427 protein-coding genes, 4 tRNA genes, 3 rRNA genes, 5 pseudogenes and 1 other annotated feature (2 of these 440 only partly in view) are annotated in these 461,373 nt (G+C 65.8%); of the genes and pseudogenes, 178 read left to right on the top strand and 261 right to left on the bottom strand.

Translation table 11 applies throughout. From position 1 onward, the window contains the following. From ACQY5K_RS19165 to ACQY5K_RS19135, 7 genes are all read left to right on the top strand, one after another. Positions 1-168: the 3' portion of a hypothetical protein gene (locus ACQY5K_RS19165; protein WP_428118745.1), read on the top strand. The gene continues 684 nt to the left of window position 1, outside the view; only the last 168 of its 852 coding nucleotides appear in the window; its start codon lies off the left edge, out of view; it ends in the stop codon at positions 166-168. A gap of 2 nt (positions 169-170) precedes the next feature. Continuing rightward, entirely contained in the window at positions 171-1,031 is an 861-nt protein-coding gene (locus tag ACQY5K_RS19160; protein WP_428118742.1) for a hypothetical protein, read from the top strand. Between the two features lie 253 nt (positions 1,032-1,284). Next, a complete protein-coding gene (locus tag ACQY5K_RS19155) occupies positions 1,285-2,775 on the top strand; it encodes a hypothetical protein (protein WP_428118739.1) in 1,491 nt (496 codons plus the stop codon). 78 nt (positions 2,776-2,853) lie between these two features. Beyond that, on the top strand, positions 2,854-3,987 hold the full coding sequence (locus ACQY5K_RS19150) for an AAA family ATPase (RefSeq protein WP_428118737.1): 1,134 nt from the start codon (positions 2,854-2,856) through the stop codon (positions 3,985-3,987). Between the two features lie 321 nt (positions 3,988-4,308). Further along, positions 4,309-5,286, top strand: a complete 978-nt coding sequence (locus tag ACQY5K_RS19145) for a VWA-like domain-containing protein (protein WP_428118734.1) — start codon at positions 4,309-4,311, stop codon at positions 5,284-5,286. Positions 5,287-5,873: 587 nt separating this feature from the next. Next, the gene (locus ACQY5K_RS19140) at positions 5,874-6,119 is read left to right on the top strand and encodes a hypothetical protein (RefSeq protein WP_428118731.1); all 246 of its coding nucleotides are present in this window, start codon (positions 5,874-5,876) and stop codon (positions 6,117-6,119) included. Positions 6,120-6,227: 108 nt separating this feature from the next. Then, entirely contained in the window at positions 6,228-7,421 is a 1,194-nt protein-coding gene (locus ACQY5K_RS19135; RefSeq protein WP_428118728.1) for an ISL3 family transposase, read from the top strand. Between the two features lie 151 nt (positions 7,422-7,572). On the opposite strand, the gene ACQY5K_RS19130 is transcribed toward ACQY5K_RS19135, so the two are convergent. Continuing rightward, complete coding sequence (locus tag ACQY5K_RS19130; RefSeq protein WP_428118725.1) at positions 7,573-10,512, bottom strand: RNA 2'-phosphotransferase; 2,940 nt, start codon at positions 10,510-10,512, stop codon at positions 7,573-7,575. Between the two features lie 201 nt (positions 10,513-10,713). Here ACQY5K_RS19130 and ACQY5K_RS19125 point away from each other — a divergent pair, with 201 nt between their 5' ends. Beyond that, positions 10,714-11,688 (top strand): IS30 family transposase, encoded by a 975-nt coding sequence (locus ACQY5K_RS19125; protein WP_428118722.1) that lies wholly within the window; start codon positions 10,714-10,716, stop codon positions 11,686-11,688. Then, positions 11,673-11,846: a hypothetical protein gene (locus tag ACQY5K_RS19120; protein WP_428118719.1), complete on the top strand. Its 174-nt coding sequence runs from the start codon at positions 11,673-11,675 to the stop codon at positions 11,844-11,846. The genes ACQY5K_RS19125 and ACQY5K_RS19120 overlap by 16 nt, the downstream gene beginning before the upstream one ends. A gap of 754 nt (positions 11,847-12,600) precedes the next feature. On the opposite strand, the gene ACQY5K_RS19115 is transcribed toward ACQY5K_RS19120, so the two are convergent. Both ACQY5K_RS19115 and ACQY5K_RS19110 read right to left on the bottom strand, forming a co-directional pair. Beyond that, positions 12,601-13,326 carry a hypothetical protein gene (locus ACQY5K_RS19115; protein ID WP_428118716.1) on the bottom strand — a complete coding sequence of 242 codons (726 nt, stop codon included), beginning with the start codon at positions 13,324-13,326 and terminating at the stop codon, positions 12,601-12,603. Between the two features lie 463 nt (positions 13,327-13,789). Continuing rightward, a complete protein-coding gene (locus ACQY5K_RS19110; protein WP_428118713.1) occupies positions 13,790-14,956 on the bottom strand; it encodes a protein kinase domain-containing protein in 1,167 nt (388 codons plus the stop codon). On the opposite strand from ACQY5K_RS19110, the gene ACQY5K_RS19105 reads away from it, so the two are divergent. The 3 genes from ACQY5K_RS19105 (at position 14,843) to ACQY5K_RS19095 (ending at position 18,246) form a co-directional block, all read left to right on the top strand. Then, on the top strand, positions 14,843-15,475 hold the full coding sequence (locus tag ACQY5K_RS19105; protein WP_428118710.1) for an IS30 family transposase: 633 nt from the start codon (positions 14,843-14,845) through the stop codon (positions 15,473-15,475). The two genes, ACQY5K_RS19110 and ACQY5K_RS19105, sit on opposite strands and share 114 nt — an antisense overlap. Positions 15,476-15,927: 452 nt before the next feature. Then, on the top strand, positions 15,928-16,806 hold the full coding sequence (locus ACQY5K_RS19100) for an IS5 family transposase (protein ID WP_428118707.1): 879 nt from the start codon (positions 15,928-15,930) through the stop codon (positions 16,804-16,806). A gap of 129 nt (positions 16,807-16,935) precedes the next feature. Beyond that, positions 16,936-18,246: an IS1380 family transposase gene (locus ACQY5K_RS19095; RefSeq protein WP_428118704.1), complete on the top strand. Its 1,311-nt coding sequence runs from the start codon at positions 16,936-16,938 to the stop codon at positions 18,244-18,246. A 373-nt stretch (positions 18,247-18,619) separates the two neighbouring features. Here ACQY5K_RS19095 and ACQY5K_RS19090 read toward each other — a convergent pair whose 3' ends face one another. From ACQY5K_RS19090 to ACQY5K_RS19080, 3 genes are all read right to left on the bottom strand, one after another. Further along, complete coding sequence (locus tag ACQY5K_RS19090; protein WP_428114710.1) at positions 18,620-19,573, bottom strand: transposase; 954 nt, start codon at positions 19,571-19,573, stop codon at positions 18,620-18,622. Positions 19,574-19,677: 104 nt separating this feature from the next. Next, the gene (locus tag ACQY5K_RS19085; protein WP_428114711.1) at positions 19,678-20,001 is read right to left on the bottom strand and encodes a hypothetical protein; all 324 of its coding nucleotides are present in this window, start codon (positions 19,999-20,001) and stop codon (positions 19,678-19,680) included. 74 nt (positions 20,002-20,075) lie between these two features. Further along, a complete protein-coding gene (locus tag ACQY5K_RS19080; RefSeq protein WP_428118702.1) occupies positions 20,076-20,840 on the bottom strand; it encodes an IS5 family transposase in 765 nt (254 codons plus the stop codon). Positions 20,841-21,736: 896 nt separating this feature from the next. On the opposite strand from ACQY5K_RS19080, the gene ACQY5K_RS19075 reads away from it, so the two are divergent. After that, complete coding sequence (locus tag ACQY5K_RS19075) at positions 21,737-22,420, top strand: hypothetical protein (RefSeq protein ID WP_428118699.1); 684 nt, start codon at positions 21,737-21,739, stop codon at positions 22,418-22,420. Between the two features lie 302 nt (positions 22,421-22,722). Beyond that, positions 22,723-24,672: a BbrUII/HgiDII family restriction enzyme gene (locus ACQY5K_RS19070; protein ID WP_428118696.1), complete on the top strand. Its 1,950-nt coding sequence runs from the start codon at positions 22,723-22,725 to the stop codon at positions 24,670-24,672. A gap of 74 nt (positions 24,673-24,746) precedes the next feature. Here the strand turns inward: ACQY5K_RS19070 and ACQY5K_RS19065 are convergent, their stop codons facing one another. Further along, on the bottom strand, positions 24,747-25,808 hold the full coding sequence (locus tag ACQY5K_RS19065) for a DNA cytosine methyltransferase (RefSeq protein ID WP_428118694.1): 1,062 nt from the start codon (positions 25,806-25,808) through the stop codon (positions 24,747-24,749). An 854-nt stretch (positions 25,809-26,662) separates the two neighbouring features. Between ACQY5K_RS19065 and ACQY5K_RS19060 the strand changes: the two genes are divergently transcribed. Continuing rightward, positions 26,663-26,935 carry a hypothetical protein gene (locus tag ACQY5K_RS19060; protein ID WP_428118691.1) on the top strand — a complete coding sequence of 91 codons (273 nt, stop codon included), beginning with the start codon at positions 26,663-26,665 and terminating at the stop codon, positions 26,933-26,935. A 47-nt stretch (positions 26,936-26,982) separates the two neighbouring features. On the opposite strand, the gene ACQY5K_RS19055 is transcribed toward ACQY5K_RS19060, so the two are convergent. Next, positions 26,983-27,522, bottom strand: coding sequence for a hypothetical protein (locus ACQY5K_RS19055; protein ID WP_428118689.1), 540 nt, complete (start codon positions 27,520-27,522; stop codon positions 26,983-26,985). Here ACQY5K_RS19055 and ACQY5K_RS19050 point away from each other — a divergent pair. After that, positions 27,512-27,757 carry a hypothetical protein gene (locus ACQY5K_RS19050; protein ID WP_428118686.1) on the top strand — a complete coding sequence of 82 codons (246 nt, stop codon included), beginning with the start codon at positions 27,512-27,514 and terminating at the stop codon, positions 27,755-27,757. The genes ACQY5K_RS19055 and ACQY5K_RS19050 overlap by 11 nt on opposite strands. Positions 27,758-27,907: 150 nt before the next feature. Here ACQY5K_RS19050 and ACQY5K_RS19045 read toward each other — a convergent pair whose 3' ends face one another. After that, on the bottom strand, positions 27,908-28,861 hold the full coding sequence (locus ACQY5K_RS19045) for a transposase (RefSeq protein WP_428114710.1): 954 nt from the start codon (positions 28,859-28,861) through the stop codon (positions 27,908-27,910). 104 nt (positions 28,862-28,965) lie between these two features. Beyond that, on the bottom strand, positions 28,966-29,289 hold the full coding sequence (locus ACQY5K_RS19040; protein WP_428114711.1) for a hypothetical protein: 324 nt from the start codon (positions 29,287-29,289) through the stop codon (positions 28,966-28,968). Between the two features lie 99 nt (positions 29,290-29,388). Between ACQY5K_RS19040 and ACQY5K_RS19035 the strand changes: the two genes are divergently transcribed. From ACQY5K_RS19035 to ACQY5K_RS19020, 4 genes are read left to right on the top strand one after another with little or no spacing between them, the layout of a single operon-like run. Then, positions 29,389-31,224: a hypothetical protein gene (locus ACQY5K_RS19035; protein WP_428118684.1), complete on the top strand. Its 1,836-nt coding sequence runs from the start codon at positions 29,389-29,391 to the stop codon at positions 31,222-31,224. Then, complete coding sequence (locus ACQY5K_RS19030) at positions 31,221-32,237, top strand: hypothetical protein (protein ID WP_428118681.1); 1,017 nt, start codon at positions 31,221-31,223, stop codon at positions 32,235-32,237. The genes ACQY5K_RS19035 and ACQY5K_RS19030 overlap by 4 nt, the downstream gene beginning before the upstream one ends. Before the next feature lie 11 nt (positions 32,238-32,248). Beyond that, positions 32,249-33,019 (top strand): hypothetical protein, encoded by a 771-nt coding sequence (locus ACQY5K_RS19025; RefSeq protein WP_428118678.1) that lies wholly within the window; start codon positions 32,249-32,251, stop codon positions 33,017-33,019. Between the two features lie 39 nt (positions 33,020-33,058). Further along, positions 33,059-34,483 (top strand): DNA cytosine methyltransferase, encoded by a 1,425-nt coding sequence (locus ACQY5K_RS19020; protein ID WP_428118675.1) that lies wholly within the window; start codon positions 33,059-33,061, stop codon positions 34,481-34,483. A 73-nt stretch (positions 34,484-34,556) separates the two neighbouring features. Here ACQY5K_RS19020 and ACQY5K_RS19015 read toward each other — a convergent pair whose 3' ends face one another. The 3 genes from ACQY5K_RS19015 to ACQY5K_RS19005 all read right to left on the bottom strand — a co-directional run bounded on the left by ACQY5K_RS19015 (position 34,557) and on the right by ACQY5K_RS19005 (position 37,932). Next, entirely contained in the window at positions 34,557-35,042 is a 486-nt protein-coding gene (locus ACQY5K_RS19015) for an integrase core domain-containing protein (RefSeq protein WP_428118672.1), read from the bottom strand. Between the two features lie 312 nt (positions 35,043-35,354). Further along, entirely contained in the window at positions 35,355-36,419 is a 1,065-nt protein-coding gene (locus tag ACQY5K_RS19010) for an IS110 family transposase (protein WP_428118669.1), read from the bottom strand. A 203-nt stretch (positions 36,420-36,622) separates the two neighbouring features. Then, positions 36,623-37,932, bottom strand: a protein-coding gene (locus ACQY5K_RS19005) for an IS3 family transposase (RefSeq protein ID WP_428118666.1) whose coding sequence is annotated in 2 segments (ribosomal slippage) — positions 36,623-37,653 and positions 37,653-37,932 — 1,311 coding nt in all. Because the reading frame shifts where the segments join, the coding sequence is not laid out codon by codon here. Continuing rightward, positions 37,526-37,654 (bottom strand) — a sequence feature (AL1L pseudoknot). (Overlaps the previous gene by 129 nt.) Positions 37,933-37,989: 57 nt before the next feature. Here ACQY5K_RS19005 and ACQY5K_RS19000 point away from each other — a divergent pair. Together ACQY5K_RS19000 and ACQY5K_RS18995 are read left to right on the top strand one after the other, a co-directional pair. Then, entirely contained in the window at positions 37,990-38,649 is a 660-nt protein-coding gene (locus ACQY5K_RS19000; RefSeq protein ID WP_428118663.1) for a transposase, read from the top strand. Between the two features lie 22 nt (positions 38,650-38,671). Beyond that, a pseudogene (locus ACQY5K_RS18995) lies at positions 38,672-39,598 on the top strand (IS1380 family transposase); the annotation flags it as partial. A 182-nt stretch (positions 39,599-39,780) separates the two neighbouring features. Here ACQY5K_RS18995 and ACQY5K_RS18990 read toward each other — a convergent pair. The 5 genes from ACQY5K_RS18990 to ACQY5K_RS18970 all read right to left on the bottom strand — a co-directional run bounded on the left by ACQY5K_RS18990 (position 39,781) and on the right by ACQY5K_RS18970 (position 45,119). Continuing rightward, positions 39,781-41,277 carry a hypothetical protein gene (locus ACQY5K_RS18990; protein ID WP_428118661.1) on the bottom strand — a complete coding sequence of 499 codons (1,497 nt, stop codon included), beginning with the start codon at positions 41,275-41,277 and terminating at the stop codon, positions 39,781-39,783. Further along, a complete protein-coding gene (locus ACQY5K_RS18985; protein ID WP_428118658.1) occupies positions 41,258-42,262 on the bottom strand; it encodes a hypothetical protein in 1,005 nt (334 codons plus the stop codon). The genes ACQY5K_RS18990 and ACQY5K_RS18985 overlap by 20 nt, the downstream gene beginning before the upstream one ends. After that, complete coding sequence (locus ACQY5K_RS18980) at positions 42,184-42,786, bottom strand: hypothetical protein (protein ID WP_428118656.1); 603 nt, start codon at positions 42,784-42,786, stop codon at positions 42,184-42,186. Before ACQY5K_RS18980 ends, ACQY5K_RS18985 begins: the two co-directional genes overlap by 79 nt. Continuing rightward, positions 42,725-43,579 (bottom strand): hypothetical protein, encoded by an 855-nt coding sequence (locus ACQY5K_RS18975; RefSeq protein ID WP_428118653.1) that lies wholly within the window; start codon positions 43,577-43,579, stop codon positions 42,725-42,727. Before ACQY5K_RS18975 ends, ACQY5K_RS18980 begins: the two co-directional genes overlap by 62 nt. Positions 43,580-43,799: 220 nt before the next feature. Next, positions 43,800-45,119, bottom strand: coding sequence for an IS1380 family transposase (locus ACQY5K_RS18970; RefSeq protein ID WP_428122783.1), 1,320 nt, complete (start codon positions 45,117-45,119; stop codon positions 43,800-43,802). Positions 45,120-45,263: 144 nt separating this feature from the next. Between ACQY5K_RS18970 and ACQY5K_RS18965 the strand changes: the two genes are divergently transcribed. Continuing rightward, a complete protein-coding gene (locus tag ACQY5K_RS18965) occupies positions 45,264-46,574 on the top strand; it encodes an IS1380 family transposase (protein WP_428114714.1) in 1,311 nt (436 codons plus the stop codon). Between the two features lie 506 nt (positions 46,575-47,080). Here the strand turns inward: ACQY5K_RS18965 and ACQY5K_RS18960 are convergent. From ACQY5K_RS18960 to ACQY5K_RS18945, 4 genes are all read right to left on the bottom strand, one after another. Beyond that, complete coding sequence (locus ACQY5K_RS18960; RefSeq protein ID WP_428118651.1) at positions 47,081-47,716, bottom strand: hypothetical protein; 636 nt, start codon at positions 47,714-47,716, stop codon at positions 47,081-47,083. 293 nt (positions 47,717-48,009) lie between these two features. Beyond that, positions 48,010-48,984, bottom strand: a complete 975-nt coding sequence (locus ACQY5K_RS18955; protein WP_428118649.1) for a hypothetical protein — start codon at positions 48,982-48,984, stop codon at positions 48,010-48,012. 116 nt (positions 48,985-49,100) lie between these two features. Next, positions 49,101-50,168, bottom strand: coding sequence for a hypothetical protein (locus tag ACQY5K_RS18950; protein WP_428118646.1), 1,068 nt, complete (start codon positions 50,166-50,168; stop codon positions 49,101-49,103). Positions 50,169-50,211: 43 nt separating this feature from the next. Further along, positions 50,212-55,743 (bottom strand): hypothetical protein, encoded by a 5,532-nt coding sequence (locus ACQY5K_RS18945; RefSeq protein WP_428118643.1) that lies wholly within the window; start codon positions 55,741-55,743, stop codon positions 50,212-50,214. Positions 55,744-56,141: 398 nt separating this feature from the next. On the opposite strand from ACQY5K_RS18945, the gene ACQY5K_RS18940 reads away from it, so the two are divergent. The 6 genes from ACQY5K_RS18940 to ACQY5K_RS18915 are packed head-to-tail and all read left to right on the top strand — an operon-like array spanning position 56,142 to position 61,442. Beyond that, a complete protein-coding gene (locus ACQY5K_RS18940; RefSeq protein ID WP_428118641.1) occupies positions 56,142-57,128 on the top strand; it encodes an SAF domain-containing protein in 987 nt (328 codons plus the stop codon). After that, positions 57,113-57,988: a hypothetical protein gene (locus ACQY5K_RS18935; protein ID WP_428118638.1), complete on the top strand. Its 876-nt coding sequence runs from the start codon at positions 57,113-57,115 to the stop codon at positions 57,986-57,988. Before ACQY5K_RS18940 ends, ACQY5K_RS18935 begins: the two co-directional genes overlap by 16 nt. Beyond that, the gene (locus ACQY5K_RS18930; RefSeq protein WP_428118635.1) at positions 57,985-59,262 is read left to right on the top strand and encodes a CpaF family protein; all 1,278 of its coding nucleotides are present in this window, start codon (positions 57,985-57,987) and stop codon (positions 59,260-59,262) included. The genes ACQY5K_RS18935 and ACQY5K_RS18930 overlap by 4 nt, the downstream gene beginning before the upstream one ends. 6 nt (positions 59,263-59,268) lie before the next feature. Continuing rightward, positions 59,269-60,024, top strand: a complete 756-nt coding sequence (locus ACQY5K_RS18925) for a type II secretion system F family protein (RefSeq protein WP_428118632.1) — start codon at positions 59,269-59,271, stop codon at positions 60,022-60,024. Then, complete coding sequence (locus tag ACQY5K_RS18920; RefSeq protein ID WP_428118629.1) at positions 60,021-60,845, top strand: type II secretion system F family protein; 825 nt, start codon at positions 60,021-60,023, stop codon at positions 60,843-60,845. The genes ACQY5K_RS18925 and ACQY5K_RS18920 overlap by 4 nt, the downstream gene beginning before the upstream one ends. Positions 60,846-60,848: 3 nt before the next feature. Next, positions 60,849-61,442, top strand: a complete 594-nt coding sequence (locus ACQY5K_RS18915; protein ID WP_428118626.1) for a hypothetical protein — start codon at positions 60,849-60,851, stop codon at positions 61,440-61,442. Between the two features lie 7 nt (positions 61,443-61,449). On the opposite strand, the gene ACQY5K_RS18910 is transcribed toward ACQY5K_RS18915, so the two are convergent. After that, on the bottom strand, positions 61,450-61,968 hold the full coding sequence (locus tag ACQY5K_RS18910; RefSeq protein WP_428118623.1) for a hypothetical protein: 519 nt from the start codon (positions 61,966-61,968) through the stop codon (positions 61,450-61,452). A 75-nt stretch (positions 61,969-62,043) separates the two neighbouring features. On the opposite strand from ACQY5K_RS18910, the gene ACQY5K_RS18905 reads away from it, so the two are divergent. The 4 genes from ACQY5K_RS18905 (at position 62,044) to ACQY5K_RS18890 (ending at position 64,594) form a co-directional block, all read left to right on the top strand. Beyond that, positions 62,044-62,793 (top strand): hypothetical protein, encoded by a 750-nt coding sequence (locus tag ACQY5K_RS18905; RefSeq protein ID WP_428118620.1) that lies wholly within the window; start codon positions 62,044-62,046, stop codon positions 62,791-62,793. Positions 62,794-62,800: 7 nt separating this feature from the next. Next, a complete protein-coding gene (locus tag ACQY5K_RS18900; protein ID WP_428118617.1) occupies positions 62,801-63,469 on the top strand; it encodes a hypothetical protein in 669 nt (222 codons plus the stop codon). Further along, entirely contained in the window at positions 63,466-63,951 is a 486-nt protein-coding gene (locus ACQY5K_RS18895; protein WP_428118614.1) for a prepilin peptidase, read from the top strand. The genes ACQY5K_RS18900 and ACQY5K_RS18895 overlap by 4 nt, the downstream gene beginning before the upstream one ends. 115 nt (positions 63,952-64,066) lie before the next feature. Next, positions 64,067-64,594 carry a hypothetical protein gene (locus tag ACQY5K_RS18890; RefSeq protein ID WP_428118611.1) on the top strand — a complete coding sequence of 176 codons (528 nt, stop codon included), beginning with the start codon at positions 64,067-64,069 and terminating at the stop codon, positions 64,592-64,594. Positions 64,595-64,601: 7 nt separating this feature from the next. On the opposite strand, the gene ACQY5K_RS18885 is transcribed toward ACQY5K_RS18890, so the two are convergent. Next, positions 64,602-65,087, bottom strand: coding sequence for a hypothetical protein (locus tag ACQY5K_RS18885; protein ID WP_428118609.1), 486 nt, complete (start codon positions 65,085-65,087; stop codon positions 64,602-64,604). Between the two features lie 159 nt (positions 65,088-65,246). On the opposite strand from ACQY5K_RS18885, the gene ACQY5K_RS18880 reads away from it, so the two are divergent. From ACQY5K_RS18880 to ACQY5K_RS18850, 7 genes and pseudogenes are all read left to right on the top strand, one after another. After that, positions 65,247-65,963 (top strand): hypothetical protein, encoded by a 717-nt coding sequence (locus tag ACQY5K_RS18880; RefSeq protein WP_428118606.1) that lies wholly within the window; start codon positions 65,247-65,249, stop codon positions 65,961-65,963. Between the two features lie 5 nt (positions 65,964-65,968). Further along, positions 65,969-66,892: a nucleoside hydrolase gene (locus ACQY5K_RS18875; protein ID WP_428118604.1), complete on the top strand. Its 924-nt coding sequence runs from the start codon at positions 65,969-65,971 to the stop codon at positions 66,890-66,892. Positions 66,893-67,061: 169 nt separating this feature from the next. Continuing rightward, a pseudogene (gene selD, locus ACQY5K_RS18870) lies at positions 67,062-68,093 on the top strand (selenide, water dikinase SelD); the annotation flags it as partial. Positions 68,094-68,102: 9 nt separating this feature from the next. Then, entirely contained in the window at positions 68,103-68,774 is a 672-nt protein-coding gene (locus tag ACQY5K_RS18865; protein ID WP_428118601.1) for a hypothetical protein, read from the top strand. Between the two features lie 60 nt (positions 68,775-68,834). Then, on the top strand, positions 68,835-69,812 hold the full coding sequence (locus ACQY5K_RS18860; RefSeq protein WP_428118598.1) for an isopenicillin N synthase family dioxygenase: 978 nt from the start codon (positions 68,835-68,837) through the stop codon (positions 69,810-69,812). Between the two features lie 220 nt (positions 69,813-70,032). Further along, positions 70,033-70,332, top strand: coding sequence for a hypothetical protein (locus ACQY5K_RS18855; RefSeq protein ID WP_420624165.1), 300 nt, complete (start codon positions 70,033-70,035; stop codon positions 70,330-70,332). After that, entirely contained in the window at positions 70,322-70,489 is a 168-nt protein-coding gene (locus tag ACQY5K_RS18850; protein ID WP_420624166.1) for a hypothetical protein, read from the top strand. Before ACQY5K_RS18855 ends, ACQY5K_RS18850 begins: the two co-directional genes overlap by 11 nt. A gap of 43 nt (positions 70,490-70,532) precedes the next feature. Here the strand turns inward: ACQY5K_RS18850 and ACQY5K_RS18845 are convergent, their stop codons facing one another. Both ACQY5K_RS18845 and ACQY5K_RS18840 read right to left on the bottom strand, forming a co-directional pair. Next, on the bottom strand, positions 70,533-71,945 hold the full coding sequence (locus ACQY5K_RS18845) for a mycothione reductase (RefSeq protein ID WP_428118594.1): 1,413 nt from the start codon (positions 71,943-71,945) through the stop codon (positions 70,533-70,535). Then, positions 71,945-73,237 carry a serine hydrolase domain-containing protein gene (locus tag ACQY5K_RS18840; RefSeq protein WP_428118591.1) on the bottom strand — a complete coding sequence of 431 codons (1,293 nt, stop codon included), beginning with the start codon at positions 73,235-73,237 and terminating at the stop codon, positions 71,945-71,947. Before ACQY5K_RS18840 ends, ACQY5K_RS18845 begins: the two co-directional genes overlap by 1 nt. Before the next feature lie 285 nt (positions 73,238-73,522). Between ACQY5K_RS18840 and ACQY5K_RS18835 the strand changes: the two genes are divergently transcribed. The 6 genes from ACQY5K_RS18835 (at position 73,523) to ACQY5K_RS18810 (ending at position 79,562) form a co-directional block, all read left to right on the top strand. Then, a complete protein-coding gene (locus tag ACQY5K_RS18835) occupies positions 73,523-73,930 on the top strand; it encodes a hypothetical protein (RefSeq protein WP_428118588.1) in 408 nt (135 codons plus the stop codon). A 52-nt stretch (positions 73,931-73,982) separates the two neighbouring features. After that, positions 73,983-74,699: a histidine phosphatase family protein gene (locus ACQY5K_RS18830; protein ID WP_428122781.1), complete on the top strand. Its 717-nt coding sequence runs from the start codon at positions 73,983-73,985 to the stop codon at positions 74,697-74,699. Positions 74,700-74,777: 78 nt separating this feature from the next. Next, positions 74,778-75,824 carry a peptidase M29 gene (locus ACQY5K_RS18825; RefSeq protein WP_428118585.1) on the top strand — a complete coding sequence of 349 codons (1,047 nt, stop codon included), beginning with the start codon at positions 74,778-74,780 and terminating at the stop codon, positions 75,822-75,824. A gap of 37 nt (positions 75,825-75,861) precedes the next feature. Beyond that, positions 75,862-77,436, top strand: coding sequence for a class I adenylate-forming enzyme family protein (locus ACQY5K_RS18820; RefSeq protein ID WP_428118582.1), 1,575 nt, complete (start codon positions 75,862-75,864; stop codon positions 77,434-77,436). Positions 77,437-77,552: 116 nt separating this feature from the next. After that, positions 77,553-78,434, top strand: coding sequence for an NAD(P)-dependent oxidoreductase (locus ACQY5K_RS18815; RefSeq protein WP_428122778.1), 882 nt, complete (start codon positions 77,553-77,555; stop codon positions 78,432-78,434). A gap of 69 nt (positions 78,435-78,503) precedes the next feature. After that, positions 78,504-79,562 (top strand): pyridoxal-phosphate-dependent aminotransferase family protein, encoded by a 1,059-nt coding sequence (locus tag ACQY5K_RS18810; RefSeq protein WP_428122775.1) that lies wholly within the window; start codon positions 78,504-78,506, stop codon positions 79,560-79,562. A 63-nt stretch (positions 79,563-79,625) separates the two neighbouring features. On the opposite strand, the gene ACQY5K_RS18805 is transcribed toward ACQY5K_RS18810, so the two are convergent. The 3 genes from ACQY5K_RS18805 to ACQY5K_RS18795 form a co-directional block, all read right to left on the bottom strand. Further along, entirely contained in the window at positions 79,626-80,804 is a 1,179-nt protein-coding gene (locus tag ACQY5K_RS18805; RefSeq protein WP_419920397.1) for an aromatic ring-hydroxylating oxygenase subunit alpha, read from the bottom strand. A 15-nt stretch (positions 80,805-80,819) separates the two neighbouring features. Then, positions 80,820-81,116 carry a DUF1330 domain-containing protein gene (locus tag ACQY5K_RS18800; protein ID WP_419920398.1) on the bottom strand — a complete coding sequence of 99 codons (297 nt, stop codon included), beginning with the start codon at positions 81,114-81,116 and terminating at the stop codon, positions 80,820-80,822. 81 nt (positions 81,117-81,197) lie between these two features. Next, positions 81,198-82,058, bottom strand: a complete 861-nt coding sequence (locus ACQY5K_RS18795; RefSeq protein WP_428118578.1) for an enoyl-CoA hydratase/isomerase family protein — start codon at positions 82,056-82,058, stop codon at positions 81,198-81,200. A gap of 148 nt (positions 82,059-82,206) precedes the next feature. On the opposite strand from ACQY5K_RS18795, the gene ACQY5K_RS18790 reads away from it, so the two are divergent. From ACQY5K_RS18790 to msrB, 3 genes are all read left to right on the top strand, one after another. After that, positions 82,207-82,581, top strand: a complete 375-nt coding sequence (locus ACQY5K_RS18790) for a hypothetical protein (RefSeq protein ID WP_419920400.1) — start codon at positions 82,207-82,209, stop codon at positions 82,579-82,581. A gap of 28 nt (positions 82,582-82,609) precedes the next feature. Next, a complete protein-coding gene (locus tag ACQY5K_RS18785; protein WP_428118575.1) occupies positions 82,610-83,665 on the top strand; it encodes an LLM class flavin-dependent oxidoreductase in 1,056 nt (351 codons plus the stop codon). A gap of 99 nt (positions 83,666-83,764) precedes the next feature. Next, positions 83,765-84,202 carry a peptide-methionine (R)-S-oxide reductase MsrB gene (gene msrB / locus ACQY5K_RS18780; RefSeq protein WP_428118572.1) on the top strand — a complete coding sequence of 146 codons (438 nt, stop codon included), beginning with the start codon at positions 83,765-83,767 and terminating at the stop codon, positions 84,200-84,202. Between the two features lie 15 nt (positions 84,203-84,217). Here the strand turns inward: msrB and ACQY5K_RS18775 are convergent, their stop codons facing one another. From ACQY5K_RS18775 to ACQY5K_RS18745, 7 genes are all read right to left on the bottom strand, one after another. Next, positions 84,218-84,814: a MerR family transcriptional regulator gene (locus ACQY5K_RS18775; RefSeq protein WP_428118570.1), complete on the bottom strand. Its 597-nt coding sequence runs from the start codon at positions 84,812-84,814 to the stop codon at positions 84,218-84,220. Between the two features lie 216 nt (positions 84,815-85,030). Beyond that, complete coding sequence (locus tag ACQY5K_RS18770; RefSeq protein WP_428118567.1) at positions 85,031-85,654, bottom strand: CapA family protein; 624 nt, start codon at positions 85,652-85,654, stop codon at positions 85,031-85,033. 138 nt (positions 85,655-85,792) lie between these two features. Next, the gene (locus ACQY5K_RS18765) at positions 85,793-86,341 is read right to left on the bottom strand and encodes a bifunctional nuclease family protein (protein ID WP_428118565.1); all 549 of its coding nucleotides are present in this window, start codon (positions 86,339-86,341) and stop codon (positions 85,793-85,795) included. Between the two features lie 52 nt (positions 86,342-86,393). Then, a complete protein-coding gene (locus tag ACQY5K_RS18760) occupies positions 86,394-87,305 on the bottom strand; it encodes a MerR family transcriptional regulator (RefSeq protein WP_428118562.1) in 912 nt (303 codons plus the stop codon). Between the two features lie 125 nt (positions 87,306-87,430). Beyond that, on the bottom strand, positions 87,431-87,883 hold the full coding sequence (locus ACQY5K_RS18755) for an FHA domain-containing protein (RefSeq protein WP_428118560.1): 453 nt from the start codon (positions 87,881-87,883) through the stop codon (positions 87,431-87,433). A gap of 10 nt (positions 87,884-87,893) precedes the next feature. Further along, positions 87,894-88,295 carry a glycine cleavage system protein GcvH gene (gcvH, locus tag ACQY5K_RS18750; protein WP_419920408.1) on the bottom strand — a complete coding sequence of 134 codons (402 nt, stop codon included), beginning with the start codon at positions 88,293-88,295 and terminating at the stop codon, positions 87,894-87,896. Positions 88,296-88,410: 115 nt separating this feature from the next. Further along, positions 88,411-89,025 carry a CDP-alcohol phosphatidyltransferase family protein gene (locus ACQY5K_RS18745; protein ID WP_428118557.1) on the bottom strand — a complete coding sequence of 205 codons (615 nt, stop codon included), beginning with the start codon at positions 89,023-89,025 and terminating at the stop codon, positions 88,411-88,413. Between the two features lie 157 nt (positions 89,026-89,182). On the opposite strand from ACQY5K_RS18745, the gene ACQY5K_RS18740 reads away from it, so the two are divergent. Further along, positions 89,183-90,061 carry an IS5 family transposase gene (locus ACQY5K_RS18740; RefSeq protein ID WP_428118554.1) on the top strand — a complete coding sequence of 293 codons (879 nt, stop codon included), beginning with the start codon at positions 89,183-89,185 and terminating at the stop codon, positions 90,059-90,061. A 192-nt stretch (positions 90,062-90,253) separates the two neighbouring features. Here the strand turns inward: ACQY5K_RS18740 and ACQY5K_RS18735 are convergent, their stop codons facing one another. After that, positions 90,254-91,564, bottom strand: a complete 1,311-nt coding sequence (locus ACQY5K_RS18735; RefSeq protein ID WP_428118551.1) for an IS1380 family transposase — start codon at positions 91,562-91,564, stop codon at positions 90,254-90,256. A gap of 134 nt (positions 91,565-91,698) precedes the next feature. Between ACQY5K_RS18735 and ACQY5K_RS18730 the strand changes: the two genes are divergently transcribed. Further along, positions 91,699-92,103: an HIT family protein gene (locus ACQY5K_RS18730; protein ID WP_428118548.1), complete on the top strand. Its 405-nt coding sequence runs from the start codon at positions 91,699-91,701 to the stop codon at positions 92,101-92,103. A gap of 20 nt (positions 92,104-92,123) precedes the next feature. On the opposite strand, the gene ACQY5K_RS18725 is transcribed toward ACQY5K_RS18730, so the two are convergent. From ACQY5K_RS18725 to leuS, 3 genes are read right to left on the bottom strand one after another with little or no spacing between them, the layout of a single operon-like run. Beyond that, positions 92,124-92,837: an SOS response-associated peptidase gene (locus ACQY5K_RS18725; RefSeq protein ID WP_419920411.1), complete on the bottom strand. Its 714-nt coding sequence runs from the start codon at positions 92,835-92,837 to the stop codon at positions 92,124-92,126. Positions 92,838-92,875: 38 nt separating this feature from the next. After that, positions 92,876-94,558, bottom strand: a complete 1,683-nt coding sequence (locus tag ACQY5K_RS18720; protein WP_428118546.1) for a thiamine pyrophosphate-binding protein — start codon at positions 94,556-94,558, stop codon at positions 92,876-92,878. 44 nt (positions 94,559-94,602) lie between these two features. Then, on the bottom strand, positions 94,603-97,386 hold the full coding sequence (gene leuS / locus ACQY5K_RS18715; RefSeq protein WP_428122772.1) for a leucine--tRNA ligase: 2,784 nt from the start codon (positions 97,384-97,386) through the stop codon (positions 94,603-94,605). A 186-nt stretch (positions 97,387-97,572) separates the two neighbouring features. Between leuS and ACQY5K_RS18710 the strand changes: the two genes are divergently transcribed. Continuing rightward, a complete protein-coding gene (locus tag ACQY5K_RS18710; RefSeq protein ID WP_428118543.1) occupies positions 97,573-99,123 on the top strand; it encodes a methylmalonyl-CoA mutase family protein in 1,551 nt (516 codons plus the stop codon). Between the two features lie 11 nt (positions 99,124-99,134). Beyond that, positions 99,135-101,396 (top strand): methylmalonyl-CoA mutase, encoded by a 2,262-nt coding sequence (scpA, locus tag ACQY5K_RS18705; protein ID WP_428118540.1) that lies wholly within the window; start codon positions 99,135-99,137, stop codon positions 101,394-101,396. A gap of 37 nt (positions 101,397-101,433) precedes the next feature. Here scpA and ACQY5K_RS18700 read toward each other — a convergent pair whose 3' ends face one another. Next, the gene (locus ACQY5K_RS18700; protein WP_428118538.1) at positions 101,434-101,988 is read right to left on the bottom strand and encodes a hypothetical protein; all 555 of its coding nucleotides are present in this window, start codon (positions 101,986-101,988) and stop codon (positions 101,434-101,436) included. 93 nt (positions 101,989-102,081) lie between these two features. Here ACQY5K_RS18700 and meaB point away from each other — a divergent pair, with 93 nt between their 5' ends. Beyond that, positions 102,082-103,080, top strand: coding sequence for a methylmalonyl Co-A mutase-associated GTPase MeaB (meaB, locus tag ACQY5K_RS18695; protein WP_428118535.1), 999 nt, complete (start codon positions 102,082-102,084; stop codon positions 103,078-103,080). Here meaB and ACQY5K_RS18690 read toward each other — a convergent pair. Together ACQY5K_RS18690 and ACQY5K_RS18685 are read right to left on the bottom strand one after the other, a co-directional pair. Next, on the bottom strand, positions 103,077-104,102 hold the full coding sequence (locus tag ACQY5K_RS18690; protein ID WP_428122770.1) for a ribonucleotide-diphosphate reductase subunit beta: 1,026 nt from the start codon (positions 104,100-104,102) through the stop codon (positions 103,077-103,079). The two genes, meaB and ACQY5K_RS18690, sit on opposite strands and share 4 nt — an antisense overlap. A gap of 82 nt (positions 104,103-104,184) precedes the next feature. Then, entirely contained in the window at positions 104,185-106,623 is a 2,439-nt protein-coding gene (locus tag ACQY5K_RS18685; RefSeq protein WP_428118532.1) for a ribonucleoside-diphosphate reductase subunit alpha, read from the bottom strand. 285 nt (positions 106,624-106,908) lie between these two features. Between ACQY5K_RS18685 and ACQY5K_RS18680 the strand changes: the two genes are divergently transcribed. Further along, positions 106,909-108,150: an NAD(P)/FAD-dependent oxidoreductase gene (locus ACQY5K_RS18680; RefSeq protein WP_428118529.1), complete on the top strand. Its 1,242-nt coding sequence runs from the start codon at positions 106,909-106,911 to the stop codon at positions 108,148-108,150. Positions 108,151-108,213: 63 nt separating this feature from the next. Here ACQY5K_RS18680 and ACQY5K_RS18675 read toward each other — a convergent pair whose 3' ends face one another. The 5 genes from ACQY5K_RS18675 to ACQY5K_RS18655 all read right to left on the bottom strand — a co-directional run bounded on the left by ACQY5K_RS18675 (position 108,214) and on the right by ACQY5K_RS18655 (position 112,020). After that, complete coding sequence (locus ACQY5K_RS18675) at positions 108,214-108,597, bottom strand: DUF427 domain-containing protein (protein WP_428118526.1); 384 nt, start codon at positions 108,595-108,597, stop codon at positions 108,214-108,216. Positions 108,598-108,702: 105 nt separating this feature from the next. Next, positions 108,703-108,780 (bottom strand) — tRNA-Pro (locus ACQY5K_RS18670). Positions 108,781-108,872: 92 nt separating this feature from the next. Beyond that, complete coding sequence (locus ACQY5K_RS18665) at positions 108,873-109,091, bottom strand: DUF2970 domain-containing protein (protein ID WP_419920420.1); 219 nt, start codon at positions 109,089-109,091, stop codon at positions 108,873-108,875. Further along, positions 109,088-110,515 (bottom strand): ribosome biogenesis GTPase Der, encoded by a 1,428-nt coding sequence (gene der / locus ACQY5K_RS18660; RefSeq protein WP_428118523.1) that lies wholly within the window; start codon positions 110,513-110,515, stop codon positions 109,088-109,090. The genes ACQY5K_RS18665 and der overlap by 4 nt, the downstream gene beginning before the upstream one ends. Further along, complete coding sequence (locus ACQY5K_RS18655) at positions 110,512-112,020, bottom strand: DUF512 domain-containing protein (protein ID WP_428118520.1); 1,509 nt, start codon at positions 112,018-112,020, stop codon at positions 110,512-110,514. Before ACQY5K_RS18655 ends, der begins: the two co-directional genes overlap by 4 nt. Before the next feature lie 104 nt (positions 112,021-112,124). On the opposite strand from ACQY5K_RS18655, the gene ispH reads away from it, so the two are divergent. Beyond that, entirely contained in the window at positions 112,125-113,168 is a 1,044-nt protein-coding gene (gene ispH, locus ACQY5K_RS18650; protein WP_428118517.1) for a 4-hydroxy-3-methylbut-2-enyl diphosphate reductase, read from the top strand. 46 nt (positions 113,169-113,214) lie between these two features. Here ispH and ACQY5K_RS18645 read toward each other — a convergent pair whose 3' ends face one another. The 4 genes from ACQY5K_RS18645 to ACQY5K_RS18630 form a co-directional block, all read right to left on the bottom strand. Further along, positions 113,215-113,910 (bottom strand): lysophospholipid acyltransferase family protein, encoded by a 696-nt coding sequence (locus ACQY5K_RS18645; protein ID WP_428118514.1) that lies wholly within the window; start codon positions 113,908-113,910, stop codon positions 113,215-113,217. Beyond that, positions 113,907-116,018 carry a 3-phosphoshikimate 1-carboxyvinyltransferase gene (aroA, locus tag ACQY5K_RS18640; protein ID WP_428118511.1) on the bottom strand — a complete coding sequence of 704 codons (2,112 nt, stop codon included), beginning with the start codon at positions 116,016-116,018 and terminating at the stop codon, positions 113,907-113,909. Before aroA ends, ACQY5K_RS18645 begins: the two co-directional genes overlap by 4 nt. Next, the gene (locus tag ACQY5K_RS18635) at positions 116,015-117,121 is read right to left on the bottom strand and encodes a prephenate dehydrogenase/arogenate dehydrogenase family protein (RefSeq protein ID WP_428118508.1); all 1,107 of its coding nucleotides are present in this window, start codon (positions 117,119-117,121) and stop codon (positions 116,015-116,017) included. Before ACQY5K_RS18635 ends, aroA begins: the two co-directional genes overlap by 4 nt. 63 nt (positions 117,122-117,184) lie before the next feature. Next, a complete protein-coding gene (locus ACQY5K_RS18630) occupies positions 117,185-120,736 on the bottom strand; it encodes an indolepyruvate ferredoxin oxidoreductase family protein (RefSeq protein WP_428118505.1) in 3,552 nt (1,183 codons plus the stop codon). 202 nt (positions 120,737-120,938) lie between these two features. On the opposite strand from ACQY5K_RS18630, the gene ACQY5K_RS18625 reads away from it, so the two are divergent. Further along, positions 120,939-123,761 carry a TrlF family AAA-like ATPase gene (locus tag ACQY5K_RS18625; RefSeq protein ID WP_428118502.1) on the top strand — a complete coding sequence of 941 codons (2,823 nt, stop codon included), beginning with the start codon at positions 120,939-120,941 and terminating at the stop codon, positions 123,759-123,761. Next, the gene (locus tag ACQY5K_RS18620; protein ID WP_428118499.1) at positions 123,754-125,046 is read left to right on the top strand and encodes an ATP-binding protein; all 1,293 of its coding nucleotides are present in this window, start codon (positions 123,754-123,756) and stop codon (positions 125,044-125,046) included. Before ACQY5K_RS18625 ends, ACQY5K_RS18620 begins: the two co-directional genes overlap by 8 nt. A 44-nt stretch (positions 125,047-125,090) precedes the next feature. On the opposite strand, the gene ACQY5K_RS18615 is transcribed toward ACQY5K_RS18620, so the two are convergent. The 3 genes from ACQY5K_RS18615 to ACQY5K_RS18605 are packed head-to-tail and all read right to left on the bottom strand — an operon-like array spanning position 125,091 to position 127,427. Beyond that, complete coding sequence (locus tag ACQY5K_RS18615) at positions 125,091-125,831, bottom strand: pseudouridine synthase (RefSeq protein WP_428118496.1); 741 nt, start codon at positions 125,829-125,831, stop codon at positions 125,091-125,093. A 13-nt stretch (positions 125,832-125,844) separates the two neighbouring features. Further along, positions 125,845-126,618, bottom strand: coding sequence for an SMC-Scp complex subunit ScpB (gene scpB, locus ACQY5K_RS18610; RefSeq protein ID WP_428118493.1), 774 nt, complete (start codon positions 126,616-126,618; stop codon positions 125,845-125,847). After that, a complete protein-coding gene (locus ACQY5K_RS18605) occupies positions 126,615-127,427 on the bottom strand; it encodes a segregation and condensation protein A (protein ID WP_428118490.1) in 813 nt (270 codons plus the stop codon). The genes scpB and ACQY5K_RS18605 overlap by 4 nt, the downstream gene beginning before the upstream one ends. A gap of 150 nt (positions 127,428-127,577) precedes the next feature. On the opposite strand from ACQY5K_RS18605, the gene trpS reads away from it, so the two are divergent. From trpS to ACQY5K_RS18590, 3 genes are all read left to right on the top strand, one after another. Next, positions 127,578-128,621, top strand: coding sequence for a tryptophan--tRNA ligase (trpS, locus tag ACQY5K_RS18600; RefSeq protein ID WP_428118487.1), 1,044 nt, complete (start codon positions 127,578-127,580; stop codon positions 128,619-128,621). A gap of 324 nt (positions 128,622-128,945) precedes the next feature. Then, positions 128,946-129,923: a hypothetical protein gene (locus tag ACQY5K_RS18595; RefSeq protein WP_428118484.1), complete on the top strand. Its 978-nt coding sequence runs from the start codon at positions 128,946-128,948 to the stop codon at positions 129,921-129,923. Between the two features lie 264 nt (positions 129,924-130,187). Beyond that, the gene (locus ACQY5K_RS18590) at positions 130,188-130,466 is read left to right on the top strand and encodes an HNH endonuclease signature motif containing protein (protein WP_428118482.1); all 279 of its coding nucleotides are present in this window, start codon (positions 130,188-130,190) and stop codon (positions 130,464-130,466) included. A gap of 75 nt (positions 130,467-130,541) precedes the next feature. On the opposite strand, the gene ACQY5K_RS18585 is transcribed toward ACQY5K_RS18590, so the two are convergent. The 3 genes from ACQY5K_RS18585 to ACQY5K_RS18575 form a co-directional block, all read right to left on the bottom strand. Further along, complete coding sequence (locus ACQY5K_RS18585) at positions 130,542-130,787, bottom strand: PIN domain-containing protein (protein WP_428122767.1); 246 nt, start codon at positions 130,785-130,787, stop codon at positions 130,542-130,544. Positions 130,788-130,872: 85 nt separating this feature from the next. Then, positions 130,873-131,799, bottom strand: coding sequence for a tyrosine recombinase (locus tag ACQY5K_RS18580; RefSeq protein ID WP_428118479.1), 927 nt, complete (start codon positions 131,797-131,799; stop codon positions 130,873-130,875). A 2-nt stretch (positions 131,800-131,801) separates the two neighbouring features. Continuing rightward, positions 131,802-133,454, bottom strand: a complete 1,653-nt coding sequence (locus ACQY5K_RS18575; RefSeq protein ID WP_428118477.1) for a CTP synthase — start codon at positions 133,452-133,454, stop codon at positions 131,802-131,804. A 104-nt stretch (positions 133,455-133,558) separates the two neighbouring features. Between ACQY5K_RS18575 and ACQY5K_RS18570 the strand changes: the two genes are divergently transcribed. Next, positions 133,559-135,013, top strand: a complete 1,455-nt coding sequence (locus ACQY5K_RS18570; RefSeq protein WP_428118474.1) for an amidohydrolase family protein — start codon at positions 133,559-133,561, stop codon at positions 135,011-135,013. A gap of 23 nt (positions 135,014-135,036) precedes the next feature. Here the strand turns inward: ACQY5K_RS18570 and ACQY5K_RS18565 are convergent, their stop codons facing one another. From ACQY5K_RS18565 to argC, 27 genes are all read right to left on the bottom strand, one after another. Continuing rightward, a complete protein-coding gene (locus ACQY5K_RS18565; RefSeq protein ID WP_428118472.1) occupies positions 135,037-136,194 on the bottom strand; it encodes a hypothetical protein in 1,158 nt (385 codons plus the stop codon). Next, the gene (locus ACQY5K_RS18560) at positions 136,184-137,047 is read right to left on the bottom strand and encodes a glycosyltransferase (protein WP_428118469.1); all 864 of its coding nucleotides are present in this window, start codon (positions 137,045-137,047) and stop codon (positions 136,184-136,186) included. Before ACQY5K_RS18560 ends, ACQY5K_RS18565 begins: the two co-directional genes overlap by 11 nt. Then, positions 137,044-138,096: a copper transporter gene (locus ACQY5K_RS18555; RefSeq protein ID WP_428118466.1), complete on the bottom strand. Its 1,053-nt coding sequence runs from the start codon at positions 138,094-138,096 to the stop codon at positions 137,044-137,046. Before ACQY5K_RS18555 ends, ACQY5K_RS18560 begins: the two co-directional genes overlap by 4 nt. Before the next feature lies 1 nt (position 138,097). Then, a complete protein-coding gene (steA, locus tag ACQY5K_RS18550; protein ID WP_428118463.1) occupies positions 138,098-139,189 on the bottom strand; it encodes a putative cytokinetic ring protein SteA in 1,092 nt (363 codons plus the stop codon). Positions 139,190-139,260: 71 nt separating this feature from the next. Beyond that, positions 139,261-140,988: a DNA repair protein RecN gene (gene recN, locus ACQY5K_RS18545; protein WP_428118460.1), complete on the bottom strand. Its 1,728-nt coding sequence runs from the start codon at positions 140,986-140,988 to the stop codon at positions 139,261-139,263. A gap of 67 nt (positions 140,989-141,055) precedes the next feature. Next, on the bottom strand, positions 141,056-141,973 hold the full coding sequence (locus ACQY5K_RS18540; RefSeq protein WP_428118458.1) for an NAD(+)/NADH kinase: 918 nt from the start codon (positions 141,971-141,973) through the stop codon (positions 141,056-141,058). After that, positions 141,970-142,809, bottom strand: coding sequence for a TlyA family RNA methyltransferase (locus ACQY5K_RS18535; RefSeq protein ID WP_428118455.1), 840 nt, complete (start codon positions 142,807-142,809; stop codon positions 141,970-141,972). The genes ACQY5K_RS18540 and ACQY5K_RS18535 overlap by 4 nt, the downstream gene beginning before the upstream one ends. A 100-nt stretch (positions 142,810-142,909) precedes the next feature. Continuing rightward, a complete protein-coding gene (locus ACQY5K_RS18530; protein ID WP_428118452.1) occupies positions 142,910-143,929 on the bottom strand; it encodes a 2-oxoacid:ferredoxin oxidoreductase subunit beta in 1,020 nt (339 codons plus the stop codon). A 69-nt stretch (positions 143,930-143,998) separates the two neighbouring features. Beyond that, a complete protein-coding gene (locus tag ACQY5K_RS18525; RefSeq protein ID WP_428118449.1) occupies positions 143,999-145,879 on the bottom strand; it encodes a 2-oxoacid:acceptor oxidoreductase subunit alpha in 1,881 nt (626 codons plus the stop codon). Positions 145,880-145,995: 116 nt separating this feature from the next. Beyond that, complete coding sequence (locus ACQY5K_RS18520) at positions 145,996-147,072, bottom strand: class I fructose-bisphosphate aldolase (protein WP_428118446.1); 1,077 nt, start codon at positions 147,070-147,072, stop codon at positions 145,996-145,998. A gap of 178 nt (positions 147,073-147,250) precedes the next feature. Continuing rightward, positions 147,251-148,126: a tetratricopeptide repeat protein gene (locus ACQY5K_RS18515; RefSeq protein WP_428118443.1), complete on the bottom strand. Its 876-nt coding sequence runs from the start codon at positions 148,124-148,126 to the stop codon at positions 147,251-147,253. A gap of 530 nt (positions 148,127-148,656) precedes the next feature. Next, a 5S ribosomal RNA gene (gene rrf / locus ACQY5K_RS18510) occupies positions 148,657-148,773 on the bottom strand. A 114-nt stretch (positions 148,774-148,887) separates the two neighbouring features. Further along, positions 148,888-151,971: ribosomal RNA gene (locus ACQY5K_RS18505) — 23S ribosomal RNA — on the bottom strand. A gap of 339 nt (positions 151,972-152,310) precedes the next feature. Continuing rightward, positions 152,311-153,830 (bottom strand): 16S ribosomal RNA (locus tag ACQY5K_RS18500). The 16S, 23S and 5S rRNA genes sit together here, the layout of an rRNA operon. Before the next feature lie 520 nt (positions 153,831-154,350). Beyond that, the gene (tyrS, locus tag ACQY5K_RS18495) at positions 154,351-155,622 is read right to left on the bottom strand and encodes a tyrosine--tRNA ligase (RefSeq protein WP_428118442.1); all 1,272 of its coding nucleotides are present in this window, start codon (positions 155,620-155,622) and stop codon (positions 154,351-154,353) included. Between the two features lie 67 nt (positions 155,623-155,689). After that, on the bottom strand, positions 155,690-156,460 hold the full coding sequence (locus ACQY5K_RS18490; RefSeq protein ID WP_428118440.1) for an ABC transporter permease: 771 nt from the start codon (positions 156,458-156,460) through the stop codon (positions 155,690-155,692). Then, positions 156,457-157,479, bottom strand: a complete 1,023-nt coding sequence (locus ACQY5K_RS18485; RefSeq protein ID WP_428118437.1) for an ABC transporter ATP-binding protein — start codon at positions 157,477-157,479, stop codon at positions 156,457-156,459. Before ACQY5K_RS18485 ends, ACQY5K_RS18490 begins: the two co-directional genes overlap by 4 nt. Next, a complete protein-coding gene (locus tag ACQY5K_RS18480; protein WP_428118434.1) occupies positions 157,479-157,817 on the bottom strand; it encodes a hypothetical protein in 339 nt (112 codons plus the stop codon). The genes ACQY5K_RS18485 and ACQY5K_RS18480 overlap by 1 nt, the downstream gene beginning before the upstream one ends. Positions 157,818-157,868: 51 nt before the next feature. Beyond that, positions 157,869-158,117: a hypothetical protein gene (locus ACQY5K_RS18475; RefSeq protein ID WP_419920451.1), complete on the bottom strand. Its 249-nt coding sequence runs from the start codon at positions 158,115-158,117 to the stop codon at positions 157,869-157,871. A 99-nt stretch (positions 158,118-158,216) separates the two neighbouring features. Beyond that, positions 158,217-158,897 carry an NUDIX hydrolase gene (locus ACQY5K_RS18470; RefSeq protein ID WP_428118431.1) on the bottom strand — a complete coding sequence of 227 codons (681 nt, stop codon included), beginning with the start codon at positions 158,895-158,897 and terminating at the stop codon, positions 158,217-158,219. Continuing rightward, the gene (locus tag ACQY5K_RS18465; protein ID WP_428118428.1) at positions 158,894-159,499 is read right to left on the bottom strand and encodes a DNA-3-methyladenine glycosylase; all 606 of its coding nucleotides are present in this window, start codon (positions 159,497-159,499) and stop codon (positions 158,894-158,896) included. Before ACQY5K_RS18465 ends, ACQY5K_RS18470 begins: the two co-directional genes overlap by 4 nt. After that, positions 159,499-160,911, bottom strand: coding sequence for an argininosuccinate lyase (gene argH, locus ACQY5K_RS18460; RefSeq protein WP_428118425.1), 1,413 nt, complete (start codon positions 160,909-160,911; stop codon positions 159,499-159,501). Before argH ends, ACQY5K_RS18465 begins: the two co-directional genes overlap by 1 nt. Before the next feature lie 192 nt (positions 160,912-161,103). Then, positions 161,104-161,565 carry an arginine repressor gene (argR, locus tag ACQY5K_RS18455; RefSeq protein WP_428118423.1) on the bottom strand — a complete coding sequence of 154 codons (462 nt, stop codon included), beginning with the start codon at positions 161,563-161,565 and terminating at the stop codon, positions 161,104-161,106. Continuing rightward, entirely contained in the window at positions 161,562-162,506 is a 945-nt protein-coding gene (argF, locus tag ACQY5K_RS18450; protein WP_428118420.1) for an ornithine carbamoyltransferase, read from the bottom strand. The genes argR and argF overlap by 4 nt, the downstream gene beginning before the upstream one ends. After that, positions 162,506-163,765, bottom strand: a complete 1,260-nt coding sequence (locus ACQY5K_RS18445; protein WP_428118418.1) for an aspartate aminotransferase family protein — start codon at positions 163,763-163,765, stop codon at positions 162,506-162,508. The genes argF and ACQY5K_RS18445 overlap by 1 nt, the downstream gene beginning before the upstream one ends. Further along, entirely contained in the window at positions 163,758-164,624 is an 867-nt protein-coding gene (gene argB / locus ACQY5K_RS18440; RefSeq protein ID WP_428122765.1) for an acetylglutamate kinase, read from the bottom strand. Before argB ends, ACQY5K_RS18445 begins: the two co-directional genes overlap by 8 nt. A 110-nt stretch (positions 164,625-164,734) precedes the next feature. Further along, on the bottom strand, positions 164,735-165,820 hold the full coding sequence (argC, locus tag ACQY5K_RS18435; protein WP_428118415.1) for an N-acetyl-gamma-glutamyl-phosphate reductase: 1,086 nt from the start codon (positions 165,818-165,820) through the stop codon (positions 164,735-164,737). A gap of 393 nt (positions 165,821-166,213) precedes the next feature. On the opposite strand from argC, the gene gltB reads away from it, so the two are divergent. The 4 genes from gltB (at position 166,214) to ACQY5K_RS18415 (ending at position 174,867) form a co-directional block, all read left to right on the top strand. Next, the gene (gene gltB / locus ACQY5K_RS18430; RefSeq protein ID WP_428118411.1) at positions 166,214-170,824 is read left to right on the top strand and encodes a glutamate synthase large subunit; all 4,611 of its coding nucleotides are present in this window, start codon (positions 166,214-166,216) and stop codon (positions 170,822-170,824) included. A gap of 59 nt (positions 170,825-170,883) precedes the next feature. Beyond that, complete coding sequence (locus tag ACQY5K_RS18425) at positions 170,884-172,341, top strand: glutamate synthase subunit beta (protein WP_428118408.1); 1,458 nt, start codon at positions 170,884-170,886, stop codon at positions 172,339-172,341. Between the two features lie 440 nt (positions 172,342-172,781). Then, positions 172,782-173,246, top strand: a complete 465-nt coding sequence (locus ACQY5K_RS18420; RefSeq protein WP_428118405.1) for a hypothetical protein — start codon at positions 172,782-172,784, stop codon at positions 173,244-173,246. Between the two features lie 346 nt (positions 173,247-173,592). Beyond that, entirely contained in the window at positions 173,593-174,867 is a 1,275-nt protein-coding gene (locus ACQY5K_RS18415; protein ID WP_428118403.1) for a M20 family metallo-hydrolase, read from the top strand. Positions 174,868-174,912: 45 nt separating this feature from the next. Here the strand turns inward: ACQY5K_RS18415 and ACQY5K_RS18410 are convergent, their stop codons facing one another. From ACQY5K_RS18410 to ACQY5K_RS18400, 3 genes are read right to left on the bottom strand one after another with little or no spacing between them, the layout of a single operon-like run. Next, the gene (locus ACQY5K_RS18410) at positions 174,913-175,560 is read right to left on the bottom strand and encodes a hypothetical protein (RefSeq protein ID WP_428118400.1); all 648 of its coding nucleotides are present in this window, start codon (positions 175,558-175,560) and stop codon (positions 174,913-174,915) included. Positions 175,561-175,566: 6 nt separating this feature from the next. Continuing rightward, positions 175,567-176,058 carry an organomercurial lyase gene (gene merB, locus ACQY5K_RS18405; protein ID WP_428118397.1) on the bottom strand — a complete coding sequence of 164 codons (492 nt, stop codon included), beginning with the start codon at positions 176,056-176,058 and terminating at the stop codon, positions 175,567-175,569. Continuing rightward, positions 176,048-177,205, bottom strand: coding sequence for an ISL3 family transposase (locus ACQY5K_RS18400; protein WP_428118394.1), 1,158 nt, complete (start codon positions 177,203-177,205; stop codon positions 176,048-176,050). The genes merB and ACQY5K_RS18400 overlap by 11 nt, the downstream gene beginning before the upstream one ends. Positions 177,206-177,314: 109 nt before the next feature. On the opposite strand from ACQY5K_RS18400, the pseudogene ACQY5K_RS18395 reads away from it, so the two are divergent. Then, a pseudogene (locus ACQY5K_RS18395) lies at positions 177,315-177,521 on the top strand (transposase); the annotation flags it as partial. 346 nt (positions 177,522-177,867) lie between these two features. Continuing rightward, positions 177,868-178,518 carry an IS110 family transposase gene (locus tag ACQY5K_RS18390; RefSeq protein ID WP_428118391.1) on the top strand — a complete coding sequence of 217 codons (651 nt, stop codon included), beginning with the start codon at positions 177,868-177,870 and terminating at the stop codon, positions 178,516-178,518. On the opposite strand, the gene ACQY5K_RS18385 is transcribed toward ACQY5K_RS18390, so the two are convergent. From ACQY5K_RS18385 to ACQY5K_RS18375, 3 genes are all read right to left on the bottom strand, one after another. Further along, on the bottom strand, positions 178,490-178,963 hold the full coding sequence (locus ACQY5K_RS18385) for a hypothetical protein (RefSeq protein ID WP_428118388.1): 474 nt from the start codon (positions 178,961-178,963) through the stop codon (positions 178,490-178,492). The two genes, ACQY5K_RS18390 and ACQY5K_RS18385, sit on opposite strands and share 29 nt — an antisense overlap. 242 nt (positions 178,964-179,205) lie before the next feature. After that, positions 179,206-179,279 (bottom strand) — tRNA-Val (locus ACQY5K_RS18380). Between the two features lie 44 nt (positions 179,280-179,323). Beyond that, positions 179,324-179,394 (bottom strand) — tRNA-Cys (locus tag ACQY5K_RS18375). A gap of 155 nt (positions 179,395-179,549) precedes the next feature. Here ACQY5K_RS18375 and ACQY5K_RS18370 point away from each other — a divergent pair. The 10 genes from ACQY5K_RS18370 (at position 179,550) to ACQY5K_RS18325 (ending at position 186,943) form a co-directional block, all read left to right on the top strand. Continuing rightward, positions 179,550-180,719: a DEAD/DEAH box helicase gene (locus ACQY5K_RS18370; RefSeq protein ID WP_428118385.1), complete on the top strand. Its 1,170-nt coding sequence runs from the start codon at positions 179,550-179,552 to the stop codon at positions 180,717-180,719. A 167-nt stretch (positions 180,720-180,886) separates the two neighbouring features. After that, complete coding sequence (gene metX / locus ACQY5K_RS18365) at positions 180,887-182,131, top strand: homoserine O-acetyltransferase MetX (RefSeq protein ID WP_428118382.1); 1,245 nt, start codon at positions 180,887-180,889, stop codon at positions 182,129-182,131. Then, positions 182,128-182,370 (top strand): hypothetical protein, encoded by a 243-nt coding sequence (locus ACQY5K_RS18360; protein ID WP_428118380.1) that lies wholly within the window; start codon positions 182,128-182,130, stop codon positions 182,368-182,370. Before metX ends, ACQY5K_RS18360 begins: the two co-directional genes overlap by 4 nt. After that, entirely contained in the window at positions 182,367-182,591 is a 225-nt protein-coding gene (locus ACQY5K_RS18355) for a hypothetical protein (protein WP_428118377.1), read from the top strand. The genes ACQY5K_RS18360 and ACQY5K_RS18355 overlap by 4 nt, the downstream gene beginning before the upstream one ends. A gap of 211 nt (positions 182,592-182,802) precedes the next feature. Next, positions 182,803-182,876, top strand: a tRNA-Gly gene (locus tag ACQY5K_RS18350). A 127-nt stretch (positions 182,877-183,003) separates the two neighbouring features. After that, positions 183,004-183,963, top strand: coding sequence for an SDR family oxidoreductase (locus ACQY5K_RS18345; RefSeq protein ID WP_419920895.1), 960 nt, complete (start codon positions 183,004-183,006; stop codon positions 183,961-183,963). 64 nt (positions 183,964-184,027) lie between these two features. After that, positions 184,028-185,035 (top strand): diaminopimelate epimerase, encoded by a 1,008-nt coding sequence (dapF, locus tag ACQY5K_RS18340; RefSeq protein ID WP_428118375.1) that lies wholly within the window; start codon positions 184,028-184,030, stop codon positions 185,033-185,035. Beyond that, the gene (hflX, locus tag ACQY5K_RS18335; protein WP_428118372.1) at positions 185,035-186,408 is read left to right on the top strand and encodes a GTPase HflX; all 1,374 of its coding nucleotides are present in this window, start codon (positions 185,035-185,037) and stop codon (positions 186,406-186,408) included. The genes dapF and hflX overlap by 1 nt, the downstream gene beginning before the upstream one ends. 23 nt (positions 186,409-186,431) lie before the next feature. Beyond that, positions 186,432-186,683 (top strand): type II toxin-antitoxin system Phd/YefM family antitoxin, encoded by a 252-nt coding sequence (locus ACQY5K_RS18330; protein WP_419920594.1) that lies wholly within the window; start codon positions 186,432-186,434, stop codon positions 186,681-186,683. Then, on the top strand, positions 186,680-186,943 hold the full coding sequence (locus ACQY5K_RS18325) for a type II toxin-antitoxin system RelE family toxin (RefSeq protein ID WP_428118369.1): 264 nt from the start codon (positions 186,680-186,682) through the stop codon (positions 186,941-186,943). The genes ACQY5K_RS18330 and ACQY5K_RS18325 overlap by 4 nt, the downstream gene beginning before the upstream one ends. Here the strand turns inward: ACQY5K_RS18325 and ACQY5K_RS18320 are convergent. Then, on the bottom strand, positions 186,931-187,452 hold the full coding sequence (locus tag ACQY5K_RS18320; RefSeq protein WP_428118366.1) for a DUF4328 domain-containing protein: 522 nt from the start codon (positions 187,450-187,452) through the stop codon (positions 186,931-186,933). The genes ACQY5K_RS18325 and ACQY5K_RS18320 overlap by 13 nt on opposite strands. A 34-nt stretch (positions 187,453-187,486) precedes the next feature. Between ACQY5K_RS18320 and ACQY5K_RS18315 the strand changes: the two genes are divergently transcribed. Beyond that, the gene (locus tag ACQY5K_RS18315) at positions 187,487-188,656 is read left to right on the top strand and encodes an aminotransferase class I/II-fold pyridoxal phosphate-dependent enzyme (RefSeq protein ID WP_428118363.1); all 1,170 of its coding nucleotides are present in this window, start codon (positions 187,487-187,489) and stop codon (positions 188,654-188,656) included. A 39-nt stretch (positions 188,657-188,695) separates the two neighbouring features. Here the strand turns inward: ACQY5K_RS18315 and miaA are convergent, their stop codons facing one another. The 5 genes from miaA to recA form a co-directional block, all read right to left on the bottom strand. Continuing rightward, the gene (miaA, locus tag ACQY5K_RS18310) at positions 188,696-189,649 is read right to left on the bottom strand and encodes a tRNA (adenosine(37)-N6)-dimethylallyltransferase MiaA (RefSeq protein ID WP_428118360.1); all 954 of its coding nucleotides are present in this window, start codon (positions 189,647-189,649) and stop codon (positions 188,696-188,698) included. Between the two features lie 10 nt (positions 189,650-189,659). Beyond that, positions 189,660-191,132, bottom strand: a complete 1,473-nt coding sequence (locus ACQY5K_RS18305) for a MiaB/RimO family radical SAM methylthiotransferase (RefSeq protein WP_428118357.1) — start codon at positions 191,130-191,132, stop codon at positions 189,660-189,662. A 51-nt stretch (positions 191,133-191,183) separates the two neighbouring features. After that, complete coding sequence (locus tag ACQY5K_RS18300; RefSeq protein ID WP_428118354.1) at positions 191,184-192,956, bottom strand: flavin-containing monooxygenase; 1,773 nt, start codon at positions 192,954-192,956, stop codon at positions 191,184-191,186. A 145-nt stretch (positions 192,957-193,101) separates the two neighbouring features. Next, positions 193,102-195,336 (bottom strand): cell wall-binding repeat-containing protein, encoded by a 2,235-nt coding sequence (locus ACQY5K_RS18295; protein WP_428118351.1) that lies wholly within the window; start codon positions 195,334-195,336, stop codon positions 193,102-193,104. Positions 195,337-195,470: 134 nt separating this feature from the next. Then, positions 195,471-196,559, bottom strand: a complete 1,089-nt coding sequence (gene recA, locus ACQY5K_RS18290) for a recombinase RecA (protein ID WP_428118349.1) — start codon at positions 196,557-196,559, stop codon at positions 195,471-195,473. A gap of 312 nt (positions 196,560-196,871) precedes the next feature. Here recA and ACQY5K_RS18285 point away from each other — a divergent pair, with 312 nt between their 5' ends. The 3 genes from ACQY5K_RS18285 (at position 196,872) to ACQY5K_RS18275 (ending at position 200,678) form a co-directional block, all read left to right on the top strand. Further along, positions 196,872-197,738 carry an enoyl-CoA hydratase/isomerase family protein gene (locus tag ACQY5K_RS18285; RefSeq protein ID WP_428118346.1) on the top strand — a complete coding sequence of 289 codons (867 nt, stop codon included), beginning with the start codon at positions 196,872-196,874 and terminating at the stop codon, positions 197,736-197,738. Between the two features lie 190 nt (positions 197,739-197,928). After that, positions 197,929-199,422: an MFS transporter gene (locus ACQY5K_RS18280; RefSeq protein ID WP_428118343.1), complete on the top strand. Its 1,494-nt coding sequence runs from the start codon at positions 197,929-197,931 to the stop codon at positions 199,420-199,422. Between the two features lie 11 nt (positions 199,423-199,433). Next, positions 199,434-200,678 carry a CaiB/BaiF CoA transferase family protein gene (locus tag ACQY5K_RS18275; protein ID WP_428118341.1) on the top strand — a complete coding sequence of 415 codons (1,245 nt, stop codon included), beginning with the start codon at positions 199,434-199,436 and terminating at the stop codon, positions 200,676-200,678. 66 nt (positions 200,679-200,744) lie between these two features. Here the strand turns inward: ACQY5K_RS18275 and ACQY5K_RS18270 are convergent, their stop codons facing one another. The 4 genes from ACQY5K_RS18270 to pgsA all read right to left on the bottom strand — a co-directional run bounded on the left by ACQY5K_RS18270 (position 200,745) and on the right by pgsA (position 204,777). Next, positions 200,745-201,596: a TIGR03619 family F420-dependent LLM class oxidoreductase gene (locus ACQY5K_RS18270; RefSeq protein ID WP_428118338.1), complete on the bottom strand. Its 852-nt coding sequence runs from the start codon at positions 201,594-201,596 to the stop codon at positions 200,745-200,747. Positions 201,597-201,653: 57 nt separating this feature from the next. Further along, positions 201,654-202,556, bottom strand: coding sequence for a TIGR03560 family F420-dependent LLM class oxidoreductase (locus tag ACQY5K_RS18265; RefSeq protein ID WP_428118335.1), 903 nt, complete (start codon positions 202,554-202,556; stop codon positions 201,654-201,656). A gap of 75 nt (positions 202,557-202,631) precedes the next feature. Next, positions 202,632-204,104 carry a molybdopterin-binding protein gene (locus ACQY5K_RS18260; protein ID WP_428118331.1) on the bottom strand — a complete coding sequence of 491 codons (1,473 nt, stop codon included), beginning with the start codon at positions 204,102-204,104 and terminating at the stop codon, positions 202,632-202,634. 73 nt (positions 204,105-204,177) lie between these two features. After that, the gene (gene pgsA / locus ACQY5K_RS18255) at positions 204,178-204,777 is read right to left on the bottom strand and encodes a CDP-diacylglycerol--glycerol-3-phosphate 3-phosphatidyltransferase (RefSeq protein ID WP_428118328.1); all 600 of its coding nucleotides are present in this window, start codon (positions 204,775-204,777) and stop codon (positions 204,178-204,180) included. A gap of 102 nt (positions 204,778-204,879) precedes the next feature. On the opposite strand from pgsA, the gene ACQY5K_RS18250 reads away from it, so the two are divergent. After that, positions 204,880-205,953 carry an aminotransferase class IV gene (locus ACQY5K_RS18250; protein ID WP_428118326.1) on the top strand — a complete coding sequence of 358 codons (1,074 nt, stop codon included), beginning with the start codon at positions 204,880-204,882 and terminating at the stop codon, positions 205,951-205,953. 85 nt (positions 205,954-206,038) lie between these two features. Continuing rightward, positions 206,039-208,585, top strand: a complete 2,547-nt coding sequence (locus ACQY5K_RS18245; protein WP_428118323.1) for a DNA polymerase — start codon at positions 206,039-206,041, stop codon at positions 208,583-208,585. 4 nt (positions 208,586-208,589) lie between these two features. Here the strand turns inward: ACQY5K_RS18245 and ACQY5K_RS18240 are convergent, their stop codons facing one another. Further along, positions 208,590-209,900 (bottom strand): MFS transporter, encoded by a 1,311-nt coding sequence (locus tag ACQY5K_RS18240; protein ID WP_428122762.1) that lies wholly within the window; start codon positions 209,898-209,900, stop codon positions 208,590-208,592. Between the two features lie 328 nt (positions 209,901-210,228). On the opposite strand from ACQY5K_RS18240, the gene ACQY5K_RS18235 reads away from it, so the two are divergent. Further along, positions 210,229-210,999: an SDR family NAD(P)-dependent oxidoreductase gene (locus ACQY5K_RS18235; protein ID WP_428118321.1), complete on the top strand. Its 771-nt coding sequence runs from the start codon at positions 210,229-210,231 to the stop codon at positions 210,997-210,999. A gap of 87 nt (positions 211,000-211,086) precedes the next feature. Here ACQY5K_RS18235 and ACQY5K_RS18230 read toward each other — a convergent pair whose 3' ends face one another. The 4 genes from ACQY5K_RS18230 to ACQY5K_RS18215 all read right to left on the bottom strand — a co-directional run bounded on the left by ACQY5K_RS18230 (position 211,087) and on the right by ACQY5K_RS18215 (position 215,406). Then, positions 211,087-211,866, bottom strand: coding sequence for an alpha/beta fold hydrolase (locus ACQY5K_RS18230; protein WP_428118319.1), 780 nt, complete (start codon positions 211,864-211,866; stop codon positions 211,087-211,089). 78 nt (positions 211,867-211,944) lie between these two features. Beyond that, on the bottom strand, positions 211,945-212,784 hold the full coding sequence (locus ACQY5K_RS18225) for an SMP-30/gluconolactonase/LRE family protein (RefSeq protein ID WP_428118316.1): 840 nt from the start codon (positions 212,782-212,784) through the stop codon (positions 211,945-211,947). A 288-nt stretch (positions 212,785-213,072) separates the two neighbouring features. Next, entirely contained in the window at positions 213,073-214,470 is a 1,398-nt protein-coding gene (locus ACQY5K_RS18220; protein ID WP_428118314.1) for a DUF222 domain-containing protein, read from the bottom strand. A 300-nt stretch (positions 214,471-214,770) separates the two neighbouring features. Further along, complete coding sequence (locus ACQY5K_RS18215; protein ID WP_428118311.1) at positions 214,771-215,406, bottom strand: NUDIX hydrolase; 636 nt, start codon at positions 215,404-215,406, stop codon at positions 214,771-214,773. A gap of 94 nt (positions 215,407-215,500) precedes the next feature. On the opposite strand from ACQY5K_RS18215, the gene ACQY5K_RS18210 reads away from it, so the two are divergent. Then, positions 215,501-216,742 carry an acyl-CoA dehydrogenase family protein gene (locus ACQY5K_RS18210; RefSeq protein WP_428118308.1) on the top strand — a complete coding sequence of 414 codons (1,242 nt, stop codon included), beginning with the start codon at positions 215,501-215,503 and terminating at the stop codon, positions 216,740-216,742. 10 nt (positions 216,743-216,752) lie between these two features. Here the strand turns inward: ACQY5K_RS18210 and ACQY5K_RS18205 are convergent, their stop codons facing one another. Further along, a complete protein-coding gene (locus ACQY5K_RS18205) occupies positions 216,753-217,940 on the bottom strand; it encodes a CaiB/BaiF CoA transferase family protein (protein WP_428118305.1) in 1,188 nt (395 codons plus the stop codon). A gap of 102 nt (positions 217,941-218,042) precedes the next feature. On the opposite strand from ACQY5K_RS18205, the gene ACQY5K_RS18200 reads away from it, so the two are divergent. The 3 genes from ACQY5K_RS18200 (at position 218,043) to ACQY5K_RS18190 (ending at position 220,336) form a co-directional block, all read left to right on the top strand. After that, positions 218,043-218,726 carry a nitroreductase family protein gene (locus ACQY5K_RS18200; protein ID WP_428118302.1) on the top strand — a complete coding sequence of 228 codons (684 nt, stop codon included), beginning with the start codon at positions 218,043-218,045 and terminating at the stop codon, positions 218,724-218,726. A 134-nt stretch (positions 218,727-218,860) separates the two neighbouring features. Then, entirely contained in the window at positions 218,861-220,084 is a 1,224-nt protein-coding gene (locus ACQY5K_RS18195) for an aminotransferase class III-fold pyridoxal phosphate-dependent enzyme (protein WP_428118300.1), read from the top strand. A 57-nt stretch (positions 220,085-220,141) separates the two neighbouring features. After that, positions 220,142-220,336, top strand: coding sequence for a hypothetical protein (locus ACQY5K_RS18190; RefSeq protein ID WP_428118298.1), 195 nt, complete (start codon positions 220,142-220,144; stop codon positions 220,334-220,336). A gap of 12 nt (positions 220,337-220,348) precedes the next feature. Here the strand turns inward: ACQY5K_RS18190 and ACQY5K_RS18185 are convergent, their stop codons facing one another. After that, entirely contained in the window at positions 220,349-221,191 is an 843-nt protein-coding gene (locus ACQY5K_RS18185; RefSeq protein WP_428118295.1) for a DUF6159 family protein, read from the bottom strand. Between the two features lie 106 nt (positions 221,192-221,297). Then, positions 221,298-222,380 carry a DMT family transporter gene (locus tag ACQY5K_RS18180; protein ID WP_428118292.1) on the bottom strand — a complete coding sequence of 361 codons (1,083 nt, stop codon included), beginning with the start codon at positions 222,378-222,380 and terminating at the stop codon, positions 221,298-221,300. A 135-nt stretch (positions 222,381-222,515) separates the two neighbouring features. Between ACQY5K_RS18180 and ACQY5K_RS18175 the strand changes: the two genes are divergently transcribed. The 5 genes from ACQY5K_RS18175 to ACQY5K_RS18155 are packed head-to-tail and all read left to right on the top strand — an operon-like array spanning position 222,516 to position 225,559. Next, entirely contained in the window at positions 222,516-223,313 is a 798-nt protein-coding gene (locus ACQY5K_RS18175) for an SDR family NAD(P)-dependent oxidoreductase (RefSeq protein ID WP_428118290.1), read from the top strand. A gap of 4 nt (positions 223,314-223,317) precedes the next feature. Next, positions 223,318-224,283: a hypothetical protein gene (locus tag ACQY5K_RS18170; RefSeq protein ID WP_428118287.1), complete on the top strand. Its 966-nt coding sequence runs from the start codon at positions 223,318-223,320 to the stop codon at positions 224,281-224,283. Further along, positions 224,276-224,416: a hypothetical protein gene (locus ACQY5K_RS18165; protein ID WP_419920625.1), complete on the top strand. Its 141-nt coding sequence runs from the start codon at positions 224,276-224,278 to the stop codon at positions 224,414-224,416. The genes ACQY5K_RS18170 and ACQY5K_RS18165 overlap by 8 nt, the downstream gene beginning before the upstream one ends. A gap of 56 nt (positions 224,417-224,472) precedes the next feature. Continuing rightward, positions 224,473-224,610 (top strand): hypothetical protein, encoded by a 138-nt coding sequence (locus tag ACQY5K_RS18160; protein ID WP_428118284.1) that lies wholly within the window; start codon positions 224,473-224,475, stop codon positions 224,608-224,610. A gap of 25 nt (positions 224,611-224,635) precedes the next feature. Continuing rightward, entirely contained in the window at positions 224,636-225,559 is a 924-nt protein-coding gene (locus ACQY5K_RS18155; RefSeq protein WP_428118281.1) for an SMP-30/gluconolactonase/LRE family protein, read from the top strand. A gap of 73 nt (positions 225,560-225,632) precedes the next feature. On the opposite strand, the gene ACQY5K_RS18150 is transcribed toward ACQY5K_RS18155, so the two are convergent. Beyond that, positions 225,633-226,568, bottom strand: coding sequence for an MBL fold metallo-hydrolase (locus tag ACQY5K_RS18150; protein WP_428118279.1), 936 nt, complete (start codon positions 226,566-226,568; stop codon positions 225,633-225,635). Positions 226,569-226,681: 113 nt separating this feature from the next. Between ACQY5K_RS18150 and ACQY5K_RS18145 the strand changes: the two genes are divergently transcribed. Then, a complete protein-coding gene (locus tag ACQY5K_RS18145; RefSeq protein ID WP_428118276.1) occupies positions 226,682-227,920 on the top strand; it encodes a cytochrome P450 in 1,239 nt (412 codons plus the stop codon). Positions 227,921-228,027: 107 nt separating this feature from the next. On the opposite strand, the gene ACQY5K_RS18140 is transcribed toward ACQY5K_RS18145, so the two are convergent. The 4 genes from ACQY5K_RS18140 to ACQY5K_RS18125 form a co-directional block, all read right to left on the bottom strand. Next, positions 228,028-228,573 (bottom strand): Uma2 family endonuclease, encoded by a 546-nt coding sequence (locus tag ACQY5K_RS18140; protein ID WP_428118274.1) that lies wholly within the window; start codon positions 228,571-228,573, stop codon positions 228,028-228,030. A gap of 165 nt (positions 228,574-228,738) precedes the next feature. Continuing rightward, a complete protein-coding gene (locus ACQY5K_RS18135; RefSeq protein WP_428118272.1) occupies positions 228,739-231,132 on the bottom strand; it encodes a DNA translocase FtsK 4TM domain-containing protein in 2,394 nt (797 codons plus the stop codon). Continuing rightward, on the bottom strand, positions 231,056-231,751 hold the full coding sequence (locus tag ACQY5K_RS18130) for a hypothetical protein (protein ID WP_428118269.1): 696 nt from the start codon (positions 231,749-231,751) through the stop codon (positions 231,056-231,058). The genes ACQY5K_RS18135 and ACQY5K_RS18130 overlap by 77 nt, the downstream gene beginning before the upstream one ends. A gap of 683 nt (positions 231,752-232,434) precedes the next feature. Continuing rightward, a complete protein-coding gene (locus ACQY5K_RS18125; protein WP_428118268.1) occupies positions 232,435-233,223 on the bottom strand; it encodes a hypothetical protein in 789 nt (262 codons plus the stop codon). Positions 233,224-233,306: 83 nt separating this feature from the next. Here ACQY5K_RS18125 and ACQY5K_RS18120 point away from each other — a divergent pair, with 83 nt between their 5' ends. From ACQY5K_RS18120 to ACQY5K_RS18105, 4 genes are all read left to right on the top strand, one after another. Continuing rightward, positions 233,307-234,935 carry a long-chain fatty acid--CoA ligase gene (locus tag ACQY5K_RS18120; RefSeq protein WP_428118265.1) on the top strand — a complete coding sequence of 543 codons (1,629 nt, stop codon included), beginning with the start codon at positions 233,307-233,309 and terminating at the stop codon, positions 234,933-234,935. A gap of 7 nt (positions 234,936-234,942) precedes the next feature. Beyond that, a complete protein-coding gene (locus ACQY5K_RS18115; protein ID WP_428118262.1) occupies positions 234,943-235,638 on the top strand; it encodes a transcriptional regulator in 696 nt (231 codons plus the stop codon). Between the two features lie 269 nt (positions 235,639-235,907). Next, complete coding sequence (gene dapA / locus ACQY5K_RS18110; RefSeq protein ID WP_428118260.1) at positions 235,908-236,792, top strand: 4-hydroxy-tetrahydrodipicolinate synthase; 885 nt, start codon at positions 235,908-235,910, stop codon at positions 236,790-236,792. After that, positions 236,789-238,468, top strand: coding sequence for a ribonuclease J (locus ACQY5K_RS18105; RefSeq protein ID WP_428118257.1), 1,680 nt, complete (start codon positions 236,789-236,791; stop codon positions 238,466-238,468). Before dapA ends, ACQY5K_RS18105 begins: the two co-directional genes overlap by 4 nt. Positions 238,469-238,652: 184 nt before the next feature. Here the strand turns inward: ACQY5K_RS18105 and ACQY5K_RS18100 are convergent. The 4 genes and pseudogenes from ACQY5K_RS18100 to ACQY5K_RS18085 form a co-directional block, all read right to left on the bottom strand. Beyond that, positions 238,653-239,237, bottom strand: a pseudogene (locus ACQY5K_RS18100) (DEAD/DEAH box helicase family protein); the annotation flags it as partial. A gap of 124 nt (positions 239,238-239,361) precedes the next feature. Next, positions 239,362-239,967 carry a restriction endonuclease subunit S gene (locus ACQY5K_RS18095; RefSeq protein WP_428118254.1) on the bottom strand — a complete coding sequence of 202 codons (606 nt, stop codon included), beginning with the start codon at positions 239,965-239,967 and terminating at the stop codon, positions 239,362-239,364. A 262-nt stretch (positions 239,968-240,229) separates the two neighbouring features. Then, positions 240,230-245,896 (bottom strand): fibronectin type III domain-containing protein, encoded by a 5,667-nt coding sequence (locus tag ACQY5K_RS18090; RefSeq protein WP_428118251.1) that lies wholly within the window; start codon positions 245,894-245,896, stop codon positions 240,230-240,232. Positions 245,897-246,383: 487 nt separating this feature from the next. Next, the gene (locus ACQY5K_RS18085) at positions 246,384-246,674 is read right to left on the bottom strand and encodes a hypothetical protein (protein ID WP_428118248.1); all 291 of its coding nucleotides are present in this window, start codon (positions 246,672-246,674) and stop codon (positions 246,384-246,386) included. 482 nt (positions 246,675-247,156) lie between these two features. Here ACQY5K_RS18085 and ACQY5K_RS18080 point away from each other — a divergent pair, with 482 nt between their 5' ends. Beyond that, on the top strand, positions 247,157-247,480 hold the full coding sequence (locus ACQY5K_RS18080; RefSeq protein ID WP_428122759.1) for an addiction module antidote protein: 324 nt from the start codon (positions 247,157-247,159) through the stop codon (positions 247,478-247,480). Here the strand turns inward: ACQY5K_RS18080 and dapB are convergent. The 22 genes and pseudogenes from dapB to ACQY5K_RS17970 form a co-directional block, all read right to left on the bottom strand. Then, entirely contained in the window at positions 247,477-248,244 is a 768-nt protein-coding gene (gene dapB / locus ACQY5K_RS18075; protein ID WP_428118245.1) for a 4-hydroxy-tetrahydrodipicolinate reductase, read from the bottom strand. The genes ACQY5K_RS18080 and dapB overlap by 4 nt on opposite strands. Before the next feature lie 30 nt (positions 248,245-248,274). Beyond that, on the bottom strand, positions 248,275-250,785 hold the full coding sequence (locus ACQY5K_RS18070) for a polyribonucleotide nucleotidyltransferase (RefSeq protein ID WP_428118242.1): 2,511 nt from the start codon (positions 250,783-250,785) through the stop codon (positions 248,275-248,277). Between the two features lie 164 nt (positions 250,786-250,949). Further along, entirely contained in the window at positions 250,950-251,222 is a 273-nt protein-coding gene (gene rpsO / locus ACQY5K_RS18065) for a 30S ribosomal protein S15 (RefSeq protein ID WP_419920650.1), read from the bottom strand. 132 nt (positions 251,223-251,354) lie between these two features. Then, complete coding sequence (locus tag ACQY5K_RS18060; RefSeq protein ID WP_428118240.1) at positions 251,355-252,299, bottom strand: bifunctional riboflavin kinase/FAD synthetase; 945 nt, start codon at positions 252,297-252,299, stop codon at positions 251,355-251,357. A gap of 10 nt (positions 252,300-252,309) precedes the next feature. Further along, positions 252,310-253,173 carry a tRNA pseudouridine(55) synthase TruB gene (gene truB / locus ACQY5K_RS18055; protein ID WP_428118237.1) on the bottom strand — a complete coding sequence of 288 codons (864 nt, stop codon included), beginning with the start codon at positions 253,171-253,173 and terminating at the stop codon, positions 252,310-252,312. Next, positions 253,173-253,601, bottom strand: coding sequence for a 30S ribosome-binding factor RbfA (gene rbfA, locus ACQY5K_RS18050; protein ID WP_428118235.1), 429 nt, complete (start codon positions 253,599-253,601; stop codon positions 253,173-253,175). The genes truB and rbfA overlap by 1 nt, the downstream gene beginning before the upstream one ends. Before the next feature lie 14 nt (positions 253,602-253,615). After that, the gene (gene infB, locus ACQY5K_RS18045; protein WP_428122757.1) at positions 253,616-255,400 is read right to left on the bottom strand and encodes a translation initiation factor IF-2; all 1,785 of its coding nucleotides are present in this window, start codon (positions 255,398-255,400) and stop codon (positions 253,616-253,618) included. Between the two features lie 948 nt (positions 255,401-256,348). Beyond that, positions 256,349-256,489 (bottom strand): annotated as a pseudogene (locus ACQY5K_RS18040) (translation initiation factor IF-2 N-terminal domain-containing protein); the annotation flags it as partial. A 75-nt stretch (positions 256,490-256,564) separates the two neighbouring features. Continuing rightward, positions 256,565-257,791 carry a transcription termination factor NusA gene (nusA, locus tag ACQY5K_RS18035; RefSeq protein ID WP_428118232.1) on the bottom strand — a complete coding sequence of 409 codons (1,227 nt, stop codon included), beginning with the start codon at positions 257,789-257,791 and terminating at the stop codon, positions 256,565-256,567. Then, entirely contained in the window at positions 257,788-258,411 is a 624-nt protein-coding gene (gene rimP, locus ACQY5K_RS18030; RefSeq protein ID WP_419920655.1) for a ribosome maturation factor RimP, read from the bottom strand. Before rimP ends, nusA begins: the two co-directional genes overlap by 4 nt. Positions 258,412-258,568: 157 nt before the next feature. Then, the gene (gene ispG, locus ACQY5K_RS18025; protein WP_428118229.1) at positions 258,569-259,801 is read right to left on the bottom strand and encodes a flavodoxin-dependent (E)-4-hydroxy-3-methylbut-2-enyl-diphosphate synthase; all 1,233 of its coding nucleotides are present in this window, start codon (positions 259,799-259,801) and stop codon (positions 258,569-258,571) included. 13 nt (positions 259,802-259,814) lie between these two features. Next, positions 259,815-261,056 carry a M50 family metallopeptidase gene (locus tag ACQY5K_RS18020; protein WP_428118226.1) on the bottom strand — a complete coding sequence of 414 codons (1,242 nt, stop codon included), beginning with the start codon at positions 261,054-261,056 and terminating at the stop codon, positions 259,815-259,817. Beyond that, positions 261,053-262,207 carry a 1-deoxy-D-xylulose-5-phosphate reductoisomerase gene (dxr, locus tag ACQY5K_RS18015; protein ID WP_428118224.1) on the bottom strand — a complete coding sequence of 385 codons (1,155 nt, stop codon included), beginning with the start codon at positions 262,205-262,207 and terminating at the stop codon, positions 261,053-261,055. Before dxr ends, ACQY5K_RS18020 begins: the two co-directional genes overlap by 4 nt. A 4-nt stretch (positions 262,208-262,211) precedes the next feature. Then, positions 262,212-263,639, bottom strand: a complete 1,428-nt coding sequence (locus ACQY5K_RS18010) for a phosphatidate cytidylyltransferase (RefSeq protein WP_428118221.1) — start codon at positions 263,637-263,639, stop codon at positions 262,212-262,214. 21 nt (positions 263,640-263,660) lie between these two features. Further along, the gene (gene frr / locus ACQY5K_RS18005; protein WP_428118218.1) at positions 263,661-264,227 is read right to left on the bottom strand and encodes a ribosome recycling factor; all 567 of its coding nucleotides are present in this window, start codon (positions 264,225-264,227) and stop codon (positions 263,661-263,663) included. Continuing rightward, complete coding sequence (pyrH, locus tag ACQY5K_RS18000; protein ID WP_419920661.1) at positions 264,224-264,937, bottom strand: UMP kinase; 714 nt, start codon at positions 264,935-264,937, stop codon at positions 264,224-264,226. The genes frr and pyrH overlap by 4 nt, the downstream gene beginning before the upstream one ends. 61 nt (positions 264,938-264,998) lie before the next feature. Then, a complete protein-coding gene (tsf, locus tag ACQY5K_RS17995) occupies positions 264,999-265,805 on the bottom strand; it encodes a translation elongation factor Ts (RefSeq protein WP_428118215.1) in 807 nt (268 codons plus the stop codon). Positions 265,806-265,903: 98 nt separating this feature from the next. Then, positions 265,904-266,917, bottom strand: coding sequence for a 30S ribosomal protein S2 (gene rpsB, locus ACQY5K_RS17990; protein WP_428118212.1), 1,014 nt, complete (start codon positions 266,915-266,917; stop codon positions 265,904-265,906). Between the two features lie 165 nt (positions 266,918-267,082). Continuing rightward, on the bottom strand, positions 267,083-267,622 hold the full coding sequence (locus ACQY5K_RS17985) for a murein hydrolase activator EnvC family protein (RefSeq protein ID WP_428118209.1): 540 nt from the start codon (positions 267,620-267,622) through the stop codon (positions 267,083-267,085). Between the two features lie 77 nt (positions 267,623-267,699). After that, positions 267,700-268,602 carry a tyrosine-type recombinase/integrase gene (locus tag ACQY5K_RS17980; protein WP_428118206.1) on the bottom strand — a complete coding sequence of 301 codons (903 nt, stop codon included), beginning with the start codon at positions 268,600-268,602 and terminating at the stop codon, positions 267,700-267,702. Between the two features lie 66 nt (positions 268,603-268,668). After that, positions 268,669-269,817: a DNA-processing protein DprA gene (dprA, locus tag ACQY5K_RS17975; RefSeq protein ID WP_428118203.1), complete on the bottom strand. Its 1,149-nt coding sequence runs from the start codon at positions 269,815-269,817 to the stop codon at positions 268,669-268,671. Between the two features lie 44 nt (positions 269,818-269,861). After that, positions 269,862-271,379: a YifB family Mg chelatase-like AAA ATPase gene (locus ACQY5K_RS17970; RefSeq protein ID WP_428118200.1), complete on the bottom strand. Its 1,518-nt coding sequence runs from the start codon at positions 271,377-271,379 to the stop codon at positions 269,862-269,864. A 438-nt stretch (positions 271,380-271,817) separates the two neighbouring features. Between ACQY5K_RS17970 and ACQY5K_RS17965 the strand changes: the two genes are divergently transcribed. Then, positions 271,818-272,027 (top strand): hypothetical protein, encoded by a 210-nt coding sequence (locus tag ACQY5K_RS17965; RefSeq protein ID WP_428118197.1) that lies wholly within the window; start codon positions 271,818-271,820, stop codon positions 272,025-272,027. A 43-nt stretch (positions 272,028-272,070) separates the two neighbouring features. Here ACQY5K_RS17965 and ACQY5K_RS17960 read toward each other — a convergent pair whose 3' ends face one another. The 18 genes from ACQY5K_RS17960 to ACQY5K_RS17875 all read right to left on the bottom strand — a co-directional run bounded on the left by ACQY5K_RS17960 (position 272,071) and on the right by ACQY5K_RS17875 (position 286,349). Further along, the gene (locus ACQY5K_RS17960) at positions 272,071-272,415 is read right to left on the bottom strand and encodes a YraN family protein (protein ID WP_428118194.1); all 345 of its coding nucleotides are present in this window, start codon (positions 272,413-272,415) and stop codon (positions 272,071-272,073) included. A 39-nt stretch (positions 272,416-272,454) separates the two neighbouring features. Beyond that, positions 272,455-272,799 (bottom strand): 50S ribosomal protein L19, encoded by a 345-nt coding sequence (rplS, locus tag ACQY5K_RS17955; protein ID WP_419920670.1) that lies wholly within the window; start codon positions 272,797-272,799, stop codon positions 272,455-272,457. Positions 272,800-272,867: 68 nt separating this feature from the next. After that, positions 272,868-273,662 (bottom strand): tRNA (guanosine(37)-N1)-methyltransferase TrmD, encoded by a 795-nt coding sequence (trmD, locus tag ACQY5K_RS17950; protein ID WP_428118191.1) that lies wholly within the window; start codon positions 273,660-273,662, stop codon positions 272,868-272,870. Continuing rightward, positions 273,655-274,173 (bottom strand): ribosome maturation factor RimM, encoded by a 519-nt coding sequence (gene rimM, locus ACQY5K_RS17945; RefSeq protein ID WP_428118188.1) that lies wholly within the window; start codon positions 274,171-274,173, stop codon positions 273,655-273,657. Before rimM ends, trmD begins: the two co-directional genes overlap by 8 nt. Continuing rightward, the gene (locus ACQY5K_RS17940) at positions 274,139-274,405 is read right to left on the bottom strand and encodes a KH domain-containing protein (protein ID WP_428118185.1); all 267 of its coding nucleotides are present in this window, start codon (positions 274,403-274,405) and stop codon (positions 274,139-274,141) included. The genes rimM and ACQY5K_RS17940 overlap by 35 nt, the downstream gene beginning before the upstream one ends. A 5-nt stretch (positions 274,406-274,410) precedes the next feature. Then, on the bottom strand, positions 274,411-274,782 hold the full coding sequence (gene rpsP, locus ACQY5K_RS17935; RefSeq protein ID WP_419920674.1) for a 30S ribosomal protein S16: 372 nt from the start codon (positions 274,780-274,782) through the stop codon (positions 274,411-274,413). 174 nt (positions 274,783-274,956) lie between these two features. Continuing rightward, positions 274,957-276,462: a signal recognition particle protein gene (ffh, locus tag ACQY5K_RS17930; RefSeq protein ID WP_428118182.1), complete on the bottom strand. Its 1,506-nt coding sequence runs from the start codon at positions 276,460-276,462 to the stop codon at positions 274,957-274,959. Positions 276,463-276,505: 43 nt separating this feature from the next. Further along, a complete protein-coding gene (gene ftsY / locus ACQY5K_RS17925) occupies positions 276,506-277,654 on the bottom strand; it encodes a signal recognition particle-docking protein FtsY (RefSeq protein ID WP_428122755.1) in 1,149 nt (382 codons plus the stop codon). Between the two features lie 73 nt (positions 277,655-277,727). After that, entirely contained in the window at positions 277,728-280,838 is a 3,111-nt protein-coding gene (locus ACQY5K_RS17920) for a chromosome segregation SMC family protein (RefSeq protein ID WP_428118179.1), read from the bottom strand. A 131-nt stretch (positions 280,839-280,969) separates the two neighbouring features. After that, complete coding sequence (locus tag ACQY5K_RS17915) at positions 280,970-281,800, bottom strand: Fpg/Nei family DNA glycosylase (RefSeq protein WP_428118177.1); 831 nt, start codon at positions 281,798-281,800, stop codon at positions 280,970-280,972. Beyond that, entirely contained in the window at positions 281,793-282,527 is a 735-nt protein-coding gene (gene rnc / locus ACQY5K_RS17910) for a ribonuclease III (RefSeq protein ID WP_428118174.1), read from the bottom strand. Before rnc ends, ACQY5K_RS17915 begins: the two co-directional genes overlap by 8 nt. 1 nt (position 282,528) lies before the next feature. Next, positions 282,529-282,819: an acyl carrier protein gene (locus ACQY5K_RS17905; protein WP_419920679.1), complete on the bottom strand. Its 291-nt coding sequence runs from the start codon at positions 282,817-282,819 to the stop codon at positions 282,529-282,531. 134 nt (positions 282,820-282,953) lie between these two features. Next, entirely contained in the window at positions 282,954-283,946 is a 993-nt protein-coding gene (plsX, locus tag ACQY5K_RS17900) for a phosphate acyltransferase PlsX (RefSeq protein ID WP_419920680.1), read from the bottom strand. A 17-nt stretch (positions 283,947-283,963) separates the two neighbouring features. Next, positions 283,964-284,143 (bottom strand): 50S ribosomal protein L32, encoded by a 180-nt coding sequence (gene rpmF / locus ACQY5K_RS17895; protein ID WP_428118170.1) that lies wholly within the window; start codon positions 284,141-284,143, stop codon positions 283,964-283,966. 129 nt (positions 284,144-284,272) lie between these two features. Beyond that, entirely contained in the window at positions 284,273-284,818 is a 546-nt protein-coding gene (locus ACQY5K_RS17890) for a YceD family protein (protein ID WP_428118169.1), read from the bottom strand. Next, entirely contained in the window at positions 284,815-285,543 is a 729-nt protein-coding gene (locus tag ACQY5K_RS17885; protein WP_428118167.1) for a hypothetical protein, read from the bottom strand. The genes ACQY5K_RS17890 and ACQY5K_RS17885 overlap by 4 nt, the downstream gene beginning before the upstream one ends. Then, complete coding sequence (gene coaD, locus ACQY5K_RS17880) at positions 285,540-286,025, bottom strand: pantetheine-phosphate adenylyltransferase (protein WP_428122753.1); 486 nt, start codon at positions 286,023-286,025, stop codon at positions 285,540-285,542. The genes ACQY5K_RS17885 and coaD overlap by 4 nt, the downstream gene beginning before the upstream one ends. 114 nt (positions 286,026-286,139) lie before the next feature. After that, positions 286,140-286,349: a hypothetical protein gene (locus ACQY5K_RS17875; RefSeq protein WP_428118164.1), complete on the bottom strand. Its 210-nt coding sequence runs from the start codon at positions 286,347-286,349 to the stop codon at positions 286,140-286,142. A 34-nt stretch (positions 286,350-286,383) separates the two neighbouring features. On the opposite strand from ACQY5K_RS17875, the gene ACQY5K_RS17870 reads away from it, so the two are divergent. Continuing rightward, positions 286,384-286,941 (top strand): RsmD family RNA methyltransferase, encoded by a 558-nt coding sequence (locus tag ACQY5K_RS17870; protein WP_428118161.1) that lies wholly within the window; start codon positions 286,384-286,386, stop codon positions 286,939-286,941. On the opposite strand, the gene recG is transcribed toward ACQY5K_RS17870, so the two are convergent. Both recG and ACQY5K_RS17860 read right to left on the bottom strand, forming a co-directional pair. Then, a complete protein-coding gene (gene recG, locus ACQY5K_RS17865; RefSeq protein WP_428118158.1) occupies positions 286,938-289,073 on the bottom strand; it encodes an ATP-dependent DNA helicase RecG in 2,136 nt (711 codons plus the stop codon). The two genes, ACQY5K_RS17870 and recG, sit on opposite strands and share 4 nt — an antisense overlap. Before the next feature lie 67 nt (positions 289,074-289,140). Next, positions 289,141-290,970, bottom strand: coding sequence for a DAK2 domain-containing protein (locus ACQY5K_RS17860; RefSeq protein WP_428118156.1), 1,830 nt, complete (start codon positions 290,968-290,970; stop codon positions 289,141-289,143). A gap of 105 nt (positions 290,971-291,075) precedes the next feature. Here ACQY5K_RS17860 and ACQY5K_RS17855 point away from each other — a divergent pair, with 105 nt between their 5' ends. Further along, positions 291,076-291,321, top strand: a complete 246-nt coding sequence (locus ACQY5K_RS17855; protein WP_428118153.1) for a hypothetical protein — start codon at positions 291,076-291,078, stop codon at positions 291,319-291,321. Between the two features lie 96 nt (positions 291,322-291,417). Then, positions 291,418-293,205: a phosphoenolpyruvate carboxykinase (GTP) gene (locus ACQY5K_RS17850; protein ID WP_428118150.1), complete on the top strand. Its 1,788-nt coding sequence runs from the start codon at positions 291,418-291,420 to the stop codon at positions 293,203-293,205. A 47-nt stretch (positions 293,206-293,252) separates the two neighbouring features. Here the strand turns inward: ACQY5K_RS17850 and ACQY5K_RS17845 are convergent, their stop codons facing one another. Then, positions 293,253-293,375, bottom strand: a complete 123-nt coding sequence (locus tag ACQY5K_RS17845) for a hypothetical protein (protein ID WP_428118147.1) — start codon at positions 293,373-293,375, stop codon at positions 293,253-293,255. 411 nt (positions 293,376-293,786) lie between these two features. On the opposite strand from ACQY5K_RS17845, the gene ACQY5K_RS17840 reads away from it, so the two are divergent. Further along, positions 293,787-294,755 carry an HNH endonuclease gene (locus ACQY5K_RS17840; protein WP_428118144.1) on the top strand — a complete coding sequence of 323 codons (969 nt, stop codon included), beginning with the start codon at positions 293,787-293,789 and terminating at the stop codon, positions 294,753-294,755. Between the two features lie 13 nt (positions 294,756-294,768). Here the strand turns inward: ACQY5K_RS17840 and ACQY5K_RS17835 are convergent, their stop codons facing one another. The 5 genes from ACQY5K_RS17835 to ACQY5K_RS17815 all read right to left on the bottom strand — a co-directional run bounded on the left by ACQY5K_RS17835 (position 294,769) and on the right by ACQY5K_RS17815 (position 298,706). Continuing rightward, positions 294,769-295,725: a DNA cytosine methyltransferase gene (locus ACQY5K_RS17835; protein WP_428118142.1), complete on the bottom strand. Its 957-nt coding sequence runs from the start codon at positions 295,723-295,725 to the stop codon at positions 294,769-294,771. 229 nt (positions 295,726-295,954) lie between these two features. Continuing rightward, positions 295,955-296,326: a hypothetical protein gene (locus tag ACQY5K_RS17830; RefSeq protein ID WP_428118140.1), complete on the bottom strand. Its 372-nt coding sequence runs from the start codon at positions 296,324-296,326 to the stop codon at positions 295,955-295,957. Between the two features lie 57 nt (positions 296,327-296,383). Continuing rightward, a complete protein-coding gene (locus tag ACQY5K_RS17825; protein ID WP_428118137.1) occupies positions 296,384-296,779 on the bottom strand; it encodes a hypothetical protein in 396 nt (131 codons plus the stop codon). A gap of 1 nt (position 296,780) precedes the next feature. Then, positions 296,781-297,932 carry a CaiB/BaiF CoA transferase family protein gene (locus tag ACQY5K_RS17820; RefSeq protein WP_428118135.1) on the bottom strand — a complete coding sequence of 384 codons (1,152 nt, stop codon included), beginning with the start codon at positions 297,930-297,932 and terminating at the stop codon, positions 296,781-296,783. A gap of 60 nt (positions 297,933-297,992) precedes the next feature. Then, entirely contained in the window at positions 297,993-298,706 is a 714-nt protein-coding gene (locus ACQY5K_RS17815; protein WP_428118132.1) for a helical backbone metal receptor, read from the bottom strand. A gap of 35 nt (positions 298,707-298,741) precedes the next feature. Here ACQY5K_RS17815 and ACQY5K_RS17810 point away from each other — a divergent pair, with 35 nt between their 5' ends. Then, entirely contained in the window at positions 298,742-300,574 is a 1,833-nt protein-coding gene (locus ACQY5K_RS17810; protein WP_428118130.1) for an ATP-dependent helicase, read from the top strand. Here ACQY5K_RS17810 and ACQY5K_RS17805 read toward each other — a convergent pair. Genes ACQY5K_RS17805 through ACQY5K_RS17795 form a run of 3 tightly spaced genes read right to left on the bottom strand, consistent with a single transcriptional unit; the run spans position 300,571 to position 303,773 of the window. Then, positions 300,571-301,341: an exodeoxyribonuclease III gene (locus tag ACQY5K_RS17805; RefSeq protein WP_428118127.1), complete on the bottom strand. Its 771-nt coding sequence runs from the start codon at positions 301,339-301,341 to the stop codon at positions 300,571-300,573. The two genes, ACQY5K_RS17810 and ACQY5K_RS17805, sit on opposite strands and share 4 nt — an antisense overlap. Before the next feature lie 38 nt (positions 301,342-301,379). Beyond that, entirely contained in the window at positions 301,380-303,104 is a 1,725-nt protein-coding gene (gene ettA, locus ACQY5K_RS17800) for an energy-dependent translational throttle protein EttA (RefSeq protein ID WP_428118125.1), read from the bottom strand. Positions 303,105-303,119: 15 nt separating this feature from the next. Beyond that, positions 303,120-303,773: an HAD-IA family hydrolase gene (locus ACQY5K_RS17795; RefSeq protein WP_428118122.1), complete on the bottom strand. Its 654-nt coding sequence runs from the start codon at positions 303,771-303,773 to the stop codon at positions 303,120-303,122. A 167-nt stretch (positions 303,774-303,940) separates the two neighbouring features. Between ACQY5K_RS17795 and ACQY5K_RS17790 the strand changes: the two genes are divergently transcribed. Next, positions 303,941-304,222: a hypothetical protein gene (locus ACQY5K_RS17790; protein ID WP_428118119.1), complete on the top strand. Its 282-nt coding sequence runs from the start codon at positions 303,941-303,943 to the stop codon at positions 304,220-304,222. Positions 304,223-304,267: 45 nt separating this feature from the next. Here the strand turns inward: ACQY5K_RS17790 and ACQY5K_RS17785 are convergent, their stop codons facing one another. The 4 genes from ACQY5K_RS17785 to ACQY5K_RS17770 all read right to left on the bottom strand — a co-directional run bounded on the left by ACQY5K_RS17785 (position 304,268) and on the right by ACQY5K_RS17770 (position 309,941). After that, positions 304,268-304,990, bottom strand: coding sequence for an amino acid ABC transporter ATP-binding protein (locus tag ACQY5K_RS17785; protein WP_419920901.1), 723 nt, complete (start codon positions 304,988-304,990; stop codon positions 304,268-304,270). A 147-nt stretch (positions 304,991-305,137) separates the two neighbouring features. Continuing rightward, on the bottom strand, positions 305,138-307,108 hold the full coding sequence (locus ACQY5K_RS17780) for an ABC transporter permease subunit (RefSeq protein ID WP_428118117.1): 1,971 nt from the start codon (positions 307,106-307,108) through the stop codon (positions 305,138-305,140). A gap of 1 nt (position 307,109) precedes the next feature. Further along, positions 307,110-308,654 (bottom strand): amino acid ABC transporter permease, encoded by a 1,545-nt coding sequence (locus tag ACQY5K_RS17775; RefSeq protein WP_428118114.1) that lies wholly within the window; start codon positions 308,652-308,654, stop codon positions 307,110-307,112. A 153-nt stretch (positions 308,655-308,807) separates the two neighbouring features. Continuing rightward, positions 308,808-309,941: an amino acid ABC transporter substrate-binding protein gene (locus ACQY5K_RS17770; RefSeq protein WP_428118111.1), complete on the bottom strand. Its 1,134-nt coding sequence runs from the start codon at positions 309,939-309,941 to the stop codon at positions 308,808-308,810. 191 nt (positions 309,942-310,132) lie between these two features. Between ACQY5K_RS17770 and ACQY5K_RS17765 the strand changes: the two genes are divergently transcribed. Together ACQY5K_RS17765 and ACQY5K_RS17760 are read left to right on the top strand one after the other, a co-directional pair. Then, positions 310,133-310,942 carry a 3'(2'),5'-bisphosphate nucleotidase CysQ gene (locus tag ACQY5K_RS17765; protein ID WP_428122748.1) on the top strand — a complete coding sequence of 270 codons (810 nt, stop codon included), beginning with the start codon at positions 310,133-310,135 and terminating at the stop codon, positions 310,940-310,942. Continuing rightward, positions 310,942-311,772, top strand: a complete 831-nt coding sequence (locus ACQY5K_RS17760; RefSeq protein ID WP_428118108.1) for an enoyl-CoA hydratase-related protein — start codon at positions 310,942-310,944, stop codon at positions 311,770-311,772. The genes ACQY5K_RS17765 and ACQY5K_RS17760 overlap by 1 nt, the downstream gene beginning before the upstream one ends. A 37-nt stretch (positions 311,773-311,809) precedes the next feature. Here ACQY5K_RS17760 and ACQY5K_RS17755 read toward each other — a convergent pair whose 3' ends face one another. After that, positions 311,810-313,606 carry a PEP-utilizing enzyme gene (locus ACQY5K_RS17755; RefSeq protein WP_428118105.1) on the bottom strand — a complete coding sequence of 599 codons (1,797 nt, stop codon included), beginning with the start codon at positions 313,604-313,606 and terminating at the stop codon, positions 311,810-311,812. A 401-nt stretch (positions 313,607-314,007) separates the two neighbouring features. Here ACQY5K_RS17755 and ACQY5K_RS17750 point away from each other — a divergent pair, with 401 nt between their 5' ends. Further along, positions 314,008-315,015 (top strand): MBL fold metallo-hydrolase, encoded by a 1,008-nt coding sequence (locus tag ACQY5K_RS17750; RefSeq protein WP_428118103.1) that lies wholly within the window; start codon positions 314,008-314,010, stop codon positions 315,013-315,015. A 4-nt stretch (positions 315,016-315,019) separates the two neighbouring features. After that, on the top strand, positions 315,020-315,679 hold the full coding sequence (nucS, locus tag ACQY5K_RS17745) for an endonuclease NucS (RefSeq protein ID WP_428118100.1): 660 nt from the start codon (positions 315,020-315,022) through the stop codon (positions 315,677-315,679). A 62-nt stretch (positions 315,680-315,741) separates the two neighbouring features. Here the strand turns inward: nucS and ACQY5K_RS17740 are convergent, their stop codons facing one another. Together ACQY5K_RS17740 and ACQY5K_RS17735 are read right to left on the bottom strand one after the other, a co-directional pair. Further along, positions 315,742-316,623 carry a MaoC/PaaZ C-terminal domain-containing protein gene (locus ACQY5K_RS17740; RefSeq protein ID WP_428118097.1) on the bottom strand — a complete coding sequence of 294 codons (882 nt, stop codon included), beginning with the start codon at positions 316,621-316,623 and terminating at the stop codon, positions 315,742-315,744. Between the two features lie 78 nt (positions 316,624-316,701). Beyond that, positions 316,702-317,619, bottom strand: a complete 918-nt coding sequence (locus ACQY5K_RS17735; RefSeq protein ID WP_428118094.1) for an SDR family oxidoreductase — start codon at positions 317,617-317,619, stop codon at positions 316,702-316,704. 212 nt (positions 317,620-317,831) lie between these two features. Between ACQY5K_RS17735 and ACQY5K_RS17730 the strand changes: the two genes are divergently transcribed. From ACQY5K_RS17730 to ACQY5K_RS17685, 10 genes are all read left to right on the top strand, one after another. Next, positions 317,832-319,928 (top strand): VanW family protein, encoded by a 2,097-nt coding sequence (locus ACQY5K_RS17730; protein WP_428118092.1) that lies wholly within the window; start codon positions 317,832-317,834, stop codon positions 319,926-319,928. Between the two features lie 4 nt (positions 319,929-319,932). After that, positions 319,933-321,189 carry a geranylgeranyl reductase family protein gene (locus ACQY5K_RS17725; RefSeq protein WP_428118089.1) on the top strand — a complete coding sequence of 419 codons (1,257 nt, stop codon included), beginning with the start codon at positions 319,933-319,935 and terminating at the stop codon, positions 321,187-321,189. After that, complete coding sequence (gene coaA / locus ACQY5K_RS17720) at positions 321,143-322,141, top strand: type I pantothenate kinase (protein ID WP_428118087.1); 999 nt, start codon at positions 321,143-321,145, stop codon at positions 322,139-322,141. The genes ACQY5K_RS17725 and coaA overlap by 47 nt, the downstream gene beginning before the upstream one ends. 67 nt (positions 322,142-322,208) lie before the next feature. Then, entirely contained in the window at positions 322,209-322,706 is a 498-nt protein-coding gene (locus tag ACQY5K_RS17715) for an HIT family protein (protein ID WP_428118084.1), read from the top strand. Between the two features lie 11 nt (positions 322,707-322,717). Further along, positions 322,718-323,515, top strand: coding sequence for an enoyl-CoA hydratase/isomerase family protein (locus tag ACQY5K_RS17710; RefSeq protein WP_419920711.1), 798 nt, complete (start codon positions 322,718-322,720; stop codon positions 323,513-323,515). A 25-nt stretch (positions 323,516-323,540) separates the two neighbouring features. Next, a complete protein-coding gene (locus tag ACQY5K_RS17705) occupies positions 323,541-324,800 on the top strand; it encodes a CaiB/BaiF CoA transferase family protein (protein ID WP_428118081.1) in 1,260 nt (419 codons plus the stop codon). Between the two features lie 59 nt (positions 324,801-324,859). Then, complete coding sequence (map, locus tag ACQY5K_RS17700; protein ID WP_428118079.1) at positions 324,860-325,861, top strand: type I methionyl aminopeptidase; 1,002 nt, start codon at positions 324,860-324,862, stop codon at positions 325,859-325,861. Positions 325,862-325,959: 98 nt separating this feature from the next. Next, a complete protein-coding gene (locus tag ACQY5K_RS17695; protein ID WP_428118076.1) occupies positions 325,960-326,334 on the top strand; it encodes a LysM peptidoglycan-binding domain-containing protein in 375 nt (124 codons plus the stop codon). Positions 326,335-326,349: 15 nt separating this feature from the next. Then, positions 326,350-326,829 (top strand): LysM peptidoglycan-binding domain-containing protein, encoded by a 480-nt coding sequence (locus ACQY5K_RS17690; RefSeq protein ID WP_419920715.1) that lies wholly within the window; start codon positions 326,350-326,352, stop codon positions 326,827-326,829. Between the two features lie 16 nt (positions 326,830-326,845). Further along, on the top strand, positions 326,846-327,457 hold the full coding sequence (locus ACQY5K_RS17685) for a phosphatase PAP2 family protein (protein WP_428118073.1): 612 nt from the start codon (positions 326,846-326,848) through the stop codon (positions 327,455-327,457). A gap of 66 nt (positions 327,458-327,523) precedes the next feature. Here the strand turns inward: ACQY5K_RS17685 and ACQY5K_RS17680 are convergent, their stop codons facing one another. Further along, the gene (locus ACQY5K_RS17680) at positions 327,524-327,751 is read right to left on the bottom strand and encodes a hypothetical protein (protein ID WP_419920717.1); all 228 of its coding nucleotides are present in this window, start codon (positions 327,749-327,751) and stop codon (positions 327,524-327,526) included. Between the two features lie 205 nt (positions 327,752-327,956). On the opposite strand from ACQY5K_RS17680, the gene ACQY5K_RS17675 reads away from it, so the two are divergent. After that, a complete protein-coding gene (locus tag ACQY5K_RS17675; protein ID WP_428118070.1) occupies positions 327,957-328,961 on the top strand; it encodes an LLM class F420-dependent oxidoreductase in 1,005 nt (334 codons plus the stop codon). Positions 328,962-329,000: 39 nt separating this feature from the next. Here the strand turns inward: ACQY5K_RS17675 and msrA are convergent, their stop codons facing one another. Then, positions 329,001-329,585, bottom strand: a complete 585-nt coding sequence (msrA, locus tag ACQY5K_RS17670; protein WP_428122746.1) for a peptide-methionine (S)-S-oxide reductase MsrA — start codon at positions 329,583-329,585, stop codon at positions 329,001-329,003. A gap of 244 nt (positions 329,586-329,829) precedes the next feature. Here msrA and ACQY5K_RS17665 point away from each other — a divergent pair, with 244 nt between their 5' ends. The 9 genes from ACQY5K_RS17665 to ACQY5K_RS17625 all read left to right on the top strand — a co-directional run bounded on the left by ACQY5K_RS17665 (position 329,830) and on the right by ACQY5K_RS17625 (position 334,063). After that, entirely contained in the window at positions 329,830-330,321 is a 492-nt protein-coding gene (locus ACQY5K_RS17665; protein ID WP_428118068.1) for an FAS1-like dehydratase domain-containing protein, read from the top strand. Between the two features lie 48 nt (positions 330,322-330,369). Then, complete coding sequence (locus ACQY5K_RS17660; protein ID WP_419920720.1) at positions 330,370-330,819, top strand: MaoC/PaaZ C-terminal domain-containing protein; 450 nt, start codon at positions 330,370-330,372, stop codon at positions 330,817-330,819. 47 nt (positions 330,820-330,866) lie between these two features. Then, complete coding sequence (locus ACQY5K_RS17655) at positions 330,867-331,778, top strand: LLM class F420-dependent oxidoreductase (RefSeq protein ID WP_428118065.1); 912 nt, start codon at positions 330,867-330,869, stop codon at positions 331,776-331,778. A gap of 81 nt (positions 331,779-331,859) precedes the next feature. After that, complete coding sequence (locus tag ACQY5K_RS17650; RefSeq protein WP_428118062.1) at positions 331,860-332,648, top strand: maleylpyruvate isomerase family mycothiol-dependent enzyme; 789 nt, start codon at positions 331,860-331,862, stop codon at positions 332,646-332,648. A gap of 83 nt (positions 332,649-332,731) precedes the next feature. Continuing rightward, entirely contained in the window at positions 332,732-333,154 is a 423-nt protein-coding gene (locus ACQY5K_RS17645) for a DUF3237 domain-containing protein (protein WP_419920723.1), read from the top strand. 65 nt (positions 333,155-333,219) lie between these two features. Continuing rightward, positions 333,220-333,513, top strand: a complete 294-nt coding sequence (locus ACQY5K_RS17640; RefSeq protein ID WP_428118060.1) for a hypothetical protein — start codon at positions 333,220-333,222, stop codon at positions 333,511-333,513. A 6-nt stretch (positions 333,514-333,519) separates the two neighbouring features. Further along, positions 333,520-333,753 carry a PIN domain-containing protein gene (locus tag ACQY5K_RS17635; protein ID WP_428118057.1) on the top strand — a complete coding sequence of 78 codons (234 nt, stop codon included), beginning with the start codon at positions 333,520-333,522 and terminating at the stop codon, positions 333,751-333,753. Positions 333,754-333,771: 18 nt separating this feature from the next. Beyond that, positions 333,772-333,945: a hypothetical protein gene (locus ACQY5K_RS17630; RefSeq protein ID WP_428118055.1), complete on the top strand. Its 174-nt coding sequence runs from the start codon at positions 333,772-333,774 to the stop codon at positions 333,943-333,945. Then, entirely contained in the window at positions 333,899-334,063 is a 165-nt protein-coding gene (locus ACQY5K_RS17625) for a hypothetical protein (RefSeq protein ID WP_419920726.1), read from the top strand. The genes ACQY5K_RS17630 and ACQY5K_RS17625 overlap by 47 nt, the downstream gene beginning before the upstream one ends. Before the next feature lie 32 nt (positions 334,064-334,095). Here ACQY5K_RS17625 and ACQY5K_RS17620 read toward each other — a convergent pair whose 3' ends face one another. Together ACQY5K_RS17620 and ACQY5K_RS17615 are read right to left on the bottom strand one after the other, a co-directional pair. Beyond that, complete coding sequence (locus ACQY5K_RS17620) at positions 334,096-335,661, bottom strand: MFS transporter (RefSeq protein ID WP_428118052.1); 1,566 nt, start codon at positions 335,659-335,661, stop codon at positions 334,096-334,098. Then, positions 335,654-336,904 carry a mandelate racemase/muconate lactonizing enzyme family protein gene (locus tag ACQY5K_RS17615; RefSeq protein WP_428118049.1) on the bottom strand — a complete coding sequence of 417 codons (1,251 nt, stop codon included), beginning with the start codon at positions 336,902-336,904 and terminating at the stop codon, positions 335,654-335,656. The genes ACQY5K_RS17620 and ACQY5K_RS17615 overlap by 8 nt, the downstream gene beginning before the upstream one ends. Before the next feature lie 163 nt (positions 336,905-337,067). On the opposite strand from ACQY5K_RS17615, the gene ACQY5K_RS17610 reads away from it, so the two are divergent. From ACQY5K_RS17610 to ACQY5K_RS17600, 3 genes are read left to right on the top strand one after another with little or no spacing between them, the layout of a single operon-like run. Beyond that, positions 337,068-337,991 (top strand): TauD/TfdA dioxygenase family protein, encoded by a 924-nt coding sequence (locus ACQY5K_RS17610; protein WP_428118047.1) that lies wholly within the window; start codon positions 337,068-337,070, stop codon positions 337,989-337,991. A 59-nt stretch (positions 337,992-338,050) separates the two neighbouring features. Beyond that, positions 338,051-338,338: a DUF1330 domain-containing protein gene (locus ACQY5K_RS17605; RefSeq protein ID WP_428118044.1), complete on the top strand. Its 288-nt coding sequence runs from the start codon at positions 338,051-338,053 to the stop codon at positions 338,336-338,338. Between the two features lie 44 nt (positions 338,339-338,382). After that, entirely contained in the window at positions 338,383-338,769 is a 387-nt protein-coding gene (locus ACQY5K_RS17600; protein WP_428118041.1) for a RidA family protein, read from the top strand. 43 nt (positions 338,770-338,812) lie between these two features. On the opposite strand, the gene ACQY5K_RS17595 is transcribed toward ACQY5K_RS17600, so the two are convergent. The 6 genes from ACQY5K_RS17595 to ACQY5K_RS17570 form a co-directional block, all read right to left on the bottom strand. After that, complete coding sequence (locus ACQY5K_RS17595; RefSeq protein WP_428118038.1) at positions 338,813-339,619, bottom strand: 2-keto-4-pentenoate hydratase; 807 nt, start codon at positions 339,617-339,619, stop codon at positions 338,813-338,815. 124 nt (positions 339,620-339,743) lie between these two features. Next, the gene (locus ACQY5K_RS17590; protein ID WP_428118035.1) at positions 339,744-340,136 is read right to left on the bottom strand and encodes a PIN domain-containing protein; all 393 of its coding nucleotides are present in this window, start codon (positions 340,134-340,136) and stop codon (positions 339,744-339,746) included. Continuing rightward, positions 340,133-340,396, bottom strand: a complete 264-nt coding sequence (locus tag ACQY5K_RS17585) for an AbrB/MazE/SpoVT family DNA-binding domain-containing protein (RefSeq protein WP_428118033.1) — start codon at positions 340,394-340,396, stop codon at positions 340,133-340,135. The genes ACQY5K_RS17590 and ACQY5K_RS17585 overlap by 4 nt, the downstream gene beginning before the upstream one ends. A gap of 147 nt (positions 340,397-340,543) precedes the next feature. Next, entirely contained in the window at positions 340,544-341,185 is a 642-nt protein-coding gene (locus ACQY5K_RS17580) for a nitroreductase family protein (RefSeq protein ID WP_428118031.1), read from the bottom strand. A 152-nt stretch (positions 341,186-341,337) separates the two neighbouring features. Further along, the gene (locus ACQY5K_RS17575; RefSeq protein ID WP_428118030.1) at positions 341,338-342,498 is read right to left on the bottom strand and encodes a hypothetical protein; all 1,161 of its coding nucleotides are present in this window, start codon (positions 342,496-342,498) and stop codon (positions 341,338-341,340) included. Between the two features lie 146 nt (positions 342,499-342,644). Further along, positions 342,645-344,012, bottom strand: coding sequence for a hypothetical protein (locus ACQY5K_RS17570; RefSeq protein WP_428118028.1), 1,368 nt, complete (start codon positions 344,010-344,012; stop codon positions 342,645-342,647). Positions 344,013-344,272: 260 nt separating this feature from the next. Between ACQY5K_RS17570 and ACQY5K_RS17565 the strand changes: the two genes are divergently transcribed. Next, entirely contained in the window at positions 344,273-344,743 is a 471-nt protein-coding gene (locus ACQY5K_RS17565; protein ID WP_428122744.1) for a phosphoribosyltransferase, read from the top strand. Positions 344,744-344,826: 83 nt separating this feature from the next. Continuing rightward, positions 344,827-345,993 (top strand): MFS transporter, encoded by a 1,167-nt coding sequence (locus tag ACQY5K_RS17560; protein ID WP_428118026.1) that lies wholly within the window; start codon positions 344,827-344,829, stop codon positions 345,991-345,993. Positions 345,994-346,026: 33 nt separating this feature from the next. On the opposite strand, the gene ACQY5K_RS17555 is transcribed toward ACQY5K_RS17560, so the two are convergent. Genes ACQY5K_RS17555 through ACQY5K_RS17545 form a run of 3 tightly spaced genes read right to left on the bottom strand, consistent with a single transcriptional unit; the run spans position 346,027 to position 348,568 of the window. Continuing rightward, a complete protein-coding gene (locus ACQY5K_RS17555; protein ID WP_428118024.1) occupies positions 346,027-346,998 on the bottom strand; it encodes a cation diffusion facilitator family transporter in 972 nt (323 codons plus the stop codon). A 20-nt stretch (positions 346,999-347,018) separates the two neighbouring features. Beyond that, positions 347,019-347,552: a Fur family transcriptional regulator gene (locus ACQY5K_RS17550; RefSeq protein WP_428118022.1), complete on the bottom strand. Its 534-nt coding sequence runs from the start codon at positions 347,550-347,552 to the stop codon at positions 347,019-347,021. Beyond that, the gene (locus ACQY5K_RS17545; RefSeq protein WP_428118020.1) at positions 347,549-348,568 is read right to left on the bottom strand and encodes a metal ABC transporter ATP-binding protein; all 1,020 of its coding nucleotides are present in this window, start codon (positions 348,566-348,568) and stop codon (positions 347,549-347,551) included. The genes ACQY5K_RS17550 and ACQY5K_RS17545 overlap by 4 nt, the downstream gene beginning before the upstream one ends. A 17-nt stretch (positions 348,569-348,585) precedes the next feature. On the opposite strand from ACQY5K_RS17545, the gene ACQY5K_RS17540 reads away from it, so the two are divergent. Further along, the gene (locus tag ACQY5K_RS17540) at positions 348,586-349,554 is read left to right on the top strand and encodes a metal ABC transporter substrate-binding protein (RefSeq protein ID WP_428118018.1); all 969 of its coding nucleotides are present in this window, start codon (positions 348,586-348,588) and stop codon (positions 349,552-349,554) included. A 28-nt stretch (positions 349,555-349,582) separates the two neighbouring features. Further along, entirely contained in the window at positions 349,583-350,494 is a 912-nt protein-coding gene (locus ACQY5K_RS17535; RefSeq protein WP_428118016.1) for a metal ABC transporter permease, read from the top strand. Between the two features lie 68 nt (positions 350,495-350,562). Here the strand turns inward: ACQY5K_RS17535 and ACQY5K_RS17530 are convergent, their stop codons facing one another. From ACQY5K_RS17530 to ACQY5K_RS17505, 6 genes are all read right to left on the bottom strand, one after another. After that, positions 350,563-351,447 carry an SDR family NAD(P)-dependent oxidoreductase gene (locus ACQY5K_RS17530; RefSeq protein ID WP_428118014.1) on the bottom strand — a complete coding sequence of 295 codons (885 nt, stop codon included), beginning with the start codon at positions 351,445-351,447 and terminating at the stop codon, positions 350,563-350,565. A 28-nt stretch (positions 351,448-351,475) separates the two neighbouring features. Next, positions 351,476-352,612: a nitronate monooxygenase gene (locus tag ACQY5K_RS17525; RefSeq protein ID WP_419920745.1), complete on the bottom strand. Its 1,137-nt coding sequence runs from the start codon at positions 352,610-352,612 to the stop codon at positions 351,476-351,478. 100 nt (positions 352,613-352,712) lie between these two features. Beyond that, positions 352,713-353,243: a hypothetical protein gene (locus ACQY5K_RS17520; RefSeq protein WP_428118011.1), complete on the bottom strand. Its 531-nt coding sequence runs from the start codon at positions 353,241-353,243 to the stop codon at positions 352,713-352,715. Between the two features lie 276 nt (positions 353,244-353,519). Next, positions 353,520-353,867 carry a type II toxin-antitoxin system PemK/MazF family toxin gene (locus tag ACQY5K_RS17515; RefSeq protein WP_428118009.1) on the bottom strand — a complete coding sequence of 116 codons (348 nt, stop codon included), beginning with the start codon at positions 353,865-353,867 and terminating at the stop codon, positions 353,520-353,522. After that, positions 353,864-354,085 carry an antitoxin MazE family protein gene (locus tag ACQY5K_RS17510; protein WP_428118006.1) on the bottom strand — a complete coding sequence of 74 codons (222 nt, stop codon included), beginning with the start codon at positions 354,083-354,085 and terminating at the stop codon, positions 353,864-353,866. Before ACQY5K_RS17510 ends, ACQY5K_RS17515 begins: the two co-directional genes overlap by 4 nt. A 435-nt stretch (positions 354,086-354,520) precedes the next feature. Next, positions 354,521-354,802 carry a hypothetical protein gene (locus ACQY5K_RS17505; RefSeq protein ID WP_428118003.1) on the bottom strand — a complete coding sequence of 94 codons (282 nt, stop codon included), beginning with the start codon at positions 354,800-354,802 and terminating at the stop codon, positions 354,521-354,523. A 191-nt stretch (positions 354,803-354,993) separates the two neighbouring features. Here ACQY5K_RS17505 and ACQY5K_RS17500 point away from each other — a divergent pair, with 191 nt between their 5' ends. The 3 genes from ACQY5K_RS17500 (at position 354,994) to ACQY5K_RS17490 (ending at position 357,657) form a co-directional block, all read left to right on the top strand. Next, positions 354,994-355,911 (top strand): DapH/DapD/GlmU-related protein, encoded by a 918-nt coding sequence (locus ACQY5K_RS17500; RefSeq protein ID WP_428118001.1) that lies wholly within the window; start codon positions 354,994-354,996, stop codon positions 355,909-355,911. A gap of 135 nt (positions 355,912-356,046) precedes the next feature. After that, positions 356,047-357,225 (top strand): amidohydrolase family protein, encoded by a 1,179-nt coding sequence (locus ACQY5K_RS17495; RefSeq protein WP_428117998.1) that lies wholly within the window; start codon positions 356,047-356,049, stop codon positions 357,223-357,225. A 96-nt stretch (positions 357,226-357,321) separates the two neighbouring features. Continuing rightward, positions 357,322-357,657 (top strand): DUF7508 domain-containing protein, encoded by a 336-nt coding sequence (locus tag ACQY5K_RS17490; protein WP_428117995.1) that lies wholly within the window; start codon positions 357,322-357,324, stop codon positions 357,655-357,657. 204 nt (positions 357,658-357,861) lie between these two features. Here ACQY5K_RS17490 and ACQY5K_RS17485 read toward each other — a convergent pair whose 3' ends face one another. The 7 genes from ACQY5K_RS17485 to ACQY5K_RS17455 all read right to left on the bottom strand — a co-directional run bounded on the left by ACQY5K_RS17485 (position 357,862) and on the right by ACQY5K_RS17455 (position 366,277). Beyond that, the gene (locus ACQY5K_RS17485; RefSeq protein ID WP_419920754.1) at positions 357,862-359,052 is read right to left on the bottom strand and encodes a CaiB/BaiF CoA transferase family protein; all 1,191 of its coding nucleotides are present in this window, start codon (positions 359,050-359,052) and stop codon (positions 357,862-357,864) included. Further along, the gene (locus tag ACQY5K_RS17480) at positions 359,049-360,215 is read right to left on the bottom strand and encodes an acyl-CoA dehydrogenase family protein (protein ID WP_428117992.1); all 1,167 of its coding nucleotides are present in this window, start codon (positions 360,213-360,215) and stop codon (positions 359,049-359,051) included. The genes ACQY5K_RS17485 and ACQY5K_RS17480 overlap by 4 nt, the downstream gene beginning before the upstream one ends. 103 nt (positions 360,216-360,318) lie before the next feature. Continuing rightward, positions 360,319-362,061: an RNA-binding domain-containing protein gene (locus ACQY5K_RS17475; RefSeq protein WP_428117989.1), complete on the bottom strand. Its 1,743-nt coding sequence runs from the start codon at positions 362,059-362,061 to the stop codon at positions 360,319-360,321. A gap of 48 nt (positions 362,062-362,109) precedes the next feature. Continuing rightward, complete coding sequence (locus tag ACQY5K_RS17470) at positions 362,110-363,111, bottom strand: hypothetical protein (RefSeq protein WP_428117986.1); 1,002 nt, start codon at positions 363,109-363,111, stop codon at positions 362,110-362,112. 49 nt (positions 363,112-363,160) lie between these two features. Further along, positions 363,161-364,285, bottom strand: coding sequence for a RidA family protein (locus tag ACQY5K_RS17465; protein ID WP_428117983.1), 1,125 nt, complete (start codon positions 364,283-364,285; stop codon positions 363,161-363,163). 149 nt (positions 364,286-364,434) lie between these two features. Then, on the bottom strand, positions 364,435-365,223 hold the full coding sequence (locus ACQY5K_RS17460; RefSeq protein ID WP_428117980.1) for an enoyl-CoA hydratase/isomerase family protein: 789 nt from the start codon (positions 365,221-365,223) through the stop codon (positions 364,435-364,437). A gap of 67 nt (positions 365,224-365,290) precedes the next feature. Continuing rightward, entirely contained in the window at positions 365,291-366,277 is a 987-nt protein-coding gene (locus ACQY5K_RS17455; RefSeq protein ID WP_428117977.1) for an LLM class F420-dependent oxidoreductase, read from the bottom strand. Positions 366,278-366,379: 102 nt separating this feature from the next. On the opposite strand from ACQY5K_RS17455, the gene ACQY5K_RS17450 reads away from it, so the two are divergent. From ACQY5K_RS17450 to ACQY5K_RS17435, 4 genes are all read left to right on the top strand, one after another. Further along, positions 366,380-366,550 carry a hypothetical protein gene (locus ACQY5K_RS17450; RefSeq protein ID WP_419920761.1) on the top strand — a complete coding sequence of 57 codons (171 nt, stop codon included), beginning with the start codon at positions 366,380-366,382 and terminating at the stop codon, positions 366,548-366,550. Positions 366,551-366,625: 75 nt separating this feature from the next. Continuing rightward, on the top strand, positions 366,626-367,837 hold the full coding sequence (locus tag ACQY5K_RS17445; RefSeq protein ID WP_428117974.1) for a steroid 3-ketoacyl-CoA thiolase: 1,212 nt from the start codon (positions 366,626-366,628) through the stop codon (positions 367,835-367,837). Positions 367,838-367,866: 29 nt separating this feature from the next. After that, positions 367,867-368,607 (top strand): thermonuclease family protein, encoded by a 741-nt coding sequence (locus ACQY5K_RS17440; protein ID WP_428117972.1) that lies wholly within the window; start codon positions 367,867-367,869, stop codon positions 368,605-368,607. Between the two features lie 9 nt (positions 368,608-368,616). Then, entirely contained in the window at positions 368,617-369,462 is an 846-nt protein-coding gene (locus ACQY5K_RS17435; protein WP_428117969.1) for a polysaccharide deacetylase family protein, read from the top strand. A gap of 73 nt (positions 369,463-369,535) precedes the next feature. Here ACQY5K_RS17435 and ACQY5K_RS17430 read toward each other — a convergent pair whose 3' ends face one another. From ACQY5K_RS17430 to ACQY5K_RS17410, 5 genes are all read right to left on the bottom strand, one after another. Beyond that, positions 369,536-369,895 carry an SCP2 sterol-binding domain-containing protein gene (locus ACQY5K_RS17430; protein ID WP_428117967.1) on the bottom strand — a complete coding sequence of 120 codons (360 nt, stop codon included), beginning with the start codon at positions 369,893-369,895 and terminating at the stop codon, positions 369,536-369,538. Then, entirely contained in the window at positions 369,892-370,743 is an 852-nt protein-coding gene (locus tag ACQY5K_RS17425; RefSeq protein ID WP_428117964.1) for a PIG-L family deacetylase, read from the bottom strand. Before ACQY5K_RS17425 ends, ACQY5K_RS17430 begins: the two co-directional genes overlap by 4 nt. A 6-nt stretch (positions 370,744-370,749) precedes the next feature. After that, positions 370,750-372,000, bottom strand: a complete 1,251-nt coding sequence (locus tag ACQY5K_RS17420; protein WP_428117963.1) for a potassium channel family protein — start codon at positions 371,998-372,000, stop codon at positions 370,750-370,752. A 155-nt stretch (positions 372,001-372,155) separates the two neighbouring features. Continuing rightward, positions 372,156-373,475: a magnesium transporter gene (locus ACQY5K_RS17415; RefSeq protein WP_428117960.1), complete on the bottom strand. Its 1,320-nt coding sequence runs from the start codon at positions 373,473-373,475 to the stop codon at positions 372,156-372,158. A gap of 183 nt (positions 373,476-373,658) precedes the next feature. After that, entirely contained in the window at positions 373,659-374,348 is a 690-nt protein-coding gene (locus tag ACQY5K_RS17410; RefSeq protein ID WP_428117958.1) for a redoxin domain-containing protein, read from the bottom strand. Positions 374,349-374,407: 59 nt separating this feature from the next. Here ACQY5K_RS17410 and ACQY5K_RS17405 point away from each other — a divergent pair, with 59 nt between their 5' ends. Further along, positions 374,408-375,445, top strand: coding sequence for a hypothetical protein (locus tag ACQY5K_RS17405; protein ID WP_428117955.1), 1,038 nt, complete (start codon positions 374,408-374,410; stop codon positions 375,443-375,445). A gap of 38 nt (positions 375,446-375,483) precedes the next feature. Here ACQY5K_RS17405 and ACQY5K_RS17400 read toward each other — a convergent pair whose 3' ends face one another. From ACQY5K_RS17400 to ACQY5K_RS17390, 3 genes are all read right to left on the bottom strand, one after another. After that, positions 375,484-375,819: a hypothetical protein gene (locus ACQY5K_RS17400; protein WP_428117952.1), complete on the bottom strand. Its 336-nt coding sequence runs from the start codon at positions 375,817-375,819 to the stop codon at positions 375,484-375,486. A gap of 54 nt (positions 375,820-375,873) precedes the next feature. Further along, on the bottom strand, positions 375,874-376,209 hold the full coding sequence (locus ACQY5K_RS17395) for a type II toxin-antitoxin system RelE/ParE family toxin (RefSeq protein ID WP_428117950.1): 336 nt from the start codon (positions 376,207-376,209) through the stop codon (positions 375,874-375,876). 112 nt (positions 376,210-376,321) lie between these two features. Then, entirely contained in the window at positions 376,322-379,864 is a 3,543-nt protein-coding gene (locus ACQY5K_RS17390) for an error-prone DNA polymerase (RefSeq protein WP_428117947.1), read from the bottom strand. 88 nt (positions 379,865-379,952) lie between these two features. On the opposite strand from ACQY5K_RS17390, the gene ACQY5K_RS17385 reads away from it, so the two are divergent. The 5 genes from ACQY5K_RS17385 (at position 379,953) to ACQY5K_RS17365 (ending at position 386,048) form a co-directional block, all read left to right on the top strand. After that, a complete protein-coding gene (locus ACQY5K_RS17385) occupies positions 379,953-381,437 on the top strand; it encodes an amidase (protein ID WP_428117944.1) in 1,485 nt (494 codons plus the stop codon). Between the two features lie 14 nt (positions 381,438-381,451). Beyond that, entirely contained in the window at positions 381,452-383,044 is a 1,593-nt protein-coding gene (locus ACQY5K_RS17380; protein WP_428117942.1) for an amidase, read from the top strand. Beyond that, positions 383,041-383,550, top strand: coding sequence for a hypothetical protein (locus tag ACQY5K_RS17375; protein WP_428117939.1), 510 nt, complete (start codon positions 383,041-383,043; stop codon positions 383,548-383,550). Before ACQY5K_RS17380 ends, ACQY5K_RS17375 begins: the two co-directional genes overlap by 4 nt. 92 nt (positions 383,551-383,642) lie before the next feature. After that, entirely contained in the window at positions 383,643-384,548 is a 906-nt protein-coding gene (locus ACQY5K_RS17370; protein ID WP_428117936.1) for a fumarylacetoacetate hydrolase family protein, read from the top strand. Positions 384,549-384,716: 168 nt separating this feature from the next. Next, positions 384,717-386,048 carry a D-alanyl-D-alanine carboxypeptidase family protein gene (locus ACQY5K_RS17365; protein ID WP_428117933.1) on the top strand — a complete coding sequence of 444 codons (1,332 nt, stop codon included), beginning with the start codon at positions 384,717-384,719 and terminating at the stop codon, positions 386,046-386,048. Between the two features lie 9 nt (positions 386,049-386,057). Here the strand turns inward: ACQY5K_RS17365 and ACQY5K_RS17360 are convergent, their stop codons facing one another. From ACQY5K_RS17360 to ACQY5K_RS17345, 4 genes are all read right to left on the bottom strand, one after another. Next, on the bottom strand, positions 386,058-387,767 hold the full coding sequence (locus ACQY5K_RS17360) for a DNA polymerase Y family protein (protein ID WP_428117930.1): 1,710 nt from the start codon (positions 387,765-387,767) through the stop codon (positions 386,058-386,060). 4 nt (positions 387,768-387,771) lie between these two features. Beyond that, positions 387,772-388,584 (bottom strand): hypothetical protein, encoded by an 813-nt coding sequence (locus tag ACQY5K_RS17355; RefSeq protein WP_428117927.1) that lies wholly within the window; start codon positions 388,582-388,584, stop codon positions 387,772-387,774. Positions 388,585-388,669: 85 nt separating this feature from the next. After that, the gene (locus ACQY5K_RS17350) at positions 388,670-388,936 is read right to left on the bottom strand and encodes a cupin domain-containing protein (RefSeq protein WP_428117925.1); all 267 of its coding nucleotides are present in this window, start codon (positions 388,934-388,936) and stop codon (positions 388,670-388,672) included. Between the two features lie 93 nt (positions 388,937-389,029). Continuing rightward, positions 389,030-389,320: a hypothetical protein gene (locus ACQY5K_RS17345; protein ID WP_428117922.1), complete on the bottom strand. Its 291-nt coding sequence runs from the start codon at positions 389,318-389,320 to the stop codon at positions 389,030-389,032. Between the two features lie 160 nt (positions 389,321-389,480). On the opposite strand from ACQY5K_RS17345, the gene ACQY5K_RS17340 reads away from it, so the two are divergent. The 11 genes from ACQY5K_RS17340 to ACQY5K_RS17290 all read left to right on the top strand — a co-directional run bounded on the left by ACQY5K_RS17340 (position 389,481) and on the right by ACQY5K_RS17290 (position 397,492). Beyond that, positions 389,481-390,764, top strand: coding sequence for an acyl-CoA dehydrogenase family protein (locus ACQY5K_RS17340; RefSeq protein ID WP_428117920.1), 1,284 nt, complete (start codon positions 389,481-389,483; stop codon positions 390,762-390,764). A 76-nt stretch (positions 390,765-390,840) separates the two neighbouring features. Continuing rightward, positions 390,841-391,437 carry a hypothetical protein gene (locus ACQY5K_RS17335; protein ID WP_428117917.1) on the top strand — a complete coding sequence of 199 codons (597 nt, stop codon included), beginning with the start codon at positions 390,841-390,843 and terminating at the stop codon, positions 391,435-391,437. A 31-nt stretch (positions 391,438-391,468) separates the two neighbouring features. Next, positions 391,469-391,909, top strand: coding sequence for a hypothetical protein (locus ACQY5K_RS17330; RefSeq protein ID WP_428117915.1), 441 nt, complete (start codon positions 391,469-391,471; stop codon positions 391,907-391,909). A gap of 175 nt (positions 391,910-392,084) precedes the next feature. Next, entirely contained in the window at positions 392,085-392,681 is a 597-nt protein-coding gene (locus tag ACQY5K_RS17325) for an LLM class flavin-dependent oxidoreductase (protein ID WP_428117913.1), read from the top strand. A gap of 190 nt (positions 392,682-392,871) precedes the next feature. After that, positions 392,872-393,117, top strand: coding sequence for a ribbon-helix-helix domain-containing protein (locus ACQY5K_RS17320; RefSeq protein WP_428117910.1), 246 nt, complete (start codon positions 392,872-392,874; stop codon positions 393,115-393,117). Next, complete coding sequence (locus tag ACQY5K_RS17315; RefSeq protein WP_428117907.1) at positions 393,111-393,434, top strand: type II toxin-antitoxin system PemK/MazF family toxin; 324 nt, start codon at positions 393,111-393,113, stop codon at positions 393,432-393,434. Before ACQY5K_RS17320 ends, ACQY5K_RS17315 begins: the two co-directional genes overlap by 7 nt. 12 nt (positions 393,435-393,446) lie before the next feature. Beyond that, positions 393,447-393,590 carry a hypothetical protein gene (locus ACQY5K_RS17310; RefSeq protein ID WP_428117905.1) on the top strand — a complete coding sequence of 48 codons (144 nt, stop codon included), beginning with the start codon at positions 393,447-393,449 and terminating at the stop codon, positions 393,588-393,590. 58 nt (positions 393,591-393,648) lie between these two features. Continuing rightward, the gene (locus ACQY5K_RS17305) at positions 393,649-393,912 is read left to right on the top strand and encodes a type II toxin-antitoxin system Phd/YefM family antitoxin (RefSeq protein WP_419920786.1); all 264 of its coding nucleotides are present in this window, start codon (positions 393,649-393,651) and stop codon (positions 393,910-393,912) included. 3 nt (positions 393,913-393,915) lie between these two features. Next, entirely contained in the window at positions 393,916-394,347 is a 432-nt protein-coding gene (locus tag ACQY5K_RS17300) for a type II toxin-antitoxin system VapC family toxin (RefSeq protein WP_428117902.1), read from the top strand. An 89-nt stretch (positions 394,348-394,436) separates the two neighbouring features. Continuing rightward, positions 394,437-396,506 (top strand): RecQ family ATP-dependent DNA helicase, encoded by a 2,070-nt coding sequence (locus tag ACQY5K_RS17295; RefSeq protein WP_428117900.1) that lies wholly within the window; start codon positions 394,437-394,439, stop codon positions 396,504-396,506. Continuing rightward, positions 396,503-397,492 carry a DNA-processing protein DprA gene (locus tag ACQY5K_RS17290; RefSeq protein WP_428117897.1) on the top strand — a complete coding sequence of 330 codons (990 nt, stop codon included), beginning with the start codon at positions 396,503-396,505 and terminating at the stop codon, positions 397,490-397,492. The genes ACQY5K_RS17295 and ACQY5K_RS17290 overlap by 4 nt, the downstream gene beginning before the upstream one ends. Here the strand turns inward: ACQY5K_RS17290 and ACQY5K_RS17285 are convergent. The 7 genes from ACQY5K_RS17285 to ACQY5K_RS17255 form a co-directional block, all read right to left on the bottom strand. Next, on the bottom strand, positions 397,489-398,217 hold the full coding sequence (locus ACQY5K_RS17285; RefSeq protein ID WP_428117894.1) for a hypothetical protein: 729 nt from the start codon (positions 398,215-398,217) through the stop codon (positions 397,489-397,491). The two genes, ACQY5K_RS17290 and ACQY5K_RS17285, sit on opposite strands and share 4 nt — an antisense overlap. A gap of 36 nt (positions 398,218-398,253) precedes the next feature. Then, positions 398,254-399,207 (bottom strand): three-Cys-motif partner protein TcmP, encoded by a 954-nt coding sequence (gene tcmP / locus ACQY5K_RS17280; protein ID WP_428117891.1) that lies wholly within the window; start codon positions 399,205-399,207, stop codon positions 398,254-398,256. Between the two features lie 67 nt (positions 399,208-399,274). Continuing rightward, positions 399,275-400,036 (bottom strand): DUF5131 family protein, encoded by a 762-nt coding sequence (locus ACQY5K_RS17275; protein ID WP_428117888.1) that lies wholly within the window; start codon positions 400,034-400,036, stop codon positions 399,275-399,277. Positions 400,037-400,240: 204 nt separating this feature from the next. After that, positions 400,241-401,680 (bottom strand): type I restriction-modification system subunit M, encoded by a 1,440-nt coding sequence (locus tag ACQY5K_RS17270; protein ID WP_428117886.1) that lies wholly within the window; start codon positions 401,678-401,680, stop codon positions 400,241-400,243. Positions 401,681-402,280: 600 nt separating this feature from the next. Further along, the gene (locus ACQY5K_RS17265) at positions 402,281-402,568 is read right to left on the bottom strand and encodes a hypothetical protein (protein WP_428117883.1); all 288 of its coding nucleotides are present in this window, start codon (positions 402,566-402,568) and stop codon (positions 402,281-402,283) included. Positions 402,569-402,575: 7 nt separating this feature from the next. After that, on the bottom strand, positions 402,576-403,577 hold the full coding sequence (locus ACQY5K_RS17260; RefSeq protein WP_428117880.1) for a hypothetical protein: 1,002 nt from the start codon (positions 403,575-403,577) through the stop codon (positions 402,576-402,578). 14 nt (positions 403,578-403,591) lie between these two features. Next, positions 403,592-404,650, bottom strand: coding sequence for an AAA family ATPase (locus tag ACQY5K_RS17255; RefSeq protein ID WP_428117878.1), 1,059 nt, complete (start codon positions 404,648-404,650; stop codon positions 403,592-403,594). 334 nt (positions 404,651-404,984) lie between these two features. On the opposite strand from ACQY5K_RS17255, the gene ACQY5K_RS17250 reads away from it, so the two are divergent. Both ACQY5K_RS17250 and ACQY5K_RS17245 read left to right on the top strand, forming a co-directional pair. After that, positions 404,985-407,027, top strand: a complete 2,043-nt coding sequence (locus ACQY5K_RS17250; RefSeq protein WP_428117875.1) for an ATP-binding protein — start codon at positions 404,985-404,987, stop codon at positions 407,025-407,027. 1 nt (position 407,028) lies between these two features. Next, the gene (locus ACQY5K_RS17245; protein ID WP_428117873.1) at positions 407,029-408,390 is read left to right on the top strand and encodes a DNA cytosine methyltransferase; all 1,362 of its coding nucleotides are present in this window, start codon (positions 407,029-407,031) and stop codon (positions 408,388-408,390) included. A gap of 11 nt (positions 408,391-408,401) precedes the next feature. Here ACQY5K_RS17245 and ACQY5K_RS17240 read toward each other — a convergent pair whose 3' ends face one another. Next, positions 408,402-411,806, bottom strand: a complete 3,405-nt coding sequence (locus tag ACQY5K_RS17240; protein WP_428117871.1) for a hypothetical protein — start codon at positions 411,804-411,806, stop codon at positions 408,402-408,404. An 813-nt stretch (positions 411,807-412,619) separates the two neighbouring features. On the opposite strand from ACQY5K_RS17240, the gene ACQY5K_RS17235 reads away from it, so the two are divergent. Continuing rightward, on the top strand, positions 412,620-413,447 hold the full coding sequence (locus ACQY5K_RS17235) for a hypothetical protein (RefSeq protein WP_428117868.1): 828 nt from the start codon (positions 412,620-412,622) through the stop codon (positions 413,445-413,447). Between the two features lie 29 nt (positions 413,448-413,476). Here ACQY5K_RS17235 and ACQY5K_RS17230 read toward each other — a convergent pair whose 3' ends face one another. From ACQY5K_RS17230 to ACQY5K_RS17210, 5 genes are all read right to left on the bottom strand, one after another. Beyond that, positions 413,477-414,367, bottom strand: a complete 891-nt coding sequence (locus tag ACQY5K_RS17230; RefSeq protein ID WP_428117865.1) for a restriction endonuclease subunit S — start codon at positions 414,365-414,367, stop codon at positions 413,477-413,479. A gap of 514 nt (positions 414,368-414,881) precedes the next feature. Continuing rightward, on the bottom strand, positions 414,882-415,256 hold the full coding sequence (locus ACQY5K_RS17225) for a clan AA aspartic protease (protein WP_428117862.1): 375 nt from the start codon (positions 415,254-415,256) through the stop codon (positions 414,882-414,884). Next, positions 415,253-415,534, bottom strand: coding sequence for a hypothetical protein (locus ACQY5K_RS17220; RefSeq protein ID WP_428117860.1), 282 nt, complete (start codon positions 415,532-415,534; stop codon positions 415,253-415,255). Before ACQY5K_RS17220 ends, ACQY5K_RS17225 begins: the two co-directional genes overlap by 4 nt. Positions 415,535-415,732: 198 nt before the next feature. Beyond that, positions 415,733-416,014, bottom strand: coding sequence for a hypothetical protein (locus ACQY5K_RS17215; RefSeq protein ID WP_428117857.1), 282 nt, complete (start codon positions 416,012-416,014; stop codon positions 415,733-415,735). A gap of 190 nt (positions 416,015-416,204) precedes the next feature. Then, a complete protein-coding gene (locus tag ACQY5K_RS17210; RefSeq protein ID WP_428117854.1) occupies positions 416,205-419,030 on the bottom strand; it encodes a type I restriction-modification enzyme R subunit C-terminal domain-containing protein in 2,826 nt (941 codons plus the stop codon). 187 nt (positions 419,031-419,217) lie between these two features. Here ACQY5K_RS17210 and ACQY5K_RS17205 point away from each other — a divergent pair, with 187 nt between their 5' ends. Beyond that, entirely contained in the window at positions 419,218-419,481 is a 264-nt protein-coding gene (locus tag ACQY5K_RS17205) for a HigA family addiction module antitoxin (RefSeq protein ID WP_428117851.1), read from the top strand. Here ACQY5K_RS17205 and ACQY5K_RS17200 read toward each other — a convergent pair. Next, positions 419,455-419,844, bottom strand: a complete 390-nt coding sequence (locus ACQY5K_RS17200) for a type II toxin-antitoxin system death-on-curing family toxin (RefSeq protein ID WP_428117848.1) — start codon at positions 419,842-419,844, stop codon at positions 419,455-419,457. The genes ACQY5K_RS17205 and ACQY5K_RS17200 overlap by 27 nt on opposite strands. After that, on the bottom strand, positions 419,841-420,044 hold the full coding sequence (locus tag ACQY5K_RS17195; RefSeq protein WP_428117845.1) for a ribbon-helix-helix protein, CopG family: 204 nt from the start codon (positions 420,042-420,044) through the stop codon (positions 419,841-419,843). Before ACQY5K_RS17195 ends, ACQY5K_RS17200 begins: the two co-directional genes overlap by 4 nt. A 174-nt stretch (positions 420,045-420,218) precedes the next feature. Between ACQY5K_RS17195 and ACQY5K_RS17190 the strand changes: the two genes are divergently transcribed. The 4 genes from ACQY5K_RS17190 (at position 420,219) to ACQY5K_RS17175 (ending at position 423,168) form a co-directional block, all read left to right on the top strand. Continuing rightward, positions 420,219-421,199, top strand: coding sequence for a hypothetical protein (locus tag ACQY5K_RS17190; RefSeq protein ID WP_428117842.1), 981 nt, complete (start codon positions 420,219-420,221; stop codon positions 421,197-421,199). A 410-nt stretch (positions 421,200-421,609) separates the two neighbouring features. Continuing rightward, the gene (locus ACQY5K_RS17185; protein ID WP_428117839.1) at positions 421,610-421,930 is read left to right on the top strand and encodes a hypothetical protein; all 321 of its coding nucleotides are present in this window, start codon (positions 421,610-421,612) and stop codon (positions 421,928-421,930) included. Positions 421,931-422,500: 570 nt separating this feature from the next. Next, positions 422,501-422,737: a type II toxin-antitoxin system Phd/YefM family antitoxin gene (locus ACQY5K_RS17180; RefSeq protein WP_419920804.1), complete on the top strand. Its 237-nt coding sequence runs from the start codon at positions 422,501-422,503 to the stop codon at positions 422,735-422,737. Then, a complete protein-coding gene (locus ACQY5K_RS17175; protein ID WP_428117836.1) occupies positions 422,734-423,168 on the top strand; it encodes a type II toxin-antitoxin system VapC family toxin in 435 nt (144 codons plus the stop codon). The genes ACQY5K_RS17180 and ACQY5K_RS17175 overlap by 4 nt, the downstream gene beginning before the upstream one ends. A 216-nt stretch (positions 423,169-423,384) precedes the next feature. Here ACQY5K_RS17175 and ACQY5K_RS17170 read toward each other — a convergent pair whose 3' ends face one another. From ACQY5K_RS17170 to ACQY5K_RS17110, 13 genes are all read right to left on the bottom strand, one after another. Next, positions 423,385-423,855, bottom strand: a complete 471-nt coding sequence (locus tag ACQY5K_RS17170; protein ID WP_428117833.1) for an excisionase family DNA-binding protein — start codon at positions 423,853-423,855, stop codon at positions 423,385-423,387. Between the two features lie 215 nt (positions 423,856-424,070). After that, entirely contained in the window at positions 424,071-424,793 is a 723-nt protein-coding gene (locus tag ACQY5K_RS17165; protein WP_428117830.1) for a glucosamine-6-phosphate deaminase, read from the bottom strand. Then, positions 424,790-425,674 (bottom strand): ROK family protein, encoded by an 885-nt coding sequence (locus tag ACQY5K_RS17160; RefSeq protein ID WP_428117828.1) that lies wholly within the window; start codon positions 425,672-425,674, stop codon positions 424,790-424,792. The genes ACQY5K_RS17165 and ACQY5K_RS17160 overlap by 4 nt, the downstream gene beginning before the upstream one ends. Next, positions 425,671-426,441, bottom strand: a complete 771-nt coding sequence (locus ACQY5K_RS17155) for an ATP-binding cassette domain-containing protein (protein ID WP_428117825.1) — start codon at positions 426,439-426,441, stop codon at positions 425,671-425,673. Before ACQY5K_RS17155 ends, ACQY5K_RS17160 begins: the two co-directional genes overlap by 4 nt. Then, positions 426,438-427,643 (bottom strand): alanine racemase, encoded by a 1,206-nt coding sequence (locus ACQY5K_RS17150; RefSeq protein WP_428117822.1) that lies wholly within the window; start codon positions 427,641-427,643, stop codon positions 426,438-426,440. Before ACQY5K_RS17150 ends, ACQY5K_RS17155 begins: the two co-directional genes overlap by 4 nt. Positions 427,644-427,647: 4 nt before the next feature. Next, positions 427,648-428,652: an ABC transporter permease gene (locus ACQY5K_RS17145; RefSeq protein ID WP_428117819.1), complete on the bottom strand. Its 1,005-nt coding sequence runs from the start codon at positions 428,650-428,652 to the stop codon at positions 427,648-427,650. A 40-nt stretch (positions 428,653-428,692) separates the two neighbouring features. After that, entirely contained in the window at positions 428,693-429,946 is a 1,254-nt protein-coding gene (locus tag ACQY5K_RS17140) for a substrate-binding domain-containing protein (RefSeq protein WP_428117817.1), read from the bottom strand. A gap of 22 nt (positions 429,947-429,968) precedes the next feature. Further along, entirely contained in the window at positions 429,969-431,213 is a 1,245-nt protein-coding gene (locus tag ACQY5K_RS17135) for a M20 family metallopeptidase (protein ID WP_428117814.1), read from the bottom strand. Beyond that, positions 431,210-432,412, bottom strand: coding sequence for an ROK family transcriptional regulator (locus ACQY5K_RS17130; protein WP_419920814.1), 1,203 nt, complete (start codon positions 432,410-432,412; stop codon positions 431,210-431,212). The genes ACQY5K_RS17135 and ACQY5K_RS17130 overlap by 4 nt, the downstream gene beginning before the upstream one ends. A 95-nt stretch (positions 432,413-432,507) precedes the next feature. Then, the gene (locus ACQY5K_RS17125) at positions 432,508-433,404 is read right to left on the bottom strand and encodes a class I SAM-dependent methyltransferase (protein WP_428117811.1); all 897 of its coding nucleotides are present in this window, start codon (positions 433,402-433,404) and stop codon (positions 432,508-432,510) included. Positions 433,405-433,544: 140 nt separating this feature from the next. Next, a complete protein-coding gene (locus ACQY5K_RS17120; RefSeq protein WP_428117809.1) occupies positions 433,545-434,174 on the bottom strand; it encodes an RloB family protein in 630 nt (209 codons plus the stop codon). After that, the gene (locus tag ACQY5K_RS17115; protein ID WP_428117806.1) at positions 434,171-435,520 is read right to left on the bottom strand and encodes an AAA family ATPase; all 1,350 of its coding nucleotides are present in this window, start codon (positions 435,518-435,520) and stop codon (positions 434,171-434,173) included. Before ACQY5K_RS17115 ends, ACQY5K_RS17120 begins: the two co-directional genes overlap by 4 nt. A gap of 126 nt (positions 435,521-435,646) precedes the next feature. After that, a complete protein-coding gene (locus tag ACQY5K_RS17110; RefSeq protein ID WP_428117803.1) occupies positions 435,647-436,414 on the bottom strand; it encodes a hypothetical protein in 768 nt (255 codons plus the stop codon). 116 nt (positions 436,415-436,530) lie between these two features. On the opposite strand from ACQY5K_RS17110, the gene ACQY5K_RS17105 reads away from it, so the two are divergent. Beyond that, entirely contained in the window at positions 436,531-437,754 is a 1,224-nt protein-coding gene (locus tag ACQY5K_RS17105) for an ISL3 family transposase (RefSeq protein ID WP_428117800.1), read from the top strand. 5 nt (positions 437,755-437,759) lie between these two features. Here the strand turns inward: ACQY5K_RS17105 and ACQY5K_RS17100 are convergent, their stop codons facing one another. Further along, positions 437,760-438,638: an IS5 family transposase gene (locus ACQY5K_RS17100; RefSeq protein ID WP_428117798.1), complete on the bottom strand. Its 879-nt coding sequence runs from the start codon at positions 438,636-438,638 to the stop codon at positions 437,760-437,762. 150 nt (positions 438,639-438,788) lie between these two features. On the opposite strand from ACQY5K_RS17100, the gene ACQY5K_RS17095 reads away from it, so the two are divergent. Together ACQY5K_RS17095 and ACQY5K_RS17090 are read left to right on the top strand one after the other, a co-directional pair. Beyond that, positions 438,789-439,622: a type IV toxin-antitoxin system AbiEi family antitoxin gene (locus tag ACQY5K_RS17095; protein WP_428117795.1), complete on the top strand. Its 834-nt coding sequence runs from the start codon at positions 438,789-438,791 to the stop codon at positions 439,620-439,622. Between the two features lie 9 nt (positions 439,623-439,631). After that, positions 439,632-440,747 carry a nucleotidyl transferase AbiEii/AbiGii toxin family protein gene (locus ACQY5K_RS17090; protein ID WP_428117792.1) on the top strand — a complete coding sequence of 372 codons (1,116 nt, stop codon included), beginning with the start codon at positions 439,632-439,634 and terminating at the stop codon, positions 440,745-440,747. A 47-nt stretch (positions 440,748-440,794) separates the two neighbouring features. Here the strand turns inward: ACQY5K_RS17090 and ACQY5K_RS17085 are convergent, their stop codons facing one another. The 4 genes from ACQY5K_RS17085 to ACQY5K_RS17070 all read right to left on the bottom strand — a co-directional run bounded on the left by ACQY5K_RS17085 (position 440,795) and on the right by ACQY5K_RS17070 (position 442,415). Continuing rightward, positions 440,795-441,067, bottom strand: coding sequence for a hypothetical protein (locus ACQY5K_RS17085; protein WP_428117790.1), 273 nt, complete (start codon positions 441,065-441,067; stop codon positions 440,795-440,797). Between the two features lie 6 nt (positions 441,068-441,073). After that, positions 441,074-441,283 (bottom strand): hypothetical protein, encoded by a 210-nt coding sequence (locus tag ACQY5K_RS17080; RefSeq protein WP_428117787.1) that lies wholly within the window; start codon positions 441,281-441,283, stop codon positions 441,074-441,076. Between the two features lie 81 nt (positions 441,284-441,364). Further along, positions 441,365-441,838 carry a hypothetical protein gene (locus tag ACQY5K_RS17075; RefSeq protein ID WP_428117785.1) on the bottom strand — a complete coding sequence of 158 codons (474 nt, stop codon included), beginning with the start codon at positions 441,836-441,838 and terminating at the stop codon, positions 441,365-441,367. Positions 441,839-441,866: 28 nt separating this feature from the next. Next, a complete protein-coding gene (locus ACQY5K_RS17070; protein WP_428117782.1) occupies positions 441,867-442,415 on the bottom strand; it encodes a hypothetical protein in 549 nt (182 codons plus the stop codon). Between ACQY5K_RS17070 and ACQY5K_RS17065 the strand changes: the two genes are divergently transcribed. Next, complete coding sequence (locus ACQY5K_RS17065; RefSeq protein WP_428117779.1) at positions 442,396-442,875, top strand: hypothetical protein; 480 nt, start codon at positions 442,396-442,398, stop codon at positions 442,873-442,875. The genes ACQY5K_RS17070 and ACQY5K_RS17065 overlap by 20 nt on opposite strands. Before the next feature lie 37 nt (positions 442,876-442,912). On the opposite strand, the gene ACQY5K_RS17060 is transcribed toward ACQY5K_RS17065, so the two are convergent. Both ACQY5K_RS17060 and ACQY5K_RS17055 read right to left on the bottom strand, forming a co-directional pair. After that, on the bottom strand, positions 442,913-443,548 hold the full coding sequence (locus tag ACQY5K_RS17060; RefSeq protein WP_428117777.1) for a hypothetical protein: 636 nt from the start codon (positions 443,546-443,548) through the stop codon (positions 442,913-442,915). A gap of 29 nt (positions 443,549-443,577) precedes the next feature. After that, entirely contained in the window at positions 443,578-446,277 is a 2,700-nt protein-coding gene (locus ACQY5K_RS17055; RefSeq protein ID WP_428117774.1) for a hypothetical protein, read from the bottom strand. 242 nt (positions 446,278-446,519) lie between these two features. Here ACQY5K_RS17055 and ACQY5K_RS17050 point away from each other — a divergent pair, with 242 nt between their 5' ends. Further along, complete coding sequence (locus tag ACQY5K_RS17050; protein ID WP_428117771.1) at positions 446,520-446,945, top strand: hypothetical protein; 426 nt, start codon at positions 446,520-446,522, stop codon at positions 446,943-446,945. Between the two features lie 250 nt (positions 446,946-447,195). Continuing rightward, positions 447,196-447,738: a hypothetical protein gene (locus ACQY5K_RS17045; RefSeq protein ID WP_420443097.1), complete on the top strand. Its 543-nt coding sequence runs from the start codon at positions 447,196-447,198 to the stop codon at positions 447,736-447,738. Between the two features lie 332 nt (positions 447,739-448,070). Here ACQY5K_RS17045 and ACQY5K_RS17040 read toward each other — a convergent pair whose 3' ends face one another. From ACQY5K_RS17040 to ACQY5K_RS17025, 4 genes are all read right to left on the bottom strand, one after another. After that, on the bottom strand, positions 448,071-449,969 hold the full coding sequence (locus tag ACQY5K_RS17040) for a cell wall-binding repeat-containing protein (RefSeq protein WP_428117768.1): 1,899 nt from the start codon (positions 449,967-449,969) through the stop codon (positions 448,071-448,073). A 530-nt stretch (positions 449,970-450,499) separates the two neighbouring features. Then, positions 450,500-452,476 (bottom strand): cupredoxin domain-containing protein, encoded by a 1,977-nt coding sequence (locus ACQY5K_RS17035; protein ID WP_428117766.1) that lies wholly within the window; start codon positions 452,474-452,476, stop codon positions 450,500-450,502. Positions 452,477-452,514: 38 nt separating this feature from the next. After that, positions 452,515-454,149 carry a cupredoxin domain-containing protein gene (locus ACQY5K_RS17030; protein WP_428117763.1) on the bottom strand — a complete coding sequence of 545 codons (1,635 nt, stop codon included), beginning with the start codon at positions 454,147-454,149 and terminating at the stop codon, positions 452,515-452,517. 82 nt (positions 454,150-454,231) lie between these two features. Further along, positions 454,232-454,963 carry a hypothetical protein gene (locus ACQY5K_RS17025; RefSeq protein WP_428117761.1) on the bottom strand — a complete coding sequence of 244 codons (732 nt, stop codon included), beginning with the start codon at positions 454,961-454,963 and terminating at the stop codon, positions 454,232-454,234. A 22-nt stretch (positions 454,964-454,985) separates the two neighbouring features. On the opposite strand from ACQY5K_RS17025, the gene ACQY5K_RS17020 reads away from it, so the two are divergent. Further along, on the top strand, positions 454,986-455,210 hold the full coding sequence (locus tag ACQY5K_RS17020; RefSeq protein WP_428117758.1) for a hypothetical protein: 225 nt from the start codon (positions 454,986-454,988) through the stop codon (positions 455,208-455,210). A gap of 364 nt (positions 455,211-455,574) precedes the next feature. Next, positions 455,575-456,369 (top strand): hypothetical protein, encoded by a 795-nt coding sequence (locus ACQY5K_RS17015; protein WP_428117755.1) that lies wholly within the window; start codon positions 455,575-455,577, stop codon positions 456,367-456,369. Positions 456,370-456,377: 8 nt separating this feature from the next. Here the strand turns inward: ACQY5K_RS17015 and ACQY5K_RS17010 are convergent, their stop codons facing one another. The 8 genes from ACQY5K_RS17010 to ACQY5K_RS16975 all read right to left on the bottom strand — a co-directional run. Beyond that, complete coding sequence (locus ACQY5K_RS17010; RefSeq protein WP_428117753.1) at positions 456,378-457,274, bottom strand: DNA adenine methylase; 897 nt, start codon at positions 457,272-457,274, stop codon at positions 456,378-456,380. Between the two features lie 5 nt (positions 457,275-457,279). Beyond that, a complete protein-coding gene (locus ACQY5K_RS17005; protein ID WP_428117750.1) occupies positions 457,280-458,707 on the bottom strand; it encodes a ParB N-terminal domain-containing protein in 1,428 nt (475 codons plus the stop codon). Between the two features lie 84 nt (positions 458,708-458,791). Further along, a complete protein-coding gene (gene ssb / locus ACQY5K_RS17000) occupies positions 458,792-459,190 on the bottom strand; it encodes a single-stranded DNA-binding protein (RefSeq protein WP_428117747.1) in 399 nt (132 codons plus the stop codon). Between the two features lie 86 nt (positions 459,191-459,276). After that, positions 459,277-459,780 carry a hypothetical protein gene (locus ACQY5K_RS16995; RefSeq protein WP_428117745.1) on the bottom strand — a complete coding sequence of 168 codons (504 nt, stop codon included), beginning with the start codon at positions 459,778-459,780 and terminating at the stop codon, positions 459,277-459,279. Continuing rightward, the gene (locus ACQY5K_RS16990) at positions 459,777-460,193 is read right to left on the bottom strand and encodes a WhiB family transcriptional regulator (protein WP_428117742.1); all 417 of its coding nucleotides are present in this window, start codon (positions 460,191-460,193) and stop codon (positions 459,777-459,779) included. The genes ACQY5K_RS16995 and ACQY5K_RS16990 overlap by 4 nt, the downstream gene beginning before the upstream one ends. 191 nt (positions 460,194-460,384) lie before the next feature. Continuing rightward, positions 460,385-460,801 carry a hypothetical protein gene (locus ACQY5K_RS16985; protein WP_428117739.1) on the bottom strand — a complete coding sequence of 139 codons (417 nt, stop codon included), beginning with the start codon at positions 460,799-460,801 and terminating at the stop codon, positions 460,385-460,387. 32 nt (positions 460,802-460,833) lie between these two features. Then, positions 460,834-461,358, bottom strand: coding sequence for a hypothetical protein (locus ACQY5K_RS16980; RefSeq protein ID WP_428117737.1), 525 nt, complete (start codon positions 461,356-461,358; stop codon positions 460,834-460,836). 9 nt (positions 461,359-461,367) lie between these two features. Then, a protein-coding gene (locus ACQY5K_RS16975; protein WP_428117734.1) for a hypothetical protein crosses the window boundary here: on the bottom strand, positions 461,368-461,373 show its end. The gene runs 396 nt beyond the window's last position; the window shows 6 of its 402 coding nt (coding positions 397-402); the start codon falls outside the window, past its right edge; its stop codon occupies positions 461,368-461,370.

Below are 461,373 nucleotides of genomic sequence, written 5' to 3'. Positions count from 1 at the left end.
GCGAAGATCCGGAAACCCGGTTCGCTTGGAATCAGAGTTGACGATGATGATCCGCGTCGTCGGCCTGTCTTCCGACCGTCACAACTCATCGACGCGCGACACGATGAAGTCGGATCGATGGAAGGCGAGTACGTCAAGACGATACGCCGCACCGACCCATCGGGGTAAGCGTGTCGTTCTCCGTCGAGAGGCAGCTGTCTGATCGCGTCGATGCTGCCACGCAGACGTGGCAGCAGGGCGATGTCCTCACGTTGCCGACGACGCAACGGGCATGGATGGCGGTTCCTGATGCACCGCTGACGCTAGCGAGCGAGCAAATGGACTCAGGTGAGCTTGGCTGGGTAGTGGCGTCCGCAGAACGCTTAGTCATTGTGTCGCAGACCTGCGACATCGTCCGAAGTTGTCGTGAGCATCCTTTCATCACGCTCGCAGCCGTCATCGAGCTTGACGAACCGATCGCCAGCCAGGCGAGACGCGGGCACCGGCCCCGGCTGCTGCCGCTTCCGGACATCGGGGCGAGCTCTTTTGCCGATATGAACCTGCTGGTCGGCGCCGAAAAGTCCACCTTGCTGGGGCTGGAGCCCATTCGTGGGTTGGAGAACTCGGAGGGCCAACGTCACTTCGCACGGGCAGTGGGACGTGTGTTCGAGCGTCCGGCGTTCCCTGATGACTTGAACGAAGCACTTCGAGGTCTGCTTGAACGCATCAGGGCGAAGCACAACAGGAACAGCCCTGAAGGTCAAGCACTTGAGAGCCTCCAGGAGATCCGCGTCGTTGTCGAATCCGCGGACGAAGCGCACAAGATTCGGATAACGGTCTTGTTCTGTCCTGAGAGCCGACCTTCGGAAGAATCCAGGCCGAGACACAGCGAACTTCAGGAACAGATCGCTGCGTGGGTGACCCGTACGCGACGTACGGGAATCGTTGTCTCGGTTGACGGAATCCTCGCGCCGCTCGATGAGATGACGGCGCTCGAGTACCGCGCAAGCGACCCCCTCGACCTTGATTACCTCACCGCGCGTGGTGCATAGCGAGCGGGTAGCTCGTTGGAGGTGTGCCAGCTCTCGATTCGCCCAACGCGCACAACGACTGGGCCAGCTGTCTGATCCCTGTCCTGTGGGTGCCCAAAATGGTGTCGTTGCGGCCTCATCGGCAACGCAGACGGGGCGTGCGACACGAACAGCACGATTTCTTTGGGGAGCGCACTGACGTTGGTGGCGCCTCCCGCGTGTCGCACCTTGCTGCGGTGGCTGCGTGTGACACCCCCACGCGAGCGTCGCGCCCATGGCAAAGAAGGACAAGCGCGACGCCGTGGTGGTGTGGCCCGAGGGCGATCTGCGCCGTGGGGTGGTCCTCGACGGCACCGAGGTCACGTTGGTACGCCGCGACGGTGCGTGGGGTGTGAGCGACGAGGAGCGGCTGGCGTCGGAGGCGAGGCTGCTGGACGCTCTCGGTCAGCCGAACGAGGCGCTGGAGCGTGCGCGGGGGGTTGTTGGGGCGCTGAACGCGGATCTGGTGCGCCCCGATCAGGTCGGGGGTCTGGCTCGCCGTTTGGCGTGTTTGTGGATGATGGGGCCGCACGGCTATTCGCGGCTTGGCGCCGATGAGCGTGACGCGCTGGCGGTGGCGTGCGCACATCTGTCCAGCGACGCTGCGTTCGGGTTCTTGTCGTGGGTGCTCGCCAAGCGGCTCGAACCGGCACTGGGTCGCACGCCGTGGATGCCGCCGGGCTGGCACAGCTGGAACAGCGCGGCCCGCTGGGAGTTCGACCGAACGATCGCGCAACGGCTGGGATCGGGGTTCTTCGACGCGATGGCCGCGCATGGGGACCGTCGTTTCGGGGACCTGGCGGTCGCAACCGATCCCGACGCGGATCCCCAGCGGCTGGGCGAGCTGTCCGCCGACGGGGACGCGCAGCTGCGCGATCTGGTGGCGGTGAACCCCGCCACGCCGGTCGAAGCGCTCCAACAGCTCAGCAGCGCGCCGGTTCGGAGCTTCTCCGACGCGTTCGTGCGGCTGAGGGTGCTGCAGAACCCGTCGACGCCTGCATGGCTGGTCGCCCTAGCCGCGCTCGGTCCCGTCGATGTGCACTACCGCGAGCCGGATTGGCGCTACGGGCGCGCCGAGGTGTTCCAGCGAGTGTGGGGTGCGCTGCATCCGCGTGCTCCGATGTCGCTGTTGCGCGGTCTGGCTTCGCACAGCGACCCGACGGTGCGCGCCACGGTCGCACGCACACCGCGCACGCCGATCAGGGTGCTCGAGGCGCTCGCCCCGAGCTTGGACACCGAGGTGCGTGCGGGGGTGGCACAGAACCTGCGCGCGTCGGCGAGGCTGCTCGAGGCGCTGGCCGCAGACCGGCACCGAACGGTGCGCGCCGCAGTCGCTGCGAACCCCGCTGCGCCGCCGGGGGCGCTGAGATGGCTCGCCGGGGACGCTGTGGCAGCGGTGCGGGCAGAAGCCGCCATGAACGAGGCGACGCCGCCGGGGACGCTGCGCGTGTTGTGCGATGACGCTGACGTGCTCACGGCGGCCGCGGCCGCAGCCAATCCCAGTACCCACCGCACCGCCATGGGCCCGATCGCTGAGCGGCTCGCCCGCGCCGATGTGTGGCTGGCCCGCGCGATCGCCGCGGACCTTCCCGAGACCCCCGCTGCGGTGCTGGGGCTGCTCGCAGCCGATCCTCGTCGCGAGGTCCGCGAGGGCGCCGCGGGGAATCCACGTACACCCCCGCAGGCGCTGTGGGCGCTCGCGCGGCGCGCCAAGGCCGACCGCTGACCCTCCCATCATGACTGTCACACCCCTGTGGAAGCGTTCGCGGCTTCCCCAGCCGAACCAGGACACAAGGAGACAACGATGAGTGAAACGACTCAGCGGCTCACCCTCGAAGCAATGCAGATCCTGCTCGCCGCACGCGTGCCGGTGCTTTTGTGGGGCGACCCGGGCACCGGCAAGACCACCACGATCGAGAAGTTCGCCGAAGCGGCCGGGTGGGGAGTCGAAACGGTGGTGGCGTCGCTGTATGACCCCACCGACATCGGCGGCCTGCCGGTGCGCACCCCCCAAGGCGTCGTCCTCGAACCCCCCGCGTGGGCGCGACGCGTCGCCGGCAGGGACACCGACACGCTGGTGTTCTTCGACGAGATCAACACCGCCACCCCCGCAACACAGAACGCCCTCATGCGAGTCGTGCTGTCGGGACACGTCGGCGACCTCGACCTCGGCGCCAAAGCCCGGTTCGCAGCAGCAGCAAACCCGCCCGAGCAGAATTCCGGGGCGTGGGAGCTGTCCGCGCCGCTCGCGAACCGGTTCGCGCACCTGCGTTGGCCGCTCGGCGTCGACGAATGGGCCGCCGCCTACCTCGGCGGCTGGCCCGCACCCGAACCGCTCAAGACCCCCGACCCGGACCCGAGCCGAGTGTCGTTCCACCGGGTGATGCAGACCGCGTTCGTGCGGCGCCGCGCCGGGGTGCTGTGCGCACCGCCCGACGGGACCGGCCTCGCAGCCGACAGCGGCGCACAGGGATGGCCGTCTCCGCGCACCTGGGAACGCACCGCCACCTGCCTCGCCGCAGCCGACGCCGCCGGAGCGCAACCCGACGTGAGCACCCTGGTCGCCGAAGCGCTGCTGGGCACCGCCACCGCAGCGGAATACCTCGCGTTCCTCGCCGACCTCGACCTGCCCGACCCCGAAGCGCTGCTCGCCGATCCTGCATCGCTGGTGCTGCCCGAACGGCCCGACCAGCAGCTCGCATGCCTGCACGCCGTCGCCGCCGTGACTGAGCACAACACACCCGCCCGCTGGGCCAAAGGCTTCGAAGTGTGCATCGCCGCAGCCCAACAAGACGCACCCGACATCGCCATGACCGCAGCCCGCACGTTCGCAGCCATCCGGCCCCCACGCGCACGCCTGCCCCAAGACCACGACGTCCTCAACGACGTGTTCCTCGAACAACTCGACCCCGACCTCGACCCCGAAGCAGACCAATGACCCCACACCACAACGACAACAACAACGACGACGACGGCGACGGCCCCGACGCCGAGGCGGCAGTGCAGCAGGCCGCCCTGCGGCGCATGCGCGCCGCCCGCTACTGGATCGCGACCCACTGCCCCTACTACATGACAGCGCTGTTCCGCTGCCCGCTGCGCACCACCAACCACGTCGCCACCGTCGTCATCGACCGCCACTGGCGCATCTGGGCCAACCCGGCCAACATCAACACCCTCACCGTCAAACAGACCGCAGTCGAGCTCATGCACGTCCTCAACCACGCCCTGCGCGGCCACCACCAACGCGCCCAACACACCATTGCCGACCCATTCCTGGCGCTGGCATGGAACGCCGCCGCGGACTGCGAAATCAACGACGACCTCCTCGACGGCCTCCCCTACAAAACAGCCGAACTACCCGACCACTGGCTCACGCCGTGGAAGCTGCACATGGGCGATTCCCAAACAGCCGAGACCTACTACCGGCGCATCCTCGGCGGCGACCGCATCGACCCCGACACCGGCGCCGTCGCCTGGCTCGACCAAGGCTCGGGCGACGTCCACCGCCACAGCAACGACTGCGGATCAGCCGCCACCGGCATCACCCCCCACCGACCCCCACACCCCCAGCGACACACAAGCACGCATGCTGCGCCGACGAACAGCCCAACACGCCCTCGACCACGACCAACAAGACCCCGACACCGTCCCCGAAGTACTCCTGCGATGGGCCCACGAACAGCTCGACCCCCAAATCGACTGGCGCCGAGCTCTCGCCGCCGCTCTGCGCCGCGCCGCCCACCACCGAACCGGCGACAACGACTACACCTGGACCCGACCCCCACGACGCCCCAACCCCCACACCCCCCACGGCGAGATCCTGCGACCCGCCACCAGCCGCCCCATACCCGACCTCGCCGTCATCATGGACACCTCCGGGTCCATGGACCCCGACGACCACAACACAGCCATCGCCGAGATCGACGCCATCTGCACCCGCGTCACACCCGGACACCACATCGACTACTACGCCGTCGACACCAAAACCCGAGCCCGCCAACGCATCACCAACACCCGCCAACTCCCCCTCCACGGAGGCGGCGGCACCGACATGGCCGCCGGCATCAACACAGCCGCCCAAACCAAACCCACCGCCATCATCGTGCTCACCGACGGACACACACCCTGGCCTGACCAGCCACCACCCGGCCGACCCACCACCATCGCCGTCCTCATCGGCGACGACGCACCCACCCTCGACATCCCCCACTGGATCCAAACCATCCACATCAACTGACCCCCGCCCCAGCGACGTCGACCGCACCCCGCACAACACACAGGTCATCGGACCCGCAGAAACCTCCTTGCGAGCGTCACCTCAGATCGCGACACTCGCGTCGCATGGCCCAGCCCCGACTCGCCTCTTGCACCCGGCACCCCAAACGGCGCTCCCCGCCGCGCGGCACACCCCGGCTGTGGATCCCGCACCGAACCAAACCCTGAACCCGACCGACACCGATCCGCCCGCCGCCGGACCCCGCCGCCGACACCGATCCGCAAACGCGTCACACCACACACATAGGGTCGCGCCCGGTTGTTATCACCGCTCACGGTGCAATCGACGAGGGCGAAGACGCAATGCGCGCGCTGAGCTATCCGCTGGAGCGCCAAGGCGGCGCTCGGCTGTTCGGAGGGTGGACGCCGATAGCCGTGTGGCTCGAAGGCATCGAGATGCCCTCGGCGTGCGTTCGCGCACGTCGAAGCGTGCCGCAAGACCGATTGGCATCGTGGTTGGCACCGATCAGAGCACGATTTCACGATGAGCCGCGCCAACGATCCATGTGGCACGCATCGAATGACCCAACAGCCTCAAACACCGACCACATGAGCCGCGAGACCATCCGGCAAATGCACCTCGAACTGGAGCAGAGAGGTCGAGAGAGTCAGTTCGAGCGTGTGTCCGTCCGTTCCGAGCGCTACGAGGACTACAGAGCGGGCGACATGGACGACCTGGAACACCGCGAGCTTGAGAGGCTCGAAGTCGAGCGCCGGAACGATTTCTTGGAATGGGCATCCGACTGGGATCGCTACATCAGCGACGACGGATTCGAGGACGGAATCGACGATTAGTCGGCTCTTCGTCTTTTGTTGGGATGAGGGTGGGTTGAGGGTCCGCTTGTAGGGGTCGAGGCCCTGGGGGGATCGGTGTTGTTGGACGCCGAACCCTGGAGGGCCTCGATGAAGCGTGATGTTATGTCGGTGCGGCTGTGGCTGCCGCGGACCGAGGTGCTGGGGGTGATCGTCGACGCGCCCGGGGAGCTGGTGGTGCGGGTGGCCTCGACTGTTCGCCGACCGAGGTGTCCCGATTGGGGGACCCCGAGCGGCAAGGTCCACGACCGCCGGGACAACAAGGTGCGGGACTTGGAGGTGTCGGGGCGGCCGGCCACGCTGGTCTGGGAGCGGCGGCGGCTGGTGTGCGAGCCGTGCGCCAGCCGCTTCGTCGAGGACCATCAGGGGTTCGAGGGCCGCGTCACGGCGCGTCTGGCCCGCCGGCTGGTCAAAGACGCCCGTGCGATGACGGTCAACGCGGCAGCGAAACGCCACCAGGTGGGCTGGAAGCTGGTGAATGCGCTGGTGGTCGCATGGGCGGGGCTGGTCGGCGAGCACCGCCGCCGGCAAAGATGCCGGGTGCTGGGGGTGGACGAGACCTCGATCCGCAAGCGGCACCGCTACGTGACGGTGATCGTCAACGGCGACACCGGCGAGGTGCTCGCCATGGTGCCCCACCGCGACACCCAGGCGCTCAGCGGCTTTCTGGCCGCCCAAGGGCCCCGATGGTGCAAAGCCGTGAAGGTCGTCGTCTCCGACGGCTCGGCGGCGTACAAAGCAGCGATAGAGGCGCGGCTCGGCCACGCCCGCCATGTGCTGGACCGGTTCCACGTCGTCAGATGGTTCCAAGCCGGCCTGACCGCGGTGCGCCGCGACATCCAGCGCCGCCCCGAAGGCTCGGTGCCAGCGTTCGATCCCGAGGTGTTCCGAGCGCGGTTCTTGCTGATGCGCCGGCCCGACAAGCTCGACGCCGGCGAGCGGGCACGCCTCGACGCGTTGTTCGCCGCCCATCCGCGGCTCAAAGCAGCCTGGGACGCGCTCGGCGAGCTGCACAACCTCTATCTCGCCACCGACCGCAAGGGCGCCCTCGAGGCGCTCGAGCGGTTCGCTGACATCTACGGCACCGGCGACATCCCCGAGTTCAGCAGCATCGTCGACACGTTCCTCACTTGGCACAACCAGATCCTCGACTGGCACCACACAGGGCGGCCCAGCAACGGACGCATCGACCGAACCAACAACCTGCTCCAAGTCCTGCGACGCCGAGCCCACGGCTTCACCAACTACGCCAACTTCGAAGCCCGCGGCCTCCTCCTAACATGAACCCCGCCGAATCCAGCAGCCCCAATCCCAAAAAAACGCGAAGGGCCCGCAAAGCTCATCTACGACGTCGCCACCTGCGTGAAAGACTGGGTGCCAAACAGGCACGACAATCAAAGACATCAGATCTCAAGAAACTAGGCTTCTGCCAGATTCATTTGACCAAAACGTCGGTGAGCCAATCTGGCGGTTCCGCGATCGCCGCAAACGGATTAAGGACTTCTATCGTTTCCGAAGGTGCTTCGTCCGCCGTCCAAATCGCGTCCGCGACACTTTGCAGCGATTCGATCTCACCCGTCCTTATTGCGAGTAACGCAGGTCTCTCGTGGCGATTGGCAACTTCGAGGGCCTCGATCGGGTTGACCGTTAAGTGAACCTTCTCACGACCCATGGGCCGAAGGCCGTCAACCGAGATATCGTCGAGTGCCGTCCACGACGTTCCATGGAATAATAGTTCTGGGATCTCGACATCTAGATCTGGTAGGTCCAATACTGGAATAGAGTGACCGTACAGAGCTCGAATTCGGTTACCATCAACTTCAAATCGTGGTTCAGCCGGATGGGTAGCAGTCGCCCGCACTTCATCCGCCGAAAACCCGACCGTAGCTTCCAGCTCGGAAATATCCACAAACCCACCATCATCGATTTCCAAGCCCACTTCAAGCGCACGATGCCGAAGAATTGTAGATAGGCGTTTACTTCGTCGACGGTGGGTGGCATCCAAGTCGCCCGAACCGACATGAAGCGGTTGTCCTAAGGCCTCGACCAAGGCTTCTGCTGGCAGCACCACATCTTCGTCACTCGAACGCGTCGCGAGATGCCGAGCAAGTTGACGAGCATGTGAATGCCGCGCTTTTGAAGCACTCGCGGAGGATGCGACCCAAGTGGCTCGCAAGAGTGCAAACCAGTCATAAGCTTGTATAACGCGTCGCGACGAGATCTCGCATTCCAGGAACGAGACGTACCGCCGCACAAGGTCGCGCCGAACGGCAAAACCGCCTTCATCAACAGGCAAGAGCGCGCAGTCTTCAATGAGCTGGGCGAGGTCGTGCCCTACGGGAAGATACGACGCAGCTTCTAAGTCGAAAGCGATAAGGCGATCCATGCTGTCCACGGACCAATTGCTCGCGTGGGCGTCGCGTTTTCTGACGAGTGGCAGGTCGTCTGGCAACCCTCGGTGCATCAAGTTAACGAAGGCTTCCGCTTCCTCTAAATTGCGAAAAAGCGTGCGGCTCCACAGTTTTACTCCTTCCTTGAGTTTTCGCCACGCGGAGCGACCTCTCTCACCGAGGCCGATGGTGCGGTGGAAAATAGCTAATAGTTGTACACAATCATTCAAGTGTCCCGCAGCGGACACGCGATCTAGATCAGACAACAAAGTGCCCATTTGTCGTTCGATTACGTGGACATATTCACCGGTTTGGAGTTGCACGATAGCGAGAGACTGAGGCACCAGAAAGCGATCTGCAACGTTCGCTTGAGCAACTGCAGTATCTAGAGCGTGGAGCACTTCAGCTTCTCTAATTGCACTCGCCTTTTGCACTGTGGGTTTGAAGACGAGTGAAACCGCAAGATCTCCACGGGCATCTTCGATCGCAAAGACGCTACTTCGGCCGCCGAGGTCAGTTCGACGATATTCGGCAGCTTGGACGACTTGCGTCGCAGCGTCATGCCACGGTTCGATTTCATCATACGCGCGCGCTTCGTTGAATCCCAATTCTGACGCGAGAGTGAGCGCTCGAGCTAAATTCACCCGCGGCAGTGGCCATTCGGGGTAAGTCTCAACTAGCCGCTCAGACTCTTTGACCGCCTCGGTCATGAACTCGCTATCTCGTGAAGCCGACGCACGTAAGAGGAGTGCTTCTGCATAGCCGAATTCAAGATAGCGGTCTGCGGTCAGGTCCATAGCCTCGCGTGCGATGTGCACAGCCCACGAAGCGTCCCCGCGAGCGTACTCATCATTACGAAGAGCACTATCGCGTAAGACGCCAAAGAGTACCTGTTGTGCAACGATATTGGGCCGCTGATTTTCTGCTTTCAGATCTCGTTGCATTGCACCGAGCGTGTCGGTGACTATCCCGCGAAGCTTGTCGCGATTCGCATCCGTCATCTGAACCAGTTCAGTAAGAAATCCATACGGAAGCCGGATTTGTCTGCTATGCAAAGGGCAAGGTTCCAAGTACGACGCGAGGGCAAGATTCTCGACTAGCGCTTTTTGTACCCATTCTACGCCCGTTTGAGGCTGCGTATGGTCAGCATAGGCGCGGGCTGCATTCAGATCCTCGTTAGAGCCTATCGCATCTGTCTCTTTGCGGAATGTACTTCGTTTCAGATATAGCTCGGCGAGTTTGAGATTGGCGCGGTGTTCTAGACTGGGTTCGCAGTTCGCGAAGAACGCGTGACGCCCCACAATCGTGTTAATAGCTGCTTCAAGGTTATCATCGTCTCCCGTAGCATCAAATTGCTGTGCGTACAGCTCCGTCAAGTACAGTTGCGCTTCGGGGTCGGTATTGCCAACCGTGATCGATTTATGTTGAAACTGAAGTGCTCGAGCCAGAATCCGGGCATCAGTTCTTCTCCATCTTGAGGAAAAGGCAACCGCAACCGCGTATTTTCCCAGAGCTTCCATTTGCTCAGTTCTGCCTAGATGTCCTGTGGAAAGCGCGAACAAGAATTCTTGTTGTGCATCCAACATGTAGTTGACGGCGTTATCGATGCGGGCGTGTGCGTAGTGTTGCCGACCGCCATCATAGAGCTCGCGCGCAGTATTCAGAGAGCATCGCGCCAAGACAACGCTGTAGTCTTCATTTAGATGGCTATTGAGAAGCGGAGCTGCCTGCGCCAAACTAGACCGCATTTGTTCCAGGATTACTATCAATTCTGTAGTTGTATGCCGTGTTCGTGACTTGGGCTTGTTGATCCAATACCGAATAGCATCACGCGTTCCTGCATGCCGCAAGATTGAGTGCTGGATTTCGAGTGGCATCGAGATAGCGTCCAACTCGCCAAGCGTTCGCTGGTCTTCGAGAAGTCCAAGCTTACGTAGACGTTGCGCGAGCTTCACATTGAGCCAATCATCTCGCTCAGGGTTCATTGCTCCACTCAATCAACGGTGTGATTTCAAACGGCCCGGGATTGATTGTAGCCAATGGGCCAATTGTTGTCATCGGCGCTTGAATTCAATAGTGCTTAAAGTTGTATTCATCAAAGGTGCGCGAACTCCATCGGTGGTTGCAAGTGAACGGTCATGATGACCGTTGCCAACACGTGCAGCCGACCGATGGAGGTGTCCAGTATGGCAGCGAGGCTGAGTTTGGATGAGCGGGTGTTCGTCGAGTCGTCGTTCGGGGCGGGCCGCAGCGTCGCGGACGCAGCGCGGCGGCTGGGTCGTGACCCGTCGGCGGTGCATCGCGAGCTGGCCCGCTGCAGCGGGCGGGCGGGCTATGACGCCCGCGCGGCGCACGCGTCGGCGTGTGCGAGGGCGAGACGGGCGCGGATGCCCAAGCTGGCGGTTGATCGGGTGCTGGCCGCCGCGGTCGATGAGCGCTTGAGGCTGCGCTGGTCACCGCATGCCGCGGCGGCGGACCTGCGCGAGTCGGGCATGAGCGTGTGCGCGGAGACCATCTACCGGGCGTGCTACGCGAACGACGCGCGCAGCGGCTTGCCCGCCGGCTCCTGGGCGAAGCTGCCGCGGCGCGCCCGGCGCCGTCGGCCGCGCAGCGTCGCGCAGGCCCAAAAGCCCAGCCCGCTGGGGGAATACCGGCCGATAGCCGACCGGCCCGCCGACGTCGAGGACCGTGCAGAGCCCGGCCACTGGGACCGCGACCTCATCGTCGGCAAAGCGAACCGCACCGCTGCGGTCACGCTCGCCGAGCGCACCAGCCGCTACACGGTCACCGCAGCGCTGCCCGACGGCTACAGCGCGCCCCAAGTCGCCGCGGTGGTCACCGCGGCTCTGGGCTGCCAGCCTGGCGGGCCGGTGCGCACGCTCACCTGGGACCAAGGCCGCGAGATGGCCCGCTGGGCCGACGTCGAGGCCGCGCTCGGCATCGAGGTGTTCTTCTGCGAGGCGCGCTCGCCGTGGCAACGGCCCACCAACGAGCACACCAACGGGCTGCTGCGCCGATGGCTCCCCAAAGGCACCAGCCTCGACATCGGACAACTGCGCCTTGCGGTCATCGAGGACAAACTCAACCACATGCCACGCCGACTCCACGACTGGCAATCAGCCGCCGACATCTACACTCAACTCACTTGCAACCACCGGTAGAGCTTGCCCTGCTACAGGAGAACGTCCACCCCAAGGTCGTCAGCGGACGCCTCGGCCACTCCAGCATCGCCTTCACCATGACCGTCTACCAACACGTCATGCCCGGCATGCAAGCCGAAGCCGCCGCCACCTTCGGCGCCGCCGTGTTTGGACCGTAGTACTGTCGAGGCCTACCGCGTCCAGTAGTCTTCGCGCAGTGGGCCCGATAGCTCGGCGGAGAAGCTACTGATGTCGGCTCAGCGCGTCTTTGCGTCAGAAGCTCAGATGACCGAGCCAATGACGGAGGCGATCCCTCGGCTTCACACAGGAGGATCGATCGACGCCGTGACACTGGAGCAGCGAGGCGGGCTCAAGGTCCCCGATCTCGTCGCAGCGACTCTTTCTCCGTCGGTGATCGACGCGCTGCATCAGCGTTCCTCGCTGGTTCTAGGACAAGGTCACATCCGGGTGCTAACTGCGGTCCATTCCTCAAGGCCGATCCGGCAGGAGACCCTCGCTAGACGAAGTGGAATCCCCACCAAGACCTTGCGCGACTCGGTATTACCGGGCTTGGTCGATCTTGGACTCCTGGAGAACCGCCCGGACGGACTCGTTTGCGGCTCAGGCGCATGGACGCCAGCGGCAAGGAGGCTCACCACGGTTGAACTCAAGCTGAGGGACTGGCGACGAGCACTCCACCAGGCGTTCCGGATACAGCGGAGCGTCGACTACAGCTGGGTCGTGATGGATGCCGCGCGATCAGCGGCCGCGCGAGACAATCTGGACCGCTTCCGCGAGTTGGGTGTCGGACTTGCAACGCTCCAGGCAGGGAGCGGGGAACTTGAAGTGGTGTGCAGAGCAAGGTTGATCCGCCACAGAACCAAGTGGCTGCGGCACTACTTCGCGGAATGCTTGATCCAGGACCTGGGACCGCTAGGCCAGTCCTGCCCAGAGCGCGAGGTGTCCCCCGTCGATGTCTTGGCGGAGCGGCGCGGGAAGCCGCTCCCACATCTGGCTCGCGTCGGCTAGGCGCCCCTTGATCAATAGACGCCGCGTTCCGGCTGGGACGCCGGAGAGCGCCAGATCCTCCGCCCTCGCGGCCCGCAACTGGTGCATCCGGGCGAGGGGCTTGGTGAACACCCCGGCCATCTCCACGCAAGATTCGCAACCACAGGCCGCGTACCCGTCAACCTCTTCGAGGGACGGGCCCAGGTCGTACTCCCGTCGCGTGATCAGCTGCACATCGTGGATCCGGTCGATCTGAGGCGGTGGGTTCATCGGGGTCGGCACGCGATCGAACCATGAGGACTGCGTGGCACCGCAGGAGTAGTGAACATCACCCCAACTTCGGGCGAGCCAGCCGACCCAGCCGCTATTCGGTAGCAGGACTGTGATGCCGTTCGAGGAACATGCCTGGACGATCTCCCTTAGGCCCTCTAGGTAGAGTCGATCTGTGATCGGCGGGAGTTGAGACTGGAAGCAGCGAAGAAGCACTGCCGGCGGCGCAAGTCCAATCAACGCATTGGCCAACCGGGTGATGCCTTGCTCGGTCCGGGTGAACTCCGAACCGACACAGAAGCTCGGGATCAGTAAGCTGTAGTCCGCCGCGAGCGTGGTATAGGTCTCGCAGACTGCATCGATGTCTCGATCAGTGACCATGGACTCGATCATCGGACAGGGCGAGACCAAGACACTCGGGGTGCGCTTAGCTTGTACGAACAGGGCGGCCGCGTGGTCGATCGAACGACGCATCCACGACAGCCACTCATCTTGTGACTCGGGCCGCCGCTGAGCTGGAGGGTCGGCGGCCTCGACGCTCTCCCCTCCAGGTTCGGCAACAGAGTCAGCCGGGGAGGGCTCGCTCTCATCATCTTCGTGGAGGCCGGCGAGCCAAGGAAAGTAGCGGCGGGCGCGGGCTGTCGGTTGACGATCCAACAAGTAGCCACACGGGTCGAGGTACACGCGACCATCTGTGCAAGCGCGCGCCGTCTCGACCAAGTTCTCGTGCGTCGTAACCGGCGCAAGAACAATGCCTGGCGCGCCTTCCGGAGACTCCCCCCACTCCTGATGAAGTGACAGAAGCTCTTCCCGATAGTTCGCCGAGAGTTGTAGCCAGAGCCCTTCAGGAAGATTCACCACTCTGCTCCTTCGCTAGATCGGCGAGCGCTGAGCGCGCGGCCGGTCGCTTGTATGCTGCGTACTCGGTCATTCGCAAGAGAAGATCCCGAATGCCCCCACGGATCGAGGGAGGGATTCCCATCTCTGAACGCAAGATCTCCAGATAGTCGTCGGGCAGCGTGCCACCAGTTCCGAGGTATGGGTGAACGCCAGCAACGGCCTCCACCGCGATCAGGCCCACGGCCCACACATCGCTTCGATCGAGCGCGGGTTCCGATCTGAGCTGTTCCGGAGCTGAATATCTGACTGTCCCTCCGTACCACGGGTACTGCGTCAACGAGCTGTCCGGCCCGAGGCGGCACAGCCCCAGATCGATAATCACGGGGGTCGAAGGATCCCCGTCAACGAGGACAACATTCTCAGGCTTCATGTCTCGATGAACGACGTGTGCGTCAGCCAACGCACGCAGGCCCCGCAGGAGTCCAGCGAGTAGCTCAGCCCCACGAGCTGGCCCCAGCCCTTCCGGCGGCAGCGCGGTGCGGAGATTGGGTCCTTCAACGAGCCCACCAAGCAGGAATGGACGCTCCGCGCCGCCGCACCCAACGACCCCGGACTGATGGAGTCTCATCACGTGTGGCGAATCGACGCGCTTCAGGCCCTCAACCTCGCGGACGAATCGTCGTGGATCGTGAGGCCGGACGAGCACCTTCAAAGCGACGTCGCCGAATTCCTCGGACGTGGCTCGCCAACACTCGCCCGACCCTCCCGGCTCTCCGAGCGGCTCGATGTCGAAAAGGCTCGGGAAAGCTGAGGCGACATCGTCCGCCGATAGGACACGCTCCACGAGACCAGTAAAGCAGCTTCGACGGCTGACGGAGGCTCTGTCTCTTCCGGTGCGTCGGGAGTCTCCCGGCCAGGAGAGCCACCCCAAACCGGCTCGAACCGGTCCAAAATCCAACCCAGTGTCGGACCGTCGGCGAACTCCATCGGTGGTTGCAAGTGAACGGTCATGATGACCGTTGCCAACACATGCAGCCGACCGATGGAGGTGTCCAGTATGGCAGCGAGGCTGAGTTTGGATGAGCGGGTGTTCATCGAGTCGTCGCTCGGGGCGGGCCGCGGCGTCGCGGACGTAGCGCAGCGGCTGGGCCGTGATCCGTCGACGGTGCATCGCGAGCTGGCGCGCTGCGCCGGGCGGGCGGGCTATGACGCCCGCTCGGCGCACGCGTGGGCGTGTGCGAGGGCGCGGCGCGTTCGGGCCTCGAAGCTTGCGGACGATGCGGTGCTGGCCGCTGCGGTCAATGAGCGCTTGGGGCTGCGTTGGTCCCCGCACGCGACCGCGGCGGACCTGCGCGAGTCGGGCATGAGCGTGTGCCCGGAGACCATCTACCGGGCGTGCTACGCGAACGACGCGCGCAGCGGCTTGCCCGCCGGCTCCTGGGCGAAGCTGCCGCGGCGCGCCCGGCGCCGTCGGCCGCGCAGCGTCGCGCAGGCCCAAAAGCCCAGCCCGCTGGGGGAATACCGGCCGATAGCCGACCGGCCCGCCGACGTCGAGGACCGTATAGAGCCCGGCCACTGGGACCGCGACCTCATCGTCGGCAAAGCGAACCTCACCGCCGCGATCGTGATCTCGCCGCGCAACACAGCCAGCACGATTCTCGTCTTGTCTTCCACGGACTTGGCGGGCTGACGGCCCATCAGGGTTCTCCTTCAGGTCAGCACCAAACAACGACCTGTCTCAAAAAGCCTGACACGGGACAACGACAGCTAGGTGCCCCAAGCAAGGCCGCTGCGTCATCCTGAGACCGTCCCCGAGGCAGGCCATCTGCTCATCGCTCGACTGCTGGGCGTCGATGGCGATGTGGTTCTCGCTGGTCGGTGGCTCGAGCAAGACGAGGTGATGCTCTGGCCTCCGGTCCTGGCCACAACGCGTTCCGCGAATCGACCAAACGCGTTCCGCGGTCACTCAGAAGCAACTCGCTGACCTGCGAGAACACAGTTTCGCGCCAACCCCACGAGGGCGGGGTGTGTGCGAAATGTAGTACGGAATACGGTGCGGAATTAAGAGGCCGCGCGGATTGGCCATCCACGGGTTGGCTGGTTCCCCGGTGTATTGGTCGGGTTGTCCGAACAAGACAACCCGTGGAGGCCGGTTTCATCATGCGCGCTTTGGAGCCTGAGGTGGTGGATGTGATCTGGGCGGCGGTGGAGCCGATGCTGCCTGTGCGGCCGGTGGGCGGCCCTGGCAGGGGGCATCGGCCCCGGATACCGGACCGGCTGTGCTTTTGGGGGATCCTGGTGCGGCTGGCCACGGGCTGCTCGTGGCAGTGCGCGGAGGCGCTGCTGGGATGGCAGGTGTCGGACACGACGCTGCGGTCGCGCCGCGACGAGTGGGTCGCTGCGGGCGTGTTCGAGCGGATCGCGGCCGAAGCGATCGCCGCCTATGACCGGATCGTGGGTCTCGACCTCGATGACGTGTGCATCGACGGGTCCACCCACAAAGCTCCCTGCGGTGGGGAAGGGACCGGCAAAAGCCCCGTTGACCGGCGCAAATCAGGCTGGAAGTGGTCGATCGCGATCGACGGGGCGGGGATCGCGGTCGGGTGGGCCGCCGCGGGCGCGAACCGCAACGACATCATGCTGTTCGACCCGACCGTGGCCGAGATCGAACGGCGGGGGCTGCATCACGACACCGAGACCTTGCACCTCGACCGCGGCTACTGGGGCGCCCGCGTCGACCGGTCAGCCGCCGCGGCGGGCATCTGCGATCTGGTGCGGCCCCCCAAACGCAGACCCGGCCACGACGGCCCCGCAGAACCGGTCACAGCGCCGCTGGGGCTGCGCTGGCGCGTCGAGCGAACCAACTCATGGCTGTCCAACTACGGCCAACTGCGACGAAACACCGACCGCAAACCCGAGCACCGCCTCGCCCAACTCGCCCTCGCCGTCGCCTTGATCATCACCATCAAACTCATCGACCACCGCAACCGCTGGCAACCCCACAACCGCCCAACCCGCTAACGCTCTAAGCCTGAATCCACCGGTGTGGTGGGTGTGTGGGGGTTGCCGCGTCCGCGAAAAAGGCCTCCTGATCTGCGACGATTGTGATGTCGAAAGCCACATTCGTCTCAAAAACAGGAGGCACTTTTTGTGTCTGGATCATCGCGCAGGCTGGACCGGTTCGCAACGACGTTCGACCATGAAGGCCTGGTGGCCAACGCGGGCCTGATCCTGGCGGGAACGCTGATGGACCGTCTGGGTCTGTTGGGGCTGATCGAGCGGTGGGTACGCACCGGTTCCGCGAACCCAGGCCCGAAGATCTGCACGGTGGTCGCCGCGATGCTCGCTGGCGGCACTCACATCGATCATGTCGAGATGCTGCGCGCCGGGCGCACCGGGAGGGTGCTGGGGTTCGCCCCGATGGCGCCGTCCACGGTGGGGTCGTTCTTGCGGACGTTCACGTTCGGTCACGTCCGCCAGCTCGAAGCGGTGGCGTCGCGCACGCTCGCTCGCGCATGGCAGTTGGGAGCAGGCCCGGGCCGTGCGCCGCTGACGGTCGATGTGGACTCCACGGTCTGCGAGGTCCACGGCAAACAAAAACAAGGAGCCGCGTACGGCTACACCAGCATGCTCGGCTATCACCCGCTGCTCGCTGCACGCGCCGACACCCGCGAGGTGCTCGGCGCACGCATGCGCAAAGGCTCCGCGGGGTCGTCGCGAGGCGTGGCGCGCTTCGTCGACGAGCTCGTCGCGAACCTGCGACGCGCCGGGGCGACCGGGCCGACCACGGTGCGCGCCGACTCGGGATTCTGGTCCCGCAAACTGATCGACCGTCTCGACGCCCACGACATCAAATGGTCGATCACCGTCGCCCTCAGATCCTCTGTGCGCACAGCGATCCAAGCGATCAGCGACGACGCGTGGGCCGACATCGACTACACCAAAGACGGCCACGCCCAAGTCGCCGAGACGACCTATGCCACCGGCCGCGGCAAAGCCAAGCGCACCGTTCGTCTCGTGGTGCGCCGCACCCGCCTCGCCAACAGCGCACAGCGACGGCTGTGGCCCGACTGGCGGCACCACGCATTCAACGCCAACACCGAACACGACACCGCCGCCGCGGACGAGTTCCACCGCGGCCACGCCGTGGTCGAGCTCGCCATCCGCGACCTCAAAGAAGGCACCGGACTCGAACACGTCCCCTCAGGCCACTACGCAGCGAACTGCGCACCGCTCGCCTGCGCCGCACCCGCCCACAACATCGGCCACTGGACCGACACGCTCGCCGGCGCGCCGGCGGCCACGAACCGCTCGCGCCGCACCCGACTCGTCGCACTCGCCGCCGTGCTGGTCAACCGATCAGGCACACCCACCCTGCGATACCCCGCCCGCTGGCCCTGGGAAACACAATTCACAGCCACACTCAACGCTCTCAGGGCTCTGCCCGGACCCTCCGGCTAAACAGCACAGCCCGGAACTGACGCCCCCACACAAACCCAGCGTCGACAACCCCAAACCACACCCGCACCCCTAGCCGAACACGCCCAAACACACCAAACCACACCCCCAACAACCCGACGCGACCCCAACCCGCCACCAGCCCGCGAAACCCGCGCTCACCAACAACCAATCGGTGGATTCAGGCTAAGAGCGTTAGCGGATTGGGCGGTTGTGGGGTTGCCAGCGGTTGCGGTGGTCGATGAGTTTGATGGCGATGATCAAGGCGACGGCGAGGGCGAGTTGGGCGAGGCGGTGCTCGGGTTTGCGGTCGGTGTTTCGTCGAAGTGAGGTGTGTCTGAGTCTTCCGCGGAGATCGGCTGAGAAATGAACCAAGTCATGCTGTGTTCTCGGGGTTGTTGGTGGTGGTCCGGCGGTTGTGGTCGAGCCGTCGTGTGCGGGCTCGTTGGAGGCCTTGCCGGCGGGCCTCGCGGATCGGTTCTCCTCGTTGGTGGTGTTCGTCGTCGGGGGTGACGTAGCCGAGCGCTTCGTGCAGCCGGACTTCGTTGTAGTCGATCCGGATGCGTGCCAGCTCTGTGTCGAGCAACGCCGGGTCGGTGATCTCGTCGAGGTGGGGCCATTCGTGCTTGATGTGCCCGAAGAAACTCTCGATCCAGGCTTGGTCGGTGGGGGTGTGGGGTCGGCCGTGGTGTTGGGCGATGGCCATCATCGCCATGTAGGCGCGGGTGTCGTGGCTGGTCATGGCCGGGCCGTTGTCGGACACGGCGAGCAGGATCGGCCGGTCGGGGTCGTCGATGTCGAGATCGAGGCGGTCGTCGGTGAGCAGCTCGTCGAGATCTTGGGCTAGCAGCGCCTGGTCGAAGATGACGCGCACTTGGGTGGAGGTCTCCTCGGTCGAGACCAGGGTGGTGATCCAGTAGCGGGAGACCATGTCGACGATGGCGAACACGCAGCGCCGGGCCCGCCCGAAGTGGGTGACGTCCCAGATCCAGATCCTGTTCGGTTCCCAGACCAGCCAGTGGGGCCACGGCGTCTTGGGCCGCCGTGGTGTCGGCGGCTGTTCGGGCAGCACAAGCCCGTGGGCAGCCAGAACGCGCCGAAACGTCGAGGGGGCCACCCACACCCGGCCCACATAGGAACCGCGGTGGGCGAGCTTGCGGTGCGACCGGTCGACCGGTCCCCACTCTTCAGCGACAGCGAGGACCTCCGCGACTTCGTCGGCCAGCACCGCATGCACCGGCGCGCCGCCCGGGGCGAGGTCGCTGAGCGTGCCCAGCTCGCGTCGGCGGGCCCGCCAGCGGTGCACCCGGTCGTCGGAGACCTGCCACACACCGGTGGCCCATGTGTGCCAGAACCCGGCGGCAACGGCGTCGTCGACGGTGTTGAGGACCAGCTCTTTGGCCTCGGCGGGGACTCTCGCCGGGACCGGTCCGTTCAGTCCCAGCCGGATTTTCCCCGGACAATGGCCAACTCGATCGCTTGGACCTTGATCGCCTCGGTGAGCTGACCGATCTCTGCCCGGGCCGCTTCGAGCTCCCAGTTCCGTTCGGTGGCCGGGCGACCCGGTTTGCGGGCCAGCGCAGCCAGCGCCGCGTCCTTCACCGTCCGGCGGATGGAGATGATCGTCGACACATCGACCCCCCACTTCCGGGCGGCGTCGGCCTGGGTGATCTCTCCGCCCGCGACCTGCAAGTAGATCTCCCACTTCGTCTCCGCGGACAGCTTCTTCGGTCGACGCCGACCCTCGCTGACAGTCATCTGATGCTCCTTCACGCGTCAGCGAGAACACGATCAGACTTGGTTCATTCCTCGGTGGACCCTCCGCGGCAAAGTCAGACGCACAACAGAAGCTGGCCGTAGTTGGACAGCCATGAGTTGGTTCGCTCGACGCGCCAGCGCAGCCCCAGCGGCGCTGTGACCGGTTCTGCGGGGCCGTCGTGGCCGGGTCTGCGTTTGGGGGGCCGCACCAGATCGCAGATGCCCGCCGCGGCGGCTGACCGGTCGACGCGGGCGCCCCAGTAGCCGCGGTCGAGGTGCAAGGTCTCGGTGTCGTGATGCAGCCCCCGTCGTTCGATCTCGGCCACGGTCGGGTCGAACAGCATGATGTCGTTGCGGTTCGCGCCCGCGGCGGCCCACCCGAGCGGGATCCCCGCCCCGTCGATCGCGATCGACCACTTCCAGCCGAGTTTTCGCCTGTCCACGGGGCTTTTGCCGGTCCCTTCCCCACCGCAGGGAGCTTTGTGGGTGGACCCGTCGATGCACACGTCATCGAGGTCGAGACCCACGATCCGGTCATAGGCGGCGATCGCTTCGGCCGCGATCCGCTCGAACACGCCCGCAGCGACCCACTCGTCGCGGCGCGACCGCAGCGTCGTGTCCGACACCTGCCATCCCAGCAGCGCCTCCGCGCACTGCCACGAGCAGCCCGTGGCCAGCCGCACCAGGATCCCCCAAAAGCACAGCCGGTCCGATATCCGGGGCCGATGCCCCCTGCCAAGGTCACGAACCGGCCGCACCGGCAGCATCGGCTCCACCGCCGCCCAGATCACATCCACCACCTCAGGCTCCAAAGCGCGCATGATGAAACCGGCCTCCACGGGTTGTCTTGTTCGGACAACCCGACCAATACACCGGGGAACCAGCCAACCCGTGGATGGCCAATCCGCGCGGCCTCTAAGTCGCAAACATCAGGCCATCTAAGGGTCCGCCGCGGGTCAAGGCGCGCGAACGATCCGTGGGATTACCAAGAGTTACGCACAGTTCCCGAGCGCAGACCACGCGACTTGACTTCTGGCGGGCCCTAAGTCACAAACAAGCCTGGCGTGGCTTGTTTGCGAGTTAGCGCTTGGTGCCTCTGACCTGCGGCTTTGCTGGCCCTGCTGAGCCTCCAAATGGAGGCTCCACATTTGAAATGGGGGATACTCCACATTTGGATCGGCCCGGTCGCGCTGCCAATCTACGTATCTGGTGCGTCATTTGTGCAGGTCAGACCCATAATTTCCAGCGCCTTGCTGTGCTGAGCGGCGTCATCTCGCCGTTACGCAACGGCGTCGATGCCCTCTGTAGGCCAATTCGTGCTGAATTCCGTGCCTATGGCCGCAGGCGGCAGCAGGCGTTTGTGCTGGTCACAGCATCGCAATGTCAAATGTGGAGCTAGCGGGCGTCGATTCGAGAACATGATCGGAATCACTGTTGCTCCAACGTCGGGCACCCTGAGCTTGGCCTGTGTCTCGTTCGTGCAGCGCTCCTGAAGCTCGCAGCGTATGCCGCTGTCTGCGACGGCGATGGCCATTGCGAGGATTTCATTTTCGCTGGTCAGATTGCTGCAGGACTCACCCAGCGGAACGCCGCGGTTGGCGCGATCTCCGATTCTGGGTCTGCAGCCCGAGCCGAACGAATGGCACCGAGGTGCCCTAAAGCCAGTGCAGTCCGCGTAAACCTTGGGTCTATGGTGCCTCCTCGGGTGTCAAGCAGCTCACTATGGAGGGACCCGGTGCTGAGATACGAGACCTTCGCGGACGTGCGGCTCGGCGGCGGCGGCTTCAACTGCGGATCAGTCGCGTCGACCCGCGATCATGCTCCGCCGAAGGTGTTCTTGGACGAGCCCTATCCCGACAACATCATCAAGGTCGCAAGCTGCGCCGCGTGCAACGAATCGGCATCGTTGGATGAGCAATATGTCGCCTGTTTGATCGAGGCGACGCTGCGCGGCAGCACCGACCCAGACGATCTGCAGCGATCCAAGATCGCCAGGACACTCAGACGCGACCCGGCTCTGCGGTCGAAGCTTGCCCGAGCGAAGTTCGATGTCGACGGCTACATCGCGTTTCAGCCGGAGAGCGATCGAGTCAGCCGGGTCCTGACCAAGATGGCTCGCGGTCTGTGGTACTTCGAGCATGCAGAAGCCCCGACCGACATGGAGACGATCTGCAGGTGGTGGACGGCACCGCTGTCGCCTGCGGCAGAGGCCGAGTTCTTCCGAACCTCGTCGCTGCAAGGCTGGCCAGAAATCGGAAGTCGCGCATTCGTGCGTGCGTGCCGGGGACTCGTGGATTCCACTCACAGCAGCGGCTGGCTAGAGCTTCAAGAGGGCAGATTCTCCTACTCGACTGACGACGGACGCGTCCGTATGATCCTCAGCGACTATCTGTATGTCGATGCCTTGATGGACGCCTGACAGCCCGTGTCGCGCATCGGCGTGTGAGCTGCCAAGATCGTTCCCGCTCAGCCGGATGTCTGTCCGGACGAGTCGCCACGGGCGGCCAGGACGGAGAACGCACTGGAAACTGCAGGGCTTCTCGGGCAGCAGCACATACTCGCGGAACCCCGCGTCGCTGTTCCACGCTGCCCTGCCAGGCGTTGTTGCTGTCGCAGCCCCGTCCTCTCGCGCCAGCGAAGCCGAACGGACTGGGACGCAGCCGCGGCTCTACAGCGGTGATCTAGACCCGTCCGTCGACTCCACCGCTATGGTTCCGCGCCATGGCTACATACGAGATGACGGTTGATCTTGCCGTCCTTGAGCACCTTGGCATCAACCTCTACAGCAACATCGCCGCGGTCTTGGCTGAAGCTGTCGCGAATGCGTGGGATGCAGACGCAACGAGCGTCAGCGTTCGACTTGATCAAGACAATGACGCCATTGTGATCAGCGACAACGGCGTCGGGATGACCGTGGATGACATGAACGATCGCTACCTCCGCGTGGGTTACGCGAGGCGCGAAGATGACGAACAGACAGGAAACACGACTGCGCTAGGCAGACCCGTCATGGGTCGCAAAGGTCTCGGAAAGCTGTCGCTATTTTCAATCGCTGACACCATCAGCATTCAGTCTGCGAGAGACGGCGAACGGCACGGTTGCCTTCTTACCAGCAAGGGCATTCGCGAAGCGAGCAAAGCAAGATCACAGTACTTCCCTCAAGCACTGCCATCTGACGAAGTCGAGATTCAGGTCGGGACCAAGATCATTCTAAATGACCTCAAGAGCGAGCGCCTCGGCGTCTCGGCCGCAGCACTTCGGAAGAGGCTGAGCCGACGTTTTTCGATTCTCGGCATGGCGCATGACTTCGACATGGTCATCAATGGAAAAGCCGTCACCCCTGACGATCGCGGTGACCTGCGTGCCACCGAGTACATCTGGACGATCGGAGAGTTCAACGAAGACCTGTCGCGTCTTCCTTACTTCAAGAACCACAAACAGATTCCCACCGAATATGTCGCGGAGGACCCAGGGTGGCGTGTTGAAGGCTGGATAGGAACTGCACGGAAACCAGCCGACCTGAACGTGAAGAAAATTGGCAACCTCAACGGAGTCGTGCTGTTTGCCCGTGGGCGCCTATTTCACGAGAACATACTCGAGAGCCTTAGCGATGGCCGTCTCTACACCAAGTACATCACAGGACGAATCAACGCAGACTTCCTTGATGCCGAGGGTGATGTCGACCTCGCGACAAGCGATCGCCAGCGTGTACAAGAAGACGATGAACGGGTTATAAAACTCAAGAAGTATCTCAAGCGAATATTGAATGAGGTCGAATCCGATTGGACCGAGTGGCGTGGCGCCCAAAAACTAGAGGACATTGTCGACAAGACACCCGCAGTAAGGGAATGGTTGAACACTCTTGGTCGCGGCCCACGCAAGCAGGCTGAATCAATGATTCGGCGCGTCGGCAGAACCCACTTCGACAATGAGTCCGACCGCAACGAACTGCTGAAACACTGCATCTATGCCTTTGAGCGCATGAAACTTCGCGGCTTGACGGCGGAACTTGCGGAAGGCGTTGAAGATGCCGACACCCTTCTTCGACTCTTGTCAGATCAAGACAGCTATGAGGCAGCGCTGTACTACGACATCGTGACATCCAGACTGCAGGCCATCAAGGGCCTCATTGATGCAGTTGACAACAACTTGCGCGAGCGCGCCCTCCAAGAATATTTGTTCAACCATCTCTGGCTCTTGGACCCTGCTTGGGAGCGGGCATCCGGAAGCGAACGCATGGAGACGCAATTGCTCAAGGAGCGAGTGATTGTCTCCGATCTTTCCAAGAAGGAAAAACTGGGACGAGTTGACATCTGCTACAAGACGATCGCCGGGAAGCACATCATCGTTGAGTTAAAGCGCGCGGATCGCAAGATGAAGATTTCGGATCTCTATGATCAGGGCACAACTTATGTCGACAAGGTCACCAAGATCGCTCGGGCTCAAGGCGAATCCAATCCGCGGGTAGAGGTGGTGTTCGTACTTGGCACGGTTCTCGCAGAAGAGAGCGAAAACCCCGATCGCCTACGAAGCCTTCTGGATTCTATTGCCCCCGGTTCTCGTGTCGTGTACTACGAGACACTCATTGCACAAGCTCAAGATGCGTACAGCGAGTTCTTGGGCAAGAACCGAGAATTCGCCGTTGTCCAAGCTATTGTCGACCAAGTCTAGGCACTGCAAGACATGGTGCGAGGCTGTCTGGTTGTTTTGCAGAGACGCAGCACCGAGAGGCTGTTCGTGTCCGTCTAGTACGCAGCGGTTATCGCTTGGCCGATTGCTTCGGCGAGTGGCAGGGGTACGGCGTTTCCGATTAGCCGGCCGGCTGTTGTGATCGCTGGCATCGTGCCATCGGGCACGAACTGGTATGAAGACGGGAAGCCTTGCAGAAGGGCGCCTTCGCGCAGCGAGAGTGCCCGCTCTTGGTCCGGGTGGCCGAATCTGCCTGTCCCGTATCTGAAGAACTGGGTGGTGAGGGTCGGTGCCAGCTTTTCCCATTCCATGCGGCCGTACACGGCGTCATAGCTCGCTCCTGTACGACGCCGGTGGCAAGGTGCGCGCAGTCGCTCTGGCCAGTCGCGCCATGTCCCTCCTGGCTTCGATTCTCGGATTCGTGCCAGGTTCAACGGAGACAGATAAGGGGCGATGTGCAACGGGTCGTCCAGACAGTATTCGCCGGAGTCCAACCGAGGAAGCCCGCCTATGGCGTCTTGGACCGACCGGGGGGCATCATGCGTCGGTGCGCCGAGCGTGAGCGGTCCGTTGAGTGATGCGAGCAGCACAATTCGTCGGCGGCGCTGCGGCAGTCCGTAGTCAGCTGCGTCGACTGTCTCATGATGGACCCAGTACCCGGCATCAGTGAGCGCCTTGACGAAATCGCTGAAGACTCGGTGCCGCCGGATCGTCGGCACATTCTCCATGGTGACGACTTCCGGGCGCACCTCTGTTGCCAATCGCTCAAACTCGTACAGCAGCCTCCAACGGGCGCTGTCTCGTGTCCACTGCCCGTTGGTGTAGGTGGAGAATGGCTGGCAGGGTGCACATCCCGCCAGCACCCGTGTCGTGGCGCCGTCGAACCATTCGCAAAGCTCATCAGCGGTGAGGTCTTCGACGCTGCGCTGGTGAAAGATGACCCCAGAGTTGTTCGACTCGAAGGGGAACCTGCAAGCAGGATCGATGTCGATCCCGGCGACGACCGGTATGCCGGCCGCGATGAGACCGTGCGTCAGGCCGCCCGCCCCGCAAAAGAGGTCAACGCCGACGAGGCGCGGCTCTATGAAGCTTCGTCGGCCTGCTGACGCGGCGGGCATCGGAACGGAGGCGAGGCGGCGGTCATCGCATACTGCGTTGGTTTCATGCGAGATAGTCAGCGGTCGCTAGCTCCTCGGGATGTACAGGGCGCCTGGCGCCAAGCGTAGGAGGGGCGTGTCACTTGAGGTCGGGGTACGCGTAGCGACGACACGGGCCGTCAGCAGATCAAACCACTGGAACAGTACCGGCACGGTGCGTCTTCTCACGAGCATGCTCGGGGCCGATGATGTCCGGACGCACTGCAGCGACCTCGCTGCGACAGCGCGACGCGAACCACTCATGGCAGTTCCCCGGCTACAACCGACGGTACCCGCCGCACCAGCTTGACAATGAGCCCAGGAGTCTGGATGCCAGCGATCGCCAATCCCGTCTCGTCTGCATGACATCGGATCTTGGCGTCCCGGCATCGCAAGAGCAAGGAATTAAGGCAGGCACTGCTCGGGGCTTCGGGAAGCCAAAGCGCCTCAACGCTCCTTTTGAGCATCTTCCCGTTCCGATTGTGGGCATTCTCACACTCGGAACACAATGCGGGAGAAAGGATGGCTCAGAAATCGGATGGCGGCGACAAACAGCAGATGATCCTCTCGCGGCTGCGTCACGGATCGACACTTCAGCAGGCAGCTGCGGCGGCAAGACTCGCCCCAAGCACCCTGAACCGCTGGCGCAAACGCGACCCCACTTCGACGCGCAAGTCAAATCAGCGATGGCAAAGCCGCAGACTGCGCTGCGGCTCCCCGCATGTGACACCACGACCGACAGTGCCCGCGCAGCATTGAGCGCAACGCAGCACCATTCGGCTGCCGAATACTGGAGAACCCGCAGACGGTCCACTCAGTCGGCCTACACCGACGACATGACAAGAATCGTCGACATGTTCTCGTTGTTGGCTGACATCAGCGAGAACGGGGCAACACCACCCCATGATCCGGACCAGCTAGCCGACGAACGGGACGCTCTGGCTGACACCAAATCTGCCCAAGCCCTTGAATGCCAGCGCAGCGGTGACATAGCTCTGGCTCGCATCAACGACGACTTGGCAGTCGCCAGCCACAGAATCGCCGACGAATGGCTCAAGACCGGCAATCGGGCACGCCGAAGCGCGCAACTACGCCACACTTCTGCCTGAACCTGGACACAGCACCACCGACGCTGTGCTGCGGGTCGCGGACGCGGCTACCGACCCAGGAGTTTCGACGGAATGTCCGCCAGCTGCCCACGGCAACAGCCGACGGCATCCTGCGCGCCAGCTCCACGACGAGTCCCGCTGCCCTGATGCCAGCAGGTGCCAAGCGCCTCGTGGGGGTGCTCGCGTGGGGCTGCCCTGCGATGCCAGCAGCGCTCGGCGACACGATCCACAGCGCTCACGGCGATGCACAGCAACCGCTCACGGACTGACAAGGGGCGACTCCGAGCCGGGGTGGGCGCCTCGTTAACCAAGCAAGCCAACCAGTCCTGAGGCAGCCCTCGTTCGCTGGCGATCTCAGCAGCCAGCTCACCGGTGTTCTCGTTCCCCTCGCCCTGCGACCCGTTGATCGCGGCCTTGGTGTTGCCGCTCCGGTGAGTCACGGCGATCATCATCCCGCCCCGGCCGCAGACCGGTGCTCGGATGCCTCGTTGGTCGAAGCGGTTGGCGAGTTCGGTTAGCGCCGCGGTGAGTTCAGGACTGTTGGATGCCCGCACCCCTTCGGAGGTGCTCCGCGTCGTGTCAGCCATCGGCTGCGACACTCGCAGGCCCGCCTTCGTGCGGTTCTGGGACGGCACCGAGGAATCCGTCTACGGCAACGGCTGGGTCGACATTCAGCCGGGCCGATTCTCGTATTCGACTGATGACGGGCGCGTCCGAATGATCTTCGGCGACTACCTGTATGCGGATGTCTTGATGTACGACTGGCTATCCGCGCTGATGGCCAAGGCGATCAACGCGGATAGCCGCGTCGTTCGCGCTTGACCTAGTGTCGCGCCGGCTCTTGGAGGTGGTGTGGCATCGGACGGCCTGAAGTGGCACTGGGAGGACATCGATCCGGCTCGGACCGGGGCCAGCGGCGACTTTGAGGTGTGTCTGAGTCTTCCGCGGAGATCGGCTGAGAAATGAACCAAGTCATGCTGTGTTCTCGGGGTTGTTGGTGGTGGTCCGGCGGTTGTGGTCGAGCCGTCGTGTGCGGGCTCGTTGGAGGCCTTGCCGGCGGGCCTCGCGGATCGGTTCTCCTCGTTGGTGGTGTTCGTCGTCGGGGGTGACGTAGCCGAGCGCTTCGTGCAGCCGGACTTCGTTGTAGTCGATCCGGATGCGTGCCAGCTCTGTGTCGAGCAACGCCGGGTCGGTGATCTCGTCGAGGTGGGGCCATTCGTGCTTGATGTGCCCGAAGAAACTCTCGATCCAGGCTTGGTCGGTGGGGGTGTGGGGTCGGCCGTGGTGTTGGGCGATGGCCATCATCGCCATGTAGGCGCGGGTGTCGTGGCTGGTCATGGCCGGGCCGTTGTCGGACACGGCGAGCAGGATCGGCCGGTCGGGGTCGTCGATGTCGAGATCGAGGCGGTCGTCGGTGAGCAGCTCGTCGAGATCTTGGGCTAGCAGCGCCTGGTCGAAGATGACGCGCACTTGGGTGGAGGTCTCCTCGGTCGAGACCAGGGTGGTGATCCAGTAGCGGGAGACCATGTCGACGATGGCGAACACGCAGCGCCGGGCCCGCCCGAAGTGGGTGACGTCCCAGATCCAGATCCTGTTCGGTTCCCAGACCAGCCAGTGGGGCCACGGCGTCTTGGGCCGCCGTGGTGTCGGCGGCTGTTCGGGCAGCACAAGCCCGTGGGCAGCCAGAACGCGCCGAAACGTCGAGGGGGCCACCCACACCCGGCCCACATAGGAACCGCGGTGGGCGAGCTTGCGGTGCGACCGGTCGACCGGTCCCCACTCTTCAGCGACAGCGAGGACCTCCGCGACTTCGTCGGCCAGCACCGCATGCACCGGCGCGCCGCCCGGGGCGAGGTCGCTGAGCGTGCCCAGCTCGCGTCGGCGGGCCCGCCAGCGGTGCACCCGGTCGTCGGAGACCTGCCACACACCGGTGGCCCATGTGTGCCAGAACCCGGCGGCAACGGCGTCGTCGACGGTGTTGAGGACCAGCTCTTTGGCCTCGGCGGGGACTCTCGCCGGGACCGGTCCGTTCAGTCCCAGCCGGATTTTCCCCGGACAATGGCCAACTCGATCGCTTGGACCTTGATCGCCTCGGTGAGCTGACCGATCTCTGCCCGGGCCGCTTCGAGCTCCCAGTTCCGTTCGGTGGCCGGGCGACCCGGTTTGCGGGCCAGCGCAGCCAGCGCCGCGTCCTTCACCGTCCGGCGGATGGAGATGATCGTCGACACATCGACCCCCCACTTCCGGGCGGCGTCGGCCTGGGTGATCTCTCCGCCCGCGACCTGCAAGTAGATCTCCCACTTCGTCTCCGCGGACAGCTTCTTCGGTCGACGCCGACCCTCGCTGACAGTCATCTGATGCTCCTTCACGCGTCAGCGAGAACACGATCAGACTTGGTTCATTCCTCGGTGGACCCTCCGCGGCAAAGTCAGACGCACAACAACTTGTCCAAGATGTTCAAGAACGAGCCTGTCAAGGCACCTGGGGTGTTTTCCATTGACGCTCCGGATGCGGCGGCGGCACTGCTGGTGCGCGAAGTGATCCAAAACTCGTGGGACGCCGCTTTGGAACGCCGAGAGTTGGAGGGCGAGAGCGAGCCGTTCGAGATCCGCTTCAAGCTCCGGCGGGAATCGAATACCCGACGGCAGGAGATTGCGGAGCGGCTTGGGCTGTGGGAACTCGCCTATCGAGCCGAGCGGGTGGGAAATCGTCGCAGTCTCGGCCTCGATGACATGGACTGCCTCGTGAATTTGGACGAGGACGACGATCTCACGCTGTTGGAGATCAGCGAACGGGCTGGCGGCGGCATGCACGGGCCGTGGATCGGTGACCAGTCGAAGCTGTATCTGGCTCTGTGCAGCATCGGCATCACTCCAGATGTGGCAGGCCGCGGCGGTTCGTACGGCTACGGCAAGGCAGGGCTGATCAGAGGGTCGGCGATCCGGACGGTCGTGGCGTACACCTGCTTCGCTGAGCAGCCCGACGAGCCTGGGGTGACGCGCCGGCTGCTTGGGATGACCTATTGGGATCGCCACCTGTTCGACGGCGTGAGCTGCACCGGATCGGCGAGATTCGGGGTGCCCCGAGAGGAACTTGGCATCGTGCCGTTTGAGAACGACGAAGCCGATGCCGTCGCCGCGAGCTTGGGCCTGAGGGTGCGCGATCCCGGCGTTGATGCTGACCGCGGGAGCACCTTTTTGTTGGTTGAGCCCACGGTGACCGTCAACGATGTGGTGTCGGCTATCGAGCGATATTGGTGGCCTGCGCTTTGTGAGCAGTCGCTGAACTTCGAAGCAGTCGTCGAGGACACTGCAGGCGACGAGCATCATCCGCGTCCTCAGTCCAGCGAGGCGATCCGGCCGTTCATAGCCGCCTATGAGGTCGCGACCACCGCCCAGGACAGCCGGCGCAAGAACATCCGGCGCCGCCCGCTTCGCAAGCTCGGTGAGTTCGAATCGCCGGGAGTACTGGGATTGGTTGCCGATCTGACGAGTTGGTCGCATCCCGAGTACAGCGAGGGCGAGTCAGGCGTTGAGCACCGCAGCCTTGTGGCTCTCGTCAGGGAGCCGCGTATGGTTGTCGAATACCTTGAAGCTGGCGTATCTGCCCCCTTCGTCCGCGGCGTATTCGTGGCGGACGAGTCGGTCAATGAACCGTTGCGGCTGACCGAGCCGAAGGCGCACGACGCATGGCAGACGGTTGCGTCGAGCGATGTGCCTGCGCGGTTCGCTGATCTTGCGAAGACGCTGACACGTCGGATCAAGCAGGCCGTCGCAGGGTTCAAGAATGACCTCACACCGATTCCGAAGCCGGCCGAGGACTTGAGGATGCCGGAGTTCGACCGGATAATGCGATTGCTGATGCGCGGCGGCGGGGGAGGCGACCCGACGCCTCCCCCGGCCGATGAGCGACCGTTCTCCATTCGCCCAGGCGGCCAGTTGGCGGCCCGCGACGACGGTTTGCTGTTTCTGGAAGGCGCAGCGCGGATCGAATTCAGCCCTCACCACGAAGTCGATCCTGAGCTGGGCGACGAGATCGAGGTCAGCGTGACCTACCGATTCATGGAGGAAGACCATCCCCGCGGATTCGTCGAAATGGCCATACAGCCTCCGTCAGGATTCACGCTCGTTCCCGGCCGAACCGACCTCTACCGCGGGTTGTTGTTCCCAGGCACTCCGGCTGAGTTCGAGTATCTGAGCGAGTACTACGACCCGAACTGGACCGGCAAGCTGTTCGTCACCGCGAATCTGGTACCGCGCGACGATGCGACCGAACGGGCAGTGCCGTGAGCCGCGAATCGCGAGAGTTCCGCCCGTTCGACCTCGACGAGAGGCTGGTTCACGCGTTCGATGGCACGATGTTCTCGTTCGGCGACCAAAACTGTGTCCCCGGCGGTCGAATACTCGTTGAGGATCAGTCATTCGGATTTCGCGCCCCGAGCCTTGCATGGAGCACTGAGGACGCATTCGAGGACTTCAAGAAAGACTTGGACGGTGGCACGGTCGGGATGGGCCTTGAGGCCATCCAGGTGTCCCTGATCGTGACGGCACGATCGAGTTATCTGAAGCACACCGAGGTCGTCTTCAGGAGCGACCTGTCGGCATCGGCGTCGCTTGAGCGAGTCGTCGCGCTGGGAGCGGCACCCGACGGCAACCGCCGCGAAGTGTTCCGCGGGGGCAGTCACAATGTCGTCATCGATGCGTTCATCGCTCTCGGCGAGGATGTCGAGAAGACACCGCTCAGGCCTTCGCATCAGGGCACTTGGCTCACTCGCGCATCGTTCCGGATTGAGTGCGAGAGCAGCGCGTCGCTGTTCAAGCCGCTGCCTCTGAGCGACGCTCAGCGCGATCGACTGAGGCTGCGTCCGGGAACAGTGCATTTCGTTGAATTCGACAACTGCGAGCTGACCGAGCCGCTGAGCGAGACAGAACGCCCGATCCTGTGGGTTGACGAGCATCTGCTGACGACTCTTGACAACCACCGCAACACCCCGGCAGGCGTCCAGCTGCAAAAGCAGCTCGCTCTTGATGTGATCGGCGCCGCGATTCACGAGTACGCCCGGCAGGCCTCGGACTCCAGCCAGCCTCAAGCTGAAGAACTCGCTCACGCTGACTACGAAGGAATTCGAGACAGCCTGATCGGGCGCATCGCTCGCTTGGTCGCGGGCGGAACCAACTCGAAATCGGCGTGTGAGACAGCGCTGCACATGTGCCGGACGGAACCAGCACGCGCCTTTGCGTGGGCTGAGGACAGGATCGCTCTCCGGTCAACTGTCCGAACGATGCTGGAGGGAACGGATTGACCTACCCCTATATGTCCGATGCCGCAGCTCTGCGCATCGCCGACCAGCGCATCACCGAAGCGGCAGCGCAACCGGACCGAGCAAGGCTCCACGACCTCGAAGCCGACCTTGACGACACCGTGTCATGGCTGGGGGACGCGCCCGAACTCGATGTGGACAGGCTTCGTCATGCACAGCTCCGGATCGAGCAGATGGCCGAGGACGAGGCCGGTCAGCTCGATCTTGACCAGATCGAAGGCAAAGCAGCGTGCGTGCTGTACGAGGCCCTCGTTGAAGCTGGCACACCCACCGAGGCGCTCTCCGAGGCGGGGTTCTGGCGGTATGTGTCGCTCGTACACATGTGGAACTTCTGTGTCTTCCGGCAGCCCAGCGCGTTCAAGGCAACACCGGAGCCGAGGGAGAGCCACAAGCAGTACATCGACGGCGAGATTTCGTACCTGTGCGTGCCGTCCCGCATGTATCTGAGGGTCACCGCTCTCGGCGGCCGCGACCATGCCCAACGCGACGGTTTGGCATGGGCCGTCCGGGGCGGCACGGATTTCTGGCGCAGCCACATCCATCGCGTCAGGGTCGGCGAGCATCCAGCCATCGTGCGAGCGATGGTGAGGCGCCAATCTGCTGAGGAGACGAGGCTCTCGACTCTTCCGTTGAGGACATTCGCGAAAGAGCTCAACCGCACGCTCACGAATCTGGTCCCGTCGCTGCTCGACGACGAAGACGCCGACCGGTTCGTCCGGGAATTGTGGGAGCGGCGACTGCGCGAGGCCCCAGCCGAAGCGTGAGAGAGTGAAGACCCAGATGCCGCGATCTCGGGAAAGCCGGTGAACCCACCGCACACCGCCAACGCCGCCCCGCCGAGGGTCAACTTCCAGCCACGGATCGAATCGGACCCTCCAATGCAGCGCTTCACGCTCCGACAGGGCCGGCTCACGCATGTGCTTGAGGTCGACGGCCGCCAGATGCGCTCGCAACTTGAGCTGCCTGCCGACCTCGCGGCAGATGTCGATGGCGAAGACGCGGCGCTGCTCGACAGGTGGTGGAAAGCAATCCTCCGTGGTTCGCTGCCAATCCCCGAACGAGGTCAACCCGATGCCGGCGGCCAACCGCTGCGCATCGTGGACCTGTTCTCGGGCGTCGGCGGGTTCGTGCTGGGGGTCAAGCTCTTGGCAGCGGAAGCCGGCAAGCGACTCGTGTGCGAGCTTGCCGTGGACACCGACGAAGCCGCTCTTGCCGTGCATGCGCGAAACCACGGCACCCGCAGACGCTCGGCCGAGTCCGTCGCGTCACTGGTGGACTATCGCATCCGCGGCGACGGCGACAGCGCCGAATTCGTCTACGAACCCGAACTGATCGGGGAGCGTCTCCAGCACGCATGCGCCGATGTCGACCTGCTCATCGCCGGACCGCCCTGCCAAGGCCACTCGAATCTCAACAACCACTCGCGGCGCAACGATCGGCGCAACTACCTCTACCTCGCGGTCCCCGCATTCGCAGTGGCCTGTCGGGCACGCGCCGTCATCATTGAGAATGTCACCTCGGTCGTGCACGATGGCGCCGAGGTCGTACGAACGGCGCGTCGTCTCTTTGAAACCAACGGATACGCCACCGACGAAGGTGTGATCGCCGCAGACGCGATGGGCTGGCCGCAGACGCGCAAACGCCATTTCTTGGTCGCCCGCCGAATCGGCGATGCCGCTGAAGCAGCCTTTCCGCTGCCCATCTCAGATGTCGCAACGATGCTGGCCGCGCCATCAGCACGCACCGTGACATGGGCAATCGGATCGACGGAATCGCTGTCGACAGATCCCGCCCTGCATGTCACCGCGGAATACACGGCAGAGAACCTCGAACGCATCGAGTGGCTGTTTGACAACGACGAATATGACCTAGCGCTCCAACACAGACCCAAGAGCCATCAAGCGGGCACCACCTACGGAGCTGTGTACGGACGCATGCACGCCGACCGCCCCGCTCCCACGATCACGACTGGATTCAACACGCCCGGCCGAGGCCGCTTCATACACCCAAACGAGCCGCGCACAATGACGCCTGCCGAAGCAGCGCGACTGCAAGGCTTCCCCGACACATTCCGCTTCACCACCGACCCCAGCGCACCACCCGGCAAAGCAGCGCTCGCCAAGTGGATCGGGGACGCCGTCACGATGCCCCTCGGTTACGCCGCAGCCCTCAGTGCTATTGGGCCAGGACTCAAGCCGTGCAAAGACGGCTCTTCAGCGTCGAATTGACATCGCACCTCACCTGACCCGAGCGTCACTATGTTGCCAAACCTGTGGGTGCCCCGAACTGTGTCGTGGCTGGTCAGGCGGCATTGCGGTACTCGTTGATGAGTTCGCCACAGCGTGCTGTCTTCACGACTTGGAGGTTCCCGTCTGGCTGGTCTGCAGCGTCGGTGGCGACGGGTGGTAGCTGGTTTAGTGAGCGGTGGGGCCGGTGGGTGTTGTAGTGATCGATGTAGTCGACGACGAGCCTGTTGAGTTGCCGTTGGTTCCAGATGATGGTGCGGTCGAGGAGCTCTCGGCGCAGGGTGCCGATCCAGCGTTGGGCGAAAAGCTCGGCGAACTTGGCCGAGATGAAGTTCGGGCCGATGTCGGTGAGGACCTCGTCGACGGGCATCTGGTTGGACCAGAACCAGTCCTGGGCTCGCCGCCAGAACCCGCAGTGCGTGTCGGCTTGATCCTCATCGTGGTCCCCGACGTACACGACCCGACCGTCGTCGCCGACCACTGTGTGCAGATTGGTGCAGCCGATTCGCTTGCGGTGCTGCCGGGAACCTTTGGTGGCCACGGAGGCGCAATCTCTGCGACCGAAAACCCCTTCTGACCTGCTACGATGCAAAATCGCTTGTGGAGCTATGCGAATTATTTTGTGGAGCTATCTGGCTTGAAACCAATACGCACCGTCTGACCTGCGGAAACTAACTGGCCGACATCCCACAGAGGGATATAGGCGAGTTGCGTATCCTTGTATCGGCCAGTTATAGCCATTTTGGGCTGTTTTGGGCATTGTCCGAGTGCTCTGAGGCCAGTTGAGGTGGCTTCAGGGCTGCCGATGGTCATCGCGTCATGTGGATGCACGCTTGGGACGTTCCTATAGATGTCAAGTGCGGGTTGTGAGGGTGGAGAGGTCGGCTCGGAGGGTGCGGTAGAGCTCTCGGGCGACGAAGCGTTTGAGGCAGCGGATGGCTTCTTTTTTGGTCTTGCCTTCGGCGAGGCGGCGGTCCATGTAGCTGCGGGTTCGTTCGCAGTAGCGGAGCCGGACGATGACGATCATGTGCAGGGCTCGGTTGGCGTCGCGGTTGCCGGCGAAGTTGAGTCGGTGACGCTGGGTGCGCCCGCTCGATGCGGGGACCGGCGCGGCTGCGCACAGGTGAGCGAAGGACGCCTCAGAGCCGAACCGGTCGATGTTCTCGCCCGCGGCGACGAGCAGGGTCGCGGTGTGGTGAGTGCCGCACCCGAGGCGCGACAGAGTTGTGGGTGCTGCGGTAGCGACCAGCCGGTCGAGCCGGCGACCGAGCTCGTCGGCCTCAGCGCCGAGCTGGGCGACGCGGCGCCCGAGGCTGCGCAGTGCTGCTTTGGCGGCCTGGGCGGGATCGGCGAGACGGTTCGGATCGGGCCGCAGTCGAGCGCACACGGCGGCCTTGCCCTCGAGGGTCCGGCGGGTGTCGAGCTGCTCGCGCAACGCAGCGGGAGCGGTGACGAGCAGGTCGCCGAGCTGACACAACGCGGCGGAGCGGGCCTTGACGGCGCTGTTGCGGGTCACGCTGAGCTGGCGGATCGCCTCGACGATGCCGGTGGTGTCGGTGGCGGCTGCGGTCGCTTCGCCCGAGAGCACCTTGCGGGCAGCGGCCTCAGCGTCGATGGCGTCGTTCTTGCCGCGACGCGAACGCAGATGCGGGTGCGGCTGGTTGACCTCGATCACTCGACAGCCCTGATCGACCAGCGACCGCGTCAGAGCCGCACCAAAAGATCCGGTGGACTCGACACCGACCGTGGTGATCTGGCCGAACGACGCGAGCCATGTGTGGGTCAAGCGGTAGCCGGCGCGGGTCGCAGGGAACGATTCTGTGCCCAGTACTCGGCCGAGCGGGTCGAGCGCCGCGGCGACGTGGAAGTCGGTGTGGCAGTCAATCCCGCCGATCACCGCCTGGTGTGGATCTGGCATGCTGAAGTCCTTCATCTCGGAGCGGCTCGCGTGCCGGAACGGGACGGACATAACAGTGATGAGGCATCTGTGGCACAGGTTCCTATGAGGTCACGTCGCTCGTTCCGGACCGGCCGCAGCTGACAAGTCCAAGAAGCGGGCCGGCGACATCGACGAGTCCCAGGCAAGGCACCCACAACGCGCAGGGCCAGTTCAGTAGCAAGTCAGACGTCGACGGCCCACTCCCCGCACACATCTTCACTGTTGAGTAGAGATTCGGGTTGTTGAGTCACGGCCGGGGTGGCTGTGACGGTTTGGCGGTAGTAGGCGGTTTGGTGTTCGGCGGGTGTGGTGTAGTTGCCGCGGCCGGCGAGCAGGGCGCTGTGGCTGCGTCGGTGGTTGTACCAGTCGACGTATTCGAGGGTGGCGAACTCGACATCGCGCAGTCCTTGCCACGGTCCTCGGGGGTAGATCAGCTCCCACTTGTAGAGGCCGTTGGAGCTCTCGATCATGGCGTTGTCATACGGATCGCCCTGGCTGCGGACCGAGGCGACGATGTCGTTGTCGTCGAGCCGCTGGCTGTAGCGGATGGACAGATATTGCGATCCGCGGTCGCTGTGATGGGTGACCCCCTCGGTGCTGCGGCCGTCGCGGCGGCGCCCCGAGACGGCCGTCTCGGGGGCGTCGAGCGCCAGCTCGGTGCGCATCGACCGCGAGGCCTGCCAGCCCAGCACCCGCCGCGAATAGGCGTCGATCACGAACGACACGTACACCGGTCCGCTGCGGGTGCGCACGTAGGTGAGGTCCGCGAGCCACAGCCGGTTCGGGGCCCGCACTGTGAAGTCGCGGTTCACCAGGTCCGCTGGCCGGTCGGCGTCGGGGTCGGGGTCGGTGGTGCGCACCGTGGCGCCTCGGCGGGTCCCTTCGAGGCCCAGCTGGCGCATCAGCCGCTCCACAGTGCAGCGAGCCACCGTGATGTGCTCGACGCGGTTGAGGTGGTCCCACACCTTGGCCGCCCCGTACGCGTCGTAATTGTCCCGGTGCACACGAGCGATCTCTGCGCGCAACCAGGCGTCGCGCTGCGCCCGCGCCGACGGCGGCCGGCACCTGGCTGCGTAATAGGCGCACGGGGCGATCCCGACGCTGTGCTCGCACACCACAGCGCAGATCGGCTCGACCCCGAACCGGTGCCGATGGGCGCCGATGAACGCCGCTATCGCTTCGACTGGCGGTCGAGCTGCGCCCCGAAGAAAGCCGACGCCGCCTTCAATATCTCGTTCGCTCGGCGCAGCTCACGGTTCTCGCCTTCGAGCTCTTTGATCCGAGCACGCTCCAGTGTCGTCACGCCCGGGCGGGTCCCGCCGTCGATCTCAGCTCGGCGAACCCACAGCCGCACCGTCTCAGGCGTCGGCCCCAGCTTCTCCGCGACCGACCAGATCGCCTCCCACTGCGACCCGTACAGGCGCTCATTGTCGAGCACCATCCGCACCGCACGTCCACCCAGCTCGGCGGGATATCTCCGATTTCCTGGCATTGCTCCATCCTCTCAAGGAACAGAGCCTCCACCAAACAGTGAAGATGTGTGCGGGGAGTGGGCCGCACACTGGGTTTGCACCATGTCGCCGACCAGACCGCGAAGCTGCCCACCGAGATCCGTGACCAGCTCACCAGCGACGGCAAGATCGAGAGCAGGCTGTGCCGCCTCGCCCACATCGACCCCGACATCGACACGACGCCCGCCGGCGCGTACCGCCTCGAATGGCTACAAGCCTTCATCGATCAGGACCGCACAGCGCGTCGCGAGATCCGCCGCCTTGAGCGTCTCATCGACGGGCTGGCAGACCGCCACGGCACCACCCTGCGCGACGAAACCGGCATCGGCCCGATCGCAGCCGCCACCCTGCTGTGCGAGGTCGGCGACCCCCGCCGGTTCGACCGCGAGTCCAAGTTCGCCCGCTGGAGCGGCACCGGTGCCGTCGCGCTGTCCTCAGGCGAAGGCCAAGGCAACCCGGTCAAGCACCGGCTCGACTTCAGAGGCAACCGACGCATCAACAGCGTCCTCTACATCGCGTCGGTCACCCAGCAGCGCAGCCAGCCCGAAGCCGCCGCCTACCTCGCCCGCAAAGCCACCGAAGGCAAGACCCGGCGAGAGGCACGACGAGCCCACAAACGACAGCTCGCCAACCGGGTCATCCGCCGAATGTGGCGCGGCGAAACCGCCAGAAACCCCACCCACACACTCGCCGCTTGACAAGGGAGCGTCTGACACTCCCGTCACGATCGACATCGACTCCACAATCTGTGAGGTGCACAGCGACGCGAAGCACGGCGCCGCCTATGGTCACACCGCCACGCTGGGCTATCACCCGCTGGTCGCGGCCCGCGACGACACCGGCGAGATCGTGCACTCCCGGATGCGCAAAGGGTCCTCCCAGCGGGGCCGTGCGCGCTTCGTCTCTGAGACCGTGAACAGGGTGCGCCGATTGGCGCCCGACGCGGCCCTGACGCTGCGCGCCGATTCGGGGTTCTTCAGCTGGGACCTGATCGACACTCTCGGCAGGCTCGACACGCGCCTTTTGATCGCGGTCGCCCCGAACCCCGCCATCGACAGGGCAATCGCGGCGATCGGCGAGCCAGACTGGTCCCCGATCGGCTACACCCCCGACGGCGAGGCCCAGGTCGCCGCCACGACGCTGACCAGCGGTCGCCGCCGCGCCGACAAGCCGGCACGCACAGTGCACCTGGTGGCGCGCCGCACCCGCATCGTCGGCGCACAAGCCGATCTGTGGCCCAACTGGCGCCACCACGCCGTCGTCACCGACATCGCCGAGCGCGACCTCGACGCCAAAGCAGCCGACGCCCGATACCGCTGCCACGCACGCGTCGAACTGGCCATCAAAGACCTCAAAGCCGGCGACCTCGCGCACAGCCCCTCAGGCAGATTCGCGGCCAACGCCGCCTGGCTCGCGTTCGCCGCCCTCGCCCACAACATCGCACGCTGGACCGCCCGCATCGGCCACATCCACGAACCCCCAAAGCTCACCGTCGCAGCCACCATCGCCCGACGCCTGCTCACCATCCCCGGACGAATCGTCAACCGCAGCGGCCAAGCGACCCTGCGGCTGCCCGCCCGATGGCCCTGGGCCACCCAGTTCACCACAGCACTGCACCAGATCCGCAACCTGGCCCAGCACTGCTGAACCGCCAACACGCGCCAAGCCGCGCCGCGCACCACACCCCAAGGCCCAGCACACAACCCAGCCCCCACACGCCAACCCGGACCACGCACGCCCCGCCACACCGCCCGCCGCCACCACAACGACGCAACCCCACACCAGCCGAGCCACCCCCACCCACCAACAGCCAATCGGTGGATTCAGGCTTAGCGGGTGTGAGGGTCGGGAAGCCCGAGCCACGCGAGGTCGCTCACGTAGCCTGAACCGAACCAAATCACATGGACGTCCATGTCGTCGGGTGACCAGAACACGGGCTGCTCGACGACCTCGAACACCACGGAGCGGCCGTCCTCGTAAAGGTCACCACCTTCGGGGACCTGCAATTGCATGTAGGCGAGGTAGCTGACGAGCTCGTCGGCGGTGAACGCCTGCCCGACGCTCGCCATGCGTCCTCGCTCGTCGGGCCCGATGTGATCCGCGAAGCTGGGATGGGATGCCGGCACCCGGAACTTCGCGGTGGAGGTCATCCAGCGCTCTGCGTCGACCAGCCGCACGATGCCGGGCTCATACCCGTGATCGCGTTCGAACTGCTCGAGGTCGGGCATCCTCTCTGGAGGCAACGGCTTCTGGTTGTACCACTCGTACGAGCGCGACAGGTCCGCCTTGGGCGACATCTGCGCAGCGACCGCGAGGTCGATCTGGTCGGGGTCCTGTGGGCCGTCCCAGCCCTCGATCTCGAAGGGGGCGACCCCGCCGGGCTGGATTGACAGCGGCCACCGCCACGACTTGCCGCCAGCGCTGACCGTCACTCCGTACGCCCACAAAGCGCGCGACCAGTTCCGCACCAGCCCCCGCAGCACCCCGTCGCGCACCGCGACCGACTCGGCCAGCAGCCGCACCTCGTCGATCGGGTCGTCCGCATCGGAGTACCGGATCCCATGAACGCTGTCGCCGGGCTTGTCGATGAACTCGACTACTGCATTGTTGATGAAACCCATCGGGTATTCCCATGGCGACAGCGTGTTGCGGTACTCCTCGCGCTGGTCCTGACGCCACTGCAGTGCCTGCTCGCGGGTCTCGAAATACCCGCTGGACCCGCCCGGAGTCAGGTAGAACCAGCGGCCGCCGGGGTCCTCGCTCTTGGGCTCGCCATAACAGCCGAGCCCAGACTGACTGTTGCGGACCCAGATCAGCGCCTCATAGTCCATCGGCTCGCCCGGCTCCAAGATGGTGCCCCTGAGCCCTGCGTGGGCTTCCTCGCGCACGCACAGATCCAGCACCCGCCCCAGCGCATCGGGCTCGAAATGGGGCTTTGCACCCTGATCGCTGCCCAGCGCACCCCGAGCATCCCCGAGCCCGGGCCAGATCACGACCGCTCCCGGCTCGTCGCGCGCCCCCAAATGCAGATCCGCGTCCCCGAATGGCACCGCTGCTGCTGAGAACGTGGCCCCGACCCGACTCGGGCCCGCCGCCGGCCGCGGAGCCGACTCCTGTGTGGGCGGCTCAGGCTCGCCACCCCGATTTCCGCCGTCCGCTGCATCCGAAGCTCGGACCGTCTCCTCGGGTCCCGCAGGGTCACCCGAGCCTTCACCGACGGTCTGCCCGTCGCACCCGGCCGCCATCAGCCACAACGCGACCAGCACGCAGCCCAGACCCGCCCCGAGGGCGGCTGTGCGCGATCGTTCAGCGGAATGACGGGCCATCGCTCACCCCCAGCCTGCGAGCCAGCCCGGCGTCGTTAGCGCTCACCCACGGGCATTCCGACGGCGACTGGCCGAGTTCCGCTGATGCGCCGTCGCAGACCTGCACCTGCAATTCCTGTCCACCGTGCGTATTGCGCTCCCACGACGGCACCGCCGTGGCCAAAGTTGCCGCAAGACGCACGTTTCGGTTCTCCTGCACGCGCTTGATCAGCGTGTGCGCCGTCGAGCCCGAGCCGACCCTGAGCGACGCGAGCACCGACTTGGGGAACACCACGAACCGGAACCCGCCCTCGGTGAACGCGAAGAACGGCGCCGCCAGCGGGTTGCGGATCCGGCACCACGCCATCATGACCCGGTCCTCGTCCTCGTCGCCGTCCTCGCTCAGCGAGACGACCACTTCATCAGGACAGCGTGCTCTGGCCAGCCTGATGTCGTCTTTGTCTGTTCTGTCGAAGGCAGAGTACTTCCACGAGTCGTTGTTGTTCGCCTGCGGGTCGTACGCGTCGAGCCACCCTTCCGGCGACGTCGTGTCATAGAACCAGCAGTCAAATATCTCGCCGCTGCTGCCCCAGCGGCACCTCCAAGCATGCACTCCGCCGGCGATCTGATACTCGCCCGGATTATGGTCGGTCGTGACGTGCAAGCCGTCGACGCCGACCTCCACCTGCGGCTCAACATACAGGCGGCTGTAGGAGGCGCGATTGTCGTCGGCCTCGAGGCACGGATAGCTGGGATGCCGCATCGTGGCTGTGTTCCTGGTGCCGCTCGTGCACGCATGCCAATGGTTGAGCTCATTCTTGATTGCGACTAGCCGCTCAGCCGCATCAGCGACACCGCAGGCCGCGTCGCGGAACTGGTCAGCGACGTTGCGGCCGCCGATCACCGTGGAGGCCCGCTCGCCGTGATTCAGGTACGGATACAGCCCGGCGTCGTCGATCTGCCACATGCCCACGCCCGGGTTGTAGAACGCCGACGCAGGCCACATGCGCGGATCGATCTCCAGATCCCCGGGCTCGGAATCCTCTTCGTCGAGGCTGCCGAACTCCCCGAGCGGCTGTTGCGATAGTCGGTGCCGTGCCCGCCGCCGACGTTGTCGTTGCGGCCCTCCACGGTGCCGGCGCCTGCGTTGTGGCCCCCCAGCAGAAGCAGGTCGGTATCGAGCCGCGAGGCGATCGACGACGTCGAGCCCATATCGACGGTGACCGTGGCGGGGGCGTCGAGGGTGAACGTGTGTCGGCGCGCGTAGTACACGCGCCGTGCGATGGGGACGCGGCGCTGAGCCGATGTGCACGACGCGTCGGCGGTGATCGTCCCGCTGCGAGCCGTGACGCCCTCAGCGAGGCTGCCCAATGGGTCGTCGCACGGGTCCGAGGGGACGGCGCAGTCCACGCCGACGGCGACGGTTCTGGTCACCGTGCCTGCGGTGACCGTGACCGAATCGTCGTCCTCAACGGGAACTTCGGGTCTTGACTGCAAGCGGTAGGTACGCCACGTCAAGCTTGGGGGCACAGTCAAGAACGGTGCCGAAACTGTTCGAATCCGGCAGCACAAGTTCACCGATACGTTGATCAGTTGGCGCGATGAATTTCGTGGCCCATGTGTTCGCCCCGCAGACCAATACTTCACCGGTCGAGGCCAAGCTCAGCCACGTCACACCAGAATAGCATCCCAGATGGGCCGGATGCACCGTTACTACGAATAAGTCTCCATCATGGCGGGCTTGTACCGACCATCTGTGGCCATCAAGTCGTCTCGGCTGACGTATCACATGAGTCGTGCTGGATCCGCCTGACTCAAGCGACAACACATCGCCGCTCAACGCCGCCGCCACATTGGAGGGACGCAAATGCACCTCTGCAACAAGTGCTTCCGATGGCTTGTCTATTCGTCGCGCGGTCTCACCCCATGGCACCAAATATGAAACCTTACCCAAGCTGCCTGCCTCGCCAATCTCTATGCCATCAGGTCCGCTCGAGACCAATGCAATGCGACCCGGGCATACGGGACTAAATCCGCGCAGCGGTACTTCCGTACCAACTGCATCAGCCTGACGTAAGTCCCAATAGCGCAGACGCCAAACTGCTTGACGGCCGTTGGGATAAGCGCTGGTATCAATGGCATCAACCCACAGCTGAACCAGACCCACGAAGGGCCACTGTGGTGCGGCACCATTCTCGAAACGGCGCCACGCGTCATCATCGCGCTCGAGTGTCAGCCACGGCTGCGTCGTCGACGTGACCTCGGCCGACTGGTGTCGAGACCCGGGCACTTCGATGCTGACGGCTTCACGATCCGTTTCCACCGTCTCTAACCCTGATTATTCACGAGAATGCTGCTGATCGTATTTTCGGTGTGCTTTTCGTCTGGTTTGGTGGTGTGGGGCTGTTGGGGCGCCGACGGGAGCGTCGCGGCGGAGCCGGTGGCCTCGGTGTTGGTGCTCAGGCGGTGTCGGGTGGGTGTGGGTGCGTGGCGGGGCTGTCCCGCCGGGGGCAGGCGTCGCGCGGGACCGGTTGGCTGGGGGGTCAGCGGGGGTGGGCGATGGCGAGGAGCGCTTTGGCGCCGGGGTGCTGTTCGGGCAGGCGCAAAAGGACGCGCCGTGCGCTGTGGCACATCAGGGCGGGCAGGTGCCATAGCTGCCAGCGGAGCCGTTTGGGGGCTGCGCGGCGCAGCGCTCCGGTGAGGCAGGCGTTCTGGAACCAGCCGACGAGCGCGAGGCCGATGATGCACATGGCGGCCCAGGCGCTGTTCGCGTGCCAGTCGGTGAACGGCATGCGCGTCAGGCCGCTGTCTTTGAGCCGGCACACGGCGTTCTCGATGTCGGCGTGTGAGCGCATCAGCTTGTCCAGTTGCACGGCGCTGCGGGGCTGGTCGGTGAGGAATCCCCAGTAGCGGAAGTTCTCGCTGGGGAACAGGCTGCGCTGCGCGCCGGGGTGGCGCGGCTCGCGGCGCACCACCAGCCGGGTGCGCTCGGGCCAGCCCGACAGGTCCGCGAGGTCGGTGAGGTCCGCGACCTGAGCACCGCGCCGCTTGCGCTGGCCGGGCCGCTTCGGAACGTTGTGCCAGCGGTCCGGGTCGCCCAGGCCGCAGCGGATCGCTGCTTCGACGCCCGGAGCCGACCGCGCTGACACCGCATAGCCGATGTTGCGGTCCCGCAGCTTTGCGGCGAGTCTGGGCGAGCAGCCCGCGGCGTCGATGCGCACCACAAGCGGACGCCCCACGAGACTTTCGCCGTCGCCTTCGCGGTGACCCACGGCGTCGGGCTCGGGCAGCGTCGCCACAGCGGCGTCGATCACCTCGAGGTGATCGGCGATGTCGTTCGCGGCGGCGTTGCCGGGCCGCTGCTTGATCCACAGAGGCTCCCCGTCCGCAGTGGAGCACACCATCGGATGGAACCCGAACCCGCCCTTGTAATGCGGCGCAGCTCCCGCCTTGTTCTCCGAATGGACCTCCACCAGCGTCGAGTCGATGTCGACCACCAGCGGCCCGCTGCGGTCATGATCGGCCCACAACGGCTCGCGCACCGCTGCGGCCGCGCCCAAAAGCGCCGCGGCGCCGCCTTCGCCCAGGCCCGTGACGGTGCGGTACAGCGTCGAGTCCGACGCGACGTCGCCGAACAGCTCCCGCTGAGCACGCAGATGCTCGATGTCGGTGCACGCCTCACCGCCGCCGGCCAGCATCAACAGCCCATGGACCAGCACCCGGCCCCGGTCATGAACCGGGGCCCGCTCGCCGCGTGGGGGCACCGCGGCCGACAGCGCCTCGGTCAGCCCGACACGGTCCGCGAACCCGCCCAAAGCGAACAGCCCGACGCCCCACACCACACGGTCCCCGCCGCCTGCCAGACGCGCGTTTGTGACACTGCTAAGCCTGAATCCACCGATTCGGTGGGTGTGTGTGGGTTGCCGCGTCCGCGAAAAAGGCCTCCTGATCTGCGACGATTGTGATGTTCGTTGTCACATTCGTCTCAAAAACAGGAGGCACTTTTTGTGTCTGGATCATCGCGCAGTCTGGACCGGTTCGCAACGACGTTCGATCATGAGGGCCTGGTGGCCAACGCGGGCCTGATCCTGGCGGGAACGCTGATGGCCCGTCTGGGCCTGTTGGGGCTGATCGAGCGGTGGGTGCGCACCGGTTCCGCGAACCCGGGTCCCAAGATCTGCACCGTGGTCGCCGCGATGCTCGCTGGCGGCACCCACATCGATCACGTCGAGATGCTGCGCGCCGGACGCACCGGGCGGGTGCTGGGGTTCGCCCCGATGGCGCCCTCGACGGTGGGGTCGTTTTTGCGGACGTTCACGTTCGGTCACGTCCGCCAGCTCGAAGCGGTGGCGTCGCGCACGCTGGCTCGCGCCTGGGCGCTGGGCGCAGGCCCCGGCAAGGCGCCGCTGGTGGTCGATCTGGACTCCACGATCTGCGAGGTCCACGGCAAGCAGAAACAGGGCGCCGCGTACGGCTACACCAGCGTGCTCGGCTATCACCCGCTGCTCGCTGCACGCGCCGACACCCGCGAGGTGCTCGGCGCACGCATGCGCAAAGGCTCCGCGGGGTCCTCGCGAGGCGTGGTGCGCTTCGCCGACGAGCTCGTCGCCAGCCTGCGGCGGGCCGGGGCGAGCGGGCCGGTCACGGTGCGCGGGGACTCGGGGTTCTGGTCATGGAAGCTGATCGACCGTCTCGACGCCCACGACATCAAATGGTCGATCACCGTCGCCCTCAGATCCTCTGTGCGCACAGCGATCCAAGCGATCCGCGACGACGCGTGGGCCGACATCGCTTACACCAAAGACGGCCGCGCCCAGGTCGCCGAGACCCAATACACCACCGGCCGCGGCAAAGCCAAGCGCACCGTTCGTCTCGTGGTGCGCCGCACCCGCCTCGCCGAGGGCGCACAGCAACGACTGTGGCCCGACTGGCGGCACCACGCATTCATCACCAACACCGACCACGACACCGCCGCCGCGGATGAGTTCCACCGCGGCCACGCCGTGGTCGAGCTCGCCATCCGCGACCTCAAAGAAGGCTCCGGCCTCGAACACGTCCCCTCAGGCCACTACGGCGCGAACTGCGCATGGCTCGCCTGCGCAGCGCTCGCCCACAACATCGGCCACTGGAGCGCCACGCTCGCCGGCGCGCCGGCGGCCACCAACCGCTCCCGCCGCACCCGACTCGTCGCACTCGCCGCCGTGCTGGTGAACCGATCAGGCACACCCACCCTGCGATACCCCGCCCGCTGGCCCTGGGAAACACAATTCACAGCCACGCTCAACGCTCTCAGGGCTCTGCCCGGACCCTCCGGCTAAACAGCACAGCCCGGAACTGACGCCCCCACACAAACCCAGCGTCGACAACCCCGAACCACACCCGCACCCCTAGCAGAACACGCCCAAACACACCAAACCACACCCCCAACAACACCGCACCACCCCAACCCGCCACCAGCCCAGAAACCCCACGCTCACCAACAGCCAATCGGTGGATTCAGGCTAAGTTTCACCTCGGAGATGCCCCCCTGAACTGCCAGATGCGTTCTTCGCGGACATGCATCGTTGCAGGTCAGAGGGGCTTTTCCGCGGACCCCGACAGCCCAGTCCGCCCGGCTCGTGAATAATCAGGGCTAACGGTCTGGCGATCGTCGGCGAAGAGGTGCCTGGTACAACAGCGCTGCGCGTTGTCCAAGGCGGTGTGGCTGTCATTTGCGGCGGGTCCGCGTCATCAACTGCGCAGCTGCCAGTGACACACCCGAATAGCGCCACTAGTACTACAGCAGGAAGCGACCAAGGCCCGTCGAAGAGCCCGCAACCGCGCATCATTGCCGCGGCTCTTGCATTAGCCGAAGATCGATACCGTCTTCGCACACCTGCCAGCGCACCGGGCGTGGCAGCATGAATCGGGAACCGTCCACGCGATCAACCGCTTGATTGACAAGTACCGGCCCGCCAAACGCCTCACCACAGGTGATGACATTTCCAGTGACGCCATCCACCACGAAACCGTATTCGAACGGGCAGGATGTATCACTAGGTTCGCGGACGCGAAATGCGTAGTGCTGGCCATCACTCCCGTCGAAAAGCGGTGTCGGTCCGCCATGCATCCGCTCCTGTTCGATTGCAGTGTCGTCCTCCACGAGATCCGCCGCGTCGACAGCTCTCAAACCACCACGATATATGCCATACCAACGCGTTTGATCCGCAATCGAGACTCTCATCCAATAGCGCTCCGCGTCGCTGCCGGAATTCGTTGACACCAGGTCAATCTGCAACCATTCCGGGAATTCCAACGTTCTATCTGTCAGATATTCGCTATCGAACCAGAACTGAGGATACGCCTCATCGCCCCACGGAATACTATAGAGTGCGTTCCCCGCCGCACCATTAGCAGAAACAAAATCTATCCGATCCCTATGAACGGTCGGAGCCAATAGACATCCCGTCACATCACCCAACGGAACTTCCCTATAACGAGCATGTGTCACGTTCCAATATTGGAATATGTGCGAATACCCGCGCGCAGCAGGATCATCAGCGGGCCATGTCGGTCGATCACCAGAAGCGACGTTAACGATTCCCCTGAATGGCGAGCCGGGTGCTAGACTATCGACGCTACTTGTATCATCATACTGTTCCGTTTCGGCTCGTGCTTCCGCGTCCGCGCTCGCAACAATCATTGCACACGCGAACACAAGTGCTAATAAAGATCGGCTGACAATATGGTCCCTGCGCATCTCCGTATTCCACGCTAGCGGGGCAGTGCCCCGCCTTCCCAACGGTACTTGCCAGCTCGCGCGTTCGCGAAGCCGTGCATCATGATGTAATCTAGAAACATGATGTATTCATTACAGTTGGTTCTCGGGTCGAGCCGTTCCATACCGAGATCTGACAACAGCGTGTGATAGCCTTCGACCGTTGCACGTCCATTGAGAGTGTCAGGATTCCAAGAACCGTCGTAGTCGACTACAACATCACTAAATGCCGCAATGCAGTCTTGGATAAAGAAGTGGCAAGAAGTGTGTTGCCACTTGGCACTATCGCGCTTGATGCGGAGCGCTATTTCCGGGCAACCGTTGCCGACGTGAAAATGATTCTGGTGGCCTCCAATGTTTCGGTTCAGTACGTAGCCGAACCACTTACGTAATCCTGCCTCGACCGCGATCAGACGGCGACGAGTCACAGTGTCTAATGCATCACCAGCGCCGTTACAAGGCCTCGCTGCTATGGCCCCACCGACGCCATTCCATTCAATCCAATGAATATCCAATGCCTTGCCTTCATAGTGATAACTGCCTCGAACTCGTTTGCCTTTCGTACCATCGGGATTCTCTGTTGTTCTGTAACGTAGCGTATCACGTTGAGCCTTGTCAAGACCAAGAATGACTATCGGACCATGCTGCGGACCATAGGTACGAGAAAAATAGCTCGTGTTCTCAACAAATGAGCGGAGCGGCGAGTACAGAGATAGATGGCAATACAGATCGCCTGAAGTGCCAGCATATATCGCATTCCCGCTTCGATTGCGAATCTCATCAATGGTCGGTGATGTAAGACGGCACACGGGCCCATTCGAAGAAGAATCCCAGCCAGTCCAATCCCGAACGAGCCTCAGCTCGACACCCAGTGAATACTGGCCATCCATCGCGAGTCTGACATTCCCTTTGGTATTAATGGCTGTGGGTGCACCATAAATGCAATCATTTGCATCGGCCATATCACTCATGCTCCTCAAATTTATAGCTGCATCTCTGCAATCTCATCTGGAACCTTTTGGTTCCGGGTGGCCAAAGGCCGCCTATGCACACGTAGCTGCGGCAGATAGACAAACAACGCCGTCGCCTAAGAACGGCGTATTATCTCTTCCATTGGTGACGGGTTTGATATCGCGATATCCTTTGACAGTCGGTGGATTATTGGAAGGCCAATGTTCTCTAATCGAGTAGCTATGTGCAAGCCATCAACATACGTCAGGAGTCGTCGCTGCCCGGCCATATCGGCAGTAGATACATAAGTGTGATGACCCGCTGAAGTGACTCCCAGTAATGCACGGTCTGTTCCGATATCGAAGATGACTCGGCCGTCTGCTCCATAGCCGCGTGTGCCTAAGCGGTCCTCCACGATGAGTATTTCCTCATGCGTCGTGCTGGACATTCCTCGAAGTGCTCCGTGATCGAGCGGAATCGACCTGTGTATGGATGACACTCCCTTGAACGCATCGTGAGCATTGACCACTGCTACCTCAATGATTGAATCTTGAATCTCGGCGAATGCGTAGTGATCAACGGCAAGATAACTTCCGTCTCCGACAACAGCACCGACCGAACCGCCGGTGCCAACACCGACTTCGAATTCTCTACTTGCCCAACTTGCCAGATTGTGTGTCGCAACCACGGTCGGAAAATGCTCAGCAAAAGTGTGCCTATGTGTTGTTCCAATCGGTCGTCCCGGCTGCGATGCGAGACGTTCCGACTCGGGCCCTGCTTGAGCGATCAACGTGTCATAGTCGACACCCGCTTCGAACTCAAGTGAACTGGTCTCTGTTAACCGATGTCCGCCGATGACGATGGTGTCGTCAATGACTCCGATGCAGCGTGCTTCGAAGTCGTCTGGTGCTTGAACTGCGTGGTCTTCGCCGGTGGTTTCTGACCGCACAGTGATCCCTGTGCCCGGTGGGCCAGGTCTCAGGGTGAGCAGTTCGTTCTTCCAAGTGGCGGCATCGGCAAATCCCGCTTCGACCTGGACAACGTCTACACCGGGGTCAACGTTGAATGCCGTGACCGCACGTTTCGAGGTGCCATGGCCGCCCAAGAGTCGCCAGCCGCCGAATCCCGCGGCGGCAACGGCGCCGCTGGTGCCCGCTACGACGGCGAGGAACCGTCGGCGGTTCATCGGTGTGTTGTTGGTCATGTGGCCTCCGTGCGCCAAAGCGCGTGGGCGCGTCGTTGCGGCTCTAGGAGCCAGGCCGCGGATAGGGGACCTTGATGTTGAGCGTGTACTGGTCGCCGACGCCAGGAGTGGCGCCGGCTGCCAAGGTGACGACGATGGCGTAGACGCCTCGGCTGGGCGTCGCATGGATGCGAGAGTCGGTGGCTTTGCCGTCCAGATACAAATATCCGGTCATGGTTGCGGGGTCGTATGCGTTGTCGTTGGACGCCCGCACGTCACCGCTGACGTCAACCGCGTTGAGGCCGTCGACGACGGGATCATTGGCATACAGGGCGAGGTGGGTGTCTTGGTCGCCGGAGGACAGTCGAATGGTGACCTCGGCGGTGAGTTCGCGCACCTCGAACGCGTAGTACCGAGCTCGACGGTCTGTCCCACCTACGGGCACGACGCAGGCGGTGTCTGTGGGCCATGCTTGAGTGGTGAGGTACCAGCGTCCGAGCGGGACGCTGGTGATGCAGCTCTGTGGAATCGTGACGGTGGAACTCTTGCGGATCGTCAGCGACGGCCCTGCACCACTGGCGCAAACGCTGGAGCCGCCGATGACCACGGTGTTGCCCGCCGGGCACACTGTGCCCTTGGCGGCATGGCCGGCTGCGGCGTGCGTCGCGACAGTGGGTGCCGCGGCCCTCGCGCCGTTGGCGCCGCTTGTCGCAGCTGCGGTGCGGGGCACGGCGACGTCGAGCCGAACCGCATAGGTCCCCGTGGCGGTGCCGGTGATGGTGAGAGTGCCTGAGCCGCCACCGTAGGCGAGGGTTGCACTCGCGCGAGTCTGGGCGTCCGCAGGCACGGTGAGGACAGCGTTGGCCGGTGCATAGCCGAACTCGAACCGGGTGGCCTCGCCCTGCACCACATGCATCTTGTTGCTGATGCCGTTCACGGTCGTGACTGACACCGCCAGGTCATATGCGCCGGTGCGGCGGGTGCCGTAAGTGGTGGCCTCGATCGTGTAGTCCCCCGGAGCGAGCTCCACCCCGGACAGCCGCGAGTTGTAGCGGTGGGTGCCGTGCCCGGAGCCGACGTCGTCGTTGCGGCCCAGCACTGTGCCGGTGCCGTCGCTGCTGTGGCCTTCCAGCAGCAGCAGGTAGGTGTCCAGCCTGGACGCGTTCGACGCTGCGGATCCGAGCTCGATCGTCACCCGGGCCCGCTGGGTGAGCGTGAAGGTGTGGCGGCGCGCGTAGCGGCTCGTGGAGCTGCCCCCGTCACGCCAGCGCTGGGGCGAAGTGCACCCTGAGTCGGCCGTGATCGTGCCCGAGCGCGTCACCGCGCCGGGCTGCAGCGTCCCCAAGTGATCACTGCAGGGCTTCACGGCAGCGAATGTCACGGTCTGCACGGCGTCTGCGCGAGTTGCAGCAGTACACGTGACAGTGACTTCTTCCGAATCGGGCGCCGTCAGCGGCACCGTCAGAATCCGGTTGCCGGGCGTGCCAGTCGTGTCGGTCGTGACAGTTCCAACAGTCGGCAAGCACATAGCAGTCGCCGGCGTGACATCGAAGCTGTCAGCCACGTTTGACGTGCCGACGCCGGCACGGGTCGTGTCCTGCAGGCCGGCGATCTCCACGGCGTCGAGGCACGACACCGACACACGCGCAGTCTGGGACGCAGCGTCGGGCAGCGTCGCAGTCGCAGTCACCGTGCCCGTGCCCGTGCCCGTGCACGCCAGAATCGCCGTCGATGCACGATGCCACGTCGTTGAGCCGTCCGGCCCCAAGCTCGGCGTGACCGTGACCGGTTCCTCGCCGCTCACCGTCACACTGCCGCTCACCGACCACGCCACGGCCAACCCGCTCGCAGTGGCCGAGGCATCCGCCGCTACCCGGAAGGCACGGCCCGGAGCCGTCACGCACGTATACCCAACGTCAACACCCGGTGGCGTAGTCGACTCTCGCTCGCAGCGGCCGCCCTCAACCGCCCGCACGCCAAGCGATGTCACGGCGCCTGCGTGGGTGAACACCACATCCTCGACGCCGTCGGCCCGGCCGTCGTTCGTGCAGGTGACGGTGATCGTCGCCGCTGCGGGCGCGGCAAGGCCGGCGCTGAGGACGCGGTCGCCCGCCGCGCCGCCGGCGGGACTGGTGATGGTGCCGACCGGTGATGCGGTGCACCCGGCGGTAGCGGGGCTGACGGTGAAGGTGTCGCTGACGGTAACAGCGCTTGTGCCGGACTCGGTAGCGCCGTCGAGGCCGGTGATCGTGACCGGGTCGACGCAGTCCACCTCCAGCCGGGTGATGTGGCTGTCGGCGCTGCCCGCGGGTCCCGCCGTGGCCGTCAAGGTCACAGTGCCGTCCGCGGTGCACGACAGGTCCGCAGATGCGGTGGTCTGCCAGTCGCCGGCCGCAACGCTGTCGGGCCCCAAGATCGCAGTGGCTGCCGGCGTCGCCGCAGCGGCGACCGACGCGCTGCCAGCCGCGGCCCACGCCAAGCCGATCGTGGCGTGGTTCGCTACCGCGGTAGCGGCCACGGCTGCGGTCTGGCCATTGACGATCTCGCACTCCAGCGCGACGTCGACGCCATGGGGCGCAGCGCCCGCATCAGGCTCACACGCGCCCCGCGACGCCACCGTGACCGACTCGACCGCCGGATCGAACACAACGGTGACGCTCAGGTCGTAGTCGCCCGTGCGGCGGCTGCGGAAGGTGGTGGCCTCGATCGTGTAGTCGCCGGCGGCGAGCCGCCTGTCGGCGATGCGCGAATCCCGGATGCCGCCGCCTCGGTCGTCGTTGCGGCCCTCCACGGTGCCGGTGCCTGCGTTGTGGCCCCCCAGCAGAAGCAGGTAGGTGTCGAGGCTGGATGCGTTCGACGAGGCCGAGCCCAAGTCGATCGTGACCGTCGCCGCAGCGTCGAGAGAGAACGCGTGCCGGCGCGCGTAATACGTGCTCGTGCTGCCCGAACGACGCTGAGGCGATATGCACGACACGTCGGCAGCAATCGTCCCGCTGCGGGTCGTGACGCCGTCGGCGAGGCTGCCCAGCGGGTCGTCGCACGGGTCGGCCGCAACGGCGCAGTCCACGCCGACGGCGACAGTCCTGGCGACCGCGCCAGCGGTGATCGTCACTGTGACGGTGCCGTCGGCAGTGCACGACAGCGTCGCGACCGAGGTGCGCGAGTACCCCACCGACGGCACCGTCGCTGCGGGTGCTTGGGTCGGCGTTCCCACCGACGCTCCCCCCGAACCCGCCCACCCCAGCGACAGCCCGTCGTGAGCGCCCTGCGCCGTGACGGTCACCGACAAGGCGCCGCCCTGGGGCACTGTGCACGTATAGCGCGCAGCGGCGGTGCCGGTGCATGCTGTGCCCGATGCGACCGTGACCGAGCCGATCGCCGCCTTGCCCGCCAGGGTGGCTGTGTCTTGGGCGGCTGTGCGGCCCGCCGCGTCGCAGCTGACGGTGACCTCGTGGCTGAACGGCGCCGCGAGCGCGAGGCTCACCTTGCGCTTGTCCGCGGCTGTGCCCGCCGACACCGAAGGCGTGACCCCGACAGTCACGGTGGTAGCGGTGCACACCGCACCCGCCGGCTCCACGGCGAACTCGTCGGAGGCAGTCACCGTCGCTCCCGCCAAGCCGTAGCCCGTGTGGTCCGCGAGATCGGTGATCACCACCGGCGGCTCGACAGCAGCGATCGTGCCCGACAGCGTGAACGCGCCGGTGACGCTCGCCGTCGACGTGGTGACCTCGATCGTGTAGACGGTGCCGGCCGCCAGCGCGACGTCGGTGACCTTCGCGTCGGTGCCGACGCCCGAGTCGTCGTCGGAATCCACCTCGGTGACGTTCGAGCCCGAGCCCGACAGCACATAGACGAACACATCAGCCGCCGCCGACGACACCGCGAACGCCGCGGTGGACGCCGCCGACACTCGCAGCGAGAACCGGCGCGCGTAGTACGGCGACTGCGCGTCGCCCTTGCGCAGCGACACACAGCCCGCAGCCAATGTGCCGCTGCGAGACACGGCGCCCGCGCCGAGCGTGCCCAAGTCCTCGATGCAGCCCGCGCCGGTCGGCGTGGCGGTGGGCGGGCCCAGGGTGGTGCGCGAGCAGCGGCCACCCCCAGCGGGCGCATAGGTGTCGGGGCACGACACCGCCGGCGGGTCGCCCACCACCGTGGTGAGCGGCGCAGTCGGATTCGAATAGGTCGTGGTGGTGGTCGTCTTCTCGCACTTGCCGCTGGTGTCGTTCCACGCGTAGTCCGTCGCGCACGACCGCTGGGCGTCATCAGTACGGCTCGTGGCGGGGGTGCTGCCGGCGGCCGCCCACCGCGTCGACGCCGTGTCGGCGCGGCAGAGACCCCCGTTCGCTGTGTACCCCGACGGGCACGAACGCGTCGCGCTCGTCGTCGCCGTCGTGATCGGCGACGTCGAACTCAGCGTGTACGTCGTGGTGGGGCTGTCCGCACGGCAGTTCGCCCCGTTCGCCGAGTGCCCCGACGGGCACGAACGCGTCGCGCTCGTCGTCGCCGTCGTGATCGGCGACGTCGAACTCAGCGTGTACGTCGTGGTGGGGCTGTCCGCACGGCAGTTCGCCCCGTTCGCGGAATGCCCCGACGGGCACGAACGCGTCGCGTCCGTTGTCACGGTGCGGGTGCGGGTCTCGTACCAGCACTGCTGGCCCGCTATCGGGTCGAAGCTGCACACCCGCTGCCGGTACGTCTCGGTCTTGGAGCAGTACTCCCCTTCGCCCGCGTTCGTCAGCGTGTAGTCGGACGGGCACGAATACACATACCCCGCGGTCTGGTAGTACGACGACGTGCTGTAGCAGGCACCGTTGCGATAGGTCAGCGACCCCGGGCAGTACGGCGACACCGACTTCTCGCAGTACTGGCCCTCGCCCGCGTTCGCCAGCGTGTACCCCGACGGGCACGAATACACATACCCCGCGGTCTGGTAGTACGACGACGTGCTGTAGCAGGCACCGTTGCGATAGGTCAGCGACCCCGGGCAGTACGGCGACACCGACTTCTCGCAGTACTGGCCCTCGCCCGCGTTCGCCAGCGTGTACCCCGACGGGCACGAATACACATACCCCGCGGTCTGGTGGTACGACTCGGACCGATAGCAGCCATTGCTGGGAGTCGTGCGATAGGACTCCGCGGCGGGGCACTCGGGCGGATCCAGCGTCACCCGGCACGAATAGGTGTAGCCCGGGTCCACGAACGCCGACACGAGCGTGCCCTCGCTGCAGGTCCAATCCGCGTCCCGCTGCTCGGTGGTCTCGCTGGTGGTCTCGGTCTGGCACTGACCTTGGTGCAGCACCTTGCCGTCCGTGCAGTACGCCGGTACCGTCTTCTGGCAGCTATGAGACGTCCCCAGCTCGCCGGTGTCAGTGACCAGCTCATAGCCCTCCTGGGCGCACACCCGCGTGAGCGGCACGGTCTCGGTGGCGGGGGTCTTGCACAGGTTCCCGTCGACCACCATGCCCGCCGGGCAGCTCAGCCCAGGCGTCCCCGACGACACAGCAGCCCCGGCTTCGCCGGCCAGGCTGCCCCAAGTGATCTCCAGCGGGCCAAGGTCACCGTTGGAGTCTTCTGCTCGTTCGAGCCACGGCACGGCGCCGACGCCGGAAACGACCGAGGTCGCGACGAGGGTCGCAACTACCAGCCGCGACGCCCAGCCCAGCCGGCCGACTCTCCGCTGTCGCGCGCGGGTCGCGCGGCGCGGTGGGGAATTGCTTTTACCCCCCCCCCCTCGCAATTCCGTCGGTCGTGGGGCGGGTCGGGGCCATGAGCGGGGCAACGTAACCCTCGACAACGTCGCTGTCAACAACCCGGATCTCCGCGGATTCGGCTTCGGCTGCGTCTGGGCGGCGGCTTCTTGCGATGCGTGAGGAGGCCCAAGCGCCGTCTGCCTCGGCAGGGACCGGCGGGGCCGCCACGCCGGCGAGGACGCGTCGGCGGCTGCCCCGTGCGGCCAAACGCGTCCTTGTCGGGCTCGGCGGATCGGCGCTGATGGCAGCCAGCATCGCGGGGTTCTGGGCGACCGCAGCGGCGTTCGACGAGCGCATCGCGGTGGTGGTGACAGCCCGGGATCTCCCCCGGGGCCATGTGCTCAGCGCCACCGATCTGGCGCCGGCGCAGGTGATGCTGGGCGACGTTCCGCACATCGCGTGGACCCCCAGCGCGCCCGAGACGCTGGCCGGGCTCGCCGTCGGGCACGCATTGCCTGCCGGGTCGCTGGTGGGCACCCACCTGCTGGTCGAGCCGTCGATCCGCGCGTTCGGGGACGCACTCGAAGTCGTGGTGCCGCTCGACACCAGCCTGGCGCCTTCTGGTGTGCGCGAGGGCGACGTGGTGCTGCTGGTGGACCCCGGTGCGGCGCCGTCGCGCGAACGGGCGGGACGGCCCCGATCAGTGATCCGCACGCTCGACCTCGCCGCCTTCGACGGCTCGGCGATGCGCCTGTTCGTGCCGCCTGCGCAATGGGTGTGGTGGCGGGCGCTGCCCGGCGAGCTGGGCGCACCGCCGATGGCGCTGCCGGTGCCACTGGGCGGCGACGCCGCAGCGTTGGCTGCAGATCTCGACGAGCTGTGGGCAGCCTCCTACTCCCAGGAAACCGCAGCCCTGCAGCCCTTCGGCGGGCAATGGCGCGACCAGGCTGCACCCGGCGAGCTCGAAGTGCTGACGCCGGTGGATCTGAGCCTTGCTCCTTCGGGCATCGCGCAGGGCGACTTGGCGCTGCTGATCGATCCTGGTGCGCCCCGCGGCAGCGCAGACGGCGGGCGGCCCCGCTCGGTGATACGCGCCGTGCGACTGGAGCACTACGAGGACGGTGTGCTGGGCGTCTGGGCCCAACCCGCCGAATGGGTGTGGTGGAAGTCGCTGCCTCAACAGCTCGGCGCAGCGCCCATGGTGCTGAGGGTCCCCCCCGGCACCGACACCGACGCTGTCGCCGAGCAGCTCAACAACCGATGGCAGCAGGCATGGGAACAGGGCTGATGCTGGCCGTGCGCGACACCCACGGGGCGAGCCTGGCTGCGCCCGGGCTCGATGCCGGAGCAGTCGCGACGGCCGTCGCCCGCTCGTGGGCGCACACCGGCCGCGACGTGCTGCTGGTGGACGCAGACGCGCACGGCACCGGCCTCAGCGGGCGCATCGGCGCCGCGGCCCGCTTGGCGCTGCAACCCGCGCAGCGGGGCCTGCCGTCGCTCATCGCCTCGCGTGCATCGCTCAGCGCCGACACCGTCGTCCGACATTGCTGGCTGCTGCCGACCGAGGGCGGCGGCTCGGTGCATCTGCTGGGAGCGCCGGCTCATCCCGACGGGGCACGTCGCACGGCGGGCTGGCTGGCGGACCGCTGCGGGGAGCTGGCCGCGCTGGCAGACCGCTGGGCGGTCATCGTGTCGATGCCCGGGCCGACGGCGCCCTCATATGAGCCGCTGATGCAGGCTGCTTCGCAGCGCCTGACGCTGGCCGTGGCGCCGGGCACCGCCCCTGCGGGCGGGCTGCGTGCCGTGGGGGCCGCATTCTGGCTGCGCTTCGCGCCCGACCCCGAAACCAGGCTGCTCACCGCTGAGGTCGAAGGGACCGGCCCGCACAGCCTGAGCGCGAATACGCCGACCCTGGGGACGAGCGCGCCGCTCATCGGCGGCATCCGCCGGGTGCGCCCGGCGGCACTGCTGGGCGCACGGCCGCGGCAGCGAGACCGGGTGCTGCTCGAAGCGCTCGCAGGCGTCGCCGGGCGCCTGGGGGCCGCGGCCGATCGCGTGGAGGAACCAGCGGGGCGATGCGTCGCCGCGGACACGGCGGCCGGCGGCGGCCGGACACCGGACAGATCGCCATCTGAGGCGGGCTCGTGACCTTGACGGCGTCGATCTGGAGCGAGGTGCTCGCCGAGGTGCAGAGCTACCGGCTGGACGCGGCCGAGCCGCTGCCCGAAGTCGCCGACGCGTGCCGGCAGATCGCGGCGGGCATCGCCCGAGGGCGCGAGGCCGAGGCGCTCGATGCGCGCGGCGAATCGCTGAGCGACGACGACGCATCGTGGCTGGACAGCCGGCTCGAAGAGCTGCTGGGCACCGGCCCGCTCGAAGGCTTCCTGCGCCAAGACGACGTGGAGAACATCTGGCTGTTCGGCCCGCACCTGGGCGTGCTGGGCCTGTCGGGAGGCCGCCAGGAAACGATCGCGGAGCCGCCGTTCGCGGACGCGGAGGAGATGATCGGGTTCATTGCCCACCTGGCGGTCACCCACGGCCAGACCGGGCGGCGCTTCGATGCGTCCGCGCCGCTGCTGGACCTGCGCCTGCGCACCGGAGAGCGGGTGTTCGCGGCGATGGAGGTGTGCGGCGCTCCGTATCTCACCGTGCGGTGCCACCGCCACCGGCTGATCCGCCTCAACGACCTGGCGGCGGGCGGCTCGCTGAGCGCAGACGCGGCAGATTTCCTCGCGGCGGCGGTGCGGCCCCCTGGCCCGGCCAATGTGCTCGTCTGCGGAGCGCTGGGGTCGGGCAAGACCACGCTGCTGCGGGCGCTGCTGGGCGAGATCGGCGCCCATGAGGTGGTGTGCACTCTGGAGCAGACCTTCGAGCTGTTCCTCGACGAGACACACCCGTACACGTTCGCTGCCGAGACCCGTGAGCCCAACAGCGACGGCGAAGGCGAGATCACCATGGAAGAGCTCGCCCGCCGCTCCCTGCGCTCGGGCGCCGACCGCGTGATCGTCGGGGAGCTGCGCGGACCCGAAGCAGCCACGTTCCTGTCCGCGTGCGGCACTGGCTCGGACGGCTCCATGGCCACCATTCACGCGTCGTCGCCCCGCCAGGCGCTCATGCGGCTCGTGCGCTACTGCATGGGATCGGGCCTGGCCGGGGCTCAGTCCGCGCTGGTCCAAGAAGCAGCCGACGTGGTCCACCTCGTCGTGCACATGGGCAGCGACCCCCACACCGGCTTCCGCGGCGTCCGCCAGATCACCGAAGTGCTCGGCGCACCCGACGACCGATTCGAGACCCACGACATCTACGCACGCCGCCAGCGCACCGGCCCGCTCGAGCCGGTCGGCCGCCCCCGCAGCCCCGAACTCGCCGAACGCCTCACAGAGGGCGGCCTCGACGTCACAACCTGGCCCCAGGACGCCTGAGCGGCGATGACGGACGTCGTGGGCTTCGGGAGGCTGTGGGTTGTCCAAGCCGTCGCCGCAGCCGGCGGCATCGGCGGCGGCCTGTGGGCGACCCGGCTATGGGGCATGGCCGTGCTCGCCGGGGGCCTGGGGATGCTGCTCCCGCCATTCATCGCAGCACCCGCGCGGCGCCGGCGCCAAACCGCAGAGGCACTGGCATGGCAGGCCTGGACACGCCAGATCGCCGAGCTGGCCCGCTCGGGCGCGGGGCTCGGAGACGCGCTGGCGGCCAGCACCGAGCACGCCCCGCCCCAGATCGCCGCCACCGTGAGCCGCGCTGCTCGAACCGCGCGCCTGGTCGGGCTGCGCGCCGCAACCGATGAGCTTGCTGCCGTCGGCCAGGTGTGGGAACCCGAAGCGGCCGCCGGACTGCGCATCGCAGCGTCATCGGGCGGGCCGCTGGCCGGACCGCTCAGCGACCTCGCCGGACGCATCGGCGACATCGTCGCTTTGCACCGCGCACGCACCGAAGCCGTGGTGCAGCTGTGGACCCAGACCATCGCGCTGCTCGCACTGGCAGGCGGCGTCGTGACGCTGATGTACCGCAACAACCCCGCCTACTTCGAGCCCTACCGCACACCCACCGGCCAAGCAGTGCTGCTGCTCATCGCATTCGTGCTCCTCGGCGCCACAGCATTCCTGGTCCGCCACTCGGTCGTGCGCGCCGAGCCGTCGGTACTGGTCGCCCCCAAACGCGCCAGCCGCGCCCCTGACCCGCTGTGAACGCCGCGATCGCAGCAGTGCTCGACGGAGCGGCCTTCGCCTGCGGGCTTGGGCTCGTCGTGGCTGCGCTCACCGGAAAGCCGGCCCGCAGGTCGTTGCGCACTGCGTCAGCAGACGTGTGGGGACTGCTCCCCGAGCCCAAGCCGAGCCGGGCCAGCGATCTGCTGCTCGCGGGAGTGACGTATCAGGCGTACTTGACGCAGCGCGTTGCCGGCCTGGCCGGAGGGCTGGCTGCGGGCGCCGTTGCGGCAGCGTGGTGGACCAGCACCGCTACCGCGGCGGTCGCCGCTGTGGCGCTATGCACGCTGGTGGGATGGCTGGTGCCCTACCAAGGGGTCAAAGACGCTGCCAAACGCTCTCGCGTCGAGCTCGACCAAGTCGTCCGGCTGTGGATCGTGCTCGCCGCTCAGCAAGTCGCTGCCGGCGCCGAGCCAGCCAACGCGATGCTGATCGCCGCCCAAGCCGGTAAGCGTCCCACTTGGCGACTTCTGCATCGGCACCTCCTCAGCGCCCAAAACGAGCGCCGGCCGGCATCGGACGGCTTGAGCGAACTCGTCGAGCGCTACGGGCTGGTGAGTCTTACCCAGGCGGTCGGCGCCTTCGGGCTTGCTGCCCGCCGCGGCACCCGCATGGCAGACGCCGTCCTAGCCGCAGCCGACAACCTGTGGCGCGACACCATGCAGCGCGAACGCGAAGCCGCCGAGCGTCGCAACCAGATCATCGTCCTGCCCGCCACTGCCGTCGCGCTCGCGCTCGCGGCGATCCTCATCTACCCCCCGTTCGTGTCGCTCACCGGCGGCATCGTCGCGAACGCTCCCTGACCGATGGTGCCGCTCACCGAACGCCCGAAGGCGCAGCAGGCCGAGCACTCCGGTGCACCTCGGACTGCTGCTGGCCGCGACATAGCAGGACTCGTGACGCTGGAATGGCTGCTCGTCATTGCAGCCGCGGGCGGATTCGCCGCAGTCATGGCCATCGGATTCCAGGGCCTCATCGACGACGCCAGCTACGTGAATCGAGACGCCGACGCAAGGCTCATCAATGCAGGCGTCGCAGCGGCCCGCATCTCCGGCAATGGGGCGGCCCAACTGATCGCGCTGGAAACCTCAGACGGCGATGCTGAACGTTCGGCTTCCGCGACCGCAGCGCTGGTCGCGCTCGAACGGCAATGCGAAGCCCTCGAATCTGCCTACGCCGACGCGATCAGCGACGCCGAATGGACTTGGCTGAGGGTGCCCGTCGAGATCCCTGCTCCGGTCCAGACTGCAGTGCCGGTCACCGAGCCGTCGCCGACCACTGCGGTCGACGTCACCACTCAGTCCCCCCAAACGCCCGACACGACGCCTGCTGCAAACGGCGAAGACCCGACGCACACTTCCGGGCGCTGGGTGTGCCAGATCCGCCATCGAGCACCATGACCGTGGCTCAGCACTCGGGCAGATCGACGGGCACCGACGGCAGGCCGCCGTCGTCAACACCGATCGACTCGGAGGCCGCCGGCGGCACCAGCACGGCTGGGCCGGCTGCTGCGGCATGGACCCGATCCTGCCGGCCCGGCCACAGGGCGCTGAACGGCCCGAACACATCGCCCGACACCGTCACGCGAACCCAGCCCGGCTCGCCCGGACCCGGCCGCAGAACCGAGCGGACGCCGCTATGGCACCAATCGCTGCGAACCGTCACCGTACCCGGTGTCCACCAGCGCCACCCTCCGGCGCTGCCCGACGCCGCCTGCGCGACTGCGTCGTGGGCGGCCGCCGACATCACGGCCGCACGCGGGTGCGGCTCGCTGCCGGTGTGCAGGCTGCCGTCGTCGGCGTACGCCAAGCCCGCATCGCCGACCGCCTCCCAGACCGCGCGCAGGCCCTCCGAGGCCGCTGCGTCGGCCTGCGCCCGCGCGCCGGCAACCAAGAACGCTTGTGCCGCGAGGAGCAACAGGAGCACGACTATCCCCGGCCACAGAATCAGCAGCGGCAGGACCTCGCCGCGCTCATCGCTGCGGGCGTCAGGAGGCTGCCGGTGAGCGCACACGCCCGGCGGGCGACGCAGACGAGGCGCAGCCGCGACGAGGCGGGAGGCGCCGTGACCCTGCTGGTGATGCTGATGGTGCCGGTCTGCGTGTTCGCAGCCGTGGTGGCTGCGGCCGTACCGCGACGACTCGCAGCTGAATCCGCAGCTGATGCCGCTGCCGAGAACCTTGCATCGCTTGCCGTCGCATGGCGCGACGCCCAAGGCCGCGACTACGGGCCTGTCGGCTGGTTCTTCCCTGACTGTGCCCCCTTGGACCATGACACCGGGGACGGCGATCTCGCGGCGCTGGGACACGAACTCCAGCACGCCTGCGAAACACTCACGGAGTCTCTGCTCACTGGTCTGTCGGGGAGCGGTCTCGATGGGATGACCGTCGCGGGCTTCTACAGCAGCGCGTATGCCGCATCTGCGCATGCGACGACCCCCAACGGCGACCATCCTGCCAGTCTGCCGTGTCACGCGGGAGGTCGAGCCGTCGTCGCCGATGCCGTCCATCTCGGGCTCGCCGCGGACTGGGCGACAACCGATTGGGCCGCGTCGCAGGTGTGGCCACGCGGGCTTCCGATCAGCACAGAGGCCATCGGGACTCTTCCCCTGCCCGCCGCCGCCGAAGCAACCCCACAGCCGGCCTGCGGGGACCTGCTCGACCTCGCGCCGCTCGATGCCCGCCCCGAAAACGACAACGCGGCGCGGATCTTTGCCGAATCGCTGCCCACGCGTACGGCGTTCGGCGGCTGAGCACCCGATGCGCTTCGTGACACCGATCCGGCCCCAGCCAAGACGCCTGCTGTGCAGTGCTGGGTCCAAGGCGATCCGGCCACGCCGAACGAGTCGAGGCGAACACGGCTCGTCATCGTCGCTGGAGCTGATGGCGCTCACGCCGATGCTCGCCCTGGGGGTGCTGTTCATCCTGTGGGCGGGGCGCGGCGCCCGGGCCGAACTCGTCACGAGCCTCGCGGCGCAAGAGGCCGCCGTGGCCGCCGCGCTTTGCTGTAACGACGATCCCCCGAATGGACCCGGCGGCGGCGGCGAGCCGAACGAGGGCACCAGCAGCGAGCCGCGCCGCGAACTCATTGCCGAAGCCGTGCTCGGCGCCCGGCCCGGTCTCGACTACCTCTGCGTGGACGGTCCCCGGCCCGCACCTGGTCGCGCCGGATTCGTCACCGAAGCCACCGCCGACCTCGCCGGCCAGCAATCAGCAGACGGCATGGCCCGGCGAGTGCTGGTCGTCGCCACCCATGTCACCTGCGAGACCGACGGCGCCACAGCCCCAGTCCGCGGGCTGTTCGGCACCCGCACACTGCACGGGCACGGCGCCCATGTCGCAGTGTTCACGCAGGAACCAAAACCCGACGGCAAGGCACCCGACGACCCCAAGAGCGGCACACCAGACGACGAGAGCGAGACGCCGTGAGCGCCGGGATCGGGATCTGGGCCGCCATCGGGGCGTGGTCACTGCTCGCCGCGCATGCAACGTGGACAGACCTGCGAAGCGCCATCATCAGCCGGCGAGCCTGCTGGGCCGCTGGCATCGCAATCGCCTCACTGCTCGGGTGCTCGACCATTGCACTCGGCGAGCCCGGTCGATGCCTGCGCACACTCGCCAGCACGGCCGCCATTGCCGCAGTCACTGAGATCGCCTACCGCATCCGCCCGAACGCAATCGGCTATGGCGACATCCGGCTCATCATCGTCAACAGCCTGCTGCTGAGCTGGTGGGGGCCCGCATGGCCCTGGTGGGCGCTGGCGGCCGGTGCTGTCGCCGCATGGCCCCGCGCGTTCATGGTGACGCTGCGCAAAGGGCGAGGTGCAACAGTCCGATGCGCGCCGGCGCTCGCACTGGGAACCGCACTCACCCTGAGAACACGCCTGGCCACAGTCGGACCTGTCCCATGAGAGACCCGCCGTGACACCGCGAACACCGGTCGCCGCCCAAGCCCGCGCCAACACGCGACAGCGGCACATCCCACTGGCACATCCCACCGAACAACGACACGAAAGGCCCATACACATGACCAACCGTTCCCCAGCCCGCCATTCGGCCGACAACCCTGATGCGCCGGGCCCGGCGATCCCCCTGGCCGCAACAACCCGCGCCAAGCGCCGGTTGCGCCGAGACGAAGACGGCCTCACCACCCTGGAATGGCTGCTCATCGTGGCCGCCGTCGCCGGACTCGCCGCGCTTGCCGTTGTGCTCGTCCAGAACGTGGTGGACGACACCGCCGAACAGCTCGGCGGCAGCAGTGCACGCGCAACTGCCGCCAACGTCGCAGCCGACACCGTCATCCGCGAAGCCCGCACCGCATCGCCCGACGACGCCCGCTACAACACCTGGCAGCGGTGGGAGCTCTACTTCACCGCCCGCTGCGAACGCCTCGAGATCCTCTACAGCGACACCAGCCTCGACGTGGAGGCCGTCTTCGTGAGACCCACCGGCGCCACCGGCGCTACGCCTCCCTCCGTCGCCGAGCTCAACAAAGCCGACACAGACGTGCCAGGCACCGGCAAGCCCCAAGCCAGCTGCCGACGCAAACCCTGATCCCACATCACTCGTTCTGACGCTCGCCAGTCGCGGGCGGTGCGGGCTCAACGGGGGCCGTCTCGAACGGGCGGAAACGCTCGCGTTCACCCCGAACGTTCTGCAGGCTGCACACCGGCAGCTTGTGCACCTCGAACCAGCCGCCCCCCGCATCGAGCACACCCGGCTTCCAGAACGGCAGCGCCTCCGTGTCAGCAAAAGTGATCCCCAAACGGGCGCAGCGCTCGCCGTAGCGCCGATTCAGCACATCGGCCTCAAACTGGTCCGCCGGGTGATGGGCTCGCCATTCCCGCGTGACCGAGTCCGCCGCGACACGCGCCGCCCGGAAACGGGCACTGAAACTCCCCGCATCCAGACCCACGTCACGCACCACCGACTGCACCGCCACCACCGCCGTAGCCGCCAAGGCAGCCGATGCCGCGGCCACCAGCAGCCACTCCAACGACGACAAGCCCGTCTTGCCACGAACCCGGAACCGCGCAACACCAAGCACCAATGAGACAGTACGGCCCCCCGGACGCTCCCCCGTGTGCGCTGACGAATCTGGCACCAATGAGAGCGCTCAAGACTCGGCCGTCCTTCGCAACCACGCAGTGAGGGCGTCGGTGCTCTCACAACGTCGTATCGACGTCACTTCGCCTAGCGTTCGCTCATGGCTCGAGTTGATCCTTCAGTGCTGGAGATGCCGGCCGATGCCGGCCCCGGCACGATGCCGTACTTCTCCCACATCGACACCTGGCTGCGAGCTGAGATCGACGGTCTCAGCGACTCCCAGCTCGACCTCGACGACCAGTCTCCCGACCGGGAATTGATGTGGTGGTCGATCCGGCGGCAGATCTCGCACGTTGCCTGGGTGTCGCTGATCTTCTCAAAACGCCGCTGCGGTTCCCTGCTGTGGCGGGATGGTGACATCCCAGAGCCGATCATGTGGTCCGAGCACCACCAGGGCCCCGACAACAAGCACGGCCTGCGTCTCGACCCAGCGCTGTTCTGGGACGTGGGTGACCTGCTCGACAAGCTGGATCTCGGCCTGAGTTGGATGCGCCATGTCGTAGCGGAACACCCCATCGAGACCTTCCGCGAGATGGTCGAATCACGTCACAGCACGCTCTTCTGGGACGACGCCATCACCGTGCTGCCACGGGGTGCCTGGCACGACCCTGACGACGAGCGCCTCATCGTGAACACGCTCGAGTGCGCGATCTGGATGCTCTTCTACGAGATGTCCTCGCACATCCGCAGTATTCAGCGCCTCAAGGAGATCCACGGACTGCCGGCCGCTGTCGAGATGACGCGCTTCGGCTACCTGCGCCTCCCCCACTATTGGGGTGAGACCGAAGCGCCGGCCCCAAGCATCACCAAGCTGTAGCCGCCATGGCGCCGAAGATCATTCTCGACTGCGACCCCGGTCATGACGACGCCGTCGCCATCCTGCTGGCGGCTCGTCATTGCGAACTGCTGGCCATCACGACCGTGTCGGGGAATGCGCCGCTGCACATGACCACGGCGAATGCACTGCTCATGTGCCAGATCGCGGGCCTCGACGTACCGGTGCACTCCGGCGCGGACCGTCCCCTGGTGGTGCCGGCCGCCCATGCACCGCGCGCCCATGGACACACCGGATTGGACGGCCCGCCCCGGCCGGAGGTGCACCGCACCGCAGCGGGCAACGATGCGGTGAGCTGCATCATCGAGACAGTCCGGGCTCACGACGACGTCTGGCTCGTCCCGGTCGGACCGCTGACCAACGTGGCGCTCGCCGTTCGGCAAGCTCCCGACATCGTCGAGCGTGTGGCAGGCATATCGCTCATGGGCGGTGCGGTGGGACCAGGCAATGTCACGCCGACAGCCGAGTTCAACATCTGGGCCGACCCCCACGCCGCGCAGATCGTGTTTGCCTGCGGCGCACCGCTCGTTCGCATGGCGGGGCTCAACCTCACCCACCAGCTGTGCGTGGGGCCCGATGTCATCGCTCAACTCCGCGACCACGGCAGCACGGCGGCGACGTTTGTGGCCGGACTGTTCGATTTCTACCTCGCTGGCTATCGCGAGCGGGCCGGCCTGGAAGCTGCGCCCCTGCATGATCCCTGCGCAGTCCTGGCGGTCACCCATCCCGCTCTGTTCGAATTCGGCGCCCGTCACGTCGGCGTGGAGACCGAGGGCCGGCACACGCGCGGCATGACGGTGGTCGACGAGCGACCAGGAACCGATGCCGTACCCAACAGCGAGGTTGCCTACCGCATCGATGCCGAAGCAGCCCTCGGACTCATCGCCGACGCTGTGTGCAGCTACGACTGACGGCCAGTCCAGCGCCGCCTTCCGCTCGGGCCGCATCTGCCGCTCTTGTTCGCTTCGCTCGCCGGCCGCTCGGGCCGGGGGCCTCGGTACCGTTGCCGCTGTGTCGGAGAACAGCTCAGCATTCCGGCTGAGCCAGTACAGCCACGGTGCGGGCTGAGCATGCAAGCTCGGTCCCTCCGAGCTGGCGCAGGTGCTGCGCCATCTGACTCCCCCGACTCACCCCGACCTCGTCGTCGGCACCGAAACCAGCGACGACGCGGCCGTGTGGCGGCTCGCCGATGGCCAGCTGCTGGTGACCTCGGCGGACTTCTTCGCACCGATCATCGATGACGCCCGCACCTGGGGCCGCATCGCTGCAGCCAACGCCGCCAGCGACATCTACGCCATGGGCGCCAAGCCGTTGTTCGCGCTCAACTTGGCCGCTTGGCCCCGCGACGTACTGCCGCTGGATCTGCTCGGCGAGGTGCTAGCGGGCGGCGCCGACGCCGCATCCGACGGCGGCTGGGTCGTGGCCGGCGGCCACACCATCGACGCACCCGAACCGCTCTACGGCATGGCGGTGACCGGCGTCTGCGCAGCAGGTGCCCACGGGACAGGCCTGCTCACGAATGCCGGCGGGCAGCCCGGCCAAGCGCTGGTGCTCACCAAGCCGCTCGGTACCGGTCTGCTGGCGACCGCGCTCATGCGCTCGGAACCAGAATCGGTCTCCCAAGGGGGCGAACTGCACGCCGCCTACGAGGCCGGCATCGTCGAGATGGGCCGGCTCAATGCTGCAGCGACGGACATCGCACTGTCGGTGGGTGCGACGGCAGCAACCGATATCACCGGGTTCGGCTTGCTCGGCCATCTGACGGAGCTGGCCATGGGCAGCGGCCTCAGTGCTGTGGTGGACGCGCCGGCAGTGCCGCTGCTGCCCGATGTGCTTGGGCTCGCGAAGGGCGGCTTCGCGCCAGGTGGCACTCAGCGCAATCTTGATCATCTGGACGGCCGGCTTGACGGCGGCGACACGCTGTCGCGAACCGTGCTGGGCGACCCGCAGACCTCGGGCGGCCTGCTGTTCAGCTGCGAGCCGGGGCGAGCCGACATCGCCATGCGCCAGTTGCGCGACTGCGGGCATGACGCAGCGGTGATCGGCGAACTCACTGAGGGAAACACCGGCACCATCACCATCACCGGCAATGTCGGCCCGGGCGCCGATTGAAGCTGACACATGGTCGCTTCACAGGAGCAGACCGGCGGCACCGCAGAGTCGTCGGGACCAGCCGCAGCACCGGCACGCGCCGCCGGCCGAACATTGCGCCGTGGTGTGTTTCCCGGCTCTTTCAATCCGCCGACGAACGCGCACCTCGCGATCAGCGAGGCGGTACGCACCCAGCATGCTCTCGACGTGCTCGTGTGGTCGGTAAGCCGGGTAGCGCTTGCCAAGGAAGAGGTGTTGCGTCCCCGACTGGTTGATCGGGTCAGGGTGCTCACTTGGATTGCCGAACGGTTCGACTGGCTGGAAGTCAGCGTGACCGATGTGCAACTGCTGTCGGAAATCTCCGCCGGCTTCGACGTCATCGTGATGGGTGCCGACAAGTGGCACCAGATTCACGACTCGGTCTTCTACGGCAACGACTCCGCCCGCCGCGATGCATCGATCGCATCACTGCCATCGGTGGCGATCGCTGCTCGTCCGCCGCATGAGTGTCCTGCCCATCTGGTGCTCAACCTGCCGGACTGGGTGGGCGCAGTGTCGAGCACGCAGGCCCGCACCACCGATCCGGATCTGATGGTCCCCGAGGCGGCGCGCTTCGACGCCGAGACCGGCGCGTGGACCGATCCAGCGCGTTACGAAAAGTGGCTTGTGCGCCAGCAGGAGCCTGGCAGCGAGCACGCGTAGGGTCAGTGGCAGCCACACGGCTCACTGCTGAACGAAGCGGATCAAACTCCGGAGATCGCGATGGACGAGATTCTCGACGTGGACCTGTTGGCATTCGAGCAAGGCTCGGCGACGCAGCGCCGAGCGGTCACCGACGGCGTCATGACAAGCCTGCGGACCGGCTTCGTCTACACAGCGCACGACCTGTCGGGCGGCTCGCTCGACGACGCCTACGGCGTGCTCGGCAGGTTCTTCGCGCTCGAACCTGACGCCAAGGCGCGCTATGTCGATACTGAGTCGTTTGGTGCCCGCGGCTACACCGGACCGCTCACCGAGACCGCCGCCGTCTCCGACCTGCCCGACTGGAAGGAGATGTTCAACTGGAGCGACCTGCCCCCGGCTGGCCATCCGCTCACGGTCAAGTACGCGCGCTGGTACCGACCGTCCGTCTTCCCGGACGCTGACATTGCCGACGCGGGTGAGGTGCTAACCGAATTCCACCGCAGGCTTGTGGACTTGCAACGGCGATTCCTGCGGGTCATCGCCGAGGGCATCGGAGCCCACGAGACCTATTTCGACAACATGACCAACTACGGCACGCACCTCAGCCGGGCCATCCACTACCCGCCGATGTCGAGCGCCCCAGACGGCGGTGCTGAGGGTCACATCTGGGCCGACGAACACGCCGACATCAACCTCATCACTGCACTGCCACGCGCGAGCGACCGCGGCCTGCAGGTGCGCATCGACGGCGAATGGGTGGAGGCAGCTCCGCCTGCCGACCACGTCATCGTCAACTCGGGGATCATGCTGGAGCACGTCACCAACGGCCTGATCGGCGCCGGCTGGCACCGAGTGAAGGCCGACCCTGACCAGCGCGCCGACCGGCTCAGCGTGGTGCAGTTCTGCCACCCCCGGCCCTCCACAGTGCTCACACCAGCACCGTCAACGGTCACCGCCGAGCGGCCGTGCCGCTACGAGGCCGTTTCGGCCGAAGACCGGCTCGAAGAGGTGATCTGGGAGATCAACCTGGTCCCCGACGCCCGCCGCGTCGAGTAACTGCGCCCGCTGCTGTACATCCGAAAAATCTGACGCGTATGCGTCGAGGGAGTGCGCGACACTGCGTGCTTTGTGGCTGAAGGGTCAGGCCGATGATTGACGAGCAGTTTCGGGCGCGTCTATTTGCCGTGTCGGGATTGAGACGAGAGGCCGAGCAGGAGATCCGGGGGAGCCAGAGCGCCCCGAACTGCTCCTGAGCGATGAGAGAGGGAGGCACGGGGTGGCCGACGAAGAGCAAGAGGGACGCTATTTCGGATTCGAGGAAGGCGTCCCTGACGGAGGGGTGTATTCGAACTATGTGCAAGCGTCCTACACGCGCCACGAGTTCACACTCGATTTCGTCGTGATGCCTTCGAGCTTCGTGGATTGCGATGGCACCATCGTGGGGAGGCTCAAGCTGACGCCCGCAGTGGCTGACGATCTGGTCGCAATCCTCGCTCAGGCTACGATTGAGCACCGGGAAGCCTACGGAGGCGTGCCGAGGCCGTCGGAAGAAGGAGAGCGTCCCGATGCGAACTGACCGCAAGCGCGCCATGCGCAAGTCCCCGGTTCCCAAGACTGCCAAGGCGCTCACCTTGGCGGAGCTGAAAGAGCTTGCAGCGTCCGCTCCCCGAGATTGCTCCGACGACTACAAGGCCAGTCCTGCCATCGGCACTGCTGCGCCTGAGGCTGTGTGAGGCTCTTTCGCCTGACGGCCGCCGGGTTGGGTAGCCCCGCCGGCTACAGATCGAGCAACGCGTTCTCGATCACCTCAGTCAGCGCAGGGTGAATGTAGAACTGGTCGTGCGCCATCTGATCGACGGTGTGGCCGAATGTCATGCCCGAGATGAGCTGCTGGATCAACGTGGAAGCCTGCGGACCGATGATGTGGGCGCCCAGCAGCTCGCGGGTCTGCGCATGTGCAATCAGCTTGGCGAAGCTGCTGTGGTCTTCCATGGCCCAGCCGTAGGCCGTGTGTCCGAACGGCTTGATCGCTACTGAGACCGGCAGACCGGCTGCCCGAGCATCTCGCTCAGTGAGGCCGACCGACGCGACTTGCGGGTGCGAGAACACTGCATGGGGCACCAGCCGTTCGGACACCGTGTGCATTGCACCGTCCGCGGCGCCCTCGGCCACGAGCAGGTTGTGCCGAATTGCGCGCACCTGAGCGTTGGCGAGGTGCTTGAGCTGGATCTCGCTGGCAAGATCGCCGAAGGACCACACCCCCGGCGCGCTTGCACGGAAATGCTCGTCAACAAGCACGCGACCGCCGTCGTGGGCCACCCGCGCCGCTTCGAGGTTCAGCAAATCGCCGTTGGGAACCCGGCCCGTGGCCACGAGCAGGACATCAGCGTTCACCTGCTGGTGCTCCCCGCCGATGCTCAGCTCCACCGAGACGCCGCCGCTCGGCTCTGGGCTCACCTGGGTGATCGTCGCGCCGAGCCGCAGATCGAAGTGTCGCTGCGCTGCACGGGTATATGCCTCGGAAACGTCATCATCCTCGGCCCGCAACAGCTGCTCGCTGCGGTTGATCATTGTGACCTCGGTGCCCAGCGCCGAGAACACGTAGCCCAACTCGGCAGCGATGTAGCCCCCGCCCAACACGATCATCCGCTGCGGCAGCTCGTCGAGCCGCATGACGGTGTCGGACGTGTGGTACGGCGTGCGTTCAAGGCCAGGGAACGGCGGTATGAACGGCCGTGCCCCCGCGCCCAGCACGACGTGACGGCCCCGGATGCGCTCCGTCCCGCCGTCGTTCAGCCGGACCTCGAGCTCACGTTCGCCCACGAAGTGCGCCTGGCCCAGAAAGACGTCGATGTTCGGGCAGGCAGTCCCGCAGCGGAACACCTTGCCGCCCTCGGCGATCGGGTCGATGCGCCCGAAGACTCGATCCCGGATGGCGGGCCAATCCGCGCCCTCGAAGGTGGCCGAGATGCCATAGGCAGCGGCGGTGTGGATGGTGTCGGCCACATCTGCCGCGTATACGAACATCTTCGACGGGATGCACCCCACGTTCAGGCAGGTGCCGCCGAACCTGCTGCGCTCCACGAGTGCGATCGACCAGTCGTCGAATTCGGGACCCGGGATCGAATTTGCCGAACCGCTGCCGACGATGATGAGATCGAAACTGTTTGGATCGGACGCAGCCGGCATCACACGAGTGCCTGATAGACGAGCGCCTTCAGCTCAGACCCGATGGGATGAGTGCTCGAGGGCAGCAGCTGCGTCAGGAACACCACGGTGATGTCCTCGAGCGGGTCCACCCAGAAGGCCGTCGACGCAGCCCCTCCCCAAGCGAATTCGCCCTTGCTGGACACGACCTTGGCCTTCGCAGGATCGAGCACGACCGCGAAGCCCAGCCCGAAACCCACGCCATCGAAGACCGCCTCGGAGAACAGCGCCCGGCCGCACTCGGTGAGGTCAGTCCCGCCTGGCAGGTGATTGCTGGCCATGAATTCGAGGGTGCGCCGACCGATGATACGGGCCCCGTCCAGCTCGCCGCCGTTGCGAAGCATCTGGGTGAACCGGTGGTAGTCGCCCATGGTCGACACCAGGCCGCCGCCGCCGGAGAGGATCTTGGGCGGCGCCAAGTAGGCAGACGTGCGCGGATCGTCCAGGAGAGAGAGTTGCAGGCTCGGGTCGTCGGGGCGGTACGCCGGCATCGCTGGGCCCGTGTTTCCCGCCATGGTGCGTGACGCCAACGCAGCCGTCGTGTAGTTGGCCGCAAAGCGCTCAACGTCGGCAGGGGGCACTTCGAAGCCCGTGTCGGCCATGCCCAGCGGTCCGGTCACGTTCTCGACGAGATAGTCGTCGAGGGATTGGCCAGAGACCAGCTCGACGACGCGGCCCAGCACATCGGTGGAGTAGCTGTAGTTCCACTCGGTGCCTGGATCGAACAGCAGCGGCAGCCCTGCGAGCGCATCGCAGGTCTCGGTCAAGTTGCCGGGAGCGCCCCAGTTGAAACCGTTGGCCCGGTACAGCGCATCGACTTCGTTGGCAAAGTGGAAGTCGTAGGTCAACCCCGACATGTGCGTCAGCAGGCTGTGGACGGTGACCTCGCTGGCCGGCTCGCGTGTCTGGTACTGCATCACGTTGCCGCCGGCGAAGACTCGAGCACCGGCAAAGGACGGGATCCAGCGTGAGATCGGGTCCTGGAGCTGGAAACAACCCTGCTCGTAGAGCTGCATGGCTGCAACCGACACGATCGGCTTGGTCATCGAGTAGATGCGGTAGATCGTGTCGGCGGTGACCGGGAGCTCTCGCTCGCAATCACGGTGTCCGTAGCGGTGGGTGTACCCAATCTGGCCGCCACGCGTGACCAGCACCGAGACGCCCGGCAGGCGGCCATTATCGACGTAGCGATTCAGATGCCGCCCGATCCGGTCGAGCCGCGCCGCATCGAATCCGAGTTCGCCGGGCTCAGCCTCCGCCTCGATCGCTTCCATCACAGCCTCCGTCGTTTCGAGCCGCAGTGTCGCTGACCTCAGCAGGCTAGGGCGCGGCTCTTGGCGCTTCGCAGCGCGGCCCAATCGATGTCGTTCGCCGACACGTGACACAAGAGATCAGCGATGTATATGGAAGCTCACTGGAGTGATATGAAATGGATCGACACTTATGGATTTGACAACAACCGGCTTGTTGGGGCTACAGTGCCCGCTGACTCGGCGGAGGCTTCCGCAGCCGTCCGAGCAAGTCTGTCAAGCATTTGGGAAGAGAAGGGCCGTGGAGCCATGTTGAACACATACGAATTCTGTTTGATTGCTGAAGGCGCAGATCTGGCATCTGGACCGGCGCTCGCCGGGCTCGAGCGCGCCGGCTACGTCCGACCTGGGCCCGGGTCCCGCGGTCTCATTCAGACCCTCGCCTTCATTCGCGACGCCGAGAGCCTCACCGAGGCAGCCGAAGCAGCCGTCAGCGCCGCCGAGCGAATCGAAGGCGTCTGCTTTGCCCGTCACGCACGCAGCGGCGAAGTGACGATCATCGATGCAACCGTCATCGGCCCGGTGTCTGCCCCACCTGCAAAAGCGCCCGCGTGCGAGTACGACCTGCCGATCGATCCCCCGATCACACACGCGAATCCAGCGTTCGGTTCCGCGGGTTCCCTGCGTCATCCCAGCACCCACTTCAGGACTCCCTGAAGCCGACCGCACGGCCGTCACCTTGCACCGGACCTAGAGTTCTCCGGTGTGGATGTCGGCAGCAGGCGAAATGGCTGACGAGCAGTTGCTCTCGCGGCTGCTGGTTGTGCGGCACGGTGAATCAGTGGCAATGGCTGAGGGAATCGTCGGCGGACCCAAGGGATGCCGCGGCCTCACCGACCGGGGTCATGCTCAGGCTGCAGCACTCCGTGACAGATTCGCGGCCGGGCGCGAACCCCAGGTGCACTTTGTGTACACGTCTCCATTGCCGCGAGCTCGTGAGACCACCGACATCGTGCTGCCGGCACTAGGCGGGGGCGAGCGGGACAACCTCGACGTTCGCATCCATGACGACCTCGAGGAAATGCGTCTTGGTCCCATCGACGGCATGACGTGGGAGGCCGCACGTCAGCAATTCGCCTTCGTCCGCTCTGACGGGCAGCCCTACACACCGGTTGTACCCGGTGGGGAGAGCCGAGCCGGGTTCCGTCACAGAGTTGCGCAAGTGCTGAATGACATTGCAGCATCGCATCCGGGCGCCACGGTGTTCGTGGGGTGCCATGGCGGAATCGTGTCCGCAGCGATGGCGATGGCATTCGGCATCCCGCCCGCCCAACCGGGCGTCGGCGTAGTCACTGCGGTGACCTCGATCACCGAGCTCGAGCTGCTTGACGGCGACAACGGGCTGCTCGACGGCGACAAAGGGCGACGCTGGCAAGTGCGTCGTTTCAACGACGCTGCCCATCTCACCGCTGTCGAAGCAGCCTGAACCGATAGCTCCCGCTTCGCAGAACACACAGGCACTGCGACCTTCTAGCTTGGCGTTGTCGGGAGACTGGAGGACCAGATGCTGGTCGAGCGAATCGAAGCCAAGTGGATCGACACCTTCGTGTCGGTATTCGAAATGTGCGGCGTCGAGCCGCCCCAGACGGCAGCGATCCTGTCGGAGAGCCAGAGCAGGTCAGTCAACGTCAACTTGGCCGAGCTGGCGCTCGATCGGCTCGGCACTCCCGCAATTCACATCGTGGTGCCGACGCCGCGCCAATCCGCGCCTGTCCCAGTGCGTTCGACGGGCGCATCGGACGCCATCGCGGGGTCGACAGCGGTCATCGCCGCGCTCGCGGCCGTCGACTTCGTCGTGGACTGCACCGTGGAGGGGTTGCTGCACGCATCCGAGCTGCCGCAGGTGCTCGGCGAGGGCACCCGAGTGCTGATGGTCTCCAACGAGCATCCCGAGGCCCTCGAACGCCTGGTGCCGACACCCGACCTCGAACCCAAGGTGAAGGCGGGCATCAAGAAGCTGATCGCCGCATCCGAGATGCGCGTTACCTCCGACGCCGGCACGGATCTGGTCGTGAACGTCGACGGAGCCCCGTGCGGCGGCGGCTGGGGCTATACGTCGCGTCCTGGCAGCATCAGCCATTGGCCGGGTGGGCTGTGTCTCGCGTTCCCCAAAGCCCAAACCGTCGACGGCACCATCGTCATGGACCGAGGCGACATGAATCTCACGTTCAAGCGCTACATCGAGTCGCCGGTGACGCTGCACATCGAAGATGACTTCGTGGTTGATGTCGAGGGCGTTGGGACTGACGCAGCTCTGTTTCGCAGCTACACCGACGCTTGGGGCGACCGTGAGGCGTACGCGACCAGTCACGTCGGCTGGGGCATGAACCCGGGCGCACGCTGGGACACACTGACGCTGTACGACCGCAGCCAGACCAACGGCACCGAGCAGCGTGCCTTCGCCGGCAATTTCCTGTATTCCACGGGCGCCAACGAGCACGCTGGTCGCCACACTCTCGGGCACTTCGACCTGCCGATGCGCAACCACAGCGTGCATCTCGACGGCGAGGCAGTGGTGATCGACGGCGTGCTCCAGGGCGAGTTGGCCTGAGCCCACCGCTGCGCCCGACGCCAATCGTTTCCGCGCAATGAGCGAGTCCTCCCCGCTGGCGAACGGCACCGACCTCGCGGCACATATCGAGCGTTGGGCGGGCCGCCAACCGGGCGCCCCAGCGGTCGCCTTCGAGGGCGCAGAGCACACCTATCGCGAGTTCGCCGACCAGATCGGCGCGACTGCACGATGGTTGGCCGAAGCCGGCGTTCGGGAGGGTGACCGCGTGGGTTGGCTGGGTCCGAACCGGCCCGCCGCGCTGCGGCTGCTGTTCGGGTGCTCCTGGCTGGGGGCGATCTACCTGCCGCTGAACTCACGACTCGCGCCACCCGAGCATCGCTGGATCCTCGACCACGCTGAGCCGTGCCTGCTGGCATGCGACGGGGCATTCGAAGATCACGCTTCGCAGATCGGCCCATCGTGCGAGACCCATGTGCTGGCCGACGAAGACGCAGGTGCTGTGGGCCCCGCCGCCCGCAGCGGCGTCCCGACACGGCGCGGCTCGCCGTCGCACCCGGTGCTGCTCGCGTACACCTCAGGAACAACAGGTCACCCGAAGGGCGCACTCCTCGATCAGGCAGCGATGGTCGCCAACGCTGTCAACTCCACCCATGCCCACGACCTCACCTCAGCAGATCGGATCCTGACGCCCATACCGCTGTTCCATGTGGGAGGGCTGAACATCCAGACGCTGCCGACCCTGCTCGGCGGAGGTGCGGTGCTGCTGCACCGCGTCTTCGACCCAGGCCAGTTTCTCGACGATGTCGAGCAGTGGCAGCCCTCGTGGACCGTGCTGGTGCCAGCGGCGCTTGCGGCCGTGGCAGCCCACCCCCGCTTCGACAGCGCAGACTTGGGGTCGCTGCGCGGCGTCATGACGGGCTCCTCGCTGGTTCCCGCTGCGGTCACCCGTCCGTTCTTCGATCGTGGCGTGGCCGTGGGCGAGATCTACGGCTCGACCGAGACCGCTCCGATCGCCATTCACCTCCGCTGCGACGAAGCCGCGGCTCACCCCGGCTCCTGCGGCAAGCCGTCGACGATGTGCGAGGTCCGCATCGTCACCGATGCCGGCGCCGACGCGAAGCCTCACGAGCCGGGCGAGGTATGGGTACGCGGCCCCAGCGTGGCGCGCCGGTACTGGCGGGATCCGTCGGCCACCGCCGAAGCGATCACCGACGGCTGGTTTCGCACAGGCGACATCGGGCACGCAGACGACGACGGATGGATCTTCATCGACGACCGTCGCAAGGACATGATCATCTCCGGTGGCGAGAACATCTATCCCGCCGAGCTGGAAGCCGTGCTCGCGGACTTCGATCTCGTTGCCGAGTCCACAGTCGTGGGCGCGCACGACGACCGCTGGGGCAAGGTGCCCATCGTGGTCGCCGTGCGGTTGGAGCCGCCCACCGTCCAAGCCCATGACGACGAAGCCGTCGCCGCGGCATTGCTCCGGCACTTCGAGGGTCGGCTGGCCCGGTTCAAACACCCCAGAGCAGTCGTGTGGGTGGATGAACTGCCCCGTACTGCGCTCGGCAAGGTCCGCAAGCACGAGGTGCTCGCGATGCTCGCCCGGGCCGGCGCCAAGACGGGCGATGCGTCCAGCGGGGCACGCTGAGTCCACCGCTGCAAGCCTGCGAATGGGTCCGCATCCGGCAACAGCACTCACGACAGGAGACTGGCCGCACCATGAATGACACCACGTCGAGCGACGCGCCCTCGACATCCGACGGAATTGTCGATGCCGCCTTCATCGGCCTCGGCGTGATGGGCTACCCGATGGCGGGACATCTCACATCGGCCGGACACCGGGTTGCCGTGTTCAACCGAACGGCGCACGTCGCTCAACGCTGGCGGGGCGAGCACACGGGCTCCGTGGCCGCCACACCCGCTGCGGCAGCGGCAGGAGCCGACATCGTGTTCATGTGCGTCGGTGCCGACGACGACGTCCGATCGGTGGTCTACGGCCCCGACGGCGTCCTGGCTGCGGCGCGACCAGGATCGATCGTCGTCGACCACACCACCGCATCCGCAGACCTGGCCCGCGAGCTGGCTGCGGCCTGTGCTGAGCGCGACGTTGGCTTCATCGACGCTCCTGTCTCGGGCGGCGAGGCCGGCGCGAAGAACGGCGTCTTGACCGTCATGTGCGGCGGCGCCGCTGAGCACTTCGAGCGAGCGCGCCCTGTCATGGACTCATACGCACGCGCAGTCACGCTCATCGGCGAAGCGGGTGCCGGCCAGCTCACCAAGATGGTCAATCAAGTCTGCATCGCCGGACTGGTACAGGCGCTGTCCGAAGCGCTCGAGTTCGGGCGCCGCGCAGGCCTCGACCTCGCAACGGTGCTCGAAACCATCTCGCAGGGTGCCGCTGGCTCGTGGCAGATGGCCAACCGGGGCGCGACGATGACCGCCGACGAGTTCGACTTCGGCTTCGCCGTGGACTGGATGCGCAAGGACCTCGGCATCGTGCTCGCCGAGGCGCAGCGCAATGGCGCTCCCCTGCCGGTGACAGCGCTCGTCGACCAGTTCTACAAGCGAGTCCAAGAACTCGGCGGCGGACGCTGGGACACCTCCAGCCTTATCGCACTGTTGCGGCCACCAAACATCGGCGACTGACCGAATCCGGTACCGCCGCTTAGTCGCGGCAGTACCGTGCGGGCCGTGACCCACAGCGACCGCATCCTGATGGGGCCGGGCCCCTCGAATCCGTATCCCGAAGTCATCGAGGCCTTCACGAGGCCAGTGCTCGGCCACCTCGACCCTGAGTTCATCGCACTGCTGGACGAGATCAATGAGCGCTTGCGAACCGTCTGGCAGACGCAGAACCTGCTGACGTTCCCGATCAGCGCAACGGGTTCGGCGGGCATGGAGGCTGCGTTCTGCAACTTCGTTGAGCCACGCGACACGGTCGTCATCGGCGTGAACGGCGTGTTCGGCACACGCATGTGCGACGTAGCGGAGCGCTGCGGCGCCGAGGTTGTGGCAGTGAACGCCGAATGGGGTCGCGCTATCGATCCGCAACGCTTGCTCGACGCCCATCACGCGCCGAAAATCATCGCTGTCGTGCATGCAGAGACATCCACCGGCGTGCGCAACGACATCGCTCCGCTCGGCCAAGCCAAGGGCGACGCTCTACTGCTGGCCGATTGCGTCACCTCGCTGGGAGGCATCCCGGTCGACATCGACGGCTGGGGCGTCGACATCGCCTACAGCGGAACGCAGAAGTGCCTCGGCGTGCCGCCGGGTCTCGCTCCGCTCACTGTCAGCGATCGCGCCCTGGAATCTCTCGTCGAGCGTCCGCAGAGCTGGTACCTGGACCTCAACATGATCCGCGCCTACGTCGTCGGCGAAGGTGCTCGCGCGTACCACCACACCGCGCCGATCTCGATGCTGTATGCGCTCCATGCCGGCCTCGGCACGATTCTCGACGAGGGACTCTCGAACGCGTGGGCTCGCCACCAAGCCTGCGGTGACGAATTGCACGCCCGCCTGCCCGAACTCGGCTTCGAGCTGTGGGCCCAGGAGGGCCACCGCTTGCCCGAGCTGACGACTGTCACGCTGCCTGAAGGGTTCGACGATGCCACCGGCCGCCGGACCCTGCTCGAGCGCTACGGCATCGAAGTCGGCGGCGGGCTCGGTCCCGTCGCGGGCAAGGTGTGGCGCATCGGCTGCATGGGCCACACGGCCCGCATGCGCAACGTCCGGATGCTGTTGGGCGCCCTCGAAGAACTTCTCGCCGCCTGATCAACCCATTGGGCCGCCAGAAGCGCTGGCGACGGTGCTGGCGCTGGCGACGGCTCGACGCGTTCAGCCTGTGGGGTGCAGCGGCAGCAGTTCTTGTCCGAGCGCGGCTCGATAGGTGTTGTGGAAGTGGTGCAATGCCGGCTCGTTGCGGCCGAAGATGACATGGCCAAGCGCCCCGCTGTTGGCTGAGCGCTGCTGGCTGGCGCTCATCACGTAGTCCTCGTCGCGGATGACGCCGCCGAATCCGCGGGCTACCTCTTCGGCGAAGTGCGCGGCGTCGGAGTCGACCGAGACGTGGGGTCGCAGGTAGAACGAGATACGGCTCGTGTGCCGGCCCGGATCTGCGGGGTCGGGATAGGCACGCACCACGTACACGACGTTTCCCGATGGGATGAACTGGACATTCGGGAACAGCCAGTACACGGGCAAGGTGGCGGTGCACAAGTCCCAGTCGTCAGGCGGCAGATTGCGAACTTCGTCGATCTCGCGCCGGCACAGCAGCATCCGGTGATTTCGGCCGAACGTGTCATAGCACTGCACGTTGCCGTAGAAGGCCCCATACAGCGTGTCGGCGTGTAGCACCGGGAAGTGGTACGTCTCGCCGAACGTGTCCATGGCGAGCTTCCAGTTGCATTCCACCTCGTACCGGTCGCCGCCGAGCCACCTCAGCTCGCCGAGATTCCAATCCGCGAGGTCGGCTGCCAATTCTGCGCCCAGCAGCTCGTCAGGGTCGATCACGCCGTCGGGTCTCGGATGCACCCACAGCAGGCCAAGATTCTCAACCGCGGGCAACTGCACCAAACCCAGCTCGGAGCGGTCCAGCTCACCGAAGTGATCGGTCTTCGGCAAGCCGACCAACGTGCCGTCGCCGTCGTAGGTCCAGTTGTGAAACGGGCAGGCGAAACGTCGCTTGGTGCCGCGTTCTGCTGTCTCTACGACAACGCCACGGTGCCGGCAGACATTCACGAACGCCTTGAATTCACCTGATACCGACCGTGTCAGCAGTATCGGCGTGCCGAGCTCGTCGAAGGTCATGAACGACCCGGGTTCGGGCAGGTCGCCTGACAACCCGACGATTTGCGGATGATGATCGAAGAACTGTCGGCGCTCGGCGGCGGCTAGGTCCGGATCGGTGTAGGCCGAGGTGGGGTTGTATCGCACCCCGCCCGCATCGACGTTGGTGCCTGAGTCGAGACGCGCGAGCAGGGTCTTGATCTGATCGATCTCCTCTGAGCGCTCCACCGCAGGAACTCGGGCTCAGCCGGCGTTGAACGACTGTGCCAAGACGGCGAAGCCGTCGGTGTTCTCGAGGCGTAGCCCGAGGATCTCCTGGTACTCAGGCGAGTCGTACCAAGCCTTGGCGGCCTCGGTGTCGGGGAATTCCAGGATGATGGTCTGGGGTCCGGGCGGGGCGCCCTCGATCACCTCGGAGGCCGCGTCGAACGCGACCAGCTTGGCCCCGGCGGCCTGTACCGTGGGTGCCGCGGCCTTCTGGTACCGCCGATACGCATCGGCGTCCTTCACGACGTACTGAGCAATGAAATATGCAGCCATGCGCGGCAGTATGCCATCCGAGCGCCAGCATCGTCGGCGAACGGAGCCAACGGCCCGCAGATGTGATGGTCCTGCGCTGCGTCAGCGGAGCCAGGCGTTGTACTGAGGCTGACGCTTCTCCACGAAAGAGCTGACGCCTTCGGCCGCGTCGGGCAGATGATCGGTGATTGCGGTCTTGGACGCAATCTCGTCGAGCGACTGGTCCCAGGTCAGCTGTGCGGCGAGATGGATCGAACGCTTGAGCATCCGCATCGCCACCTGAGGTCCCTCTGCCAGCTCCGAAGCCAACGCCGCCGCCGCAGCCGGAAGCTGGTCGTCCTCGACGACCTCGTGCACGAGGCCCAGTTCGCACGCAGCGTCGGCGTCCACGATCCGCTTGCGCATCATGAAGTCCATGGCCTTGGCGACGCCCATGTGCTGGGTCAGCAGCCATTGACCGCCTTCGTCGGGCAGCAGACCGAAGCGCAGGGTCGCCGAGCCCATCCGAGCCGATCGGGCGGCGATGCGGAAATCGCAGGCCAGCGCGAAGCTGAAGCCCGTCTGGATGGCGAAGCCGTTGATCGCTGCAATCGTGAGCTTGTCGAGATGCCGCACCGCCGTGTTGACCGCTTGGGAGATGGTCCGCAGGCCGTTGTAGGTGCCCGACGCGTTGTGGTGGCCTCCGAAGATGGGAGCCGTGGCGGCAGTCTGGGTGTGCTCGTAGCCCTTCAAGTCGTCGCCGGCCCAGAAGGCCCGGCCCTGGCCGGTGAAGACCAGCACACGCACGTCGTCGTCCATCTGTGCCTGGGTGAGCAGCTCGACGAGGTCCCGTTTCATCGGCGCGGTCGAGGCGTTCATGGTCTCGGGCCGATTGAACGTGACGGTCAGGACTCCGTTGTCTGTGGTCGATGTCACGAAGCCGAAATAGTCGGTGCGACCCGTTGCTGATTGATTCGGTGCCATTGGACGTCCCCCTGTCGTCACACTGATGTGTCGGCCGCGAACCTAACGAACCTGGCCTCTCGGGGCTGAACCGCCCGAACGGCAGCGGCCGATGCGTTGCTCGCATCTGCGGGGCAGACGCCCCCGCACGGTGGATACGCTGCCCCGCGTGGCGGACCAGCCGATTGTCTCACAGGGCCCCTTTGCCCGGTTCGAGGGCGTCCTCATGCTGCGTCTCGATGCTCGGACGCCGACCGGTGACCGGACCTACTACGTCACACCGTTTGTCACCGACGGTGAACGGCTGTACGTCTTCGACGAACCAGGCGACCGCAGCGACGCGCTCGAAGAACTGCTGATCGGCAACCGCACCGACATCACCTCCGCTGCGACCGGGAGCTTGCGGGTGGACGCAGTCGGGCAGCGTCCGACTCGTGCCGAAGAGACCTGGGCGCGTGACGCATGCTCGGCGCGCTTCTTCTACGACCAGGCCCTGCAAGATCTCGCCCAGCTCGGTGGTCTGGTCACCCTGCACCCGGCCTGATCTGGACCCCAGGACCTAGGGTGCGCTGATGCGCACAGCCATCGGATTCGGCGGGCCGGCGTCGGGCAAGCGCCGCGATTGGGACGAACAGGTCGAGTTCCTGCGAGAAGCCGACCGTCTCGGCGTGGACATCTTGTGGTCTGCGGAGGCATGGGGCATGGACGGAGTCAGTACTTTGGCCTACGTCGCTGCGGTGACCGAACGCTGCCAGCTCGGCACGGGCATCCTGCAGATCTCGGCTCGCACGCCGGTGATGACGGCCATGACGGCATTGTCCATGGCTGCGATGACCGGCGACCGCTTCATCCTGGGTCTCGGTGTCAGCGGGCCGCAGGTGGTGGAGGGTCTGCACGGCGTGCGCTTCGCCGATCCGCTGGGCCGGCTGCGCGAAACGGTCGATATCTGCCGTCAAGCATTTGCCGGCGAGCGGATTTCCCACCAAGGCCGCCATCACGTGCTCCCACTGCCACACGGCCAGGGCAAATCGCTGCGCCTGGCACAGCCTGCGAACGGCTCGATCGAGATCTGGCTCGCGACTCTGGGCCCCAAGTCGCTGCGGTACACGGGCGAGGCGACCGACGGCTGGGTCGGAGTCTGCTTTGTGCCGAGCTGCCCCGAGGCCACATGGGGTCATGTGGTCGAGGGCGCCGAAGCTGCCGGGCGGCCGCCGGGCTCGGTGGCCTGCCAGGTCGGCGGCACCGTCGAATTCGGTGACGACCTCGAAGCGCTGCTGGCCCCGCGCCGCCCCGGCGTCGCGTTCACGCTGGGGGCGATGGGGTCGGCGACGGCGAACTTCTACAACGAGGCGTACCGCCGAGCCGGATTCGAGGACGAGTGCCTCGAAGTGCAACGGCTGTGGCTGGCCGGCGACCGTGCCGCTGCAGCAGCCGCAGTTCCCGACAGGCTCATCACCGAGACCAACTTCGCGGGCACGCCCACGCAGGTTGCGGACCAGGTCCGCGCGTATCGAGATGCCGGCGCCGACGTTCTGCGCCTCCAGCCCGAAGGCGCGACCCTGACCGACCGCCTCGACGCGCTCGCACAGATGATCGACATCGTCCGCGACGTCAGCGCGGAGACGTAGTTCAGCGCGGCGACACACCCGCCAGTGCTGTCGGCATCCGGAGTGCAACGGGGGCACGGGCGACTGTTCGCGCACGCGCGCTCTGGCTACCGTGGAGCCATGACCGAGCGCACTGCCACCTTCACCCCCGAAGAGCTGCGGGAGCGGCTCACTCCGATGCAGTTTCACGTCACCCAAGAAGCCGGCACCGAGCGCCCGTTCACGGGAGAGACCTGGGACAACCACGAAGCGGGCGCATACCGCTGCGTCGTGTGCGACGCCGAGCTGTTCAGCTCTGACACGAAGTTCGAGAGCGGCTCGGGATGGCCGAGCTTCACCGAGCCCGTCGATGGCGGCGCTGTGGAGACCGAGTCCGATCGCTCTCTCGGCATGATCCGCACCGAGGTGATGTGCCGCAGTTGCGGGGCGCACCTTGGGCACGTGTTCCCAGACGGCCCGCGGCCCACAGGCGACCGTTTCTGCATGAACTCAGCGTCGCTGTGCTTCATCTCCGCAGACGACGAGGACGCCACCGACACGTCCCCCATCGCCGGCTAGCTCGTTGCCGACGCGCTAGTCGTCGGCGTCGATCTCGAAGCTGAGCTGCACAGCGATTGGCTCGTCCGGGAACAGCTTGACGACGTCTGCATCGAGTTCTCGCTTGACCCCGGCCACGGGCAGCACGTTCAGCATCGTGCCTTGCCCCTCACGCAGCAAGCTGAGGACCGTGTCCTCATCGACGAGCAGCGCGTCGGCGCCGCTGATGACAATGTTCGATGAGGCCACATCTGCGCCGAGTTGATTGCGCAGGTAGTCGAATGACCGGCTGATCGATTTGAGGTCGATGCCGGCGTCGCGCATCTTCTTGACGATCTTGAGTTCCAGCAGATCGTTGTAGGTGTAGCGCCGCCTAGAGCCGCTCCCCTGGGCTTTCGCCATCGATGGGACGATCAGCCCCTCGCGGGCCCAATGATCGAGCTGGCGATAGGTGATGCCGACGAGCTCGGCGGTTTCGGTCGCGGAGAACCCGAGCGCGGCCACTGGCGAGGAGTCTGCGGCGGAGGGATCGGGCTGCGTCGCTGGTTCGGAGACGTTCTGGGAGGCGGTGGCCTTGGGGTCCACCTCGAGGTCCGGCTGGACTGCCGGCGCAGCGGCTTGCTGTTCGGGCATCGGTGCCTCCCGTGGGCTCAGCCGTTTCGGGGCGATCCGGCTCCCGCGAATGACAAGCGGCGAACTACGCGGCTGTGATCCGTGGCGTTCTTTGAGGGTACGGCGCACACGCTCGGTTGCGCAAGGGGGTCATGGACTCGAAGAACTGCCCGATTCGACGTCCTTGGGGCCAGCAGCGGGATCGCCCATGATGGCGATGTCGACATCGAGCGCACGCTACGCCGGCGCCGTCCGCTTCCACGAGCGCTCGAAGTGCCGTGTGGTGTTGGGGCCGAGGTCTCCGGCAAGCACCGCTGCGATGTCGGTGATCGTGAATGAGCGCCGGTCGACCCACGTCGGGATCGCATTCACGCCCACGACCTCGATCCGCCCGTCGGAAGCCTCGGCCAAATCGACGCCGACGATGACTCCGTCGGTAGTGGATTCCGGGCACGACCGGCACGACAGCGGAGACTGGTTCGTCAGGAAATTCCCGAGCCCGTAGATGACGTACTTGTCGCCGGCATCGACCGCGGCTCGGGCTTCGGCCTCGATGGCGTCAGGGTCGATGACATCCACCGCCCACTGCTGGTCCGGCGGCAGACGAAGTTCGTTGAGACCGTAGGTGTACGACAGATGCCCGACAGTGACGCCTTCGACGTCGTAGAGGGTGGGCACGGCGGCTTCGTCGACCGTGCGGGCCATGCCGGCGTGGCCGAGGCCTGCTCGTTCCAGCACGCCGAGCGTCGCTGCGATCCCGTCCACACCCCGGTCCAGCGAGTGATTCGATGCCGTCGAGCACCCGTCGGCCCTGGCCTGGCGGGAGACTGGCTCATGGGAGAAGATGTCCCCGGTGAACACCAGCCGGGCGCGTCACGGCTGAGGCTCCGTCGTTTCCGGGGGCTGGGTGACCGCCGGCTCGGCCACCATCGACGTCTCCGGAGCCGAACTGGCAGGCTCCGTGCCAGTCGGCAACGCTGGGGACGGCAACGCTGGGGTTCACTCCGGGTCGCTGGAGCCAGCGACAGGGCCGAAGTCGTCCGGCTGCACTTCGTCGAGGAATTGCTTGAATTCGTCGAGGAGCTCATCAGGATCGACCTCGACGTCGTCATCGTCATCGTCATCGTCGGACGATTCTTCAGGCACTTCGATGATCTGGCCTGCCGCATCCAGAACTTCTTCGCTGGCAAAGATCGGCGTCTCTGCACGGACCGCGAGTGCTACCGCATCGCTGGGGCGTGCGGAGATGGTGTGCGTCGCGCTGCCGATGGTGACTTCCATTTCCGCGAAGAACGTGCGATCGCGCAAGTCGGTCACCGTGACTTTCACCAACGTTGCGCCCAGAACGTCAAGCATCGCGGCCATCAAGTCGTGCGTGAGCGGGCGGGCAACACGAATGCGCTCGATTCCTCGGTAGATGGCCTGCGCTTCGGGTGTGTCGATCACCACAGGAAGCACGCGCCCCGAGCCGGCGGTTTCGCGAAGCAGCATCAGCGGGCTCTGCGACGGCATCTCCACCTGCACGCCAAGCAGTTCCATCTCGACCATGGACCGCACATTACTTCGGCCCCCGTGAGCCGCGAACCGGAGATGCGGCCGCTCAAGAGCGCCAGTAATCGCCGAGCGCGTCGCTGATGACCTGGGCCCGCAACCGCTCGCACAGCGCAACGAGCCGCTCCAGCGAGCGCCGTACGTCAGATCGAGCCTCGGCCCCGCCGGCATGCAGGATCGGCTGGATTCCCTGCTCGAATGTTGCCGCGTCTCGTGCGGCCGCATTGCGCATCACCCGCAGGTGTCGGGCCTGCAGCCCATACGTGGAGAACTCTCGCGCGATCCGAGCAACGAGCAGCGCCGCCGCGCTATAGCGAGGCTCTGGCGGCCCCAAAGCCATCGAAGTCTGGACAGCGGTACCGCGAGCGAGTTGAGAATGCCCCGGGTCGGCATCGTCGATGCGCACCAGCAGGCCGTATCCGGTCAGCTCTTTGATTTCTGGGAGGCTCAACCCGCTCGCCGCACTGAGTTCTTCGGCGCTGTAGGTCAGTTCGTCGTCGACGTCGGTCACCGACCACGGCGGTTTCTGCGCGGTCGCTGCATCCTCTGGAGCCAGGCGGCCGACGTCGTCGGCCGAACCATCGTCGGCCGGACCCTCGTCGTCGTGCGGTGCCTGGGCGCCGGGCGGGCCCTCGCCAGTGTCGTCATCGAGCTGGCCGGTCGGCCCGGCGGCAACCGTTCGGCCCGCGGCCGCGGCATCACCCGTTCCGATGCCCCAGATGTCGGCGAGGTGCTCGCCGCGATCGATCCGCTCGCCGATGATGCTCAACGGCAGGTACTGGTCGCGCTGGCGCGTCAGTATCCAGCGCAGCACTTCGATGTCGTGAGGACCAAAACTGCGATATCCCGATTCGGTGCGGGCAGGAGAGATCAGCTGGCGGTCCTCCAGGAACCGGATCTTCGAATCCGTGAGATCGCTGAACTCGGGCCGCAGCAGCGTGACTACCTCGCCGATCGACAACCGCCCGGACCGTGGGCGACCTCGACGTCTCGTTGCCGGTCTGGCAGTTCGCCGGGCGTCCGTCGACACTGTTTCGGGGTCGTGGCTCGATGAAGGCGTACTCGACTGTGGCGCGTCGCTCTCGCTCACAGCCCGACCGAGGACACCAGGTACAACAGCTTGAACTTGCCGACCTGCAACTCGTCGCCGCCTCGCATGATGACCTCGCCGTCGATGCGGCCCCCGTTGATGTACGTGCCATTCAGTGATCCCACGTCACGCACAACGTGACCAGCCGGACCCAGCTCGAGCACGACGTGTCGACGTGACACCGTGATGTCGTTGAGGAAGACGTCGCTGTCGGGATGACGGCCGACGGTGACGCGGTCGCCCGCCAGCTCGAAGCGCATCCCGGAACGATGCCCGGAGGTCACGACCAGTTCTGCCACGCCGCTGTACGGCGGAGCATCGGTTGCACGAACGGGAGACAGGACCTCTGTCGGTGCCTCATCGTCCTGGGGCAGCCGGTTCCCGCAACTCGAGCAGAAGCGAGCGTCGTCACCGCACGCGTATCCGCACGTACCGCACTTCACAGCCATCTCAACCCGCTCAACTGTCCTCGGCGATGAGTGCGGCGTACCCGTCGGCGTCGAGCAGCGCTTCCATCTCGGCATGTACTGCGTCGGCATCGCCCGGCAGCGCAATGACGCAGATCCAGCCGTCGCCGTACGGCGACTCGTTGACGAGCTGCGGCTCGTCTTCGAGCGTCACGTTCACCTCGACGACTTCCCCCGACAGCGGAGCGAAGAGGTCCGAGACCGACTTTGTGGACTCGATCTCGCACATCGCTTCGTCTGCGGTGACCTGCGCTCCGACCTCGGGCAATTCGACGAAGACAACATCGCCGAGGGCATCCTGCGCGAAATCGGTGATGCCAACCTGCACCCCGGCATCGACGCTGCGCACCCATTCGTGATCGCTGGAGTAGCGAAGCTCGGCGGGAATCTCCATGTTCGCGAACCTACCGGATCGGTGTGACGCCAATCGCGGCACGCGCCGTATCGTGGACCGGTTCGCCGTCTTGATTTGCGCAACCTCGTGCGCATGCGTCCACCGTCACGACGCCTCACGACGCCGACCGGGCGGCTCGTCCTTCCCGCACCGCAGCGAAGGCCTGCGGTACGTATCCCACGGCCGACCAGTAGTGGATCGGCAGGCCCACCGCGACGAACACCCATGCGCCGACGCGGAACGCATCCGCTACGCCGATGTCGCTGTGACCGGCAAGAAAGAAAGGCACAGCGAACATCATGAGAAAGGTCCCGGTCTTGCCCCACCATGTCACATCGATCTTGCGGGCACCCAGCGCCCCCATCACGAGCGCTGCCACCGCCACCGCCGCCTCGCGAAACAAAGCGAGCACCGCAACCCACAGCGGCAGCGAGCCGTCGGCGATCATCACGACGAGTGCCACCAACAGCATCAGACGGTCCGCAGTCGGATCGAGGATCTTGCCGAACTCTGACACTTGATCGAAACGGCGCGCCACCCAACCGTCCACCCAATCGGTCGCGCCGAGTGCCCCCAGCAGCAATGCAGCCGCCCAGCGATCCTGCGCTCCGAGCACAAGCCACACGAACCACGGAAGGCAGCCCAGGCGAGCCAGGCTGATCAGATTTGGCACCGTGAACGGTCGCCATCCGGGCTCCGACGCCGACGGTGCTCCAACAGCGGGAGTCACCCGCGCCACAGTACCGATGTGCCCCGGAGGGGAACGACGTCGCCGCCCACCGACTCGCTGCCTATCCGCTCGGCCTCTTAGAGGCCGCGCGGATTGGCCATCCACGGGTTGGCTGGTTCCCCGGTGTATTGGTCGGGTTGTCCGAACAAGACAACCCGTGGAGGCCGGTTTCATCATGCGCGCTTTGGAGCCTGAGGTGGTGGATGTGATCTGGGCGGCGGTGGAGCCGATGCTGCCGGTGCGGCCGGTTCGTGACCTTGGCAGGGGGCATCGGCCCCGGATATCGGACCGGCTGTGCTTTTGGGGGATCCTGGTGCGGCTGGCCACGGGCTGCTCGTGGCAGTGCGCGGAGGCGCTGCTGGGATGGCAGGTGTCGGACACGACGCTGCGGTCGCGCCGCGACGAGTGGGTCGCTGCGGGCGTGTTCGAGCGGATCGCGGCCGAAGCGATCGCCGCCTATGACCGGATCGTGGGTCTCGACCTCGATGACGTGTGCATCGACGGGTCCACCCACAAAGCTCCCTGCGGTGGGGAAGGGACCGGCAAAAGCCCCGTGGACAGGCGAAAACTCGGCTGGAAGTGGTCGATCGCGATCGACGGGGCGGGGATCGCGGTCGGGTGGGCCGCCGCGGGCGCGAACCGCAACGACATCATGCTGTTCGACCCGACCGTGGCCGAGATCGAACGGCGGGGGCTGCATCACGACACCGAGACCTTGCACCTCGACCGCGGCTACTGGGGCGCCCGCGTCGACCGGTCAGCCGCCGCGGCGGGCATCTGCGATCTGGTGCGGCCCCCCAAACGCAGACCCGGCAACGACGGCCCCGCCGAACCGGTCACAGCGCCGCTGGGGCTGCGCTGGCGCGTCGAGCGCACCAACTCATGGCTGTCCAACTACGGCCAGCTGCGACGAAACACCGACCGCAAACCCGAGCACCGCCTCGCCCAACTCGCCCTCGCCGTCGCCTTGATCATCGCCATCAAACTCATCGACCACCGCAACCGCTGGCAACCCCACAACCGCCCAATCCGCTAACGCTCTTAGCCTGAATCCACCGATTGGTTGTTGGTGAGCGTGGGTTTCGCGGGTCGGTGGCGGGTTGGGGTGGTGCGGTGTTGTTGGGGGTGTGGTTTGGTGTGTTTGGGCGTGTTCGGCTGGGGGTGCGGGTGTGGTTTGGGGTTGTCGGCGCTGGGTTTGTGTGGGGGCGTCAGTTCCGGGCTGTGCCGTTTAGCCGGAGGGTCCGGGCAGAGCCCTGAGAGCGTTGAGCGTGGCTGTGAATTGTGGTGCCCAGGGCCAGCGGGCGGGGTATCGCAGGGTGGGTGTGCCGGATCGGTTGACCGCCACGGCGGCGAGGGCGACGAGTCGGGTGCGGCGCGAGCGGTTCGTGGCCGCCGGCGCGCCGGCGAGCGTGTCGGTCCAGTGGCCGATGTTGTGGGCGAGCGCTGCGCAGGCGAGCGGTGCGCAGTTCGCGCCGTAGTGGCCTGAGGGGACGTGTTCGAGTCCGGTGCCTTCTTTGAGGTCGCGGATGGCGAGCTCGACCACGGCGTGGCCGCGGTGGAACTCGTCCGCGGCGGCGGTGTCGTGTTCGGTGTTGGCGTTGAATGCGTGGTGTCGCCAGTCGGGCCGCAGCCGTTGCTGTGCGCTGTTGGTGAGGCGGGTGCGGCGCACCACGAGACGAACGGTGCGCTTGGCTTTGCCGCGGCCGGTGGCATAGGTCGTCTCGGCGACTTGGGCGTGGCCGCTGTTGGTGTAGTCGATGTCGGCCCAGGCGTCGGTGCTGATCGCTTGGATCGCTGTGCGCACAGAGGATCTGAGGGTGACGGTGATCGACCATTTGATGTCGTGGGCGTCGAGACGGTCGATCAGTTTGCGGGACCAGAATCCCGAGTCGGCGCGCACCGTGGTCGGCCCGGTCGCCCCGGCGCGTCGCAGGCTGGCGACGAGCTCGTCGGCGAAGCGCGCCACGCCTCGCGAGGACCCCGCGGAGCCTTTGCGCATGCGTGCGGCGAGCACTTCGCGGGTGTCGGCGCGTGCGGCGAGCAGCGGGTGATAGCCGAGCACGCTGGTGTAGCCGTACGCGGCGCCTTGTTTTTGTTTGCCGTGGACCTCGCAGATCGTGGAGTCCACATCGACCACCAGCGGCGCCTTGCCGGGGCCTGCGCCCAGCGCCCAGGCGCGAGCAAGCGTGCGCGACAGCACCGCTTCGAGCTGGCGGACGTGACCGAACGTGAACGTCCGCAAGAACGACCCCACCGTGGACGGCGCCATCGGGGCGAACCCCAGCACCCGCGCGGTGCGCCCGGCGCGCAGCATCTCGACATGATCGATGTGAGTGCCGCCAGCGAGCATCGCGGCGACCACCGTGAGAATCTTGGGCCCCGGGTTCGCGGAACCGGTGCGCACCCACCGCTCGATCAGCCCCAACAGACCCAGACGGTCCATCAGCGTTCCCGCCAGGATCAGGCCCGCGTTGGCCACCAGGCCTTCATGGTCAACCGTCGTTGCGAACCGGTCCAGACTGCGCGATGATCCAGACACAAAAAGTGCCTCCTGTTTTTGGGACGAACGTGGCTTTCGACATCACAATCGTCGCAGATCAGGAGGCCTTTTTCGCGGACGCGGCAACCCCCACACACCCACCACACCGGTGGATTCAGGCTTAGGCTGCGCGCATGAGCACGGTCTTCACGAAGATCATCGACGGAGAACTGCCCGGGACGTTCGTGTGGCGAGACGAGCATTGCGTGGCGTTCTTGTCCATCAATCCCCTGCAGCCGGGTCACACCCTCGTCGCGCCGATCGACGAAGTCGACCATTGGCTGGACCTGGCGCCGGATCTCCAAGCTCATCTGTTCGAGGTGGCCGCCCGGATCGGGCAGGCTCAGATGCGGGCGTTCTCCCCTGAGCGCATCGGTCTGGTCATCGCCGGATTCGAGGTCCCCCACTGCCACTTGCACGTGTGCCCGGTGAATTCAATGGCCGACATGAACTTCTCGCGAGCACTCCCGATGGTCTCGCCGGACGAACTCACCGCAGCGGCGAAGGCCATCTTGTCCCATCTCGGCGCGCGCGACTGAGTGCCTGGGCCCACCATTGTTCAGAACAACGCATCGGGCTCGGCGGGTTCGATGAGGCTGGCGTCGCGGTTGCGCACATTGCCCACTTCGCGGCCAACCTGATGGGACCGCAGTACGTCGGGCGCGGCGGGCACCAGCAGCGTCGCCAGGACATCAACGTCATCGTTGTCAGGGTCCAGCCACGCGTCCCACGCTGAGCGCTCCAGCAGCACGGGCATCCGGTGGTGAATCGGCGACATGAACGCATTGGCTGCCGTCGTCATCACCGTCGCGGAGTGCAATGACTCCCCGCTTGCTCCCCCTTTGGGGGTCCAGCGTTCCCACAGCCCCGCCATGGCGAGCATGCCGCCATCCGATCTCGTGATGTAATGCGGCAACGGTCGCGCATCGGCCTTGGCGCCAGCGGCGCCCTTGGGCCATTCGTAGAAGCCGTCGGCAGGGACAATGCAGCGGCGTCGCCGCAAGGCAGCGCGAAATGAGTTCTTCGTCGCAGCCGTCTCCGAGCGGGCATTGAATAGTGGGGGGCCCTTGTTCGGATCGGTCGACCACGACGGCACCAGACCCCAGCGAAATGTCTCGAGCTGGCGCGAGCCCCGAGCGTCACCGACCACCGCGACGATGTCGGTGGTCGGGCTCACGTTGTAGCTGCGCGGCGCGACGAAACCCGGCAATGGCGTGTCGAAGAACGCTGCTACGGCTTCGAGATCTGCAGCAGCCACGAACCGCCCGCACATAACGTCGAGCGTAGGAGCCTGACGGGTCGCCCAGCCTCTCAGACGTACGTCGAGCCCTTCATGGCGCCGCGATCCTGGCGGATCTCGACGTTCACGAGGGCAGGCAGTCCTGAGTCGAAGGCGCGCTGCAACGCAGGGGCGATGTCGTGCGGCGCAGTGACGTGCTCGCCGTGGCCGCCCATCGCTTCGACGACCTTGTCGTAGCGCGTGTAGTTCAGCTCGGTGGCCACCACGCGGTCCTGGCCGTACAGGCTGGCCTGCGGGCGCAGCATCTGGCCCCACGCAGCGTCGTTGCCGACGACACCGACGATGGGAAGGCCAAAGCGCACCGCAGTGTCGTACTCGAAGCCGTTCAGGCCGAACGAGCCGTCGCCGTATACGATCAGCACTCGCTTGTCGGGGAAGGCCTTCTGCGCGGCCAAGGCAAACGGCATTCCCACGCCCAGCGTTCCCAGCGGTCCGGGATCCATCCAGGTGCCTCGACGCGGGACCCGGATCACCTTGGAGGCTTGCGCCACGATGTCCCCGCCGTCGCCGATCACGATCATGTCGTCGGTGACGACCTCAGCGATCTCACGGCACAGCCGCAGTGGATCGATGGGCGTCTCGTCGCTGTCGAGCTCGGCTCGGCGGGCCTCGTCGAGTTCGGCCTCGCGTTGCGCGAGTACCGCGAGCTGCGAGCTGGCGTCGACCGAGACGCCGGTGGACTTGAACACCTCCAGCAGCGCTTCGAAGTTGGCGCCCAGATTGCCCGCCAGACCCACATCGGCCGAGCGATTCTGCCCGATGAGCGTCTCATCCAAGTCGAGTTGCACGATGCGTGCATCCGCTGGGATCGCCCGGCCGAACTTCATGCGGAAATCGAGCGGTGTGCCGGCCAGGATCACCAAGTCGGCAGCCTCAAGCGCTTCCTTGCGCGTCAAGGACAGGAATGACGGGTGATCCCACGGGATCTCCCCGCGGGCCATGCCGTTGACATAACACGGCATCGAGGTGGCATCGAGGAAGGCCGCTAGCGCAGCGCCGCCCTCGCTCCACTTCAGCGCTGTGCCGGCCATCACGACCGGCCGGGCAGCGCCGGCGATCATCTGGGCCGCTTGCTCAACCACGGCGATCGGCGCTGCGGAGGCCACCCGGTAGTCCCGGAACGGCGGCACCGGCACGGCGTCGAGGTCGACAGAGCCGTGCAAGATGTCCATCGGGATCTCGAGGAATGCCGGTCCCGGCACACCGCTCATGGCCGTGCGCACAGCGAGCTCGATGTACTCAGCGATGCGGCGGGTTTCCCCGCATGACCCGGCCCACTTCGAGATCGGCCGCATGAGCGACACGTGGTCCATCTCCTGCAGCGAACCGCGCCCTGCCTGGCGGAATGGTCCCTGTCCGCCGAACACGAGGATCGGGGAGTTCGCCCGCCAGGCGTTCGCGACGCCTGTCACGCCGTCAGTCACGCCCGGTCCGGCCGTGAGGATCGCGACGCCGACCTTTCCCGGATGCAATCGCGCCCACGCATCGGCAGCGTGAACCGCCGCCTGCTCGTGGCGGACGTCGACAACCTCGATGCCCTCGTCAAGGCAGCCGTCATAGATGCCCATGACGTGACCACCCGAGAGCGTGAAGACGCACTCCACGCCAGCGGCGGCGAGTGCTCGGGCAGCCAGCTGCCCACCGTGGCCCTTGGTCTCGGTCACGCCCAGCGCGCCCTTGTTCTTGCCGCTCATCGGACCCCCTATCTCGCCTCGACGTGGTGCCTACTGCCGCTCGCCTACGCGAGCACGATGTTCACCAGCTTGCCCGGAACTGTCACCACGCGCCGGATCTCGGCGCCGTCTGCGAACTGGGCGATGCGACCGTCGGCCAATGCCGCTGCCTCCAGATCCGCTGGCGAAGCATCTGCGTCGACGACGATCCGACTGCGCACCTTGCCATTGACCTGCACCGCCACCTCGATGACGTCCGCCGCCACGAGTGCGGGGTCGGCCTGTGGGAACGTCGCGTACACCACCGAATCGCTGTGCCCCAGCATCGACCACAGCTCTTCGGCGAAGTGCGGCGCCAGCGGCGCCAGCAGACGCACGAGCACATCAGCGACCGGCCGCGGCGTCGGGCCGGACCGGACGGTCAGCTCGTTGTTGAGTTCGGTGATCCGAGCGATGGCGGAATTGAAGCGCAGGTCCGACATCGCATCGGTGACGGCCGCGATCGTGCGGTGCACCTGACGTTCGAGCTCGGCGTCGGCGTGTGTGTCGGTGACCGTGAGGTTGCCGGTGTTCTCGTCGACAAGGTTGCGCCACACACGCTGCAGCAGCCGGTGCGACCCGATGACCGAATGCGGTTCCCAGGGCCGGCCCTGATCCAGCGGTCCCATGAACATCTCATACAGCCGCAGCGTGTCCGCTCCATAGGCGCTGTAGATGTCATCGGGGGTCACCGCGTTGCGCAGCGACTTGCCCATCTTGCCGTAGCGGCGTGTCACCGGTGCGTCGCCGTGCCAGAAGCCGCCATCGCGTTCAGCGACCTCGGAGGCTTCGACGTAGGAGCCCCGCTCGTCCTGATAGGCGGCAGCCTGGATGTAGCCCTGGTTGTAGAGCCGACCGAATGGCTCGGGGCCGCTGACGTGGCCCAGGTCGTACAGCACCTTGTGCCAGAAACGGGCGTACAGCAGGTGCAGCACTGCGTGCTCGACGCCGCCGACGTACAGATCTACGCCGCCCACGCCGCCCGCCGCATCGGTCATCCAGTACCGCTCGACATCGGGGTCGACCAACACGTCGTCATTGGTGGGGTCGAGGTAGCGCAGGTAGTACCAGCACGAACCTGCCCACTGCGGCATCGTGTTCAGCTCACGACGGTAGGTCCGCTCGCCGTCGCCGAGGTCATAGCGAGCCTCGATCCACTCGGCGGCTCGACCCAGCGGAGGCTCCGGGTCGGACGCTTCGTCCAGGGCTCTCGGCGCCCAGTCGCTCAGTTCGGGCAGCTTCACCGGAAGCTCGCTGTCGGGAACCGCCAGGGGAAGACCCGTCTCGTCGTAGACGATGGGAAAGGGCTCACCCCAATATCGCTGCCGACTGAAGAGCCAATCCCGCAGCTTGTAGGTCACCGTGCGCTTCCCGTGGCCGTTGGCCTCGAGCCAATCGTTGATCGCCGCCTTGGCCTCGGCCATTTCCATGCCGTCCAAGAAGCCGCTGTTGATGGCCTGGCCGGGGCCCGTATAGGCCTCGCCGGAATAATCGGCGGGGGGCTGCACCGTGCGCACGACCCGCAAGCCGAACCGCACGGAGAAGTCCCAGTCACGCTGGTCCTCTCCGGGCACTGACATGACTGCGCCGGTGCCGTAGTCGGTCAGGACATAGTCGGCGATGAACACGGGCACCGGCTCGCCCGTGGTCGGCACGCGGCAGTTCGCTCCCAGCCATACGCCGGTCTTGTCGCGATTCTCCTGCCGCTGCAGGTCGGTCATGTTCGATGCTCGCTCGCGGTACGCCCGAAGTGCGTCGCGCGGCGTTGCGGCGCCACTGGTCCATCGCGGATTTGTGCCATGCGGCCACTCATTCGCGACCAGCTCGTCAGCGAGCGGATGCTCCGGCGCGAGCAGCATGGCGGTGGTCCCGTAGATCGTGTCGGGACGCGTCGTGAACACTTCGACGTCCGGGCCGGAATCTGTCGCAAAACGGATGAGCGCGCCTTCGCTGCGCCCGATCCAGTTGCGCTGCATCAGCTTGATGGAATCGGTCCAATCGAGGCGATCGAGATCTGCAAGGAGGCGGTCGGCGTATGCCGTGATGCGCATCATCCACTGCCGCAGCGGCCGGCGGAACACCGGATGGTTGCCGCGCTCAGACCTGGCGTCGCCCGTGACTTCCTCATTTGCCAGGACGGTGCCCAGCGCCGGACACCAGTTCACGGGCGCCTCGCCCAAGTATGCGAGTCGGTGGTGGTCGAGTTCGATCCGCCGCGCCACATCGTCCATCTCGGCCCACGACATGGCGCCGACGGTGGCGGCTTCGCCTTTTTCGAAGCGCTCGATGAGCTCTGCGATCGGACGGGCGCGGTCAGCCTCGGCGTCGTACCACGAGTTGAAGATCTGCAAGAAGATCCACTGGGTCCAGCGGTAATACTCGACGTCGGTGGTCGCGACGGTGCGCCGATCGTCGTGACCGAGACCCAGGCGTGCCAACTGGCGCGACATCGTGGCGATGTTTCGCTCGGTGTTGGTGCGGGGGTGCTCGCCGGTCTGACGAGCGTGCTCCTCGGCCGGCAGCCCGAATGCGTCGTATCCCATCGGGTGCAGCACGACGTAGCCGGTCATGCGCTTGAACCGAGCGAAGACATCGGTGCCGATGTAGCCCAGCGGATGCCCGACATGCAGCCCCGACCCCGACGGATACGGAAACATGTCCATGATGAAGATCTTCGGCCGCCCCGTTTCCTCAGGTGCTGCGCCGTCGCCGAGTTGGCCGTTCGCGAGCGGGCCGCTGGGGTTGGGCGTGTGGTACGTCCCGTCGCGTCGCCAGCGCTCCTGCCAGCGCAGCTCAATGTCCTGGGCCATCGCAGCGTTGTAGCGATAGGGCGGAAACGCGGACCACGAATCAGCAGCCACGTCTGACGTGACGCCAGACTCCGCAGCTGATACGTCGGCGTTCACCCGCGCAAGGATACGACGGCAACGGAAAATCTCGACATGGCGAACAGCTCGGACAGAAGCTGCGCTCGGGGCGCCGCTACCCTGCGAGCCGTGTCGGAGACGGGGACCGAAATCGGCGCAGCGGCGAGTGCGACGGCCTCAGCAGCCGAGCGGTCCGCGGGAGTTGTGAGATTCGACGAGCCCTCCCACCAGGATTGGGAATCGGCCGCCGTCGCCGCGCTTGGGGGTGAGCCGCTGTCGGGGCTCGACTCGACGCTGCTCGACGGCATCGTGACCTCTCCGCTGTACACGCCCAGCGAGCACGGCACCGAGAATGACCCCGCCGGTTTGCCCGGATCGTTCCCGTTCGCACGGGGCGCCGCGGCTACGAGCAACCGCGCGGGTTGGGAGATACGCCAGACCCACGACGTGCGCCGTGCTGAGACTCCCGACGCAGTCGCCGTTGACACCACCGCTGGCGTCAACGCCATCACCGTTGCACGCGGCTGGGATGTCGAACTCCACGCCGCAGCACTGGCCGCCGGAATTGCCGGCGCCGCGGCCGCCGGGGCAACCATCCATCTGGCGGCCGGGACGACACCCGCCCATGCCGAGGCGTTCGCAGCGGTGCTGGACGAAGCGGGTACAGACCTGCGCGCCGCGAGTTCATGGCTCGGCATTGATCCGGCGGCGAGGTTCGTCACCGGCTGGATCGGCCCCTCCGATGCGAGCAACCGCTCAGAGGGCTTCGCGGCCGAAGTATCGGGCGCTGCCGACGCCGCAGTCTCAATGTCGCAACGCTGGCCCGCGACCACGCCGCTCGAATCCGACGGCAGCGTCTTCGCAGATGCGGGCGCAAGCGATGCCGGTGAGCTGGGGGCGGCCCTCGCCGGCGGACTGATGTGGCTGCGCGCCCTGTCCGACGTCGCCGACAGAGGAGATCTGGGCGTCGCTGCGGCATCCGGGCTCGTCGGCTTCACGCTCTCGGGCGGGCCTGATCCGTTCGTGACTGCGGCGAAGTGCCGGGCTCTTCGAGTCTGCTGGACGCGGGTGCTGCAGGCCTGTGGCGTCGATCTCGCCGCGGAAGGCCGTCAGCTGCCGCTCAAGCTGCACGCCGTGACCTCGACTGCGATGCTCGCTCGCCGCGACCCGTGGGTCAACATGCTGCGATCGACAGCCGCGTGCTTCGGCGCCATCATCGGCGGCGCGGATGCCATCACCGTGCAGCCGTTCGACGCCGCGGGCGCGGTGACCCCCGACGGAGGCCCACTGGGGTTGCGCGTCGCCGCGAATACGCAGTTGATGCTCGCCGAGGAGAGCCGAGTCGGCGCCGTGATCGATCCCGGCGGCGGCAGCTGGTATCTCGAGGAGCTCACCGCACAGATGGCGCGCGAGGCGTGGCAGCGGTTTCAGTCGATTGAAGCGGCAGGCGGCATGTGCGATGCCCTCGCGAGCGGCCAGCTGTACTCCGACGTTGCCACAGATCGAGCCCGGCGCGACGAAGCGATCACTGCCGGGCAGCGCGTGCTCGTCGGCGTCAACGAGTTCGTGGCCGACGACGAGCACGTCGCCGAGGCTCCGCCGCAGAACGCGACGTCCCCAAGGTGGGGTCTGCATCGCTGGGCGGCCGCCTACGAGAACAGCTCCCACGAACACAGGTAGCGACGAAGCGCATGGCAACCATCGGGGACTTCACCACAATCGATCTCGTCGAGCCCACGACAGGAACGAGCGGCTCGGCGGACGAGCGGTCGAGGTGGGCGACGCAATTCGAGCGAGAGGCCGGTGCCTCCCCCACCGCGCTTGCGGGCGAGACGCCTGAGGGCATCGCCGTCGCGCCCCTCTACACCGCTGCTGACATCGAGGATCTGTTCGGGGGATCCGACACCGTTCGAGCCGATCCGCTGGGCGGGGGCCGCACCTACCTCGACGGCTATCCGGGCTTCGCGCCGTACCTGCGGGGTCCCTACCCGACGATGTACACCAACCAGCCGTGGACCATCCGTCAGTACGCCGGGTTCTCCACTGCGGAAGACTCCAACGCCTTCTACCGCCGCAATCTCGCGGCCGGCCAGCGTGGCCTGTCGGTTGCCTTCGATCTCGCCACGCACCGCGGCTACGACTCCGACCATCCCCGGGTCGCTTCCGATGTCGGCATGGCTGGCGTCGCAATCGACTCGATCCTCGACATGCGCACACTGTTCGACGGCATCCCGCTCGATCGCATGAGCGTGTCCATGACGATGAACGGCGCCGTGCTGCCGATCCTTGCGCTGTACGTGGTCGCTGCGCAAGAGCAGGGCGTCAAGCCCCAGCAGCTGACCGGGACCATTCAGAACGACGTTCTCAAGGAGTTCATGGTCCGCAACACCTACATCTATCCGCCTCAGCCTTCGATGCGGATCATCGGCGACATCTTCGAGTTCACGTCCGCGGAGATGCCTCGGTACAACTCCATCTCGATTTCCGGCTATCACATGCAAGAGGCCGGAGCCACTGCGGACCTGGAATTGGGCTACACGCTCGCTGACGGCCTCGAATACCTGCGCTGCGGAATCGATGCCGGCATGGGCGTCGACGACTTCGCACCGCGGCTCAGCTTCTTTTGGGGCATCGGGATGGATTTCTTCATGGAGGTCGCCAAGCTGCGGGCCGCCCGGCTGCTGTGGGCCAAGCTGGTCTCGGCATTCGAGCCGCAGAATCCCCGTTCGCTCTCGCTTCGAACCCACTGCCAGACCTCGGGCTGGTCGCTGACTGCTCAAGATCCGTACAACAACGTCGTGCGCACGTGCATCGAGGCCATGGCCGCCGTTGACGGGCACACCCAGAGCCTGCACACCAATGCGTTCGACGAGGCCTTGGCCCTGCCCAGTGACTTCAGCGCCCGCATCGCACGCAATACGCAGTTGTTCCTCCAGCACGAAGCAGGCGCCACCCGAGTCATCGACCCATGGGGCGGCAGCTACTACGTCGAGCGGCTGACGGCTGAGCTGGCCCACCGGGCCAACGAGCACATCGCCGAGGTCGAACAGCTGGGCGGGATGGCACGGGCCATCGAAGCGGGCATGCCCAAGATGCGCATCGAAGAGGCCGCGGCCCGCACGCAAGCCCGCATCGACTCCGGACAGCGGACCGTGGTGGGCGTGAACCGCTATCGCTCCGGCCTCGAGTCCGAGGTGGACATCCTGCGGGTGGACAACGCCCAGGTTCGCGCTGCCCAGCTCGCCAAGCTTGAGCGCTTGCGCGCCGAGCGGGACGGTGATGCAGTGCGGCGCTCGCTCGCCCGTTTGCGCGATGTCGCCGACAGCGGCGTCGGCAACCTGCTCTCAGCATCAATCGATGCAGCACGCTGTCATGCCACCGTGGGAGAGATCAGCGAAGCAATGGAAGACGTCTTCGGACGGCACACTGCGCAAATCCGAACGATCAGTGGGGTCTACGGGAGCGAGATGGAACGTGACGACCTCAGCGACGGCTCGACCGCAGCGTCGGTGTCCGCCGTGCGCGCCAGGGTCGCCGCCTTCGGCGAGCGGACCGGGCGCCGCCCGCGCATCCTCATCGCGAAGATGGGCCAGGACGGCCACGACCGTGGCCAGAAGGTCGTCGCGACCGCGTACGCGGACCTCGGCTTCGACGTCGACATCGGGCCCCTGTTCAGCACGCCGTCCGAGACCGCCCGCCAAGCGGTGGAGAACGACGTCCACGTCGTCGGAGCATCATCGCTGGCGGCAGGCCACTTGACGCTGGTTCCCGAGCTCAGTGCCGCGCTGACCGAGCTCGGCCGGCCCGACATTCTGGTCGTCGTCGGCGGCGTCATACCTCAGCAGGACTTCGAGGCGCTGCGCGCCTCAGGCGCAGCGGCGATCTACCCACCCGGGACCGTCATCGCCGAAGCCGCCAACGAGATGCTCGATCTGCTGGAGAACACCAGCTAGAAGAACAACGCCGCCTAGCGGAACAGTGCCACCCGTCTCAGCGGTGGCGGCTGCCGACGTTGCGGATCTTCTTCTTGGCCCGAGTACCGCGGTACGCCGTGCTGGACGCGGCGCGCATGCCGCGAGGCGCCGCAGCGAGCTGGGTGTCGGCGTCATGAAGTTGAGCGTGGTACCGCCGATGCACCCAGACTTTCTCTGCACCGACGATGATCTGACCCCAAGTCGTGCCTCGCACGGCGAACGGCGCGGTGCGCTCGACACGGCCGAGCAGTTCGACCGGCTTCGCGGGCCGCAGCGCCCTGGTTCGCATGACGACCACATCGGCGTCGGTGATCGCCAGCAATCGGTAACGCGAGATCGTGAGCACCGCTGCGCCGGCGAACGCGACCGTCGACATCAAGGTCACCTGCAACCACGGCAGATCAACGGTGAATACCACGCCGATGAGCGCCGTCACTCCGATCACTAGCAGAGTGAACGGATGCAGCCCGCCTTGTGCGGGCACGATTGCACGCACGTGATCGCCCTGATGCAGGAACTGCTCAACCAGATGCGACCGGTCGCCCCTGCGAATGCGCCTCAGCAATCCCACGCCGACATTCTGCCGGAACAAACCGCCTCGTCGTGTCACGTGTCTCGGATTCAGATATCGATTGGCCGGATGGCGATGGGTACCCTGCGCGCAATGGTCTCGGACACACCCGACGGGCTCGAGGTGCGCCTCGGCGATCTCGCACGCGACGTGCGCTACGGGGACCGTGCCGCCATCGGCCAGGCAATCACGCTCGTGGAGTCGGGGCGCGCCGAGGACTCTTCTGCGGCACAGGCGTTGCTTGCGGCTCTGCTTCCCGCGAGCGGCGGCGCACACCGGGTCGGCATCACAGGGGTGCCAGGCGTCGGCAAGAGCACTCTGATCGAGTCGTTGGGAACGATGCTCACCGAGCGCGGCCACCGTGTTGCAGTGCTGGCAGTCGACCCGACGTCCACTCTCACAGGCGGTTCGATCCTGGGTGACAAGACCCGGATGACGTCGCTCGCGAACGATCCGGCGGCGTTCGTGCGACCGTCACCGACATCGGGCGAGCTGGGCGGGGTGACCCGCGTGACCCGTGAGTCCGTCTTGGTGCTCGAAGCAGCCGGTTTTGACGTCGTCCTCGTCGAGACCGTCGGCGTCGGACAATCCGAGACTGCGGTCGCCGACATGGTGGACTTCTTCGTCGTGTTGATGCTGGCGGGCGCCGGAGACGATCTCCAGGGCATCAAGAAAGGGATCCTCGAGATCGCCGACCTGATCGCTGTCAACAAGGCCGACGGGGACAACGACGAGCGCGCCAACATTGCCGCTCGCGATTACGAGTTGGCATTGCACATGACCCAACCGGCCTCATCGACATGGTCGCCTCCGGTCATCACGTGCTCGGGCCTGGCTGGCGACGGCCTCGAGGACCTGTGGGCACATGTGCTCGAGCACCGTCGGCTGACCACCGCCAGCGGTGAGTTGGCAGTCCGCAGAGCCGGCCAGAGGGTCCGCTGGATGCACGCAATGTTGTCCGAGCGCATGCGTGCCCGCCTCGCTGCCGACGTTCGGGACTTGCTGCCCCGGCTCGAGGCCGATGTGCGAGCGGACCGCGTGACGCCCGTCGCCGCCGTCGACCAGCTGATCGCTGCGGTCGACGAGGCTTAGAACTCTTCGTCGAACGCGACCTCGCCCTCGACGCCGATCTGGTAGCTCGCGACGGTGCGCTCGAAGAAGTTCGTGAGCTCTTGCACGTCCTGCAGTTCCATGAACGAGAACGGGTTCTTCGAACCGAATTGCTTCGGCAAGCCGAGTTGCACGAGGCGCTGGTCTGCGATGAATTCCAGATACAAGCGCGTGTCGGCGGTGGACATGCCGGCCACGCCGCCTGACAGCACATCTTCGGCAAACCTCGTCTCCACATCGACGGCTTCGGTGAGCATCAGCCGGATCTTGTCCGCAAGGTCGGCATCGAACAGCTCGGGCTGTTCGGAGCGAATGGTGCGGACCACCTCGAACGCGAAGTTCATGTGGGCGGACTCGTCGCGGAAGACCCAATTCGTGCCGGCAGCGAGGCCGTTGAGCAGCCCCTTGGATCGCAGGAAGTAGACGTACGCGAACGCGGCGAAGAAGAACAGCCCTTCGATGCATGCTGCAAAGCAGATGAGGTTCAGCAAGAACGCCTTGCGATCATCAGTTGTCGAAAGTCGATCGAGTGACGAGATGCTCTCCATCCAGCGGAAGCAGAAGTCGGCTTTCGCAGCGATGGAGGGGATGTTCTCGATGGCTGCGAACGCCTCGGCACGCTCGTCGTGATCTGGGATGTAGTTGTCGAGCAGTGTCAGGTAGAACTGCACGTGCAGCGCTTCCTCGTACAGCTGACGGCTCAGGTACATCCGTGCTTCGGGACTGTTGACGTGCTGGTACAGATTCAGCACGAGGTTGTTGGCGACAATCGAATCGCCCGTTGCGAAGAAGGCGACAAGCCGGTTGATCAGGTGCCGTTCGGCGGGCAGCAGTTTGTGGTCCAAGTCGACGATGTCGTCGGAGAAGTCGATCTCTTCCACCGTCCAGGTGTTGCGGATCGCATCGCGATACATCTCGAAGAACACCGGGTACCGCATCGGCCGGAGTGTCAACTCGAAACCCGGGTCCAAGATCGTGCCGTGTCGACCCGGCGCCGCCGGCATCTCCGACGGCGTGAGTTGGGGTTCAGAGGAGAATTCCGGTTCTGGCTGAACAAGTGCCATGACAGTCCTTTATGGCGAAGCCTCAGTCGCAGGCTTCGCAGGTCTCTGGGTTCTCCAACGAGCAAGCAACGGCTTCCTGCGCTGCGGCGGCGTCGGGCATGGTGGAGATGACCGCATCACGCTGCGGCGCTGCGGCGGCCGATCCGGCGGGCTGCGACACACTCTCGGTGGTGGTCTGATTGATGCGAGTCGCCGGTCGCGACCGCAGGTAGTAGGTCGTCTTCAGACCCGCCTTCCATGCGTGCATGTACATCGAGGAGAGCTTCCCGATATTCGGGCTCTCCATGAACAGGTTCAGCGATTGGCTCTGATCGATGTAGGCGCCGCGGGCTGCGGCCATGTCGATGAGGGCACGCTGGGGCAATTCCCAAGCGGTGCGGTACATCGAGCGGATTTCGGCGGGGATCTCGGCGATGTCTTGTACCGAGCCCTCTGCCACCTTGATGCGGTTCGCCATGGCGTCATTCCACAGGCCGCGCCCTCGCAGCTCGCGCACCAGATAGCGATTGATCTGCAGGAACTCGCCAGAGAGCGTCTCGCGCTTGAACAGGTTCGACACCTGCGGCTCGATGCACTCGCAGCAACCGGCAATCGCGGCGATCGTTGCGGTAGGAGCGATGGCGACGAGCAGTGAGTTGCGCAACCCGTGCTGGCCGATGCGTTCGCGCAGCTCGGCCCATCGCTGCGGATCGCTGGGCTCGACGCCCCAGAGGTCGAATTGCAGGTTGCCCGATGCGGCGCGCGTGTCGCCGAACGCCGAGTGAGGGCCGTGGGCGCGGGCCAGTTCACAGCTCGACCACAGCGCCCAGTAGTAGATCTCTTCGGCAATACGCGTGGAGATCTCCAGAGCCTCGGGCGAGTCGAATGCCAGATTCAGCTGGAAGAACACGTCCTGCAAGCCCATGACGCCGAGACCGACCGGGCGCCACCGGTCATTGGACCGCGCAGCTTCGGGCGTCGGGTAGTAGTTGATGTCGACGACACGGTCCAAGAACGGCACCGCTGTGCGCACGACTTCGCCCAATCCGGCGAAGTCGACCGCGCCGTCGCGCACGAACTTGGCGAGGTTGACCGATCCCAGATTGCACACGGCGGTCTCGTCGTCGCTGGTGACCTCGAGGATCTCGGTGCACAGGTTCGAGAGGTGGATGACATTGCCAGGGCCGCCGGTCTGGTTGGACTTGGCATTGGATGCGTCCTTCCAGGTCATCCATCCATTGCCCGTCTGCGCCAGTGTCCGCATCATTCGGCTGTAGAGCTGTCGAGCCGAGACCTGCCGCTCGTAGCAACCCTCGGCTTCGGCCTCCTGGTACGCCGTGGTGAACTCGTCGCCGTACAGGTCGGTCAGGTGCGGGACCTCCTTCGGGTCGAACAGCGACCACTGCCAGTCGTTCTCGACGCGGCGCATGAACTCGTCGGGCACCCAGTTCGCCAGATTCAGGTTGTGGGCGCGCCGGGCATGGTCGCCAGTGGACTCCTTCAATTCGAGGAAGTCTTCGATGTCTGCGTGCCACGACTCGAGATAGACGCACGCTGCGCCTTTGCGACGTCCGCCCTGGTTCACCGCTGCGACGGACGAGTCAAGCGTCTTGAGCCACGGCACGATGCCGTTCGACAAACCGTTCGTCCCGCTGATCAGCGAACCCTTGGATCGGACCCGGTGCCAGCCGACGCCGATGCCGCCCGCGAACTTCGACAGCTTGGCAATGTCGGTGTAGCGACCGTAGATGCCCTCGAGCGAGTCCGCAGGGCTGTCGAGCAGGTAGCACGACGACATCTGCGGGTGCGCGGTGCCGGAGTTGAACAGCGTCGGCGACGACGGCAGATACCGCAGGCTGGAGATCAGCTCGTAGAAAGAAATGGCCTCTTCGGCGGAACGCGACAGCCCGCAGGCGACTCGCAAGAGGAAGTACTGCGGCGTCTCGACCACGCTGCGGCGCTGAGGATGGCGCAAGAGGTAGCGGTCGTAGACAGTGCGCAGACCGAAGAACTCAAAGCCTCCGTTGCGGTGCGGCATCACGGCGTCGTTCAGCTTGCGAGCGTTCGCACCGACGAACGCGACGACCTCAGGGTGAATGAGCCCGCACTCGCCGCCGAGGTCGATGGACTGGCTGAACGAGTAGATGTTCTGGTTCTGGACTTCCTTGTCGATGTAGGTGGCGAGCAGACGAGCCGCCAGCTTCGAGTAGTTCGGCTCTTCAGAGATCAATGCTGCTGCGGTGCGGATCGACAGCTCGTCCAGTTCGGTCGTGGTAGCACCGTCGTGAAGGCCCGAAATGGTGCGTGTCGCGACACGCATCGGGTCGACGCCAGCGAGCTCTGTCGCGCAGCGCTCGACAGCGCGCACGATCTTGTTGACATCAACGGCTTGCATCGAGCCATCGCGCTTCTGGACGCGCATACCCGGTATGTCTGCGGCCTGCTGCTGTGTCTCAGTCGCCGACACCTCGGTGACGCTCATGTTCCCTAGCCCCTTCGCAGGCCGTCGCTCGGGTGTGCCGGGCGGACGGCCTTGGCCTCGGTCTCCTCACTTCCCGCAACCTCGGCTCGGTGTCATCCAACGGAGTGTTGCTGCGCTGGATCACATTGCCGTAGTTACAGAGATGTAAGAGACAGTTATAGCGCGCGACTCAAGCAGCGTCGCCCTAATCGCAGATCTCCTAGCTCCAAGGCCGCAAGCGTGGAAATTGTGCTGACGTGATCGCGCGAGCGTCCGCGCCCGATCACCGGATGCCACACTGCTCGTGTGTCACCTGATTCGAACCGGCCGGATCGCATCGTGGTCGTGGGAGCGTCACTTGCGGGCGCCCGGGCCGTGCACAGCATTCGGTCCGCCGGCCATGACGGAATGCTGACGCTCATCGGCGCCGAGCCGCATCTGCCATACGATCGCCCGCCGCTGTCCAAGGATTTCCTGACTGGTGAGCGCGACGCTGACGCGCTGATGCTCGACCCCCCGGGCGCCTACGACGAAATCGGCGCGAAAGTCATGCTGGGGACGACCGCAACGGGCCTCAACCTCGACGCACGCACGGTCGCTGTCGAAACAGATGGCCCCAACAGCGGCGAGCAAGTGCCCTTCGATGCCCTCGTCATTGCTACGGGCGCCTCCGCGCGGCCGCTGCCGGGAACCGAAGGCCTCGATGGCGTGCACACGCTGCGCACCCTGGACGACGCGACCGCGATTCGCGAGGGGCTGACCGCAGGTGCGCGCGTTGCGGTTGTCGGCGGAGGCTTCATCGGATCCGAGGTCGCTGCGTCTGCGAAGGCCCGCGGTTGCGAGGTCACGGTGATCGAGGCGGCGTCAGCCCCGCTCGTACGTGGCTTGGGCGCCGAAATGGGCTCGCTGGTGGGCGCGCTGCATGGCCGCAACAACGTCGAATTGCGTCTCGGCGTCGGCGTCGAGGGAGTGCTCGGCGCCGACCGGGTCGAGGCCGTCACCATGGCCGACGGCACACGGATCGAAGCAGATCTGGTGGTCGTGGGCATCGGCGTCGTCCCGAACACTGCCTGGCTGGCCGGCTCGGGACTGCACATCGACAACGGAGTGGTGTGCGATGCGACACTGTGCGCGGGTCCGCCGGGGATCTACGCGGTGGGCGATGTCGTCCGCGCGCCGAACGCCTGGCTCGGAGGGGGGGCCATCCGTGTCGAGCACTGGACCGCCGCCGTGGAACACGGGATGACCGTGGGGCAAAACGTGGTGGACCCGCAGCGGGCGATTCCGTACGACTCGGTGCCGTTTGTGTGGTCCGATCAGTACGACGCCCGGATCCAGATTGCCGGACACCCCGATGCCGGCGACGACGTCGAGGTACTCGTTGGATCCGCTGCGGACGACTCGTTCCTGGCCGGTTACCGGCGCGATGGTCGTCTGAGCGCAGTGATGTCGGTGAATGCCATCAGGCCGTTTGTTCGCTTCCGGCGGTTGCTCGCGAGCCATCCAAGCTGGGACGATGCACTCGAGCTCGCCGCGACTTTGGCATGAGCCTCGTCAGCGGCCGGTTCGGCTCCGAACGACCGATGCGCCAGCTGGCGCGACGACGATGGCTCAGGTGACTGCCAGATCCACCTCGTCGCGCTCGGCATAGAAGCTCATGAACCCGGCGATCTCGGCAATCGGATCGGGATACGACCACACGATGTCGGGGTGCGTCTTGCCGTTCACCGTCACTGACCAGTAGCTCGCATCGCCCTTCCAAGGGCAATGCGTCGAGGTGTCAGTGGAGCTCAGCAATGACATGTGCACGTCCGGCGCAGGCAGGTAGTGCCGCGGGGGCAGTCGCCCCTCAGTGAGCACGACCGCTGCGGTCGTGTCCGCCACGATCACGCCGTCGACGTGGACCGTCAAGCGTCCTTTAACGGGCTCGACGAGGATCTCCGGTCGACGATGCTCGCGCTTGGCACCGGCTTCATTTGTCGTCGTGCTGCTCATCGGTTCGCCCCCATCGATCGGACCCGCACACATCTTGGCAGGACACGCACGACTGCGACGGCGCCGGCGACGATCCTGTGGCAGTGCGCCACAGCGGCCCCGCTGTGGTCGGGCTGAGAGGATTTGAACCTCCGACCCCTGGTCCCCCAGACCAGTGCGCTAACCAGACTGCGCCACAGCCCGTCTCGGCAGGCACGATACCGCCTCAGTGCTGCAGCGAGTTCTTCGATTTGGCGCTGCGTCGACTTCTGCGTCGCTGCCGGCGGAATGCCCGCTCAGACGATCCATTCGACGAGCCACACCACACCCTCAACGGCCCGCCAGCCCAAATAGACCGTCGCCATCACCACGACGAGCCAGAAATGCCACGGAGCTCCGCCTCGCCTGTCCCGCTGCCGGCGAGCCTCGCTGCGCGCGCCGGGGCCAAGGCGGCGGTCGACGGTCCCGGCCCGCTTTCGAGCCGGTCGACCGGTGTCGCCAGATCGACGTCTCATCGACGCCGAACTCGCAGCTTCAGCGGGGTCTTCGCCAGACCCAGCTCCTCGCGCAGGCGGCGCTCGAGATAGCGCAGGTAGGTGGCCGGCATTTCCCGGTTCGCAAACAGCGTGAAGGTCGGCGGCTGCGTGGCGACCTGGGTCGCGTAGAGCACTCGGGCTCCACCCGGTGCAGGCTGCGCGGACTGGGCACGCTTGATGATGTCGTTCACCTTGCTGGTGGGAGCCCTCGATTCGTACGCCTCCATAGCGGCGTCGATCGCGGGCACCAGCCGATGGACGCCACGACCGGTGAGCGCGCTGATCCGCAGGACAGGCGACTCGCCGACGAAGTGCAACCGGCGCGCCAGGTCTGCGAGCACCATCTCCCGATGCTCGGTGTCGACGGTTTCCCACTTGTTCAGGAGCACGACGATCGGACAGCCTGCAGCGTCGATGCGCTCTGCGAGGCGCTGGTCCTGCGTGGTGACGCCCTCGGTGGCATCGACAACCAGCATCACCACGTCGCAGGCGTCAATGGCTCGCAGCGCCCTGAGATTGGCGTAGTACTCGGTGTCGGTGTCGACGCGGGCCTTGCGCCGCATGCCGGCAGTGTCCACGAAGCGCACCGGGCCTGCGTCGGTCTCGACCAAGGTATCGATGGTGTCGCGTGTCGTGCCCGGACGATCGTGCACCACGGCCCGCTCATCTCCGATGAGCCGGTTGAACAGAGTCGACTTGCCGACGTTCGGCCGCCCGACGATCGCCACTGACGGGATCGACTCGTCCGGGTCGGGAACTGGCGATTCGGGACCCGGCGCGGGCTCCAAGCTCGGTGCCGACTCAGGTTGAACGCCGTCGTCACGAATGCTCATGCCCCCGGCGGTTTCCAGCAGCTCGATGACCCGATCCAGCAAGTCGCCGACGTTGCGGCCGTGCAGCGCCGAGGCCGCCCAGGGCTCGCCGAGCCCGAGACGGCTGAACTCCCAGACGCCGTGATCTCGCGCGCCGCTGTCTGCCTTATTGGCCACCACCAGCGTCGGTCTGCCGCTGCGACGCAGCAGTGAGGCGATGCGAGCGTCGGGCTCGGTGATCCCGACCGTCACGTCCACCACGAGAAGCAGCACATCGGCGTCAGCCATGGCTCGCTCGCTCTGCTCCGACACCTTGTCATCAAGGGTGTCGCCGCTTTGGGACCATCCGCCCGTGTCGATCACGTTGAACGCATGGCCTCGCCAGGCGGCCTCGGCCGCCTTGCGATCCCGGGTCACTCCTGGCTGGGGTGCCACGACGGCCTCGCGGCGGCCTACGAGCCGATTGAACAGCGTCGACTTGCCGACGTTGGGCCGCCCGACAATGCCGACGGTCTGCAAGGCGTTGCCGAGGGGCCCCCCGGCATCGGGCGCGCCCTGGACCGATTCGCGGGCGACCACGCTGTTGTTCATCGAGCCGTTCCCGCGTCGATGGGCTGAGCAGTCGTTGCGTCCAGAAGCCAGCGCAGTGCAGCGCCGTTGGTTGGGATGATCTCAACCGGCTGCGGCAGTTCCGCAGGGGTCGTGCCGTCAAGGAACTTCCCGCCTGACAGGCACACGTCGGCCAGCACGTATCGGGCCGCGTCCGGCTCGTCGGCGAGCACCCGGCCGATATCGGCTCCGGCAAGCAGGCCGGTCACGCCGATGTTTCCGCCGAAGAACCTGTTCTCGATCTCAATGATGCGCACCGGAACTCGATCCGCAGCGCCCGATTGCCACCGAGCGACGAGCGGACGCAGCACCGCAGCGCCGTATGACCCGGTCAGGATTCCCACTGGCTTGGCCCCGCCCCGTTTCGATGGCTGGGATCGCCGCGACGCAGGCGCAAGCTCGACCCGCACGCCGGCTGGGGGCAATTCGCCGCTGCGGTTGGCGCCTTGGCCCGGCACCCGTACCGCCCGGTAGCCCGCTGCGGGCGCTCCGTCCACCCATGAGAAGAATCCGGCTGCCGGCGCTCGTTGCCGGGGAGCGGCAGCGCCGTTGGGGGCCGCATCCGGCGTGGCCGCCCAGAACTCTTGCTCGAAGGCGCGTGCCATGCCGATGCCATCTTCGTGCATCGCAAAATCGCCGTAAGTCTCCGCTGCCGGGAACGGCCGCCCGGCGAGCAGGTAGTACTCGTCGGCCGCGTACACCAAGCGTCGGCCCAGCACCCCGAGGTAGCGCTCCTGCCACTGCTCGCAGAGGTCGATCACCGCGGTCGCCTCAGCTTCGGTGTGGGGCCGCATGGCGGCTTCGCGCTGGTGTGCACTCACCCCCAGCGGCACGACCGCAAGCGTCGAAAGCGTCGGGAAGCGGTCCAGCACACCAATCAGGGTGTCGGCCAGCACCTCGCCATCGTTGACGCCAGGGCAGACGACGATCTGGCCGTGCACCTCGATGCCGCCGTCAAGCAAGGCACCGAGCCACCTCAGGCTGTACGCACCGCGCCGGTTGCGGAGCATCCGCGTGCGCACATCGGGGTCGGTGGCGTGAATCGATACGTACAGCGGCGACAATCGCTCGTCGAGCACGCGTTCGAGATCGAGCTCGGTGAATCGGGTCAGCGTTGTGAAATTCCCGTACAGGAACGACAGCCGGTAGTCGTCGTCCTTGAGGTACAGGCTGCGGCGCAGCCCAGGCGGCAACTGGTAGATGAAACAGAACTCGCAGTGGTTGTCACATGTCTGCACCCGGTCGAAGATGGCAGCGTCAACTTCCGCTCCGAGCGGCGCGCCGGCGTCCTTGCCGACGTCGAGGCGGACCTGGCGCCCCGCTCGCATGACTTCAACGCACGGGTCAGCCTCGTCGAGCATGAGCTGCCACGCGATGACGTCAGTGGGCACAACACCGTCGATCGACACCACTTCGTCGCCGACGGCGAGTCCGGCCATTTCGGCCGCCGAGCCGGGTTCCACCGCGACCACGACCGGCCGAGACATGGGTTCAGGATAGGAAGCGGCGAGGCCGAGCGGATGGGCAGCGAATAGCGGCCGCACATGCGCCGCCGGCCTCGGGGCAGCGGGCGCTCGATAGTGTCAACGCCGTGCGCGTGGACCGGGTGCTGCTGGCCGCACCACGCGGCTTTTGCGCCGGCGTGGAGATGGCCATCAAGGCCTTGGCGTGGATGGTGCGCACCTTCCCGCCGCCCGTGTACTGCTACCACGAGATCGTCCACAACCGCCTCGTCGTGGATCGCTTCGAACGCCTAGGCGTGGTGTTCGTCGACGATGTCGCCGCGGTGCCGCCCGGACACCCGATCATGCTGTCTGCGCACGGCTCTGCGCCCGAGGTTGTCGACGAAGCACGTCGCCGAGGCGGCTACGTCGTGGACGCTGTGTGTCCCTTGGTCACCAAAGTGCACCACGAGGTGCGGGTGCGCTCTGCGAAGGGCTATCGCATCGTCTATGTCGGTCACGAGGGTCACGAGGAGGCAGTCGGCACCATGGCCGTGGCGCCCGATTCAATCTCGCTCGTGTCCGAACCGGCCGACGTTGCCAACCTGGAAGACACCGAAGCCCCGGTGGCCGTGCTCGCACAGACGACGCTCAGTCACCGCGACTGGTCCGACGTGCTCGAGGCTGCCAAGGATCGCTTTCCCGACGTGTGGATGCCAGGCCGGTCTGACCTGTGCTTCGCCACCACCAACCGCCAGTCGGCACTGTCGGAGATCTCGGGACGCTGCGACGCGGTGGTCGTCATCGGCTCGGCGAATTCCTCGAACACCATGGCGTTGGCCAAGCTGGCGGCCGAATCAGGCTGCGAGCGAGTGCACCGGGTGAACGCGGCCGCCGAGCTGCCCGACGATCTCTGCGGCACGGTCGGCGTGACCGCCGGCGCCTCAGCACCCGAAGAACTCGTCACCGAGGTCATCACCGCGCTCGCGCCTTCCGAGGGCACCACTGAGATCTCCATCACCGACGAGGACGAGTACTTCCCCCCACCCCGAGAGCTGCGAGAGCTGCTGGGGGCGATGGAAACCGCCGTGCACGCGACCCTTGCGGTTTCCGCCGGTGCCCGAACCGCAGCCGCAGATCGCACCACCGCAGCCAGCGACGTCCTCGCCTCCCTCGCGGCGACGGCGGGCTGAGAGACCGAGTGCTGCGTGGCCGAGTGGGGCTGCCCCGCTCCCGGTCTCAGTGCTGATTGGGAGTGCCGGCCCTGGCTTGGGCTTCGTCGAAGAGGATTTGGATGCGTTCTCGAAGCTCTTCGGTTGTAGCCGTGATGGCACGCCGAGACACCCGGCCGGAGCTGCCGAGCTGCGGCGGATCCATCGGCTCCCCCACAACGATGCGAATGCGGCGTGGGTACATGAACTTGGCGCCGCGCGGCATCGCCGCCGCCGAGCCGCCGATGCCGACCGGAACGATGGGCACCTGGGCTCTCGCAGCGAGATACGCCGGGCCGTCCATCAGCGGGTGCACGCGCGGGCCGTCCTTGCGCTCGCCCTCACCGAACATCACCACCGGGCAGTCGCCGTAGCGCAGCGCATCGAGCGCGGTCCGCAGCGCTGTCCGGTCGGGTGCGTCACGCTTGACGGGGAAGCATCCCACCGTCGTGAACACCCAGCCGACCGGGCGGTACTTCCACATGGAGTCCTTGCCCATGACCCGCATCTGGGCGGGAATCGCGGCATGAATCGGAGTGTCGATGTAGCTGCGGTGGTTCGGTACCCACACACACGGTCCCGACGGCAGGTTCTCCAAGCCCTCCACCGTGATGCGATTCCAAGCCTTGAAAGCCCCCCAGGCCGGGTACTTGAGCGTGCGATAGGTGATGCGGTTCACGAGCCCGTTGCGGGGATCGAACTCCGCTGCGTCGTCGTCACTCACTGCACCGCCTCCGTCGTTTGCGTGCTGGGGGTCACCGCAACACGATGCAGCTCGACGATCTCGGCGACAACCTCTTCGAACGCCATGTCGCTCGTGTCCACGACGACCGCGCCGGCAGCGACGCGCAGCGGGGAGTCCGCTCGTGCCGAGTCGAGCCGGTCGCGGCGGTCCAGATCGGCCGCCAGATTCTGCACGGCATCGCTGTCGGTCGCCGAGGTCGCGCGAGATGCTGAGAATTCGCCGTCGTGCTGCGTGAGACGCCGCGCCGCTCGCACGATCGGCGTCGCCGTGAGGAACACCTTGAGCTCTGCATCGGGGAACACGACGCTGCCGATGTCGCGGCCCTCCATGACGCCGCCGCCGATCTGGCGCGCCCACTCGCGCTGGCGCTGCACGAGGACGCGACGCACCGCAGGATTGGCGGCCACCGCGCTGACGCTGCGGTCCACCTCGGGACTCCGGATGGCGTCGGTGACGTCAGAACCGTTCACGGTGACGAGCTGCGCACCGCACTCGTTGGCAATGTCGATTCCCGCACAGAGTGCGACCGCCGCGACCCCGTCGGTGTCATGGGGATCGACGCCAGCTTCGAGGGCCGCCCACGCCACGGCGCGGTACATCGCTCCGGTGTCGAGATAGTCGACGCCCAGCTCGGCGGCAACCGCCCGTGCCACGCTCGACTTTCCCGACGCGGCAGGGCCGTCGATGGCGATCACCGGCTTCGTCGAAACATCGCGCTCACCCGGAGCTGCACGCAGCGCCTCGAGCGCCTCGAAGAATCCCGGGAAGGTCTTTGCGACGCAACCGGGATCGTCGATCTCCACTCCGGCGACTCGCAGGCCCACGAGCGACATCGCCATCGCCATGCGGTGATCGTCATGGCAGTCGACCCGGCCAGCGCGCATCGCAGCAGCGTTGGGACGGATGATGATCCCGTCAGGCTCCGCGCTGGCCTCGACGCCTCGCTTAGTCAGCTCGACGACCGTGTCGCCGATGCGATCGGTCTCCTTGCAGCGGATGAAGCCGATCCCGCCAATGTGCGTCGTGCCCTCGGCGAATGCAGCGACGGCGGCCAGCGTCTGGGCCGTGTCGGAGCAATCGCGCAGATCGAACCGGCCGCCCCGAAGTGACGCTGCACCCTGCGGTGCTTCGACCGTGATTGACCTGTCACCGACCGCGACCCTTGCACCCATCTCCCCCAGGACCTGTGCAAACCGCACATCGCCCTGGATGCTGCTTTGGCCCAGTCCGTCGACGCGCACGCAGCCGCCGCACAGCGCCGCGGCAGCGAAGAAGTAGCTGGCTGTCGAGGCATCCGGCTCGATCTCGTAGTGGCAAGCGACGTAGTCCCGCGCCTGCACCACGTAGCGGCCCGGACTTGGTGTCGCGACTTGGGCGCCGAACGCAGTCATCACCGCCACGGTCATGTCGATGTAGGGCGCGCTAACGGCGCCGGCGACATCGTGGATCTGCACGTCGATTCCGCCCAGCAGCGGACCTGCGAGCAACAGACCGCTGGTGAACTGGCTGCTCACATCGGCTCGCAACTCCAAGCGATGCCGCGGCCCGCTTGATTCTCCGCCATTCGCGGCTCGGCGGCCAGCCCCAGTCGGTTGCGGCGACACCTCGATGGGCAGGCAACCCGGGACACCGAGTTCACCGATACCGACGCCCATGGTCCGCAACGCTGCAATCAGCTCGGCGAACGGACGCCGACGCAGTTGCGCGTCGCCGTCGAGCACCCAGCCACCGCCGAGTGCTGCAAGCACTGGCAGCACGAAGCGAGCCGTGGTGCCCGATGCCCGCGCTGCGACCCGGCCCGGCTCGTCGTTGGTGGCTCCCGCTGCGGGCGCACCGGGTCGAGCGGCAATGCCATCGACAGTGACACGGCCGCTGGACCGATCCGGTGTCACCGATGCGCCGACGGCGACAGCTGCACCCATCATGGCCTCGGTGTCGTCGGCGAACAGCGCCCCGTCCAGAGTGCTGCGGCCCTGCGCCAACGCAGCGCACAGTATCGCCCGGTTCGTGATGCTCTTCGATCCGGGCACCGCCGCGGTGCCGGCAGCACCGCTCACGAAGGGCGTGATGATCCGCCCCGCGGTCATGCCAGATCGCGCGTCGTCGGGTGGTAGCCCTGCCCCGCCAGCGCAGCCAGAAAGCGCTGGGCTTCGGTGCGTGCCACCACGAGCACCAGCACGCCTTCGGAGCCTTCGGGCGAGTGCGCCACCTCGATGTCCGCGACGTTCACATCGCAGTCGGCTGCGAGCATGGTGATGGCGGCAATCTGGCCCTTGCGATCCGGAATCGGCACCCGCACTTCGAGCAGCTCCTGGGGACGGACATAGCGAGACGGCAGGTTTGTTCGGGCTCGGCGCGCCTGGGTCAGCACGTCGCGCAGGCCATCGCGATCCGCAGTTGCCACGACATCACGGACCTGCGCCAGACGCTCGGCGAGCTCGTCGAGCACCGACACGATGGCGTCGCGGTTCTCCCCGCAGATGTCGAGCCAGATACCAGGGTGGCCGGCTGCAATGCGGGTCATGTCGCGAAAGCCGCCAGCGGCGAGCCGCAGCAGGGGTGCGTCGTCGAGCGCCCGGTCGTCCGCAAGGCACATGAGCGACGCCGCTGTCAGGTGCGGGACATGGCTGACAACGGCAACGAGCGCGTCGTGGCGCTGCGGAGTCATCGTGACCACATCGGAGCCGAATGCCGCGAGCACCCGCTGGCAGGTGCGCAGCGCGTGATCGTCGGTGGCGTCGGTGGGCGTGAGCGTCCACACCGCTCCGGCGAACATGTCAGGGTTCGCTCCGTCGACACCTTCTTGCTCGGAGCCTGCCATGGGATGGCCAGGCACGAAGCGAGGGTCGCTGACCGATTCCGACACTGCCGTCTTGACGCTGCCCGTGTCTGTCACCACAGCTGCGGCCGCGGCGCTGTGAGCCAACGCGCGTTTCACTTCTGCGGTCAAGCGCGCTGTGGGCACCGCGACGACCCAGAACGAGGCCTCAGTGTCGGTCCCGACCGCATCCAAGCAGCCGAGTTCGAGCGCTCGCTGCGCATGGGCAACCACTTCATCTCGACCCGTGACGTGCCAGCCGGACTTTCGCAGCGCAGCGGCGACGGAGCCGCCGATGAGCCCGGTGCCGACCACTTGGGCGCGCTTCGGTGAACTTGCATCATGCGAGTTGGAAGGCGAATCCACGGCCACGAACGCAAGGGTACCGATGGTGCCCGAGCCTCCCCGAAACACCCATGCAAGGGGTCGGACGCCTCAATCCGGCTCAGCCAGCTCCTCGACTCGCTCGGCCAGCGCGGTGCGGAATCGTTCCACGGAGGCCATCTTGATGTCCTCGTAGCCGCGCACCTTGTCGGCCAATCCGGCGACGGCGACCGCCTGTTCATAGCGGGCGGCGCCCGGGTCGCGTTCCAGCGCTGCGCATGCGGCCCCCACGCCCGCGAGGTACTCGCCTCGAAGCGCACGCTCCGTGCGGCGTACCTCGGTGTGCCCGAACGGGTCGAACCAGCGGCCTCGAAAACGCTTGCCGCGGCCAAGCAGTGCGAACACCGGCCGCCATGCCATGCCGATGCGCACCTTGGTGGTTCGGCCCAGCGCCCGCAGCACCGGCGGGTGCAGCTTCCATGCGACGACCCCGCCGCTCGACGCCGCCAGATCGGCAGCCACTGCGTTCGCCGCGGGATCGCACATGAGGCGGGCAACTTCGTACTCGTCCTTGTAGGCGGTCAGCTTGAACAGCCCCGCTGCCGCGGCCGCTGTCAGCCTGCGGGAGCCATCGCCGGCTCCACGATCCGCCCGGGCCACGGGCTCGAGGGCGTCGAGGTACTGCATTGCGAGCCTGGACGACTGGTAGGCGCACAACTCAGCCACGAAACGCGTCAGATCCTCCGCTGCCAGGCTGCCGCCTGCCAGTGATCCCACGCGCTCCGCGAGGCCGTCCGGCACGTTGGCGCCGGGATCGTCGACGGTGCCAGGCACCGCCGCGCCAACGGCGGCTTCGACCAGTGCTGGCTCGGCGACCATCGTGCGACCCCAGCGAAACGCGGCGAGGTTCGCAGCGACCGCGACGCCGTTCAGCTCGATGGCGGCTTCGATGCTGGCCGGAGTCAGCGGCAACGCACCGGCTTGGGTGGCCATCCCAACCACGAAGACGTTGGCGGTGACTGCCGAGCCGCACAGCGCCGTCACGATCGCGCTCACGTCGGCCCAGTGTCGGCAATCCGCTCGTGTGACCGCAGCGACACGCTCGGTCAGCTCGTCGGCTGCGGGCATGTCGATCGTCGGGTCCGCCACCATTGCGCCCGTCGGCGTCGCCGAAATCGAGCCGACGACCACAGTGCGCTGCGGATCGGCCACATCGAGGCCCGCCGCCGAGGCTGCGACCAGCAGGTCGAAGGCCAGGATCACGTCGGCCTGACCGCTGCCTAGCCTCGCCGTGGTGGGCGTGTCGAGCCGGGTGAATCGCAGATCGCCGACAACAGTGCCGGCCTTTTGCGAAAGACCGATCTGGTCGAGGCCTCGCGCTTCGAAACCGTCGAACATCGCCGCTGTTCCGAGCACCTGATTGACCGTCACCACGCCCGTGCCGCCGATCCCGCACATGCGCACCGACACGGCGTCAGGACCCACGACGGGGACAGGCGCCGGCAACTCGGCGGGCGGTTCGGCTCGGGAACTTGAGGCGTCGTCGCCGGACAACGAGCGCCGACGCAGCGGTGCGAGCATCTCGCGCACCGCGGTGCGCAGCGGCCCCGCCTGGATCACGGTCATGAATGACGGGCAGTCGCCGTCGAGGCAGGAGTAATCCAGATTGCAGGTCGTCTGATCGATGCGCGTCTTGCGCCCGAAGGGAGTGTCGACGGGCTGCACCGACAGGCAATTGCTCTTGTCGCCGCAGTCCCCGCATCCCTCGCAGATGCGTTCATTGATGACGACGCGCTGGGTCGGCGTGGGCTGTGTTCCTCGTTTGCGATGCCGGCGCGCCTCTGCAGCGCACTGCTGATCGTGAATCAGCACGGTCACGCCGTCGATGCCCGCCAGCAATTCCTGAGCTTCGTCGAGCCGGTCGCGACTCCACACCTCGACGCCGGCGGGGAGGGTCCGGGTGCGGTAGGCGGACGGGTCGTCGGTGGTCACCAGCACCTTCGCGACACCGCCCGCGAGCAGTGCCGCAGCGACATCGGGCACACTCAGCTGGCCGGCGGGGTCCTGTCCGCCCGTCATCGCAACGGCACGGTTCCACAGCAGCTTGTAGGTGATGTTCGATCCGGCGGCGACCGCTCCGGTGATGGCGAGCTGGCCGCTATGGAAGTAGGTTCCGTCGCCGAGGTTCTGGAAGATGTGCCGCGTCTCGACGAAGGGCTCCATCCCAACCCACTGGGTGCCTTCCTGGCCCATGCATGTCAGTCCGACGATGTCGCCGACCCGGTCGGGGTCCATCAGCAACGCCATCGTGTGACAGCCGATTCCGGCGCCCACGAGCGAGCCGTCCGGCACCACCGTCGAGCGGTTGTGCGGGCATCCCGAGCAGAAATACGGGCTGCGACTCTGCGCGAGCGGCAACTCGATACGAACCCGCTGCGGCGGCTCTGGCACCAGTCGGTCGCCGATGCGTTCGCGCAGGCGGCTGCGCAGCGGTCCGATCAGCTCGTCGGCGGTGAGTGCGCCATGGGATGCCAGCAGCATCCGATCCTGTTCGTCGGCCTTGCCGACGATGCGGGGATGATGCGACTGGTTGTACAGCGCGTCGGTCAGCAGCGACTCGATATTGGGGCTCTTCTCCTCGACAACGAACAACTCGGACAGCCCTCGCGCGAAGTGTCGTGCCCGCTCGGCGCTGAAGGGGATGGGCATGCCCATGCGGACCAGCCGGATGCCCGCGCCGTGCACAGACGCGTCATCGGTCAGCCCGAGCCGTCGCAGGGCCTCGCGTACCTCGCGGTAGGTGATGCCTGACGCCACGATCCCGATCCAGGCGTCTGGCGGGTCGACGGTCGCTTCGTTGAGCCGGTTCGCCGCGGCATAGGCAATGGCCAGCGGATATCTGACCTCGATGATCTCGCGCTCGATGTCCACCGTGTGCGGCGTCAGCAGGTAGCCGTCGGGTGCGTGCCGGTACGGCTCGCCGTCGATGGTCGGAATGGTCGGTTCAAAGCGGTCCGGGTCGAGCAGCACGGTGGCCGCTCCGTCGGCGACGTCGGCCACAATCTTCAAGCTCGTCCACAAGCCGGTGGCACGCGACATGGTGATCGCATGGCGGCCCAGGTCGAGCGCCTCGGCGGGGGTGCCCGGATACAGCACCGGGATGTGCAGGTCGGCCATGGTGCCCGCCGAGCTCGACGGGATGGTCGAGCTCTTGGCGGCCGGGTCATCGCCGGCGATGGCCACTGCGCCGCCCTGTGGATCCGCACCCGCAAACACCGCGTGACGCAGCGCATCTGTGGCACGGTCCACGCCAGGGGCCTTGCCGTACCAGATACCGACGACGCCGTCGTAGCGGGCGTCGGGGCGTGTCGTGGCCAGCTGGCTGCCCATGACCGCAGTGGCGGCCTGCTCCTCGTTCACGGCGGGCGAATGGACGATCGGCAGATCAGTCGCTGCACGCGCCGCCGCTACCGCAGCGTCGTAGCCGCCCAGCGGCGAGCCGGGATATCCCGACACGAACGCAGCGGTGCGCAGTCCGCCTCGACGGTCGGCCCGCAGCTGCTCGATCGGCAGCCGGGCCAAGGCCTGCAGCCCGGTCATGAACGACATGCCGTGGTCGTCGGTATAGCGCCCCGACAACCGGTACGTCTCTGCGAGGCTCATCACGATACTCCGGGGGTTGAGTGCGCAGCTGTGACTTCGATGACCCCATTGTGGCCGCTGGGCAGTGCAACCCGAAGCAGCCAATCTGCCCCTGCCGACCGTCAACGCTCAACACTTCGCGATTCAGCGTCTCGAAGCCCGCCGTCGCTTCAATCCGCACATCAGCACCAGTCCGACCACGTGCGCTCGCTACCTTGGGCACATGCCAGCCCACGACGCCAGTTCTTGGAGCTACCCGGGGGCGCGCTGGTGGAAGTTCGACTTCCACACCCACACCCCTGCATCGTCTGACTATCGCGACCCAAACACGGTAACGCCACGAGACTGGCTGCTTGATTTCATGCGGGCGGGCATCGACTGCGTCGCGATCACTGATCACAATTCCGGCGAATGGATCGATCGGCTCAAGTCGGCCGTGCACGGCTTGGAGGACGAGTCGCATGCTGAGTATCGACCTCTCTATCTGTTCCCTGGCGTCGAGGTCACCGCAAGCGGCGGCACGCATGTGCTCGCCATCTTCGATCCCAGCAAGCAGGCCAGCGACATCGACAGCCTGCTCGGCGCCGTCGGATACCACGGCGAACGAGGCGCTAACAAGCAAGCGGCCGATAAGTCCGTCATCGAGGTCGTGAAACAAATCGTCGATCTCGGCGGAATTGCGATCCCAGCCCACGTTGACCGAGACAAGGGTCTCTGGGAGCTGACAGGCAACACGTTGGAGCCAGTGCTGACCAGCGGTTACTTGTTCGCCGTCGAAGTCGCGGACAGTTCGGCAGCGAAGCACGATCTCTATCGGCAGCACCGTCTCGCGTGGGCGGAGGTGTTGGGCTCGGATTCCCACAGGCTCTCGGGTGGCAACGGTCACAAGCATCCGGGGTCCCACTACACGTGGATCAAGATGGAAGAACCGTCCATTGAGGGGCTTCGCTTGGCTCTCCTCGACGGCGAGAGATTCTCCGTGCAGCGCAGCGACGTGTCTGAACCCGCGATGCCACCGCTGCTACCCGCCCACCACATCCGAGCGATCGAAATCGCCGACGCGCGCTATATGGGCCGCGGCCAGACGGCAGAGGTGAGATTCAGTCCGTGGCTCAACGTTCTGATCGGAGGTCGAGGTACGGGAAAATCCACCGTGCTTCATTGCCTGCGTCTCGCAGCTCGCCGGGAAACAGAGCTCAAGAACCTCGACGAGCGCAGTTCAGCCCGCGTCACCTTTGAGCGATTTGCCCAAGTCCCCCGCGATCGCGGTGCCGAGGGAGGTCTCGAAGAGAAAACTCGCGTTCAATGGACGTTGGTCCGCGATCACGTCGATCATCGAGTGCATTGGAACCAAGACGGCGGTGACGCTGACCGGGTGGTGGAGGACCGCTCACACGGCGGCGACTGGACCAAGTCGTCGGCGCAGCACGTCACTCCAGAGCGTTTCCCCGTCCGTATCTTCAGCCAAGGCCAGATCGCCGAACTCGCGGGCGACAACCAGCGGGCACTGCTCGACCTCATTGATGACGGTGCCGGGACCGCCGACCGAGCGGACAGTCTGATCACGGCGCAGCAAGGCTTCAACGAGACGCGAGCGAGGCTACGCGAGCTCGATCGGCAACTGAGTCGCCGCGGCGAGGTTGACGTCGCGCTCGAAGACACCGACCGGAAGCTCGAGGCGTTCGAAGGCGCTGGTCATGCAGCGGCCTTGCAGTCGCACCGAGAGGCCGAACGTCAACGTCGCGAACTCGACCGGCACTTCGACGTGGCCGACGCAGCGCTCGCACGTGTTGACGAGATCGCTGGACAATTAGGCACGGAGGACGTACCTGCCGACCTGTTCGATGCGGACGCCGAGGACGACCAAACCGCGGTCGCGATCATCGAGCAACTGGACTCCATCGTGACCACTGCAGCGGAGGAGTTGCGGCAAGCAGCAGCGCGGGGGCGCCGGCAGGTCGAGCGACTGCGGTCCGAACTGAGGAACAGTGCATGGCGCGTCGCGGTTGACCGGATTCGTGAGGCCTACGACCAAACTGTCGCAACGCTCGACGATCAGGGCATCGGCGATCCTGCACAGCACGCGGAGTTTGTCCAAGAGCGCCAGCGATTGACCGAGGAGGTCGGCCGACTCATTGCGCTGCGAGCACAGCGGGACGACCTCGCGAAACAGCAAGTAGCTCAGCTGCGTGTCGTGGCGCAGGCGCGACGCACCGTCAGCGAGGCGCGGATCGACTTTCTCGCACAAGCACTCGCGCAGAACGAATTTGTGCGAATCAGGCTTGTCGCGTACGGAGACGACCTACGCGCGGCCGAGCGTTCGTTGCGCGAAGCGATCAATGTTGAGGATGACCGCTTCAGCGCCGACATCGGAGGCTCGAGCGAGACGACATCGGGCGAGGGAATCATCAATCGGCTGCTCGAAGGTCTTCCCCAAGCGCTCGACGAACGCCAGAGCGAGATCGAGAGGCGGCTGGCCACACTTCGTCAGCAGTTCATCGGCGCCTGTCGCGGAGAAGTGGTCTTCGGCGGACACTTCAACAACTACTTCCAACGCGAGTGCGACAAGAGCCCCGAGTTTCTCGATCGACTCCTGACGTGGTTCCCTCCCGACAGCCTCCAGGTGGAACACAGCCGCGGCGGCAATGGCGCGGACTTCGTGCCGATTGGACAAGGTTCGGCTGGCCAGCGGTCGGCGGCAATGCTCGCATTCCTGCTTGCGCACGGTGACGAACCCCTAGTGCTCGACCAGCCCGAGGATGACCTCGACAATCAGTTGATCTACAGCTTGGTAGTGCGGCAAATGCGGGAAAACAAGCTGCGTCGACAAATCATCGCGGTTACGCACAATCCCAACATCGTCGTCAATGGCGACGCCGAGATGCTCCATGTTCTCGACTTCGCTGCCGGCCAGTGCCAGGTCGTGCACTCGGGTTCACTGCAGGGCACGCAAATGCGAGACCAGGTGTGCCGTGTGATGGAGGGAGGCCGGGACGCCCTCGAACGTCGCTATCGCAGACTCGAGACCGGGTCTGGCGATGTTTGATTCCCGCAAGGAACTGCTCGACGCCATTCGGCTCGGCGAGACGAGCTTTCTCGAACTGAAGGAAGTGCGGTTCTCTGGTGCCAAGATCGCTGGGCCGGCGAGGGACAATCTGGCTGACGAGATCGCCGCATTCGCTAACCGCCGCGGCGGCGTTGTGGTGCTCGGTGTCGAGGACAAATCAAGGGATCTTGTGGGCATTCCTAGGGACCGGCTCGACAGTGTCGTCGACTTCGTGAAGGAAGTCTGCAACGACAAGATCACTCCGCCGCTCGAGCAGTACGTCCTAGACCGACTGTCGCTGCCGACCGGCACAGGACAGGCCGTCGACGTGGTCAAGGTGGAGGTGCCGCGAAGCTTGTTCGTGCACCGCAGTCCAGGCGGCTACCTGCACCGCGTTGCGGATTCCAAGCGCGCCATGTCGTCCGAATTCCTCGCTCGCCTCTTCCAGCAGCGCAGCCAGGCCCGACTGATTCGCTTCGACGAGCAGGTGGTCGGCGCCGCGAGCCTCGATGACCTCGCCCCATCGCTGTGGCAGCGATTCCAGACCCCTCGGTCAGAGCCAATCCGGGAGATCTTCCTCACGAAACTCGGCATGGCTTCGTCCGTAGATGACGGAGAATTGAGGCCGACGGTCACCGGGGTGCTCATGGGAAGCAACGAACCGCACCGTTGGATTCGGAACGCGTACGTCCAAGCCGTCGCCTATCGCGGCAGCTCGGTCCAGACCGGTTCGAGGACTGATGCGTACCAGCTAGACGCCGCAGACATCTACGGACCACTCGATCGCCAGATCATCGACGCCTGCCGGTTCGTTGCGCGCAACATGAACCGCGCCGCAATGAAAACTGTCGGCCGCGTCGACCGCCCCCAGTACGACATGGCCGCTGTCTTCGAAGCGGTGGTTAACGCCGTCGCCCATCGGGACTACGCAGTTCACGGCTCGAAGATCAGACTCCGCCTCTTCGTTGACCGACTTGAGCTGTACTCGCCCGGCGCGCTTGCGAACTCCCTGACCGTCGACTCGCTGCGCTACCGGCAGACGGCACGCAATGAGACGCTCTGCAGTCTCCTGACGAGATGCCCAATACCTGACGAAGAGTGGCTCGCAATCGGTCGTTCCCATTTCATGGAGAAGCGGGGCGAAGGGGTTCCGATCATCCTTGACAACAGCGTCGCGCTCTCGGGACGCGAGCCGGAGTTCAGCGTGTTGGACGAGTCGGAGCTGCGGCTTACTATCCATGCAGCAGATCCCGACTCACCAGCTTCAGCTTCAACTGACCTCTAGCACCGCCGAGGCGGCCGAACCATCGCCTCGTCGTACGGGAGCCGTCAACGTCGATTCGCAGCTTTCGCAGCGCCGTGGAGCTTCCGCACTTCGTCGGGCGTCAGCGGTCGGTTTTCCCCCGGGCGCAGCGACGAGTCCGACAGCGGGCCGATGCGGGTGCGAACGAGTCGCAGCACCGGATGGCCCACGGCTTCGCACATGCGACGCACCTGCCGATTGCGACCCTCGCCGATCACGATGCGCACCATCGACGGCTGCGGCATCGACACGACCGCCGGCGCCGTCGGCCCGTCGTCAAGCTCGACCCCGTTTCGCAGCTGCGCCAGCGCCCGCCGAGACGGAACGCCGCAGACATGGGCCAGGTATTCCTTGTCGACGCCCCAGGACGGATGCGTCAGCCGGTGGGTCAGCTCGCCGTCGTTCGTGACGATGATCAGCCCCTCGCTGTCGGCGTCAAGGCGCCCGACGGGATAGACGCGTTCGTCGGCGGGCACCAGGTCGGTCACGCAGCGCCGTCCACGGTCGTCGGATGCTGCGCTGAGCACGTCCCGCGGCTTGTTCAACAGGTAGTGCACCAGGCCCGGATCCCAGGCCACCACGGCGCCGTCGAGCTCGATGCAGTCAGTGGGAACGACACGGTCACCGGTGCGTGCGACGGTGCCGTTGACAGTGACGCGCCCCTCGACGATCAGCGCCTCGCAAGCGCGACGACTCGCAACGCCCGCTCGCGCCATCACTTTGTGGACCCGCTCGGGATCCGGCTCGTCGCTGGAGCCCCCGGTCACCGGCTCGCCGCTGCTATCCAGTGCGTTCGGCTGCGATGCGATCCATCGCCTCCACAGCGTCGGGATCGACGCTGAGCTCACACAGCGACGGCAGGTCGTCGAGGCTGTCGAGGCCGAGCCGCTGCAGCAGCAAGTCGGTCGTGCCGAGCAGCGACGCGGTTCCGGGGCCCGGATCGCGCCCGACTTCGGTCAGGTAGCCCTGATCGCTGAGCGTACGCACCACGCCGTCGGCGTTGACGCCACGGATCGCGCTGATCTGGGCTCGCGAGATCGGCTGCTTGTACGCCACCAGTGCGAGCGTCTCCATGGCCGCTGCGGACAGCCGAGCCGACCGGCGACCGCCGAGGAATCGCTCGACATAGTCAGCCGCCGCCACCGCGGACTGCAGCTGGTAACCGCCTGCGACGCGCACAATCGAGAAGCCGCGGCCTGTTGCTGCATACTCACGTGCAATCTGCGCACACGCTTGCTCCACGGCCGGAACCGGCTCAATCGTCACTGTCGCCAGGACTTCGGCACTGACGGGTTCCTCGGCGACCATCAGCACCGCCTCGATGGCTGCGAACAACTCGGCTTGCTGGTCGCGGGCGCTGAGGTCGGCATCGAGAGCATCTGTTGCGACCGGATCGATGCTCTCAGTGTCGGGACCCATGTCGTCGAGTGCGGCCGAATCAACCGCGGCGGCGCCGTTGTGCGGTGTGCGACCTCGCATCGACGGGTGTGTGATCGTACGCCCCTCGTCGCTGACGAGGCGAAGGCCGCCGGTCGGGGGGTCCTCGGTGCTCACGCTGCGTCCTCTCCGTAGGCGCCGGCCATTGTCGGCAGAACTGCGTCGTCGCCTGCAATCCAAATGACGCCGATGTCGCCGAACCGCTCGGCTTGAGTCATCTCGACGAGGCCCGAATTGAACAGCTCGAGCACCGCCAGGAAGTGCACGACGACCACGATGCGCTCGTCCAGATGGTTGGTCAGCTCGCGGAACGTCGCGGCGCCGCATTCTGCGAGCTGGCCGGCGATGTGTACTGCGGCCTCGTCCACGGTGATGCCCGCCGAACGCAGGTGCGACAGGTCCACCTTCGGCACCGGGCGGGGCGCAAGCACGCGCTGCATCGCCGCCACCAGATCTGGGGCTGTCGCACGTTCGAGCAAGTCCGGCACGGCGGTCGAGAAGCGGTCTTCGGGGCCTGCGGTTCGCGGCCACTGCATCGCCGCAGCCGCCCAGTGCTCGCGCAGCAGCCGCGCCGCTGCCGCGAACGTGCGGCCTTCGAGGAGCCGCGCGAGCACCTCGTCTCGGCGTCCGTACGGCGCCAGCTCCTCTTCGAGGTCGAGTTCGACGGGCGGGCTGGGCAGCAGGCGCCGAGATTTGAGCTCGATGAGCGTGGCCGCCAACACTGCGAACTCGGTGACGGCATCCAAGTCGATACTGGATTCGCCGCCGGCGCCGGCATCGCGGCCGACATCCGCCAGCACTGCGACGAAGTCGTCGACAAGCCGCGCCAGCGACACCTCCCAGACGTCCACCTCTTGGGAGACGATCAACTTCACCAGCACGTCGAGCGGGCCCGTGAAGGCCACTGTGCGCACCTCGTAGGCCACGCGGCCGAAGGTACCGCGCACATTCGTCAAGTCCAAGCATCCTCGCGCGCACCAAGTGCCTGACGAAGTCCGCGTTCGCGCCGCACCTGCCGAGCCATGCGCCCCAATCCACTGCGGTGCGAACACCGAGGTCCGGTACCTTCATGCGCCATGACACGAGTGCTCTCGGGCATCCAGCCCACCGGCGAGGTCCACCTTGGCAACTACCTCGGGGCGCTGCGCCAGTGGGCGATCGACCAGCACGACGCCGATGCGTTTTATTGCGCCGTCGATTTGCACGCCGTGACCGTCCAGCAGGATCCGGCTCATCTGCGCGTCTCGACGCTGGGCACCATGGCCACGCTCATCTCGGTCGGCCTCGACCCTGCGGTCTGCACGCTGTTCGTGCAGAGCCACGTTCCCCAGCACACCGAGCTGTCGTGGCTGCTCGAATGCACGGTGTCGCTCGGCGAGCTTCGACGGATGACCCAGTTCAAGGACAAGTCGGCACGCGCCGAGAGTGGCGAGGAAGCCGGGCAGGGCGGCGACCACGTCTCTGCGGGCCTGTTCACCTATCCGGCCTTGATGGCTGCGGACATCTTGATCTACGACGCTGACCGGGTGCCGGTGGGCGACGACCAGCGTCAGCACCTTGAGCTGACACGCGATGTGGCGCAGCGGTTCAATAGCCGCTACGGCGACACGTTCGTGATCCCCGACGCCGCCATCCCCACGGTGGGCGCTCGCGTCATGGACCTGCAGAACCCCACCGCGAAGATGTCCAAGTCCGCCGAGAGCCCCCAGGGCTCGGTCGGCATCTTCGACGACCCAGCTGACATCTCCCGCAAGTTCGCCCGGGCGGTGACCGACTCGGAGTCCGAGGTCCGCTACGACCCGGACCAGAAACCTGGCGTGTCGAACCTGCTGTCAATCCTGGGTGCCGCCACCGGCCGCAGCCCAGCTGACGCCGCCGAGGGCTATCACCAGTACGGGGCACTGAAGTCCGACACCGCCGATGCCATCGTCGCGCTGCTGGAGCCGATCGCGGCCAAGAAGGCCGAGCTCGACGCCGATCCCGCCGAGCTGGCGCGCATCATCGCTGCCGGCGCCGACAAGGCCGAAGCCGTTGCATCAGTCACGCTGGCGCGCGCCAAGGAGGCAATGGGCTTCCTGCCGAAGTCGCTCGAGACAGAAGCTCGTGTGCCGATGCGATGAAAGCACGTTTTCCGAGCGGAATCGAGCGCACCTGTGGCTCTGACTCACGCCGAGACCTCCGCGAAGATCGAAGTACATAAGTATCAGCAGGGCGGCAGAACTGCCGCTTTGCAACCCTTCCATCATCTCTGTCACACGCCCCGAATAGACAAGACGACGAGGAAAGACGCTGATAGGCGTACATTCGTTCGCAGACAGTGATATGCTTGCGACAGTTCAGCGAAGGGGGTGATGGCAGTGGATGATTATCGAGGCAGCGCTTCGCATCAGTCCGATGGGTCGCATCTGATGAGTGATGCCCGGCGGGCTGCTCGGCCTGGTGTCATGCCATTCGAGACCCCGGCCGATCTGGACGCAGCGGGCGCTTGTTTGGGCCCGGCAGAACTGTTGGGCGAAGCTGCTGAGGTGATTCGTTCGACGGTGGCGTTCGGGCTGTCGCGTGATGACCTCGAAGCGGGCTGGCGCGAGATGGTCGGCGTGCGTTCGGCTTTGGATGCGTGCGAGGCGCGGTTCGCCGCCGAGATCGACCGGCTCGACGATTTCGGCGACCGTTCGGCTGTGGTGCTGCGGCGGGTGTCGGGCTGTTCGGGGGCCGCAGCCAAGCGCTCGGCCGGGCGCGCGGCGGTGCTGGCACAGATGCCCAATGTCGAGTCGGCGCTCGGCGCGGGCCACATCACTGCCGAGCACGCCGACGTGCTTGCAAGCGCGGCGGGGCTGGCTGGCACAGACGCGGTGAATGATGCGTCGCGGCTGTTGGAGGTCGCGTCCTCGACAAACGTGGAGAGCACTCGCCGTGCAGCCAATGACCGGGTGCGTGATCTCCGCAAGGGCCTCACGCCCACAGAGGAATATCGCCGTCAGCGGGCGTTGCGCAGCCTGCGGATCAGCCAGACCGCCGAGGGCCTCACCAAGGCAACCGCGCTGATGGATCCCGCCACCGGCGCGGCGTTCAAGGCGATCATCGACGACATAGCTCAGCGCTTCGCTGACGCCGACCGGGACGACAAGCGCCCCGACGCGCCTGAGCCGCGCACCTACACCCAATGCCGCGCCGATGCGCTCGCAGCGCTGATCGGTACCGACGAGCGCCGCGCCGCGCTGCGCTGGTACACCGAGGTCGACCACCGCGACGAAGAGTTCTCCACCCAGCGATGGGGCACGCCGCGCCCTGAGCCGCTGCCGCCCCTCGCAGCCCAGCACCTCGCCGAGTTGCCTGCCGACATCGATCTCGCCGGAGTACGGGCGCCCGTGCCGCTGCCCATCGACACCAAGACCGGCAATGCCGCCATCGCGCATGCATGATCGTCGCGACGTCACCAGTCCGGCACTTCTCCCGCCCAGGCTCGCCACGGACAGCCTGGCGGCGGCACGACCTTGCCGGGCAGCGCTGGGCTGCGGCGCCGCAACCAAGCTGCTCATCGTCGCCGACACCCGCGCCGTGCTCGGCCAGGAATGGGCCGACTGCGAAATCCCCGGCACCGGCCCGGTCCCCGCCCGAGTGCTCGAACGCCTCGCCTGCGGCGCAGACATCTTCGGCCTCATCTTCGACGGAAACGGCCAGCCCCTATGGTATGGCACGGCCGCAAAGTCCGCACCATCACCGACGCCCAATGGCAAGCCCTGGTCGCACGCGACCGAGGCTGCGCGCTGTGCCGCGCCGCACCCGCATGGTGCGAAGGACACCACATCGTGCCCTGGAAGGCCCCCGCGCGCGGCCGCACCGACATCGAAAACCTCGCCCTGCTGTGCTACCGCTGCCACGGCGAACTCCACGACACCGCCAGCCACCTCCAACGAACCGGATCAACCAGCTTCGACGTCGCCTACGGCCGCCAACGCGAATAGCCCGCGTCCGCAACTCTTCGCGTCCTGCGAGGTCTGGTGGATGACTGCGCATGTCACGTGATCCGGCCGCGGGCGTCAGAGAGAACCTTGGGGCACCACCCACTCGGTTGGCTGACCAGTCACCGCAGCAAGACGGTCGAAGTCAGCGTCGTAGTGGACGGCCGTCACATCGTTGACCTCGGCGACTGCAGCGACGAGCAAGTCCGGCAACGGAACCCGGTGCTGGCCTCTCCGTGTGAGCCCGTGCTGTAGTTCGAACGCCCGGGCAGTGACCGCCTCGGTGATCGGATACGAAACCAAGGCGCGCCTCTCAGCGAGAATCTGTTCGTAATCGGTAAGAGAGCGGACGCTGTAGAGCAGGCACGCCGGTAGTACGGCATCTGCATGAGTCCTGCGTAGGCCGTCTTCAGTAGCGGGCGCGCGGATGCGCCTGGCGGTACACCTCGGTAAGACGTTCCTGGGACACGGCGGTGTAGCGCTGGGTGCTCGAGATCGACGCGTGGCCGAGTAGCTCCTGCACGCTGCGAATGTCGGCACCGCCGTCGAGCATGTGCGTCGCACATGAGTGCCGCAGCACATGCGTAGAGAGCTGATCTCGCCCCAAACCCACGCGATCGCCGTGGCGCCGCACCACCAGCCAGACACCCTGGCGGGTGATGCGGCGGGCGCGGTTGTTGAGGAACAACGCCCGCGCGTCGTCCTGGGTGGCCCACGAATCGGGCTCCAGCGCTCCCCGGCCGGCACCGCTCAGCCACTCCTTCACCGCATTCGCGGCGTGGCGGCCCACAGGCACGATCCGTTCCTTGCCGCCCTTGCCCCACACGCGCATCAGCCGTTCATCGAGATCGATATCGCCGAGCGACAGGGCCGTCAGCTCGCTGGCTCGCAGGCCCATGCCGTACAGCACTTCGAGCATTGCCCGATCGCGCCGCACCAGCGGGTCGTCCCCGACCGGCGAGGCCAGCAGCATCTCGATCTGGTCCCGGCGCAGCGCACGAGGCAAACCCGCCGGAGCGCGTGGCACGTCGAGCGTTCCCGCCGGGTCATTCGAGGTCAGATCCTCGGCCACCAAGAACCGGTACAGGCCGCGCAGGCTGACGGCCGCGCGCGCCACGGTCGATGAGCTGCGCTTGAGGTCGCTGCGCAGGTGCGACAGGTAGGCGGCCACGTCTGCGGACGAAGCGCCCAGCAAATCAGTTCCGCGCTCATCGAGCCACGCGGAGAACGAAGAGAGGTCAGCGCGGTACGACGCGACGGTGCGAGGTGCGCGTCCTCGCTCGTTCGACAGCCAGCCCAGGTAGTCCTCGGCTTCGACTGCCAGCGCTGGCGCCACCGTCAGCGGGAGGGACCGCCGGTGCCCAGCGGTGCTTGCAGCAGCTGCGGATTACGACCCTCAGCGCGCACGAGAGCCGCTCCGACGAGGCCGCAGAACAGCGGCGCCGGCCGATCCGGCCTGCTCTTGAATTCGGGGTGCGCCTGGGTGCCGACCCAGAACGGATGGTCGTCAAGTTCGATGAACTCGGCCAGCCGGCCGTCGGGCGACAGGCCGCTGCACTGAAGACCGCCGTCGGCCATCTTGTTGCGGTAGGCGCTGTTGACCTCATAGCGATGGCGGTGACGCTCGTTCACCAGCGTGTCGCCGTACATCGCCGCCACCCGGCTGAGCGGTGCGAGCCGGGCCACGTAGGCACCAAGCCGCATGGTGCCGCCCTTGTCCTGGACACCCCGCTGGGCGTGCATGAGGTCGATCACCGGGTGGAGCGTGTTGGCGTCGAACTCTGTCGAGTTCGCGCCCAGCAGGCCGAGCTCGTTGCGACAGAACTCGATCACCATGACCTGCAGTCCCAGGCACAATCCCAGACAGGGAATCTCGATTCGGCGGGAGAATTCCGCCGCAGCGATCTTGCCTTCGATCCCGCGCGAACCGAAGCCGCCGGGAATCACCATGCCGTCGAGGTGCCGCAGCCGCCCCGCAGCCAGCAGCCCTTCGATCTCCTCGGAATGGATCCACTCGATGTCAACCTCGACACGGTGGTACGAGGCGGCGTGGCGCAGCGATTCGCACACCGAGAGATACGCGTCGGGCAGCGTCACGTACTTGCCGATGATGCCGATGCGCACCTTGGCCTGAGGGGACTTGATCCGCTCCAGCATCGCTTCCCAGTCGGCGAGGTCCGGCTCGACGTCTTCCAGGTCCAGAATCCCGCACAGGAAGCTGTCGAGGCCCTCAGCGCGCAGCACCATCGGGATTTCGTACAGGATCGAGGCGTCAGGTGCATTGACGACGCCGGCCGGCTCGACGTCGCAGAGATTGGCGATCTTGTTGCGCAGCCCGTCCTCGATGGGACTCTCGCTGCGCAGCACGATCGCGTCGGGCTGCACGCCTCGGCTGCGCAACTCGGTCACCGAGTGCTGCGTGGGCTTGGTCTTCTGCTCGCCTGCGGGGCCGATGAACGGCACCAGAGTGACGTGGACGTAGCAGACATTGCGGCGACCGACTTCGAGGCGCATCTGGCGAATGGCCTCGAGGAACGGCAGGATCTCGATGTCGCCCACTGTGCCGCCGACCTCAGTGATCACCACGTCCACATCGGCAGTGGCGAGCTTGCGGATGCGTTCTTTGATCTCGTCGGTGATGTGCGGGATGACCTGGACAGTGCGGCCGAGGTACTCGCCGCGCCGCTCGTCGGCGAGCACCTTTTGGTAGATCGAGCCAGTCGTGGCGTTTGAATCCCGGGTCAGCGACTCGTCGATAAACCGTTCGTAGTGGCCGAGATCGAGGTCGGTCTCTCCCCCGTCGTCGGTGACGAATACCTCACCGTGCTCATAGGGATTCAGGGTTCCGGGGTCGACGTTGATATACGGGTCGAGCTTTTGCATGGTGACCCGGTAGCCACGCGCAACGAGCAGCCGCCCGAGCGAGGCCGCGGTGAGTCCCTTGCCGAGGGAGCTTGCAACACCACCAGTGACGAATATGTGCTTTGCCATTGGGCTGACTCAGTGCTCCCTCAGGTTTCGCCTCAAGCTACCGTCGCAGCGTTGGTGCAAGGTTGACCCTTCCCAACGCCAGACCACCTCGACGGAGCATCCAGATGAGCGACACAACGGCAGAACTGCTGGTGAGAGGTGCAGAACTCGTCGCGACGTGCGATGCACAGCGGCGTGAGATCGCGGGCGGCTGGGTGTCGGTCTCCGGCGGCGTTGTGAGCGCGGTCGGCGAGCCCGGGGACCCGCCGCCAGCGGCCCAGCGCACGATCGACGCGAGCGGCTGCGTGGTGACCCCGGGCCTCGTGAACACTCACCACCACATGTACCAAAACCTCACCCGGGCCTACGCGCCCGCGTTGGGCGGCGGCCTGTTCGAGTGGCTCACGACGCTGTACCCGCTGTGGGCGCGGCTCGACGAACAGGGCGCGTACCTGTCGGCCTGGGTCGGGCTTGCCGAGCTTGCGCTCGGGGGCTGCACGACCAGTACGGATCACCTCTACGTGCATCCCCACGGCGGGGGCGATCTCATCGCCGCCGAGATCGCCGCGGCGACTGAGCTCGGCATGCGGTTCCATCCCACGCGCGGCTCGATGTCGCTGGGCCAGTCCGCTGGCGGCCTCCCGCCAGACGAGGTGTGCCAGCCGCCCGACGAGATCTTGGCCGAGTCCGAGCGGCTCGTGGCAACGCACCACGACCGCTCACCCACCGCGATGGTCCGTATCGCGCTGGCGCCGTGCTCGCCGTTCTCGGTGGGGACCGAGCTGATGACCGCCACCGCGGAGCTGGCCGAGCGACTCGATGTACGGCTGCACACCCATCTGGCCGAGGACCCCGGCGAGGACGGTTTCTGCATCGAAATGTTCGGCATGCGCCCGGTGGACTACTTCGAACAGTGCGGCTGGGGCAGTGATCGGTCCTGGATCGCGCACGGCGTTCAGCCCAACCCTGCCGAGATCGTCCGTCTCGGCCAGTGGGGCACCGGCGTCGCGCACTGCCCCAGCTCCAACCTGATCCTGGGCACCGGTCTGGCCCCGGTGCGAGAACTGAGGGCCGCCGGGGTTCAGGTCGGTCTCGGCGTCGACGGCTCGGCCAGCGCCGACTCGGCCTCAATGTGGACCGAAGCCCGCAACGCCCTGCTGGTAGGACGGCTGCGCGATGGCCTGCGCCACTCGAGTCCTGAGCGAGGGCTCGACAGCGGACGCCCCGCCAGCCAACCCGAGACTGCGGCCGAGCTGAGCGAGAGCAGGTACTTCACGGCCCGAGATGCCCTCGAGATCGCCACTCGTGGCGGCGCCGGCTGCCTCGGCCGTTCCGGCGAGATCGGAGAGCTCTCGGTGGGCGCATGCGGCGACCTCGTGGTGTGGCAGCTCGACGGCCCGGCGTTCGCCGGCGCGTTGTCAGACCCGATCGAGGCGTGGCTGCGCTGCGGGCCGCTTGGCGCCCGCGACACGATCGTCGCCGGGCGCTTGGTCGTCAGCGACGGTCGACTCGTGCATCCCGCGCTCGACGAACGCCTCGCAGCCCACCGGCGCACCGCCGCTGCCATGCAGCGGGTTTGAGACTCAGCGCTGCCATGCAGCGGTCATGATCCGGGACGGCGATAGGGCGAACCGAGGCGATCGAGCCAACGCAACGGCGCAACAGCGTCGATGGCCGCGCTGAACGACCAGCGCTCACTGGCCAGGTTGAGCGCAACGAGCACCGCAAGCATTACCCACTCGACCGTGCCGGACGCCATCGCCACGGTGGCGAGGCCCAGAGCTGCCCCTGTGGCGTTCACGCCGGTGTCGCCTTGCATGTGCTGCTCGCGCATCTCGCTGCGCAGCAGCCCGACCGATGCCCCGACGGCTCCGGCCGCCCACAAAGCAGGAGACTGCCACGCCAACCACGCCCAATCAGCGCCCGCATAATGGAATCCTTGCTGCCAAGCCGCGTCAGCCAGTGCGACAGGCACCAGTCCGCACAGCCACCACGCCAGCGCAGCCTTCGTGGCCCGGCCCGGCACTCGGTCCAACAGATTCAGCACGTTGGCACTGAGTGCCACGATCAGCGCCGCACGCACGAGTGCCACGGGGCTCCATCCGTCGACTGCACCCGTCACGACGCTCAGAAGCGACCGCAGGAATCCGAACCCAACGCCGGCGCGTGACGCACACTGATCCCACAGCGCGATCGGATTGCCCCACAGCGCGATCTGGGTGCACAGCAGCGCCGCCGCGCCACCGCCGAGCGCCTTCTGGGTGCCGGTCGTGAGCCGGCGCTCATGCCAGCTGCGACGGAAGTGGGCCGCGATGCCACCCACCCTGGCGTCCCCGCGGGTGTCGTCTCGGTAGCCCAGAGCACCGAAGCCGACCAGCGCGATCACGGTCGCCACAGCTCCAGCAACCGCCAGCTCGACCGGGTCTGTGTCGAACTCGGGCACCGTCGAAGAAGCCGAACGCCCGGCATCTGAGACTGAGACCGCAGCGGTGTCGGAAACGGCGGCGTAGGCAAACCATCCAGCACCCTCGCAGGACGCGGAGACGAGGACCGTCAGGGCAACGGCGGCCGCCGCACCCACGGCGACGACGAGCAGGCCCGAGGTCGCCACTATTTGCTCACCGCGGTAGTTGGGCCGCATCCAGCGCTTCCGCGGCATCACCGAACCTGCCAGGCGCCACAGCACCGCTGCCGCCAGTGCCCCCGCGACGGCGACCAGCGCCAGCGCAGCGCCCGTGCGAAGTGCGTCGTCAGCCGCCACGCGACCTCGGGCGGCGCCATCGACGTCGAACCGCAGACAGCGGTGCCTGGCCGAACTTGCGCAGCGAACTTCGCAGTGCCTCCAAGCTCAGCGCACGCTTGACGTCGAACCGGACCGGACGTCGCGCAATCGCGGCGGCAACGAGGTGAAACAGCAACCTGCGCCCGCCGATGCGGGCCGACGCGGCACGCAGCACATGGCGGCCGATACGAGCGCGGTGCGCAAACCCGCCGATGTCGCGTCCCGTTGGGCGATGCGCGAACGGAACCTCGACTTCGGCGATCACCGCTCCCCGCATCGTCGCATCCAGTGTCAGCCCGATCTCGAGCCCGAATCCCTCGGCGAGTTCGAGCGAGCGGAGCAGTGCCCCACGCACGGCCCGCTGGCCCGACAGCGGTTCTGCAAACGCCGTGCCCGTCTCGATTCGCAGGACGCGAGCTGCGAGACGCTTGACAAGCCCGAAGCCGCCGCGGCGCGGGGTCGCGCCAGCCTCGTCGCGGTCGTGCGTTCCGAACACAGCGACGGTCATGTCAGCCTGTGAGGCCACCACCGGCCCGAGCAACTTCCCTGCATGTGCCGCTGTGGGGCCAAGGTCGGCATCGATGAGCAAGTAGATCTCGGGTGCGCCCGAGGCCGCCACTCCGGCCGCCACAGCACCGCCTTTGCCGCGATTGCGAGCCAATTCGACCACCCTGGCTCCGGCGCTCGACGCCACTGCTGCGGTGCGATCTCGTGAGCCGTCGTCGACCACGATCACGTCGAGCACATCAGGCACCAAGCGAAGTGCCGTCACGGTGGCACCCACGGTGGCCGCGCTGTTGTACGCCGGCACGATGGCCACGACGTGGGTCACGGCGTCCCCAGACCGTGTGAAGGATCGATCGCCGAGAAGTGCACAACCTCAGGCAGGTTCTCCAGCGCCACCAGCAGCGCCAGGTCGCCCGAAAAGGTGTCCACCGCATCGACGGTGGAGAACGCTGATGACAGCACCTCATCGGATCGCACGCCTGCAAGCACCGATCCGTAGCCCGCTCCCGCAGCGGAATCGTCAGTGGCGAGCGCCGGAATCTCCACGATGACGCCCGTGCCCTCGTGACCCTCGGCTGCGATGACATCGAGCAAGTCGAAGACGAATTCAGTATTCAGGCCGGCCGAGGCCGCATCAGTCACCACGACGAGGCGAAGCGTCTCGCCGCCGAGCCGATGCAGTGCAACCGCACCCGTGCCGTCATGGGTGACGAGGCCGAGGTCCCGCAGCACGGTGAGCGCCGTGCGAGTCGTCGGCACCGCCGCGAACCCAGGGCTGAATCCGTCCAGCGCCGCAGCGTCAGGCACAACCTCAACATCGGCTCCCTCGCCTGTTGACGATCCCGCTTCGTCGGGCCGGTAGAGCGCCTGGGGAACCAAGAAGCGAAGGGCGCGCCGGACGGCGTCGCGACTGTCGCCGGCCAGCGAGAACGCATCGGCAATCTGCCGGCGCACTGCAGCGTCGTCGAGCCTGAGGCCGTCGCTCAGCCACAGCACCCCGCCGAGCTCGGCGTCAGTGGCAACCAGTCGGGAGCGGATCGCCGCCACTGCATCGGTGTCGGCGCCTTCTGGCGCGACCACCAGCGCTGTTGTCCCGCTCAGCCGTCCCTGCGCCAGGTAGGGACGTACAAGGTTCTCCATCTCGCCGCGTTCGGCGCGCGCAGCATCGATGCTGGCGAGCGCTTCGTCTCGTGCCTCGACGGCTTCGGTTCGCTCGGCAATTGCCGCGAGCGTGTCCTCTTCGAGCTGGTCGACCTGGAATTCGAGGTTGCTGACCAGCACTGAGTCCACGAACGTCGAACCCAGGGCCAAACCGATCGCGAGGGCCAAGAACACCGCCACGATCGAGACGATGTGGTAGCGCAGATTGATCATCTCAAAGGCCCATGTTGATCCACAACGTGCGCAGCAGCAGCCGGCCCGGCTCGGTTACCGCGGCAATGACGCCGATAGTGACGAGTGCCGACACGATGAGCATCGCCATGTCGCGCTTGCGGATCTGCGTCCGGTACAGGCGGCTCACGCCCTTGGCATCGACAAGCACAGAGGACACCTGCATGCGGGTGAGGAACGTGGAAGCCATGCCGCGGCGGCCCTTGTCGAAGAAGTCCACCATCGACGTGTGCGATCCGACCTCGACGATCTGCTCGGCTCGCTGTTCGAACGCCAGACGTAGCGCCAAGTCCTCGCTGGTGCCAGGCGCCGAGATCACGTCGTATTCGACACCGGCGTCGGAGAGGCGCTTCGCCCCCGGAGCGTCGCCGTCGGCGTACGCGTGAACGATCAGCTGCGCGCCGCAGCCGAGCGCCCGCGGCGACACTGAGTCGAAGTCGCCGATGATGATGTGGGGGGCCATGCCGGCTTCGAGCAGCGCATCGGCACCGCCGTCCACGCCGATGCGGATCGGCCGCATGTCCGACATGTAACCCGAGCGGCGCAGGGCCGCGAGGTCCTCGCGGTAATCGATGCCGCGCACCACCACCAGGACATGTCGTCGGCGCAGCTCGTGGCGCAACGGCGGAATGTCCAGCTCTTCGGTGAGGATCAGCGGTTCAGTGGCCAAGTACTCGAGCGTGTTGCGGGCAAAGCTGCCGAGTTCGCTGCGCACCGCGACGCGCGCAGCCTCGAGAACTTGCTCAAAATACTGCGCGTCGCGTCGATAGCCGGTGGCCAGAAATTCACCGTTGCGGTGCACTTCGTCACCGCTGATCGCGATCTCGTCACCATCACGCAACATGTCGAACGACGCGTCACCGATGTCATCCAACACCAGCATGTCGGCCTGCGCGAGGGTCAACCCGCCTAGCGCCGGATAACGGCCGCTCATCGTCGGCACCGCGTTGATGACCGCTGCGGCGCCGGCCGCGATCAGCCCGTCGGCCGCTACCCGGTCCAGATCTGAGTGATGCACGACCGCGATTTCTCCGCGGTCGAGTCGGCCGATGAGATTCTTGGTTCTGCGGTCCACTCGGCATCGCGCCGCCACTTCCGCCTGGCCGTTGCGTCGGCGGCGGCGCAGCATTCGCCGGCGGGACACTCTCACGGCGCAGCGACGCCCGAAACGTGCGGGGGCGTTGCCGCCCCAGAGCTCTCAGCAGTCGCTCCGTTCGGGGAATCGAACCGTGGACGGAGTGACGCCGCACCGGCCAACAACTCGGTGGCGTGCTGGCGACCGCTCGCCAAGTCGGGCTGTCCGGACAGCATGCGTGCGAGTTCGCTGATGCGTTCGCCACCGGTGACCAACACAACATCAGAGGCGACCGTGGCGCCGTCGTCAGTCTTGCGCACCGCCACCTGATGGTGCGCGAATGCCGCAACCTGAGCAAGATGGGTGACGACCAGCACTTGATGAGCCGGGGCGAGCGACGACAATGCTCGACCCACGGCCAGAGCGGTCTCACCGCCGATGCCTGCGTCAACTTCGTCGAATACCAGCGTGGGGGGACCTGCGGTGAGCACAAGCCGCAACGCGAGCATCACGCGTGCCAGCTCGCCTCCCGACGCCACCTTCGAGAGCGGACCTGTCCCAGTACCCCGATTCGCGCTGAAGCGAAACTCCACGTCGTCGCTCGGCGCGGGACCCGACACATTCACATCCAGGCGACCGTGCTCGAGCGCCAGCGAGCCCAGATGCTCGGTGACGGCTGCGGCGAGCCCCGGTGCCGCCGCGCTGCGTGCGCACGCGACAGCGTCGGCTTCGCGTGCGACATGTTCTTGTGCTGCGGCGATTCGGGTCTCGAACTCGCCTGCCAACTCGTCGTGACGCTCGAGCCCCGAAAGGCGTTGGGCCGCGTCGGCTCCGAAGGCGAGAACATCGGCCAGCGTGTCGCCGTACTTGCGCGTCAACTCCCGGAGACGCTGATGCCGCGCCCGGACCTCGGCGAGTGCCCGCGGGTCCTCATCGATCGAGTCGAGCACACCGCGGAGTTGTTCGACGGTGTCGTCCAGCTCAACTGCCAGCGCACCCAGCCGCACCCCGACCGCGGCGAAGGGCTGCCGGCTCGCTAGCGCCGCAACGGCCTCTCCGAGCTTGTCGATCGCGCCGTCGTCGCCTGAAAGCGAGTGGTGGGCCGAATGGCCTGCCGCCAGGTGGGCGGCAGCGTCGGCCAGCAGATCTTCGTGTTCGGTCAAGCGCTGCAGTTCATCGGGATCGTCGAGCTGGGCCTCGGAGATTTCGTCGACCTGATACCGGAGCACGTCGATTTCCTGCGCACGCGCCGTGGCATCACCGCCGAGCGCCGCAAGATTGCGCTGCAGCGCCACGAGCTCGTCACGCGCCGCGCGCAAGGGGCGAAGATCGACGTTGCCCCAGCGGTCCAACGCGCCGCGCTGGGTGCGGCCCGACAGCAGCGATTGATGCTGATGCTGACCGTGCAGGTCGATGAGCCCGGCGCCCAGCTCAGCAAGTTGAGATGCCGACGCCATCTCGCCGTCCACGTAGGCACGGCTGCGACCCGCAGCGGGAATCACCCGGCGCAGAACAATTTCATAGCTGTCGCTTGGCTCCCGACGACTCCACGCGCCGTTGGGCCGCGAGGTGTCGGCCGTGCTGTCGGACACCACGAACCGACCCTCGACGACTGCGGCATCCGCCCCGGTCCGAACCATCGCAGGGTCGGCCCGGCCGCCGACCAACAGCTGCACGGCCTGCACGATCATCGTCTTGCCGGCGCCGGTCTCGCCTGTGAGCGCCGTCATTCCCGGACCCAGCACCAGGCTGGCCCTTTCGATCACACCGAGGTTGCGCACGGCCAGCTCGACCAGCATCAGTTTCCTCCGATGCGTCGGAGACAGCAGCCTGGGCCCTGCGGCGACGAAGGGCCCACTGCGCGCATCATCGATCCTTGAGCCCGAACTTGTGCTTCAGGACTCGATGAAAGCTGTCCGCTCCCGCGGTCACCAGTCGGGCCTGATACGGCGCACGGGTCACGATCAATTCGTCACCTGTGTGCAGCCTCGTCGCCGACCGCCCGTCCACCGCCGCGAGGGCTGTGCGCTCGCCGATGACACGCAACCCGATTTCAGTCTCCGCCGGAAGCAACAGGGACCTGTCGAACAGCATGTGCGGCGCAACCGGTGTGACCTGCAGGGCTTCGTGCGTCGGAGCCACCACGGCCCCGCCTGCGGACAGGCTGTATGCGGTGGATCCAGTCGGAGTGGACACGATGAGACCGTCCGCGGCGTAGGTCGCGAACACGTCGCCGTCGAAGGAAACTTCCAACCGAATCGTGTGCCCAGGATCACGCCTCTCGACGACCACCTCATTGAGGCCCGTCCACATGCTCACCTCGTCGGTGCCGTCGCCCGCCCCGCGAGCGGCATCCGACTCGCCGGCACGTCGGCCTGCGTCCCTGTCGCCCGCGCGTTGGACGTTGGCACTGACCATCATCCGCTCAGAGATGCCGAGGTCGCCGGCCAGTGCCGCTGCCACGGTCTCGATGAGGTGCGGGGGCTCAAACTCTGTCAGGTAGCCGAGGTGTCCCACGTTGACCCCGAGCACCGGCACGCCAGCCGCTGCCACCATGTCGAACGAACGCAGCATCGTGCCGTCGCCGCCGATGCTCACAGCCAATGCCGCACGCCCGTTCACCAATTGGTCGTCGTCGCTGAGCTCCGTCCGGCCGAGTACCGCAGCCTCGCCAGGAGGCAGAACGACCGAGTGACCGTTGCGCTCAAGCCATTCGATCAGATGCTTCGCCGCTGCAAGCGCTTCGGCGCGCTCGACGTGCGCGAGCACGGCCACATCGCTCATGGCCGCCTCCTCGTCGCTTCGGTCTCGTCTGCAGCCAGACGCACAACATCGGCGACATCGGCGTCCCTCAGCGTCGCAGCGACAGCGATGTCCGCTCTTCGGCGGCAAAACAGGAGGAACTCCACGTTGCCTGCCGCACCGCGCAGCGGCGAGATCGTGATGCCGGCGGGACCCAGTCCATGCTCCGAAGCCGAAGCCACCACGTCGTCGAGGACGCGTCGCCAGACCGCAGGGTCCCTCACGACGCCCTTGCCTCGCGACGCCTCTCGCTTGCCAGCCTCGAATTGGGGCTTGACCAGCAGCACGGCTTCGCTCGTCGGCTTGGCGCACGCGGCGAGGTTCGGCATCACGGTGCGCAACGAGATGAACGAGAGATCCGCGGTGACGATGTCGACCTCGCTGCCGATGTCTTGCGCTCCGAGATCGCGAATGTTGCAGCGCTCACGAACGATGACACGCTCGTCGGCGCGCAATCTCGCATCGAGCTGGCCCCAGCCGACATCGACGGCAATGACCTCGCCAGCACCGCGTTGCAGGAGACAGTCAACGAAGCCGCCTGTCGAAGCGCCCGCATCGAGCGCCCGCCGATCCTCGACATCGATTCCGAAGGCGTCGAGGGCGGCGTCGAGCTTGTAGCCGCCGCGCGAGACGAACAGCTGCGGTTCCCCGCTCAGGTACACCGCCTCTGATGGCGCGACGAGCCGCGAGGACTTGGACGCGATCGCTCCGCCGACATGAACCCGGCCTTCGTCGATGAGTGCCGCTGCAGCGGTCCGTGACGGCGCAATGCAGCGGCGCACCAACTCGCTGTCCAGGCGTCGGCGCACTGCGGTCACGCTGTCGAACGTACCAGCGCGCCGAGCTGGCTCAGTAGCGGTTTGCGCGCCGCGCCTGATGCGACGACGTTGGCAACTTTGGCGTCCCCGGACGTGGGTATCAGACGTTCCAAGTGCCCCGTGAGCGGAGCATCGCACCGATATCTGCAGATCCCTGCTTTTCCTGCGCGGCGGCCAGTTGGCGGGTCGAGGCCATTGCGTACTCGCTGCGCTCCACTGCCCGGAGCACGCCGATCGGAGTCGGCTCGAACGGTCCGCGGGCGAGACGAGCGAGCATGAACGCCGTCGAGGGGTCGTGCTTGCGCTCGTTGTGCACCAACAGGGCGCTATCGCCGACATCAGCGGTGTGGACGACCCGGGCGCAGCCGGCCTCGTCGATCACGCCGAACTCGCCGTCGGCCCCGAAACGAATCGGCTCGCCATTGACGAGCGGGATGAGGTTGGCGTCGCGGTTCTGCTTCTTCGTGATGGTCTCGAACGCACCGTCGTTGAAGACGTTGCAGTTCTGGAGTACCTCGACGAACGCTGCGCCGTCATGGGCATGCGCACGCCGGAACGTCTCCATCATGTGCTTGCGGTCCATGTCGTGGGTGCGGGCGACGAAGGAGGCCTCGGCGCCGAGTGCCACCGCCAGCGGGTTGAACGGCGCGTCCAGCGAGCCCATGGGCGAGCTCTTGGTGACCTTGCCGACCTCGCTGGTAGGGCTGAACTGGCCCTTGGTCAGCCCATAGATCATGTTGTTGAACAGCAGCACCTTGATCTTGACGTTGCGTCGCAGCGAGTGGATCAGGTGATTGCCGCCGATCGACAGCATGTCGCCGTCGCCGCCGATCACCCACACATCGAGATCGGGGCGCGCCATTGCCAAGCCGGTGGCGATCGCAGGTGCTCGGCCATGGATGCCGTGCACGCCGTAGGAGTTCATGTAGTACGGGAAGCGCGCCGCACAGCCGATGCCCGAGATGAACACCGTGTTGTGGGGTTCTGTCCCAAGGCTCGGCATCAGCATCCGCATCGCCGTGAGGATGGAGTAGTCGCCGCAGCCAGGGCACCAGCGGACCTCCTGATCGGACGCCCAGTCGGCCGGCCCGGTCGTCGGAGCGGCGGAGGTGTCGGTCATCTTCGAACTCGTCTCTGTGGGGTTGTTGCTGTCGCGAATGTCGTGTGTTGGTGTGCTCGGGCGCGGCGCCTACGCCGATGCCAGTGTCTCGAGCCGTTTGCGGACGCCCTCGGTCACCTCTGCGGTAGTGAATGGCACGCCGTCGATCTTGCCGATGTGCTCGACGTCGACGAGGTACTTCGCCCGCACCAGATTGCAGAGCTGGCCCTTGTTCATCTCTGGGCACACCACGGCGCGGTACCGCCGAAGTGTGTCGCCGAGGTTGGCGGGCAGCGGATTGAGGTGCCGCAGATGCACGTGCGCGACCTTGTGACCGGCCTCGCGCAGTCGTCCTGCGGCGGCGTCGATGGCACCCCAGGTCGAACCCCAGCCCAGCACGACCAGATCGGCGTCGGCATCTCCGGCCACCTCGGCATCGGGGACATCGACGCCGTCAACTTTCGCCTGACGCAAGTCGACCATCTTCTGGTGGTTCTCGGGGTCGTAGGAGATATTGCCCGTGCCGTCTTCCTTTTCGATGCCGCCGATGCGGTGCATCAACTCGGGTGTGCCGGGGATGGCCCAAGGCCGTGCCAGCGTCTCGGGATCACGCAGATACGGCAGGAAGATGCCATCGCCGTCCTCATTCGTGCCGTTGAAGCCGATTGCGAATTCGACGCCGATGTCGGGGAGCGTGTCGACGTTGGGCAGCAGCCATGGCTCGGAGCTGTTGGCGAGGTAGCCGTCAGAGAGCACGATGACCGGCGTGCGGTACTTCAACGCGATGCGTGATGCCTCGATGGCAATGTCGAAGCAGTCCGCCGGGCTGCGCGGCGCCACAATCGGCAATGGCGACTCGGAGTGACGGCCGTACATGGCCATCATCAGGTCGGCCTGCTCGGGCTTAGTCGGCAGGCCGGTGGACGGTCCGCCTCGCTGTATGTCGAGCACCACCAAGGGCAGCTCAAGGCTGACGGCCAGGCTCAGCGTCTCGCCCTTGAGCGCCAGCCCAGGACCCGACGTGGCGGTGAACGCCAGCGCTCCTCCGAACGCCGCGCCGACGGCGGACGCCGCCGCCGCGATCTCGTCCTCGGCCTGGAAGGTCCGCACGCCGAAGTTCTTCTTGAGCGACATCTCGTGGAGGATGTCCGAAGCCGGAGTGATCGGGTATGAGCCCAGGAACACCGGAAGGCGCGCCAGCTCGCCGGCCGAGATGCAGCCCCACGCGAGCGCGGTGTTGCCATTGACGTTGGTGTATTCGCCAGGTGGGAGTGGAGCCGGCTTGACCTCGTAGTGCGCCTCGAAGATTTCAGCCGTCTCGCCGAAGTTGTACCCGGCGCGGAACGCGGCCGTGTTGGCGTTGATGACCTGTTCACGGCCGCGGAATTTCGTGTTGATGAATTCGACGGTGGGCTCAGTCGGCCGTGTGTACATCCACGAGATCAGCCCGAGCGCGAAGAAGTTCTTGGACCGCTCGGCGTCACGTGGCTTGACGCCGTGCACGGCCACCGCGTCACGGGTGATCTGGCTCATCGGGACGGGATAGGTGCGGTAGTCGTCCAGCGTGCCGTCGTCCAGCGGATTGCTCTTGTAGCCGGCCTTGTCGAGGTTGCGGTCGGTGAAGGCGTCGGTGTTGACGATCAGCGCTCCGCCCTGGGTGAGGTGGTGCAGCTGAGCCTTGAGTGCGGCGGGGTTCATTGCGACCAGCACGGTCGGAGCATCGCCCGGCGTGGTGATGTCGAAGTCCGAGACGCGGACCTGGAACGCCGAGACGCCCGCGAGCGTCCCCTGCGGCGCCCGGATCTCAGCGGGGAAATCCGGCAGCGTCGACAGGTCGTTGCCGAGCGCGGCAGAGATGCTGGTGAACTGATCGCCGGTCAGCTGCATGCCGTCGCCGGAGTCGCCGGCGAAGCGAATGATGACTTCGTCGATCTCCTGCAGCGGCAATTCGCGTGATGCGGTGTCGGTCACATTGCCTCCTGGGGGATGTCGGCTTCTGTGTGGGGGTGCGGCGGAAGTCCAGCAAACACGCTAGCCGCAACCGTCGTCGCACGGCTGTTTGGGAGCGACCGCCGGGCGGCGGCTGCTCAGGCGATCGTGACCGCCGGGTCGAGGTATACGTCCTGGATGGCTCCGAGCAGCGCAATGCCCTCGGACATCGGTCGCTGGAAGGCTTTGCGGCCAGAGATCAAGCCGACGCCGCCGGCGCGCTTGTTCACCACGGCGGTCTCGGTGGCCTCTGCGAGATCGGTAGCGCCCGAACTGGCGCCGCCGGAGTTGATGAGCCCCACGCGCCCCAAATAGCAGTTGGCCACCTGCCAGCGGCACAGGTCAACCGGGTGCTGCGAGGTCAGACGGTCGTACACAGCGGCGTGGGTCTTGCCGAATCCTGGCACCGAGTTGAACGCGCCGTTGTTCTCAGGCAGCTTCTGCTTGATGATGTCGGCCTCGATCGTGACGCCGATGTGGTTGGCCTGCCCGGTTGCATCGGCAGCGACGTGGTTGTCGACGCCGCCTGTTTCGTTGGACAGGTTGATGGCCGAGTTGCGCAGGTAGCACCACAGCACGGTGAACATCCCGCGGCGGTGCGCCTCCTCGAAGGCGGCGGCGACTTCGGTGATCTGGCGACCGCTTTCGGCCGAGCCGAAGTAGATGGTGGCGCCGACACCCGCTGCTCCGAGCTCGTGGGCCCGGGCGACGGATCCGAACATGATCTGGTCGTACGTGGTCGGGTAGGTCATGAGCTCGTTGTGATTGAGCTTCACGATGAACGGAATGCGGTGCGCGAAGCGGCGGGAGACTGCTCCCAGCACACCGAAAGTCGTTGCAACGGCGTTGCATCCGCCGTCGAGGGCGAGTTCCACAATCGCGGCCGGGTCGAAATAGATCGGGTTGGGGGCGAACGATGCTGCCGCGGTGTGCTCGATGCCCTGATCGACGGGGAGGATCGAGACGTACCCAGTACCGCCGAGCCGGCCGTGATCGAACAGCGACTGCAGGCTGCGCATGACCTGTGGCGACCTGTCGCTGCCGGCGACCACGTCAGTGACGAAATCGGGACCTGGCAGGGTCAGCATGTCGCGACTGATCCCCTCACACTTGTGGTCCAGCAAGTACGAGGCCCGGTCGCCCAACAGGCGTTCGATGTCGGTGTCCGTCGTCACGTTGTGCCGCTCACCTTGCACGACTCATTGGGCACCACTCATTGGGCACCACTCACTGGCGTCTCCTGGCGCTCGCAGGGTGCATCCGTTCGCCGGTTTCACGGATTCGCCCGGTCGCCCAATTGACACCGTCACTCTACCGGCGCACTTTCGAAGTCGGGAGGAGTCCAGCAGCCCGTCACGACGCTGCGTCGTTGAGCGATGCCAGTCGGTCGTTCACGTCGACAAAGTCGGGTTCTGCCTGCTGGACCCGGCTGAAGCCCCGCCGTGCCCGTTGCAGATCGCCGACCTGGTCATAGAGGTCGGCAAGCGCGTACCACAGCCTCAGATGATGTTCCTTGGGGCGCTTCGGGCGCAACGGTCCGGCTTCGAGGAGTCGAATGGCGTCTTGGGTTCTGCCCTCATCAGCCAGTGCGCCCGCCGTCACGATCCGACCCTCTGTGATCGTGCCGGCATCCGGGCCCGAGAGTCGAAGCCGATCCCAGACGTCGTGGACGTCATTGAGGCGGCCGAGCGCTCTGTAGCAATCCGCCAGGACCGGAAGCTGATCGATTGCGCCCGTCATCGCTTCGTATTGCTCGAGCCGGTGCGCAGCCGCAGTCCAGCGGCCCAGCCGGTACAGCGTCAGTCCGTACAGTTCCTGCACCTCAGCAACGGCAGCGAACCGCGACGCGAGCGGCCGCAGCGTGCTCAGCGCGTCGCCGAAGCGCTCCGCCAGGAAGTCCTCCCCGGCGTCGCGTAGGCGCAGCGCCAGCCGCTCCCGTTCGGACTTCGGCATATCTCGCACCGAGGCCGGGTCCAGCTGCGGAACATCCAGCCGCACCTTCGGGCGTCGCCGACGCTGTGCATCCTGGGCACCGCTGCGGCGGGGGCCGCCAGCCTCAGGCGATACTCGCTCAAGATCCGCCAACGGCTCGGGACGTTGCTCGTTGCGGGCCGGCACACCTGCTGCATACGCATCTCCCCGATCCGCACCGGGAATGGGTCGCAGCACTGATGCACCCTTGCGCGCAACGCCGCCCCAGTCGGTACGGCGGGCGGCTTTCTCTGCCACCTCGTCGACCGGCTTGTCAGGCCGGCGCGGCGGTCCCGAGCGCCGCGCAGACCGATCCGGTGCACGGGCGCCACGCGAAGACTCGCCTTCGCCGCGGTTGCGGCGGTCACCCTCTCGATCAGGACGCCGACCTCGCGCCGGTCCGCCATCGTTGCGCCGCTCGGGGCGATCATCGCGGGAGCGGTCACCCTCTCGATCAGGACGCCGACCTCGCGCCGGTCCGCCATCGTTGCGCCGCTCGGGGCGGCCGTCGCGGCGGCGGTCACCTTCTCGATCCGAGTCTCGACCGGGGCTGTCGTCGCGGCGCCGGCGACGATCGCCACTGCGACCGCCGTCACGAGCGGAGCCGCTGTCTCGACGACCTCCCGAACCAACGCCACCGGAGCGATCTGGGCGTCCACTGCGACCGCGATCAGGACGTTGCGCGCGCCCGCTGCGAGGCGGGCGCCGGTTCTCGGTCACTCCCCGAGGCTAGGCCCCAGACACGAAGAACCCCCGCCGCAGCAGCGACGGGGGTTCTTGATGAAAGGCTCCGGCAGCGACCTACTCTCCCAAGGGAATTTCCCCCAAGTACCATCGGCGCGGGCAGGCTTAACTTCCGTGTTCGGAATGGGAACGGGTGTGGCCCTGCCGCCATAGCCACCAGAGATCAAGATGCGGTCGACATGGTCGTCCGCACAAGTGCAGTAGTGCACAATGACGTCTGCACAGCGATGCACGATCAGCGCAGTTAGAGGTGCGCTTCCTCGAGGCTGAGTATCGATACCAAGCCCTCGGCCGATTAGTACCGGTCTGCTGAACACATTGCTGTGCGTACACATCCGGCCTATCAACGTGGTTATCTACCACGGGCCTTACCTGGTTAAAACCAGTGGGAGATCTCGTCTTGGAACAGGCTTCGCGCTTAGATGCTTTCAGCGCTTATCCCTCCCGCAGGTCGCCAACCAGCCGTGCTCCTGGCGGAACAACTGGCACACGAGAGCTGCGTCCATCCGGGTCCTCTCGTACTACGGACAGCTTTCCTCAAATCTCCTACAGCCACAGAGGATAGGGACCGAACTGTCTCACGACGTTCTAAACCCAGCTCGCGTACCGCTTTAATGGGCGAACAGCCCAACCCTTGGGACCTGCTTCAGCCCCAGGATGCGATGAGCCGACATCGAGGTGCCAAACCTTCCCGTCGATATGGACTCTTGGGGAAGATGAGCCTGTTATCCCCGGGGTACCTTTTATCCGTTGAGCAACGACGCTTCCACACGCAATCGCTGGATCACTATGCCCTGCTTTCGCACCTGCTCGACCTGTAAGTCTCACAGTCAAGCTCCCTTGTGCCATTGCACTCGACGACTGATTGCCAACCAGTCTGAGGGAACCTTTGGGCGCCTCCGTTACCATTTGGGAGGCGACCGCCCCAGTCAAACTACCCGCCTGGCACTGTTCCCAGACCCGTTGAGGGTCCTAGGTTAGAGTTCCGACATGAGCAGGGTCGTATTTCAAGGTTGACTCCACGCACGCTGGCGCGCACGCTTCCTAGTCTCCGACCTATCCTACACAACACGTGCCACAACCCAATACCAGGTTATAGTAAAGGTCCACGGGGTCTTTCCGTCCTTCTGTAGCTAACGAGCATCTTTACTCGTACTTCAATTTCGCCGGGTCTGTGGTTGAGACAGTGGGAAAGTCGTTACGCCATTCGTGCAGGTCGGAACTTACCCGACAAGGAATTTCGCTACCTTAGGACCGTTATAGTTACGGCCGCCGTTTACCGGGGCTTAGGTTCACAGCTTCGCTCCGAAGAGCTAACCGTTCCCCGTAACCTTCCGGCACCGGGCAGGCGTCACAGCGTATACATGGTCTTACGACTTCGCACGCTGCTGTGTTTTTAGTAAACAGTCGCTTTCCCCTATTTTGTGCCACCCTTTCCGGCTCAGGCAGCTAGTGCCGTCACCTTCAGAGGGTCATCCTTCTCCCGAAGTTACGGATGCAATTTGCCGAGTTCCTTAACCACAGTTCTCCCGTTCGCCTGAGTATACTCTACCCGCCTACCTGTGTTGGTTTAGGTACGGGCACCACGTGAACTCGCTAGAGGCTTTTCTTGGCAGCATGGAATCAGTGACTTCGCCTGTAGCGGCTCGGCGTCGCGTCTCAGACTTCATAGGGCCCGGATTTACCTAGTCCCTGTCCTACTCGCTTGCCCCAGGACAACCATCGCCTGGGTTCACCTATCCTCCTGCGTCCCCTCATTGCTGTCCTCCACGCGGTGGGTCGGTTCGCCTCTCCCCGAAGGGAGGACAGCCCCTTAGCAACCATGTTTCAGACTGGACGCGCACGTGGTGGTACCGGAATATCAACCGGTTGTGCATCGACTACGCCTCTCGGCCTCGCCTTAGCTCCCGACTAACCCTGGGAGGACCAGCCTTCCCCAGGAACCCTTGGGCTTACGGCGGAGGGGATTCGCACCCCTCTCTCGCTACTCATGCCAGCATTCTCACTCGGACCCGCTCCACTGGCGCTCACGCTCCAGCTTCGCAGCAGGCACGACGCTCCCCTACCCCTCAAATACACCCGTAGGCATATTCAAAGACGCGGCTTCGGCGGTGTATTTAGCCCCGTTACATTATCCGCGCAGGACCACTCGACCAGTGAGCTATTACGCACTCTTTCAAGGGTGGCTGCTTCTAAGCCAACCTCCTGGCTGTCTGGGCAATCCCACATCGTTTGCCACTTAATACACACTTAGGGGCCTTAGCCGGCGTTCTGGGCTGTTTCCCTCTCGTCCAACGAAGCTCATCCCCCGTGGACTCACTGCCGCACTCTAGAGCCATGGCATTCGGAGTTTGACTGGGGTCGGTAAGCTTGTAGGCCCCCTAACCCAATCAGTGCTCTACCTCCATGGCTGAACGTGCGACGCTGCACCAAAATGCATTTCGGGGAGAACCAGATATCACCGTGTTTGATTGGCCTTTCACCCCTATCCACAGGTCATCCGCCCAGTTTTCAACCTAGGTCGGTGCGGGCCTCCACGGAGTCTTACCTCCGCTTCACCCTGCCCATGGATAGATCACACGGCTTCGGGTCTACAGCATGCGACTGTACGCCCTATTCGGACTCGCTTTCGCTCCGGCTCCCCATCGCTGGTTAACCTTGCCACACACCGTAACTCGCTGGCTCATTCTTCAAAAGGCACGCTGTCGCGCTTGGACACAAGTGTCCAGTAGCGCTTCAACTGCTTGTAAACCAATGGTTGCAGGTACTATTTCACTCCCCTCCCGGGGTACTTTTCACCTTTCCCTCACGGTACTAGTTCACTATCGGTCGCCGACACATATTTAGCCTTACGAGGTGGTCCTCGCAGATTCACGCCGGCCTTCACGGAACCGGCGCTACTCGGGAGCATTCCCAGGAGACAAGCAGATTTCGCGTACGGGGCTGTCACCCTCTATGGCCCGCCTTTCCTGTACGGTTCCGCTATCTGCTTGTTTTGTAACTCCTTGACCGATCTGGTGTTCGGTCGGGGACGTCCCACAACACCGATCCGGCAACGCCACCAGGCTTTACCACCGGATTCGGTTTAGGCTGTTCCCATTTCGCTCGCCGCTACTCCGGGAATCGCTGTTGCTTTCTTTTCCTTAGGGTACTGAGATGTTTCAATTCCCCTCGTTCCCTCGCCCTGCCCTATATATTCAGGCAGACGTGACACCCGATTAAAGGTGCCGGGTTTCCCCATTCGGACATCCACGGATCAAAGCCCATTCGGCGGCTCCCCGTGGCTTATCGCAGCCTATCACGTCCTTCTTCGGTGTTCGGCGCCAAGGCATTCACCATTGGCTCTTCGTAGCTTGGTATATCGATACTCAGTCTCGAAGAATCATAATCCCTCTGCGGCAGAGACGACGTGCCGATTCCCGGCAGGATGTACCTGCCAATGAATCATTCATGACAATGTCGTCGATTGCACAGAGGGCTTGATGCTCGTGCATCGCTATGCAGTTGTCAGAGAGCTGCGAACTCGCGCAGCGCTCCCTGGCAGCAGAACAGAGGACGAGCTGGCGTTGGTGCGATAGGCGGACCGGACAGAGTCCAGTCAGGCCGATCGAACGAACGCCAGCACCAGTGCTCCAACTGGGAATCTCCGTCTGAGAAATGAGGCCACAGTGGCCTCTGTCTCGGAGGTGACTCCTTAGAAAGGAGGTGATCCAGCCGCACCTTCCGGTACGGCTACCTTGTTACGACTTCACCCCAATCGCCAACCCCACCTTCGACAGCTCCCTCCCCAAAGGGTTAGGCCACTGGCTTCGGGTGTTGCCAACTTTCGTGGTGTGACGGGCGGTGTGTACAAGGCCCGGGAACGTATTCACCCCGGCGTTGCTGATCCGGGATTACTAGCGACTCCAGCTTCATGGAGTCGAGTTGCAGACTCCAATCCGAACTGAGACCGGCTTTTTGGGATTCGCTTGACCTCGCGGTTTCGCAGCCCATTGTACCGGCCATTGTAGCATGTTTGCAGCCCTGGGCATAAGGGGCATGATGACTTGACGTCGTCCCCACCTTCCTCCGACTTGTCGCCGGCAGTCTCCCACGAGTCCCCGCCATTACGCGCTGGCAACATAGGATAAGGGTTGCGCTCGTTGCGGGACTTAACCCAACATCTCACGACACGAGCTGACGACAGCCATGCACCACCTGTGATGGGACCATAAGGAGACCGCATCTCTGCGGCTGTCCCCAACATGTCAAACCCAGGTAAGGTTCTTCGCGTTGCCTCGAATTAAGCAACATGCTCCGCCGCTTGTGCGGGCCCCCGTCAATTCCTTTGAGTTTTAGCCTTGCGGCCGTACTCCCCAGGCGGGGCACTTAATGCGTTAGCTACGGCACGGATCCCGTTGGATGGAACCCACACCTAGTGCCCAACGTTTACGGCGTGGACTACCAGGGTATCTAATCCTGTTTGCTCCCCACGCTTTCGCTCCTCAGCGTCAGTACCGGCCCAGAGTGCTGCCTTCGCTATCGGTATTCCTCCTGATATCTGCGCATTTCACCGCTACACCAGGAATTCTACACTCCTCTACCGGACTCTAGTCATGGCAGTATCGAGTGGCGTCTCAGAGTTGAGCCCTGAGTTTTCACACCCGACTTACCAAACCGCCTACGAGCCCTTTACGCCCAATGAATCCGGACAACGCTTGCGCCCTACGTATTACCGCGGCTGCTGGCACGTAGTTGGCCGGCGCTTCTTCTGCAGGTACCGTCAATTTCGTCCCTGCTGAAAGGGGTTTACGACCCGAAGGCCTTCTTCCCCCACGCGGCGTTGCTGCGTCAGGCTTTCGCCCATTGCGCAAGATTCCCCACTGCTGCCTCCCGTAGGAGTCTGGGCCGTGTCTCAGTCCCAGTGTGGCTGATCGTCCTCTCAGACCAGCTACCCGTCGATGCCTTGGTGAGCCGTTACCTCACCAACAAGCTGATAGGCCGCGAGACCCGCCCGGAGCACCAGAGCATTTCCTGAACGCACCATGCGGTGCAGACAGGATATTGGGTATTAATCCAGGTTTCCCTGGGCTATTCCCATCTCCGGGGTAGGTTTCTCACGTGATACTCACCCGTTCGCCACTCTCCCATTGAGGCCGAAGCCTCGGGATCGTTCGACTTGCATGTGTTAAGCACGCCGCCAGCGTTCGTCCTGAGCCAGGATCAAACTCTCCGTCAAGATCAGAGCCTGCGAGTCTCGTAGCAGCCGCCGAAGCGGCCACACGGTGAACATCGCAGGAACGATCAGAAGAGCCCCTGCCGCGATCATTGAAGGGGAAATACCCTCTCCTGCGGCAGCTGGCTGGAATTGTGCACCTTCGCATTCGGCCCGCACGAGGCGAGCTAGATGCTCGGATGCGATTGGTTGGTTCCCGACCATGAAATGGCCGTGAACCCGCTTTGTGGTTCGACCGGCGACTGAAACTCAGCAGCCGATCGCCCGCACTGGCGTTAATCGTCCTCTGTTCTGTTGTCAAGGAGCGCTGTCGACAAGCTGTCAACAGCTGACACTTGGCCGACGGTTGCTGCTGTCCTCATTGAGGAGCGCAGCAGAGGCCGTCGCCGGAGGTGTCTGACCCCTCTGACCAGCATTGCTGGCCCTGAGGGGGAGGCATGAGACTACCGGTGCGGACCGACAGCCGCAACCACATCACCGGTCAAATTCGATTGATCTTGTTCTCGGCCCCGGTGGGTGGCGCTCAGGGCGCGATCGCAACGTGCCAGCGCTTCTTGCCGCGTCGCAACAGCACGTACCGGCCGTGCAGCAGGTCTTGGGCACCCACGATCCGATCGTCACGAGAGGTGCGTTCGCCATTGATGTAGACGCTGCCCTCCGCAAGCGCCCGGCGCGCCTCGCTGCGACTGCTGGCCAGCTCTGCATCGACGAGAACGTCGACCACCGACGCGTCGAGCGAATGCAACGGCCCTGAGGGCACTTCCTCGGCCACGAACGCCAGCGCGGTAGCGGATGCAGCGCGTGGCGATGTGCCGGTGCCGAAGAGCACATCACTTGCGCCTTGTGCCGCAGCCGCCGCCTCAGGGCCGTGAACGATGCGAGTGATCTCGACCGCCAACCTCCGCTGGCCGTCACGCCGACCGGGATCGGATTCGTGGGCCTGCGCGATCTCGCGTGCTTCGGACAGGTCCAGGAACGTGAGCTGGCTGAGCAGTTTGCCGACGTCGGCGTCGTCGACGCCGATCCACGACTGATAGAAGCGGTACGGACTCATGGCCTCGGGACTCAGCCAGAGCGTTCCCCCGCCGGCCGTCTTGCCGTACTTGGTGCCGTCGCTGCGTGCCAGCAACGGCCAAGTCAGGGCATGTGCGCCGCGACCGAGACGACGCCGGATCAGATCGATGCCGAGCACGATGTTGCCCCACTGGTCCGAGCCACCGACCTGTAGCTCGCATTCGACGTTCTCCGCGAGCCACAGGTAGTCGTAGGCCTGCAGCAGCATGTAGCTGAACTCGGTGTATGACAGCCCGTCGCCGTCAGCCAACCGGTTGCGCACCGATTCCTTGCCGATCATCTGCGGGATCGTGACGTGCTTGCCGACGTCGCGCAGGAAGTCCAGCACGCCCACACCGACGGTCCAGGCGCGGTTGTCGAGCAAGCGAGCTGCGCACGGCCCGTCGTCGAAGTCCAGGAATTGTCGAAGCTGCGGCACGATGCCCTCGAGGTTGTGCGCCAGGGCATCGTCGTCGAGCAGCGTCCGCTCGGTCGAGCGACCGCTCGGATCGCCGATCATGCCGGTCGCCCCGCCGGCGAGCGCGATCGGGCAATGGCCCGCCATCTGCAGACGCCGCAGGGTCAGCAGCCCCATGAGGTTCCCGATGTGCAAGCTCGGAGCCGTCGGATCGAAACCGCAGTAGACGGTGACCGGTCCGGAATCGAGCCGCTTCGCCAGCGCCGCCCGGTCAGTCGTCTGATGTATCAGCCCACGCGCATCGAGGTCAACCAGGACGTCCACGCCGCAAGTCTGCCGCAGCCCGCACGCGTTTCTGCCCGCAATTCCGTTGGCCCTGCACTGCGGCGCTCTAGCGGCGCGGAGTCCAACGAAAACCGCGCACCGTCGCCAAGGCCGCGAACAGGCCCCACGCGGCGATCACAGCCCAGCGTCCAGCGGGCATCGGGACCCCTTCGACGAGCGGGTCGAATGTGCGTCCCAAGGCGACAGCGAGGTGCTTGATGGGAAACAGGTCGCCGATGAACGTCATCCAGCGCGGTGTGCCGACCGAGGGGGGAATGAATACTTCCGAGAGGAAGTAGAGCGGCAGCACGATCATGTTGGTGACCGCTGGCGCGGCATTCTCGCTGGGGCAGATGCACGACACGCCAAGTCCCATGGCCGAGAACGCTGCGCCGGCCAGGATCAGCGTGATGATCAGGCTCGGCAGCGCCGCCACCTGGATCTCGACGCCGTAGGCGATCCGTCCGATGCCAACGACAAGCACGGTCATGAGGCCGGTCAGCGCCAACGAGGAGGCAATCTGGCCGCCGAGGAAGACCCAAGGCGGCAAGGGCGTCGCCCGCACCGCCTTGAGGAGGCCGTTCTCCCGCTTGATGGTGGTGACGATCGCCTGATTGACGAACGTGGCCGACACCACCGAGAGCGCGAGGATGCCGGGCACGTAAACGGTCGCGACGCGAGCGCCGGTCGTTCCCATGCGCTCGTTGCCGAAGATCGACGTGAAGATCACGAGGAAAATAATCGGCAGCACGATCGTGAAGAACGTGGCCGCGGGACTTCGCCGGAAGCCGAGCAAGTTGAAGTACGTTTCGCTGCGCAGCTGTCGAAGGCGCGTCATGTGCGAGCCCTTCGGCGGCGACGTCGAGACTGGTCATCGGGGCCGCCCGCGTTGGACTCGTGCGCAACAGTTGCGTCGCTGTGCTCTGGCGCTTCTCCGGTCAGGGCCAGATAGGTGTCTTCGAGTGTGGGCGGACGAACCGCCAGGGAGTCCAAGCGTGCGCCGGCGCCATCGGCCGCGGCGAGCAGCTCGCGCACGACGCCGCTGACATCGTCCGTTGTGAGCTCAAGCCGAACGGCGGAACCAGTATCGACGAGGCCCTCAGCGTGCAAACGTGATCTGAGCACGTCTGGAAGCGTGCTGGCTGCGAGTTCGGCGGCATCCCAGCTGATGCGGGTCGCCATCTCGGTCACCTCGGCGAGGTCCGCAGCTGTGCCGTCGGCCACGATGCGACCGTGCGAGATCACGGCAATCCGGTCGGCGAGGCGGTCTGCTTCGTCCATGTAGTGCGTCGTCAGGAACACCGTCACGCCGAGCGCGCGCAGGCCGTCGATCGTATTCCAGGCCTCGCGTCGCGCTGCAGGATCGAATCCGGTCGTCGGCTCGTCGAGGAAGACCAGCTCGGGGTCGCCCACGAGCGCGAGCGCCAACGCGAGCCGCTGCTGCTGACCCCCCGAGAGCCGGCGGGCGCGGGTGCGGGCGGCGTCGGCGAGCCCGACGAGCCCGAGCACTTCGGCTGTCGAACGCGGTGAGCGGTAGTAGGCCGCCCACATCGCTACGGTTTCCGCTGCGGTGAAGTCGCCGTCGAGATTTCCGCCCTGGAGCACGATTCCGATGCGTTCACGCCACGCTGGGTTGGCGTCGGCTGGGTCGGCTCCCAGCACACGAACCTCGCCGGAATTTCTCGTGCGCAGGCCTTCGAGGATTTCGACCGTTGTCGTCTTTCCGGCCCCGTTGGGACCCAAGAACGCCAGCACTTCGCCGGCCGCGACCTCAAGATCGACGCCTGCTACCGCTTCGAGGTCGCCGTAGTTCTTGCGAAGACCGGTGACCTCGATTGCGAGATCCGTGCCGGCCATCAACCCCCCTGCTCGCCCGATGCGACCGCCTCGGGCTGTGCCCCCGCCAGCGAGGCGCCATCGGGATGACGCCGACGCGCTGGCGTCTGGTCGTCAACGTCATCGTCATCGTCATCGTCGACGTATCGCTCAGGATGGAGCACCTGCGGGCGAACGGCGGCGGCGTAGAGCAGCACCGCCAGTGGACCGAACAAGACGATCAGCAGGATCCAATTGGTGCGTCGGCGCTTTGCTGCGGCGAATCGCTGGCGCCCGATCCGCGTGACATCTGCAATGCCGAGGGCCATGATGAGCGTCGCTGCTGCGGCCGCGATGACCTGTCCGAGGCCGAGGCTCACCGGGTCACGCTACCGGCCGCGATGTAGACGGCAGGGAAGCCATCGCGGCGTTCAGGAGCCGACCGACGAGAACAGATTGATGGCCAGCAGTCCGCCAGCTGCGATGCCCGCGACAGTGAGTCCCGCACCCACCGACCAGAGCGTTCCGTCGAAGATCAGCCGCCCGCCAGCGGCGAGCACCACCGTCACCGCAATCGCCGACAGTGTCGTCGAGGGCATGTAGGTAACCGCGATCCAGCCGGCGACGAGCCCGCACAAGAACAGGACGACGTCCTCGACGAGTCGCAGCGCTGTCCTCACGTCGATCACGGTAGGCGCACACGAGGCGCCGCCCCGTCGGCTCGAGCGCCGCCTGCGTCGGTTACCGCTAACTCGCCATGCGGCACCTGACGAGAACGGCTACTGCAGCGATCGGGCCAGCGCGAAGGCGTGCCGAGCGAGCCGTCGAGTACTGACATCGAGATCCAGCACCGGATCGGCAAGCTCGTCGGGCGTGACCCACCGAAGCTCCAAAGACTCATGGTTGCCGCGCACGACCGCAGCCTGAGGCGCACGTATGAGAAAGCGCACGTCGAAGTGCAGGTGGTCGGGTTCGGTGCGCTTGCGGTTCACGAACAGGTGCACGTCGATGTCAACCGGCTCGGACCAGATCTCGAGTCCCGCGATGCCCGTCTCCTCGGTGGCCTCGCGTACCGCAACCGACGCGAGGCAGGACTCGCCGTCCGCGTGGCCGCCAGGCTGCAGCCACCGACCGATCTTGGCGTGCAGCAGCACGAGGCCCCGCGTCGCACCGTGGTTCACAACCCAGGCTGACGCGGTGAGGTGGCCCTGCTCGCACGTGCGGTGCAGCGCGTCCCGATGGCGCTCGACGAATTCGAGCAGGCGATCGCGATGCTGCGCTTGGATCTGTTCCACAGGCGTGAAGCGTTCGACGACTTCGATCGCGGCCGCCAATCTGCATCTGCCATCGACAGCGGCCACATCTGCACCGGGATCGGCCTCGGGCGATTGCCATCGGGTCCAGCCCGGTGCGGTGCCGGCGCCGCCCCGGACGCCGAGTTCGGTTGCCTCGTGACTCACCGCCGCCCTCCGCTGACGTGGGGATTGCCGGTGACATACCAGCGCCATGGTCGTTCCGTGCCGCGGCTGATACCGATTCGCTGCGTTGCGGTGATGTGCGAGGGCACCCAGCCATCGTCGCGGATGCTCAGATCGCTGGAGGCCGTGATGTCGCTTCCGTTGTGCGCTGCGTCGATGCCGAACGCTTGAGTCAGCTTCGCGGGGCCCGAGCACAGGTCCACGCACTGGATCCGCCGCCCGTCGTTGCCGCGGCTGGCCGCCATGACGTCATGGCCGCACAGCGGCTCGACCGCTCGCAGCAGCACCGCGTCACCGGTGCCAGGGAGAGCGCACACGGCGTTCGCGCACCAATGCAGCCCGTAGATCCGGTACACGTACAGCGTTCCAGGCGGTCCGAACATGGCGGCGTTGCGAGCCGTCGGGCCGCTGCGCGAGTGGGCTGCGGGGTCGCCGTCACCGCTGTAGGCCTCGACTTCCACGATCCGCCCAGTGCGCGCTGTCCCGCCGCTGCGCACGAGCAATTTGCCCAGCAAGTCCGGCGCAACGTCGGGTGCGCGTCGCTCATAGAACGACGTCGGCAACGTCTCGGCTGCGAAGGCCATCAGCGGCCGTCCGCGGCGGCTGCTGCTTGTGCGAGCGCCGCGGCGAGACGGTCGAGCTGTACAGCCACCGCAGCAGGCCCGCCCGCGCCGTGGGTGACGCGGCTTCGATGCGCCGCTCCGGGTGCGAGACGTTCGGCGGCCGCTGGTCCCAGATCCCGATGGGCGGACACGAGTTCGACAAGTCGCTGTGCCGCAGATGCCGACGGCGCTCCGTCGCCGAGCGCTTGCCGGACGACATCGGCAACAACTGCGTGGGCCTGTCTGAACGACATGCCAGCGGCGACGAGCCACTCTGCGAGGTCGGTCGCTGCTGCGAACGGGTCGTCAGCGCCCGACGCCATCGCGTCGGCCCGGAAGCTGAGCGTGCGCAGCAGTCCGCTCAACGCGAGCGCTGTCAAGCGAACCGTGTCGACCGCGTCGAAGAGCGGTTCCTTGTCCTCTTGAAGGTCCTTGTTGTATGCCAGCGGCAGACCCTTGAGGGTCGCGAGAAAGCCGGCGAGATGGCCGATCAGTCGCCCCGCCTTGCCGCGCGCAAGCTCGGCGACGTCCGGGTTCTTCTTCTGCGGCATCATCGACGAGCCGGTAGCGAAGGCATCATCAAGCGTCACGAAGCCGAATTCGGCGCTCGACCACAGCACAATCTCTTCGCCGAGCCGCGACAGGTGCACCCCGGTCATCGTCAGGGCGTAGAGCGTGTCGACCACGAAGTCGCGATCGCTGACCGCATCAAGCGAATTCTCGAAGACTGACGCGAAGCCCAGCGACGCAGCTGTGGCGGCAGGGTCGAGCGGCAATGACGAACCCGCCAGCGCGCCCGCCCCCAGCGGGGACACGTCAGTACGTCGGCGCGCTTCGCCGAGCCGCTCGGCGTCGCGCAGCAGCGCCCATGCGTGGGCTGCGAGATGGTGTGCCAGCCCGACGGGCTGAGCTTGCTGCAGGTGCGTGTATCCGGGCAGCCGCAGCCCCGCATCGTGGGCCTCGCGCGCACGATCGGCCAACGTCTGCGCCACGTCGACGACGAGCGGGGCCACGACGTCGATGGCATTGCGAGTCCACAAACGCAGGTCAGTGGCAACTTGATCGTTGCGGCTGCGGCCGGTATGCATCTTGGCGGCTGAGAGACACAGCTCGGTGGCGCGCCGCTCGACCGCGGTGTGGATGTCCTCATCGGTTTGGCGCCAGTCCATCCGGCCTTCGGCGATCTCGCTATGGACCTGATCGAGCGCAGTGCCGATGTCATCGCGCTCGGCGTCGGTGAGGAGACCGACATCGGCCAGCATCGCCACATGGGCTCGCGACGCGGCGATGTCCTCGGCAAACATGCGCTGATCGAACGGCAGCGAGTCGTTGAGGGCTGCCAGTGCCGCGGACGGCTCGGCAGCGAACCGTCCGTGCCAGAGCGTGCGGCTCATTGCGGACGGTGGATCCGGCGCGTCCGGAACGGTTGCTTCGTCGGGGGTCATAGTGCCGCGGGCTTCTTGGTCGAGGGTGTGGCCGGAGTTTCCTGCTTCGATGTCATCTCACTGGGCGGTTCTGGTCGCGGCAATCGGTGACGACCAATGTCGGCAGAGACAGTGCCGGCGCAGAGCCCGGAAGGCACGAGCTCACAGATCTGCGAGCGCTCGGCAGTGGCTGGCGACCGCCGCGCCCCCGGTCACCGAGTCGGCGACGACCAGCAGCGTGTCGTCGCCGGCGATGGTGCCGATGACTCCGTCGAGATTGCTGCGATCGATTGCCGAGGCCACGACATGCGCAGAGCCGGGCGGCGTGCGAAGGACGACGAGGTTGTCCGACCAGCGGACATCGAGTACCCAGTCGCCGAGCACTCGACGCAGTGCGTTGGCCGGCAGCGCCTCGGGTGCGTCGGCCTCGGGGACGGCATACACCGTCCGCCCGGCCGTCCGCATCTTGGCGACGCCCATCTCGTCGAGGTCGCGGCACACCGTCGCCTGGGTCACGGCCACCGAGCGCTCGGCCAGCCGGTCGACCAGCTGGGACTGGCTGGCAATCTCGTGCGCCGCGAGCAGCTCGCGGACCAAGTGCTGTCGCTGCGCTTTGGTCGTCATCGAACCGACTCCAGTGCAGGGGTCGACGCTTCGCCGGCCGGGATGCCCGCCGGTCCGGCCAGGAAGGCGAGCAGACCACGCGCCGCATGCATGCGATTGGCGGCCTGGTGCCAGACGCGGCTCGATGATCCGTCGATGACCTCAGCGGCCACCTCCTCGCCGCGATGCGCGGGCAGGCAGTGCAGGAACACCGCCCGATCCCCTGCCTGCGCCATCAGCGCCCCGTCGACCTGGTAATCGGCGAATGCCGCCAGCCGTTCGGATCGCTGGTCGTCTTGGCCCATCGAGGTCCAGACGTCGGTGCAGACGACATCTGCACTCTTGACGGCCTCGACGGGATCGGTCGTCACCGTGCACTCGCCGCCAAGGGCGGCGAGCCGGTCCAGGGTTGCCTCAGAGGGGCCGTAGCCGTCAGGTGCCGCGAGCGAGCTCGGGATTCCCAGCAACGCGCAGCCGATCGCCAGCGACCGCCAAACGTTGTTGGCGTCGCCCACGAAAGCAACTCGCTCGGTGCCCTCGAGCCCGAGACACTGGTCGATCGTCAGCAGGTCGGCGAGGGCTTGGCACGGATGCGCCTCATCGGAAAGGAGGTTCACCACGGGAGCCACCTCGCACGCGGCCATCCGGACCAGATGGTCGTGGCGGAACACTCGCGCGGCGACAATCGAGTGGTAGCACGCGAGCGTCCGCACGACATCCTCCGCCGTCTCGCGTACGTCGATGCCGACTTCCTCGGGGCGGATGTAGACGGGGTGCCCGCCCAGCTGGGTGACGGCCATCTCCATGGAGTTGCGTGTCCGGTTCGAAGCCTTCTCGAAGACCAATGCGACGCCGACACCCGCGAGCACCGCCGGGGCCGACGCGGCGGGACGGCCCGCAAGATCCAGGACGTATCTCAGCTCGTCCGCCGACAAGTCGTCCACTTCCAGGAAGTGCCGCATCAGTCGGTCCCGCCGCCTGCGAGCACGCCTGCGAAGATTTCCAGGCACTCGTCGATATCTTCGCTGGACACCACCAACGGCGGCGCGAACCGCACTGCGGTCGGCGAGATGCCGTTGACGACGAGGCCCGCTCGCAGACACGCGGCCGCGACCTCCGGCCCGGTCGTGCCGATCGCGTCGGTGTCGAGCTCGGCTGCGATCAGCAGGCCCATGCCCCGTGTGTCGGTCACTCCCGGCACACCCATGAGCTTCCCGGCCAGCTCTTCGCCGCGGGTCGCAGCGAGCGCCGGAGCGTCGATTGCCTCCATGGTGCGCAGCACCGCACGCGCCGCGCTCGTGGCCAGCGGCTGGCCGCCGAAGGTGGTGGCGTGATCACCCGGCGAGAAGGCGGCGGCAATCGGTCGACGTGCCCAGACCGCTCCGATCGGCACGCCGTTGCCGAGCGCCTTGGCCATCGTGACGATGTCGGGCCGAGCTGCGCCGGACGGACCGCCCGACGGCTCGAAGTGGTGCTGCCACGCGAACCATTTGCCCGTGCGGGCGAGGCCGGTCTGGACCTCGTCGATGATGAGCGCCAGTCCACGCTCGTCGCAGATCTCGCGAACGCGTCGCAGATAGTCGCCGTCGGCCACGTTCACGCCGCCTTCGCCTTGCACCACCTCGAGCAGCACGGCGCAACAGCTCGGGTCGAGCGCGGCTTCGAGGGCATCAGCGTTGTTGTATTCGACGTGACGGAAGCCCTCGGGCAGCGGCTGGAACGTCTCGTGCTTCTCGGGCTGTCCAGTGGCGTGCAGCGTGGCCAGCGTGCGCCCGTGGAACGAGCGAAGCGCGCTGACCACGACGTACCGGCCGCGGCCCCCGAGCTTGCGGGCCAGCTTGATCGCTCCTTCGAGCGATTCGGCGCCGCTGTTGCAGAAGAAGACCTGCCCGCCGCCGCCCTGCAACCGGTCGATGGTCTGGGCCACTTCGACTTGCGGCTCGGTGCCGAACAGGTTCGAGACGTGCAACAACGTGCGCGCCTGCTCGCTCAGCGCCTCGGCCACCGCGGGATGCGCGTGACCGAGTGAGGTGACCGCGAGCCCCGCCAAGAAGTCCAAGTAGCGCTTGCCGTCGCGGTCGAACAGCTCGCACCCGCTGCCTCGCACGAACTGCACCGGCGGCGGTCCATAGGTCGGCATGAGCGGGCAGTTGTCGAGCCCCGCTCCGCCCATCGCCGCGACGTGCGCCGCGTTCGCGCCCGCGGAGGGATTCTCAGCCATTCTTGTCTGCCTTTGGTCGGGAGTTCTCGATCATGGTGCCGATACCGGAATCGGTGAACAGCTCGAGCAGCACCACATGCGGCACTCGCCCATCGAGCAGGTGTGCACTCTCGACGCCATTTCGCACCGCGCTGATGCAAGCTTCGATCTTGGGGATCATCCCGCCCTCGATCTGCCCGCTCGCCATGCGTGCGGCGAGCGCATCTGCGGTCGTGTGCCCGATGAGCGAATCAGGGTCGTCGAGGTCCTCGTACAGGCCGGCGACGTCGGTGAGGTACACGACCTTCTGCGCCTCGAGCGCCTCGGCAATCGCACCGGCGACGGTGTCGGCGTTGATGTTGTACGCCTGTCCCTTCGTGTCGGCGCCGATGGTGGAGATCACCGGGATCAGCCCCTCGGCCAGCAGGCGCACCAGCAGATCGGTGTTCACGTCGGTGACGACGCCGACGAAGCCCAGCTCCGGATTTCGAGCCGTCGCTGTGATCACACGGCCGTCCTCGCCGGAAATGCCCACCGCCAACGGGCCATGCACGTTGATGGCGCCGACGATGTCACGGTTCACCTTGCCCACGAGCACCATGCGTGCAATGTCGAGTGTCTCGGCGTCGGTCACGCGAAGCCCGTCACGAAACTCGGCCGTCTTGCCGAGGCGGGCCATGAGGTCGCCAATCTGGGGGCCCCCACCGTGCACCACAACAGGGGCGAGGCCGATCTGGCGCAGCAGCACGATGTCAGCGGCAAATTGTTCAGTCAACTCAGCGTCGCCCATCGCGTTGCCGCCGAACTTGACAACCACGATCTTTCCGCGCCAGCGGCTGATGTACGGGAGCATCTCGACGAGCATCTCGGCGCGCCGCATGTCGTCGATCTCGCTTGGCTCGTCGTCGGGCTCGGCGGGCGGCGCCGCGATGCCGAAGTCAGCCTCGATCACGCGCCCCGTGCCGGTCGCCTCGTCGTCGTCGTGGTCGCTCATGGCATGAGCCCCGTGATCGGAAGGCCGCACGTTTCCGGCAATCCCAGCGCGACGTTGGCGCATTGGACGGCACCGCCCGAAGCCCCTTTCACCAAGTTGTCCAGCGCGCTCAGCACCACCAGCCAACCCGTGCGTGGGTCGACTCGAGCGCTGAGATGGCAAGTGTTGGCTCCCAACGTCGCCTTGGTGTGCGGGGAGGCCTCATCAACAACGATGAATGGCTCGCCCGCGTAGAAGTCGGCAAGCACGCTCAATGCGTCCGCCGAGGTGAAGCCCGAAGCCGTCGGTCGGGCGTAGCACGTCGCGAGGATGCCGCGGACCATCGGCGCCAGATGGGGAGTGAACAACACGCTGCAGCCGGTCACCTGCTCGATCTCGGGCGTGTGGCGGTGATTCAGCAGGCCGTATGCGACGAAGTCCTCGTCAACGGTCGCGAACGTCGTGTTCGGCTTCGGGGCGCGCCCTGCACCGCTCACCCCGGACGCTGCGTCAACGACCACGCCGTCGGTGACGATGTGGCCACCTCGTGCGAATGGCGCGAGCGCCAGGGCCGCGGCGCTGGGATAGCAACCGGGCACCGCAACGCCCGCGGCACCGCGCAGCGCGTCTCGACCGAGCTCGGGCAGCCCATAGGGGAACTCGCCGAGCAGCTCGGGCATCGGGTGCTCGACGCCATACCACTGCGGATACAGCGCTGGATCGAGCAGCCTGAAATCGGATCCCAGATCAAGCACGCAGCCCACTCGCTTGTACAGATCGGCTACGACCGGAGCGCTCGCCATGTGGGGAAGACCGAGGAACACCGCATCGAGACCCACGAACACGTCTGGTTCGTAGGCGCAATATCGCAGGCCTCCGTAGTGCGCCGCCAGGCTCGGATAGAGGTCGCGCACAGCGGTGCCCGCCTGGGTGTCCCCGGCGACAGCGGCGACTTCGAAGTGCGGGTGGCCGGCCGCGAGCCGCAGCAATTCAGCGCCCGTGAAACCCGACGCGCCGACGATCCCGATCCGGACTGGGCTGGAGTCGCCCGACGACGACTCGTTTGTCGTAGCGGCGCTCGACGGCAGCGGTACGTTTTCCATGGCCTGATCCTGCTTCGAGGGAGTGACGCGAATGGCCTGCGGCGTTGGCCGCCGACATCCGACCCACAACACGATACCACGCTCGCGCCGAGTTTATGCGTTGTATTGCAAGTTTATTCATCACGTTTGGCGTGGGCCCCGCGCCACAGCTGCGAACTCGCGCGGGCGTCAAGATCACGAAATCGAGATCAACCCCTCGCGGATACACTGACAGTCCCTCGGCAGGGCCAACGACGTCCCGGCCGTGTTCACCTGCATCTCAGCCGCACCGGGACGTCGAAGACTTTGACTGCCGCACCATCGCACTCACCGGCGCACTCACCGGCGCACTCACCGGCGCACGCACTGCCCGCCCGCGACGAACACACGGGCCTTCGCGCTGATCGCCCAGCGGTGCGCACCCAGCCCCTCGACGGTCCGCCCCAGGCACACGGCCTGTACGACCCGGCCTACGAACACGATGCATGCGGCGTCGGCTTCGTGGCGGACATGTCCGGAGTCCCAAGCCGCGCTGTCGTGGACCAAGCCCTGAAATGCCTCGTCAATCTGGATCATCGCAGCGCGACAGGCGCCGAAGCCAACGTTGGCGACGGCATCGGCATCACGATCCAGGTGCCCGATGCGTTCCTGCGGGAGGTGTGCAGCTTCAAGCTGCCGCCGGCTGGCCAGTACGCCGTCGGCACCGCCTTCCTGCCGCGCCAAGAACCTGAGGCTGCCGCGGCAGCAATCGAGGCAATCGTGGCCGACGAAGGACTCGACGTCCTCGGCTGGCGCGACGTCCCGACCGACCCGTCGTCGCTAGGCAGGTTCGCCACCGACCCCATGCCGGTCTTTCGGATGCTGTTCATTGCGTCGCCGGCAAGCGCAGCGCTGGCCCGGGGCGCCCAACCCGCTCCGGATGCTGAACACCTCGACCGAATGGACCTCGAGCGACGCGTGTACGTCGCACGCAAGCGCACCGAGCACGAGATCGATCCCGCCCCGTACTTCGGTTCGCTGTCGTGCCGCACGCTCGTCTACAAGGGGATGCTGACGTGCGGGCAGTTCGCGGAGTTCTACCCCGACCTCATCGATCCCCGCCTGGCGTCTTCGCTCGCGCTGCTGCACTCGCGCTTCAGCACCAACACGTTCCCCTCGTGGCCGCTGGCGCATCCATATCGGATGCTGGCCCACAACGGCGAGATCAATACGGTCATGGGGAATCGCAATTGGATGCGGGCCCGCGAGGGGGCGTTGGCGAGTCCGGTATTCACCGACGTGGACGGCACCAACCGCCTCGAGCGCACGTTCCCGGTGTGTACCCCGGCAGCCTCGGACACAGCCAGCTTCGACGAGGTGCTCGAGCTGTTGCACCTCGGCGGGCGCAGCCTGCCGCATGCCGTGCTCATGATGATCCCCGAGGCGTGGGAGAACCACGCCCGCATGCCGCAGGACAAGCGGGACTTCTACCAGTTCCACGCGTCGCTCATGGAGCCGTGGGACGGCCCCGCCAGCATCACCTTCACCGACGGAACGGTCATCGGAGCGGTTCTTGACCGCAACGGCCTGCGCCCCTCCCGCTACTGGGTGACCGACGACGGCCTGGTGGTGATGGCCTCTGAGGTGGGCGTCGCCAACGTGCCGCAGAGCAAGGTGGTCCAGAAGGGCCGGCTGCAACCCGGCCGCATGTTTCTTGTGGACACCGCCGCGGGCCGCATCGTGTCCGACGAAGAAATCAAGCGTGACCTGGTATCGGCAGAGCCCTACGGGGACTGGCTGGCCGATGGTCTCGCCCACCTCGACGATCTGCCTCCCCGCTTCAGCCTGACGCCGCAGCACTCGTCAGTGACTCGCCGGCAGCGCACCTTCGGCTACACGACCGAAGAGCTGCGCATTCTCATCGTTCCCATGGCACGCACCGGGGCGGAGCCCATCGGGTCGATGGGAACCGACACCCCGATTGCCGTGCTCTCACGACGCCCGCGCTTGCTCTTCGACTACTTCAGCCAGCTGTTTGCTCAGGTGACCAATCCGCCGCTCGACGCCATTCGCGAGGAACTCGTCACCTCGACGATGGCCACGATCGGCCCCGAGGCGAACCTGCTCGATCCTGGCTCGCATTCGTGCCGCCAGATCGTTCTGCCGTACCCCATCTTGTCAAACGAGGATCTCGCCAAGATCCTCTACATCGACGAGGACCAAGCCGGCTTCGCGCCGTTCGCCGTGGACGGCCTGTACGCGGTCGCCGACGGCGGAGCTGGCATGGAGCGTGCCATCTCAGACGTGTGCACCCGTGTCGACGAGGCCATCGCTCAGGGCGCCCGCATCATCGTGCTGTCGGACCGATACAGCGACGCCGAGCACGCGCCGATCCCGTCGTTGCTGCTCACCGGTGCGGTGCATCACCATCTGGTGCGCAACAAGACCCGGACTGAGGTCGGCCTCGTGACCGAGTGCGGAGACGCCCGCGAGGTCCATCACATGGCGCTGCTGCTCGGCTACGGTGCCAGCGCAGTCAATCCCTACCTGGCGTTCGAGTCCGTCGACGACATGGTCGGCAATGGGGTGATCACCGAGGTCGACCAGCGGGCCGCCAAGCGCAATTACATCAAGGCCTGCTCGAAGGGCGTGCTCAAGGTGATGTCCAAGATGGGCATCTCCACCGTGGCGAGCTACACCGGCGCTCAGGTGTTCGAGTCCGTCGGGCTGGGCCCCGATGTGATCGATCGCTATTTCAGCGGCACCACGTCGAAGCTCGGCGGCGTCGGCCTCGACGTCATTGCGGAGGAAGTCGCGCAGCGTCACCGCTTCGCCTACCTCGACAATCCCACTGAAGCAGCGCACCGTGATCTCTGGGCCGGGGGCGAATACCAGTGGCGACGCGAGGGCGAGTACCACCTGTTCAACCCCGAGACCGTCTACAAGCTGCAGCACTCGACCAGAGCCGGCCGCTACGAGGTCTTCAAGGAATACACGAGCCTGGTGGACGACCAGTCCGCCGAATTGGCCACGCTGCGAGGCCTGTTCGAGTTGAAGCCGGCACCCGGCGACCCGATCTCGATCTCCGAGGTCGAACCGGTCTCGGCCATCGTGAAACGCTTCTCGACTGGAGCGATGAGCTACGGCTCGATCTCGGCCGAAGCGCACGAGACGCTGGCAATCGCGATGAATCGCATCGGCGGCAAGTCCAACACGGGCGAAGGCGGCGAGGATCCGGACCGCTTCGTGCCCGACGCCAATGGCGACCTGCGCCGCTCGGCCATCAAGCAGGTCGCATCAGGGCGCTTCGGGGTGACGTCTGAGTACCTGACCAATGCCGACGACCTGCAGATCAAGATGGCTCAGGGCGCCAAGCCGGGAGAGGGAGGGCAATTGCCCGGCCCGAAGGTCTGGCCGTGGATCGCCAAGACGCGCCACTCGACACCGGGCGTGGGCCTCATCAGCCCGCCGCCGCATCATGACATTTACTCCATCGAGGACCTCAAGCAGCTCATCCACGACCTGAAGAACTCCAACCCGGTCGCCCGCATCCACGTAAAGCTGGTCGCCGAGGTGGGCGTCGGCACCGTGGCCGCCGGCGTCTCGAAGGCCAAGGCCGACGTGGTGCTCATCTCCGGCCACGACGGCGGCACCGGCGCATCGCCGCTGACATCGCTCAAGCACGCCGGAGCGCCATGGGAGCTCGGGCTTGCCGAAACCCAGCAAACGCTGCTGCTCAACGGGCTGCGCGACCGGATCGTGGTGCAGACCGACGGGCAGCTCAAGACCGGCCGTGACGTCATCGTGGCGGCGCTGCTCGGCGCAGAGGAATTCGGATTCGCGACGGCGCCGCTGGTGGTGTCGGGCTGCATCATGATGCGCGTCTGCCATCTCGACACCTGCCCGGTCGGCGTCGCGACGCAGAACCGTGAGCTTCGACAACGCTTCAGCGGCCAGCCCGAATTTGTCGTGAACTTCTTCGAGTACATCGCTGCGGAAGTACGCGAGTACTTGGCGACGTTGGGATTCCGGACACTCGAAGAGGCCATCGGCCGTGTCGACCGGCTGGATGCGACCACCGCGATCGCGCACTGGAAGGCACACGGCTTAAATCTCGCTCCGATCCTGGTCGAACCTGAGACCCCGTGGCCGCAGGACCGCTTCTGCTCCCAAACCCAGGACCATGGCCTCGACCGGGCGCTCGACCAGCGCCTCATCGAGCTGGCCGCTCCCGCGCTGGAACGCCGCGAACGGGTGCGTGCCGAGGTGCCGATCACCAATGTCAACCGCACCGCGGGCACGATGCTGGGCCACCGCATCACATCGGCTTTCGGCGGCGAGGGCCTGCCTGCGGACACGATCGAGTTCACCTTCGACGGCTCAGCGGGCCAGAGCTTCGGGGCGTTCGTCCCTGCGGGGCTCACAATGCGGCTCATCGGCGATGCGAACGACTATTTGGGCAAGGGCCTCTCAGGCGGCCGGCTGATCGTGCGACCGCCTGCGCACACGCATCGGGACTTCGTCGCCGAAGACAACATCATCGCCGGAAACGTGATCCTCTACGGCGCCACCGGCGGCGAGGCGTTCATCAGGGGCTGCGTGGGCGAACGATTCTGTGTTCGCAACTCGGGCGCCACGGCGGTTGTCGAAGGTGTCGGCGACCATGCATGCGAATACATGACCGGCGGCACGGTCGTGGTGCTGGGCAGCGTCGGGCGCAACTTCGGCGCCGGAATGTCGGGGGGCGTGGCGTACGTGTACGACCCCGATGACGTGTTCTGGCGCAATCTGAATTCCGAGATGGTCGACCTCGAGCCCCCGCTCGACGACGCCGATGCTGAGACGGTCCGCGCCATCGTGCGCAAGCATTCCGCAGAGACCGGTTCGGCGCCGGCCGAGCGCATCTTGAGCAGGTGGCACCGCGAGGTGCGGCACTTCCGCAAAGTGATGCCCAAGGACTACCGCCGGGTCACCGAAGCCCGCGCCGCTGCAGCAGAGCAAGGCCTCGACCCCGATGAGGCAGTGATGGGGGCTGCGCATGGCTGAGAACACACCGGCGGACGTCCCGATTCGCAGCCGCCAACGAGCCAGCACAAGGGCGGCACATGGGTGACATTCGAGGATTCATGCGCCATGGCCGAGAGCTGCCGACGCGTCGGCCGGTGCCAGTACGCCTGCGCGACTGGCGCGAGGTGTACGAGCCGTTCTCCGACGGTCATCTGCGCACCCAGGCCAGCCGTTGCATGGACTGCGGCGTCCCGTTCTGCAACGACGGCTGCCCGCTGGGCAACATCATCCCGGACTGGAACGACCTCGTGCACCGCAACCGCTGGCGCGATGCCATCGAACGCCTGCACGCCACCAACAATTTCCCCGAGTTCACCGGGCGTCTGTGCCCGGCACCGTGCGAGGGCGCCTGCGTGCTCGGGATCAATTCTGACCCGGTGACGATCAAGCAGGTCGAAGTCTCGATCATCGACAAGGCATGGGACGAAGGCTGGGTGCAGCCCGAACTGCCCGCTCAGCGGACTGGCCGCACGGCGGCCGTCGTCGGCTCAGGTCCGGCCGGACTCGCCGCCGCTCAGCAGCTCACCCGGGCCGGGCACGACGTCACCGTGTTCGAGCGTGCCGACCGCCTCGGCGGCCTGCTGCGCTACGGCATCCCTGAGTTCAAGATGGAGAAGCGCCACATCGAGCGGCGGCTCGACCAGATGAGCGCCGAGGGGACAAAGTTCCGCACCGGAGTCGAGGTGGGTGTCGACATTCCGGCCTCCGAGCTGCAGGCCAGCTTTGACGCTCTCGTGCTGGCGGGGGGCGCCACCCAATGGCGCGACCTGCCGATTCCAGGCCGCGAGTTCGACGGCATACACCAGGCGATGGAATACCTTCCGTGGGCGAACAAGGCTCAGGAGGGCGACCTGGATCCCGGTGACACCCCGATCAGCGCTGCGGGCAAGCGCGTCGTCATCATCGGCGGCGGCGACACCGGAGCGGACTGCTTGGGCACTGCACACCGCCAGGGCGCTGCGTCGGTGCATCAATTCGAGATCATGCCGAGGCCACCGACCGAACGTGCGGCCGCCAATCCGTGGCCGACGTATCCGATGATCTACCGGACGTCCTCAGCGCACGAGGAAGGCGGCGACCGGGTGTACTCGGTGAACACCGAGAATTTCCTCGGGGACAGCTCGGGCGCGGTGCGAGCCCTGCGAGCACACGAAGTGGTCTTCGCCGACGGCCGTTTCGCCCAAGTCGAGGGCTCGGACTTCGAACTCGAGTGCGAACTGGTGTTGCTGGCGATGGGCTTTGTCGGACCTCAGCAAGAGGGACTGCTGGCCCAGCTCGGTACCGAGACCGACGCTCGCTCGAACGTGATGCGCGATGACGACTACCGGACCTCGGTGGACGGTGTCTGGGTCTGCGGCGACATGGGCCGCGGCCAGAGCCTGATTGTGTGGGCCATCGCCGAAGGCCGTGCGTGCGCAGCTGCGGTTGACGCGGCACTCATGGGCCACACCGCCCTCCCCCGCCCTATCCCGCCGTCGGCCCGCCCGCTGAATTGAGCTGAGCAACCGAGCTGAGCAGTTGATCTGGGTAGCTGAGCTTGGTCGCTGGGTGGCGCTGGTGTGGTTGTCCAGCTGGTGCCGGGCTCGGTTGGTCCTCTTGGGTGTGCAGAACCAGGTTGTGCTCGTGGAGGCGATGGTGGTGGTCGTGGCAGAGCAGGGCGAGGTTGGTCAGGCTGGTGAGCACGATCATCTGCGTGGAGCTGGGCACGACCCAGTCCGCACCGGCAGCGTTGGAACCGTCCCACGAGAGCTCTTCGCTGCTGCGAGCACAACCGCCCCGACGACGCTGTTGGGGGCATGGCCCGCCGACTCAGCTTCCTCTGAAGGGGCATCTCCGGCAGTGTCCCCGCTCGAGTCCAGACCGCCGGTCGCGACCTCGCCTTTGTGGCCTCGCCTGTGGCGGCATCGCCCGCTGGGGCGCTTGCTGGCTGGGCACCATGTGCCATGAGCAGGTGGGCAAGCGCGTCGGCGGCTCGATGGGCGACGCTGCGGCACTGGGATTCGGCCAAGTCCTTGTCGCTGCGCCAGTTCCGCTGGATCATCTGCATCAGGCGGCGATTGATTCGATCTCCGGTCAGGGGGTCGAACTTGGCACGCAGGTGCCACATTCCGTCACGGCGATCGATCCACATCGACGCACCCCTCGCGGCCCGCTGACGGACTCGCCGCTCAGCGTCGGACTCGCTGCGCCACGCGGCTTCAGCAGCGCGCACCAGCGTCTCGGCGACGGACGCCTCCCCGCGGCCGACATGCAACTGGCGTCGCGCTGCTTCGGCTGCGAGCGTGCTGCGGGCGCCGTCAAGCGCATTGAGCGCGCGCTGGACCTGCTGCGCCGACCACAGCAAGTCGGCTTCGTCGGCGGCACGCACCATCTTGGCGTCAACCAGCGGAACCCCAAGTAAAGGCCCCACCGCCCCGCCCACCGCGTCACGAACGCCGGCAGAGTCGCAGCGTCGCGCCAACTGCACACGCAGTTGCGACAGACACGCTCCCCCAGCCAAACCACGCGACTCACGCCGACCGTCAGCTCGCTGGTCTTGAGTGCTCGGGGTCATGTCAGCCACCGTAGGGAGGGGGTACAACACGATTCCCCGCAGTACGGCTGCCGCTCCCCGAGCTTGGACGCCTTGGCGTCACCCCGCCTGAGCTCACCTCTTGGAACCGCTCCGCTGAGCGCCGACGGTCGGGGCCAGCGACACTACGGCTGAGCGTCGGCAGATCGCCGGCCCAGCGACGGAGGCGAACACGGTGAACTCATCCACGTACACAGTGGACGGCAAGCGCCTGTGGCGAACGCTGCACGAACTCGCAGAGATCGGCGCAACGCCCGCGGGCGGAGTAGCCCGGGTGGCGCTCACCGACGAGGACCGGGCGGGACGTGACCGGTTCGTGGCGTGGGTGCACGAGCTGCGCTGCACCGTCCACATCGACCAGATGGGCAACCTGTTCGCCCGCCGCGAGGGCACCGAACCGCAGCGTGCGCCGGTGGTGATCGGCAGCCACCTCGACAGCCAGCCCACCGGTGGCAAGTACGACGGCGCCTACGGCGTGATGGTGGGCCTCGAGGTGCTGCGAGTGCTGCACGACAACGACGTGAGGACAGCGGCGCCAGTAGAAGTCGTGTCGTGGACGAACGAGGAAGGGGCACGGTTCCCGCCCGCCATGATCGGCTCGGGCGTCTATGCGGGCGCGTTCAGCCTGGACGAGGGCCTCGCAGCCCCTGGGGTGGACGGCACCACGCTCGGCGATGAACTCGAACGCATCGGCTACGCGGGCGACGAGACGTGCGGTGCACCCGACGGTGCCGGCCGCCGTCCGATCGGGCACTACATCGAGCCGCACATCGAGCAAGGCCCGATCCTGGAGGCAGCCGACGTGACGCTCGGTGCGGTGACCGGGGTGCAGGGCATCCGCTGGTACGACGTCAACATCGAAGGCCGCTCAGCACATGCCGGCAGCACGCCGATGGAGCACCGTCGCGATGCAATGTTGGCTGCGGCCCGACTCGTGTGCGAGGCCGATGAGATCGCGGGTCGTCGGGCGCCAGCGGGCCGCGCAACGGTGGGCACGCTTGCGGTTGGCACCGGCTCGCGCAACACCGTGGTGGGCTCGGTCACCCTCACGGTTGACCTGCGGCATCCCGACGCCACGGAGCTGGAGGCAATGCACGACGAGCTGCTGGCCTTCGCCGACGGCCCGGCGTTCGGCCTCCAGCCCGAAAGCGGGCGTTCGCTCCCCCACCCGCAGATCACCCCAATCTGGTATTCGCCGCCGATCGTCTTCGACCCGACCGTGACCGAGGCGCTGCGTGCAGGCGCAGTGGCAACGGGATTTGATCCGGTCGACATCACCTCAGGGGCTGGCCACGACGCCTGCTATGTCTCACAGGTCGCCCCCGCCGGGATGCTCTTCATTCCCTGTGCCGACGGCCTGTCGCACAACGAGGCCGAGTCGATCCTGCCCGAGCACGCAGTCACAGGAGCGCAAGCGACCCTCAACGCGGTGCTGAAGCTGGCCGGCTAGGAGGCGAGCCGGTGCCGGCGGGCGAGTCGTCCCTGCAGCGTTGGGTCAGATAAGCAGCGAGAGGCGGCGGCACTGCAAGATGGCACGCGCCGCTTGCTCCATCGCCGTCCATGCTGGCTGGTCGGGAAGTTCGCCCTGCCAGCCCATCTGTCGGAGTCGCTCGGTCAAGCGTGGGTCGCCGGCCCCGGGCTCGGCGCGCTTGAGCCAGCCATCGGCTGCCTGGACATCTCGCACGGCCGAGCGCCGGGTGTCGATCCACATCGCAGCGTCGACATCGGGGGGCGGATCCGACGGGATCGCCACAATCATGGCGGCGGCCGTGTGCCGCCACTGGCGCACTTCGTCGATGGGCACCGCGGCGGGCCATGCCCGCATGAGGTGCTGCTCGACGGTGCGGTCGTCCGGTGACGCCCCATCGATCACCGACACGTCGACCTGGCTCAGCGCAGTCACTGCGGCGACCGTTGCCTGGACATCGGGACGTGGCGGGGTCAGGCGCTCTCGCAGCGCAGCGAATGCCGTCGCGCCCTCATCGCCGCTCACCCAGCTGATGAAGTCGCTTCGCGCGCGGGCGCGAAACATCGGCGTTGCGAAGGTGTCGGCCCACCACTGCACGGGGTGCAGCATGGCGGCCATCTTCGGCTCGAACTCTTCCCATCGGCGGGCGTGCTCTTCCGACCGGAAGAGGTTCATGCCCGCTCAGCGGAAGGGCCGGTTGGCTGCGTCCCCGCCGACCTGGCTGCGGGTGTAGCCAACCATGGTGGCCGGCTCGATCGACAGAATCTCCTCGTCTCGCATCTCAATTCGCAGCGGCTCGTCGCCGACTAGGCATGGCGCCTCGACCGTGACGGTCTTGCCGGGGAACAGCCAACGAACGGCCAACGCTTCGAAGCCGCACTGTGCAAACCATCGCTGCTCACCGTCGACGCTCACGCGGTACTGGGTGGGCTGATTGTTGAACGGCGGGAACGACGCGATCCAGTCGGTGCCCGGATGCAGCCAGCCAGGCGTGAGGTCGATGATGCGCGCGATCACCGCCTTAGCACGCATCGGTTCGACGCCTAATGTCTGCGCCAGTTCGGCGTAGTGCGGGGCCACGCCAGTGGCCACGATCTCACGCATGATCGCGGCGTACGCAGAGTCAAGTGCTTCGAGCGGGATCTGATCACGATCCACCAATTCAGCTGCCACGACGCGACTGTAGGACGCCAGCTCCGGATTCGTCGAACCTCTCAGCAGTAATAAGACGAATTATTGGATATTTCGATGGAAGGGGTCCACCACTCGCGGCCCAGTTTTCGGAGCCTTCGTCTTTTTTTGGGATTCGGGCTGCTGGGCTCGGCGGTGTTCGTGTTAGGAGGAGTCCGCGGGCTTCGAAGTTGGTGTAGTTGGTGAAGCCGTGGGTTTTGCGGCGCAGGACCTGGGGCAGGTTGTTTGTTCGGTCGATGCGGCCGTTGCTGGGCCGCCCGTTGTGGTGCCAGTCGAGGATCTGGTCGTGCCATGCGAGGAAGGTGTCGACGGTGTCGCTGAACTCTGGGATCTGCGCGGTGCGGTAGATGTCCGCGAACCTGTCCAGCGCCTCGAGCGCGCCCTTGCTGTCGTCGGCGAGGTACAGGTTGTGCAGCTCGGCGAGCGCTTCCCACGCGGTGCGCAGCCTGGGGTGGGCAGCGAACAGCTTGTCGAGCCGTTTGTGGTCGGCCGGGTCGAGCTTGTCGGGTCGGCGCATCAGCAAGAACCCGGGCCTGGACACGTCGCGGTCGAACGCGGGCACTGAGCCCTCGGGTCGGCGCTGGATGTCGCGGCGCACCGCGGTGAGCCCCGCCGCGAACCGTCTGATGACGTGGAACCGGTCCAGCACATGGCGGACGTGGCCGAGCCGCACCTCGATCGCGGCCTTGTACGCCGCCGAGCCGTCGCACACCACGACCTTCACGGCTTTGCACCATCGGGGCCCTTGCGCGGCCAAAAACCCCGACAGCGCCTGGGCATCGCGGTGGGCCACCATGGCGAGCACCTCGCCGGTGTCGCCGTTGACGATCACCGTCACGTAGCGGTGCCGCTTGCGGATCGAGGTCTCATCGACCAGCAGCACCCGGCACCTCTGCCGTCGCCGGCGATCCCACACCAGCGTCACCGGCCGCCCCGACACCTCCAAGTCGCGGATCTTGTTGTCACCGCGGTCATGAACCCTCCCGCCCGGGGTCCCCCAATCGGGGCATCCGGGGCGGCGAACCGTCGAGCACACCCGCACCACCAGCCGCTCGGGCGCGTCGACGACGACCCCCTCCACTTTGATGCGCCACAGCCACAGCCGCACCGACACAACATCACTCGCCATCGAGGCCCTCCAAGGTTCGGCGTCGCAAACACCGATCCCCCCAGGGCCTCGACCCTTACGAACGGACCCTCAACCCACCCTCATCCCAACAAAAGACGAAGGGCCGAACAGCTGGGACGAGTTCGTGCCGTTCCTGGCGTTCCCCGCCGAGCTGCGCCGGGTCGTCTGCACAACCAACGCGATCGAGAGCCTCAACGCCAGATTCCGCAGGGCCGTGCGCCACCGAGGACACTTCCCCAACGAACAGGCAGCAATGAAAATCCTCTACCTTGTCGCCACCGCCAAACACAAGAACCGAACCAACCCGGTCGGCTAGACCAACGGCTGGAAAACCATCTTGAACACACTCACCGTCCACTACGGCGACCGGATCGCCGACCACATCCGACGAACACGATCACGGCCGGTTACACAAAACATCCGAGTGTCACTGTTGGGTTTGCCGGGGCCCTCATGCCAGGGGGTTACGGTCCGGTTCCATGCTCGACGGTGACTCCACAAAATATTGGCCTTGTGCCTGTTGTGTGACCTGTCGCGTCGAGTGTGGGGCCGGCGGGAGCGCTCCTGTCTTGAAGGGAGCCTGACTGTCTCGACTCGGTTGCGGCGAAGCGCCCCTGCCGTTCCCGGACCCACCGGAACATCACTTCCAGCAGGAGCACCCCATGACACCGCCAGTCGGGGGAATCGACCCCCACCAGGACACCTTCACCGTCGGGATCGTCGACCCCCACGGCGTCGAGATCACCCATGAGACCTTCGACAACACAGCGGCTGGTTATGTCACAGCGATAGAACTGCTTGACGCTGCGGGCGTCCGCCAGGTCGGCGTGGAGGGATCAGCCAAGTGGGGAGCCCATGTCGCCATCGCGTTGTGCGCGGCGGGGTTCGACGCCCGCGAGGTCCCCGCGTCGCGCTCGGCAGCTCAGCGCCGTTCGCGGCGGCTGGAAAAGACCGACGCTGTCGACGCGGTCGCCTCGGCCCGGGCGCTGTTGGCCGAGCCGACGCTGGGGCCGGTCCAGACCCTGGAGGTCTATGACCCGCTGGCAGCCGAGATCGAGGCGGTGCTCGAGCACCGCCGAGCCCTGGTAGCGGCCCGCACGCTGGGTTTGCACCACGTCGCGGACCAGATCTCCAAGCTCCCCGCCGAGATCCGCGGCCAGCTCACCAGCGACGACAAGATCGAGAGCCGGCTGCGCCGCCTCGACCGGACCGACCCCGCCATCGACGTTTACACTGGTTGGAGACTGAGCTTCTGTCACCTGCGAGACAAACAACGCTCGCCGATCATTCTGCTATTCGACCACGCAATGTGACCTCTCGTCCTTCTTTCGTCGTTAACTCGCAGTAAACGATCACGTTGTCCAGCGACTCCCTCAACCGCACAGCTCCTTCAGGGCTGTTGCGTGCCGCTTCGTCCACAACGAGTCGTGTCAACTCGTCAAAATCCGTTCCTGTGCCACCTAAATTCCCTGCGATCCAGCCCGTGTAGAGGCTGAGCGCATAGACGGCGTCCTCACACGCATCGGCTTGGGCTTGGGTCATGTCGATCTCAATGAAACCTTCTGCGTCCGTCGCTTCCGACGCTGCGAGGTTGTTTCTCGCTGCGGTGCTGCCCAAGCCGAAGCCCGCGAGCACGCACACGACTGCTGCGATGATCGCTGACCGACGGCGCACCATGGGGCGCAGACCCGGGGACGCAAGCGTGCCTTCTTCAGGTACGGGAACCGGCTTGGGCGGTCGGCTACGGGAGAATCTCATCGCGAGAGGGTCAGCGCGCCAGCCCGCTCACAGCAGTCCACCCCTGCTGGATGTCCTGCGCACCGGACAACGTGCCGGTGCGCCGCGGACGCCCCCGGATGCCACTGGGTGCGTGTCGGCGGGGGTTCGTGCCGGCGATCGGGGTGATTCACTATGTTGGGAAGCAACTGCGACGACGGCGGAGCGGACCGCTAGCCCTGATTAGGGACTGTCAGATTTTGACAGACCCAACAAGCCCGGCGTGGGCGATACAGGATTCGAACCTGTGACCTCTTGCGTGTCATGCAAGCGCGCTAACCAACTGCGCCAATCGCCCGAAAGGGTTTCAAACGGTAGCACTGCGGGTGCAGTGCACAGCCGAGGCGGAGACCGGATTCGAACCGGCGTACACGGCTTTGCAGGCCGCTGCCTAACCACTCGGCCACTCCGCCCGAGATTGGGTGAGGGTACCGTCCGACGTGCGCTGGGTCGCCCGCCGTACACTCGTCCGCCAAGGCAGTTCGCCGCGTGGCCTCACTGCCCAGCGTTGTCGCACGAATCGTCGCGACGTGCGCACTTCGCGGGTCACGCCCTCTGAAAGATATCCGTGACAACTTTTTTTGAACTCGGCGTTCCCGAGTCCATGTGCGACACCTTGGCTGATCAAGGCATCACCGAACCATTCGCCATCCAAGAACTGACCATCGCCGAAGCTCTCGCCGGTCGAGACGTGTGCGGCAAGGCCAAGACCGGCTCCGGCAAGACGCTGGCGTTCGGCTTGCCGACGCTCGCGCTCACACCGCGCTCTGCGGACGGCCGACCGACCACGCTCATGCTGACGCCGACACGAGAGCTGGCGAACCAGATCGCCGCAGTCGTCGAGCCGCTTGCAAAGGCCATGGACATCCGGTCGATTGCCACCTACGGCGGCACCAACATCGAGCGCCAGATAGAACTGCTGGGCGCCGGCATGGATGTCATCATCGCCACGCCCGGCCGGCTCATCGACCTCATCGAGCGAGGCGCCGTCGACGTTGGCGGCATCCAGCGGGTCGTCGTCGACGAGGCCGACCGCATGGCCGACATGGGCTTCCTGCCCCAGGTCGAATGGGTGCTGCGGCACATCGACGGCCGGCACCAGACGCTGCTGTTCTCGGCCACGCTCGACGGCGTGGTCGACACGCTCGTCAAGCGCTATCTCCACGACCCCGTCTTCCACGAAGTCGAAGAACGAGAGATCACTGTCGCGGAGATGAGCCACTTGTTCCTGTCCGTCCACAAGATGGACCGGGTCCGGGTGGCTGCGCGCATCATCGATGCCAACGGCCGGACACTGCTGTTCACGCGAACCAAGCGCGGCGCCGACCGGCTCTGCGGGGACCTGCGCGACGAGGGCGTCAAGGCCGGTGCCATTCACGGCGATCTGCCCCAAGTCAAACGAGAGCGAGCGCTTGCGGACTTCATGAAAGGCAAGCTCTCCGCGCTCGTGGCCACCGACGTCGCCGCCCGCGGCCTGCACATCGACGAAGTCGACGCCGTGGTGCATTACAACGTGCCCGCCGAGCACAAGACCTATCTGCACCGCTCTGGCCGCACCGCACGCGCCGGTCGCAGCGGCACCGCCGTGACGATGTTCCTGTGGGACGAGGAACTCGAGGTTCGCCAGCTGCAGCGTCGCTTGGCACTCAAGTTGCCGCTGCACGAAGTCTTCTCCAACGACGACCGGCTCGACGACCTCTCCTCCTTCGCTGCAAGCAGCGACAACGCCGGTCGCTGAGACACTGCGAGCTGCACGGCACAAGCCGGGCCGAGCCCGGTAAATCCGACTGGGACGATTCAGGACCGACAGGTACCCTTGCCATACCACGGAGAAGTGGGCCGCGGAGAAGCAGGCCACGGAGAAGCAGGCCACGGAGAAGCAGGCACAGGGACGAAGGCGCTGATGTGGACCGTGCGGGGCGCGACCGCGCTGTGAACGATCAAGCGGCAGCAGCACGACTGCTGCCCGCCTCGGGTGCATGGCATCCGGGCCTCGGCGCGGGCGATCGCAGGTTCTTCGAACTGTCCCCAGACCGACCGTTCACCCTCGAAGGCGGCGGCGTGCTGCACGGCGCAGTGCTGGCATACGAGACGTGGGGCGCACTGGATGCCACCGCCTCGAACGCTGTGCTCGTGTGCCATGCGCTGACCGGCGATGCGCACGCGCACGGGTCCGCGCACCCTCCGTCGCAGGCCACCGGGGGCTGGTGGAACGACTTCATCGGCCCCGGTCGGCCGCTCGACACCAACCGCTACTTCGTCGTGTGCGCCAACGTGCTGGGCGGCTGCCAGGGCAGCACCGGGCCGTCGTCAGTCAATCCCGCCGCCGGCCAGCAGCGCTATGGACCGGACTTTCCGGTCGTCACCAACCGCGACATCGTTCGCTCGCAGTGGGCGCTCGGCCGACACTTGGGCGTCGACCGGTGGTTGTCGGTGGTGGGCGGCTCGATGGGCGGTATGGCTGTGCTGGAGTGGGGTGTCACCTACCCGGCGCGGGTCCGGTCGCTGGTTGTGATCGCCTCGAACGCCGCTGCGTCCGCGCAGCAAATCGCCTGGAGCCAGGTCGGCCGCCAGGCGATTCTGGATGACCCGAATTTCCGCGACGGTCACTACTACGACGCCGCCATGGGCGACGGTCCCCACAGGGGACTGGCCAACGCCCGCCGAATCGCCATGATCCACTACCGCTCCACCGACGAGTTCGATCGACGCTTTGCCCGACACAGCGAGGAACCGCTGCTGCCGCTGCGGCTCAACCATCACTTCGACGTCGAGAGCTATCTCGACTACCAAGGCGCGAAGTTCATCCCCCGCTTCGATGCCAACACGTATCTGGTGCTGAACAAGCTCATGGATCTCCACGACATCGGCCGGGGCCGCGGCGGCATCGAACCTGCGCTGGCCCGCGTCGTGGCACCGACGATGGTGATGAGCGTCCGCACCGATTTCCTGTACCCGCGACCGCAGCAGATCCAGATCGTGGAATCGTTGCGCCGACGAGGGAACCTGCGGGTTGAACACGTGGACATCGACAGCGACAACGGCCACGACGGCTTCCTCACCGAGCCGGACCAGACCGGGCCGCCGATGGGCGAATTCATCGACGACATCTACAAGAGCGACGCTCCGCACGGAGGGACCGCACGTTGACCGGCGTCCTCAACGGTCTGCTGCTGGCCGATGCGCATACGTCCGTGCCGTCCGAAGCCGTGAGTTCTGGTTTGGCGGTGTGGTGGGTTCTGGTGGTGCTGGCAGGGTTGATGGCGATTGCATCGGCTGGCGGCTTCGTCGTTTATCTGCGCCGGACGTCTCCGGCGGGCGCGTTTGCTGCTTCGGACGCGTGCGACGAGCCGGCGCTCGAATGTGGCAACCTTGCCGAGAGCCCATGAGCGACAACTTCGACCCCCAAGCGTTGATCGAGCGCTTCGCCGAGCGTGCCGAAGCGGTGCGCAAGCGCAATCTGCCCGCCGTCGGCGGCGAAGAGCGGCGCCTCTTCATCGAGCAGGCCGAACGCGATTTCATGGACTACGCCATGCTCGGCGACGCCACCGCGACGCTCGAAGACGGCATCCTCACCCTGCGAATCGATCTGCGTCCCGCCGACAGCTAGCTCGTCACACTCCGCAAGCAGCTTCGGCGACGTGGCCGAAATCGAACCCCAGACACTCGAGATGCCCGACGATATTTCTGGGGAGAGACCGACGCCAACGGCCCCAGCATGGAGCGCCTCTGAGCCCGCGCAGCCGGCCGCTCATCGTCGCGATCACCCGGTACATCCATCGCCCCTGCGACCGGTGTGCTCGCTACAGTTATCGGCTCGCGCGGATGTAGCTCAGTTGGTTAGAGCGCAACCTTGCCAAGGTTGAGGTCGCCGGTTCGACCCCGGTCATCCGCTCTCGCAAAGCCGCTCGCTGCAGTGCACGAGCGGCTTCATTGCGTTTCGGGCGCTGACTTGTGCCAACCTTGTGCGGCCCGTGCGGGGACACCCCGTCGATGGGCTCATGACCAAACGGGAGATCAACATGGGTGCACTCGACGGACGTGTCGTCCTCATCACCGGCGCAGGCCGCGGCATCGGGCGCGAACACGCGCTGCTGATGGCCTCCGAAGGGGCGAAGATCGTCGTCAACGACCTCGGCGGCACCGCCGACGGAACCGGAGCCGACCAGGGTCCCGCCGACGAAGTTGTCGCTGAGATCGAAGCCATGGGCGGTGAGGCTGTCGCCAACGGTGACAACGTCACCGACTGGGAGGGCGCTCAGCGCATGGTGAACCAGGCCGTCGAAGCCTTCGGCGACCTGCACGTGCTCGTGAACAATGCCGGCATCCTGCGCGACCGAGTTGTGGTCAACATGACCGAGCCCGAATGGGACGCGGTCGTCGACGTCCACATGAAAGGGCATTTCTGCCCCACCCGCTGGGCCGCCGCCTACTGGCGCGAGCAGTCCAAGGCCGGCAAGGAAGTCAGCGGCTCGGTCATCAACACCGCCTCGGGCGCCATGCTCGGCAATCTCGGCCAGCTCAACTACTCGGGCGCCAAGGCCGGCATCGCTGCGATGACGCTCGTCGCTGCCGGCGAGCTGGCCCGCTACGGCGTGCGGGTGAACTGCCTAGCGCCGATCGCGCGCACGCGGCTCACCCTGCAGACGCCGGGCCTCGAAGAGGTGGTGCGCGCACCGGACGATCCGGCCAAGTTCGACCTGTACGACCCGGCCAACATCAGCCCGCTCGTGGCGTACCTCGGCATGGAGAGCTGCCCGTTCACCGGCGGCGTGTTCCACGTCGGCGGCAACGAGGTGGGGCTGTACCAAGGTTGGTCGCTGTCGAACGACGACATCATCGCTGCGGATGGGCGCTGGACGGTTGACGGGCTGACGGACATTGCGCCGCGGCTCGGTGATGGGCGATCCAAGCTGGCTTCGGTGGCTACTTCGATTGGTGACACTTTCAAGGGGTTTGGCAAGCGCGTCGCTACTGAGTAGGCGGGGTGGGTGCTTCGGTGAATTTCGTACGTGCTTTGGAGCGGCGAGGTGTGAGAATGGAGCGGTGGAGACGTTGCAGCTCACCAAGCACCACGGCCTTGGCAACGACTTTCTCATCGCTCTGTTGAGCGGCAAGGAGAAGGCCGCCTTTGACGCGCGGCCCCTCCGCTGGTCCGATCTGGCGAAGGAAATCTGCAACCGGCGAACCGGTGTGGGAGCCGATGGCTTGTTGCTCGGAATCGACGCATCCTTTTCCGAGCCGACGTCAAGCGAGAGCGCAGTTGGCGGCGATCCCTTCCTACACGGCAAGGCCCGAGTCCAGATGGTTCTCTACAACTCCGATGGCTCCCGGGCCGAAGTCAGTGGGAACGGTTCCGCTTGTCTGGCGAACGCACTCGCTCGCTCCCGAGATCCGTGGGCTCAAGCCATAGGGCAGCCGCAGGTAGCGCACCTCGACATTGCTGTCGAGACCGATGCTGGTCCGAGAACGGTCTCGTGGCGACATGCGTTCTATGAGACCGACGACGGCTTGATCCAGCCACATGACGAGAATGTCGACGTCGATATGCCCATCGTCGTTCCAGAACCGGACATCGTCCCAGCTTTGAATGACCTCATAACACAACGCTTTGGCGAATCGCCTCGAGCCACAGGCGATGTGGGAAACCCGCACTTGGTCATCGCCACGAGCCATCGCCTCGACGAAGCGGATGTGCGTGAACTCGGTTCGCAGTATCAGGCTTACTTCTCAGACGGCATCAATGTGGAGTTCGTTTGGCCACTCGTAGATGAATGCCACGCGGAAGGCACGCCGTCCTCCAGCCTCGGCATGCGCGTATTTGAGCGCGGTGCTGGAGTGACCGACGCTTGCGGGACTGGAGCGGTCGTGGCCGCAATTCGAGCGCGTGAATGGGGCCTCGTAAGACATGACGCTTGGACCGAGGTGATCATGCCCGGCGGTAGCGCGACTGTCGCGCAGGCGGGACTCACGGGACACCCCCAACTGCAGCTCTTCGTCGAGCATGTCGCCGACATTGAGTGGCCGTTGCGCGGGCCGTGGTTGGATGCTTGATGGCGGATTCTGAAAGGCCGGCGGGGCCGTCGGACGAGAGCCATCGGGGGGGTTTTGGGGAGTTTGGGGGCGCTGAGTCTGGGCTTATTGATCGGGCGTTTCGGGAGCAGATCGTGCTTGTGGGGGTGCAGTTGGCGGAGCGGACGAGCGACGAGGTTGATGCCAACCTTGACGAACTTGAGCGACTGGTGGACACCGCCGGGGCGGACTCGGTGGACCGCATCGTGCAGCGTCGGGATGCGCCCGATCCCGCGACGTTTGTCGGGCGCGGCAAGGCGGATGAGATTCTGGATGCCTCGGTCGAACACGATGCCGACACCGTGGTGTTCGACGACGAGCTGAGCCCGGCGCAGCAGTTCAACCTGGAGCGGATCCTGGGGCGCACGGCGCTGGACCGCACCGCGGTCATCCTCGACATCTTCGCTCAGAACGCCACGACGCTCGAAGGCAAGGCGCAGGTGGAGCTTGCCCAGCTGCGCTACCGGCTGCCGCGCCTACGGGGCCGGGGGCGGCAGCTGTCCCAGCAGGCCGGCGGGATCGGCACCCGGGGACCGGGCGAGACCAAGCTTGAAGTTGATCGCCGGCGGATCCAGCGGCGCCTTGCTCGGCTGGAGAAGGACTTGCGCGGTCTGCGGCGGACCCGGCTGAACCAGCGAAAATCGCGGCGGCGGTCCCGCTACCACACCGTGGCGATCGTGGGCTACACGAATGCGGGCAAATCCACTCTGCTGCGGTCCCTGACTGGAGCCGACGTCCTCATCGAAGACCGACTGTTCGCCACGCTCGACGCCACCACCCGGCGGCTGCCGCTGCCTGGCGGCGAGACGGTGCTGGTCACCGACACGGTCGGGTTCATCAAGAAGCTGCCGACCTCGCTGGTGGAGGCATTCATGTCCACGCTTGAGGAGGTCGCTGAAGCCGACCTGCTGCTGCATCTGGTGGACGCATCGGCTGCCGAACCCGAGATGCACATCGACGTTGTCCGCGCGGTGCTGCGAGAGATCGGTGCCGGCGATGTCGACGAACTCATCTCGTTCAACAAATGCGACGAGGTCGACGACGCAACGGTGCGGCAACTGCTCGAGCACTACGAGGGCTCGCATGCGATCTCGGCGAACAGCGGCAACGGCGTTGAGGAGCTATTGCTGGCTGTCGGGGACCGGCTCAGGCACCTCACCGAGGTCACCGAACTGCGAATTCCCTACGCGCGCGGCGACGCGCTCGCAGCAGTGCACCGCGAAGGCGAAGTTCTCTCGGAGACGCACGACGACAACGGCACCGTCGTCCACGCACGTTTGGACGATGTTTCGCGCAGCGTGTTCGCAGAATTCGTGACGCTGGGCTCGGAACGAGAAGACGCTCCACTGAAGTGACCTTTCATATGTACGATTCGTACATGACAGAGGTTGCAGTCAGCGAGGTACGAAATCGGCTGGCCGAAGTGATCGAGGACTCCCGTCGGTCGGGCGAGCCGGTCACGGTGACACGGCGTGGCCGCAGGGTGGCAGTGATCTTGGGCCCGGAGGCTTTCGACCGACTCGTCGACAGCGCGGACGATCAGCAGGACCGCCGTGAGCTCGACGCCGCACGCGCCGAAGACGACTACGTGCCTTGGGACGAGGTCAAGGCCGAGCTGGGACTTGGGTGAGCCAATACAAGGTCGAGATCGCACGCCGAGCCGTGAAATCGATCGCGCGCCTGCCACGCCGAGAGCAATTGCGCGTTCGCGTAGCGGTGGACCTGCTCGCCGACGAGCCCCGTCCCCCGGGCTGCGTCGCTCTCGCCGACGAGGACTCCGTCTACCGGGTCCGAGTCGGTGACTACCGCATCGTCTATGAAGTCGTTGACGACCGCTTGGTGGTCCAGGTAGTCCGTGTCGGCCATCGCCGCGACGTCTATCGGCCCTGACTGAACCGGCCGAGACGGACATCTGATTGCAGTCGACTGCCGACCTGTCGTACGAACACGATGGCCAACGCAGCGGTGGCGACCTGGACGAAGTTTGCGCTCGCTGACCACGCACAGGCCGTCTGCACGGTCGCGACACGGCTGCCCCGAGGAATGACGCCCTCGCCTTCGATGACGGATCTGCTGATGCCCCCGGCAACGGTGGCGTAGGCGAACGCCAGCCACCACGCCACCAGGATTCGTGACGTTGGGACCTCGGTCCAACTGCTGTTGACCCTGCCGTCGCGGTGCTCGGCCATCGCAATGCGGTGGATTTCAGACAGAACCTTCGGCGGGATCACGACGAGGTAGGCCCCCAGCAGGCCCTGCTGCAGCCACAAGGTCAGATGACGCGACACGCCACTGTCGACACCTGCGCCTAGGTTGGTCGCCTCGTCCTCGGAGTCGGTATGGGCGTCGTTTCGCTGTTCCCAATCTGCCCATATGCGGATCGCTCGCCACTGTGACACACGCGCATCTGGCCGGGTAAGCGATGATGGTGCGGTGAATGGCCGAGATGGCAGCGGGTTCGTCCCGCCGCCGTATCCATATGACCGACTCGACGAGCTGAAGCCGCTGGCGGATCGACATTCCGGCGGATTGGTGGACCTGTCAATCGGGACACCGATAGACCCGTCCCACCCCGCAGTGCTCGCCGCGTTGGGCGGCTCGGACACCGAGCGGGGCTATCCCCCGTCGATCGGTACCCCCGAATTTCGCGAGTCCGCCGCGCTGTGGTGCGAGCGACGTCTCGGCGTGCAGGTCGATCCGGCGACCGAGATTGCGGCGACGATCGGCTCAAAGGAGTTTGTGGCCGGGCTGCCTCAGTGGCTGCGACTGCGACGACCCGGGCGCGACACGGTGCTGTACCCCGCCGTCAGCTACCCGAGCTATGCGATGGGCGCCGAGCTGGCCGGCTGCCGGGCGGTTGCCGTGCCAGCCGATGAGCAATGGTCGATCCAGCTGGATGCGATCTCCGACGACGATGCCGAGCGGGCGCTGGTGCTGTGGGTCAACACTCCCGGCAACCCGGCGGGCGGACTCGACGACCTCACCGCTGCCGCGCAGTGGGGACGCGAGCGGGGCGTTCCGGTCTTCAGCGACGAGTGCTATGCCGAGTTCACCTGGGACGGTCCGCCGCGCACGATCCTGTCGCCGGCTGCACCGGGTCTCGACGGTCAGTCTGATGGCTCCGCTGTGCGCGCCGATGTCGAGGGCGTCGTGGCGGTGCACTCGCTGTCCAAGCGCTCCAATCTGGCCGGGGTACGAGTCGGGTTCTACGCGGGTGATCCCGATTTGGTGCACTACCTGAGAGAAATCCGCAAACACGCGGGCTTCATGGTGCCTGGGCCCGCCCAGGCAGCCGCCGTTGCCGCTCTCGCCGATCACGCCCATGTCGAGGTGCAACGCCATCGCTACCGATCACGTCTCGAACGGCTCGCTCGTATCGTGGGCCGCTTCGGCCCCGAGCCGGACATGCCCGGTGGCGGTTTCTACCTGTGGGCTTCCGCTCCCGATCGTGACGCATGGGCATTCACGCGACTGCTGCTGGCAGAGGTCGGCATCCTCGTGTCGCCTGGCGAGTTCTACGGTGCCGACGCTGCGGGCTTTGTACGCGTCGCCGCTGTGCTGACTGACGACACCCTCGACATGGTGGAATCCCGACTCCGCTAAACATTCAAGTTGTACTTGAAGCTCAAGTCTTGATCGAACTCACCAAGGCTGAAGTTGGCCTATTCGGTCAGCCATCTCCGATACGTCGCCAGCGGGAATCCACGTGATTCGGGGATCACGGGAAAACCACCGCTGCTGGCGGCGGGCGAAGCGACGAGTGCGAGCGACAGCGAGTTCGATCGCCTCGTCGAGCGAGCATTCCCACGTCACGTGCGCGAGCAGCTCCTTGTAGCCGAGTGCCTGGGAAGCGGTACGGGACAGGTCCGCTCCGGCGAGACCGTGGACTTCATCGACAAAGCCGGCCTCGAGCTGGTGTCGGTAGCGCTGCTCGATGCGTTCGTCTAGCTCGTCTCGGTCGATCTCAATGCCCACAAAGCGGTACGGAGCTGGCGCGTAGGTCGACAAGCCCGGCCCGAATGACGAGAACGGCAGCCCGGTGCCCAGGCAGACCGACAGTGCCCGCACGATGCGCCGCTGATTGGTCGCTTCCATTCGCGACGCGGCAAGCGGGTCGAGCCCGGCAAGCCGCGCGTGCAGTGCAGTTGCCCCGTCACCGGGTCCGAAGGCTGTGGCCTCGGCTTCGAGCTCGGCGGCGATCTCAGCGAATTCCGGCGGCGGCCTCAGACCGTCGACGACAGCCCGGAGGTACAGACCTGTTCCGCCGACCAACATCGGCGTAGCGCCTCGGGCCGTGATGTCAGCCATTGCGGTCTCGAAGGCAGACGCGTAGTCGACGACGGTGAAGCGTTCGGATGGCTCGACAAGATCGATGAGGTGGTGCCGGGTCTCGGCCTGTTCAGCGGCGCTCGGCTTGGCTGTGCCGATGTCCATGCGCCGGTAAACCTGCATCGAGTCGGCGGACAGCAACTCGACGGAACTCGTCGCCGTGTCGCAATCGCGTTGTCGCCGCGCCAGTTCGAGAGCGAGGGCCGACTTGCCGGAGGCCGTCGGGCCGACGATTGCCAGCGGCAGCGGGACAGCTTCGCCGCCCATCGCGCCGACCTCAGAGGGCTGCGACAGGGATGCGAGTGCGATGTCGTGCCGCTGCGGTGACCTCGACCAACTCGCCGATGAGGTGAAACGTGGCGGCGCGGCGCACCCGCACGCGGGCGTAGGCACCTGCTCGCAACGCTTCTGGCGACGCAAAATGGACGAGGCGGTTCTGGCGGGTGCGGCCGGTGAGCATCGTCGGGTCGCGCTTGGACGGACCCTCGACGACGACCTCCTCGATACGGCCGATGCGGGACTCGTTTCCCAGCCGCGCTGATCGTTCGATGACGGCGCGCAGGCGCTCCATGCGCTCGGCCGTGACGACTGAGGGAACGAAACGGTCGGCTGACTCTGCGGCCTCGGTGCCGGGTCGGGGCGAGAACACGAACGTGAAGGCGCTGTCGTAGCGAACCTCCGCCGCAACTTCGAGCGTCGCAGCAAAATCGGCCTCGGTCTCGCCGGGGAAGCCCACGATGATGTCGGTGCTGACGGCCAGGTCATCCACGGCGGTGCGGGCCGCAGCCAGCTTCTCCATGTAGCGGGAAGCGGTGTAGCCGCGATGCATTGCAGCCAGCACATCGTCGCTGCCCGATTGCAGCGGCAGGTGCAGGTGCTCGCACACGGCCGGCGTCTGCGCCATGGCCGCAATGACATCAGCGCGCAGGTCCTTGGGGTGCGGACTGGTGAATCGCACTCGCTCGATGCCGTCGACGTCGCCCACAGCCCGCAACAGGTCGGCGAACAGCGGCCGAGCCGAGCGGCGGCCGCTCGCCCAGGCGTCGCCGGCTCGCCAGGCCGCATCGTCTGGGCCTGCGGTGTCGGTGCGGCGCATCGCAAGCGCCAGATCGCGGCCGTAGCTGTTGACGTTCTGGCCCAGCAGGGTCACTTCGGTGACGCCATCGGCGGCCAGCGAGTGCACCTCGGCGAGCAACTCGCCGAATGGCCGGGAGATCTCTCGTCCGCGCACCGACGGCACGATGCAGAACGCGCAGCTGTTGTCGCAGCCGATCTGGATGGTGACCCACGCCGCGTGCTGTGCGTCGCGCCGAACCGGCAGTGCGGAAGGGAATTCGTCGGACTCCGCCAAGATCTCAGTCACCGGACCTGAGATCCGAGCCTTTGCGAGGAGATCGGCGGCGCTGGCGACGTTGTGGGTGCCGAAGACGACATCGACGTGCGGAGCCCGCTGACGCACGAGTTCCTGGTCCTTTTGAGCCAGGCACCCTGCGACGGCGATCTGCACGTCGGGCCGCTCGTCCTTGAGTCGCTTGAGATTTCCCAGCTGGCCGTAGAGCTTGTTGTCGGCGTTCTCGCGGATGCAGCAGGTGTTCAGCACGATCACGTCCGCTTCGGCCATCGACGGCGCTTGGACCATGTCGTCGGATTCGAGCAACCCAGCGATGCGCTCGGAATCGTGCTCATTCATCTGGCACCCGTAGGTGCGCACGAAGTAACTGCGCTTGGCGCCGCTGCCGCTGTCCTCCACGCCGTCAAGGCTACGGGCGCGCTCGGGAGCAACAGTCAGCAAGAAACGCCGTCAACGGTGGGTGAAGGCGAAGTTCTCCGACATGTTGTCGCGAGCGTGCGACATGAAACCCAGGTACTGGTTGATATTGCCGTTGAAGTTGCCGTCCTGGCGGCGATTCTCGGCACCCTCGAAGTTGTAGTAGCCGGGAGTGCAATCGCGGTTGCGGGTGGTCTTGTGTCGATTCGCGATCACTTGCTGCACCCACCACTCCTCGGCGTCGGGCAGGCAGTCGATGGACCGAAGGTCGTTGCTGCGCACAAAATCGATGCACTCTGCAATGTGCTCGCCTTGGCTGTTGAGCACGTCGGTCAGGTTGAACGCAAAGAACGCCTGGTAGCCGCCCATGACGAACAGGTTCGGATAGCCGGCGGAGTGGATCCCCAGCAGCGTGCGGATGCCGTTTGAGTACTTATCGTTCAGCTCGAGGCCGCTCTCGCCCACAATCTGGTTGTAGATGCCGGTCTGCTGCACTTCGAAGCCCGTGGCATAGATGAGCAGGTCCACCTCGTACTGGACACCGTCGAAGAGCGGCCCCGCCTCGGTGATCTGGGTGATGCCCTTGCCTTTGGTGTCGACCAGATGCACGTTCGCACGGTTGAACGTCGGCAGGTAGTCGTTGTGAAAGCAGGGCCGCTTGCACATGAGCATGTACCAAGGCTTGAGCGCCTCGGCCATGTCAGGGTCTTCCACGACCTCGTCGATACGTCGATGGATGCGCATCATCGCGTCGATGTTGGCGTTCTCCTGGCGTCGGATCTTCTCCTCGCGCGGCATGGCCGCCCGGCGCGCCCTTTGTTGCTCGCTCAGGCGCGGCCCCGCCATAGCGCGCTCTCGCCGGCGCGCCTGCCAGCCGGGCTTGAGCTTTGTGGCCCATTCGGGATCGGTCTCCCAGTCGTCGCGGATGTCGATCGACGAGGGTGTGCGCTGGAAGACATAGAGCTCTTTGGCCATCTCCCCTAGCTGCGGGATGGCCTGGACCGCGGTCGCGCCCGTGCCGATGATGCCCACCCGCTTGTCGCGGAGACATTCGAGGTTGACGCCGGTGTAGTCGTAATCCCACCGCGACGTGTGAAACGAGTGGCCGGCGAAGTCCTCGAGTCCGTTGATCACAGCCAACTTCGGCTTGGCAAGCGTGCCATTGGCGCAGATGACGAATTGAGCGCTGATCTCGTCGCCTCGGTCGGTGCGGATGCGCCACACTTCTGCGTCGCCGTCCCAGACGGTCGAGGTGACGGTGGTCTGGAACATCGCCAGGTCGTAGAGGCTGTACTTGCGGGCGATCATCCGGCAGTACTCGAAGATCTCGTCGCCGGTCGCGTAGTGCCGAGACGGCACATAGCCGGTCTCGTCGAGCAGTGGCAAGTAGTCGTAGGAGACGACATCGCACGCCACGCCGGGGTAGCGGTTCCAGTACCAGGTGCCCCCGACATCGGCACCGCGCTCGACGATGCGAATGCTCTCGACGCCCTTCTGGCGGAGCCGGGCCGACGTCAGCAGCGCCGAGAAACCGCCGCCGATGAACAGAACTTCGACGTCATCGTGCACCGGCGGGCGCTCGATCCGCTCGGCGGCGTAGGGATCCTCCGCGTACTGAGCAAGCTCTCCAGTCAAGTCTGAGGTGTAGAGCTGTGTCCCTGGCGGCCGGTAGCCCAGCCGCAGGTCGCGCTCTTGGGCAAACCGTTCCTTGATGTCGTCGTAGTACGACTGCGGCGGACGCCCGTCGGCGTCGCGGGAGTAGTCGAAGTTGAAGACGTTCTGCGGCTTGTCGGTCTTCTGCGCCACCCGTCGCTCCCCGATCCGAGACCGAATCGCCCCGTTTGTCAATGACCGGATCAGGCTAGGGCAACGCCGCCATGCGGCGCGGAGCCGCTCGAGTTGATGCCCGCAGTCACTTCCAGGGCCAACGAGTTCGCGTGCGCCGACTGCCTCAGTTGCAGTGCATTTCGAGATGTTCGTAAGCGCTGGAGAAGCCGTCCATCGACGGGAACACGATGATCTCGGCGGTGTCGTCGAAGTTGGTCCAGCCGAGCACCAGGGAACCTGAGCCCGCGAGCAGGGTTGATACGAAATGGGCGCCGCGATCCCCAGAGATGAAGCCCTTGTTGTCGATGGTCGGCCACCATAGGTCGACCTGGAATTCGCTATGTTCACCGCCGATGCGGTAGCCCACCGGCACTCGGCCGTTCCTGTCGCGATTTCGATAGTCGATCTGCCCGGCGATATAGGGCCCTTGGCCCCAGCCCTGAGTCACAGGCCACCAAAAATCGATCTCCACGTAGTCATTGCAAAAGACAAATAGCCCGGGCTCCACATCGGCATAGAGACCCGTCATCGAGTGGTCCTGGGCTTCTGCCAGCAGGGCGACGTAAGGATCACGACCGTTCGTTGTGAAGTCGCGGAGCCATTCACCGTCGCCGATTGCATCAGCCTCGACCGCGCCGCCCAGCGTGCCGTCGAGCAGTAAGGCCACATCGGCAGCGGGCACCAGCAGGCCGAGCGTTCCGACGATGTCCGCTGCATCGGAGAACGTGATCGGATTGACCGCCGTGGGCACGCCGACGAGGCGACCCTGCGCGTCGAAAGCCGGGCCTCCGCTGCTGCCTGGCGCGATCTGGGCATCGGTCTTGATCCACTCCCGCCCGTCGACGCGGGTCGTGCCCGAGTAGCGGCCCGTGGTCAGCGTCAGGGTGTCTCCGCCGACGCCTGGGTAGCCCAACACCGTGATCGCGTCACCCGCCTTTGGTGTGACTGCGGCGATATCAAGCGCTGGAAGTGGCGCTCCCGAAGAATCCAATGACAGCAACGCGAGGTCGCGGCCTCGGGTCGAGCGCACGACGGTTGCATTGACCGAACGAATCGGAGCAGTGCTGAACGTGCCGCCAACGCGGACGTTGATGCCCGAACATACGCGATGACGGTCATTGACGACGACGTGGTGATTCGTGACAACTTGCCGTCCATTTCCGGCGACAAAGCCGGAGCCGTGGCTCTGCGGGGTACCCGCAGCGTTTAGGCACACCACCTGCACTACCGATGCTGCGAGCTGCTCCCAATCGGCAGCGCCGTGCTGGCCGTCGCTGTCAATCTCCGATGTTGGCTCGGGTGGGGAACCTGTCGCCACGGCTGCGAGCGCCTTATCTGGCACCTGGTTCACCGATCCGATACCGGTGACGAATGCGTTTGCCAAGTCTCCGACCGAGAGTCTCCATGCCTTCCCGAAAGACACCAAAGATGCCGGAACGTCGTGACTTGCCTTCGGCGCCAGCAGCAGCGGCTGGCACGGCCCGCGAACAGCCGAAGCCGCGAGCCCGCCGTAAGGAGAAGTGCCACTCGCAACTGCGACATCGCGGACTGGATGACAACCTGGTACTCCAAACGATTCACGAGCAATCAATGCCGCCGTTTCGTACCGGTCGGCACCGGCGATGCGGCGAGTCACGAGACCTAGCGAGCGAATTTCGTCTTCAACGGTCTCGGAAACGGCTGCATTCCCGCCAAGAATGGTCACACCCCCGATTGACCGGTCTTCCGCAGTCAGGAATTGCCGCGCCTGAACGTGCAGAGAACCGGGTGCCGTCAAGATGAGCGGCGTCTCGCGGCTCACGCTCGGCGCAGCGGCAACGGCATCGGCATAGTTCTTGCCTGATGCCAGGTATACAGTCGGGAGTTCGTTACGCGCGAACAGCCGGGCAACCCGATGTGCTGTCTCGTAGCGATCGGCGCCGGCAATCCGATCGACCCGGAATCCCATGTCGCGGAGATCCTGTTCGACGGTAGTGGACACCGCCGCCTGGCCTCCCAAGATGATTACTTTCGCCTTGGGATGATCTCGGCACGGATCTAGGTACGCACGTGTCGGCGCAGGCAGGAATGCCTGTGTGGTCAGCAGTAGTGGTCGATCTAGCGCTGATCCGGCGAGCGCGTCGGGCCAATTCTCACCGGAGGCGAGTGCGATGCTGTGCGAGCCGACCTTCGAGTCGCATGTGACCCCAGCAACCTTCGCGGCGATCTCGTAAACCGACGATCCGCTTGCTCGACGAATCTCAGGGGCAGATGCGAGTGCGCTGGCTGGCTGGGCGAACGTTGCAAGAAGGGCCGCTATCCCAACCGCGGTGACGGCACGAACGAACTTGCACCGTCTGCACCCGCCTGGTTGCCCCACGAATATCGTCCTTGTGCTCGTACTTGCATGCCCGGCACAGCACGCGTTATTGCAGCACTTGAATACAAGAGCATCGAATCACTCATCCGTAGGTTGCGAGACTAGTCAACCCCTGTAGGAACGTGCCGATTTGCTCAGTCGACGCTGGCACCCTCAGCTCGCTCCGCCTGCACTTCGTCAAGGCGGTCGAGCACGTCGGCATCGCTGTCGGCGGGCTCAGCGTCGACCCCGATGCCGAGCGTCGAGCGGATCCGGCCGTCGATCTCGACGGTGATTTCTGGGTTCGCGATCAAGAACTTCTTGGCGTTCTCGCGGCCCTGGCCAAGTTGCTCGCCTTCGTAGGTGTACCAAGCCCCGGACTTCTTCACGATGCCGTGCTCGACGCCCACGTCGAGCAGCGAGCCCTCGCGGCTGATGCCATGTCCGTACATGATGTCGAACTCAGCTTGGCGGAACGGCGGCGCCACCTTGTTCTTGACGATCTTGACGCGTGTGCGTCCGCCCACGACTTCGCCTTCGATCTTGATGGCCTCGATGCGGCGGATGTCGATGCGCACCGTTGAGTAGAACTTCAGTGCCCGACCACCCGACGTGGTCTCAGGGCTGCCGAACATCACGCCGATCTTCTCTCGCAGCTGATTGATGAACACGCAGATCGTCTTGGTCCTGCTGAGGTTGGCGGTGAGCTTGCGCAGTGCCTGGGACATGAGACGCGCCTGCAGGCCGACATGGTGGTCGCCCATCTCGCCCTCGATCTCGGCACGAGGGGTGAGCGCGGCCACCGAGTCGATCACCACTACGTCGATCGCGCCCGAGCGGATCAGCATGTCGGTGATCTCGAGCGCCTGCTCGCCGGTGTCGGGCTGGGAGATCAGCAGTTCGTCCACGTCGACGCCGATGTTCTTTGCGTACAGCGGATCCATGGCGTGCTCGGCATCGACGTAGGCGCAGATGCCCCCGGTGCGCTGCGCTTCGGCGACAAGATGCATGGCCAGCGTCGACTTGCCCGACGCCTCAGGCCCGTACACCTCCACCACGCGGCCGCGGGGAAAGCCGCCGATGCCCAGCGCCAGGTCGATGGCGAGGCTGCCGGACGAGATCGCCTCGACCTTCATGTGGTGCTTATCGCCCATCTTCATCACTGATCCGTCGCCGAATTGGCGACGAATCTGCGTGAGCGTCATGTCCAGTGCTCGTTCTCGTTCCGCGTCGTGCTTGTCCATGTCGTCCTCCTAGGACACCCGTCGGCCGCACCCGGTGTGCGATGCCGTCTGTGAGGCACCGTAGGAGCGGGGTGTGACAACTTTCGGGTCGTTTTCTGTGGGTCGAACTCCCTTGGAAGCCGTGACACCCGTCACGCTTTCGGTGTGATCTTCACGCTTCGGCCCGCCTGCACGCCGAATGACAGCAATGTAGTTCGAACATCAGTTCGTGTCAAGGCACGAGCGGCCGTTCGGATGCCCGAAAAAGCCCGAACGAGGCCCGGCACAGGCGGCAGGCGTCACCGCGTCACATGCGCGTGGCACGCTGCTGCGATGAGCACCAACGCGCCCAGACCCCCATTGAGCGACGACGACTTCGAGCTGCTGCGCATCGAGCGCGACGCCGGCGTCGTCTTCGCCACCATCGACGCCCCGCCGATCAACGTGATGACGCCGCCCCTATTTCGTGAGCTGGCGAAGTTCAGCGCGCACGTGGCCGATGACGACTCGGTCCGGGTCGTCGTGCTGCGCAGCGACAATCCCGATTTCTTCATTGCCCACTTCGACGTGGAGGCGATCCTCGGCTTTCCTACCGAAGGGACCGCGGAGCGCCCGACAGAGCTCAGGGGCTTCCACGCCATGTGCGAGCGCTACCGAACGATGCCCAAGGCCACCATCGTCGAGATCGGAGGACGGGTCGGCGGCGGCGGCAGCGAGCTGTCGATGTCGTGCGACATGCGCTTCGGAGCCCTCGATCGCACCGTCATCAACCAGATGGAGGTCCCGATCGGCATCCTGCCCGGCGGAACCGGCACTCAGCGTCTGCCGCGACTCGTCGGACGCGGCCGGGCGATGGAGGTGATCCTGGGCGGGGTCGACCTCGACGCGCGCACGGCCGAGCAGTGGGGATACCTGAACCGGGCGCTCCCCGCCGACGAGCTGCGGCCGTTCGTGAACGAGCTGGCCCACCGCATCGCGAAGTTCCCGCCCCAAGCGGTGGCGCTCGCCAAACAGGCGACCAATGCCGCCGACGAAATGCCGCTGCGCGAGGGACTGTTCGAAGAGCAGTACCTGTTCCAGCGGCTCATGCGCACGCCCGAGGCTCGGCCCGCAATGGAGCAGTTCCTGGCCCTCGGCGGGCAGACACGCGACGGCGAAATGCGGGTCGCCGAACTGGTGGCCGAGATCAGCACCGACTGACACCCTGCCGTCGCGGGGTGCCCCCGCCGACGCAAGCATCTCAGCGCCGCCGAAGGTGACTACCGGCGGCGGGAACCACACAGGTTTCGAGGGGCCTGGGTCCATATGCTGGCGCCGAATGGACGTTCGGCCGACTCCGATGATTCCGGCCTCTATCGGCCTCGTTGTGGATCGCGAGTCCCTTCGGCCCGTGAACGACGCTGTCGCTGCGCACGGCAACGGTGCCGTCAACGCCGCGACAGCTGCAAGCAGCAGCGGTCGTGGACTCGCTGGCCTCTCCAGCGTTGAAGATGCCGCCAAGTACCAAGATTCGGCGCGCGCCTGGTGGGTCGCTATCGGCGCGTCGCTTGCCACCGGCATGGCATTTGGCACGATCTACACCTTCGGCGCGTTCATGGCGGCGATGTCCGCTGAGTTCGGCACCGGCAACGGCCCGACGGCGCTGATGATCGGCATCGCCACATTCCTGTTCTTCGGCACCGGCATCTTGTCCGGCCCGCTGCTGCATCGGGTGGGACCGCGCCCGTTGTTGATCGCCGGCGGCGTGCTGTTCTTCGGCGGACTCGCGCTCACGTCGGCTGCCTCGGCAATTTGGCAGGGCTACATCTTCTACGGACTCGGCTGCGGCTTCGGCTCGGGGCTGTTCGTGGCACCGCTGATGGCGACAGCGGCCGCCTCGTTCGTGCGGCTGCGGGCGATCTCGCAGGGAGTCGTGGCCTCTGGGCCGGGCCTCGGGACAGCGCTGCTGGTTCCCGTTGCACAGTGGCTGATCGAGAACTTCGGGTGGCGGCCCAGCTTCCGCTACTTGGCGTTGGCGTCACTGGTGGTGTTCGCCGTATGCGCAGTGATGGTGCGGCCCGTGCCGGTGTCGGCACACATCAACCCCAAGGCGCACGTGCAGCGCGTGCTGCGAACCAAGGCGTTTCGCCATCTCGCTGTGGGAGCAGTGCTGTTCTCGATACCGCTGATCGGGTCGCTCGCGATGGTGATCCGCTTCGCGACAGCCGATGGGATCGACGCATTCGCCGCAGGCCGACTCGTCTCGGCGATCGGCTTCTCGAGCATCGTGGGGCGGTTGCTGTTGACCTCTGTCGCCCGCGCCGTGGGCTCGGTGCGGCTGATGAAGTTTGCATACGGCACACTGCCCGTGGCGTACGCGATCTGGCTGTTCGCCGGCGATCGCTACTGGCAGCTCATGGCGTTCGCGGTGGTGCTTGGAGTCGCGTACGGCGGCTTTGTGGCGCTGATGGGCGATGTGACGGCGCACCTGTTCGGCGTAGTCGGCATCGGCAGCGTGATGGGCGTCATGTTCATTTTCTTCGGCGCCGGCGCCTTGATCGGGCCGACGACGATGGGCTATCTCTCGGAGTACGCCGGTGGCTCGACGATCCCCATAGCGGTGGTGACCGTCGTCGCGCTGGCCGGGGCACTGTCCATGCTGCCGATGCCGCGTGACCCTGTGCCCTTGCCCCCGCCCACGGAGCCGTTCGAGCCCTCGGTGCCACGCAACGGACCCCCCGAGGCTCCGGTAACCGCACAAGCCGCTGTCAGCGTCACCCCCTCCGCCCATCGGCCTCGACGAGCGCTCCCGGCAGACCTGGTGCCACCCTCGGTTTGGAGGCCGATCCCAGCGACCGCCGAAGGTGCGTACCGAAGTCGGATAGACGCACCCGCGAAGGCGTAACGTCAAGCGCCGTGCCGACACCTCTGGAAGACATCCTCGTCTTGGATCTGACGCGCGCTGTCGCCGGGCCGATCGCAGGCCGGCTGCTCGCCGATCTCGGCGCACGCGTGGTGAAAGTGGAGCCGCCCGATGCCGACCTGACCCGCTTCGTGGTGCCGCACGTCGACGGTTTCTCGGCCTACTTCGCGCACTTCAACGCCGGCAAGGAATGCGTCTCGATGGACCTGACGACGGCGGCGGGTCGCGACGTGCTGCTCACAATGGTGCGCAAGGCCGACGTCGTGCTGGAGAACTACCGGCCGGGCGTGCTCGAGCGGCTCGGCCTCGGCTACGACGTGCTCTGCGGGGTCAACCCCGGCATCATCGTCGCCTCCGTCTCAGGCTGGGGACACGGCAACAGTCGGAGCGATCGGGGCGCGTTTGCATCGATCCTGCACGCTGAAGCGGGCGTCACCGAGATGGTGTCGAGGCGACGCGGCGGCGAGCCGTACCGCAACGACCCGATGTCCCACGCCGACACCTACACCGGGCTGCATGCGCTGGGCGCAGTGCTGGCTGCGCTGCACATGCGGCATCGCACTGGCCGCGGCCAGGCCGTCGAGGTGTCCATGGCGGAGAGCACGCTGATGTGCAACGACCTGGCCGCCACCGACCTCACCGGTCAGGACCCCCAGATCGGCTTCAAGGCCGGGCAGAACTGGGCGGCGGTCTACCCGCTGACCAACGGCAGGTCTGTCACCGTGACACTCGACTTGACCGCCAACTTCGGCTTCAAGGCGATGGTCAAGGCTCTGGGCCGACAGGAACTGCGAACCGATCCCCGCTACGCGCGCATCGAGGATCGGATACATCACCGCGCCGAGCTCGAGGCAACCTTCGGCGAGTGGGTGAGCCAATTCGACAGCGCCGAGGCGGTAGAAGCTGCGCTTGGGATCAAGTCGGTGATGGCCGCCGAGGTCCGCACAGTCGCAGAACTCGCTGAGACCGAGTGGGCCGCTGAACGCGGCGCGTTCGTCGATGTGGCTGCCGGCGAAGCGGCGACGCCCATCACCGTGCCCCAGTCGTCATGGCGCTTCGCCGATGCCGAAGCCGGGGCTGCCCACGCAACAGTCGTCGGTGCACGAGGCCAACACAACCGCGCCGTCCTCGCCGATCTGGCCGATCTCGACGAAGCCGCCCTCGATGCCCTCGAAGCCGACGGCGTGATCTCAGCCGGACCGCCTATCCGCCGCCCCAACGTTCCCAATCGCGGCTAGCAAACCGGCGCGCGCCTGGGGAGACTCGCCAGCGTTCTGCGGGACCCTGTTGGCGAACCACCGCGGTCAGTTCAGCAGCGTGGTGCCGATGTGGTCGACGAATGCGGCGATCTCGTCGGTGTTCTGGCCGTTGGGCAACAGCACCAGGCGATCGACGCCCATCTCCGCGAAGCGCTCGGCCATCTCCGGCGTCGGCCGCACGCGCGGTGTGACGGTGATCTCGAGGCGACCCAGGCTCTCGGGGCGGTCGTAGCGGGCCGCGGCCTCGGCGAGTCCGTCGAGGCATCGTTGCGTGGCGTCGTAGTCGAGCGCGAAGCCGTACCAGCCCTCGCTCATCGTGACCGAGCGACGGAATGCGGGCGCGGTGTGCCCGCCCATCACCACCGGTGGGCCGGGCTGCTGGGTCGGCCGTGGGCGGGCTTGCACTCCGGCGAACTCGACGAACTTGCCCTTGTAGGCCGGTGAGTCCATCGACCAGATGGCCCGCATCGCCTCGATGTACTCCTCTGTGCGACGGGCACGGTCCGCCATCGGGATGCCAAGCGCATCGAACTCTGGCCCCAGGTAGCCGACGCCGACACCGAACAGCAGGCGACCGCCCGAGAGCACGTCCACGCTGGCGAGCTCCTTCGCGAGCACCAGTGGATTTCGCTGCGGGACGATGATGATGCCCGTGCCCAGCTTGATCTCGGTGGTCACCGCGGCGACGTACGCGAGCGCCACGGCTGGATCCAGCATCGGGTGCAGGGGCGGCAGCGGCGAAGGAGGAACCTGCGGGTCGGGCAGCACCACGTGCTCGCCCGTCCACACCGACTCGAAGCCCGCTGCCTCGGCGGCCACGGCAATGCGCCCGGCGCCCTCGGACCCGGGCGCGTCGCCCAGCGCTCCCATGTTGATCTGAAACAACCCGATGTTCACTGCGTTCCCCTCTCGTTGCCTGTCCTAGTGACGCTCTCACCCGCCGTGCCGATGCGCTCAACGGAAGTTGGGCGCAACCTCATTGATGAACAGGTCCATCGAGTGCTTCTTCGCGTCCATCGGTCCGAAGGTGAAGTCGGGGATGATCAGCTCGTCCACGCCGACCTCGCGGTACTGCTCGACGACGTCGCTCACTTCCGCAGGTGTGCCGACGATGGTGGCTCGCCCCATGTCGCGACCGCGGAAGCGGTCCAGCGATGCGGAGTCCTCGCTGATGAACAGCAAAGCGCAGGCCGAGCGACTGATCTCGGCAGGGTCACGACCGATGTCCTCGCAGTGCCCGTCAAGCACCTCGCAGAGCTCAGCAATGTCGTCGGGCATGCCCCAGTAGTTCCACTCGGTCGCCCAACGGGCAGTCGTGCGAAGCGTGCGGCGGCGGCCGCCCCCGCCGATCAGCAGGGAGATCGGCTCCTGGACCGGTTTCGGGTCAAGCGGTGCCTCCGCGATGGCGTAGTAATCGCCGGCGAAGTCAGTCCGATGGCTCCCCAGCAGCGAGCTGATGATCTCGACGGCCTCGTCGAAGCGATCCATGCGGCTGCGCAGCGAGCCGAAGTCGAAGCCGTAGGCCTCGTGCTCGTTCTCCTGCCAGCCGGCGCCGATGCCGAGTACGACCCGTCCGCCCGAGATGTGGTCGATGGTGGCGGCGATCTTGGCCGTCAGTGCCGGATTCCTGTAGGTGTTGCCGGCCACCAGCGGGCCGAGACGCACCCGCGGCACCGCTGCCGCCAATGCCGCCAGGATCGACCAAGCCTCTTGGATGGGCTGGTCGACATTCTCTTCGTTGGGCATGAAGTGGTCGGCGAACCACAGGCCGTCCCATCCCGTTGCCTCCGCGTGCGCGCAGCACTCGAGAATGTCCTCGTAGGACTGGCTGTTCTTCGTCCAGAATCCGAATCGCATCGCGACAGCCTGCCAGCCCGTCACGCGTGCGCGCCGGATCGCGAGGTCGTTGGCGCCGGAACGGACCCGATTTCGCTAGCGACGCCCCTGCAAGATGAGTCGCAGCAGGTTCAACGCAGAGATGGCGCTGTAATCGGCGAGACGCTCGCGATCGCCGGGCAGGCGCACCTCGTCAGATGCCTCACGGTGAGCAACGTCAGGACTGGCACCATCGCCCGCGTGCGTCGCTATCGAAATTGCCAGAAACGCAGTGCCGAATGGGTGCGCCTCAGTCGCCGACCCGCGGTCCTCCACTGCGGTAACGGCCAGCCCGACACTTGCACCCGTGCGATTCCGTGCTGCGCGCGCCAGCGCCTCTGCGCCGGCCGCGGATGCGACTGGCGGCACGAGTCCGTCTCCCAACGGAGACACTTGCGCCGAGCCGGCGTGCAGCAGGTAGTCGGCCATGTGGGCCGACCGCGCCACGATTCCGCCGTTGAAGATGCGATCTGTCTCGTCGGTCGCCGAAGCATGGTCGCCGCCGTTGTCGGACGTACCAGCCAGCCCCGGATCGCCGACCTTCGCGGCTCCTGGTGCGGTGCCGGCCCGCATCGCCGCTTCTGCTGAGGACAACCGATTGGACATCCGGCCACCGGTGATCGTCTCGGCGACGCCGAGAGTGAGGCCGTTGCGAGCGAGCTCGGCGAGCACCGTTGTTTCCATCGTGTCGTCGTCGTACGCGAAGACCAAATCTCCCAGCAACAACTCGAGCTCGGCCTGCTCGGCATCGATCAGGCGCCAGGCATCGTGCGAATCAGCGCCCTTCGCCGTGATGCGCACCTTGATGCCCTCGATGCCGCTGGCCAAGAACGCCAGCGTGGGATTGCCGACCTCGTCCAGCTCATCGATGCGTCCAGCGAGCATCTCGGCGAGACCAGATTCGCTTTGTCCCCAGGTGCGCAACACCCGACTCTCGATGGTGGCGGTGACTCCAGCGAGCCGCTGAATGTCGCCCAACACCGTGCCCGACACCATCTCCCGCATCTCGTAGGGGACGCCCGGCACGACATACACGACCCGTTCGAGCACCTCGCCACTGCCCGCATTGTCGTCGGCAGTGACGGCGCCGACGCCGCGCACCCAACGGATCGGCGCGATCAGTCCCGGTGCTGTGCCCGGCTGCTGCGGTATCGGGCGTGCGCCGACGGGCACCATGGCCTGGCGCAGGTTGTTCTCGGGCATGGCGCGGCTTCGGCTCGCGAACATCCCCCGTATGCGCTCGGCGATCGCCTCGTCAAGCACCAGCTCGACGCCCATCACCGATGCGAGCACTTCGCGCGTGATGTCGTCCTGTGTCGGTCCGAGCCCGCCGCACACGATCACCGCGTCGCTGCGGTCCAAGGCCAGTCGAAACGCGTCCTCGATGCGATTCCAGTTGTCGCCAACCTTGGTCTGGTAGTGGCTGTCGATCCCGGCGAGTGCCAGCTGCTCCCCCATCCAGGAAGAGTTTGTGTCGACGATCTGGCCGAGCAGCAGCTCGGTGCCGACGGCGATGATCTCGGTTCTCACACCGGCTGACCCTAGATGAGTCGCCCCCAGCGCTGGGGCTCGCTGCCGGCGCCATCGGAGGATCTGCTTGGCATCACGAGCCGTCGTCGCCGCCAAGCTGGTCCGCGGCGATATTGCGCGCCGCGCGTAGGTATGACCAGCCGGTCTGCAGTGTCAACGCCACCGCCACCCACAGCGTGAGGGTCGCGATCCAGTGGGCATCGGAAGCCAGCGGCGGCATGACGGCGAAGCCGATCGCCCACAGCTGCACGAAGGTCTTCCACTTGGCGAGCTTCGTGGCCGGCACCGTGACGCCCCGACGACCGGCTCGTGAGCGGTACGCGCTGATCACCAGCTCCCGCAGTGCGATGAGCGCGACGGGCAGCACGTCGAACTGCTCGTTCCACACCAGCGCGGCCATGCCGCCCAGCACCAGAACCTTGTCTGCCAGTGGATCCAGGAAGGCGCCGGCGCGGGTCTGACCCTGGCGTCGGGCCAGCCAGCCGTCGAGGTAGTCGGTCATCGCGATTGCGAAGCCGACTGCGAAAGTGCTCCACCGCGCGCCCCACGCCACGATCATCACGATGAACACCGGCGAAGCGGCGATGCGAGCCACCGTCACGAGATTGGCCGGCGTCACCAGCGCCGTCGGCCCGAATGTCGGGGCTGCCTCGTCCCCCTCCGGCGCCCCCATTGGCATGCGAGGCTAGGCGACCCCGTTGCGGCGACGGTGCCCGGCGGAGCAAGCGCCGGGAGTTCCCAGAGCCGAGCAATCCAGCCCACGTAGTATCGGCACGTGGCGCTGCGGACGGTCTCGGGGGACGGCGACACCGCCACGCCTAGCGAGACGAGCGCGAGATTGCGCCCGGCTCAACGGATCCTGAGCGCCGCCGACGCCATCGAGCGGATGACCGCCAAGCGTGAGGGCAAGCGCGGTTGCTACGCCATGTTCAGTTCGTACCTAGGCGGGGTCGTCACCGATCCCGCGCTCATGACGGTGCCGCTCGACGATCACATGGTCCACCGTGGACACGGTGTCTTCGACACCTGCTCACTGGTGAACGGCCGTCTGTACCGGCTCGGCATCCACATCGATCGGTTGCTTGCGAGCGCAACGGGAGCCCGCCTCGAAGTCCCGTGGTCTCGCGACGAATTGATCCAGATGGTCGCCGACACCGCGGCATCGTCAGGCGCAAGGAACGGCATCGTCCGCTATTGGCTGACAGCCGGCCCCGGCGGGTTCTCGTTCATGCCCGCCGAGTGCGAAGAACCCTGCTTCTACTGCGTCGTGCTCGACCCGATGAGCTTCGGCTCCGGAGGCTTCGATCCGATGCGGGATGGCTTCCGCGAGACGACGGTACGGGACACTCCGATGAAGCCTCCGCTGCTGGCGCAGATCAAGTCGAACAACTATCTGCTCAACGTCCTGACTCACCTCGAGGCAGCCGACGGCGGCGGCACCTTCGGGATCATCGTCGACGACGACGGCTACATCGCAGAGGCCTGCGTGCTCAACGTCTGCAGCATCAGCCGCGCCGGTGTCCTCGTCACTCCCCCGTTTGAGGGCATCCTTCACGGCACCACCATGCGGCGCCTGCTGGACCTTGCGCGCAGCACGCTGGTGCCCGAAGGACTGCTCACCGGTGTGGAGCAGCGACGGCTGCGCGCCGACGAGTCACGAACAGGAGTCGAGCTCATCATGTCGGGTGGCGACACCCACGTCTTCCCGGTGGTGGAGTGGGACGGCGCCCCGATCGGGGACGGCAAGGTCGGCCCGGTGGCAACTCGGCTGCACGAGCTGATCGAGGCCGAGACGGCAGCCGGCAGCGGCTCGCCAGACGACTTCATCGACATTTCGTACCCGCGCTAGCCGGCGTCGCTGCCGCCGTCGCACCGGCACTCGTTCGTTCATGTCGGACGCCGCTGGCGTCACAGGGTGGTCGTAGGGTTCGAACGTGGACACCGACGTCGCAGCGGAGACAAGGCGGCTGGACCCGCGGCCGGCTCCGCGAGCGCAACCCGGTGATGTGGCGCTCGAATTCGTCGGTCCAGCCGAACTCGATGCCTTCGCCGATGCGCTTGCGTCCTCAGTGGCCCGCGCCATTGACACTGAGACGGTCTACGAGACGTCTGCAACAGGCACCCGCGGCCGCGTTCCGTCGCTGCGGGTGATCTCAGCCGCCACGCGTGCAGTGGACGGCAGCGAGCGCAGCTGGGTGGTCGATGTCGCCCAGCACGACCTCACCGAGCTCGCCGTCGCCCTCGACGAGTCGCTGCGAACGCCAGATATTGCCGCCGATGCGTGGAACGCCACCTTCGATGACCGCGTGATCGACACCAATCTGGTCGAGCCGGCGCGTGCAGCCGGTGCCCGGGTCGGGTCCCTGCGCTGGTGGGACGCGCAGCTCGCAGATGCCTTGCTGCATCAGGGCCTCACTGGGTTCAGCTTCTTTCACGGACTGGCGTGGGCCGCCGAGCGATATCTCGGGCTCAGCGTCGAAGGCAAGGCCACCACCCAGCTCTCGTACTCCGCTAACGGGCCGCTGAGCGACGTGCAGATCGAGTATGCAGCGGCAGACGCCGTCGAAACCTTGTGGGTGTCTGATCGGTTGCGCGTGCTGCTGAGCGCCGCAGGTCTCGACGAGGTGTGCCGGCTGGAGCAGTCAGCGAGACCCTTCCTCGATCGCATGGAACGCGCTGGCTTGCCGTTCGATGCCGACGGCTGGGATGCCGAGTTGTCGGGTCTGGAGGTCCGCCGTTATGAGGTGCTGACGCGCCTGGCGGAGTTGACCGGCGGCGGCCAGGCCGAACTGTTCGGCGCCGGACTCGAGCCCAGCTGGAATCCCGACAGCGAGCACCATGCCCGTGACGTGCTCAACCGGTTCGCGCCGGACAGGGTCCAGGCATGGACCCTCGCGGCCGACGGCCGCGCTCGTCAGCTCGCACCCACTGATTCGCTCGGCGCTTCTGTGCTGGCGGGCATCGGCGGCGAGATCTGCACTGCGCTGCTCACCTACCGCGACCTTTCCAAGACGCTGGGCACATACGGGCGTGCAATGCGCGAGCACCTGGGGCCCGACGGCCGGCTGCATCCCGAATACCTGCAGGTGGTCGGCACCAACACCGGTCGTCTGGCCAGCCGAAATCCGAACGCGCAGAACTTCACGCCCCGCCTGAAGCCATTCATGGCACCGGGGCCTGGGCGCGTGTTCGTCTATTCCGACCTGAGCCAAGCCGAGCTGCGCTTCGCAACCCAGCTCGCTGGCGACGACGGCCTGCGTACAGCATTCGAGGAAGGTCTCGACATCCACACCGCAACCGCCGAGCGCATGTTCGGCGTGCAGATGGGCGGGCCCGCCGGTCTCGCCGCGCTCGACCGACCCCGCTATGAAGAGTTCCGCACGAAAGCCAAGCGCATCAACTTCGGGATCCTGTACGGCCAACGAGGTGCAGGCCTGTCGCGCGGCCTGACCGACGCCGGAGTCCCCACCAGTCGCGACGAAGCCGACGGGCTCATTGCGGCATACCTCAGCACCTATCGGGGCATCGCCGGTTGGGTCGACGAACGCGACCGCTTCATTGGGCACTTTGCGGCGACTGAGCTGGACGCTGACTGGCCGCTGACGCTGCGCCTCGGGGCGCTATGGCCCCGCACCGACGGCGCCCGGCGGGCGTTGCGCGCTGGCCAACGGCGTCACCACAGCGCCGAAGAAGTCCACGACCAGATGCTGCGGGACGAGCAGTCAGTCGCGCCGCGCCACGGCATCGGCGACGCCCACCTGCTGGGACACGCCGATGTCGATGTCGCCGAAGTGGCATGGGCGCTGTCGTTCCCGGCGACCGTGGTCGTCCGGCGCGACGGCTCGCCGCTGTCGTTCGCTTCGCGCACGCCCGCGGGACGCCGCCAGCAGTTCACCTTCTCCGTCGACTGGGTGCTCGGCGAAGCCGCCGCGGTCGTGGGCTGCTCGGCGAAGCCCCGCCCGAGCGAAGTATGGCGCTGCGCGCTGGCCCGCTTCGAGCTGGCACCGCCAGTGGCTCCGTCCGGCGCCCCGCTGCGGCCCGCTGTCGAGAAACTGCTCGAGCAGCGGTACCTCCGGCGCGCCGTCGTCGAAGACGTCGGGACATCAATGGGCGATGCCGATCAGGCGTTTCTGCTGAACCGGGCCCTGCACACCCGAGTCGGCCAGATGGCCAATGCCTACCGCAACGCCCCCATACAGGGCGGTGTTGCAGATGTGATGCTGGACGCCTACGGACGCCTCCGTGAAGCGCTGGCCGAGTTCCCGACAGCAGCGGCGGTGCAGACCGTCCACGACAGCGTTGTCATCGAATGCGACGAGGCCGACGCGCCAGAAGTTGCCGTCGTGGTGAAGCGGACGCTGGAGGCCGCGATGTCGCTCTGGTGCCCCGACATCCCCGCTGTCGCCGACACCGACATTCGCACGAGCCTGTCCGAGACGTCCATTGTCGCCGAGGTTTCCGAGTCCGAGTTTTCCGATTGACGGCTCAAGCGACCTCGCTGCGCCCGGTTCGGGGCGCCGTCAGCACGTAAGTCAGCATCGAGACGGTCACCGCGGCACCCATGGTCGCCAAGCCCCAGCGCTGACCGACCCACTCCATGAACACGCCCACAGGCAATGCCGCGAGGCCGAAGCCGGCGAAGGAGAGCTGCACGAGCGACTGCATGCGTCCCTGGTGGGCATCGTCGCTGAAGCGCATCACCAAGGTCTGGCCCAGCGACATGAACCCCGTGGCCGCAGCGCCGACGCCGACCGCTATCAGCATGGCAACCCAGATCGTCGGGGCTCCGCCCAATCCGGCGACGGTCAGGCCGAACAGAAAGCCCAAGCCGATCAGCATCGAGCCCGCAGCAGACGAGTCAGCCCGTGACGCCAAGAACGCGGCTGCTGGGACGGCACCCAATGCAGTCGCAGTGGTGAGCAGGCCGACGAAGATCTCGCTGCGACCGAAGACATCTTCGACCAATGCCGGCATGAATGCGATGTAGTTGAAGCCGAACATGATGACTGCCGTCGAGATCAGAATCGAACGGCGCAGGTTTCGTCGCGCGCTGGCGTACCTGACGCCCTCAGCAATGTCCCGCAGCGGATTTCGTCGCGCCACGCTTACCGGGGCAGCGGAGCCAGCCGCCGCCGCCGCACGGCTCACGGCGGTGCCGGTGTCGGGGAGCGGCAGCAGCAAGATGAAACTCACGGTGGCGACGGCGGCAGAGACGAAATAGGCGCCGGCCAAGCCGAAGAACGCAATTGCGGCCAGCAGGCTCGCGAGCGAGGGAGCGAAGATCCGACTCCCGCTCAGTGACAGCGACGAAAGCGTGATCGCATTGCCCACCCTCTCGCGGCCAACGAGATCAGTGGTCATTGAGATGCGCGCCGGTCCGATCAACCCGAACATCAGCCCTTGCAGGCCGCCCGATATCAACAGCATCCAGAAGCGGATGACCCCGGTCGCGATTGCGGCGCCCATGCCGATAGCAGTCAGGGTCAGGACGAGCTGGCCCACCAGCATGAGGCTGCGCTTGGACAGCCGGTCAGCCGCAACGCCGCCGAGCGGGGTCGACACCAGCAGCGCCAGGCCGAAGCAGAAGTACACAAGTCCGAGCGCGCCTTCCCGCTCGGTCAGGTCCCACGCGAGCAGGCTTCGCAGCAGGAACTGCATCTGGATGCTCATGAAGGAGAAGATCCCGCTCCACCACAGGGCGCGGAATGCAGGCACCCGAAGCGAGGCGAACGTGTCTGACCGGCCTCGCGCTGAGCCGCCTCCCCCGGCCGGCACAGGTGGAACGGGGCTGTTCATATGACCTTCCGGCTCAGGCTCTGCGATGCCGTTGTGGATGACGCCGGATGAGGCCGCCTGGGGTGTCGCCGTCTGCGCAGTACGGGAGTCTGATGCAGCGGCCGAGTTCCGACGGGCCGCGATCTCGGAGGCCGAATCGGACATAGCGAACGTTGACGCTACCGGTCTTCATCGACAGTGTCCGAGGAAGAAACGCCCCGCCTCGCCGTGCCCCACTGCCCTACCGCAGCTGTGGTTGCGACGGCTAACGTCGGCGCGTCCCGCGGTCTGAAACCCCCGGCCGCGCACATCGCTCGCTCGCAATCAGGAGGGCGTCCAGATGCCGCGAATGAACCTCAACGGAGCCTCAGCCATCGTGACCGGCGGAGCGTCCGGCATCGGCGAAGCCAGCGCACGCCAGCTCGCCGACGCGGGCGCACACGTTGTCATCGCCGACCTGCAGGAAGATCTCGGTGCCGCGGTGGCTTCGGAGGTCGGCGGCCTGTTCGTGCGCTGTGACGTGACCAGCATCGACGACGCTGGGGCCGCGGTGGATGCCGCGTCGGAGATGGGTCCGCTGCGGGCCCTAGTGAACTCAGCCGGCCTCGGACGCGCGGGCCGCACCATTGACCGCAAAAACGTCGCGATGGACCTCAGTCAGTTCAGCTTCGTCATCAACGTGAATCTGATCGGCACGTTCAACATGCTGGCCCAAGCCGCCTCGGCAATGGCCAAGACCGAGCCGGTCGATGACGACGGCTCCCGTGGCGCGGTCGTGAACATGGCCTCGGTCGCCGCGTTCGACGGACAGATCGGCCAGGCCGCGTACTCGGCCTCCAAAGGCGGGGTCGTCGGAATGACGCTGCCGATCGCCCGCGACCTGTCGGCCACCGGCATCCGTGTCAACACCATCGCGCCGGGCCTCATCGACACGCCGATCTACGGCGAGGGCGAGCAGTCCGACCAGTTCAAGGCGCACCTCGGCCAGAGCGTGCTGTTTCCGAAGCGGCTCGGCTACGGCGAGGAACTCGCATTCATGGTGATGGAGTGCATCACCAACCCGTACATGAACGGAGAGGTGATCCGCGTCGACGGCGGCATCCGGCTGCCCCCTCGCTGAATCACCCCTGCGATCAATCGCTTCGATCAACCGCTTCGATCAACCGCGACGATCGACCGCTTCGATCGACCGCTTCATGCCGAGCGTTCAGCCGGTCACGTCCTCGATGAACTCGGCGATGGCGTCGTTGAACGCGTCGGGCTGTTCCTGGTTGGCGAGGTGGCCGGCGGCAGCGACCTCCACATAGCGAGCATCCGGAATCCCCTCGGCAAGTCGCTGGGATGCCCGTGGCGGCGTGACCTCGTCGTGCTCCCCCACCACCACCAGCGTCGGCGCCGCGATGCGACCAAGGTCCGGGTAGTGATTGGACTCGGCCATCGAGTCGCACGCCCACTGGTAGCAGGGCATGCGTATCGAAGGAATCATCATGTCGACAACATGAGACCGAAGCTCGTCGGATGCGTCAGGGCTGACGAGTCGCTGCGCACGTGCTGCGGCGAAGCCTTCGGCGCCGAGGTCGACGAAGTCCGCCGCCCGCGCTCGCATGGCCTCCGCCTGTTCGGGCTTGGTGCCGGCGCCGGCACTGGAGTCGGCCAGCATGAGCGAGGAGACCAGCTCCGAATGCCGCAGGACGAGGCGCGTCGCAGTGACGCCGCCCCACGAGACGCCGAGTACGGCGACCGGGTCGTCTGACTCAGCGGCAATCAGCTCCCCAGCCGCATCAGCCCAGCCGTCGATACCGGGGGCGTCATCGGGATCAGCCGAATAGCGGTAGCCGGGAGCGTCCCAAGCCACCAGCCGCATTGCGAGCCGCTCGGCGAGAGGCCGCTGGCCCAAGAACGCATCAGCGCACGAGCCGATGCCGTGCAGGCACAGCAGCACAGGTGCGTCGTGCGCACCGTATGACCACCGAAAGATGTTGCTCACAGGACTCGGCTCATCTGACTCGACATTGACTCGGGCTCACTGACTCGGTTTCACAAACTCGGGCTCACTGACTCGGTTTCACAAACTCGGGCGCACCTGCGCAAGAGGGGTCGGTACGCCGCTCACCGGCGCACGGGTGCGGAAGATGCAGCCGCCGTCGTCCGTGCCGCCGCCGGTCACGACGTAGAGATCGCGCATGTCGGCGCCGCCAAAGCAGACGCTGGTGACGAACTGGTCGGGAACCGGCACGGCAACGTCGGGCTCGCCGTCGGGCGTGTAGCGCTGTACCCGGCCGCCTTCGGCCAGTGCAACCCACACGCCGCCCTCGACATCCACCGCCAAGCCGTCGGGCACCTGGCGCTCGCGCACGAACTCGCGCCGGTTCGACACAACGTCGCCGTCGACGTCGGACACCCACACACGGCCCGGGATGCTGTCGGAGTGGTAGAGCCGGGTGCCGTCGGGAGAGAAACCGATGCCGTTGGTGAGCCGCACCTCGCCGTAGACCACCTCGGCCGAGCCGTCGAGGTTGATGCGGTACAGCTCGCCGGGCACGTCGGCAGATGACTCATCGAACGGGTTGCGGCGCAGCGCGCCGACATAGACACGGCCCTGCGCATCGGTGTGCATGTCGTTGAAGCCGGCGACATCGGGGGCGAACAACACCTCCGAGCCAGCGTCGGTGACGTGCTGGATGTTGCGGCCGCTCACCACCACACCACCGTCGGCGTGCAGCACCATGCCGCCCACGCCCCGGCGCTTGGGCACCACGACCTCAATCTCGCCGTCGGGCCTCCGCCGGCGCACGCCGCCGTTAGGAACGTCAGAGAAATAGAAGTTGTCGTGCTCGTCAACCCGGGGACCTTCGATCAGCCCCCATCCCGAACTCAGCAACTCCAACTCGAAATCAGCACTCATCAACATCTCCCCCACTCCAAGTCCTGACGCTCGGCTATCGACCCCGGCCCACAGGCCAGCGGTGTGCGGACCCTAACGAACATGACATGCGCCGGCGCATCGCTGCTGCCCGAGCAGGATGGGGCGAGTCTGCGGGACAGCGAGAGGTTGCGCAGCGACGAGGCGTCGGGAGGCACCAGCCGCGCTGCGGTGGCATGCACTAGGCGAACAGGGCGGGTTTACGGGACAGCGAGAGGTTGGGCAGCGACGAGGCGTCGGGAGGCACCAGCCGTGCTGCGGTGGCATGTACTAGGCGAACAGGGCGGGTTTACGGGAGGGTGCAGGGTTGGGCGGCGACGAGGCGTCGGGGGGCACCAGCTGGTAACGGCCGTCGCGGACGACGACCTGCCAGTTGTGGTCGTGGATGCGGTCGTGGCAGGACCAACACACCAGCACGAGGTTGTCGACCTGCGTCGGGCCGCCGCGTTTCCACGGGACGATGTGGTGCGCTTCGCATTCGCCGGGCACTGCGCCGCAGCCAATGCATGCGCCGTCGCGGGCGATCAGGGCACGGCGCTGCGCCGCGGTGGGAGCCCGCCCGGCGACGGCCTCATAGAGGGGTGTGAGCTGTTTGCCGAACAGCACGACCGAGATGTCGGCGTTGCAGCTGAGCCGGTCGATCACGCTGGCGGGGACTGGGCCTGCACCGGCGATCTCGCCCATCCCGCCGCACTCGTCGAGCAGGTCCCCGAGGTCGGCTCGCACGATGATCTCCGTGGATGGTCCCCTGTGCCCCACCGAGCCTGCGCCACCGGATACGGCAGTACCGTTCGAGGCTGCGTGGCCAGCGCCGGATTCGGTGCTTCCGGGCATCGTGTCGCCAGCAGCGGTGTCGCCGGAGGCTGTGTCGCGGGCCGTGGCGGGCGTCGGGGCGGCGTGCGTGAGGATGCGGTCGAGCGCGTCGGCCATGCGTTGATCGCGGGTGCGCACTGCGCGGTGGCCTGTCGAACTGCTGCGTGCTGCATCGCAGAGGGCTGAGTCGTCGGTGTTCGCGGCCGGGCGGGTGCGCATCAAGCGGCGGTCGGCTTGGCGGAGGCGTTCGGCTTCGTCACGGATGCGGGCCTGGATGCGGGCGCCCATCTCGGCGTCGAACGCGCCGCGCATCTGCACGGTCCCGTCTTCGCCGTTCCAGAAGCGCACATTGCGGTTGCGCCGGTTGCGGCGATGCCGCTCGGCGAGGTCTGCGGCGCTCTGGTGCTGTGCGGTCCAGCGCTTGGAAGCGTGGGCGAACTCGTCGGGCGGCAGCGTTTTGGCCAGGTTCACGAGATCAGCATCGCCCTGCACCGCTTCGGGGCTGGTGTCACGCGCTGCTCGGGCCAAACGGGCGGCGTTCGCCATGGACATCTCGCCTTGGGTCAGCGCAGATTGGGCAGCGGGCAACTGCTCGAGCTCGGCGGCGGTGCGGACGTTGCGCGCAGCGTCCGAGCGCGGGACTGCGGCGATCTGGTGCAGCACTCCGGCACCGCCGTCGCCGTGGCGCTCGCGCCGCGCGATCTGAGACGCCATGGCTGTTTCCAGCGTCTCGAGCTTGGCGCGCAGCGGCTTGGCCAGCCCCAGCGCGTCGCGCAGCTCCCCAGTAGACGCCGCGTCGACGCCGTCGAGCGCTGCTGCGAGCGAGTCGAGCGCCTGTCGCACCTGAGAGAACATACGTTCATTCTACGGGTAACGAACCCCGTACGAACGTCTTCGTACCTTCAGAACTGTTACAGATGTATTACATAACGTTTTCTAGCTATCTATGAGTTTTCAAGTTATTTCAATCTCATCCTGTGGCCGCCGTTAGCGGTCGAACACCTGAACGTCCACACAGCGCACGCGCGAAGGCCGCGCGGGCCCTGTTAGCGACAGCCGGTGTCCTCGAGTCCACACAGCGCACGCGCGAAGGCCGCAGGTATCTCGCCCGCCGCGACCGGCGGCAGCCCCGCACTGACCGCATCGCCGGGCTGGTCAGCGGGCCGGGCTGAGATCGATCGGCAACCGATGGCCGACCCGAGTGAAGAGGTCCTGCAGCATCCGCAGCGTGAGGCCCCAGATCACCCGGCCATGCGCGACCTCGATACCGGGGAAGTGCATATCGGGACGAGGCGGGTAGTAGTAGTCGATGTGGTTCTGGGGATCGGCCAGCTCCGCCGCGGGCACCCACAAGGCATCGGCCACCTCGTAGTTCAACGTCAGCGGCGGACGCTCACCTTCCAGCCAGCACACATGCGGGGTCACGCGCAGCCCCGAGTTCGACCAGCGTGGGCTGCCTTCGAGATCGTCAAGGCGACCGAGCCAGCGAACCCCGGCGTGCGCAGTGATGTCGAATCCGATTTCTTCGCGGCTCTCTCGAACGGCAGTGTTGAACGTGTCGTCATCGTCGGGCTCGGTGCGGCCCCCCGGGAATGCCATGTGGCCGGACCACGGGTCGCCGTCACGGGTTGCCCGCTCGATGAAAAGCATCTCGGGGCTGGCACCGTTGGCTCGCACCACCGCGGCGACTGCGGCTGTCGGACCGTGATGCAGGGTGTCGAGAGTGTGGTTGAGCACCTCGCCCAGGGGCTGCGCGGCGAAGGCGTCGGCGACACTCGGAACCCCCAGCACATGGCGAAGCGTAGGTCGGCGGTGCGTAACGGCTCCGGGTTCGCCCCCAACGGCAGCGGACTCGGCCGCGATGGCCGCTGCTACCGTCCCCGCGATGACCGCCGCCGACGCTGACACCTCGGGCCCTGACGCCTCGCATCCTGAGCCTGGCAACTTCGACGATCCAGCCAGCGGCATGGACGCTGCGTCATTCGAAGGCTTCGTGGGCGAGGTCGCGCAGTTCCGCGACACGGTCGTGGCACCGAATGTGTCTCGCTGGGAGGGCGAGAAGCGGATGGCGCCCGAAGCTTTGCGGGAAGCGTCGAGGCTCGGTCTGCTGGCGATGGAGGTTCCCACAGCGCTCGGCGGCCTCGGGATGAGCTTTGCCCAGAAGTGCCGCATCGTCGAAGTGCTGAGCGCCGTGTCGATGCCGTTCGCATTCAGCCTCGTCAACACCGCAAACGTGGCCTCACGAGTGGCACAGTTCGGTAGCGATACCCACCGTGAGCGCTACCTGGCCGATCTCATGGCGGGCCGCCGTTTTGGCTCCTCGGCGCTGACGGAGCCCGGCGCGGGAAGCGACTTCGCCAATATCGCCACCACAGCGACGCCTGTCGAGGGCGGCTGGCGCCTCGACGGGGCCAAGGCCTGGATCACCAACGCCGCTCACTCCGACGTCATCTTCTGTTACGTGCAGACTGAACCTGGTTCGCGCGGCCGCGGCATGGCGTCATTCCTGGTGGACGGCACGCAGCCCGGATTCGAACGACTGCCGCCCTACGAACTCGCCGGCGGCCACCTCATCGGCACGGGGGGTTTCCTGCTCGACGGCTATTTCGCCCCGTCCGACGATGTCATTGCGCCGCCCGGGCAAGCCTTCGTAACCGCCCTGTCGGGCATTAACGGGGCCCGGACCTATGTGGCCGCAATGTGCTGCGCCATGGTCGAGGCGACGCTCGCGGGCGCAGTTCGCTATGGCGCCCAGCGTCAGGCCTTCGGACGGCCGATCATCGAGCACCAGGGGCTCGCATGGAAACTCGCCGGCGTGCAGAACCGCCTCGAGGCGGCCCGGCTGCTGACGGACCGGGCCATCGATGCGGTCTCCGAATCGCTTCGCACCGGCGACGCTTCGGGGGCGATCCTGCCCGCCGCGCACGCCAAGAAATTCGCCACCGAGACCGCCGAAGCCGACATTGCGGCGTGCATCCAGGCCATGGGTGCGGAAGGCCTGCGCAGTACGTACCCGTGGGGCCATCACCTGGCCGGCGCACGCATTGCGAACTACGTGGACGGCAGCACCGAGATCCAGACCGACCGGATTGCGCGTTCGCTGGTCGCCACTTACGCAAAGGACTGAACGGACACGCTCAGCCGAAGGCGCCCTGCTCGCGGAGTGCTTCAATGTCATCCCACGTGTAGCCGTGCTCGAGCAAGACCTCTTCGGTGTGCTGACCGAGTTCTGGCGCGACGGCACCAGGTTCGAGCGGGGTGGCTGACATGCGGATCGGGGTGCCGATCACCACACGGCTGGCGTCGGCCCCTTCCACCCGTTGCAGGTAGCCGTTGTCGTACATCGACTCATCGGCGACGATCGTCTCGTAGTCGCGGACCAGCCCGTAGCGAACCCCGGCCGCGTCGAGCGTCGCCTCCCACTCACCGAGGGTCCTGGTCGGGAACACCTCGTCGATGATGGCCACTAACTCGGCCCTGGCATCGGCGCTCAGCATGAGGGCCAGGAACCGCTCGTCTTCGGCAAGATCGGGCCGGTCGAGTAACCGGGCGAAATCGGGCCATTGGGGTCCGGTGCCGCTGAGCAGGTGGATCCAGCCGTCGGCCGCCTCGACGGTGTGGAGCAGGGTCGGGACAATGGCGTGGCCCGAATGGTTGCGCTCCGGGTTGCGGCCGGTCAACAGGGTGTAGGTGATCTCCGACGCCTGGGCGTAGATCATGCCACCGACGAGCGACACGTCGATCCGTTGCCCCCTCCCGGTCTTTTCCCGATGGAGCAACGCGGCCAGAATGCCGGCGACCATGTTCTGGCAGCCGACGTGGTCGGAGATGACTGCCCCGTTGATGATCGGAGGGCTGCCATCGATCCGGGTCGCAAACATGAGCCCGCCTTCGGCCTGACCGGTCATGTCAGCCCCTTCGCGGGCGGACTTGGGGCCGATAGGCCCGAAGCTCGAACCGGCGGCGTACACGAGCCGGGGATTGATGGCTGACAGGTGCTCGTATGACAGACCCCAGGCCTCCATGGTCCCAGGCACGAAGTTGTGAATCAGAACGTCAGTTGCCTCGACGAGCCGCTCAATGGTGCTCTTCCCGCCTGGGGTGCGAAGGTCGAGGGTGACCGACCGCTTCCCTCGGTTGCACGCTTGGTAGTACGGGCTTCGGAGATCGTCCGCGGCAACGGGGATGACCCGCCCCAGGTCACCCATACCCGGCAGCTCGACCTTGATGACCGACGCTCCCATGTCGTGCAGGGTGGCCGCAGCTTGCGGACCCTGCACCAACACGGCCAAGTCCAGCACGGTGTAGTCGTCAAGCGCTCCCATCGCCGGATAGTAACGCCCACCAGCGCAAGACGACTCTCGACGTCTCGCCGTTCGGACCTGGCTTGCCAAACTACGTTGACCACACCTCAAAGGACGGTGACCATGTCACTCGCATCGACGCAGACAGCTTCAGCGGATCTCTATCGGACGATGAGCACGCTGCGGGCCGTGCGCCGTCTTCGCACCGACCCGATTCCCCCCGATGTCCTTGAACGGGTCCTGCAGGCGGCATGCTGGGCCCCAACTGGCGGCAACCAGCAACCATGGCGAGTGGTCGTCGCTACCGACCCGGCCGTCAAACAAGGATTGTCCGACGTCTACGGGCCAGAGTGGGCGAAGTACACCGGCGGATTCATGAAGCGGCTCGAAGGCCTCCGCTCCGACGAAGTCGCCAAGTGGAAGCGGGTCATAGCTGCGGGCGACTACCTCGCCGAACACCTGCATGAAGCCCCAGCGATCCTGCTGTTCTGCGCCAACCCAAAGATGATGGCGATCACCGACGCCAATTTGGATCGGATCAGCATGGTCGGCGGCGGCTCGGTGTACCCGGCAGTGCAGAACCTGATGCTGGCGTGCGCGGCAGAGGGGCTGGGTTGCACCCTCACGACACTGCACTGTTTCCGCGAGGACGAGGTGAAGTCGTTGCTGCAAATACCCGACGGATGGGCCACGGTCGCGATGGTGCCGATCGGGTACCCGGTCGGCAAGGGCAACGGCCCGATAACTCGACTGCCACCGGCCGACATGGCCTACCGCGACATGTTCGGTCAGGCCTGGACGAGCTGATCGGCCCGACCGGATTGCACGTTCGCTCATCGCCACGTATGCGAAGGACTGAACCCGGATCAACAACCTGGCGCGGCGGCTGCGTTCCGGAATCCGGTATGTCAGGCTCTCACCGTGTTCACAGGGGGCAAGTCATGAGCGAACCACTGGCGACTCTGAGATCTCGAGCGCTGTATGAACGTGCGCAGGCGGTGATACCGAATGGCGTGTACGGGCACTACGGGCCGGCGGCGCAAGGTGCCGGACCGGTGTTCTTCTCATCGAGCTCCGGGGCTCACTTCACCGACGTCGATGGCAATACCTACATCGACTGGATGTGCGCCTACGGACCCATGATCCTGGGTTACAACCACCCGAAAGTTGAAAAGGCGGCCGCCCGGCAAATGGCACAGGGCAATACGGTCAGCATCGCCGCACCCGTTCTGATCGATCTCGCCGAACGACTCGTCGACATGGTCGACGGTGCAGATTGGGCACTGTTCGGCAAGAACGGCGCTGACTCGACGGGGTTGGCGGTGATGGTCGCCCGCGCTGCCACCGGCCGCAAGCGGATTCTGAAGATCCAAGGTGGCTATCACGGCTCGGCGCCGTGGATGCAGACGCCCGGCAATTCAGGCACCGTCGCGCAGGATCAGGCCCTCGTCCTCGAAGTGCCGTGGAACGACGCCGCCGCGATACGAGAAGCGATCGCCGGACACCCTGACGACATCGCCTGCTTCATCTCGTCGCCGTACCACCACCCGGTCTTCGCCGACAACGTGCTGCCCGACGACGGCTACTGGGCCGAAGTTGAGCAGGCCTGCCGCGCAGCCGGAATTGTGATCATCGCCGACGACGTCCGTTCCGGTTTCCGAATCGACCTCGCCGGCTCGCACACCGCGTACGGATTCACGCCCGATCTGATGTGCTTCGGCAAAGCGCTCGGCAACGGCCACCCGATCGCTGCGCTGGCAGGCAGCGATGCGCTGAAGCAGGCTGCCGGCGACACGTTCTACACGGGCACACAATTCTTCAACGCAGCGCCGATGGCCGCCGCGCTGGCGACGCTCGAAGAACTCGAGGCCACAGACGCTGCGACCGTCATCACTGAGATCGGCGAACGGCTCGGCAAGGGCTTGGCCGACGTGGCCGCGGCGCACGGCCACGACCTGCGGATCACCGGCGTTGTGTCGATGCCGTATCTGCGCATCATCGGAGACGGAGGCTCGCGCTTTCACGCCCGCTGGATCTCCGAGTGCGTACAGCGGGGCGCCTACCTGCTCAGCTACCACAACAACTTCGTGTCGCTCGCGCACAACGACGAGGACATCAATCGTACCTGCGACATCGCCGACCAGGCGTTTACCGCCCTTGCTTGACACAGATTGAGCGGCGGCCGTCTGGTTGTAGGGCTGGGCGTGGGCAGCCTGCCGGCGGTGAACACGGCCGGTCGGCCGGGCATTCCCTCTGAGGTCTCAGTGCGGCTCGAACGCGACGGCCTCACGCCTGAACTGGTTGCCGAGTACGCCGCTGTCGGCGTCACCGAGCTAGTGCTGTCGTGGAGCACTGGTGACGTACGTATCGGCGACGAGCTCGCTGTGTTCGCCTCGACCTATGAGGTCACAAACTGACCCCGGCGTTCGTCAGCGTCGGTGCTTCGCCCGGAACGTGTTGCGCATCTGGTCGCCGTCGAAGCCGCCGAGCACGCTCCCGTCGGTGGCGTACACGTACAGCGCCGTCTTGAAGTAGATGCTGAGGGCGCTGACGACGACAAGGACGGCCACGACACCCGCTATTCCGATTGCGCCGCCAATCACGATGCCGATGAATCCAGGCACGATCGCTGCGATGACGACGCCGATCAGGATCGCCGGCAGCATCAGCAAGATCCCGAGCAAACCGAAACCGGCCGACGAGATGATGTTCTCGCCCCAGGTCTTGCGAACCAGCGACGCCGAGTGCTTGATGCTCGCGATCGGCCGATAGTCGTCGATCATGATGGCGGGTACGACGAGGTAGGTAGCGATCGCCCACGCTGCCTCGACGAACCACAGGAGGATGCGGGCCAGCCACGGCAGTCTCTCTTCGAGCGCGCGCAGCAGCATTCCTACGGTCGCAGAAACGATTGCCCAGCCGAGCAGGCTGGGCAGCCGCGCTGTGGCCTTGCCGATTGCGCTGCGCACGGTCGGATCGCCGCCGGTCATGCGGTCGTAGGCACCCGCGACAAGCGCTCCCTCGAAGAACACCCCGGTGCCGGTCGCTGCAAAGGTGAACACGACGCCGAGCACGATGGCAATGCCGCCGAATCCTTCCGATCCCTCGTCAACTTCGATGCCGCCAGTGGTCAGTGAGGCCACAAGGAACACAAGCAGCAGGGCGACGATGACCAGCCCGCTGATGACCGGAAGCCACAGCAACTCGCGGTCCTTCTTCAGCAGCGACCACGAGACCTTCGTGAGATGCCAGGTATTCGACAGGCGACCCATCGCGACGCTCCTATGTGAGAGGCAGATGTTCGGAATGCCGCGCCTCGGCTGAGTGCAGCGCTCTGTGGCGAGCGTACTCAGTGGTGTGTCCCCCGCCGGGCCGCTGTCAGTGACTCGTGGCGGCAAGTGCTCGCCGCCGCGGTCCGGCTGGGGTGCGAATCACCATCGCTACCGAGACGAGCACCACGAAGCCGGCCGCGAACTGAAGGGGCGTCACCGGCTCGCCGTGCATCACCCACGCCAGACCGACCGCCACCAGGTGCATGGCGAGCACGTACAGCGATGAGCGGGCCACCTCGAGGTGACCGTGGCACCACGTCATCAGCACATGGCCGAACACCCCGGTCACGAAGGCCACGATGACGATCCACAGCCAATCCAAACCCCCGAACTCGGCAAATTGGGCCGGGCTGACCAACAGCAGCGTGGGCGGGATCGCGGCCACCAGCGACCAGAAGTTGATGCCCGCCATCCATTCGATGGGATCGACATCGCTTGCCGAGCGAGCGACCCGGGTCAGCACGAAATAGACGCTGAACGTCAGCACCGACATCGTCGTCAAGAACAGCCCGAACGCGCTGGCGCGGAACTCTCCGCCGGCTCCGGCAATCACGCCCACGACGCCGAGAACTCCCACCAAGGTGAACACGATCTGGCGAAAGCTCACCCGGTCGCCGAACAGGCGGCCCACGACGGCGAGAAGCATGGCGGGCTGCAGCGCCATCATCACCGACATCACCGAGATCGTGACTTCCTGCACGGCAGCGAAGACGAACACCATGTTGATGCCGAACGACAGGCCCGGCAGCGCTGTCTGCCAGAACACCCGGCGAGACAGCCAGCGGCCGCGCAGAGCCAACAACGCCAGCAGGAACGGCGTCGACATCCCGAAGCGAATGAAAGCGCTGACCATCGGGGGTGCGCTGAGCAGCTTCGCGAACGGCGTACCCATGCCCCAAGAGATGACGACAAGGCCCATGATGACGAGCGGCAGCGCGGCGCTGGTGGGGCGGACGGGTGCTAGCGCGTCGACAGTTGCAGATTGCGCGGGGGAGATTGCGCCGTTGGGAGGGTCCGGCAATCCGTCTGCTCGACCGATGGCAGGCGACACGACGAACACGGCGCCGCCGCGGGCCGGCGGTCCCGGCGCGCTGCGGGCCGGCGGCGCAACCCGATCCGATCCCCTCACCCAAGGAAGGCTAGGGGCGCTGGACTGCTGCGTTCGTGGTGCCCAGGGCCGCGAGGCCTGTCCGTGAGCGAGCCAGCGGCGGCCTAATACGCTGCGGACCGCACGTTGCCCGTCCCGCAGCGCAGGGGGAATGCCATGACCGACGACGCCGACACCGAGTCCGCGGCCAGCTTGGCACCGCAGTGGTCAATTGACCTCAGCGGCCAGACGGCGCTCGTCACCGGCACCACCTCAGGACTGGGAATGCGCTTTGCCACTGTGCTTGCTTCATGCGGTGCCAGCGTTGCCATCTGCGGCCGGCGTGTCGAGCGGCTGAACGCGTTGGCGGCTGAGTTGGAGGCCGACGGCGCAACAGTGCTGCCCATCCCACTCGACGTCACCGACACCGAGGCGCTGTTCGGGGCTGTCGCCACCGCCGAAGAACAGCTCGGCCCGGTGCAGATTCTCGTCAACAACGCCGGCAAGCCCGACGCTCGCCTGGCGCTCAAGATGGACCCAGCCTTCGTGGACGAGATGATCGCCACGAACCTCACCTCGCTGTTCCATCTCTGCTGCGAGGTGACACGTCGCTTGATCGCAGCCGAACTGCCAGGCCGGATCGTCAACATCTCCTCTGGAGCCGCATTCAGGGCGCCGATCGGGACCTCGATGTACGCGATCACCAAGGGTGCCGTGGTGCGCATGACCGAAGTGCTGGCGCAGGAGTTCGCCCGTTACAACGTGAATGTCAACGCGATCGCCCCGGGCGCGTTCGAGAGCGAGATGATGGACGGCATGCTCGAACGCATGGGTGACATCACCAAGATGTTCCCCCGCCGACGCCTGGGCAAAGCTTCACAGCTCGACTCGACGCTGCTGTACCTGGTGTCGCCGCTGTCAGATTTCGTGTCGGGCACCTGCATCACCGTCGACGACGCGCAAGGAGCCGGCTGAGGTCGTGAGCACGACTGACACCGCGGCTGGTCTGGGGATCACTGACCTGGGGCTCACCGACCTCGAAGCGGCGGCGCAGCACTGGCAAGAGCACGGCTGGGTGCTCGTGGACGGGCTCGTGCCGACCGTGGACATCGATCATGCGGTGGAGGAACTGTGGGACCTGTACCCGCACCCTGATGAGTTCCACGCTGACGACCCCGCTGTGCGAGACCGATTCATCGGCAGCAGCTTCGACCAAGGTCACAAGTTTCCCCCCGCCGAAGCTGAAGGCGCCGCGTTCCGCCCCAAGCAGTTCCTCGGGCACATCCTGTTCCCCTATGCCTCGCCGCGGCTGAACCGGCTGCAGGTACACCCCAGCGTCACGGCGTTCGCTCGACTGGCAATGGGCATCGACGACATCTGCATCTACCAGGCCCGCATCTGGGGCAAGTACACCGGCGTCACCAATTACGAGCAGCCCTTCCACCAGGACCGCAATCACAACGTCGTGCCCGACCGCCTCGAGCCTGGCTGGTGGAACCTGGAGGGGTTCCTGTACCTGAGCGACGTCGAACCCGACGTCGCGCCGACCGAGATTGCCGGAGGCCCGACTGACTCGTCACGGCCCTACGACGGCCCGCCGGCAGGCGAGCACTTCTCCGCCGCTGGCGCACGCGGTTCGTTCTTGGCCTACCGGCCCGACGTGTGGCACCGAGGGGTCGACCTGACGAGACCCGGCGGCAGCCGCTTTCTGATGAGCGCTTCGTTCAAGCCGGCAGGTGCCGACTGGATGGGCTACGACAACGTGCAGCCGGTCACGGTTGGAAAGCCGTGGATCTCGTTCGCAGCTACCTGCACTCCCGAAGAGCTGGCCCTGTTCGGCGCCCCGCTGCCCGGCCACCCCTACTGGACCCCCGAACTGGTTGACGCCCTCGAACGCCGCTACCCCGGCATCGACGCCAACCCTTGGCGAAGAGTTCTTGCCTGAGGACAGTCAGCCAGCCGACACGGTCAGCACATCGCTCGACCATCTGATCGGCAGCTGGACGCCGGCTCAAGCCGACGAGATTGATCGCGCCCTCGCAGATCTCGAAACCGTTGACGAGGCTTCCTGGACCTAGGGATCCACCTCAACTCGGGCACCTGCTCGCCGTTCCTGCGGGGACACGAATGCGTGATGGAACTGGTGCGGGATGCTCAGGAGCTGTTGTCCTGCGCCGTGGCGGTCGTCGAATTGAAGCAAGGCACTGGGAAAGCGTCGCGCTGGCTTGCCACCAGTACCCGCATCGAGCGCCTGGTCAATGGAAACTGGTGACACCGCCGCAGTAGCGTCGGCGGCCATGAGCTTTTTCGGACCGGACCATTTCGAGACCATCACCGATGGGCTGATCTTCCCGGAGGGACCGGTGGTGCTTCCCGACGGCTCAGTGGCCGTCGTCGAGATCGGGCGTGGCACGATCACCCGTATCGACGTCGCTGACGGTCGCAAAGACATCCTGGCCACGCCCGGCGGCGGGCCGAACGGTGCTGCGCTGGGTCCCGACGGTGCGCTGTACGTGTGCAACAACGGCGGCTTCGAGTGGATCACGATCCGCGGCCGCACCGTCCCCGGCGAGTCAGCGAAGGACTACACCACCGGGCGGATCGAGCGGATCGATCTCTCCACCGGCGAGGTGGACATCCTGTACGCCGACGTCAACGGCGTGTCGCTCAAGGGGCCGAACGACATCATGTTCGACTCCACCGGCGGCTTCTGGTTCACCGATCACGGCAAGACTCGCGAGCGTGACCGCGACCGCGGCGGGCTTTACTACGCCAAGGCCGACGGCAGCCACATCGAAGAGATCGCGTTTCCGATGGACGGGCCCAACGGCGTCGGCATATCGCCAGAGGAAGACCGCGTGTACGTGGCTGAGACCTTCCAGGGCGCCATGTTCGCCTTCGATCTCGAAGGGCCGGGCAAGGTAGCCGCCGGCGTGCCGTCACGGGGCTGGTTCCTCGCACGGCCCGAGGGGCGCAAGTACTTCGACTCGCTGGCCATGGATGCAGAGGGCAACGTGAGCGTCGCGACGATTCTCACCGGGGGCATCAGCACGTTCACGCGCGACGGCGAAGAACTGGAGTTCGCTCCCACCGACGATGCGGCGACCACCAACATCTGCTTTGGCGGCGACGACATGCGCACGGCGTACGTCACCCTGTCCGGCAGCGGCCGCCTCGCCGTCGGCGACTGGCCCCGCCCCGGCTTGAAGCTCCCCTTTTAGGCCAAACAACGCGGCAAGGCGCCGCCGTTGTAGGCGACGTGTCCGATGGGTCGCCTTCTGCCGGCGGCGATTCTTAGGCCAAACAACGCGGCAAGGCGCCGCCGTTGTAGGCGACCATGTCCATGATCGCCCGTTCGATGCCGGGGAATTCGTAGCTGTCGGGCGCGGCTTCTCGGTAGGCCACGTGAAGGTTGCCCGCGAGCCGTTCGGGATCGGTGTAGCGGGCATGGGGCCCGAGGTCGCTTGCTTGAGCCTGCTCCAGCGGTGAGCGTCCGGCTGCGATCCCCTCAGCCGCGCGGTCCTGCACGAAGCGCAGGTACGAGCGCTGCTCACCGAGGACCTGCTCAATGTCGCCGCCGCCGAAATGCGGTCCGTGGCCCGGCACGATCACCTCGGCCCCGTAGCTCTCGATCACATCGAGGGCGTCCAGCGTCCCCGACACTGACCCGAACAGGGCAAACGGCGTGCCCCCGTGGAAGATCAGGTCACCGCAGAACAGCACCCTGCAGTCGGGCAGCCACGCCAGGAGGTCACCGTTCGTGTGAGCCACGTAGCCAAGGTCCGACAGCTCGATACGGCGATCGTCGAGGTGCAGCACCGTCGAGCCCTCGAACGTGACATCGGGGGCCCGGAACCGCAGATCCCCCCACTCCACACCGGGAAATGCTGCGCTGTAGTCAGGAATGCCCGCCGCCACCATCACCTCCCGGCAGGCCGTGTGCGACACGACTGTTGCGTCATCGAACAGGTAGTTGCCGTGGGTGTGGTCGGCGTGATGATGCGTGTTGACGAGGATCGTCACCGGGTTCGGCGTCACCAAGGCGATGGCGTCGAGGTAGGCGCGGGTGCGGCGCTCGGTGGAGGTGGCGTCGATGGACACGACGCCCTCGGAGCCCACGACGAACCCCATGTTGTTGATGAACCAGGTGCCGTCAGGCTGCACGTAGCTGTACACACCCGGTGCCACCTCGCTGAGCTGGGCTGCCTCGACTGCTGCATGTCCTGACATGTGCCCTCCTCGGGTCCGGCGAACAGGCTTCGCTGCTACGGCGCAGCGTAGAACCCGTCGCCTACGCTGGGGGGTGCCTCGGAACGCGCCCGCAGGGACTCAAGGGAGCCGCCATGAGCACGACCACTGACATTGACAGCTCTTCGGCAGGGCGCGACTTCGACGTCTACAGCGACGAGTACATCCAAGGTGCTGCCGACGTCTGGGATGAGCTGCGCCCAGAGTGCCCGGTAGCTCACAGCAGCCACAACGGCGGGCACTGGATGCCCACTACCTGGGACGACATCGCCGCAATCGCCTACGACACCGAGAACTTCAGCTCCCGTGACATCGCTGTGGCGCCCACGCCCGAAGGCGTCGGGCTGCTGACGGCTCCGCCGATCACCTCAGACCCGCCGTTCCATACCGACGCCCGACGGCTGCTGCTGCCGTTCTTCGGGCCCACGGCCGTCGAAGAGATGGTGGAGGTCACCCGCAGCATTGCTCGCGAGCGCCTCGATGCCATCGTCGCCGAAACCGGGGTGGACCAAGGACGTTCCGGTGTCACCGACGCGGCCGACACCTACTCCAAGCACATTCCTGTGCGGGTCATCGCCCGCATCCTGGGGCTGCCCGAGTCCGACGAGCCGAAGTTCACCCGCTGGGCCGTCGACGTGCTGCAGTCCAAGGGCGACGAGTTCGATCGGCGCGCTGACGCCACACGTGAAGTGCTCCAGTACTTCGGCGAGCTCACCGACCAGCGGAGGCAGGAACGGGCAGACGACTTGCCGTCAAAGCTGCTGGACATGCGACTGCCTAACGGCGACCCGCTGGCCAACCACCACATCACCGGCGCCAGCTTCCTGCTGCTGTTGGCCGGCATCGACACCACGTGGAGCTCGATCTCGGCCAGCTTGATGCACCTTGCCATGCACCCTGAGGACCGTGAACGCCTGGTGGCCGAACCCGAGCTCATTCCCACCGCCATCGAGGAGTTCCTGCGGGCCTACGCGCCGGTGACGATGGCCCGGTTCACTGCCACCGACGATGCAGAAATCGGCGGCTGCCCCGTCGCCCATGGCGACAAGGTGCTGCTGCCGTTCGGCGCTGGCAATCGCGATCCGTCCAAGTTCGACCGTCCCGATGAGGTCATCATCGACCGGGCCGAGAACCGGCACTTCGCCTTCGGGCTGGGCATCCACCGTTGCCTGGGCTCAAATCTGGCGCGCATGGAGCTCAGGGTCGCCATCGAAGAATGGCTGACCCGGTTCCCCAAGTTCGAACTCGCGGCCGATGTCGGCCGCGGCGGCGTGGAATGGGGCGGCGTGCAGGTACGCGGCCCTCGCAACCTGCAAATCCGCGTCGGCATCTGAGCTTGAAGCGGCACCCAGCTGTATGCCTGGACTCTCAATCAACCATTGGATGCCTACTCCGGTATCGCCGGGCTGCTCGACCGTCTGCTGAACCTGGCCGTTGACGGCTATGGAGCGAAGACCTTGGCGAGCGGACATGTGAAGCCGGGCAGCACGTTGTGACCATCGAGAGTTGAGTCGCTTGAAAGCAATTCGACGGGCTGATCGGGACGGTGGATTTGCGCAGACCGTGACTCCGGATAGATGACCCACACCAAGCCAACGCCATAACTGAGCCACATGGCGGCGCGCTCTGCGAGCTCGCTCGGACGATCGTTCGGCAATGCCACCTCGACTGCTAGGTCGGGCACGACGCCTGAGTAGCCGTTGGGTTCTGTGCCAAACGGCAATCGCTCCGCGGAGGTAAAGGCAATGTCTGGCTCGCGCACGGTGTCGGGATTGCGCTCGAGCAAGATGCCGGCATCGGTGCCGATGACGGTCCCGAGACCGCGAGCCTCGGCATGGTCAACCAGTCGTGCGCCCAGACGCATAGCGACCATCCCGTGCCGATATCCAGCAGGCGCCATCTTGCAGAACACCCCCCTGACCAGTTCGCCGCGCACGCCTTGGGCGTCTAGACGCAACAGTTCCTCGGCAGTGAGCAACGTAGTCACAGAGGGCTGAGTGATTGTTTTCATTTTATTTCAATCACTTTCATTGTGTCATGCCATTGTTTCGGCGACGGTGGTCGAGGCGATAGACGCGATGCCGTCTCGGCATTCTCTCATCCGGCAGCCGCTGGGGGAAGCGGATTCCCCCCGGAGCCGAGCCAGCCGGTGTCACTCTCCCAGCGCGCCCGCTAGCTCCTCGGGCGTCATCATCACCTCGCGGGCCTTGGAGCCGTGCGAGGGACCCACAACGCCTCGCTGCTCGAGCAGGTCCATGATCCGGCCGGCACGGGCAAAGCCGATCTTCAGCTTGCGCTGCAGCATGGAGGTAGAGCCGAGTTGGGTCTCCACCACGATGACCATCGCCTGCCGCAGCAATTCGTCGTCGCCGGTGTCGCCTGTGGTGCCGCCCGGAAGGCCTGCCGCACCCTCCGACGCTTCGGTGCCCTCGACGCCTTCGACATAGCTGACTTCGGGTGCCTGACGGCGCCAATGGGCGACCACCTGCGCAATCTCGGATTCGCTCACCCAACTGCCCTGAATGCGGCGCGGGGTGCTGGAGTTGGCAGCGAGCAGCAGCATGTCGCCTTGGCCGACCAGCCGCTCGGCGCCGGGCTGGTCCAGGATGACCCGACTGTCGGCCAGGCTGGACACTGCGAAGGCCAGCCGGCTGGGAATGTTGGCCTTGATCACGCCGGTTATGACGTTCACGCTCGGACGCTGAGTGGCGACCACGAGGTGGACTCCGACGGCTCGGGCCATCTGAGCCAGACGGGTGATGGAGTCTTCGACGTCACGGGCCGCCACCATCATCAGGTCGTTCAGCTCGTCGACGACCACCACGATGAACGGCATCGATTCGTGCGGCTGATCGTTGCCGAGCAACTCGCTCTCGTCGCTGTGCAGCGCTCCGCCGAGCACGGCAGCGTTGTAGCCGGTGATGTCACGGAAGCCGGTCTCGGACAGCACGTCGTAGCGACGCTCCATTTCCCTCACGGCCCATGCCAGGGCATTTGCAGCCTTGCGGGGCTCAGTCACCACTGCGGTCAGCAGGTGCGGCAGTCCGTCGTACTGACCTAGCTCGACCCGCTTGGGGTCGACGAGGATCATCCGCACCTTGTCGGGTGTGGACCGCATCAACAGCGAGGAAATGATCGAGTTGATGCACGACGACTTGCCCGAGCCGGTAGCGCCTGCGATCAGCACGTGGGGCATGGTGGCCAGGTTGAGCATCACCTCGCGCCCCGAGATGTCCTTGCCCATCGCCACTTCGAGCGGGTGCATCGCCTCGGCTGCCGCCTTGGAAGACAGGATGTCGCCCAGCGCAACGAGGTGGCGGTCGGAGTTGGGAACCTCGATGCCGATCGCTGAACGGCCGGGGATCGGCGCCAGGATGCGGACATCGGCGGCCGCCATGGCATACGCGATGTCCTTGTGCAAAGCGGTGACGCGGGACACCTTCACGCCCGGACCCAGCTTCAGCTCGAAACGCGTGACCGTAGGGCCCGGCTCCCAGCCGGTCACCTGCGTTTCCACGCCATGGCTCGCGAGCGCAGCCACCAGCGCTGCGGCTCCTGCCGACAGATGTGCCTTGTCGAACTGCTGGTTGCCGCTGCGCTTGAGCACCGACTGCTTGGGCAGCTTCCAGCGCGGACGCTGGCCACCGGCTCCGGCGCCCCGCGCTGCCGCGCGCGCAGCCGGCGCAGGTGGGGGTACGACGTCTCCGCCGGGAGGTTCGACAAATGACGGCGGCGACGGGTCGAAGGATGCTTCGTCAGGCTCGGACACAGTCGGATCCAGACCTGGAATCGGGCCCTCTTCACCGGCAGGCAGCTCGCCTCCGGGCATCTGATCGCTATCGGGCGCGTCCAAGTCGTACTGCTGCGCATCGAATGACGGCGGCTCGGGTTCGGTGCCGACGCGCTGCAGGCTCCGGGCACCTTTCGACACCGAGCCGCTCAGCGTCCGGCCGAGCGCTGTGACGCCGGTCCACATCCAACGCAGGACCTGACCGAGGCCGACGTTGCCGACGATCATGACGGCAAACAGCATCACCAGCAGCAGCACGGCCCACGTTGCGGGGTCGTCGATGAGACGTCGAAGCGGCTCGGCCACGACAGCGCCGAGCACTCCCCCGCTGCTGCGCAAGTCCTCGAGCTCGGGTCCGAAGCCGTCCGCGGACCCCGACAGGTGCGCCGCTGCGGCGAATGCGACCGTCAGCAAGCTCAACCCGAACGCGACACGGCCGCTGCGCTCTGAGGCGGTCATGCGTGCCAGAGCCACCCCGATCCAGATCAGCAGGATCGGCACCGCATAGCGGAATACACCGAGCAGCACGGCGAGCGCGCTCTCGAGGAGCCGGCCCACGACGCCCGCGCGGTCGCCGAGCAGGCCCAGCGCGCAGATCACGGCGAGTGCGAACAGCGACAGCGCCACGATTTCGCGAGACCGGCCGCTGAGGGCATTGCGGACTACCCGGGACAGCCCGCTACCCGAATCTCCCCGCGTCGAAGACTTCGACGCATCGTTCGAGCCTTCGTCCCCGGCAGCGCCCTTCGCACTCACCTTTGCGAGAGTACCGAGGACGGGCTGGACCTATGGAGACCCTGCCTTCGGAGATTCGATGTGACAGGTAGGTGTTGTACGGCACATCTGATCGCACCAAGCACTCGAACGCTTGCCGTGAATGCTTGACACCGATGACCGTGAAGTGCGCGCCCAACTCACGAGCGATGTCCTCCGCCTGCAGGATTTCGTGCTGCCGCCACGAGATCAACTGGGCGAGTGCGCTCTCGACGGCCTCTAGCTTCGAATGCCGTCGGCTCGCAGCATCTGATTCGGGCCTGCGGTGCAATCCATGAAGCCGATCAGCCCGGGCCGCAATCGTTTCCAACTTGTAGATGTCGTTTGGTCCCTGCAGCCTCGTGTACATGTCGTAGATGTCGTCGATCAGGATCACGACGTGGCGAATCTGACACCCGGAACTCTCGGCGCTGGCCTTCAGGTGGCTCACCGAGACCGACGAGAAGTACTGCGTCGTGTCCGGCTGATACCAACTCAAGTGCATGAATAGCAGACGTGCCTGAGCGTCATGCTGGTCGGCGCAGATTTCGAGGCACTCCTGAAGGGCCTTCTTCCAAGCGTTGTACAGCTCTTCGCGAGGCCGACGAACGACGTGCCACATGGAAGGTACTTCATCCTGCTGTAGACCCAGCTCTCTGTGGCTCGGGTGCCCCCGGTAGTCCAAACAGAGCCGTTCCTCAAGATCCTGCACTGCTTCTGGATGGTCGGGTTCGGCTGAGTTGCGCGCGATGGTCGACAACTTCGTGCCCGACGGTGCACAAATCAGTGCTACGGACGGCTTCGGCATCGGTGAACAGACCTACGTTGGTGCACAACGGTGGAGCCGTCGTGGAGACCTCGTCCGCTACTTAACAAGATTGCGTGTCGCAGCAGAGATCTCGTCCGCACCAATACTGATAGTTCCCGCAGAGTAGAAGACAGGTTGTGGAAGCGCTCGATCGGGAGAGAACAGATGCGCGACGGAGCGAGCGCGCAAATCGTTGCGGAGATCTGTCGTTTCGGACTGATCGGGATCTCCTGCGAGTACTCCACGGGTGGTGTTGTAGTACGCGTGGCGCGACTGAGGGTCGGCCATGATCGTCTCGAAAACGGATCCGTGCTGTGTCCTCGTGCCGTGGCTACCGCCCACTGTATTCGGCATGTCTGCTCCCCCTCCGTTCATCTCGACTGCCCCGAATCGTTCAGGGTGCGCCGTGCAAATCACATTGCTGTCATTCGTGACGCCAGTATCGCACGAATGTGATCTGCGAGTTCGCACCGTAGCCAGTCGGAGTCTGGAGGTCGTCAGGATTTGTCTGCTTCGGCCTCGACAGACTCGGGGCCGGGTTCGAGACGGCGCTGCTCGGCTGCTTCGTGTTCACGCCTGGCGCGAGCGCGCTCGGCGTTCGCGGCTCGGTGCTGGTTGCGTGCGGTCTGCACCACAACCAGCACGAACATCGCGACGGTGAACGGGATCGAATAGCGATTGATGAAGTCGATGACGGTGCCGAGCGGCCCTGAGAACAGGTCTGCAACCCACCACACGAGCGCCAGGCGAGTGACGGTGCCCGCCAAGTTCACCACCACGAACGGCAGTTGGCGCATCCGCGCAATTCCCGACAGCAAGCACATCGGGTAGCCGGGAATGGCGAACAGCAGCAGCCAGCCCACGCGGGGAAACCAGCGCTCCAGCCAGTCCATGGCCCTGATGATGCGGTTGCGGGGACCGAGCTCGGCCGCCAGATAGGCCTTGGCATTGGGCCCGTAGTCGTAGCCCAACCGGTACAGGAACGGGTCGGTGATGAACAGCCGGGTTACCCCGATGGTCATGAAGGCCCACAGCGGGGCCTGGTGGGCCACCCCGAGCAGGATCGGGTCGGTCGCATTGAGCGACAAGAGCAGCAGAGGCGCTCGCGCAATGAGAGCCGCAAACAAGATCTGTCCGGCGTAGGCCGCCAGGGCGAAGCCCACGGGTAGAGCTGCCAGCAGCTGCATCCGCCGCCGATCCGCGTCGGAGATCGCATCACCGACCGATGCCGCCTCGGCGTCGACGGCATCGGTCGTCGTTGAATCGTCCCGGCCGTCGTCAACCACCTCGGCCGAGGTTACGCACCTAAGCCGACACCACACCTGCATGCCCGCGAAGCCCTTGGTTATGCCCTCTAGCCTGCGGCGTCATGGACTCGACGATGATGGACCAGCCGCTCACCTTGGACCCTTTCGTTGAACGCGCCGAGACGCTGTTCGCGGACAAGGAGATCGTGACCGCCACCGCAACCGGCATCGAGCGCACCAACTACGGGCGCTGGGCCGAACGAACCCGGCGCCTCGGCGGTGCGCTTGACGACCTCGGCATCTCCGCCGAGGGCCGAGTGGCCACGTTCGCGTGGAATACCGACCGTCACCTCGAGCTGTACTTCGCTGCGCCGTGCTCGGGCCGGGTGCTGCACACGCTCAACATCCGGCTGTTCGCCGAACAGGTCACGTACATCGCGAACCATGCCGAAGACGAAGTGGTCTTCGCAGACCGGTCGCTGCTGCCGATGCTGTGGCCACTGGTGGACGAGATGACGACGGTGCGCCATGTGGTCGTCATGGACGACTCGGGCGGCGGCGATGCAGCTCCTGAGATTCCTGACGATCCCCGCGTTGTCGACTACGAGGAACTGCTGGCCGCTGCGACCCCATCGGGCTTCCGGGTCGCCGACGAACGCCAGGCGGCGTCGATGTGTTACACGAGCGGCACCACGGGCGAGCCCAAGGGCGTGGTCTACAGCCACCGCTCCACCTATATCCACACCCTGGCTGCGATGCTGGTCGATTCGGCTGGCGTCTGCGAGAGCGATGTGATTCTGCCGGTCGTGCCGATGTTCCACGCCAACGCCTGGGGTTTGAGCCATGCGGCAGTCGCAGCGGGGGCCAAGCTGGTCAATCCCGGTCCGAACCTCGCACCCAAGCCGCTGGCAGAGCTCATCGAAACCGAACGGGTCACCGTTGCGGCCGGTGTGCCGACGATCTGGATGGGCGTGCTCGGCGAGCTCGAAGGGCGCGATGTGTCGAGCCTGCGCGCGATCCCGTGCGGCGGTTCGGCGGTGCCCAAGGCGCTGTCGGAGGGGTACCGGGCGGTGGTCGGGCTGCCGATCCTGCAGGCATGGGGCATGACCGAGACCAGCCCGCTGTGCTCACTCGCCCATATCCGTTCGGGCCAGCAAGGCCTCGACGACGATGCAAAGGCCGATCTGCGCACGACGGTGGGAACGGTCCTGCCGACTGTTGAGTTCCGCATCTGCGAGCCCGACACCACCAACGAGTTGCCCCACGACGGCGAGGCGTCCGGTGAGCTGCAGGTACGCGGCCCATATGTGACCGGCTCGTACTACAACCGACCCGACGCCGCCGACTCGTTCACCGACGATGGCTGGCTGCGCACCGGCGATGTCGCCACCTGTGATCCGAACGGCTATATCCGGCTCGTGGACCGCACCAAGGACCTCATCAAGTCAGGCGGCGAGTGGATCAGCTCGGCCGAGGTGGAGAACGAGATCATGAGCCATCCAAAGGTGGCCGAGGCTGCGGTGGTCGCGGTGGCATCGGAACGTTGGATGGAACGGCCGATGGCCTGCGTCGTGCCCGTAGAAGGCGAGACGATCACCCACGACGAGCTCATCGAGTACCTGACGCCGCGGATGGCGCGGTGGTGGCTGCCCAGCGCCACCCAGATCATCGCCGAGGTTCCGAAGACCTCGACGGGCAAGTTCTCCAAGAAGACCCTCCGGGACCGCTTCGCGGATCTCGTTGTGGAGTGACGCCAGCGTGAGCGACGTCGACGTTGATCCAGCTCAGCCTCATCGCTCCGAGCCACGCCTGCTCGTGTGGCTGGCGTTGCGCCTCAAGGGCCTCGGCGAGATCGATGACGTTGCCGCGATCCACGGGCTCGAACCCGACGAGACCGAGTGGCTGCTCGCTGAGCTGGATGCGGCCGGGCATTGCATGTTCCGCGAGGTCGGCGGCGTTCCGAAGTTCATCCTGACGCCGACTGGTCGCGACGACGGGGAAGCAGCATTGGCTGACGAGCTGGATGCCGCCGGCGCTCGGGAGCCCGTCACCGCGGCCTACCGGGAGTTCGGGGCGCTGAACCCCAAGATGCTGCAGCTGTGCACCGACTGGCAGGTGTGGCCCGCCGATCATCGGGCAGCGGCCGATGCGGGACCCGGCGACGGCGGGCGGCTCAATGATCACAGCGACGCCGACTACGACGCAGCGATCATCGAGCGGCTGGAGACGCTGCACGGCGAGTTGGCGGGAGTGCTGGAAGCGCTCAACAGCGTGATGGCTCGCTATGAGAACTATGCGCCCCGGTTCGCTGAGGCTTTGAGCAAGCTGCAGGCAGGCGACCTCGACTACCTCACCAAGCCGATGATGCCGAGCTACCACACGATCTGGTTCGAGCTGCACGAGGACTTGCTGGCCACGCTCGGCATCAACCGCGCCGAAGAAGGCAGTGTCTGAGGCCGGACCCGCCACGACAATCCACCATGCCGAAACCGCGTTGAAGCTCGCTTCGCCCCGGTGTTAGCTTCATTTGCAGAGGTTGCTGCAGCAGCTTCGAGTGGCGGATCGCCTGGAGCGCCGAGTCCGGTTTTGTACCCAGCTCCAAGGCGATCCGCCTACTCGCGAACGTAGGCAACGCCGCCCGCGAACTCACAGGGATTTTCTGGCCCTGACGGTCTGCCGATACAGGCGCAGGCCATCGGGGGCGCAGCAGTAGTCTCGAACCGATGAGCGCGCGATTCGGACGAGTGGTTCCGGCGATGGTGACGCCGTTCGCGGCAGATGGTTCGCTGGATGTGGACGCAGGCGTGACGTTGGCACGCTGGCTTGTATCGGAGGGCGCCGAGGGCCTCGTCATTACCGGCACCACCGGTGAGGCACCCACCATCACCGACGAGGAGGACTGGGAGCTCTGGCGCGCCGTCGCCGAGGCGGTCACCGTCCCGGTGGTGGCCGGCACCACCACCAACGACACAGCGCATTCAGTGAGCCAGACCCGCAAGGCCGCCGAGCTGGGTGCCGACGGCATCTTGGCAGTGACGCCCTATTACAACCGGCCCTCGCAGGCAGGCATCGCAGCGCACTTTGCTGCCGTGGCCGAGTCCACGGACCTGCCGGTCATCATGTACGACATTCCGGTCCGCACGGGGCGCAAGATCAACACCCCGACGCTGCTGGAGCTGGCGCAGATCCCCAACATCGTGGCCGTGAAGGACGCCGCCGGGAATCCCGGCGAGACCGCCACGGTCATCGCGCAGGCACCGGAGGGCTTCGAGGTCTACAGCGGTGACGACGGGTTCACGCTGCCGCTGCTGGCCGTCGGGGCCGTCGGCGTGATCAGCGTGGCAGCGCACTGGTCGGCCGGCGAGCACGTCGCGATGTTCGACGCTTGGGAGGCGGGCGACGTGACCAAGGCCCGGGAGATCAACGCCACGCTGCTCGAGAGCTTCGACTACGAGACAGGCGACGCGGCGCCGAACCCGGTGCCGACCAAAGCGATGCTGCGCACGCTGGGCCTGCCGGTCGGAGAACCGCGCCTGCCGATGGGCCCCACACCCGAAGGTCTGGAAGATCGCGCCCGCGAGGTCTACGCCCGACTGAAGCAGACTTGAGCGCCGCCCGGGCCAAGGGGCCCGTCACGGTCACATTCCTGGGCGGGCTCGGCGACGTCGGGCGGAACTGCACTGTCGTCGAGGTCAACGGGAAGCTCCTGGTCATCGACTTCGGGGTCATGTTTCCTGATCCAGCGCTGATGCCCGGTGTGCGGCAGGTCCTGCCCGACATGGACTGGCTGAACTCTCGTGCCAGCGACGTTGTCGGATTGGTAGTGACGCACGGACATGAGGATCACTTGGGCGGAGTGCCCCACTTCCTGCGCAACATCGAGGTCCCGCTGTACGGCTCGGCGTTGTCGATGGCGCTTGCCAAGCACAAGGTGACCGAGGCACGCCTGGGCGACCGCACCTCGTTTCATGTCTTGGGCGACGGCGAACGGCGGCGGATCGGCCCTTTCGACGTCGAGGCACTGCCGATCACGCACTCGGTCCCTCAGAGCCTGTGCATCGTGCTGCACACGCCCGCCGGTGCGCTCGTACACACGGGGGACTTCAAGATCGACGAGGCCCCCGTCGACGGTCGTCTGACCGACTTGGCGCGGCTGCGAGAGCTGGGTGACGAGGGCATTGCTCTGCTGATGGCCGACTCCACCAACGCCGACCGCCCGGGGCGCAGCGCCTCGGAGACCGAGATCGGCACCACGCTGCGGCGGCTCTTCGCCGAGCGCTCCGACCGGCGGCTCATCGTGAGCTGCTTCGCCAGCCATCTCCACCGCGTCCAGCAGATCTGCGATGCCGCAATCGACGAGGGCCGCTTCGTCGTGCCGGTGGGCCGCTCGATGGTGAACAACGTTCGCATCGCACGCGAGCTGGGCGTGCTGGACCTTCCCGAGCCAGCGCTGCGCACCGCCGAACAGCTCGACGGCTTCGATCCATCGCAGGTATGCATCGTGTGCACCGGCAGCCAAGGCGAGCCGAACGCTGCGCTCTCGCGCATCGCTGCGGACACGCACTCCGAGATCCACCTCGGGCCACACGACACCGTGGTGCTGTCGAGCCATCCCATTCCGGGCAATGAACGCTCCGTCTTCCGAACCGTGTCGAGCCTTGCGAAGCACGGCGCCGAAGTGATCCACGACGGCCACGAACTGGTCCACACTTCTGGCCACGCCCAACGCGACGAGCTGCGACAGCTTCACGAGGCGTGCCGCCCGCGATGGTTCGTGCCCATCGAGGGCGAGTACCACATGCTCGCCCGCCATTCCCAGCTTGCCCGCGAGGTCGGCATGCGGGACCATCGAGTGCTGACGCTGACCGACGGCGCGCAGGTAGTACTGCGGGACGGCAACCTGTCGGTGGGTCGAGGTGTCCCGGCTCCGTATCACTACGTGGATGGCGCGCTCGACGATCCCGACGCCGAGGTCATCGGCGAGCGCTTGGCTCTCACAGCAGGATTCGTGCATGTGACGATCGTGCTCGACAAGCGAGGACATCTCGCGGCGTCACCTGACGTCGCGTCTCGCGGGTGGATCGACACCGACGAGCACGCCGACGTCGTGGACGCCCTGGGCGACGAAGTTGCCAAGGCTGTGGAGCGAGCCGCCAAGGCATCAGGGTCGAAGACGGACGCAGTCGACATCGAGCGCGTGGCGCGCCGGGCTGCGGGACGCTTCGTCGGCAACCGAACAAGACGCCGCCCCGCCATCTCCACGGCAGTGATCCTGCTCGGCTGAGCCTGCGCAAATCGCTGCCGCCGCGCTCATTCCGAATATCGGTCAAATCCAATGTCCACTACGCGCTGAAGTCCTCGGCGAACTGGTCTTGTCGGTTCGTGTCAGGCAAGCACTCCTGTGCAGCCAGCAAGCCCTCTCAGCTGAAGTCACTGCGGTCAACGCCTTCGAACCACTGCAAGCACTTCGGCATCGCGGTCCTCATCTGCCGACCAAGGTCAACTTCGTGCGTTCGATGTGCCTCGTCGACGAGAACGATGATGTTGTCTCGCTCGTTCAGCACGCCGTCGGCCTCGGCAAACTTGTGGATCGTGGTGATGATGACCTTGCGAGCATCACGGGCGAGCAGGTTGTGCAGCTCCTGCCCGCTGTCAGCCGTGACCAAGTTGGAAACGTCAGCGGCGTTGAATGTGCCGGAGATTTGCGTGTCGAGGTCGATTCTGTCAGCGACGATCACGACCGCTGGGTTACCAAGCTGTTCATGCCGCCGGAGCTTGCTGGTGACGTGCTCGTTGTTCGGACCGAACGGCATACTGCGCTCGCCCCGAACCCAGGACATGAACTCCTCGTTTGCCCCAACGAGCCCACCACCGAGGACGCCGCTGATGACGGCTCGAAGCTTGTAGATGACCTCGTCGGCGCGTTCGGGTTGAGCAGCGATGTCGGGGTTCAACCGCACCAGTGCACCCGCAAGCACGGACTCGAGCAGGACGTCGGATATCGACCGCTCGAGGGACGGACCATGGATGTACGTCCAACCGGGCTTGGTCATGCGTTCGAGAACCATCGCCTCCACAGTGTTCGCTTCGTCAAAGGCCACTTGGGGTCTCCAGCAGCTCGTTCAGCGTGCTTATGCATGCACGACGCTGACATGGGCGCAGCATTCAATGCAGCGCTCAACGCAGAAGCCGAACGACGAGCGGCGCATCGCCAAGATCATCGAGGCGAACGCGGACGGAACCCGTCCCACACAGCCACACTGCTTCATGTTCGTTGATGAGAGCTCGCTTGTTCAGGTCACCGCGGCGGGGAAGCAGGATGTCCCCTGTGCGAACGCGGTGTTTCGCGAGTCGCTCGGCCGTCTGTTCAGTGATCCTTCGCAGACGGTCGTACCGCAGCCCATCCGCTGTGAGGTCGGCTGGCATCACGACTGGAAGACCTTCATCGACGTACTCGTGCGCATGCAGCTGGCTGCCGAATGGCCCAATCTGGATTCCGCCATTCGAGACCAACTCGCCAAGCGTGGATGGAGAGCCCTCACGGCTCACCTCGTCCACAATTGCCCCCTCGAGCGTCCGAACCGATTCGATGGCGTGCGTAAGCGCGTTGATGTAGTTCTCGAACCCTTCCATCGCTGTTGAGATCTCTTCCTGGATGGTCTTGTCTGGAAACAGAAAGATCTCGGAGGCGTGTGTCTTCCAGTTGATCGTGGGAGACAGCGAACCGACAGAAATGTCGAGCGCGCGGCCATGGAACTGATCAGCTCGGAGGAAGTACGGCAAGAACTCGGGAAGACAGACATTGGGGCAAGCTCGAAGAACTAGGGCGTGAGCGGACGCAAGGCCTTCCCAGTTGGCTACTTCGAGCTTCCGCTGATATGCGGCTCTTCGGATTTCAGTGGGGTGTGATGGTGTCGAGGAGTGTCCAGTCGGGTTTGCCGGCGCAGAGGAGTGATCGGATCCGGTAGTGCCGGAACCGGCGGAACCCGAACGAAGAACCGGACCGCAGCGCACAGGAGTAATCCTGCCCGGCCGTCACGGCGGTTTATTGGGTGCTGTTGGTGAGTGTGCGTGCTTGGTGTCCGACTTTTTGGGCGGTTTGCCAGCGGTTCGGGCCGGCGATGCGGGTGATGTTGTGGCGGTCGGCGATTTTGGCGGCGGGCACTGCTGTTGGGCCGCCGATGACGTAGCCGCCGTGTGGTGCTGCTGCGGCCAGCCGTGTCGCTTGGCTGTGGGGCATGGCCGCTTCGCGTGCGCCGGCCAGTATCACGCAGTCGGTGCCGATGATGCGTGCGAGGGTGACTGCTGAGTAGATGTCGGATTGTGCCATGGCGTCGGAGGCGACGATGATCGGCACGTCGCCGGAGCAGTCCGATGCCACCCATGGGTGTGCGCCGGCCAGGTGCAGCCCGGGCGCGCCGACGTCCGCGGGCAGGGGCGCGGGTTGGGCAGCGGGTGTCTCCGCGGGAGTGCCTGGGGCCGGCCGGGTTGCTTGGTCGGCGATTTTTTGGGCGGTCGTCCATCGGTTGTCGCCCCAGATTCGTGACATATCGCGGTCGGCGAGCTTGGCGGGGGGCACCGCTGCTTCGCCGCCGACGACATAGCCGCCGTGTGCTGCTGCGGCGAGCCGCGCGGCCTGGCTTTGGGGCATGGACGCTTCGCGTGCGCCGGCGAGCACCACACAGTCCGTGCCGATGATCCCCGCCAGGGTCACCGCCGAATAGATGTCCGACTGCGCGTCGGCGTCGGAGGCCACGATGATCGGCACGTCGCCGGAGCAGTCCGATGCCACCCACGGGTGTGCGCCGGCGAGGTGCAGCCCGGGCGCGTCGACGTCCGCGGGCACAGCGAAGAAGGCGACACGGTAGGTCTTGGTGCGGCTGGCGTCGGCGGAGGTCACCGTGACGGTGATCGCCGCGAGGCCGCCGAGCGCGACCTGGTGGCCGTCGGCGGCGTCGCTGTCGCCGGGCTTGATCTCGACATCGGCGCGGCGCTGTGTCGCTTCGGCGGTCACGACGGTCTCGGTCGCGCCCTGCCCGGCGACGGCGACATAGCCGGTGCGGTCGCGGTCGAACCCGCCGAAGTCGACGCCGCTGAGCCAGAGCGCGGCGAGGCGCGCGTCGATGGCGTCGGGCATGTTGTAGGTGTAGACGCGGCGGTCCCTGTCGTCGACGACGTACATGACGTCGCCGTCGGACCAGATCCCGCTAGGACTGCTGTTGCCGGCGCCGGAAAGCTCCCCGAACTCCTCACGAGGGACACGCTCGAGCGGCCGCGGCTCGCCGCTGTCGGCCTGCGCGGCGCTGACCGCGCCCGGCTGCGCGGGCACGACGGGCAGCCGGTAGGCGAACAGACGCTCGGCGCCATGATCGGAGACCCAGACAGTGACACCGTCGGACCACAGGTCGCGGGGGTCGCTGTTGGCGCGGTCGAGCAGGTGGTGCGCGAGCAGCTGCCCGCTCGACAGGTCGTAGGCGAAAAGCGCCCGCGCGCGGTCGAGCACCCACAAGGTCCCGCCGTCGGACCAGATGCCGCGGACATCGCCGTTGGCCTGATCCAACGCGATCTCGCGCTCGGCGAGGCGGTCGCCGCTGTCGAGGTCATAGACAAAGACACGGTCCCGGCCGCTGTCGGACACCCAGGCAATCCCCGTCCGGGACCACAAGCCGCGAGGGGCGCGGTTCGCGTCGTCGAGCACGAACTCGCTCCCCTCGACCCGCTCGCCCATGGCCAGGCCATAGGCGTACACCTCGTTGTCCGCGCCGGAGCCGTCGTCGACGATCCACAAAGTGACCCCGTCGGACCACGAGCCCGTCGGCTCGTCATGGCCCCCGTCGAGGCCCTCGATGTCGTGGCTCACCGTCCACTCATAGTCCACAGTGCTCGGACCGGGCCCGCCGCCGCCGACATAGACGTCGGGCGGGAAATACGGCACGCCCCCGGCAGGCGCCCTGCCGGCGGGCGACCTGCCGGCAGGCGCGCTGCCGGCGGGCGAGTTGTTGGCGGGCGCGCTGGTGCGGCCCGAGCCCGACGGCGACCATCCGCTGGGCGTGTCCCCGTTGAGGGCCCGTATCTGCACCTCATAGCCGGTGCCGGCGCTCAGCCCCGTGATCGTCGCCGACACCGACGTGCCCGAATGCGACCACGACCTGAACACACCGGCGGAGCCCACCCGGTACTGCACGCCGTAGCCGACCAGCGCGGGTCCCCCGTCGCGGCCCGGCGCGCTCCAGGCCACGTTCAGGCTCGTCGTCGACCCCGACGTCGCCGACACCGTCGGCGCAGCCGGTGTCGCCGGCTGCTCAGCCACGTCAGTCAAGTTGATAGTGACCGGCACCGTGTCGCTGGCCGTGCCGTCGGAAGCCTTGATCGTCACCGAATAACTCGTCTTGGTCTCAAAGTCATAGACCACGCCCGACCTGGTCTTGATACGCCGGGTCGCCGCATCGAAGCTGAACGAGGCGGAGTCGGCGCCCTCCATCGAATACGTCAACGTGTCGCCGCTGTCGGCGTCGGTCGCCGCGGGAACCACCGCCCCCACATTCGTGTTAGCGGCGGTGTTCTCCGCCACACTGCGCGTCAACGAAGCAGCCGCGAACACCGGCGCACTGTTGGTCGGCGAGTTGGTGCGGCCCGTGCCCGACGGCGACCATCCACTGGGCGTCTCCCCGTTGAGGGCCCGTATCTGCACCTGATAGCCGGTGTTGGCGGTCAGCCCGGTGATCGTCGCAGACACCGACGTACCCGAATGCGACCAGGCCCTGAACACACCGCTCGAACCGGCCCGGTACTGGACGCTGTAGCCGGTCAGTACGGGTCCTCCGTTGCGGTCCGGCGCGGTCCAGGCCACGTCCACACTCGTCGTCGAACCCGACGTAGCCGACACCGTCGGCGCAGCCGGTGTCGCGGGCTGCTCGGCCACATCAGTCAAGGTGATGGTGACCGTCACCGTGTCGCTGGCGGTGCCGTCGGAAGCCTTGATCGTCACCGAATAGCTCGTCTTGGTCTCAAAGTCATAGACCACGCCCGACCTGGTCTTGATACGCCGGGTCGCCGCATCGAAGCTGAACGAGGCGGAGTCGGCGCCCTCCATCGAATACGTCAACGTGTCGCCGCTGTCGGCGTCGGTCGCCGCGGGAACCGCCGCCCCCACATTCGTGTTAGCGGCGGTGTTCTCCGCCACACTGCGCGTCAACGAAGCAGCCGCGAACACCGGCGCACTGTTGGCAGGCGTGTTGGTGCGGCCCGTGCCCGACGGCGACCATGCACTGGGCGTCTCCCCGTTGAGAGCCCGTACCTGCACTTGATAGCTGGTATTCGCGGTCAGCCCGGTGATCGTCGCCGACACCGACGTACCCGAATGCGACCACGACCTGAACACACCGCTCGAACCAGCCCGATACTGAACGCTGTAGCCGGTCAGCGCGGGTCCTCCGTTGCGGTCCGGCGCACCCCAGGCCACGTCCACACTCGTCGTCGAACCCGACGTAGCCGACACCGACGGCGCCGCCGGTCTCGCGGGCTGCTCAGCCACATCAGTCAAGGTGATAGTGACCGTCACCGTGTCGCTGGCGGTGCCGTCGGAAGCCTTGATCGTCACCGAGAAGATGGTCGTGTTGCTCTCGAAGTCATAAGACACACCCGACCTGGTCTTGATCTGCCGCGTCGCCGCATCGAACGTGAACGAGACGCTGTCCCCGCCCTCCATCGAATACGTCAACGTGTCACCGTCCGCGTCGGTCGCCGCGGGAACCACCGCCCCCACATTCGTGTTCGCGGCGGTGTTCTCCGCGAGACTGCGCGTCAACGAAGCAGCCGCGAACACCGGCGCACTGTTGGCAGGCGAGTTGGTGCGGCCCGTACCCGACGGCGACCATGCACTGGGCGTCTCCCCGTTGAGAGCCCGTACCTGCACTTGATAGCTGGTATTCGCGGTCAGCCCGGTGATCGTCGCAGACACCGACGTGCCCGAATGCGACCAAGCCCTGAACACACCGCTCGAACCAGCCCGATACTGGACGCTGTAGCCGGTCAGCGCGGGGCCCCCGTTACGGCCCGGCGCGGTCCAGGCCACGTCCACACTCGTCGTCGAACCCGACGTAGCCGACACCGACGGCGCCGCCGGCCGCGCCGGCTGCTCAGCCACATCAGACAAGGTGATAGTGACCGCCACCGTGTCGATGGCCGTGCCGTCGGAGACCCTGATCGTCACCGAATAACTCGTCTTGGTCTCGAAGTCATAAGACACACCCGACTTCGTCTTGATACGCCGCGTCGCCGCATCGAAGCTGAACGAGGCGCTGTCAACGCCCACCATCGAATAAGTCAACGTGTCACCCGAGTCTGCGTCGGTCGCCGCGGGAACCACCGCCCCCACATTCGTGTTCGCCGCGGTGTTCTCCGCAACACTGCGCGTCAACGAAGCAGCCGCGAACACCGGCACCCTGTTGGCATGGGTGACGCCGTTACCAGAGGGCGACCATGCGCTGGGGGTCTCCCCATTGAGGGCGCGTACCTGCACTTGATAGCCGATATCGGCGATCAGCCCGGTGATCGTTGCTGAGGTGGACGTGCCCGAATGCGACCACGACCTGAACGAGCCGCTGGAACCGATGCGGTACTGCACCTCATAGCCGGTCAGCGCGGGGCCCCCGTTGCGGGCCGGCGCGGTCCAGGCCACGTTCAGGCTCGTCGTCGAACCCGACGTCGCCGACACCGCCGGCGCCGCCGGCGCCGCCGGCGCCTCAGCCACATCAGTCAAGTTGATAGTGACCGCCAACATGTCGCTGGCCGTCCCGTCAGAGACCCTGATCGTCACCGAATAACTGCTCTTGGTCTCAAAGTCATAAGACACACCCGACTTGGTCTTGATCTGTCGCGTCGCCGCGTCGAAGCTGAACGAGGCGCTGTCGGCGCCCACCATCGAATACGTCAACGTGTCGCCCGAGTCTGCGTCGGTCGCCGCAGGAACCACCGCCCCCACATTCGTGTTCGCCGCGGTGTTCTCCGCCACACTGCGCGTCAACGAAGCAGCCGCGAACACCGGCGCCCTGTTGACCGGCGCGGTGGTGGTCGTCGTCGTGGTGGTGGCGGGCGGGCTGGTCGCGTAGCCCTGGATCTGCATGGATAGCTTCCCGCCCTCCGGCCGATTCCAAGAGCTGCTCTCGTCAGTCCTCGCTAACCGTGTATCGGCGATGGTCCAGCCCGTCAGGCCCGTCTGAGCGTTGCTGATCGTTTGACTGTAGTTCGTTCGTTGTCCAGTGACGCCGTCGTTGACGTACACCCAGTAGACCGTCGACGCCGAAAGGGTAGTGTTCGCCGGCGCCGTGAAGATGTTCACGCGGCCGGAGGTGAGGCTGGCGTTCGCGAGCGTGGCGACCACATCGCCCGGCTGGTTGCTGGCGTTGTTCTCCCGGATCTTGACCGCCGTCGACCAACCCGTTCTTTGAAAACTGTTGACATAAATGCGGACATCGGACAGCGTGTACCCGCCGGTGGTGGCCCCCGTCGTGAAGCTCTGCGCTAGGAAAGCGCTGCTGCTGGATCCAGTACGAGCCTGGCCGGCGTTCGACACCAGCTTCACCGGCGTCGGCGTCTGCGCCTGGGACAGGGGCGTGGCCACAGCCAGCGCCGTGACCAGCAGCACGAACACAGCCAGCGCACGCATCGGCCGACGCAGCCGGACGCGGCCGTCGCGGACGGCCGAAGTCACCGCGACAACGGCGCCGTCGAGCCGTCCCGCAGCCCGACCGGCTCGCCGACGGCGCCGACGACGAGAGCCGGGGGGGGGGGGGGGGGGGGGGGGAGGGGGGAGTCTCACGCCGTCGAGCCGGTCTGCCCTCGGCCCTCATAGCGAGAATAAATCGAGTCGTTCACTGCTTGGCTCATCGCATCACCTTGATTCAAAGACCCTCTTAATCAAAACAGGAGGTTACCGCCGACCGCGGGGTGAATCGCCCTTCCAAACGCGCAATCGCCAGTCGTGTGCTTGAGTTGACGGCACGGGCGCCGTCTCGCGAGGCGTTGCCGCTGCTCGCATCGATACACACGGCGACACTCAGGCGTCTCTACGGATCCCTCGTAGAGATTCTGGGAGTGGCTACCTCCCCGCGTGACTGAGAGACGCCTCGATTGAGGGCATGACCGTGATCGTGCAGTCACCTACGTCCGCCGCAGCGCCTAACGCGACGGCGTGACGGCTACGTGAAGGCGGGCGCGGTCGGCTCTGTGGGCACGGCGTCCATGCTGTCGCGGACATCCACAACCCGAAGTGCGGCGACCGCGCTCACATCCCGTATCGCCTGCTGAATGGCATCCCATCGAGTGGGGGACTCGCGGTCGAACTCCACGGTGCGGCGGCCGATGCTGGCGTCGGTGCAGCCCGCCTCGTAGAGCGCTTCGAGGTTGGCGTCGTCAAGCAGGTCGCACCCCTCGGTGACCAACACGAAGTGGTGGATGGCGTTGCGACCCGCCGAAGATGACTGAGTCATGTCCCCTCACCGATTCTCTGGTGCCGCCTGATGCGTCTCCTGATTCTGCGTGCCTCGTTGCTGCCGCTTCGAGGCGTACCGGATATGGATGTGGCGCAGTCCAAGTGCTCGCCCGCTGGTGCCCGAATCGCCGCCAAGATCACTACGTGACTCGTGCGCAAATGACCGCCTTCAAAGACATCGAACAATCAACGGCAGTAGACATCGTCGATTCCTCGGCGGTGCAAGACAGCCATCGCGGGCTATTCAAGGACGCAATCCCGCTGTAACCGTTCGCGGTGTCTCGGCTGCCGAACCCGCGCCAAAACGTATCTCTTGGGATACATTCTGTCCGATAGCGTCCCCGCATCGAGATCGAGATTCGCCAGACTGATGACTACGCGCGATGGTTCGCCAGCCTTCGAGACAGGCAGATCCGAGCGCGACATCGCGCGAGCTCGCAGGCTGGCGGCGAGCCTCTAGGGGCCAGCGTGAGTGACGAGATGGAACGGACGACAACCCGACCTTGGGACCCGGCAGATCACCTCACCAGTACGGAAGATGCCGTGGCATATCTGGACGCTGCGCTCGGAGCAGGTGAGCCGCAGTTGGTAGCGGCCGTCCTTGGCGACATTGCGCGCTCTGCAGGAATGACCGAGATCGCTGCAGCGTCGGGCCTTGGGCGCGAGAGCCTGTACAAGTCGCTGTCGATCAACGGCAATCCCGGCTTGACCACCGTGTTGAAGGTCATCGAGGCACTCGGCCTGCGACTCCGCGTGTCGCCGACGGCCGGCATTTCGGCGGCCTCAGCAGGGAAACTCCGCTAGAGGCCCAGGTATGCGTCGAGGCCGATCGTCACGCCGGGGTGGTCGGCAACTGTCTTGGCGGCGAGCAGCACGCCAGGCATGAACGAGACGCGGTCCAAGCTGTCGTGGCGAATGGTGAGCGTCTCCCCCGCCGTGCCCAGCAGAACTTCCTGATGCGCCACGAGGCCCCGCAAGCGGACTGAGTGCACGGGGATCTGCGCAGTGCCCTTGCCGCCACGGGCACCGGGCAGCACCTCGTCGCGTGTGGGATCGGGAGCCCAATCGTCGGACGCCTCGGCCATCTTGCGCACGGTCGCCATTGCGGTGCCAGATGGGGCATCGACCTTGTTGTCGTGGTGCAGTTCGATGACCTCTGCGGTCGGGAAGAATGGCGCAGCGATTTCGGCGAACCGCATCATGAGCACCGCGCCGATGGCGAAGTTCGGCGCAATGAGGCAGTTGCTGGCTGTGAACTCGGCACGGCATCGCTCAAAGTCGTCGGGGTCGAGCCCGCTGGTGCCGACGAGGGCATGCACGCCGTTCGCCGCGCACCACGCGATGTTGTCCCGCGCCGCGGCGGCGACGGTGAAGTCGATGGCGACATCGACCACCGCAGCGTCGACGGTGTCGGTGCTCACCTCGATCACGATGCTGTCAGTGGCATCGCGGCGGCCCGCCGCCCCAGGGTCAACTCCGGCCACAAGTTCCAGATCTGGATCGTCGGCGACCGCCTCGCACACCGTGGCACCCATGCGGCCGCCCGCGCCGAAGACCAGAACTCTCACACCGAAGAAGCTAGCGAAGCTTCTCTGTGCCTAGCGGCGGCCGCGGCGGCGGCCGGATCCCCGGCCTGTTTGCTCGGCCTCAGGGCCCAGATCGCCGTAGACGTCACGAGCGACCTGCTCGAAGTGCTCGCCGAAGGACACGTCCTCGCGCACTGTCGCAGTCGAGACGCCGCCGCCTGATGCCTCCGCAGTCGAATCGGCCACTGCTGTAGCGGTTCCGCCACCCGCGGCAGCTTCTGCTGCGGGCCTGGCTGTGCGCGTCCGGCGAGCACCGTTGTCTGAGCTGCGACCGCGTTCGCGACGCGGCGCATCGGAGCCAGAGCTGTCGTCGCCGCCAGAGCCGTCGTCGCCGACCTGGGAGGGGTCTGCGGGCGAGAGGCTGATCTTGCCGTTGGGGTCGATCTCCTCGACGATCACGCTGATCACGTCACCGAGTTCGAGCACCTCGTCGACCGAGCTCAGCCGGCGTTTGCCGCCGAGCTTGGAGATGTGCAGCAAGCCGTCGGTGCCGGGCAGCACGTTCACAAAGGCGCCGAACTTGGTGATGTTCACCACGCGACCCTCGTAGGTGGCTCCCACGTCGGGCGTCGGCGGGTTGACAATGAGCCGGATCTGCCGCTCGGCCTCTGCCACGACCTCACGGTCAGTAGCGCCGATGCTCACGGTGCCGACCGTGCCGTCATCGTCCACATTGATGTCGGCGCCGGTCTCTTCCTGGATGGAATTGATGACCTTGCCGCGCGGGCCGATGACCTCAGCGATCTTGTCGATCGGGATCTGGAAGCTGGTTATCTTCGGCGCCATCTCGCCGACGTCGGGCCGCGGCTCGGCAATCGCTGCGCGCATGACCTCGAGGATCTGCAGGCGAGCCTGTCGGGCCTGGCCCAGCGCCTGGGTCAGCACCTCGGCGGGAATGCCTTCGATCTTGGTGTCGAGCTGGAGCGCTGTGATGGCGTCTTGCGTGCCCGCAATCTTGAAGTCCATGTCGCCGAATGCGTCTTCGGCGCCCAGGATGTCAGTGAGCGTCACGTATTGACCGTCGGCATACACGAGGCCCATGGCCACACCGGCGACGTGATCGATGATCGGCACGCCGGCGTCCATGAGCGACAGCGACGATGCGCACACCGAACCCATCGAGGTGGACCCGTTGGAGCTGAGCACGTCGGATACCAGCCGGATGGTGTACGGGAAGTCTTCCTTGGACGGGACGACCGGGAAGATGGCACGCTCAGCGAGTGCGCCGTGCCCGATCTCGCGCCGCTTGGGTCCACGCATGAATCCGGCTTCGCCGGTGGAGTACGGCGGGAAGTTGTAGTGGTGCATGAAGCGGCGTCGGTCCTGAGGGTTCAGGGTGTCGACGATCTGCTCCATCCGGGACATGCCCAGCGTGGTGACATTCAGCACCTGGGTCTCACCGCGCTGGAACAGGCCCGATCCATGAGCGGTGCGCCCGAGGTAGCCCGCGACCGACGAGAGCGGCCGAACCTCATCGGTTGACCGCCCGTCGATGCGGAACCCGTCCGCCACGATGCGCTCGCGCACGATCTCCTTCGACAGCGACCTGACCGCCTCACGGATCTGGTCCTTGGCGCCGTCGAGGTCTGCGAATTCTGCGGCAACTTCATCAATCACGGCGGTGCTGGTCACCGATTGTGCGGCCTCGCGCTCGGCCTTGTCGGCGATTGCCATCACTTCACGCATGCGATCGACGGCGACTTCGCGCACGCGATCGAGCACCTCGTCGGAGCAGTCCTTGGTGGAGGTGTACTCCATTTGCTGGATTGGGCCGGAGGCTTCTTCGACCAAGCGGCGCAGCGACTTCTGCATCTCGATGATGTCGTCGATCCACTGCTTGGAGGCCTCGAGTCCGCTCGCGAGCACTTCCTCGGTGACCTTCGGTGCGCCCTCGGCGTAGTACGAGAAGGACTTCTCGGTGCCGCCGGCCTCGACCATCATCACGGCGATGTCGCCGTTGGAGATCTGGCGACCGGCCACGACCATCTCGAACGTGGCGGCCTCGGACTCTTCGTGGGTGGCGAACGGGATCCATTCGCCGTCGGTGGAGTAGGCGATCCGCACGCCGGCGAGCGGGCACTCGAACGGGATGCCGCTCAGCCACAGGGCCGCCGACGCACCGTTCAGCGCGACAATGTCGTATTGGTTGACGTGGTCAGCGCCGAGAATCGTGCCCACCACGTGGGTGTCGTGGCGGTAATCGCTGGGGAAGTTGGGTCGCAGCGGGCGGTCAATCAGCCGGCACGTCAGGATCGCATCGTCGGACGCACGCCCCTCTCGCCGGAAGAACGAACCGGGTATCCGGCCCACCGCATACATGCGCTCCTCGATGTCGACGGTGAGCGGGAAGAACGACGCGCCCTCGCGTGGACGGCTTGACGCCGTTGCGGTGACGAGCACTTGCGTGTCGCCGATGCGGGACGTGACCGCCCCGTTTGCGAGGCCGGCAAGCACGCCAGTCTCGAAGGTGATGGTCTTGTCGGTGCCCGCTATGGGACCGGTGACCGTGATGGCTTCAGCCATATTTGCTCCTGTGGTGTAGGCGGGACCTTCCCGCCGGTGGGGTTTTGGAGATTCGGTGTGTCAGGACTGCGTGTCCCCGAGATGCACCCGCGGCGCCGGTCGGCTCTTCGAGCTCGGACTGCGACGCACTGGGCACCGGCCGCGAGGGCCGCCGGGTACGTGTGTCAGCGCCGGAGCCCGAGCTTTGCGATCAAAGCTCGGTAACGCTCGACGTCATTGGCGATCAGGTAGTTGAGCAACCTGCGCCGACGTCCGACGAGCTTGAGCAGCCCTCGGCGGCTGTGATGATCCTTGCTGTGGGTCTTGAGATGTTCGGTGAGGTGCTCGATGCGTGCGCTCAATTGCGCAACCTGCACCTCAGGCGATCCGGTGTCGGCGGCGTGATGACGATGCTCGTCAAACTGCTCGGCCGGCGGACGTGCGGACTTGACGCTCATGCCGTTGTTGTATTTCCTTCGTGGTGGCGTCGCGTGGGGGTGGATTGCCCGCTTCCGCGACGAGGCTGGTTCGGCCCAGCCGTGTTGATATGTCTCTTGTCGGTCGTGCAGGCTACCAGCGCGAGCGTGCCGCTAGGCCTCGAGGCACTTGGCAGCGTCTTCGATGTCGCGACGGAGCTGGACTCTCAGCTCGTCAATGCCGTCGAATCGCCGTTCGGCTCGGAGGCGCCGGACGAAACGGAGCTTCGCAGTCTCGCCGTAGAGATCGCCACGGAAGCCGATCAGGTGCGCCTCGATGAGCGACCGCTCCGCGAAGTCGTAGAACGTCGGCCGGCGACCGATGTTGACCGCTGCGGGATACTGCAACCCGTCAGGCCGCTGGTACCACGCCGCATAGACACCGTCCGAAGGAATCTGCAGGTCTGACGTTGTCGGCAGATTTGCCGTAGGCACGCCGATCTGGCGCCCGCGGCGGTCGCCGACGGTGACTGTGCCGCGCACTTCAAAGGGACGTCCGAGCAGCCGATGCGCACGCTCGACATCGCCTGCGGCGAGCGCAGAACGGATCGACGTGGACGAGATCACATCCCCGTCGCCTGTCATCTGCTTCACCAGCGGCAGCCCGACCACGTCGTAGCCGTGGTCGACGCCCACCTGGCGGAGCGTTTCGATATTGCCTCGGCGGCCCCGTCCGAAGTGGAAGTCGGCGCCCACCACAACAGCGCGCGCCGACAGGCAGTTGACGAGCACATCCTGTGCGAACTGCTCGGCGGGCACCGCTGCTTGGGCCTCGTCGAACTTGATGACGAGCGTGAAGTCGACACCGGTGTCGGCCAGCAGTTCCAGTTTGTGGTCGAGGTCGCACAGCAACAGCGGTGCCGAGGTGGGGCGCACCACCGTCGCGGGGTGCCGGTCGAACGTCACCACTGCCGTTGCGCGGCCTTGCTCGGCAGCCATGCGGTGCATCTCGGAGATCACGGTTCGGTGGCCACGATGGACACCGTCGTACTCCCCTACCGTCACGACGCTGCCGTGCTCGAGCACCGGGCACCAGTCCAAGTCGCGAATGACCTCCATGGTCGCCACGCTACCCGGCGAGCACTGTGGCCTTCATTCTGCCGCCCGCTCGCTCATGGACAGCCACGAGCGTGCCGTGGGCATCGGCGAGAGCCCACGGCCCGTCCCCGTCGTAGCGAGACGGTGCAAGGTGCGCCCCGCCGCGCGCCGCACCCACTTCCGTCGAGGTCAATGCAATCTGGTGCAGGTCTCGCACCAGTTCGTCCATGCCGAGCAACTCGGCTTCCGATGGCGGTGCCGCTTCGGCAGCGGTGAATGATCCGCTGCGAGTTCGCCGCAGCGATCGGATGTGAGCCCCGCCGCCCAGCGCGGTGCCCAGATCCGCTCCGAGCGATCTCACGAACGTGCCCGCCGAGCACTCCACCGTCGCCGTATAGACGAGCGGATCGTCGGTGGGTGTCACATCGAATTCGTTCACCCGCACCTCTCGCGGCGACCGATCGGCTGTCTCGCCGGCGCGTGCAATCTCGTGGAGCCGTCGCCCGCCGACGCGCACCGCCGACACCATCGGCGGCAGCTGGGAGATGGTGCCGACAAAGCGGGTGGCAGCCGTTGCGACATCTTCGGGAGAGATGCCCATTGTCCATGTCGCGACGCGGGCCCCATCATCGTCGAGCGTGCTTGTTGCGACGCCGAACACGATCTCGCACTCGTAGTGCTTCCTGCCGGCCGTCGCGAACCGAAGCAAGCGGGTGGCATGGCCGACGCCGACGACGAGTACGCCGGTTGCGGATGGATCAAGGGTGCCTGCGTGGCCGATGCGTCGCTCCCCAAATCGCCGCCGCAATATCCCGACGATGTCGTGGGAGGTCGGCCCCGCTGGCTTGTCCACGATCACCGTGCCGTGCGTGGTCGGCGGACGGCGTCGCGCCATCAGCGCTCGTCGGGTTCGTATTCGCCGGACAAGCCGCCAACCTGCCCCTGAACCTGCTCACCGGACAAGCCGGCGAGCAGTTCCTCGATCCGGTGTGCGGCGACGATCGACATGTCGCGGCGGAATCGCAGGGCCGGTGTGCGCCGCATGCTGGCTTGGTCGCCGAGCGATCGCTGGAACCGGTGCTGGTGCTGCGAGAACGACGCAGCGACCGCGTCGGCTTGATCCGCGTCGCGCACGTCGTAGTACACCACTGCGGCCATCAGCTCGCGGTCCACGTCCACGCCGGTGACCACGACACCGCCAAAGGCCTCGTCAAGACGCTCCATCTCCGACGCCACAACACTGCGGACGAGCTGGGCGACGCGGTCGGTCCGCTCGAATCGATGGGTATTCGGCATCGAGCGCCGGCGGCGTGCACGTGCCATAGCGCTACGTCCCGTCAGGCCACGCGGGCGATCTCGCGTTCGGTGTAGGTCTCGATCACGTCGCCTTCCTTCAAGTCCGAGAAGTCGCTGAGGCCGATGCCGCACTCCATGCCGGCATTTACCTCGGCCACGTCGTCCTGGAAGTGACGCAGCGATTTGACCGAACCCTTCCAGATGATCGTGCCTTCACGCAGGAAACGGACCTTCGATCCGCGGGTCACGCTGCCGTGCTCGACGACGCACCCGGCGACCGGCCCAACCCCCGCGATGCGAAAGACCTGACGTACCTGAGCCTCGCCCGAGACGATCTCTTCGAACTCGGGTTCGAGCATGCCGATCATGGCGTTCTGCACATCTGCGATGAGGTCGTAGATGATCTCGTACAGACGCAGCTCGACCCCTTCGGTTTCAGCGGTCTGACGTGCGTTGCGATCGGGACGAACGTTGAATCCGATGATTGTGGCCTCAGAGGCTGCCGCGAGCTGCACATCGTTCTCGTTGATCCCGCCAACACCGCGGCTGACGAACGTCAGCTTCACGTCGTCGCGTTCGAGCTTGCGCAAGCTGTCGGTCACGGCTTCGAGCGAACCGTGGACATCGGCCTTGAGCACCAGATTGAGCGAGGCGGTCTCGCCGGCTTGCACCTGCTTGAAGATGTCCTCGAGCTTCGCTCCTCCGCTGCTGCCGCCTGCGGTTCCGGCAAGGCTCGCCTGCCGTTGCCAATGCTCGCGCGTCTCTGCCACCTTGCCAGCGGTCTTCTCGTCGGGAGCGACAACGAACAGATCGCCTGCACGCGCCACCTCACCGAGCCCGAGCACCTGTACCGGCGCGGACGGACCCACCTCATTCACCGGGTTGCCTCTGTCGTCGGTCATCGCACGCACCCGACCCCAGGCAGCGCCCGCAACCATCGGCTCGCCGACTCGCAGCGTGCCGTGCTGGACGAGGACGGTGGCCACCGGGCCTCGACCGCGGTCGAGGTGGGCTTCGAGCACAATGCCGACTGCGCGACCGGATGGGTCCGCGGTGAGCTCCTCCAGCTCGGAGACCAGCAGGATCTGATCGAGCAGGTCGTCGACGCCTTCGCCGGTCATCGCCGACATGGGGACCGTGATGATGTCGCCGCCATAGGACTCGGGCACCAGGCCACGCTCGGCCAGCTGTGCCCGAACGCGGTCGACGTCTGCTCCAGGCCGGTCCATCTTGTTGATGGCCACAATGATGGGAACGTCAGCGGCGCGAGCGTGGTCGATGGCCTCTGCGGTCTGGGGCATGACGCCGTCGTCGGCCGCGACAACCAGCACGACGACGTCGGTTGCCTGTGCTCCGCGAGCACGCATCGCCGTGAATGCCTCGTGACCCGGCGTGTCGATGAAGGTGATCCGATGGTCGCCTCGATCGGTTTGGTAGGCGCCGATGTGCTGGGTAATGCCGCCGGCTTCGCCGTCGACGACGTTTGCCGAGCGGATCCTGTCGAGCAGAAGCGTCTTGCCGTGATCGACATGGCCCATGACGGTGACGATGGGCGGGCGAGTCAGGCCGTCGCCTTCGATGAGATCCACCTCGAGGGCTCGCAGCAGTTCTTGCTCCTGCTCGGCTCCCGGTTCGGTGATGCGCACCTCGGCATCGAGCTCGGCTGCGAACAGCTCGACCATGTCGTCGCTGAGCGACTGCGTAGCCGTCACCATCTCGCCCTGCTGCAGCAGGAACCGCACCACGTCGGCCGCGGAGCGATTCAGACGTGTCGCAACATCTTGAGCAGTCGAGCCACGCTCGATGATGATCTCGCCGTCGGGCACCGGGGCATCGACGGGCGTGTAGGCCGTGAGCTGCTGCGGCTGCAGCTCTTCGCGCTGGCGACGTCGACGCCGACGAGGACGACCTCGGCCACGCGGCGGTACACCGCGCGGTCCGCCTGGACGCGCCCCCGGAGGTCCCGATGGCCGTCCACCGGGCCCTGCGGGAACTCCCGTAGCTGGGCGAGACCCGCCTGGCCCTGCCCCCGGCGGGCGGCCGCCACCGGCGCCTACGGGACGACGGAATCCGCCTGGAGGACCCGTGCGGTACGGCGAACCGGACCGTGCAGCAGCGCGAGGCGGGCCGGGCGGGGGCGGGATCGGCTTGCCGGTGCCCGAACGAGGGGCCAGCGGCGGGGGGGGAATCGGCTTGCCCTCGGTGGACAGCGGGGGGGCCGGCAAACGAGATGGCGCCGCCGCCGGACTGGGCATCTCGACAGGTGCGAGGCGCGGAGGCGCTGCGGGCTCTTCGGTGCGCGCGGCAGGACGTTGAGGCGGCGCGATAGGCCGAGCGGACTCTTGGCCGCTCGAGGTGACGAGCCGTCGTGGCGGCGGCAAACCAGGCGGTGGCAAGCCAGGAGGAGTAGTCGGAGCGACCTCGGCGGGTGTGGCTTGCGCCGCGGGCTGCACTGCATCGGTCCGGGGTGCGGGCGGCGGGGCTGCTGGTGGCGTCGGTACGGGACTCGGCGGCTCGGTGGGCACGCGCGCCGCGAGACGCTCGGGCGCCCTTGGCTCAGGCGCCCTTGGCTCGGGTGCCCTTGGCTCGGCAACCGCAGCGGCGGGCGGAGGGGTTGCACACTTTGGGGTTGGCACCGGTGAAGGTGCTGCGTCGGGCTGTGCTTTGGGCTCGCGCTCGGGAGCGGGGGCCGCCGTCGCCGGCGCCTTGCGGGCTTTGCGCGGATCGGGTGGCGGTTCGTCGCGGATCAGCCCTTCGCGCTGGGCCTTGCGGCGGACGCGGTCAGCTTGAGCGTCCTCCATGCTGGACGAATGGGTCTTCACCCCAATGCCCAACGTCTCGCAGACGTCGAGCACCGCGGTGAGCGACATGCCCAGCTCTTTGGAGAGCTCGTGAACGCGTACTTTCTTCGGCAAGCGGTCGATCTTTCTGTGGGTGGCTGAAGTGCTCGATGGCGGGTGAGGTCAAGGACGCGTCGACGTGTGCGAGCGTCACGTCGTCGGCGTCGAGCCGGCTCGAAGGGTACTGGCGTCGGCAGGAGCCTCTGCGGGGCCATCAGGCGCTGGAGTGGCTGTGTGCTCGGGCGCCGCGCCGGTCGCGGTCTCCTGCTGCTCGGTGGCGGCCTCGGACCACTGACCCGCAGTGATCGCCTCGCTGCCGTCAGCGGGCACCCACGTCTGCTCGCCCGAATCGGGATCGGTGACCCACTCACCCTCGGCCCAGTCCTGGCCCGCGAAGCCGGCCTCTTCATCTGCGATCTGCGTCTCGCTCTTGATGTCGATGCGCCATCCCGTCAGCCGAGCCGCCAGGCGAGCGTTTTGGCCCTCGCGACCGATCGCCAGCGAGAGCTGGTGGTCGGGAACGATGACCTCAGCCACGCCCTGCTCGGAGTGGAAGCGGACCTCGCGCACCCGCGCCGGGGACAGCGCCTTGGCCACGAAGTCATGCAGATCGTCCGAGAAGGGGACGATGTCGATTTTCTCGCCCCGCAGTTCGTTGACGACCTGACGCACACGGCTGCCGCGCGCTCCCACACAGGCGCCGACCGGGTCGATGTTGGGGTCGTTGGACCACACGGCGATCTTGGTGCGATGCCCGGGCTCGCGCGCACAGGCCCTCAGCTCGACAACGCCGTCTGAGATCTCAGGAACCTCCAGCTTGAACAGCTCGCGAATGAGTCCCGGGTGCGTGCGCGACACGACGATCTGGGGACCCTTTGCGGTCTTGCGCACTTCGACGATGTACGCCTTGAGCCGGCTGTTGGGCTCGGGACGCTCGTAGGGCACTTGCTCGGACTGCGGCAGCAGAGCCTCGACACGTCCCAGATCGAGGAGCGTGTAGCGGGCGTCGTTCTGCTGGATGATGCCCGTGACGATGTCGCCCTCGCGCCCGGCGTACTCGTCGTACTTCATGTCGCGTTCGACTTCGCGGATCCGCTGGTTGAGCACCTGGCGGACGGTCTGGGCCACTATGCGGCCCAAGTCGTCAGGGGTGTCGTCCCACTCGCGCAGCACGTTGCCGTCTTCGTCGACTTCCTGCGCGTACACGGTGATGTTGAACGACTCGTCGATGATGACGTACGCCTGCTCGGCTGCGCCGTCACGGCGCTTGTACGCCGATTCGAGACCGTTCGCAACAGCCTCGAGCAGCACCTCGGTGCTCATGCCTTTCTCGGCGGCCAGCGCCTGGAGCGCCTCCATGATCTCCGGGCTGTTCATCGCCCCTGCCTTTCTTTCGGTGCGCGGCCTGCATTGCCGCGACCAGGCGCGCCGGCACTCCGATTGTGCCGGGGCGCGGGGCCCCAGTCGAACGCCGTGCGAGCTTTGGAGATCTCGCTGAACGGCACCACGAGCGGCTCGCCCGCCTCGGCTCCGCCGCCGTCGCCCGCTTCGCCGCTGGACACCTCGTCGGGGCGAACGGTCACGCCGTGCTCGTCTGCTGCGAGCACCTCGCCGACGATCCGCCGTCGCGGCCGCTCGCCGGGCTCGGTTCGGATCACCACTTGCTCGCCGAGCGCACCAGCGAAGTGCTCGGGATGCACCAGCTTGCGCTCGAGGCCGGGACTCGAAACTTCGAGCACGTAGCGGGACTCGATCAGGTCCGCTTCGTCCAGTGCGGTGGACAGCTTGCGACTCAGGCGGCTCAGCGCATCGACATCGACCGAGTCTCCGCCCGTTCCCGACGCCAGTACGACGAGAGTCTCCCCTCGCCAAGCCACGTCGTAGAGCACGCAACCGGCGTCGGTCGCGAGGGTCCCGGCAAGCTGAGCGATCCTGCCAGGCCGTGCGCCAGCATCGGGACCCACCGGGGCGCGCGAGGCCGCAGCGGTGTCAATCATCGCTACCTCCCTGTCCGCGTCGCGCCGGCCATTTTCGGGGCTTTGCCTGCGACACCGGCGTGATACGCGCGCGCAGAGCCCACGACCAGCCGAAGCTGTCCTGCGACATCGCAGACTACCAGTGCTGTTTCGGGTCCAGACCGCGGGCAGCCGCGCCTCAGCGGCGACGGATCAGCGACACCCGCTCGGCGGTGTCATTGACGTCATCGCCATGCGCGAATGCCAGTGCCGCTCGGTCCGCCTCGGCCGCGGCTGCCGCGCCATCCTCGGCCCGCCCGAGCGCCGCGTCCACGCCGTCAGCCACGACGATCTTTGCCCACGTCACAAGTTCGTCGACCATCCGGTCCTCGGGCACCACAGCGACCACTTGCCCCTTCACGAACAAATGGCCTCGCGAGCGACCCGCGGCAATCCCCAGGTCAGCGCCCTTGGCCTCGCCTGGTCCATTGACGACGCAACCCATCACCGCAAGCTGAACCGGCAGGTCCAGTCCGCTGAAGGCTTCCTGAGCAGCCTGGGCGACGGCGATGACGTCGACCTCCGCACGGCCGCAGGAGGGACATGCAACGAGGTCGGTGCTGGTGCGCTCGCGCAGTCCGAGGGACTCGAGCAGTTGACGCCCCGCGACGGCCTCCTGAACCGGATCGGCCGTGAGGCTGAAGCGGATCGTGTCGCCGATTCCCTCGTTGAGCAGCGTCGCTATGCCGGCAGTGGACTTGACCAGCCCGGCCGGCGGCGGCCCTGCTTCGGTAACGCCCAGATGGAGGGGAAAGTCGACCGTGTCGGCCAGCAGCCGGTACGACTCGACCATGAGCCTCACGTTGCTGGCCTTCACGGAGATCTTCACATCGTCGAAACCCACTTGCTCGAAGTAGCCGAGCTCGCGTTTCGCGGATTCCACCAGTGCGGTCGGCGTCATGCCGTAGCGGGCCTCAATGTCGGGATCGAGCGAACCGCCGTTGACACCGATGCGGATCGGCACTCCCCGATCCCCGGCCTCCGACGCCACAGCCCGTATCTGATCCGGTTTGCGAATGTTGCCGGGATTCAGACGCAGGCACGCGACGCCTGCATCGAGCGCCGCGAGCGCAAGGCGGTACTGAAAGTGAATGTCGGCCACTAGCGGCACAGGAGAGCGAGGCACAATGTGGGCGAGCCCCTCCACTGCAGCGAGATCGTTCGCAGTGCAGCGCACGATGTCGGCGCCGGCGCCAGCCAGCGCATAGATCTGAGCGAGCGTGGCGTCGACGTCTGCCGTCTTGGTGGTCGTCATCGACTGCACAGAGATCGGTGCCCCGCCGCCGACGGCGACTGCGCCGACGCGAACCTGCCGCGTACGACGCCGCTCGTAGTGGCTGCCGGTTCCGTCGATCGAAGGGTCGGTGGTCATCGTGCGCGCGGCGTCACAGGTCGACGGGATTGGCGATATCGAGATACAGCAAGCCCACAGCCAACAGCATCAGCGCTGTCACGACGACGGCCACGACCGGGTCGAGCGCCCGCGGATCGCTGAGATAACGGCCTCGCCCAGCGCGTTCGCGCCAACGTTCATAGGTGGCGATGGCGACGTGGCCGCCATCGAAGGGCGGAACCGGCAACAGGTTGAACACACCCAGAAAGACGTTGACGAGGGCGAACATCGCAACGCGCTCAGGCCAACCGAGTGCATCGTCCGACGCGAGATCCACAATGCCGACGACCGACAGCGGGCGAGTGCGGAGATCATCGCCCGCAGACGGGTCGCCTGGCGGCGAGATAATGCGATCCGCCACGCCGCCTAGGTTGGCGAACAGCGACCAGATTCCGTACACCGAGTCGAACACGGAGCGACCGAAGTCCGATACGGCGCGGACTGCCGCCGTCGGCAGGCCGACCGTCTCGTAGACGATTGAACGTTCTGCTCGAACTCCCAGCAGACCGCCGCCCGAGCCGGGATCGGCCGCCAGCGTGACGCCGGTGACCACGAGAGCGCCATCGCGTTCAACGTCGAGCAGAACGCTCTCGCCGGGATGCGACTGCACCTCAGCCACGAAGTCGTCCCAGTTGAGCGTCGCTTCGCCGTCGACAGCCACGATGCGATCACCCACGGCGATGCCTGCAGCCGCAGCCGGTAGCTCGATGCCGTCGCGTGACGCGATGACTTCGGCAACCTGCCAACGGCCGCCGTCGTAGTCGGGCGCGCCGAGCCAGGCGTGCAGCGCCAAGAAGGCCGCGATCGCAAGGGCGAAGTGCATGAGCGAACCCGCCGAGACGACGAGCATGCGACGCGGATACGACTTCACGCGATAGGCGCGGTCTTCGTCGCCGGGATCAACCCGATCTGTACGTGACATCCCGATGATGCGCACGTAGGCGCCCAACGGCAAGACCCGTAACCCGTAGGCGGTCTCGCCGCGTTTGGCGCTCCACAGCCTCGGACCGAAGCCCAGGTAGAACTCCGTCACCTTCATGCCAACAGAACGCGCTGCCAGATAGTGACCCAGCTCGTGCATGAACAGAATGCCTGCGAGCGCGCAGGCTGCTACGACCACGAGCGGATAGCGCCATGCCGCCGCCGCCAGCGCCGCGAGGGCGACGATCAGCACACCGGTGCCCAGCAACGGCCGCAGCCGGCGTGTCTGCGGTCCCTCGGAGTGACCCTTCACCGGCTCATCGCCTTCGTCGCTGCGACGGCAAGGCGGCGCGCCGTGCGATCCGCGGCGATGACTGCGGGGACGGAGCTGGCTGCTCCTCCGTCGTGTTGGGAGAGGACGTGCTCGATCACGTCGGGGATCTGATGCCACCGCAGCCGGTCGTCCAAGAACGCTGCCACGGCCTGTTCGTTCGCGGCATTCAGCCACGCCGGCACGGTGCCCCCCGCGCGGCCCGCCGCATAGGCGAGGTCCAAGCACCGAAAGCTCGCCGTGTCGGGAAGCTCGAAATCGAGATGTCCCAGGCAGGACCAATCGACGGCCCCGAACGCGGTTTCGATCCGGTCGGGATAGGCAAGGGCGTAGCCGATCGGCAGGCGCATGTCGGGCAGCGACATCTGCGCGATGGTGCTGCCGTCGGCGAACGTGACCATGGAGTGGATCACCGACTGCGGCTGGATCACCACGTCGATGCGGTCGTAGCTCACGCCGAAGAGCTCGTGGGCCTCGATGACTTCGAGACCCTTGTTCATGAGCGTCGAGGAGTCGACGGTGATCTTGGGGCCCATCGACCAGGTGGGATGAGCGAGCGCCTCGGTCATCGCGACGCGGGAGAGTTCGGCGCCAGTGCGCCCGCGGAACGGACCGCCGCTGCCGGTGAGGATCAGCCTGTGCGCCGCTGTCGAGTGGCCCGCAAGACACTGATGCACCGCACTGTGCTCACTGTCGACCGGGATGAGCTCGGCGCCGGGCACTGAGCGCAGCGGGCGCACGAGCGGACCCGCCGCGATGAGGCTCTCCTTGTTCGCCAGCGCAAGCCGACGACCCGCCGACAGCGCCGCGAGCGTCACGCCGAGCCCCGCAAAACCCACGACGCCATTCACCGCGACGTCTGCGCGCGTCGCCAGTTCGGCGAACGCGTCCGCGCCGGCCAGCACTTCGGTCCCTGCGGGCACCTTCGAAGTCAGCTCTGCGGCGAGTGTCGCGTCCCCGATGCCGACCGCAGTCGGCCTGAACTCGGCGACCTGTGCGGCCAGGCCGTCGACCGAGCTGTGCGCCGCGAAGGCGATCGCGCGGAATCGGTCCGGCTCAGCGCGCAGGACGTCGAGTGTCTGGGTGCCGATCGATCCCGTCGAGCCCAGAACTGCGACGGTCGTCGCCTCCATGGGCCTAGACCACGTACGTGCCGACGAAGTACGCCGCGGGAAGGGCGAACAGCAGCGCGTCGAAGCGGTCGAAGACCCCGCCGTGCCCTGGCAGGAGGCTGCCCATGTCCTTGACCGCCACATCGCGCTTGACAAGGGATTGCGAGAGATCACCGAGCGGCGCAGCCAGCGCGACGGCCAGGCTCAGCCACAGCGCATCGAGCGTGTTGTCCGTCCAGGGGAACACCCCCGGGAAACGGTTGAGCACCAGCGTGGTGACGATCGCGGACAGCACGATGCCGCCGATGAGGCCCTCGTGCGTCTTGTTCGGGCTGATGCGAGGGGAGAGGCGGCTCTGGCCCGTTGTCCGTCCGATGACGAAACCGCCAACGTCGTAGACCACGGTGCCGATCACTGCCCCGATGAGCATCGAGTCACCGTTCGGCTCGCGCAGCATGAGCGCCGCGAACGAGCCCAGTCCGCCGACCCAGAGCAGGCCGAGCGCGGAAATCGCAAGGTTCGCGGTCGGATGGTCGCGCTCGACGCCGATGAGAAACCAGCAGAACATGGTCACTGCTGCGACTGCGAGCACGATCGGGTACGCCTCGACACCTCGCAGGTGTACCGCAATCGTCAGTCCGCCGACACCGGCGAGACCGACCAAGGTCGCAGGCCGGTATCCCAGCGGACGAGCCGCCCGGTAAAACTCGGCTGCGGCCAGCACCAGCACGATCACAACGAGCGCGACCGTTGCAACCTCGCCGAGTCGCAGCGCGCCGAAGAACAGCGTCGCGAGTACGGCACCGACGGCGATCGCCGCCGGCAAGTTACGGCCGCTGCGGCCAGCTTCGGGGGCACCGCCGTGCAGCACCGTTCGAGCCTCGTCGCTCACGACTCCACGCTCCTCGTAGTCCTGGCTCCCCTCACGCCAATGTGACGCAGACGCATCGAGCCGAGCCCATTGGGCGAAGCGATCAGCCTCGGTAGATGCGCCTTCCGCAGCGGGGGGAGCCTCCGAAGCAGCGGCCTCGGTCGCAATCGCCGCTGGCACGGGGACCGACGCGACCGTCGGGTCCGACGGCCCAGGCTGGAGATACTCCGGTACTTCGCCGGAGGTCGCAGAGGCCGGTGCACCCTGTTCGGCTCGGGGAATCTGCGGCGGTGCAGCGTCGGCAGGCTCGAACAGCGGCTCATAGCCGGGCTGGTCGGCATCGGCGGATGTCGATGTTGCTTCTCCGGCAAGGCGTGGATCATCCGGGAGTTGGGGAAAGAGCCGGGAGCCGCCGCGAGGCTGCAGGGTTTCATCAGACTCAGAGGGTTCCGCCGGCATCGCGGACTCATCGGTCTCGAAGCTCACGAGGGGTCGAGTAGCACCCAGCGGATCCTGCTCATCGGCAGGATCGCGAGGGCTGTCGCCCCGATGCTGCGGTGGATGCTCGCTGCTATCGGACATCTACCTTCCACACCTGCTCGGTCACACCTCGAGGAGTTCCTGCTCCTTGACGTCCAACGCCCGGTCGATGTCTCCGACGAATTTGGCGGTTGAGCCGTCGAGCTCACTTTCGAAGCTCTTCTTCTGGTCGGCGGAGATCTCCTTCTCCTTCTCGAGCGTATCGAGATCGTGACGAGCGCTGCGACGCAGATTGCGCACGGCGACGCGCCCGTCCTCAGCCATTTGCTTCACCACACGTACCAGATCGCGGCGTCGTTCCTCGGTTAGCGGCGGGAAGACCAGACGCAGTACATGGCCGTCGCTGGACGGGTTGATACCGAGGTCCGACTCCATGACCGCCTTGGAGATCGCGTCGAGAGCGCCTCGGTCGAACGGCTGGATGACAAGCATCCTGGCCTCGGGGACAGAGAATCCGGCAAGCTGCTGCAACGGGACAGAAGCACCGTAGTAGTCGACTTGAAGCTTCTCGACGAGCGCCGGGGTCGCTCGACCGGTGCGCACTGTGGCGAAGCTGGAACGGGCGTGCTCGAGGGCGCTGCGCATCCTCTGGCGAGCATCCCCACAGATCTCAGCGGCGAATTCGCTCACCTGACCAGCGTACCGAGCGCCTCCCCCTCGACGACGGCACGGAAATTGCCCGGTGTCATCAAGTCGAACACGACGATGGGGGTCGCGTTGTCCTTGCACACGGCAATCGCGGCAGAGTCCATCACCGCCAATTCCCTCGACAGGACCTCGAGGAATGTCACCTCGCTCAGCAGTCGAGCATCAGGGTCAACCTGGGGATCCGCGGTGTACACGCCGTCGACGCCCGAATGGGTGCCCTTCAGCACGACGTCGGCGTCGACCTCGGCGGCGCGCAGCGCCGCGGCAGTGTCGGTGGTGAAGAACGGGTTGCCGGTGCCAGCTGCGAAGATGACCACACGGCCCTTCTCGAGGTGGCGAACAGCACGGCGTCGGATGTACGGCTCGGCGATCTGTGCCATGTCAATGGCAGTCATAACTCGGGTCGGCACGTCGCGCCGCTCGAGGGCGTCTTGGAGTGCAAGTGCATTGATGACAGTCGCGAGCATTCCCATGTAGTCGGACTGAGCGCGGTCCATGCCGCCGCGAGAACCCGACATGCCACGCCAGATGTTCCCGCCGCCCACGACGACGGCGATGTCAATCTTGAGCGAGCTCCACACATCGGCGATCTCCGAAGCAAGCCGATCGACGACGCCTGCATCGACATTGTTGCCACCCGCGTCAGCGAGCGCCTCGCCCGACAGCTTGAGGACGACCCGCTTCAGGGGCACCGAACCTTGCCAACGACGGGGCCTCTGCGGCTCTTGCGATGCAGCCGCGGACTCCACGGGCTCAGCGGCCGATCTCGACCTGGGCGAAGCGCGTGACATCTGCAGATCCGATGAGATCCGCGATGGTCCGCTTCTCGTCCTTCACGAATTTCTGCTCCATCAGCGCGTGCTCGCGCAGGTAGCCCGTCAGGCGACCTTCGACGATCTTGGCAAGCGCAGCCTCGGGCTTGCCCTCGTTGCGGCTGATGGCTTCGAGCGTTGCCCGTTCCGCGTTGAGCACCTCATCGGGCACATCCGATCGCCGGATGTAGGTTGGCCGATTGCTGGCGATGTGCAACGCGACGTCGTGTGCGATCTCGGACGTGCCGCCGTCAAGCTCGACGAGCACGGCGTTGACGCCTCGGCCGTTCTGCTGGTGCACGTACGCGTCGAGGCTCGATCCGGCAGGCGTTTCGAAGCGCTCTATCTTGCCGACGGCAATGTTCTCCTTGAGCGTGATCTTCAGGTCGTCCAGCGCAGCGGAGTGCTCGGCAATCGCATCGGCTCCGGCGGTGAGCACCGTGCTCAGCAGCTGATCGGCCATCGACTGGAAGCCGTCGGATTTGGCCACGAAATCGGTCTCGCAGCGAAGTTCGACAATCGCGCCGACTGCGCCGTTCGCCGACGCAGCCACCTGCGCCACGACAACGCCCTCGCTGTTGTCGCGATCCGAGCGAGAAGCGGACTTCGCGATGCCGTTCTCGCGCAGCCACGTTGCGGCTGCATCGGCGTCGCCGTCGCAGCGCTGTAGAGCATTCTTGGCGTCCATCATCCCGGCGCCAGTGGCGCGGCGCAGAGCTTGGACGTCCTTGGCGGTGAACGCAGCCATGTCAGCTAACTCCTTGTCCCGTGTCGTTCGTGTGAGCTGTTGAGTCTTGAGATGTTGAGTACTGAGCTGCTCAGTGATGCCTGCCGAGCGTTGCGCGCTCAGCGCGACGGGTCGTCGGATGCCTCAGTTTCCGATCCAGGAACGGTCGCAGCCTCGAGCGTCGCTGCATCAGGCTCGGCGACCGCGTCGAGGTCGGCAACGTCGAGGTCGGCAACGTCGAGGTCGGCGGCACCGCCCCCTGTCCGCATGTCAGGCACCGCGGCTGCCGCCGCCGCCTTGGCCGCCTGATCGGCTGCGATGCGAGCTTCCCTGGCAGCTGCTTCAGCCATGGCGGAGCGCTGCGCTTCGGCCTGCTGGGCGGCGATGCGAGCTTCTTGTTCGGGTGTGCGCTCCGAGGGAGCCGGCGCCGCGACACCGCTGCGCTCTGCCATGAACTTGCCCTCGCGAACGGCGTCGGCCACGACACGGCACAGCAGTTCCGTCGAGCGGATCGCGTCGTCGTTGCCCGGGATGACATAGGAGATCGGATCGGGATCGGAATTCGAGTCGGCAACGGCGACGACCGGCAGTTTCAGCCGGACCGCTTCTGCGACTGCGATGTGCTCCTTCGGCGTGTCGAGCACGAACACGGCGTCGGGCAGCTTGTCCATGTTCCGGATGCCGTTGAGGTTCCGTTGCAGCTTGGTCAGCTCACGGGTGTGCAGCAGCGCTTCCTTCTTCGGCATGTTCTCGAAGTCGCCGACGGCGCGCATCCGTTCGTACTCGAGCATCTTGGTGACACGGCCGCGGATCGTGCGGAAATTCGTGAGCATGCCGCCCAGCCACCGCTGATTGACATAGGGCATGCCACAGGCATTGGCGTGGTGCTGAATCGGGTGCTGAGCCTGACGCTTGGTGCCGACGAAGAGGATGGTGCCGCCGCCCGCCACCGTGTCACGCACGTAGCCGTAGGCGTTCTCGAGCAAACCGAGCGTTTGACGCAAGTCGATGATGTAGATGCCGTTGCGCTCTCCCCACAGGAAGCGCTCCATCTTGGGATTCCAACGGCGGGTCTGATGACCGAAATGGACACCGGCGGTGAGCAGATCGGTCATTGTCACGACAGCGGACATGGTTGCTCCTCCCCACGGTTCGCGGTGCTGCGCTGGGGACGACGCCGCTGCTTCGCAGCGACGACCGTGGGGTCGCCTCAGCTGATCGGGCGCTTATTCCGCCAGTGGTACTGGCGCAACTCGCGCATTGGGGTTTTGGCTGGCCGAAGCGCCCGAGAGCAAGCCTCACAGCGCCGCGATGCCAGCGCCGGAGTGTAACCAGCGCAGTTGCAGGCGATACACCGACACGCCCGTCGGTACCAATCTCGCTGCGGGCCGCCGATGACCGACTGTCGCCGATCCGTCGTCGCCGAAGACGGCAGCGGGGTCGACGTAGACCTCGCCGCGGCGCACGCCGACGTGCAGCCGGTCGCCGGTCGTGCCGAGCACTTCGCCCTGGCGGACTCGAGCGCCGCGCCTGATTCGGATACTGGCGACTCCCGAATACGAGACACGCAGCCCGTCAGGATGGGTGACGGTGAGGTGCAGCCGTCCTCCGACCGGCCCAGCGAAGCTCACAACACCCTCCGCTGCCGCCCGGTAGAACGAACCGGGCTGCGTCGCGATCTCCAGACCGCGGTTGCCGGGCCCGTATGGATGCGAAGGCGGTCGGAACGGATCAATGACCGTTCCCGCGACTGGCCACACGTAGTTGACGGGCCGCACCCCTGGTGCAGACTGCGCCGCTGCGGGCACTGCGGCCGCGAGCACCGCGCCCGTGCTCACACCCACGGCGACCGTCAGCGCAATGATCGTGCCCGTTACGCCGCGCCGTAACCGTGGGCAAGCATGCGAGGACCCACTCAGGCCCGAGGATGTGCCGAGTCGTACACCTCGCGCAGGCGCTCGCGGCTCACCCTCGTGTAGATCTGCGTGGTGCTGAGCCGCTCGTGACCCAGCAGTTCCTGCACGACGCGCAAGTCGGCGCCACCGTCGAGCAAGTGCGTCGCATAGGTGTGGCGCAGCGCGTGCGGATGAGTCGGCGTCGCGGCGTGACGGTCGAGGATCCGCTGAACGTCGCGTGGACCCAGTCGCTTGCCCCGCAGGTTCACCAGCAGCGCTGCGTTGTCGCGGTCGGCGGGACGGGCCAGCTTCGCCTCGTCGAAATCGTCGCTGCCGCCGCTGCACCAAGCCTCGAACAGCTTCGTGGCTGGCTCGCTGAGCGGGATGCGCCGATGCTTCGATCCCTTGCCGACCACGTCGATGTGGGTGTTCGGGGACCTGAACGCGTCGCGGTCCAGGCCACAGAGTTCGGCGACGCGCAGTCCGCTGCCGTACAGGAGCTCCAGCACCAACAGGTCGCGCAACGCCACGGCGCCGTCGGGCACCGACCCGTCTCCGAGCATTTCGGACATCTCGCCCACCGACAGAACTCGCGGAAGCCTGCCCGAGCCGGCTGGTGCCGCGAGACCGATGGTGGGGTCGACACTGATCGCGCCGTCGCGCTGCAGCCAGGCGAAGTAGCGCCGCAGTGCAGACGCCTTGCGTGCGACTGAGCGCCGAGACAACCCGCGTACGGACAGGTGTGACACAAAGCGCCGCAGCCAGCGCCGATCGACGTCGTCGGGACGATCGATTCCGCCGCGGGCGGCCCACTGCGCGAACTGGCTCAGGTCGGTGCGGTACGCCCGCTTGGTGGCGTCGGACGCCGCCGTCAGCGACAGCACAAATTCGGAGATCCGCCACTCGGGGGGCGCTTGGACCACCAGATCCACAGTACCGATGCGTTGGGCCACGACCGGGCGGATTCAGAGGCCGGATCACGGCTGAGGTCATCGCGTGCGCTCCCACCATCCAGCTGTCTCGGCCGCCCAGCCCGACAGCTCCAAGCGCCCGAGCGACGCCGCCACCTCCGCCAGGCCGGCACCGGTGCACAGCACGAGTTCATCGGCCGTACGTGAGGCCGGACCGAGTTCGTCAAGAACTGTGCGGTCGAGCGGCGATTCGGGCATCGGCAGTTCGAACAACGCTCCACTCGGCGCCGATTCGAGTTCGCTCCATCCCAGCGCCAGCAAGATGTCCCCGACGTCGCACACGGGTGGACAGCCCTCGGCCAAGAGACGGTTCGTGCCCATCGAGACATCGCTGGTAATGGGCCCCGGAACCGCCATGACAGGTCGGCCTCGTTCCGCGGCGGCGTCGACGGTGTAGAGCGAACCGCCAGACTCGGCGGACTCGACCACCACCAGCACATCGCACAGTGCCGCGACGATGCGGTTCCTGGCCGGAAAGCGCCACCGCAGCGCTGGCGTGCCGAGGGGGTATTCGCTGAGCAGCGTGCCGCGCTGTGCGATGTCGACCCACAGCGATCGGTTCGAGGCCGGGTAGACGTGATCGAGGCCACTGCCGACGACACCGATGACCAGACCGCCCGCGTCCAATGCCGCTCGCTGCGCGATGCCGTCGATCCCTGAGGCGAGACCCGACACGACGGTCACCCCAGCCTCGGCGAGACCCTCCCCAAGCTGCTGCGCGACGGTGCGGCCGTAGGCGCTGCACCGGCGGGTGCCGACGATGCCGACCCGTCTCGTCGCGGCATAAAGCTGCGTGCCGCGCCCGAACAGCAGTGCTGGCGGTTCGGGATCCACCTTCCAGACTTCTCCAGTTTCTCCGCCGGTCGGTATTTCCAGCCACACGCCCGCCTGCTCATGTGCTGCGAGGCGATCGACGCCAACTGGACAACCGTTGCTCGCTGCTCGCTCGTGTGCTGCGGCCAGCGCTGCACGCCAGGACCCCACGAGCACCCCGGTCACTCCCGGGCACACCAGCAGGGCTCCGAGCGAATCAGAGCGCCCGCGGCAGAGCTTCGCGATGGCTTCTTGTGCACTGGCACCGTCAAGCAGTGCACGCATTCGGGCAGGGCCGACATGCGGCAGTGAGCACAGTTCCAGCAACGCGCCGAGCTCGGCCCGCTCCGCCACAGCAGATCCCGTTGCCGTCACTGTCGAGCCGCCACTGGGCCCCATCACTGGGCTGCCGCTGTTCCGAGCAGCTTGCCGGTATTGGCTCGGAGGTTGAGCGCCTCGGCCAACCGGGACTCGTCGATGATCGGTTCGTCGCCGGCGAGATCGCACAGGGTGAGCGCGACGCAGCGAACGCGGTGCATCCCCCGGCCGCTGAGCAGACCCCGCTGCAGGCGCTCGCGTAACACTTCTCGCGCTCCGTCAGTCAGCCGTGTGTGACCCTCCAATTGCGTGCCTGTGAGCTCGGCGTTCGTCTCGATTCCGCGAGCCGTCGCGCGAGCGCGCGCTGCGGCCACGCGGGCCGCGACCGCTGATGTCGGTTCACCCCGCGCGCCGTTGAGCAGCGCATCGGGCTCGGGCCGCTGCACCATGACACGCAGATCGAAGCGGTCCAGCAGCGGGCCCGACAGGCGCCGTGCATAGCGTTGGCGGGCGTGATCTGAGCAACGGCAACTGCCGGGCCGTCCGGCTTGGCCGCACGGGCAGGGGTTCATCGCCGCGACCAGCAGAAAGCGGGCAGGAAATTCGCAGGCCCCCGCAGCCCGACTGACGCGCACGACACCTTCTTCGAGCGGTTGGCGCAGGGCGTCGAGCACGCTCGGTGCGAACTCTCCGAGTTCGTCGAGAAACAGCACGCCTCGATGTGCGAGCGAGATCTCCCCCGGACGGATTGCCGCCGATCCCCCGCCAATGAGCGCAGCCATTGTCGCGGTGTGATGCGGGTTGCGAAGTATCGGACTCGTCGCCAGACCCGTGGGCAACGGGAGTCCCGCCGCGGATTGCACCCGAGTCGCCGCCAGGGCGAATTCGCGGCCGAGATCGGGCAGCAGGCCGACAAGTCGCCGCGCCAGCATCGTTTTGCCTGCACCGGGCGGACCCAGCATCAAAAGGTGGTGTCCTCCCGCGGCTGCGACCTCGATGGCCCGTCGTGCCTGGGGCTGGCCGACGACATCGCGGAGGTCCGGTCCGCACACTCGGCGCTGAGGCGGAGGGTCCGGTGGCGGATCGGGCCATGGCGTCTTGCCGGCGAGCACCGAAGCCAGCTGGCCCAGTGTTTCGACCGCATAGACCTCCTTGGAGCCCGCTGCGACCGCAACGTGATACGCCTCTCGCGGCACGATCACCACGCGGTCGCTGAGCGCATCTACCAGCGGAAGCGCGCCGACCACAGGCCGAATTGCGCCGTCGAGGCCCAGCTCCCCCAGGAATGCTCTGCCTCGCAGGGATGACGACGGCACCTGTTCGGTGACCGCCAGCACACCGGCAGCCATCGCAAGATCGAGCGCCGCGCCGCCCTTGCGCAGCCCCGAAGGAGCCAGATTCACCGTGACGCGATGCTTGGGCCACTCGAGCCCAGCCGTCATCACGGCTGCACGCACGCGATCGCGAGCCTCACGACACGCGGCGTCAGGGAGACCGACGATGGTGAACGAGGGCAAACCGTTGGACAGGTGTACCTCAACCGTGACGACGTGACCGTTGACCCCGACGAGGGTCGCTGAAGTAGCAGTAGCCAGCATGGGGATTCCTTCGACAGATCCGGGACAACGGCACCCGACGGTGCAGCCCGGGGATCACTGGGGATGCCCGCTAGGGGCGACGATCGAAGTGCCGCAGCATGCGTCGCCGAGGTCCCGCTCAACGAAGGGGCCGAGGCGCTGCGGTACAGCGGGACCGTAGGCGGCGTGCTCGCGGACTCCAAGCAACTTTCTTGCGCGGGGTGCGCGGTGTTGCGCAACGCGCGTGAGGTGACAGTTGTCGGCCTGTGTGGCGAAGCCATTTGTCCCCCGCTCTCGTTCGCTGCGGTTCCGCGCGGTCTGTCTCTCGGGCGATACTGCAGGCGTGGGCTACGACCCGTATCGCAAGCACCGCACCACGCGGGTCGATTACGTGCTCGTGGCGGCGGCCACCTCGGTCGCATTGGCGTTGCTGGTGTGGGCACTGTGGGGCTGACCCAGATGCGAGATGACGAAGAGGTCCCGGGTTACGAAGTCCGCCGCGTGCAGCCCTACGAGGCTCGCAAGCGCTACGTCTGCGGCGGCTGTGCCAACGACATCGACGCCGGCGTCGGTCATATCGTGGCGGTGCCCACCGAGGCCCCTGACCTGCGCCGTCACTGGCATTGGAGCTGCTGGCAGGCACGCGACCGGCGCCGACCGCGCGGCTGACAGCGCGGCAAGGACTCACGCGGCAGCGTCCGGCGACTTGGGCTCAGAATGCCCCCTGAATCACTTCGACCTTGCCAGCGACGACGGAGACAGCATCGAAGCGCACCGGCCCGGCCCAGCCGGGGCCCTCGCGCAGGTACTGTGCGGCCAGACGTCGCACCCGCTGCTGCTTGCGAGGGGTGATCGCCTCGAAGCCGGTGCCGAAGCTGTCGGTCGATCTGGTCTTCACCTCGCAGACGACCAGATCGGTGCCGTCGGTGACGATGAGATCGAGTTCGCCCTCGGCGCAACGCCAATTGCGCTCAAGAACTCGATAGCCGCGCTCGACGTACCAGCGCGCAGCGCGGTCCTCGCCGAAGCGGCCCAGGGCTTGGCGGCCGGCAGTCACGCGCTCGCAGCGTTGCAGAGCGGCTGGTCGGCGAGCGGTTTAGAAGCGCTTCTCTTTGATGCGCGCTGCTTTGCCGACGCGGTCGCGCAGGTAGTACAGCTTCGCCCGACGAACGTCGCCGACGGCCACGCGCTCGATCTTGGCGATTGTCGGCGCGTGCAGCGGGAAGGTCCGCTCGACGCCGACACCGAAGCTGAGCTTGCGAACGGTGAACGTTTCACTGATGCCGGTGGATTGCCGTGCGATGACGTACCCCTCGAAGACCTGGGTCCGCTGTCGATTGCCCTCGACGACGCGTACATGGACGCGCACCGTGTCTCCGGGGCTGAATTCGGGGTGGTCGTCGCGCAGACGAGGCTGGTCGACAAGATCGGTGCTCTGCATGGCAGTCCGGCTCCTGGGGTCTGCGACCTGACAATTGGGCGGTCCGGCGAACAGGACGTCCGGCGAGGCTACCGGCGAGAACTCCCAGGAACTCCGCTGTCGGACATCGACAGTCCAAACTCATCAAGCAACGCTTGGTCGTTGTCGTCGAGCCCCCGGGCCGCGAGCAGATCGGGACGTTCCCGGGCCGTGCGCACCAGCGCCATGGCGCGCCGCCATCGAGCGACGCGCTCATGGTGACCGCTGCGGAGCACCTCGGGGACGTCGAGATCTCGAAACGATGCGGGGCGGGTCCAATGCGGGTATTCCAGCAAGCCGCTGGCGAAGCTCTCGTCTGTGCTGGAGTCGGCGTTGCCGAGCACGCCAGGCACGAGCCGGGCAACGGCCTCGACGACAACCATGGCGGCGAATTCGCCTCCGGCAAGCACGACGTCGCCCACCGACAGCGATCCGTCGACAAGCGCGACGCGAATGCGCTCGTCGACACCTTCGTAGCGCCCACACAGCAGACTGAAGCCGCCCCCCGCTGCCAGCTCTGCAGCGGTTGCCTGGTCGAATCGATGCCCTCCAGCGTCCAGCAGCAACAGAGGGCGCGGCGGGTCGACCATCTCCACAGCCGCGAACACCGGTTCGGGCGCAAGGATCATGCCCGGTCCGCCACCGAACGGCGCATCGTCGACGCTGCGATGCGCGCCCGTTGCGGCCATCCGCAGGTCGTGGCATCGCAGGTCCAGCAGGCTCGCGCGGCGAGCTCGACCCAGCACGCTCAAGTCGCACATGACGTTGAGTTCATCAGGAAAGATCGTGAACAGATCGATGCGCATTCCCGAATCCGGGCCGTCGGGAACCTCCACCTCAGCCATCGACAAGCTCGAACAATCCGTCCGGTACCTCCACGTGCACTGTGCCTGGCTCAGTGCTCACGACGAACGTCAGCGGCACCAGGTGACCGGTGTCCAGTTCGAGCAAGTCCGCGGCCGGATTAGCCACGACGTTCGTGACGACTCCGGCGGCATTCCCGTGCTGGTCGACGACGGTGCTGCCGCACAGCTCGTGAACCCACAGCTCGTCGGGATCGTCGAGCGGAGTGGCGTACAACGTGGTGCCGGCGAGCTCGGTCGCCGCGTCCCGGTCGGCGACGCCGTCGAGCCCGAGCAGCCACCGCGTGCCGTCGCGACGCGAGCGCGTCACTGCCCTTTCGCCGCTCGCGGTGACAAGCACCGAGCCGACGGCAAAACGCTCATCGCGGTTGGTGACTGGATGCACCGCAACTTCACCGCGCACTCCATGGGCGCGGCCGATGCGTGCGATCTCCAGCAGGCCCTGCGGCGGGCGGGCGTCAGTCCCTGAAATCGACTTCGACCTGGACGCCATCGCGATGTGCGGCGGCGCGCACCAGCGTGCGTATGGCGTTCGCGACGCGTCCTCGCTTGCCGATGACCCGGCCGATGTCCTCAGAGCTCACTGTCGCCGTCAAGCTCAGCTTGGAGCCCGACTCGGCGATCTCGACCTCGACTTGATCTGGATGTTCGACGAGTTGGGCGATGAGGTACAGGAGCACCTCTTCTGCGGTGGTCGGCTCGGCGGGAGCGGGTGCATCTGCCACGTCCGTCACTGGGAGTCCTCTTCGTCGGCGGGGGCTTCGTCGAGCACCAAATCCGGCTCGGGCGGTGGCTCAGGTGCTTCTGGCGGCGCTTCGGCCGCAGCAGCAGTCTCCGGCACGCCTTGCGCCCGGAACTCGTCCCATGCGCCCGTGATGGTCAAGAGCTTGGACACCGTCTCGGACGGCTGGGCACCGTGGCGAAGCCAGTGCACGGCCCGATCATTGACGATCGAGACAGCGGACGGCTCTTGACGCGGGTCGTAGGTACCGATGATCTCCAGCACGCGGCCGTCGCGGGGCTTGCGGCTGTCCACCGCGACGACGCGATAGCTCGGCTGCTTCTTCTTGCCCATGCGCTTGAGGCGCAGACGTACAGCCATGGTGCTCCCAGGTGTCCGGTTTGATGCGAATGAAGTCTGATTCGCGTCGGGGGTGATTCGAGTACAGAGCGACGGCTGGCGGTTTCGGGGGCGAAGAATGATCTGCCCGCAGCCCGGGCACCGCGCCGACACGAAAGCCTAACGGGACGCTTGGCTGGCGCCCCGCGGCGCCGCTCAGCGGCCGGGCAGTTTCAGGTCCAGCGATTCCCAGTCGATCTCTCCGCCCGGGAACTTCGTGTCGATCTTGCCCAGCGACGGCGAGCCTTTCGGCGAGACACGGCCGCCGCCGGTACGAGAACTTCCACTCAGACCGCCCCCCGAACGACCGGACTTGCCCTTTGCGGCCTTGCGCGGCTTGTTCTTGGCGGCTTTTCGAGCGGAGCCCCGGCGCTTTGAACCCAGGCCCATCATCGCACCCATCATCTTGCGCATCTGGGTGAACTGCTTCAACAGGTTGCTGACCTGCGACGACGATGTCCCGCTTCCGGCTGCGATACGAGAACGGCGCGAGGCATCGACGATCTCCGGAGACGCCCGCTCGCCGGGTGTCATTGACAGCACGATGGCCTCTGCAGTGGAGATCTTGTCGTCGTCGATTTCAGCATCACGCAGCTGGGAGCCGATGCCCGGCATCATTCCCACGATGCTTTGGAGGTTGCCCATCTTTCGGAGCTGCCTCAGCTGGTCGACAAAGTCGTCGAGGGTGAAGGTCCCGTCGGCCAGTCGCTGCGCGGCCGCCTCGGCTTCGGCTTGCTCGTAGACCTGCTCGGCTTTCTCGATGAGCGTGAGGACATCGCCCATGCCAAGAATCCGGCTCGCCATGCGGTCTGGGTGGAATTGCTCGAAGTCGTCGACTTTCTCTCCGACCGAGGCGAACGCGACGGGCCGACCGACCACCTCGGCGACCGACAGCGCCGCGCCGCCACGGGCGTCGCCGTCGAGCTTGGTGAGGATGATTCCGTCGACTTCCAAGGTGGCATGGAAGGCCTCAGCGGTCGCCACGGCGTCCTGGCCGACCATCGAGTCGACCACCAGGAAGGTGTAGTCCGGCTCGACGGCGTCGGAGATGCGCGCGACCTCGGTCATCAGCTCGGCATCTACTGCCAGGCGGCCGGCGGTGTCCACTATCAGTACGTCACGACCGGTGCGGCGTGCATGGGCGAGGCCACCAGCAGCACATGCGACCGGATCGCCGGGCTCGCTCCACACCTCCACGTCGATCCCGCCAGCCAGCGTCCGCAGTTGCTCGACCGCAGCGGGACGCTGGAGGTCGGCGCCGACGAGCAGAGGGTTGCGACCCTGGGACTTGCACCACTGCGCGAGCTTTGCCGAGGCCGTCGTCTTGCCCGAGCCCTGCAGCCCTGCAAGCAACAGGACAGTCGGCGGCTTGGAGGCGAACTGGACCCGCAACGGAGTCCCACCCAGAATCGCCACAAGCTCGTCATTGACGATCTTGACGACTTCCTGGCCCGGCGTCAGGCTTTCCGTGACTTCGCTGCCGATGCAGCGTTCGGTGACTCGCTCAATGAAGCGGCGCACCACGCGCACGTTGACGTCGGCTTCGAGCAACGCCAGCCGGATCTCGGCCATTGCCTCGTCGACATCGCCCGGGCGCACGCGGCCACGGCCACGCATGCGCGACAGCGTCCCTGAGAGGCGGTCTGTCAGCGCGTCGAACATGGCAGGAGAAATCCTGTCAAATCAGTCGAGGCACTGGAGTCGCTCATGTCGGCGACGTGAGCAGCGCGTCGACGTAGTCATCGGGGTCGAAGTCGACCAGATCGGCCGCGCCCTCACCCAGGCCGACGAGCTTGACGGGCAGGCCGAGTTCGGCCTCGATGGCGAACACGATGCCGCCTTTCGCCGAGCCGTCCAGCTTGGTGAGCACGACGCCGGTGACATCGGTGGATTCCGCGAATGCTCGCGCTTGACTCAGCCCGTTCTGGCCGGTCGTGGCGTCGATGACGAGCAGTGTCTCGGCGACAGCGCCAGGGTCGCGGTCGGCGACGCGGCGGACCTTGGTGAGTTCGTCCATGAGGTTCTTGCGGTTCGCCAGCCTGCCGGCGGTGTCGGCGAGCACGATGTCGGCGCCGCGCGCTGCGGCCGCAGCGACTGCGTCGTGCACGACCGAGCTTGGATCAGCTCCGGGGCTGCCCGAGATCAGCTCGGCACCACAGCGGGTGGCCCAGGCACCCAGCTGCTCGGTCGCTGCGGCTCGAAAGGTGTCGCCCGCAGCCATAACCACCTGGCGCTGCTGTGCAGCGAGCCTGTGGCCGACCTTGCCGATCGTGGTGGTCTTGCCGACGCCGTTCACACCGACAAAGAGCCAGACCGGCGTAGCGTCAGGCCGGTCGGGTGCGGTGGCTTGCAATGATCGCTCTGCGCCCAGTGCGGCCCGCATCTGAGCGCCGAGCGATTCGACGAGCGCGTCGCCGTCGGTGATGCCGTGCTCGACAGATGTGGCCCGCAAACGGTCCAGCGTCGCCATGGTGGTTGCGACGCCGACATCTGCACCGAGCAGAGCCTCTTCCATCCGCTCCCAAGCGTCGTCGTCGGCCTTTCGTCCTCGGATCGCCGACAGCCGTTCACGCAACGAATGGCGTGAAGCAGCCAGGCCAGTCGAGTAGGTGGCTGGCTCGGGTTCGATCGACGGCGCACCTGCTGGCGCGAGGTCGGCGGGTGCGGGTGCGGGTGCAGGTGCAGGTGCAGATGCGGCTCTGGGACGCCCGTACGCAGGCCTGGTCGCGATGTCGCCGCGAGCGCGGGCCAGCCTGACACCGCCACGCCGCTGCACGGACCGGTGAACGAAGGGCACGGCGGCCAGAAGCACCATCACGGCAAGGAAGATGAAGATGATGACAAGCAGGTCCATCGTGCTCACTGGCGGGCAGGCTACCGACGCTCTGTCGCCGGCTCGCCGCTCGGGCAGAGGATCTGGGGGCCCGTCAGTCGCCGATCAGCGCCGCCGCTCGCTCCGGTCGTTCCGACACGACGACGCTGGAGCCACCCGGCGGCATCGAAACGCCGTACAGCACGTCGGCAGCTTCCATCGTGCGTCGTTGATGACTCACGACAATGAGCTGGGCCTCGCGGCGGAACTCCGCGACGAGATCCAGGAATCGTTGCAGATTCACGTCGTCGAGTGCTGCTTCGACCTCGTCGAGCACGTAGAACGGCGAGGGCCGGCTCCGGAAAACTGCGAACAAGTACGCCAGTGCCACCAACGAGCGTTCGCCACCTGACAGCAGCGAAAGCCGTCCGACGCGCTTGCCCGCAGGCCGAACATCGAGCTCCACGCCGGTCGTGAGGGGCTCTTGCGGCTCAGTGAGGGTGAGCGTGCCGGTGCCGCCCGGGAACAGCGTCCCGAACAACACGGCGAAGTTCTGCGCCACGTCGGCGAACGCGCCCTGGAACGTCGCCACGATCTCGGCGTCAATGGCTCGGATCACTTTGTGCAGCTCGCGGCGGCCGTTGCGCACGTCGGCAAGCTGTCCGGCGACGAACTCGTAGCGCTCCGAGGCTGATTCGAACTCGGACAGAGCGAGAGGGTTGACTGGTCCGAGCCGGCTCAACTCAGACCGGAGCGCCCGTAGGTGCGCTGCGGCAGTGACGCCGTCGGGCAGCACTGGCAGGGGCGCCCCGAGCGCAGCCTCAGCGTCGGCTCCGAGGTCGGTGCGCAGCATCTCGATGATCGCCTCGCCCTTCGTGCGTCGTTCGGCGTCGGAGACGTCCAGCACGGCAAGCTCCGAACGCAGCGCCTCGCGACGCTCGATTGCGGCGTCGCGCTCTCGGCGGTGCGCGTCAAGCCGATCGGCGAGGCGGCCGATCAGTTCGACACGCGCGGACTGACGCGCCCGCAGTCGCTTGGCCTCTGCGTCGAGACGTTGACGACGCTCGGTGAGCAGCAGCGACAGCCGATCCAACGCGGCGAGCATGGCTTCCGAACGCGCCAACCGCGCCGCGACGACCGATCGAGAGGCGTCGTGCCCAGCCAGTCGATGCTCGATCACGGCGCGACGCTGCTCGAGGGTGCTGCGGCGCTTCCGACGTGCCACAGCACGGGCGTCGCGTGCTTGTGCGTGTGCGACGCGGCGGGCTTGCGCCGTTGCGGCTCGGCGCCGCGCCGTCTCGGCATCTCGCAGACGCTGTGTGTGCTCGCCAGCTGCGATCTCGTGTGCCTCCTTGGCCTCGTTCCAGGCATGCTCGGCATCGTCACTGGTGCGGGTCAGATCGACGATGCGAGCGCGAGCTTCTTCGAGCGCTGCGGCGGCGGCGGCCGGGCCGGCGGTGCCGATACGCCAGCGTCGGGGCCCGAAGCGATCGCCGCGGTCAGTCACGAACACGGTGTCGCGCTCGGCCAGCGCCCGGTCGAACGCAACGGCCCAGTCGCCGACGACACAGACCGCCGAGCCGATGGCCGAATCCAGAAGTGCGTTCACACCATCGACGACCCACGCAGGCCCCACACAGGAGGCTCGCACGTGGGCACGCACTGGTTCGCCGTCGCCCGGGCCCCGAGCGGCATCGCCCCGAAGCCGCGGGGCGCCAGTGGATGCGGGATCCGCGAGTGCGACCACAGCGCCGGATGTCTCGCTGGCTGCCAGACGTGACAGCGCCGCCGCGGCCGCCGCATCATCGCGTACGACCACGGTCCCCAACGCGGCGTCCGAGGCGGCTTCGGTCGCCGATTCCCATCCCTCGTCGATGTCAATGAGATCGACGAGCACGCCCAGCATCCCGTCGATCGTCTCCAATTCGGTGATACCGGAGTTCTCGCGGGCCGCTCGCAGTGCTGTTGACAGGGCTTCGGACCGGCCGATCCAGCGCTGCAATTCCCCCAAAGCCTTCCGCCGCTCGGTGTCGGCGTCTGCCAGCGTCTCTGCCGCCACCGCCAGCTCAGCGGCCGCCGCAGCGAGAGCAGCATCGGCTTGGCCGATGCCACCAGACACAGCGGCTTGGCCGGTCTCATCAGTCAGGTCGTCCGACCGCGGCGTGGTCGATTCAGATTCGCCTTCGGGGACATCGGCCGAGGCGAGTTCGGCGAGCTCGGCGGTGATGCGCTCGTGCTCGTCGGTGAGCGTGGCGACGACGTCAGATGCGAGGAGCGCGCCAGTATCTCGCTCCACGAAGCGCATCCGCTCGTACACCTGCCCGATGAGGCCACGGGCACGTTCGGACATTGACGCGACACGCGACAGCCGATCGGAAGGTTCGGCGTTCGCACTCGCCATTTGAGCCTGCGAGGCGTCGATCGCGGCCTCGAGGGCGGCGATCGATTCGGAAACTGCGATGGCCAGCGCGCCAAGTTCGCCCCGGCGAGCCTCGGACGCGCCCAGCGCTGCACGGTGACCGGTCAGCTCCCGTCCGGCAATGTGCAGTCGCAGGTCTGCGATCTCGGAGCTCAGCTCGCGGTGCCGTCGGGCGGCCTGCGCCTGCTTCTCCAAGGGCCGCAGCTGACGCCGCAGCTCGCGTTGGAGATCGACGAGACGCGTCACGTTGGCCTCGGTGCCTTCGAGTCGTCGTTCGGCGCGCTCTTTGCGTCGGCGGAACTTCAGCACGCCTGCGGCTTCCTCGATGAGCGCGCGTCGTTCTTCGGGCCGGGCGGCAAGCACGTGTTCGATCTGTCCCTGCGCCACGAGGATGTGCTGCTGCCGACCGACTCCGGCGTCGTTGAGCAGTTCTTGGAGATCCAGCAGCCGCCACGGCGTCCCGTTGACGGCGTACTCGGATTCGCCCGAGCGGAACAGCGTGCGGGTGATGGCCACCTCGGCTGTTTGCGTCGGCAGCGTCTGCGACTCATTGTCGATCACGAGCGTGACCTGCGCCCTCCCGAGCGCAACGCGCCGGTCGGTGCCCGCGAAGACCACGTCGTCCATCTTCTGGCCACGCAGCGTGCGCGGACCCTGCGCGCCCAGCACCCAGGCGATGGCGTCGACCACGTTCGACTTGCCGCTGCCGTTGGGGCCGACCACCACAGTGACTCCAGGCTCGAATTCGAGCGTGGTGGTGTCTGCGAACGACTTGAAGCCGGACAGGGTCAGTGAGCGGAGGAACACGAGAGCGTCAGCAGGTCAATCAATACAGGGCGGGAGCGAGTCAATTGATACAGCAGCGGGAGCGAGTCAATCAATACAGGGCGGGAGCGAGTCAATTGATACAGCAGCAGGAACGCCGAACGCTTGATCGATTACACCTGATAGTCGCAGTAGTGATGCGTCACGCCTCGAATGACCGTCGTGAGTACATCGCCTCGCCCGTTGCGACAGCGTTCTCCACCGCGCCCGTACACCTCGAGGTACGAATCGAATCCGCCGGCCTTGCCGAAGACATCGAGATAACCGTCAAATGAGGCTCCCCGATACTTGATCGAGTTGTGGATCGTCTCGACAATGGCGCGGTACAGCCGGCGAATCTCCTGGGTGTTCAGCTCTCGTGCCATGCGCTGGTGCCCGAGCCGAGCTGCGTGCAGCACCTCGTCGGCGTACATCGGGCCGAATCCGACGACAAACGACATGTCCAGCAACAGGTCGCGAATGCAGTCGGCGCGCCCCTTGAGCCTGAGGGCGAATTCAGTCCACGGCATCGGCATGTCCACCGGGTCGAACCCCAAGTCGGCCTGTTCGGGATACAGCTTCAGGTAGCGGGACTTCGCGATCACGCGCATCGTCACCTCCGAACCCGAGTCGAGGACCCGCAGTTGGCCTCCGGTGGTGAAGCCAAGTACGACCTTGGTGTGCTGGATCGCCGGCGTGCGGGCGGTGACCCGGCGGAACGAGCCCGTTGCGCCCAGGTGAACCACCATCACCGCGTCATCGCCCAGGTCGAACAGCAGGAGCGCGCCGTCGCGCGTCACCGACTCGACCTTCTTGCCCACCAACAGGTCAGCGAACTGCTGCTTCGATCGCATCGCCGGCAGCGTCTTTTTCGTGCCGGGGACGTCGACCATCTTGATGCGACGCCCGGTGATCTCCTTGTCGAGGTCGCGTCTGGCGATCTCGATCTCTGGCAGCTCAGCCATGTGCGGGCTCCTCGGGAATGGATTGTTGCTGGGTTGACGTCTCGGTCATGCGGGCATACGCAGCCTCGGCGGCCCGTCGCTGCGCAAGGCGCTTGGAGGAGCCCTCGCCGCGGCCCCAGATCTCCGAACCTACGAGAGCCTCGGCGACGAAGCTCGGTCGGTGCGCGGGACCTGAGCTGGACACTCGGTAGGAAGGCTCGACGGTGAATTGGCGTGCGACGAGTTCCTGCAGCCGCGTCTTGGCCTCACCGGCGCCGGGTTGCGTGGCCTCGAGGGCGATCAGCGGGCCGAGCAATCGGTCGACGACACCGCGCGCGGCATCGAGTCCAGCGTCGAGATACGCCGCGCCCAGAACTGCTTCGAAAGCGCCGGCCAAGATTGAGTCCTTGTCGGCTCCGCCGGTGCCGGCCTCGCCGCGCCCGAGCAGAAGCGCTGCTCCAAGCCCGCACTCGCGGGCCGCTTCGGCCAAGCTCTCGGCGTTGACGACCGCAGCACGCACAGCGCTCAGCTCGCCGGGGCACAGGCGTGGCCAGTTCCGCATCGCGTGATCGCAGACACACAGACCGAGCACCGCGTCGCCGAGGAACTCCAGGCGTTCATTGGGAATGCTGCCGTGCTCGTGGCACCAGCTGCGATGTGAGAGGGCTTCGGTCAGCAGCTCGGGACAGGCAAAGCGATGTCCCACGCGTTCGGAAAGGCTCTCGCGTTCGGCGACAGCGTTGTCCACGTCAGCCGACGCGTGCCATCACGTAGTCGATGGCATCGCGCACGGTCTTGAGATCTTCGAGATCCTCATCCTCGATGCGGAAGCCGACCGTCCGATCCGAAAGCTCCTCCTCAAGGCCTTCAACCAGTTCGATCAGTGCCAGAGAATCCGCGCCGAGATCGTCCACGAACGACGCTGACTCGGCGACTTGGGAGGGCTCGAGCTCGAGAATGTCGGCGAGCTGGTTTCGGATGAGGTCGAATACCTCATCGCGCTCGGGCGGATTCTGGCGTACATGGGTTTCGGCGGGCACGGCTTCTCCTGCCGAGTTCGACAATCCGACGCCACCGCGGCGTCGATCGGAGTCAGCCTAGCGGTGCCCATCCGGAGAGGCTTCGGAAAAGGCTGCGCTCACGGGTCCGCGTCTCCCGCTCTCGTTCGCTGCGCTCACGGGCCGCTTGGGCCCTGGGGCGCCGGGTGACTCACGGCGGACAATTCACCCACCAGATCGGCTTCGACCATGCGATGCGCGACACGGATGGCGCTGGTGATGGCCCGGGGGCTGGAAGAGCCGTGCGCGATGATGCATACCCCTCGAACGCCAAGCAACATGGCCCCTCCGACGCTGTCGGGACTGAGTTCGTCGGCCAGCGGGGCCAGCATGCGCAAGGCTTCGGAACCGGCGGGACCGCCGCCCGCGAGGCGGTCCAGAATCAGCCGTACGAAGAACGACGCCGTGCCTTCGAGCGACTTGAGAACGACATTGCCGGTGAAGCCGTCCGTCACAATCACGTCGACGGGGCCGTCGAGGAGGTCACGGCCCTCGACGTTGCCGAAGAAGTTGATCTCGGTGTCGGCCTCAAGCAGCTTGTGGGTCTGCTTGACCAGCGCGCTGCCCTTCTCGGGCTCTTCGCCGATCGACAACAGCCCGATGCTGGGCCGCTCGACGCCGAAGCGCGTGCGCGCGTAGACCGAACCCATCCGAGCGAACTGGTGCAGCCACGCAGCGTTGCAGTCGGCCATCGCTCCCGAATCAAGCAGCACCCGTGGGGTGGTCCCGGGCAGGGGAAGTGCTGCGGCGAGTGCCGGTCGCGAGACGCCCGGCAGACGGCGAAGCCGGAGCAGCGCCGTCGCGGCCATCGCACCGGTGTTGCCGGCACTCACCACAGCGGATGCCTGGCCGTCTCGCACAGCGTTGACCGCACGGGAAATCGACGAGTCCTTCTTGGTCCGAACCGCACGACCCGGCTCCTCGGACATGTCGATGACCTCGGTGGCTTCGATGATGTCGAAGGAAGCTCCGCCTGCAGCTGCGATCTCGTCGGGGCGCCCCACGAGCACCACCTCGAGTCCTTCGCTCATGGCGTCGAGCGCGCCCAGAACGACGGCCGTGGGCGCATCGTCTCCGCCCATGGCATCGACGGCGATGGGCTTGCCCACGAGTGCTGCTTCGGATCTCAGGCGATGTCGAGCGCCTGGCGGCCGGCGTACCAGCCGCATTGGCCGCAGACGCGATGCGGCAGCTTGGCCGAGTTGCAGCGTGGGCACACGCTGCGAGGGGCTTCACAGAGGCGCCAAGCCGCGGCGCGCCGCGAGCGCGTCTTGCTCTTCGACGTCTTCTTCTTGGGGACTGCCACAGCTGGACTCCTCGAGCGATGACGGCGACTCCGTCACCCGAGCGGCAAGAACAGGAGCCGCCGCGGGGCCGCGAGCGGGACAGCCTACCGAGAGTGTTCTGGCGTGCCGACGCCTCCGGGACGCTGGAATCAGCGCCGGTCGCGCAAGATGTCCAGTGCTGCCCAGCGAGGATCAGCAGCTTCTGTCGAGCCGTGGGGGGACTCGTCGGGTGATTGCACCAGCTCGTCGGGCAGGTTGGGGCATGGCTCAGCATGTGGGCACGGCACCACTTCGATCGGCAGCTCCAGCAGGACCGCCTCGCGAACCATCGGCACCAGATTCACTAGCTCGGGGTCCAGCAGGTACTGCTCGCCCTCCGACGGCGTCACAGTGAACACTTCGCGCACATGGGCTCTGGCCTCGCCGTCGAGCGTGATCCAGCAGCGTGCACAGGGGCCTCGCCAGGCCGCAGCGACCTCACCTGCGACCGACAGCCCGCCGCTGATTCGTTCGAGGGTCACATCGACACAGACATCGGTGCCCGGCGGCACCTCGACGTCGGCAATGCGCAGTGAATCCGCGTGGTAATCGGGCGTCAAGTCGGACGCTGGCACCACCGCCGACCATTCGAACTGCCCGTCGCCGACCAGGCGCACCGGAACGGACAGGGACCGCTGCGGGTCCCTGCGGGTCACGCCTGATCCTGGTCGAACACCTCGGGATGCGTGTGCTGGTCAGCGTCGTCGGTTGCGGAATGGGTGCGTATAGCAGCAGTGGAGGCGCCCGGCGCGGTCGCAGTGATGGGCGTGGCGACACGCTTGCCCAGCTTGCGCCGCGCTGCCTGCACGGCGATCTGGACCTGATCGACCGCGCTCGCGAACTGCGCCAGCTGGCGCTCGCAGTACTCGTCGACTTCATGGCGGCGGCGGCGCGTCTGGATCTGGGCGTCGTCGAGCAACTGACGCGCACGGCGTTCGGCGCTGCGCACCACCTCGGTGCGCTGCACCATCTGGGCGACTCGGCCGCGCGCCTCGTCGATGACGAGGTTGGCGTCGACGCGTGCCTGAGCCAGCACCTCATCACGCTCGCGAAGCAGCCAGCGGGCCTGACGCGTCTCGTCGGGCACCGCGGCGAGCGCGGATTCGAGCAGCGTCATGACCTCGTCGCGGTTGATCATCACTGACGTCGACAAGGGCATCGGCCGGGCCAAGTCGATGATGTCCATTGCCTCTCGGATGAACTCTTCGGCGGTGACCGAGGGCGGGCGAGGTGCCAGCGCCCTTGCTCCACCCCCCATCGGCGGGGCCACAACCTCGTGGGAATGTTCCTCGGTTTGCGCCACGTGCGCACCGAGCGGCGGGTACAGCTGCGGCTTGTGGGGCTGCGGAGGCGCTTGGAGATCAGAGTCCGACATGCTCATGCGTTGCGCTCCCCAGATGTGCGTGCGGCCAACCGTTGCGCCACCGGAGGCGGAACGAGGTGGGAACAATCGCCACCGAACTTCGTGATCTCGCGGATGAAGTTCGAAGCGATGAACAGATGTTTAGACCGAGGCGGCACGAAGACCGTCTCGATGCCGGTGACGGAGTGGTTCATGTGCGCCATCCGGAGTTCGGTCTCGAAGTCAGTCTGGCTGCGGAGCCCCTTCACGATGACGTCGGCACCGAGCCGCTGCGCCAGATCGACAACCAGTTCGCCGAATTCGACAACTGTGACATTGCCGAAGTGCGCGGTGGACTCCACGATCATTGCGACGCGTTCGCCGTCGGTGAACATTGGTGTCGACTTCGAAGGGTTGCGCATTGCCGCCACGACGACGCTGTTGAACAGCCGCGATGCAGCGCCAATGACATCGAGGTGTCCGTTGTGAACAGGATCGAACGAGCCTGGATACATCGCCATGACCACCGAGAAAGGCCCCTCCGGATCGAGCCGCGTCCAGTGCGGCGACCGTACCGCGCCGGCGCTGCAAATCGAGGGACCCCCACGAAGGCCGCTGGAGTGCGGCGACGGACGCTATTCGGTCGAGTCCGATTCCTCGAGGACGATGTCCCAGCGGTCACCGCAGTCGCTACAGCGGTAGGCGGCGACATCACCGGCGCAGAAGCCCCAATCCGGCTCGGGAAAGCTCAGGAGGCCGCAGCGTCCGCCGCAGTCCACGCAGATGATCTCGGCGGGCGCGTCCACGAAACCTGGGTTGGGTCGTTCGGCGGGTGCGTTGGACACAGGCCCAGTGTCGCACCGGGCCTACGGTGACGCCATGCGGGTCGTCGGCGGAGCACTGGGCGGGCGTCGACTCGCGGCAGCGGACGGGATCCGGCCGACGTCGGATCGCGCACGTGAGGCCATCTTCAACATGCTGGCGAGCCTGCAACTGCCCGAGGGCGCCACGGTGCTGGATCTGTTCGCCGGAACAGGCGCTCTCGGCATCGAGGCGCTGTCACGGGGTGCGACACATGCGACGTTCGTCGACTCGGGTCCGTCCGCGCACGAAGCCATCTCGACGAACCTCACCACGCTGGGCGTCGCCGAGCTCGCCACGGTCGTGCGCTCGGACGCGATTCGGTATCTGACGGGTGACAGCGGCGCTGGCGGCGCGCAGTTCGACCTCGTGTTCGCAGATCCGCCATACCTGTTTGATGGCTGGGCAGAGCTGCTCGGGTCAGCAGACAGCGATGTGGTCGTCTGCGAATCCGACCGTGAGATCACCGGGCCGCGTTGGCAGACGTACCGGGTCCGCCGGTACGGCACTCCCGTCGTCACTGTGTTGCTGCGCGGCACTGCGCTGCTGCGCGACGGCGTGCGACGAGACCGCTAGCTCCGCTGGAGGAAGTCGGGGTCTCGGCGGCTCGCAAACCAATCGATCTCGTCGGCGAGGCCAGGCAATGCAACCAGATCGCCTTCGGATTTGACGAGGTCCATGGCGACGTCCCGGGCCGCCTGGACCCATTCGAGGTCGCGGGCCAGCGACGCCAGCTTCAAGTCGCTGCGACCCGACTGTCGCTCGTCGAACAGCGTGCCCTCGCCTCGCAGCTCGAGATCTCTCTCGGCCAACGCGAAACCGTCGGTCGAGGCCTCGAGAGCAGCCAGCCGCGCCTCGGCGATCGGCGTGGGGTCCTCGTCGCTCACCAGGAAGCAGTCGGAGGCGTGGCTGCTGCGTCCGACGCGGCCTCGCAGCTGGTGCAACTGTGCAATGCCGAAGCGGTCCGCTGACAGCACCACCATCACAGTCGCGTTGGGCACATCAATGCCGACCTCGATGACCGTGGTCGCCACCAGCGCGTCGAGGGCTCCCGCTCGGAAGCGCGTCATCGTGTCTTCCTTGTCGGCCGAGGCCAGCCGCCCATGCAGCAAGCCGACGCGCAGGCCCGCCAGGGCTCCTGCGGCCAGCTCGTCGTGCATCTGCTCGGCGGAACGAGCGTCGAGGCTCTCGCTCTCGGCGATGAGCGGGCACACCACGTAGGCCTGGTGGCCGGATTCGATCTCGGCACGAACTTCGGTCCACATCGCCTCGGCGGCCAGCGGGCCGCGTACCCACTCGGTCGCAATCGGCGTCCGCCCAGGTGGCAGTTCATCGAGCACAGAAACGTCGAGGTCGCCGTACACGGTCATGGCGGCGGTGCGCGGTATCGGCGTCGCGGTCATGACCAGCAGGTGCGGCATCCGTCCGTCGGAGCGTCCGTGTTCGCGCAGCCGGGCGCGCTGGGCGACTCCGAACCGATGCTGCTCGTCGATAACGACCACGCTGAGCGAGTTGAACTCCACCGACTCCTCCAGCAGGGCGTGGGTGCCCACGACGATGTCTGCTGCGCCGGTCGCGATCTCCACCAGCATCTCGCGGCGCTCCGTGGCCGAGTGGCCACCCCGGAGCAGTCGCAGGGTCAGCGGCCTGGTACCGCCCAGCCGCGACGGGTCGGGCACCGCAAGCCCGGAAAGCAGATCCCGCACTGCCAGGTAGTGCTGTTCGGCGAGCACCTCGGTGGGCGCCATGAGCGCTCCTTGGTGACCGTTCTGCACGGCGACCAGCAACCCGTGCAAAGCAACCAGCGTCTTGCCCGAGCCGACATCGCCCTGCAGCAGACGGTGCATCGGACGCCCCCTGCCGACATCGACGTCGATGTCGGTGATGGCTCGTTGCTGGGCATCAGTCAGGCCGAACGCCAAGCGCTCGCCGAATGCGGTGACCAACAGCCCCGACGGCTCGTGAGCAATGCCGAGCTCGTGGGCTTCGCGAGCAAGGCGCTGGCCTCGCAACACCAGCTGTACCCGCAGCAGCTCGTCGAACACGAGCCGGTTGCGGGCGGCGGCGCGCGCCGCCATCGACGGGGGTTCGTGGATGTCGTCGAGCGCCTGTGCTCGGGTGATGAGTCCCAGGCGCGTCCGGACGTCGCTCGGCAACGGGTCCGCTATGCCACGGGGGGCACAGCGACGCCGCGCTTCGGCCACCCAGCTCGCGATGTCCCAAGTGGCGATGCCTGCTGTTTCCGACTGGGGGTAGACGGGGACGATCTTGCCCGTGCGGTCGCCCAGCAGGTCGACGACAGGGTTGGTCATCTGCTTGCGACCTCGGTAGCTGTCGACCTTGCCGAACATCGCCACGGTTCGGCCTTCGGTCAGCTGACGCTCGCGCCACGCCTGGTTGAAGAACACAGCACTCATCGAGCCGCTTGCATCGCCGACCTCGGCGGTGACGAGCGGGCGGCCCCCGCGCATCCGACGGCTGGTCACCGACAAGACCTCGGCGACGACGGTGATCTCGGCACCGACGGCAGCGCCGCTGATCGGCGCCTGCGCCGTGCGGTCCACGTACCGGCGGGGATAGTAGGTGAGCAGGTCCAACACTGTCTCGACGTCGACGCCGGCAAGCGCTGCTCGTCGCTGCGCACCGACACCGTTGAGGCGCGATACGTCGATCGCGTCCAGCTCGCGCAGCGTCAGCGGCGAATTCAACGCGGCAGCCGCCGTGATGCAGGTCCTCCCCCGCGCCCGCCCGCGGCCCGCTGGCGGCGGCGAGGACTCATTCGATGCCGAACAGGTAGGGATAGTGGTCCTGGCCGCCGACATGGCGCTCGATTTCGACGTCGGGCCATTGGGCGGTGAGCCAACACAGCACTGCATCGGTGTCGGCGGTCTGGGCGTCGGCGCCCTCGATGACTGTGAGGATCTCGTGGGACGGCCGCAGCAGGCGGTCGAGCAGCCCGGTTGCCGCGCTGACGGCTGTATCGCCCGCCGCCACGATGCCCTCGGCATCGAGACCGATCCACTCGCCTGCGGAGATGTGCCCCTCCGGGCCTTCGGTGTCGCGTACTGCGCGGGTCACCTCGCCCGCAGTCACCGCCTCCGCGCCGTCGCTCATCGCGACAGCGTTGAGCCCAGCGTCGGCATCGGGGTCGTAGCCGATGAGCGAGGCGAGGCCCGCGGGCACCGATTTCGTGGGCACCACGGCGACCTCTTTGTCGGTGTGGGCGCCGACCTGGTGGGCCACCGGGACGATGTTGGAGTTGTTTGGCAACACGACGACCTGCTGCGACGGTGCGGCCTCGACTGCCGCAAGCAGCTCGGCGGTTGAGGGATTCATGGTTTGGCCGCCGGTGACGAGTTCTTGGGCGCCCATCGAGGCGAACAGCTCGTCGAGGCCCGGTGACGGCGACACGACGACGACGGCGCAACCGACAACGGGACGATCCGGGGTATCGGGGCCAGACGGCGCGGCGGCCCCAGCGACGGGCGCCGAGTGCTCAGCGTGGCCGCCCAGACCCGCGACCTGTTCGTGCAGATCGGTGATCTGGATGCGGTGGGGCCGTCCAGCGTCGATGCCGGCTTCGATGACAATGCCGATGTCGTCGGTGTGGATGTGGCAATTCCACAGGCCGTCGCCGCCGACCATCACGATCGAGTCGCCCATCGCGTCCCAGGCGGCCTTGAAGGCGTCGATCCGCTCGTCGTGCGCCGCCAGCAGGAACATGACTTCGTAGCGGGTGCCGGAAGGGTCGTGGGCCTCGTCTCCGAGATGGCTGTGCAGCTCGTCGCGGCGCTGCGCCAATGGGTCCACTCCGGCGTCGGGCAGCGATGTGCCGGCGTTGCCGTGCGCGATCACTGCGGCGACATCGGCGGGCAGTTCGACTCGCTCGGGCAGGGGCCTGCCGTCGACGACATTGAGGAGCGCATCGAGCAGCAGCAGGTAACCCGCTGCGCCCGCGTCCACCACTCCGGCAGACGCGAGCACCGGCAGCTGCTGCGGCGTGCGCTCAAGGGCAACCTGCCCCGCGTACCGGGCTGTCTCGAGCATGGCCACCAGCTGTGCCGCTCCGCCCTGCGACGAATCGTTAGCGACTGCGGCGCGCGCCGCGTGTGCGCAAGCCCGAGCGACGCTGAGAATGGTGCCTTCGACAGGTCTCATCACTGCGCTGTCTGCGGCCGTGCTCGCCGCCATGAGTCCTTCGGCCAGCCGCCAAGCGTCGATCATCGGCTCGGCGAGGCCTGAGCCGTCGTCGCCTGAGCCGTCGTCGGGGATATCGGGAGCCAACGTGGCGGCAAGGCCGCGCAGCAGCTGGCTGACGATGACCCCGCTGTTGCCGCGCGCGCCCATGAGCGCGCCGTGCGAAATTGCCCGGCAGACCTCGGAGCGCCCGGCGTCGGCAACGGGTTCCAATTCGGAGGCCACCGAGGCCAGCGTCAGGGCCATGTTGGTGCCGGTGTCGCCATCTGGCACCGGATACACGTTGAGTCTGTCGATCGTCGTGCGGTGCCGCTGCAACGCCTCGCCGTAGGCGCGCACGGCAGCCACAACATGGCCGGTGTCCAGCGCGTGCTTCGGCAGCCGTTCCGCAGACACCTCCTCGCTCATGACCGTCGAAGTTACAGCGCGCCCGCTGTGCACGGTTGGTAGCTTTCGGGACGCTGTGACGGCTGCTTCGGCGTCCGCGCAGACTCCCAGCCAACGGAGGCGCGAATGCAAGGCGTCATCAAGTCGTACGACCCTGCATCCAAAGTCGGCGTGGTCACTGACGATGTCGCACGCGCCGAGCACGAGCTGGCCCCTGATGCCTTGGAGGGTTCCATCTTCCGGATGGTGAGGCAGGGCCAGCGAGTCATCTTCGACCTCGACGATCAGGGGCTGGCAACCAGACTTCGCCTGGGTTCAGAGGTCGACTTGGGAACACCGGAATGGATCACCGCCGGGGGGAGCACCACGTGATCCGCGGCCGACCACGAAGTCGGCCGGCTCCGGAGCGCGGACGAGTGCAGCAACTGCGAAGCGCGAGCGAGTAGGAAGACCGACCCGGAGGTCACATTGCCCCCAACCACCAACCGCCAACTGCTCGAATGGGTCGACCGCTGGGCTGGCGTCATGCGCCCCGACAACGTCGTTTGGTGCGACGGGTCCGAATCCGAGTACGAGCGGCTCTGCGGCCTCATGGTCGAGTCGGGCACGCTGATCCCGCTCGATCCCCAGACCAGGCCGAACAGCTTCCTGGCCCGCTCGGATCCGGGCGATGTGGCCCGGGTAGAGGACCGCACGTTCATCTGCTGCGAGCGCGAGGTGGACGCAGGCCCCAACAACAACTGGCGGGCGCCCGACGAGATGCGGGCCGAGTTGAGCGAACTGTTCGCGGGCTCCATGCGAGGCCGGACCATGTACGTGGTGCCCTTCTCGATGGGTCCGCTGGGATCGCACATCGCCCACATCGGCGTCCAGCTGACCGACTCGCCCTACGTGGCGGTGTCGATGCGGATCATGACCCGCATGGGCCAGGCCACGCTCGACGTTCTCGGCGACGGAGAGTTCGTGCCGTGCGTGCATTCGCTGGGCGCGCCGCTCGAGCCCGGTGAGGACGACGTGCCGTGGCCGTGCGATGCCGAACGCAAGTACATCGTCCATTTCCCGGAGACCCGAGAGATCTGGTCCTACGGCTCGGGCTACGGCGGAAACGCGCTGCTGGGCAAGAAGTGCTTCGCGCTGCGAATCGCATCGACGATGGCCCGTGACCAGGGCTGGCTGGCCGAGCACATGCTGATCGTGGGCGTCACTCCCCCGGGCGGCGAAACGGTCTACGTGGCCGCTGCGTTCCCGTCGGCTTGCGGCAAGACGAACATGGCGATGATGATCCCGACCCTGCCCGGCTGGAAGGTCGAGACCATCGGCGACGACATCGCATGGATGAAGTTCGGCTCCGACGGCCGGCTGCATGCCATCAACCCCGAAGCCGGCATCTTCGGCGTGGCGCCGGGCACCGGCGACGACACCAACCCGAGCGCGCTGGCCACCATGTGGGGCAACTGCGTTTTCACCAACGTCGCCCAGACCTCCGACGGCGACGTGTGGTGGGAAGGCCTCAGCGATACGCCCCCCGAGGGACTCACCGACTGGCGAGGCAATGCATGGAGCCCCGACGCCGGCACTCCCGCCGCGCACCCCAACGCCCGCTTCACCGCTCCCGCAGCACAGTGCCCGACCATCGCGACCGAATGGGAAGACCCAGCCGGCGTGCCGATCTCAGCGATCCTGTTCGGCGGCCGACGAGCGACCACGGTGCCGCTGGTGACCGAAGCGCTCAGTTGGGAACACGGCGTGTTCCTGGGCTCAGTGATGTCGTCGGAAAAGACGGCCGCCGCTGCGGGAGCCATCGGCGAGGTCCGTCGTGATCCCTTCGCGATGCTGCCGTTCTGCGGCTACAACTTCGGCGACTACTTCCAGCACTGGCTGGACATCGGCGCGAAGCCCAACACGCATCTGCCGAAGCTGTTCTACGTCAACTGGTTCCGCAAGGACGACAACGGCAAGTTCATCTGGCCCGGCTTCGGCGAGAACTCCCGCGTGCTCAAGTGGGTCATCGAACGGGTCGCTGGCCACGGCGAGGCGGTGCCGACCGCAATCGGCCTGGTCCCGCCGCCCAAGGCGCTCGACACCACCGGCCTCGACTTGACCGACGAGCAGATCGTTTCGTTGACCACCGTCGACGAGGACGACTGGCGAGCCGAAATCGACATGATCGAAGCCCACTACAACACCCTCGGTGATCGCCTCCCGCCCGAGATGCGCCGTCAGCTCGACCAGCTCGAAGAACGCCTCGGCGTCTGAGGCCGCCGCCAGACCTACGGTCGGCGGGCAGTCGATCTCCGCGGCGCTCAGCTACCCAAGAACATGGCGCGGATGGCGAGTCCCATGATGAACAGGGCGCCGAATCCGAACAGCTCATAGCGGCGATGCGAGAGTTGCTGCCGGTAGGCGTACGCAATCGCGACCGCCACGGCTCGATTGCCGAGGTTCCAAAGTCGCTCTAGCCATCTTGGGCGCGGACAATTGGTCGTGTGCGCCGCACGCGACGTGATGTCGATGGGATCAACTACCTTGCTGTGTAGAGATACATAGCTACTGACGAACGTAACCTTGCGCCGACATTTCTCGGCAACTCACAATCACTCTGATGGAACGGCTCAGTGCATATCGGATTCAGAACTTCAGGAGGGCGAGGCGAATATGAGCTGGTGGGTCATCACGGTACCCTCAGCGCAAGAGAACTCGACGGCTGGACATTGTCTTGGAAGCTTCATGGTTTCGAGATCCACCCAAGTAATCTCCTCGTGCGGTCAGGCGAAAGTGAAAAGCCCAGGCTTCGGAGGCAGCGAGCTAACTCAAACACACCTCAAGTAGGGCGCCAGATGGGCGCCTTATTGCTATTGAGGCCGCGAAGAGATGCAGAAAATCTTGCCGACTCGATTCCTGTAATGTGCAAACAGGGCTATCTGCTTACGAAGATTGGGCTCGGACCCGATATACAGTTTGACGACAGAGACCGCGCGATCGTGGCGTCCCCGACCTACGTGTCGATCAAGAATGAGATCGCCGAACAGACTGTTTGGTTTGACCAACGTTGGGCTGTGGTTGAGCAATTGCACCAATTGGTACTCGACAACGAGTTACCCGATCTTCCCAACCGTATTGTCGAACTGCTTGATCAACACCGTCTAGCACTTGAACTGGGACCAGCCAGTGTCGAAGCGATCAAGACGACAAGCAGAATCTTCCGCTGGCTTGATAGCGTTGAGATTGCTCTCATTAGTCGCGGCAGGAACTATGTGCGCAACTTGATTCTTGGAACAGATGATGGTGATGGAATATCCTCTGCTATTCCGATAACGCTCGATCAACTTGCCCTTGACGACATTCCCATGCGCATTCAGAGGGCAGGTGAAATGAGGCTAAGCAATATTCGCGGGTCTTCTGGAGCTCGCTTCTCCAAGGAAGTGCGCAGAGTATGGGACGACACGTGCGCATTCTGTAGCTTGCGGCTACCAGGTGATGGGACAATTGGTTCAGGAGTGGACGCTGCGCACATATTGCCATGGCGTCACTTTGACCTTGACCGAGTAGATAACGGCGTTTGCTTGTGCAAGCTTCACCATTGGGCCTTCGACCAGATGCTGTTGGCCATTCGACACAAGGGTGGCAAGTACTACGTTGAAGGCACGGTTCTATTGGAGCGGATAGGGACTCGCGAGCGGGATCGCATCGCATCAGTAGTCGGAGAAATTCCCCACGAACTCTTACCGAGCCTAGTAGAACACCGGCCAAATCCGGTGTTCATTGAGAGGTTCTACGCGGGTATCGACCTAACGCTTCTCACCTGAATCAAAGTGTTTCTTAGAAGTCTACCAATTCGGGTCCCAGCACACGTCTTATGCGACGGCCGAGCCATTCGGCAACCGGCACTGACACTGCATTTCCGCAAGCGTGGTAGCGGGCGCTATCTAGAGCCTGTAGGTTGTGTTGCCTTCGCTTGGGCACAGTCCAGTTGTCCGGAAATCCCTGTAGACGTTCGGTCTCCAGTGGCGTAAGTCGTCTTACCCAGCCCTGAGGGTATGAGACGTAGTTGCGAGACCAATCAGTTCCTGTATGTCTAGCTGACTCAGCATACAGACAGTGCGCTAATTTCTTGACGAACCCTTTGCTAGCATCTCCAACGCAGATCTTAAAGGGGGAAACAGTTTTCTGTCCATTCGATCGGCGCGTCTCAGAATCCCGGTCGCGGCATTCGGGCTCAAAAAGTACTGCTCCGGCACGTTCGGCTCCTCCAAGATATCCGATAATGAAGACTCGAGAGCGTGACTGGGGGATGCCGAAGTATCGACTGTCAAGAACCCGCCACGCGATGCCATACCCGAGTTCGGCCAACGTCCGTACGACGACTGCAAAATCTCTTCCTTGGTTGGAAGATAGGAGTGCCGCAACGTTCTCGATGACGAGAGCTTTGGGGCGACACGACTCAATAAGGTCGGCAAATGCATAGAAGAGTCCAGACTGGTTTCCTGCGAGACCCGCTCTCGGTCCCATTCTGGCGAGGCTGACATCTTGACAAGGGAATCCTCCGGCCCAAACGTCGGCATCTGCGATTTCATATGGCTCCACTTCGCGAATGTCTCGGGCTCGCTCTACATGTGGCCAATGTTGTTCCAAGATTTCAAGACAGAAATCCTTTATTTCGCACTGCCACACTGTTTCCAAGCCAGCGCGCTCAAATCCAAGGTCGAAACCTCCGATGCCAGCAAAGAAGCTGGCGACGCGAAGCCTCGTCGCAGGCGTCGGTTCATCCAAGAACATGATGATCGAACGGTAGACCGTCGGTGTGACACGAGGGGGGATGGCAAACGACTCTCTCTAGAGGATTCTGAACGACGAGTGGCTCACCGCACGGACGACCGCATGAGCTACACCGGCCATGGTCGAGGACCGGCTGCCGATGCCCGACCACTCGGCGACGAGTCGCCAAGGGATCGCACGTCCCATGACTCGAAGTTCCATTCGGTGGCGCTCCAAGAACTGTGTGCGCTCAGCTGCCCAAGAACATGGCGCGGATGGCGAGTCCCATGATGAACAGGGCGCCGAATCCGAACAGCTCATAGCGGCGATGCGAGAGTTGCTGCCGGTAGGCGTACACGAACGCGACCGCCACGGCGCAGCAGACTCCGTAGAACACATGGAATGCAGGCGCTTCGACTTCGGCGACCCCGATGACGACAACGCCGACGGTGAGCTGGACGAAGACCAGCACCCACGCGGCACCAAGGAGCCACCACAAGCTGCTGTGTCGCATGTGGTGCCAGCGGACGGCGGCGAGCGACCACAGGCCTGCAACACCGTTCGAGATCACGAGCGCCCAGCCCAGCACGACGTGAAGCGATTTCCAGAACTCAGCGGACATGCATCTCGGCTCGCTGGGAGGAGATCACCGCCGCGGCGGCGACTGCGTTTGATGGTCTCACCGCTGACGCGGCGAGACGTGTTGCGTGAAGAGATGGATGAACATCAACAGGTTCTGCGCGTCGCCATGGCCGTTGGCCAAGTTGAGCTCGCCGGGGCGGCGGGCCTCGATGTCGCTGAGCTTCATCACATCGAGCGCTCGCAGCAGGCCCACCGGAGCGCCCGCAGACACCAGCTCGCCGATGTCGCGCACCAGGTGTCGGCCTCGCAGGCCCTGGGCCTGGATCAGGCTGCGCAGCAGCAGCCGGGCGAGGGCGCACGCGCTCGCGGGCGACACGTCGGCCACCGCAGCGGCTTCGGTGTAGAGCGGGACGAGCTTGCGGTCCAGTCCCGGCGGAGGACCGGCCGGCTCACTGGAGCGAGCGTCGTCGGCGTCTCGAGGCTCGTCGCTCACCTCAGGCGACGGCACCGGTGTCGCGCAACTTGACGATGTCGTCAGCGTCGTAGCCGGCTATGGCGAGCACGTCGTCGGTGTGCTGGCCTGGATGCGCTGGCGGGCCCTGGACCGATTCGACGGTCCGTCCAAAGCGCGGTGACGGGCTGGGCTGGGTAACCCCGGCTACTTCGCAGAACGTATTGCGATGCACATTGTGCGGATGCTGGGGCGCCTCTTCGAGCGTCAGCACTGGGGCGAAGCACACGTCGGTGGCGTCCATGATCTCGCACCATTCGTCGCGGGTCTTGGCTCTGAAAACCTCGGCGATGCGATCCTTGAGATGGGGCCAGCTGCTGCGGGAATTCTGCTTGGCGAACTCAGCGTCGTCGTCGAGCCCGGTCAGCCTCACCAGCTCTGCGTAGAACTGCGGTTCGATCGACCCGACCGAGATGTAGTTGCCGTCAGCGCATTGGTACACGTCGTAGAAGTGGCTGCCGGTATCGAGCAGGTTCGTGCCGCGCTCGTCGTTCCACACACCCAGCGCACGCATCGAATGGAACATCGCCATCAGCGTGGCGGCGCCGTCGACCATGGCTGCGTCGATGACCTGTCCCTCGCCGGAACGCTGCGCTTCGAACAGGCCGCAGGCCACGCCGAACGCGAGCAGCATTCCGCCGCCGCCAAAGTCGCCCACGAGGTTGAGCGGCGCTATCGGTGGCTCGCCCGCCCGTCCGATCGGTTCGAGCGCGCCAGCCAGCGCGATGTAGTTGATGTCGTGCCCCGCGCCCAGGTGATACGGACCTTCCTGACCCCAGCCGGTCATCCGGCCATAGACGAGTCCCCGATTGCGGGCGAGGCACTCTTCGGGGCCGATCCCCAAGCGTTCCATCACGCCCGGACGGAATCCTTCGATCAGCGCGTCGGCATGCTCGACAAGGCGCAGCAACGCCTCGGCGCCGTCGGGATTCTTCAGGTCGAGCCCGATCGAAGATCGACCGCGAGCCAGCACGTCGATGGGCGGAACGTCGACATCGTGGTCCCGCACGTTTCCGGCTCGATCCACCCGGATGACCTCCGCGCCCATATCCGAGAGCATCATCCCGCAAAAGGGCGCCGGCCCGATCCCCTGCATCTCGATCACCCTGGTCCCCGCCAGCGGTCCTGTGCCCATGTCTGGTCCCCCCTCGTCACGTCGGGGCAACGCTACTTCGCACTCTCGATCTGGGCGCTGTCAGGGCGTTGTCTGCTCCAGCGCTCTGCGGATCGTACGGGCCACTCGAACGACCGCCGCTGGCGTGCGGGTTCCCCACCAGAACAGATCCTGTCCGCCGACGAGGTGGGTCGGTGCGTACTGCGACAACTCGTCCACATGCCGCAGATGCCACGGATACGGCTCGGTTGGGGCGAGGATCACCTCAAAGTGCCCGGCCGAGAGGTCGGCATCGGAAAGGGTCGGGTAGGCGTCGCGGTCAGCGAAGGCCACCTCGACACCGCAATAGCGGAGCAGCGAGGCGCCGTACGTCCGCGCGCCGATGGTCATGTACGGCCGGCGCCAGATCGGCACGAAGACGCGAACATTTCCGACCAGCGCCGCTGGGCCCCGCAAGTCGGCTGGCTTGGGCAGCGGTTCAGGAGTCCAGGCCACACCGATCCGTTGCGCCAAGCGGCCCAGTTCGGGCTCTACGTCGCCGAGCGCCGCAATATGCAGAGCCTCCACGTTGAGACCTGCCGCGACCAGCGCGTCATAGTCCTGCCTGCGGTTCTCCTCGCGATCGGTCACGACAAGGTCCGGCCCCAGCGCGACGATCGCTTCGACGTCGGGATTCTTGGTGCCACCCACGTGTGGCAAATCGGGCCGCTCACAGAAGCGGGTGCACGCGATCGGGTCGGTACCCCAGGTCGCCAGCGTCTCGGTGACACTCGGAACGAGGCTCACGATGCGCACCGACGGCAGGGTAACGACGGTCTAGGTTCGCTCCCGTGGACTCGTCAGCCAGCCGGCTCGACGCAGCGCAGCGCGCTGCGGTGGATTCGGAGGCGAGCGCCCTCTTGGTGGTGGCGGGACCAGGGAGCGGCAAGACCCGAGTGCTCACGCATCGGATCGCTCGGCGAGTCGACGACGAGTCGATCCAAGCACGGCATGCGGTGGCCGTCACCTTTACGCGGCGAGCTGCGCACGAGTTGCGTTCCCGGCTTCGGGACTTGGGCGTCGACGGCACCGGCCCGGTCGGCACCTTTCATTCCATTGCATTGGCACAACTGCGCCAATACGACATCGACCGCGGGCGATCCGTGCGCAAGGTCCTGCCGAGCCGTGCCGCTCTCAGCGGTGAGCTCGCAGAGCATCTGCGCGACAGGTTTGGAGCCCGACCGCCAGTGACCGTGGCGGTCGCTTTGCGCGAGATCGACTGGGCGAAGGCGAGCGATCTCTCAGCCGCCGAGTACCGCGACGGTCCCGGCCCCAGACGAGTGGGATCTGGCGCCGAGGCCACAGCGGAGCTGTACTCGCACTACGAGCGCACCAAGACGCGCCGACGAATGCTGGACTTCGACGACCTGCTCATCGAGTGCACACGCCTGATGCACTCCGACGAGCACTTCGCGAACGCCCGACGCTGGCTGCACCGTCACTTCTTCGTCGACGAATTCCAGGACCTGAACCGGCTGCAATGGAACCTGCTGGTGGCTTGGCTGGGCGGGACCTCCGCCGTGCGCGACGGCGCCTGCGACATCTGCGTCGTCGGCGACACCGATCAGGCCATCTATGGGTGGAACGGCGCAGACAGCAGCTACATCGCTGAGTTCGGTCGCCGTTTCGACGGTGCTGAAGTGGTGCATCTCGACCTCAACTACCGCAGCCATCCGTTGCTCGTCGCCGCGGCATCCGCCGTCATGTCCCCCAGCGAGCCAGCAACCCCAGCACAGTCTCAACGAGGTGGACACGACCAACAGCCCGCACGCCCGCACGAAATCGGTCCGGCGCCCACGGTGACGGCATACGACGACGAGGCGGCCGAGGCCGACGGCATCGCCCGCTGGATCACCGCGCAGAACAAGCGATGGGGCTCGTTCGGTGTGCTGGCGCGCACGAACGCGCAGCTGCACGATGTCGCCGCAGCTCTGGGCTCGGCGGGCATCCCACATCGAATCGGCGGCCAGCGAGGCTCCTTCGGGCAGCTGCCGGAGGTGCGCGAACTGCTCGACCGGCTCCGCGCTTCGGGAGCGGACTTCGCTTCGGTCGTCGCCGAGCTACGCCAGGAAGCCAGCAGCCGGCCGCGGTCTTCCGACAGCGCTTCGAGCGATCAGACGGAGTTGCGACTGCTGGACCTCGCTGCGGTCTACCTGGACGAGCAGGCAAGCGCCGTAGGCCGCCGCAATGCCCCACTGGGTGCGGACGGTCGCAGCTTTGCCACCTGGATCGGTCTGCTGTCAGGGCGCGACCGCGAGCTCACCGGCGATCTGTTCGGCATCGATCGCTTCACCCGCCCCGGCGGTGCTGTGACACTTGCAACGTTTCACGCTGCGAAGGGCCTCGAATGGCGCTATGTCGTCATCGCGGGCGCCGAGGACGGATTGGTACCGCTGCGTCACGACGATCCCGAAGAACGTCGGCTCTTCTATGTCGCCGTGTCGCGAGCCACCCACGCGCTGCACTTCACCTGGGCGCGGCACCGGCCACGGACCGACCGCCGCAATCGCGAGCCCTCGCGGTGGCTGGCACTCATCGAGCATGCGACCGCCGAGCCGCCGCCGCTCGGCCCCCAGGACGCCGCTGCCCACCTCGCAGCGGCGCGCGCTGCGTTGGATCGTTAGTCGAGGTCGACGAACACCGGCGTGTGGTCCGAAGGCTTGGTGCCCTTGCGGGCGTTGCGGTCGATGAGGCAGAACCGGGTCGTATCGACCACCGGCACCGTGCCCAGCAACAGGTCGATGCGCAGGCCGTGGCGTTTGTAGAACGCGCCGTCGCGGTAGTCCCACCAGCTGTACAAGCCCGCAGCGCCGTAGTGCTCGCGGAAGATGTCCGCCAGCCCCCAGTCGCACACGGCTTGCACCGCGGCCCGTTCTCGCTCGGTGACGTGGGTCCGCGGCTCGGGATTGTCCGGATCCCACACATCCCGATCATCAAGGCACACGTTGAAGTCGCCGCCGACCAGAACGGGCTCGGCTGGATCGCACGTGGCCTCCAAGTGTGCGCGCAGGCGCCCGAGCCAGTCCAGCTTGTAGCGGTAGTGATCGTGGTCGACGGCCCGGCCGTTGGGCACGTACACCGAGCTCACCGTGACGCCTGCGCACCGGGCTGAAACGATCCGGGCATCGGGGTCCGGCTCGCGCCCGTCAGCAAAGCCCGCAATCGGATCCTCAATCCCCACGCTCGACAGGATCGCCACGCCGTTCCAGCGCCCCTCGCCGTGATGCACCGACGCATAGCCCTGCGCCTCGAAGTGCAAGTGCGGGAACTGCTCGTCGGCCATCTTGGTCTCTTGCAACAGCAGCACGTCGGGCTCGGCATAGTCCAGCCACTCGTCAACCCGCTCCAGCCGGGCATTGAGGCTGTTCACGTTCCAGGTCGCGATCCGCACCTCGGGGACGCTAATGGCCACGGCGCCGACGTCGGGGCTCAACGAGCGAGCGGCTTGTAGGTGATGCGCCTGGGATGCGCCGCGGCCGAGCCGCGGCCGGTCGGCGGGGCGGCGGCGCCCAGCTCGCGCTTGCGGAAGGCCTCGTAGTCGCTGAAGTTGCCCTCGAACCAACGCACCACGCTGTCGCCCTCGAAGGCCAGCACATGCGTGGCGATCCGGTCCAGGAACCAGCGGTCGTGGCTGATGACCACGGCGCACCCTCCGAAGGACTCCAGCGCGTCTTCGAGCGATCGCAGCGTGTCCACGTCGAGGTCGTTGGTGGGCTCGTCGAGCATCAGCACGTTGCAGCCCGACGTCAGCGTGCGTGCCAGATGCACCCGATTGCGCTCGCCGCCTGCGAGCTCGCCCACACGCTTCTGCTGGTCCGAACCGGTGAAATTGAACGACGCCACGAACGCTCGGCCGTTCACCTCGCGGGCACCGCCGACGCCGTCGATGCGGAGCGTGTCGTGGCCGTCGGTGATCTCGGTGTACACGGTGCGGCTGTCGTCCAACCGGGCCCGCGACTGGTCCACGTAGGCAATGTCGGTCGTCTCGCCCACGGTGATCGATCCCGCGTCGGGCACCTCGTCGCCGACAAGCATCCGAAACAGCGTCGTCTTGCCCGCGCCGTTCGCGCCGATGACGCCAACGATGCCGCCGGGCGGCAAGCTGAACGACAAGTCATCGAACAGCAGCTTGTCCCCGAATGCCTTCGACAGCCCGTTTGCTTCGATGACCAACGAGCCCAGCCGACGCGACATCGGAATGGTGATCTGCAGCGCGTCAGCGCGCCGCTGCTCGGTAGCGGTGTCTCGATGCGCGGCCAAGAGTTCCTCGTAGGCGTTGACGCGTGCCCTGCTCTTCGCCTGGCGAGCCCGCGGCGACATTCGAACCCATTCCAGTTCACGTGCCAGCGTGCGTGCCCGGGCATCAGATTCGCTCCGCTCAGCAGCCATCCGCGCCGCCTTGCGCTCCAGCCACGCGCTGTAGTTGCCCTCGAACGGCATCGTGCGCCCGTGGTCGATCTCGAGAATCCAGCCGGCCACGTTGTCCAGGAAGTAGCGGTCGTGGGTGATCGCCACCACCGTGCCCGAATAGTCCGCCAGGAATCGCTCCAGCCAGGCCACTGACTCGGCGTCGAGATGGTTGGTCGGCTCGTCGAGCAGCAGCAGATCCGGATGCGACAACAGCAGCCGGCACAGCGCCACGCGGCGCCGCTCCCCGCCCGACAACGTCGTCACATCGGCATCGGGTGGCGGCAGCCGGAGCGCGTCCATGGCGATGGCCACCTGTCGCTCGAGGTCCCACGCTCCCGCCGAGGCGATGCGGTCCTCCAGTTCGGCCTGCTGGGTCCCGAGCGCATCGAAGTCGGCGTCGGGATCGCTCCAGCCGGCAAGAACTGCTTCGTATTGTGCGAGCAGCGCCGCAGTCGCCGCGACGCCCGACATCACGTTGCCTTCGACGTTCATCGAGGCGTCCAGCTCTGGCTCCTGAGGCAGCAGGCCAACCGCGGCCCCCAAGGCGAGTCGTGCCTCGCCGGTGTAGCCGTCGTCGAGACCGGCCATGATCCGCAGCAGGGACGACTTTCCCGAGCCGTTGTGCCCGATGACTCCGATCTTGGCGCCACCCAAGAACGCGAGCGTCACATCGCGTAGCACCTCGCGGTCCGGCGGGTAGAAGCGTCCCGCCTTTCGCAGCGTGTAGATGAACTCAGCGGCCATGACGTCAGCGGGACATCAGCGCAGGCGCAAGCCCACGAGCGCTTCCAGTTCTCGCAGTGCCTCGTCGGGATCTATCACCTTGATCGCCGCCATCCCCATCGCAGCTGCGGGCTTGCAGTTGATGCCGAGGTCATCGAGATAGGCCGTCCGGGCCGGGTCGATGCCCAATTCAGCGCAGGCGAGCTCGTAGATCCGCGGATCGGGCTTGCGCAACCCGACGACGGACGACTCGATCACCACGCCGAACAGCTTCATCACCTCGGCTATCGCGGCGGCTGTGGCCGCGTCACGCGCCATCCCAGCGCCATGTCCCGCCCGCACGTTGTTGGTGATGCAGCCGATCGGCAGCCGCTCAGCAAGAATCTCGAGCGCCCGGACCATCTGCGGGCGCAGGCCACCGCTGAGGCACGCGAGCACCTCCGCTCCCGAGACCGAGTAGCCGATCTCGGCGGCCTCGGCCTCGAACAGCGCGGCGAAGGTTTCGACGCTGATCTCGCTGCGTTCCAACTGGGCCCAGGCGTTGTCGTCGGGGTTGGTGGCGTTGATCTGGCGAATCGTGTCGCTCGGGATGCCGAGACGCTCCTCGTAGCGGTTGAACGACTCGAATGGGCTCTCGGTGATGACACCGCCGAAATCGAAGAGGACCGCGCGAATCCTGCCCGCTTGCACGGGGGCGCACGCTATCTGGACCGCCGTGCGACCCGATCGGTGCTTGTCCGCTGTTCGCGCGTTGCGCGCGTTTTCTGGTCCAAGGTCGCGCGAGTAGTACCAGATTTTCGCACGTTGCGCGCGAAAATCCACCAGCTGCGCGCGAGCGTTCGCTAGGGTCCCTCGCTATGGCCACGGACACGACGACGTCGGCGTCAGATTCGACAATGGCAGCGAAGACCGCAACGCCCCGCAAGCGCTGGAAGAGTCGGGCAGTCACCCGGACTGTCGATGCCGGTAATTCCGCGTATTGCGCCGTGTGCGACGAGCTGATCAAGTTCCGCGCCCGCATCCGAGCCGAGCAGATCATCTGCAACGTGTACGTGAAGAATCGCTGGGACCGCGTCGAGCACTATCACCCTGACTGCTACGAGCAGGCCGACAGCCCGTACGGAGAGCCCAACGGCTGAGAGGCATCCAATCGGTGGTCGGCGGCCTGCTGGCCGTCAGCCGGTTCAGATCACCTGGCTCAAGAACAGCTTGGTTCGCTCTTCGGCCGGGTCGGTGAAGAAATGCTCGGGCGTGCCGACTTCGACGATCTCACCGTCCTCCATGAAGATGATCCGGTCGGCGACTTCGCGGGCGAAGCCCATTTCGTGCGTCACCACCATCATGGTCATGCCTGAGCGCGCCAGCCCTTCCATCACGTCGAGCACTTCTTTGATCATCTCGGGGTCGAGCGCGGAGGTCGGCTCGTCAAAGAGCATCACGCGGGGCTCCATCGCGAGGGCTCGGGCGATCGCCACGCGCTGCTGCTGACCGCCTGAGAGCTGGCCTGGGAACTTCTGGGCCTGTTCGGGGATGCCGACCCGTTCGAGCAGCGACAGCGCCAGCTCTTCGGCCTCGGGCCGGGATTTCTTGCGGACCCACATCGGGGCGAGCGTGATGTTGTCCAGCACGGTCAGGTGCGGGAACAGGTTGAACTGCTGGAAGACCATCCCGACCTCGGAGCGGATCTTCTCGATGTTGCGCAGATCGTTGGTCAGCTCGATGCCGTCGACGAGGATCTGGCCGCTCTGATGGGCCTCGAGCCGGTTGATGCAGCGGATCCAGGTGCTCTTGCCTGAGCCCGACGGCCCCAGCACCACCACGATCTCGCGTTCCTTGATGGTCGCGCTAATCCCGGTCAGTGCCTGGAAGTCGCCGAACCACTTGTCCACGTCGCGGCACACGATCATGTCGTCGCGCGCCGCGAGCTCGTCGGACACAGCGACCGTGGCGTCCCCGTGCATACGGCCAACAGGTGGTGGTGGCGGACTCATGTGCGGTACCTCGCCGTTCTCATAGAAGCCAGTCTTGTAGATGCCGATCTCACTGTCGGGGCCTCATCGCTGACCCAGTCCGACCCGGCGCTCGAGCCGCTGGCTGTACTTCGACATGGAGAATGCGACGACCCAATACACCGCTGATACGAACAGCAGGCCTTCTCGACGCACGCCGAGGAACTGCGTCTGGTTGGGGATCACCGAGTTGGCAAGGCGCAGGAAGTCGAACAGTCCGATGATCGCGAGCAGCGACGTCTCTTTGAACGTGGCGATGACCTGGCCGACCAATGGCGGGATCGACACGCGCAGCGCCTGAGGCAGCACGATGAAGCCCGTGCGCTGAGTGGTCGTGAGACCGACGGCGTCGGCCGCCTCGTACTGCCCCCGGCGGATCGATTGCAGGCCACCGCGCACGTTCTCGGCCAAATACGCGGCCGAGAACAGGGTGTATCCGGTGATGGCCGCCGCAAGCTCGCCCAGTTCCATGCCGGGCGGGAGGAACAACGGCAGGACGATCGAGAAGAAGATCAGCACCGTAATCAGCGGGATGCCGCGAACGATCTCGATATAGCTGGTGGCCAGAACCCGGAAGATCGGCTGCCGAGACGTCCTCGCCAACGCCAGCACCACCCCGAGCGGGAACGACAGCATGATCGTGAGCACCGCAACGAACAGCGTCACGCTGAACCCGCCCACGATCGCGCCCGTCGGCGTCGAAATCGTCGAGGGCGTGTTGATCACCGTGGCTCCGTAGAACACGAGCGTTACCGTCACCGCCCAGGCGCCGACGAGCCGCCGCCGCTGCGCCTCGACACCGGCGAAGTTGGGTGCCAGCAGTCCCGCCATGGCCAGCAGCAAGAATCCGATGCGTCCGACCTGCAGCATCGAATACCAGCCGAAGAACGCCGCGACCCAGTGGAACGCTGCAAGCAGGAGCAGTCCGATCGCCGCCAACCGGCCGACCTCGCCGGCATTCGGGCGTGTGAGCCACCACAGCACCGCGGAGCCGAGCACGGCGAACGCCAGCGCCATCGGCAAGATCGTGGAGTACACGTGGGCGTAGTCGATGTCGGGATCGCGCAGCACCACCCAGTACAGAACGAACGGGCTGACCAACCATGCCAAGTTCACCGCCGCTCGCGTCCGGCCCAGTGCCTCGCGAGGCAGTTCCGGGTCGCCCTCGTCGTCGGGTGCGTTTGCCAGGACCTGTGCCCGGGCGATGCGCCCGATCGCGAAGCAGCCCACGAGCAAGAGCCACATCACGGTCCACGGGAGTTTTGTCGTGAGCGCCACGGTGCGCCCTGGCTCTGCGATGAACTCGCCTTCCTTGAAGGCGTAGTGACCGTACCGCACGACCCACGTCGACCCGATGATGATGCCGACGAGGGCGAAGAGCAGACTTGTCGTCGGCACGAATGTGGTGCGGCGCGCCAAGTCGTCACGAGACGTCCACAGGGCAAGCCCGGCACCGATCAGCACGACGGCGAGCAACCACCACGTCCAGCGATCCGCCATTGCGGCGGCGAACGATTCGCGCAACCGATCGTCGGCGGCATCGCGCTGAAACGAGCCGTCGGCATGAGTGAGCACGCTGGGTTCGCGCAGCAGGATCCCGGCCGCGATGAACGCGCCCGCAGACATGAGCCAACCCGTCAGGCGCTTGATCGACACGCCGCCCCAGCGGGCCCATATCCCGATGCTGAGTCCCGCCAGCACCATGACGGTGCCGACCGACACCCACACGCGCATGTACTGCTCCTCGGGATACGCGTGAGTGAACAGCAGTCGCAAGTTGGTGCGCACCGCAGGCCACGAACGCTGCTCGCTGAACACGAAGTTCAGGAGTCCGCGATAGGCGAAGAGCGCCAGCAGCACCGCCAGCACCGTCAGCACTGCGTTTCGCTTGTTTGGGAACAGGTTCTCGCGCACCCAGCGGCCCGGCGGCAGGCTGGGTCGATCGGGTGGGCTGGCCGAGGTCATGGGCTCGGCGACGACGACCGTGGTGCCGCCCGGGAGCATCGGATCGGTCACCTCAGCGCTCCACGATCCGCAGCCGGATGTTGAAGAAGTTCACGACCACTGAGATCGTCAGCGAGCACGCCAGGTAGAACAGCATCCACACCGCCACCACCTGCAGTGTCTTTCCGGTCTGGTTGTAGACGGTCTGCCCGATCTGGACGAGATCGCTGTAGCCGACCGCAATGGCCAGCGACGTGTTCTTGGTGAGGTTCAGGTACTGATTCCCCACTGGCGGAAGGATGACTCGCAGCGCCTGCGGCAGGATCACCCGGCGCAACGTGGTTGAGCGCCGCAGGCCCAACGCCTCAGCAGCTTCGTTTTGCCCCTTCGGCACCGCCAGGATGCCGCCTCGAACGATCTCGGCGATGAACGTCGAGGTATAGAACACGACGCCGAAGTACACGGCGGCGAAACCCGTGGAGAGGTTCAGTCCTGCTGGCCCGTAGTTGGCGAAATGGCCCGGCTGCACGATGTCGGGGCGCATGGCATCGATGGGCTGACCGGTGCGTCCGTTGCCGAACTTGTCCGCCAGCACCCCCAGTCCATCGCTTGAAGAGTTGACAATCCAACTCGACAGCCCGGGCCACAGCACGGCGAACAGAAACACGACGATGCCGGCCGTGATCACGGCGAAGATCATCCGGAACCAATCGTCGTCGGTGAGCCGTGTGAGGCCGGCGGGCGTGCGGCGGCTGGCCAGGAACTTCCGAATCCACCACACAGCGACCGCAGCGGCGATCACCGCAGCAGCGAGCTGCACGACGCCTTGGGGGATCTTCCCCACTGCGTCGGAGAGGCTGCGAATCGGCGAGCCGAGCCATCCGAAGATCGGATGGACGAACCAGCCCACAATCGCAAACGCGGCAATCGTTCCCGTGGCCCAGGCACCTGCCTGGGTTTGCTCGCCGGTCATCTCTCGCCTGGTGGCGAGTCGCCGGAACACGATGCGGGCAACCACAGCGCCGATCACCAAGATGACGGCCCACTGATAGAAGCCGTCGGCCACGAACACCCGAGGCACCGAGAGTCCCTTGTTCGACAGGTGCACCCACCCCGGGATGGGGCCCATCCCGAATGAGACGTTCGGCAGCGCCGTCAGCACCGCCGCATACACGAGAATCTGCACCAGCAGCGGGATATTGCGCAGGCTCTCGACGTACATGCCTGCCAGCCGCCGCACCGGCCAGTTGGACGACAGGCGCGCGAGGCCAACGAGCACACCGATGACCGACGCAAGCGCGATGCCTGCGGCCGCCATGCGAATCGTGTTCACCATGCCGACGAACAGCGCTCTGCCGCCTGTGTCGGGACTGGTGTCGATGCCCGAACCGACCTTGATGCCGATGTGTTCAGAGATGAAGTCGAAGTCGATCTGGGCGCCGCTCGCTCGCAGACTGTCGCCCGCTTCGGCGGCCAGGAACCACAGCGCTCCCAGCACGAGCGCCAGCGCCCCCACCTGTGCGATCCAGCGCACGACAGTGGCGTCTCGGTAAAAGGGCGGCCGGGAGCCCAGTGTCCGCAGTGATTCGTCGCCCGCTGCAGTTCGAGGGTCGCTCACCGAGGGTCACCTTACGCGACCAGTTCGCGCCACTCGAGCTTTGCGATGCCCAGACGCGCAATGGCCCCCGATCCGTGTGGACCGGGGGCCATACGACAGTGGTCGATCGATCAGCTGCCGACTCGACGAACTCGCCAGCCGGCAGCGGCTCGACTAGCGAGCAGGTGGCGCGTAGATGAGACCGCCTGCGGTCCAGCGGGCGTTGGCCGAGCCGTCACGGCTCAGACCCACCGGGCCGAGATTGCGGGTGTAGACCTCGTCGTAGTTCCCGACCTGGCTGATCACGTTGTAGAAGGCATCTGCGGTCAGACCCATCTTGGTCTGCAGCTCGCCCTCTCCGCCAAGCATGCGAACGGCCTCAGCGTCGAGGTTCCCGCCGCTCAACATCGAGTCGATGTTCTCCGACGTGATGCCCTTCTCGTCGGCGATGATCATGGCGTACACGGTCCAGTTGACGACATCGCCGAACGTGGACTGGTTCTGCGCGTACACCGGGCCGAGTGGCTCCTTGGAGATCGGCGTCGGCGGGAAGATCGCCCACTCCTGATCGCCTTCTTGTTTCACCTTGCGGCCGACGAGCGCCGAGCCGTCGGTGGTGACCGCATCGCACGCGCCGCTGATGAAGTTCTCGGTGACAATGTCGAAGTCCTCGAACGTCGTCAGCGTGATCTCGATGCCAGCTGCATCAGCCGCATCAGCGATATTCTTCTCAGTGGTCGTGCCGGCGTTGGTGCATACCGTGGCCCCCCTCAGATCAGCGACTGACGAGGAGCCCGAAAAGCCGTCGCTCACGCGAGCCATGACCTGCTGGCCGTCGTAATAGGTGGTCGGCCCGAAGTCGAGCACTAGGTCGGAGTCCCGGCTCTGCGTCCAGGTGGTGTTGCGCACCAGCAGGTCGACCTCGCCCGACTCCACAGCGCTGAAGCGCTCGGCCGCGGTCAGCGGCACGAAGTTGACGTCGTTCGCGTCTCCGAGGATCGCAGCGGCGACTGCACGGCAGTAGTCGGCGTCGAAGCCGGTGGTACTGCCATCAGGCTGGGTCTCTGAGAAGGCAACTGCGGATCCGCTGACGCCGCAGTTGAGGGTGCCCCGCGAAATGACTTCATTCAGCAGGTCGGCGTCTTGAGTGAGCGCCACGCTGGTGCTGGGCTCTTCAGCCTCGGTGGTCACGGCCGGCTCGGTATCGCCGGGGGTGGCGGCCTCGTCGTCGCCGGAACCGCAGGCTGCCGCGAACAGGCCGAGTGCCAAGAGCGCGCCGCCGAAGCGCAGCACAGTACGTCTGGTCATAAGAATGCTTCCCTTCCCAAGAAGTCAATGAGCGTCAAGACGTCAGCCGCGGCGAACTTGCCACAATCGCGCCATCCGCCGCGAATGGTACTCGCACCGGTCGGTCACCCGGTCCGCTCATGAATACGATCACGTTACGCAGAATCTCCCGAAAACTGCCCAATGTCGGAGTGAACCAGACCTCGCACACGATGATCGTGGGCGAAGCGGCGCCCGACGGGCAGACTGGCTTGATGGCCCACCCCTGCGACCACGCTCTCGCCGCGAGCGTGGCCACCGAAGCCGGGGCCATGCTGGTCGAGATCCGCGAGCGCATGTTCAACGCGGGCGCGGGGACGTGGGAAGTCCGCGACACCGGCGACATGGAGGCGCACCGCCTCATCATGAACCGCCTGAGCGAAGCACGGCCCGGTGACGCAATCCTGTCCGAAGAGGGCCGCGACGATCACGGTCGGCTGTCAGCAGAGCGGGTTTGGATCGTCGACCCGCTGGACGGGACACGCGAGTACTCCGAGCCCGGCCGCAGCGACTGGGCCGTGCATGTCGCGCTGGTCGAGGGCGGCATTCCGACGGCTGGCGCCGTGGCGCTGCCCGCTGTGGGCCAAACACTGTGCACCGACCCGGAGCCGTCATTGCCCGCCGCATCAGGCGGCCGTCCGCGCATGGTCGTGAGCCGTTCCCGACCCCCTGCGGCCGCGATCATCGTGGCCCAGGCGCTCGACGCCGAGCTGATGACATTGGGCTCCGCCGGTGCAAAGGCGATGGCGGTGGTGCTGGGGATGGCTGACATCTACGCCCACTCGGGCGGACAATACGAATGGGACAATTGCGCGCCGGTCGCTGTGGCGCGGGCGGCGGGCCTGCACGCCAGCCGCTGTGACGGCTCCGATCTGGAATACAACTTCGCCGATCCCTGGCTCCCCGACGTTCTCATCTGCCGTCGTGAGTTCGCAGCCGATTCCCTCGAAGCGCTGCGAAAGGTGATTGAAGGCGAGGCCTGATGTCTGACATGGAATTGACGGCGACGAAGTACTCCGTGGACCCCCCGGTTGCGACCCTCACGCTGTCTCGGCCGCATCGCCGCAATGCGTGGACCGGCCGGATGCACACCGAATTCCGCTGGCTGCTCGAACAAGCCGAGGCGGACCCGGCGGTCCGAGCAGTCATCATCACCGGCGAGGGACGGGACTTCTGCGTCGGCGCCGATACCGCGGCACTCCAAGGTCACAGCGACAAGGGCGGCTACGACGCCGGAACACCACCCGATCTGGCCATGCCGGGCTACGGCGTGGCGCCGGAGTTCAACCAGAACTTCGCATTCATGATGGCGTTGGAGGTCATCACCATCGCAGCGGTCAACGGTGCCGCAGCCGGTGCCGGATTGGTCCTTGCCTGCTACTGCGACCTGCGCTTCGCTGCCGCCGATGCGAAGCTGACCACCGCCCACGGGCCCCTCGGGCTGCCGGCAGAGTTCGGCCTGTCATGGGTGCTTCCCCGGCTGGTCGGCATCACGCGGTCGAACGACCTGCTGCTGTCGAGCCGCAAGCTCTTGGCCTCGCAGACGCAGGGCTGGGGACTGTGGAATGAGATCATGGACGCCGAGTTGCTCATGGACCATGTCAACAACTACGCGCACGACATGGTCGCCCGAGTCGCTCCCAGCTCGCTGTCGGTGACCAAACGGCAGATCTATCTCGACCAGCACCGCGATGTCGGCACGGCGGTAGCAGAGTCCGATCGCTTGCTGTCCGACATGATCCCCAGCCCGGACTACGTAGAAGGCGTCCGCGCGCTCAGCGAGCGCCGGGCCGCCCGATGGCCCGACCGCTGAGACGCTGCGACACCTCAAGCACGTGACGCACCTCGCGTCACACCTCGAGCACAGTGATCGTGCCGGTGTCGCCGTTCACCTCGATGAGCGCCCCGTCGGGAATCCGACCCGTTGCCCCTGTGGCAGAGACCACGCAGGGAAGGCCCAGCTCACGGCTCACGATGATCGAGTGACTGAGCGCCGCGCCGACGTCGACGACGACGGCTGACGCACCGACGAACAGCGGCGTCCACGACGGATCGGTGAGGGGCGCAACCAGCACGTCGCCAGGTTCGAGCGCGGTGGGGTCGGTGCTGTCGAGGACGATCCGGGCGCGACCGCGTGCAATGCCAGGGCAGCCCGGCAATCCGCCGAGCGTGTCGCCGGCGCTGAGCGCCGCCAGCTCGATCTCATCGCGACGTGGCCATTCGTGCATCGGCGGGGCTTCGCCGACGATGACGAATGGCTCCTGACGCGAGACTGCATCGTCGTACACCGCCTGCCGCTCGGCGATGACCTCGGACCATCCGGTCGGGTCGTCGATCAGCTCGTGCAATTCGCTGAACCGCAGCATCGAAGTGTCGGTCATCTGCGAGATGGCGCCGCGATCGATGAGGCGCCGGCCCAGCACTCGCGAAGCCACGCGTGTCTCATTGACGAAACGGACGCAGTTGGTCTTCGTGCGCTCACGGCCAGGCAGGTACACCGCGGCAGCGCCCTGTGCCAGCTCGAACTGCATCTGCGCCTCCGGGTTGCCAGCCAGCGCTTGCGACATCGCTGAGCTCAATGCCTCGCGCTGTGAGGTGAGTCCGGCGCGTCGCTGCTCGGGATCTGCGTCGGGCGGCGCGAGGCGCATGCGGTCGATGGCCGCGAGTGCGATGTCCGGATCCGTTTCCCACGTCGGGCAGCTGATCTCCCACTCATTGGGTCCACGCGAGCCGAAGTCGTACACAAACTGCTCGAAGGCCTCACTGAACGCTGCCGCGTCGCTTCCCGACGCATCGGCGGCTGCACCCAATCGCGCCGACAGGCCGACGGGGCCGTCATTGAACAGCGCTGTCAACTCGCTCGATGCCGCAACCTGGCGGCCGAGTCGCCACATCGCATCCGACGGCGCAGCGGACGCGACATCCCCGTAGCCGGCCACCAGCTTGAGCGTGTCTTCGGGCCGACCTACCGCAGTGCAGACCTGCTCGAGCACTCCCAAGGGGACTGCCGCCAAGAATGACACCCGCAAATGGGTTGCGAACAGCTCGCGAAAACCCGTGCCTCCGGTGAATCCGCGTTCGAGGTGCTCCATGATCCATTCCGCGATCTCATGGTCGCCCATCTGTTCGAAGTCGGCCCGGCTCGCGCGCATCTGCGCAAGCTGCTGCTCGTCGTCGAAGACGTCAGGCAGCGCCGGCGCGGTGAACAGGTAGAGGAACGTCTCGGCGATGCGCTGGGATGCCTCGGAATTCTCGTCGTCGGGATGCGACTCGTAGGGCGGTATGCCCGGCTGCTCGCCGAAGAAATTGCGGTCGACGGTTTCTACATCGATCTCGGGTGCGCGAACCCCGAAGATGCGCCCAACTGCGGCGTTCAGGTACGTGTACCCGCCGAACACGCCCAAGAACACGCACTCATCAGGGTCAAACTCGTCGTGGGTGAACGCTCCGATGGCCACATAGGCGTCCCGGAACGCCAACTCCGACATGCGAATGCCATCGTCGTTCTGAAACGCAAAATCGAACGTGCTCATCTTCACGGGGTCAGGAAAGACCTCACCGACATTGGCGCGTGTCCACAACGGGAAGCGATCCGACGGCTTGGTGCTGACGAAGTAGCCGCTGTGCGCTGTCGATTGTCCCGGCATCTGCCCTCCCATGCGCGAACTCGAGTCTCGAGTAACGCGCGGAACAGCCTCGCGCGCCGCCGAGTCCCGGCCAACCACTCGCTTGCCCCACAGCACGGACACGACGCGGCCTGCACGGTGAAGCCGCGTGAGTCCTGCGGTCAATTGCTTCGCTCGCACGCCGCTTGGGCCCGCAGAACGGAGCGGGCCGGGCAGCCGCCTCCCCCTCGTGGTGGCTGCCCGGCCAAGCCGTGCTGAGATGCTACGCCCCCATGCCCTCGTTGGGACCGGCTCGTGTGCGAACCGGTCTTCGGTGGATCAAGATTCCCCGGCCCGAATCAGTCTCGCGCGCATACCCTTACCTATCCGCGCTGCGCCTCACCGCATTGCGATCAAGTCCGCGACTCGGAAGGAATCGCCCGATGTCGGTGACCATCCAGCACTACCGGGACCTCGGAGAGTTCGATTACGGCGCGTCCATCGAAGTGACGCCGCTCATCCGGCGCGTGATCTGTGCGAACCCGACACCGTTCACCTACCGAGGCACGGGTACCTACATCGTCGGTCACGGCGAAGTGGCCGTCATCGACGCTGGTCCGCCGCTGCCGAGTCACCTCGACGACCTGCTCTCGGCGATCGGTCCCGACGAAACGGTCGGCGCTGTCCTCGTAACGCACACCCACAGTGATCACTCGCCGCTGACGAAGGACCTGACGGCGGCCACGGGGGCACTGAGCTACGGCTTCGGGCCCCACGGCGCTGTCGGGCCCGACGACCCCGACGACAAGGTCAACTTCTCCGCGTACATCAGCGCGGCCGAACAGCAGAAGTACCGGGCGGAATACGACGCCCTGCCCGACGAGCTCAAGCGGGAAGGCGCCGACACCGACTTCGTCCCGGACGTGGCCCTCGTCGACGGTGACATCGTGTCAGGTGACGGCTGGACGCTGCGTGCAGTGCACACCCCGGGGCATTGCTCCAATCACCTCTGCTACGAGCTGGTCGAGGAAAAGTCGTTGTTCTCGGGCGACCACGTCATGGGGTGGGCCACCAGCGTCGTCGGGCCGCCCGACGGCTCGATGCAGGACTACATGGCCTCGCTGGGAAAGCTGCTCGAGTTCGACCACGAGACGTACTGGCCGACACATGGGCCGCCGATTCCGGAACCCGCGGCGTACGTGCGCTCGTTCATCGCACATCGCACCGAACGCGAGCGAAGGATCATCGAATACCTGCGTTCGGGCCCTTGCCAGATCGCGGACTTCGTGCCCGAGATGTACGAGGGATACGACAAGCGGTTGTGGTACCCGGCAGCCAATTCCGTCTACGCGCACATGCTGCATCTCGTCGAGAGCGGTCGCGCACGTGTGCTCGACGATCATGGCCAGCCCAAGCTCACTTCTGTCTACGAGCTGACTGAGGCCGCCTGACCCAGTGCGCCTTCTCATCGCGCGCTGCACGGTCGAGTACTCGGGCCGGCTCGACGCGCACCTGCCCGAAGCCATTCGGCTCATCATGGTCAAGGCCGACGGCTGCGTGGCGATCCACGCCGACGGGGGCGCCTTCAAGCCTCTCAACTGGATGAACGCTCCTAACCGGCTGGTGTGCGAGCCCGACCGCTGGCGCGTCACCAATGACAAGGGCGAGCGCTTGGAGATCGTCCTCGTTGAGGTCTACAGCGATACGACACATGAGCTCGGCTCGGATCCCGGGCTCGACAAGGACGGCGTTGAGGCCCATCTGCAGGAGCTCGTGGCTGCGCATCCCGAGGCGCTCGCTGACGGCACGGTCCTGGTGCGACGCGAGTACCCCACCGACATCGGTCCGGTCGACCTGCTGTGCCGGGATGCGCACGGCGCCACGGTGGCGGTCGAGATCAAGCGCCGCGGCGAGATTGACGGCGTGGAGCAACTTTGCCGGTACCTCGAATACCTGAATCGGGATGCTCGCTTGACACCCGTGAACGGCGTCTTCGCCGCACAGGAGATCAAGCCCCAGGCCCGGGTGCTCGCGGCCGATCGCGGCATCCGCTGCGTCGTGCTCGACTACGACGAGCTGCGCAGCATCACGAGCGACGCCCTGAAGCTGTTCTGAGCTGTCGTCGCGGAGGCCCTGGCGGCCCCTGGCCTACCGAGGCCCCCAGAGGTGTCAGACCGCTAGTTGTAGATGCACAGGCCGTTGTCGATGACGACGCGCTCTTCGTCGGTGCCCCGCTGCGCGATCGTGCGGTAGATGGCCCGCCCGTCACCGTCGTCCCACACGCGGATCGTGAGCTCGTCGCCCGGGAAGACCGGCGAGGAGAACCGCGAGTCCATCGAGTGGAACCGCGCCGGATCACCCTCGCAGAGAGTGTGCAGCAACGCGCGGCCGGTGAAGCCGTAGGTGCACAGCCCGTGCAGGATCGGCTTGGGGAAGCCAGCGAGCTCTGTGGCGAACCACGGATCGCTGTGCAGCGGGTTGTAGTCACCGCTCAGGCGGTAGGTGAGCGCCTGATCCGAACGGGTCTGATACACGACCTCGTAGTCGGGATCGGTGTCGGGTGCAGTGACCATGACACCGGTGCTTCCCGCTCCGCCGCCGAAGCCGCCCGAACCGCGGATGACCACCGAGCTGCGCAACTCAAAAAGCACGTCGCCGCTGTCGGTGTCGACCGCGGCGGCCTCGGTGTCGATGATCGCATTGCGGCCTTCGCCCTTGTCCCACATCCCGGCAATGCGGTCGGTGATCTCGACGCTGCCCTCGGTGGGGATCGGCCGGTGCACGGTGATGCCCTGGCTGCCGTGCAGCAGCTTGCCCCAGTCGAGATCGCCGGCATGGGCCATGGCACCACCGGCCCCGAAGCCGATCACGACGCCCTGCGTCGGGAAGGCCCGGTGCTCAATCTCCTTCGAATTGTGGGTGGTGAACTCGAGCTCCGAGGCGAAGGGATCCTCCGCTCCCGCGCCGATGCCCACCGCGTACAGCAGTGAGTCGCGGAATGTCCACGACCGAGTGGTCGGTTTGCCGGTCGCTCCGACCGCATCCGGATTGATTCCCATGTTCGATCTCCTCCTGCGCTGGGATCTTGGTGTGATCTCGGTTGATCTTTGGTGATGATTCTTGTTGGCCGAGTCGGCTCAGTCAGCCACGCCGCCGTCGGACGGACGGCCGTCCATGCCGCTGTTGAGCTGTGCATCTCGCACCAGTTGGCGCGCCGCCTCGCCGATGCGGGTCGGGTCGTCGACGGCGTCGATGCTCGGTCCCCGATGCCAGCCGTTGGCCACAGCGAGCATGTGCCCGGAGGCTTCGAAGACTCGACCTGACACGCCGGCCGCCTCTTCGGAGCAGAGCCACGTCACGATGGGTGCGACGAACCTCGGGTGCATCATCGCCTGCTGCTCTTCGGTTGCCTCGCCCATGCCCAGATCCTCGGTCATGCGAGTCAGCGCGCCGGGTGCCACCGCATTGACACGGATGCCGTACCGCCCCAGCTCACGCGCCGCAATGATCGTGAAGGCGGCGATGCCCATCTTGGCAGCCCCGTAGTTGGTCTGACCCGGGTTCCCGTAGATGCCCGAAACCGAGGTCGTGTTGACGATGGAGGCGTTGACCTGTTCGCCTTGCTTGACCTTCTCGCGCCAGTAGGCACTGGCCCAGCGAGCCGGCGCGAAGGTTCCCTTGAGGTGGACCTTGATGACCGCATCCCACTCTGCCTCGGTCATGTTCACCAGCATCCGATCGCGCAGGATTCCGGCGTTGTTCACGACACCGTGGAGATCGCCGAACGTTTCGATGGCCTGGTTGACGAGCCGCTGCGCTCCTTCCCAGTCCGAGACGTCGTCGCCGTTGGCAATCGCCTCCCCGCCCATCGCCGCGATCTCGGCCACTACCTCGTCGGCAGGGCCAGCGTCAGAACCCGTTCCATCGCGAGCTCCGCCGAGGTCGTTGCAGACCACCTTTGCCCCATGCTCGGCCAGCATCAGGCAATGCTCACGCCCGATCCCCCGGGCACCTCCCGTGACGATGACAACTCGACCTTCGCACAGCTTGCTCATGGCGTCCTAGATCCCTTCCCGTCAATCGGCTGCGGCCGCCCCGATGGCGCCGTAGCTGCGGCACTTCGGTGCGGTGCCGACGGCCCCGGAGTATCGCACGACAGCTGGCGGCCGTGCACTAGCGGCGCCGAAATCGCTCCGTGGCCCCGATGGCGCAACAGGTATCTGTCCTGCCACGCCGATGCGCCGGCCGACACGTACGCTCAACCCCCGTGCAATGGCCGACTTGGGCCCCCCGCTGGTCGCTCATCACTGCCGCGGCGATTCTCGTTGCGTCAGTTCTTGCGACCGTCGTGCTCGCAGTCATGAACTCTTCCGACGAGCCGGTGCCTGCCGCGCCGGCATCGAGCGAAGCACCGGCTCGCATCGACGGTGCCGCACCGACGCAGACCACTCAGCCGCCGAACAATCAGTCGGCCGCATCGAATTCGGCGGTCAGCCGGAATGCATTGCATCTTCGGATCGCCACGCTTGGGTCCGATCTGGCCGCGACGCAGGTCATCCTGCGCACCGAAATCGGCGAAGCCACCCTGACCGTCGCCGACCTCGGGATCGCTCTCGAAACCACTGCCACCTTCGCGGCAGTCCAGGAGCGGCGCGCCACCGACACATCACCGGAGTCATGGGAACCTCTGTCGGCCGATCCGCAATTCACCGAGCGCCGTTACAGCGTCGACCGATCAGCGGCGCGCGCGGTGCTCGCGAGCGCGAGCGAGCTCGGCGTGACAGTCACTCCCCCATCCGTCGTTGTGGTCAACGACACCTTGGCGGTCGACTTGGGGGGGCCGGGACGAGCCCTCGACGCGGATGCCGTCGTCGACGAGGTGCTCGAGGGCATCTCCCGTTCGCTGGCGCGCATCGAGATCACCGCACGCCTCAGCCAAACCGAACCGCTCAGTTACACCGACGAACTGCAAGTTGCCGTCAACGAGGCGCAAGCGAGGTACGGCCACACGCTGACCGCCTTCTACGCCGACCAGAGCCACACCTTGACCCTCGACACGATCGCCGGATGGCTGGCACTGGACGCGCACGCGACACCTCCTGCAATCACATTCGACGACCGTGCAGTCGGCCCCTACTTCGAAGATCTCTTCGCTCCGGCGTCGTCACCGTTCGTCACAGCAGCCATGGAGGTCGTCAACGGAGTCCCGACAGTTGTCGCAAGCAACGGCGGCCGGGCGTGCTGCAGCGATGACGTCGCAACGGTGGTGACCGAAGCACTGCGGCAACGCCTCGCCGAGCCGGTGGCTGCGCCGTCGCGTCCCGCGGTGAGCCGCGAGGAGCAGGCATACCTGGAGTCGCTCGGCATGGTCGAGCTTGTGGCCACGTTCACGACACGCCATGCGTGCTGTCAAGGCCGAGTGTCGAACATCCACCTCTTCGCCGACCTCGTACGCGGTGTCGTCGTTGAGCCCGGCGAGAGCCTCTCGCTCAATCGTCATGTGGGCAAGCGCACCGAGGAGAAGGGCTTCGTGGAAGGCGGCTTCATCGACAAGGGCGTGCTGGTCGACGACATCGGCGGCGGCGTCTCCCAGTTCGCCACCACCATCTTCAACTCGCTGATCCGCGCCGGGATGACCATCGACGAGTACCAGACACACTCGCTCTACCTCAGCCGTTACCCGTTCGGGCTGGACCCGACGATCTCGTATCCCAAGCCCGATTTGCGGTTCACGAACCCGACCCCGCATGGCGTGCTCATCTGGCCGACCTACACCAATACATCCATCACGGTCGAGATCTACTCCACGCGAAATGTCGAGGTCACCATCGGCGAGCCAGTCGAGACGATGCCGGACTTCTGCCGACGGGTCCGCACGCAGCTCACACGCGTGTTCTCCGACGGCTCCATAGACATCGACACCTTCACCGCCCGCTACCGACCAGAGCAAGGGCGCAATTGCGACGGTTCGCGCTCGGTGCCGCGCCAGTGCGTCGACCCGCTGCTGGCGGGGACAGAACCGTCGCAGGAGGCCGAAGAATCCGAACTTGTCGAGCACGACAGCGAGCGTGCGGACGGCTCCATCGTCGAGTGCCCGGCTCCGGAGTGCGCCGAGCAGCCCGACGAGCGAGATTCTGAACTGGAGCGATATCCCGATGACCCGTGCATCGGAGTGGACCTGACCGAGCTGGCTGACGAGACTTCCCCCGAAGGCGAGAACGGCGATGAGGCGGGCGAGAACGGCGATGAGGCGGGCGGGGGCGAGCCGTCTGATGGCACCGGCCCCGAAGATGCCGCTGACGGCGAAGAGCAAGAACCCGGCGATGCGGGCATCGAAGAGACCGCCGAGCCGGAGGCTTCCTGAAGCCATGACAACCGTGGACGTCCTGGTGGTGGGCGCAGGTCCCGCTGGCACGTCCGCTGCCATCTGGGCACGCCGGGCAGGCCTCGATGTGACACTCGTGGACCGGGCTGTCGCCGGTCGCGACAAGTGCTGCGGCGACGGCCTCACAGCGCTCGCGTTGCGCGAGCTGGAGAGCCTGAGCCTCGCACCACAGGCCCTGGATTCCTGGATGACGGTCGACGCTGCCGCCGTGAGAACGCCCCGCGGTCGACTCGTTCGGCTGCCGTTGCCCGTAGGCGCCGGCCAGTTCGCGGCCGCGTGCCGGCGCAGCGAACTCGATGCAGCGCTCATGGAGTTGGCTGCGGCGGCCGGAGCCGATCTGCGACTGGGCGTCGCGTTCGCCGGCTTTGACGAAGCCGAGCGGCGGCCGAATGCAAAGGTCGCCGTGCTCAGCGATGGCACCCGCGTGGCGGCCCGGTTCGTCATCGCTGCGGACGGGGTCTACTCCGGGGTCCGCAAGGTGCTCGGCATCAGCCCGCCGCGCTACCGAGGCGACTGGCACGCCTTCCGCGGCTACCGCACCGCGCCCCGAACAGCGGCGCGCACGTTGTGGGTGTGGTTCGAGCCCGATCTGCTGCCTGGCTACGCCTGGTCATTCCCGCTTGGCGACGGACGCGTCAACTTTGGCTTCGGCGTACCGCGCGCTGGCGGGGGCACGCTGGCCGGCAGCGAGATCGCCGGCATATGGAAGGGCCTCGCCGAACGGCCGCACATCCGCGAGGTCCTCGGTGCGGGCGTCGCGGAGGGGCCGGCGCGCGCGTGGCCGATTCCCGCGCGTCTCGGGGAGATCGAATTCGCGCGCGGGCGCGCGCTGCTTGTCGGCGACGCAGCAGCAGCAGCCGATCCGCTGACCGGCGAAGGCATTGGCCAGGCACTTCAGATGGGGCGCATGGCGGCACACGCGATTGCACGAGGCGGACCGCCACACAGCGTCGCCGCCCGTTACACACGCGGTGCGCAATCGGAGTTCATCGCAGATCACGGGCTCGCGCGAGCGCTCAGCCGCGTGCTCGGGCACGAACGGCTTGCCGAAATCGCTCTGGGTGCGGTCAACGTGTCAGTGTGGACACGCCGCCAGTTCGCGCGCTGGATGTTCGAGGACTATCCCCGAGCGGCCGTGGCGACCCCTCGCAGATGGCATCGCGGCATGGCCCAACCACGAGGCGCGTACGCCGATGCGACGCCCGCAGTTGCGCCTGCGGCCGCGACCTCGCCAAGCTAGGCGAGTGAAAGAGCCAGAATCGGATGGGCCGACGATTGATGAGCAGCAAAGTCGATTCACCCGCGAGCAGTGGGCCAAGCTGCGAGACGCCACGCCGCTGTCGCTCACCGAAGCCGATCTCGAAGAGCTTGCCGGGCTCGTCGAGCCCATCACGCTCGACATGGTTCGCGACATCTACCTGCCGCTGTCACGCCTGCTCAACCTGCGCGTGGCAGGGCGCCGTCGGCTGCGCGATGCCACCGAGAGCTTCTTCGGAAGGGTGCTGCCGCCGCGGCCGTTCCTGATCGGCATCGGCGGCAGCGTCTCGGCCGGAAAGAGCACGACGGCGCGCATCCTCCAAGCTGTGCTCGCTGCGTGGCCCGAGCATCCGGCAGTGGATCTCGTGACCACCGACGGCTTCCTGATGCCAAACGCGGAGCTGACGACGCGGGGCCTGCTGGGACGCAAAGGCTTTCCAGAGTCGTACCGCCGCGCCGACCTGCGTGAATTCCTCCAACGAGTCTGCAGCGGCGAAGCGGACGTCAACGCACCCGTGTACTCGCACAGCCTGTACGACGTCACCGACGAGGTCCGGACCATCCGCCAGCCGGACATCCTCATCGTCGAGGGACTGAACGTGCTTCAGACCGGCCCGCCAGCCAACACGCCCTTTGTCTCGGACTTCTTCGACTTCACGATTTATGTGGATGCCGCAGCCGAGGACCTCGAACGGTGGTATGTCGAGCGCTTCCAGCAGCTTCGCAAGACCGTGTTCCGCGAGCAGAGCGCCTATTTCACCCAGTTCGCCTCGCTGCCCGAGAGTGCCGCAGACGCGGTGGCACGCACCATCTGGCGTTCGATCAACTTGGTGAACCTGCAAGAGAACATCCTCCCGACTCGCGTTCGGGCCGACCTGGTGCTGGCCAAGGGCCACGATCACGTGATCGACCACGTCGAGCTGCGGTACCAGTAACCGGCAACCACTCGGATTACTGCTGCACGTGCCCGCGTCGGATCTGCCTCGCAACTACCCGGCACACGTGGGCCCGGCGCACCCGGACGCCGTTCGCCCCGACCCACTTCGCCCAGAACCAGTGCCCGGGTGCACGTTCTGCTCGATCGCGGCCGGGAACACCCCGGCACTTCGCTTCTACGAAGATGAGCACGCGGTCGCGTTCATGGACCGCCTGCCGATGACCGTCGGGCATTGCCTGGTGATCCCCCGCCACCATGTCACAGACGTCTGGGACCTCACCGACGACGATGCTGCGCAGATGATGCAAGCGGTGCGCCGCGTCGCGGGGCTGGTGCGCGAGCGGCTGGAGCCAGCGGGGCTGAACCTGCTCAACAACAACGGCGCCGCCGCCGACCAGACGCAGTTCCACTTCCACGTGCATGTCATTCCCCGCTATGGACGGGATCGGCTGCTGCATCCGTGGGAGCGCCTCTTCGCACCAGCCGGCGAAATCGAAGCGGCCTACCGGCTGCTCAGTGCACCGGGACCACACGCCCGGGCGACTGCCGCGCCGGGCAGCTAGCTTCGGGCGCCATGAGTGACCGCTATGCCCCGTTTTCCGCGCTCTCCATCAGCGGCCCCGACGATGACGGAGTGCTGGAAATCGTCATCGACACACCAGGTCGACTGAACTCCGTCGACGCCCCCAAACACCTGGCGTTGGCCGACGTCTGGAAAGCGGTCGACACCGACCCTGACACCCGTGTGGCCGTCATTCGCGGCGCGAACGGCACGTTCTCCGCAGGCGGGGACCTCGACATGATCCAGACGATCATGGACGACTTCGAGGTACGCCAGAACGCGCTCCGAGAGGCGCGCGACATCGTCTACAACATGATCAACTGCTCGAAGATCATCGTGTCGGCAATCGAGGGCGTGGCGGTCGGCGCCGGCCTCGCGGCCGCGCTCATGGCAGACATCTCGATCGCCGGACGCAGCGCCCGAATCCTCGACGGGCACACCAAGCTCGGTGTGGCGGCCGGCGACCACGCCGCGATCGTGTGGCCAATCCTGTGCGGGATGGCCAAGTCGAAGTACTACCTGCTGACGTGCGACGCCATGAACGGCGAGGAAGCTGACCAGATGGGCCTCGTGAGCAAAGCCGTCGACGATGACGCTGTCGTCACCGAGGCCTTCGACGTTGCGCGGAGGCTGGCTCGGGGAAGCCAGAGCGCCATCCGCTGGACCAAGTACAGCCTCAACAACTGGATGCGCATGGCCGGACCGATCTTCGACACATCCGCTGCGCTCGAGATGCTGGGATTCACCGGTGCCGACGTGCGCGAGGGGCACGCCGCCATCGTTGAGAAGCGGCGCCCCAACTTCGCCTGAGCACACGACCCAAAGAGCCGACAACATGCCGAAGCTGGATCAACCCGACAGCGAGCACCTGACCGCGCACGAGCGCGTCAGCCCGATGGCGACTGGGCCGACGGGACCGCTGGCCGGCGTGCGCATCATCGACTGCACCCACGCACTCGCGGGACCTTGGTCGACCATGATGCTGGCCGATCTGGGCGCTGACGTCATCAAGGTCGAGCCGCCACGCGGTGAACTGGCACGGCGCATGGCGCCGTTCACCCGCGAGGACACCGAGCGCAACTACGGCGCAGGCTTCGCCAACTACAACCGCAACAAGCGCGGAGTCAAGCTCGACCTCACCAATGACGACGACCGTGAGCGATTCATGCAGCTCATCGAAACCGCGGACGCACTCGTCGAGAACATGCGAGCCGGGGTGATGGACGCTCTCGGCGTCGGGTGGGAGGTTCTGCACGAGCGAAACCCGCGACTGGTGTATGGCGCCATCCGGGGCTTCGGGGACCCCCGATCAGGCGCGAGCCCCTATGTCGACTGGCCTGCCTACGACGTCGTCGCGCAGGCCATGTCCGGCGTGGTGTCAGCGAACGGCGGCAGCCCCGACGACCGGCATGTCATCGGGCCGTACATCGGCGACGTGTACCCCGGCACGATCGGCGCGATGGGCGTGCTCGCGGCCCTTTTTCACGCCCAGCGCACCGGCGAAGGTCAGTTCGTGGACGTGGCGATGGTGGATGCCGTCATGGCGCTGTCGGAGGTGGGCGTGACCCGCTACAGCGTGCTCGGTCAACCCGACACTCCCCCGAACGGCAATCGCAATCCCTACATCGTGCCGTTCGACATCTACGACACTGTCGACGGCGCGATCGCCATCGGCGCGCCCACCGACAACCACTGGCGCGAACTCGCGGTCGCCATCGGGCGCCCCGAATGGGCGCACGCTCCCGAGACGGCGACTCTGCGGGCGCGGTTTCACCATCGTGAACAGATCGAAGAGGCGCTGTCGTCGTGGTCCGCCGAGCGCACCAACGCGGAGATTCTCGAAGCAATCGGCGGCAAGGTTCCCTGCGGACCGGTGAACCATCCCGCCGATCTTTTCGAAGATCCCCATGTGGCGGCACGCGACATGCTGGTCGCGGTCGAGCAGCCGGTGGGACGGCCGATCGTGCAGATCGCTCCGCCGATTCGCATGAGCGCGACGCCGCCGGGCATCTACCGCCGGGCGCCCAAGCTCGGCGAGCACAACGACGAAGTGCTGAGCGAGCTCGGCGAGCAGCTTGAGGATCGCGACGGCTGACCGCACCCGCTCTGTGGGGCTGAGCGGATGGCCGCAGGCACACGGGTAGCTTCGGGGCGATGGGCAAGCGCAAGCGACGCGTGCCGGCTGCGCGATCACGGTCGGCGGGCTTCGAGCCGGTTGCCGCAGGCCACGTCTCGCCTCGCCGCACGGTTCCCGTCGGCATCGGTCTGCCGCCGTATGCACTGAGCGGGCGATCGTCGCCGGCACCCGACGCCGTCGAACCGTCGGACCTCCGCACCATCGATGCGATGCGGCTCGCCGGCTCGGCAGCGCGACGAGTGCTCGCTGCGGTGGCGGCGGAAATCGCGCCTGGCGTCACCAGCGACTATCTCGACGAGGTCTGCCACGAGACGTGTCTCGCCGAGGGCGGCTACCCGAGCCCCCTCAACTACAACGGCTTTCCCAAGTCGCTGTGCACCTCGGTGAACGAGGTCATTTGCCACGGCATCCCTGATGACCGCCCGCTGCGCGACGGCGACATCGTGAATTGTGACGTGACGATCTTCGTCGGAGGCGTCCACGGAGATCACTCCGAGACCTTTGCGGTGGGCGACGTCGACGACGAGTCCCGCCGTCTCGTGTCAGTGACCCGAGAGGCCATGTATCACGGCATCGCTGCGGTACGGCCGGGGGCCAGAGTGTGTGACATCGGCCGTGCCATCGAGACCCACGCCACCGCAGCGGGCTTCGGAGTCGTGCGCGAATTCGTGGGTCATGGCATCGGGCAGATCTTCCATCGCCTTCCGAACATTCCCCACTACTTCGATCCCGGTGCCCGCACTGAGCTCGTCGAAGGCATGACCTTCACCGTGGAACCGATGATCACGCTGGGGACGCCTCGGGCACGGCTGTGGCGCGATGGCTGGACCGCGACCACTGTGGACCGCAAGCGCACCGCGCAATTCGAACACACCTTGGTTGTGACTGCTGACGGGGTTGAGATCATGACCGTCACCGACGACGAGCCACAGCCATTCCGGATGCCGGATCACGCGGCACGCCTGGATCCGTCGAACTGGCCCGCCCAGCTGCCCACCGCTGCTCTGTCAACTGCCTGATTGCTCCCGAATCGCCGCGCACTCGTCGGGGGGATGGCATTCCACACGGTCACAGGGCGCTCATGCTGCTTCCACGGGGCGAACTAAATTCCGCTGCGATGACTCCGGTCGCTTTGCCGAAGCGTGATGCTTGGCGCGTGCTGTGGGCTCCCGCTCTCGCGGCCGCCGCACTCGCGGCGGGCGTGGGACTCGCCGGCTGTGGCTCGGACCCTGCCGCGGAGCCGATTCCGACCACACTGCCGGTGCTGACCACACTTCGCCCGCAGCTCACCACGACGACGATCGCACCGCCGCCGCCGCAGCGCCGCATTTACGTCGTGCAGCCCGGGGACACGCTCGGAAAGATCGCATTGGGCTTCGGCGTGACCGTGCAGGCGCTGATGGAGGAGAACGGCAAGGAAGACACGCTCCTGCGAATCGGCGAGCAGCTCGTCATCCCGCCGACCGTGGTCGGCGGCGATTCCTCCCAATGATGTCAGCGAGGTGACATGGCCGAGGCGTCGCCGCATGGGCGGCATGGACCCAGTGACCTCGATGCAGCCCGCCGCCGAGGCGCAGGGCTGAGCGCCATGGCGATCGTCCTCGCCGCCGCCGGACTGTCCGGCGGGTGCCAATTCGACTTGGGCAGGTCCGATACCCCACCGGCGGCATCGACCACGCCCCGGTTGGCGACAGAGGCGACGACCACGACCGAGGACCCGATAGCGCTCACGCCGTACACGGTGGTGCGGGGCGACACGCTGATTCGCATCGCCGATCGCCACGGCATTCACCTGAACGACTTGGTGCGGGTCAACAACATCGCCGACCCGACCAAGATTTTCGTCGGCCAGACCATCCTGATCCCGCCGCCGCCGGACCCCTCCGCCGGTCCGGCCCTCACGATCGCGCCGGCCACCGATCCACAGCTGCCCCCGCTGTTGCCGACGACCACCTCGGAGCCGGGCAACGGCCCGGGATCAGGATGACGTCAACAATGACGACGTGGAGGCAGTCCCGATGACGGTGCCGCTTGACGACGACAACGTCGCCGCTGATCCCCAGAGCGCGCCCGGGGACACGCTCGGTGCCGCTTCGGGACCGAGCGCGCGATTCGACGCGACGGTGGATCGCTGGTGGGATGCGCTGCGCGGGCAAGCGATCGTGGACCGGATCATGTACGGCGCTTCAAGCGTCGGCGAGTTCAGCCAGCTGTGGCACGTGCTGGGCGCCGCGCGGGCGCTGTCCCCGCGTCGTCAAGTCTCGGACGCATTCCGGTTCAGTGCGCTGATGGCGCTCGAATCGCTCGTCGTGAACCAGGGCGTCAAGCGCCTGTTCGCGCGGCGCCGCCCGGGTACCGCGGCAGAGAATCCGACCCGGCACCCGCTGCGGCAGCCGATCACCTCGAGCTTTCCCTCGGGCCATGCGTCTGCAGCATTTTGCGCGGCGGCGGTGCTGTCACGCGGCTCGCGGCTCGGGCCGTTCTACCGAGTCCTGGCCACGATCGTGGCGGTCTCACGCATTCACGTGCGGCTGCACCACGCGAGCGATGTGATCGCAGGCGCGTTGGTCGGCGAGATCTTCGGTCGCATCGCCAGCCGCCTGATGCGGCGCTGATCGCGTCTGTATCTGATGCGGCGCTGATCGCGTCTGTATCTGATGCGGCGCTGATCGCGCCCGGGATCAGGCTCGCGCTACGGCGCCGTCGCTCTTGGTGCTGGCTACCGCGAGGCCCACCGCATCATCGCTGCGGCGCAACAGCGTGCGGACGTCGAGCAGCACATCGGTGATCTCACCCGACGACACCAGCTCACGATGCAAGAAGCCGCCCAGCGCACTGTCGATGACCTGAAGTGCGTCGGCGATGATCTGGGGCTCGGCGGTGCGAATCGGTTCCGCGGTCTCGGTCATATTCGCTTCCTCCCGTTGCCCAACGCAGACAGAGCCTGCGCGGCTGGCTGTGTCGCTCACCCTATCCCGCGCACGTCGCTCGGCACCGTCAGTTCACCGAACCTTCACACAACGCTGAACGCAGTGTCGAATCGGGGGCGACTCGCAGCCAACCTCACTGAGAGCGCTGTGACTCGATGGGCCACCACGGGTACGGTGCGCCGCCATGAGCACGACTGCACCACGAGGGCGACCGCCCCTGGGGGTGACGTTCGGCAGCCTGGGAGTGCTGGGTCCGGCTGCCATCGTCGACATCGCCCAGTGCGCGCAAGCCCAGGGCTACTCATCAATCTGGACGGTCGAAGCCACCGGAACCGACGCTTTCTCCATGCTCGGCGCCGTCGCGCACGCCGCCCCGGGTCTCGACCTGGCCACCGGCATCATTCCGGTGCAGCTGCGCGCCCCGACGCTCGTGGCCATGACGGCCGTAACGCTGCAATCGCTCAGCGACGATCGCGACGTGCTCGTCGGCCTGGGTGTATCGGCACCCGGCATCCTCCGCCAGCACGGTGAGTCGCCGACGGATCGGCCCATCGCGATGATGCGTGAGTACGTAGCGCTGCTGCGCGAGTGCCTGCGCGGGGAGCCAGTCACATTCGAGGGGGATTTCTGGCAGGTTCGGCGATTCCGGTTAGGAATGCGACTTGGCGAACGCCGCCCGAAGATCGTCCTGGCTGCGCTGAACCCGCAGATGCTGCGGCTGGCGGGAGAGGTGGCGGACGGCGTGCTACTCAACTACCTGCCGGCCTCGCACATTCCCGCCGTCGTCTCGGAGGTACGCGCCGGCGGCGATGCACAGATCATCTGCTATGTGCACGCTGCCGCAGGCGACCTGGAACGCTCGGCGCGTTCGGCCCAGCGCGACTTGCTCAACTACGCGATGGCCGACGGCTACGCCAACGCCTTTCGTGCGGCTGGCTTCGGCGACGAAGTGGACGAGGCACGCGCTCGCCAGTCCGAGCGGGATCGCGAGGGCGCGCTGGCGGCGATCTCGAACGAGATGATCCAGGCGATCGACTTCATCGGTTCGCCGGCAGAGATCGGTGAGTTCGCCAGGACCTATGTCGATGCCGGCGTCGAGCACCCGGTTCTGATGCCGCTTCCATGGGGTGAGGACAGGCGCGCTGTGGCCGACGAGACGATGGAGGCGTTCGCCAACGCGTTCGATTGACGGTCTTTCGGGCGATCGGCCGCTCAATCGCTCGGCCGCTCAGTCGGCGGTTGCAACCCCAACCGGGCAGGTCTGACCAGTGCTGCCCAAGCCGCAGTAGCCCCACGGGACCTTCTGCAGGTACTGCTGGTGATAGTCCTCGGCGTAGTACAAGGGCCCGGCCAAGCAGATCTCGGTAGTGATGCGGCCCAGTCCGGCACGGTCGAGCACCGCCTGGAACATGTCCCGCGACGAGGTGGCCAGTGCCAGCTCGTCTTCGTCCGCCACGTAGATGCCCGATCGGTACTGCGTGCCGATGTCATTGCCCTGCCGCATGCCCTGTGTGGGGTCATGGCCTTCCCAGAACGCCTTCAGCATGGCCTCATAGCTGGTGATGGCCGGGTCAAACACGGCGAGCACGGCTTCGGTGTGGCCGGTGCGGCCCGAGCACACCTCTTCGTAGCTGGGATTCGGGGTGGCGCCTCCGGCGTAGCCCACGGCTGTGGTGTAGACGCCGGGCAGCTGCCAGAAGATGCGCTCGGCGCCCCAGAAGCAGCCCATGCCGACCACGAGGTGCCCGAACCCCTCGGGAAATGGCGGCGCCATCGGCGTTCCGAGCACGGCGTGCGCCGGGGCCACGGGCATCGTCTGGCTGCGCCCTCGCAGCGCCCCCTCGGCGTCCGGTATCTCCAGCTTCCTCGACCACAACGCCACGCTGGCTCCTCCTGCTGCGCCTCGGCGCCTCACGGTAAGCCGTGTTCGTCGGTTCTTCGACCGTGAAGCCCTGCAAACCGAACGCTACTTGGGATGCTGCCGAGCCCATGCGCAGCGGCCCGAGCCGGCTGGGCAGCGGGGCGATACGACATGCGGGCGACCTAGTGTCAGCAAGATGAGCGAATCGCTGATTCCGGCCGAGTCGCTGGCTCGCGTAGGAGAAGTGCTGTCGGGGCCGGTCACCGTGGTCATCGACCGGCGGGAGGCGCAGCGTTACGCCTTCGCCGTTGGTGATGAGAATCCGATCTACTTCGACGAGGTGGCAGCCCAGGCTGGCGGGTACCGGACGCTGGTGGCGCCACCCACTTACGTCATCCATGCGGTGGTGCAGCCCAAAACCGCGACGGACCTGCGCACAGATGGCCTGTACCCCGATGGCACCCGCGTGCGGCTGCTCGTCGACCGGGTGATGTTCGGCGGTGAGGAATGGGACTTCGCGGAGCCGGTCTGCATCGGCGACGAGATCACCGCCACGACTCGACTTGCCGCGCTTGACCAGAAGCAAGGCCGCAAGGGGCCCTTCGTCCTGCATGTGCGCGAGACCACCTTTGTCAACCAGCTCGGCGACGAAGTCGCCCGTTCCCGCATGATCGGCATCGCCAGATGACCCGACCAACACGGATCGCCGGATGATCCAACACGAAAGGACCCGACGATGAGCGCACTCGACAGCGACCGCGCATCAGCACCCCGTCTCGCCGACCTCAGCGTCGGAGACGAACTTGCGACCATGCACAAGTTCCCCGACGAGGCGCAGCTGTTTCTCTACAGCGCGGCGAGCCACAACCCGCATCGCATCCACTACGACCGCGAATATGCCCGCTTCGAAGGGCATGAGGACATCATTGTGCATGGTCCGCTGCAAGGGGCGTGGCTCACGCAGTACGTGACGGACTGGGCCGGGCCACGAGCGCGCCTGCTCGGCGTCACCTGGCAGAACCGCGCCAGCGGGCTCGCAGGCGAGGAACTGGTGTATTCGGGCACGGTCACGTCCGTGGATTCGGAGTCGGGCGTCGTCGAATTGGAGATCGCCGAGCACACCTCGGACGGAAGACTGCTCATGCCGGCGACAGCTAGGGTCCGCCTGCCCACTGCATCCGATTGAGCACAGGCCCGATTGAGCACAGGGCCCTGGCCGGAGGAGCTCCACGCATGAAGATCGCCGTCGACTTCCCGTCCATCGCCTTCCGCGAAGGACCCCAGCGGGTGCTCGACCTGGCGAAGGCCATCGAGGACTTGGGCTACGACGAGATCGCCGCATTCGACCATGTCGTGATGGGCCATCCGGGCGAAGGCCGTTACACGATCTATCCGGCCCACATGCCGATTCTCGAAGCGCTCATGCTGCTCGCGAACGTGGCGGCCGTTACCGAGCGCGTGTTGCTGTCAACCGAAGTGCTGGTGCTGCCGCAACGCCAGCCTGTGCTCGTGGCCAAGCAGATCTCAACGTTGGACACGTTGTCGGGTGGGCGGGTGCGCCTCGGCATCGGTGTGGGCTGGCAGGACTCCGAGTACGACGCACTCGAGGAGGACTTCGGAACCCGCGGCAAGCGCATGGACGAGGCGATCGACCTCATGCGGGCCTACTGGGCAGGCGGTCGCATCGAGTTTTCCGGCGAGCACTACAACAGCCATGACATGGGCATGGAGCCCGTGTCGCCGCAGGGAGCCGGGATCCCCCTGTGGATCGGCGGTGACAGCCCCGCTGCACTGCGCCGCACCGCCCAGAAGGGTGACGGGTGGATGGCGTCGGGCGTCAGCGACGAGCGAGCGCTGGAGTGCATGGCCGAGATCCGCCGCCGAGCCGAGGAGGATTTCGGCCGCGACCCCGCATCCGTCGGCATGCAGCTGATGCTGGCCCCGCCACCACGCTCCGACGCCGACAAGGGCTTCTACGGTGACCTCGATGCAATCGGCGAGCGAGCCGCAATCGTTGCCGCGATGGGATTCGACTGGGCCTCGGTCAACGTCACGGCGATCTTCCAAGCCGGTGCCCGCTCGGTGGATGCCATGATCGAGCGGCTGGGCGAGATCCACGAGCGCATCCGAGCCGAGACCGGCTGAGCGGCCCGGCGACGCCCTCGACAGCAACTCTTGCGACGACAACCAGTCACAGCACTGACAACACACAACGGGACAGACCTCATGAGCCAGCCACAACTCATCATCGACAACCTCAAGGCGTGCTGGGCGAGCTGCAAAGAGTTCTACGGGTCGCTCGAAGGCGACCAGTGGCAGGTGCAGTCGCACTGCCCGGACTGGACGGTCCATGGTGTGCTGGCCCACCAGGTCTCGGTGGAACAGGCGCTGTCGAGCTGGCTGCCGGAGTCCGTCGAGACACCGCCTCCGTTCGGCGACATTGCTGCTTACGTCTCAGCGGCCATGGCCATGGGCGGACCGGAGCTGACGACGCTGGCAGCCGAGGTATGGGACGGGCGCGCCGCACAGCTCGAGGCGCTCGACGACGAGGTCTTCGACCGGGGGTCGATCACCCCGGTGGGCCCGGGCACCTACGGCCGCTTCATGTCGATCCGGGAATTCGACCACTGGATGCACGAGCGCGATTGCCGCACCCCGCTGGGGATGCCGACCGACAACGGCGGTCCCGCCGCCGAGATGGCACTGAACGAGGTGCATCTGTCGATTGGCTACATCGCCGGCAAGCGGGTCGGCCTCCCCGACGACGCCTCGATGCGGTTCGAGATCACCGGCGCCGTCGAGCGCGACATCTACGTGCAGGTAGAGGGCCGGGCCCGCGAGGTCGACCACGTCGACGATCCGACCGTCACCCTGCATTGCGACTCGATGGCGTTCATGGATCTCACCTGCGGTCGCATCGACCCTGAGGTGCCCATTTCTGCTGGTCTGGTGAGCTGGTCTGGCGATGAGCAGATTGGGGCGCATGCCGCCCGGAATCTGCGCTTCACGATGTAGCTCGGTAACTCGAGGCGGTTGCTGCCGCCGCATCATCCATTTCTCAACCGACAACCCCAATTCGACAAGCAAGGAGCACACCGATGCCAGAGACCTCACTGCCAGTACGGCACCTGTTCAGCATGGCGATCGATGCCGACCTGTCCAGCGCAACCCGCATCAAGGGCGGTCCCTTCGGCAGCCGCATGATCGCCTCGGTCGACAGCGGCACCGTCACCGGCGAACGCATCAATGGCACGATCCTCGGCCCGTCGGGAGACTGGCTGTACCGCTGGGCTGACGGAACCATGCATCTCGACGTGCGCATTTCCATCCGCACCGACGACGGCACCGACATCTTGATGGAGTACCAGGGCAAGATCGTCGAGGACGGCACACCCCGCTCCGCGCCGACGTTCCAGACGTCGATGGACGGCGACTACGCCTGGCTGAACAAGATTCAGGCGATCGGCATCGGGTCGTTTCCCGAGGGCGGGCTCGTCTACGAGGTGTACGAGCTGCTGTAGCCGCGGAAGTACACAATTCCGAATCTCATTCGTACCGCTTCGGGGCAATGGGTACGCTTCACCACATGGTGATGGCTGTGCACCTCCCTGACGATGTGGCCGCGGTTCTTGCCGAACGGGCGGATGAGCGGGGTGTCACTGTCGCCGCGCTCATCTGCGCACTCGTCGAGCGCTCAGACCGCCGGCGGGCTCTCGAGACCTATATCGGCGGCGCGGACGGTCCTGTCCGCGAGTCGTTCGATATACATCGCGCCCGCAAGGAGTTGGCCGACGATCTTCTGAAGGAGCATCAAGCGATCAGAGAGGACTTCGCTGGTCGTCGCGCTCGATCGACGGGGCGCTCAGCCGGCCTCGACTAGCCCGACATGTTGGTCGTCGATACGAGTGTGCTGTTCGAAGCGCGCAGCCAAGGCGAGCGACACTACGTCGCGTGCGCCCGCCTCCTGCGCTGTGAAGAGCGTCTCATGGTGCCAGCGCCGGTAGTTGCGGAGACATGTTGGATGCTCCGCAGCCGCCTGGGCACCAAGGATGAGGTTGACTTCCTCGATGCCGTGATCGACGGTGCGTTCGAGATCGTGGACCTACTGCCGGCGGACTAGCTGCGTACCGTTGAACTCGTGGAGAACTACGAGAATTTGAATCTCGGTTTTGTCGACGCTGCCATCGTGGCGGTCGCGGAACGGCTCGGCGTAACTCGAATCGCCACCCTCAATCATCGGGATTTCGCCAACGTGCGGCCCGCACATGCCGCTTACCTCACCCTGGTTCCCGACGCCGGCGCCCGTCTCTGAAGAGCCTCCCTTCACCTACCTCGACGGCGACTACGCCTGGCTGAATTCCATCCAGGCCGTCGGCATCGGCTCATTTCCCGAGGGCGGGCTCGTCTACGAGGTGTACGAGTTGCTGTAGCCACCGGTGCTGGAACCGGCGCGCGGCAGCGTTCAGGCCGCTGCCAGGCGCTTGCGGGGGTAGGCAAGTCCCATGAGCGGTATGCAGAGTGCTTGCAGGCCACCGAGCAGCAGCCACAGCCAGTTGTAGAGGTGCACCTCGTGAGTGCCGCCCAGCACCGCGATGGCCACAGCGACGCCGATGCCCCCGACGCTGTACCGCAGCGATTGATGTACGCCGTTCGCCGTCGCGATGGCGGCCGGCTTGATATCCGCGAGTGCTGCGGAGTTCAGGTGGCTGGCCAGCAAGCCCATGCCCAGGCCGAAGAACACGGTCGCCGGGAAGAACGAAAACCAGAAGCGCACGTTTTCGTCCAGGAAGAACAGCAGCCAGAGATGGCCGCAGGTGGCGATGAACGACGCCAGGGCCATCATCCCCCGAAATCCGTGCTTGTCGGCCCAGCGGCCGCCGAGCACCGCCATGACCGCCGAGATGATCGGCGCCGGGGTGAACGCCAGGCCAACGGCCCAAAGGCTGTAGTCCCAGACCCCCACCAGGTACTGCGGCCACAGGAACCAGCTCGTAAAGGCTCCGACCATCGCCAGAGACACTGCCAAGTTGGCGACGGCGAAGCTGCGGACTCGAAAGAGCCGCGGATCGAAGAGCGGCTCGTCGTGTCTGGCCGAGCGCCACAGGAACAGCGGCAGCAGCACAGCGGCGCAGATGAAGCACGCGAGCGTGTTGACCGATCCCCATCCCCAGTGGCGGCCCTGCAGGGTTGCCAGCACGATCAGGAACACCGAGACACTCCCCATCGCGACGCCCAGCAAGTCCAAGGGCCGGCTGCGATCGGGCTTGGCCGTCTCTTGGAGAAACCACAGCGAGCCCAAGAACGCGAGCGCGGCGATCGGCGCAATTGTGAGGTACACCCAGCGCCAGTTGGCGATCTCGAGGATGCCGGCGGCCATGCCAGGTGCCAAGCCCGACGCCGCCATGCCCGCCGAAGCCCAGACGCCGATGACGCTGGCTTGGCGCGCCGCAGGAAACTGCGGCAGCACGAGCGCAAGTGAGGAGGGCACGGTCAGCGCTCCGCACAGTCCCTGCACCACCCGGGCCAACAAGAGCAACTCGATGCCAGGTGCAAGCCCCGCCGCGATCGACGACACGAACAGGCCCAGCACGCCGATTCGGAACACCACCAGTCGGCCGTAGCGATCCGCGAGCCGGCCACCGACGATGATCGTGGAAGAAAACGCGAGCGCGTAGCCGCTCACGATCCAGCCCGTGACTGCCCCTGAAACACCGGGGAAGGCCCGCACGATGTCGGGGAACGCAACGTTCGTCACCGTGACGTTGACGGTGCCGAGCACGAACGCCAACGAGCCGGTTGCGAGCGCCAGGCGGGCTCGACGTAAGACGCGCTCGGCGCTCAGCGTCTCAGGTTGTGGGCTCGACGCCGGCGTGGGGCGCGCGGGCGCGATGCGCTCGACGCGCGGCCGGATGGCCTCTCCCGCGTGAGGTGAGCCCACACTCGACGTTCGGCGCGGCGCGCCGTCAGCAAACCGGAATCGGAAGACCTGTGGTGCGTTGCCGGTCGTTGGTGCCGCGTCCTCAGTCATCGCCCGCCGGGGGGCGGCGCTCGCGGAGGCTGCTGAGCCGTGGCGGGTGGGCCGCGAGCGCCTCTTCGATTGGTTCGGTGCCCCAGCCGGGCGCATCGCCGAGCACGAGGTGGCCGTCGACGTAGTTCGGCGCGACGGTCACGATCTCGTCGTCCCAGGCGATCCGGTCGATGTCGGTCTCCATGATGATGATGTTGGGAGTGGCCGCTGCCCAGTGGGCGTTCATCATGGTGGCGAGGTGCCCGTAGAAGTTGTGCGGGGCGACGCTGTGGCCCATGCCGTCGGCCATCGCGGCCATCTTGGAGGACTGCCAGAAGCCGTTCCAGATGCCGTCGATGATCGGCACGTCGAGCGATCCGGCAACCAGGTACGGGTACAGCTCGCGCACGCCGAACAGCGACTCTCCCCCGCTGATCGTGCAACCGGCTTTCGAGCGAATGTGCGCCATGGCATCGGGATGGTCGGAGTCGATCTCGATCCAGAAGAGCCCGAAGTCGGCCAGTTCGCGCACTATGCGGGCGTAGCCCTCGGTGCGGGCGTTCCAGTTCAGGTCAACCAGGATGTCCATGTCGTCGCCGGCGCCGTCCCGGAATGCCTGAAGGTTCGCTCGGATCTCGCCGATGAGCTGACGTGACACGTTCAGCTCGGGGGCGAACGGCGTGCCGAATCCCGGCAGCCAGCCCCGCAGCCCGTCGGGCGTGTGGCGGAAGATGTTGGTCTTGAGCGCCGTGAAGCCTCGTTCGGCTACTTCGGCTCCGAGCGCTCGAACTCCGTCGAGGTCGGTGATGCGCTTGCCGTAGATGTGAGGGAGGTTGATGCGCCAGGTCCCGCAATGCGACCAGTACACGCGGATGCGGTCGCGCACCTTGCCGCCGAGCAGTTCGTAGCAGGGCACGCCCAGGGTGCGGGCCTTGGCGTCGAGCAGCGCGTTTTCGATGGCACCGATGGCCTCGCCGATGATGCCGCTGGCCGCCTGGCGGGTACGGGCAAAGAGGTACTGGTAGATGGGCTCGTGATCAAAGACTGATCGGCCGATGACCAGCGGTGCCAGCGCTTCGATGGCAGTGGTGAGGCCGGGTGAGGAGAAGCCCTCGTCATATTCGGCCCAGCCGACCACGCCGTCAGCGGTGGTGATCTTCAAGAAGTAGTAGTTCCGCCACGCCGCGTCGCACGACAGCGTCTCGATGCGCTCGACAACCGTGCCCCGGTCGGCCGAGCCACTGCTCGACGCGAGATCATCCATGGACTGCTCCTTCGAGTATTGCTGGGCGTTGCCACCCTGGCTGAGTCTTGCCTGCCCGCTGCGCGCTCGCCAGATTGTCGACGCGCCGTCGACTGCGGTGACAGAGTCGCCACCCGCCGTCGCCACCCTGAAGCCACTTTGGGCCCGGTGGTACGATCCGGCCATGACGGCTGTCACGCTCAACATCGAACCCGTCGATGCCACGTTCGCAGCGTGGGTGCACGACATCGAGCTCCGCTCCATCGACGACGCCACCTTCTCAGCACTGCACGAAACGTGGTTGGAATACGCACTGCTGATCTTCTCGGGTCAGTTCCTGACCAATGACGAGCAGGACGCGTTTGCCCGACGATTCGGCAATCTGGAATTCAACGCGGCACCCATCTCGAACGTCGGCAAGGACGGCAAGGTCCACTACGAACCCGCCGACGAATTGGTCAAGTCGCTCAAGGGCAACTGGGGCTGGCATCACGACAGCACCTACATGCCGCTGCAGGCCAAGGGCGCTGTGTTCACTGCCGAGCTGGTGCCCAAAGGCGGCGCCGACACCGGCTGGGCCGACATGCGGGCGGCCTACGAGGTCCTGTCCGACGAAGACCGCGAGCTGGTGCACACACTGGAAACGCACCATTCGCTCTACTACAGCCAGGGCCGGGCGGGCTTGCTGCCGGAGATAAAGGACGACGGCACCTACGGCATGTACGGCTACCACGACTTGGACATCTCGGTCCGGCCGTTGGTGAAGTATCACCCCGACACCGGGCGACCCAATCTGCTGATCGGCCGGCACGCTCATGACATTGTCGGCATGGACCCGGACGAGTCTGTGGCCCTGCTGGACCGGCTCAACCGCGAGGCCTGCCAGCTGCCCCGCATCTACCAGCACGCGTGGACCGAGGGCGAGGCCGTGATCTGGGACAACCGTCGCCTCATGCATCAAGGCGTGCCGTTCGACATGTCCCAGCCGCGCAAGATGTGGCATTCCCGCATCGCCGGCGAAGTCGAGTCCGAGCTTGCGCTCAACCACACACCGGAGAGCGCCGGGTTCAAGCACGGCCGTGACGCCATTCTGAACTCGGTCAGTTAGCAGACAACGCGACGACCCGGTTTCAGAGCAAGTCCGGCACCTGCACCGAAAGGAACATCGTGGCTGCATACGTCATCACGCGGGTCAACGTCACCGATCCGGACCAGTACGAGAAATACAAGGCGCTGTCGCCGGCCGCTGTCGCCGAGTGCGGCGGGAAATTCATCGTGCGCGGGGGCGAGTCGGTGACCCTCGAGGGCCCCGAGGAGAACCGGCGCCTCGTCGTATTGGAATTCCCCGACATGGACTCGGCGAAGGAGTTCTACGACTCCGAGAAGTACCGCCACGCCCGCGATGTCCGGGCTGGTGCCGCCGAATTTCAGATGGTCGTCGTCCAAGGCGCTTAAGCCGGCCGCCAGACCAAGCAACCAGTACCGAGGAGCAAGCAACCATGGCACGCAAGTCGATTGAGATCGAGAGCTTCCAACACGCAAACCCGATTCCCGCTGCGACGCGGATCGGACCGCTGGTGGTGTCCAGCATCACACCGCCCACCAATCCAGGGTCGCGGGATGTCCCCGACAGCCTGGAGGAGCAGATCGACAACCTGTTCACACATGTGGGTCAGATGCTCACCGGCGCCGGTGCCACCTGGGACGACATGGCGAAGATGACGTTCTACGTCACCGATCCTGCGGCGTCACGCCCGGCGCTGAACGGGCCGTGGGTAGAGCGCTTTCCCGACCCGGACTCGCGGCCGTCCCGTTACAACATGAAGGTGGAAGGCAGCGGGCCCGTCAAGATCTCCTGCGACTTCATGGCCTACGTCGAGGACTGAGCTGGCGAGCCTCGGGCTTCGGGTTCTCCGAAGCCGCTGAGTCTCAGGCTTCGGGCTGCCCTACTCCGAAGCTGATCTGGCCGAGGGGGCCGAAGTCGGCGACGACGGCGTCGCCGGGGCGGATCGTTCGGGCTCGGATGAACGAGCCCGACAAGATCGCGTGACCGGCTGACATCGTGACGCCGAACTCGTCGAGCTTGCGAGCCAGCCAGGCCACCGAGTTGAGCGGGTTGCCCATGACGGCCGCCGCGGTGCCGGACTCTTCGAGGTCGCCGTTGAGGTACAGCGCGCCGCCGATGTGCCGGATGTCGATGTCGGTGAGCTCGGTCGGGCGACCGCCCACGATGATGAAACCGCACGAGGCAGCGTCGGCGATGCTGTCGACCACGCCGGCCTGGGTGCTGCGGCGGTTGTAACGCCGGTCCACCACCTCGATGGCGGGCAGGATGAAGTCGGTGGCGCGCATCACGTCGATGGCGTTGGTGTCCGGGCCGCCGAGGTCGGACTTGAGCACGAAGACGATCTCGATCTCCACCAGCGGCACATTCAGGATCGACGCGGGCACGACGGAGCCCTCGTCAAGGAACCAGTCGTCGAACAGCGTTCCGTAGTCGGGCTCGGTGGCGCCGGAGGTCGAACGCATGGCCTTTGATGTGAGGCCCACCTTGTAACCCTTGATGACCCGACCGGCCGCGACTTTGGCGTCGGTAACGTACTGGCCGATGGCGTAGGCGTCTTCGTTGTCGGCACCCGGGTAGGTGTCGGTGATCGGATCGATCCACTCGCGGGTGTTCTCGGCATGCAGCAACGCCGCAGCTGCTTCCCGCCGCTGCTGGTCGGTCATCGCCATGTCGCACTCCCCTTCTCGGGCCCCAATGCGCGTCTCGTCGCCGGCCGACGAGAACGCTAGAGCTTCCACTGGCCCGCCCATCGACCGACGGCGCTGTTGTCTCGTGTCTCGACTCGGTTGGGTTCTACGGCTCGACTCGCTCGACGGTGGGCACCCGGTCGATACCGCGATCGAATGAAGCAATTCTGCCAATGCCGGATTCCTCTGCCGAAGCCACGAGGTAGGCATCTGCGAATGCCAGACGGTATGTCTCGTAGATCTCGATGGAGCGAAACAGCACCGCGGGATCTTCTACCTGAAGCGCACCCGTGGCCAACACACCTCGAGTCAACTCGGCCACGCGTGCACGCGGCATTGCATAGAACGACTGGAGCACAAAGATCGTTTCGGCCAGAATCAAATCCGGCAGCAGCAGTGTCTCTCCAGAGGCCAGCAGCCGTGCAGATGCGGCTGCGGACTCAGGCGGGCTCCCTGTGAGCTGACGAACGAGGACGTTGGTGTCGACGAACGCCGTCACGACTCGTCGATATCCATTGCCTCGCGTGCCCAGGCTTCATGGGCCTGTGCAAGCACTTCTTCCCACGGTATGTCGCGCTTCTCCGGGGGTACCTCCACGCTTCCTGCGAGTTCGATGAGATCGGGGATGCGCTGCATGACCGCCCGTTCAGACTCGATCCTGAACAACACGGCATCGCCCGGATTGATTCCCAGCGCGTCGCGGACTCTCTTGGGAATGGTCACCTGCCCCTTGGAGGTAACCCGCGCCATGATTTGCATGTCGGTTTCCTTACCATTTTCAAGAAGTAAGGAAACACTACTTGCGGCTAGTGCATTGGCGCGTGGCATGTGCCAGTCCTAATGCGCCGTTTCACCTATTTCTAGTGATTTTCGCGCTGGCGGCACACGAGGCTGCTGGGGAACGGGCTAGTAGGTGGAGTCACCCCAGGTCTCGTTGAAGACGACCTCTGAGAGCGGCAGGCGGTCGAGCTTGCGGGGGAACGGCGTGGACCGGTAGCCGACGGCGATGTGAGCTGCGGTGGCCACGCCCTCGGGGATGTTCAGCATCTCGGCGACCTGCGGCTCGTACATGCACAGCAGCGTGGTGAGCGCCGTGCCAAGGCCGGCCTCGCGGCAGCCGAGCAGGAAGTTCTGCACTGCGGGGTAGATCGAGCCGCCGCCCACGATGCTCAGGCGGCCCAGCTCGGTGTCGGTGGGATGCACCCCGTCGATGTAGCCGCATGCCACGACGATGGCCGGCACCTCTGCGAAGTGCTCGGCGAAGTAGTCGGCGCTGTCGAGCAGGCGCTTCGCCTTGTCTCCGACAATCTCGATGTCGCCGGAACGAGCCAGCCCCAGGTACGCCTTCCACGGTTCCAGGTACCACTCCTGCAGTTGCCGCTTCTTGTCGTCATCTCGCACGACGATGAACCGCACCGGCTGGCGGTTGCCGCCCTGGGGTGCGTGTCGGGCATAGTCGAACGCCTGCTCCAGCGTCTCATCGGACACCGGGTCGTCGGTGTAATACCGAGTCGTCATCGACGTGAGTGCTGCTTCGCCTAGTTCCATGGGTTTCCTCACTTCTGGGGTCTTGCCGTTGCCAGTCCGGCGACGGCGCCACAGTAGCTACCGCACAAGGAGACGATCTCCCCGGGCGGGTACGTCAGGCCAGGCATGCGAGGCGGCCGACGAACAGGGCAACTACTGCCAGCCCGCCATCATCAGGTCGACGATGCGGGGCTACTGAGTAGTTCGAGCACCGCGCGTTTGCCGTCGACTCCGAGTAGCTGAATTCCGTACTCGAAGTCCCAGACGCCGGTCGACGCGTCGAGTGCCCTATAGATGTGGAGCGCCACGCGACGGACACTGTCAAAATCTGTCAGCCAACCGTGCTCGTCAGCACACTCTTGGAGTTCCCCGGAATTCGTGTCGATGTGCTGGAACCATCGCTCCATCGCAGCGGGTGCGAGTAGCGAGTCAGACTTGCTGCTGTTGACGCTCGGCGTGGTCATGACAAAGTTCTCTATTTGAGATAGACGTGCCCGTGACCATGGCACCACATGGTCCAAGGAACCGCCGGCCTTTGGCAACCGAATGTCCGTAAAGATGCATTGTCCCCGTTGGATCTCGACGAGACCCTGACGCATCTTCGGCGACGGCATGATTCGGTCGCGGCCGAACAGGTGGGAATAGACATCGTCGATCGGCAACTGGAGCGTCTCGCGGTTGATCCTCATGACCGCCTGGGCGAATCTGAACTCAATCAACGGACGGAGCACACCTGCGAATCGTGTGAGGCTCCGAGCAACACCTGGAAGAAATGTGAGCGCTGACTTGTCACTTGTCACGTCATACAAGAACGGTTCGGGGTCTCCCGGAAGTCGCTGAAGCAGTCGTACCGGATTTCTCAACAGGTTTGCTCGGACCTTTGCGAGCGCCGTTTCGTACGCCTCCTTCCATTCGGATTGCAGGTCGGTGCCGTCCAACCTTCGCTCGACGATCTCGAGTGGCTTTTCCCGGAGATCGCCACAGTCACCGCATTCCAGCAGCTCCCTGAGCCCATGGATCTCCTGCATGACAGTTGTGTCATCGGCGACGGTGCCGTCGCTGCGCCTCTTGCGTGCCGAGCTCTGACGCAGAGTGACTGTTCTGCCGCCGTAGGGGTACGGGCGGGCGTGCTCCCAGTGAATCTCCAGGTAGCGCTGTGCAATCCGAGTCTGAGTGACGCTTGGCGCATCGCCTTCGAGTGCGGGTGCCAGATCGATGAGTGTGAGCAACAGCCCGAGCTTGTTGGTGCCCGTCATCGCAGCACGGTCGAGTATCTCCAAGATTCCCGGTATCGGGTCCAAACGCGCTGACCGTTCGGGTGTTGAAGAACTCACCCAAGCGACCGTAGCGCCAGCATTGGGGGCGGCCTTGTACCAAGCGCATGTGGTCGCCTCGCTCGTCTACTGGGTCACAGCCGAGATGGCCACGGCACCAGCACGACAGGACGACGCGCACACAAGCTCAGGTGAACCGACGCGGCTTACGCGAAGTCGAAGATCGGCGGGAAGGCCACTACGACCACTGCCGCCCATGCGGCGTAGACGCCGAAGTGGGCCGTCTGCCAGCGCACGATGTCGGCGAACGATCGCTGCCGGCGCCACAGCGCGATGTACAGCCACACGCTTCCGGCCAGATTCACCAACAAGATGGCATTGACGCCAGCGATGGCGGTTCGATTTGGGCTCCATCCATAGTCCGCAATCCGCCCGAGAATGGCGATGAACGTGATCACGTTGGTGGCAAGCCCCGCCGCCGCGAGCACTCCCGAAGCGGCGTCGAACAGGCCTAACCGGGCATCAGCGCGCCGAGCGGCGGCGGAGAACAACAGCAGGCCGACGACGAGCCCGAGGATCACGTTGAACGTGATGAGGACCTCGCGATCGCCTTGGATGCTCTGACCGCTGGCCGGCAGGGCGATCAGGAACACGACCAGCATCACCGCGAACAGCGGCGTGAAGATGAACGCCAGCATCGACGAGATCCTCGAGACCGCGCCCTGCCACACTTCGACGAGCCACGCAGTGACAACCACCGCTCCAGCAGCGCCAGCGGTGGCTGCCCACTGGAGGGCCGTGCCGGGATAGAAGCCGATCGCTATGAATGCGCCAGCGGCCAGTCCCAAGAACACGCCGCCGCCCAATGCGATCAAGACGTAGTACACGACCCACTCGCCGCTGAAGCGCACGTAGTCGTTCCTGCGGCTTGGCGAGCGCCAGTCTTTGCCGAGATAGGCGAGCCCGACGACAAGCCAGAGCAGCACCAACAGGTGGAACACCGCAAGCACCTCGGTCACCGGGGTGCCTCGGTCTGAGCTGAACGGGTATGAGTTCATGACCACGGTGGTTGCCCCGAACACCCCTGCGAGCACCACATAGACCCATCTCGGGGGGCGCTGACGCCAGGCGAACCATCCGGCCAGGGCGGGCAGCACCAGCACTCCCAGGTTGCGGCCGTAGAAGCTGCCGTCTTCGCCGTCACCGAGTTCCAAGCCGAACAACACTGGGACCCTGACTGCTACCGCAGCTGCGACCGCAAAACAAGCCATGACCCAGATGTCTTGCCGGCCGCGACCTCGACGAGCGGGTACCACGCCGTCGGGGGCTAGTGATGCAACTGCGATCTCAGATTCAGCGACTTCCGTTGAGGATTCGGGCTCGGAATCATCCCACAGTCCGGCGAAATGCTCTCTCGCGAACGACCGAACCTCCGGATCACTCAGAGCCAGCCGCCTGACGGCAACCAGGAACGCCTCGTCCTCCGACAACCCTGCCCGTCCGAGCGACTGAAGCTCATCCGACAGGCGCGCGCTCAACTCCTCTTCAGTGATGCTGCGGTGCGATTCAGCCATCTAACGAGCCGGACTCCGAAAGCGTTCGCGCTCGTGCCAACGGCAGTTCCGTACGGCGACGCAGTCGTCGCTTGTGCGGGGTACTCGAAGTTCCCGGCCACTGTCCGACACGTTCGACAGCGTATGCCTGCCTCTGGGTGTGTACGGGATGGCTCAGTCGTGTATGCGTGGGCGGAGCGCGCCTAGCGTGCGGACACGACAGTGGCGACAGCCTGGGAGGGCGCGTGAGCGAGGCGACGGACGCGGAAGAGCGGGAAGTGATGGACTGGCGCGGGTACGGGGTGGCCGTGCGCGAGCTGGCGCAGGCGATTGCCGACGACGGCTACCGGCCCGAGATGATCTTGGCTATTGCCCGGGGCGGTTTGTTCTGCGCTGGGTCGCTGGGCTACGTGCTGTCGGTCAAGAACATCTACGTCATGAACTGCGAGTACTACACCGGCGTCGACGAGCGTCTCGAAGTGCCGATCATGCTGCCGCCCACGCCCGATCTCGTCGACCACCGCGACTCGGACATCCTCATCGCCGACGACGTGGCCGACACCGGCCACACCCTCAAGATGGTCTACGACTTCTGCCTGCCGCGGGTGCGCAGCGTCCGCACCGCCGTTCTGTACGAGAAGCCGTGGTCCACGGTCGACTGCGACTGGGTTTGGCGCCACACCGACCGCTGGATTAACTTCCCCTGGTCAACCGAACCCCCGATCGTCACTGACGAGCAGGCTCGCGCCTGAGCTCGACGCCATCGTCCTCCGGCGCTCCAGCCGAAACCCCGCGGTCGCGCGGCAGCGTCGGCGAGCGCGAGTTCATCCTGCTCATGGCACTCGCGAGCGCCATGGCGGCGATCGCCATCGACACGCTGCTGCCCGCATTCGAGCAGATGCGACCCGCCTTCGGGCTCGACTCTGATTCCACTCGCCTCTCGCTCACACTCACCCTGTTCTTCGCTGGCATGGCAGTGGGCACCCTTTTCTACGGTCCGCTGGCCGACGCCATCGGTCGCAAGCCGCTGTTGTTCGTCAGCTTGGGGCTCTATGCGGCGGCCGCCGTGGTGGGAGCACTGGCGCCATCGCTAGAGGTGCTGCTGGCCAGCCGGTTCGTGTGGGGCTTTGCCGCCGCAGGTCCGCGCACACTCACCCAGGCAATCGTGCGCGACCGCTTCAGCGGCACGGCCATGGCCCGGGCGATGACGCTCATCCAGACCGCTTTCTTCCTTGGGCCGATCCTCGCACCGATCCTCGGCAAGGGCCTCGTGGCTCTGGGATCGTGGCGCTACGTCATGGTCTTCGGCGCCGTGAGCGCAGGTGTGCTGGCGCTGTGGTCGCTACGGCTGCCCGAGACGCTCGCTGAGGAGAATCGCCGGCCGCTGACCGTCGGCAACACGGTCGCCGGCTTTCGCAGCGTGATCGCCAACCGCACGACCCTCGGGTACACGCTGGCGGTCACGTTCGGATTCGGCGCGTTCTTCTCGTTCCTGGCCAGTTCCGAACTGATCTTCGTCGACGTGTACAGCCGGCCCAGCTGGTTCGTTCCCTACTTCTCGACGATGAGCACGATCGCCGCGGGCGTGTCGGTCATGACCAACCGGATGCTGCGCCGGGTCGAAGCAGGTCCGCTCGCACTCAGATCTGGCGTCGCGCTTGTGGTCACATCGGGCGCGTTGCTCGCGGCCACTGCGGCAGCGAGCGGACTGCCCAGGATCGGAGTGTGGATCCTGCTCTTCAGCCTCGCAAACGCCTCGTTCATCGGGTTCTTTCCGGTGGCCATCAGCCTGGCGCTCGAACCGATGGGCGCGATGGCTGGCACGGCCGCAGCGGTCGTGGGTTTCTGCACGACAGGGGTCGGCGCAGTGCTCGCCGCCATCACCGATCGAGCGATCGACGGCGACGTGATGCCGATCGGCGTGAGCTACTTCGTCTACGGCGTGCTCGCCCTCGCCTGCCAACTGTGGGCTCGGCGCGAAACGAGGCGCGCCGCCGTCTGAGATCCGGCGCAGCCTGCCCGAACGTGGGGCCTGCTAGGTCCGCTGGCGGTCCAGGTGGTGATCTTCGGTGCAGGCATCCTCAGACGTCTCCAACTGCAGGGTGACGTGTGAGATGCCGTGGCGGTCTTTCGCGATCCGCCGCAGCTCGCCCAGAACCTCGTTGTGGTCGGCGTCGTGGTCCGGATCGGTGAGCACGTGGGCGCTCATCGAGACATAGCCGGAAGTAACGGCCCAGACGTGGATGTCGTGCATCACGGTGACGCCGGGAACGCGTTCCATATCGGCGCACAGGGCTTCGAGGTCGACATCTCTGGGCACGCCGTCGATCAGCACTTCGAACACCGAGGCGGCCAGCTTCCATGAGCTCAGCACGATGAGCACGGCGATCAGGACGCTGATCGCCGGATCGACCCACCACCAGCCGAAGATCAGAATCACTGCGGCGGAGACCATCACGGCGACCGAGACCATGAGGTCCGCCAGCACGTGCCGGAACGCCGCCTCCACATTGAGGCTGTGGGCTGAAGAGCCGCGCAACAGGAACGCCGCCGCGATGTTGACCAGCAGGCCGATGCCGCCGACAAGCAGCACCCAGCCCGCGGCGACTTCGACAGGCTCTCCGCCGAACCCATCGATGAAGCGCCCAATGGCTGCCCAGCCGATCCACGCTGCGACCGCCCACAACAACAGCGCATTGGCCGCTGCCGCGAGCACCTCGGCACGCTCGAAACCGAAGGTGCGCTTCATCGACGCCGGACGCCCAGCGACCCATGTGGCCGCCAACGCGAGTCCGATCGCGGCGGTATCAGTGAAGGCGTGGCCGGCGTCGGCCGCCAACGTCAGGCTCCCGGACACCACAGCGCCGACGACCTCGGCAGCCACGATCGTGATCGTCAGAACGAACGCGACCTTCAACCGCCGACGCGACACCTCGCGCAAGTCGTGATGATGCTGCTGTGAGATGCGGCTCAGCCTATGGCAGGTGTGCCGAATGGCCGGGCGCACCCTCGGTCATGCCGCCAGACTCAGCGGGCCGCTTCACAGTCGGCACACCGTCCGTAGAGGTCCAGATTGTGGCGCAATGGTGTAAAGCCCGACCCGCTCGCGGCAGTCGCGAGCGCTTCGTCGATGCGTGTTTCGAAACTGGCGTCGAGTTCGATGTCGGAGATCGCGCCGCAGGCCACGCAGATCAGGTGATGGTGATGACCCAGCAGCGACTCGGCCAGCTCGAAATACGCACGATCGCCCCCGGTCTCGAGCCGATGCACCACGCCGCAGCGCTCGAGCGCCTCGAGATTTCGATACGCCGTGCTGCGCGCCAAGTCGGGTGCCATCGACTCGATATCGGGCAACCGCACCGGCCTCGCGGCCGCGGCCAGCGCCTCTATGAGTTGCCGCCGGCCGTCGGTGTAACGCTGATCGGCTTCTCGCAGTCGCGCCGCAACGCTGTCGTGCAATTCGCCGAGATCTCTCGCCACGGCCGCGTCCGCGGACTGCTCCGTCACGGCCGCGTCCGCGGACTGCTCCGTCACGGCCGCGTCCGCGGACTGCTTCGTCACGGCCGCGTCCGCGGCCCGAGCAACCGCTCCGATTCCTCGGCGATGTGGCTGGCGAGGCCGAAATCGGAGTCGCGCATCGGACCCTGTTCTTCGAGGACCAGCAGCGACGACGTGTCGTCACCCTCGCCGAACTCCAGCCGGGTCACTGCATTGGCTCCGAACGCGGCGGCCATATTCTCCTCGTTGAGCACCTCTTCGGGCCTGCCGTCTGCGATCACGGCGCCTTTGAGCAGCACAATCCGTTCGCACAGACGCGCCTCGCTGAGATGGTGCGTCGACAGCACGACGAGCTTGTTGCGCATGCGCTCGGCGTCGACGACTTCGAGGACGATGTCCTGGCTGGGGATGTCCAGACCGGTGATCGGCTCGTCGAGCAGAAGGCAGTCCGATTGCGACGCCAGCGCCGCCGCGATGAGAACCCGCTGGCGCTGCCCGCCCGAGAGCTGACCGAACGAGCGCTTGCGCAGGTCTGCCACCTTGAGGCGCTCGGCGGCGATGTCCATCGCGTCCCTGTCCTGTTTGCGCATCCTCCCCAGCAGTCCCCGCTCGCGGAACCTGCCGATCATGAGCACTTCGCTGACGGTCATCGGCATGAACGCATGCGGGTGGTGGTGCTGGCTGACGTAGCCGACCGTGACGTCATAGTCCTTGCGAACGGTGCCGGAGGTGGGCGACAGCAAGCCGCCGAGCAGGCGCAGCAGCGTGGTCTTGCCCGAACCATTCGAGCCCATCAACGCCACTGCGGCTCCGGAGTCGAATCTCATCGAGTCGATGTCGAGCACTGAGCGGCTGCCGAACGACACTGTGACGTCGTCGAGTGTGAACACGTCAGCGCCGCCTTTTCTGCGGATGCGTCCTGCGGCGACACGAACCGGTCGGATCCGGCCGGGCCAGCTCTTTGCAGATGAGAATGAGTCCCAGTATATTCCCGACCGTGCGGAATTCCGGCAGTGCAGCGTTCCGCTCGCCTCGAATCGAGCCGCATCGGAGCCATCGCTGGCGAACTCGCCGGCCACGCCTGCTGTTGACGCTTGTGGCCCTTGCTGTTGTGCTGCCAACTGCCTGTGCCAGCAGCAACGGCGACGACTCAGGCGACGGCCCCGGCGCAGACCTGCCGACCATCGTTGCAACCACCGACATCTGGGCCGATGTAACCCAGAACATCGCCTGCGGCGGCGTCGTGAATGTCGTGACCCTGACGCCTCCAGGTACCGATCCGCACACCTACGAACCGTCGCTGGCCGACCGCGCGACGGTGGCCAACGCCGGCCTCGTCGTGGCGAACGGCCTCGGGCTCGAGGCGTCATTGCTTGACACACTCGAAGCCGTCGAGGAATCGGGAACACCGGTTTTCCGCGTCGGCGACCATCTCGATGCGATCACCGCCGCCGATGACGCCGGGGAACCCGAAGACGCCGGGGACCACCCCGAGGACGAGGCAGACGAACACGACCACGCCGCGGGCGCCGACCCCCACTTCTGGTTCGATCCGGTCCGCGTCTTGGGAACCCTCGAGGCGCTCGCCGTCGCGATCGCCGACGCCACAGCCATCGCCGAATCCGACATCGAAGCCTGCCTGGCGAGCTACACCACCGAACTCGAGACTGCCCACGCCCAGATCGTCGACATTGTGGCTGGCTTGGCGCCGCAGCAACGGGTGCTGGTCACCAACCACGACTCGTTGAGCTACTTCGCAGACCGCTACGGCTTCCGGGTAGTGGGCACGGTGCTCCCCGCAGCGACCTCGGCCGCCGAGGCCAGTATCGCCCACCTCGAAGAACTCGCCGAGATCATCGAGCGAGAAGGCGTGACGGCGATCTTCGGCGAGATGGCCCACACCTCCGCAACTGTCGATTCGCTGGCCAGCCAAGTCGGCGACGTCGAAGTCGTCGTCCTGGTCACCGACGGGCTCGGACCCGCTGGCAGCCCCAACGGCACCTACATCGAACTGCTGGTGACGAACGCCGAGACCGTCGTGGCTGCGCTGGCGTCGGACGGCTGAGCGCCGCAATGCAGCCACGGGGAGCGACGTGGAGTTCCTGACCGACCCGATCGCGTGGTGGATTGAGCCATTCACGAACAACGTCTTCATGCAACGGGCGCTGTGGGCCGCGCTGCTCGCGGTGCTGACCACGTCGGTCGTGGGGACATGGGTCGTGCTGCGCGGCATGACCTTGTTGGGTGACGCGTTCGCGCACGGCGTGCTGCCCGGCATCGCGCTCGCGTACATCATCGGCTTCAGCACCACGCTCGGTGCATTGGCGGCTGCGCTGCTCATCGTGGGCGGCATCAACCTGATCCGCAACTTCTCGCCGCTGTCCGAAGACACCTCCATCGGCGTGCTCTTCGTCGGTTTCCTGGCGCTCGCAGTGGTGATCATGTCCAGCGGCGCCGGTGCTTACTCGGGCGATCTGACGCGATTCTTGTTCGGGTCGATCACCGGTATCGACGGTGGAGATCTCCGCCGTCAGGCCATCGCCGCCGCGATCTCGGTCGGCGCAACAGTGGTCCTGCACCGGGCCCTGTTCGTAACGACATTCGACGAGGCCCAAGCTCGGCTCGCCGGAATGCGGCCCAGGCTGGCGCACGCTGCGCTGCTGACGCTGCTCGCTATCGCCATCGTCTCGTCGTTCGAGGCAGTCGGCAGCCTGCTGGTGTTTGCGTTCTTGGTCGCCCCCGCCGCAACTGCGAGCCTGCTGGTGCGACGCGTGCCGCGCATCATGATGACCGCCGTCGGCCTTGGCGCTGTCGCAGCGATCATCGGCCTGCTCGTCAGCTATCACCATGGCACCGCGGCAGGCGCCACCATGGCGCTCGCAACCGTGGTCATGCTGCTGGTGACCCTGCTGGTCACCGGCGTCATCAGGGCGCTGCGCAGCTCCGCTAGCGATTCGGCCGCCGACTCAGAACAAACCGAGCTCGCGCCGCAGAACTCCCACTGACACTGACCGAATGCGCAGTCCGGCGACTGCGACGGCGCTCGGATTTCGCCGAGCGACCGCGGCCGGCGCTACTGCTCGCCGTCGGTGAAGCTCGACCGCAGGGTGGGGTTCTCAAGGTCGGCGAGCTGCTGATTGCGATGATTGACGTCTGCGAGCAGCTCGGGATGCGACAGCACCCAGAAACGACGCTCGTACATGGCCTCGATCACCTTGGCGGCGACGTTTGCCGGGTCCATGCCGCGCTCGAGCGCCGCTGCGATGTTGGCGTTGCGGCGGCGGGCGTCGGCCGTCTCGGTACGAGCCTCACCTGCGGGACGCTCTCGGCGCTGACGACGCAGTTCTTCAGGGCGGTTCCGCTGCGCCGTGGCGATGTTGGTGCGAACCACGCCGGGGCACAGCACAGACACGCCGACATCCGCGTTGTGGTCTCGCTGCATCTCTAGGTGCAGCGTCTCCATGATCGCCACGACGCCGTACTTGGCGGCGTTGTACGGGCCGAGGCCCGGCACCGCCATGAGCCCTGCCACCGACGCGGTGCTCATCACGTGGGATTCCTCAGCCTCGATCAGGTGCGGCAAGAAGTGGTGGATGCCATTGATCACACCCCACAGGCACACGTCGACAACCCACTTCCAGTCCACAAGCTGCTGGTTGCGGATCAGCCCTCCCCCGCCGACGCCGGCGTTGTTGCACACCATGTGCACCGCGCCGAAGCGGTCGAGGGTTGCCTGTGCCAGTGCGCCGACCGAATCGGAGCTGGTGACGTCGGTGACGACGCCCAGCGCCTCGACGCCGTGGGCAGCAACCTCGGCTTCCGCATCGCGCAGCGGGCCCTCTTCGATGTCGGCCAGCACGACATTGGCACCTTCGTCAGCAAAGCTCAGCGCCAGCGCTTTGCCGATTCCCGACGCCGATCCCGTCACCACCGCGACGCGTCCCTGCATGGTCTCCATGGCTGTTCCTTTCGTACGCGGCTGCGAGCTAGGAGTTGAGCTGCTCGAAGCGATCCATCACGTCGAGGTACTCGCTGATCATCTCTTCCACGACCCGCGTGGCCGAAATGGACTCGTTGAGCTGCCCGACCACCTGGCCGACGAAGTAGTTCGCCAGCTCGACGGCGCCCTTGTTGGAGGGGTTCATGGCTGCCCGGTCAATTCGGCGGCTGGCTGCGCCGATGAGCATCGGTTGCAGGGGCATGGGCAGCGTTCCCGGTGAATTCTCGCCTTCCCATTCGTCGGTCCACGCCGAGCGAAGCTGGCGGGCTGGCTTGCCGGTGCGAGAGCGCGACCGCAGCGTGTCGGACGATCCTGCGGCCAGGAACTTCTCCTTCACGATCGGGTGCGTCTCGGCCTCTTGGGTGGTGAGCCATACCGAGCCGCACCACACGCCCTGTGCGCCGAGTGCGAGTGCTGCAGCGACCTGGCGGCCGTTGCCGATGCCGCCCGCTGCGAGAACGGGCACCGGGGCAATGGCGTCGACCACCTCGGGCACCAGCACCATCGTGGCGATGTCGCCGGTGTGGCCACCGGCCTCGTGGCCCTGTGCGATGACGATGTCGACGCCGGCCGCCACGTGCCGCTCGGCGTGCACCTTCTTGCCGGCCAGCGCACCGACGAGCACGCCGTCCTCGTGTGCCCGCTCGATCATGTCCGGCGGTGGCGGTCCGAGTGCGTTCACGGCCAGCTTGATCGGATACGAGAACGCCACGTCCATGAGCGGCACCGCCTGGGCGTAGGTCATCGGCGGCTCGGAGTCGCCGGCGATTGCGCCCGGCGTGTCATCAGCGGGCAACGGCGGCACGTCGTAGCGCTCCATCATGTCGTCAAGGAATTGGCGATGCTGCGGCGGGATCATCGCCTTGAGGTCCTTCACCGACAGCTCGCCCTCGGTCTTGCCCTCGTATTTCGCCGGCACGATGATGTCCACGCCGAAGGGGCGGCCACCCACCTCGTCGACGATCCAGGCCATGTCGATGTCGAGCTGTTCGGGCGTGTGCCCCGCTGCGCCGAGCACGCCGAAGCCGCCCGCCTTGGTCACTGCCGCCACCACGTCCCGGCAATGGGTGAACGCCACGATCGGCACGTCGCAGCCCAGCGTCTCGCACAAAGGTGTCTTCATGCCCCGAAACTATCGGAACCCGCCGCCAGGGGGTCAGGGCACCCGGGCAATGAACACCCGGTGCGCACGACGAACCAACACCTCCGGTTCGTCACTGCCCTCAGTGGGATCCCACTAGCTCACCAGCACCGGATCGAAGTTCTCCACTGTCGGTGACCGTGAAAATCAAAGCCCGGGTTGCAAAGCCCGCAGCTCCGATGGTCATGCCTCGCAGTACGTCGCCACCCTCGAAGTACGCCAGTTCGGCGGGCGCCTCGCCGGGTCGATAGCGGGTGATGTGCGCCCCTCCCCCAATCAGGCCTTCTGCCCAAACGGCGCCGTCAGCGTCCACCGCATAGTCAACCGGGGTCTCGTCTGCGGACGATTTCTGCAACACCTCGGCGCTCCAGACGAGACCGTCGGACGACGTCAGCAGCCGCGTGTCGCTGTCGACGTTGCGCAGCACGAGCGCAAAGCCGCCTTGTGTTGCCGCCCCGGCTGCGATCCAGTCCTCATACTCAGCCACCTGGCTGAGCGAGGGGCCGTCGCCGGCGTACAGCCTGACGCGTACCTCGAAGCGCGCAGGATTCGCAAGACCCGACTCGAGCTGGCTCTGTGTAGCTATCACCATGCGGTCCCCGGACGTGAACACCCAACTGTCGCTCAGCCACTCCGAGTCGGGGGGCGTCTCGGCTGCCTCGGTCGCGGTGTGTCCGAGCTGTCCCCAGCGGCCTTAGCAAGTGCCGACGGAGCATCGTCGGCGGGCTGAGTGGTGCGCACGTCGGAAGCGGCCGGCGCGAATTCTTCGCCGGAAGTCGCCTCGCCGTTCGCACCGCTGCGATCTCCGGACTCGCCGCGGCCACAGCCCGCCAAGCTCGAAAGCACGACGGCTCCCACGAGCACGAAGAGCAGCCGCCTTGACGTCGTCCTATTCCTTTTGGGAGCTGTTGCCAGCGAGACCGACGAAGACAACGAGTGCGCGCCCGAGTCTCGTCATATCGCGTTCAGCGAGACTGCCGATGCGCTCGCAGAGGCGGGAGCGGGACACTGTCGTGATCTTGTCAACCATCAGGCTGGAACGTCGGTCTAGGCCGTTGTCGGCATCGGGTTCGACGGGCAGCCGCATCAAAGGCGCAGGAGTCGGGTCGGTCGTGAACGCGCAAATTGTCACCGAGTCCGTCGCATCGAAGCGGTCGTCCTGGATGATCACGGCTGGACGCGGCTTGCCCATGTAGCCGCGGCTGCCTGCAGTAGTCCAGATGTCCCCGCGTCTCATTCGTCCGGATCAGACAATGCGTCGATAAACGCCTGATCGTCGGCAGCGTGCTCGCTGCCTGCAATGGCTTCCGACTGCCGTCGCGCCTCCTCGGCGAATTCGGGGCGACGAGTGTCGGGCACCCACAGCTGGATCGGTCGAGAGCCTTGATCGCGAAGCCGCTTGCGGTGCTTGCCGACGCGATCTGTAACCGAAGACGTGTCTCGTGCCCGTGCCATGGATCGCACGCTAGCCGCCCTGCGTTACATGTAACACCGATTTTTCCAACTCAGCGCCAACCGCTCCGACTCACCGCACGCGGGCGACAAACCAGCGATTCGTTCCGGGCGTAGAGGCTGGGAATTCGGTGCTGCTGGCGCTGGAGTTGCTTGGTGGCCGGTCGAATCGATGTGCCAGAGCGATCACGTAGTCCACGAGCAACGGCCGAGTACCGGTTCGAGATCGGCTGTGTCCCGTGTCATCGTTTGTCGCTCACGCCCTCTACACCCGACCCCGCAAAACCCTCAACTGGCAAACCCCAGCCGAAGCCCTCAACGAACACCTCCTCTCACTCCAACAGGCCGGTGTTGCGACGACCGATTGAATCCACCCAGTACTGATCAGCCACGCGGTGCCATCGGGTTCCAGTGCTGTGTTGCTGACCCGACCTCCAATCAATGACGGATCGAGCGCTGCTCAGCCGACAGATCAAGTTCATCGATGGTGAAGATCAGCTCAGCTTCGGGCCCCTGCGGCGAACGTCCGGGATCCGAGTCGTCCACCCAAGACCAGTCGTGCAGCGTGACGCCGAGCTCATCGCCCTCGATCAAGATGCTGCTGGCACGCGTTCCGGCTGAAATCAGGCCACGATCCAACAGGAGTGCCTTGAGGTCTAAGAACACGAATGACGACACCAGCGCGAGGACGTGCGGGCCTGCGGTTGCGACTGCCGCCACAGCCCACGAGGGCCCAGAAGGCGAGAGCCGCTATCGACAACGTCGGCAGGTGCCTCACTGCCCTCACATGTTGCTGACGACCCACCGAGCCGAGCATATGTGCACGCCAAACTTCGAAGATCGCGGTCCGTGCGACTGAAACGGGAAGCCGCGGGCGACGGGTTTGCGGCTTGCGATGGCAGGATGCGCCCATGAGCAACTCGGGCAGCATCAGCGCCGTTGGACACAGCTATCTGGATGTCGCATCGGGTACGCGGCTTGACGCCTGGTTCCCTGCAGGAGCCAGCGCCGATGCGCCGCCGGCCCGGTCATGCCTGGCGGTTGAACTCGGCGTCAACGTCGGCGAGACCGTGACCGTCACCATCGACGACCTTGCCGTTCCGCCCGCCGACCTCACCGATGCCTACCTGCGCCTGCACCTGCTGAGCCGCCGCGAGATCCGGCCGCACGAAGCGAACCTAGACGGGCTGTTCGGCCTGCTCACCAACTGCGCGTGGACCAGCGCCGGACCCGTACTGCCCGATCGAGTCGACGCACTTCGCACGGCCGCCGCCAGTGTCGGCCAGCCCGTCACGGTCACCGCGGTCGACAAGATTCCGCGCATGGTGGACTACGTCATCCCGTCGGGAGTTCGCATCGCCGACGCCGATCGGGTGCGGCTGGGTGCCCATCTCGCCGACGGCACCACCGTCATGCACGAAGGCTTTGTCAATTTCAACGCCGGCACGCTCGGCCCCGCCATGGTCGAGGGGCGCATCTCTGCCGGCGTGGTCGTGGGGGCGCACTCGGACCTCGGCGGCAGCGCGTCCACCATGGGCACGCTGTCGGGCGGCGGCAAGGAGATCGTGTCGGTGGGCGAGCACTGCCTGCTGGGCGCCAACTCGGGCATCGGCATCGCGCTCGGCGACTACTGCACGGTTGAGGCTGGCCTGTACGTCACAGCGGGCAGCCGCATCACGCTTCCCGACGGCTCAGTCGTGAAGGGCCGAGACATCTCAGGCCGCTCAGGCATGCTGCTCATCCGCAACAGCACGACGGGCGCAATCGAGATGCGCGTCGCCGACCCCTCCCGCTGGGAAGGCATCAACCCCGAACTCCACAAGAACTGAGCGCGCGCCAGCCGGGCGCGGCCTGACCTCACACGCCGCCAACGACCGCCCGATCGCAGCCGGTCCGTACCCGGAAGCGACGGCGGGCGGCCAGATAACGTCGAGCGCGCCGCAGGGGAATCAGGGGGAACTGCCATGGCCTACGTCGAGGACAGGATCATCCACGACGCTGACGCCCACACCATGGAGCCCCCGGAGTGGCTGGAGCCATTCGCCTCGGCCGAGGTTGTCCGCTACGCGCTCGACCACTTCTCCATCGGCGACAACGAAAAGGCGCTCACCGACATCGAGAAGGCCCGCTCTCGCCAGGCCGACCCTGAATTCCGCGCCGGGGCCGCCGACGAGGTGATGCTGCGCAAGAACTACCTGGCGCCCGGCGCCTGGGATCCCGCCGATCGTTCCCAAGCGCTCGACGATCTGGGGTTCTCCAGCCAACTCATCTTCCCCTCCATGCCGAACACGCTCATCGAAGAGATGGAGCACCAAGCCGAACCCGATCTCACCTACGCCACCGCAACGGCGGCGAACCGTGCGCAGATCGCGTTCTGCTCAGGCGATCCGCGCCTGCTCCCGGTGTGCTCGGTGCCGCTGCAATCGATCTCCCATGCGGGCCCGCACGCCCGCCAGACCATCGACGACGGCGCAGCGGCACTCCTCATCCCGAACCGGATGCCCAAGCTCCACGCCCACAGCCACGTGGGCTTCGACCCGGTGTGGGCTGCGGCCCAAGAAGCCGGCATCCCGGTCGTGATGCATGTCGGCATTCCCGAACTGGTGATGCCGCCGCAGCATCGCAACAACGGCCTGCCGCCCGAGCCTGACTTCCATGGCGGCGGAGAGAACTTCCGCTCCGTGTCGTACATGGCGATCTGCGCCGCCCCGCTCCAAGCGCTGTCCATGCTGATCTTCGACGGGGTGTTGGAGCGATTTCCTGCGTTGAAGATCGGCGTGATCGAGCTGGGAGCGGTGTGGCTGCCCGGCTTCTTGCGTCAGCTCGAGGCTGCGTTCGACGCCTTCGAACGGCACGAGCAGCGCTTGGGCAAGCTCAGCCTGCGCCCGTCGGAGTACGTCCGGCGCCAAGTGCGGGTCACGCCCTACCCCACCGAACCCACCGGCTGGATCATCGAGAACTCAGATCCCGAGATCTGCATGTTCAGCTCCGATTTCCCCCACGTGGAGGGCGGCCGCAACCCGCTCCGACGCTTCGACCGCGAAGTGCAGCACCTGCCTGCCGATGTCCAAGAACGCTTCTTCCGGCTGAACTTCGAGGACCTGATGGGCACGGCTGCCCACGTACCGGCGGCCGCGGCCTAGCGGGCGGGCAACTGGCAGGCATCTGGCAAGCCACGCAGCGATCGGGCAGCGGACGGGCAACTGGCAAGCATCGAGCCGGCCAGGCAGGGAGCAACTATGGGAATCCGACTCGACAAGCCGTGGCAACGTCTCGACGACGAGGCGATCGAAGCGCTGCCTTCGCAACTCGGTGTGTACCACGTGGCCGATGCGGGTGGCACGGTGCTGTCGGTCGGCTTCGCCGGTGCCCGTGAGCTGTTCGGCATGCAGTCCGCGCTCCGGCATGAAATGGAGCAGTTCGGCCCCGCTGCCTCCCAATTCCGGTGCGAGTTCACGTCGAACTACCGCAGCCGCTGGGACGAACTGCTGATGCTGCACCTCGCCGACCACCGCGAATTGCCCGAGCCCCAGCGGGATCAGGCGCAGCGAGTCGGCCGTCTCAGTCCTGCCTGAGGTGCGCCGCTGGGCTGGTCAGATAGGTGCTGGTCAACTATGGGGCCACCCGGATAGGTGACGTCTCGGAAAGTTGCTGTTACGCCTTCTGTGTGCAAATTTGCCGTCTGTGGCGGCATTTCTGCGCAAAGTCCAGGCCGTCTGTGCTGCCGGGCGTCGCCGCCCATCCGCTCAGGCTCTAGGCGGTGGCCAGCCCTGCGCCGGTCAGATCACGCCGTCAGCGGCCAGCGCCGCCAGATCGTCAGCGTCGAGACCGCAGAACTCGCTGTACACCGCTTCGTTGTCGGCGCCGACCGATCGGCTCTCGGTGAGGGACCGCATCTCGGAATCGTGCCAACGCAGCGGGCTGTGCGGCAGCGGGATCTCACCGAGTCCGTCGTGCTCAGTCCACTGTAGGAAGCCGCGCTCGTTCAGGTGGTCGTCATGCACGATCTCGGGCAGGTCCCGGACCTCGGCGGTAGGCACCCCAGCGCTGGAGAATGCCGCAGCCACTTCTGCCCGGGTCCGCTTCGACGTCCAACTCGACACCAGCTCATCCACTTCGTCGATACGAGCTGCTCGGTCCCCATTGCGGCGGTAGCGCTCATCGCCAACCAGATCCGCTCGTCCGATCACTTCGAGCACCGAGCGCCAGTGACGGTCGGCTGCGGCGATGAGGGCGATGTGCCCGTCGCTGCACGAGTACACGTTCGAGGGCGCCACGCTCATCGCGGCATTGCGATTTCCGGTTCGCTCAGACGTGCCGCGCAAATGCCAGGACTGCAGCGAGGTTGTGAGCGTGAAGTAGGCGGCCTCGGCCATCGAGGTCGACACCATGCGGCCCACGCCGGTGCGTTGCGCCTCGAACAGCGCCGTCACCACCGCCCCGTACAGATGCGATCCGCCCAGGAAGTCCACGAACGCAGCGCCGGCTTTGGTCGGAGGCTGATCGGGAAAGCCGGTGATGCTCATCGAGCCCATGTGTGCCTGCACGGTCAGGTCCATGGCTGTTCGCTGCGAATCCGGTCCGTCGAGGCCATAGCCGCTGGCCTGCGCGAACACGAGCCGCGGGTTGGTCTCCCACAGGGTGGGGGCGTCGATGCCCAGCCGTTCGGGCACGCCCGGAGCGAAGTTGCACAGGACCGCGTCGGCGGCCGTTGCGAGCTGCAGGAACAACCCGCGGCCACGAGGCGACTTGAGATTGAGCGAAACGGCCTCCTTGGCAGAATTGAGCATGGCATAGGGCAGCGAATGGAGACGCGACCGCAGCGCCTCCCCGCGCACGGGCTCCACCTTGATGACCCTGGCCCCCGACATCGCCAGCAGGAACCCGGCGTACGGGCCCTGGTAGATCTGCCCGAGATCGAGCACCGTGATGCCGTCGAGCGGCAGCGCACGGGGGCTCTCCCCCGTCACTTGAAGCTGCCGCCGAGGATGTCGCGGGCCATGATCAGTCGCTGCACCTCGCTGGGGCCCTCGCCGATGCGGCGGATGCGCAGCTCGCGGTACCAGCGCTCCAGCGGCAGGTCCTTGGTGACGCCGATGCCTCCATGGATCTGGATGCAGCGGTCGACGACCCGACCCGCAGCCTCGGAGGCCACCAGCTTGGCCATGGCCGCCTCGGTGCGGAACCGCTCGCCCCGGTCAGCCTTCTGGGCGGCTTCGAGCACGCACCAGCGGCCGTGGCGGATGTCGATCTCGTTGTCCACGATCATCCACTGGACGGCCTGCTTCTCAGCGAGAAGCGAACCGAACGTCTCTCGGCTTCGGGCCCACTCGATCGCCATCTCCTGCGCCATGATCGCCGGCCCCAGACAGCCCGCCGCATACGGGATGCGCTGGCGACTGAGCCGGTCATTGGCGATGGCGAAACCGCCATTCACCTCCCCGAGCACCTGGTCTTCGGGCACGCGCATGTCCACAAACTCGAGCTCGGTCGCGTAGCGGGTGGCGCGCAGCGTGTGCACCACTCGCCGTACGTAGAAGCCCGGCGTGTCGGTGTCCACGATGAACGCTGTCACACCGTTGCGGCCAGGATCATCGGAGGTGCGGGCGAACAGCAGGGCGTAGTCGGCCTTGTCGGCACCCGAGATAAACAGCTTCGAGCCGTTGAGCACCCACTCATCGCCGTCCTTGAACCCCCGGGTGTGGATCGCCCGGCCAGGGTCGGAGCCGCCCGACGGCTCGGTCAGGGCGAAGCACCCCATCTTCTCGCCGCGCAGCGTTGGATACAACCAGCGTTCCTTCTGGGCGTCGGTCGCCTCGTAGAGCTGGGCCAGCCCGGCTCCCCCGAAGACGCCGTAGCACGGGTTGTAGAGCCCGGCGCGGTGCTTGGACATCTCAATGGCCATCAGCGCCCGTGTCGTGGTGTCGAGGCCCGGCCCGCCGTATTCGGCGGGGATGTCGAGGCCGTAGAAGCCCATGTCACGGGTCATCTGGGTCAGGCGTGCGGCGTCGTCGGGCGCCAGCTCGCCGGCGTCGGGGTCCAGTTCGGCCTCAAGCGGCAGGATCTCGGCCTCCACGAACCGCCGGACCGTGTCCACGATCAGCGCCTGCTCATCGCTCATGGTGAAGTCCACGCCCTGCCCCCTTCGTCCGGATCACTGCTGGTTCTGCGGCGCCCGATGCTAGGTCGCTGTTTCCGCTCAGGTCGGGTCGTGCAGGCCAGCGTGAACGGCTGGTTCAGGCAGTTTGGGCGCGTCGATACTCGAGGAGTGCGGATCGGCCGACGATGTCCACGACGGTGACCTCAAACCGGTTGCCATCGGCATCGACCATGTCGAGCGGCTCGCCGAGGGCAAGATGAACCGGTTGCTGCTTGCCGTGTTCGACCGCAATGTTCGAGGCGTAGATGTACGTGCGTCCAATTGAGTCCAGAATCGGATTTAGGCGACCGATCAGACCGGGGACGTGCCCGGACGACTCTTCGAAGATCACCGATCCGCCGTCCGCGTGACTGTCCAATTCCATACTCAACGCGCCATCAGCGGGCACCCAGCGCTCCACGCGGCCTGCGGCACAGCCCGCACCAGCGGCGAAGACCGTCATTGGCAGGTGCGTCGCGTACAGGTCGAGCACAGCTTCGCCGTAACGGTCGGTAACGGATCGCTTCCACGTCCTATTCGGAAACAGTGTCAGGATCTCCACACCATGCAGCGGCACCGCGTCGCCGTAGACCGTCACCACCGCTGACGCAGCGGTCCGCTCCAACCGAGCCGCAGGAATCGTCAGCTCAAGGTCCGTGTCATCGACGAGGCGGTACGTGGCCTGTTTGCCGCTGGTCGCCCAGGTTTCGTTGCGGATAGTGGGCACACCGTCACCGCGCCGTTCAACGAAGTAACGACGCTCTTGGGCACCATGGATATCTCCGACCTCGATCCTCTGAATGATTGAGGCAATCGTCGGATTTCGATCCATCTGCCGTGAGTCCATGCTGTCGAGCGTGAGGTTGTTCGGCAGCGAGCCTGGCGAGTAAATCACGAGGCGGTCGTCGAACATCATGAGCCGAATCGCGCTCGTTGCGATCGAGTAGTCACGGTGCACAACTGCGTTGACGACCGCTTCGAAAACCGCTGCGGCGCTGTACTCAGGAACGTCGACACGCGCGGGAGTCTTGCGCGCCGCGACGCGGTTGTGCCTGCGCACGAATGCCATGGCATCGGCGATCTGCACATTCAGTGGACCGATGATTTCGCGGCTGTCAGCCTGCGCGGACGACCTCGATGTGCCCTCGTAACGGGTTGCGGTGATGCGTGCTTGCGACAACCGCTCGTGGGGGGCGGTGCAGCACAGCAGCACTCCCGCCACGGTCGCCCGCATGACACCGTCGGCGTCTTCGGATAGGACTCCCAGCTTCACGAGCGCTTGTACAGGGTCAGCCGCATTGCGCGCACTCACCAATGGCTCCCATAGCTCGGGCTGGAGGCTCGCAAATCCGGAACCCTCGACCGGTTGCTCGTCGAACCACATGTATCGAGCCTGCGACCGACGCTGCGCCAGCCGCAAGCGTTCGTCGCCAGTCATCTGCTGCTTGGAGCCGCCAACGCGCACAAAGCTGAGGCCCTTGCTCTGATGCTGTGCCGGGCCGGCGGGAACTTCCACAACAACGAAGGCGGCGCCATCCAGTTCCATCTTGTGAACTTCGACTTCGAGCGGGGGCTCGATGGAGTTTCGGCACACTTCAACCACCAACGCATCAACGCGCTGAAGTTGTGACCGCGTCATGCCTTGTACGGTCCCGTCGTCCGTCACGCCCAACAGGAGCGTGCCGCCGTGCGCGTTCGCAAACGCGCCGATCTCATTGGCGAGGTCGTCACGACTCGGAGACACGGGCCGATCTTCGCGGAACCTGAACTCCTTGAACTCCCACAAGGAATCCTCACCGAGCCGTAACCGCATACGAAGCTCGTCGTCGCTGATCGTCACCCGAGCGCTCCTTTGGAGACGGCTCCTGTCACAAGGTTACGGCGGCCCTCACCAGACCAGTTGAGCGAATGCGGGTGCTACGACGGCGTTGTCGCCTACCGACACAGACAGATCGACGCTGAAGCCGGCGTCATCGGCAGTTGCGACCGTGCCTGAGCAGACAACCGTCTGCCCGGCCAGGACCGGAGCGCGATTGCGGTACACAAGGCGCGCCAAGCGAGCGTGTGATCCAGCGAAGCGGAGCACCTGTTCCCCAAGCAGAGCACCGAGCATCTGGCCGTCCACCAGCGGTGCCGCGGCGCCTGCCCGTTGCGCAAACGCAGGGTCGTAGTGGAGCCGGTGCCAGTCCCACGTGGCAGCGCCATAGGCGACCATGTCGGGCAATCCAATGCGCCGCACCAGCGGCGCAAGGTTGGTCCCGACGGCTGGTCGCTCGACGGCTGGTCGCTCGACGGTCGCTTGCGGGGCGATGCCGAGCCCGGCCTCCTGCGCGGCAGCTTCTGAGGCATCTTCGGTATCCGTCGGATCGGAGCCGGAGCCAGGCCTGTCGGCGGACACCTGCGCCGTCTCGGCACGGTCACGCGGGCGGTAGATCATCGTCTCGGTGTTGGTGGCGATGAGATCTCCCTCGTCGGCGGCACCTCCGGCGCGGTAGGCCGCCTCGGCAGTGACGAACAGCAAGGGATCGCCCGCGCTGTCCTGCCGTTCAACGGCATTGGTGAGACGCCAAGTGGTGTGGATCACGTCGTCCGGTCGCGCCGCCCGCCAGAAGCGGTAGTCGTTGCCGCCCCGGAACATGGCGCACGGCACCGGCAGCGGCAGTTCCCAGGTGTGGCCTAGGTAGAAGCTTCCGTCCGGCGCGGATCGGCCCGTCAGCTGCGCTGTCTCGCAGATGAGCGTGGGCGGGGCTTCGTCGCGCCAGCGGTCGGGATCGGCTCCGATCGCAGTGGCGAAATACCGGATCGACGCCCGGCTCAGCGGCTCGGGCGCGGTGTACGAGACCACGGTGCCGAGCGCTGCCCGCACGCCGTCAGTGAGAAGACTGCTCACGACACACCCGCGAACCGAACCGTGCGGTCTGGCTCATCGGTTTGGCCCATCACGGAATGACGGCGACGGCCTCTACCTCGATCAGCCACCGGCGGCTGAGCAAGCCGGAGACCACGACGCCCGTGGAGACAGGGAACGGACGGCCAAGTGCGTTCTGGCGAACCGCTCCGACATCGCGATAGTTCTCGACGCCGTCTGGAGTCACGTACTCCACCGTCTTGACGAGGTTGTCGAGCGAGGTGCCCGCCATCTCGCAGATCTTGCCGATCTCGCCGTACACGAATTCGGCCTGGCCGCCGATGTCGCCCTCGGCGACTGTTTCGCCGCTCGAAAGGTCGAACGCCGTCGTGCCGGAGATGAACAACAGCCCCCCAGCCGCGACAGCCGGGCTGAAGGTGAGCGAGGCGTAGGCATCTTGGAGGTACGGCACGACCGATTTGGGCTCCGACGACGCCCAGACGTCCAAGGCGACAAGCACGTCGGGATGCGGAAGCTCGGGCATCAACAGACCGGTCGATGACGGGAATTGCGGGCCGAGCAAGCGCCGGCGAGCCGCTGCACCTTCGTTGTACTGGCGTCGAGTCGCCGCGGTGGTCTGCTGGATCACCCGTACGACATGGCTGAGATCGAAACCATGCGGTTCGAGGCGCCGACCGGCCTCTTCGAGCACCCATTCGCACTGGCCGGCAAAGTCGCCCGGCAGCACGACCTCGCCGTCCTCGTCGAGCGGGAGCACCTGCGGGACGCGCACGAGGCCGTTCGCGAGGCCTGCCACCACCTCGACCTCGACGAGCGCATCGGGCCGCACCAGCGATTCGACGACGAACGTCGACATCCGAGCGCCGCCGACTGCGCCTCCGAGGCCGTGCGGTCGCTGTGCTGCGATTGCATCGCGGTCAGGCGACCCTGCGACCGTCACATACTCGGTGACTTCGGAACAATCCCCGACATCGCGGCCCGCCGCATCGAGGACCGATTCGATCTTTGCCCAGCACACCCCGGCCTGTGCCGCCCCGTCGCCGCGCACAACGATGCGACCCGACTCGATGTCGAACTCGCCCGCTGTGTGACCCGCCAACCATGCGGCTCCTGCTGCCTCGATGCCCGGTGAGAACGAGTAGCGACTCGTATCCAGCCACGGGAATGACTCGGGGGTTATCTCCTCGCGGGGCATGGCGTGAGCTCCTCATGCACCAAAGCAGTGCTGCCACTGCCTTGTCTAGTGCGCGGCGGCGCGCGGCGCGGTGTTTGCGCGCGGCATTCTTCGAGGCCGTGGCGATGCCGACAGCAGTAACCTAGTGCGTTGTTGAGGCGCCCCTGCGCTCAGCTGCCGATGAAGTTCGGCGGTCGCCGCTCCACGAACGCTGCGATGCCTTCGCGCCCATCGTGTGTGCGCATCGCGGCGGTGATCATGGTGCCCTCCACCTCGCCGGCCTGCTCCAGTGGCGTATCGAAGCCCTCATACACGATCCGCTTGGCGTGCCCGAGCGCCCATGCAGGGCCGTCAGCGAGCGACTGAGCTAGCTCAGCGGTTGCCGAATCGACCTCGTCGTCGGGCACCACACGGTTCACGAGGCCCCACTGCTCGGCCTCGGCGGCGCTGAGCGTGCGGTTCGTGAGCGTCAGGTCGAGCATCCGGCGGACGCCGATGTGGCGGGCGAGGAAATAGGTGGATGTGCCGTCGGGGGTAACACCGGCGCGTGTGTAGGCCATCGTGAAGCGGGACGACTCGCCTGCCACCACCAAGTCGAAGGCGCTCACGATGGACATGCCCGCACCGCCGGCGGCTCCGCTCACACCGGCCACGAACGGCTTGGGCACCCGGTTCATCTTGTAGATGGCCCCGTGGAAGTCGACGAGCATGTCGCTCGCCAGCTTGGGCAGCCCGTCACCGGCGGCATGGAATTCCTTCAGGTCGCCGCCTGCGCAGAACACCCTGCCCTCCGCAGTGACCGACACGGCCTTCACCGCGTCATCCCACTCGGTCTCGAGCATCACGGCCCGCAGCTCGCGTGAGAACTGCGGGTTCACCGCATTTGCGCCCTCGGGACGGTTGAACCGCACATGCGCGACGCCGTTTCGCACCTCGTAGGTGATCGTTGACAGGTCCATGATTGCTCCTCGTGTCGAACCGCTTCGTGCTCGGGAGACTACGCGGCCCCGCAGTGCGCCGGCCGGCCTAGCGCCGAGCTGCTGGTGAGAGGTCGCGGGCGGCCTGAATAGGGTCGATGCCGCCAAAGGGCATGATCGAAATGGCCGATATGTCGACGCCGTTGGCGTGGTAGCGGTCGATGTGCTCGCGGCACTCCTGCGGTGAACCGTGCACCAGCAGATCGTCCACGACGCTGTCGTCGATCACGTCGAGTGCGCCCTTGCGGTCGCCCTCGGCCCAGCGTTCCCACATGGCGGCAAGCAACTCTCCCCGGCCGAGCCAGCGGTGGAATTCCGCGTACACGGGCACGTTCAGATACGCAGCGATCGCTCGCCGGAAGCCTGCCCGCACGACGTCGGCATCGGGATTGGGACACACGAAGATGCGTGCCACCACTTCCTTGCCCTCGCCGCCCTCGTCGACATAAGGCCGCACGGTGGCAACGTCATCGGCGGACAGCCAGTTGATGATTGCGCCGTCGCCCTCGGCACCCGCCAGCCCGAGCATGCCCGGGCGCAGGGCGGCCAGCAGGATCGGCGGCTGGATCTCGGGCGGGCGGCCCAAGCGGAAGCCCTGAATCTCGAAGGTGTCGTAGGTCTCGGTCACTTTCTCACCGGTCAGCGCCTGGCGCAGGAAGCGGGCTGTGTCGCGGGTGCGCTTGAACGGCTCGTCGAACGCGATGCCGTTCCAGCGTTCGACGATGACGTTGGACGAGGCGCCGATTCCCATGGCGAAGCGACCCGGAGCGGCCTCGCAGATGGCAGCCGTCTGTTGGGCCAGCAGCGCCGGGCCCCGAGTGAACGCCGGGATGATGGCAATGCCGAGGCGCACGTCGGGTACCCATTGCGAGGCCAGCACCAGCGGCGTGAAGCCGTCGGTGCCGTCAGCTTCCGAGCTCCAGAATTCGGTGTATCCCAGATCGGCGAACTCGCGGTAGAGGTCGGCCTGCGCGTGCAACGGCTCCCCGAAGGGAACCGTGATGCCGTAGCACCAGTCATGTCGATTGTCAGTCACGGCGCGCAGGCTAGTTGCGCCTCCAAACAACGATCCTCTTGTTGAGGACCCAGCGCGCGGGTGTCGGGCATTCGTGTAACACCCCCTCATCACACTGGGCACATGACAGAACAGCTTGAACTCGGAAACCACCTCCGGCTGGTGTCGTCGGGTCGAAAGGGCCACCGGCTGAATCGGGCGACCCGGCAGATGGGCCTTCGTGGCGTGGCACAGGCTCGTGCCGTGCTGGCGGAGGTTCCTCGGCCTCCAGGCATCGACCTCGACGCCGCCTGAGCCGCTCGGACGCCTTGCAATGATCGGCGCGATTACCCAAGTCGCGGCAGGGGCAACACAAGTACAGTGCCGCACATGAGCAGCGCATCATCGTCCCATCAGTCCAGGGCCCAGCAATCAGGCGACGACATCGTCATCGTCGACGCTGTCCGCTCCCCCGTCGGCCGCCGTAGCGGTGACCTCAGCGGCATCCACCCGTCGGACCTGCTCAGCGATGTGCTGACGTCGCTGATGGAGCGCACCGAGGTCGACCCGGGCTCGATCGGCCAGGTCGTCGGCGGCTGCGTCAGCCAAGCCGGCGAGCAGACGGCCAACATCGCCCGCAATGCGTGGCTCGGCGCCGGATTCCCGCTGTCGGTTGCATCCACGACCGTTGATGCCCAGTGCGGATCGAGCCAGCAGGCCATCACGCTGGCCTACGGCCTCGTGGCCAGCGGCGTGGTCGACTCGGCCATCGGCTGCGGTGTCGAGTCAATGACACGCAACCCGATGGGGTCCAGCTACAAGAAGGGCCAGCGCACAGCAACGGCTCGCTACAAGGAGCACTACGAGTACACGACGCAGTTCCAGGGCGCTGAACTGATGGCCGAGAAATGGTCGATCAGCCGCCAAGAGTGCGATGCCTTCGGCCTGCGGAGCCAGGACAACGCCGCACGTGCCTGGGAAGAAGATCGCTTCGCCACCCAGATTGTCCACATCGACGCACCTGCACTGGACGACGAGGGCAAGCCGACCGGCGAAGTTCGCCATGTGACGCGTGACGGCGGCATCCGGCCCACCACCGTCGAAGGGCTTGCAGGCTTGAAGCCGGTGCTTGAGGGCGGCGTGCACACCGCTGGTGCCTCGTCGCAGATCAGCGACGGCGCCGGCGCAGTCATGCTCATGCGCAGCTCGCGAGCCGCCGAGCTCGGCCTGGCGCCGCTCGCCCGCATCGTGGACACCTGCCTGGTGGGCAGCGACCCGGTGCTGATGCTCACCGGCCCGATCGAGGCCACCAGCTACCTGCTCGAGCGCAACGGCATGCAGATGTCCGACATCGACATCGTGGAGATCAACGAGGCCTTCGCATCGGTGGTGCTCGCTTGGCAGCGCGAGATGAACCCTGACCCCGACGGTGTCAACCCCAACGGCGGCGCCATCGCGCTCGGTCACCCGCTGGGCGGCACCGGCTCCATCCTGGTCACCAAGGCGGTCCACGAGTTGCACCGTGCCGATCGCAATATCGGCCTGGTGACGATGTGCTGCGGCGGCGGCCTGGGCACCGGCACGATCATCGAGCGCCTCTGAACAACAGCCCTGACACAGACGACGTTGCAGTGGGCCGCACCGTCGGCGCCCGATCGAGGGCACATCGAACGCGCTGGCGCCGAGTCGGCGGGCTAGCGGGGGCCCTTGCTCTTGCGTGGGGCGGCTGGCAGTACTTCGGCACTCCCGATGAAGAGCTCCCCGCGGAGAATTCGGCGGGTTCCGATGCGTCCCGTGCTCACGAGACGATGCCTGGCGAAGCGATGCCTGGCGAGGCGGTGCCCGACGAGCCAGCCCGGCCCTCGCCGGATGAGCGAGATGCCGAGGCCACCGGCGCGGCTGCCGGGGCAGTCACCGGGTCGCCGGTGCTTGAAGCCAACGCGGTCGTGCTGAGCGTGGTCGACGGCGACACGATCGACGTCGACATCAGCGGCAACCGGGCCCCGGTACGGCTCATCGGCATCGACACTCCCGAAAAGACCGGCGGCTACCTGCCCGCGGAGTGCGGGGGTGATGCTGCGACGGTGCGCACCCGCCAGCTGCTGCCGCCGGGGACAGAGGTGCTGCTGCAGCGCGACGCCGAGCTGTACGACCGCTACGACCGGCTGCTGGCGTACGTCTACCGAGCCTCCGACGGGCTGTTCGTGAACCGCTACCTGGTGCTGGACGGCTATGCGGGCACGATGCACTTCGAGCCGAACACGCAGCATCGCGCGGTTCTCGACGCGGCCCAGTCCGATGCGCGTGCCGCAGGCCGGGGTATCTGGACCGACTGCGGAGGACCGGACCGCCAAATCGGCGGCGCCGGTTAGCTTGTCGGCGTGGCACCACTGGTGCGGCAGCTCGGATACCGCCCTGACGACAGGCTGCTGATCATCAGCGCGGCCGGACTCGGCGGCTGCCATGCCATGAACGAAGGTGCGTACGCAGCGCTGCGCGACGGCCTGGCGACCACGGCGACGCTGCTTGTGCCGTGCCCATGGTCTCGGGAGGCAGCGGCAAGGTTCCGGGGTGAGGACGTCGGTGTTGCGCTCACGCTGAACGCCGAATTCGAGCTGTACCGGTGGGGTCCGATCACTTACGCGCCGTCGCTGCTCGACGGCAACGGCGGGATGCCGGGCACGGTCACCGACGTCTGGGACCACGCCGACCTCGACGAGGTACGGCGCGAGTGCCGGGCGCAAATCGAGCGGGCGATCTTGTGGGGCTTCGACGTCACGCATCTCGACAGTCATCTCGACGTGCTGAGCGTGCGGCCCGAGTTCTTCGACGTGTATCTCGAATTGGCGGCCGAGTTCGGACTGCCGCTGCGACTCATCGACACCAGCGCACAACCGCAGCTCGGCTTTCCTGCCGCCGAGCTCGTCGCCGCCGAAGGCGTCGTGACGCCTGATCGCATGGTGCGCATCGCTCCGGGCCACTCAGGCCGGTACCGGCGCATCGAGCAGCTGCTGGATTCTCTGGAGCCCGGCGTCACCGAGTTGCAACTGCAACCCGCAGCCGACCTGCCCGAGCTGCGATCGCTGACCGCCGACTGGGGGTCGCGAGTGGAAGATCTGATGCACCTGTGCGGCAACGCCGAGCTTCGGACTCACATCGAGCGCAGCGGCATCACCATGATCGGCTACCGCGAGCTGCGCCAGCTGCAACGGGCCACATCCCGCTGAACGATCTCGCGGCAGTCCCGTCGCGGTCCGGCGGGGCCGGTCCCGCAGTGATACCGCAGCGGCCGCGCAGCAATCAGGCAGCGGGCGGGGCGCCGAGCGTGCCCGCTGCGCGCCACGCCGGAAGCAATTCCAGCCACAACGCCATGTCACCTGAGACCTTGAGGTCGCCCAACATGTAGTGCTCGGCGGGATCGGCGGTGCCGTGCACGGTGTCGAACGCAAGTTGCCAAGGCACTTCGAGTGCGAGATCGGCTCCTCGCTTGGTGCCCGGCGCTGCGCCTCGAAGCACTCCGTCGGAGAATTCGAGGCTCGCGCTGGCCTTTCCGTCGGGGCCGCCGCTGGTCTTGATGACCACCGTGCCCGACGCGCTGGCGAGCGGCTCGTGGCCGGCCGCGCACCATGCCGCCAGGAACTCCTCGTCCAGGAACGTCACGACCTCAGACCCGCGAACAAGTCGTGCTCCATCGGCCCGGTGGAAATGCGCGACTCGAGCAGCATGTACTCCTCGTACGGATGCACGGCGTCGGCGACGTCGTCGGGCAATCCGAACCAGAACGGCGAATTCGGATCGACCTGGGTGGCATGGGCCAGCAGCGCCTTGCGACGCACCGAGTTGTTGACCTCGACGACTGCGGTGATGCGGTCGTCGCGGCTGGGCCGCCCCAGCCACTTCTCGTCAAACGGCGATTCGAGGCCGAGGTCCAAGAAGGCCTGGTGAATGAGGCTCATGCGCTTGTGCGACCACACCGGCGCGTACATCTTCATCGGCGTGAACGCCAGGCCGCACTCGGGCCGCCACGACGGCTCACCCGCGTGGGCGAACGCGGGAATGCAGATCGCAGTGACCTGCAGATGGTCCGGATGCGGATAGCGCGACTGCACCAGCGGGTACGTGAGGATCACCTGCGGGCGCACGCGCCGGATCACGGTCACCAGCCGGGCCACCGCCTCGTCGAGGGAGGCGTTGGCGAAGGCGTCGGGGTGGGCATTCGGCTCGGTGTCGGGCATGCCCGAATCGCGGTAGCCGAGCATGACGACCTCGTCGTACCCGATGGCCGCCGCGGACGCGTCCAGTTCGGCGCGCCGGACCTCGGCGAGGTTCGCCACCACCTCGGCACGATCCATGGCCGGGTTCAGGATCTCGCCTTCCTCGCCGCCGGTGCAGCACACCAGCGTGGTTCGAATGCCGTCATCGGCATAGCGACGCACCGTGCCGGCACCCTTGGACGCCTCGTCGTCGGGGTGCGCATGCACCGCCAAGATCGACAACTGCTCAGACATCGGCGGTCAAGCTATCGGCGTCAGCTCGACCTGGCCGGTCTCTTCGTCGATGTCCATCTCGTAGCCGCAGATCGCAGCGAGACGGTCGCGGCCTTCTTCGGGGCCCGACGCCAGCAGCTCGTCCCCCACCCACAGGCGCACAGTTCTGCGAGGGTTGTAGATGTAGCTTGCGGCCCGGCGAATGGCCAGTACGTGGTAGCCGGGATCGATTGCGAGGCCGAGCGAGCCCAGCGTCGCGTCATCGGCTTGCGATCCGGGCCCAACCGGCACCTGCACCACCACATCGTCGGTGTCGCCGAGCGCGAGGGCCAGCACGGGATGCACGTCCTCCTCGTCGAGCACGAGCGACACGATGTTGCGGGCCTGGTCGCCGATGTCCTCGGCAGCCTCGGCCAAGTGCAGCAACCCGCGCAAGCCCGCCGGGTCGGCGTCGGGATCCTGCGCGATGTCCGCAGCGGCGCGCAAGACCCATGTCTGCATGGAGGCCTTCATGCCGTCGAGGCGTTCCTGCATCGAGCGGACCTCACGGGCCAGCGAAAGGTCGTTCAGCACCAGCGCCGAGTACGCAAGGCCGATTGCCGTCTCGGAGAGGTTCTTCATCTCGACCAAGGTGTCGACCGCTCGGTCGAGATCGCTGAGCACGGGCGCGGTGTCGGGCGAGGGCGGTGTCCAGCGCGCCATCGCGGCCAGCTCGCGCAGCCGCACGATTCCGGCGGGGTCGCCGCGCATGAACAGCACGTCGCCCGGCTCGACGATGCTGTCGCCGCGGACGTCGGTGAGCCAATGGCGGCTGCGTTGGATCGCCACGACGCGCATGCCGACGGCGACCGGCAGTTCCATGTCTCGCAAGGGGCGGTTCGCGAGGTGGCTGCCGCCAGCGACGACGAGTCGGTGCGAGACCTCTGCCGCCTGTGCGAGGTCCACGACGAGCGCTTGGGGAATGCCGAGGTTTCGCAGCACGATCTTGGAGATGTCCACCGCAGCATTCGCGATCTGCTCGATGGAGGACACGACCTGGAGCACCGAGCTCATGCCGTCGACCTCCCGAGGGTGGCGAACAGCGAGCATCGCGAGCGACCGCATCTCGTGGACAAGGTCGGACATGTCCTCTTCGAGAGCCAGCACCGCGTCGGCCATGCCCTCGTCGTCGAAGTAGAGCGCGGCATACGCCAGGTCGACCATGAGCTCGGAGGCGTCTTTGGCCTCCGCCAGCATGAACTTCAGATTGCGGGGTTTGTCGTCGGGGTCTGATCTCATGTCAGCTCGTCAGCGGGCGGCGCGACGGGCTCCCTTCGTCGGTTTGGGGTCGTGGAGAAGTGGTGAGGAGTGCGCCGCTGGGCCCAGCGTAGGCACAGCCGACGCGGCGGATCGCAAGACATTGCTGGCACGACTGGCGAACACCGAATGGGCGCTCATTGCAGGCCCACCCAGTTCACGGCCAGCACGAGCGATGCTGCGCCCGCGAGGTCGACGGTGCTGGTGACCAACGGAATGCCGTAGGTATCGGGATCGACGCCGATCCGCGTCGCGACGACGGTGCCGTAATAGGCGATGACACCCGCCAAGGCCGTCGCGAGCAGTCCGCCGATCAGCGAAATGGCAACCAATCGCACGAATCCCGGCGACGACAGCGAGAACAGCTCAGCGAACCCGTGCGCCAGCACGCCGTTCAGCACGAACACAGGGACCGTCAGCGTGAAGCCGAACACGATATCCAGGCGTGCCCCGCGCTGCGGCAGCGCCCGCGGCTCGATGACGCCGAGGTGCAGCTTGCTGGACAGCCGGCTCGACAGGATCCCGCCGATGGCGCCGGCGGCGGCGAGGCATGCGGGCACCAGGATGAGCACGGCCCGCCGTTCAGCAAAGTCGTCGAGGCGGTGCTCGATGACGACACCGGCGACGATGAGCACGATGCCGGTGCCGACCAGCACTGGCATGGATTCGCGCAGGATCGACCAGAGCTGTTCCATTCCCGACCGCCATGACCACCCGAGCGCGGCGGCGGATGCCACGACGCTCGCGATCGCGATGAGCGGTGTCGCCACGGCGATGCCCACGAGATAGCTGGCCAGGAACAGTGCCGGCAAGGTGACGACGTCGCCCACGGCTGATATGAGCGGCGCGTTGACGTTGTCGAGGTCCCAGCCGCGTCGAGTCGTGCTGGCCGCAAGCGCCAAGGTGACCACGAGCACCACAGCAGACGCGACCACCGACCCGACGACTGACACCACGATGAGCTCAGCGAGGCTGACGACCGATCTCAACCCGAACACGGGTGCCAACACCTTGGTCATGACGCCGAGCACGACAGCAGTCACCAGTGACAAAACGGCTGCCGCGATGATGTTCTGGCCCACGATCGTGTCGCGGCGCGCCGTCACGCGGAACGTGCCCGCATGGATGGTGGTGGCGAGCCGGCTGCCCAGAGCACCGAAGATGTTCCCGCGCATGCCGATCGCGGCCGGCACGAGCACGAGCAGTCCGGGCAGCCGCTCGAGCGTGCCGGTGACCGCTGCGAGCAATACCCCCGCTCCGGTTGCAGTCACGCTGCTGACCGCGAGCGCGGTGAGGCTCTGGCGTGCTCCGGTGACGTCTGGGCCGAGCAGGCCCCGCAGCAGGCTGAAGCGCCGAATCGCTCCAGCTCTGCGAATCAGCCGAACGCCCTCGCGGCGCCACCGACGTGCCTGGGAGATCCGGGGCGGTCGACGTTCGCGCGCTCGGAGGCTGGCCACCGACCGAGGTGTGGTGCCGCGCACTGGCCCGGCCCGGCGACCACCGGTCGCTCGGCGCGACCGAGCGCCGCGGGGGCGCGTCCGTGCGCGCCGCGGAGCGGTGTCGCCCTCGGCCATACGCCAAGGGTGGCACCCCTGGGCCTTCCGACGCGAGTTCTGCGTGGAAGTGCTCTGCTGACGGGTCTAGGAGCCCGGGGCGAGCAGAGACTCGAACAGCCCGACGAGCTGGTCGGAGCCGAGGTTGCCGGCCCAGCGAAGCGCGACGGTGTTATCCGGCTTCACGGCGACGAGGAACGGCACCGATTGCAGGCCGAAGGCAGCGACAACGTCCGATGATGGCGTGTCCGCAACGACCGGATGCCGCCATCCCTGCTCAGCCAGCCACGTCTTCGGCGGGTGGTTGTCTCGGACTGGATCCTCGAGGACGGACACCGCGGCGAAGACGACGCCCGCAGGCAGCTCATTCGTCTCGAGCCATTCGGTGAGCTCGTCAACTTCGGCCTGGCAGTGCGGGCACCAGTGCGCATAGAACGCGATGACCACTGGGCGGCCTTGTGCCTCGATGCGCACCGCTTCGCCGGTGAGCAGGTCGGTGCCGATCACGACCGGCGGCGTGCGACCGACGGCGGGGTCGTCTTCTAGTTGCTCGAACGGCGGCAGCGCCGTGCCGGACACTTGCGTCGGACCCGGCGACGTGGCTGGTGCCGATGTGGCTGGCGCGTTCGCCGCCGAGGTGGCCGGCGCGTCGGAGGCCGGAGGGTCGACAGGGGACGCCTGTGTCGCAGCCAGCGCCTCCTGCGGTGACGATGCTGCCCCTCCGCCGCAGGCAGCAACGAGCACCGCCGCGCACAAGCCGATCAGGATTCGACGCACAGCCGAAGGCTAGACATCTGGCCCACTGGCTCCGAGACGGCGGGTGGCAGACTTGGCACGTGGAGACCCGACAGCTCGAATCGACACCCGGCTTCGTCATCTATGACTTGCCCGACGCGCAGCACTACGTCGGAGAGACCCGGCTTGGCGCACGCCTCATTCCCGGCAACGCCACGATGCTGGTGCGGCACCTCACCTACGTATTCGCCACTGTGGAGCAACAGCGCAGCGGAGCGAGCATCGGCCTGAAATCCGATCCCGCCGATGCCGCTGCTGCCGTCGAAGCGCTGGCGTCAGAGCTGGGTGACGACATCACGAGCGGCAGGCTCTCGACCAGCCCGGGCCTGCGTCTGGACCGTGAACTGCTGGCACCGGTGCTGACCCACGATCAGCGCAACCAGATCGGCAACGACGACCGCGACGGCATCTCGTTCAACGACGAGCTCATCGGCGTCGGGGCCGCCACCGCAGCTTCGGCGCTGGTCGGCGGCCTCGATGGCAAGCGGATTGCGATCGAGGGCATGGGGGCAGCGGGGCTTGGCATCGCCCGCGAGGCCGCGGCAGCAGGCGCAACGATTGCCCGTGTCGCCACCGCCAAGGGCTGCGCGAACGGCGAGATCGACCCTGTCGCGCTGGCAGAGGCATGGCTGGCCGACGGCGACATGAGCGTGGCGACGCTGTCGGGTGACGGCGAGCCCCAAAAGCCTTGGACTGTGTGGAAGGCCGACATGGATGTCCTGTTCTGCGGTTCCAAGCCGGCCGCGATGTCTGGCGACGGCGCGTCAATGGCCGGAGCAACCCCGGTGGTCGCCTTCTCTGCCGCGGCGGTGTCCTCAAAAGCACTGGCGGTGCTTCGTGCCGCCGGCACCCCGGTCGCTGCAGATTTTGTGGCCGCTGTGGGCCCAGCACTCGGCTGGTGGGCCGATCCCCAGTTAACCCACAACGATTTGCGCATGGCGACCGCGGACACCGTCAACGCAGTCATGTCCGAGACGGCCGGCCACGCGGACGGTCCCTTCATGGCTGCCTGCTACCGGGCCGAAGCCTTCTTGCGAACCTGGCAGGACACGCTGCCCTTCGGTCGCCCGCTGGGTTGAGCTATCCGACGCGCGTTAGTCGTTGGAAACTGCTGCTATCAGCGCTGAACGTGGCCAGCTGCGCATTTCTTCGTACCGGCTGCAACAATCTGCGTGCATGGCTTCCCGCGCTCCGTGATGGCTCCGCACGTACGTGTGCCGACAGGCGATTTCACTGACATGGCAATCGCTTTGCGTGCCCGTTTCTCTAACAGCGCCGCTTCGGCCTCAGCTTGACTCTCCAATTCCCGCTGATATTCCGCTTCGCGTTGGGCGAGGTAGTCATCTGCCTCCGCAAGCAACTGGTCGGCATTGGGATGCTCTCGAATAAACCTCTCGTTCCATTCCGCCGTGGGGCGAAGGTCAAGCGGTTGGCGTCGGCGAAACAATGCCATCACGTTCACGCTAGCGCCGAGAGCCGTTTTGTGACGCTGCATCGATCCGGTCCTTTACTCCGAGGCCGCATGTCTGTCGAACAGGGCATCGGCTCGGCGGATCATCTTCTTGTACCAGGAGCGGTTGCCGGCACCTGCCTTGTCGCCTCCGCAAAGCAGAATCGCCCTCCGCTCGGAATCGAAGGCGAAGAATCCTCGGAGCGTCGGGGAGGGACGCAACTCCTTCATGTTGGAGTGCTTCGAGCCAGATACTGAGTCAACATGCGGTCGGCCGAGCTGCGGTCCGTCCGTGGCGAGACGCTGCTGCAAGCGCAAGAGACGCGCCTTGTCCTGATCGGAGAGGGAGTCGCGCCATTGCTGGTATTCGGGAGTTTCAAGCACGGCCCACATGTCTTCGTCACTGTAGGGGCGTAGCTCAGACGATCGGATAGCAAAATTGTCGACTCTTGTGCCTGCATCAGTCCGATATGCCTCGGCGCAACTATCTCCCCGGTTATCACAGCTAACGGAAGTCGCGGCTGGCCAGCGAGGCGGCGACGCTCAGCTCATCGAACTTCTCTGCGATCACATTGACTGCGCCGTCATGGCGTTCGAGGCGGCCTGACACCACCAGCGCGGGCACATCTCGCAATACTGAGCGGTACCGGATCCAGCATCCTCGCGACACCACCACGTTGATGAGGCCTGTCTCGTCCTCGAGGCTCAAGAACGTCGTCTCCCCTGCTGTCATGGGGCGCTGGCGATGCGTCACCAGGCCGGCCACGCGCACCCTGCCCGCGGGACACGACAGCAGCTCAGCCGCAGTGCGCACGCCTGCTTCAGCCAACTCTGAGCGCAAGAACCGGGTGGGGTGGCCATCGGGAGAGACCCCCGTCGCCCACAGGTCCGCAGCAGCGATCTCGGTCTCGGAGGCGATCCCCAGTTGCGGCGCTGCGGCACCCGTGACGATGCCCGCCAGCCGGCCGGGGCGCGACTGGGCCACCGCGCCCGCCGACCACAGGGCTTCGCGCCGCGACAGCCCGAAGCAGTCGAACGCTCCAGCGGTGGCCAGCGCTTCAAGGGCGGCCAGCCCGACATCGGTCCGGCGGCACAGATCTTCCATGCTGGCGAAAGGTCCTGCGTCGGCGATCTGGCGAGCCTGATCGTCACCGAGCCCGCGCACCGATGACAGCCCCAGCCGCACTGCCACCGCGCCAGTGGAAGCTGGGCCACCTGAAACTGGGCCACCTGAAACTGGACAGGGTTCCAGCGTGGCGACGTCTGAGGATGCATTGATGCACGGCGTGCGCACCTCCACGCCATGGCGACGGGCGTCCTGGCACAGCGAGTGCGGCGAATAGAACCCCATCGGCTGGGCGTTCAGCAGCGCCGCGCAGAACGCTGCGGGGTAGTGCAGCTTGATCCACGCCGAGGCATACACGAGGTGTGCGAACGACACCGAATGGCTCTCGGGAAAGCCGTAGTCGGCGAAGGCGACCATCTTGTCCCAGACCCGCTCGGCCACGTCGCCGACCAGCCCCCGCTCGGCCATGCCCCTGAAGAGCCGCTCGCGCAGGCGCCCCATCCGCTCACGTGAGCGCTTCGATCCCATGGCCTGTCGCAGCTCGTCGGACTCAGCGGGGGTGAAGCCGGCAGCGTCGATGGCCATCTGCATGAGCTGTTCCTGGAACAGCGGAACACCCAGCGTCTTGGCGAGGGACTTCTCGAGCAAGGGATGCAGGTACGTGACCGGCTCGGTGCCGTTGCGCCGCCGGATGTAGGGATGCACCGAGCCGCCCTGGATGGGTCCGGGACGGATGAGAGCCACCTCGACCACGAGGTCGTAGAAGCAGCGGGGGCGCAGCCGCGGCAGGGTGGCCATCTGGGCGCGTGACTCCACCTGGAACACGCCGATGCTGTCGGCACGGCAGAGCATGTCGTAGACCTCGTCCTGTTGCGGGAGCGTCCCGAGGTCCACGTCGACGCCGTACGTGTCGGCGATCAAATCGACGGCGTAGTGCAGGGCCGACAGCATCCCCAGCCCCAGCAGATCGAACTTCACGAGCCCGATCGCCGCACAGTCGTCCTTGTCCCACTGCAGCACCGAGCGATCGGCCATGGTCGCCCACTCGGTGGGACAGACCTGCGTCACCGGCCGGTCGCAGATGACCATGCCGCCCGAGTGGATGCCCAGGTGACGGGGCGCCCCCTCGAGCGCCACAGCAAGTTCGAGCACGTCGTCGGGAATGCTGGATTCGATGTGGCCGTGTTCAGCACGGCTGGGCTTGTCAGGAACGGGCTCGGGCCCAGCATCGCGCCAGTCACGGGCCCGCTTGCGTTCTTGTGGGCGGGCGGACTGCGGGCGGGCGGTCGTGCCGCTGGCGGCTGCTGCTGTCTCGGGCAACGAGCCGTATCGATCCAGCGACTTCGACCAGGCGTCAGCTTGGCCGGGCTCCCATCCCAGCGCACGGGCCATGTCGCGTACTGCCGAACGCGCCCGGTACGTGATGACGTTCGCGACCTGCGCCGTGTGGGCGCGGCCGTAGCGCTCGTACACGTACTGGATCACCTCCTCGCGGCGACGGCTCTCGATGTCGACGTCGATGTCGGGGGGCCCATCGCGCTCAGGCGACAGGAAGCGCTCGAACAACAGCCCCAGCGCAACCGAATCGACGTTGGTGATGCCCAGCGCGTAGCAGACCGCCGAGTTCGAGGCCGAGCCGCGGCCCTGGCAGTAGATGTCGCGGCTTCCGCAGAACGACACGATGTCGGACACGACCAGGAAGTAGCCCGCAAAGCCGAGCTGTTCGATGAGGTCGAGCTCGTGGCGGATCTGCGCCCACGCGCCCGGTACCCGCTCGGCCTCCGGGGAGCCGTAGCGCCACAGCGCCCCTTGGGACACAAGATGCCGCAAGTACGACATCTCGTCGTGCCCGCCGGGACACCGGTACGGCGCCAAGTTGGGCGCAACCAGCGACAGGTCGAATGCGCAGTCGCGGCCGAGCTGCGCGGCGGCAGCCACCACGCTTGGCCAGCGGGCGAACCGGCGAGCCTGCTCGGCTCCGGACCGCAAGTGCGCTCCCGCTGCGGGTGGCAGCCAGCCGTCCAGCTCGTCGAGGCTGCGCCGGGCACGAACTGCGGCCACCGCAGTGGCCAGTCGCCGCCCCGCCGGAGCGGCGTAGTGGACGCCGTTGGTGCAGATCGGCTCGACGCCTGCCCGCACAGCAAGCTCGCCCAGCGCGTCGTTGCGCTCGCTGTCGAGCGGGTCGCCGTGGTCCCACAGCTCGACGAACACGTTCTGGCGACCTGCCGCTTCAATGAGCAGATCGAGCTGTGCAGCCGCCGCGCGTGGTCCCCGGCCAGCCAGCGCAGCGCAGACGGCGCCCTTGCGGTGCCCGGTCAGGATCGCCCATTCGTCACGATGCTCGGCCACCGCAGCCAGGAACTCGTCGGTTCCAAGGCGCGGCGCATGCTTTCGACCCGCCATCTGGGCTGTTGAGATCAGCTCGCCCAACGAGGCGTAGCCGCGCGGCGAGCGTGCCAGCACCACAACGTGAGACCCCGCAGGATCGGCGCATCCGGTGCGCTCGGGATGCACTCGCTGCTTGCGCTTCGCGTTGCGCGGGCGCATGTCGAGCGCCAATCCGTCGACGCTGTGAGCACCGAGCGTCAATCCGTCGACGCCATACGCGCCGAGCGTCAATTCAGTGCCGAACACCGTCGGCAGTCCGGCTCTCGCAGCAGCCTCCGCGAAGCGCACCACGCCGTAGAACCCGTTGTGATCGGTCAGCGCCAGCGCGTCCAGCCCGAGCCGCACCGCTTCGTCCACCAGTTCGGACGGAGATGACGCTCCGTCCAGGAAGCTGAAGTGCGAGTGGGTGTGCAGCTCTGCATACGGCACCGCAAGCCGGCGCGCTTCGGGCGGCGGGCGCCCGGTGCTCTGCGGGGTTGCATCCCCACGAGCGCCGTTGAGCCCGACCCCCTTGCCATGACCGGGCAGCGGCGGCCGGTCCGACAGCCGCCGCTCTAGCTCGCGCCAAGAGATCCCCGGATTCGAAAAACCCACGCCGTCACATTAGCGAACAAAAGTTCTGTCATGTGCGCCGGACCACTCGACAGCGGACTCGATCTCCGAAGCGCAGTACGTTGCCCGCATGACTGCTGCGAGTTCGCAACCAACATCCCACAGCGACGTCGCGGACGGCGTCACAACCGCCGAGATGTTCGCATCGGGTGCGGCATCAGCTGTCGAGTTGCTCGATGCCGCGCTGGCGAGAGCCGAACGGCTCAATCCCGAGCTCAACGCCATCATCTGCCGGCTGGACAACAGCGCACGCCAGACCGCCGAGCAACTCGATGCGGCCCGTGGCGCTGGCGCCGGCACTGGCACCGCGCCGCTGGCGGGCGTTCCCTTCCTGACCAAGGACCTCACCTGCGCAACCGAGGGCCAGCCATACCACGCCGGCAACGCTGCGTTGAAGGCGGCAGGGAACCTTGCGACGACCACAACCCATCTGGCCACGATGTTCGCTGAGCTGGGCCTGGTGAACTTCGGACGAACCAACACGCCCGAATTCGGCCTGACGATCACCACCGAGCCGCTCGCCTATGGGCCGACCGCCAACCCCTGGAACACGGGGCACTCGACCGGCGGCTCCAGCGGCGGCTCGGCCGCTGCGGTCGCCGCTGGGATCGTGCCGGTCGCCCACGCCAACGACGGCGGTGGCTCGATCCGCGTGCCGGCGTCGAATTGCGGGCTGTTCGGGCTGAAGCCGAACCGGGGGCGAGTGTCGCTGGGACCCGATTCGGGAGACGGCTGGGCGGGGTTCAGCGTGGACGGCGTCGTCAGTCGCAGCGTGCGCGACAGCGCCCGCGTGCTCGACGGCATCGCCATCCCGTGGCCGGGGGACCCCTACTGGGCGCCGCCGCCGTCGGGGACCTTCGAGTCCGCAGTCGGGCGTGATCCGGGCGCGTTGCGAATCGGGGTGTGCATGCATTCGGACTGGGGGCCGGTGGACCCCGAATGCGCTCTCGCAGTGGACAACGCGGGGCGCATGCTTGAAGGTCTCGGGCACCATGTCGAGCACTCGGTGCCCGACGCGCTCTTCGACGAGAACTTCTTCGACAACTTCCGCACGATTGTGGCCGTTTGCAACCTGGTGGGCCTAGGTGCGTTTGAAGCAGCGCTGGGCCGCCCGATGTCTCGGGCGGACACCGAGGGCGACACGTGGGCGCTCATGCAGATTGGCCGTGAAGTGACCGGATCGCAGTACGTGGCGGCGGTGGAGTGGTGTCACGCCTGGACCCGCCGCGTCGCAGCATGGTGGAGCAGCCACGACGTCCTGGTGTCACCGGTGATGACCGAACCGTCTCCCCGCCTGGGAGAGCTGCGCAATCCCGAGACCGGCCGCGGCCGGCTGAACGACCTGCTTCAGTTCACCCCGCAGTGGAACGTGGGCGGGCAGCCGGCGATGTCGGTGCCGCTGCACTGGACGCCTGACGGCCTGCCCGTGGGCGTGCAGTTCGTGGGGCCGCACGCAAGCGAGGAGATGCTGCTGTCGCTCGCCGGTCAGATCGAGCGGGCCGAGCCGTGGTCCGGGCGGGTGCCGCCGGTGTGGGCCGGCGCATCGCCCAGCTGAGAGCACGCTGAGAGATGGCAGCGCGCGGCCGCGACAAGGACGCAACGGCACTCACCGAAGCGTTCGCGGCCGGAGACGCAAATCCGATCGAGGCTGTGCAGGACGCGCTCGATCGGCTGGCTCGCCTGAATCCATCACTCAATGCCGTGCTTCACCAACGCCCTGAAGCTGCGATGGCCGAAGCTGGGAAGGCGGCTGCGCGCTGGTCGGACCGCCGAGCCCGACGAACGCACGACGGGCCTGTCGCCGATGCGCCGTTCGACGGCGTGCCGATTGCCGTCAAGGACCTCGGCTGCGAGCAAGCGGGCGAGTTCCATCACGCCGGAGCGCGGTTCCTGGTCGAGCTGGAGTGGCGTGGCACTCAGGACAGTCACCTGTACCGGTTGCTGCGCGGCGCGGGCATGGTCTCGATCGGTCGTACGAACACTCCCGAATTCGGCACCACCATCACCACCGAGCCAGCGGCCTATGGCGCGACATCGAATCCGTGGGATGTGTCGCGATCACCGGGCGGATCCAGCGGCGGATCCGCGGCGGCCGTCGCAGCCGGCATCGTGCCCGTCGCCCACGGCAACGACGGCGGCGGGTCGATCCGAGTGCCGGCCGCGGCATGCGGCCTGGTGGGACTGAAGCCGAGCCGTGGCCGGGTTTCGACCGCGCCACGCTTGGGCGAGCATCGAGGGGGCTTCGCAGTCGACGGCATGCTCACGCGATCTGTGCGCGACGCGGCACAGTGCCTCGACGTGATCGGCCGCCCGGCGCCGGGAGATCCGTACGTCGCTCCCCCGCTCGCGCCCGGGGTGTCGTTCGCCGACTCGATCGAGGCCGCCCGCTCATTGCGGCCGTTGCGCATCGCGGTGTCGGTGGGTGCTGCTGTGGGAGCGGCGGGAGCCCGAGCCACCGAGCCGGTGCGTCACGCCGTCGAGCAAGCGGCGGCGTTGCTGACCGAGCTGGGTCACCACGTCGAGACCGACACGTGCCCACACGGCTGGTACAGCGACGAGCTCACCGATCACGCCATCGTCGTGCGCACAGTGGGCATGGCTGCGGAGATGGACGGCTGGGTGGAGCGTCTCGGCCGCCCGATGACGCCCGAGGACATCGAGCCAGCCAACTGGTGGTCGGCCGAGCTCGGAAGATCACTGCCCGCCGCCGCGTACGTCAGCGCGCTGGAAGGTCTCGCGCGGTGGCGTCGCGGGGTGATGTCGTTCTGGCGTCAGCCCGGGGCGCACGCAGATCCGGCGTCGTCGGGCTTCGACTTGCTGCTCACGCCGGTGCTCGGTGATGTGACCCCACCGCTCGGCTACCTCTCGGATCCCGCAGAAGGGGCGCGACGTCTTCGCTCACTCATCGGTTTCGTGGACCAGGCCAACGTCAGCGGCCAGCCCGCTATCTCCCTCCCGACCGCCCACGACCCCGATGGCCTGCCGCTGGGCACACAGCTCATCGCCGCGCACGGCGCCGAGAGCCTGCTGTTGGCCGTGGCCGAGCAGATCTCCGAAGCGGATGGCTTGATCGACTTGCCCGAACAGTTGCCGGGGCCCACGGATACGGGGCCCACGGATACGGGGCCCACGGATACGGGGCCCACGGATACGGGCTCATGACGCCAGCCGACCGGGCCCTCGCACGGGCCGTCGAGCTGCTGGGCAACGTGAATGTGGAAGTCCGAAGCGCCGTCGTGGTCGAAGACTCAGAGACCGACCGCCTGCACCGCCGGATCATGGCGGTGCGAGTCGTCGTGTTCGCACTGGGTGCGGGGATGGCGCTGTCGTGGGGCGTGGGCTGGCTTGCGGTGGTGCTCGCCGTCGTCGCGCACCAGCTGCTCTTCAACGTCCGCCGGGTGCTCGCAGCGACCGCTCACGGCTTGATCCTGGCCGACATCACGTTCCGCCGAGCCGAAGTGGTGGCGAGCTGGCAGCGCGGCACCAATGCCACGCTGACGCTGCGCACCGACAACCCGCGGGTGGCAGTCGCCCTCGAGCCAGTTATGGACGAGGCCGGCATCGGCCCGCCATGGAACGGCCGGGTGAGCGGCAATGATCTTGGCGCACTCGAGACGACGATCCGTCACGCCGGAGGCGAGCCGCTGCGGGTCACCACGACAGACTGAAGCTTGGGTACACCCAGTCTCTGGGTCGTCGACACTTGGCCATCGACATCGGGCGCACCCCGCGCTGGGCCGTCGGTATACGTTGACGGCTCGTGAGACTGCTCCGATTCCGCACTGGTGCCGATGTTCACCACCACGGTGACGACCCGCCGACCCGCATCGGGCTGGCAGGGTCCGCCGGCGTCATTGAGCTTGGTGGACGCGATCCCGCCGGCACCGGTCGCCCGATCGCGACACTCGGACATGCCGTCGCCGACGCGCTGGCCGCGCCGGCCGCACTCGCCGAACTTGGGCACGGCCCTGCCGACCACTCCTGGGATGACATCGGTTTGGCGATTCCCGCAGACCCTGGCGCACGCATGCTGTGCGCCGGAGCGAACTACCACAAGAAATATCCCCTCGGCGGCGTCGTACAGGCGCCGCCGCAACCGGTGTACTTCAACAAGCCGCCGGGCACGCTCGTGGCCGACGGCGAGGCGATTGTGCGACCAGTCGTGTCCGAACAGCTCGACTACGAGGTCGAACTCGCTGTGGTGATCGGCCGAGCCGGTCGCCACATTTCGCTCGACGACGCGCTGAGCCATGTCGGCGGCTACACCGTTCTCAACGACGGATCGGTGCGGAATTGGCAGCGGCACAGCGTCGCAGCCGGCAAGAACTTCTACCGATCGGGCTCGATGGGACCGTGGATCTGCACGGCTGACGAGATCGAGGACCCGGCGTCACTGGAAGTGATCTGCCGAGTCAACGGCGAGGAGCGTCAGCGTGCCAGCGTCGGCGAGATGATCTTCTCTGTGGCCGAGGTGATCTCATACCTGTCCAAGGTGATGCCGCTCGAACCCGGCGACATCATCGCGACGGGCTCGCCGGAAGGAACCGGCGGTTCGCACGATCCGCCGAAGTGGCTCATTCCCGGCGACCGGGTCGAATTCGAGATTCCCGGTATCGGCGTGCTCTCGAATCCCGTCGTCGACGAGACCGTCGTCCCCGGCAGCTAGCCGCGGCGGCCGGGGGCGACACCCACTCGGCGTTGCCCATCGGTACCTTGGGCGCAAGGTCGTGCCGTCACCGACGGCGGCCGCACATCGACGACGAAGCCGCTCGCAGGGCCGGCTTCAGCAAGGACGCCCCGATTGCGAGGCTCACGGCCCCGATCACCCCAGTACATGCTGATGGCCATTGCGTTCGCCGTCGTTGCCAGCGTGCTGCCCATCGCGGGCACCGGTGCGCAGTCCACACCGTCCAGCAAAGAGCTGGAGCAGCGCAAGGAAGAGCTGGAGCGTCAGCAGAAGAAGCTTGAGGCGCAGCTCGCCGAGAAGAAACGCATCCGCGACGAAGCCCAAGCGGCACTGCTGGCCAAGATCGGCGAGGTCGATCTAGCGCAGGTCGACGTCAACGAGGTGCTCACGGCCTATGACCAGCTCAAAGTGCTGGTCAACGATCAGCGCGACGATCTCGAAGATGCCGAGCTGGCACTGAACGCTGCCGAAGCAGCAGTGCAGGCAGCCGTGCAGCGGACGCTGTCGCTCGACGAGCAGCACGGCGAACTCGGCCGGCGCGTCATCGAGCTGATCGTGCAGAACTACATCGGCTACGACGCATCGGTGGAGGGGTCCTACGGGCTCGTTCGCACTGGCGATGTCTACGAGGCCGCCCGAATCAGAGTGCTCATCGGCGCTGCGCTGGGTGATTTGAACACCACTGCAGATCAGCTGCGTGCCTTGACGGTTGACGCTGAGCTGGCCGTGCGCGAGTTCCGGCGTGCCGAAGAGCTGCGGGACATTCGCAGGCAGGAATCCGAGACGGCGCTTGAGGATCTGCTCGATGTCGTCGAGAAGGAAGAAGAGCTGCTCGAGGAGCTCGAATACCAGCTCGAGAACCTTCTGTACGAGCAGGCCGCGCTCGCGGAGTGGGACGCAGCCGCCGCCGAAGAGGTCGCTGCGACCGCGCAGCGCGTCACAGGAGTCATCACCGAGCACAAGCGCATCTCCGCCGAGCAGAAGCGGCTACGTGAGGAAGAAGAACGCAAGCGCCGAGAAGAGCAGGACCGTCTGGAGCGCCTGCGAAGGGGGACCGCCGGCCAGCCCAACAGCAACAATGTCGCGGCCAGCGAGCTGGCGTGGGTCGGCGGCATCCGGGTCCACGAGTCGATCGCCAACAAGGTGCAAGACCTGCTCGAGCACGCTGCCCGCGACGGAATCCGGCTCGCCGGCGGTGGGTACCGCAGTGCCGCCTCGCAGATCGCGCTGCGACGGGCGCACTGCGGAACGAACGAGTGGGCGATCTACAAGCGACCGTCCTACCAGTGCCGCCCGCCGACTGCCCGTCCCGGCCTATCCATGCACGAGCGCGGCCTCGCCATCGATTTCCAGCACAACGGCCGCTCGATCGGCAGCCGCAACTCGACAGCGTTCCGGTGGCTGAAGGCCAACGCAAAGACCTATGGCCTGTTCAACCTTCCCAGCGAACCTTGGCACTGGTCCACCAACGGCAACTGACCGCCGCGCTCAGTCGTAGGTGGCTTCGCGTTGCCAGCGGCCGCCTTCGACAGCGCAGAGGTGGGCAGTGCCGTCGTCGAGGACAAGTTGGAACCGGGCTTGGCGGCGGCGTGCCCCCCGGACCCACCAACGCTCGTCGAGCAGCCACGGCCCTGCCCATGCCGTGATCCGGCTGATGCGTCCATTGGCACGCCGCAGTTCGGCAGGAGGCGCGTTGGCTTCTCCCCGGCCGCTCACGCCGACCGGCTCGCCGTCAGCGTCGAGCACCACGAGCGGCTCGGGCTCAAACAGCACGAGAGCAGGGACTGGCGCGCCCAGCCGTCCCGGCCACGGAGGCATCGGCGAGGCGGGGCTGGTCGGGCTGGCGGGGCTGCCAGCTGGATTGGATGCACCGGCAGTTCCGAAAGGCAGGCGCTGCTCGAGATCGGCGAAGCGACGGCCGGAGCCCAGACGGCCAACCGTGACCCCATCGAAGCCCACCAGCGTCTGCACCCGGCCCAAGGCTCGCTCAGCCCGCTCGTCAGTCTCGGTCTGACCACCCCAGAACCCGAGCTGGCGGCCCTCATCGGGAGCTGTCTGCGCCACTGCCAGCCGGATGAACGAGATACGGCCGCTGGGACGGTTTCGATCCTGGCGCCATCCGTCGAGCTGCCACCTCACACGGTCAGTCACATCGGCAGGGCTGAAGCGGAACCCATGGCGCCAGAACCGATTGCTGGTCTCACTGTTCTCGGTTTCGATGCTGACCTGCACGCAAACCAGCGCGTGGCCACATCGGGCCAGATCGGCGTCGAGACGGTCGGCCAGGGACTTCGCTGTGAAAGCCACCGTGTCGACGCGGTCCGCAGGCGGGTCGATCTCCGCATCGACGCAGAGATCCGGCGCAGCGACACCGGGCTGGCTCACACGAGGGTCGCCTCCGCTGGCCAGCCGATGCGCCCATTCGCCTTGCGTGCCGAACCTGCCCGCAAGGTCGGCTGACCGCAGCGCCGCCACGTCGCCCAAGGTGCGCAGACCCAGCCGCTTCAGCACATCGACCAGTTCCTCGCCGGCTGTGCTCGATGCGCCGACCCCACGAGGGCCGGCTGTGCCTGCCAGCGGTGAGAACGGTTCTGTCAGGGCGTGCAACGACAGCTGGCTCAGGAACCCCGCACTTGCGGACGCAGGCACCACCAGCACTCCCCCCGGCGCGACGCGGGCTGCAAGGCCGGCCGCGAACAGGCCGTCAGCGATGCCGACGCGGATCTCCGGCATCGCTGCAGGTGTCCCAGCAAGCGACACTTCCAAGACGTCCGAGGCCAACGCCCGGGTGACGGTTCGTGCCACCAATTCGGCCAATGCCTCGTCGCCGCCGTAATAGCGCGATGGGGCTCGGGTGCCGAAGACGCAGCAACCGGGTGCCAGCACCTCGACTCTCGGCGTCAGTTCCTCCAATGCTGCGACCACGGGAGCGAAACGGCGGGCATCGAGATCGAGGTCGCGCTCGATCGCCTCCACCGCAGGGCACTGGGACTGGGCCTGCCGGCGGCGCATCCCTGTCATCACCCCTGCCGCAGAGGCTGCGGGCGTGACGGCAGTCACCCGTCCGGCGAACACCACCGCTGCGGGAGTTGTCGGATCGATCCCTGCAGCGGTTACGGACCAGTGCGCGATCTCCACCGCCAGCATCCGCAGCGGTCTGTCCTCGACAGCGCTGTTGGAGATGGTGCCATCAGACACAGCGCTATCCCGCACGACGTTGCGGCAGGAAGGTCACACTGGGATCTGTGGGGTCGACGCCAGCCTGACTGAGGTCGACCGGAGCGGGCCGATCGAAGCCCACTGTGCTGATCGCGCCGCGGACGGGAGTGATGCGGCCGTCGGAGTCCGGCAGCCACAGGACGGCTCGTCGCGGCAGCGACGCCGCGCCCCGGCCCGCTGCGACCACCTCAGCGCGCCGAGCTCGGATCCGTCCGTGGCCCTGCCCGAGGCCGGTCCAAGCTGCTCGCTCCACAGCCACGGTCACATCTGGGCTGAACGCGTTGCCATGATGCTGGCGGGCAGGGCCCGGCTCGGCGACCTCGATCACCGCAGTCCCTCGTTCTCGCAGACGGGCTCGCAGGCGCCGGCTGTGAGCGGCTGCCATCCGCACGCTGCCGGCGAGCAGGATCACATCGACGCTGCCGATCAAGGCGTTCAGCACTTCGGCGGTGGCATCGCCGGGGTGGTCCACGAACGCCCATCGGTCCAGCGAGGCTCCTCGCTCTGCCACGGCCGAGATGCCCATGCGTCCCAGACCCACCGCTGCCGTCCATCCCCCAGCACGCGAAGCCTCCGCGGCAAGAGCCGTCGCCAGGGTCAGCGCGCCCGGCCCTTGTGTGGCCAGCACCGACCCGCGGACGATCCCCGGTTGTGCCAGCAGCGGGGCGAACTCGTCGGCAACCGGCAGCAGCCGTTCGTCACTGCGGGTGATCGGCGCAACAGTGCGCGCTGTGTCTAATGCGCCGACCCCACGAGGGCCGACTGTGTCATACAGCTGCACCAGCTCTGCCGCCATCGCGACAGACTAGCGAACAATCGTTTCTGCTGGGACCCTCTAGCTGGGACCCTGTCAGCGGCTCCTGTCGTGAGGTCCGACGCAGCTACTTCGTTCCCGCCAGCAAGGTGGCACCAGCGGGACCCGCCTGCTCAGCGTGCACTGTGCCCGCCGCAACCTCGCACCAATCCCCTGCTTCGAAGACTCGGGTCTCGTCTTCGAGCCCAAGACGAAACTCGCCTTCGGTGACCATCACCATCGCCGAGAACTCGTGGCTGTGGAACTCCCCGTCGGTGTCGGGCGCGAACGCGAAACTCCGCGGCTCGCCATAGCCACGCGCCGCAAGCTCGGTACGAAACTCATCTTCAGTCATGGGCGCAACGGTAGCCCTCGATCGTTGCTCGCGGCCGGGCTTGTCGCTGCCGATAGCGAGCTATCGACTGTGCTGATCGCTACCGATAGCGAGCTACCTGTAGTGGGCGAACAGCTCTTCGATGAGCTCGGTGATGCCTTCAGAGGTGTGACCGCGGGAGATCTCGACGGTGGCGACGTTGCTGTAGACGTGCACGTGGTCGACGCCGCCGCGCTGGAACAGGCGCCACGCCAGCATGTCGGCGGGATCTTCGGCGCTCACTGCATCCGCAGCGCTGCTGTAGTAGCGGTGCCCTGCACCCGTCAGCGGCCGGTTGGTCTCGAATCGCACGGTGCCCGGGCGGGCGGCCGAGGTTCGCTCTGCTACTCGAACGGGCTGACCCATGGCTGACGAGCGTAGCGAGCCTCTCGAAGCAAACCAGCGGACCACCCAAACGAGTCTGTTCACGACGCAAGCGGCATCTGCGAGACCTGAGACGGCTGCACCAACCGGGCAGTAGCTTGAGGCTGCTCGCACCCCCCATGCCACCGCGCAGGAGACTGACATGGCCGCTGTCGACACCGATGCCCCCGAGATCACCGAAGAGCAGTTCGTCGCCGAGGCGACAGAGTTCCTCGAGGCCAACGCCAAGCGCAAGACCGAACGGCGGGAATTCGTCTGGGGCCAGGGCCCTGACAACGCCGCTCTCTTCGAAGAGGTCGACCGGGAAGCCGAGCGGCAAGATCTGGCCGCTGCCAAAGAGTGGCGGGCCAAGAAGTTCGACGCCGGCTATGGCTGGATCACCGGTCCCTCCGAGCTGGGCGGGAGCGGGCTGCCCCGCAAGTTCGAACGACTGTGGATGCAGCTCGAAGGCCAGTTCGACACGCCCGACGGCGGCTTCTTCGGTATCGGCCTGGGCATGGTGGCGCCCACGATCCTGGCGCACGCCAACCCCGAGGTGTCCTCTGAGCTGCTGCCGAGGATGTACCGGGCCGACGTGGTCGGGTGCCAGCTGTTCTCCGAGCCAGGCGCCGGTTCAGACCTCGCCAGCCTGCAGATGCGTGCCGACCGCGACGGCGAAGAGTGGATCCTCAACGGCCAGAAGGTGTGGACGTCGGGTGCGCACTATTCCGATGTGGGCGAGGTCATCGCCCGCACCGACTTCGACCTGCCCAAGCACCAGGGTCTGACCGGGTTCATCGTGGACATGGACGCGCCGGGCGTGGATGTGCGGCCGCTGCGCCAGATGACCGGCGGGGCCAACTTCAACGAGGTCTATTTCAACGATGTCCGGGTGCTCGACAGCCACCGTCTCGGCGACGTGAACCAGGGCTGGGGCGTGGCGCTGACCACGCTCATGAACGAGCGGGCCTCCATCGGCGGCGGCGGTGCCGGCGGCGCGGGCGGCTTCACGAAGCTGGCTGCGATGGCACAGCATTTCGGGGTGGACGACGATGCGCTCACCCGCCAGAAGCTGATGAACGTCTACACCTACGGCAAGGTGCTGTCGTGGTCGAACCAGCGCACCATGGACGGCCTGCACGCCGGCCGCACGCCCGGGCCGGAGATGTCGCTCGCCAAGATGGGCCTCATCCGCCAGATGGGCGCCATGTGCGACTTCGTGAGCGACACGCTCGAATTGCGGCTGGTGGCCGACACCGGCGAATGGGGCACGTTCTCGTGGGCCGGCTACGTGCTGGGCTTCCCCGCGATGCGGATCGCCGGCGGCTCTGACGAGGTCATGCGCAACATCGTGGGCGAGCGAGTACTGGGCCTGCCGAAAGAGCCGGGCATCGACACCACCAGCCCCTTCCGCGAGCTGAAGGTCGGCACCCAGCGCTCCGAGTGATCTAGCGCAGCAGGGCCGCTCGGCCGTCTTTTCCCTCGCGAAAACCCGTCGAGTCAGACGGGCATTCCGGCAAGAAATGACCGGAACGGACGAAGAACAGCAGCGTCTGCTGCGAATCATCGGGCGGATGCCGCTCGCTAGCGTCGCGAACCTTGTACCGATCTTGGACTTGGGAACGCGGCAGCTCCGTCGGCAGCTGATCTCACTGGTGGACGGCCATCGCCCGCGGCCTTCGGATGTGCCTGCGTCGACTCGCCATGTTGGAGGCCGTGTACCGGATCGCATGCGAGTCGACCAGATGGCCTGGCCGGCCGACGGCGTTCCGATGGATGCCAGCGAGCGCGTGACGGACTTCCGCCTGATGCGACGCGGCGGCTTCTACCACGCTGTGGCTCGCTACGGCTCGCCAATCTGGGTCACGTTCACCTACGTGGGACTGCATGCGACCGAACGGATTCTGCGGCGAAAGCAGGAACATCGCTTTTGGGGACTCGACACCTATACCCACGAGCACGACCGCTACTTCCGGATCGCCAACCGAGTCTTCTACGAGGATCCGGGGCAGACGGTGGAGCCGTCGGCACCCCTGAGCGAATGCAGCGCTGGCAATCCCGAAACAAGGACTTGGCTGCGATCAACGGTCCGACGGCGTACCGGACCTTCATGGCGATAGCGCAATTCCCGGGAATGCGCGCCTCGACGCTGTGCAGTCTCGCGGGCGGCTCGTCGAACAGTTCGCGAGCGAACAAGCGCAGGTGTTCGCGGGTTGGAGGGCCGAGGTCAACCTGCCCGACATCACCCAGGTCAAGCCTGATCTCGTCGTCCTCGTGGCCGAGGGGCCTTTCGGGGCGGGTCCGTACTGCCTCGAGTACGAGCGCTCTGCTTCGACGCCGACCGAGGTGCATCGCAAGCTGGGCCCGTATCGCAAGAGCGCATGGCAGGGGCAACCGCTTCCGGTGCTGGTGGTCTGCGATACCGGGCGAGCCGTGCAGAACTTTCAGACCACGATCTTCGGCCTTCCGCTCCTCGCCACGCAATTCGAGACGGCCGTGGCCGGCCCGCTGACCGGCGATGCAACCGTGTGGACGCACGAAAGCGAGGCTGTGTCGCTGCATCGCCGCAAGCATGTCAACGCTGGTGAGTGACGCCGCTCGCCAAACCGAGCCGAAGACGGCCATAGGGCCTGTCTCGTTGGTGTGGCTGGGGTGGATTCGATGCCCTCGAGCTGGCCCGAGCAAGCCCCCCCTGGCGTCGTGGACGGCGCACTAGGTTCGGCCGCTGACGGGGCCGCGGGGCACATCGAACCAACGGCGGGGACACATGAAGATCGGATTGGCAACACCGAACAGCGACTACGGCCAGCGAACCACCGACATGGCGCTGGAAGCAGAGCAGCGGGGCTACGACTCGCTGTGGGTGGGCGAGCACAGCCACATTCCGGCCAGCCGGCAGACCCCGCACCCTGCTGGCATTGAGCTGCCTCGGCTGTACTGGCATATGCGCGACCCGTTCACTTCGCTGGGAGCAGCCGCTGCGGTGACGTCGCGGATCAAGCTGGTGACCGGTGTGTGCCTACTGCTCGAGCACGAGGTACTGGACCTGGCCAAGAGCGTGGCGACGCTGGACGAGGTGTCCGACGGGCGGTTCCTGTTCGGCGTGGGCGTGGGCTGGAACCGTGAGGAGCTGTCCAACGTGTCGCCGGTGCCGTGGCCGCAGGGATATGGGGCCATGCGAGAGACCATCGAGGCGCTGCGCGGGCAGTGGAGTCCTACGGGCGAGATCCGGACGCCATCCCGATCTCGATGTACTGCTTCAGCCGGCCGGCCGAAGAGAAGCTGGAGCTGTACCAAGAACTCGGCGTCGAGCGGACCGTCTTCGGCGCCCCTGACGAAGCCGACAAGCACCAACGCTTCATAGACCGCAACCAGCACCTAGTCGACACGTTCGCCGACTGATCCCGGTTCAGCCGACCGCTTCGACAGATCGGTCAGCAAGTCGACCTGAAGAAATCTGTTGGTGTGGCTCTGGCTGACGTCGTTACGTTGACGGCGTGGCCGGTTCCGATAGTAGTTCGCCGAGATCAGACCGTATGCCATACCATATGATTATGGCCCGACGTGAAGTCCTGGTTCAGCTCGATGACGAACTGATCGAACGTCTGGCGGCGATCGCCGACGCTGAGGGAACGAGCAGGTCCGCATTGCTTCGTCGCGGCGCGCGCGCTGTCATCGAAGCCACCGATCTGGCCGCTGCTGATGCCGAGCTCATTGCTGCGTATCGCCGCCAGCCGCAGGATCCAGCGTTCGCCCAAGCAGCGGCGCGGCTGGCGGCTGGGACAACGCCACCGTGGTAGCTCGCAACGAGATCTACTGGGGCGATCTCGGAGAACCTGGCGGACGACGACCTTTGTGCGTGCTGACGAGAGGCGCCGCAGTTTCCGTACTGACTGCAGTCACCTGTGCTCCGATCACGCGCACCGTTCGAGGAATTCGCTCTGAGGTGGACGTCGGGACCGACGAGGGGCTACCGAAGGCGTGCGCCATCAGCTGCGACAACGTCGTCACCGTGCCAATTGCCCGTCTCGACGCCGCACCGGTCGGCCGACTCGGTGACGTCAAGCGGGCGCAACTTGACCAAGCGCTCCGCTACGCGCTTGACATCGTTTACTGAAAGCACGGTGTGGTGTCGAGCCAGTTGGGGGTGCCGGGGTCGGTGTGGGAGATGACGGCCGTGAACCGGCCGTCGGCGTCGGCGACTCCAACTGGTTACGTCATGGTTGACGGCTACGTCAGCACCTCAGTCGGCAATTGCTTCAGTGAGGAGTGATCTGTACAGAACACAAAATTCGATTTGTACAAAGCGGCTCCACTGGTACGGTCTGAATATGAACGTTGCAGCGACGGAGTTCCGAGCCAGGTTGCGCCACTGGCTGGACTGCGCCCGCTCTGGCGCAGAGGTGGTCATCACGGAACGAGGCGTTCCTGTCGCAAGGCTCTCGGGTATCGACTCGGCTCCAACCATCGAACGACTGACTGCGCAAGGAGTGATCTCACGGCCTGCGCGAGGCGACCGACCCCAGGCAACTGGACAGCAGCGTCCTCGTCCTCGCTCACCCTTGTCGGATCTGGTGAGCGATCAGCGACGCTGAGCGGTGGCCATCGCCTACTTCGACGCCAGCGCGCTGGTGAAGCTGATCGTCGATGAAGCCGGCAGCAAGATCGCAGAGGCGATCTGGGACGGATGCGACGCAGCCGTGTCCAGCAGGCTGGCGTTCGCCGAAGTCTCCGCTGCGCTCGCCGCCGCTGGCCGGCGGGGCGACCTCAACGAGTTGGAAGTCGCGGACTGCGAGCAGCGCTGGCAACAGCTGTGGGCAAGCGTCCAGCCAGTCGAGCTCAGCGAGCGAGTCGAACAGTCCGCTGGCCAGCTTGCGCGACGCCACAGGCTGCGCGGGGCCGATGCAGTCCATCTGGCGAGTGCGCTGGTGTTCGACGCCGCTGACCTCGTGGTTGCGGTATGGGATCGCCGCCTCCACGACGGCGCAGTAGCCGAGCACCTAGCCGTCGTACCCGCCACGCTTGATTGATCAGAACCCTGACCGTGTGAGACCCGTGTGAGCCGCGTTGTGCCGATTCCCGAAGCCCCAGATGCACTGACGACATTGGACCGGGCAAGATGAGTGATTCCTCCCTTGCCATAGATGCGCTCGGCCTGCTTCGCAAGCTGACCGGAGACTCACAGGCCGAATTCCGCGACGGACAGCTCGGCGTGATCCGTCGGTTGGCCGCGGAGCGTGGGCGAGTCCTGCTGGTGCAGCGAACCGGCTGGGGCAAGAGTGCGGTCTATTTCATCGCGACCCGGCTGATGCGCAGCGCAGGCTTCGGCCCGACGCTGCTGGTATCGCCGCTGCTCGCATTGATGCGCAATCAGATCGAGGCGGCAGAACGCCTCGGCATACGCGCCGTCACCATCAACAGCTCCAACCGCGACGAATGGAACGTCGTGATCGCACAGATCGAAGCCGATGAAGCGGACGTCGTGCTGATCTCTCCGGAACGGTTGGCGAACCGTGACTTCCGCAGCGATGTGCTTCCGGTCATAGCTGCGCGATGCGGTCTGCTGGTCGTCGACGAGGCCCATTGCATCTCCGACTGGGGCCACGACTTCCGGCCCGACTACCGACGGCTAGTTCGCGTGCTCGATCTGCTCCCAGCGGGGATTCCGGTGCTGTGCTGCACCGCAACGGCCAACGACCGGGTCGTCGCCGATGTCATTTCGCAACTCGGGTCAGAGTTCGAGACAGTGCGCGGGCCGCTCGGCAGGAACGGTCTGCGATTGCATGCCCTGACGATCCTGTCGCCACCGGAGCGTCTGACATGGCTGGCGGCGACGCTGGCGAAGCTGCCGGGCACCGGCATCGTGTACTGCTCCACCATTCGAGACACCGAACGCGTCGCGGGCTGGCTGATCTGCGAGGGCATTGATGCTGTGGCCTACAGCGGTGGGACCGAGTCGTCCCGGCGGCCAGAGATCGAACAGGCACTCCTCGGCAATTCGGTCAAGGCTGTTGTCGCGACCTCCGCGTTGGGCATGGGTTTCGACAAGCCAGACCTGTCGTTCGTGATCCACTACCAGTCGCCGGGATCGCCGGTCGCTTACTACCAGCAGGTCGGACGGGCGGGCCGGGGAGTGCCGGAGTCGTGGGGCATCGTGTTGCGGGGTACCGAAGACGTCGACATTCAGAACTATTTCATCGAGACGTCGTTTCCCAACCCCCGGCTCGCTGAGCACGTCGTCGGTCTGCTGGAAGAACGCCACGAGCCGATGCGGCTCAACGACCTACTGCCGGAGGTGAACGTCGGCAACAAGCGTCTCGAGAATCTCCTGAAGAATCTGGAAGTGGATGGCGCAATCGAACGCGTCGGCAGCCGGTGGCAACGGACGTTGCAACCTTGGAACTTCGATCACGACAAAGTCGAAGCAGTCACTGCGTTGCGCTGTGCCGAACTCGAATTGGTACGCCAGTACATCGACACCGACCAGTGCCGAATGCAGCTCCTGAGGCAGCATCTCGACGATCCGGCAAGCGAGCCGTGCGGCTTCTGCGACAACTGCACCGGCGACACCATGGCGCTGACGTTCGATCCATCCGAGGTGCAAGCCGCAGTGGAGTTCTTGCGCAGCGAGGCCATGGTGATCGGGCCCCGTAAGCAGTGGGCGGACAGAAAGTCGATTCCGGCCGATCTTCGGCTTGCAGACGGTCGAGCGCTTTCGCGATGGGGTGACGGCGGCTGGGGCAACTTGGTGCGCAAGGGCAAGCAGTCGGACGGCCGATTCGACGACCGCTTGGTGGATGCTGTCGCAGAGCTCATCAGCGACCGGTGGCGGCCCGAACCCGCGCCGACCTGGGTCACGTTCGTGCCATCGCGCCGTTACCCCACACTCGTTTCCGATTTCGCCGCCCGGCTCGCGGCCGCGCTCGTGCTGCCGTGTCACGATGCGGTCGTGCAGGTTCGCGACACGCAGCCACAGAAGTCGATGCGGAACAGCCATCAGCAGTTCCGCAACGTTGACGGGGCGTTCAGCATCAGCGGCCCGGTGCCCGAAGGCGCGGTGCTCCTAGTCGACGATGTGGTCGATTCCCGTTGGACGCTGACAGTCGTAGGAGCGCAGCTGCGAACCGCCGGAGCGGGTCGTGTGTTCCCGTTTGCTTTGTCCGAGACATCCGAGAGGGCGGCCGGGTGAGGCGAGGAGACGACGCTCTGGCGACGATCGCTCTCGTCAGCCGGCTGTGCGCTGACGGAGTGCGGCCGCTGAAGGCATCGGAGTTCTGGAAGCTGTCAGCTCGCTTGGGCACCGGACCGAGTTGTCTGCTCGGAATGAGTGCCGACGATCTCGCAGCGGCGCACGATTTCAGCGGCGACTTCGCCCAGCGCATCGGTGGTCTGATGGGCCGAGCCACGGCACTCGCGTTCGAGTTGGAGCGACTAGAGCAGTCGGGTATCCGAACGCTCACCCCGTTCGACCAGCACTACCCGACACGCTGGCCCGAGCGCCTCAGGGCCAAGGCGCCGCCTTTGCTCTACGCGGCGGGTGCGATCGAACTGCTCGACACCGCCGGACTCGGTGTCGTGGGCAGCCGCGACGTGAGTCCGACCGGCGCCGAGGTCGCCATCGAGGCCGCCAAGTGCGCAGTAGTTCGCGACATTCCTCTCGTTTCGGGCGGGGCTCGAGGTGTCGATCAGCTCGCAATGAATGCGGCACTGGATTCGGGAGGCGCAGTTGTCGGTGTGCTGGCGGACTCGCTGTCACGCAAACTCCGCAACGCCGATGTCCGCGCAGCGATCCATGATGGACGAGCCGTCATGTGCGCGCCTTACAGCCCCGACGCCAGCTTCAGTGCCGGCAACGCAATGGGACGCAACAAGCTCATCTATTCCCAGGCCGCAGTCACGCTTGTGGTCGCGAGCGACAAGGGCTCAGGCGGCACCTGGACGGGCGCAACTGAGGCGCTCGAGTGCCAATTCGGCCGGGTCGCGGTCTGGCGAGGACTCGGCGAAGGGCCGGGCAACGAGGGTCTCGAACGGCGCGGTGCCGTGCCGGTATCTGATATGAACACTCTCAGCACCCTGCTTGACGACAAATCCCCTGCCGCGCCTCGGCCTGGAGGCGTTGCGGAACAAGAAACACTCTTTGACACCACCCTCAGCCGGTTGGATCCTTCCAGTTAGCGAGGCGGGCAGGCGACGAGGTCCTCATCGGTGAGGAAAAGGAAACGGCGGACGACACCGGTTAGCCGTTTGCCCTCGTCACGGGCGGGTCCGAGGGTCCAAGCTCGGGCGAGCGTGCGCGCTGTCCGCTGCAAGTGCTGTGTCTGCACGGCTGCCAGATGTGGGTACCAACGTGGCCCGAAACCTGCGAAATCCTCTTCCATCAGTCGTGTCCATTCTTTGTCCTCCCTAAACAATGAGGTCTCTAGCGCCGACCACTGATCGACCGGTGATTCGGTCTGCGAGTGGCCATCAAGCATTACATCGAGACTGTGATATCGGCCACCAGAAGCAAACTCATCCAAAACGCCCAACTGTTGCCGGGCTCGGCCTTCGAATCGCAAGCATGCGATGTCATCACGAACAGCGGCACGATTTACAAAACTGGGATCCTTCTCAAACTCGTCCAGTGTCATGTCCAGGAGCTTCAGCAATCCATGCCCCCAGCGTTGTGCCTCGCGCGCTGATGGGAGCTGACCGCTCTGTCGTAGTTGCGCAAGCGCAAGCGTCAATTTTAGAAACCGTTCGTAGCCCTGTGCCAATAAATGTAAAGCCACGACACGCCGATCGAATCCGCCATCCCAGGACTCGACAATTCGCATGCCTTCGTCCAGGAGCATGATCGCAGTTTCTGCCTCTTCTATAAAGGCGACCATGCGTCCTGAGTCTGCAAATTCATTAGACATGATTAAGTCAACTGAAGCACCCGATCGTTTCTACAATTAGATCTCGAAGCCGGGGAGCTGAACGTTCTCGTAGCCATCCGCGTTGCGCTTGGCCCACCTCATCAACGAGATAGCGCTTGGGTGGTCAGTCGCATGGTACATAAAATACTGCGGACGACCCGTTGCAGGATCCTTGATCAACTGCGGAATCACATACTGATAACCAAGGTCGTAGAGACGTTCCTTGTATCGCTCGACGAGCGCATCAGTTGACGCTCCGGCTTCCCATAGATCAAACCAGACCGAGCGTTGTCCAAACATCCTGTCTAGTGCATCCACTCCAAGCGGCATTGGATGCTTCTCTCGGTCACTTGGCCAGATTCGATTTACAACTTGGTGCGAGTTGAAGAGGATCCACAACTCAACCTTGCACCTCTTGGGCCGGCCCTGTCCTTCAGGCGGAGGCTCATAGGCTTTCCAATGAGCGAGCTTCTCGATTGTTTCCCAGGTTAGCTGAGTGGAGTCTTGGTCAAGCAAGGCAAAGCACGGGCGTTCAGAGTCGAGCCGTTCAGAGTCGATCAAGCCTGGAATGATCCGATTGCAGTCACCGTTGTGTATGTTGATTCGATCGATTTGGCGTTCAGTGAGCGTTGCCACAGAACCGTCAAGCTGATCAATACTGTCAGAGTCTTTCTCGCACAAGTGCAACTGAGAAAATGCACCACTTTTCGCTGCGATTAATGCGCTGCCGTCTCGCACACGTTGTTCGCCGTTTCGAATAGATGTACCGCGCCCTGTTCCGGCAAACGCGTCGATATATGTGCCGCCGCCGGCAACTCTTCGATATAGCACGAAGTAGTTCTCAAGCACTTCAAGTTTGTTGAGGGTCCACCCGTGGTACTCGCGAAGCTCGGTGATCGTGTCCCGAGGCCTGGGCACAACTTTGAAGGTGTTGACCTCAGCTTCCAACTGATCGAGTTCATCATCGCTTATCGCAAACAACGTATCCATCACAACCCCGCACTTAAGAGACCGTCGTAGTCACGATAACATGGGAGTGCCTGAGATAAGCTGATGGTTATCGAACAGTTGAAATCCCTACGGCGACACCGGGCATTTCGTCGTAGGTCAGGCCTTGGAGTTCGCGGCCGCGGGCCTTGGGCGTGCGACCACCCCACTGCTTGAAAAAGAACGCGACCTCAGCATCGGCGCACTGGTCTCGCAGGTCCATTGCCCATTCTTCTTCGATCTGACGTGCACCGGGACCACTCTCGCCTCCGGCAATGAGCCAGTGAATGTCAGTCAGGTCAAGACTCGGCAGCGCCTCCAAGAGCGGTTCGGCGCTAATGAAACGCACCGCAGCGCCTACCGAGCGCAGATGGTCGATGCGGAAGGCGTAGCGGGGCGTCTCAACCGTGACGCCCATCCAGACGTTCGAAGGCCATTCCAGATCGCCTGCGACAGCTGCAAGCCGCTTCGACCGCTTCGTGAGCACTTGGTAGGTGTGCTGCGGAGTGTCGGCCATCACCTCGAACACCTTCTGGATGAAATCCAGTGGCACATCGGGATGAAACAAGTCGCTCATCGAGTTCACGAATATCAAGCGGGGCCTGCGCCAATGCCGCGGCCGGTCAAGCAGGTCGTGATGCAGGGTCAGGCCGAAGCCTGGTCCGCTCAAGGACGGGTCACCGTCGCGCTGGTAGCGAGGGTTGCCCATCGCCTTCAGGCGCTTCGCCAGCGTGAGCGCGTAACAGTTGTCGCAGCCCACAGACGTGCGGTCACAGCCTGTGGTGGGATTCCACGTCGCCTCAGTCCACTCGATGCCGGTGCGGTCGCTCATGATCGCTTCCCTTCGGCAGATAGACGGTCGGACGGTAAGTCGACGTGTGCGTCGCTCAAGACAGCGACCTGTCGGCGGTTGCACGAACGTCAGCGTGCACTAGGGGTGTGACAAGAATCGTCCACGAGAGTACGACGGTTCTGCCGCCGGCGACAAGCTCTGCCTCGCCAATCGGATCCACGACAGCCAACAGGGACGGTTGGCTCAACCGGATTCGGATGCGGCGGCGAGGGACTCGGCCAGAGCTTGGATCTCGGCGAGGGCGGCTTCGAGGTCTTCGGCTATCTCGGCGGCGAGGACGTCTGGGGGCGGCAGGTTGTCGGCGTCCTCGAGACTCTCGTCTCGGAGCCAGAACAGGTCGAGGCTGATCTTGTCGCGGGCGATCAGCTCGTCGTAGGCATAGCGTTTGAACCGCTCAGATTCCTTACGCTGGTGGCGGGCGTCGGCCCAGTAGCAGGCGACGAAGTCGTCCAGGTCGGCTCTCGTGAGCGGGTTCTGCTTGAGCGTGAAGTGCTTGTTGGTGCGCAGGTCGTACACCCACAACTCTCGGGTCCACGGGTCCTCGGCGCCCTCGCGGCGGCGGAAGAACAGCACGTTGGCCTTCACGCCTTGGGCGTAGAAGATCCCGGTCGGCAGCCGCAGCAGGGTGTGGACATCGCAGTCGTGCAGCAACCGGCGGCGGATCGTCTCGCCAGCGCCCGCCTCGAACAGCACGTTGTCGGGCACCACCACTGCCGCATCCCCACCGATCTTCAGCAGGCTCACCACATGCTGGACGAAGTTGAGCTGCTTGTTGCGGGTGGTCGCCCAGAAGTCCTCCCGCTCGTAGCTGTCCGAAGACGACCGGCCGAACGGCGGGTTGGTCAGCACCATGTCGAAGGGCTTGCCGGGAGGGTCCCGCAGAGCGTCGTCCACAACGATCGGCGAGTCGGACTCGGGGCTCTCGATGCCGTGCAGCAGCATGTTCATGGCGCACAGACGGGCAGGCAGGTCGGCAATCTCCCAACCGGTGAACGCACCCGAGCGCAGGTGAGCGACCTGGTCGGGTTCCAGGTGCGGGAACCGCTCGACGATCGACCGGTATGCGCCCAGGAAGAACCCGCCGGTGCCGCAGGCGGGGTCGCAGACGCGGTCGTCAGGCTCGGGCGCCATCACATCGACGATGGCGTTGATGAGTGCCCGGGGCGTGAAGTACTGGCCCGCTCCCCTGGCGCCCTCCTGGGCGGTCTTCTCGATCAGCCCCTCATACGCGTCGCCCTTGAGGTCGGCGTCGTAGCTCATCCACTCGTGCTGATCGATGAACTCCTTGATGAGCTGCTCCAGCTTGGCCGGCGTCTGGATGCGGTTGCGGGCCTTGTGGAAGACCACGCCGAGCATGTCCTCGCTCGTGCCCAGTGCCGCCAGCGCATTGCTGTAGTGAGCTTCGAGTTCCGCTCCCGAGAGGCTCAGCAGCGACTGCCAATCGTGCTCGACGGGGACGATCCGGTCGCCGCTGAGCATCACGTACTGCTCATCGGCCATCTTCAGAAACAGCAGGTACGTGAGCTGTTCGAGATAGTCGCCGTAGGACAAACCGTCGTCGCGAAGCACGTCGCAGAAGTCCCACAGCTTCTGCACCATCGCCTTCGGATCCTGAGCGGGCATCGGCTCACGCTACGCCGCGAGAGTCGAATACTCGAGTTCCGACCCGAACCACCAGATCATCGACCTCGACTCAATCGAGGAACCGGAAGCTCCGAGGCAACTCTCATTTGACGCCGATGACATGGTGACTGTCGAACTGGCCGTTTCCGCGGCATGAGCGACCGCTGCTTCGCGGTCTCCATCGACGGCACCGACTTGAGCGAACACATCCCGAGAGTCGGATTGAGCAGGTCGCGGACGACTTTGTGGTCGCTTGCGCTACAGTCTGGGCACTGCTCCCCGCATTCCCGGTTCTCCGGGAATGGCGGGGCATATTCGTTTCGGGGTGGATGATGGCGACGCGGGTGGAACTCGATCCCGACGAGAGAGTTGAGACAGCGACGTGGTGGAGTCGCGCTGAACGGCGACGTGAGCGGTGCGCCCGCTGGAAGGGATTCAGCTCTTTGAGTCTGGCCTGCGCTCACCGACCCGCCGGCGCAAGAAAAACCGAGCCTTCGTCTTTTTTTGGGATCGGGGCTTCTGGGCTCGGTGGGGTTCATGTTAGGAGGAGGTCGCCACAGCGAGAGAGAACGCCTACTACATGGCGAGGCGACCGGGGCTTCAGGCACCGGCGCGCATCCTGTGGTTGGTGACCGGAGACGGACCGAGTGCCGGTGTGCGGGCGATGTCGTGGCTCGACGAGGTGGACACGGGAACTCCCGAGCGCCTGCACAGCAGGCACGCCCGCCGCGGCCAACTTCCGCCCCCCAGCGCCTCGCCTATGTCCGGCACGAACGACGCGAGCGCCTCGTGGCAGCTTTGCAGTAGTCCCAAACGAGGCTCGCTGGCATTGGCCTCGGTTTCTGTCGCTTCTGGGGTTTGGTGTGCCAATTGGTGCAACTCGTCCATACGCGACTCATCCGGCACTTGCAGCGGCAACGACATGTCGAGCGCTGATCTGTTCAACGCCGTCGCTGAGAGCGTCGTGCAGAGCCGTGTGGCAAACCTGGAGCGCCCGCCGGAGCGAACCGGACTCTCGATACACCGCAAGAACCGCAGCGGATGCATCCGAGGCAAGGACATCAGTCAAGTTCGGATTCGGAGCGCCGACAATCCTGTCGATCCGCCTCCGCAGGATTGCATCGACAGCAGTTGCCGACTCCAATCGGGGAATGTTGATGCGCGTGTCGAGATAGCACAGCAGTTCGGCCTGCGACGTGACCTCGAAGTAGTGGGGATGCACCGCGACGACAAGTGCTGCAGGCAACTCCAGGAGCCACCGCACTCCCTCTGCGAAGAAGTTGGTTACCAACTGGGCGTTCTCGTTGCTGAGCCACCGATCTGTGTCGTCGAACACGATCACGGGCACAAGGTGCCCGTCAGCGACGATCGCGAGCACCTGGACCAGAGCGTCGGTCTTGTCGGCGAGCGTGGCGTTTCGCTCGGTCTGCGTTTGGTGCCGAACCTCACCGGCGACATCGGCACCGAGCCATCGGCCTGCGAAACCCGCTCGACCACGGCGTACCCGAGTCGTTGTGGTGGTCGATCGCGCCAAGTCCCGCTCGACTAGTCCGGCAATGGGTTCAGCGAGCCGAGAAAACGTCGTCAGCAGGTGGTCGGCCAGGTGGTCCGCAGTGTCAGCGGTCTGGGCCGGCGCAGCAGCCACCGGGACATACACCGGCACCACCCCTTCCACCGTGGGACCCAGTACGTGGGCAATGACGCTCGACTTGCCGCAGCCGCTCGCTCCGATCAGGGCGACGGGCTCGCGTCGTCGAATCGACGCATCCAGCCGAGCCTCGGTCTCGGCGCCGTCAGTCAGCTCGTCGAACGGAACGTGGAGCACGCCCAGGTCCATGCGCCTCGGACTGCTCTCGAATGCATACGCGTCGGCGAGCACTTCCAACGACAGGCTCATGTGCTTGGCGCCCTTCAGAATGGGTCGACCTCAGCAACTGCGCGAGATGCTTCGACCACACTGCGGACCGCATCTTGGTCGGAAGCGGCTCGACCGGCCGCCTGATTTCCGAGCAGCTTCGACAAGTAGGAGAAGCGGCGGGCGGTGTAGTTCATCCGTCGACCATCCCGCTCAGCCTCTACGAGTCCGAGCGCCTCGAGTTCCTTGAGCCAGTGCACGACTCTCGGCCTGGTGACGCCCACTGCCTCCAGCAGCCACTCGTCCCCGGCATGCGTCGGCCCCGCCTGACAGAGGGCCAAATAGAACTTGCGCAACCGATCGGGCAGCTCTGCGACCCGTGACCGGTCGTCTGCCAACGCGGCGATCAGCGCCGTCTGGTCCCCGCCCAGTGCGAGCGACTGCAGGTCCAAGAGCGCTTGTGTCGGCGTTGCCGGCCCCAAGATGGCAGCAACGTCCGCGCACCACTCGGCAGGCCAATCAGGCATGCGCGTCTCGATGAGACGCCGAATGCGACCTTCGGACCAGGGTTCAAGTTGGACGGAACGGTCAAAGAATGCATCGGCCGGGCGAGGTGGGTTCGCGCGCCTGCTAGCGACAATCCACGTCAAAGGCAGTTCCCACAGCGCATCTCTGTAGCGGCCGAAGAGCACCTGCAAGTGTTCGTGAACGGCCCCGTCAACGAGCACCACCGAGGGCGGTCCCGACCCGTCGTCCCAGCTGTCAATTGCAACGCTGAGCGTGGCCTCGAGGAGCCGCACATCAAGTTCGGTGCCGGAGGTCCGTTCCGACGCGTAGACGTTGAACGGATGCCGAATCGCGTCGGCAATCTCTTCGAGCAATGCCGTCGCCGAAGATGACGGCTCGGCCCTGACGAAGACGGCAGTGCCCTCGAACTCGTGCTCGATGCGGCGCAGCAGCGTGGTCTTGCCCGAACCCGGTCCACCGCCGATGTAGACGTTCAAGCCCAGACGCACGGCCCCCCGTAACTGATCCAGCTCTGGACCTGGGATGAAGAACTCTTGATCACGTGCCGATGCCGTCAAGGGCCGCCGACTGAGCGATTGTAGTGACATGTCGCACACATCATACAGTTCGATGTGTGCGACTTGTCCGAAAGGGCGAGTTTGCGAAAGCCACACCCGTGGACAGCGCGAGCACCTCATGCGAACCGGCATGCGTGTCGTGACTCGACTGCTGCAGCACCGGAACCTGTCACACAAAATGGCGACATGAAGGCTTCCCTCACTCATGTCGTACCGCTCGCTCGCGTGAGCCTGAGCGGCCAAGTGCTGACCTGCCGAAGATTGCCGACCCACACGAAACTCCACTGGTCACAGCGGGGCCAGGCAGTAGCTTCGACCCGGCAGTAGCCGCGCAGCCGAGGCTTGGCGTTTGGGAGTGCGACTGATGAGTCAGGGCGAGAACGAAGCCGGCTACAGGCTCAACGTCTCTCGGCTCACGATCGACAAGCTCGGTGTCAGGCTCTACGACCGTGCGTCGGCTGTCGTAGCCGAGTTGATCGCCAACAGCTACGACGCTGACGCGACTCAGGTGACGGTGAGCCTGCCGATGGGCACTCAGCTCGACAACGCCGACATCGACGGTCAACCGTGGGACATCGTGGTCGAAGACGACGGTCACGGAATGAGTCCCGGAGAGGCGCAGCTCTTGTTCCTCGATGTCGGCAGCGATCGCCGGACGCGCTCGGTGAACGGGCCGAGATCGCCTCGATTCGACAGACCAGTGATGGGCCGCAAAGGAATCGGGAAGCTTGCACCATTCGGCATCTGCCGCCAGATCGAGATTCTCTCGGCGGGCGGCGAACGCATCGATGGCAAGTACCAGGTGAGCCATTTCGTCATGGATTACGACGAGATCATCAAGGACGAGCCGGGCGCCGCCCCGCTGACGTCCGGTGAATTCGACCGGACATGGCGAGAAACCAGCGGCACCAAGGTGACGCTGCGGCAGTTCCTCCCAAAGCGGGTTCCCCCTGCGGAAGTGTTCCTCCGCCAGCTTGCGCGCGTGTTCCGCGGCACGACTGACTTCGAGATTGCGGTACTGAACCTCAGGGAACGTCTCTTCGGGGCACAACCCCTGCCGCCATTCGAGATCGAGGTTGACGAGCAAACACGAATTCGTCTGGACGATCGCCCCGTGCCGTGCGGAGACAGGGAATTGGCGGTGAGCGGCTGGGTTGCGAAGGCCAAGAGTGCCTACAAGAACGACGAAGACGTCGGTGTCCGCATCTACGCGAGGAACAAGATCGTTGCCACGACCCGGGACTTCGAACAGAGTTCCGGCTATAGCGGCGAGTTCGTCATCCGGTCGTACCTCGTGGGCGAGGTAGTGGCCGACTGGCTCGATGTCGACGACCACGACGACCTCATCAGGACAGACCGGCAAGACATCCTCTGGAACTCCGAAGAAGGCGAAGCACTCAAGCTGTACGGCCAGCAGTTGGTGAAGGAAGTTGCCCGGTCGGCCATTCCGGTGCACGAGCAGTCGATGGCCACGCGCGTTCTCGAGAGGTCAAGAGTCGAATCGAGAGCGCGAAGCACATTCAACGACGACGAACTCGTCGATTCTGCCGTCGAACTCACCACGATGCTTGGTAGGTCCGTATCCGAGGAGAAGCTCAACGACTCGGAATACCTGGAACGTCTCGTCCAATTCGTACTGTCTGTCGCTCCTCATCACCTGCTCGTCGAGAGTTTTGCCGATCTCGCACAGCTGACGGGTGGCAACTCTGACGCGCTGGATCGGCTCGTAGAGCTATTCCGACGTACAGAGGTTGCCGCACTCGCCTCATATGCGCAGGTAGCAAGGGGTCGGATCGAAGCCATTTCGAGTCTCACAGCCGCCCTTGAGCGAAATCGTTCGGAGCCGGTTGACGAATCAAGACTGCAGGAGATCCTGCGCAGCGCGCCCTGGCTGATCAATCCAGAGTGGGAAGTCATCTCGGACAACCAAACGCTGAGAACTTTCGCTGACCGATATGCCACGCTGATTCAAGAGCGTTGGCCAAGCGACTTGGAGCTGCCTGCGGAGGATTTTCGTCGCCGCCCCGACTTCGTCATGATGGAGACTTCGGGCCAACTCCATTGCATCGAGATCAAGCGGCCGCACGCGGGACTCAAGAGAGAAGACTTCACCCGCTTCTACCACTACGTCACGGTCTTCGCTTCCATGCGGGAGCAGGAGCAAGCCTTGACCGACCACTGGGCCCGCGGCTGCATATTCCACTTGATCGTTGACCAAATTGATCTTGCCGACAACATGCAAGCCGACTTGCTCCGGCGCTATATCGACGAGGGCACTGTGGTTCACTCGACTTGGTTCAACTTGTTGGCGAAGACGAGACGATCCAATGCCGACTTCTTGGAAGCGCGCGAAGCGTCGCTGCACTCTGCCAGTGAACCCGGATCGCCTAACGGCGAAGGCGCATGAGATGAATTCTGCAACGCCGAGCGCGGTGAGCCTCTTCTCCAACTGTGGAGCCGGGGATGTCGGTTACGCGAAGGCAGGCTTCTCCTTCAGGGTCATGGCGGAGATCGAGCAGCGCCGCTTGGCAGTAGCGCTGGCGAATCACAAGCACGCATGCGGGGTGCCAGGCGATCTTCGGTTCACCTGGCGCGAGGTCATTGCGTCGTTCCGTAGTGACGCAGGTCCGGAGCGGCCAGCGCTGCTCTCGGCGTGCCCGCCGTGTCAGGGAATGAGCACGGCGCGAGGCGGCCGAGGTCGCGAGGAAGACGCCGAAGCGGGCAGTCGTGACGGTCGCAACTTGCTCGTCGAAGTGATTGCCCAAGTCGCGAACAGACTTCGACCACGAATCGTTGTGGTCGAGAACGTCGCCGCCTTTCTCTCGCGGCTGGTGCTCGATCCTCGGAACGACGAGCCGATCTCGGCTGCTGTGCTGCTACGGGACTTGCTCGATCCGCGCTACGAGTGTTACCCGTTCTTGACCGACTTGGCCGACTACGGCGTTCCGCAACGCCGGGTGCGGGCCGTCATGACGTTCATTCGGAGTGATGAGCCAGCCGTCGCTGCGCTTGCCCAATCAGAGTGTGTCCCCTACCCGATGCCGACCGCCTCCGCTGAGGACGGAAACTGGACATCCCTCGAAGATGCGCTGTCACAACTGGGCGCGAAGCCACTTGACGCCAAGAGTGAGGTCGCTGCGCGCGACCCGTCGCAGCCGATGCACACCGTGCCGGTGTGGGGCTCCAATCATCAATACCGCATGGTTGCTGCGATTCCGCCCAGTTCTGGCGGGCGTGCTTGGGATACGGCGGTGTGCGAAGCCCGCTGCGATTCCCCAGTAGGTGCAGATGACGCCGTGTGCGCCACCTGTGGCAACCCGCTTCTAAGGCCTGTGGTCTGCGAAACAGACGGCAGCTTTCGCCTCGTCCGAGGTTTCCGCCGGTCGAGTTACTCCCGAATGCGACCCGATGCACCGGCGCCGACCATCACCACGGCAAGCGGACACGTCGGCTCGGACAACACCATTCATCCAGTCGAGAACCGCGTCCTGAGCCCCTTGGAATGCGCTCATCTCCAGACGATTCCCGATGACTTCGATTGGGGAACGGCGCTGAACGACTGGGGCCCAACGGCCGTACGAGCGATGATCGGCGAGGCCGTGCCGCCCCGCTTCACCGAGATGCATGGACGCGTACTCGCGGCGCTGCTGGACGGTCGCACCGAAGGGCTCACATCCGCGAATGATCGCCGCGTGGCGAAGGCCGACGGGCGCATGCAACGCGGCCTGCCCGCCCGACACTTGACTGCACACGGCCAACTTCGGCAGTAGCAGAAAGCCGTTCAGGTCTGTCCAGGTTCCCGATCGAGTAGCTCCCGAAGTGACTCGTCGGCTGCCTGAGGGTCGATGTCCCACTCCTGGGCGATGAGTCTGGCGATCTGCAAGGCCGCCAACTCCTGAGAGACGTCCCCGGTGGCAAGTCCGTTTGTGATCCTCTCGGCAAGACTCGGGCCAGATGCTGCGCCATCCTGTTCTGCCTCTACTTGGCCAGCCAAGTCATCAAGCGCCTCCAACAAGGCATCACGTACGGGGCCTGGGGGGCATTCAGCGGTCTCACTTCTGGCCGAATTGAAGCGGTCAAGAGCGGCGTCTGAGGTGGCGCGTACAAGCGGGTCATCTCGCTGTTGAACTGGGAGATACCCGACACCGGAAATCGTCTGGAGGGCGATGTGTGCTGATGTAAACGCGTCGAAGATACGGCTCGAATGGGGTGCACCGAGGTCGTCAGCCCATGGGCCGACATCCGGTGACGGCCAGCATTCGGAGATCTTCTTTATGGCGAGTCCCGGAATCGCCCGATGAATGCGCGTCGGAACGAGCAAGTACGTCTCATCGGCAGGTTGATCAACATCCAGTGCCTGCACGAGCATTTCTGCCGCTTCAGGCCACTGCAGCAGCGAGGGCAACTCAACGGTGATCGCGAATTCGCGCAGGGGGCCATCCTCATGCCAGTTCGGAAGAACGGTCACGTCAAGCCCGGTCTCTCGGCAAGCCGTCTGAATCTCGGAGCGACGCCGCTTGGCCTCCTTCGCATGTCGTCGACGACACCATTCGGCCGCTCGTCGCAGCGTCTCGTCCTGGCTTCCCGACAGCGCAGAACTACGTATCGCTGCCGGTTCTGATTCGCTGCGGGCAAGTACTTCGAGGACTACCGCGATGTCCAGCAGGGTTTCGCGCATCTCGTCAAGGCAGCCGGGGTACCTGTCGACACCGACGAGCGGCCAGGGTTCGTTCTTGCAGCCCTCGAGATGCCTCTCAACGACCGACTCTCGGATATAGGCGACGAGACTGCGGTACTGACCCGGCTGTGTGATCCGCGGAACGATGTTGCCGGTCAGATCAGTGATCAGCGCCACTGGATTGTCGTTCTCGAGCGCGTTCGGACGATCGAGAATTCCCGGCTCTCCAACTCCTGCGCCTCGAATCGGTGGCTTGATCTGCGTGCCCGAGGAGTGCAGCGCTTCGATTCGTGGGCGAAATTCCGACAGGTCAGGCAGTCCTGGTAAGTGTTTGACGAGCTGGATACCGACCTGATGCGCAAGCCGGTTTGCCTCTTCAAGCAGCGGAAGCAGCACCCGAAGGCGATGCGAGTCGTTGACACCGAGCAACGTCCGGATCACTTGAACACGCGCCCGGTTCCAAGCGGTCGCATGTTCGCTCAAGTGGGATTCGCGCAGAAGCTGGCTGACTCCCCGCTCGTAGCCGCCAATGCGATGTGGCCCTCCCCCTGGCAGGACTGCCCGAACTTCGACACCATCAATGCCGGGGACGAGGCTCCATAGGCGTCGTGAGATCGCATGAGCGGCTTCGTCCGGATCATCCTGCTCTGTGTCAGAGATGTGCAGGAAACGACCTACTGCATTAGTTGCCTCAGGTGTCTCGTCAAGCTGGAGCTCGACAATCCATGGGTCCGCTGCACGTATCCGCTGCAGCATCGCCTCTCGGCCGCCGAGCAATTCGATCGCCTCGCGAGAGAAGCCCGGTGCGAGCTCGTGTGTCGTGGTGAAGAAGGCCGCGAGCGATTCGACCCTTGACGCCCGAAGTGCATCGACGATGGGGCTTGATGCGTCGAGGGCGAGACACATCGCTTCATCCACGGACTCGACCGTCTGAATGCAGACACCCAGGAGACTGGCGGCAGACCGGAGATCCCCAGTCGAGACGACGAGTTCGGCGATGCGGTCGGTCCCCATGGCCGAGATGAATTCGTCTCGTCGCTGGGGTCCCGGTACCTCTTCCATCGCCCTTTGTGCCGAACGCAACTCGGCCGGAAGCGAATCCGGGATTGCCAAGCCGGCTGTCGTAAACGAGAAAAGAACCATCCAGGTCGAAGGAAGCACGCCTCGCTCTTCGACCAACTCCCTCCACGCGGCGGCTCGAGCGCGATAGTCAGCAAGTCGTACTCCGTGGAGGTAGGCGGCCATGCGATCTGCCGATAGCTCTTCGCGCTGGGCTGTCTCGATCAAGACTTGGAGCAATTCGGGCTCGTCACGTAGCAAGCTGGCGACGAAACCATGAAGCTGCGAATTTGGAACTGACGGAATCACGCGCTCGACGGTCTGCCGCAATTCCGGAGGCGGATGGGCGTGCACGGCCTCGCAGATCGCTGTTGATCGCAGTTGGTGCATGCCGCTGACGACACCTTCTCGCTCAATGATGAGGTGTTCTTCCTGGAGCCGCGCCAGTGCCGTGCTCATGTCCGCCTCTGACAGGCCACATGTCTGGACGAGATCGGGCAACGGAAGTGAGACCGACCAGCGGTCCGCCACCGACACTGCTCGCAAGACGTCCAGTTCGTCGTCCCGACGCTCTTTGATGCGTTGATCGACTTGGTCGCCGATGACTGCCGCAAGACGCTCGCCTCGGGTCAGCAGGTGCGTGAACTCCAATGTCAGACCATCGCATTGCTCGTAGGCCTCACGCCAATCGCCGAACTCGGTTGTTCCTCGGCGTGACAACCCCTCGAAGATCGCCGCGGCCGTCGTCTCGTTGAGTCTCACATCCACTTGCGCGCAGTCAGCTAGCGCCGGGATGGTGATGAGATCCTCGTTGCGAGCCGTTGCAACCAACAGGACCCCCGGCTTCGCGACCGTGCGCGCACGCAGTTGAGACCATCCGTCGAAGTTCTCGGTCCCGGCGGCATCCACCAAGAAGCCCACCGGCGATTCTGCCGATGCTCGATACGCGCCGACGAGCGTCACGAGGTCGGATACGTCGGCCCCGGACAGCCGATGCACGCGGAACCACAGCACATGTGGCAGCTCTCTGGGCAGTGTCCATAGAACGGCACTCTTTCCAACACCGGACGGGCCATGGATCACTACAACTGAGTAGGCGCCAAGACCGGCGACCACTTCCTCGACGGCATCTGGGCGTGGAGTCACCAGACCCGCGGCGACATGGAACGGTTGAACCGACACGCCTTCGAAGAACCTGTCGTCAGCAAGTGCCGATGCGTCGTAAGCGAAAGCCTCACAGCTGCCGCTCTCCAACGCAGCTTCGAGTGCTCCGACATCAATGAGCTGCACAGCGTTCTGAATTTCGGCGACGAGCCCCGAGCGGTCGAGGATCCGACGCTGGGAATAGATGGGATTGGCATTGTCGTCCGCAGCGTCGGCCACCAAATTGCGAAGACGACACAGCACCATTTCGAGCGCCGCGGCTGGCAAGTCCACGCACTCGCTCAAGCGCGATAGAGCCTCCGAGGTGATTTCCCCGAGCGTGAGTCCAACCACCGCTGTGCACTGCACGAAGGAGTCGACTTCGTTGGAGCTGAATCCCGTACTCGTAGCTCTTCTCGTCACCGCGGTCAGGAATTTGGAGTCAGCGCTCAAGGCCACGTCAAGTGAACGATCCATATCGTCCAGGCGGTCCTCGCCCTGAACGCCTGTCTCCAAAACGACCACGAGTCTCGACCCATCGCGGAGACGCGCTGCCTGCCGCTGCCACGCATCGACGACATGTTGCGCGGCCGTGCTAGCGGGGAACTCCCCGAGGTCCGGCCTGCGGGACTTGGCCTGCACGAGACACTGAGCCGGCCCGTCAAGCCACATGTCTTCGCGACCCTCGGGAACCAGTGATGTCTCGGCGATTGTGCCCGACGCGATTCTTGCTGCCAGCCATGCCCCCACGGCGTCCTGGAAGTGGAATCCGCGACCCGACGTGGCTCCGTACCGTGTCTCTGCCCACTCAGCCGCATCCTGACCCCTTCCGGCGTCGGACGGCTCGGACGCGCCGGGCTCAGCTTGGTCACGCGAATCACCTTGACGAGCTTCTTCGCGCCTTGCCGGCGTCCGTCGCCTCCTGCCCCTCCCTGACATCACCTCAGTATGTCTGAGGCGACCCCAACCGCGATTGAGCCCAATACGACAAGCAGGGCAGCCAAGCGGGTGGAATACCTCTTCTCGTGGACACGGTGCAATTTGAGACAGAGACTGCTGCGCTACAGCGCCTCCCGCAGGGCGTGGGGATAGCGCCTCGGAATAGGCAGGATGCGGCTTATGACCCCAGAGGACTTCTTCGACGACGACTTCTTCTCAGATCAGCGCGTGCTCCACAGCGAACTTCTGGAGCGTGTACGCGCTGGTACGTACAGCGACCGATCCGATGTGGAGGTCGCCGTCGCGTTGCTGCGGCTGGCGCATGACGAGCTTGAGGCTTACGGCACGGACGATGCGCAGCGCACCGATGAGCAGGGCATTCGGCTCATTTTGAGAACGAGTCGGCAACTGTTGAAGCGCCTGGGCATCATCCTCGAATTGCCGTTTAGCGACTATCGCACGTTTCGGACCCATTGGGTGGCCAACGACGCTCGTGGCAGTTGGCAGGCTCGGCGCGACATATTGAATGAGTTCTTCGAGCCGGTACATCTCGAACTGGCGCAGCTTGAGGACGATGAACTCGGGTCAGTCCTCGCCAGGCCGATCACCAGCCATCCGGGCACGGGATGGAACCGCGTCGACACCGAGATCAACGAACTCCGACGACACTTCCATGCCGCTCGCAGCGCTCAGGACTACCGCAATGTCGGAAACGATTGTGTCGCGGTGCTCGAACGACTCAGCGAGGTCGTGTTCGATCCAGAAGCCCACCTCGCGGAAGGCGAGCAAGTCCCTCCAGTCGCGAACACGAAGGTCCGACTCGGCAAGTTCGTAGAACGTGCCGCACCAGGTTCTGCAAATGCGGAGATCAGAAAGGTCGCCCGGGCGGCCATCGAGCTCGCCCAAGCCATCAAGCACCAAGGTGAGCCGACGCGGAGGAATGCCGGGATCGCTGCCGACTCGGTGATCCTGCTCGCGAATATTCTCCGCCGACTCGCAGAGGAATAGAGCCCGCTCCAATTCCCGCGGAACGGTCGCTACGCAGCCGCGCGCTCTCGCTTCGAACGGGTGCTTTTCTCCCTTGAGAGGCGGCGCAACAGGACATCGGCTGGCCCATCATCCGGGTCCTGAGGGACGAGCTGGCCGTTGAATGCCTTTGCCAGTATCGAACAACGGAGGGCACGCGCCCGCTCCTGTGCTTGACGAACTGAGGTCTCACATTCCGACGACTGCTGGAACTGCTCCTGGAGTCGAGTGACAATGTCCTTCTGCTCGGACGGAGGCGCGACAGCAATGGGAAATCGAGCGAGGCCCCGTTTGCCGAGATGTCGGATATTGACGCCGCGACCGGCCTCGCCGAAGCGTCCCGTCAAGGCCGCCATGTAGCAGTACCAGTACAGGTAGTCCGGGTCGACATCGCGAGCTTGGAGGCGCAGCAACGTGTTCTGGAAGCAGCAGTCTTCGATCTCACCCCACCACACCGCGGGCTTGCCGACCTCGTTAGGGCTGCCTGACGCTTCGTTCAACAGCAGATCGCCTGGATGAAGACGGTAGGTCTCGAAATCGTCCTCATCGAAGTTCATCTGCTTGACGTCGTCAAGCTTGAGACCGGTCCAAGTGACGTTGGCAGCACGGAGGTACGGCCGCATCTGCGGGCCAGCGTGGTGTTGCGGTGATCGCTGACGGCCAAGTTGCACCTCCGCGACCTCGCCGATCTCCTTGCGTTGCCAGTTGCGAGGGAGCGTTCCGTCCACTTTGAAGGCATCCGTCAAGAGCGACCATCTCAGCGCAGCGATGGATCTCAGCTCACGTTTCAACGTCGACTCAACGGCATCGAGGCGGGAGAAGTGCTCTTCGATGGCGGCGACGATGCGGTCCTGCTCCGCCCGAGGCGCGAGCGGTATTGGGAGCTGCTTGATTCTCAGCAAGCCAAGGCGCGGTCTTCCAACACCTTTGATGTCGGCGGCGGTTTCCCGCCTGAGCCGCGGCAGTTGTAGGGCAAAATTGACATACGCCGGGTTCACGTCGGAGTGGAGGCGCACGCGAATGCAGTCAGCCTTCACAATCGCAGGCGGTATCCAATCGGGCACCAAACAGGCACGCGGAAGCACTTCACCGAGCGATGCGACGACCAAGTCGCCTGCTTGGACGGCGTGCTGAATCAAGGCCTCGTAGTGCTCTTGCGAAATGTGAGCATCTCCCCGCCTAAAGACCCCATCTCCAATGTTCTGCAAGCGAACGACCCGGGGACCGTCAGATGTGTAGTGAGCCGTCTTTAAGTTGGAGCCAAAGGGCCCATCTGTGATCGCCCGAGGCTCAGAGGCTGCGAGATCGTGCAGCTGCGTCAATTTCCAGCCCGGCGGGAGATTGTCGCTCACGCGGCGAGGGCCGTGGTGAGTTCGCCAAGCGTTGTCAGTTCCCAGCCGGGGGGCAGCTCGTGGGTCATCCGCGAAGAGTCTCGATGAGGACGCGTCCGTCGCGCTCCACATCCACCTGCAATCGCTGACCCTCAAGCATCTGCATGCCGATCAGTGGCACCGACTCGGTCTCATGCACCGCGACGCCTCGTTCGCTGCCCGACCAGTCGACGCTTGCGACAAAGGTGTCGAAGACCTCCTCGTTGCCGTTTGCCAACATCAGCTTCGTGCTGCCGACCCGCATCAGTCCGAGGTCGTTCACCACATCAGAAGGAAGGGTGATATCGCCGCCGTAACCAGTGTCGATGAGAGCATCCACCCGGCTGCTCCGTTCGGCGGTACCTGAAACGGCCAGAGTGATGATCGCTTCGAGGCCGGTGTTGACGGTGCCCTCGATCATGAGGGCGACCGCAACCGTTGCCCGCCGAAGCTGTGCAGCGCGCGGTAGCCCACCCGCAGCAGCCACACATCGTTTGCCTCAGGACGCTGCACTCTCAGATCGGCCGCGGCTTGGAGCACCTCGTCGGCGATGGCCCAGTCGCCGCTGTCGACGTCGATGGCGACGACGCGGCCGTGCTGGTCTTCAGCGAGGGTCGGTTCGATGTCGCGCTCGTAGATCTCTTCGCCGCGACGAGCCGTTTCCTCACGCGCACTCCGCCTCCGAACTGCCAAGGCCATCACCTCACGTCGCTCGCGCCGACCACTTCAGCCTAACTCTGGCCAGTCGATCGACTTCAAGCGGTTTTCGGCCCGCGAGCGGCGACGCGCCCCAAACGCCCTTGCCGGGCGATCACGCGGCGAGGGCCGTGGTGAGTTCGTCGAGCAGGGCGTCAAGCTCGTCGCCCAAGAGCTGGCGGGCATTGACGCGGCCTTCGGTCACTCAGAACTCCGCAGCGGGCGGCCTCCGAGGTTGAACGCAGCCCGATAACCGATGCGCAGCAACCAGACGTCACATGAATCAGGGTGCCGCTCGTACAAATCGTCGGTGGCCCCGAGGAAGGTGTCGGCGATTACCCAACACCCGCTGTCGACGTCGACGGCCACGTAGCGGCCGTGCTGGTCTTCGGCAAGGGCCGGCTTGATGTCACGCTCGTAAATCTCGTGGCCACGGCGGGCCGTCTCTTCAGGTTCGGTATCTGGTGCGCTGCGAACTGCCACGGTCATCACCTCACGCCGCTCGCTCCGACAGCTCCAGACTAGCTCTGGCCTGCTGATCGGCTCCAAGCGATTTTCGCCCCTCGCGGGGCGACGCACCTCGGACGCCCTTGCCAGCCGACTATGCGGCGAGGGCGACCATGAACCCGGTCAGCCTCGGGCATCACTCGCACCGATCATCGCTGACGACCGGTCACGCGGCGAGGGCAGTGGCGAGTTCGTCGAGCAGGGCGTCAAGCTCGTCGCCGAAGAGCTGGCGGGCTTTGCCGAGGCCGCCTTGGGTGCTGAAGGGTGGTGCCATCAATTCGGTGGGTTCGATGCCGAGGTTGGTGGCGATTCGGTCCTTGATGAGCTCCAGGAACTTGGCTTGATCTGGGGTGAACGTTCGGCCTGCGTTCGCCTGCTGCAGCAGCCACGCCTCGAAGCGGTCGTTCACCAGATCGGGGAAGGCGACCAGCTCGTCGGCTTCTCCGAGCGCATAGCGGACCAGGCTCACCAAGTCGGTGTTCACGCGGTGGGCTGAGCCTCGCACCTTCGACTTGTCGAGCGCCTCGTAGGCCTGCCACAGCGATTCTGGGGTCCAGTGATGCGGCGGCTTTTCGATCGCGTTAGCCAGCTCCTTGATCTGACCGTAGGTGAGGCCGCTGCCGTAGGGCTGGCTGTACAGCACCTCCAGCGCCGTGATCTCGTCCCGGTGGTCTTCGATGAACTGGTGCCACGACTCGACCTGCGACCGGGCCCGATCCGTTGCTTCGAGAGAGAACTCGCCTGAGATCACCTGGTCCTTTGATGCCGTGTCGATCACCTGCTCGTAGCTGCGGCGCACATCGATCAGCTTCTGACGCAGAGCGGCGTTGCTGGTGAGCGGAAGCACGGCCTCTCGAATCAACTTCTCACCGGCGGCAGTTACCTGTTCGGACGTGGGCTCCTCGATGCCTGCATCCTCAGAAGCCGCCGCGTACTGACGGTCGGGATCGAGTGCGTCGATCATGCGATGCACAAGATCGGCCAGCGAGGTGCCTGCCACCTCTTCCACCTCGGCCCGGTCTTCGGCTGTCATGCGGCGATCGAGGCGGGCGAGGCGCGACGCTGCCGACGACACCACATCGGGATCGGCCGAGCCGATGCCGATCAGGTTCAGCAGCCGGTCGAAGCTCACGCCGCGCTTGCGCTCCAGCGGCACGGTGTCATGCAGATCGAGCTCGGTGACGCCCACGGCGTCCACGATCACGAAACGATCCTTGGCTTCGGCATCGGGCGTGACTGCCCGCAACGGGTCACGTTCCATCACCCGTACGCCACGCCCCTTCATCTGTTCGAAGAAGTTGCGGCTGCGCACCAGGCGCATGAACACCACGCACTCGATCGGCTTCACGTCGGTGCCAGTGGCGATCATGTCCACCGTCACCGCAATGCGCGTCTCGTAGCTCGTACGGAACTTCTGCAGCAGATCCTCGGGCTTGTTGCCGCCCTCACCCGAGCGGTAGGTGATCTTCACTGCCCCTTCGTTGCCGAGACCGAACTCTTCCCGAACGATCTTCACGATGTCGTCAGCGTGACTGTCGTCCTTCGCGAAGATCAGTGTCTTGGGAATGTGCTCGAGCAGGCCATCGTCTCGACGCACCCGTTTGGGGAACATCTCGGGCAGCGAATCGCGCAGCGTGCGCACGACGGTGCGGATCTGATCGGGCGCCACCACACGCTTGTCGAGTTGAGCGGCGTCGTAGTCGATGTCGGTGTCGACCTTCTTGAGACTGACCGCACGGGTCTCACGGTCGCGGAACTTGGTGACGAACTCCGCAGGCACCGTGCCGCCCGACTCGGTGATCTCGGTGCGAATGCGGAAAACATCAAACTCGGCGTTGACCCTCTCCGCTACGGCGTGCTCGTGCGTATACCGCATCACCAGGTTCTGCTCGAAGAAGCCGACCGTCTGGATGCCGGGCGTCGCCGTGAGCCCCACCAAGAACGCATCGAAGTACTCGAGCACCTGCCGCCACACGCCGTAGATGGAGCGGTGACACTCGTCGACGATGATCACGTCATAGGACTCGATGGGAACGGCGGGGTTGTAGGCGACGTCAACTCGCTCGGGCGGTTCAGTGTCGAAGCCGCTCTGCTCGTCGAGATCCACGTCGTGGCCGCCGCCCTCGTCACCACGCAGAATCGAGTACAGCCGCTGAATGGTGCAGATGTGAACCTTTGCTGCTGACTCGTTGGCCATGTCCAGCTGCGACGACGTGAGATGCCGGACGTTGTACAGCTCGGTGAACTTGCGACCGCTGCCGGGGACCCTGAAGCGGTGGAACTCCTGCAGGGCTTGGCGGCCAAGGTTGGCCCGATCGACGAGGAAGAGAATGCGCCGGGCACCAGCGTGGTGCACCAGGCGATAACAGGCATTGGCAGCCGTGAAGGTCTTGCCCGAACCTGTGGCCATCTGTATCAGGGCCCGCAAGCGGTTCTCGCAAAATGACTGCTCGAGATTGCGGATGGCTTCGGCTTGCGCAGGCCACAGGCGCGTCGCATCGGTGTCAAGTTCGGGAAGCAACCGCACACCGGCCCGCAATCCAGGAGCGCGACCTTCGACATGGTCCTCGTGCCAGCGCGCCAGGGTTTCGGGGCGGTGGAACGTGTAGACCCGCCTGCTCGTCGGAACTGGGTCGAGCCCGCACGTGAATTGAGTCTCGGTGCCCGTGGACTCGTAGCCGAACGGCAGCACGCCATCGACGTTGAATGCTGGGAGTTCGTTCGGATAGGCAGCCTGGTACTTCCGGGTCTGCGGCTCGACCCCCTTGAGGCTTGTCCCGACCTTCTTCGCCTCGATGACGCCGACCGCCTGGCTGTCGACGTAGAGGACATAGTCCGCGGGACCGGCCGCGGTCGGGACTTCACGGACTGCAACACCCTGAGCGGCAGCCACCGCTGCGCTCGTGTAATCCTGCACCACCCAGCCGCAGGCTTCCAGCTGCTCGTCGATATCGCGGCGGGCCAACTGCTCGGGGGCCAAGTAGTCAGTCATTGAGTCCCCGGACAATGATCACCAACCCACACCAGTGGTCATCGTACGATCTCGCACTGGCCGGCGGAAGCGTCACTCGGCATGTCCCGATCAACGACACCTCACGTCGTCCTGCCGGGACTCGTGGTTGCGGACCGACCGTGATCCTTGTCAAGACGATTAGCTGTCAGTAGTTGGGGGGGCCACCATGCCATCGAAACTTATTCCTGCAGAGGCGTTTCCGCCGGGTGAGCATCTGCGTGACGAGCTCACCGAGCGTGGCTGGACGGTTGCACAACTGGCCGGGATGATGGGCCGACCGTCTCGTGTCGTTTCGGAGATCGTTGAGGCCCAGATTGAGATCACGCCGGATCTGGCGCAAGCGCTCTCCGTAGCTCTCGGCACATCGACCCAACTGTGGCTCAACCTCGAAGAGACCTACCGGCTACACACGCGCACCCATGGCACGTAGCGCTGCTGCGATGTCCTCCACGCCGATGTCGCTCGATGCAACGCTCATGACGAGGACGTAGACGTCGTCGTTGGTGGCGGCGCTCACGCTGGCGTCGTTGAGTTCCAAGAAGATGGCCGTGGCAAGCCAGCCGAGACGCTTGTTGCCATCGACCAGCGGATGGTTGTTGACCACCGAGTGCAGCAATGCCGCCGCCTTGGACCAGATGTCGGGGTAGGCGTCTTCGCCGAACGCGGAGGCCTGCGGTCGCGCCGCTGCCGCCCCAAGGAGGCCGATATCGCGAATCGGCGGCGGATCGCCGAGCAGCCGGCGCGCCAGCTCGACGAGATCCTCGGTGTCGAGGTACTCAAAGCCCTGATTCACTCGCCCAGGCGCCTGAGTGCGTCGCCATGACGCTCCATGACGAGATCTGCTGCCGAGGCGACGCGGTCCCGGTGCTCGGCCTTGGTGACGTACTCGCGCACCGCTCGCCGGGCTGCTTCTTGCATGGAGGTGCCATCAAGAACCGCTCGCCGCCGCAATGCGTCTTGCTCTTCCTCGGTGAGCCTCAGTGTCATCGCCATGAGACGAATGGTATCAAGTCGATACCAAGAGCAGAAGGAAGCGCGCCGCCGCCTGCCGAAGGCTGAACACCACGCATCAGCATCCGTCCACCCACAGGAGTCACCGTCACCACGGCGAGACCAAGCCGCGGTATACCGGGGGCTCATGACCGCGTTAGAGGGATGGCCGCAGCTATGACAAACAGATTCGTCGCTGCGATGGCGTTCACAGCGCTGGTGTTATCGGTGCTGTCGCTCTTCGTCGCGTTGGGTGCCACCGACGATCAAGTGACCTCGCCATCCACCGAGGTCGCCCCGCCGACAACCGCTTCTGTTGCCATCGAGGCACCAAGCACGACGGCCGCCCGTCCGGCTGCGAACGCACCGGATGAAATCGCCCCCGGCACGCCGCCGCCACCTGCCGAACCGCCCTCGACGGCTGCGGCGACACCGGCCACGACGGCACCGCTTCCCGGCACGCCGTCGGCAGTCGGACCAGCGACGGGCACGCAACTCGGCGTTGTCGGCGTCAGCCACGACGATTTCCTCAACGTCCGCGACGTGCCCAACGGCAATGTCGTCGCCACACTCACGCTGAGCATCGCAAACTCGGCCAGTGGCGAGCAGTCGATCCTGGTCGGAAGTCCCGAAGCCACCGAGACAATTGCGACGCTGGACGTCGTGGGTGTAACGGCCACAGGTCGCACACGCGACCTGCGCACCAGCACTTGGCACGAGATACAAGCCGGCCCGGTCACCGGATGGGCCAGCAGCAACTATCTCGCCCCCCTGTCGCCCGACACCCGGCTCGATGTGACCGCACAAGTCTTGGGTGCCATCGGCCCCACCCCGTCGGCACCGACCATGACCGAACTCGCCCAACAGGTCGCCGCCGAATTCGCCTCCGACGAACCACCGTCACGAATCAGATTCACGTCCCCGACGAGTGCGTTTGAAGCCTTGGCCGAACTCACTGTCGATGTGGTCGGCCAGCCCGATGACGCAGTACGCGGCTATCGCTTGTGGATCACCGCTGAGACCACCGGAGACTGGATCGCCGCCCTCACCGACGGCGACATCAATACCGACGCAGGCCCCTACACGCTGCGAAGCGTTGCGGCCACACCCTTGTGCTACAGCCACCGCGACGTCGGCAGCGACGGCAACTGCAACTGACGCCGCGCGTGCTTGAGCGGATTCGTCAGACTCCGGCGGGCGGCGATCACTTCGACTTGCCCGACGAGCTCCAGCTGGAGTGCCACAAGCGGCTGCAATCCGCTGGCCGATCGGCGGCAACAGGCCCCTACAGCCGCATCCCGCATGAAGGTCCCGCTCCCACGATGACCACTCGTTGCACCACCGCTTCGTGCGGTCGGTTCGTGCATCCCGTCGAAGATCGGGCGCGGACCGCTTCGGCTGCGCTTCTCGGGATCGCTGGTCGAGCAGCACAACTAGGAATCCACATGCCTGCCGAATCTGAACGGCACTACCGTCGAAATGACGGCAACGATGCCGCTCGATCCTCCTGCTCTGCCAGTGGGGGAAGCACCAGATGAAACCCCCACGCGCCACCCGCATGCTGTTCCTTGACGACTCGGGCCATCCGGCCCAATGAATGGCGGCGGCAACGGAACCAGGCGCTGGTCCAGGAAGTCTTCAAGATCATCGCCGAACTTGACTGCATCACTTACACGGCGAGCATCGACAAGGCCAAGATGCGCCATCCCATGACACAACGGACCACGATGCCCCTGCAACTCCAGGCTCTTGTTGAGCACTTTGCCGTCGAGGGCGACGACGCGATGCAACTCTTGGACACCGGTGTCGGAGCCACGCTCTTGCAAACGCTCGGGCGCAGACGCACTCACAGGGGCCGCAGGTGGCCCAATCACATAGTCGTGTTCTGACGCCACAGCTTGCGGCGACCGCTTTGGCGCAATAGCATAACGGGTGTCTGACGGATCCGATTAGTAGGCCTCGGCCGAATGCAATCGTGTGTCCCAGGCTTCTGGACCCCGGACCTCACGGGGTCCTTTTCTTTGCGCCGCTGTGTGGACTGCACGTCGAGCACAGTTCGGTCCTTCGGCCGTGCCCGAGTCGAGGTGGTGACAGGGACCTGATTGTCGGTCCAGTTGTCATGGGTGTTGTCGTTTGTGTTGTTCAGCGTATGCGGCGGGGGTTTGTCCGCCGAGCTTGTCGCTGCGTACCTTCGCCAGGGCGCAGGACGAGGCACTGGCCCAATCGGCTGCGCGCCTTGCCGCCCGCACCAACCCGACGTGGTAGGCGGCTGTCAAGCACGGTGGTTCAGCTGGGTTCTGCTGCCGGAGGTCGGGCACGTCACTCGGGAGTTCGCTGCGGTCATGCTTGTGCGTTCAAAATCAATTCACATTGATCGAGCACAGATCTAGGTTGACTACCTCGCGACGGTCCCGACCCAACCCACGCCGCCGTATGTCTCACCAGTGATACGTTACGGTATGGATGAGGTCACGATCCGCGAACTTCGCAATCATGGAGGTGATGTGGTGACGAGGGTTCAGGCAGGTGAACGGCTCACCGTGACTCGGTCGGGGCGACCCGTGGCCGAGCTGCGACCGCTGCCCCGCCGGGGACTCGATGGGGCGACACTTCTCGAGCGCTGGCGACATTTGCCGCGAGTCGATCCTGACGCGCTCCGCCGCGACATCGATCAACTCGCGGACCCGTCGCTGTGAGCGATGGCCGGGGGGTGCTCGACACAAGCACCGTGATCCTGCTGCCCCAAATCACGGATCCTGCCGTGCTGCCTGCTGAACCGGTGATCACGACGATCACTCTTGCCGAGCTCTCCGCCGGCCCGTTGGCGACATCCGACGAAACCGAACGAAGCCGTCGCCAGGCGCACGTCCAACAGGCCGAATCAGATTTCGAACCGCTCCCCTTCGACGGGGTCGCTGCGCGTGCATTTGGCCGCGTCGCCGCCGACTTGCGCGCCGCCGGCCGTAAGGCCACCTCACGCGCCTATGACGCTCTCATCGCTGCAACAGCGATCGCTCACGGGCTGCCGCTGTACACCGCCAATCCGGACGACTTCACGGCCATCAGCGAACTCCAGCTCGTTGAAGTCCCCCACCCCGGGCGACACGCCGCGACCACTGACCCGTAAACGCATCACTGAAGCCGCGCCGGGTCGCGAGGCCGGGCTATCCGGAGCGGGGTTACGCGTAGGTCTGGAGCGTCTCTTGTGCCGATGACGGAGTGACTGCGCCAGTAGAGCGGTACACCTCGCTGCCTTGACGCAGGTAGACGATCGTCGGCGTGCGGATCGAGAGCGATGCGCTCGGTCAGCTCGTCGCCAGGCTGTGGCCGCCGTCGACCGATTTCAGTAGTCGAGGCGGAGGCGGCGGGCCTCGGCTGCGAGCTCGTCGGTGAGCCGGCGGAGGAGGGCAGCTTCGCGTCGCTGGTAGTCAGCCACGACGCAAAGCAGCACACGACGGGCCTTGCCGACTCTGCGGTATGGCAACTTGCGGTCGTCGAGGAGCTTCTCGAGGTACCTGCGCGGCACGTCCATCAGGTCCGCCGCCTGCGGGACGGTCAGCTCGGGGTGAACAGGTGCGATGCCGACCGCGTCACCGACGGCCATGTGCGCCAGCACGTCGATCAGCATCTCGAGCGCGGCTCCGGGTATTTGCAGGGCAGCATCGTCGCCGGGTGCGAACGTCACAGAGCTAGTCGCAAGGTCGCGATGTCGCTTCAAGAAATCCTCAAGTGCCCGCACAGCATCCGCTGCCTGCGCAACCATCTCGTTGTCGGGCAAGGTGAGATCACGCTCGATGAGCGCGGCGTTCGCCATGGTCTGACCTCCTTGTGGCCCACCGTGTTTGCTGCGATTTGCGCCTGCGTCGCGCTGGTTCTGTCGGCTCTGCCGGAATGTCTTCGGCAGTTGGTTCGAACAATTCGATGAATCAGCCAATGAACTTCAACCCGAGCAGGCGTTCTTTGTGAAATCAGACTCAGTTCGGAGCCGATCGGTTCCCCGACGGTGAGGACCCGGTCGGCGAGCGTTCGCTAGAGGCGGGATGCGGCGTCCGGGTCGAGGATGACGGTCGCGCTTGGGTGGAGTTGCAGAGCTGAAGCGGGGACCGCTTCGCACACGGGTCCGCTGACGGCCTGGGCCACGGCTGCGGCCTTGCGGTCGCCGCACGCGAGCAGCAACAGTTCGGCCGCCGCAAGGATGGTGGAGATCCCCTGCGTGATGGCAAGCTCAGGAACGGGACGGCCGTCGCCAAAGAAGCCCGCATTGTCGGAGCGGGTCTGCTCACTGAGGGGCACGATGCGAGTGACGCTGTCAAACGAAGAACCTGGTTCGTTGAAGGCGATGTGGCCGTTGGACCCGATGCCCAGGATCTGCAGGCCGATAGGTGCACTCCGAACCAAGTGCTCGTAGCGACAGCACTCGCCTTCGAGATCGGGCGCGTCAGGATCGGGGCAGTGGACTGCATCGCGGCGCAGGTCGACCTGGCGGGCCAGCGCCCGCTGCACGACGCTGCAATAGCGGCACGGATCGTCAGGATCGAGGCCCGCGTACTCATCAAGCAGGTACACGTCAACGCCGGCGAAACTGAGACCCCCTTGTTGGTGGCGTCGAGCCAACTCGGCATACAGCGCCTCGGTCGTGCTCCCGGTTGCAACCCCAAGGCTTGCTCGTCGCTGACTCCGCACAAAGCGTTCGACAATGTCCGCTGCGCATTCTGAGGCAGCCTCTCGATCCTCAGCGACGATGATCCTCATTGTGTGATCGGCACGCCGACGCCATCGTCATCGCTGCGGGGCACCTCACCGGCCCCCAAACCCACCGTGGCTGCGACTGCGGCACCGACGATGCCCGCATGCATGCCTCGATGAGCGACCGAGATCGGCTTGGACAGCTCGAGCTCGGAGACGAATCGGTCGAAGTCATTGCTGAGTCCACCGCCGACGACCCAGCACGACGGGTGCAGCACCGCCTCGATCATCTCGAAGAACGGCTGTGCCCGCTGCGCCCACTGACTCGGCGTGAGCCCGTCTGTGGAGATCGCGCGTCCGGACGCCACGTCTTCGAAGCAGGCACCGCCGACGATCAGGCCGCCGAGCTCTGAATTCGCGATGAGGCTGCCGTTGTGCAGCAGTGCGCTGCCGACGCCGGTCCCGAAGGTCAGCACGATGGTCAGCCCGGTCACCCTGAGCGGGGCTTCGCCGTATCGAAGCTCCGCGAGGCCAGCTGCGTCGGCGTCATTGATCAACACCGCGTTCGCTCCGGACGGGGCACGCAAGCAGGCCAGCGCGTCCGCGTCCTCCCAGGACGCATCCAAGTTCGGAGCGTGTCGCAGCGACAGACCATCGATCACACCCGGCAGAGCGACGCCCACCGGTCCAGTCCATCCGACAGCCGAGGTGATGCGGCCGATTGCCGCGATGACGTCGTGCGGCGTCGCCGTCGGGGGCGTGGCTTCGGTCAGGACGGGTCCCGACGGCTCTCCCACGGCGAGATCCACGACCGCTCCCTTGATGCTCGTTCCGCCGACGTCGATGCCGACCTGCAGCGATCGGTCGTCGAGCGCAGCGTGGCCGGATCTGGGATCGTGCCCATCGCCAGCGTCCGATTCCCTGCGGATGCTCGGGTCGTGGATCATGTCGGGGGACCCCCGCTGCGGGCACCGGTGATGTACGCGACAAGGTCGTCCTTGGTCACCGAGCTGACATCGACCTCCGCTGCTGTGCGCCCTCGGCGCAGCACCACTGCCCGGTCGCACACGGCCATGACTCTGTCCATGTTGTGGGTGATGAGCAAGACGGCCACGCCGGCACTGCGCAGTGCGCGAATCAGATCCAGCACGCGTGCGGCCTGCTCGACACCCAATGCGGCAGCGGGCTCGTCGAGCAACACGATCTGCTGGCCCCACGCGGCAGCCCGCCCGATCGCGACCGCTTGACGCTGACCGCCCGACAGTGCGCTCAACGGCCGCCGCAACGACGGAAGGCGGATGTCGAGGCGACCCAGAATCTCCGCTGCCTCGGCCCGCATGCGCCTCTTGTCGAGCACTCCGAGCCACGACCCGAACCGTCCCCCACGAGTGTGCTCGCGGTTGAGGAACAAGTTCTCGACGACATCAAGCGGATCGATCACCGCCAGCGTCTGGTGCACCGTTTCGATGCCCAGTGCCCTTGCCCCCTCGGGCGAACCGATCTCGTGCTTGGCTCCATTGACGAGGATCGTCCCTGCATCAGGCCGGTACACCCCCGCAAGGCACTTCACCAAAGTCGACTTGCCGGCTCCGTTGTCTCCGAGCAGCGCGGTCACCTCGCCGTAGTGCAAGCTCAGTGCGACATCGTCGAGCGCCCGCACGGCGCGAAACGACTTGCCGATGCCTGTGGCTTCCAATGCGGTGACAGCGGTCACGTCGAACCCGCTCCGCCTGGATCGCCAAAACCGTTCCACACCCCGACCACCCGAGGCTCGCCCCGCGACACTCCCGACAGCCCGGTCACGAGCGCCCTGGTCACGAAGGCCTGGATTCTGAAGCCGAAGACCACGGTCGCGCCTTCCGACACGACGCGGCCAGACCCCCGATGGAGTCGGGCGTAGTAGTCGATCGCCGCCGGGTCGGGCATGTCCACCGGCACGGGGGACGTCGAGATCTCCGCAGCGTCGTGCGCGATCACCGCGCTGACCTCGTAGTCGCCGAACACCGGATCGACGTACAGGCCGCCACCGAAGCAGAGCGGCACGCCTTGATGAATGTGGGCCACCTCGCTCAGGTACAGGACCCCGGGCTGCTCGGGCAGATCCCGAAGCGCGTGCAGCGGCGTGGTGGCGGTGAGGCCGTGGCCAGGCTCGACCTGCGTGGCCCCGGACTCGGCGAGCAGCCCGAGGACGTCGGTGGACGTCGTCCCCGGCAGGTTGATCTCGAGCTGCGCGGGGCACGCCGGGTGCCGTCGAACGAGCTCAGCCGCGCGCGCCAGCGTCTCGACGTTTCGAGTGACACCGACGCTGCCTCGCTGCTCATCGAAGAGCATTGCCGGAAACGTAGTGAGTCCGGCGAACTCGGCCCCGTCGAGCGCTGCGATGATGTCGAGAGCCGAGCGGAGGTCGTCGAGTGGCACGCCTCCCTCGTGACCGGGATAGAACGTGTCACCTGGATCGAAGACACGCAGCATGAGTCGCTGAGATCGACCGCTGGCGCTTGCGGCTGCGGCGGCCTCTGCCGCCTTGTTCGCAGAGAAGACCGTCCAGTAGTCGGGCGCCATGGCAGCAGCTTCGACAGCTTCGGCGCGCGCAACCTGCACCAGATGACCGACGTGGCCGAGCCGATGCCCGTTGCGAACGATGGGGCGCGCGCACGCCATGTCGACCGCCACGAAGCCATCGACGCCGCCGGCTGCCATGGCCGCCAGCGCGCCCGGGGCCCGGCCTATCTGCTTGGTCATCGCGTACACGGTGAGGCCGAGCGTTCGGGCCCGCGTGCACAGCACTCGTGCGTTCGCCTCGATGGCATCGAGGTCCAGCACATAGCTGTTCGGCGGAATCTCTCCCGCTTGGTGCAGTTCCACCGCGGCCCGCACGAATCCGGGGTTGCGGTCCAGCAGGGATCGAAGGAACATTTCTTCAGCTCTCTCGCTGCTCGCGCATGCTCAGCGCGACGGCCAGGATGATGATCACGCCGCGGGCGATCAGCTGATCCGCGACTCGCAGACCCATCAGGATCAGGCCGTTGTTGAGCATGGCCATGACGACCGAGCCCATGATCGCCCCTGCAACAGATGCGCGTCCGCCGAACAGATTGGTCCCCCCGATGACGACGGCGGCGATCACGGTGAGCAGCAAGTTCTCGCCGAGGTCGTGGCGTCCGATCGCCAGGCGGCCCGCCAGCAGCACGCCGGCGAATGCAGCCGCTGAGGCGCTCGTCACCAAGGCCGCGATGCGAATGCGGTCCACGCGGATGCCCACCGCCGATGCCGCAGCGCGGTCGGCTCCGACAGACAGGACATGGCGTCCCCAGCGGAGCTGATGCAGCGCCAGATGCCCGACGAGGCCGACGACCGCCGTCCAGATGAGCAGCGAGGACACCGGACCCGCCGAGCCCGCACCGAAGACCGCCGAGAACGTGTCGTTGCGTATCGGCAGCGACTGCAAGTTGTTCATGTTGCGTGCAACACCGCTGACGATCCCGAGCATCCCCAACGTGACCAGAAACGACGGAATCCGCACCTTCACGGCGATCAGGCCGTTGACCAGCCCGATTGCCGCGCCGACGGCAACAGCAGCCACCGCTCCGACGAAGAATCCGTACCCGCCCACCGCTTCAGCAGCCACCAGAGACGACAGCGCCGCAACCGAGCCGACGGACAGATCTATTTCAGCGGCCGCGAGCGCGAACGTCATCCCCACTGCCATGACCGCAATCGGTGCTGCCTGCCGACCGATATTGAGCAGGTTGGACGCGCTGAGGAACCCATCGTCGTACAACGTCACCGCGAAGACTGCGAAGATGAGCGCTGCCGCCCCGTAGACGACATACCAGCGCGATCCCGAGTCCCAGCGACCGGATCGAAGCCGCCCCAGACCCCAGGGAGGAGTTGACCGGTCCGGGGCGCCGAAGTCCTGCGTCACGATGGGTTCCTCAGCTCGCCCCCGAAAGGACGAGTCTGCGTCAGTTGCCGAGGGCGTCCAGAACCTCTTTCGGGGGTTCCGCGGCCAAGGACTGACGATAGGCGTCCACGATGTTGTCAGCTGTCACGCCGATGGCGGGCACCACGACGAATGCCGGAGCCGCCTTGCCCAACAGGCCGTAGGCGCCCTCGAGCGCCATGGTGCGGCCGAGGTTGTACGCCTCATCGGCAGCGATGCCGACGATGTTGCCCCCCTCGACGAGATCGAGCGACACGTTGGTGTCGAGATCCATCGTCACCACAGCAACATCAGATGCTCCCGCAGCTCGAAGTGCCGCCAGCACGCCGTCGGCAGGGCCAGCGGACCATGGCGCATAGATGCCGTCGAGATCGGGGTGGCGCGTGAGCAGCGCTGCAGCGATCTCCTCAGCTGCGGCCGGATCAGCAAGTCCCTGCTCGGCAACGATCTCGATGCCCGGATAGTTGATCTCGATCCACGACTTGAATGCCTGATCCCGTTGGTTGGTGACGTAGTAGGCAGCGTCGTGGAAGATGAACCCCACTTCGCCTTCGCCTCCGAGCGCCTCGCCAAGCAGGTTGGCTGCGGTGATGCCCATGGCCGCGAGGTCATCGGTCACGATGCCGACATAGTCCACGCCGTGGACGTATCCCTGCGGAACGTTCGACAGAAACACCAGCTGCACACCGGCATCCACCGCAGGACGGAAGGCTTCCGCGCCCGCGTCGGGTCCGATCGCCAAGCTGATGATGATGTCGGGATTCTGCGCCATGACCGTCTCGACGTCGTTCGCCTGCTGAGCTGCGTCGAAGGAGGCGTTGGTCTCGGCGATCACTTCGATTCCGAGTTCCGCGAAGGCATCGCGGGCACCTTGACTCACTGCGTCGGTGAACGCGCCTGCGGTGTGCCACAGCAGAGCAGCCGTGTAGCCACCTGCCTGGACCTGGGCGATCTCGTCATCGCTGAGCGAGATCTCGCTGGACGGAACCGCTTCTTCGCCACCGGGGCCCTGAGTCACCGGAGCCATGGCTCCGTCGTCGGCCATGTCGTCGTCGGCCATGTCGTCATCAGCCATGTCATCGTCGGCCATGCCGTCGGCGGCGTCTACTTCGACGGCGGGAGCAGTGGTCAGCGGGGCGGCGTCGCCGTCCGCATCGTCGTCGGTGCCGGTGCAAGCAGCAGCGAACAGTGCGAGCACCGTCAACAACAGCAGCGGTAGTCGGCTTGGCTTGCGCACAGGGGACTTGGTCTTTCTTCTTGCTGTCTTGATTCTCATGGGTCCCTCCTTCGGGTCCGGCTTATGAGTCCTCGACACCGCACCATTCGGCAATGAAGTGCGCGAGGGTGCGGGTTGCGGTCACCAGCTCATCGATGGCGACTCGCTCGAACGGTGTGTGGCAGTGGGAGATGTCTCCGGGAGCGAAGTAGACGCCGGGGATGCCCAAGTCCCGCAGGAATGGCTTTTCCGACCAGTAGGGCGCGCCCTCGATGCGGGCCTGCTCGCCGGTCACCGCGGCGATCGAACCCGCCAGAGCGGCCACTCCCGGATGGTCGGCCGGGACCTCATCGGGCGTGCCGCCGACGGCGTGATCCCGGGGCGCGCTGAAGTCCACGCTGCACTCCACGGAATGCTCAGCCGCGACCTCGGCCACAACGCTGCGAATCTGTTCAGCGGCCGCGTCGAGGCTCTCGCCAGGGTTGATCTTGCGAATCAGCGACAAGTCGAAGCGACCCGGCACGGCGATGTTGCCGCCCGAGGACGCCGACGTGACCAGCAGGAAGGCTTCCCCGAGCAGCTCATGGGCCGGCACCGTTGCACGCAGCTCGTCGGAGAGCTCCCACAAGCGGCTGAGCAAGCTATGGCCGGCCTTGAGTGCATCGACGCCGAGTTCGGGTCGTCCGAAGTACGCGGACCTGCCGGTACAGACGATGTCGGCGATGAGAAATCCCATCTGCGCGGTGTAGATGGCCGATGTTGTCGGCTCGGTATAGATGGCGAAATCGGCTGCGCCCTTTGAACTGCTGCTTGCCGCAGTGCGCATTCCGAGCGACACACCCGAGCCCGGCTGTCCGGACTCTTCGTCGCAGACGAACCAGGTGGAAACCGCCCCGGCCGGCTGCATCCCGACCCTGCCGAATGCCCGAAGCGCTTCGATGATCGCGCAAATGCCCGACTTCTGGTCCGCGGCGCCTCGTCCCCAGATTTCGTTGTCGATGACGCACGGCTCGAACGGATCTGCTCGCTCGGTGCCGTCCCAGTGCTGCACCCAGTCGTCAACGGCAACCGTGTCGAGATGGCCGGCCAGCAGGAGCGACCGACCGCTGGTTCCTCCGGCGCTTGCGTACACGTTCGGTCGGCCGGGTGCGCATTCGACCAGCTCTGCGGCGTGGAATGCTCTTGATTCGTTGAGACGGCCCAGCGCCCAGCGAGCGACCTCGGATTCATTGGGGGTGACACTCGGGATGCGGACGGCTTGGCGCACAAGCTCGACGACCGCGTCAGGGTCCACCGCGTCGGCTACGAGCGCGGCGGAACCACTCATGTGCGCTGGTCTCCCAAGGCTTCTGACACCAGGGTCTGGTGCACGATCCGCAGGCTCATCGAGACGGCCCCTGCGAGTGTCGCCCGGCGTCCCAGCCTCGACGCAGCCAACTCGGGAGGAACTGAGACGAGGCGTTCGAGTCGTTCTCGCACCGCATCCACGAAGACTGCATTGACACCGACGCCGCCCCCGAACACGACTCGAGTCGGATCCGCAATCAGACAGAGGTGCGAAACTGCGAGCGCCATCGACTCCGCAACTCGGCGCAGGACGTGGCTTGCGGCGGCATCGCCCGCCTGCGCGGCTGCCAAGATTTCTGGAACGTCCGAGCTGGGAGCGAGTCCACTGCGGTAGCCGTCTTCGATCGCTCGGCCGAAGAGCTTGCGAATCGACGGCGCTGAGGCCATGTCTTCGAGCGTGACGGGTGATTCTCCGGCTTCTGGGTGCTGCAGCAGAAGAGAGCCCAATTCGCCTGCCGACCCGGTACCGCCCCGATACAGTCCGCCGTCGACGACCATCGCCGCACCGATGCCGGTGCCGATCGAGATCGCGGCGAAATCGCCGCCGGGCTGGCCGTCCTCCAGATGCGAGAGCTCGCCGAGCGCTGCGAGGTTCACGTCGTTGTCGACATGGACTCGATCGGCGGGAAGTCCGAGTTGCCCGGCGAGCCATGCGCGTGGCGCGAACCCATCGAATCCCGGCAGATTCAATGCCTGCTCGACGCAGTCGCCGTCGCTTCGGTAGATGCCCGGAACACCGACACAAACGGCGCTGCAGGGCTCGCCAACAGCGTCGAGCATCGTCGAGACAGCGCGCCCTAGGCGCTCGAACGCCGTGGGGGCATCCGGCGCCGTCTCTATTTCTCGCTCGGCGACGAGGTTGCCGAACAGATCTCCGACGCCGACCAGCATCTTGGTGGCGCCAATGTCGGCAGCGAGCACGTGTCGTGCAGTCGGAACGAGTTCATAGATTGCCGCCGGCCTCCCGATCGACCCGGTTCGAAGACCCTCCGCGGCGACACGGACCAATCCCGCCGCCGCCATGTCTGCCATGAGGGCCGACACCGTCGGCTTGGACAATCCGGTGGCTCGGGCGATGCCAGCGCGAGACATCTGCCGCGGGTGCGCGTCGAACATCGCGTCGGCGATCCGCTGCCCGCTCAGCAGTCGCAGACCCCCCGACGGCGTTCGTTCGGCCATATTGTTAGTAATCTTACCTTACAAATTATGGATGTCAAGACACACGTCGACCTCGTGTGCTGCCTCGTTCGCGTACGAGACAGCTCTGCCGGGCGTCAGTTGCGGGCGGTAGCGATCCAGGTGGCCGCCGGAAAGACGACTCCAGCGGGGGTTTCCCGTGGTGCCAACACAGCAGTGACGGCGTCGCGGACCTGGGCGTGAACCTCGGGCGGATGTCCGGCCAGGGCGCGACGGGCAATTCCTAGGTCCATCGCGAAGTCGACGGTCTCTTCGAGGGTGCCTCCTCCGCTGAAGACCAACTCGGTGTCGTGCGGCTCGATGGCGATGTCGGACCAGCCGGCGGCGCCGAGAATGCCCTGCACATGGTCAGGGTCGGCAAAGGCAAACGGATCGACGGCCGGGCCGTCACTCGACGGCATCTCCACAATGCCGAGCACTGCCTTGTTGACCGAGACCAGCCATGGGTTGTTCCGCGCCCTCTGCCAGCAGACGAACGAGAGCTGGCCGCCGGGCCGTGTCGCCGACCGCAGGTTCACGAACGCTGCCACCGAGTCGGCGAAGAACATCACACCCAGACGGGAAAAGACCACATCGAAGCCGGCGAAGCTGCCGTTGTCGGCAGCGGACTCCGTTGCCAGCCCAGCGATATCGGCCGTCTGGGCGTCGGCGACGGCGAAGCTGATCGGAGCCGCCTCGGGATACGCCGCGGAGTGCTCGGCGGCACGCCGGCGAGCCACCTCGACGAGGGGCTCGCTGATGTCGACGCCCAGCACCGAACCGCTGACTCGTTCGCTCCACTGCAGTGACGTCTGGCCGCACCCGCAACCGACATCGAGCACTCGCGCCGCCGAAGGCAACCCGTCCACAGCGTCCATCGCCGCCACGCCGATGTGGGCCAGCTGTGCGTCGAGACGTTCCTGCTGATCGACCCACACAGCTGCGGCACGCCAGAACTCGCGCTGTTCGGCGTTCGGATCGTGACTCTGGCTCATCGGTCAACCCTCTCTGAAGCAGACATCTTCTAGCAGCCAACGCCTCCGGTTTCAGGCCGGTCCGGCGCCCAAGAGAGCCGACGCGAACAGCGTGGTGTCCGGCACCGAAAACGCCTGGGCGTCGGCCGCCATCGCCGCTGTCAGTTGCCGTCGGTGATCCGTTCGACGAACTCCCACAAGTTGGTGCTCGGGTTTGATCTCGGCGGTGACCCGTCCCCGAGGTGCTTGCGATCCAGTTGCACCGCTCTCGATTTCGCATCGCCGAACGAAGCATCAAGCGCCGCAAGAGCCTGATACGTCAAGTGCTTGCCACACGTCAGCAAGCGCTTGGATTCATCTTGTGCATCGTGCCGGTGGATCGACGCGGTTCGATCCTTGAAATGGAGCATGAACCACAACTCGATACAAGGATTCGAGAATGCAACGCCTATTTCGCTGGTTTTCGCCCTAGCGATTGCTTCCTCGAAGTCTTGATGTTCGTCGCGATCGAATACGCACCAGTATTCGTCGCGGGCGGAACCGCGACCGCGCTTCTCTTCGCTCAGGTCAATCTTGCGCTCCTTGATGGCTTCCTCAACGAGGCGGAGTGGCGTGCCATGGAAATCGTCAATGACAATGTCGACCTGATCTCGGTGCTTCCGAAACCAATAGTTGACGTAGTCCGGTTCGGTTGCTCGGCCCTCCGTGAAGACGAGAATCTCCCTGAGTCTCGCTCGGGCTGAGCCCGACTGTCCGCTTCGCCGATCTCCTATCGACTGTCGCCGCTTCAAGACGTCGTCACCGCAACTTGCTCGGCAGCGTCGACGAATCCACCGTCCATAATGATTGGCCGGGCGCCATAGCGACCTTCTTCGTAGCGCTTCGCGACTGCTTCATTCTTGCGAGGTCCGAGTTCGGCCAAGGGGTACAGACGTGTGCTGCCGTCGTTCAACTTCTCACTGAACCAAATCTGATCACGACCAAGCAGGCGTTCGGCCGTGCCATCGCCCATGAGCGCCGGGTCGTGACTGTTGAATACGAGTTGCGCAAGATTGGGGTTGGTCTGCGGATCTTGGAACAGGCGGACAAGTCGCTGAACCAAGTCAGGATGCAAACTTGCGTCCAACTCATCTGCCAGCAGCACCGAACCCGCCTCCAGCGATTGCAGTACAGGCCCGACCAAGCCGAACCACACGAGTGTCCCAAGCGATTCCTCGCCAGCTTCGAACTCGACTTCCCCATCAGACCCACTATGCGTCAGATGGACAATCGCCAATTCGTCAAGCTCGATGCTCTCCTCGTCCGCTGGCTCTTCCTCTGCTCCGATGAGTACGCGTGCGGCGCGCTGTAGGCCGTCTCTCATTGCGGGATCAGGCAAGTGTTTCTTCGCATCGGCGATGCCTAGATCCGCTGCCCAAAGCAGGCTCAAGACGGCACCGCGATGGCGATCATCGTCAAGCATCTTCGCCGTCAGCACTTGCCGCAACGGACGCGTCGCAGCCTGGGCATAGCGCATGTTGCCCGCGAACCATTGGCGTAGCGGCGTGAGCTGTGGATGCCCAGCGGCGGCCGCAGTCGAGAGGTAGAGCGCATTCGAGCGCAACAGGTCACGTGCTGCGCGGCTGCGGGCCTTGTCTATAGCTCCAAAATCGACAGTGTCGCCCTTCCGGTGGAACATCATCGCCGCCCGACCCTTGGGACGGCGGTATGCCCACTCCTCGACTACCCGTTCGTCCTCGAGTGTAAATCCGTACTCGTGACGCACACCAGAGAGCACAAAGTCGACCTCGTATCCCGAGGGCCGATCGACCGATTGCTCGTCGAGTCGGAATGGCCACCGAGGAATGCGGCCACCAGGCTCACCTGAGCGAAACGAACGCAAGACATATTGGCGCATGTCGTCCATTGCTTCGAGCACATTGCTCTTGCCAGAGGCATTGGCGCCGAAGACACCGGCTGCGGGCAGGACACGCTCCGGTGCGCCTGCTTCGCGCCACGGAATATCGCGTACGTACGGAGCTTCGGCCATTGGCGTCGACACCAACGAGAGTTCGAATTCGTCTCGAAACGACCGGACATTCTCGGCTCGGAAGTTCAGCAGGGCGGAAGGGCCAGTATTGCTTGTCTCGATGCTCACAGCCGTATTATTACAGGCATCTCGCGTTTTTGCTTCCCAAAATCCAGACCAAGAAGTATGAGATCCCCGCCGGAACGCTTTTAGCCGCTTGCTTGGTATGGGCAGCGGAGCTTGTGGGCGTGGGTTTCAGCGGGCGGGGTTGGTGTACCAGCCGCCGCCGATGAGGGTTCCGTCGATGTCGGCGACCCAGATGCGCATGGTGTGCGGGCCGTGTGCTGCGGGGTCGTTGTCATCTGCGGTGATCCAGGTTCCGTCGGGGGTGGCGTTGCGCACTGCGGGTCCGAGCAGGTCCTCGATGTCGGTTCCGATGACCGCGGGATCGAAGTGGCTCACGATCTCGCCGTCCGGGGCAGCGATGAACCCCGAGAAGTAGCCGTCGAGCGTGTTGGTGCTGTTGTAGTACTCCACCGTCGGTATCAGACCCGCCGAGATGCCTTGGGGATCGTTGTAGAAGGCGAGGATCGCTTCGAGGCCGCCCGCGCGGAAGTGCTCGACAGCGTCGGCGATGAGAGCTGGCAGGAACTGCTCGGCGTCGATGTACCAACCCGAGCCGAACAGCAGCCCGTCGTGACGGACCACCCAGGCGTTCTTGAGCTCGAACGAGCTGTCGTCGCTGAGAGTTCCACGCGCAGGGTTGTTGTAGACGTAGGGAACCCATTTGCCGGTCTTGTCTGCGGACAGCATCTCGGGGCCGAACTTGAAGCCGTTGATGTCGGTTCCGACCCAGTCGTTCAGGTTCAGCCCGCGCCGTTCTTGGTCATAGTGGCCGATCAATTCGCCGTCGGAATCAATGATGAACACGTACCACTGGCCGTCGACGCTGCCGAGGTCGTTGTAATAGCCCAACGTGGCTTCGAGCCCGGTCCTTTCATAGCGGCCGATCGCGCTGTCCACGAAAAACTGGCTCTTCGCGTTTGAGGGTGGAGTTGGTGGTGTGAGGGTCCCGGTGTGAACGCGGGGGATCCCCCAGAATCGGAGGTGTCTATGCCGCCGAGTCCTGGAGGATCCCCGTGGAGAGCGACCCTACGCGTGTCAATGAGCTGCTGGTCGGACTCGGCGCCGATGTGGAAGTGGTGTCGGTGGGCGACGAGCCGGGCCGGCCGTTGAGGGTCCTGGTGCGGCTTCGTTCGCCGCGACCGGTGTGCGGGTCCTGCGGCGGGCAGGTGTGGTCGAGCGGCGTCAGGCGTGTGGAGCTGGTGGACCTGGGGGCGTTCGGGCGGCCGGTGCGGCTGGTGTTGGCAAAGCGCCGCTGGCGGTGCCCGAATGGGGACTGCGCGGTGGGGACGTTTACTGAGCAGTCGCCAGAGATAGCGCCGCCGCGGGCGCGTTTGACGTCGCGGGCGGCGCGCCGGGCGACGCGTCGGGTGCGGCGCTGGGGAACAGCGCTGCTCGCCGCTGACCGCGGCCGCATCGACGGCGTCACCGCGCTGGGGCTCGACGAGATCTTGATGTGGCGCCACGGCAAGTACCGGCGCAAACGGTGGGGCACCACGATCGTGGACGCCCGCCGCGGGATCCTGCTCGACATCGTCGCAGGCCGCACAGCCAATCCGGCGATCAAATGGCTGGGGGCAAGCACGCCGCAGTGGCGCCGGGCGGTCCGCTGGGCGGTGATGGACCTGTCAGGTCCGTACCGCAAGGCGTTCGACACCGCGCTGGCGCACGCACGCCAGGTCGCGGACCCGTTCCACGTCGTGCGCTTGGGCAACCAGATGGTCGACGAGGTGCGCCGCCGCGTCCAGAACGACACCCTCGGCGGTCGGGGCACCAAAAACGGCCCGCTGTACCGGGTCCGCAAGCTGCTCACCATGGCCCACGAACGCCTCAGCACAGACAGCGACGCGAAGCTGCGCGGCCTGCTCGCAGCCGGCGATCCCCGCGGTGAGCTGCGAGACGCCTGGCACGCCAAAGAGACCCTGCGCCAGACCTACCAGATCCCCAGCCACCGCCTCGCCCGACGAGCCCTCGACGCGCTCGCCCTCGATCTGCGCGATCCCGCCTGGTCCCCGGAGATGAACAGGCTCGGCCGCACCCTTGGACGCTGGCGCACCCAGATCGCCAACTGGCACCTCTCACGCGTCACCAACGGACCCACCGAGGCAGCGAACAATCTCGCCAAGCTCATCAAACGCAACGCGTCCGGTCTCACCAACTTCGGGCACTACCGAATCCGAGCACTCCTCTACGCCGGCAAACCCGACTGGACACTCCTCAACACCCTCACTCCACCCTAAGAGCGTTAGCGGATTGGGCGGTTGTGGGGTTGCCAGCGGTTGCGGTGGTCGATGAGTTTGATGGTGATGATCAAGGCGACGGCGAGGGCGAGTTGGGCGAGGCGGTGCTCGGGTTTGCGGTCGGTGTTTCGTCGCAGTTGGCCGTAGTTGGACAGCCATGAGTTGGTTCGCTCGACGCGCCAGCGCAGCCCCAGCGGCGCTGTGACCGGTTCTGCGGGGCCGTCGTGGCCGGGTCTGCGTTTGGGGGGCCGCACCAGATCGCAGATGCCCGCCGCGGCGGCTGACCGGTCGACGCGGGCGCCCCAGTAGCCGCGGTCGAGGTGCAAGGTCTCGGTGTCGTGATGCAGCCCCCGCCGTTCGATCTCGGCCACGGTCGGGTCGAACAGCATGATGTCGTTGCGGTTCGCGCCCGCGGCGGCCCACCCGACCGCGATCCCCGCCCCGTCGATCGCGATCGACCACTTCCAGCCGAGTTTTCGCCTGTCCACGGGGCTTTTGCCGGTCCCTTCCCCACCGCAGGGAGCTTTGTGGGTGGACCCGTCGATGCACACGTCATCGAGGTCGAGACCCACGATCCGGTCATAGGCGGCGATCGCTTCGGCCGCGATCCGCTCGAACACGCCCGCAGCGACCCACTCGTCGCGGCGCGACCGCAGCGTCGTGTCCGACACCTGCCATCCCAGCAGCGCCTCCGCGCACTGCCACGAGCAGCCCGTGGCCAGCCGCACCAGGATCCCCCAAAAGCACAGCCGGTCCGATATCCGGGGCCGATGCCCCCTGCCAAGGTCACGAACCGGCCGCACCGGCAGCATCGGCTCCACCGCCGCCCAGATCACATCCACCACCTCAGGCTCCAAAGCGCGCATGATGAAACCGGCCTCCACGGGTTGTCTTGTTCGGACAACCCGACCAATACACCGGGGAACCAGCCAACCCGTGGATGGCCAATCCGCGCGGCCTCTAACTGCGGTTATCTTCACCCATCTGTTCGTGTGACTGCTCCGTGTATAGATCAACAATGGTAGGCTCACTGCATGGCGGCAGTTGAGCTCCACCCGGACTTGATCGACTTCCCGGGTGCTTTCGCGCCCCCAGTCGACTTGATTTCTGTGGTGAACGACCTGCACACCCGCCATTCCGAGATCGTCGGGCTTGACCAGTTGAGCGCTCGCGCGCAAGGACGGCCGGCGGAAGACGTCGCGCGGACGCTGCGGCGCAAGGGCTGGTTGTCGCCGCTGCGGACTCGCGGTGTGTGGTCGTTCACTCCGACTCTCTCGCCTCTGCACATGGGGGAGTTCCGCGAGTTGCGTGCATGGCTCCTGACGCACCAGGAGAGCGGCGTGTGCATCGCGGGGAAGTCGGCTGCACAAGTGCACGGATGGCTCCGTCGACCCACAGCCCCGACGATCGGTGCTCCGAGTGAGATGCGCCTTCCGCGTTCGCTCGACGAGTACCGAGTGTGCCGATGGGACCCGAATCTCTCGCTAGATGAGGTGCATGGCTTGCCTGCTTGGCAGCCCGAGACTCTCCTCGTGTTCATGGCAGCTCGACCAGCGCAGTTCTCCTGGGACGGGATCTCTGATTGGCTTTGGGAGTTGGCATCTTCTGTCGACACAGAGATGCTCGTCACCGAGTTGTACGGGCGGAAACGTTCGGTGTGGATGAAGACAGCGCACCTTGTGAACGAGAGCGATTCGCCCGAGCTGGCTGCAGAGATCGCAGCGCAAGCACCCGCCACAGGACATGGCCCGTATCAGTTCGGCCAACGCCGGGCTATGGACGAGCGGTTTGGCCTGCCGCCACGCTGGGTGCCCGAGTTCGAAGTCATGGACTACGTGCTGCCCACTTGGTGGACTGCACGTCTGTAGGGATCTCAGATGGCTGCCGCTGATCTTCGGAGAGCCATCGAGCGGGCGTACCCCAAAGCCAAGTCGTCGAGCAACATCCGATCCGCAGCTGTGCTGGATGTCGCCTTCGACTATCTGCTCCACCACTTGCGCAAAGAAGAGGTGTTCGATCTCTGCGGGATGCACTTCAAGGGCGGTACTGCGTTGCGCAAGTTCCGGATCGGGCATCTCGGACGATTCTCGTACGACTTGGACTTCAACGTCGCCTCGGACAGCTCTGACGATGCCGTTGAGTTGATCGCCGATGTCGCGGCCAAGATGCCCACGGACGACTTCGCGTTCGCTGTCACTGAGCGACGCGAGCACCATGGGCTAGCCATCGAGACACCACTGCTCGACGGAGTGCTCAAAGCCAAGATGGACTTCTCGGAACGGCCCGTCATCTTGCCGAAACAAGAGCTGCTCCCGATCAAGACGCCTCTGCAGCAGGCCTACTCCTTCGACATGGATCAGCGGATCCCATTGATGCACCTCGATGAGAACATCGCTGAGAAACTCAGCCGTTGGCAGTCCCGCCCGTTGGTTCGTGACCTGTACGACTTGGCGCGAGTGGGCAAAGAGGTGCAGAACATCCCCCGACTAGCCGAGCTCTATGTGCTCAAGTCTCACATCAACTGGGCGAAGACCCAGCCCAACAGGCGATCGAAACAGCCAGCGCGAGCCCTGGGGGAGTTCACGAGCGCGCTCGATGAGGCGGTGTTCGAGAGCGGCGACCTGGTTGCCCCGACCATCGTCAGCGACCAAGATCGGGCAGCGGCAATCCGTCAAGATCTGACTCTGGTGGCACATCTTGCACGGCAATGCGATGCAGCGATCACCCCGGAGTTATGGGAGATCGCGCAGGACAATGGACAGCTTGAGTGGGACGTGGAGCAGCGCGCGCACCGTTTGCATCAGCTCGAGCTCGACAGGCAGCACGACGATTCGCTGTCGCACGAAGTCTCGCTCAGCAAATCAATGCTGAGCCGCTCTGTCACGGATGCCGGATCGCAAGAGAGTGCCGTCTGCGCCGCCAAGATGCCACGCGCCAGGAAGCGGTGCGTCTTGCCGAAAGGGCACAACGGCGGCCATCGGTCCGTGCTCTAGCGAGACCAACCTTGCCTATTGGTCTGCCTGTCTCAGCGTGATCGCTTTCACGACGGCTGTCCTTCCATGTGCTCGATGAGGTTCGAGGATGCCTCGAGCCACGGTGCCAGCTCGGCGATGGCCGGCCCTTCGTCTGGTTCGGTGAGCAGCACGATGATGACCTTTCTGGAGTCATCACCAATCGTCATTAGAGGCCGAAGCGAAGCGTGTGGCTTCAGCTCGACGCCCACCTCGAGCAGCGCCGCCCGCTGATCACCAAACACCTTCGCGCCGGCGTTCTCGTCGGTTCGATTGTCCGTTTCGGTGGATCGATCAGGCATCGAGCATCATCTCCCAAGAGTCGCATGTCGCTGGGCGGCATCTTTGGCCGCCTGCATCGAGTGGAACGTGCCGATCTCTTCCTGGTCTCGGCTTGCCGGGGCGAACACCGCGTGCCATACAGGCCAGCTTGTGTTCTTCCGCACCAAGTAACGGCGATCAGCGGTCTCGTAGCGGCCCGGCTCGATCCGCTTCCAACGAAGCGTCTGGTCAGCCATTGGGCGCGACCTCGGCACGCTGTGCGCTTGCTTGCTGTTCGAGCTTCACGTTGATCTTCCGTTCAGCCCAGTCGCTGCTGATCACAACTCTCCTTGGGGGAGATGACGGTTCTCCCCAGGCACTCTCACTCGCACAAACGGATAGCCGGACCAGCCGAAACCATCTAGTTGCTTTGTCTGGCCGTTGTGCACATAGCCAGCCCTCTCGGCTTCAGATTCGCTGTGGAACAGGTCACAAGGGCATCGAAATGGATGGGCTGTGACTTCATAACGATGCGTCACTGTGATCGTCTCGTCACCGTCCGGCCCATGGCCGTATATCCACTCGCCGCTCATGGATCCGGTCAAGACTTCGCGCCTGAGATGCTGCATGATCCAGAAACCTGCCAACGCAGTGATTGCTCCCAAGACCGTCAACGCCACTGCGTCCGTCGGGCCGAATTCGGGATTTCTCACCCATCCTCCGATGACGAGGACGGCGGGAAGAACCCAGATGACATGCCTGCTGCGCGGGGTGGCATCACGCCAGAAGTGGAATTTCGGCGGATCGGTCATGTGACTGCGTTTCTGTTGGAGGGTCGTCTCAATACGCGAAATCAGTCCACGGCAGCGCCGTGATCTTGACGCTGCGCTTGCTCGGATCGCTCGAGGCCACCGTTGTCGTTGTGCCTTCTGGCACGAACAGCCACCAGTTGCGATCACAGTCCGGCAACGCCACTGGCAGGTCGTCGACCAGCTCGGGATCCTCCTTCCAGTGCGCCCGGAGATGCGCGCAGGCTTGGCAGCCGCCTTCACAGCCAGGCAGGCGCCAGGTCTCGACGGCCGAATCGCGGGTACGGCAGAAGTCCAGGAAGCCGTGCGCCAGCTCGTCGAGCTCGTCGTTGAACTCGTTGACGGCGGCCTTGAGCATCTCGTGGAGGCTCTTTCGCCTCGGAATGCATGGATGGCCCGGCACCGAGTAGCCGTAGCCCTCGAGCACGAGCAGCTCAGGGACCTTGATGCGGGTGCCGAGGATCGTCCAATCGGGGGCAATCAGGGTGTCGCCGCCAACCGTGCCCAGCGGAGATGATGCAGGGGACGATCCGCTCGAACAGCGGAGTTTCGACGAGCTGGTGGAGGAACTCGAGAGCATCCGCCTGCTCATAATCGAATTGGAGCCTGTCGCATCTGCGGCACTGCAGAGATTGCACGAAGGAAGAGACCGCGTGCTAAGCAGCACGGTCCCTGCAGATGTGCTGGCAGGCGTGCAGCAATATCAACTGGCGAAGCTGGACATTGCCGAATCCGAGAGTGACAGCATCGCACTTGCGTCGCAAGGCTGGGCGTTGACGGCCGCCTATGAGGATGTTCGATGGGGCGCGCTGGCAGCAGGTGAGATCACCGAGAACGAACTCTGGGAACTCGATGAGGCGGGCCGCTCTGTTCGCGACATCGCTCGCGAGATATCAGACCAGCTAGAACCCGTCAGAGCCCTCTGGCACGAGAGCAGTCGTGCCTACATGAATCACTCGGTGCTAGAGACTCTCGTGTTGAGGGACGCATCTGGTCTCGCGGCGTTCTGGTTGTCGCTGAACGAATCTTGCAAAGCATGACGATCATGCCAAGAATCTCGAGGTTCGTCCCACGGTCCTAGAGCGGCCAATCGGCTGTGGCGTCGGCGACGAACTGGCGAGATGCTGCTCGTGTGAGGACACTGCCAGCAGCGGCCTCCACGGCCGCTTCGGTCTCGCTGATGAATTCGTCGACGTAGGGCGAGCCCGTCACTTGCGACATCTCGGTGTCGATCCGGTCGTACGCGCTGTCGACCCGCCGCAGTGCGTCTTCGGTGTCGGCCGGGATGAACCCCTCGACGCCGCTGCGGACCTCGCTGGCCTCATCGGGCGACAGCTCCCCGACGCCGCCGAGCTCGCCGCGTGCCTCTCCGACAGCATCAACGATCTTGTCGACGGTGAGAGCGGGCGCGCCGGGGACACCCCCGGCTGCGTAGCCGGCTTCGCGAAGGGTGGCGTCGGGGGTGCTCAGCGCCGTTTTTGCAGCTCCGCTCACCGCGGCGAACGCGACATCAGCGGTCTCGTCGCGACTGCCCAGCGACGGCGACTGGTGCAAACCAGCGACATGCTGCTCGTCCGCAGCCATCGCCGCAGCACGCGCGGTCCGGCGGCGTGTGGCGTCAGCAGAAGCGCTGGCTCGAGCCGGCCCATCTCGCGTGTGCTTGCGGACGAGCGTGCCGTCGCCCTTGGCATATGAGTCGATGGATTGAGGCATGGTTCAAAGAATGCCGAGATGCATGGCTCTCAGCTTGCGGTGCCGTGCAGGTCGACCCGCCCGTCGCAAGAACTGTCGTAGCCGGGGGCGCTCTGCGGCGACGGTGTGCTCCACGGTGCGCCCGGGGTGGTCCGTCGTGCTTGGGCTTCCACTCTGATGCTCAGCACATCTGAGTGGGCTGACACGTCAATGGTGAGCGTGAGCGTTGCTGATGTGGCACCCACAGCGAGCGTTCTGCTCTTCGACACTGCGGTCGACAGTTGGACATAGCCGTCCAGCCACGTGACCGTGTACCGCCACTCGTAGGGACCGCCCAGCAGCAATGGCGGCTGAGAGTCGACCCGCACGACGAAGCCGGTGATCGTCCCAGTGGGCGGATCACACACGATGGTCGTCGTCGGTGCTTGCGGAGTCGGCGGCGGCGGATGCGGGCAAGAGCTCGTGGTGAAGGGATGCCAGCCGCTCCACGTTCCCCAAGATGACCAAGCGGACCATGTGCTGTTGATCTGCTGCTGGTGACGGCCACGGCCGCGCACCTGCACGTCGATGGCGTGGCCGGGATCGGCCGGGCCTGAGATGCGCACCTGATTAGCGGGCAGGACCGTCACAGTCGCTGAGGTCCAAGCACCGCTCGTACCCGCGCGGCGGTACTCAGCCACATATTCGTGCTGGCGATTCCAATTCGCCAGCGCGCTGTCTGCCCAGCCGGTGAACATTCCGGTGAACTGAGTCGGCCCGCAGGTCAGCGTCAGCGTCGGGGCAGGCAACACCGGTGGTGTTGCTGGTGCCGGCACCGGGCACGGCGAGGTGTTGTCGGTGTGCCAACCGCTCCAGCCGGACCATGACGACCATGCACTCCATGTGCCGCTGACTTGCTCACGGTGCCGGCCGCGGCCACGGACTCGCACTTCGATCTCGTGGCCGGCATCGGATGGCCCGGTGAAGATCAGGTCGCCGCTCGAGTGGGTCGTCACAGGCGTTGCGGTCCACGGTCCGGTGGTGCCGTTGCGTCGGTATCCGGCCTCGTACTCCGCTTCGCGGTCCCAACCGGTCGGTGCTCCGTCGGCCCAGCTCGTGAACCGGCTGCTGAATTGCGTGGCCGTGCATGCGAGCGTCAGGGTTGGTGCTGCCGGCACGGTCGGCGGGCTTGGCGCCCCCACTGGGCATGTCGGCGTGCTGTGCGAGTGCCAGCCGCTCCACGACCCCCACGAGGACCACGGGCTCCACACGCCACCGACTTGCTCACGATGGCGGCCACGGCCACGGACACGGACATCGACAGCGTTGCCCGAGTCGGCGGGCCCGGCGAAGATCAACTCACCGGTGGTGTCCACCGTCACCGGCATCGACCGCCACACACTCGACGTGTCCAGATACTCGGCCTCGTACTCGGCTTCGCGTTCCCAGTTCGCCGGCGCCGAGTCAGCCCAGCTCGTAAAGCGGCCAGTGAACTGCGTCGCGAGGCATGCAAGGGCCGGTGCCGGATCGGGCAGCCCCCCAGGCACGGCAGGCGGTGGCGGCGGGCCGCAGCCGGCTTCGGGCTGATCGGCAGCGGTGTCATCCGACAACGTGGAATAGGAGCCCCAGCGGGCCGGCGGGCCTGCGTCGTATGCCACGACAGTGAGCAGGTATGCCTGCCCGGCAGGCACAGGGAGCGTCACTGCTCGGTCTGCCCATGGCAACGCGTTTGAACTGGTGATGCTGTAGGAGGTGTAATGCCCGACCGAGCCGGTCCATTCGTTCACGTCGATGACCCAGCCGGTGCCCACGCCGGTGCCGGGCGGGGTCGTCCATGTGACCTCAATGCCGTTCGTCGAGCGGCACGCCATCACTGTCGGGATCGGCAACGGCGGCGGCGCCGGGCACTGCCCGGAGGGCGGATCGCCGGACGGAATGTCAATCGACGAGGAATGCGACCCGACGCTGCCAGAGTCCAGCATCGGCGTCAGGGTGATCGTCCAAGCGTTCGAAGTAGACAGCACTCGGCTGTAGGAACGTGCGGTCTTGGCCAGCGAGGCCGTGGTGGTCGACGCTGAGCCTTGAATTCCCCATTCGATCTCCCAGCCGTCCAGATCGAAGCCGGTCTGCGGGTTGGCGACCGTCACCGCAGACCACGAGAGGCGCACCGTCGAGCTCGCACGGCAAGCCAGCAGATTGCCCGGACGTGGCTCAGTCGGCGTCGGCGTGTAGTCCGGGGGCGGCGGCGGGCAGGTGCCAGCAGGCCGGTAAACGTTGTCGTGGCACAACTCTGTGTCGACCGTGCCTCCTGGAGTGTCGCTGTTCCCCGGGGTAGTTGATCCACCGCCACCGCCGCATGTCTGAGTCGCCTCGTCCCACATGCCGTTAGTGCCGGAAATGAAGTTTCCGAGATCGCCCGGCACAGGGCATTGCGATGCACCGCAGCCCTCGGTGTCAGTGTCGACGATGACCCACGACTCGCCGTCGAAGCACGGGTGCTGGCTGTCGCCGTTGTCATCGATCAAGCCCGAGCATCCACCAGCTCCGTCGTTGAGGCCCTGATCCCAGTTGTTGGCGCCTTCCGCGGCGCACCTGTCGTCCCACACGTCCTGCCAGAACGGGTCCGTGATGCTCGTGTCGGCACCCACGCTGCCCCCCGGGCAGCCCGGCGGGTCCACCGCAAGGAATGTCGTGGTGTGCAACTCGCCGTCGCGCTGGATGCACTGCACCCTGGCGTTGCCGTCGTCGTCCTCGAGTTCCTCATCGGTCAAAGGGCGGCAGACCGTGTTGCCGTTCGAGCCGGTCTCCTCGACATCGCTGCCTCCGCAACGGCCCGACGCCGTGTCATCAGGGCTGTACGTCGGCCGGTCATCGACGTCTTCGTCGTCGTCGTCTTGGTCCAGATCGTCGTCTTCGACAGGTGCGCAGTTCGGCGGGGTGCCGGTCGTCCCGACAGGGCATTGCGGAGGCGGGGGCGGTGGTGGCGGTGGGGGGTTTTGGTTGCAGTTGGGCCATGGCTGACAAGACGGTGGCGGAGGTGGTGGCGGTGGTGGTGGTGGAGGTGGGGGGTTTTGGTTGCAGTTGGGCCATGGCTGACAAGACGGTGGTGGAGGTGGGGGGTTTTGGTTGCAGTTGGGCCATGGCTGACAAGACGGTGGCGGAGGTGGTGGAGGTGGTGGTGGTGGAGGTGGGGGGTTTTGGTTGCAGTTGGGCCATGGCTGACAAGACGGTGGCGGAGGTGGTGGTGGTGGAGGTGGTGGTGGTGGAGGTGGGGGGTTCCGGTTGCAGTTGGGCCATGGCTGACAAGGCGGTGGCGGAGGTGGTGGTGGCGGCGGGGGATGGTCGGTGTGTTGGCATCCCCAGAGTCCGCACGTCGGATCGTGCGCTGCAGCCGGTTCGCTGTCCAGCAAGACCGCTGCTACGGCCGCGCCAGCTATGACGAACAGCGCCGCGACGACAAAACGCCAGCGGGTCGTGTTGTCGACGGGGTTTTCGGCAATGGCATCCATCGGAGACCTCCGACGTAGAGACATACCGTCGAATATGGGCATCGGCCCGTTCGCCGCACCCCAAGGGCCTGCCGATCAGCGACCAGGTGAAGACCGTTAGGTTGAGGCACATGGGGTCGGGCTGGGAAACTGAGATCGTGATCGTTGCTCTGATTTCAGACCAGATCAGCGAGATGTGCCGTGTCAAACGGCCCAACTGACAGCGATGCGGCTCTCGCGTGGGGGCAAGTCCTCACTGAGGTCCGGGAGATCCGCAACAAGCAGGATGCCCGCCTTGTTAGTGCCCAGCGGCAATCCCAGATGATCGTCGCTGGGTTCCTCGCCATGACGGCAATCTTCGTGACCGCCGTTTCCGTCGCTCCCGCATTCCGGTCGGAGGGGGCCGACACGGAGACTGCTATGGGCCTGCAGTCGGGATGGTTGGCATTCATTGCTGTTGTCTTCGTGGTGGCCGCGCTCGTCAACGGCGTTTTCTGGATCAAGACTCACACCGCTGCGAGACACTGGAGAGAAATCGCCGAGTTCGACGTGCTGACGGATTTCCCTGGCACCGTCAACGCACTGCCGCGCCTGCAACGCCACCTCGTAGGTGCGTTCCTGGGGCACTTCAATCACAACGAGCGCATCGTGCGTTGGACGCAACGCTTGGTTGGCGCCCAAGCAGCCCTCACACTCTTGGTCGTCTACGTGGTCGCAGCCATTTTGGTTACGGTGTTACGGTGAATTTCGTGGACCTGAAAGCGTCGCCCAATGAGAAAGAAGCGCTCTTCCCGAGTGCTGACGTCAGCCGCGGGCTGATATTCGACTTCGGAATACCGTCTTTGTGGAGGCGGGTACTGGGGCACATCCAGCGCGTTCGGAATCGCAAGAACGTTCGGAACCTGGCCTCCGGTTGAGGGCGCAGCCGAGCGGCTACGCCATGGATGGAGCCCAGAGTCAGGGAACGGGTGGCTCGCATCGAGGAACGAGTCGGCATCCCCGCTGAGCCTGTCGGTGCCTAGCGTCGAGCCTTCCGCAACCGGCCCCATTGCGGAAGGCTCTGCTGAACAGTCCCGTTAGGTCTGCGGGTGCTCCCCGCACACAAGGTTCCACAGCGCGATCCCCAGCGGCGAGGCGTGCTCGTCGTTGCGCAGATGCGGCGACGTGGCAGCGGAGAACGGTGCGTCGCAGAGTTTCAGAGTCTCACGGGCCACACACGACGGATGGCGAGTCGTCAGCAGGGTGTGCATCCCCCACGCGGCAGGCTCACGATCCACCGGCGGGAAGGCGTGCATGAACAGAGCCCAACCCCACAGCAGTAGCCCGCCGTCAGCGATCCACGCCTTGTCGTTGTCGATGTCGACGCGGCGTGCCCGATGAGCGCCGAGATGATGCACGAACTCCTGGGCGCTGACGGATTCGTCGTAGCCGTCGAGCACGATGCGCTCGTAGACGCCTCGGAAACTGCCGTCAGCAGACACTAACTTCTGCCCGGGTATTGCGACATATGCATGGCGCCAGCCGAACCCGATCTGGTTCCACGCCCACATCGTGACGTTGGCTTTGGCCCACTCGACGTTGATCTCGGGGTAGGTCGGGCCGTAGACGAACAGGAGCGTGTCGTCGGTCCACCAGCCAGTGGTGAAGTCGATGGTCGTGCTTCCGAACGGGCCGGTGGTGATCTCGGTGTCGAAGCCCGCGTAGCGCTCTTGCAGTTCGCGAAGAATGCGAAGCGTGTTCTCGTTGTAGTCCGGGGCAGGGTTGCAGTCCGGGAACAGTGCCGCGGCTTCGTCGTGGTCGATGAAGTACCGGTCGGTCGCGGGCAGAACTGAGTTCTCTGAACGGTTTTTGTAGTTGCCGTCGGCTGTCGGCTCGGTCGCATCGAGATAGGTGTCGATGGCGTCCTGGGACACGGCGGCGTCGCCGCCGAACACCCGCAGCGTGATCCGCTCGTGACCTTGACGGGCTTCGTTGAGGAACTCAGTGGTCGTGTCGGGGATCGCAGCCGGGTCGGTGAGCACCGCTGGGGCGCACAGTTGGGCGAGCAGCGGAGCGGCGCTGAACGAGTCGAACGGCAGGAACGCTCGAGCCAGCCCGACCTCATCGTCGGCCCAGCAGTCGCCGCCGTGACGGGCGGCATAGGCGGCGAACTTCGTGGCGGTCTCGAACCGGGTGGCTCCGGCCATGCGGTCCACGATGATGCCCAGCGCTTCGATGCCGCTCTGGACGTCAGCGGACAGCGCAGCAGTGCCGCCCATCAACACGACACGCTTGACGCCCGCGTCGGTCAGATACTCAGAAACGTCGGGATGCAGCCCCATCTTGGGTGTGAGCAACAGCGGCAGTCTGTTCTTGGCGGCAAGCGGGCCGGCGACAAGCGCATCGGCGAACACTTCGCCCGATGCGATGATCGCGGTCGGACCGAAACGGGCGAGTCCGCCTGCCCCGCCCAGCCTCTGCGCTGCGGCCACGCCGGTGCGGTACTGGTCGTTGCCCGACACCCGCTCCACGTCGAAGCCGCCGAGCCGGAGCGCATCAGTGACATCAGCGCTGACCGTCGGATCACGGTCAGGCGGGTCAGCGCTGACCACGACAACGCGCTCGACGCCGACGTTGGACAGCCACACGAGCGTGTCGCCGAGCAGCCGATCCGGCGGGGTCATCAGCACCGGCGCGTCGAAACGGCCCGCCACCGACGCAGCCACTACAGCGTCAGTCCAATGCACACCCGACACCATCACCACGGTGTCCAAAGATCCGTCCGCTTCGGCGGCGAACGCCTCAGCAATCCCCAACGACGTCGCATAGCGATCAGCGCCGCCGTAGCGCACGACTTGGACGGACGCAAGATCATCAGGCGCAGCCCCGGCGTGAGCAACTAGCGGCACGACTGACAGCAGCACGGCTGCGGCCATCGCCGCAAGAGCGCGGTTGGCGGGGTGGTTTGCTCGGTTGTTTCGGGCTTGCTGGGGCATTGTGTTCCCTTTTCCGGTTGGACTCATTCTCCCAACGGGGTGTGGCACTCCCTGGCGTGGATTGCCAGGTGTAGTCGACCAGCAGCAGGTCAGTTGCCGTTGCTCGTCTTGGCGTTCCCTGACGGCTCGACCGTGACGGGGATCTCATCTGGCAGCTGGGCGACACGAGGCAGGGTGGTGTCCGTTGGTGTCGTCGCTGCCGGCGAACTGACTGCCGTCGATGTTGTCGTAGTTACCGGCGATCGCTCCGTGACGGCAGGCGCTGACTCGGAGGGCACCGGATCGGTCGGGGGTTGCGGGCTGCCGTTGCTCGAGGCAGAGCACGCGCCCAGCGTCACCGCCAGCACAACAGCGCCCGCAGCGTATCTAAGCGTCCAGTGTGAATGCGACTCGTTGCTCATCTGATGCCTCCGGTGTTCAGCCGTGATCTTGAATATGCACACCGGCTCTTCGGACGCTCCCTCAGAGCAATCGCCGTGATCGGCTTGCAGTCTCTCTGATGGCTTCGATTGATCTGATGGGGAGATCGTCTAGCGCTGGGCCAGGACGGCAGCGCACTCGGCGCGGCGGTCGGGACCGGTGATTGATTCGCAGAACACGTCAAGATCGACAGGTTCGTCGAGCACGAGGGGCGCTAGGCGCAGCAGCCCTGCCCAGCACCAGTCGGCCAAGTCACGACCCAGGAGTTCATTGCCGTCCACGGAGGAGCAGAAGCCTGTCATCACTGAGGCGGAAGCGGTCTCGGAGAAGCGGGACATATACACGCCGTCGATGCAGTCGTAGCGATCACCCTCCGTCAGGAGTTCGTTCTCGCACAGGGCGGCCAATCCCGCGGTGTCGGACCACAGCTCATTGGAGTTGGCACGAAACGACGCCCATGACCGAACGCACAATCCACGCACCTCGCCCATCAGACCACTCACGCAGAACTCAACCAGATCGTCCGCGGTGAGCTTCATGTGCAGCAGCAGATTCGAGGGCTGCCAGTCGTAGCAAGCACGCACGTAGCGCCGAGCGACCTCATTGCACGGATAATGCGGATCCACGACGCTGACGTACTCCGACTGATGGTCAGACAAGCCGGTGGCGCCGGCTACGCCATTCTCCATGAACACTCCCGCGTAGCATGGCTCCCTGTCTTGTTCGTCGAGCACGTCGCAGATGCTCAATGACTCGTGCAGCTCGTAGCCGGACCATGCCATGATCCCGTGGCCGACACCGTGGTAACAGTCGTTGGCCCGGTACCAGTTCATGCCTCTGCACACCGTTCGCATGTCTGCCTCCAGATGGGCGGTGCCACGTTCAGCGAACAGCGCCTCGAGCACGCCATGGATTGCACCCGAATCGCACTCGTGCGGTGTGATCGCGAAAGCCGCTGCCCCGAATAGCTGGTAACTCACGCGACCGGCTTGGTGTGCCATGTCGTGGCATCTGATCCCTGTTAGTTCTGTCGCTTCGCGCAATGCGTGCACTGCTACGTCGGGCCCGTACAGCGACACGAAGAGTTCAAGCGAGTCCAAGTCGTTGAGGATCGCCACAGGATTCGTGCCCGAAGGCGGCTCAGGAAATTCCGGGACCTCTGCACCCAACTCCAGCGGTGTCAGTGCCTCCTCGGGAGCGCCCGAGGAAACGATCACACCAGTCTCCGACGCGAGGCTGTGGTTGTGGTAGCGCCATGTGCCATTCCGAGTGAACCTGAAGGACCACGATTCCCCAGACGGAATGTCGCCCAGAGGGTCGAACGTCGGGTAGATCGCGTGCGACGGGTGGATGTTCGAGGCGGGCCACACCCCGTAGCCGGACTCGTTCACGAAAGTCACCGTGTCCCCTGTGACGATCTCTAGGCGCTCGGGCACGAACAAGCCATCCGAGGAGTACGTCACAACCCATTCCTTCGGTGCGCCAGCGCCATGGGTGTGGGCGGAACCGTCCTCATGGACGTGCGGTTTTTCGCCCGGCCTCGCGCCACCATCAGCAGAAGGCGGGGGAGGAGATTCTGTTGCCTCATCGACGGACACCACGACGGCTGCTGAGATGGCTTCCCCGTCGCGGGTCAAGGTCGCGTGATCATTCGATGAGAGCTCGATGCGCACTTCGTGATCGCCCGGCTTGAGATGCCCAATGTGATGCCAGAGCCCGTAGAGACGGCCGACCTTATTGCCGTCAACGTACAAGTGCATGTGCCCTTCGCCGTCGACGTGTCCAGTGGATGCCCGCTCCGGCGCCAGCCGGAAACCGTCCACAGTCACGTGGAGGTTCCAGCCGCTCATGGGGTCAACCAGCACCTCAAGGGAGACCGACGGGTCTCCTGCAGCCTCCCTGGTTGCGTTGTGGTCATGGCCAGTGCGCCCGTCGTCAGCCGGCTGATGGGCATGTTGGTCTTCGGCGTCAAGAGTCGAGCTGATCGACTCGACCTGGGGCGCATCGCCGGCGGACGAGCAAGCCCCTAGGCCGATCACCAACCCGACAGCAGCGACGAGCTTCATCAATCTCAACGACCATGACATCTTGATCACCTCGTGCCGGCGACGCGTGGGTTGTCGATCTAGGAGCCGTCGCCGGCTGGCAGCAGCAGTCGTTCACATCTGGCGCGGGCGTCTTCGTCTGGGATTTTGGCGCAGAAGCCGGTGCGTGCCTCGATGTCGATGAGCACGAACTCGGCGCGCTCGATGATTGTGTCCCAGCAGCCGACGGCTGTCTCGGTGCCGGTCACGGCGCACAATGCGATTGCATCGTCAGATCCCGAAGGCGACCAGAACCGATCTTGCACTGCGCCGTTGACGCAGTAGGAACGGTAGAGCTCGGGTGCGTAGCCGCACATTCCCACAGCCCGTTCAGGCATCTTGTGGGTCGCTGCGCCGACGTCTCGCCCGTACGAAGCGAAGCAGCGGTACTGGGCGTGTGTAGGGGCTTCGGCGCACGCAGCGGCGACCAGTTGCATGTTGCCGCCGTAGATGGTCGTCATGTGCGAGGTCTGGTAGAAGTAGCAGCCCGGTACGTACTGGGGCTCCACTACATCGCACGGGAAGTGCGGGTCGTCGAGCCGCAAGTACGCAGTCTCGTGCCCCATCAGTCCGCTAAGGCCGCCGACGACGTTCTCCATGAACACGCCCGAGTAGCAGGACTCGCTGTTCCATTGGCCCGGGAGGACATCGCACAGCTCGAGCGCTTCGTGGAGCTCGTAGGTCGTCCATGCCATGATCCCGTGCCCGACTCCGTGCAGGCACTGGTGCATGACGAACGAGTCCTCCGAAGCGGAGCAAACCGCTGCCACGTCAGTGGCGAGTTGTGAAGTGCCGCGCTCTGCGAACAGCGCCTCGATGGCTCCGTGAAGCGCTCCTGCTTGGCAGTCGTGCCCAGCGATGACGAACGCGGCGGGGCCAAACTCCTCGAACGCGACCTGTCCGACCTCGTGCGCGGCGTTGTGACAATCACGCCCGGTCCGAAGCTCCGTGGCTTTCAGGTCTGCCACCGCAGCCGCTGGCCCATATCGGACCACATAGTCGTACAACGCGCTCGAGTCGGTCATTATTTGCTCGCCGCCGGCGGCGAGAGGTACAGGGAAGTTGATTATCTCGACTTCCATGTCTAGTGGTGCCAGATCACCCACAGGCGTTCCTGTGACAACGACCAGGCCGGCTTCGGCCCCGTCGCTGTGGTTGTGATACCGCCAGTAGCCGTGTTCGGCGAACGTGAACGACCAGGACTCCCCGGGCGGGATTTCGCGAAGCGAATCGAACTCGGGCAGGATCTCGTGCGTGGGGTGGATGTTCGAAGCCGGCCACACTCCCCGCTCGGACTCGTTCACCCATGTCACGGTGTCGCCGGCGAGGATGTCGAGACGTTCGGGTTCGAACTCTCCCGCAGCGGTGTAGGTGGCGACCCATTCTCTCGGCGCGCCAGCGCCGTGAGTGTGCGCGAATCCGTCCTCATGCACATGCACCTCACCGTTGCGCTCATCTTCTGGTAATGCGACGACCTCTTCGTGTTCCTGTTCGCCCTCGCGTGCGTGTTCGTCCTCGAGGCCATATCCGCTGATTTCCGTGGTGGAAGGTGACGGCGAGATGACCGCCGAGCGCTGACCGGTGCATGAGATCACCAGCATCGCGAACACTGCGAACACTGCGGCCCAGCGGATCGGCCCGCGGGCACACACCCGCCCAGAAATACGTTTGCTCACTGCGGTCCCTTGGCTCGGATGAGTCGGCGGGAACCTACGAGGAGGGGGCTCAAGGCAGCCCACAAAATGCGCTGCGGTCCGGCTAAGGCAACACGATGGTCGTCGTGGGCGGCGGCTCAGGCATCGTGGGCACCGGAACGGGGAAATCACGTGGTTCTATCTCGGCAATGCAACGGTCCTTGAGGGCTCCTTCGGCCACCATCTCGCACAGATCCGTGAGGCTCAACGGAACGAAGGAGGAGGCTTCGATGCCTTGCTGGATCACAGCGATCCAGCACTGATCGTGCGCTCCTTCCGGAGCCGCTTCGCAGATGGCGACGGCTTGCCCTGCATCGGCAGCGGACGAAAACGCGTCCAGCACCAGGCCGTAAATGCAATGGCCGAGCAGGTCCTCAGGGGCGCTGCCGCATGCCTCCACAAGCCCGGCTGCGCTTGTCCCTGCCATCTGCGCGTTGATGTGACGGCCGAGCTCCGCGAGGCACCGCCGCTGGTCCAGTTCTGACTCCTGGGTGCATCTCTCAACCATGCCGTCGATGCTGAGCACAAGATGCTCGGGGGTGTTCGCATCCTCACTCGGTTGGCTGGCGCCGTCCTCGATGCCAATTGCGACTGACTCGCCGGCACCGCATCGAGCTTCGTAGCCGCCTCGTGTGATCGCGTTGCACAGCGCAGAGAAGTCCTCCGGGAGGGTGAGTATCTGCGCTGCCTGTTCAATGACAGCAATCCAACATTGGTCGTAGATGTCGCCGCTGGTGGCGTGGCACACGGCCACTGCCTTGACCGCGTCGGCCGGCCCGGCAAACTGCTGTTCCACGAGCCCGTTGACGCATGAGCTGATGAAGCTCCTCGGCGCAGGCAGGCAGGCACATGGACACCATCACCTCCGCAGCGACGCCAGCGGAGGTTTCTCCGATCATCCGCCCGAGGTCGCTGAAGCATTCACGCTGATCCTCGACGTCCGCCAAGTCGAGGCATTGGCCCGCAGCGGCCCTATCGGCAATCTCATCGTCTGCTGCCGGGCCGGTGGTGTGCAAGCGCTCAGTGGTTGTCGGGCCGGGTGAAGTCGGCACCACAGTCTCCGGGGCTGCCCGCGAAGTGGCGCTTGCCGTCTGCGCCGTCGTTGTCGCTGTGGCTGTCACTGGCTCTGGCTCTGGGCCAGCAGCGGCGCATGCAACAAGGAGCAGAAGAACGGCAGCAACCAGCGCGGGCATCTTCGTTCGGGACATCGGTGTGGAATGTAAGGACGCCTCGATGGCGAGGTCAGTCATCCGACCGACCCCGGGCCGTGACCGGCTAGCTGGGGTCACGGCAGTGGTCGCCTGGACACCTGAGAGAGTCTCAGCAGGGCCTGAGATGATGAGGGCGATGTCGCGACACCTGGCGTCTTTGGTCTGAGCCGCCATGTCGTGTGAGAACGATCACCATGTGACACAGACAGAGGCCACAGGCAGGCCGATGATCGACTGGTCCCAGATGCCGGAAAGCGCCAAGTCGTGGCGCGAAGCCGGCCTGTTCGATGCCGAACGGTTGCCACAGCCGACGTCGGCGGCCTGGCTTGTGTCCGATGCTCCGCCGACTGTTGTGCTCAGCGTGTTGCACATCGGGGTCGTGTCCTGCTTCGCCACTTCCTGCCCGATGGGTCAGGAATGGATGGACATGTACGGCACGGCAGCCGGAGAGCACGTCCGCGCCATTGCCGATGCGTGCGACATGGATGAGCTCGCCGCCGCCCATGACGATCTCGATGCGGTGCTGAGAACTGTCGGCCCAGGTTTGCTGCAGCCCGAGCTCCGGGCCCGCCTCCACGCGATCCGCAGAGTCGCAGTCGACGACCAGCCGTTCACGGCGCACCAAGCCACTGAGCTTGCCTCGATCTCGTACCGGCGTCTTGATCATTGGGCGCGCCAAGGCTGGGTCACACCGGCCCTCGCCGCCGGCGCTGGTCGTGGCGGCACACGCTGCTACTGCCTCGACGATGTGCTCAGGCTCGCCTCGTTGCGCCATTTCGCCGATGCCGGCCGACAAGTCAACATCGTCGGAGAGCAGCTCTCGTTCCTGGAAGTCGGCACTGCTCGATTCGTGATTGTCGGCGATCGCACGAATGTGGCGGTGTGCGATTCACTCGATGATCTGTGCGCCCTCGTCGGGCAAGCAGATCGCTTCACGGTGTTCGACACGGCGCCTCTCCGTGAGAGCGCTTCCCGCAGCGTGAACCGCTGATCGATTCGTTACACGGCTTCGGCAGGCAGAGATGTTGCCTCGCGGACCCAAGTGGGATCTCGCAACAGTGATCGCGCTTCACCTACAGCACACGCTGCTGAGAACGCCATGAGTTCACGCCCTACATGGGATCGCCGGGCGCTGTGTCGAAGATCGAAGCGCAAAATCGGCGAATGCGGATACAACTCGTTGGCCACTCGGTCGTCGACGTCGTAGCTGACCATCCAGCAGCAGTTGCTCGTCCGCAGTGCTGCTGCAAGGTCCCGGTGGCGGGTGTACGTCATCGTGTCTAGATACAGGTCGTCCGATTTGGTGAGGTAGGGCGGGTCGGCGTAGATGAACAGCGGCACGTCGGGATCGGCCGTGATCTGTGTCACGAGATTCGCCCCATCGCCATGTCGGACTTCGATCTTGTCCGCGAGGTCGCTGACCAAGCCGAGGCGTTTCACCAGGTTCTTCTTGTTGAAGCGGCAGTCCAATGGCCACGGTCCGTCTTGGTTCAGTCCGCCGATGGGTCGGGCATCGATGATGCCCGAGTGATTGGTGCGGTTCAGAAAGAAGGTCGCGAAGCCCAGCTCCACCTCATCTTCGGAGCCCTCGCGGACGATTCGTGCCTGCTCGTGCCAGGTTTCGATCGTCACTTCGCAGTGTTCCACGCGTTCAATGAGCGAATCGCTGTGATCAGTTGCGGCTCGCCAGAAAGCAGCGATACGTCGGTCTGCATCGCCGATGACCACATGTTCCACCGCATCTGCCTGCAAGAGCCCGAGAGCGACGCCGGCTCCACCGGCGAATGGCTCCACATAGGTGGCATCCGATGGCACGTTCTGGCGCAGGATCGCCTCAGCGAACTTGAGCAGGAGGCCCTTGCCTCCTGGGTATCGCAACGGGCTCAAGAACGCCACGCCGCTCAGTTTGCCTGTCGAGCTTTGATCGCTGCCGATATGCCTTCGATGAGGGGGCTGTAGTTGACCGAGATTGTCTCGAGGTCGCGCGGGAGCGGCGTGTTGTTGATGTTGTGCACGTACTGGTTCAGGTTCCGGGCCGACACGAGGCTGTACTGCTTATCCAAGTCAGTGAGGATGCTCTCGAAGCGTCTGCCCCCGGCAGTGCCGTCCTTGAGCGCGTTGATGGATCTTAGAATCCGCTTGGCGAGCTCTGTGTCGGGTGACGGTGTGCGACCGATGGCGTCGAGGTGCTCGTAGACGCTGAGTTCGATGGCGCTGCGCAGCAGAACTGCCGCCGCGTTCGGGAACTTCGAGAGGTCGAGATTCCTCAGCTCCCAGAAGATGGTCTGTGTCCGCGCATGCAACCCGTCGACTGTTACATCCCGGAACAGGCGAGGCATAGGCCGGCGATCAGGTGGGCGTGACTCGGCATCTTGGCTCGAGCCGCTGTCTTGTTCCTCGCCGCCGCTTGAGGGTTCGCCGCGCTCGGCCCTGCCCTGTTGCTCAGCAGTGCTCGAAGTGGCCTCGTCGGTCTCATCGTCTTCGAGAAGTGATGTCTGTGGGGGTTCGGGCTGTTGGCCGTGCAGGTCGGCTCCCAACAGATCGCGGATGTACTGCTCACGATCTTCCTTGCGAGCGATGTCCGTTACGGCTCGCCCCGAGGCGAGATCGGCGACGACGACGTTGAGACGTCGCACCAGGTCCGCTTCTGGCGCATCAGGAACGATCTCGCGTCCCTCGAAATGGAAGCCGACAAGATCTCGCACGATGGTTGTCTGGACCAGCCGGCCGAGATTCGTTGTGGCGTTGCGCTCGACGTAGCCGATGTTGTCCTGAACCTCCTCTTCATCGACGGCGTGGCGCTTGAGCCAGTCCAAGACGTCGATAGCTCTCGACGTTTGGGTCGGTCGCCCAACCGGACGCCAACGATGCTGGGCAGCCGGTGCCCACTGCACGGTGCCTCTGCCGTCAGCTTGTCCAGTGTGGGTTCGCTCCAGCCAATCGTCAGCGTCAGCGCGTGCAGGAACGACGTAGCACGCAACCCGATCAGGTTGCTTCCCAGGCCCGCTCACCAGTTCGGCGAATTCGCTTGCCCCTGGCCCCGGTGGCAGTAGATCGGGTTGCTGAAGCAAGCGCAGCGCGGCGAGTCTTCGGTTCCCATCAAGCACCGCGTAACGCTCGTCAGGGTTCTCCATGACGATGAATCGCAGCGCCGGGCTGAGCCCGTTGCGGTGAATGTCGAGAGCGAGATTCACGAGCAGGCTGTCATTCGTTCGTGCTTGGTCGCGGATGAGCGACCTGAGTGCCGCTTCCTGGCTCATGACTTGGCCGTGCCGCGGGTTGCGAACGTCAAGATCCAACTGGTCGACTTCAACTTCCGCGTGCTTCACAGCACCCTCCTGAATTGCAAGAGAGTACCTACGGATACTGCAGTTGCCCGCCGGTATGCCGCCGCCGTTTGGATGCGGTGGCGGCTAATGCGGCTCGCTCCGGCCGCCGCGGCCGCCGTTCTTGCGATCGATGCGCGTGATTTCCGCGGTGGCCCAGCGCAGCGACGGCGAGACTTCATCAGCAACGATCTCCACGACGTGTCGCTGCTCACCGTCAGGGGTTTCCCAACTGCGTTGCTCGAGCCGGCCGGTGACGACGACGCGATTGCCTTTTGCCACCGACTCGCTGACGTGCTCGGCGAGATCGGCCCAGCAAACGACGTTGAAGAAGCTGACTTGTTCTTCCCAGTCGTTGGTCTGGCGGTTCTGCCACCGTCGGTTCACAGCGATGCCGAGCACTGCACGGGCACGCCCGGTCTTCATGAAGCGGAGCTCGGGGTCGCGGGTCAAATTGCCCACCACGGTGATGGTGTTGTCGGACATCGCTGTCAATCCTCCCAGTGGCGGCAGTCGATCATGCGCACAGCATCATGAGCCTGCGCGCACCTGGCTCGGGAGCTCAGCATCGATTATGTGATCTTCGGCCGGTCGTCGAGGTACGGCAGGGCTGCGCATTCCCAAAGTCCTCTGCGCCCACGTGCCTCGAAGGGTTCCGCCAGGGCCTCGGGCTGATTGACACTCCAGAGCCATCCTTGAGGCGGACGTTCGGTAAACGCTGGCAGTCGAACTTCGGTCAGTGCTTTGTTCCCGCCGCGGTCCACTGTCGCGACGGATCCGTGCCGCATTGAGACGATCTCCGCGCACCACTTGAGCTTCACCGACCCGATCACGGCGCCGTAGGGCACGGGTGGCCATTCAGGGGTGTGCGACCCGAAGGGCCCGAACGTATCGAGGCAGGCGCGCAGCAGGGCGCCGCGGATCTGGTGTGGGAGCAAAGCAGGGTTGGAACCGGCGTGGATCAGAATGCGCTGTCCCCACACGTCGCGTGAAGCACGCCAGGGCAGGTTGATGAACCACTGTGTGCCGGCGATGACGAGTGATGCGTGCGGCTGGGGGAGGGTGAGCGCCTTCACGAAGCCAGCGCCATCGACCGGGCTGGCCCATCAGACTCTCGCTCGGAGCGGATTCCAGCGGAGCGCTGCTGCCGACGTTCTCGCTGGCTCTCGCCGCCCCAGAGCCCGATGAGGCTTTTCGGCTGTGCTCGAGCCCAGTCTCGGCATGCGTCGGCAACTGGGCAGGTCGCGCAGACCGCTCGGCCGAGCCCGTAGTGGTTTGAGCCTCGTTCCCCGAAGAACCACTCCGAGGGGAGCCCTCTGCACATTCCGTGGTCGACGACCTCTTTGGGCAGCGGCGGCAGGTTCGCTGCTTCGATTTCTCGGATTGCCGCCATTGCCAGCTTCGCCTTCTCATTGATCGCGATCTGCTCCACGTCGATCACAACTTCAGCCTCTGGAAGCTGGTTGTAGCTGCCGTCGGACCACTTCACGCCAGCGAGAGTAGAAATGAGCCAGCGGGCACCAGCTCGTGCGCCCGCCAGGTGATGGCCATGTTCTTGGTGCTGCCGATCAGGTTTCGAGCTGGGCGGGATCGCCGTTGTCGTCTGCGGGCTCGGTGCCCGAGATGTTCGCCGGCGGGGGAGTGGGCAAGACGGTGCGTTCTCGTTTGCAGGGCTCAGGATCAGAAGATGCGGAAGCCGCCGCATTTCTGCAGGAAGTCACGGAACTCTGTGATGTAGGCCACCATCCATTTGCCTTCGCTGTCGTCGTTGAAGCGCAGTGCCGTGCGGCCATGGTCCAGATCTGCGGTGATGGCCTCGGCGAGCGTCTTGCAGTCATCGATGTTGAGCCCGAGCCCGTCGTTCATGCCCCACGAACTCAGACGGGACTCGTCGTTCTCAGGCTCGTAGGTATCGGGTATCTCACGTTCGTCGTCGAAGAATCCGCTCGGTTCCCGCCACGGGACACAGATGCGGCCATGCATCTCAGGGGCGACCACGCCCATGTAATTGCGGAGCGCCCTCCATGCAGCGATGTTGCCCGTGAACGAAGTGGCAGATTCCTGGCGACTGGGGTGCGGCAGCAGAGCGACAGACATCTCTGGCGCCTCCGATCCTGGTTGTTGGCGATTTACTCGGCGTCGAAGTCCAACTGCAGCACATCCGTCTCAAGTCTCAGCGGCTGCCGAGTGGAAATCCACGGCGTGTTGCCCGGGTTGAAGCGGATGTAGTTGCCGTTGGTTGTCATCACTTGGAACGTGCGGCAGTCCGAGCCACCCCGATAGATGCCGTCCAGCGATGGTGCGCGACGTACGGCAATCGACTCACGGTGAGTGATCGTTTGATCAGTGGCGCTGATCGAATCGCACAGCGACATAGGTGCGAACTCGCTCACGACGTAGAAAATGGGCGTGCCGTCAAAGTTCAGCGAGTAGGTGTACCACTCGCCTTGACGGGCGGTTTCTGCCATTGACGTGTTGATCGCGTTACGTGCCGGGAAGCGATCAGGCGGCTGTGCAGGTACGACATCAAACGCTCGGGTGAGCGTGTCTTCCTGGACCTTGCGCGATTCCTTCTCGGGGGTTGTCTCTGCGAAGCCGCATCCTGTGACCAGCAGCAGAGAAACAACTGCAATCCCGATGATTTTCTTCCACATAGGTGCCTCCTAGCA

This window comes from Candidatus Poriferisodalis sp. (genome assembly GCF_965262965.1).
Lineage (GTDB): Bacteria > Actinomycetota > Acidimicrobiia > Acidimicrobiales > Poriferisodalaceae > Poriferisodalis.
Note: the sequence above shows the minus strand (reverse complement) of the source record. Positions and strands in the feature narration are given on the sequence as shown.

Excerpts from the sequence above, each read along its gene's own strand:
- ACQY5K_RS19155 (WP_428118739.1), top strand. The coding sequence starts at position 1,285 with ATGGCAAAGAAGGACAAGCGCGACGCCGTGGTGGTGTGGCCCGAGGGC.
- ACQY5K_RS19150 (WP_428118737.1), top strand. The coding sequence starts at position 2,854 with ATGAGTGAAACGACTCAGCGGCTCACCCTCGAAGCAATGCAGATCCTG.
- ACQY5K_RS19140 (WP_428118731.1), top strand. The coding sequence starts at position 5,874 with ATGAGCCGCGAGACCATCCGGCAAATGCACCTCGAACTGGAGCAGAGA.
- ACQY5K_RS19135 (WP_428118728.1), top strand. The coding sequence starts at position 6,228 with ATGAAGCGTGATGTTATGTCGGTGCGGCTGTGGCTGCCGCGGACCGAG.
- ACQY5K_RS19130 (WP_428118725.1), bottom strand. The coding sequence starts at position 10,512 with ATGAACCCTGAGCGAGATGATTGGCTCAATGTGAAGCTCGCGCAACGT.
- ACQY5K_RS19125 (WP_428118722.1), top strand. The coding sequence starts at position 10,714 with ATGGCAGCGAGGCTGAGTTTGGATGAGCGGGTGTTCGTCGAGTCGTCG.
- ACQY5K_RS19115 (WP_428118716.1), bottom strand. The coding sequence starts at position 13,326 with ATGGTCACTGATCGAGACATCGATGCAGTCTGCGAGACCTATACCACG.
- ACQY5K_RS19105 (WP_428118710.1), top strand. The coding sequence starts at position 14,843 with ATGGCAGCGAGGCTGAGTTTGGATGAGCGGGTGTTCATCGAGTCGTCG.
- ACQY5K_RS19110 (WP_428118713.1), bottom strand. The coding sequence starts at position 14,956 with ATGCACCGTCGACGGATCACGGCCCAGCCGCTGCGCTACGTCCGCGAC.
- ACQY5K_RS19085 (WP_428114711.1), bottom strand. The coding sequence starts at position 20,001 with ATGACTGTCAGCGAGGGTCGGCGTCGACCGAAGAAGCTGTCCGCGGAG.
- ACQY5K_RS19070 (WP_428118696.1), top strand. The coding sequence starts at position 22,723 with ATGGCTACATACGAGATGACGGTTGATCTTGCCGTCCTTGAGCACCTT.
- ACQY5K_RS19065 (WP_428118694.1), bottom strand. The coding sequence starts at position 25,808 with ATGCCCGCCGCGTCAGCAGGCCGACGAAGCTTCATAGAGCCGCGCCTC.
- ACQY5K_RS19060 (WP_428118691.1), top strand. The coding sequence starts at position 26,663 with ATGACAAGAATCGTCGACATGTTCTCGTTGTTGGCTGACATCAGCGAG.
- ACQY5K_RS19055 (WP_428118689.1), bottom strand. The coding sequence starts at position 27,522 with ATGGCTGACACGACGCGGAGCACCTCCGAAGGGGTGCGGGCATCCAAC.
- ACQY5K_RS19040 (WP_428114711.1), bottom strand. The coding sequence starts at position 29,289 with ATGACTGTCAGCGAGGGTCGGCGTCGACCGAAGAAGCTGTCCGCGGAG.
- ACQY5K_RS19035 (WP_428118684.1), top strand. The coding sequence starts at position 29,389 with ATGTTCAAGAACGAGCCTGTCAAGGCACCTGGGGTGTTTTCCATTGAC.
- ACQY5K_RS19025 (WP_428118678.1), top strand. The coding sequence starts at position 32,249 with ATGTCCGATGCCGCAGCTCTGCGCATCGCCGACCAGCGCATCACCGAA.
- ACQY5K_RS19010 (WP_428118669.1), bottom strand. The coding sequence starts at position 36,419 with ATGCCAGATCCACACCAGGCGGTGATCGGCGGGATTGACTGCCACACC.
- ACQY5K_RS18990 (WP_428118661.1), bottom strand. The coding sequence starts at position 41,277 with ATGGCCCGTCATTCCGCTGAACGATCGCGCACAGCCGCCCTCGGGGCG.
- ACQY5K_RS18985 (WP_428118658.1), bottom strand. The coding sequence starts at position 42,262 with ATGTGGCCTGCGTCGGCGTTCTACAACCCGGGCGTGGGCATGTGGCAG.
- ACQY5K_RS18955 (WP_428118649.1), bottom strand. The coding sequence starts at position 48,984 with ATGAGTGATATGGCCGATGCAAATGATTGCATTTATGGTGCACCCACA.
- ACQY5K_RS18950 (WP_428118646.1), bottom strand. The coding sequence starts at position 50,168 with ATGACCAACAACACACCGATGAACCGCCGACGGTTCCTCGCCGTCGTA.
- ACQY5K_RS18940 (WP_428118641.1), top strand. The coding sequence starts at position 56,142 with ATGGCAGCCAGCATCGCGGGGTTCTGGGCGACCGCAGCGGCGTTCGAC.
- ACQY5K_RS18935 (WP_428118638.1), top strand. The coding sequence starts at position 57,113 with ATGGGAACAGGGCTGATGCTGGCCGTGCGCGACACCCACGGGGCGAGC.
- ACQY5K_RS18925 (WP_428118632.1), top strand. The coding sequence starts at position 59,269 with ATGACGGACGTCGTGGGCTTCGGGAGGCTGTGGGTTGTCCAAGCCGTC.
- ACQY5K_RS18915 (WP_428118626.1), top strand. The coding sequence starts at position 60,849 with ATGGTGCCGCTCACCGAACGCCCGAAGGCGCAGCAGGCCGAGCACTCC.
- ACQY5K_RS18900 (WP_428118617.1), top strand. The coding sequence starts at position 62,801 with ATGCGCTTCGTGACACCGATCCGGCCCCAGCCAAGACGCCTGCTGTGC.
- ACQY5K_RS18890 (WP_428118611.1), top strand. The coding sequence starts at position 64,067 with ATGACCAACCGTTCCCCAGCCCGCCATTCGGCCGACAACCCTGATGCG.
- ACQY5K_RS18880 (WP_428118606.1), top strand. The coding sequence starts at position 65,247 with ATGGCTCGAGTTGATCCTTCAGTGCTGGAGATGCCGGCCGATGCCGGC.
- ACQY5K_RS18875 (WP_428118604.1), top strand. The coding sequence starts at position 65,969 with ATGGCGCCGAAGATCATTCTCGACTGCGACCCCGGTCATGACGACGCC.
- ACQY5K_RS18865 (WP_428118601.1), top strand. The coding sequence starts at position 68,103 with ATGGTCGCTTCACAGGAGCAGACCGGCGGCACCGCAGAGTCGTCGGGA.
- ACQY5K_RS18860 (WP_428118598.1), top strand. The coding sequence starts at position 68,835 with ATGGACGAGATTCTCGACGTGGACCTGTTGGCATTCGAGCAAGGCTCG.
- ACQY5K_RS18850 (WP_420624166.1), top strand. The coding sequence starts at position 70,322 with ATGCGAACTGACCGCAAGCGCGCCATGCGCAAGTCCCCGGTTCCCAAG.
- ACQY5K_RS18845 (WP_428118594.1), bottom strand. The coding sequence starts at position 71,945 with ATGCCGGCTGCGTCCGATCCAAACAGTTTCGATCTCATCATCGTCGGC.
- ACQY5K_RS18840 (WP_428118591.1), bottom strand. The coding sequence starts at position 73,237 with ATGGAAGCGATCGAGGCGGAGGCTGAGCCCGGCGAACTCGGATTCGAT.
- ACQY5K_RS18835 (WP_428118588.1), top strand. The coding sequence starts at position 73,523 with ATGTTGAACACATACGAATTCTGTTTGATTGCTGAAGGCGCAGATCTG.
- ACQY5K_RS18830 (WP_428122781.1), top strand. The coding sequence starts at position 73,983 with ATGTCGGCAGCAGGCGAAATGGCTGACGAGCAGTTGCTCTCGCGGCTG.
- ACQY5K_RS18825 (WP_428118585.1), top strand. The coding sequence starts at position 74,778 with ATGCTGGTCGAGCGAATCGAAGCCAAGTGGATCGACACCTTCGTGTCG.
- ACQY5K_RS18820 (WP_428118582.1), top strand. The coding sequence starts at position 75,862 with ATGAGCGAGTCCTCCCCGCTGGCGAACGGCACCGACCTCGCGGCACAT.
- ACQY5K_RS18810 (WP_428122775.1), top strand. The coding sequence starts at position 78,504 with ATGGGGCCGGGCCCCTCGAATCCGTATCCCGAAGTCATCGAGGCCTTC.
- ACQY5K_RS18800 (WP_419920398.1), bottom strand. The coding sequence starts at position 81,116 with ATGGCTGCATATTTCATTGCTCAGTACGTCGTGAAGGACGCCGATGCG.
- ACQY5K_RS18795 (WP_428118578.1), bottom strand. The coding sequence starts at position 82,058 with ATGGCACCGAATCAATCAGCAACGGGTCGCACCGACTATTTCGGCTTC.
- ACQY5K_RS18785 (WP_428118575.1), top strand. The coding sequence starts at position 82,610 with ATGCGCACAGCCATCGGATTCGGCGGGCCGGCGTCGGGCAAGCGCCGC.
- msrB (WP_428118572.1), top strand. The coding sequence starts at position 83,765 with ATGACCGAGCGCACTGCCACCTTCACCCCCGAAGAGCTGCGGGAGCGG.
- ACQY5K_RS18775 (WP_428118570.1), bottom strand. The coding sequence starts at position 84,814 with ATGCCCGAACAGCAAGCCGCTGCGCCGGCAGTCCAGCCGGACCTCGAG.
- ACQY5K_RS18765 (WP_428118565.1), bottom strand. The coding sequence starts at position 86,341 with ATGGTCGAGATGGAACTGCTTGGCGTGCAGGTGGAGATGCCGTCGCAG.
- ACQY5K_RS18755 (WP_428118560.1), bottom strand. The coding sequence starts at position 87,883 with ATGGCTGTGAAGTGCGGTACGTGCGGATACGCGTGCGGTGACGACGCT.
- gcvH (WP_419920408.1), bottom strand. The coding sequence starts at position 88,295 with ATGGAGATTCCCGCCGAGCTTCGCTACTCCAGCGATCACGAATGGGTG.
- ACQY5K_RS18730 (WP_428118548.1), top strand. The coding sequence starts at position 91,699 with ATGAGCACGGTCTTCACGAAGATCATCGACGGAGAACTGCCCGGGACG.
- ACQY5K_RS18725 (WP_419920411.1), bottom strand. The coding sequence starts at position 92,837 with ATGTGCGGGCGGTTCGTGGCTGCTGCAGATCTCGAAGCCGTAGCAGCG.
- ACQY5K_RS18720 (WP_428118546.1), bottom strand. The coding sequence starts at position 94,558 with ATGAGCGGCAAGAACAAGGGCGCGCTGGGCGTGACCGAGACCAAGGGC.
- leuS (WP_428122772.1), bottom strand. The coding sequence starts at position 97,386 with ATGGCCCAGGACATTGAGCTGCGCTGGCAGGAGCGCTGGCGACGCGAC.
- scpA (WP_428118540.1), top strand. The coding sequence starts at position 99,135 with ATGGCAACCATCGGGGACTTCACCACAATCGATCTCGTCGAGCCCACG.
- meaB (WP_428118535.1), top strand. The coding sequence starts at position 102,082 with ATGGTCTCGGACACACCCGACGGGCTCGAGGTGCGCCTCGGCGATCTC.
- ACQY5K_RS18690 (WP_428122770.1), bottom strand. The coding sequence starts at position 104,102 with ATGCCGGCGGCGCCGGGTCGACACGGCACGATCTTGGACCCGGGTTTC.
- ACQY5K_RS18685 (WP_428118532.1), bottom strand. The coding sequence starts at position 106,623 with ATGAGCGTCACCGAGGTGTCGGCGACTGAGACACAGCAGCAGGCCGCA.
- ACQY5K_RS18675 (WP_428118526.1), bottom strand. The coding sequence starts at position 108,597 with ATGAGCAGCACGACGACAAATGAAGCCGGTGCCAAGCGCGAGCATCGT.
- ACQY5K_RS18665 (WP_419920420.1), bottom strand. The coding sequence starts at position 109,091 with ATGAGACGTCGATCTGGCGACACCGGTCGACCGGCTCGAAAGCGGGCC.
- der (WP_428118523.1), bottom strand. The coding sequence starts at position 110,515 with ATGAACAACAGCGTGGTCGCCCGCGAATCGGTCCAGGGCGCGCCCGAT.
- ACQY5K_RS18655 (WP_428118520.1), bottom strand. The coding sequence starts at position 112,020 with ATGTCTCGGCCGGTCGTGGTCGCGGTGGAACCCGGCTCGGCGGCCGAA.
- aroA (WP_428118511.1), bottom strand. The coding sequence starts at position 116,018 with ATGACCGCGGGGCGGATCATCACGCCCTTCGTGAGCGGTGCTGCCGGC.
- ACQY5K_RS18630 (WP_428118505.1), bottom strand. The coding sequence starts at position 120,736 with ATGAGCCTCGCAGAGACGTACCGGTTGTCGGGGCGCTATACCGACGAC.
- ACQY5K_RS18625 (WP_428118502.1), top strand. The coding sequence starts at position 120,939 with ATGCCAGCCCACGACGCCAGTTCTTGGAGCTACCCGGGGGCGCGCTGG.
- ACQY5K_RS18620 (WP_428118499.1), top strand. The coding sequence starts at position 123,754 with ATGTTTGATTCCCGCAAGGAACTGCTCGACGCCATTCGGCTCGGCGAG.
- trpS (WP_428118487.1), top strand. The coding sequence starts at position 127,578 with ATGACACGAGTGCTCTCGGGCATCCAGCCCACCGGCGAGGTCCACCTT.
- ACQY5K_RS18595 (WP_428118484.1), top strand. The coding sequence starts at position 128,946 with ATGCCATTCGAGACCCCGGCCGATCTGGACGCAGCGGGCGCTTGTTTG.
- ACQY5K_RS18590 (WP_428118482.1), top strand. The coding sequence starts at position 130,188 with ATGGTATGGCACGGCCGCAAAGTCCGCACCATCACCGACGCCCAATGG.
- ACQY5K_RS18575 (WP_428118477.1), bottom strand. The coding sequence starts at position 133,454 with ATGGCAAAGCACATATTCGTCACTGGTGGTGTTGCAAGCTCCCTCGGC.
- ACQY5K_RS18570 (WP_428118474.1), top strand. The coding sequence starts at position 133,559 with ATGAGCGACACAACGGCAGAACTGCTGGTGAGAGGTGCAGAACTCGTC.
- ACQY5K_RS18555 (WP_428118466.1), bottom strand. The coding sequence starts at position 138,096 with ATGATCAATCTGCGCTACCACATCGTCTCGATCGTGGCGGTGTTCTTG.
- recN (WP_428118460.1), bottom strand. The coding sequence starts at position 140,988 with ATGCTGGTCGAGCTGGCCGTGCGCAACCTCGGTGTGATCGAAAGGGCC.
- ACQY5K_RS18540 (WP_428118458.1), bottom strand. The coding sequence starts at position 141,973 with ATGAGCGATGTGGCCGTGCTCGCGCACGTCGAGCGCGCCGAAGCGCTT.
- ACQY5K_RS18530 (WP_428118452.1), bottom strand. The coding sequence starts at position 143,929 with ATGACCGACACCTCCGCCGCTCCGACGACCGGGCCGGCCGACTGGGCG.
- ACQY5K_RS18490 (WP_428118440.1), bottom strand. The coding sequence starts at position 156,460 with ATGACGCGCCTTCGACAGCTGCGCAGCGAAACGTACTTCAACTTGCTC.
- ACQY5K_RS18485 (WP_428118437.1), bottom strand. The coding sequence starts at position 157,479 with ATGGCCGGCACGGATCTCGCAATCGAGGTCACCGGTCTTCGCAAGAAC.
- ACQY5K_RS18465 (WP_428118428.1), bottom strand. The coding sequence starts at position 159,499 with ATGGCCTTCGCAGCCGAGACGTTGCCGACGTCGTTCTATGAGCGACGC.
- argH (WP_428118425.1), bottom strand. The coding sequence starts at position 160,911 with ATGAGCCGCACGCTCTGGCACGGACGGTTCGCTGCCGAGCCGTCCGCG.
- argR (WP_428118423.1), bottom strand. The coding sequence starts at position 161,565 with ATGACGACCAAAGCGCAGCGACAGCACTTGGTCCGCGAGCTGCTCGCG.
- argF (WP_428118420.1), bottom strand. The coding sequence starts at position 162,506 with ATGCGGCACTTCCTGGAAGTGGACGACTTGTCGGCGGACGAGCTGAGA.
- ACQY5K_RS18445 (WP_428118418.1), bottom strand. The coding sequence starts at position 163,765 with ATGGCTGAGAATCCCTCCGCGGGCGCGAACGCGGCGCACGTCGCGGCG.
- argB (WP_428122765.1), bottom strand. The coding sequence starts at position 164,624 with ATGCGGCGCGCCGAGATGCTCGTCGAGATGCTCCCGTACATCAGCCGC.
- argC (WP_428118415.1), bottom strand. The coding sequence starts at position 165,820 with ATGGAAAACGTACCGCTGCCGTCGAGCGCCGCTACGACAAACGAGTCG.
- ACQY5K_RS18425 (WP_428118408.1), top strand. The coding sequence starts at position 170,884 with ATGGGTGACATTCGAGGATTCATGCGCCATGGCCGAGAGCTGCCGACG.
- ACQY5K_RS18420 (WP_428118405.1), top strand. The coding sequence starts at position 172,782 with ATGTGCCATGAGCAGGTGGGCAAGCGCGTCGGCGGCTCGATGGGCGAC.
- ACQY5K_RS18410 (WP_428118400.1), bottom strand. The coding sequence starts at position 175,560 with ATGAACCTCTTCCGGTCGGAAGAGCACGCCCGCCGATGGGAAGAGTTC.
- ACQY5K_RS18400 (WP_428118394.1), bottom strand. The coding sequence starts at position 177,205 with ATGGCGAGTGATGTTGTGTCGGTGCGGCTGTGGCTGTGGCGCATCAAA.
- ACQY5K_RS18390 (WP_428118391.1), top strand. The coding sequence starts at position 177,868 with ATGACACCGCCAGTCGGGGGAATCGACCCCCACCAGGACACCTTCACC.
- ACQY5K_RS18385 (WP_428118388.1), bottom strand. The coding sequence starts at position 178,963 with ATGAGATTCTCCCGTAGCCGACCGCCCAAGCCGGTTCCCGTACCTGAA.
- ACQY5K_RS18355 (WP_428118377.1), top strand. The coding sequence starts at position 182,367 with ATGAGCGACAACTTCGACCCCCAAGCGTTGATCGAGCGCTTCGCCGAG.
- ACQY5K_RS18345 (WP_419920895.1), top strand. The coding sequence starts at position 183,004 with ATGGGTGCACTCGACGGACGTGTCGTCCTCATCACCGGCGCAGGCCGC.
- hflX (WP_428118372.1), top strand. The coding sequence starts at position 185,035 with ATGGCGGATTCTGAAAGGCCGGCGGGGCCGTCGGACGAGAGCCATCGG.
- ACQY5K_RS18330 (WP_419920594.1), top strand. The coding sequence starts at position 186,432 with ATGACAGAGGTTGCAGTCAGCGAGGTACGAAATCGGCTGGCCGAAGTG.
- miaA (WP_428118360.1), bottom strand. The coding sequence starts at position 189,649 with ATGGGCGGCGAAGCTGTCCCGCTGCCGCTGGCAATCGTCGGCCCGACG.
- recA (WP_428118349.1), bottom strand. The coding sequence starts at position 196,559 with ATGGACAAGCACGACGCGGAACGAGAACGAGCACTGGACATGACGCTC.
- ACQY5K_RS18285 (WP_428118346.1), top strand. The coding sequence starts at position 196,872 with ATGAGCACCAACGCGCCCAGACCCCCATTGAGCGACGACGACTTCGAG.
- ACQY5K_RS18265 (WP_428118335.1), bottom strand. The coding sequence starts at position 202,556 with ATGCGATTCGGATTCTGGACGAAGAACAGCCAGTCCTACGAGGACATT.
- pgsA (WP_428118328.1), bottom strand. The coding sequence starts at position 204,777 with ATGGGGGCGCCGGAGGGGGACGAGGCAGCCCCGACATTCGGGCCGACG.
- ACQY5K_RS18240 (WP_428122762.1), bottom strand. The coding sequence starts at position 209,900 with ATGAACAGCCCCGTTCCACCTGTGCCGGCCGGGGGAGGCGGCTCAGCG.
- ACQY5K_RS18235 (WP_428118321.1), top strand. The coding sequence starts at position 210,229 with ATGAACCTCAACGGAGCCTCAGCCATCGTGACCGGCGGAGCGTCCGGC.
- ACQY5K_RS18225 (WP_428118316.1), bottom strand. The coding sequence starts at position 212,784 with ATGAGTGCTGATTTCGAGTTGGAGTTGCTGAGTTCGGGATGGGGGCTG.
- ACQY5K_RS18220 (WP_428118314.1), bottom strand. The coding sequence starts at position 214,470 with ATGTTCTCTCAGGTGCGACAGGCGCTCGACTCGCTCGCAGCAGCGCTC.
- ACQY5K_RS18210 (WP_428118308.1), top strand. The coding sequence starts at position 215,501 with ATGACCGCCGCCGACGCTGACACCTCGGGCCCTGACGCCTCGCATCCT.
- ACQY5K_RS18205 (WP_428118305.1), bottom strand. The coding sequence starts at position 217,940 with ATGGGAGCGCTTGACGACTACACCGTGCTGGACTTGGCCGTGTTGGTG.
- ACQY5K_RS18200 (WP_428118302.1), top strand. The coding sequence starts at position 218,043 with ATGTCACTCGCATCGACGCAGACAGCTTCAGCGGATCTCTATCGGACG.
- ACQY5K_RS18195 (WP_428118300.1), top strand. The coding sequence starts at position 218,861 with ATGAGCGAACCACTGGCGACTCTGAGATCTCGAGCGCTGTATGAACGT.
- ACQY5K_RS18185 (WP_428118295.1), bottom strand. The coding sequence starts at position 221,191 with ATGGGTCGCCTGTCGAATACCTGGCATCTCACGAAGGTCTCGTGGTCG.
- ACQY5K_RS18175 (WP_428118290.1), top strand. The coding sequence starts at position 222,516 with ATGACCGACGACGCCGACACCGAGTCCGCGGCCAGCTTGGCACCGCAG.
- ACQY5K_RS18160 (WP_428118284.1), top strand. The coding sequence starts at position 224,473 with ATGGAACTGGTGCGGGATGCTCAGGAGCTGTTGTCCTGCGCCGTGGCG.
- ACQY5K_RS18155 (WP_428118281.1), top strand. The coding sequence starts at position 224,636 with ATGAGCTTTTTCGGACCGGACCATTTCGAGACCATCACCGATGGGCTG.
- ACQY5K_RS18150 (WP_428118279.1), bottom strand. The coding sequence starts at position 226,568 with ATGTCAGGACATGCAGCAGTCGAGGCAGCCCAGCTCAGCGAGGTGGCA.
- ACQY5K_RS18145 (WP_428118276.1), top strand. The coding sequence starts at position 226,682 with ATGAGCACGACCACTGACATTGACAGCTCTTCGGCAGGGCGCGACTTC.
- ACQY5K_RS18130 (WP_428118269.1), bottom strand. The coding sequence starts at position 231,751 with ATGTGGCACGTCGTTCGTCGGCCTCGCGAAGAGCTGTACAACGCTTGG.
- ACQY5K_RS18120 (WP_428118265.1), top strand. The coding sequence starts at position 233,307 with ATGGACTCGACGATGATGGACCAGCCGCTCACCTTGGACCCTTTCGTT.
- dapA (WP_428118260.1), top strand. The coding sequence starts at position 235,908 with ATGAGCGCGCGATTCGGACGAGTGGTTCCGGCGATGGTGACGCCGTTC.
- ACQY5K_RS18085 (WP_428118248.1), bottom strand. The coding sequence starts at position 246,674 with ATGACTCAGTCATCTTCGGCGGGTCGCAACGCCATCCACCACTTCGTG.
- ACQY5K_RS18080 (WP_428122759.1), top strand. The coding sequence starts at position 247,157 with ATGGAACGGACGACAACCCGACCTTGGGACCCGGCAGATCACCTCACC.
- ACQY5K_RS18070 (WP_428118242.1), bottom strand. The coding sequence starts at position 250,785 with ATGGCTGAAGCCATCACGGTCACCGGTCCCATAGCGGGCACCGACAAG.
- rpsO (WP_419920650.1), bottom strand. The coding sequence starts at position 251,222 with ATGAGCGTCAAGTCCGCACGTCCGCCGGCCGAGCAGTTTGACGAGCAT.
- ACQY5K_RS18060 (WP_428118240.1), bottom strand. The coding sequence starts at position 252,299 with ATGGAGGTCATTCGCGACTTGGACTGGTGCCCGGTGCTCGAGCACGGC.
- truB (WP_428118237.1), bottom strand. The coding sequence starts at position 253,173 with ATGGCGCGACGCCGTCCGCCGACCACGCACGGCACGGTGATCGTGGAC.
- rbfA (WP_428118235.1), bottom strand. The coding sequence starts at position 253,601 with ATGGCACGTGCACGCCGCCGGCGCTCGATGCCGAATACCCATCGATTC.
- nusA (WP_428118232.1), bottom strand. The coding sequence starts at position 257,791 with ATGAACAGCCCGGAGATCATGGAGGCGCTCCAGGCGCTGGCCGCCGAG.
- rimP (WP_419920655.1), bottom strand. The coding sequence starts at position 258,411 with ATGATTGACACCGCTGCGGCCTCGCGCGCCCCGGTGGGTCCCGATGCT.
- ispG (WP_428118229.1), bottom strand. The coding sequence starts at position 259,801 with ATGACCACCGACCCTTCGATCGACGGAACCGGCAGCCACTACGAGCGG.
- dxr (WP_428118224.1), bottom strand. The coding sequence starts at position 262,207 with ATGGAGGCGACGACCGTCGCAGTTCTGGGCTCGACGGGATCGATCGGC.
- ACQY5K_RS18010 (WP_428118221.1), bottom strand. The coding sequence starts at position 263,639 with ATGTCCGATAGCAGCGAGCATCCACCGCAGCATCGGGGCGACAGCCCT.
- tsf (WP_428118215.1), bottom strand. The coding sequence starts at position 265,805 with ATGGCTGCGTTCACCGCCAAGGACGTCCAAGCTCTGCGCCGCGCCACT.
- rpsB (WP_428118212.1), bottom strand. The coding sequence starts at position 266,917 with ATGTCCGCTGTCGTGACAATGACCGATCTGCTCACCGCCGGTGTCCAT.
- ACQY5K_RS17970 (WP_428118200.1), bottom strand. The coding sequence starts at position 271,379 with ATGCTGGCTACTGCTACTTCAGCGACCCTCGTCGGGGTCAACGGTCAC.
- ACQY5K_RS17965 (WP_428118197.1), top strand. The coding sequence starts at position 271,818 with ATGCGAGATGACGAAGAGGTCCCGGGTTACGAAGTCCGCCGCGTGCAG.
- rplS (WP_419920670.1), bottom strand. The coding sequence starts at position 272,799 with ATGCAGAGCACCGATCTTGTCGACCAGCCTCGTCTGCGCGACGACCAC.
- trmD (WP_428118191.1), bottom strand. The coding sequence starts at position 273,662 with ATGGCTGAGGTGGAGGTTCCCGACGGCCCGGATTCGGGAATGCGCATC.
- rimM (WP_428118188.1), bottom strand. The coding sequence starts at position 274,173 with ATGGCGTCCAGGTCGAAGTCGATTTCAGGGACTGACGCCCGCCCGCCG.
- rpsP (WP_419920674.1), bottom strand. The coding sequence starts at position 274,782 with ATGGCTGTACGTCTGCGCCTCAAGCGCATGGGCAAGAAGAAGCAGCCG.
- ffh (WP_428118182.1), bottom strand. The coding sequence starts at position 276,462 with ATGTTCGACGCGCTGACAGACCGCCTCTCAGGGACGCTGTCGCGCATG.
- ftsY (WP_428122755.1), bottom strand. The coding sequence starts at position 277,654 with ATGGACCTGCTTGTCATCATCTTCATCTTCCTTGCCGTGATGGTGCTT.
- ACQY5K_RS17915 (WP_428118177.1), bottom strand. The coding sequence starts at position 281,800 with ATGGCTGAGCTGCCAGAGATCGAGATCGCCAGACGCGACCTCGACAAG.
- ACQY5K_RS17885 (WP_428118167.1), bottom strand. The coding sequence starts at position 285,543 with ATGAGCATGTCGGACTCTGATCTCCAAGCGCCTCCGCAGCCCCACAAG.
- coaD (WP_428122753.1), bottom strand. The coding sequence starts at position 286,025 with ATGGCGATGTATCCAGGCTCGTTCGATCCTGTTCACAACGGACACCTC.
- ACQY5K_RS17870 (WP_428118161.1), top strand. The coding sequence starts at position 286,384 with ATGCGGGTCGTCGGCGGAGCACTGGGCGGGCGTCGACTCGCGGCAGCG.
- ACQY5K_RS17860 (WP_428118156.1), bottom strand. The coding sequence starts at position 290,970 with ATGAGCGAGGAGGTGTCTGCGGAACGGCTGCCGAAGCACGCGCTGGAC.
- ACQY5K_RS17855 (WP_428118153.1), top strand. The coding sequence starts at position 291,076 with ATGCAAGGCGTCATCAAGTCGTACGACCCTGCATCCAAAGTCGGCGTG.
- ACQY5K_RS17840 (WP_428118144.1), top strand. The coding sequence starts at position 293,787 with ATGGGCGCCTTATTGCTATTGAGGCCGCGAAGAGATGCAGAAAATCTT.
- ACQY5K_RS17835 (WP_428118142.1), bottom strand. The coding sequence starts at position 295,725 with ATGTTCTTGGATGAACCGACGCCTGCGACGAGGCTTCGCGTCGCCAGC.
- ACQY5K_RS17830 (WP_428118140.1), bottom strand. The coding sequence starts at position 296,326 with ATGTCCGCTGAGTTCTGGAAATCGCTTCACGTCGTGCTGGGCTGGGCG.
- ACQY5K_RS17820 (WP_428118135.1), bottom strand. The coding sequence starts at position 297,932 with ATGGGCACAGGACCGCTGGCGGGGACCAGGGTGATCGAGATGCAGGGG.
- ettA (WP_428118125.1), bottom strand. The coding sequence starts at position 303,104 with ATGGCCGCTGAGTTCATCTACACGCTGCGAAAGGCGGGACGCTTCTAC.
- ACQY5K_RS17790 (WP_428118119.1), top strand. The coding sequence starts at position 303,941 with ATGGCCACGGACACGACGACGTCGGCGTCAGATTCGACAATGGCAGCG.
- ACQY5K_RS17785 (WP_419920901.1), bottom strand. The coding sequence starts at position 304,990 with ATGATCGTGTGCCGCGACGTGGACAAGTGGTTCGGCGACTTCCAGGCA.
- ACQY5K_RS17770 (WP_428118111.1), bottom strand. The coding sequence starts at position 309,941 with ATGACCAGACGTACTGTGCTGCGCTTCGGCGGCGCGCTCTTGGCACTC.
- ACQY5K_RS17765 (WP_428122748.1), top strand. The coding sequence starts at position 310,133 with ATGATCGTGGGCGAAGCGGCGCCCGACGGGCAGACTGGCTTGATGGCC.
- ACQY5K_RS17760 (WP_428118108.1), top strand. The coding sequence starts at position 310,942 with ATGTCTGACATGGAATTGACGGCGACGAAGTACTCCGTGGACCCCCCG.
- ACQY5K_RS17755 (WP_428118105.1), bottom strand. The coding sequence starts at position 313,606 with ATGCCGGGACAATCGACAGCGCACAGCGGCTACTTCGTCAGCACCAAG.
- ACQY5K_RS17750 (WP_428118103.1), top strand. The coding sequence starts at position 314,008 with ATGTCGGTGACCATCCAGCACTACCGGGACCTCGGAGAGTTCGATTAC.
- ACQY5K_RS17740 (WP_428118097.1), bottom strand. The coding sequence starts at position 316,623 with ATGGGAATCAATCCGGATGCGGTCGGAGCGACCGGCAAACCGACCACT.
- ACQY5K_RS17735 (WP_428118094.1), bottom strand. The coding sequence starts at position 317,619 with ATGAGCAAGCTGTGCGAAGGTCGAGTTGTCATCGTCACGGGAGGTGCC.
- ACQY5K_RS17725 (WP_428118089.1), top strand. The coding sequence starts at position 319,933 with ATGACAACCGTGGACGTCCTGGTGGTGGGCGCAGGTCCCGCTGGCACG.
- coaA (WP_428118087.1), top strand. The coding sequence starts at position 321,143 with ATGCGACGCCCGCAGTTGCGCCTGCGGCCGCGACCTCGCCAAGCTAGG.
- ACQY5K_RS17710 (WP_419920711.1), top strand. The coding sequence starts at position 322,718 with ATGAGTGACCGCTATGCCCCGTTTTCCGCGCTCTCCATCAGCGGCCCC.
- ACQY5K_RS17705 (WP_428118081.1), top strand. The coding sequence starts at position 323,541 with ATGCCGAAGCTGGATCAACCCGACAGCGAGCACCTGACCGCGCACGAG.
- map (WP_428118079.1), top strand. The coding sequence starts at position 324,860 with ATGGGCAAGCGCAAGCGACGCGTGCCGGCTGCGCGATCACGGTCGGCG.
- ACQY5K_RS17695 (WP_428118076.1), top strand. The coding sequence starts at position 325,960 with ATGACTCCGGTCGCTTTGCCGAAGCGTGATGCTTGGCGCGTGCTGTGG.
- ACQY5K_RS17690 (WP_419920715.1), top strand. The coding sequence starts at position 326,350 with ATGGCCGAGGCGTCGCCGCATGGGCGGCATGGACCCAGTGACCTCGAT.
- ACQY5K_RS17680 (WP_419920717.1), bottom strand. The coding sequence starts at position 327,751 with ATGACCGAGACCGCGGAACCGATTCGCACCGCCGAGCCCCAGATCATC.
- ACQY5K_RS17675 (WP_428118070.1), top strand. The coding sequence starts at position 327,957 with ATGAGCACGACTGCACCACGAGGGCGACCGCCCCTGGGGGTGACGTTC.
- msrA (WP_428122746.1), bottom strand. The coding sequence starts at position 329,585 with ATGCCCGTGGCCCCGGCGCACGCCGTGCTCGGAACGCCGATGGCGCCG.
- ACQY5K_RS17665 (WP_428118068.1), top strand. The coding sequence starts at position 329,830 with ATGAGCGAATCGCTGATTCCGGCCGAGTCGCTGGCTCGCGTAGGAGAA.
- ACQY5K_RS17660 (WP_419920720.1), top strand. The coding sequence starts at position 330,370 with ATGAGCGCACTCGACAGCGACCGCGCATCAGCACCCCGTCTCGCCGAC.
- ACQY5K_RS17655 (WP_428118065.1), top strand. The coding sequence starts at position 330,867 with ATGAAGATCGCCGTCGACTTCCCGTCCATCGCCTTCCGCGAAGGACCC.
- ACQY5K_RS17650 (WP_428118062.1), top strand. The coding sequence starts at position 331,860 with ATGAGCCAGCCACAACTCATCATCGACAACCTCAAGGCGTGCTGGGCG.
- ACQY5K_RS17645 (WP_419920723.1), top strand. The coding sequence starts at position 332,732 with ATGCCAGAGACCTCACTGCCAGTACGGCACCTGTTCAGCATGGCGATC.
- ACQY5K_RS17640 (WP_428118060.1), top strand. The coding sequence starts at position 333,220 with ATGGTGATGGCTGTGCACCTCCCTGACGATGTGGCCGCGGTTCTTGCC.
- ACQY5K_RS17635 (WP_428118057.1), top strand. The coding sequence starts at position 333,520 with ATGTTGGTCGTCGATACGAGTGTGCTGTTCGAAGCGCGCAGCCAAGGC.
- ACQY5K_RS17625 (WP_419920726.1), top strand. The coding sequence starts at position 333,899 with ATGCCGCTTACCTCACCCTGGTTCCCGACGCCGGCGCCCGTCTCTGAA.
- ACQY5K_RS17620 (WP_428118052.1), bottom strand. The coding sequence starts at position 335,661 with ATGACTGAGGACGCGGCACCAACGACCGGCAACGCACCACAGGTCTTC.
- ACQY5K_RS17615 (WP_428118049.1), bottom strand. The coding sequence starts at position 336,904 with ATGGATGATCTCGCGTCGAGCAGTGGCTCGGCCGACCGGGGCACGGTT.
- ACQY5K_RS17610 (WP_428118047.1), top strand. The coding sequence starts at position 337,068 with ATGACGGCTGTCACGCTCAACATCGAACCCGTCGATGCCACGTTCGCA.
- ACQY5K_RS17600 (WP_428118041.1), top strand. The coding sequence starts at position 338,383 with ATGGCACGCAAGTCGATTGAGATCGAGAGCTTCCAACACGCAAACCCG.
- ACQY5K_RS17595 (WP_428118038.1), bottom strand. The coding sequence starts at position 339,619 with ATGGCGATGACCGACCAGCAGCGGCGGGAAGCAGCTGCGGCGTTGCTG.
- ACQY5K_RS17585 (WP_428118033.1), bottom strand. The coding sequence starts at position 340,396 with ATGCAAATCATGGCGCGGGTTACCTCCAAGGGGCAGGTGACCATTCCC.
- ACQY5K_RS17580 (WP_428118031.1), bottom strand. The coding sequence starts at position 341,185 with ATGGAACTAGGCGAAGCAGCACTCACGTCGATGACGACTCGGTATTAC.
- ACQY5K_RS17570 (WP_428118028.1), bottom strand. The coding sequence starts at position 344,012 with ATGGCTGAATCGCACCGCAGCATCACTGAAGAGGAGTTGAGCGCGCGC.
- ACQY5K_RS17565 (WP_428122744.1), top strand. The coding sequence starts at position 344,273 with ATGGACTGGCGCGGGTACGGGGTGGCCGTGCGCGAGCTGGCGCAGGCG.
- ACQY5K_RS17560 (WP_428118026.1), top strand. The coding sequence starts at position 344,827 with ATGGCACTCGCGAGCGCCATGGCGGCGATCGCCATCGACACGCTGCTG.
- ACQY5K_RS17530 (WP_428118014.1), bottom strand. The coding sequence starts at position 351,447 with ATGGAGACCATGCAGGGACGCGTCGCGGTGGTGACGGGATCGGCGTCG.
- ACQY5K_RS17525 (WP_419920745.1), bottom strand. The coding sequence starts at position 352,612 with ATGAAGACACCTTTGTGCGAGACGCTGGGCTGCGACGTGCCGATCGTG.
- ACQY5K_RS17515 (WP_428118009.1), bottom strand. The coding sequence starts at position 353,867 with ATGAGACGCGGGGACATCTGGACTACTGCAGGCAGCCGCGGCTACATG.
- ACQY5K_RS17510 (WP_428118006.1), bottom strand. The coding sequence starts at position 354,085 with ATGGCACGGGCACGAGACACGTCTTCGGTTACAGATCGCGTCGGCAAG.
- ACQY5K_RS17500 (WP_428118001.1), top strand. The coding sequence starts at position 354,994 with ATGAGCAACTCGGGCAGCATCAGCGCCGTTGGACACAGCTATCTGGAT.
- ACQY5K_RS17495 (WP_428117998.1), top strand. The coding sequence starts at position 356,047 with ATGGCCTACGTCGAGGACAGGATCATCCACGACGCTGACGCCCACACC.
- ACQY5K_RS17490 (WP_428117995.1), top strand. The coding sequence starts at position 357,322 with ATGGGAATCCGACTCGACAAGCCGTGGCAACGTCTCGACGACGAGGCG.
- ACQY5K_RS17465 (WP_428117983.1), bottom strand. The coding sequence starts at position 364,285 with ATGCCCCGCGAGGAGATAACCCCCGAGTCATTCCCGTGGCTGGATACG.
- ACQY5K_RS17460 (WP_428117980.1), bottom strand. The coding sequence starts at position 365,223 with ATGGACCTGTCAACGATCACCTACGAGGTGCGAAACGGCGTCGCGCAT.
- ACQY5K_RS17450 (WP_419920761.1), top strand. The coding sequence starts at position 366,380 with ATGACAGAACAGCTTGAACTCGGAAACCACCTCCGGCTGGTGTCGTCG.
- ACQY5K_RS17445 (WP_428117974.1), top strand. The coding sequence starts at position 366,626 with ATGAGCAGCGCATCATCGTCCCATCAGTCCAGGGCCCAGCAATCAGGC.
- ACQY5K_RS17425 (WP_428117964.1), bottom strand. The coding sequence starts at position 370,743 with ATGTCTGAGCAGTTGTCGATCTTGGCGGTGCATGCGCACCCCGACGAC.
- ACQY5K_RS17420 (WP_428117963.1), bottom strand. The coding sequence starts at position 372,000 with ATGAGATCAGACCCCGACGACAAACCCCGCAATCTGAAGTTCATGCTG.
- ACQY5K_RS17400 (WP_428117952.1), bottom strand. The coding sequence starts at position 375,819 with ATGGCATTGTTTCGCCGACGCCAACCGCTTGACCTTCGCCCCACGGCG.
- ACQY5K_RS17395 (WP_428117950.1), bottom strand. The coding sequence starts at position 376,209 with ATGTGGGCCGTGCTTGAAACTCCCGAATACCAGCAATGGCGCGACTCC.
- ACQY5K_RS17385 (WP_428117944.1), top strand. The coding sequence starts at position 379,953 with ATGACTGCTGCGAGTTCGCAACCAACATCCCACAGCGACGTCGCGGAC.
- ACQY5K_RS17380 (WP_428117942.1), top strand. The coding sequence starts at position 381,452 with ATGGCAGCGCGCGGCCGCGACAAGGACGCAACGGCACTCACCGAAGCG.
- ACQY5K_RS17375 (WP_428117939.1), top strand. The coding sequence starts at position 383,041 with ATGACGCCAGCCGACCGGGCCCTCGCACGGGCCGTCGAGCTGCTGGGC.
- ACQY5K_RS17365 (WP_428117933.1), top strand. The coding sequence starts at position 384,717 with ATGCTGATGGCCATTGCGTTCGCCGTCGTTGCCAGCGTGCTGCCCATC.
- ACQY5K_RS17355 (WP_428117927.1), bottom strand. The coding sequence starts at position 388,584 with ATGGCGGCAGAGCTGGTGCAGCTGTATGACACAGTCGGCCCTCGTGGG.
- ACQY5K_RS17350 (WP_428117925.1), bottom strand. The coding sequence starts at position 388,936 with ATGACTGAAGATGAGTTTCGTACCGAGCTTGCGGCGCGTGGCTATGGC.
- ACQY5K_RS17345 (WP_428117922.1), bottom strand. The coding sequence starts at position 389,320 with ATGGGTCAGCCCGTTCGAGTAGCAGAGCGAACCTCGGCCGCCCGCCCG.
- ACQY5K_RS17340 (WP_428117920.1), top strand. The coding sequence starts at position 389,481 with ATGGCCGCTGTCGACACCGATGCCCCCGAGATCACCGAAGAGCAGTTC.
- ACQY5K_RS17335 (WP_428117917.1), top strand. The coding sequence starts at position 390,841 with ATGACCGGAACGGACGAAGAACAGCAGCGTCTGCTGCGAATCATCGGG.
- ACQY5K_RS17325 (WP_428117913.1), top strand. The coding sequence starts at position 392,085 with ATGAAGATCGGATTGGCAACACCGAACAGCGACTACGGCCAGCGAACC.
- ACQY5K_RS17320 (WP_428117910.1), top strand. The coding sequence starts at position 392,872 with ATGGCCCGACGTGAAGTCCTGGTTCAGCTCGATGACGAACTGATCGAA.
- ACQY5K_RS17305 (WP_419920786.1), top strand. The coding sequence starts at position 393,649 with ATGAACGTTGCAGCGACGGAGTTCCGAGCCAGGTTGCGCCACTGGCTG.
- ACQY5K_RS17295 (WP_428117900.1), top strand. The coding sequence starts at position 394,437 with ATGAGTGATTCCTCCCTTGCCATAGATGCGCTCGGCCTGCTTCGCAAG.
- ACQY5K_RS17285 (WP_428117894.1), bottom strand. The coding sequence starts at position 398,217 with ATGTCTAATGAATTTGCAGACTCAGGACGCATGGTCGCCTTTATAGAA.
- tcmP (WP_428117891.1), bottom strand. The coding sequence starts at position 399,207 with ATGGATACGTTGTTTGCGATAAGCGATGATGAACTCGATCAGTTGGAA.
- ACQY5K_RS17275 (WP_428117888.1), bottom strand. The coding sequence starts at position 400,036 with ATGAGCGACCGCACCGGCATCGAGTGGACTGAGGCGACGTGGAATCCC.
- ACQY5K_RS17270 (WP_428117886.1), bottom strand. The coding sequence starts at position 401,680 with ATGCCCGCTCAGGATCCGAAGGCGATGGTGCAGAAGCTGTGGGACTTC.
- ACQY5K_RS17265 (WP_428117883.1), bottom strand. The coding sequence starts at position 402,568 with ATGGACGAGTTGCACCAATTGGCACACCAAACCCCAGAAGCGACAGAA.
- ACQY5K_RS17260 (WP_428117880.1), bottom strand. The coding sequence starts at position 403,577 with ATGAGCCTGTCGTTGGAAGTGCTCGCCGACGCGTATGCATTCGAGAGC.
- ACQY5K_RS17255 (WP_428117878.1), bottom strand. The coding sequence starts at position 404,650 with ATGTCACTACAATCGCTCAGTCGGCGGCCCTTGACGGCATCGGCACGT.
- ACQY5K_RS17250 (WP_428117875.1), top strand. The coding sequence starts at position 404,985 with ATGAGTCAGGGCGAGAACGAAGCCGGCTACAGGCTCAACGTCTCTCGG.
- ACQY5K_RS17245 (WP_428117873.1), top strand. The coding sequence starts at position 407,029 with ATGAATTCTGCAACGCCGAGCGCGGTGAGCCTCTTCTCCAACTGTGGA.
- ACQY5K_RS17235 (WP_428117868.1), top strand. The coding sequence starts at position 412,620 with ATGACCCCAGAGGACTTCTTCGACGACGACTTCTTCTCAGATCAGCGC.
- ACQY5K_RS17225 (WP_428117862.1), bottom strand. The coding sequence starts at position 415,256 with ATGATCGAGGGCACCGTCAACACCGGCCTCGAAGCGATCATCACTCTG.
- ACQY5K_RS17220 (WP_428117860.1), bottom strand. The coding sequence starts at position 415,534 with ATGGCCTTGGCAGTTCGGAGGCGGAGTGCGCGTGAGGAAACGGCTCGT.
- ACQY5K_RS17210 (WP_428117854.1), bottom strand. The coding sequence starts at position 419,030 with ATGACTGACTACTTGGCCCCCGAGCAGTTGGCCCGCCGCGATATCGAC.
- ACQY5K_RS17205 (WP_428117851.1), top strand. The coding sequence starts at position 419,218 with ATGCCATCGAAACTTATTCCTGCAGAGGCGTTTCCGCCGGGTGAGCAT.
- ACQY5K_RS17195 (WP_428117845.1), bottom strand. The coding sequence starts at position 420,044 with ATGGCGATGACACTGAGGCTCACCGAGGAAGAGCAAGACGCATTGCGG.
- ACQY5K_RS17190 (WP_428117842.1), top strand. The coding sequence starts at position 420,219 with ATGACAAACAGATTCGTCGCTGCGATGGCGTTCACAGCGCTGGTGTTA.
- ACQY5K_RS17180 (WP_419920804.1), top strand. The coding sequence starts at position 422,501 with ATGGATGAGGTCACGATCCGCGAACTTCGCAATCATGGAGGTGATGTG.
- ACQY5K_RS17170 (WP_428117833.1), bottom strand. The coding sequence starts at position 423,855 with ATGGCGAACGCCGCGCTCATCGAGCGTGATCTCACCTTGCCCGACAAC.
- ACQY5K_RS17165 (WP_428117830.1), bottom strand. The coding sequence starts at position 424,793 with ATGAGGATCATCGTCGCTGAGGATCGAGAGGCTGCCTCAGAATGCGCA.
- ACQY5K_RS17160 (WP_428117828.1), bottom strand. The coding sequence starts at position 425,674 with ATGATCCACGACCCGAGCATCCGCAGGGAATCGGACGCTGGCGATGGG.
- ACQY5K_RS17150 (WP_428117822.1), bottom strand. The coding sequence starts at position 427,643 with ATGTTCCTTCGATCCCTGCTGGACCGCAACCCCGGATTCGTGCGGGCC.
- ACQY5K_RS17140 (WP_428117817.1), bottom strand. The coding sequence starts at position 429,946 with ATGAGAATCAAGACAGCAAGAAGAAAGACCAAGTCCCCTGTGCGCAAG.
- ACQY5K_RS17135 (WP_428117814.1), bottom strand. The coding sequence starts at position 431,213 with ATGAGTGGTTCCGCCGCGCTCGTAGCCGACGCGGTGGACCCTGACGCG.
- ACQY5K_RS17130 (WP_419920814.1), bottom strand. The coding sequence starts at position 432,412 with ATGGCCGAACGAACGCCGTCGGGGGGTCTGCGACTGCTGAGCGGGCAG.
- ACQY5K_RS17125 (WP_428117811.1), bottom strand. The coding sequence starts at position 433,404 with ATGAGCCAGAGTCACGATCCGAACGCCGAACAGCGCGAGTTCTGGCGT.
- ACQY5K_RS17095 (WP_428117795.1), top strand. The coding sequence starts at position 438,789 with ATGGCGGCAGTTGAGCTCCACCCGGACTTGATCGACTTCCCGGGTGCT.
- ACQY5K_RS17090 (WP_428117792.1), top strand. The coding sequence starts at position 439,632 with ATGGCTGCCGCTGATCTTCGGAGAGCCATCGAGCGGGCGTACCCCAAA.
- ACQY5K_RS17085 (WP_428117790.1), bottom strand. The coding sequence starts at position 441,067 with ATGCCTGATCGATCCACCGAAACGGACAATCGAACCGACGAGAACGCC.
- ACQY5K_RS17080 (WP_428117787.1), bottom strand. The coding sequence starts at position 441,283 with ATGGCTGACCAGACGCTTCGTTGGAAGCGGATCGAGCCGGGCCGCTAC.
- ACQY5K_RS17075 (WP_428117785.1), bottom strand. The coding sequence starts at position 441,838 with ATGACCGATCCGCCGAAATTCCACTTCTGGCGTGATGCCACCCCGCGC.
- ACQY5K_RS17070 (WP_428117782.1), bottom strand. The coding sequence starts at position 442,415 with ATGCTCTCGAGTTCCTCCACCAGCTCGTCGAAACTCCGCTGTTCGAGC.
- ACQY5K_RS17060 (WP_428117777.1), bottom strand. The coding sequence starts at position 443,548 with ATGCCTCAATCCATCGACTCATATGCCAAGGGCGACGGCACGCTCGTC.
- ACQY5K_RS17050 (WP_428117771.1), top strand. The coding sequence starts at position 446,520 with ATGGCTGACAAGACGGTGGCGGAGGTGGTGGCGGTGGTGGTGGTGGAG.
- ACQY5K_RS17040 (WP_428117768.1), bottom strand. The coding sequence starts at position 449,969 with ATGCCCCAGCAAGCCCGAAACAACCGAGCAAACCACCCCGCCAACCGC.
- ACQY5K_RS17035 (WP_428117766.1), bottom strand. The coding sequence starts at position 452,476 with ATGTCATGGTCGTTGAGATTGATGAAGCTCGTCGCTGCTGTCGGGTTG.
- ACQY5K_RS17020 (WP_428117758.1), top strand. The coding sequence starts at position 454,986 with ATGAAGCTCCTCGGCGCAGGCAGGCAGGCACATGGACACCATCACCTC.
- ssb (WP_428117747.1), bottom strand. The coding sequence starts at position 459,190 with ATGTCCGACAACACCATCACCGTGGTGGGCAATTTGACCCGCGACCCC.
- ACQY5K_RS16985 (WP_428117739.1), bottom strand. The coding sequence starts at position 460,801 with ATGTCTGTCGCTCTGCTGCCGCACCCCAGTCGCCAGGAATCTGCCACT.
- ACQY5K_RS16980 (WP_428117737.1), bottom strand. The coding sequence starts at position 461,358 with ATGTGGAAGAAAATCATCGGGATTGCAGTTGTTTCTCTGCTGCTGGTC.